Source organism: Streptomyces sp. T12 (assembly GCF_028736035.1).
GTDB lineage: Bacteria > Actinomycetota > Actinomycetes > Streptomycetales > Streptomycetaceae > Streptomyces.
In genome coordinates this window covers 6,899,445-7,360,817 of sequence record NZ_CP117866.1, presented here as the reverse complement: position 1 = coordinate 7,360,817, position 461,373 = coordinate 6,899,445, and the positions used below count along the sequence as shown (strand labels likewise).

Here is a 461,373-nt window from a genome sequence, read left to right as displayed (position 1 = left end):
AGGGCGGAGGTGGACGTCGACTTGCCCACGCCGGGAGATCCGGTCAGGCCCACGACATACGCATTGCCCGTCAGCGGGGCCAGCGTCGCCATGACCTCCCGCAGCTGCGGGGACGCCCCCTCCACCAGGGAGATCAGCCGGGCCACGGCCCGCGGCCGGCCTTCCCTGGCCTGGGCCACCAGGGTGGAGACGTCCTGCATCACAGCTCCGTTCGCGAAAGAGGTCCTACAACGAGAACTCAGGCCTTGGATACCCGCACGATCAGTGCGTCACCCTGGCCGCCACCGCCGCACAGCGCGGCCGCGCCCACGCCGCCGCCCCGCCGCTTCAGCTCCAGGGCCAGGTGCAGGACGAGCCGCGCACCCGACATACCGATCGGGTGACCCAGGGCGATGGCTCCGCCGTTGACGTTCACCTTTTCCGATGACACGCCGAGGTCCTTCATTGACTGCACCGCGACGGCTGCGAAGGCCTCATTGATCTCGATCAGGTCGAGGTCGGAGACCTCCAGGCCCTCCTTCTTCAGGGCGTGGAGGATGGCGTTGGAGGGCTGGGACTGGAGGCTGTTGTCCGGGCCCGCCACGTTGCCGTGGGCGCCGATCTCGGCGATCCAGTCCAGGCCGAGCTCCTGCGCCTTGGCCTTGCTCATGACGACGACCGCGGCGGCGCCGTCCGAGATCTGGGACGCCGAACCCGCCGTGATCGTGCCGTCCCGGGAGAACGCCGGGCGCAGCTTGCCCAGCGACTCGGCCGTGGTCTCCGCGCGGATGCCCTCGTCCTTGCTGAAGACGACCGGCTCGCCCTTGCGCTGCGGGATCTCGACCGGGGTGATCTCCGCCTCGAAGATGCCGTTCTTCTGGGCGGCGGCGGCGCGCTGGTGGGACAGGGCGGCGATCTCGTCCTGCTCGGGGCGCTGGATGCCGAGGCGGGTGTTGTGCTTCTCCGTCGACTCGCCCATGGCGATGTTCTCGAAGGCGTCGGTCAGACCGTCGTGCGCCATGGCGTCGAGCATCTCGATCGCGCCGTACTTGAAGCCCTCGCGGGACTTCGGCAGCAGGTGCGGGGCGTTGGTCATGGACTCCTGGCCGCCCGCGACGATCACGTCGAACTCGCCGGCGCGGATCAGCTGGTCCGCGAGGGCGATGGCGTCGAGGCCGGACAGACACACCTTGTTGACGGTGAGCGCCGGGACGTTCATCGGGATGCCGGCCTTGACCGCGGCCTGGCGCGCCGGGATCTGCCCCGCCCCGGCCTGCAGCACCTGGCCCATGATCACGTACTGCACCTGGTCGCCGCCGATCCCCGCACGGTCGAGGGCGGCCTTGATCGCGAAGCCGCCGAGGTCGGCTCCCGAGAAGGACTTCAGCGAGCCCAGCAACCGCCCCATGGGCGTACGGGCCCCCGCGACGATCACCGAGGTACTGCTGTTCGTTCCAGACATGAGGTGCGATCCCCTTCCGGCTGCACTGCCGAGGAGTGAACGAGGGTTTACTTCGAATGTACTGAGTGGCACTCCGTGCCGTCACCGGGCTGTCGGTGTGATCGCGCGCACGTTGCGTAACCACCTCGGGAGCGCTGCACTGAGTTCCATGCTGACGCGAATCGACCACATCGGAATCGCCTGCTTCGATCTCGACAAGACCGTCGAGTTCTACCGGGCCACATACGGCTTCGAGGTGTTCCACTCCGAGGTCAACGAGGAGCAGGGCGTCCGCGAGGCCATGCTCAAGATCAACGACACCTCCGACGGCGGTGCCTCCTACCTGCAGCTTCTCGAGCCCACGCGCCCGGACTCCGCCGTCGGGAAGTGGCTCGACAAGAACGGCGAGGGTGTCCACCACATCGCCTTCGGTACGGCGGATGTGGACGGCGACGCCGCCGACATCAAGGACAAGGGCATCCGTGTTCTGTACGAAGAGCCCCGGCGCGGCTCCATGGGGTCACGAATCACTTTCCTGCACCCCAAGGATTGCCACGGCGTACTGACAGAACTGGTCACTTCGGCGCCTGTTGAGTCACCTGAGCACTGACCCTCGTACATATGGGCCGGTAGGGTTGGGGGCGGTCGCCGCTCAGTCCAGGGTGACCCGGCCCCTCCGTCCGACGGGGGGACCGTCCGGGGTCCGGGTTTCGGGGGACGAGGGTGGGGCAACAGCCCGTGCTTCGCCGTTGATCTGACACCATTCCCCGGGGGCCCCGTTCGGCGGATGGACGGTGCTCGTATGGAGAGACTTGCGACCAGGGGACGGATGGGACCGCGCAGTGCGGGGCTACGAACGCCAGGAGCGAGAGCCGGCGGCTGACGTCGACCACCTCTCTCGGTTCGAGGCCGAGATGGATCGGCTGAAGACCGAGCGGGAAAAGGCGATCCAGCACGCCGAGGACCTCGGCTACCAGGTCGAGGTGCTGCGCGCCAAGTTGCACGAGGCGCGGCGCACCATCATGTCCCGGCCGGCCTTCGACGGCGGTGACATCGGCTATCAGGCCGAGCAGTTGCTGCGGAACGCCCAGGTCCAGGCGGACCAGCTGCGCCAGGAGGCCGAGCGGGAGCTCAGCCAGGCCCGCGCGCAGACCCAGCGCATCCTGCAGGAGCACGCGGAGAACGCGGCCCGGCTGCAGGCGGAGCTGCACCAGGAGGCGGTGACCCGCCGCCAGCAGCTCGACCAGGAGCTGGCCGAGCGGCGCCAGACCGTCGAGTCGCACGTCAACGAGAACGTGGCGTGGGCGGAGCAGCTGCGCGCCCGCAGCGAGTCGCAGGCCCGCCGGCTCCTCGACGAGTCGCGTGCCGAGGCCGAGCAGGCCATGGCGGCCGCGCGTGCCGAGGCCGAGCGGCTGACCAGCGAGGCCCGGCAGCGTCTGACCGGCGCGGCCGAGGAGGCCCGTGCGGAGGCCGAGCAGATCCTGCTCCGGGCCCGTACGGACGCCGAGCGGCTGCTGAACGCCGCCTCCACTCAGGCCCAGGAGGCCACCGACCACGCCGAGCAGCTGCGCAGCTCCACCGCGACCGAGTCGGACGCCGCCCGCCGGCAGGCCACCGAGCTCAGCCGGGCCGCCGAGCAGCGCATGACGGAGGCCGAGGAGGCGCTGCGCAAGGCGCAGTCCGAGGCCGAGAAACTGGTCGCCGAGGCCAAGACGGCCGCCGAGAAGACGCTCTCCAGTGCCGAGTCGGCCAACGAGCAGCGCATGCGTACGGCGAAGGAGCAGGTCGCCCGCCTGGTCAGCGAGGCCACCAAGGAGGCCGAGTCCACCAAGGCGGACGCCGAGCAGGTCGTCGCCGACGCGCGCGCCGAGGCCGAGAAGCTGGTCGCCGAGGCCGCCGAGAAGGCCCGCACGATCACCGCCGAGGAGAGCGCGACCCAGCTGTCCAAGGCGGCCAAGACGGCCGAGGACGTCCTCAACAAGGCGCAGGAGGACGCGCAGAACACCACCAAGGCCGCGGCCGAGGAGGCCGAGCGGATCCGCACCGAGGCCGAGGCCGAGGCGGACCGGCTGCGCGCCGAGGCGCACGACATCGCCGAGCAGCTCAAGGGTTCGGCGAAGGACGACACCAAGGAGTACCGCGCCAAGACGGTCGAGCTGCAGGAGGAGGCCCGCCGGCTGCGCGGTGAGGCCGAGCAGCTGCGCTCCGAGGCGGTCGCCGAGGGCGAGAAGATCCGCGCGGAGGCCCGCAAGGAGGCCGTCCAGCAGATCGAGGAGGCGGCCAAGACCGCCGAGGAGCTGCTCTCCAAGACCAGGCAGGACGCGGACGAGCTGCGCCAGAAGGCCACGACGGACAGCGAGAAGGTCCGCACCGAGGCCATCGAGCGGGCGACCACGCTGCGCCGCCAGGCCGAGGAGACCCTCCAGCGCACCCGCCAGGAGGCCGAGCGGCACCGCGAGGAGGTCGTCGAGCAGGCCGAGGGCATCAAGGCCGACGCCGAGCGCGCCGCGCGGGAGCTGCACGAGGAGACCGAGCGGGCCATAGAGGATCGCCGCGCGGAAGCCGCCGAGGAGCTGGCGCGGCTGCAGTCGGAGGCCGAACAGCGCCTCGCCGCCGCCGAGCAGGCGCTCACCGACGCCCGCGAGGAGGCCGCACGCATCCGGCGCGAGGCCGCCGAGGAGACCGACCGGCTGCGCGCCGAGGCCGCCGAGCGGATCCGCACGCTGCAGCAGCAGGCCGAGGACGAGGCCGACCGGCTGCGTGACGAGGCCGCGTCGGACGCGTCCGCGTCGCGTGCCGAGGGCGAGGCCATCGCCGTACGCCTCAGGTCGGAGGCCGCGGCCGAGGCCGAGCGGCTGAAGTCGGAGGCGCAGGACAGCGCCGACCGGGTCCGTGCGGAGGCGCAGGCCGCCGCCGAGCGGCTCGCCACCGAGGCGTCCGAGACGCTGGCCGCCGCCCAGGAGGAGGCCACCCGGCGCCGCCGCGAGGCCGAGGAGACCCTCGGCTCCGCCCGCCAGGAGGCCGACCAGGAGCGTGAGCGGGCCCGCGAGCAGAGCGAGGAGCTGCTGGCCTCCGCCCGCAAGCGGGTGGAGGAGGCGCAGGCCGAGGCGGTGCGGCTGGTCGAGGAGGCCGACCGGCGCGCCACCGAGATGGTGTCGGCGGCCGAGCAGCACGCCCAGCAGGTCCGCGACTCCGTGTCCGGGCTGCACGAGCAGGCCCAGGAGGAGATCACCGGGCTGCGCAGCGCCGCCGAACACGCGGCGGACCGTACCCGCCGGGAGGCGCAGGAGGAGGCGGACCGGGTCCGTTCCGACGCCTACGCCGAGCGGGAGCGGGCCAGCGAGGACGCGGGCCGCATCCGGCGCGAGGCGGGCGAGGAGTCGCAGGCCGCCAAGTCCCTCGCCGAGCGCACCGTCGCGGAGGCGATCGCCGAGGCGGAGCGGCTGCGGTCGGACGCCGCCGAGCACGCCCAGCGGGTCCGTACGGAGGCGTCGGACGCGATCGCCGAGGCCGACCAGGCCGCGTCGCGCACCCGGGCCGACGCCCGCGAGGACGCCAACCGGATCCGGTCGGACGCGGCGACGCAGGCCGACACCCTCATCACCGAGGCGCGTTCCGAGGCGGAGCGGCTGCAGTCGGAGACGATCGCGGAGGCCGACCGGGTGCGCACCGACGCGCTCGCCAAGGCCGAGAAGCTGGTCGGGGACGCCACGTCGGACGCGGAGCGGCTGCGCGCCGAGGCCGCGGAGACCGTCGGGTCCGCACAGCAGCACGCCGAGCGGGTCCGCAGCGAGTCCCAGCGGATCAAGGCCGAGGCGGCCGCGGAGGCCGAGCGGCTGGTGACCTCCGCGCGCGAGGAGGCCGAGCGCACCCTCGACGAGGCCCGCAAGGACGCCAACAAGCGGCGCCAGGACGTGGCCGAGCAGGTCGACAAGCTCATCACGGAGACCACGGCCGAGGCGGACAAGCTGCTCACCGAGGCGCAGCAGCAGGCGCACAAGACGACCGCGGACGCCGAGGGCCAGGCCGACACCATGGTGGGCGCCGCCCGCAAGGAGGCCGACCGGCTGGTCTCCGAGGCGACGGTCGAGGGCAACTCCATGGTGGAGAAGGCCCGCACGGACGCGGACGAGCTGCTCGTCGGCGCCCGCCGGGACGCCACGTCGATCCGGGAGCGCGCCGAGGAGCTGCGCGACCGCATCACGAGCGAGATCGAGGAGCTGCACGAGCGGGCCCGCCGCGAGTCCGCCGAGACGATGAAGTCGGCCGGCGACCGCTGCGACGCGCTCATCAAGGCCGCCGAGGAGCAGCTGGCCAAGGCCCAGGCGAAGGCCAAGGAGCTGGTCTCGGAGGCCAACTCCGAGGCGGGCAAGGTCCGTATCGCCGCCGTGAAGAAGGCCGAGGGGCTCCTGAAGGAGGCCGAGCAGAAGCGCTCGACGCTCATCAAGGAGGCCGAGGAGCTCAAGGCCGAGGCGATCCGCGAGGCCCGGCGCACGGTCGAGGAGGGCAAGCGCGAGCTGGAGGTCCTGGTCCGGCGCCGCGAGGACATCAACGCCGAAATCTCGCGCGTCCAGGACGTCCTGGAAGCCTTGGAGTCCTTCGAGGCACCGTCCGCGGGCAAGGACGGTGGGGTCAAGGCCGGTGCGACGGTGGGTGCCCCCCGATCGGGTGGCAAGTCGTCAGAGAGCTAGCGCGGCGAGCGGGTTCCGGTGTCTCCTGGGGCCTTTGACCCAGTTTTTGGCAAGCCGTCCGACGGTTAGCCACTCAAAAGGGGTCTCATTCTCCAGATCAAACACGTATCCGCTCGATGACACACCGCTTCGGCCCCTAGGATTCCACTTATCACCTCACCGGTCTCATTCGACAGGAACCCCATGAGCGACACTTCCCCCTACGGCTTCGAGCTTGTGCGGCGTGGGTACGACCGCGCTCAGGTGGACGAACGAATCTCCAAGCTCGTCTCCGACCGTGACAGCGCTCTCGCCCGCATCACCGCTCTGGAAAAGCGCATCGAGGAGCTCCACCTCGAAACGCAGAACGCCCAGGCTCAGGTAACCGACGCAGAGCCGTCGTACGCCGGTCTCGGCGCGCGTGTCGAGAAGATCCTCCGCCTCGCCGAGGAAGAGGCCAAGGATCTGCGCGAGGAGGCCCGCCGCGCCGCCGAGCAGCACCGCGAGCTCGCCGAATCGGCGGCCCAGCAGGTCCGCAACGACGCAGAATCGTTCGCTGCGGAGCGCAAGGCCAAGGCGGAGGACGAGGGCGTCCGGATCGTCGAAAAGGCCAAGAGCGACGCTTCCCAGCTGCGTTCCGAGGCGCAGAAGGACGCGCAGTCCAAGCGTGAGGAGGCCGACGCTCTCTTCGAGGAGACCCGCGCCAAGGCCGCGCAGGCCGCCGCCGACTTCGAGACGAACCTCGCCAAGCGTCGGGAGCAGTCCGAGCGCGACCTGGCGTCCCGTCAGGCCAAGGCCGAGAAGCGCCTCGCGGAGATCGAGCACCGCGCGGAGCAGCTCCGCCTGGAGGCCGAGAAGCTGCGCACGGACGCCGAGCGCCGCGCCCGCCAGACGGTGGAGACGGCTCAGCGCCAGGCCGAGGACATCGTGGCCGACGCCAACGCCAAGGCCGACCGGATCCGTTCGGAATCCGAGCGCGAGCTCGCGGCTCTCACCAACCGCCGCGACTCGATCAACGCTCAGCTGACGAACGTCCGCGAGATGCTGGCGACCCTCACGGGCGCCGCGGTGGCCGCCGCCGGCACCCCGGCCGAGGACGAGCCGATCTCCCGCGGTGTCCCGGCTCAGCAGACCCGGTAACCGTTCGGCGTACGTCGTCTGAACATCTGCGAAGCCCTCTGCCACTCCGGTGGCAGGGGGCTTTGTGGCGTTTTAGCGTGGGCGGCATGATCGAGCTCGAGGGGCTGACGAAGCGGTACGGCGAGAAGGTGGCGGTCAACAACCTCACCTTCACCGTCAGACCCGGCATCGTCACCGGATTCCTCGGGCCCAACGGCGCCGGGAAGTCCACGACGATGCGGATGGTCCTCGGCCTCGACCACCCCACCGCCGGCGACGTCCGTATCGACGGCAAGCACTACGACGAGCTCAAGGACCCCCTGACCTACATCGGCGCCCTGCTGGAGGCGAAGGCCTGGCACGGCGGGCGCAGCGCCTACAACCACCTGCTGTGCCTCGCGCAGAGCAACGGCATTCCGCGGCGGCGGGTGCGGGAGGTGCTGGAGACGGTGGGTCTCACGGCGGTCGCGCGCAAGAAGACCAAGGGCTTCTCGATGGGCATGGGGCAGCGGCTCGGGATCGCGGGCGCGCTGCTGGGCGATCCGCGGATCCTGATGTTCGACGAGCCGGTCAACGGGCTCGACCCCGAGGGCATCCACTGGATCCGCAACCTGATGAAGTCCCTGGCCGGGCAGGGCCGCACGGTCTTCGTCTCCTCGCACCTCATGAGCGAGATGGCGCTGACCGCCGACCACCTCGTCGTGATCGGACAGGGCCGGCTGCTCGCCGACACGTCCATGGCCGACTTCATCGCGCGGAACTCGAAGTCGTACGTGCGGATCCGCACCCCGCAGCGGGAGCTGCTGCTCGACGTGCTGCACACGGCCGGGATCACAGCCGTGGAGTCGGGCAACGGCACCATCGAGGTCGACGGCGGCAAGGCGGAGCAGATCGGGGAGCTGGCGGCGCGGCACGGGGTCGTGCTGCATGAGCTGAGCCCGCAACAGGCCTCGCTGGAGGAGGCATTCATGCAGTTGACCGCGGAGTCGGTGGAGTACCACGCGCACTCCGCGGCGCCACCGGCGCCACCGGCCGAGCAGCGGCAGCAGTGGGGCGAAGGCTGGAGGAGGAGCTGAACATGGCAGCCACCCAGGTGATCCGCTCCGAGTGGACCAAGATCCGGTCCGTGGCCTCCACCGTCTGGACGCTCTCCCTCGCCGTGGTGGTCACGATCGCCCTCGGCATGCTGATCTCGGCCCTGTCGAACCACGAGTTCGACAACATGAGCAAGCGGGACAGGCTCTCCTTCGACCCGACCTTCATCAGCTTCGCCGGGATGACCCTCGGCCAGCTCGCGATGATCGTGTTCGGGGTGCTCGTCGTCTCGAACGAGTACAGCACCGGCATGATCCGCGCCTCGCTGGCCGCCGTACCGCGCCGCGGCACCTTCCTGTTCAGCAAGATCGCGGTGGCGACCGGCCTCGCGCTCGCCGTCGGCATGGCCACCAGCTTCGTCACCTTCTTCCTAGGGCAGGCGATGCTGGGCGAGCACAAGGCGGCCATCGGTGACCCCGGCGTGTTGCGGGCGGTGATCGGCGGCGGGCTCTACATGACCCTCATCGCGATGTTCTCGATGGGCGTCGCCGCGATGCTGCGCTCACCGATGCTGTCGCTGGGCATCCTGATGCCGTTCTTCTTCCTGATCTCGAACATCCTGGGCAACGTCCCGGCCACCGAGAAGATCGGCCGCTATCTGCCCGACCAGGCCGGTAGCAAGATCATGCAGGTGGTCACCCCGATCGACGACGACACCCCGTACGGCCCCTGGGGCGGGCTCGGCATCATGGTGCTCTGGGTGATCGCGGCGCTCGCGGGCGGTTACGCCACGCTCAAGAAGCGGGACGCATAACGGGACACATAGGGGCACACCTCGCCGGGTGGAGCCGCCGGCCCGAGGTTTTACCGGCCCTTGGGTGGAACCGTCAGCGCCTCGGTATCCTCCTAACCCTTACGGGGGGCGTGTGCCCCGCTGTCCTGAACCTTTCGATGGGTGCGGAGCATGATCGAGGCAGTCGGCCTGACCAAGCGCTACGGCGACAAGACCGCTGTGTACAACTTGTCCTTCCAGGTGCGGCCCGGTGCCGTCACCGGCTTCCTGGGCCCCAACGGCTCGGGCAAGTCGACGACGATGCGGATGATCCTCGGCCTGGACAACCCGACCGCGGGCCACGTGAGCATCGGCGGCTACCCGTACCGCAAGCTGCCCAATGCCCCCCGCCAGGTCGGCGCGCTGCTGGACGCCAAGGCCGTGCACGGCGGCCGGGCCGCCCGCAACCACCTGCTGTCCCTGGCCCAGCTGTCCGGCATCCCGGCCCGGCGGGTGGACGAGGTGCTGGGCGTGGTGGGCCTCCAGGACGTGGCCAGGAGGCGCTCCAAGGGCTTCTCGCTCGGCATGGGCCAGCGGCTCGGCATCGCCGCCGCGCTGCTGGGCGACCCTCAGGTGCTGCTGTTCGACGAGCCGGTCAACGGCCTCGACCCCGAGGGCATCCTCTGGGTGCGCAACCTGATGAAGTCGCTCGCGGCCGAGGGCCGGACGGTCTTCGTCTCCTCGCACCTCATGAGCGAGATGGCGCTGACCGCCGACCACCTGATCGTCATCGGGCGCGGGCAGCTGCTCGCCGACATGAGCGTGAAGGACTTCATCGCGGCGAACTCCGCGGGCTTCGCCCGGGTCCGTACGCCCGACACCGAGCCGCAGCTGCGCGAGAAGCTGGCTGGCGCGCTCACCGAGGCCGGCGGCCATGTGCTGCCCGAGCAGGACGGCGCGCTCCGGGTGACCGGGCTGCCGCTCCCCCGCATCAGCGACATCGCGCACGACTCCGACGTACGGCTGTGGGAGCTGTCGCCGCACCAGGCCTCGTTGGAGGAGGCGTACATGCGGATGACGCAGGGCGCGGTCGACTACCGCTCGACGACCGACCAGAAGGCAGGGCTGATGCAGCAGCTGCCGCCGGGCGCGCAGCCGCCGATGCCGGTCCCGGGTCAGGGCCAGCCCGGCTGGTACGCCCCGCCGCCGCCCGAGCAGGGCGGGCAGCCGTTCGCCGCGCCGCAGGGCGGGCAGGGACCGTACGGCGCCCCTGGCGCGCCCGCTGCGGCGCCCGGAGCGGGTGCGCCCAACCCGTACGCCCAGCAGGCCCCGCAGGCGCCCCAGGCCCCGGCACAGCCGCCCGCCGCACCCGCCGCTCCCCCCGCCCCTGCCGCCCCGACCAAACCCGAGGACGCCCGATGAGCACGCCCCAGCCCCCGATGCCGCAGACCGCCGCACCGAACTGGCAGGCGGCGCCCGGCTCGACGTACCCCACCTACACCTCGCCGATCCCCGTCGTGCGCACGCACCTCGGACACGCGCTCTCCTCGGAGTGGACGAAGATCCGCTCGGTGCGCTCCACGATGTGGACGCTCGGCGTGTTCGTGCTGCTGGTCGTCGGCATCGGCCTCGCGGCCGCCGCGCTGGTCGCCGGCAACTCCTCGGAAGGCAGCCTGCGCGCGGAGAACCCGCTGTCGTTCGGCTTCTTCGGCCTGCTGCTCGGCACCATGTGCATCATCACGCTCGGCGTGCTGACCACCGCCTCGGAGTACGGCACCGGCATGATCCGGACCACGATGACCGCCTGCCCGAGCCGCGGCCGCGTGCTGACGGCGAAGGCGATCGTGTTCTTCGTGGTCGCGTTCGTGGTGACGCTGACGTCGGCCGTCCTCGTCGCCCTCGCGGACGTGGCCATGCTGGACGCGCGTGAGCCCACCGGCCAGGAGTGGCTGAAGGGCACGCTCGGCATCTCGCTCTACATCGCGCTGCTCGGCCTGCTCTCGCTCGTCGTCGGCTCGATCATCCGCCACTCGGCGGGCGCGATCACGATCATGATCGGTGTGCTGCTGGCCCCGCTGGTCATCGCGCTGTTCATGTTCTCGGAGTCGCTGCAGGACCTGCAGCAGGCCCTGTTCGAGTACTCGATCCCGAACCAGCTCAGCGTCTTCTACGAGCAGTCCCTCAGCGACTCCGGCCCGTCCGGCTGGGACCCGCTGTGGATCATGCTCGGCGTGACGGCCGCCGCGTTCGCCGGCGCCTACGCCCTGCTGGAGAAGCGGGACGTGTGAGCCGGCCCGGCCGGACCCGCTGGAACTTCGGCTAGAACTTCGGCGCGTTACGGGACCGCTGCACCCGCGTGGTGCGGCGGTCCTTCGCGTTCCAGCACGCCTTGTGCCAGTGCCGGCGGTCGTCGACGCCCGCGTGGTCCGGCCAGGCGACGACGTGCGGGACGCCGTCCGGGATCATCTGCTCGCAGCCCGGGCAGCGGTACGCCTTGCCCTGTGCGCTCGCGCCCGCCACATGCCGTACGTTCCAGTCCTCGCCCTGCCAGTTCTCGGCCGACTGCCAGCCGCCGTAGCGACCGGGACGGTCGTCCTCGGCGCTCTGTCCTGACGAGGCGGCTCCCTTAGGGCCGTTGGGTCGGTTGCGACGCGGGGACACGGAGCACCTCTCGGGGCTATACAGGATGGACGGGTCATGTCCAGCCTACGCGGCACGGACAGGGGTAGTCGTACGGCACCAACCCCCACAAGTCCCTCGCTCCGGCGCTCGATTCTGCAGACAATCCGCAAATCTCTTCGCCAAGCCGTGTCCTCGGCACGTGTCAGACGGTTATGCCCGGTGGGGGAGCTCCGCGTCGGAGCCAAGGAAGCAGGAAAAGGCAATGCACGTAGGAAGTTTCGTGTTGGCGGCCCGGTTCCCGGGGCAGGGCGACGGGGAGGCGCTGCACCGCGCGGTCCGCTCCGCCGAGGTCGCCGAGGAAGCGGGGCTCGACACGGTCTGGCTGGCCGAGCACCACTTCGTGCCGTACGGCACCTGTCCGTCCGCGATCACGCTGGCCGCGCTGCTGCTCGGCCGCACCGAGCGGCTGCGGGTCGGCACGGCGGTCAGCGTGCTGCCCACCGCGCACCCGGTGGCCCTCGGCGAACAGGCCGCGCTGCTGCACATCACCTCCGGCGGGCGGTTCTCCCTGGGCGTGGGGCGCGGCGGGCCGTGGGTCGACCTGGAGGTGTTCGGCTCGGGTCTTCGGGCGTACGAGGAGGGGTTCCCGGAATCACTCGATCTGCTCATGCGCTGGCTGCGCGAGCCCTCGGTCGCGGCCGCCGGGGAGCGTTTCGGTTTCCGTGAAGTCCCCGTCGTACCAAGGCCGTCGGAGTGCCTCACGGACGCCGAGGGGCCCGAGGTCGTCGTCGCGTGCACGTCGCCGGCGAGCGTGCGCCTCGCGGCCGAGCGCGGGCTGCCGATGCTGCTGGGGATGCATGTGGGCGACGAGGAGAAGGCCGAGATGGTCGCCCTGTGGCGGCAGCACGCCCGCGCGGCCGGGCGTCCGGCTGAGGAGATCCTCGGCGCGGCCCATGTCTCGGCCGGCGTCTGCCAGATCGCGGACCGGCGCACGGACGCGGTCGAGACCCTCACGAAGGCGATGCCTGGCTGGCTCCGGCAGGGCCTGGAGGCCCATGTGACGGTGGACGGCCGCCATCGCGCGATGCGCGACCCGCTGGCGTACACCGAACTGCTCTGCGGGCTGCACCCCGTGGGCACCCCGCGCCTGTGCGCCGACCGCCTGGCGGCGACCAGCGAGCGGACCGGAATCTCCCGTTTCGCCCTGCTCGTCGAGGGCTCGGGCGACCTGGCGGCGACCGAGGAGAACGTACGGCGACTGGGCGCCGAAGTACTTCCGCACCTCGGCTGAACCGCCCCGCCGAGGATGCACGGCCGCGTCACACCGGAAGACCCGGTCCGCCAGAAGGGCTTGCCGCCCCCGTACTGAATGCACCTCCCGCGTAAGGAGCGGCAAGCAAGCGGGTCACTGCGTCAGCAGTCCCTGAATTCCGGGGACTGGTTCAGCACCTGACTGCGGACCGAGGTGAAGCGGGCATGCGTCTCGTCGACCGAGACGTCAAGCGGGAACACCGCCACCCGGTGGCAGTTCTGGAAGGCCAGTCGCACCCCGAAGTGCCGCTGCAGCGCGCCGCGTATCGCGTCACTCGCAAGCGCACGCAGCAGCTGGCCACGTGCCTGCTCGTCCGGCGGGGGCGTCTGGTTGTCGGCGAACTGACCGCCGTCGACCTTCAGCTGAGCCACCAGGGAGCTGATCATCTCCCACGCATAAGGCAGGGAGGTCCGGACGCAGTCGACGAAGGCGGCTTCGTCGACCTCGCCTCGCTCGGCCTGTTCGAGTAGGGCCGGTGAGACGTCGAGCGACATGGGTTCTCCTCTCGCACCCCCAGAACACCAGGGGTTGCCGGACAGATAAGGGAGTTCGCGATATCGGACACTCTGCGTACACGCCTCGCGACCTCCCGTTTAATACGGTAGGCAACAGACGGTGACGGCACCAGGAGAATGCGTACATGGGCGGTCCTCGTTAGGCCCACAATCGGCCAGAAATGAACAGGGGCAGTCCGGGGTCATACGGACTCCCCCAGGGCGAATCGCGTCGACCGGGACCCGTCGAGTAGCGTTGCCGACCATGCGTCTCGTCATTGCCCGATGCTCCGTCGACTACGCGGGCCGGCTCACCGCCCACCTGCCCTCGGCGCCCCGTCTGATCCTGGTCAAGGCGGACGGCAGCGTCTCGATCCACGCGGACGACCGGGCCTACAAGCCCCTGAACTGGATGTCGCCGCCCTGCACGCTGAAGGAGGGGGATGGCGAGCAGCAGGACGTCTGGACGGTCACGAACAAGGCGGGCGAGAAGCTCATCATCACGATGGAGGAGATCCTCCACGACTCCTCGCACGAACTCGGCGTGGATCCTGGCCTGATCAAGGACGGTGTGGAAGCTCACCTCCAGGAACTGCTCGCCGACCGCATCGAAACCCTCGGCGAGGGCTACACGCTCATCCGCCGCGAGTACATGACGGCCATCGGGCCGGTCGACATCCTGTGCCGGGACGCCGAGGGCCGGACGGTCGCCGTCGAGATCAAGCGACGCGGCGAGATCGACGGCGTGGAGCAGCTCACGCGCTATCTGGAGCTGCTGAACCGGGATCCCCATCTCGCACCGGTCCGGGGCATCTTCGCGGCCCAGGAGATCAAGCCGCAGGCCCGGGTCCTCGCCACGGACCGCGGCATCGGCTGCCAGGTCCTGGACTACGACGCGATGCGCGGGATCGAGGACGACAAGTTGCGGTTGTTCTGACCGCCGATTCCTGACTGTTCTTGACAGTTTCTACGACGGTGAGGGCCGGGTCTGATGGACGGACCCGGCCCTCTTGTCTTGATCAGTGCGTCAGATCACCGCGTCCGAGCTGCCGCTCGGCGTACCCGCGTCGGTGCCCTGCGGGGCGCTCGCGGAGCTGGTGGTCTCCGTCGGGCCGGAGGAAGCCGGTCCGCTGGCCGAGTCGGAGGTCGACGGTGTGGTCGACGGCTCGGGCGGCTGGGACGTGGTCGGTGTCGGTGTCGGTGTCGGCGTGGGGGTCGGCGTGGGGGTCGGGGACCCGGGCGTCGTCGGAGTCGTCGGCGGCTTCGACGACGAGGACGGCGGCTTCGTTGTCGGCTTCGTCGGAGAACTCGACGTACCACCGCCGGAACTGTTCGTCCCGCTCGGGTCGTCCGACGGGCCCGTCGGATCGTCCGTCGGAGTCGGGTCGTCCGACGTGCCGTACGTGCCGTCGGGGCCCGGGTCCGTCGGGCGGCTCGTCGGGGTGCCGGTGTCGCCGGAACCCTCGTTGCCGCTGCCCTCCGCCTTGTCGGCGCCGAGGCTGTCGTCGCCGACCCCCTGGCTGGCGGACGGGTTGACGCCGACCTGGGTGGACGGGGTGTCGGGGTCGTTGTCGGAGGTCGCGCCGAGCGTCACCACCGTGCCGAGCACGGCCACGAGCAGCGCGCCCGAGCCGGCCGCGACGAGGTTGCGCCGGGCGAAGCCCCGGACGCCGCCGCGGACCTTGTGCGAGGTCGCCGAGGACGACGGCGAGGAGGGCGACGACGCCCGGTGGGTGACCAGCGTCGTGGCGTCCCCGCCGGGCGGGAAGGTGGCAGTCGGCACGCCTCCCGGCGGCGACTGCGACTCCTCGTACCGCGCGTCCGACACCTCCTCCCCCGCCGTGGCGCCGAACGCGGCCACCCCCGGCGTCGTACCGGAGCGGTCCGAGACCAGCGCGAGGGCGCGGCGGCCCGCGACCGTGCCGCGCTTGTCGGCGAGGGCGCCGCGCAGGCCGATGGAGGTCTCCAGCTCGGCGCGGGCCCGGTCCAGCTGGCCGCCGCAGAGCGCGAGGACGCCCAACTCGTGGTGGAAGTAGGCCTGTTCGGATACGTCACCGGCGAGGCGAGCGGCCTCGGCACCCGCCCGCAGCGCCCGCTCCCAGGCGCTCCAGTGCAGCCCCGCGGCGAACGCGGGCGCGGCCGTACGGGCCAGCTGCACGGTGGGGCTCTCCTCGCCCTCGGCGGGCGGCGTCGTACCCGGCACGAGCACCCCGAGTGCGGCGAGCACGGCGTCCGCCTCGGCGCACACGCGCTCCGGCGTGACCGAGGGGTGCCCGGCCCACCAGGCGTAGTGCCGGGCGGCGGTGAGAGCGCCGCCCTGGATGTCCTCGGCGTATCCGACGGCCTCCAGCTGGGCCTGCACGCCGGGGGCGAGCCGGTAGCGGGAGCCGACCGGCGAGACCAGCCCGCAGTCGGCCAGCTCGCCCAGCGCGGCGTCGGCGTGGGTGTCACCGACCAGCGCCGGCAGATGCGCCTGGTGCGGCACCTCGCCGCCGAGCGCGACGGCGAACTTCAGGGTGGCGCGGGCCGAGGCGCTGAGCCGCGAGGCGAGCAGCGGCGCGGGGCCGGCTGCCTCGCCGAGCGACGGCAGCGGCACCTCCTCGCCGCCGGTCTCGCCACCGAACGGCGCGTCGACGGGGGCCGCGTCCTCGAAGACCCCGTACTCGTCGACGGCGTCCACCCCGGCCCGCAGCAGGTCGCGCTGCCGCAGCAGCGCCCCGGCCTGGACGAACCGCAGCGGCAGGCCCTCCGACTCGAACCACAGGTCGCCCGCCCAGTTCAACTCGTCCTCGGTGAGGACCCGGCCGACGCAGCGCTCCAGGAGCTCCACGCTCGCGGGACGGTCGAGACCGCCGAGGGCGACGTCCTCGATACCGGAACCGGCGGACGGCGCCGGCACATCGGGCGTGACGCCGACCACGAAGGCGCACTCGGGGGTCGCGTCCAGCAGCTCGTCGAGCGCGGCGCCGCCGAACTCGAGGTCGTCCAGGACGACGACGGCGCCGACCTCACGGACACAGGTGAGCAGTTCGTCCGGTTCCGGGCGGTGCAGGGGGGCGCTGTAGACGGCGTAGAAGAGGTCGTGCAGCAGATCGGCGGGCGTGCGGTGGAAGCCGGTGAGGCGGACCACGCCGTCGGGGGCGAGGTCCGCGCAGTCCTCGGCGACGAGGTCGAGGAGGCTGGTGCGACCGGCGCCCGGGGAGCCGACGAGGCGCACGGAGCGGCCGCGGGCGAGCAGCCGTACCAGCTCTTCGCGCTCGTCCTGGCGGGCCAGCAGCGGCTGGGCGGGACGGGTCGGGCCGGGCGGCACGGGCGGTTTGGCGGCGCGGTCGGCTTCGGCGCGGTCGGCCGGGCTCAGCTTCTCGGGCCGCGCAGGGCGCTCCGCCGGCGGGCAGACCTCTATCTCGCTGCCGTCGACGGGGTTGACGGTGAGCAGGTAGTCGCCCGAGACCAGTTGCACCGTGCGGGCGAGTGCGGGCGCGTGCTGTCCGAAGTCGGTTGTGAGGGGATCCCTGGGCGGGCGCTGGCGCGACGCCTGGCCGTCGCCGTCGTGTCCGTACTCCTCGGGTCCCCGGTTGTTCGGGTCCATAGCTTCAAGCCCCCCAAAAGCGTCGTGTGCTGCGGGTCCTGGCCCCTCCCGGCCTTTGCACACTGCGCTGTCGCTTCTGGTCCGGGCCCGCTCGAAGGGGTTTGTCTGATCGGCGGGCAGCCGAACCCTAAACCTTCGCACAGTATCTACGACAGGTCGGGGTACCGCGCCGTCCGAGACATCACAGTCTCGTGAGGATTGTGCCCCACGTACGCTTCGCAGACGGAACGCCCGACTGTCCCGCCCCACCCATGCCGGGCGTCACACCCGGGGCAGGGACTCCACCCCGATGCCGCCCTCGATCGCCAGGATCCGGTGCAGCCGGGTGGCCACCAGCAGGCGCTGCATCTGCGGCGGTACGCCGCGCAGCACCAGGCGCCGGCCGCAACGGCCGGCCCGCCGGTGGGCCCCCATGATCACCCCGAGTCCGGTGGCGTCCCAGGAGTCCAGCTCGGACAGGTCGAGCACCAGATCGCCGACTCCGTCGTCGACGGCCGAGTGCAGAACCGTACGGGCGTCCGCCGCGCTGCGGACGTCGAGGACGCCCCCGACGACCAGTTCGGCGTGGTCGCCCCTGATGTGCATATGCGCTCCCCAAGCGTGCGTTCGTGCTCCGCGATGCGTTGTCTGTGGATGTGGCTGTGGCTGTGTTTGCTATGAGTCTTCGCTGTGGCGGGTGATGCAACCTCTGACTGCGTTGAGCGGTCAGAGGTTGCCGTCTGTAAGCGAACCGATACCGAATTCACCCCATCGCGTGATGGGCGCGGGGGCTGTGCGGTGGTCTACGAAACCTCAGTAGCTGTAAAAGCCTTGCCCGCTCTTGCGGCCGATGTCACCCGCGTCCACCATCCGGCGCATCAGCTCCGGCGGGGCGAACTTCTCGTCCTGGGACTCGGTGTAGATGTTGCTGGTGGCGTGCAGCAGGATGTCGACGCCGGTGAGGTCCGCGGTGGCGAGCGGGCCCATGGCGTGACCGAAGCCCAGCTTGCAGGCGAGGTCGATGTCCTCGGCGGTGGCGACGCCCGACTCGTACAGCTTGGCGGCCTCGACGACGAGGGCCGAGATGAGCCGGGTCGTCACGAAGCCGGCGACATCCCGGTTGACGACGATGCAGGTCTTGCCGACGGACTCGGCGAACTCCCGTGCGGTGGCGAGGGTTTCGTCACTCGTCTTGTAGCCGCGGACCAGCTCGCACAGCTGCATCATCGGGACCGGCGAGAAGAAGTGCACACCGACGACCCGCTCGGGGCGCTCGGTGGCCGCCGCGATCTTGGTGATCGGGATCGCGGAGGTGTTGGAGGCGAGCACGGCGTCGTCCCGCACGATCTTGTCGAGCGCGCGGAAGATCTCGTGCTTGACCTCGAGCTTCTCGAAGACGGCCTCGACGACGACGTCCGCGTCGGCGGCGGCGTCCAGGTCGGTGGTCGCGGTGATACGGGCGAGGGCGGCGTCGGCGTCGTGCGCCTCCAGCTTGCCCTTGCTGACGAACTTGTCGTACGACGCCTTGATGCCGTCGGTGCCGCGCTTCAGCGCCTCGTCGGTGACGTCACGCAGGACCACGTCCCACCCCGCCTGAGCGGAGACCTGGGCGATCCCGGAACCCATCAAGCCGGCGCCGATGACGGCAAGCTTCCGTGCCACTGTTGCGACTCCCCTTTGAAACGCCTTACACCCTGTTTAGGTTGCCTCTTCGGCGGACCTTAGCGCTCGTGAGGGACTGTGTGACCGGTTAGTAACGCGAGTCACGTCTCATCTGACGGACATCACACCGGCACGGGTCATTGAGCGCCTCGGACGGCGTAGTTGAGCACCTTCTCGCTCAACAGCTCCTCGATGTCGTCGAGAAGCACGAGCACCTCCCGTGATACTTCGTCCGGATTGCGCCCCTTGAGCATCTCGCGGCCGACGGTGACGAAGACCGTCTGATGACACCAGGAGATCTGACCGGCTATCAGGCCCGAGAGCGGGTCGCCGTCGGGCGCGCCGGCCTCCTCGCGGAGGGTGGCTTCGAGGTGGTCGTGGATCTCCTGCTGGAGGCTCCAGAGCCGGGAGCGCAGCGGCGGCGCCTCGTGGATGACGCGCATGAAGCGGTCGTAGCCCGCCATGAGGCCGATCCGCGGCGAGACCGCCTCGACCTCGGCGCGCAGCTCGCGCAGCACGGCCCGGGCGGCCGACTCCCCCTCGTCCCGGGCGCGCACCCAGCGGGAGAGCTGCTCGACGACACCGGCGGAGCGGTCGAAGAAGAGGTCCTCCTTGGCCGGGAAGTAGTTGTAGACGGTGTTCACGGAGACGTCCGCGGCCTCCGCCACGTCCGCGATGGTCACCGCCAGGAACCCGTGCTCCAGGAACAGCCCGGTGGCGATGTCCGAGATGCGCTGCCGTGTCTCGCGCTTCTTCCGTTCCCTGAGCCCCTCAGCCATGGTCCACATCCTAACTTCGCTGGACCCTCTGAAACTTTGGAGCCATTGCAAAATTTAAGAGACTCTGTTTTTCTGGGGCCATGCCCATCATCAGTACGGCCGGACTGGCCCGTACCTTCCAGACCAAGCTCGGCCCGGTCCAGGCCGTGCGCGGCATCGACCTCGCCGTCCGCGAGGGCGAGATCCTCGGCTTCCTGGGCCCGAACGGGGCGGGTAAGACGACGACCCTGCGGATGCTGACGACTTTGCTGGCGCCCACCGGGGGCGCGGCCACCGTCGCGGGCCGCGATCTCGCGACCGACCCCGCCGGGGTGCGCCGGGCGTGCGGATACGTGGCCCAGTCGGGCGGCGTCGACCCGCAGATCTCCGTGCGTGAGGAACTCGTCACCCAGGGCCGCCTGTACCGCCTGACGAAGACGCAGGCGGTCCGGCGGTCCGAGGAGTTGGCCCGCGACCTGGGCCTGACCGACCTCCTCGACCGCAAGGCGGGCGCCCTCTCCGGCGGCCAGCGGCGCCGCCTCGACATCGCGATGGCGCTCACCCACCGCCCGAAGGTCCTGTTCCTCGACGAGCCGACGACCGGCCTCGACCCCGGCAGCCGGGCCGACCTGTGGGACCTGATCCGGCACCTGCGCGACGAGCACGGCACGACGGTGTTCCTGACCACCCACTACCTCGACGAGGCCGACGCCCTCTCCGACCGCCTGGTCGTCGTCGACCAGGGCGTGGTCGTGGCGGAGGGCACGCCGAGCGCGCTGAAGCTGCGGTACGGCGGCTCGATCGACGCCTCCCTCCAGGACACGTTCCTCGCTATCACCGGCCGCAGCGCCACGCCGGCCGACGCCGCCCCCGTAGCCGTATAGGAATCCCCCGAAGATGCTGCTTCACGACACCGCGCTGATCTACGGCCGCTATCTGCGCCAGTCCCTGCGCTCCCGCTTCGCCCTGCTCTTCGGCGTGCTGATGCCGCTGCTGTACCTGCTCTTCTTCGGCCCGCTCCTGACCGACCTGCCGCTCGGCGGACGCGGCAGCTCGTGGCAGGTGCTGGTGCCCGGACTGCTGCTCCAACTCGGCTTGTTCGGGGCGTCGTTCGCCGGCTTCACGATCATCATCGAGAAGAGTCAGGGCGTGGTGGAGCGGATGCGGGTGACGCCCGTCAGCCGCCTCGCCCTGCTGCTGGGGCGCGTTCTGCGCGACGCCACCGTGTTCGTCTTCCAGGCGGTGCTGCTGGTGCTGGCGTCGCTGGCGATGGGGCTACGGGCTCCCCTGCCCGGGGTGCTGATCGGCTTCGCGTTCGTCGCGCTGCTGACGGTGTCGCTGGCCTCGCTGTCGTACGCGCTCGCCATGAAGGTCCGCACACCGCAGGAGTTCGGCCCGGCGATCAACGCCATGACGATGCCGATGATGCTGCTGTCGGGCCTGATGCTGCCGATGACGCTGGGGCCGAGGTGGCTGGACGTCCTCTCCCACTTCGTACCGTTCCGCTATCTGGTGGACGCGGTGCGGGACGCGTACGTCGGCTCGTACGCGACGGCGCCCATGCTGTACGGCGTCCTGGTCGCGGTCGCCTTCGCCGCGCTGGCCGTGACGGTGGGCACACGCGTGTTCCGAACCGCCGGAGCGTAACTACGCTGGCCACATGGTCAATCTGACGCGCATCTACACCAGGACCGGCGACCAGGGCACCACCGCCCTCGGCGACATGAGCCGGGTCGCCAAGACCGATCTGCGGATCTCGGCGTACGCCGACGCCAACGAGGCGAACGCGGTGATCGGCACGGCGATCGCACTGGGCGGGCTCGACGAGGAGATCGTCAAGGTCCTCACCCGCGTGCAGAACGACCTGTTCGACGTGGGTGCGGACCTGTCGACGCCGGTGGTGGAGAACCCGCAGTTCCCGCCGCTGCGGGTCGAGCAGTTCTACATCGACAAGCTGGAGGCGGACTGCGACCACTTCAACGAGCAGCTGGAGAAGCTGCGGTCCTTCATCCTGCCGGGTGGTACGCCGGGTGCGGCCCTGCTGCACCAGGCCTGCACGGTCGTTCGGCGGGCCGAGCGCTCGACGTGGGCGGCGCTGGAGGTCCACGGCGAGGTGATGAACCCACTGACGGCGACCTACCTGAACCGCCTGTCCGACCTCCTGTTCATCCTCGCGAGGAGCGCGAACAAGGAGGTCGGGGACGTGCTGTGGGTGCCGGGCGGGGAGCGCTAGGCCGCCGATACCCGGCTCATGGCCGGACGCGCTCCTTGTCCGTCGTGAGCCGGGGCTCCTCCTCGCCGACCGGGGCCTTCTTCGGCCAGATCCAGTACCCCAGGGCGATCAGGCCGTAGATGCCGACCGTGCGGATCGCCACCCACTGGAAGGCGCGCAGGGAGCTGACGTCGCCGGAGTCGCCGACGTACCAGACGGCCAGCTGGAGCAGGCCCAGGGCCACCGCACCCCCGTACACCGCCCGCAGCCACAGCCTGGCCTCGTGGCGGGTGCGGGCGCGGCCGTAGCGGGGCGGCTTCCGCGGGGGCGGGCCGCCGCCCAGGCGGTGGGCGGCGTGGCCGTCGAGCCAGCGGATCGTGTAGTGGCCGAAGGCGACGGTGTAACCGATGTAGAGCGCGGCCAGACCGTGCTCCCAGCCCGGCTCGGCGCCCCTCTTCAGGTCGATCGCCGTCGCGACGAACAGAACCAGCTCCAGCACCGGCTCGCACAGCAGCAACACCACGCTCGTACGGCGCCACTTCAGCAGGTAGCGGACGGCGAGGCCCAGGGCCAGCAGCACCCAGAAGCCGACCTCGCAGGCGATGATGAGGGCGACGATCACAACATGCTCCCTTCGGTCACCCTCCCAGGCTCCCGTCGGGACCGGCCGCTTTCGTCGTCGGCGGTGACGAAGTGGCGGTACATCGAAAGATGCAGTCCAGGACCCTCCCCCGGAATCAGGCGCCGGGTGCCCGGCCCGTGTTGGATGGGGACATGGCCGTACGACTGCCCCGCCCGCACCGCTTCGACGTGTGCGTCGCGCTCGCCGGACTGCTCGGTGGTCTGCTGCTGTGGGGCGTGGGCCTCGCGACCCGGCCGGCCCGCGAGCCGATCGTGCTCCTCGACGGCCGCTGGTGGATCCTGCTGCCGCTGGTCGTGACCGCCGGCTGCGAGGCCGCGCGCCGCGTCCTGCCACGCACGGCCCTGCTGGTGGGGTGGGTCGTGCTGACCGTGGACACCATCACCCAGGGCAACCTGGTCACCGTCCTGATGTTCACCGACCTCGTGTACGCGGCCGTGGTGTACGGGCCACCGGCCACCGCGCGCCGCGTCCCCTGGATCACCGGGCTGCTCACGGTGGCCGGCACGGTGGTGCCCGTCGCGGTGTGGCGGGAGCCCGAGGCGCTGCTGATCGGCGTGGTCATCGGCCTGGTCGGGCTGACGCCGGCCCTCACCGGCTGGCTCGTCCGCAACCACCGCGACGCCGCCGAGGCCGCCCGCCTGCGCGCCGAACAGACCGCGCTGCTGGCCGAGATGGACCGCACCCAGGCCGTCACCTCGGAGCGCGCCCGCATGGCACGCGAGTTGCACGACATGGTCGCCAACCACCTCTCCGCGATCGCCATCCACTCCACGGCCGCGCTCTCCCTCGACGACCCGAAGACCTCCCGGGAGGCCCTCTCGGTCATCCGGGAGAACAGCGTCGAGGGGCTCGCCGAGATGCGCCGGCTCATCGGCATCCTGCGCGACTCCAGCGGCGACACGGCGCCGGTCGCCGCCCCCACGCTCAACGGCCTCGGCGCCCTGGTCGACGGCGCCCGCACCAACGGCCTCGACGTCACCCTCGACGCCGCCCACGGCACCGTCCCCACCCCGGTCGAGCTCGCCGCCTACCGCATCGTCCAGGAATCCCTGACCAACGCCCTCAAGCACGCCTGCCCCGGCCGCGTCCGCGTGGTCATCGCCCAGCAGGACGGTTCGCTCACCGTCTCCGTCACCAGCCCGTTCGGCGACCGGGACGGACCGCGGGCGCCGGGCTCGGGCGCGGGTCTGGTCGGCATGCAGGAGCGGGCCGCGCTGCTGGGCGGCTGCTTCGAGGCCGGCCCCGTCGAGGATCCGGCCTCGGCCAACGGCAAGATCTGGGCCGTACGCGCCACACTCCCCGTGACCGAAGGAGACAGAGAATGATCCGCGTCCTGGTCGCCGAGGACCAGTCCGCCGTCCGCGCCGGGCTCGTCCTCATCCTGCGCAGCGCGCCCGGCATCGAGGTGGTCGGCGAGGCGGTGGACGGCGAGCAGGCGGTGGCCATGGCGCGCGAACTGCGGCCCGACCTGGTGCTGATGGACGTTCAGATGCCTCGTCTGGACGGGGTGTCGGCGACCCGGCAGGTGGTCGCCGAGCGGCTGGCGGACGTCCTCGTACTCACCACCTTCGACCTCGACGAGTACGTGTTCGGGGCGCTGCGGGCCGGGGCGTCGGGGTTTCTGCTGAAGAACACGGAGGCCAGGGATCTGGTCGAAGCGGTCCGCACGGTCGCACGCGGGGAGGGGCTCATCGCACCCGCTGTCACCCGCCGCCTCATCGCCGAGTTCGCCGCCAAGCCCGTGCGGGAGCCGACCGCCGATCCGGCCGTCCTCGACTCCCTCACCCGGCGCGAGCGCGAGGTGTTGTCGTGTCTCGGCGAGGGGCTGTCCAACGCCGACATCGCGGCCCGCCTCGACATGGCCGAGGCCACGGTGAAGACCCACGTCAGCCGCCTGCTGGGGAAGCTCGGGCTGCGCAGCCGGGTCCAAGCGGCCGTGCTGGCACAAGAGTTGGGCATCTAGGGGTTCGGGGCGCGACCGCGTACGAGAGTGGTCCAGACCTATTGACCCGTGGTCCAGACCTTTCTATTCTCGCGGCACCGTGGGCGTGAAGGCTCAGTCACGCCCCCAACTCCCCGAGGAGGCGCAGCATGCGCTTCAGACACAGAGCCGCGGCAGGGTTCGCGACCCTGTTGCTCCCCTTCGCCGGCCTGGTCGGCCTCGCGAGCCCCGCCGAGGCCGCGACATCCGCGACCGCCACCTACGCCAAGACCCAGGACTGGGGCTCCGGCTTCGAGGGCAAGTGGACGGTGAAGAACACCGGCACGACCTCCCTCAGCTCCTGGACGGTCGAGTGGGACTTCCCCTCCGGCACGTCCGTCACCTCCGCCTGGGACGCCGACGTCACCTCCTCCGGCGCCCACTGGACCGCCAAGAACAAGTCCTGGAACGGCACCCTCGCCCCCGGCGCCTCCGTCACCTTCGGCTTCAACGGCACCGGTACCGGCTCCCCCGCGAACTGCAAGCTGAACGGCGGCAGCTGCGACGGCGGCAGCGTCCCCGGCGACAACCCGCCGACCGCCCCCGGCACGCCCACCGCCTCCGACATCACCAACACCTCGGTGAAGCTCAGCTGGCCGGCCGCCACCGACGACAACGGCGTCAAGAACTACGACGTCCTGCGCGACGGCGCCAAGGTCGCGACGGTGACGACCACGTCGTACTCGGACACCGGCCTCAGCGCCGGCACCGACTACTCCTACACCGTCCAGGCCCGCGACACCGCCGACCAGACCGGTCCGGTGAGCGGCGCCCGCGCGGTGCGCACCACGGGCAGCACCACGGAACCGCCCCCGACCGGTGACAAGGTCAAGCTCGGCTACTTCACCGAGTGGGGCGTCTACGGCCGCAACTACCACGTCAAGAACCTGGTGACCTCGGGCTCCGCCTCGAAGATCACGCACATCAACTACGCGTTCGGCAACGTCAAGGACGGCAAGTGCGTCGTCGACGACACCTACGCCGCCTACGACAAGGCCTACACCGCCGACCAGTCCGTCAGCGGCACCGCCGACACCTGGGACCAGCCGCTGCGCGGCAACTTCAACCAGCTGCGCCAGCTGAAGGCCAAGTACCCGCACATCAAGGTGCTGTACTCCTTCGGCGGCTGGACCTACTCCGGCGGCTTCGGCCAGGCCGCGGCGAACGCGGCCGCGTTCGCCAAGTCCTGCAAGGCCGTGGTCGAGGACCCGCGCTGGGCCGACGTCTTCGACGGCATCGACATCGACTGGGAGTACCCGAACGCCTGCGGCCTGACCTGCGACACCTCCGGCGCGGCGGCCTTCAAGAACCTCTCGCAGGCACTGCGCACCGAGTTCGGCTCGAACTATCTGATCACCGCCGCCATCACGGCCGACGCCTCGTCCGGCGGCAAGATCGACGCGGCCGACTACGGCGGCGCAGCCCAGTACCTCGACTGGTACAACGTGATGACGTACGACTACTTCGGCGCCTGGGACAAGACCGGCCCCACGGCCCCGCACTCGCCGCTCACGTCGTACACCGGCATCCCGAAGGAGGGCTTCAACTCCGCCGCCGCCATAGCCAAGCTCAAGGCCAAGGGCGTCCCGGCGAGCAAGCTGCTGCTCGGCATCGGCTTCTACGGCCGCGGCTGGACCGGCGTCACCCAGTCCGCCCCCGGCGGCACGGCCACCGGCCCGGCGACCGGCACCTACGAGGCGGGCATCGAGGACTACAAGGTCCTCAAGACCTCCTGCCCGGCCACCGGCACCATCGCGGGCACCGCGTACGCCCACTGCGGCAGCAACTGGTGGTCGTACGACACACCCTCGACGATCGCCGGGAAGATGACCTGGGCCAAGAACCAGGGCCTGGGCGGCGCGTTCTTCTGGGAGTTCAGCGGCGACACCAGCAACGGCGAGCTGGTGAGCGCCATCAACAGCGGGCTGTCGTAAGGAAATTCAAAGGGCCGTTCAAGGGGTTGAAGACCCCTAGGCGACATTGACGCGCTGACCGGGCGGGGCTGCCTCCAGCCACGCGAGGAAACCGGTCAGCGCGTCTTCGCTCATGGCGAGTTCCAGGCGCGTGCCCCGGTGCAGACAGGTGAGGATCACCGCGTCGGAGAGCAGCGCCAGCTCCTCCTCACCGTCCGGGACCCGGCGGCCGGCCACCTCGATCGCGGAGCGCTCCAGGATGCGGCGCGGGCGATAGGCGTAGGAGAAGACGCGGTACCACTCGATGCGGTCGCCGTTGTAGCGGGCGACGCCGTAGCTCCAGCCCTTGCCGCTGGTGTCGGGTTTCTCCGGCACGTCCCAGCGCAGGGAACAGTCGAAAGTGCCGCCGGAGCGCTGGATGAGCCTGCGGCGCAGGCCGAAGACGAACAGCCCCAGCACCACCAGGGCGACAACGATTCCGCACACAGTCAGAGCGAGGACCATCGACACCGACCTCCTCGTCTCCTAGGTAACGGAACGGAAAAAACTTCCATATCTGCCTCAGCCGCGACCGGCACCGGATTGCTCCGGTCCCAGCCGCGGCTGAGTGACGTCATCGCGTGCACTGTCCCAGAGCCTAAAGGCCCCGGGCGGTACCCCCAGGGGTCAGCGCGTCGTCGCCGCCCGCAGGCGGACCTCCGCGCGGCGCTCGGCGGAGGCGTCGTCATCCGACTTGGCGCGCTCCAGTGCCCGCTCCGCGCGCTGGACGTCGATCTCGTCCGACAGCTCGGCGATCTCGGCCAGCAGCGACAGCTTGTCGTCCGCGAACGAGATGAAGCCGCCGTGGACCGCGGCGATGACGGTTCCACCTTCACTCGTACGGATGGTCACCGGGCCCGACTCCAGCACACCGAGCAGCGGCTGGTGACCGGGCATGACGCCGATGTCGCCGGACGTGGTGCGCGCGACGACCAGGGTGGCCTGGCCGGACCAGACCTCACGGTCGGCGGCGACCAGCGCGACGTGCAGCTCAGCAGCCAAGGTGGCTCCTCGGGTCACCACCCGGCGGTTCTGCCGGGTGTTGGTTACAAGTCTAGTAGGCGTGGATGAGGGGGCGGGACGAACCCCCGCCCCCTCATCAAGAGCTCAATGGCTCACGAAGACCGGTGCGTCAGGAGACGCCCAGCTCCTTTGCGTTCTTCTTGAGGTCCTCAAGACCACCGCACATGAAGAACGCCTGCTCCGGGAAGTGGTCGAACTCACCGTCGCAGATCGCGTTGAACGCGGTGATCGACTCGTCCAGCGGCACGTCCGAGCCGTCCACACCGGTGAACTGCTTGGCGACGTGCGTGTTCTGGGACAGGAAGCGCTCGACGCGGCGGGCACGCTGGACGACCAGCTTGTCCTCCTCGCTGAGCTCGTCGATACCGAGGATCGCGATGATGTCCTGGAGGTCCTTGTACTTCTGCAGGATCCCCTTGACACGCATGGCGGTGTTGTAGTGGTCCGCCGCGATGTAGCGGGGGTCCAGGATGCGGGACGTGGAGTCCAGCGGGTCGATCGCCGGGTAGATACCCTTCTCGGAGATCGGACGGGACAGAACCGTCGTCGCGTCGAGGTGGGCGAACGTGGTGGCCGGCGCCGGGTCGGTCAGGTCGTCCGCGGGGACGTAGATCGCCTGCATCGAGGTGATCGAGTGACCACGGGTCGAGGTGATGCGCTCCTGGAGGAGACCCATCTCGTCGGCCAGGTTCGGCTGGTAACCCACCGCGGAGGGCATACGGCCGAGCAGGGTCGACACCTCGGAACCGGCCTGCGTGAAGCGGAAGATGTTGTCGATGAAGAACAGCACGTCCTGCTTCTGGACGTCACGGAAGTACTCGGCCATGGTGAGGCCGGCCAGCGCGACGCGCAGACGGGTGCCCGGGGGCTCGTCCATCTGACCGAAGACCAGCGCGGTCTTGTCGATGACGCCCGACTCGCTCATCTCGTCGATGAGGTCGTTGCCCTCACGGGTGCGCTCACCGACACCGGCGAACACCGACACACCGTCGTGGTTGTTGGCGACGCGGTAGATCATCTCCTGGATGAGCACCGTCTTGCCGACGCCGGCACCGCCGAACAGACCGATCTTTCCACCCTTGACGTACGGGGTGAGCAGGTCGATGCACTTGACGCCGGTCTCGAACATCTCCGTCTTCGACTCGAGCTCGTCGAAGTTCGGGGCCTTGCGGTGGATGGACCAGCGCTCGCCGTCGTAGGTCTCGTCGACGTTCAGCACCTCACCGAGGGTGTTGAACACCTTGCCCTTGGTGAAGTCGCCGACCGGGACGGTGATGCCCGTGCCCGTGTCGGTGACGGCGGCCTGGCGGACCAGACCGTCGGTGGGCTGCATGGAGATGGTGCGGACCAGGCCGTCACCCAGGTGCTGGGCGACCTCCAGGGTCAGCGTCTTCTTCTCGCCCGCGTTCGCCGGGTCGGCGACCTCGACGTGGAGGGCGTTGTAGATCTCCGGCATCGCGTCGACGGGGAACTCCACGTCGACGACCGGGCCGATGACCCGGGCGACGCGGCCCGTGGCCGTCGCGGTCTCAACAGTGGTGGTCATTAGCGGTCACTCCCCGCGGTCGCGTCGGCCAGGGCTGCGGAGCCACCGACGATCTCGCTGATTTCCTGGGTGATTTCGGCCTGGCGGGCCGCGTTCGCAAGCCGGGACAGCGTCTCGATGAGCTCTCCGGCGTTGTCGGTGGCCGACTTCATCGCGCGCCGCGTGGCGGCGTGCTTCGAAGCGGCCGACTGGAGGAGCGCGTTGTAGATACGGCTCTCCACGTAGCGCGGCAGAAGGGCGTCGAGGACGTCCTCCGCCGAGGGCTCGAAGTCGTACAGCGGGAGGATCTCGCCCTTGGACGGAGCCTCCTGCGCAACCTCTTCGAGGCTGAGCGGCAGCAGACGCGCATCCAGCGCCTGCTGGGTCATCATCGAGACGAACTCGGTGTAGACGATGTGGAGCTCGTCCACCCCGCCCTCGGCCGTCGCCGTCTCGATCGCCTCGATCAGCGGAGCCGCGACCTTCTTGGCGTCCGCGTACGTGGGCTCGTCGGTGAAGCCGGTCCACGACTCCGTGATCTTGCGCTCACGGAAGTTGTAGTGGGCGACACCACGGCGGCCGACGATGTAGATCTCGACCTCCTTGCCCTCGCGCTCCAGCCGTGCGGTCAGCTGCTCCGCCGCCTTGATGGCGTTGGAGTTGAAGGCGCCGGCCAGACCACGGTCGCTCGTGAGGAGCAGCACCGCGGACCGCGTGACCGTCTCGGCCTGCGTGGTCAGCGGGTGCTTGGTGTTCGAGCCGGTGCCGACCGCCGTGACCGCGCGGGTGAGCTCGGTCGCGTAGGGCGTGGAGGCCGCCACCTTGCGCTGCGCCTTGACGACGCGCGAGGCGGCGATCATCTCCATCGCCTTCGTGATCTTCTTGGTCGCGGTGACGGATCGGATGCGACGCTTGTAGACCCGGAGCTGGGCTCCCATGAGTCAGGTCCCTTCCTTACGTCACTTGGCGGCAGCGGCCGGAGCCTCTTCGCCGAGCAGCTTGCCGTCAGCGGTCTCGAACTGCTTCTTGAACTCCGCGATCGCGTCGGCAACGGCCGTCAGCGTGTCGTCCGACATCTTGGCGCCCTCCTTGATGGAGGTCATGAGGCCCTGCTCCTTGCGGTGCAGGTACTCCAGGAGCTCCTTCTCGAAGCGGCGGATGTCGGCGACCGGCACGTCGTCCATCTTGCCGGTGGTGCCGGCCCACACGGAGACGACCTGGTCCTCGGTGGCCATCGGCTCGTACTGGGCCTGCTTCAGCAGCTCGACCATGCGCTGACCGCGCTCCAGCTGCGCCTTCGACGCGGCGTCCAGGTCGGAACCGAAGGCGGCGAACGCCTCCAGCTCACGGAACTGGGCGAGGTCGACGCGCAGACGACCCGAAACCTGCCTCATCGCCTTGTGCTGCGCGGAACCGCCGACTCGGGAGACGGAGATACCGACGTTCAGCGCGGGGCGCTGACCGGCGTTGAACAGGTCCGACTCCAGGAAGCACTGGCCGTCGGTGATGGAGATGACGTTGGTCGGGATGAACGCCGAGACGTCGTTGGCCTTGGTCTCGACGATCGGCAGACCGGTCATCGAGCCGGCGCCCATGTCGTCGGAGAGCTTCGCGCAGCGCTCCAGCAGACGGGAGTGCAGGTAGAAGACGTCACCCGGGTAGGCCTCACGGCCCGGCGGGCGGCGCAGCAGCAGGGACACGGCGCGGTAGGCGTCGGCCTGCTTCGAGAGGTCGTCGAAGATGATGAGGACGTGCTTGCCCTCGTACATCCACTGCTGGCCGATGGCCGAACCGGTGTACGGCGCCAGGTACTTGAAGCCGGCCGGGTCGGACGCGGGGGCAGCGACGATGGTCGTGTACTCCAGCGCGCCGTTCTCCTCCAGCGCGCCGCGCACGGACGCGATGGTGGAGCCCTTCTGGCCGATGGCGACGTAGATGCAGCGGACCTGCTTCTTCGGGTCGCCGGTGCGCCAGTTGTCGCGCTGGTTGATGATCGTGTCGACGGCCAGGGCGGTCTTGCCGGTCTGACGGTCACCGATGATCAGCTGACGCTGGCCACGGCCGATCGGGGTCATCGCGTCGACGGCCTTGTAGCCGGTCTCCATCGGCTCGTGCACCGACTTGCGCTGCATGACCGTGGGGGCCTGCAGCTCAAGGGCACGACGACCGCTGGTCTCGATCTCGCCGAGGCCGTCGATCGGGTTGCCGAGCGGGTCGACGACGCGGCCGAGGTAGCCCTCGCCGACGGCCACGGAGAGGACCTCACCGGTACGGGAGACCGGCTGACCCTCCTCGATGCCGCTGAACTCACCGAGGACGACGCAGCCGATCTCGCGCTCCTCGAGGTTGAGGGCGAGGCCGAGGGTGCCGTCCTCGAACTTCAGCAGTTCGTTGGCCATGGCCGAGGGCAGACCCTCGACCTTCGCGATGCCGTCGCCGGCAAGGGTGACCGTACCGACCTCCTCGCGCGAGGCCGCGTCCGGCTTGTACGACTGGACGAACGTCTCCAGCGCGTCCCGGATCTCCTCCGGCCGGATCGTGAGCTCCGCCATCTGGGTTCCCTGCTCTCCTTGTTGGGCCCGAAGTTTCACTTTGGGGGTCTGGGGGCGACCCCCAGGATTCTTCTGCACGGCCCAACCAGGGCCGTCGTAAGTACGTACTGCCTATTGAGTTGCTGGTCAGCTCGCCAGGCGGCGGCCGGCGTCCTCGATGCGGTCCGCGAGGGAGCCGTTGATGACCTCGTCGCCGACCTGCACCCGGATTCCGCCGAGGACCTCGGGGTCCACGTCGAGGTTGAGGTGCATCTGGCGGCCGTAGAGCTTCGCGAGGGCGGCGCCCAGGCGCTGCTTCTGCGGGCCGCTCAGCGGTACCGCCGAGGTGACGACGGCCACCATGCGCTCCCGGCGCTCGGCGGCGAGCTTGGACAGGGACTCCAGTCCCGACTCCAGGCTACGTCCACGCGGCACGGTCACAAGACGCGTCACCAGACGCTCGGTGGTCGCCTTGGCCCGGCCGCCGAGCAGGCTGCGCAGCAGCTCGCCCTTGGCCGAGGTGGTGGCGGACCGGTCGGTCAGCGCGGCGCGCAGCCCGGTGTTCGAGGCGACGATCCGGCCGAACCGGAACAGCTCGTCCTCGACGTCGTCGAGCGTGCCCGCCTTCTGCGCGGCGGTGAGGTCGGCGGTGCTCGCCAGCTCCTCCAGGGCGTCCACCAGGTCACGCGACTGCGACCAGCGGGAGCGCACCATGCCGGCCAGCAGATCGGCGGCCTCGCCGCTGACCTGGCCGCCGAGCAGGCGCTGGGCCAGCTCCGCCTTGGCCTCGCCTGCCTGCGCCGGGTCGGTGAGGACCCGACGCAGCGACACCTCGCGGTCGAGCAGCGCGGTGACGGCGGCCAGCTCGTCGGCGAGCTTGGCCGCGTCGACGGACGTGTTGTCCGTCAGCGCGTCGAGACGCTCACGTGCGGCTGCCAGGGCCTCGCGGCTCGCTCCGTTCATCGTCCGGCCTCGGCCTTCTCCTCGAGCTCGTCGAGGAAGCGGTCGATGACGCGGCTCTGCCGGGCGTGGTCCTCGAGGGACTCGCCGACGAGCTTGCCGGCCAGGTCGGTGGCGAGCTTGCCGACGTCCTGGCGCAGCGCGGAGGACGCGGCCTTGCGGTCGGCCTCGATCTGCGCGTGACCGGCGGCGACGATCTCCTCGCGCTGCCGCTGGCCTTCCGCGCGCATCTCGGCGATGAGCGTGGCGCCCTGCTCCTGCGCCTCCTGGCGCAGCCGCGCGGCCTCGTGCCGGGCCTCGGCGAGCTGCGCCTTGTACTGCTCGAGGACGCTCTGCGCCTCGACCTGCGCCGCCTCGGCCTTCTCAATACCACCTTCGATCGCCTCGCGGCGCTCTTCCAGAACCCTGTTGATGTTCGGAAGCAGCTTCTTCCAGAAGAAGAAGAACACGATGGCGAAGGCGATGGTGCCGACGAGCAGCTCGGGGCCCGGAGGAACGAGCGGGTTCTGCTCCTCCTCCGCCGCAAGCCGCACCAGGTTGTCGATCACATCAGTGCCTTTCGTGGAAAGGTTGGCTCGTCAGGGCTCGATCATCCGTAGACGAACGGCATGACGATGCCGATGAGGGCGAGCGCCTCACAGAAGGCGAAGCCGAGGATCTGGTTGGCACGGATCAGGCCGGCAGCCTCGGGCTGGCGGGCGAGGGCCTGGGTGCCGTTGCCGAAGATGATGCCGACGCCGACGCCGGGGCCGATGGCGGCCAGGCCGTAGCCGATGGAACCGATGTTGCCTTCGACGGCGGCGAGGGTCTCAAGGGCAGCCATGCTGATTCTTCCTTCTCTTTCATGGACCGGCGGGGGTTGGCCACCGGACGTTCTTGGGGGCTTGCGGTGCGGCGGGGCTCAGTGGTGCTCGGCGAGAGCGCCCTGGATGTACGAGCAGGCCAGCAGCACGAAGACGTACGCCTGGACGGCCTGCACGAAGAGCTCGAAGAGGATCATGACCATGGTCATGACGAAGGAGACACCGGCCGCCGGGATCATCCAGCTGTTCAGCAGGTACCAGGAGGCGACGGTGAACATCACCAGCATCAGGTGGCCGGCGAACATGTTGGCGAAGAGTCGCACCGCGTGCGTGAACGGGCGGACCAGCAGGTTCGAGAAGAACTCGATGACCATCACGAGCGGCAGGACCGCACCCAGCGACTTGTCGTAGCCGGTGACGTTCTTGAAGAACCCGACGAAGCCGTGCCGCTTGAAGGTCACCGAGACCCAGATGAGCCAGACGATGGCCGCCAGCACCATCGGGAACGCGATGATCGACGAGACCGGGAACTGGGCCAGCGGGATCACGGACCAGATGTTCATGATCCAGATGAAGAAGAAGAGCGAGACCATGAACGGGACGTACTTCTCGCCCTCACGCTTGCCGAGGGTCTCGTAGACGATGCCGCGGCGCACGAAGTCGTAACCGGCTTCGCCGACCATCTGGAGCTTGCCCGGCACCACCTTCGCCTTGCTGAAGGCGAAGGTGAAGAAGGTGATGACGAGGAGCGTGGTGATGATGGCAAGCAGCATCACCTTGTTGAACTCGAACCCCCCGACTGTGGCGATCGGCTTGAAGAGGAACGAGTGCAGGCCCGGAGCCGGGAAGCCGCAGCCGTTGTCGGACATGATCCGACAGCTCCAGTCAAAGGCGAGCTGGGTCTGGTCAGCACTCACCGCGGACTCCTTCGGCGTGACGCATGGGTACGGCAACCTCGTTGTGTCGGCGCGGCGCGCAGCCGCGGTTCGGCACGGGACTGGTGTAACTGATGTGGGGGCGGCTGGAGGGCATCGAGCCTCGCGAATGAGCAGGCGTCAGCTCAGATGCCCGCGCCCGCGATGCCGCAGTTGGCACCGGACGATAGCAGGACTTCTCACACGCACTTATCCCGGCCCTACCCCTCACGACGAGCGTCCCGATTTTTCGGGCTTGTCGCCCGAGGAGTCGGGTTCGACATAGAGGATCTTGGCTTTCATGTGAGCCCGAGTCTGGGCTGCGATCCACGCGAGCGTGGTTGCGATAAGAGTGATCGCGAAAGCCTTGGGATGGAACAGCGTGGTGTTCTTGAACACGCTCAGAAAGACGAACAGCAGCAGGATCTGCGCCGCGTAGAGCATCAGGCCCATCATCTGGAACAGATGCGGAAGCGATTTGGCAATGCGCTGCAGAACGTAGAGCCCGATACCCATGAAGAGGATCGTGAGCACCGTCGCCACGACAGCCCCGATCGCCCCCTTGCCGCCGACGACCACACCGCTGACGACGGCGGCAATCGCGCCGACGGCAGCCGTGGGCACGGCAGCCTGAAGGAGAATCCGGGCGTCATTGGACGGCATGGCGGCAGCTCCGCTTTCACGGTGGGGGCAGGGTGTCGTCATGGACGAGCGTAGTCCCGGGCTGAGAGGGAACCTCACGCCAATGGACCGTCGCACTACGGCCCTTCGGCTCTATCCGGGGGTTCTCGTGAACCGTATCACAAACTATTTGATGAGGTCTTTACCTGAGAGGTGTGCTCGGTGTCACACATGAGAGTGACGCTGCCCGTCTGTGCAAGAACGCGGCCGGTTTGTCTGGTATAGGGACACTTCGTTCCCCCATGACTTGGCAATGCTCTAGTCAGATTCTTACCTTGGCCGCGCTCTTACCTTGACCGTCAGCGCGACGTTCCGGCTTTCCGCCGGTCAAGAAAACGCGAACGGGCGCCGATGGCGGTCGCGCCGTTGACCCCGGCCACCCCGGCCGCGACCGGAGTGCGTGGCTCCTCCTCGGACGGGGAGTCGGCATCGGCGGGTGCCTCGGTAGCGGCGGTCTGCGGCGTGGTGGCCGCGGGCTCGGCGACGACGTTGCGGCGGCGGTAGCGCGGCGGCACGAACGCCTCGGCCCAGCGCGGGGCGCGCGGAGTGAAGCGCGGGAGCAGCAGCATGACCAGGCCGATGGCGCTGAGGAAGACCACGCTCAGCACGATCCACATGGACGCCGAGTTCACGGAGTAGGCGAGCGCGCCGAAGGCGATCAGCGCCGACCAGAAGTACATGATCAGCACCGCGCGGCTGTGCGAGTGGCCGATCTCCAGCAGGCGGTGGTGCAGGTGGCCCCGGTCGGCGGCGAACGGCGACTGGCCCCGCCAGGTGCGGCGCACGATCGCCAGCACCAGGTCGGCGGCCGGGATCGCGATGATCGTCAGCGGCAGCAGCAGCGGGATGTAGACCGGCACCGTCTGGTGCACGGCCTCCTTCTCGGAGCCGGCGAACAGCTTCAGCGCGTCCGGGTCGACCTGTCCCGTGATCGAAATCGCGCCCGCGGCCAGCACCAGGCCGATCAGCATCGAGCCGGAGTCGCCCATGAAGATCCGCGCCGGGTGCATGTTGTGCGGCAGGAAGCCCAGGCACATGCCCATCAGGATCGCCGCGAACAGGGTGGCGGGGGCGGCGGCCTCGATGCCGTACGACACCCAGACGCGGTAGGCGTAGAGGAAGAACGCGGCCGAGGCGATGCACACCATGCCGGCCGCGAGCCCGTCCAGGCCGTCGACGAAGTTGACCGCGTTGATGGTGATGACGACCAGGGCGACGGTCAGCAGGGTGCCCTGCCACTGGGTCAGCGCGACCGAGCCGAAGCCGGGGATGGGCAGCCACAGGATCGTCAGGCCCTGCATGACCATGACGCCGGCGGCGATCATCTGGCCGCCCAGCTTGATCAGGGCGTCGATCTCGAACTTGTCGTCGAGGACGCCGATCAGCCAGATGAGCGCCGCTCCGGAGAGCAGCGCCCGCGGTTCGTTGGACTTCTCGAAGACCGCGCTGAGGTTGGTGAGGTGGTCGGCGACCAGCAGGCCCGCGCACAGGCCGAAGAACATCGCGATCCCGCCGAGCCGCGGAGTGGGTTCCCGGTGCACGTCGCGTGCCCGGATCTCCGGCATCGCTCCGGCCACGATCGCGAACTTACGTACCGGCCCTGTCAGCAGATACGTCACCGCGGCCGTGATGCAGAGCGTCAGCAGGTATTCACGCACGGGCTTCCCCACAAGTCTCGCTGGCCATCTCAGCCCCACACCCTAGCGACGGACACATACGCGACGCATACGTGTGGGGACTTCCGGGTAGCGACGATGGTTGCACGCGTGGCTGTGTGCCCAGGTGCGTCTACCCCGCCTCAGCCGGGATACGGGGGAAATCTACCGGCCAGCTCCCGCACTTCTTCACGCGACTTCTGACTTTCGGTCTCCCCGCGCAGCACGCCCGCCAGCAACGCGGCGAGCCACACCATCTCCTCCTCCCCCAAACCCTGGGTGGTCACGGCCGCCGTGCCGAGGCGCAGGCCGCGGGCGTCGCCGTGCGGCAGCGCACAGCAGTCCAGCACGATCCCGGCCGCGGCAAGCCGTCCGCGCGCCTCACGGCCGTCGACGCCGAGCGGTGCCGGGTCGGCGGTGATCAGGTGGGTGTCGGTCCCGCCTGTGGTGACGACCAGCCCCTCCGCGTCCAGCCCGGCCGCCAGGGTCCTCGCATTGGCGACCACCTGATGGGCGTACGCCGTGAACGCCGGCGTTGCCGCCTCGCCGAAGGCGACGGCCTTGGCGGCGATGGTGTGCATCTGCGCGCCGCCCTGGGTGAACGGGAACACGGCGCGGTCGACCCGCTCGGCGAGATCCGAGCCGCACAGGATCATGCCGCCGCGGGGCCCGCGCAGCACCTTGTGCGTAGTGGCGCACACCACATCGGCGTACGGCACCGGATTCGGCGCCGCGCCCCCGGCGACGAGCCCGATCGGGTGGGCGGCGTCGGCGATGAGATACGCGCCCACCTCGTCGGCGATGTCACGGAAGAGGGCGTAGTCGATGTGGCGCGGGTAGGCGATGGACCCGCAGACGACGGCCTTGGGCCGATGGTTGCGGGCGAGCGTGCGCACCTGGTCGTAGTCGATGAGCCCGGTCTCGGCGTCCACCCCGTACCCCACGAAGTCGAACCAGCGCCCGGAGAAGTTGGCGGGTGAGCCGTGCGTGAGGTGTCCGCCGTACGGCAGCCCGAGGGCGAGCACGGTGTCGCCGGGGCGCAGCAGGGCGGCGTACGCGGCGAGGACGGCCGAAGACCCCGAGTGCGACTGCACGTTGGCGTGTTCGGCCCCGAACAGCAGCTTGGCCCGCTCCACGGCGAGCCGCTCGGCGACGTCGACCATCTCGCAGCCGCCGTGGTACCGGGCGTCCGGATACCCCTCGGCGTACTTGTTGGCGAGCGGCGACCCGAGCGCCGCCAGCACCGCGGGCGAGGTGAAGTTCTCGGCGGCGATGAGCTGAAGCGTCGTCGACTGCCGGTCGAGCTCCCCGAGCAGGATGTCGGCGAGCTGCGGGTCCTGGCGGCGCAGGACATCGGCCTCGAGGGTATGGGTGACCGACATGGTGGGCTCCGGGCGTGCGTCGACGGTGACGTACGTCCAATGTAGGCCCGGGGCGACAGGGACGCCCGGTTGTTACGCCCGCGCAGGTACTCCGGTGAGCGCTGTGACGACCGGATCCAGCGCCTCGTGTATCTCGTCCCCCACCGACCGGAAGAACGGCAGCGGGGCCCCGTACGGGTCGTACACCTCGTCCGCCTCCGCCGTCGGCGCCAGGAGCCACCCGCGTAGAGCCGCCGCCGCGCGGACCAGGGCGCGTGCGCGGATGACCACGCCCTCCTCCAGGGGAGGCAGGGTCGCCGGGTCTATCGCGCGGACCAGGCGGGTGAACTCCTTCAGCGTGAAGGTGCGCAGGCCCGCCGAGTGGCCCATGGAGATGACCTGGGCGCGGTGGTCGCGGGTGGCCGTCAGGACCAGGTCGGCGCGGATGACGTGCTCGTCGAGAAGCTCGCGGCCGACGAAGCCGGCGGCGTCCGCGCCGAAGTCGGCGAGGACCGTCTCCGCGTTGGCCTCCATGGGCGCGCCCTCGTGGCCCCAGGTGCCCGCGCTCTCCACGATCAGCCCGCCGCCGAGCACACCGAGCCGCTGCGCCACGAAATGACGGGTCAGCCGCTCGGTGATCGGTGAGCGGCACACATTGCCGGTACTGACGTGGAGGATGCGGAAGCTGTCGCGCGGAAGCCCGACGAACGTCGTCGTGATCTCCGCGGCATGTTCCCCGTTGCCTATGCCACGCCCCGCCTCAGGGGCTGTCAATTCGCCACCTCGAGGTCGGGTACGACCTTGCGCAGCTCTTCCGCGGAGATGGCGCCCGCGCGCAGGAGGAGGGGCACTTCGCCGGTCACGTCGACGATCGAGGACGGGACGTTGCCGGGGGTCGGGCCGCCGTCCAGGTAGACGGAGACCGAGTCGCCGAGCATCTCCTGCGCGGCGTCGCAGTCCTCGGGCGCGGGGTGACCCGTCAGGTTCGCCGACGACACCGCCATCGGGCCGACCTCCGTCAGCAGCTCGATGGCGACCGGGTGCAGCGGCATGCGCACGGCAACCGTGCCCCGGGTGTCGCCCAGGTCCCACTGCAGGGACGGCTGGTGCTTGGCGACCAGTGTCAGCGCGCCCGGCCAGAACGCGTCGACCAGCTCCCAGGCCAGCTCGGAGAAGTCGGTGACGAGACCATGGAGCGTGTTCGGGGAGCCGATCAGCACAGGGGTGGGCATGTTGCGGCCCCGGCCCTTGGCCTCCAGCAGGTCGCCCACGGCCTCCTTGGCGAACGCGTCGGCGCCGATGCCGTACACCGTGTCGGTCGGGAGGACCACGAGCTCGCCACGGCGGACGGCGGACGCGGCCTCACGCAGACCGGTCGTGCGGTCGGTCGCGTCGTTGGTGTCGTATCGCCGTGCCATATCTAGCGGGCCTCCTCGTACACGTACTTCGGGAAAAGACTCTGGGGGGTGGTCACGGCAGCGCCTTGCGGGCGGTCGCGAACCTCGGGCGGTTGTTGAGGTCGGGGTGGTCGGCCGCGTCGGCCCAGCCCCGCTCCTCGGTGAAGATCCACGGCACCTGGCCGCCCTGGGTGTCGGCGTGCTCGATGACGACGACGCCGCCGGGGCGCAGGAGCCGGTGTGCGGTCCGTTCCAGACCGCGGATGAGGTCGAGGCCGTCCTCCCCTGAGAACAGGGCGAGTTCGGGATCGTAGTCCCGCGCCTCGGGAGCGACGTACTCCCATTCGGTGAGCGGGATGTAGGGCGGGTTGGAGATGACCAGGTCGACCTGGCCGTCGAGGTCGGGGAAGGCGTCCAGGGCGTTGCCCTGGCGCAGGTCCACCCTGGACCCCTCGACGTTCTTGCGGGTCCACTGCAGGGCGTCCTCGGACAGCTCCACGGCGTGCACGCGCGAGCGCGGGACCTCCTGGGCGAGGGCGAGCGCGATGGCGCCGGAGCCGGTGCACAGGTCGACGATGCAGGGCTCGACGACGTCCATCGCGCGCACGGCGTCTATGGCCCACCCGACCACCGACTCGGTCTCGGGGCGGGGCACGAACACGCCGGGCCCGACTTGGAGTTCGAGATACCGGAAGTAGGCCCGCCCGGTGATGTGCTGCAGCGGCTCGCGCTGCTCACGCCGGGCGATGACCTCCCAGTACCGGGCGTCGAAGTCCGAGTCCTTCACGGAGTGCAGCTCGCCCCGCTTCACGCCGTGCACGAACGCGGCGAGCTCCTCCGCGTCGTTGCGCGGCGAGGGCACGCCGGCGTCGGCCAGCCGCTGGGTGGCCTGGGCCACCTCCGCGAGCAGCACGCTGCGGGGGCTTGGGGATCGCCCCCCAATGAATTGCTGCACGCAAGTCCTCCGGTCGTACTCGTACGTGCCTTACGCGGCCGCGAGCTTGGCGGCCGAGTCCGCGTCGACGCAGGCCTGGATCACCGAGTCGAGGTCGCCGTCCAACACCTGGTCCAGGTTGTAGGCCTTGAAGCCGACGCGGTGGTCCGAGATGCGATTCTCCGGGAAGTTGTAGGTGCGGATCTTCTCGGAGCGGTCGACCGTGCGGACCTGGCTGCGGCGGGCGTCGGCGGCCTCCTTCTCGGCCTCCTCCTGCGCCGCTGCGAGCAGCCTGGAGCGCAGGATACGCATAGCCTGCTCCTTGTTCTGCAGCTGGCTCTTCTCGTTCTGGCAGGAGGCCACGACTCCGGTGGGAACGTGCGTGATGCGCACGGCGGAGTCGGTGGTGTTGACGGACTGACCGCCCGGGCCGGACGACCGGTACACGTCGATGCGCAGGTCGTTCGGGTTGATCTCGACGTCGATCTCCTCGGCCTCGGGCGTGACCAGCACACCGGCCGCGGAGGTGTGGATACGGCCCTGGGACTCGGTCGCCGGCACGCGCTGCACGCGGTGCACCCCGCCCTCGTACTTCAGCCGCGCCCACACGCCCTGGCCGGGCTCGGTGGCACCCTGGCCGCCCTTGGTCTTCACGGCGACCTGGACGTCCTTGTAGCCGCCGAGCTCGGACTCGGTGGAGTCGATGATCTCGGTCTTCCAGCCGACGCGCTCGGCATAGCGCAGGTACATGCGCAGCAGGTCGCCGGCGAACAGCGCGGACTCGTCGCCGCCCGCGCCCGCCTTGATCTCGAGGATGACGTCCTTGTCGTCGCTGGGGTCGCGCGGGACGAGAAGCAGGCGGAGCTTCTCCGTCAGCTCCTCGCGCTGCTTGTCCAGCTCCTTGACCTCGGCGGCGAACTCCGGGTCGTCGGCGGCGAGTTCACGTGCGGTCTCCATGTCGTCGCCGGTCTGCTTCCAGGAGCGGTACGTGGCGACGATCGGGGTGAGCTCGGCGTAGCGCTTGTTCAGCTTGCGCGCGTTCGCCTGGTCGGCGTGGACCGACGGGTCGGCGAGCTTCGTCTCCAGGTCGGCGTGCTCAACGACCAGGTCCTCGACGGCCTCGAACATCTTGGGCTCCTGTACGTGCGTGGGTGAAGGGCGGGCGACCAAAAACGCCGGTCCCGGTGCGGCTCCTCCGGAGGGAGGGCACGCGAACCGTGGACCGGCGAATTGGAGCTCGCTACTTCTTGGAGCCGGCAGTTGCCTTGCCGAAGCGGGCCTCGAAGCGGGCCACACGGCCACCGGTGTCGAGGATCTTCTGCTTGCCCGTGTAGAACGGGTGGCACTCGGAGCAGACCTCGGCGCGGATGGTGCCGCTCTCGATCGTGCTACGGGTGGTGAACGACGCGCCACAGGTGCAGCTGACCTGCGTCTCGACGTACTCGGGGTGGATGTCGCGCTTCAAGGTGTCTCCTAGTTTCGGGAGGGCGCCGGGTCGCTGCCGCGGGGTGCGGGAGCGTGAACCGGAGCCGACGTACCAGTCTGCCAGGACTGGTGTCCATCAGCCAAAACCGGGGGTGGCTGTGGTCTATTCCCTGGGCCCCTGACTCACCCCCGGGGTCCCCCGGCTAACTCACCACGCCCTTGGCGTCACCTGTGGCCGTGCCTTCGGTGGCCGCCTTCGGGATCGCCCTGTCGTTCTTCAGGGCGTCCCACACCAGCTGGGACTTCTTCTTCTCCACGATCACCCGGTTCGGGTCCGCCGGGTCGTACTGGACCGGCATCGTGACCATGGTCATGTTCTTGGAGCTGATGCCCTTCAGGCCGCCCGCGAAGGACATGAGCTTGTTGACCGTGCCCAGGTCGGAGTCGGTCGTCACCGTCTTGGTGGCGGTGTTGGCCAGGTCGTAGAGCCTCTTGGGGTTGCCGAAGAGGTTGATGTCCTTGACCTGGTTGATCAGCGCCTTGATGAAGGCCTGCTGGAGCTGGATGCGGCCGAGGTCGGATCCGTCGCCCACCCCGTGCCGGGTGCGGACCAGGCCGAGGGCCTGCTTGCCGGTGAGCTGGTGGGTGCCGGCCTTGAGGTTGAGGTGGCTGTCGGGGTCGTTGATGTTCTTGGTGGTGGTGACCCCGACGCCGCCGAGCTCGTCGATGAGCTTCTGGAAGCCGGAGAAGTCGACCTCCAGATAGTGGTCCATGCGGATGCCGGTGATGGACTCGACGGTCTTCACCGCGCAGGCCGCGCCCCCCGTGGAGTACGACTCGTTGAACATCACGCCGGACGCCGCGTCGTGTGTGTCGCCGTTGGTGTCGGTGCACCGGGGGCGGTCGACGAGGGTGTCGCGCGGGATGGAGACCACGCTGGCCTTCTTGTGGCCCTCGTAGACGTGCACGATCATCGCCGTGTCCGAGCGGGCGCTGCCGTCGTCGGTGCCGCCGCCGAGATCCTTGTTGCTGCCGGAGCGGGTGTCCGAGCCGAGGACGAGGATGTTCTCCGAGCCGTTGTCGACCTTCTCGGGCCGCTCGGTGCCGAGGGCCTGGTCGATGTCGACGCTCTTGAGGTTGCCGTTGAGCTTGAAGTACAGGTACCCGGCTCCGGTGCCGCCCAGGACCACGATCCCGGCGGCCGTCCAGGCCGTGATCAGCAGGCCCTTGCGCTTGCTACGGGGCTTGCGACGGCGGCCCTTGGCGCGGTGGCGCGGACCTGTGGAGCCGGTCTGACCCGGTATGCCGGGCTCCGGCGTGCTCTCGGCGGACACTGTGCTCCTCGGTTCTCGTCCGGTCGGTTACCCCCTGCTTTCAGGGTCAGGCGTGGCCATTTGGCCCGTACCACACCATCGTGACCCCGTCCGGTCAGACGGGGAAACTCGGAGAAGGGTTGCACAACGGACCGTGCCCACCGCCGAGGAGCGGTGGGCACGGGGCGTCTTCGGTGATACCGGGTGTACCCGTCTCACCTGCGGTTTCAGCCGAAGATGTCGTACTGATTGAAATCGGTGCCGACGGACTTCGGTGTGGCAAAGATCTCGCTGGTGGCCTTGCCGGTGCCCGGGTACAGGTAGAGCGTGCCGGCGGAGTTGCGGGCCAGGAAGTCGGCCCTGCCGTCGCCGGTGACGTCACCGACGGCGTCGAAGGCGGTGTACGTCGACCAGGTGCGCACCTTGATGCGGGTGGCGAAGGCGCCGGTGCCTGCCTTGCCGGTGCCCTTGAACAGGTAGACGTAGCCGCCCGTCTTGCTGCGCGCGATCAGGTCGGTCTTGCCGTCGCCGGTGAAGTCGCCGTGGCCGCGCAGGGAGTTGTACTGGTTCCAGCCGGTGCCGACCTTGACCGGGGTGGCGAAGGAGCCGTTGCCCGTGCCCGGGTAGATCCACAGGGTGCCGCCGGAGTCGACCGAGAGCAGGTCGGGCAGGTAGTCGCCGGTGACGTCGCCCGGGGCGACGATACGGGTGCGCGTCTTCCAGTTGCTGAAGAGCGTCTTGGTCGCCCAGGAGCCGCTGGCCTGCACATAGTGCGTCCAGAACATGGCACCGTCGGAGCTGCGCCGGTACACCAGGTCCTGGTAGCCGTCCCGGTCGAGGTCGGTCTGCAGGACGACATCGACGCCGCTCCAGTCGCCCCAGGACTCGCGCGCGGCGAACGAGGTGCCGTTGGAGTCCTTCGAGTAGCCGGTCTTCGTGGACGCGTTGCGCAGCCACAGGTCGGCCCGGTGGTCACCGCTGACGTTGGTGTCGTCGACCCGCGGGTAGGCGGCACCGACATAGCTGCTGACCTTGGCGAACACGCTGTACGCGCCCTTGGCGACGCAGTCCTGCACACCCCAGGAGACGACACCGACGATCCGGCCGTTCACCACGAGCGGCCCGCCGGAGTCACCGTTGCAGGCGGAGGTGGTGCCGCTGTCGCTGCCGCTGGCGGGCGGGCCCGCGCAGACCATGTGGCCCTTGATGAACCCGCTGCCGTAGTAGCCCGTGCAGGTGCTGTCGGACTGGACGGGCAGCGTGGCCGTCTTCAGCGTCTCGGAGACGTCCTGGCTGGTGGAGCTGGTGCGGCCCCAGCCGTAGACCTTGGCGTTCGTCCCGGCGGTGTACGAGGCGGTGTCGCCGGACGTCGTCATGCGGATCGGCGTCGCCTTGACCGCGTTCGCCAGCGTGATGACGGCGATGTCGTTGTCGATCGTCGTCGCGTTGTACGACGGGTGGTTCCACTGCCGGTGCGGCAGCGTGACGGTGCCGCCGTGCAGGTCGGTGTTGCCGGCGTCGTCGGTGGTCGGCAGCTGGGCGGTGCCGGTGACGACGGCGCCGTAGTTGTACCAGTCGTAGCCCTTGACGCAGTGCGCGGCGGTGAGGATCTTCGTCGGCGCGACGACGGCGCCCCCGCAGAAGAACCCGAGGTCGTCGGCCTCGTCGGCGGTGCCCTGGTCGTCGTAGTACCAGAGCTGCGCCATCCAGGGCGCCGAGGTGATGCTGGTCGTGGTGCCACCGATGACCATGGGGCTCACGGTGGAGTCACCGGAGCTGCTGGTGCTCGCGCTGTACGACGACTTCGCGGCCGGCTCCCCCGCGGTGTCGTCACCGGCGACGGCTCCCGCGACGCGCCGCTCCAGCTCGGCGAGCGAGGCCGAACTGGTGGCGGGCTCCACGGTGGGCTTGGGCTGCGCGGTAGCGGCCCCCGCGGACGAGGTCAACAGCGCTGCGGCGACGGCCGCGGCGAGGCCGGCGGCGGCGACGGGCAGCCCGAAACGAATCCGGCGTCTGTGACGACCGCTGCCGGACAGGGTGGTGCTCAAGAAGGTCCCCCCAGAGACACAAGAGTAGGAAGGGGCGTACGGATACGCCCGTCCCTATCAGCGCCAAAAGGCCGCTCCCCGTCACTGTTTGACGGGGAGCGGCCTTCTGGGACTTTCTGGAGCGCTGGTGCTCAGTCGCCGTTGCCGGGCGTCGGCGTCGTCTTCTGGATCTGCATCAGGAACTCGACGTTCGACTTGGTCTGCTTCATCTTGTCGAGAAGCAGCTCGATGGCCTGCTGCTGGTCCAGCGCGTGCAGCACACGCCGCAGCTTCCAGACGACGGCGAGCTCCTCGTTGCCGAGCAGGATCTCTTCCTTACGGGTACCGGACGCGTCGACGTCCACCGCCGGGAAGATGCGCTTGTCGGCGAGCTTCCGGTCGAGCTTGAGCTCCATGTTGCCGGTGCCCTTGAACTCCTCGAAGATCACCTCGTCCATGCGGGACCCGGTGTCGACGAGAGCCGTCGCCAGGATGGTGAGCGAGCCACCGTCCTCGATGTTGCGCGCGGCACCGAAGAAGCGCTTCGGCGGGTACAGCGCGGTCGAGTCGACACCACCGGACAGGATGCGGCCGGAGGCGGGGGCGGCGAGGTTGTAGGCACGGCCCAGACGCGTGATGGAGTCCAGCAGGACAACCACGTCGTGGCCCAGCTCGACGAGCCGCTTCGCACGCTCGATGGCGAGCTCGGCGACCGTCGTGTGGTCTTCGGCCGGGCGGTCGAAGGTCGAGGAGATGACCTCGCCCTTCACCGACCGCTGCATGTCGGTGACCTCTTCCGGACGCTCGTCGACCAGGACGACCATCAGGTGGCACTCGGGGTTGTTGTGCGTGATCGCGTTGGCGATCGCCTGCATGATCATGGTCTTACCGGTCTTCGGCGGGGCCACGATCAGACCGCGCTGGCCCTTACCGATCGGCGACACGAGGTCGATGATGCGGGTGGTCAGCACGCCCGGGTCGGTCTCCAGACGGAGCCGGTCCTGCGGGTACAGCGGGGTGAGCTTGTTGAACTCCGGGCGGCCGCGGCCGTGTTCGGGCGCCATGCCGTTGACGGAGTCGAGGCGCACCAGCGCGTTGAACTTCTCGCGCCGCTCGCCTTCCTTGGGCTGACGGACCGCACCGGTGATGTGGTCGCCCTTGCGCAGGCCGTTCTTGCGGACCTGGGCGAGGGAGACGTACACGTCGTTGGGACCCGGCAGGTAGCCCGACGTACGGATGAAGGCGTAGTTGTCGAGGATGTCCAGGATGCCCGCGACCGGGATCAGGACGTCGTCCTCGTTGATCTGCGGCTCGGCGCCGCCCATCTCGTCGCGGCCACGACGGCCACGGCGGTCGCGGTAACGCCCGCGACGGCCCCGGCGGCCACCCTCGAAGTCGTCGTCGTCCTGCTGCTGGCGGTCGCGGTCACGGTCCTGACGGCCGCCGCCGCTCTGCTGCTGGTTCTGCTGCTGGCCGCGGTCCTGACGGCCGCCGCCCTGCTGGTCGTCGCCCTTGCGACGGTCCCCGCGGTCACCACGGTCACCGCGGTCACGGTCCCGACCGCGCTCACGGCGGTCGCGACGACGGCCCTCGCCGCCCTCACCGGCGTCGCCCTGCGACTGCGCGGGCGTCTCGGCCTTCGGCTCGCTCTTCGCCTCGGCCGCGACCGTCTCGGGGGCGGCCGCGGGGGCACCGGCGTCGGCGGTGGCGCGACGACGGCGGCGCTCGACCGGGGCGTCCTCGCTGGCCGGCTGGCCGGGGATCTCGATCTGCTGCTGGGCCACGGCCTTCTCGGCGGGGGCCTCAGCCGCCTTCTCCGCCTTCTTCTCGGCGGCTTCGCCGGTACGAGCCTTGGAGGTGGCGCGGCGCTTGGGCTTGGTCTCGGTGGCGTCCCCGGCGGCAGATGCAGCCTTGGGAGCCGCGGCACCTCCCCCGGCCTGCGCCTCCTTGATGACCTCGATCAGCTGGCTCTTGCGCATGCGCGCGGTGCCCCTGATGCCGAGGCCGGATGCGACCTGCTGCAGCTCGGCCAGCACCATGCCCTCGAGGCCGGTACCGCGGCGCCGCCGGGAGCCGGCACCGCTGGCAGGCGCGGAGGCGTCCGTGGCGGGCGCGGCAGCGGTCTCCTCGACACGTGCGCCCATCAGATCGGTGGTGTCGCTCACGAAGGGTCCTTCCCTGGAGCGGACGTCGGCCTGTCTGGCTCGGCGACCGGTTGTGCTGTCCGGCTTCGGTCCTTGGTGTGTGGACCGTGCCGGGGCGGTGTTCCGCCGAAGCGGCGGAGGAAATATCTGGTGATGGCGCTTCCCAGAGCCGTGGCACTCAGTGTCTGTGTCACTCGGCTCGGTCGCGCCGGTTCCGGAGCGTGCCCGGCGAGTCGCTCAGTGCCCGCGTACGAGGTACTGCTCGCGTACGTCGTACGGAACACAGTGCGGCTTGGGAGGCTCCCGGAAGAATGTCTGTCCCGGACGGGGACACGAAGCACCTCGCCATGGTGGGGTCGGGTGCAGACTTGAGGTTAACACTACCGGATCCAACAAACATTCCCCCTCTCGAAATCCGGCAACCGTGTGTCAGGGCGCAAGCGGCAGCACGCTCGCTCCCTGGGCGTCCAGCTCGAGCCGGTTCGCGGCCCAGCCGTCGCCTGCCAGATGGGCGACCTTGTCGGCGCTGTCGGCATCGACCAACGCCAGAACGGTGGGGCCCGCGCCGGAGATCACCGCCGGGACGCCGTCGGCCCGCAGCCGCTCCACCAGCGCCGCGCTCTCCGGCATCGCAGGTGCGCGGTACTCCTGGTGGAGACGGTCCTCGGTGGCGGGCAGCAACAGCTCGGGGCGCCTGGTGAGGGCCTCGACGAGCAGGGCTGCCCGACCCGCGTTGGTGGCGGCGTCGACGTGCGGCACGGTGCGCGGGAGCAGGCCGCGCGCGGTCTCGGTCAGGACCGGCTTTCCGGGCACGAAAACCACCGGAACGATGGAATCGGCAGGGTCCATCCTGATCGCCCGCGCGGCACCGCCCTCCATCCACGAGAGGGTGAAGCCGCCGAGCAGACAGGCCGCCACGTTGTCGGGGTGGCCCTCGATCTCGGTGGCGAGCTCCAGGAGGGCCGTGTCGTCGAGCTTGGCCTCGCCGCCTATGGTCACCGCGCGCGCGGCGACGATGCCGGCGCAGATGGCGGCCGAGGAGGAGCCGAGGCCCCGGCCGTGCGGGATGCGGTTGGCGCAGACGATCTCCAGGCCGCGCGGCTGGCCGCCGAGCAGATCGAAGGCGGTGCGCAGGGACCGTACGAGAAGGTGCTTTTCGTCACGCGGCAGCGTCTCGCTGCCCTCACCCGCGATGTCGATGTGCAGCCCGGAGTCGGCCACCCGGACGACCACGTCGTCGTAGAGCCCCAGCGACAGGCCGAGGGCGTCGAAGCCCGGGCCGAGGTTGGCGCTGGTGGCGGGGACGCGCACCCGGACGGCGGCGGCGCGGAAGGCTGGACCGGCCATCGCTCGATGACTCTCCTTGAGCTGCGTGATTGTCGAAGACATTCGATGACGACATTCGATGACGTACGAAGACCCCTGGGGCCGCTTCCGGGCCGCGGAGACGGCGCGGCACCACGCCCCATGCGGAGGCATATGCGGCGGGCGGGTTCAGTACAGCCTATCGAAGGTAGGTTCTGTGGCGACATAGGGCGCACAGGAGGCGCACGATGCGTGTCGTATGCCCCCTGTGCACCCCCTGTAGGGAAGTCCCCCAGGTAAGCGCCCTCTCATACCCGGACACGAGCCCCGTACGACGGGGTCGGGCGCCGCTACGACGGGGTGTGGCCCGGCTTACGACAGTCCGAGCCGCTCGGCCGCCGTCGCCGCGTCGACCGGGACGGTGACGGGCTGCGGGGCGCCGGCGACGGCCCAGTCGGGGTCCTTGAGGCCATTGCCGGTGACGGTGCAGACGATCGTCTGGCCCGGGTCGACCAGGCCCAGCTCGGCGGCCTTCAGCAGACCGGCGACGGACGCGGCCGAGGCGGGCTCCACGAAGACGCCCTCCTGCGCGGCCAACAGCCGGTAGGCGCGCAGGATTTCACGGTCCGTCACCTCGTCGATGAGGCCGCCGGACTCGTCCCGCGCGGCGAGCGCGTACTGCCAGGACGCCGGGTTGCCGATACGGATGGCGGTGGCGATGGTCGACGGGTCCTTGACGACCTCGCCGCGCACGATGGGCGCGGAGCCGGAGGCCTGGAAGCCCCACATGCGCGGGGTCCGCTCGGCGATGCCGTCGGCGGCGTACTCCGTGTAGCCCTTCCAGTACGCGGTGATGTTGCCCGCGTTGCCCACCGGCAGGACGTGGATGTCGGGGGCGTTGCCCAGCATGTCCACGATCTCGAAGGCGGCCGTCTTCTGCCCCTCGATACGCACCGGGTTGACCGAATTGACCAGCGCCACGGGGTAGTTGTCGCTCAGGTCGCGGGCGAGCGTGAGGCAGTCGTCGAAGTTGCCGTCGACCTGGAGGATCTTCGCGCCGTGCACGAGGGCCTGGCCCATCTTGCCGAGCGCGATCTTGCCCTGCGGGACGAGAACGGCCGAAACCATGCCCGCGCGCACGGCGTAGGCGGCGGCGGAGGCCGACGTGTTGCCGGTGGAGGCGCAGATGACCGCCTTCGCGCCCTCCTCCTTGGCCTTGCTGATGGCCATGGTCATGCCGCGGTCCTTGAAGGACCCGGTCGGGTTCGCGCCCTCCACCTTCAGGTGGACCTCGCAGCCCGTGCGCTCGGAGAGCACCTGCGCGGGCACGAGGGGCGTGCCGCCCTCGCGGAGCGTCACGACCGGCGTGGTGTCGGAGACGGGAAGCCGGTCCCGGTACTCCTCGATGATTCCGCGCCACTGGTGGGTCATTGCTGGTTACTCTCCTTCAACCCGCATGATGCTGGCGACACCCCGCACGGTGTCGAGCTTGCGCAGCGCCTCCACGGTCCCGCTGAGGGCCGCGTCGGACGCACGGTGGGTGACGACGACGAGGGAGGCCTCGCCGTCCTTGCCCTGCTGGCGAACCGTATCGATCGAGACTCCGTGCTCGGCGAACACGGTCGCCACCTGGGCGAGAACACCCGGTTTGTCCGCCACATCGAGGCTGATGTGGTAGCGCGTGACGACGTCACCCATCGGCGACACGGTCAGGGCGGCGTACGCCGACTCGCCGGGCCCCGTTGCCCCGCTGAGCCGGTTGCGGCAGACGGCGACGAGGTCGCCGAGCACGGCGGACGCGGTCGGGGAACCGCCCGCGCCGGGGCCGTAGAACATGAGCTGCCCGGAGGCGTCGGACTCGACGAACACGGCGTTGTACGCGCCGCGCACGGAGGCGAGCGGGTGGGTCAGCGGGATCATGGCGGGATGCACGCGCGCGGTGACGGAGGCGCCGTCCTCGGCCCGCTCGCAGATGGCGAGCAGCTTGATGGTGCAGCCCATGTTCTTCGCGGAGGCGAAGTCGGCGGCGGTGACCTCGGTCATGCCCTCGCGGTAGACGTCGTCGAGGCGCACGCGCGTGTGGAACGCGATTCCGGCGAGGATGGCGGCCTTGGCGGCGGCGTCGAAGCCCTCGACGTCGGCGGTGGGGTCGGCTTCGGCGTACCCCAGGGCGGTGGCCTCGTCGAGGGCCTCCTGGTACCCGGCGCCGGTCGAGTCCATCTTGTCGAGGATGAAGTTCGTCGTGCCGTTGACGATGCCGAGCACCCGATTGACCTTGTCGCCGGCGAGGGACTCCCGCAGCGGCCGGATCAGCGGGATGGCGCCGGCGACGGCCGCCTCGTAGTAGAGGTCACGGCCGTGCTGCTCGGCGGCGGCGTGCAGGGCGGCGCCGTCCTGGGCGAGGAGCGCCTTGTTCGCCGACACGACGGACGCGCCGTGCTCGAAGGCGGTGGTGATGAGGGTGCGGGCGGGCTCGATGCCCCCGATGACCTCGACCACCACATCGATGTCGCCGCGTTTGACGAGGGCGGTCGCGTCGGTGGTGACGAGCGCGGGGTCGATGCCCTCACGGACCTTGGAGGGCCGCCGTACGGCCACCCCCGCGAGCTCCACGGGCGCCCCGATCCTGGCGGCGAGGTCTTCGGCGTGCGTCGTCATGATGCGCGCCACCTCTGAGCCGACAACCCCACAGCCCAGCAGCGCCACCTTCAGCGGACGCGTACGCATCATCCGACCTCGTTTCCTCTTACCATCTACGGTTGCACCAGTCTCACTCACCGGACGGGAGTTTCTGCCCCTCGTCCGGATCGTGAGACATCGATTTCATTTGTACGGGGGTGGATGACAGGAGATCTTCCACCCCGGGTCTGTCTCCGGGTTTACGGCTACCCGACGTCGAGACGCAGGAGGTCCTCCTCCGTCTCACGCCGGACGATCACCCGGGCCTCGCCGTCGTTCACGGCGACGACGGGCGGCCGGAGCACGTGGTTGTAGTTGCTGGCCATGGACCGGCAGTAGGCACCCGTCGCCGGTACGGCGATGAGGTCACCCGGTGCCAGGTCAGCGGGCAGGAACGCGTCCTTCACCACGATGTCCCCACTCTCGCAGTGCTTGCCGACGACGCGGGCGAGCATGGGCTCGGCGTCGCTCGTCCGGGACACGAGGGCGACGCTGTACTCGGCGTCGTACAGCGCCGTACGGATGTTGTCGGACATGCCGCCGTCGACGGAGACGTACGTGCGCAGCCCGTCGAGCGGCTTGATGGTGCCGACCTCGTAGAGCGTGAAGGCGGTCGGCCCGACGATGGCGCGCCCCGGCTCGACGGAGATCCGCGGAGTCCGCAGCTTGGCGCCCTCGCACTCACGCGTGACGATCTCGGTGAGCGCCTTGGCGATCTCGTGCGGTTCGCGGGGGTCGTCGTCACTCGTGTACGCGATACCGAGGCCGCCACCGAGGTCGATCTCGGGAAGCTCGACACCGTGCTCGTCACGGATGTCCTTGAGCAGCCCGACAACGCGGTGCGCGGCGACCTCGAAGCCGGACATGTCGAAGATCTGCGACCCGATGTGGCTGTGAATCCCGATGAGCTCCAGCCCGTCGAGCTGCAGGGCCCGCCGGACGGCCTCGGCGGCCTGTCCCCCGGCGAGCGGAATGCCGAACTTCTGGTCCTCGTGGGCGGTGGCGATGAACTCGTGCGTGTGCGCCTCGACGCCGACGGTGATCCGGATCTGGACGCGCTGTCGCTTGCCGAGTTCCTGCGCGATGTGGGCGACGCGGACGATCTCCTGGAAGGAGTCGAGGACGATGCGTCCGACACCGGCGTCGACGGCCCGGGTGATTTCTTCGACGGACTTGTTGTTGCCGTGGAAGGCGATGCGGTCGGCGGGCATGCCTGCGGAGAGGGCGGTGGCGAGCTCGCCCCCGGAGCACACATCCAGGTTGAGCCCTTCCTCGTGCAGCCACCGCACGACGGCACGGGACAGGAACGCCTTGCCGGCGTAGAAGACGTCGGCGTCGGCCCCGAAGGCGCTGCGCCAGGCCCGTGCCCGGGCCCGGAAGTCGGCCTCGTCGAGGAAGTAGGCGGGGGTGCCGTGCTGTTCGGCGAGGGTCTTCACGTCGATGCCGCCGACGGTGACAGCTCCCTCGGCGTTGCGGGCGACGGTCTGGGCCCACACCTTCGGGTCGAGGGCGTTGAGGTCGGTGGGCGGGGCGGAGTAGTGCCCCTCGGGGAGGACATCGGCGTGGCGGGGCCCGGCGGGGTGGGCGGAACGGCTCATGACTGGCGTGGGCTCTCTCAGAGATGGTCGGGTGCGTCGATGCCGAGCAGGGACAGGCCACCGGCCAGCACCGTCCCGGCGGCTTCGGCGAGGGCGAGCCGGGCACGGTGGGTGGCCGAGGGTTTCTCCGCACCGCGGGGGAGGACGGCGGGCAGGAGGGGCAGCACGGCATCGGCGACGGTGACGAGGTGCCGGGCGAGACGGTCGGGGGCGCGGTGCGCTGCCGCCTGGGCCAGGACGCGGGGGTGGTCGGCGAGCAGGGCGGTGACTTCGTGTCGTACGTCCCCTGGTTCGGCGTCGAATCCCAGGGCGGCGGCGTTGCGGCCGAGGGCCCCGGTGCGGGCGTGGGCGTAGCGGACGCGGAAGAGGGGGTTGCTCTCGCGCTGGACGAGGTGGTCGTCGGTGAGACGGGGCCGGTCGTGGGCGGCCGGGTGGAGCAGGGCCCAGCGGGCGGCGTCGCGGCCGAGCGGGAGAGGATCGACGAGGGCCGGCACGGGGCGCACGACGTGGGGGGGCGGGTCGGCCGAATCCTGCGTGCCGTGCGCGTCCTGCGTGCCGTGCACGTCGTGCGCGTCGACACGCACCCCCAGGATGTCGGCCCACTGCGGCTCGAGCGCGGCCTCGCAACGGGTGCGGACGAGGGCGCCCTGGGACCGCAGGATCCGGGCGACGGCGTCCATCACGACCACGGCCCGTACCTCGTGGGGACAGCACAGCGGCACGAAGTCCGCGGAGGGGCCGTGTGCGTACCCGTACCGGGTGCCACGCCGCAGGATCTCCTCGACGAGGGCGACGGGCGCGGTGCCGCCGAGGCTGATGTTGAGAAAGCCGGGCCCGGTGACGACGACGTCGGCGACGCCGTCCACACCGGCGAGGTGCGGCCGCAGGATCTCCGCGACGCGCAGGGGCGGCTGCCCGGCCGGGCGGGCGAGCTGGAGGGCGATGTTGGTGGCGTAGTCACCACAGCCACCGGGCCCGGGAGCGCTGACCACGACCCGCTCCGGCACGCTGACGCGCAGCTCCCCCTCATCGACAGCACGACGCACCGCGCGCAGCACGGTACGGGAGAGCTCGACGGGGGTCACGGGACAAGCGTAGGGGAGGAGGGGGGTGGGTATGCGAATGGGTTTGGGCGGGGTCCCGGGATGTGGACGGGGTGGGGGCGGGCTGCGGGGCGGCGCGGGCGGACGTGGAGGGCTGGGCGGCACGGGGGGGGGCGGGCTCGCGGCGGCGCGGGCGGACGTGGAGGGCTGGGCGGCACGGACGGAGCGGCCGAGCTTTCGACAACGCCCGCGACGCCGACGCGGTGCTACCGACGGGGGTGTCAGCCTCCGGCGCGACCCGCGGCCTCTCCGGCCCCGAAGACGCTCCCGAACACGATCTCGTCGGTACCCGCGCCCTCGACTCCACCCTCGGGGTTCCCCCGCCGTTCCCGACTCCGCTCCCCCCTCCGCTTCCGCTCGATCAACTGCCGTACCAGGCTGACGAGTTCGGTGGGCTCGAAGGGCTTGGCGAGGAAGGCGTCGACGCCGACATCGAGGCCGCTGTCGACCTCGTACTGGGTGCAGGCGCTGACGATGGCGAGGGGAAGATCACGGGTACGGGGGTCGGCACGCAGCCGTGCGGCGGTCCGTAGCCCGTCGAGCCGCGGCATGACGACGTCGAGGGTGACCGCATCGGGCCGCACCTGATGAACGACATCGAGACACTCGGCACCATCGGCCGCGGTCACCACCTCGAACCCCTCCAGTTCGAGATTGACCCTGATCAGCTGCCGGATGACCTTGTTGTCGTCCACAACAAGCACCCGGCCCGACGCGCCTGGCACAACTCGAGAGTAGGTCCGGACCGGCCACCGCGTCCGGGTTTTCCCCACTTCCACCCCCTGCGGGCAAGCCACCCCAGGTCGCACCCGGTGCCACCACCCCGGAAACCCGTTCATGAACACCCCGGAGGAACTGGTAGGGTTCTACCCGTCGCCGCCAAGCAAGGCGCCCGACACGCCCCCGTAGCTCAGGGGATAGAGCAACGGCCTCCGGAGCCGTGTGCGCAGGTTCGAATCCTGCCGGGGGCACTTCGGGAACAGCTCCTGACCTGCAGAAATACAGGTCAGGAGTTTTTGCGTACACGCCAAAACACACACGGTCTTTTGACCGTTGCTCTTTTCCGGGTGCGTAGCGTCCCGAATATCGCGGCCGTCTCCTAAGCTGGAGAATGTTCGCAGGTCAAAGCCACTTCGCAAGACGTTTGATGGCCATACTCAGGGCGAAGTTCCGACCCAGGCGCCGACCTGGCGGTCGGCAAGGTTTCAGCCCCGAGAACCTCACGTGACCTGCCTAAATGTGGCCGACAGCACACCGAAGCGCAAACGGTCTGGTGGGTCGTCACACTTTCCAGCCGAATGAGAGGCCAAACAATCTGCGGCCACCGCCTCCGATGGTGACAGAGGCCACCATTTCGGATCATCCTCGGCCGGAGCACCTGTCTGCGTCCGGCCGAGGATGACGGTTCGGGACGGCACGGTGCTATGACATGCAGACCGTGCCGTCGATCACGGCGATGGGCTCGTCGCTGACCGGGTGCCTTGTGGGCACCCGCAGTGCTGTGCCGGGCTTGACCTTGCACACATCATCGCTGCCGCTTCCGGCCCGGGCCGGAAGCGGCAGGCCGGAGCGCAGGGTCGGCTTCGTTGTCTGCCGGCTGCGCGCGAAGCATCCCTGCAGGGGCCAGGCAGTCACCGCCGAGCGCTCCCTTCATCTGAAGAGCGCCTTCAGCCACTACGGCGACAAGACATCAGCAATCCCTGTCCGCTGTCCGGAGGCAATTTCTCTGCGTCGAGGGAACGGTCAGCCCTTATCCCACGTGAAAGCTCAAGGTCAGTTGTACACGTTGAATTCCGCGACTGACCACCAGCTACGCGCAACATTGCCGGTGTTGACGACCTTGATGTAGCGAGCTGTCTGCGTCGGGAAGGAAACCAGGTGGACTCGTTGGCCGTCCGCTACGGAAGAAACCTTGGTCCAGTCGGTTCCATCCGCAGATACGTATACCTCTGCGCTCCGCGCATAGTCGCTGACACTGCCGCCGACATCCAACACAATCTTGTTGAAAGTCTGCGTTTGCCCCATGTCCACTTGGATCCAGAGGCCGTCGTACTGCCCTGTTCCGGAGCTGTACCGAGTGTCAGAGTTTCCGTCCAGCATGTTTCCGGGCGCATCCCACTGACTTGCGTCCGAAGCCTTTGCGGTCCAGCCCGTCCGCGGCAGCGCAGGACCTAGATCGATGACGTCGAACGAAGATCCACCTGCATCCACTCCGCTGGTTCCCTTCACAGAAACCGTGACCTTCCCCGCCGGAAGTCCCTTCGGAACGTAGGCGCTGATGCTCGTGTCCGACCAGCTGTCTATTTCGGCATAACTTGATCCGAAATACACCGTACCCAGCCCCTGTGCATCACCGAAACCAGAACCGCGAATCGTGAACTTGGAGCGCGGCATGCCTCGTTCCGGCGCCAAACTGCTGAAGACCGGCGTCGGGAAACTCGGCAGCTTCCTGGTGGTGAACATCGCTGAAGTCCCGCTCGGCAGCGTATATGTGTACGAGCCGTCGGTGGATATCTTGAAACTCTCGCTGTCGGCGGTCCCGTTGAATACTACGGTAACCTGCGACCCTTCCTTGCTGGTCCAGGTTTTCAGCTGGAGGCCGTTTGATACCGCTGTCGGAGCTGTGATCGAGCCGGTTCCACGCGCAGACCCGTACACATTGATGTCACCGATGGCCCACCAGAAACCGGATGCCGCGGTACTGACGATGCGAATGTACTGTGCCGTCCGGGGTGGCAGCGTGACGGCGACCTTCCCTATGCCTCCGCTGCCACTTGCGATCGCGCTGCCCCAATCGGCGCCATCGTTCGACACGTATATCTGATACTTGGTGACGTAGTCGAACGAATTGTTTACGCCGGTGTCGAGGACGATTTTGTCGAAGCTCGCAGGGCTCCCCAGATCGATCTGGAACCAGTCGCCGCTCGTCGGCCCATGCCCCAGACTCCACCTGGTGTTGATATCGCCGTCGATCGCGTTCGCGGCCACACCCCAATCCGCCTGCGCCGAAGCCGTGGCGGTCCACTTGCTACGGCTCAGTGCCCTTCCTGTCGTCTGGACGGAAGCTCCGATCGGCAGGGAGTACGTGACCAGCTTGTTTCCGGTGCGGATGGAGTTCTGGTAGGGCAGCAGTGCCGGGTCGTACGTGACGGTGACCGGGCCGGATGCCGACTTGAACGTGAAGTCGTGTGTCGGGTCCAAGACCTTGGTCGCTGCGGGAGTGCGCCCGCTCGGTGCAGGTCCGGAGTACGTGAAGGTGACGGCGTCGCCGGCGTTCAGGGTGTAGTCGAACGAGTGCGTCCCGTCCGCAACGCTGAAGGTCTTCGCGGCGCTCCCCGAGTTGTGCGCGATCAGGACCTTCGATCCGTCCGGGTTCTGGAACGCGACGTTCTCTATGCTGCCTTCCCCGAAGGTGTTCGAGTAGATCCGGCGTGCTCCGGGCCTGACGAACCTGCTGGCGTGAGCGAGGGCGTAGTAGTCCACGTTGTAAGACACCCGCCCGTCAGCCGGGTCGATCGTGAGCAACCCCCGAAGCATGGGTATACCGGCCGTGTCGCTGTTGAGCGGGCCCCGATCGGGGTCGAGTGCGATGTTCCACAGCATCACCCCGTTTGCCCAGTTGCGCGTTCCGTTGATGATCCACGTTCCCAGCGCTTCGCTGAACGCCGTCTGGTCGCTGTCCTGCCAAACGCCTCCGGTGGCTTCTGTGATGAAGGTTTCCTTGCTCGGATAGTCGTTGTGGACCACTGTCTGGTAGTTCGGGTTGCCGCTGTAGATGTGCCATCCGGTTCCCGCGGTGTACTTGGAGGCTGCGGGGTCGCTGAAGATCGTCTCCGGATACGAGGGCACGTCCCAGTTGTGGTCCCAGGCCAGGATCTTCGTGGAGATTCCGTTGGCTTCGAACGCCTTGCCGATCTCCTGGATCAACTCGGCTTCCTGGTACGCGGACAGGAACATTCCGGGCCAGGTGGGAGTACCCATGGGTTCGTTCTGCGGGGAAATGTAGGAGATGGGCACGCCGGCTTCGCCACAGGCCTGTATGAACTTGACGAAGTAGTTGGCCAGCGCGGAGGTGTACTCGCTCTTGAGGGTGCCTCCGATCATGGAGTCGGAGGTCTTCATCCAGCCTGGCGGGCTCCACGGGTTGGCCATAATCTTGATGGACGGGTTGAGTGAGAGGGCCTGCCGCAAGGCCGGCATGATGTACGGCACGTCGTGCTGGATGGAGAAGTTGGACAGCGTCGGGTCCGATTGGCCGGCGGGCATGTCGTTGTAGGAGTAGTTCCCGGACGCGTTGAAATCCGTGGCGCCCATCGGGGAGCGGAGCAGGCTGAGGCCGATTCCCTTCGAGGGATCGAACAGCTTCTTCATCAGCTTGGTCCGCTCGGCAGGGGACAGCTTGTCGATGAGCCAGGCGGAGGAGTCGGTCATGGCCGCGCCGAAGCCTTGGACCTTCTGGTACTTGACGCTGTCGTCGATCTTGATCGTCAGCGGGTTGGCCGTTCTCTTCGCCTTGAACAGCACATCGTCCTGGCCGGCGACCCACTTGTCGGCCGATACGTCCGTCAGCCACACACGGACGGAATTGTCACGTGAGGCTTGCTTCAGCTGCGGGGCGGCGATGGCGTTCCCGGAAACCTGGGTCCAGGCGGCAGCGACACCAACGGCGGTGGCCAGGAACTGGCGTCGTCCGAGACCGTATGACCTCATGGAAGATCCTCCTTCGGACCTGCTTGTTCAGTACTTGGGAGAGCGGGTGGGACACATTGCCGAGGTGGGGGATCGACCGGTTGGAGTCGGTTCTACGGCGACGCCGGAGCCGGCTCTGCGGCGCCGGTGCTCGGCTCCTTGATCACGAGCGGGTGCAGCTCCCACGCGTCGACCGCGAAGCCGAGGCGCGTACCCGGTGCGGTGCGGGCCTGAAGTCGCCACGGGCTCTGCCCTGTGGGGTAGAAGCGCAGGGTGAGGACCTGGCCGGTGGTGGTCAGGAAGATTTCGGCGATGGAGTGGTCGACCATCACGCGCAGGTCGACAGGCCGGTCGGTTGGGCAGGGCATCCGGTAGGAGCCGCCGCGGGCCCGAGTATCCAGTGAGGCGTGGTCACGGTCGACGACCAGTTCGCCCGCGTCGGCATCGAGGCGGATGTCGAGGTACTCGGAGCCGTCCGGGGTGGTGAGCAGCCGCAGACCGGCGTTTCCGGCGGTCTGCTCCAGGCGGGCCGTCAGGTCGAAGGCGCGGCCCACGCTGCCGAGGTCCACCGGCTGCGGGCCGTCGGTCACGCCCTCCGCGTGGACAGCGTGCTCGCCGCGCAGGGCGAGCAGTTCGGTGGCGGGCTGCTGGTGCAGCGTGCCGTCGTCGACATGGATCTCGCGGGGCAGGGTGAGGACCCCGGCCCATCCGTCCGCGACGGCCCAGACTTCGTCGCGGGCTTCCCATGACCAGCCCCACAACAGCCACCGGTTTCCCGGTCCGCGCAGCAGGGCGGGCGCGTAGCAGTCGGGGCCGTGGTCGGCGGGCACCGCTGAGCCCGCCTTGAAGTGGCCGTCATGCTCTTCGCCGATCAGGGCCGCGACGCTCTGCGGACCGGTGGGTTCGGTCCAGGTGCTGAAGAGGAGGGCGCCGCGTCCGTCGGCTGCCGGGAGGTATTGCGGGCATTCCCAGCCCTCCCCGGTGAGCAGGTCGGTGCCACCGATGGGCTCCGGATGGCGGGTGGCGAAGGGCCCCCGGTAGGCCCAGTTCTCCAGGTTGGGTGAGTCGTAGAGAAGGGCGGCGGCGCGGCCGTCCGCGAGGGCGGCGCCGACCAGCATCCGCCAGCCGTCGCCGTCCTGCCAGACGTACGGGTCGCGGTACATGGTGCAGCCCTCGGGCAGCTCGGGGATGAGTAGTTCGCCGCGCGGGCGGAAGCTGTTGCCGCCGTCGTGGGAAATGGCGCAGGTGACCGGCTGGTGCTGGAACGAGCGGTCCTCGCGGTGCGCGGAGTAGAAGGCGACCAGCCGGTCGCCGTCGGAGACGGCGTTGCCGGAGAAGCAGCCGTCGGCGTCCACGCCATCGGGGTTCGGGGACAGGGCGATCGGCAGCGGCTCCCAGGTCAGCAGGTCGGGGCTGCGGAAGTGGCCCCAGTGCATGTTCGCGTGGGTCGCTCCGGACGGGTTGTACTGGTAGCACACGTGGTAGTAGCCGTCGTGGAAGACCAGCCCGTTGGGGTCGTTGATCCAGTTGCGGGGCGGGCGCATGTGCGCGACGGGGTGGTGCGGATCGCGGGGTGTGGTGGACACACGCGTGCCTTTCGGTGCTTCAGAGTGGACCCGCCCCGCCGGCCTTCGGGTTAGCGGGGCGGCGGGCCGGCGGGGCGGGGGTCTTCAAGCCCGCATGCGGGCTTCAGGTCCGGATACGGGCTTCAGGTCCGTATGTGGAATTCCGCGCTCAGCTGCTGCTCGCGCCGTGAGCTGGGGCCGACGCGGAGCATGAACTCACCTGGTTCGACCACTCGCCGGCTGTCGGCCGTGACGAGTGAGCACTGCGCGGCGGGGATGCCGAGGCGGACGTCCAAGGTTTCGCCGGGAGGGATTTCGACCTGGGTGAAACCCTTCAGCTCCTGCTCGGCCCAGGTGACGCTGGTGGTCAGGTCGCTGATGTACGCCTGGACCGTTTCCAGGGCCGGACGGCTGCCGCTGTTGGTGAGGCGCACCGTTGCGTCGACGGTGCCGTCGGCCGAGACGTCCGGATCGTGCACGACGAGGTCGGAGTAGGTGACGGTGGTGTAGGTGAGGCCCTCGCCGAACGCGAACAGGGGGTCCTGGGTGAGATCCGCGTAGCGTTCCCCGTGCTGGCCTCGCACCTGGTTGTAGAAGACCGGTTGCTGTCCGACGTGGCGGGCGAAGGAGACCGGGAGCCGGCCGCTCGGTTCGATGAGTCCGAGGAGGAGCTCGGCGAGGGCGCGGCCGCCGCGCATGCCCGGGTTGAACGCCTCGATGAGTGCCGCCGCGTTCAGTGCCGAGTCCGGGAGGGTGCTCGGCTTGGACTGGGCCAGTACGACGATCATCGGTGTGCCGGTGGCGGCGACTGCGTCCAGCAAGGCGATCTGACCTCCTTGGAGGTCGAGCGTGGCCGTGGAGCGCCCCTCGCCCGTGAGGGCGATGGTGTCTCCCACGACCACGACGGCGTAGTCGGCGGCCTCGGCTGCGGCGACGGCCTGCCGAAGCTGTGCCTGGTCGACCGGGGCGGCGGTGAACACGGGCGCCAGCGCTTGGCCGTCGGGCCCGGTGGACCACTCGGGGTGGTAGGCGGGGCTTGCGATGTCGGCTCCGCGGGCGTGCGTGAGCGTCCAGTCGGCGGGTGCGACGGCGCGCAGGCCGTCGAGCACCGTCTCCACCGACTCTCGTGGATGCCCTTCGGGCATCCACGAGAACTGTCCGGAGGCGCCCGCCCAGTCGCCGAGCATGGCTTCGGGGCTGTCGGCGTTGGGGCCGATGACCGCGATCGTCCGCGCTGTGCCCTGACTCACGGCGCGGCCGGTTCGGTCCGAGGTCAGCCCGCCTTCGAGCGGCAGAGTGCCGTCGTTGCGCAGCAGCACCAGGGAGCGTCGGGCGGTCTCGAGGTTGAGGTCGGCGTGGGCTCGGCAGCCGATCACCTGCGCCTGCCGCTCGGGGTCGGGAGCGCGGGGATCCTCGAAGAGCCCGAGCTCGAACTTCAGCCGCAGAACCCGCCGTACCGCGTCATCGATCTGCTTCTCCTCGACCAGGCCGCGGGCGACCGCCTCCTGCGCGCCTTCGAAGAACGCCGGGGTGCCCATAACGAGATCGTTGCCGGAGTTGACGGCGACGGCCGCCGCCTCGGCGTGGTCGGCGCAGATCCGCTGGTCGTAGACCATCCGGCCGACGTTGTCAAAGTCGGTCACCAGCGTCCCGGTGAAGCCCCACTCGCCCTTGAGCACGTCGTTGATCAGCCACTCATTGGCGGTGATGGGCACCCCGTCGATCGACTGGTAGCCGAGCATGAAGGCGCGGCAGCCGGCCCGCGCCGCCTGCTCGAACGGGGGCAGGAACCACGAGCGCAGCTTGCGTGGGCTGAGATCGGCTTCGCTCGCGTCGCGCCCGCCCAGGGTTTCGGAGTAGCCCGCGAAGTGCTTGGCGTACGCCAGCACGGCGGTCGGGTCGCCAAGACCCGCGCCCTGATAGCCGCGCACCATCGCCGCCCCGAGTTCACCGATCAGGAACGGGTCCTCGCCGAACGTCTCGTTGATCCGGCCCCAGCGCAGGTCCCGGGTGATGCACAGCACCGGGGAGAACGTCCCGTGGATTCCGGTCGCCGCGATCTCGGTGGCGGCCACGCGGGCCACCCGGTGGAGCAGGGCGGGATCCCAGGTGCAGGCCATGGCCAGCTGGGTCGGGAAGATGGTCGCGCCCGGCCAGAAGGAGTGGCCGTGGATGCCGTCCTCGGCTGTCAGCAACGGAATGCCGAGCCGTGTCTGCCCGGCCAGTTCCATGGCCTGAGGCATCAGCGCGGGAGACACATGCAGGACCGATCCGGCCAGCTTGGCCGACACGATGTCCGCCAGGTCCCCGTGTTGTGCGTCGAGCATCAGCAGCTGCCCGACCTTCTCCGGCAGGGTCATCCGGGACAGCAAGTCCTCGATCCTTGCTTCCACGGACGCTTCCGGATCCAGGTACGCGGCAGGGCGGACCGGCTGTCCCATTTATGGTCTCCAAGTGATGAGTCGTCACAGGTCAGAGAGTTGATTGCCGACGGCGGGCTGGTCGCGGGAGTGCGACGTTCTTGTGCCGGATGTGTCGGCCGTGTGGCCGCCGCGGTCGACGGCGCTGCGTCGCAGGGACGCTGCCGCCTGCCGCAGCGGGGCTCGCGCGCCGCCGGCCCGCCGCTCCGGGCGGGACCGGTGCGGCAGTGGGCGACGGGGTGGAAGCCGGGGTGTCACTTCAGGCCGGTGGTGGCGATGCCCGCCACGAACTGGCGCTGGAAGAGCAGGAAGACGATCATCACCGGCAGCAGGACGACCACGGCACCGGCGAGCAGGATGCCGAAGCGGGTGAAGGACTGTCCGCTGCTGGCCAGGGCGAGGCCGACGGGGAGGGTGTACTGGCTCTCGTTCTGGGCCACGACCAGGGGCCACAGGAAGTTGTTCCAGGAGCCGAGGAAGGTGATGATCCCGAGGGTGGCGAGGGCCGGCTTGGTCAGCGGCAGGATGATCTTCGCGAAGATGGCCAGTTCGCGGCAGCCGTCGACGCGGGCGGCGTCGATGAGTTCGTCGGGCAGGGTGGAGATGAACTGCCGCATCAGGAACACCCCGAAGGGTCCGGCCAGGAACGGCAGGATCAGCCCGAGCATGGACCCGGTCAGCTGCATGTTGGACACCAGCACGTACAGGGGTACGAAGGTGACCAGGCCGGGGATCATGAGCGTCCCCATGACCAGCAGGAACACGGCGCGCTGTCCGCGGAACTCCAGCTTGGCCAGGGCGTATCCGAGCATCGAGCAGAAGATCAGGTTGCCCGCGGTGACGGCGAGGGCCACGATCACGGAGTTGGCGAACATGCTCGTGAAGTCGAGCGTGCTGAACAGCTCACCGTAGTTGGCGGTCGTGGGCGCCGTAGGTATCAGGACGGGCGGGACCCTGCGGATGTCGGCCTCGGGTTTGAACGACCCGGACAGCATCCACAGGAACGGCGCGATCATCAACAGCAGGGCGCCGGCGAGCGGCAGATACAGCCAGGGCCGGCCCCAGGTCCGGCGGATGCGGCGGCGCCTGAGGATGCGGTCCGTGCCCGGCTGTGCCGTGGGGAGAGTGGAGAGGGTGCTCATGGGGCGTCAGTCCTTGTCTCGCAGCACGCGGAACTGCAGCACGGTCAGCGCCACGATGAGGACGAAGATGACGTAGCTGGCGGCCGACGCCATCTCGTAATTGCCGTTGCCAAACTGTTTGTAGGCGTACAACGTGGCCGACAGGGTGGAGTCCAGCGGTCCGCCGTCGGTCATCACGAACGGTTCGTCGAAGAACTGCAGGTAGCCGATGCCCGTGGTGACGGCGGTCAGCAGCAGGGCGGGACGCAGCAGCGGGAAGGTGACCCGCCAGAACCGCTGCCAGGGCCCGGCGCCGTCGAGTTCTGCCGCCTCCATCAGCGACTGGGGGACGGACTGCAGACCCGCCAGCATGATGATCATGACCGTGCCGAGGTTGCGCCACACCGCCATCACGATCATGACGGGCAGGGCGAAGCGGGTGTCCGCCAGCCAGGCCGGGCCGTCGATCCCGAACCAGCCCAGGACGAGGTTCACCAGTCCCGCGCGGGGTTCGAGGAGCGTCTTCCACACCACGGCGACGGCCACGATGCTGGTGATCACCGGCAGGTAGAAGCCGACCCGGAAGACGGCCCGGAAGCGTTGGATGCCGCTGTTGAGTGCGACCGCTGCGGCAAGCCCGGCGGCGAGCGTCAGGGGCAGGGCCACCAGGACGAACACGGCCGTGTTGCGCAGGGCCGTGAAGAACTGATCGTCCTGGAAGAGCCGCACGTAGTTGTCGAAACCGATGAACGACACGTTCAGGGGTGTGCGCAGGTCGGCGCTACTAGTGTCGGTCAGGCTCATCAGCAGCGACCAGACCAACGGCAGCAGCATGAAGGCCGCGAACAGCGCGAGGAAGGGCGCGGCCAGGATCCAGGCGGCCCGGGCCTGCCTGCCGCGCGCCATGCCCCGGCGCGGGGAGCGCCGGCGTCCGGCACTCCGCTGCGGCCCCGCGGTGCTCTGCTTGTCGGTGTCGCCCCACCCGGGGAGCGTTTCCGTGGACATGGATGTCATCCGTCCCTGCGAGGGGTGCTCATGGCGGTGGCGCTCAGCGGCCGGTGCCGATGCTGGTGGCCTTGGACTGCAGCGCCTTCTGAACCTCGGTGACGCTGGCCTTGCCCAGGGCCAGCTTCTCCAGTTCGGAGTCGATGGCGTCGGCGATCTGCTGCCAGGTCGTGATGGCGGGCTGCGCCTTGCTGACCTTGAGCTGCTCGTCGAACGGCTTCATGTTCTCGTCCGCGCTCAGCTTCGCGTCCGACCACGCCTGGGGCGAAGGGGGCAGGCCCTCGGTGGCCTTGGCATAGGCGGCGAGGTTGGCGGGCTCGGTCAGGAACCGGGCGAACTTCCATGCCGCGTCGGGGTTCTTGGCTTCCTTGAACACCGCCAGGTCGGTGCCGCCGGCGAACCCGGCAGGCTGCTCGGAGTACGGCACCGGCATGGTCTTCCACTTGCCGTCCAGCTCCGGGGCGTCCTTGTGGAGGCTGGCACCGTTCCACGCGGCCTCCTGGTAGGTGGCGATCAGCCCGTCCCGGAAGTTCTGCACGTTGTCCGACCTGTCAGTCGGCGCCAACCCCTGCTTCGGAACGCTCGCCCAGTACTCCAGCGCCTTGGCGACCTCGGGCGTATCGAAGGTGAACTTCCCGGTGGTGGCGTCGTAGATGTCACCGCCCTGCTGCCACACCATCGGCACCCAGAAAAGCCAAGAGTTGAAGCCCATCACCAGCCCGGTGGCATTGCGCAGCTTGGGGTTCTGCTTGCCCGCAGTGGCCTGGATGGCCTTGAGGTCCTTCAGGTATCCCTCCCGGTCGCCGGCCAGCGCGCCCTTGATACCGGCCTTCTCGGTGAGGTCGGTCCGGTAGTAGACCACCGTGGTGTCGGCGGTGAACGGGACACCGTAGGAGGCGTCCTTGTACTTGGTGGTGTCCCACTGGCCGGGGTAGAAGTCCGACGACTTGATCGATGTCGGGGTGGCCTGGAAGGCGTTCATGGCGGCCATCTCGGCCATCCAGGTGCTCCCGACCATGGACATGTCCGGTGTGTTTCCGCCGGCGATGGCGGTGGTCAGCTTGTCGTGGGCGGCGTCCCACGGGACCGAGGTGATCTTGACGGTCGCGTCCGGGTTCTCCTGCTCGAACTTCTTGGCCATGTCCTTCAGAGCGGGTGTGATGTCACCCAGGTTCCACATGACCACCGTCCCCTTGGCCTTGCCCGCGCCTATCTCGGCGGGCGCGTCGTTGCCGGCGCCGGAGTCGGCGCTCCGGCCGCAGCCGGTGGCCACCAGGGCTGCCGTGACGGTGAGGCACAGGGTCTGGACGGTTCTGACGGTGTGACGGGTGGTGATACGCATGATGCGGCTCCTTGCCGTTGGGCGATACAGGCGCGGGGGGCTAAGGGTGAGAGCGGGCGGACGCCCGGATGGGCCGGCGCACGGGTGGGGACCGTCTGCGGTGACAGCGGCTCGGCGGTCAGCCGCAGGGCGCGGCTGGAGCATCCGACGCAGTGGGTAGAGGCCGGGCGGGGTGGGCCAGGCGCGCCGTTCGGTGTCCTGGGGTGTCCCGGATCGGGAACGCGCGAGCCGAAGGGTGCATGTGGGCGGTGCCGCGTGAACTCAGGCACAGCCGCCAGGGGATGTGAGGATGGCGAGTCCGAAGGGGTTCGCCGAGGTTTCAAGGAGAGGGGGCGGTGCGTCACCGGCAACGCACCGCACGACCGCGAGGCGCCATCACGTGCGCCTCGCGATGACGTCGCGTCAGTTCGGGCTCGGCTGTAACGTCGAGCCGCGGATCACGAGGCTGGTGGGGATGATGCGTGAGGGGGCGGCCTCCGGCGATCTGCGCACGTGGTCGAGCAGCAGACGCGCCGCTGCCTCACCCATTTCCCGCATTGGCTGGCGGACAGTGGTCAGTGCCGGATAGGTGTACGACGCCAGTTCGATGTCATCGAAGCCCACCACGGCGACATCCTGCGGAATCCGAAGGCCGGCCTCGTGCAAGGCCGCGAGCACACCGGCCGCCGAGGGGTCGTTGTGCCCGAAGACCGCGTCGAACTCCACGCCGTCCGCGAGAGCTTGCGCGACCGCGCCCCGGCTGCTGTCGAACAAGAAGTCGCCGCAGATGATGCTGCGCGGGTCGAGCTCGATCCCGGCCTGCGCATAGACGTCGACGAAGCCGCCCAACCGTTCCCGGGTGCAGCCGTACTCATCAGGACCGGTCACCACCAGAGGGCGACGGCGACCGAGGTCCAGCAGGTGGCGCGCCGCCTGCTCACCGCCCTCCCGATTGGTGGTGGCCACATAGGGAAATCCCGGCCGCTGGAAGCGGTCATCTATCAGTACCACCGGCAGTCCGGCCTCGTGCAGCTCCGTGATGGCCGCCAGGGCCCCCTCGGGCTCTATCACCAGCAGACCGTCGAACGACTTGGCGGCGACCTGCAGGCCCAGCCTGCGCAGTGACTCCTCACCGCGGTTCACGGTCAGCATGCGCAGTCCGAAGCCCTCGGCCTCCAGCGTTTCGACGACCGCCTGCACGATGCCGGCCCAGGCCCAGGCCATGTCAGGAACCAGCATGCCGATCATCTGTGTCGTACCGCGTGCGAGCCCCACTGCCCCGGCGCTCGGCACATAGCCGAGCTCCGAGATCGCCTCGCGGACCTTCACGACGGTGTTCTCGTGGATCTCGCCCTTGCCGTTCAGCACCCGCGAGACCGTCGTCTTGCTGACGCCGGCCCGCGAGGCCACGTCGGCGATAGTGACTCCCATGTCACCTCCCCTCCCTTCCTGCAGAGGCGGAAGACTTCCCTCCCGCACCGAAGGGCCGATCGTACAGAGACCCGTGTAACCGGTACCGGAAGCAGTCCCGGAACCGGTTTCGGTACCGGTTCCGGAAGTGAAGCACCGAGAGGCCCCACCGGTCAACACCCCGGAAACAACTCGTTAACGCGGCCGATCTCGGTCCCGCACGAGGCCGCGGAAGCCTGCCGGTCGCCACCCAAACCACCGCTCTGACCTGCACGGTTGCCGACTCCCACCCGCCATGGCGGAGCTCATTGGCGCGGCTGCCGGCCGCCGACGATGCCCGACGGACCGCAGACCCGTCCCGGAGCAATCGCGCCCGCACCGTTGACGCACTGGCCGGATTGCCCTTCATAATCGGGCACTCGCTGTCATCGATGACATATGTCGTCGCTGACACCCCAGTCGGCTGCGTGGACGTCGACGCCGCTGGGATGTCACTTTTCGGTCCGTCCGCGCCGGGGCCGCAGTCAGTGCTGCGCCGACGAGCCGCGGGACTAGGAGACACCATGAGCTCTGCACGCGTATCCCGGCATGCCCGCATACGGATGATCGCGGCGGTGGCGACCGTCTGCGCCCTGTCCGCAGCCCCGCTCGCCCCCCAGGCCGTAGCTGCCGACACCCCGCCGTACACCGAGACCTACCGACCCCAGTTCCACTTCACTCCGCAGAAGAACTGGATGAACGACCCCAACGGCCTCGTGTACCACAAGGGCGAGTACCACCTCTTCTACCAGTACAACCCCAACGGCAACTCCTGGGGCGACATGTCCTGGGGGCACGCGGTGAGCACCGACCTCGTGCACTGGAAGGAGCTGCCGCTCGCCCTGTCGCACGACGACAAGGAGATGGTGTTCTCCGGCAGCGCGGTCGTCGACTGGAACAACACCACCGGGTTCGGCACGAAGAAGAACCCGCCCATGGTGGCGATCTACACCAGCGCCTACAAGAACGGCGGCAAGCAGGCCCAGTCGCTCGCCTACAGCACCGACCGGGGCCGCACCTGGACCAAGTACCAGGGCAATCCCGTCATCGACATCGGCTCCAACAACTTCCGCGACCCCAAGGTCCAGTGGTACGCGCCGACCAAGAGCTGGCTGATGACGGTGTCTCTGTCCGCCGAGCACAAAGTGCAGTTCTACTCGTCCAAGAACCTCAAGGACTGGAAGCTCCAGAGCGAGTTCGGACCGGCCGGTGCGACGGGCGGCGTGTGGGAGTGCCCCGACCTGTTCCCCCTCGCGGTCGACGGAGACAAGAACAACATCAAGTGGGTCCTGGTCGTCAACATCAATCCCGGTGGTATCGCGGGCGGTTCGGGCTCGCAGTACTTCATCGGTGACTTCGACGGCAAGAAGTTCACCGCCGACGACAAGGGCACCTACACACCGCCCACCGGCACGGTGGTGCAGGACTTCGAGGGCGCCAATTTCGGTTCCTGGACGACCACCGGCACCGCGTTCGGTCAGGGACCGGCAACCGGTGCGGTGGACTGGCAGGGGGCGGTCACCGGCTTCGACGGCAAGGGCCTCGCCAACAGCTTCCACGGCGGTGACGGCGCCACCGGCACCCTCACCTCACCCGAATTCACCGTGGACAGCCCCTACCTGAACTTCAAGGTCGGGGGCGGACGGCACCCGCACGAGGCCGGAACCGTCATGGACAGAACTCCGCCCGAGGGCACGGTACTCGCCGACTTCGAAGGCGGCACCTACGGCGACTGGACGAAGACCGGAGACGCCTTCGGCACCGCACCGGCCCCCGGCACCCTCCCCGACCAGGGGCAGGTCTCCGGATTCCTGGGAGACGGGCTGGTCAACACCTTCCTGAACGGCGACTCGACCACCGGCACACTCACCTCACCCGAGTTCACCATCGACAAGAAGTACATCAAGTTCCTCATTGGCGGCGGCAACCACCCGGCCGACTCCGACAACCCCACCGCCGTCGAGCTCCTCGTGGACGGCCAGGTCGTCCGCAGCTCCACCGGAAAGGACGGCGAGGCACTCAACTGGGCCTCGTGGGACGTCGGCGAACTCGCCGGCAAGAAGGCGCAGATCAAGATCGTCGACAACAACAGCGGCGGCTGGGGCCACCTCAACGTCGACCACATCATGTTGTCCGACGCCTTGGCCCCGCGCGTCTCCCAGGAGACGTCCGTCAACCTGCTCGTCGACGGCGAGGTCGTCCGCAGCGCCACCGGCGCCGACAGCGAGAGCCTGGACTGGGCGTCCTTCGACCTGCGCCCCTACGTCGGCAAGAAGGCGCAGATCCAGATCGTCGACATGAACAACGCCGGCTGGGGCCACATCCTGGCCGACCAGTTCACCGAAGCCGACACCGCCGCCAAGTCCGTCGTACAGCGCGCCGACTGGGCCGACTACGGCAAGGACTACTACGCGGCCGTGTCCTGGGAGAACGCACCGGGCGGCAAGCGCTACATGGTCGGCTGGATGAACAACTGGGACTATGGCCAATCCATCCCCACCTCCCCATGGCGCAGCGCGCAGAGCGTTCCGAGGGAGATGGCCCTGCGCACCGTCGACGGCCAAGTCCGGCTGACCAGCAAGCCGGTGGGCAGCCTGGAATCCCTCCGGCAGCAGCACCCGGCGACGGCGTCAGGCATCACCGTCAACAGCACCTCCAAGCCCCTGATCAGCCGCGCGGCCAAGGGCAAGGCACTCGACATCGAGGCGACCTTCTCCCTCAAGGACGCCGAGCGCTTCGGCCTCAAGGTGCGCACCGGTGCAGGCGGCGAGGAGACCGTCATCGGCTACGACACCACCACCCAGGAGCTGTACGTCGACCGCACCCGCTCCGGCGCCGACGACTTCAACAGCACCTTCCCCGGCGTCCAGACCGCACCCCTGAAGCCCAAGAACGGCAAGGTCAAGCTGCGCATCCTCGTCGACTGGTCCTCCGTCGAGGTCTTCGGCGGCAACGGCGAGGCCGTCATCACCGACCAGATCTTCCCCGACCCCGCCAGCACCGGCGTCGAGGTCTTCGCCGAAGGCGGCACCGCCACCCTCAACCACCTGCAGGCGTGGCAGCTGAAGTCCATCTGGCGGTGACGCGCCGCAGGTCCGTGCGCCGACTGGCCAGGGGCGGCTTCCAGCGCGCGGCTCTCGGCGAGGCAGGCGGCAAGAAGGGGGCGTGGAATCAATCTCCGCGGGGCCGGTGCCCCCTGCCACTCCAGACCTGGCCCGCACCGGTGGTGCCTGCCTGTGTGTCTTCCCCTCTGAGCTGCGGCGTGGGGATTTTCGAATCAGACTCAATGGACTTCCGCAGCGACCTCGTCACAGGTTTCCTGGCCGCCCGTCGCTGGAGGGCGGCTTGGAGGAGTTGAGCAAGTCACTGCCAACCACCGCTCCAATTCCGCGATCCGCTCTGGCTGCTGGGCGATCGTCCTCACCTGAGCGGCCACCGCCAGCTTCACCCCCGCCACGGGCGCGGCCAGTGAACCCGTTCCGCACGGGCACCGCCTGAGGTCAGGCGCGGATCGGGGCGTGTACGACGTCGCGTCTGGAGGCGGATCGCCTGGCTCAGGCGATCGGCGTGGAGTGGGCGGACGTCGCTGCTGGACTTCCCCACAGGACACCTGACGGCCAAGAGTTCGTAACAAGCCATTGACAGGAGCTCTGGCCATGGGCAGTCTCATGTGCACGCCGTTGGCTAAACGATTAGTCAACCCGGTATCTACTAGTTTGGGCAGGGGCCATGGCGCGCCGGATCGGGATCAAGGACGTGGCCGCGGCGGCGGGTGTGTCGACCGCGACCGTGTCGCACATCCTGAACGGCGTCGAGGGCAAGCGGGCCAGTGCGGAGACCCGGCAGCGCGTCCTGCGGGTCGCCGACGAACTCGGGTACGCGCCGAACGGCCTCGCCCGGGGGCTGAGGCTGAGGCGGTCGCAGACCATCGGCTTCGTCAGCGATGAGATCGCCACCACCCCCCATGCCAGCCGGACGATCCTGGGCGCCCAGGAGGCCGCCGCAGCTGAGGGCCTGGTGCTGCTGCTGGTCAACACCAGCGGCGATGCCGAATTGGAGCGCACCAGCATCGAGATGCTGCTCCAGCGGCAGGTGGACGGGGTGCTGTACGCGGCGATGTACCACCGGAACGTGCGCGTGCCGGAGAGCCTGGGCTCGACGCCCACCGTGCTGCTGGACGCGCGCTCCGAGGACCCCGCCATCCCCTTCGTGGTGCCCGATGAGGTCCAGGGCGGATACACGGCGGTGCGTGAGCTGATCGACCACGGGCACCGCAGGATCGGCATGACCGTGCAGACCGTCGACGTTCCCGCCCGGCAGGGCCGCTTGGAGGGCTACCGCAAGGCGCTGGCCGAGGTCGGTGTCCCCTATGACCCGTCTTTGGTCGCCGCGGAGACGGCAGTGTCCTTCGGGACGACGGCCGGCGACGTGGACGCGGGCTACCGGGCTGCCCGACGCCTGCTGACGGCGGAGCAGCGCCCCACGGCACTGTTCTGTTTCAACGACCGGATGGCCGCCGGCGCTTATCGCGCTGCGGCCGAGTTGGGACTGTCCATCCCCGGTGATCTGTCGGTCATCGGGTTCGACAACCAGGAGCTGGTCTGCGAGGTCGTCCACCCCGCGCTGAGCACGGTTCAGCTCCCGCACTACGAGATGGGGGCACGGGCTGTGGCCCAGCTGCTCGCGCTCACCAAGACGCCGGGCCGGCCACCGGGCCCGGACAGCCAGGAGATGCTGCTTTGCCCGCTGGTGGCGCGGGCATCGGTCGCTTCGCCGCCCCGACTCTGACCCCGGGACGGCGAAGCACTTCACACCATGACAGGCGACCGTCGCAACCGGTCGTCGGTCCTGTCAGTACTTGGAACACAGTGAGGGTACACACATGTCCCCTGAGATTTTCAATGAGGCGTCGAGCCGTCGCAGCCTGCTGGTGCTGGACGCCGCCTCCGCCGCGCCGGTAAGCGCGGGCGGATCGGTCTGCGCCAGTTTGGCCCGCTCTTCCAGCGGCCCGGCCTCTTTGGCGCGAGGGTACTGAGCCTCGCGCCCTTCGCCGACCAGGTGTCGGCGCGTCAGCAAGCCTCTCTCCCGCAGCTCGCCGTCGGCATCGCGCCGGACCTGCCTTTGTGTTGCCATGCCGCCGGGGCCTTCCGCGAGTGCTGGTGGAGGCCACTTTCTTCGAATTTTGCGAAGGGATCGTGGCCGGTTTCGTCCGGTGACCGCCCTTCGCATGCCCTCTGTACTTACCGAAAGGCACGTGTGTGTCCACCGCGCCCCGTGATCTGTTCCGGCCCGTTGCGCACTTGCGCCCGCCCCGCAACTGGATCAACGACCCCAACGGGCTGGTCTTCCACGACGGCCACTACCACGCGTTTTACCAGTACAACCCGTACGGAGCGACCCACGCGAACATGCACTGGGGCCACTTCCGCAGCCCCGACCTGCTGACCTGGGAGCCGCTGCCGATCGCCCTGTCCCCGACCCCGGGTGGCGTGGACGCCGACGGCTGCTTCTCCGGCAACGCCGTCTCCGATGGCAACCGGTTGGTCGCCTTCTACTCCGCGCACCGCGAGGACCGCTCGCCCCAGCACCAGCCGGTCACCTACGCCACCTCCCATGACGGCGGCCTGACCTTCCGCCCGCGTGGCGAACTGGTCGTCCCTGCTTGGCCCGAGAGCTGCACCATGTACCGCGACCCGTACGTCTGGCAGGACGGCGACGGCTGGCGGATGCTGGTCGGCGCCGCCCTCGCGGACGGCCGTGGCACGGCCCTGCTCTACGAGTCGCCCGACCTGGAGAACTGGACCTACCTGGGGCCCTTTGACGCCCGCGAGCAGGAGCCGGTCGGCGGCACGGAACTGCACACCGGCGAGGGCTGGGAGTGTCCCCAGTACCTCCCGGCGCAGTCCGGACGGCCCGGTGCTCTTATCTTCAGCGCCTGGAACGACGACGACAGCCCACGGTGCGTCACGGCTCTGGTCGGCGAGGAACATGGCAACGTCTTCGAGGCCGGCGCGCCAGTCCTCGTGGACCACGGCCCTGACTGCTATGCACCCGCCCTGCTGCGTGCACCCGGCGGCAGATGGCTGCTGTGGGGCTGGTCCGTGGAAGCCCGCGAGGAAGCCTGGGCGGTCGCGGACGGATGGGCCGGCGTGCTGACCCTGCCTCGCGAGATCTCGGTCGGCGGCGACGGAACGCTGCGCCAGCAGCCCGCCGCCGAACTGCTCGACCTGCGCGGCGAGCACGCCGTCCACACCGAGGGCGTGACAGATGGCCCGGTGGACCTCGGCAGCGTGGGCCGCGCCTTCGACCTGACGGCCCGCCTGGAGCCGACCGGAAACGCCGGTCTGCGGCTGCTCACCACCCCGGACGGCTCCGAGTACCTCGACATCCGCCTCGACGCCGACACAGGCGAACTGGTCGTCGACCGCGACCACGCCTCGCTGGACACCCGGGCCCGCGGCGGCTCCTACCGGATGCCCTGCCCAGTCGGCCGGCCCGTCGACGTGCGCGTGGTCGTCGACCACTCCATCGCCGAAGTCTTCCTGACCTCCACCGGCCAGGTCCTCACCCTGCGCTTCTACCCGACCGGGGACGGCCCGTGGCGGCTACAGGCACGCAGCGCGCCCAACGCGCACCTCGGCTACGCGGTCGACGCCTGGGAGCTGCGGCCTCTCGTGATCAAGGAGGCGAGCGGCAACTCCGGTGAGCCCGAAGGACAGTCCGCATGAGCCCCCACCTCTCTCCGCACGCGTAGGCAGCCCTGCCCACGCCGTAGGGCTCGTTCCCACCCCAGTTCTCCACCCTCCACGCCCCATCCGCACCTCTCACCCTCACCCGCACCACACACCGGAGGCACCCACCATGAACATCGGCAATAGAAGTTCCCGCCGGATGGCTTGTACGGCCCTGGCCCTCGTCCTTCCGCTGGCCGCGCTGGCCGCCTGCGGCGGGGGCAGCGGCACCAACACCTCCGCCGAGAAGGGCAGCGGCACGGGCACCATCACTGTCTGGGCCCACCAGGGTCAGCAGAGCGAGGCCGCCGCCGTGCAGAACGCGGTGAAGACCTTCAACTCCTCGCAGAAGAAGGTCAAGGTCAAGCTGACGCTGATCCCCGACAACGACTACACCAAGACCATCACCACCACCGACGCCTCCAAGCTGCCGGACGTGATGGAGTTCGACGGCCCGACCATGGCGAGCTTCGTCTACAACCAGAAGCTCGCCGCGATCGACGACTACGTCTCCGCCAAGACCCTGGCCAACGCCACGGACGCCATCAAGGCCGAGGGCGAGATCGACGGCAAGCACTACGGCCTGGGCATATACGACTCCGGGCTCGGCATCTACGGCAACAAGAAGCTGCTGGACGCGGCCGGGGTGAAGTACCCCACCGGTGTGTCCGACGCCTGGACCGCGGACGAGTTCACCGCGGCCGTCAAGAAGCTGGCCGCCAAGGACTCCGACGGCAAGAGCCTGGACATTGGGGAGGGCGGCGGCTTCGCGAACGAGTGGGGCACCTACGGCTTCAGCCCGATCGTCTGGTCGGCAGGCGGCTCGCTGCTGAAGAACGGCAAGGCAGAAGGCGCTCTCGACACCCCGGCCGTGGCCTCGGCGCTGAAGACCTTCCAGTCGTGGAAGACCTACGTCGACCCCAACACCGACTCGAACGCCTTCCCCAAGGGCCGCGTCGCCCTCAGCTGGGTCGGCCACTGGATGTACCCCGCCTTCAGCAAGGCACTCGGTGGCGACCTCGTCGTGCTGCCGCTGCCCGACTTCGGCAACGGCCCCAAGACCGGCCAGGGCTCCTGGGCCTGGGGCATCGGCGCCAACACCAAGAACGGCAAGGCCGCCGGCGCCTTCCTCGACTCCCTCATGAACGACACCAACGTCACCGCGATGACCACGGCCAACGGTGCCCCTCCCGGCACCAAGTCCGTGCTCGCCACGAGCGACCTGTACAAGCAGGGCGGCCCGCTCCAGCTCTTCGCCGACCAGCTGGCCAAGCCGTGTGGCGACAGTGACATCACGAAGTCCTGCGTGGCCGTGACCCGCCCGGTCACCGCCGGATACCCCACGGTCACCGCCAAGTTCAGCCAGGCGCTGAGCGACATCTACGGCGGCGCCGACCCGAAGACCGCTCTGGCCAAGGCCGCCCGCGCCATCGACCAGGACTACTCGGACAACGACGGTTACCAGCTGCCGTAGCCGGCATCCAGCAGCCGGGAGGGCCGGGCACACGCTGACAGCGCCCGCTCCTCCCGGCAGGGAAGAGGACCCCTACCGTGACCACCGTCAACCCCGCACCCGCCACGCCCGCCGGCAGGAAACCGACCTCACCACCGACATCCGCCAAGTCCAAACGGTCCGGGCACAGAAACCGCGACTGGCTGCACGGGCTGTTGATGTCCGCACCCGCCCTCGGCGGCCTCATCGCCTTCGTCGGCGTCCCCTTCGTCTACGCGGTCGTGCTCTCCTTCTACAACGTGCGCCTCGGCTCGCCGCTCCCGCCCCGCTTCTTCGGCCTGGAGCAGTACCGGCGCATCTTCACCGACCCCGACATGTCCGGCCCGTTCCTGCGGGCCCTGCTGAACAACCTGACCTTCGCCGTGGTCGTCGTACCCCTGCAGACCGGCCTGGCACTGGCCCTGGCGATCCTCCTCAACCGCAAACTCAAGGCCATCGGCCTGTTCCGGTCCCTGTTCTTCCTGCCCGTCGTCTTCCCCATGGCCCTGGTCGCCGTCATCTGGCGGCTCATCCTCGCCCGCAGCGGCGACGGCCTGCTCAACTCCGCCCTGGACGCGGTGACTTTCGGCAACTGGGGCGCCTTCGACTGGCTCGGCGACGGGCTCACCGCCATGGCCTCGATCATCGTGCTGTCCGTCTGGCAGGGCGTCGGCTTCCAGATGGTCATCCTCCTCGCCGGACTCCAGCAGATCCCCGGCGAGCTCTACGAGGCCGCCCAGCTCGACCGTGCCTCCCGCTGGCAGCAGTTCCGCCACGTCACCCTGCCCGGCATCCGCGGCACCCTCGTCTTCGTCGCCCTGCTCACCTCGGTGTTCTCCTTCCGCGTCTTCGACCAGGTCTACGTCCTCGTCAAGGGCGGCGGACTCGACGAGGACGCCACCCGCACGGTGATGTACCAGGCCGTCACCACGGCCTTCGACCAGAACAACATCGGCCAGGCGTCCGCGATCACCGTCGTCTTCTTCCTGATCGTCGTCGCCCTGACCCTCACCCAGCGCCGCGTCGTCCGCGCGGGCAACGAGGACTGACCATGACCCGCTCACCCCTGCGCCGCTTCCTCGACTACGCCGTCCTGAGCGTCCTGGCCTTCATCTTCGTCCTGCCCGTCCTCTACCTGTTCCTGGGCAGCTTCAAGCCCTCCGACGAAGTGCTGAACGGCCTGACCGGCTTCCTGCCCACCCACCTGTCGCTGGACAACTACACTGCCGTCCTTGACAGCTTCGACTCCGACGCCACCGGCTACTTCTGGCGGTTCATGGGCATCTCACTGCTCCTGTCCGCCGTCGTGGTGCTCGGCGGGCTGATCGTCAACTCCATGGCCGCCTACGGGCTCACCCGGCTGCGCTGGAAAGGCCAGAACACCGTCTTCACCCTCGTGCTGCTGCTGTTGCTCGTCCCGTTCGAAGCAGTGGCCGTCCCGCTGTTCTACATGTTCAACGACCAGCGCAACACCATCTACATCCAGGCCATCCCCTTCATCGCCCAAGCCTTCTCCATCTTCCAGTTCGCCACCTACTTCCGCGCGATCCCGCCCAGCATCGAGGAAGCCGCCCGCATCGACGGCGCCGGCCCCTGGCGCACCTTCTTCGCGATCGTCGTCCCGATGTCGAAGCCGGTGTACGCGTCGGTGGCGATCCTGACCTTCCTCGGCCAGTGGGGCTCCTTCCTCTGGCCCGTCCTGATGGTCTCCGACCCCTCAGTGCGTCCCCTCCCGCTGCAGATGAGCGTCTTCCAGGGCCAGCAGCCCGTGGACTGGGGCCAGGTCCTCGCCTTCGGTGTCCTGCTGGTCCTGCCGGTGCTGATCGTCTTCACGTTCTTCCAGCGGTGGTTCGTGCAGGGCGTAGCCAGCTCCGCCGTAAAGGGCTGAGCCCGCTTTGACCGGTCGAGCCTTTCGGTGCTTGTGTCGTCAGCCGGACGGCCCTTGAGACCGCGCTCGTCGTGGGCTCTTCCAGTGTCGGTCCACCGCCTGCCCGCTTGCGGCAGTGTGCGATGCACGGTCACCTGACCCCAGCCCTCCGCGGGCAGCACGCAGTTGGGCAAAGACGCCCCGACCGCTTCGGCGGGGCGCAGCCCGGCGTAGTACATCCCGGCGAACAGTCCGACCAGCCGCCGTCCACGAGCCCGCCGGTAACTGCCGACGTAGGAGACCGCGCGCAGCAGGGAACGCGCCTGACCTGGGTTGGCGACCACCCGTGGGTCGACCTGGTGGACGGTCTCAGCCACGCTCCATTTGATGGGAGCAAGTGGGTCGGCGGGCAACTTGCGCTGCTCGACGGCGTACCGAACCGCATTGACCAGGACCTTGTGCTTGTGCCGCTGCGTCTCGGCCGCCGCCACCGCGCCATCCTGCTTGAGCCGCAGGGCTGTCAACACCGACCGCATCACGGCCGGATCCATCAGATCGGCCAGCGGACGTGAGGCTCCCGCCACCCAGCGCAGGGCCAGCCGGACATCCGCCGGCATCTGACACGGCTCCGGGCATGGGACGACGAACGCCCAGCCCCGCATCGCCCGCCGCAGCAGTTCATCGCTCGGACGGCCCCGCACGTCCCGGAGCATCGCCCGGGTGATCGCGCACAGCGCATCGTTGGTCTCATCCCGGGTCTTCGCCGCGATCAGCGGCCACCTCATCTCCATGTACTCCAGAGCAAAGGCGTACCAGCTGACCCCAGCCGCGCGACCCTGTGGCGAGCCACGGCTGATCCCCGCAGGGGACTCATCCGCAGCGCCTTGCCGAACGGAGCGGAGGAGCGCCGCGCCGAGGTCATCGGCCAGCGCCCTGATATCCGTCGCACCCGCTGTGCGGCGAACGGCCACGGCCCTGCTTCCACGTCTCCTGCCGGGGACGCCGCGCGCCTGAGATTTCGAGTTCCTCATGACATCCACCACCCTTCTGTTCAGGTGAACGTCCTGGATGCCCACATAAAGCCTCGGCAGCAACGACGCCGCTGCGCTCCCCTCTGCGCACCCCAGACAAGGCTGGAGCCATCCGCAGCGAGCGACTCAACGGCTTCGCTGTGCCAGCCCCACTCGGGGAGGATCGGAGGTAGGATGAGTAGCATGAGTGACCCTACCGGAAAGTACTCAATCACCATGCCCCGCGACATCGCCGAGGCTGCCAGGGCCCGCAGCGGCCCTTCGGGCCTGTCTGCCTATGTCGCCGCCGCCGTCGCGCGCCAGATCGAGCGGGACAATCTCAACGAGCTCATCCAGGTCGCCGAGGCCGAGCACGGGCCCATCACCGACGAAGAGATCCAGGCCCTGCGCGACCAGCTCCACCAGGCCCGCCAGCAGCAAACGCAAGGCGGGGCGAACGCCGCGTGACCCGCCCCTCCCCCGCTACCCCCGGCGGCACCCTCGTCCTCGACAGCGAAGGGCTGGCGAAGGCCGTCCTTCGCGACCGCACCGTCACCGGTTGGCTCGCCCTCGCTCGCGCCGACGACCTGCGGGTGATCACTTCCGCGGCCACCCTCGTGGAAGTGGTCCACCCCCGGATCAACCGCCCGGCCCTGGAGTGGACCCTCTCCCGCCTCGTCATCGAACCGGTCACCGAACCCATCGCCCTCCACGCCGCCGCCCTCCTCGCCGACGCCGGCCTGCACGGCCATAAATACGCCATCGACGCCATGCTCGGCGCCACCGCCCTCGCAGCCCCCGGTCCGGCGACGGTTCTCACCTCGGACCCCGAGGACCTAACCGCCCTGTGCGGTTCTCGCATCACTGTCATCAAGGTCTAGCGTCAGCTCTGCGGTACCGATCCCCTTCGGCGCTCCCCACCGCAGGGCCGCCAACCGCGGAGTCATTCCGATCTGGACCATGGCCGCAGCCACCGGGATAAGGTCCGAGCGTGGCCTTTATAGTGACTCTGAGCTCGAACGAACTCGACGCCAACCAGGGCAAGTTCAGAATTGAGCAGCGCCTGACCAAGTCCCGCCCAAAGAGCTTGAACATCGACGCAGCTCTCAGCGGACCGCCCATCGTGCTCTTGATCGGTGAGGCCCCCGCCCAGTCCGGCCGCGACCGGTCACGTTGGCTCGCATGGATAGGTATCGTGGCTCGTCATGGCACCGTGGGAGCCGTCGACAAAAGCATTACCGTCGATCCACTCCGCGAGTGCCTGGAGACCGTTCCAGCTCGACGGCCTCGACGGCATACCAGCGCCCCTGCGACAAGAGTTCGACCGCGCTTCACTGCTGGGCACAGTCGGCGCATGCAGCAACGCCGTATGGCAATCGCTGGAAAGCGCGCTACGCGCGAGGTGGCCCGGGCTTGGCCCTCTCCTTGACTGGCTGATAGCCCAAGCCGACCCGCCTGCCTTCGGAAACAGCCCTGCCGACCAGTCATGGCGCGAGCGCCCACACGGGACGCCCGTCGTGACGGCCCCATCCACCCCTGGGGATTCCGCAACCCGCCACAGCCGGTAGCCCACTCTGCGGGGCGGGTCTTCCCGTATCTACCCTGAAACTTTTCAGGGTTCGTCTGACGCCCCAATGAGAGACCATGCGCATGGCAAGAATGACGCAAAGGGTCCAGATGAACTGCGGTTTCCTCCATGCGCAGGGTCGGGGGCTTCAGCTCGGGCAAGTCCGAGTGACGAAGGAGACATGATGAAGGTACGCAAGGCGGCCAAGATGCTGTCGACTGCCACGTTGGCGGTAGTGATCGGCTTGGGTGCCGCCGGTACGGCTCATGCGGTCACCTGGCACGCGCGTACCTACTCGGGCGACAGCCTGACGGATGCTGGCGGTGCGAGGTGGGCAGAGGCGTTTTTGTACCCCGACGACGACAACGTCGCGTACTACGCAAAGTTCAACCCGGACGGCGAAGAACTGATCGCTTATGATCGGCTGGCCGATGGACACGCGACCCGGATCGAGATGAGCGTCTACAGCTCGTATAACCCAGACGACGGGTTCCTTGTGGACAGGGACACATTCTACGTGAGCACGGCGGACGGAACCAAAACGTTCAACCTGGGATCCCCCGACGGCAGCGGCGACATCCCAGAGGACTACTCGATCAACATGCGCGTGTGCATCAACGAGACGGTCCACTGCACCGATTGGGTCCGAGGCAGGTCTTAGGTCGTCACCGTTTGCAGAGCCGGTCTCTGGAGGTCGCTTCAGCATCGAATTCAACAAGGCCCGCTCCCGTCGGAACGCATCGAAGCCGCTCTGCGCACGGTATGCGATAGAGGTCACTCCACCGCCTCGCACGGAAGGGAGAACACACAGCTCAGACGGCATTTCTAGACGCGTCTAGGCATGCTCTCCGGAGCCGTGTGCGCAGGTTCGAATCCTGCCGGGGGCACTCGCCGAAAATCAGTGGAAATCTTGCGCTGACCAGGGCGGATGCCGACATTAGAGAGCGGGACCCAGTGTTACTGGGGCCCGCTCTTTGTCGTTCGCTCAAGGACGTGCGGTGGCGCTGTGGGCCGCCCGTGATGCGGAGGGGGTTCAGTTTCTCTGCGTCGGGGGTGTTCGGCCCGCGGGGGAGGGCGCCGGGCGCCGTCGCCCGCCCCCGCCGGGATCGCCGGCAAGGCCGCGGGGGGCTACCTCGCCGGCGTCGTCCTCGGCGCGATCAGGGCGCCGGCCGGGTTCTGCGTCGACCGCGGCCGGGGTGGGCCGGTTCTCGGAGGAGTCCTATGCCCCAGACCCGCTGTGTGAAGGCGGACTCTGGGCGCCGTCGGACGGTTCACCGCGGCGTATGAGGCTGCCCGGGCCGGCCCTGCAGATCATCCGACGCGAGGCTCGTGATGATGCCCGGGATGCGCTGCCCGCTGGTCCCAGCGGGGCGCTTCTCCACCGGTCAGGAGTTCTGCTGCCTGGTTCTGCGTGTGTGTGGCTGCCATTTGGGCTTCCGCCACGGCGTCTCCGCGTTCACGCACCAATTCTTCATAGATCGGTGGGTGATCGTTGTCGGTGGGATTTCGTGTCACAATGCCGATCCTTCGCTGGGTAATGCCGTCAGGCCCTGTGGAATCGGGCGGCAATTCCGCGCCCGGGGAGCAGATAACGGGCGGCCGGGGTGCCGTAATTGAGGATGATGCGTAGGCCCTCTGTGCCCGTTGTGAAAATGTCCTGTGCCCATCCACCGAGCCGGTCCGGCGTTGCGTGTGCGGCGGCCTGGTTGCGCAGGGAGTGGTCGGGGCCTGCGGGCCGGCCGTCCTTCCGGTGTCCGGAAACCGGGTCGGTGTTCACGAGAAATCCGTTCTGGCGCATTGCTGGGCGGACGGGTCACCCCGCGAAGCCGAAATTCGGCCGTCGAGGGTGACCGCTTCTACCTGGTTCTGCGCCAAGGAAACGCGTGCGCGTTACACCGCCGCCCGAGGCAGCCTGAATTTGGCGGCGTGGACGAGGGCGCTTATGGGTGGATCAGACCTGGCTGCCGGTGGGGAGCATCGCCCAGACCGTCTTGCCGTTGGGCTGCCGTCGGGTCCAGCCCCAGTGCTCGGACAGGGCGTCGATGATGCGCAGCCCGCGGCCGTGCTCGTCGAGGGGGTCGCTGGTGTGCGGGTACACGGGCGGGTTGTCGCTCGGGTCGGTGACGGCGCAGACCAGGTGGGCGGGGCGGCGGAGGCTGAGCCTGAGCCAGATCTCGGGCTCACCGGCGGCCAAGGGGTGGGGCGCGGAGTGCGGGGCCGCGTGCAGTACGGCGTTGGCGGCCAGCTCGGTGACCACCATGAGGGCGTCGGCGCTGCAGTGGTCGAGGGCCCAGTCACCGAGGGTGCGACGGACGAAGTCGCGGGCCTGGCAGCAACCCTGTTCGGCGCCGACGAGGCGCAGGGCGGCCGAGCGGGGCGAGGTGCGCGGGGGTTCGGGCCTGGTGAGATGGGCCCGGCCCGGGGTGCCGGGGTGCGCTGCCGGTGACCCGGTCCACTCCGCAGGGGATGCAGCGCTACCGGGCAGTCGAAGCCCTTCGTACGCAGGTAAGGACACAACGTCTCCCTGATACACGGTCAAGGCGGGGCGTCCGCGCTGCAGTTGACGCCACGGACTATTATCCACGCCGACGGCGCCTCCGTGCAATTTCACGGGAAATTGCGCGAGCGGTGTCGACGCAGAGCACGTGATGCCCTCGGACCCGCCGGGGCGGTGGGGCGTACACGTGGCGGAACGTGAGCAAGGAGAGTGCAGTGCCAACAGCACCGAACGGCGTGCGGGCAAGCTCGTTGGGCGTCCGCTGGACCAAGAGCCGGCACAGCAATGCCGAGGGCAACTGCGTCGAGGTGGCCCCCTTGGGCGACGGCAGCGTCGCGATGCGCAACTCCCGCGACCCCGACGGGCCGGCCCTCGTCTACACACCGGCCGAGATCGCCGCCTTCCTGGCGGGCGCGAAGGAAGGAGAGTTCGACCACCTGGTCTGACCCGGGCCGCCGTGCGCGGTCGTCCATCCGCAGAAGCCAGGGGGCCGCTGCGAAGCGGAAGTTGTGCCCCTTACTTGTGCCGGTTCAGGCGGCGCGAGGCGGCGGGATGCGATAATGCGGTCTGTCGTATGCCGGTCTACGGGGAGTCAGGATGTCCGCCGAGTCGCCTCGCATCTCCCGCCTCGAACCGTATCTGAACCGGTCCGAGCCCGCGCCGACCCTGCTGAAGATGCTGGTCGGCGTCCAGCTGGCGGGTATCCGCGAGGACTTCGGGCTCTCCCAGGACCAGGCGGCACGCGCCGTCGGGTTCAGTCCGGCGAAGCTGTCGCGCATCGAGGCGGGCAAGGGCCGTCGGCCGCCCACGGAGGTCGACGTGCGTGCGCTGCTGGAGTTGTACCGGGCCGAGGAGTACGAGTCCTCGGTGCTGCTGCAGTTGCTGCGGCGGGCCGGTGAGCCCGGGTGGTGGCAGCGCTATGACAAGCGGCTGATGCCGGAGTGGTTCGACCGGCTGGTCGGGTTGCAGGAGGCCGCGACCGCCATCCGTACCTTCGAGATCCAGTACGTGCCGGGCCTGCTGCAGACCGAGGCCTACACCCGGGCCGTGGTGGAGCGCGGGCTGCCGTCGGCGCCCAGCCGTGAGGTGGAGCGGCGCGTCGAGCTGAGGATGCGGCGGCGGGAACTGCTGCATCGGCCAGGCGGGCCTCAGCTGTGGGCGATCGTCGACGAGTCGGTGCTGCTGCGGATGCTGGGCAGCCGCGAGGTGATGCGTGAGCAGCTGGACCATCTGGAGGAGATGGCCCGGCGCCCCCATGTGACCCTGCAGATCGTGCCGTTGGACGTGACCAACGCCTCCGCGCCCGCCATCCCCGTCACCTATCTACGCTTCGGCGGCGTCGATCTGCCCGACATCGTCTATCTGGAGCACATCAAGAGCGCCGCCTTCCTGGAGGACCAGGACGAGACGGAGGAGTACCGGATCGCCCTGGACCGGCTGGGCGACGAGGCCCTCAACCCGCGCGAGTCGCTGCAGCGACTGCGTGAGACGAAGGCCCGGTACGCACCTGCCCCGTAGGTCGGCGCTGCGCTACGGCAGTCGGCCGACGCCGCCGAACTCGATCCACTCCTGGGTGAGTTGGCGCGGTGCCACCTCGGTGTCGGGACGCCAGGTGGAGACCTCCACCAGGCCCGGGTCCAGGATGTCCAGGCCCTCGAACAGCTGCGCCACGTCCTTCTCCTGGCGCACCCGGCCCCAGTGCCCCTGCGTCGCCTGGTCCATGAAGTTGGTGACGAACTCGCGGACCTCGGGGTCCTCGCTGACCAGCTGGCACATCACCAGGTAGCTGCCGGGCACGAGTCGCTCGGCCACGCGGCGGGCCACGGCGAGCGGGCCGTCGGTGTCGCTGTCGGGGATGCAGTGGAACACCGAGTTGAACAGCACGGCCACCGGCTGCGAGAAGTCGATCAGGCGCTTGGTGTCCGCGTGAGAGAAGATGCCGTCGGTGTCGCGCATGTCGGCGTGGATGACGGCGGTGTTCTCGTTCTGCTCCAGCAGGGCGCGGCCGTGGACCAGGACCATCGGGTCGTTGTCGACGTACACCACGCGCGAGGACGGGTCGATGGCCTGCGCGACCTGGTGGACGTTGTTCTGGGTGGGCAGGCCGGAGCCGTGGTCGAGGAACTGCCGGATGCCGTAGTCCTGGGCCAGCGTCCCGACCACCCGCTGCAGGAAGCGCCGGTTGTTCAGCGCGAGGGCGCGGGTACTGGGGACGACCTTGTCCAGCTGTTCGCAGGCGGCTCGGTCGGACGCGTAGTTGTCCTTGCCGCCGAGGTAGTAGTCGTACATGCGCGCGGCTGTCGGAATCGTGGCATCGATCGACTTGGACAGCGGCTTTCCAGGCTCCATCGTTTCCCCCAGTGGCAGGGCCGGTCGAGGAGATCACCTCGCCCGACAACACATCCTAGGGAGGCGGCAGTTGGTCAGGCCAGTCCGTCTGTCAACCACCGGAAGAATGACACCCTGACGGGGAGACAGCTCGACAAGACGCCTGGACAGGCCGTCGCCCGAACCGATTTGTCGTTGTGGCGTCAAATATTCGTAGGTGCCTACGAGGTGGCCGCGTCCGGGGCCCGTCAGCGCGCGGCCCTCACGGTCGGGGGACGGTATCCGTGAGGGCTTCTCGGCCGCGATTCATGATCGGGCTGTGCGACGCGCCAGTTCGAACTAGGGTTCTCGGTCGGAAGTCACATTCGACGGGGGTACGCACGTGGCCGATTCGGCGCGCTCGCTTGACGACACCGCGCATGACGGGGGACGTAACGGGGGAAGGCCAGGCCGGTTCGTCGGTATGGGTCCCTTCATGCTCGTCTGGAGCGGGCAGGCGATATCCCTGGTCGGCAATTCCGTTCTGCGGTTCGCCTTCGTCTTCGAGACATGGTCGGCCACCGGCCGGGCCACGGCGCTGACCACGCTGTCGCTCTGCGCGCTGCTCCCCCAGGTGCTGCTCAGCCCACTTGCCGGAGCCTTCGTCGACCGGATCAGCCGGCGTACGGCGCTGCAGCTCGCGGACGGTGGCGGACTGCTGATCGTGGCGCTGCTCAGCGTCCTGCACTTCACCGGAGGGCTGCACACCTGGGAGGTCTACGCGGCCGTCATGCTGCTCGGCAGCGCCGCCGCGTTCCAGTTCCCGGCGCTGGGCGCCGCCGTGCCGCTGCTGGTGGACAAGGGGCAACTGCAGCGGGCCAACAGTCTGCTGGCGAGCGCCAAGAGCACGGCGGACGTCGGTGGTCCGGCGCTGGGCGGGCTCCTGGTGGCGTTCTCCGGGCTCGGTTTCATCCTCGTCGCCGACCTGGTGAGCTTCGCTCTCGCGCTGGCCGCCATCCGGGTCGTACCGATGCGGGGGGACGACGGCCCCGCCAAGAAGCCGGCGGGCGGGCCGCGCAAGAAGCTCGTCGCGGAGGCCGTCGAGGGGATGCGGTTCCTCTTCCGGTATCCGAGCCTGCGCGATCTGATGCTGGCCTTCTGCGTGGTCAACCTGGTCATGGTCTTCGGCTTCGCCGCCGTACAGCCCATGGTGCTGGCCCGGTCCGGCGGCGAGACGTCGGCGCTGGCGAGCGTCAACACGGCGATCGGTGTCGGCGGGCTCGCGGGCGGGCTGCTGATGGCGGCCTGGAGCGGGCCGAAGAACCGGGCGCGGGGCATGCTGCTCGGGATCATCGGCATGTGCCTGTCCGCCCAGGTGGCCATGGCGCTCGCGGGCGGTGTGGTCGGCTGGTGCGCGGCCATTCTCGTGGGCGCGGCGCTCATGCCGATGATCAACGGCACGATGCAGGCGATCGTGCAGACGAAGGTTCCTCAGGAGTGGCACGGCCGGGTCTTCGGCGCCGTGATGTTCCTGTCGCAGATCTCCGTCCCGCTGGCCACCGCGGTCTCCGGGCCGCTCGCCGACCATGTCTTCGAACCGCAGGCCGCGGACGGCACCGGGATCTTCGTGGTGCTCGGGCCGCTCGTCGGCGACCGGCCGGGCAGCGGCATGGCGGCCATGCTGCTCATCGCCGGCCTGTGCGGCATCGCCGTCGGGGTGCTGAGCATGACCCGGCGCACGGTGCGGGAGATCGACTCGCTGCTGCCCGACATCGATGCCGAGTCGGGCGGGGACGGTACGGGCGACGGGGACGGCGGGGGAAACGGGGGCGGCGACAACGCCGTGACCTGCGAAGACGACTCCGGGGACGGCGGACGCCCCGGTGCCCCCGAGGATCCGGCCAGGCACCGCGCCAACCCCGACCCCGACACCCACCCCGACCCCGACGCCGACCCCGACAACCCTGAGAACAAAGCACTCGTGGAGGGCTGACATGACCACCAATCCGTTCGAGGACGAGAACGGCACCTACCTCGTACTCACCAACGCCGAGGGCCAGTTCTCGCTCTGGCCCGACGGGATCACCGTGCCCGGCGGGTGGGACGTGGCGATGACCGCGAGCAGTCGCGCGGACTGCCTCGCCTTCGTCGAGGACCGCTGGACCGACATATCTCCCGCCCGCACGGCAGCCGACGGCTGAGATGGGGGCAACGGGGGCTTTGCACGGGGTGCATGAACTCTTCGCGGCACAGGCTCGGCGGACACCGGCGGCGACCGCGCTGGTGTACGGCGACGAGCGGCTGAGCTACGGCGAACTCGACGCGCGCGCCGACCGGTTGGCCGGGCTGCTGCGGCGGCACGGCGTGCGGCCGGGGGCCCTGGTGGGCGTATGTCTGGAGCGGTCCACCGAGATGGTGGTGGCACTGCTCGGCACGCTCAAGGCCGGTGCCGGTTATGTGATGCTCGACCCGGACTTTCCGGCGGAACGGCTGCGCGGGATGGCGGCCGACGCGGGCGTCGCCGTGGTCGTGTCGCGGCGCGGGGCCCGACCGACCGCCCTCGCGGCCGAGTCGGTCGCGGTGGAGGACGCCGAAGGGGCACCGCGTCTCGAACGTGGCGCCGTGGACGTACGGCCGCAGGATCCCGCCTGCGTGATGTTCACCTCCGGCTCCACCGGCCGTCCGAAGGGCATCGTCGCCTCCCACGCCGCGATCACCGGGACGCTGACCGGGCAGGACTTCGCCTCCTTCGGGACCGGCGCGGTGTGGTTGCAGTGCTCCCCCGTGTCCTGGGACGCGTTCGCGCTGGAGCTGTGGGGCCCGCTGCTCGGCGGCGGCCTGTGCGTACTGCACCCGGGGCAGCGCCCCGACCCGGTGGTGATGGCCGGTCTGGTCGACCGGCATGCCGTCACCTCCCTCTACCTCTCCGCCTCCCTGTTCCACGTGATCGTCGACGAGTACCCCCGGGCCCTCGCCGGGGTGAGCGAACTGATCGTCGGCGGCGAGCCGTTGTCGCCCGCGCACGCCGCCCGCGTCCTGGAGCGGTACCCCGGGCTGAGGCTCAGCAACGGCTACGGGCCGGTCGAGGGCATGGTCTTCCTGACCGTCCATCCGGTCACCGCCGAGGACGTTCGGGAGGGAAGACCGGTGCCGATCGGCCGCCCGCTGGCCGGCAAACGGCTCCGGGTGCTCGACGAGCGGCTGCGGCCCGTCGCGGACGGCGAGACCGGTGAGCTGTACGCCGCCGGGGCGGGTGTCGCCCTCGGCTACTGCGGCCGTCCTGGGCTGACCGCCGAGCGCTTTGTGGCCGACCCGTACGGGGCCGCCGGTCAGCAGATGTACCGCACCGGCGATCTCGTGCGGCGCCGGGCGGACGGGGTGCTGGAGTATCTGGGGCGGGCCGACGCCCAGGTGAAGATCCGCGGGTTCCGGGTGGAGCCCGGGGAGGTGGAGACGGTCCTGGCCGGCCACCCGGGTGTCGTCCGGGCCGCTGTCGTCGCCCGTCCGGACGCCACCGGGGACAAGCGGCTGATCGCGTACGTCGTCCCGCGCGACGGACATCGGCAGCGGCTGTCGGAACGGGAGTTGCGTGACCACGCCGCTCGCGTGCTCGCCGACTACCTGGTCCCGGCCGCCTTCGTACTGCTGGACGCCCTGCCCCTCACCGCCAACGGCAAACTGGACCGCGCCGCCCTGCCCGAGCCCGGCCCGATCACCGGCTCCCTCGCCTCGGCAGCCGCACGACAGCCGTCGGGCCCGGTCGAGGAAGCGCTGTGCGGACTGTTCTCCGAGGTGCTGGGGGTGGCGTCGGTCGCCCCCGAGGACGACTTCTTCGCGCTCGGCGGCAACTCGCTGATGGTGACGCGGCTGCTGGGCCGGATCCAGCTGACGCTGGGCGCGCAGGTCGGCGTACGGGCGCTGTTCGAGTGCCGGACACCGGCGGCGCTGGTGCCGTACGTGGAGAAGGCCGCGCAGGACGAGAACGCCGAGAGGGGCGGGGAGGGGGACAAGGCCGCCGGGGGCGACCGAGCCGCGCTTTCCGCACCTCTGCGGGACGGGGATGCGCTCCCCCTGTCGTACGCCCAGCGTCGGCTGTGGTTCCTGGACCGGGTCGACGCGGGCAGCGCCTACACGCTGCCCGTGCTGGTGCGGCTGCGCGGTGAGATCGACCCGGAGGCCCTGCGGGCCGCCCTCGGGGACGTGGCCGCCCGGCAGACGGCGCTGCGTACCGTCTTCGAGGAGAGCGACGGCGAGCCGAGGCAGCGGGTGCTGAGCGGGGCTGAGGCACTGCCTCGGCTGCGGCATGTCGGGGTCGGCTCGGGTGAGTTGGAGCGGGCGGTCAGCGAAGCCGCCCGGCATCGGTTCGACCTCGCCGCCGAACTCCCCCTGCACGCCGTGCTGTTCAGTGTCCGGGACCGGCCGGGTGAGCACGCCCTGCTGCTCGTCCTGCACCACATCGCGGGTGACGGCTGGTCCCTGCCCCCGCTCTTCCGGGATCTGTCGCGTGCCTACGCGGCCCGCAGCGCCGGTTCCGAGCCGGAGCTCGCCCCGCTGCCCGTGCCGTACGCCGACTTCGCCCGCCGTCAGCAGGAGCGGCTGGGTTCGGCGGACGATCCCGGATCCCTCGCGGCCGCCCAACTCACCTTCTGGGGGGCGGCCTTGGCGGACCTCCCGGCGGGCGGCCCGCTGCTCCCCCGCCGTTCCGGACGGCCCGCCGTGCCGGGTCGGGACGCCGCCACCGTCGTACGGCGGCTGGACGCGGGCGCGCACGCGCGGGTCGTCGAGGCGGCGCGGGCGGAGGGCGCCACGCTGTTCATGGCGCTGCACGCCGCCCTCGCCGTCGCACTGGTGCGGGCCGGGGCGGGCGAGGATCTCGCGGTCGGGTCGCCGATCGCCGGGCGCGGGCACGACGGCACGGTCGATGACGTCGTCGGGTTCTTCGTCAACATGCTGGTGCTGCGCACCGACGCCTGCGGCGACCCCACCGCCCGGCAACTGCTCGCGCGTTCCCGGGAGACCGCGCTGAACGCCTTCGCCCACCAGGACGTGCCGTTCGAGGAGGTCGTGGACGCGCTCAATCCGGTACGGCCGCCGGGGCGGCAGCCGTTCACCGAGGTGGTGCTGGCGTTGCAGAACAACGCCCGGGCCGAGGTGGAGCTGCCCGGTGCCGAGGCCGGCGTAGTGCCGGTGCGCACCGGCACCGCGCGGTTCGAGCTGCTGGTCGACGTCACGGACGACCACGGGCCGGAGGGCGCGCCGGACGGCATGACGCTGGTCTTCGAGTACCGGACCTCGTGCCTGGAGCCGGAGTTCGTCCAGTGGCTGGCGGACGCGGTCGTCGAGGCGCTGTGCGCGGCGGCGGCCGAGCCGGACGTACCACTGTCCCGGCTGCCCCTGCCCGAGCCGCCCCGGCGGGCGGACGCGGTCCGGGACGCGGTCCTCGCCCCCGCCCGCCCCGCCGACACCCCGACGGACTCCGCGCTGCACCGGGAGATCGCCGCCGTCTGGTCCGACGTCCTCGGCGTCGAGCACATCGGCCCGCACGACGACTTCTTCCGGCTCGGCGGCAACTCCCTGCGCGCGGTACGGGTCGCGGCCCGCCTCACCGGCGCCGGGCGCACGGTGACGGCCGCCCAGCTGTTCACCTGCCCCACGGTCGCCGCTCTCGCCGCCGAGTTGGAGCGGGCACCGGCCGAGGCACCCGCGGCACCGGCGCCCATCACGCGCCGGCCGCGCGTTCCCCGGCAACCCGGCCGCGACGGCCGTACCGACAGCAGCCGAAACGGCCGTACCGACACCAGTCAGAAGGAGGTGCCATGGACCTGAGCGTGATGTTCTTCGGCGCCGACATGCCCGCCACCGACACCGCGACCGGAGGCGGCACGCCCCGGCACAGTGAGGCCTACGACGACATCCTCACCGTCGCCCGCACCGCGGACCGGCTCGGCTTCCACGCGATCTGGACGCCCGAGCGGCACTTCCAGCAGGTGGGGCAGGTGTTCCCCAGCCCGCCGGTGCTCAGCGCGGCGCTCGCGGTGGCCACCGAGCGGATCAACATCCGGGCGGGCAGCGTGATCCTGCCGTTGCACCATCCGCTGCGGATCGCGGAGGACTGGGCCGTCGTCGACAACCTCTCGCACGGCCGGATCGGGCTGTCCGCGGCGACGGGCTGGCACTCGGCCGACTTCGTGCTGGCGCCGGACAACTACGAGGGCCGCCGCGAGCAGACCCTGCGGGACATCCCGTTGCTGCGGCGGCTGTGGGCGGGTGAGGCGGCCGAGTTCACCGACGGCACCGGCGCCTCGGTCGCCGTCCTGCCGCAGCCCCGGCCGGTGCAGGACACGCTTCCCCTGTGGCTCACCAGCTCCGGCAACCCCGCGACCTGGGAGGCCGCCGGAGGTCTGCGCACCGGGGTCCTCGGGGCGACCGTCGGGCAGAGCCGGGAGGAGCTGGCCGAGAAGATCGCCCGCTACCGGGCCGCCTGCGCCGCCGCCCCCGACCAGGGCGGCACCGACGCGCACGGCCGGGTGACGCTGATGGCGCACACGTTCGTCGGCGCGGACGACGAGGAGGCGCGGCGCCTGGCCTCCGTACCGCTGACGAGGTATCTGCGCTCGTACGTACGGCAGACCACGGCCAACCGCACGGCCGACAAGGCGACGGCGGAGCTCACCGAGGAACAGACCGCGCTGCTCGCCGAGTTCGCCTTCCACCGCTATCTGACCTGGGGCAGCCTGCTCGGCTCCGCCGAGACCTGCCGGAAGATGCTCGCCGATCTGCGGGAGCTGGGCTGCGACGAGGTCGCCTGCTTCGTGGACTTCGGCCTCGGCCGCGACGAGGTACTGGCCGGGCTGCACCGGCTGGCCGAGCTTCGGGAGGACGTGGCGTGACAGGGGGATTCGCAACGCTGCGCAAGGGCCGCGACGTGGCGAAGGGATGCACGGCGCCCCGGGAGACCGACGGCGTGACGCGGGCCTCCCGGGATGCCGGCGGCGTGACGCAGGAGTGCGCGGCGCCCCGGGAGAGCCGGGGCGTGACGCGGGAATGCGCGGCGCCCCGGGAAGGCCAGGGCGTGACGCGGGCCTCCCGGGATGCCAGCGGCGTGACGCAGGAGTGCGCGACGCCCCGGGAGAGCCGGGGCGTGACGCGGGAATGCGCGGCGCCCCGGGAAGGCCAGGGCGTGACGCGGGCCTCCCGGGATGCCGGCGGCGTGACGCAGGAGTGCGCGGCGCCCCGGGAGAGCCGGGGCGTGACGCGGGAATGCGCGGCGCCCCGGGAAGGCCAGGGCGTGACGCGGGCCTCCCGGGATGCCGGCGGCGTGACGCAGGAGTGCGCGGCGCCCCGGGAGAGCCGGGGCGTGACGCGGGAATGCGCGGCGCCCCGGGAAGGCCAGGGCGTGACGCGGGCCTCCCGGGATGCCAGCGGTGTGGCGCAGGAGTGGGTGGCGGCTCGGGAGGGCCGGGGTGTGGCAGGGGAATTCGTGAGGCTTCGGGAGGACGTGGCGTGACGGCGATGACGGGGGCGGCCGGCGCTTCGATGGCCGAGCGGTTCAGCGCGCTCAGCGGTGAACAGCGGGTGCGGCTCATGCGGCGGCTGGTGGAGTCCGGGCAGGCCGGGCTGATCCCGGCGGTCGTACCGCCCCGCGACGGGGACGGGCCGGTGCGGCTCAGTCCGGCGCAGGAGGACCTGTGGGTGTACGAGTCGCTGTATCCCGGCACTCCCGCGCTCAACCTGTGCTGTGCCTACCACTTCGACGAGACGGTCGAGCCGGTCGACCCGGACCGTCTGGAGACGGCACTGACCCTGGTGCGGGCGCACCACGACGTCCTGCGGGCCCGCATCGGCGGCGAGCCGGGCGCGCTCAGCGTCACCTTCCCGCCCGAGGAGCGATTCCTGCTGGAGCGGGAGGACCTGCGGGGCACCGGCACCACCATCGCCGAGGCCTTCGAGACGTTCCGGCGCCGCCCCTTCGACCTGGCCGGTGAACCACTGATGCGGGCCCGGTTCGTCACGGTCGACGACCGGCGGACCACGCTGATGCTGAGCCTGCACCACGTGATCGCCGACTGGTGGTCCTTCGACGTGCTCCAGGCCGAGTTCGCCGAGGCACACCGCGCGATGCGCGCCGGTACGGCACCGACGCTGACCCGCCCCCGCATCCAGTACGCCGATTTCGCGTCCTGGCAGGGCGAGTTGGAGGACTCCGGCGTCTTCGAGGCGCGGCTGGCGTTCTGGCGCCGCTACCTCGCCGGGCCGCCGGGGCCGCTCAGCGTGCCCGGGGCCAGGGCCGGGGTCGGGGTCGGCGCCGGGGCGTCCGAGGCGGGCGGCTCCTCCGAGGAGATCGCCCAGATCCCGTTCCGCGTCGACGCCCCGACCGCCCAGGCCGTACGGGCGCTGGCCCGCGAGCGCGGCGCCTCCGTCTACGTCGTCCTGATGGCGGCCTTCGCGGTCCTGGCGCACCGCCTGACCGGCGCCGACGACATGGTGCTCGGCACGCCGACCGCCAACCGGGCCGCCAAGGGCCTGGAGCGGGTCATCGGGTACGTCATGAACGCCATCCCGACCCGCTGGCGGATCCGGCCCGGGGACTCCTTCGCCGACGTGCTGGCCAGGTTCGCCACGGACTTCCCCGAGTTGATGGCCAACGCCGACGTGCCCGTGGGCCGGATCGTCTCGGCGGTCGCGCCCGACCGCAGCGCCGGGCGCTCCCCGCTGTTCCAGTGGGTGTTCATGCACCTCACCCAGCAGCGCAGCGTGGCCGCACTGCGGGAGTTCAGCGAGCCCGAACGCATCCACACCGGTGGCGAGCACGACCTCGTCGGCATCGTCCGTGACTCCGACGACGGCACGATGGAGGGCAGCTTCGAGATCCGGACGGCCCTCTTCGGCGCCGACACCGTACGGCACTGGACGGACGCCTACCTGGAGCTGCTGCGCCGCTTCACCGCCGACCCCGAGGTGCCGCTCGCCGAGGTCGGCCTGGTGCCCGAGGCCGACCGGCGACGGCTGGCGGAGCTCGGCTCGGGCGGTCCCGCCCCCGAGCCGCTGGCCCTCCCCGACCTGGTGGCCCGGCAGGCGTCCCGCACCCCCGACGCGCCCGCGCTGGAGGCCGAGGACCTGCGGCTGACGTACGCCGGACTGACCGACCGCGTGAACCGGCTGGCGGCTCATCTGGCCCGGCACGGGGCGGGCCCCGGCCGGATCGTGGCCCTCGCCCTGGGGCGCACGGCCGCCATGGTCCCGGCGCTGCTGGCGGTGCAGCGCACGGGCGCCGCGTACCTCCCGATCGACCCCGACTATCCACCGGAGCGCATCCGGCTGGCGCTGGCGGACGCGACGCCGGTCCTGGTGGTGGCCGGCGAGCCCGGGGTGATTCCGGAGACGGACGTCCTCACGCTCGTCCTCGACGAGCGCGCCTACGCCGAACAGCCGCTCGCTGCCGACGAGTTGGCCCCTTCGGCTCCCGCCTATGTCATCCACACCTCGGGCTCCACCGGCCGCCCCAAGGGCGTCGTGGTCCCGCACACCGGTCTGACGGCCCTCGCGCGCGGTCTCGTGGACGCGCTCGCACTGGACGCGGACAGCAGGGTGCTGCAATTGGGCTCGCCCGCCTTCGACATCTCCGTGAGTGAGATGTGCATGGCGTTCGGGTCCGGCGGCACCCTGGTCGTACCGCCTTTGGGGCCGCTCGCCGGGCAGGACCTCGCGGACGTGCTGACCGGCCGGCGGATCAGCAGTGCGCTGCTGCCGCCGTCGGTGCTGGCGACGGTGCCGGCCGGGGAGTACCCCGAGCTGCGGTCGCTGGCCGTGGGCGCGGAGGCGTGTCCGCCGGAGCTGGTGGCCCGCTGGGCCGTCGCAGGGCGCCGGTTCCACAACGCCTACGGGCCCACCGAGTTCACCGTCGCCGCCTCCGTCTCCGGCCCGCTGACCGGCGACGGCACGGCACCGCCCATCGGCGCCCCGCTCCCGGGCACGCGCGCGTACGTCCTCGACGAGCGGCTGCGGCCCGTGCCGCCCGGGGTGTGCGGCGAGCTCTATCTGGCGGGGCCGGGAGTGGCGTACGGCTATCTGGGGCGGGCGGGGACGACCGCCGAGCGGTTCGTCGCCGACCCGTACGGGCCGCCCGGCGGGCGCATGTACCGCACCGGGGACCTGGCCCGCCGCCGGGACGACGGGCAGCTGGAGTATCTGGGCCGCTCCGACGACCAGGTGAAGATCCGCGGCCACCGCATCGAGCCGGGCGAGATCGCGGCGGTCCTCGCCGGGCACCCCTCGGTACGGCAGGCGGTGGCCGTCGTGCGGGAGGACCGGCCGGGCAGGCCACGGCTCGTCGCGTACGTCGTCGGCGGTGGTGAGGGCGTGCCGGTCCCGGAGGCGCTGCTGGCGTACGCCGCCGGGCGGTTGCCCGCCGCCATGGTGCCGGCCGACGTGGTGGTCCTGGACGAGCTGCCGCTGGCACCGGGCGGCAAGCTGGACCGGGCGGCGCTGCCCGCCCCGGGAAGCCGGCCGGGCGGCTCCGGGCGGGCCCCGGAGGGCGTCCGCGAAGTCACCCTGTGCGCCCTCTTCGAGGAGGTGCTCGGTGTCGAACGGGTCGGCGCCGACGACGACTTCTTCCGGCTGGGCGGCGACAGCATCATGGCGATCCAGCTCGCCGGGCGGGCCTCGGGGGCGGGGCTCGGCATCGCGCCGCGCGACATCTTCACGGCCCGTACGCCTGCCGCGCTCGCGCTGACGGCACGGGAGGCGGCGAACCTCGGCACCGTCGAGGACTCCGGCACGGGGCGGTTCCCGCTCACGCCGGTCATGCGGTGGTGGCGCGAACAGGACGGGGACGCGGCGGCGTTCACGCAGTCGATGGTGTTCCCGGTGCCGCGGGACGTCGGCCTGGAGCGCGTCGAGGCGGCGGTGCGCGGGCTGGTGGAGCGGCACGGTGTGTTGCGGATGCGCCTGGTGGACGGGGAGCTGGAGGTTCCCGAGGACGTCCCCGGCGTGGCTGTCGAGCGCGTCGAGATGCCCGCGGGTGCCGATCCGCGCGCGTCGGCCGAGGAGTTGGCGGCGTCGGTGCGGCTCGACCCGGAGAAGGGGGAGATGCTGCGGGCCACCTGGCTCGACCCGGCCTCCGGTCAGCCGGGGCTGCTGTTGCTGACGGTGCACCACCTGGCGGTGGACGGGGTGTCCTGGCGGCTGCTGGGTCCCGAGCTGGCGGCCGGGCTGGCGGCCGGGCCGGCCGGGGAGCGGCTGCCGCAGAGCCCGGGCACGTCCTTCGCGCGCTGGGCTCGGCTGCTGGCGCGGGAGGCGGTCAGGCCCGGGTTGGCCGACACGGAGTCCGCCTGGTGGGAGCGGATGCTGAGCGGCCCGGACGCGCGGATCGCGGGCGGGCGGGGTGTCGGCGCGCGCCGTGCCGTGCTCACCGTCGAGCTGACGCCCGAGGTCACCGAGGCGGCGCTGTCCGAGGTGACCGCGGCCTTCCACTGCGGCCCGGACGCCGTGCTGCTGACGGCGCTGGCCGCGGCGGCGGTACGGCGGCGGGGCGAGGCCCCTTCGGCTGTCACCGGCGTGCTGGTCCATCTGGAGGGCCACGGCCGTGAGGCGCTCTCCGAGCCCGTCGACATCTCCCGCACGGTCGGCTGGTTCACCACCCAGTACCCGGTCAGGCTGGACGCGGGCGGCGCGCTCGGCCCGGACTTCTGGCAGCCCGCGCGGGACGCGGCCGGTGAGGCGCTCAAGCAGGTCAAGGAGCAGCTGCGGGCGGTCCCGTCGGGCGGCCTCGGCTGGGGTCTGCTGCGCCACCTCAACCCGGACACGGCCCCGAAGCTGGCCGCGCTGCCCGTCCCGGACCTGCGCTTCAACTATCTGGGCCGGTTCTCCGGCGGCGACACGGCCGACGGCGAGCTGCTCGGCATGGCCGCGGAGGCGCTGCCGCTCGGCCATGCGGTGGAGGTGGACGCGCTGGTCCTGGAGCGGGACAGCGGGCGGCTGTGTCTGAGCGCCGGGTTCTCGTACGCGCGCGGGGTGCTCGGCGAGGACGAGGTGCCGGCGCTGGCCCGGCTGTGGTGCGAGGCGATCGAGGTGCTGGTCGAGCACGCCCGCCGGGACGGCACGGGCGGTCACACCAGCTCCGACTTCCCGCTGGTCGACCTGTCGTCGGACCAGCTCGCCCTGCTGGAAGACGACTTGGAGTTCGAGGACTGGGACGACGAAGACGACGAGGACGAAGAGGGGGACGGCTGATGGGCGGCCGCATCGCGGACGTACTGCCGCTCTCCCCCGCCCAGGAAGGCCTGCTCTTCCACGCCCTGCGCGATCCGGACCGCCCCGATCCGTATCTGGTGCAGGCCCGCTTCCGGATCGCCCCCGGCGTCAAGGCCCAGGCGGTGCGGGCCGCAGTGACCGCGCTGCTGGAGCGGCACCCGAATCTGCGAGCGTGTTTTCGGCACGAGCAAGTCGACCGGCCGGTGCAGGTGATCCCGCGCGCGGTGAAGGTGCCGTGGACGGAGGCCGACTGCACGGGTCGCGGGCAGGACGAGACGGAGACGGAGCTCGCGCGTCTCATGGCCGAGGACCGGGCGCGCCGCTTCGACCTGGCCCGGCCCCCGCTGGTGCGGGCCACGCTGGTTCGGCACGACATGGGCGCCGAGCTTCTACTGACGTTCCATCACATTCTGTTGGACGGCTGGTCGTTGCCGTTGCTCGCGCAGGATCTGGAGGCGCTGACGACGGGCACGGCCGAGCTGCCGCCCGCTGTACCCTTCAAGCAGTACCTGGTCTGGCTGAACGGCCAGGACCAGGCCAGGGCGGAGGCAGCCTGGCGTGAGGCGCTGGGCGGGCTGACGCGGCCCGCGCTGCTTGCCCCGGGTGAGCAGGACGGCCCGGACGGACCGGGCGGGGCTGAGGACACCGTCGACGTAGAGCTGACGCCCGAGCTGACGGCGGCGGTCACCCGGCGCGCCGCGGACGCGGGCGTCACCGTCAACACCGTGGCGCAGACGGCCTGGGCCCTGGTGCTGGCCCGGCTGACCGGTGCCGAGGACCTGGTGTTCGGCGCGGTCGTCTCCGGGCGGCCGCACGATCTGCCCGGCGTCGAGCGGATGGTGGGCCTGTTCATCAACACGCTGCCGGTGCGGATCCGGCTGCGCCGCGGTGAGGGCGTCGACGAGCTGCTGGCCCGCGTCCAGAGCGAGCAGCTGCGGCTGGCGCCGTATCACCATGTACGGCTGTCGGAGGTGCAGCGGGCGGCCGGAGCCGGCGAACTCTTCGACACGGTCCTGGCGTTCGAGAACTTCCCGCGCACCGCGGGGCCCACGACCGCCGTCGAACTGGTCGAGACGCGGGACGCGACGCACTACCCGGTGACGGTCGCCGTCGTCGCCGGGGAACGGATGCTGCTGCGGATCAGCTGCCGCCGGGGCATCTCCGCGGCCACGGTCGGCACCCGCCTGGCGCGCGCCTTCGAGGCGCTGACGTCCGCGCACGGCACGCCGGCCGACCGGCTCGACGTCCTCCCGCAGGAGGAGCGGCGACAGCTGCTCGCCCTGGCCGAGGGGCCGGTACGTCCGGTGGCCGAGACGCTGACCATCCCCGGGCGCTTCGCCGGTCAGGTGGCCCGTACGCCGGACGCGCCGGCCGTCGAGACGGACGGTGAGGTATTGACGTACGGCGGTCTCGACGCGGCGTCCGACCGGATGACGGCGCGGCTGCGGGAGGCGGGGGTGCGGCCCGGCGACACGGTGGCGCTGCCGCTGGTCCGGTCCGTGTCCCTGGTCGTCGCGCAGCTGGCGGTGCTGAAGGCGGGCGCGTGCTGCCTGCCGCTGGATCCGGCGGCTCCGGCCGGGCGGCTGGCGGCACTGGCGGGGCAGGCCGGTGCACGGGTGGCGGTTGCCGCTGCGGGCGGGCAACTGCCGGACGGTATACGGGTGTTGGACGTGTCAGGCCTTGACGGGTCCGACGCTGCCGAGCCGCCGACGGCGGCCGTGCACCCCGAATCCACCGCCTACGTGATGTACACCTCCGGCTCGACGGGCGAACCCAAGGGCATCCTCACCCCGCACCGGGCCGTCGTCGAGCTCGCCGCCGACACCCGTTTCGCGGGCGGCGCGCACGAGCGCGTCCTCCTCCACAGCCCGCACACCTTCGACGCCGCCACCTACGAGACCTGGGTGCCCCTGCTGAACGGGGGCACGGTCGTGGTCGCCCCGCCCGGCCCCGTCACCCCCGACCTGCTGAAGCGGCTGCTGCCCGAATCGCGCGTCACCGCCGTGTGGCTCACCGCCGAACTCCTGCGCACCGTCGCGGAGATCGCGCCCGAGGTGCTCGGCACCGTGCGGGAGGTGTGGGCGGGCGGGGACGTCCTCGCGCCCGAGGCGGTGCGGCGGGTGCGCGAGCACTGCCCCGGCACTCGGGTCGTCAACGGCTACGGGCCCACCGAGACGACGGTGTTCGCCACGGCCCACCGGGTGACCGGTGACGTCGGCGCGTCCGTGCCCATCGGGCGGCCCCTCGACAACACCCGCGCCTACGTCCTCGACCGCCTCCTGCGTCCCGTACCGGCCGGAACGGTGGGCGAGTTGTACGTCGCCGGCACGGGCCTGGCCCGCGGTTACCTGAACCGCCCCGACCGGACCGCCGAGCGCTTCGTCGCCGATCCGTACGGGCCGCCCGGCACCCGGATGTACCGCACGGGCGATCTGGTGCGCCGGCTTCCCGCCGGCGAGCTGGAGTTCATGGGCCGCAGCGACGACCAGGTCAAGGTGCGGGGCTTCCGCATCGAGCCCGGCGAGGTGGAGGCCGTCCTGGCCGCCTGCCCGGGCGTGGAACGGGCCGTGGTGGCCGCGCGCCCCGGACCGGACGGCGGCAAGAGGCTCGTCGCGTACGTCGTGGGCGGCGACCTGGGCCTCGTACGGGAGCATGCGGCGCGCACGCTGCCGGCACATCTGATGCCGTCGGCGTGGGCCGCCCTCGACGCCGTACCGCTGACCGCGCACGGCAAGGTCGACCGGGCCGCGCTGCCCGACCCCGAGCCGCGGCGAGTCCGGCCGGGCCACGGACGGATGGCCCGGCCGGGACGCGAGCAGCGGCTGTGCGCGCTGTTCGCTCAGGAGCTCGGGCTGGAGGCGGTCGGCCCCGACGCCGACTTCTTCGCGCACGGCGGCCACTCGCTGCTCGCCCTGCGCCTGACCGCGGAGATCTACACCCAGCTCGGGGTACGGGTGTCGCCGGCCACGCTGTTCGAGGCGCCGACGCCGGCCGCGCTCGCCGCGCGCCTCGCCACGGGACAGGCGGGCACGGGCACGGGCACGGGCCGGGACGACGAGGACGCGTACTCCCCGCTGCTCCCCCTGCGCCGCGAGGGCGACCTGCCGCCGCTGTTCTGTCTGCACCCGGGGCTGGGGCTCGGCTGGGGGTACGCGGCGCTGCTGCCGCACCTCGCCCCCGGGCGGCCGGTGTACGCGCTGCAGACTCCGGTGCTGCACGGCGAGCAACTGCCGGGTTCGCTGGGCGAGTTGGCCGAGCGGTACGTGCCGCACATCCGGGCGGTGCGGCCGCACGGGCCGTATCTGCTGCTGGGCCGGTCCTTCGGCGGACCGTTCGCGCACGAGCTGGCGGTGCGGTTGCGCGCGGCCGGCGAGGAGGTCGCGCTCGTCGCCGTCCTGGACTCGATGCCGAAGCCGCCGGACGTGGCGCGCGTGCCGCTGGACCCGGCGGTCGTGGAGCAGGTGGCGTTGAGCAACCTGCTGCGCAACGCGCTGCCCGGAGTCGCGGCCGGTCCCGAGCCGCTGGAGAGGGCCGAGGTCGTGGCACGCGTCCACGCGCACAGCGCGCTCCTCGCCGACCTCGACGAACGGCGCCTCGACACCCTGGTCGCCGCCATGGGGCGGTACATCGAGATGGCCCGCGCCTGGCAGCCGTCGCCGTACGACGGCCGGGTGACCCTCTTCTCGGCCACCCGCGCCTCGGAGGCGACGACCGAGGAGAAGCGCGCCGCGTGGCAGGCCTGCTCGGCCGGGGTGGACGTACACGAACTGGACTGTGAGCACAGCGATGTGCTCACACCGGGGCCGGTCGGCGAGATCGCCGCGGCCGTGGAAGACGTACTGGCAAGGGACCGCACGGGGGACGGAGCACAGGCAGATGGACGCTGACGGCATAGGGACTGTCGGGGAGTACGGGGAGAAGGCCGGGGCGTACGAGGAGACTCCCGGGGCTCCCGGGGCTCCCGGGGCTGGCGAGGAGTACGAGTTCCCGACCTCGGACGCGCAGGCCCGGCTGCTCGTCCTGGACCACATGGACCCGGGCAGCGCGACCTACCACGTGCCGGCCGCGTTCGCCGTGCGCGGGCCGTTCGATCCGGCCGCCTTCGGCCGGGCCCTGGACTCGCTCGTCGCCCGGCACGAGTCGCTGCGCACCGTGTTCCGCACCGGCCCCGACGGGGTGCCGCTGCAGATCGTGGCCGCCGCCGGGAAGGTCGAGCCGTGCGTGGAGCGCGACGTGCCCGTGGCCGAGGTGGACGCGCGGATGCGCGCCGAGGCCGCCCGCCCCTTCGACGTGGCGTCCGGCCCGCTGCTGCGCTGCACGCTGTACGCCGTGGGCGACGGCAGTCACCGCATCCTGCTCGTCGCCCACCACCTGGTCTGCGACGGCTGGTCGCTGGGCGTGCTGCTGCGCGAGCTGTCGGCCGGGTACGAGAACGAGGCCAAGGGCCTGCGCCACGCGCTGCCCGAACTCCCGCTCCAGTTCCCCGACTTCGCGTCGTGGCAGCGGGAGCGGCAGGCGGCGGGCGAGTACGCCGACTCGGTCGCGCACTGGGCCGAGCGGCTGCGCGGGGCCCCCGAGACGGTCGCGCTGCCGCTGGACCGGCCGCGCGGGGCGGTCCGTTCGGCGGCGGGCGGCACCGAACGCTTCACGCTGTCGGCCCGGGTCCGTGAGCGGATCGCCGAGACGGCCCGGACGCGCGGCGGTACGCCGTTCATGGCGGTGTTCGCCGCGTACGCCGCGTTCGTGAGCCGGCTGTCCGGCTCCGAGGACCTGGTGATCGGCTTCCCCGTCTCCGGCCGGGACCGCCCCGAACTCCAGGACATGGTCGGCATGCTGACCAACACCCTGGCCCTGCGCGTCGACCTGTCCGGTGACCCGACGTACCACGACCTGATCGGCCGCCTGCGCACCGCGCTGCTGGCCTCCCAGCCGTACCAGGACGCGCCCTTCGAGGCGGTCGTGAACGCCGTCGCCCCGGCGCGCGAGATGAGCCACGACCCGGTCGTGCAGGTGGTGTTCGGCTACGACGACGACACCGAGCTGACGCTGAGCCTGGCGGGCGCCGAGGTCGAGCGGGTCCCTGTCGTGCTGGACACCGCGAAGTTCGACTTCCATCTCCAGGTGGAGCGGTGGGGCGAGGACCTCGCCGCGTATCTCATCCACCGCAGCGCGCTGTTCGAGGCGGCGACGGTACGGCGGTGGGTGCGGTGCTTCGAGACACTCCTGGACGGTCTGCTGGCGCAGCCCGACGCGCCGCTGTCGACGGTCGAGATGGTGTCGGCCGACGAGCGTGAGCGGTTGCTGGCGCTCGGGGACCGTACGCAGCGGGTCGTCGAGTCGACACGGCTCGTACCGGATCTGGTGGCGGACCGCGCGGCCGCCCGGCCGGAGGCCACCGCCCTCGTCTGCGGAGCGCTGCGGCTGACGTACCGCGAACTGCTGGAGCGCGCCGACGGTCTGGCGGCTCGGCTGCGTGCGCGCGGCGTGCGGCGCGGCGACCGGGTCGGGCTGCTGCTGCCCCGGGGCGCCGACATGGGCATCGCCGCCCTCGCGGTGCTGCGCGCGGGCGGCGCCTATGTGCCGCTGGACCCGGCACACCCCTCCGCGCGCCTCGCCTTCATGGTCGCGAACTCGGGCACGTCGCTGCTGCTGACGGCGGCGGGGACGACGGGCCTGACGGGGACGGACGTTCCGCAGCTGCGGGTGGACGCGGACACGGACGAGGCGACGGACGAGGCCATGGATGAAGCCACGGATGCCATGGCTCCGGGCGTCCCCGTGGAGTGTTCGCCCGACGACCTCGCCTACGTCCTCTACACCTCCGGCTCCACCGGCGTCCCCAAGGGCGTGGCGGTCGAGCACCGGGCGCTGCTCAATCTCGCGGTGAACGTCCGCCCCGTGTTCCCGGTGACCGCGCAGGACCGCGTCCTGCAGTTCGTGTCGTTCGGCTTCGACGTGGCCGTGTCCGACCTGTTCTTCCCCTGGGTCGCGGGCGCTGAGCTGCACATCGCGCAGGAGGACGAGCGACTGGGCGAGGCGCTCCAGGCACGGTTGCGGGACTCCCGGATCACCTACGTCTTCCTGCCGCCGTCCGCCGCGATGACCCTGCCCCGCGCCCCGGGCGCCCTGCCCGAGCTGCGCACGGTCGCGGTCGGCGGCGAAGCCTGCCCGGCCGAGCTGGTCGAGCGGCTCGGCGAGGAGGGCCGCCGGATCGTCAACGCGTACGGCCCCAGCGAGGCCACGGTGTACTCCACCACCGCCGATCTGCACCCCGGTGAACCGGTGGTCATCGGCCACGCGGTCCCGGGCACCCGCGCCCACGTCCTGGACCGGCGCCTGCGCCCGGTCCCGGTCGGCGTGACGGGCGAGCTCTACGTGGCCGGCGCCTCCCTGGCCCGCGGCTACTTCGGCCGGCCCGGCATGACCGCCGAGCGCTTCGTCGCCGACCCGTACGGGCCGCCCGGCAGCCGGATGTACCGCACCGGCGACCTGTGCCGCATCGACGCGCACGGCGTGCTGCACTACCTCGGCCGCGGCGACTCCCAGGTGAAGCTGCGCGGCTACCGCATCGAACTGGGCGAGATCGAGGCGCTGTTGGCGGGCCACGCCGACGTCACGGTCGCCGCGGCGGCGGTACGGGGGGAGGGGGCAGAGCAGCGGCTCGTGGCGTACGTGGTCGGAAAGGACACGGGCACGGACACGGCCACGGGCCCCTCGGACGAAGCCCTGCGTGCCCTTCTCGCCGTACGGCTCCCCGGCTACATGGTCCCGGAGATCTTCGTCCGCCTGCCGGAGCTGCCGCTGAACCGCTCCGGCAAGATCGACCGGGCGCGGCTGCCCGAACCTGCGGCCCGGCGGCCCCGGTCGGAGGAGTCGTACGCCGCCCCGCGCACCGCCGGTGAGCGGCGGGTGGCCGAGGTGTGGCAGCGGGTGCTGACCCTGGACCGGGTCGGCGTGCACGACAACTTCTTCGACCTGGGCGGCAATTCGGTACGGCTGCTGGCCGTGCTGTCGGCCCTGCGCGAGCACCCCGAGTGCCGCGAACTGACCCTGATCGACCTGTTCCGCCATCCCACGGTGGCCGCGATCGCGGCCCACCTCGACAGCGACGCCCGGCCGACCTCGCGCCACGAGGAGGCGGCCAGGCGCGGCAGTGACCGCCGGGCGGCCCTGCACAAGCTCCGTTCCAGGAAAGGCACGACGCGATGACGACCGAGGAAGTCCCGATGCAGGATCCGGCGCAGGGTCTCGAATCCGCGGTGGCCGTCGTGGGCATGAGCGGCCGCTTCCCCGGCGCGCGGGACCTGGAGTCCTACTGGGCCAACCTGCGCGACGGCGTCTGCTCCCTAGCCACCTTCACCGAGAAGGAGTTGCTGGCCGACGGAACGGACGCGGCGGAGCTGGACAATCCCGCGTACGTCTGCGCCCAGGGCCGCATCCCGGACGCCGACCGCTTCGAGGCGGACCTCTTCGGCTTCACCCGCGCGGAGGCGGCGGCGCTGGACCCGCAGCACCGCGTGCTGCTGGAGACGGCGTGGTCCGCCCTGGAGGACGCGGGCTACGCCCCGCTGGACGCACCGTCGCGCACCGGCGTGTACGTGGGCGGCAGCCCCACGGAACACGCCCTGGCGGCCGGCACGGACCCGGCGCTCGCGGCGTCGATCGGCGCCCTCCAGGTCCGTATCCTCACCGACCGCGAGTTCCTGGCGCCCTGGATCTCCTACCGTCTGGGCCTGGAGGGCCCCAGCATGACGGTCCAGACGGCCTGCTCGACCTCGCTGACGGCGGTCCACCTGGCCGTCCAGGCTCTCCTGCTCGGTGAGTGCGACACGGCCCTCGCGGGCGGCGTGGCCATCGGCAGCGTGCGCAGGCAGGGTTACGTCCACTACCAGGGCGGGATCTTCTCCCCCGACGGCCGCTGCCGCCCCTTCGACGAGAAGGCGGCCGGCACGGTGCCCGGCAGCGGCGTGGGCGTGCTGGTGCTGCGCCGACTGGAGGACGCACTGGCCGACGGTGACCCGGTGCGCGCGGTGATCCGGGGTACGGCGGTCACCAACGACGGTTCCGGCAAGGTCGGTTTCACCGCTCCGGGGGTGGACCAGCAGTCGGCCGCGATCACAGAGGCGTGGGCGGCGGCGGGGCTGGAGCCGTCGGCGGCGCAGTACGTGGAGGCGCACGGGACGGGGACCGAACTCGGGGACCGGATCGAGCTGGAGGCGGCGAGCGCGGCCTTCGCGGGCGGCGACGGCATCGGCCTCGGCTCGGTGAAGTCGAACATCGGGCACGCGGACGCGGCGGCCGGGGCGGCGGCGCTGATCAAGACGATCCTGATGCTGGAGCACGCGACGCTGGCGCCGACGGTGGACGTCACGAGCCCGCTCGCCGCCCTTCAGGAGTCGCCGCTGCGGCTGGTGACCGAGGCCGAGGAGTGGCCGAGCCGTGCGGGCCTGCCCCGGCTGGCGGGGGTGACGTCGGTGGGTATCGGCGGCACGAACGTGCATGTGGTGGTGCAGGAGGCGCCCGAGCGGCCGTCGCCGGCGGGTACGGCGACGCACTCGGCGGCCGACGCTGCGCACCCCCTGGTCCTGCCCTTGTCGGCGCGCACCGAGCCGCAACTCGCCGCGCTGGCCGACCGGTTGGCGAGGAGACTGCGCGAGGCGGACGCCCCGTCCCTGACCGACGTCGCGCACACCCTGCGCACGGGCCGGGTCCGGCTGCCCGTACGGGCCTATGTCGTGGCCGGTACGCGGGAGGAGGCGGCCGACCGGCTCACGACGACGGCCGGGGGCCGCCGGGACACGACGACCGACCCGCTGGGCGAGGCATGGGTAATGGGCGAGGAGGTGACCTGGCCGGCTCTCGGAGGTGACGTACGGCGGGTCCAGCTCCCGACGTACCCGTTCGCGGGCGAGAGCTACGGCGCGCTGACGCTGCTCAGGCCCGCCGCGCAGGAGCCGCACGAGGAGGCGGCGACCGACGTCGCGGCACCCGCCCCGGAGACCGAGCTCGGGCACAAGGTGAGCGAGCTGGTGATCGAGGCGCTGGATCTGAACAGTGCCGCCGATCTCGCGCAGACGTACTTCGAGGCGGGCGGCGACTCGCTGACGGCCGTTCACCTCGCCGGAAGGCTCCGCGACGAGTTGGGCATCGACGTGCCGATCCAGCTGTTCCTCGAACCGATCACACTGAAGGACATGACGACGAGCATCTGCGAGATAAAGCAGAACGGTGCCGCGGACGACGCCCTCGATGCCCTTCTCTCCGAGTTCGAGGCGGAGTCGTGACCGTCCCCGACATCCGGACCCTGTGGTTCAGGGGCGTGAGCGTGCCCGACGCGAGGATCCGCCTGCTGTGCTTCCCGCACGCGGGCGGAGGGGCGGTCGCCTTCCATGACTGGGCCGCGCTGGCCCCGCCGGAGATCGAGGTCGTGGCCGTGCAGTACCCCGGCCGCCAGGACCGCGTGTACGAGCCGTGCGCGAGCACGATGGAGGAGCTGGCGGACGCGATCACGACGGCCCTGCAGCGGGAACTGCCCGGCGACCGGCCGTTGGCCTTCTTCGGCCACAGCATGGGTTCGTCGGTGGCGTACGAGGTGGCCCGCCGCCTGGAGGACGACCCCTCACGCACCCTCACCCGCCTGATCGTGTCGGGCCGGCAGCGGCCCCGCCTCCCGCAGGAGCAGGCACCCAGGCCGGCCCCGACCGACCCCGAGGTCCTGGACTACGTCCGCCTGCTGGACCCCGAGGGCGCCGACCTCTACGCGAACCCCGAGCTGCAGCGGGTGATCATGCCGGCGCTGCGCGCGGACTTCGGAATCCTCGCCGCGTACCGCCCGACGCACCTGCACCGGCTGGGAGTTCCGGTCACCGTGTGCGGAGGCGACCGCGACCCCGTGTGCACCGTCGAGGACCTCAAGTCCTGGTCGGACGTCACGACGAAGGGGCTGGACCTCCGGGTCTTCGAGGGGGCCCACTTCTATCTCCGCCAGCGGAAAGAGGAGCTGCTCGCGTTCATCGCCGCGCAGTCGGCATGAGACGGCGCTCGAACGGACGTGCAGGACCTGAGGAATCGGGGCATGTTTCCCTTTCAACCACCAGAGGGGGGCATGCCCAGATGAGCGAGGCCGCCGTGTCCGCACCGCGCAGAGTCGTCGTGACCGGGCTCGGGGCGGTCACACCGCTGGGTGTCGGGGCCGGCGAGTTGTGGCAGGGACTGCTCGACGGGCGGCACGGCATACGGGAGTTGCAGGATCCCGAGTTCGACGGGTTGCCCGTGCGGGTCGCCGGGGTCGTACCCGTGGATCCCGGTCGGCTGCTGCCTCGGCCCGTCGCCCGGCGGATGAACCGGGCCGCCCAGCTCGGGGTGCTGGCCGCTCGTCAGGCGTGGGCCGACGCCGGGTTCGTGGCGGGCGGTACCCGGGAGAGCGGGATCGATCCGGAGCGGGTGGGGGTGAGCCTGGGGGCCATCCTCGGTGACGCGTCCGTACTCGTGGGCGGGGACCGCAAGCTGCGGGAGAAGGGACCCCGGGCCGTCTCGCCGCTCACCACTCCCATGACCGTGCCCTCGCAGGCCGCCTCCCAGGTCTCGCTCGACCTGCACATCACCGGCGAGGCCCGGACCGTGACGAGCGCGTGCGCGTCGGGGACCGAGGCCATAGGGCAGGCGATCGACCGCATACGGTACGGGCGCATCGACGTCGCTCTCGCGGGCGGCGCCGAGGCCGTCGTCACGCCGGCGATCATGGCGTCCTTCGCGGCGATGCGGGCCCTGGCGGACGGGGACCTGGCCGACGGTTCGCCCTCCCGGCCCTTCGCCAAGGACCGGGGCGGATTCGTCAACGGCGAGGGTGCCGGGGTCCTCGTACTGGAGGCCGAGGAGCACGCACGGGCCCGGGGAGCGCGGATCTACTGCGAGGCCGCGGGCTGGGGACTCTCCGCCGACGCCCACCACATGGCCGCGCCCGACCCGTCCGGCAACGGCATCGCGCTCGCCCTGCGGCGGGCCCTGCGGGACGCCGGGGGCCGGGTCGGGGACGTCGTCCACGTGAACGCCCATGCCACGGCCACGGTCGAGGGCGACCTCGCGGAGGCGGTCGCGCTGCGGGCGGTGCTCGGGCGACGGTCCGTACCGGTCACCGCGCTCAAGGGGCACCTGGGGCATCTGCAGGGGGCCGCGGGCGGGGTCGAGGCGGTTGCCGCCGTGCTGACGCTGCACCACGGGGTGGTGCCGCCGACGGTGGGGGGCGGCGAGGTCGACGACGCGATCGGCCTGGATGTGGTGCGCGGGGCACCGCGCGCGTTGCCGGAGGACGGGGACCTGGCGCTCAGCAACTCGTTCGGCTTCGGAGGGCACAACGCGGTGCTGGTGCTGCGCCGGTCGAGGTGAGGCTCCGGTCACCCCCGCTCACGCACTGCGCTTGCGGGCCGCCGTCTTCTTGGCGGTCTTGGCGGTCTTGGCCGTGGTCTTCTTCGCCGTGCTCTTGGCCGTGCTCTTCGCCGTGCTCTTCGCTGCCGTCTTCTTCGTCCCCTGGGCCGTCTTCGACGTCGACTTCCTGGCCGACGCGGCCGTCTTCTTCGCCGCGGTCTTCTTCGCCGCCGTCGTCGACTTCTTGCCCGCAGCCTGCTTCGGGGCCGCCCTGGCCGACTTGCGCTCCGGCAGACGCCTGACCTCCGCCGGCTCCTCGCCGCGGGACGCCTTCGCCGCGCGCACGCTGCTCTCCAGGGCCGCCATGAGGTCGAGGACCTTGCCGCCGGTGGCGGGTTCGGGGGCGGCGGGCGGGGCCTCGCCGGCCGCCTTCGCGGCGATGACCTCCTCGACGGCCTCGCGGTACTCGTCGTGCAGATCGTCGAGGTCGACCTCACCGAGGGTGTCCATCAGGGCGTCCGCGAGGTCGAGTTCCTTGTCGCGGACGGTGACGCCGGTGTCGGGGGCGACGCCCTCGGGGTCGCGCACCTCGTCGGGCCAGAGCAGTCCGTGCATGGCGATGGCGTCGCCGACGACCCGCAGCATGCCCAGCCGCTCCCGGCCGCGCAGCGCGAACTTGGCGATGGCGACCTTGTTGCTGCGCTTGAGCGCCTCGCGCAGCAGGGTGTACGGCTTGGCGGCCGGGGCACCGCTCGCGGCGAGGTAGTACGCCGCGTCCATCTGGAGCGGGTCGATCCGGTCACCCGGCACGAAGGCCACGATCTCGATCGTCTTCGCGGTCGGGATCGGCAGCTCGGCCAGGTCCTCGTCGGAGATGGGGATGATCGAGCCGTCCGCGTCCTCGTACCCCTTGCCGATCTCGCCCTGGCTGACCTCGCGGTCCTCCAGTTCGCAGAACTTGCGGTAGCGGATCCGGCCGCCGTCCTCGGTGTGGATCTGGCGGAAGGAGATCGAATGACTCTCGGTCGCGTTCACCACCTTGATCGGGATGCTGACCAGGCCGAAGGAGATGGCGCCGTTCCAGATGGATCGCACGTTCAGCACCTTTCGAGGCGTTTCCGGCCTATTTCGTGTGATTCTCATCGTATGACGCCGATCACAGAGGTGGAGGGGCGGCGGCTCGCGCTCAGCAACCTGGAGAAGGTGCTGTATCCGGCGGCCGGGTTCGCCAAGGGCGAGGTGCTGCACTACTACGCGACCACCGCCGAGGTGCTGCTGCCGCATCTGCGCGACCGGCCGGTGTCCTTCCTGCGCTACCCGGACGGGCCGGACGGACAGGTGTTCTTCACCAAGAACGTGCCGCCGGGTACGCCCGAGTGGGTCACCACCGCCGAGGTGCCGCGTGCGGAGGGGCCGGCGCGGATGGTGCTGGTGCAGGATCTGCCCTCGCTGATGTGGGCGGCCAACCTCGTCACGGAGTTCCACACGCCCCAGTGGCTGATCGACGCGCCCGGCGAGGCCGACCGGCTGGTCTTCGACCTCGACCCCGGCTCGCCCGCCACCGTGGTCGAGTGCTGCGAGGTCGCCCTCTGGCTGCGGGAACGGCTGGCCGCCGACGGCATCGAGGCGTACGCCAAGACCTCCGGCTCGAAGGGGCTCCATCTCGTCGCCGCCATCCGGCCGGCCCCCTCCGATCAGGCCACCGAGTACGCCAAGGAACTCGCCGTGGAGGCCGAGAAGGCCATGCCCCAGCTCGCGATCCACCGGATGACGAAGAGCCTGCGGCCCGGCAAGGTCTTCGTCGACTGGAGCCAGAACGCCGCCCGCAAGACCACGGCCACGCCCTACACCCTGCGCGCCCGCCGCGACCCCACCGTGTCCGCGCCGGTGACCTGGGAGGAGGTACAGGACTGCCGCTCCCCCCGGTCCCTGACCTTCCTCGCCCCGGACCTGGCCCCACGCCTCCAGGACTTCGGCGACCTACTGGTCCCGCTCCTGGAGCGGGACCGGGCGGGCACGCTGCCAGATATTTAGGGCCGGCACGACAGCCGACGTGAGCCCTCAACCAACGGAACCCCAAGTACGCCGGTCCCGAGCCATCGCATGCAGCGCCTCCACATCCGCCGGCTTCAGCAGCCCACCCAGCCGGGCCAGCCCCTCCACCTCCGTGTCCCTGAGGACCCGGACCTCCCGCAGCGGCCCCGGGATCGCCACGTCGGCCGGGCCGACCAGCGCGAGGACCGGGCGGACCTCGGCGGTCAGGGCGTAGGAGGCACGGTCGGCGTCGGCGCGGACGCGGCGCAGCAGGGGGTACGGTTCGCGGCGCCCGAGGCAGACCATCGGATCGGCGACGGTCACCTTCTGCTTACGGGCGTACAGGCTGTGCAGCACGAACAGCCCGCCGGGGCCGATCACGAGGTGGTGGATCCGGTCGCCGCCGGGCAGCGGGATGGAGTGCAGCGCGTGCCAGCCCGCGCCGTCCAGCCGGTCCAGGGCCTCGCCGACCGTCTGCTCCGCCGTCAGCGCCCGGCGCCGCGGGTCCGGGCGGCGCAGCAGGTGGGAGGGGCCCGGATCCCGGTCGAGGGAGACCAGGAGCGCCTCGCCGGGACGGTTGGGCGCCAGGTCGTCGTCCGGGTGGAGGGTCAGCCGGGCCAGCTCGGCGGGCGTGGGGACCGGCGGCGGGCCGACCGTCACCGGGCCGGTGACGAAGGGGCCGAGCGCCTCCAGCACATCCTCCCTGCGGTCGTCGCTGAGCAGGTTGATCCTGGCCGCCTCACGGTCGTACCAGGCGAGGTTCCGCCCGTCCGTGAGGCAGACGTAGAGCCGTTCCCGGCCGTGCCGCCAGGTCGGTATGACGCGCAGTCCACTCATGCACCATCACCCCACTGACCATGGGAACAGGCGGGGTGCTGCGGGGGCAAGAACCCGGTTACCTTTGAGCGGAGTTGGGCAGACCCCCCGGGAGTGGTTGGGGAGGCGCCGTTGCGTACCCGCAGGAAGCAACCCGACGTACCGGCTCCGGACAGCCCGTGGAGCGAGATCGTGCCCGGCCTGTGGATGGGCGGGCACGAGTTCCGGGGGCCGTCGGGACAACTGGAGTTCGCCGTCGTGCAGGACGAGTTCGATCTCGTACAGACTCTGCTGCGCCTGCCGGGGCACGGACCCGATCCCGGGGTCGAGCACCATGTGTGGCCGATTCCCGACGGACCGCTGGACGGGACCCAGCTCGCCGGGGTGATACGGCTGGCGGAGGCGGCGTGCGAGGCGCTGGACGAGGGCCACAGGGTCCTCGTTCGCTGTTACCACGGGTACAACCGCTCGGGGCTCGTCATCGCGCACACCCTGGTCCGCCGGAGCCACTCCGCCGAGCAGGCGATCCGGCTGATACGCTCCCGCCGCTCTCCGTGGGCCCTGCACAACGAGCTGTTCGTCGACTACCTCCGGGCCGGCCTTTCGACCGCCCGGCTCCTCGAGGAACTCGCCGAGTAACCGTTTCGCCCGTCCGCCCACCGGGTGCGCAAAAAGGACTTCCGTACGAATAGGGTGTACGGGCCTACGCCCATCCCCGGCCCCAGGAGAACCGTGCCTCGCAGCCGCCCCACGCGCACCGTCGCGCTCAGTGCCCTGGTCGCACTGCTGCTGGCGGCGGCGACGGCCTGCGGTGACGCCGGGGGACTCCAGGGCGCGGGCCCGACCGAGACCGCGGTCAGCCCGGACAAGCTCTGGCCGGAGCTGACGCCGGCGTCCAGCCCCGCCTATGAGATCGGCGAGGTGAACAGGGAGGTCGTGAAGGGCGTCACCGTCCCGGGCGGCGACATCCGCGACGTGGACCCGGTGGCGGTCGTACGCAAGGAGATCGCCGAGAGTCCGGGCGACTACGACGGCAAGGACGCGTCGTACGGGCAGACCGGCCGTCTGATGACCGCGTGCGCCAAGGGCGCCGGGCACGGCAGGTGCCCGGTGCTCCAGCCGTACTACCGGGATCTGACCGGCGACGGGCACCCCGAGCTGACGCTGGGCTTCCGGCTGATGCCCGGCAAAACGACCGCGGTGCGCGTCTACACCGTCGAGAAGCGCCGGCTCGTGCAGGTGATGGAGTGGGACGACGCCATCAGCGCCGTCGAACTGGCCGGACGGTCGGTGATCCTGCGCTCGCCGTCCGAGGTCGCCGGGTACGAGTACCGGCTGCAGTGGACCTGGGACGCGGACCAGAAGGCGATGCTGCTCACGCACGACGAGATGCTGCGCACCGGCCACCACAAGAAGACGCCCCACCCGTCGCCCTCACGTTCCGCCGCGCCCTCGCCCTCGCGTTCCGCCTCACCCTCCCGGTCCGCCTCCCCCTCGGCGAGCACCCCATGAGGCTCGCGCTCCCCCAGTGGGCCGGCCCGCTCGCCGTGAAGGCCGCCGTCTTCATCACGGTGATGTGCTGCGCGCTCGCGGCACTGCTCGGCATCCTCGTGCACGTCTCGGTGACGAACCAGACCGTCGGTCAGGCCCGCGACCTCGCACTGTCCCGGCTGGAGGACGCGACGACGGCGTTCGAGGCCGGGGACCCGCTCGGGCACGGCGTCCGCCTGGATCCGCCGGAGCTGCCGGATTCGCTGCGGGAGCTGGCGGTGGCCGGGGAGCGCGGCACGATGGTCGCCGACCACCACGGGCGCCCCACGATGTGGGCGGCGGGCCCGGCCGACGGCGAGCGAGCGCTCGCGGTCGAGGTCGACTACTCGCAGCAGACGCGCACCATCGAGGGGCTGGACCGGGCGATCCTGTGGTCGTCGGGGCTGGCGATCGGGGCGACGCTGCTGGTGGGCGCGTTCGCGGTGACCCGGGTGACGCGGCGGCTGCACGCCACGGCCCGGGTGGCCCGGCGGATCAGCGGCGGCGACCTGGACGCGCGGGTCGACGATCCCCGTACGAAGGATCCGACCAGGCCGCAGGACGAGGTGGCCGCCGTCGCCGCCGCCCTCGACTCGATGGCGTCCTCGCTGCAGAGCAAGCTGCTGTCCGAGCAGCGGTTCACCGCGGACGTGGCGCACGAGCTGCGTACGCCGCTGACCGGGCTGCACGCGGCGGCCGAGCTGCTGCCGCCCGGGCGGCCGACGGAGCTGGTGCGGGACCGGGTGGCCGCGCTGCGCACGCTGACCGAGGATCTGCTGGAGATCTCGCGGCTGGACTCCGGGCGTGAACGGCTGGAGTCGGACGCCGAGCCGCTCGCGGCGCTCGCGGAGCGGGTGGTGCGCGGGTCCGGGACCGACACGGAGGTCGTCGTCGTACGGGACGCCGTGGTGGAGACCGACCGGCGGCGGCTGGAGCGGGTGCTCGGGAACCTGGTGGCGAACGCGCACAAGCACGGGCGGGGACCGGTGTCCGTGACCGTGGACGGGCCGGTGGTCACCGTGCGGGACCACGGCGTCGGCTACCCGGAATATCTCGTCGCGCATGGGCCGCAGCGGTTCCGCACGGAGGGCGGAGCCAAGGGGCACGGGCTGGGGCTGACCATCGCGTTGGGGCAGGCGGAGGTGCTCGGCGCGCGGCTGACGTTCGCCAACGCGGTGGACGGCGGGGCCGTGGCCACGCTGACGCTCCGCTAGGAAGTACCGAGAACGGGGCGCTTCTCCTCTGGCCCATCAGGACGCGCGAGGGACCGACATCGACCCTAATGTGGCGGTTAGTCAGGTTCGCCCCCTCTCTCACGGAGGTCCCCATGGCCCTGCGTTCGCGCCTCGCCATATCCATCGCCGCCGGCGCTCTCGCCGCCGCGGCCTTCGCCCCTCCCGCTGTCGCCGATGACGAGTGGGGGTCCGGGAACGACTCAGGGGAGTCACAGGGGGACTGGGGGGCAGAGGGTGGCGACGGGGGCGGCAACGAGGGTGGCGACTGGGGCGACGACGGCCGACGGTTCGCCACGGGGCGCGTCACCGCGAACACCCTGCTGCTGCGCAGTGCGCCCAACCGGAGCAGCCAGGTGATCCGGGTCGTCCACCGGGGCGACATCGTCAGGATCTTCTGCAAGACGCCGGGCCAGCGGGTCCAGGGCAACCCCCTGTGGTACCTGCTCGCGGACGGCACCTGGGCCTGGGGGGCGGCCCGGTTCATCGACAACGTCGGGCCCGCGCCGCGCTGGTGCTGAGCCGTAAGGCACACAAGACGGACTATTTGGGTAAGTTCCGGGCATGACCAAGGCCGGAACCACCGGAACCACCCTGGTGGCAGCGGACGCGCCCGCTCCCGCCGTACCGCTCCCCCGGCGCCGTGGCATCGAACTGGCCCTCATCGTCGTGGCCGTCCTGCTCTCCGTGTACGGCTACTGCGCGGTCGGCCTCGCCCAGCACGGCACCGTCCCGCCCGGTGCCGCCGGTTACGGCGCCGGGCTCGGCGTGCTCGCGCTGGTCGCTCATCTGGCGGTGCGCCTGCGCGCCCCCTGCGCCGACCCGCTGCTGCTGCCGATCGGCGTGCTGCTCAACGGCCTCGGCCTGGTCCTGATCTACCGGCTCGACCTGGAGACACCGGGCGACCAGGCGGCGCCCGCCCAACTCGTGTGGTCCACGCTGGGGGTGGCCCTGTTCATCGTGGTCGTGCTCCTGCTGCGCGACTACCGGGTGCTCCAGCGTTACTCGTACGTCTGTGTCGTCGCCGCTCTCGTGCTGCTCACCCTGCCGATCTTCTTCCCGTCCGTGAACGGCGCCCGCATCTGGATCCGGATCGCCGGATTCTCCATCCAGCCCGGCGAGTTCGCGAAGGTGCTGCTCGCGGTGTTCTTCGCGGCCTATCTGGCCGCCAACCGCAGTGCGCTGGCGTACACGGGCCGTCGGGTCCTCGGGATCGACCGACTGCAACTGCCCACCGGGCGCGTCCTCGGCCCGATCGTCGCCATCTGGCTGCTGAGCGTGGGGGTGCTCGTCCTCGAACGCGACCTGGGCACGTCGCTGCTGTTCTTCGGCCTGTTCGTGGTCCTTCTCTACGTCGCCACCGGCCGCACCGGCTGGATCGCCCTCGGCCTGCTGCTCGCGGCGCTCGGCGCGGTGGCCGTCGGCCAACTGGAGCCGCATGTGCACAGCAGGGTCGAGGACTGGCAGCACCCGTTCGCGTCGATCGACGCGGGCCAGGGCCCCAACCAGCTGTCCCAGTCGCTGTTCGCCTTCGCGGCGGGCGGCGTGCTCGGCACGGGACTGGGCCTCGGCCACTCGATCCTGATCGGCTTCGCGGCCAAGTCGGACTTCATCCTGGCGACGGCCGGGGAGGAGCTGGGCCTGGCGGGCCTGTCGGCGATCTTCCTCCTCTACGGCCTGCTGGTGGAGCGCGGCTACCGGGCGGGCCTCGCCCTGCGGGACCCCTTCGGCCGGCTGCTCGCGGTCGGGATCGCCTCGATCGTGGCGCTCCAGGTGTTCGTGATCGCGGGCGGGGTGACGGGCCTGATCCCGCTGACGGGCATGGCGATGCCGTTCCTGGCGCAGGGCGGCTCGTCGGTGGTGACCAACTGGGCGATGGTGGCGCTGCTGATCCGGGTGAGCGACAGGTCGCGCAGTCAGCTCGGCGTGCCCAAGGGCGAGGAGGCCGTCCGATGACCCGGCACATCCGGCATGCCGCGTTCTTCTGCGCCCTGCTGCTGATCGCGCTGCTCGTGAACGCCACCCGCCTGCAGGTCTTCGAGGCCTCCTCCTACGCCGACAACATCGCCAACCGCCGCACCAACATCGCCCGTTACGGGCAGCCCCGCGGCGACATCCTGGTCGGCGGCGAACCGGTCACCGGATCCCACGACACCGGCGAGCACCTGCGCTACGAACGGACGTACACCAACGGCCCGATGTACGCCCCCGTCACCGGCTACGCCTCGCAGGTGTACGGCACGACGCTCCTGGAGCACACCGAGGACGGCGTCCTGTCGGGCACGGACCCGCTGCTGTCGCCGTTCCCGCTGTGGAACGACCTCGCCCGCGACCGGAACCCCGGCGGCGACGTCGTCACCACCCTGCACCGGGGCGCGCAGGAGGCGGCGTACGAAGGGCTGGCCGGGCGCAAGGGCGCGGTGGCGGCGATCGAACCGGCGACCGGGCGGATCCTGGCCCTGGTGTCCGCCCCGTCGTACGACCCGTCCGTGCTGTCGGGGAACGGCTCGTCCGTGGCCCGGTCCTGGAAGTCCCTGAACGGCGACGCGGACAAGCCGATGCTCAACCGGGCGGTGCGCAAGACGTATCCGCCGGGTTCGACCTTCAAGGTGGTGACCGCGGCGGCGGCGCTGGACTCGGGCGTGGTCGAGGACCTGGACGAGCCGACCGACTCCCCGGTTCCGTACCGCCTCCCCGGCACCAGGACCTCGCTGACGAACGCGTCCGAGGGCTGCGAGGACGTCCCGCTGCGGAAGGCCTTCGAGTGGTCCTGCAACACGGTGTTCGCCAAGCTGGGGGTGCGGGTGGGGGCGCGGCGGATGGCGGCGACGGCGGGTGCCTTCGGGTTCAACGACGCGGACCTGAGGATCCCGTTCTCGGTCGCCGAGTCCACCTTCGACCCGAAGGTGGACCGGGCGCAGCTCGCCCTGTCGTCGATCGGCCAGTACAACACCCGGGCCACTCCGCTGCAGATGGCGATGGTCGCGGCGGCCGTGGCGAACGGCGGCAAGGTGCGCTCGCCCTATCTGGTGGAGCGCACGACCCGGGCGAGCGGCGCCACGGTGTCGACGGCCCCCTCGCGCCCGGTGCGGCAGGCCATGCACCCGTCGACCGCCGTACTCGTCAAGGAACTGATGGCGGACGCGGTGCGCGAGGGCACCGGCACGAACGCCTGGATCCCCGGCGCGACGGTCGGCGGCAAGACCGGCACGGCCCAGCACGGCCTGGGCAACTCCGGGACTCCGTACGCCTGGTTCGTCTCCTGGGCGCAGGGCGACCGCGACCTGGAGCCCAAGGTCGCGGTCGCGGTGGTGGTGGAGGACGCGGACGCGGACCGGGGTGAGATCAGCGGGGGCGGGGACGCGGCGCCGATCGCGCGGGCGGTGATGGAGGCGGTGCTGAAGTCACCTTCGCAGGGCGGTGGTTGACGTCGGTTCCTGGATCAGGACGGCCGGCAGGGCGACGTACGCGGTGACGCCCGTGCCCTGGGTGGGACGGAGCTCGACATGGGCACCGAGGCGGGCGGCGAGGGCGCCGACGACGTGGTGGCCCAGGAACCTGGTCGGGGCGGTGTGCAGGGAGTCGCCCTTGCCGGCCAGCACGGCGTTGGACTCGGCCAGGCGCTCCGGGGTCATCCCGATGCCCCGGTCCACGACGGCCAGGCAGTACTCGGCGCCGTCCCGCCAGCCGTAGACCTCGACGGGCTGCTTGGGCGGGCTGAACATCAGCGCGTTCTCCACCAACTCGGCGAGCAGGTGGGACAGTTCGGCGACGCAGTGGCCGCGGACGCCGCACTGCTGGATGTCCACCGCGGCCACCCTCCGGTACTGCTCGACCTCCGACACGGCCGACCGCACCACGTCGGCGACGGCGACCGTGCCCTTCCAGGACCGGGCCGGCGACTCCTCACCGGCGAGCACCAGCAGGGACTCGGCGTTGCGGCGCATCCGGGTGGCGAGGTGGTCGAGTTCGAAGAGCTCGGCGAGGGCGTCCGGGTCGAGCTCCTGGCTCTCCAGGGTGGTGATCAGGCCGAGCTGCCGGTTGAGCAGGCTCTGGTTGCGGCGGCCGAGGCTGGCCAGGGACTCGGTGCTGGTGCGGCGCAGGACGGCCTGCTCGGCGGCGAGTCCTACGGCGGTGTCCTCGACGTTGCGCAGGGCGGCGGCCAGGCGGCTGATCTCCCGTGCGCCCCCGGGCGGCCGGGGTCGCGCGAACTGCGGCGCGGGCGGGGTGTCGGGGTCGGCCTCCTGGATTTGCCGGACAGCCTCGGGCAGCCGGCTTCCGGCGACGGCGTCCGCCTCGTCGGCGAGGGCGCCCAGCGGCCGGGTGATGGAGCGGGCCGAGAAGACGGCGAGCGCGACGGCCACGGCGAGGATCAGCGCCCCGAGCGCGAGGAAGCCGCCGAGCTGCCGCGTGGCGGCGGATCCGGCCTCGTCGGCACGCGCACGGACGTCGTCCCCGACCGCCCGCTGCACACCGTGCAGATCGTCGACGAGGGTCGTCATGTCGGCCCACCAGCGGCCAGGGGGAACGGCGAGGGCGGACCCGTCGGCCCCCCGCTCGGCCCGCGCCTCGTACCCGCCGACCCGGCGCGCGGCAGCCGTGCCGAAGGCACCGTCGAGCGCGGACTCCTGGTCTCCCCCGGCGAGTTGCCGGAACTGTCCCAGCGCGGCCACCCGGGCGGCCCGGACCTCCGTGAAGTCGAGGTACTCCCCGGCACGGAACCGCCCGGCCGCGAACACCCCGTTGAGGGAGCCGCGTTCGAGAGCGACGGCCTCCGTGGCCCGGGCGAGGGCCTGGAGCGCCTGCACGCCCTGCGCGATCCGCCGGTCGCCGTCCGGGGTACCGGCCGACTCGGCGTCGATGAGGGCGGTGACCGCCTTGGTGTACGTCCGCAGGGTGGCGGCACGGTCGGCGGTGCCGGCGTCGACGTCCTCGCGCGTCGCGGTGAGGGTGGCGAGGGGATCGTCGGCGGCCCGCAGCGCGGAGACCGCGGCGCCGGGCAGCGCACCGCTCTCCTCGTCGAGCGCGGCACTCAGGGCGTCCCGTGCCTCATCGGTACGGCCGCGTTGCGCGGCGACGTCGTCGCGGTACCCGGCCTCGCCGCCCAACAGGCCGTTGGTCAGGCCGCGTTCGCGCTGCACCTCCCGGACGAGCTCCTGCGCCCGCAACAGCACCCCGACCTGCGCCTCGGTCCCCCGGGCGGCGGACCAGTCGGCGGCACGGTCGGCGACGCCGAGACCGATGAGAGCGAGCAGCAAACAGGTCGGGACAGCCAGCACTATGGCCATACGGCCACGAATGGAGCTCCAGCCGGGAAGGGCGGCCGGGCGCCGGACGATCGAGCGGAGGATGGTGGTCAGTACGTTCCCCGTCATGCTCCGTGAGGCTACGGGCGGGCCGGTCAGGGCACGGTTTCCCGCCCGTAAGGCGCCGGTACACAGGTACTCACGCGCACGCCGGCCCGCCTGTGAAAGAGGGACATGTGCCCACGTACTGAGACGCACCCTGGGCCTGCGGCTGCGCCCCGACCTATCGTTCGGTCCATGACGTCATCGACCGCTCCGGAAGCCGCCTACGAACTCGCCCAGGTCAACATCGCCCGCCTCAAGGCCCCGCTGGACTCCCCGCAGTTGAAGGACTTCGTCGACAACCTCGACCCCGTCAACGCCGACGCCGAGGCCGCCGACGGCTTCGTCTGGCGACTGAAGGGCGACTCCGGCGACGCGACGGACGTGAGCGTCTTCGGCGACGACTGGCTGATCATCAACCTGACGATGTGGCGCGACACGAACGCCCTGACGGCGTACATGTACCAGGGCCGTCACCGCGAGATGCTGGCCCGCCGCCGGGAGTGGTTCGAACGGGTGCAGGAGGCGATGACGACTCTGTGGTGGGTCCCCGCGGGCCACCGCCCGACGGTCGCGGAGGCGGAGTCCCGCCTCCTGCACCTGCGCACCAACGGCCCGACCCCGTACGCCTTCACCCTGCGCACGTCGTTCCCGCCACAGGGGGCGGAGCCGGTGTTCGGCGAAGTGCCGGACGACCTGGGCTGCTCGGCCTAGCCCTCACCGCCGGCCTCGATCGCCTCCTCCACCTCCGCCACCCGCTCCCGCTCCTCCACCGCGAACCGCTCGGCGTCGAGCTTCTCGGCGATCTCCTCGTCCTGAGCCATCAGCAGGTCCAGATTCGAGTCCCCCATCTCGAACACCCCCATGTCCACATATGCCTGCTGAAGGCGCTCGCCCCACAGTCCGATGTCCTTCACACAGGGGACGATGCGAGAGAAGAGCAGCCGCCGGAACAACTGCAGAAACTCTGACCGCTCGCTGATCTGCTCCGCCTCGGCCTTCGGAATCCCGAAGTTCTCCAGGACCTCCACGCCCCGCAGCCGGTTGCGCATCAGATAGCAGCCCTCGATGACGAACTCCTCGCGCTCGCGGAGCTCGGCATCGGTCAGCTGCTTGTAGTAGTCCCGCAGCGCCATACGCCCGAAGGCCACGTGCCGCGCCTCGTCCTGCATCACATACGCCAGGATCTGCTTGGGCAGCGGCTTGTTCGTGGTGTCCCGGATCATGCCGAAGGCAGCGAGGGCCAGCCCCTCGATCAACACCTGCATTCCGAGGTAGGGCATGTCCCAACGGCTGTCGCGCAGCGTGTCCCCCAGCAACGACTGAAGGTTGTCGTTGATCGGATAGACCATCCCGATCTTCTCGTGCAGAAAGCGCCCGTAGATCTCGGCATGCCGCGCCTCGTCCATCGTCTGCGTCGCCGAGTAGAACTTCGCGTCCAGATCGGGCACCGACTCCACGATCCGCGCCGCGCAGATCATCGCGCCCTGCTCGCCGTGCAGAAACTGGCTGAACTGCCAGGAGGCGTAATGCTTCCGCAGCTCGCCCTTCTCCCGCTCGCTCATCTTCGCCCAGTACGGCGTCCCGTACAGGGCCATCGCCTCTTCCGGCGTACCGAGCGCGTCGTACGGATCGACCTCCAGGTCCCAGTCGATCCTCGACTGCCCGTCCCACTGCTTGTCCTTGCCCTTCTGGTACAGGGCCAGCAGCCGGTCGCGGCCGTCGTCGTACTCCCAGCTGAAACGGGCCGCGCCGGTCGCGGGCACCGGCCAGAGAGGGTCTCCCGGATCGTTGGCGTACACGTCGAATGTCGGCATGTCCGGCAGGCTCACACGTAGTAGATGCCGGGTCAACAAGTCATGCGCAGGGGATTGACGACCTTGCTGACAAGCAGTCTCATAAGTGTCGCACGCCGTACCCCCCGGTAACGAGGTGAGTGACCGATGACAACCCTGACGGAAGCCGACGCGCTCGACGGCCTGCGCGACGCCCTCGGCCTGCTCAAGGACCGCGAACAGGTGGCCGAGCGCCTCCTCGCCTCGTCCGCCAAGCACTCCTTCGACCCCGACAGGGAACTGGACTGGGACGCGCCCTTCGAGGAGGGCAAGTGGTTCTGGCCCCCGGAGCTGCTCTCGCTCTACGACACCCCCCTGTGGAAGCGGATGAGCGAGGAACAGCGCCTCCTGCTCTCCCGGCACGAGGCCGCCGCGCTCGCCTCCCTGGGGATCTGGTTCGAGATCATCCTCATGCAACTCCTGGTCCGCCACATCTACGACAAGTCGGCGACCAGCGCACACGTCCGCTACGCACTCACCGAGATCGAGGACGAGTGCCGCCACTCCAAGATGTTCGCCCGCCTGATCTCCCACGGCGGCACCCCCTGGCACCCCGTCAGCCGCGCCCACCAGCACCTGGGCCGCCTCTTCAAGACGATCTCCACCACCCCCGGCTCCTTCACGGCGACCCTCCTCGGCGAGGAGGTCCTCGACTGGATGCAGCGGCTGACCTTCCCCGACGAGCGGGTGCAGCCCCTGATACGCGGCGTCACCCGCATCCACGTGGTCGAGGAGGCCCGCCACGTCCGCTACGCCCGCGAGGAACTCCGCCGCCAGATGCTGACGGCCCCGAAGTGGTCCCAGGAGTTCACCCGCATCACGTCCGGCGAGTTCGCCCGCATCTTCTCCGTAGCCTTCGTCAACCCCGAGGTCTACACGAACGTAGGCCTGGACAAACGCGAGGCCATGGCCCAGGTGAAGGCCAGCGCCCACCGCCGGGAGATCATGCAGACAGGCGCCAAGAAGCTCACCGACTTCCTGGACGACATAGGCGTACTACGAGGACCGGGCCGCAGGCTGTGGAGGTCGTCGGGCCTACTGGCGTAGCCGACCACGCACCCCCACGACGCGGCAGCCGCGTACGGCGGGAAGGGGACGCGTCGGGGGGTGTCCGCCCGCAGCGGCCGGCGTCAACGCACAGCACCTCCTGCGCAACCGAGCCGCCGGACCGAGGACGGACACCCCCCGGCGCGGCCCCGACCCACCCACCGAACCGCACGCGCTACGCGAACCCCACCCACCCCGCACAGGCCGCCGCAGGCATCGAGACGCACCCCCACCGAAGGCACCCGAGGCATCCCGGCCCCACCCCCGAAGGCCGCCACAGGCACCCCCGCCCAACCACCGAAAGCACCCGCACAGGCCGCCGCAGGCATCACGGCTGAACCGCCGAAGGCACCCGCAGGCATCCCGGCCCCACCACCGAAGGCCGCCACAGGCACCCCCGCCCAACCGCCGAAGGCACCCGCACAGGCGCCGCAGGCACCCCCGCCCAACCGCCGGAGGCACCCGGCTGAACCGCCGGAGGCTCTACGCTGCTGGTCATGACGCCCTCGGCCCCCACCCCCGCCTACCGCCGCCTGAGCGTCGAGGAACGCCGCAGCCAACTCCTCAACGCCGCCCTCACCCTCTTCGCACACCGAGCCCCCGAGGACGTGTCCCTGGACGACGTGGCCGAGGCGGCCGGCGTATCCCGACCCCTGGTGTACCGCTACTTCCCCGGCGGCAAGCAGCAGCTCTACGAGGCCGCCCTGCGCTCGGCCGCCGAAGAGCTCCAGCGCTGCTTCGACGAACCCCCGAACGGCCCGCTCCTCCCCCGCCTCGCCCGCGCCCTGGACCGCTACCTCGCCTTCGTGGACGAGCACGACGCCGGATTCAGCGCGCTGCTCCAGGGCGGCAGCGTCGTGGAGACGTCCCGTACGACGGCCATAGTCGACGGCGTACGCCGCGCCGCGGCCGAGCACATCCTCAGCCACCTGGAGGTCACCGACCCCGGCCTGCGCCTGCGCATGACCGTACGGATGTGGATCACCGCGGTGGAGGCGGCCTCCCTGATCTGGCTCGACGAGGACAAGCAGCCTCCCGTCGAGGAGCTTCGGGACTGGCTGGTCGACCAGTTCGTCGCCGTGCTCTCCGTCACGGCGGACCGAGACGCACAGACCGCGGCGCTGACGCACAAGCTTGCGGCGGATAGCTGAGACTGGTGCCGTGAAGAGCGAAGAGACCCCCTTCGAGGGCGGCCCCATGGACGGCCGCGTACTGCCGGTGCTCCTGGGCATCACGGGCCACCCGCCCAAGACGTACCGCATCCCCGTCCCCGACCCCCAAGGCGGCCCGCCGACCGTCCTCGTCTACCACCGCGTACCCCGCACCCCGGGCGGCCGCATGGGCCTCTCCCAGCGCTGGAAGTACGAGTACGCCCCCGAAGGGAAGCAGACCCGCCGCCTGAACTGGCCGTGGTCCAAGCCAGACGCCACGCCGCAGCGCAAGCCGGACGCCACGGACGAGTGACACCGCTGCGCCGAACCGCGCACACCCGCCGCGCAAACCCGCCGCCCCGGTCTAATCCTCACGGTGTGGAGCAGAGAGCCTCTCCGCACCGGAGGTGATGACATGTCAGGAAGACTTCTGCGTCTGGCATGCACGGCGGCGGCAACGGCGACCGCGACGACGGCCGCCATCCTCCTCTCACCGGCACCGCTCCTGTCACCGGCACCCGCGGCGGCCGCCCCGGCCCCCGAACCCCAGGCGCGATCCACGGCCGAACTCCTGACCGACCTTCAGCGCCTGTACCGCGCTGCCGAGCAGGCCACGGAGACCTACAACGCCACCGAGGAGAAGCTGAAGAAACAGCGCACCGAGGTGACCCGCCTGGACACCGCCCTGGCCCGCGCCCGCCTCTCCCTGCACGACAGCCGCCGAGCGGCCGGCCGGCTGGCCCGCCAGCAGTACCAGAACAGCACCGACATCTCCCCCTACGTCCGCCTGCTCCTGGCCCGCGACCCCCAGCACGCCCTGGACCAGGGCCATGTCATCGGCCGGCTGGCCCGCGAGCGCGCCGAGACGGTCGGCCGCCTGACCGGCTCGGAGAAGAAGGCCGACGAGCTGGCCCACCGGGCCCGCACGGCCTTGGACGCCCAACTCGCCCTGGCCGAGCGCCAGAAGAAGGACCGGGACGCCGTACGAAAGCGGCTGAAGAAGGTCGAGGAACTCCTCGCCTCCCTCACCGCCGCGCAGCTCACCGCTTTGGCCGCATTCGAGAAGCAGGACATCGCCACGTCCCAGAGGGCCTTCATGGCGTCCGGCGCCCTCGCCAAAGACGACCACAAACCGTCCCCCGAGGCCACCCGCGCCATCCGCTACGCCAAGAAGCAGGTGGGAAAGCCGTACAGGTGGGGCGCGGAGGGCCCGAAGTCGTACGACTGCTCGGGCCTGACGTCAGAGGCCTGGGCCCACGCCGGCACCCCGATCCCCCGCACGAGCCAGGAGCAGTGGGCGCGGCTCGACCGTGTCCCGCTGACCGAACTGCGCCCCGGCGACCTGGTCGTCTACTTCCCGGACGCCACCCACGTGGCCATGTACCTCGGCAAGGGCAAGGTGGTCCAGGCCCCCCGCACCGGCGAGAAGGTCAAGATCTCGCCGATCGCGTCGAACCCGGTCCTGGGAGCCGTACGCCCGCAGGTCAGGCCCCCGAAACCTCCGCGAGGTAAGCCTCGGTCTTCTCCGGCTCATAAAAGAAGTTCTCGAAGTCGGACGGATCGTTGAACCCGTTGGCGAACCGGTCGGCCACCGGCGGCAGCTGGCCCGCCGCGCCGATGAGGTTGAGGATGTGCTCCGGCGGCGGCGCCAGCATCGCGTTCGTCCACTTGGTCACGTGCTGGGCGGTGGCCCAGTACCGGTCGAAGGTGGCGCGCATCCACGCCTCGTCGAACTCCTTGTCCCCGTGCTCGACGATCGAGGCGAGGTAGGCGGCCGCGCACTTGGAGGCGGAGTTGGAGCCCTGCCCGGTGATCGGGTCGTTCGCCACGACGACGTCCGCCACACCCAGCACGAGCCCGCCACCGGGCAGCCGCCCGACGGGGTTGCGAACGGTCGGCGCGTACCGCCCGCTCAGCACGCCGCCGGCGTCCGTGAGCTCGGCCTTGGCCGCCCGCGCGTACTCCCACGGGGTGTACTTCTCCATGAGTTCCAGGGTCAGGGAGAGGTGCTCCGCCGGGTCCTTCACGCCGTCGAAGACGTCGAGCGGCCCGCCGGGTATGCCCTCCCAGAACAGGATGTCCGCGCGTCCCGAGGTGGTCAGGGTGGGCATGACGAACAGCTCGCCGACACCGGGGACGAGGTTGCAGCGGACGGCCTCCGTGTCCGGGTGCTCCGGACGCGGGCCGAGACCGTGCACGTACGACACGGCGAGCGACCGCTGCGGCTCGCTGTACGGGGACCGCTCCGCGTCCCGCCCGAACATCTGGACGAGCTCACCCTTGCCGGCCGACACCAGCACCAGGTCGTACGTACGGGAGAAGTAGTCGAGGTCGCCGACCGCCGCGCCATGGATGACCAGCTGGCCGCCGCGCTGTGCGAACGTCTCCATCCAGCCGGCCATCTTCACCCGCTGGTCGACCGACTGCGCGAACCCGTCGAGGTGCCCCACCCAGTCGATCGCCCGCGCCGCGGGGCCCTCGCCCCAGGAGCCGGGGGCCGCCACCGAGACGCCGAGCCCTTCGATCTTCGGGGCCTGGGACTCCCAGAAGTTCAGCTGGAGATCGCGCTCGTGCTGCAGTGCCGTGTGGAACATGCACTGGGTGGACATGACCCGGCCGGAGCGGATCTCGTCCGCCGTCCGGTTGGACATCAGGGTGACCTCGTACCCGTGCGACTGGAGTCCGAGGGCGATCTGGAGTCCGGACTGGCCGGCTCCGACGACGAGTATCTTCCGCATGCCGGGATGTTCTCCTACTCGGGGGTGACGTCCAGTGCGTGGCCGACGAGAGACAGCAAAGTCTCGATCACCGAGATCCGCCGCCGCGCATCCATGATCATTACAGGTATGTGCGCGGGGATCGTCAACGCCTCCCGCACGTCCTCCGGCTCGAACCGCTCGCTGCCGTCGAAGTGGTTGACCGCGACGACGTACGGCAGTCCGCAGCTCTCGAAGTAGTCCAGCGCAGGGAAGCAGTCCTTCAGGCGCCGGGTGTCGGCCATGACGACCGCGCCGATCGCGCCGCGCACCAGGTCGTCCCACATGAACCAGAACCGCTGCTGGCCGGGCGTGCCGAACAGGTAGAGCACCAGGTCGTCGTCGAGCGTGAGACGGCCGAAGTCCATGGCCACGGTGGTGGTCAGCTTGCCAGGCGTCGAGGTGAGGTCGTCGGTCCCCTCGCTCGCCTCGGTCATCAGCGCCTCGGTCTGCAGGGGCGTGATCTCCGAGACGGCGGTGACCAGCGTGGTCTTGCCGACGCCGAAGCCGCCGGCCACGACTATCTTCGTGGCGATCGGGGCTCGGGTGCGGTCCGTCTGCCAGGGCTGTTCGGGCCCCTCTTCGGCGAGGAGCGGGGAGACACCGCGAGCGGCGTCAGAGACGACGGAGTCCACTCAGCACCCTTTCCAGCAGAGCGCGGTCCGGCCGGCCCGTGCCGTGGCCGGTTCCCGTGCCGTACACCCGGATCTTTCCCTGGTCCGCGAGGTCGCTGAGGAGCACGCGGACCACGCCGAGCGGCATCTGAAGCAGCGCGGCGATCTCGGCCACCGTGCGCATACGGCGGCACAGTTCGACGATGGCCCGCATCTCCGGCATGACCCGGGTGGTGAGGGAACCATTCGTCAGTTCCTTGCGCTCCTGAGGCGCCTCCAGCGCCGCCACGAACGTCTCGACGAGGAGGACGTGGCCGAAGCGGGTACGGCCGCCGGTGAGCGAGTAGGGGCGGACACGGGCGGGCTTGCGGTCGCCGCCGCGGACGGGGAGCTGGGGCCTGTTCTGCGGGGCGTTGCTCATCGGGTACTCCCTGCCGACTCGGTCTCGAGGGACTTCCGTAGCTCGCTGCGGAGTTCGGGAGTCAGGACGTGGCCGGCGCGGCCCACGAAGAGCGCCATGTGGTAGGCCACCACGCTCATGTCGCAGTCCGCCGAGCCGTGCACGCCGAGCAGCGAGCCGTCGCTGATGGACATCACGAAGAGGCTGCCCTCGTCCATCGCCACCATCGTGTGCTTCACGTCGCCGAACTGCATCAGCTTGGCGGCGCCGATGGTGAGGCTGCCGATGCCGGAGACGATGGTGGCGAGGTCGGCGGAGGAGCCGCGGGGGCCGGTGGGCTTGTCGCTCCTGGCTTCCCGGGCCTCGGTGTTGCGAGCGTGGTCCGAGGAGAGCAGGAGCAACCCGTCGGAGGAGACCACCGCGACTGACTGGATGCCCGGCACCTCCTCGACCAGATTCGTCAACAACCAGTGCAGGTTGCGGGCTTCACTGCTCAGTCCGAAGGTACTGGGCGCGGTCAACTGCTTGCCTCCTCGACTGTGCCCCCCGTGGCTGCGGATCCTTCTGTCGGTGCCTTGGTCTGGCCTGTCTGTTCGGCGATCTCCGCCGCTACGTCGCGGTGGCCGGCCTCCGCTCCCCTGCGGAAGCCGCCGAGCCTCCTGCGGAGGGCGTCGGCGTCCACGCTGCCGGTCCGCTGGCGCGGGGCCTGGGCCGGGGTGGTGATCTTCGGGGTGCGTTTGGGGAGGCCCTTGTCCGTGACGGGGTCCTCGGGTTCGTCGGGGACGCGCTCGTGTGTGGTGTCCGCCTCGGCTTCGCCTTCGGCGGGTTCGTTCCCACCCGCACCACCCGTGCGGCCATCGTCGTCGGGTGCGAGTGGCCCCTGTGGGGCGTCCTCGCCGCCGGCGGCCGCGGGTTCGGCGGCCTCGGGATCGGCTGCGGCCGCGGGTTCGTCAGCCGCAGGGGCCACGATCGCTGGATCAGCGACCGCCGGCCCGGCAGGTGTCGGCTCACCCGTCGGCTGTGCCGGGATCAGGAGCTCCATCGTGGTCTCGGCAGGGTGCTCCCGCTCCCGCTCGGCCTCAGGGGTACCCGGCTGCGTCTCCGGCGTCTCCCGTACAGCCTTCTCCGCCAGCGCGACCAACGGATCGCCGTTCTTGGAGCGGCCGCGCAGGACGTTGGAGTTGGCCTCCGCGTCGGCGCCCGGGAGGGAGAAGGTGTGGGTGCCGGTGTGGTGCGGCGACTCCGAGGGTACCGCGGCCGCAGGGGCGGCTGCCAGCAGGCCCCTGGGCAGGACCGCGACCGCCGCGACCCCGCCCTGCTTCTGCTCGCGGAGCTGGACACGCATGCCGTGGCGGTGGGCGAGGCGGGCGACGACGTACAGGCCGAGGCCCAGGCCGTCGTCGCCCTCCTGGTCGTAGGTGGCCTCGGGGTCGAAGTCGGCGAGGCGGGAGTTGAGGCGGGTCATGCGCTCGGCGGTCATGCCGATGCCCTCGTCGTGGACGGAGAGCATGACCTCGCCGTTCTCCAGCAGCCAGCCGGAGACCTCTACGGGCAGGTCGGGCGGGGAGAACGACGACGCGTTCTCCATCAGCTCGGCCAGGAGGTGGGAGAGGTCGTCGGCCGCGAAGCCCGCCACATGCGCGTGCGGCGGGAGCGCGGCGATGCGGACCCGCTCGTACCGCTCGATCTCGCTGACCGCCGCACGGACGACGTCGACGAGCGGAACCGGTCCGGCATGCTGCTGGACGTGCTCGTTGCCGGCCAGGACGAGAAGGTTCTCGCTGTGCCGGCGCATGACCGTGGCGAAGTGGTCGAGCTTGAACAGCGTGGCGAGCCGGTCGGGGTCCTGCTCGCGCTCCTCCAGGCTCTCGATGACGCCGAGTTGGCGCTCGACGAGGCCGAGGGTGCGCAGGGCGAGGTTCACGAAGGTGGAGCCGATGGTGTCCCGCAGCCGCTCCAACTGGGCGGCGGAGTCGGCGAGTTCGGTGCGCAGCTCCTCGCGGGCGTCGGCCATCTTCTGGCGCTGCCCGACGAGGTGCTTGCGGTCCGACTCCAGGGTGGTGATGCGCTCGTGGAGGGCGACGGCGTGCGCGTGCAGGGCGTTGACGGAGTTGACGACCTGCGCGAACTCGTCCTTGCGGCCGGTGAACTTGACGGGCTCCTCGGCCGCCGGGTCCTCGGCCTGGGCGAGCCGGGCGGAGCCGAGCCGCAGGACGGCGAGGGGCCGGGTGAGGCTGCGGGCCATGCCCGTGGCGACGCCCACGGCGAGCAGCATCAGCGCGCCGAGGATCGCGATGCGGATCTCCAGCGCGGTGACGTCGTCGTCGCGGAGCTGTTCGAGGGCCTTGGTGCGGCGGTCGTAGAGCGCGGACTCCACGCCGCGCATCAGGTCGACACGGGAGGAGAGGGCGGCCTCGGCGCGCTGGGTGTTGGTGGCCAGGTCCCGGTCGGAGAGCGCGGCCTGGTCGGTGAGGGCGGCGAGATAGCGCTCGGCGGTGGTGACCTCGGGGCCGGTGACCGTGGAGTCGTACGAGGTGCGCGCGGTCTTGGGCGCGGTGTCGTGGAAGTCGGCGAGGGCGGCGTCGGAGCGCAGGCGGGCCTGCTGGGCGGCTGCGCTGAGGGCGGCGCGCTGCTTGGCGTCGGCGTCCGAGGAGGTCTTCTGGGTGGTCGCGAGGCCGGTGATCGGGTCGATGACGGTCTCGGTGGCGGTCGGCACGCTGAGGGCGGCGAGCAGCAGCCCGCGGGCGGCGGCGGCCTGCTGCACGGCGGAGTCCAGCTCGGCGAGGGCGTAGGCGCCGGCGCCCGCGCGGGGCGGCATCTGCTCGGCCAGCTGCTCGGCGAGCCGGTGGAGTTCGGTGATGGTGACCGAGTAGGCCCGGTGCGCTTCCAGCGCGGTGCTCTTGCCGGTGAGCGCGGCCCTGCGCAGGGTCGCGATGTCGTCGAGGTCGCCGAGCAGCGAGGCGGGCGTGTCGGTGTCGGCGCGCAACTCCTCGACCTGCCGGTCGACGCGGACGCTGCGCTGCTCGCTCGGCGCCTTGGACTTGGGCCGCCCGGCGGCGATATAGGAGGTGACCTCGTCGCGCTCGTCGGCGAGGGAGTGCGCGAGCGTGAGGGCGTTCTCGGTCTGCTCGGCGAGGGTCACGAGCTTCTGGGAGTCGTGCAGTTGCCCGGAGGCGGCGACGACCGAGGGGACTCCGGCTCCGGCGATGGCGGCGGCCACGACGGCCACGGCGACGATCAGCCGGTTCCGTACGTGCGTCGGGCGCCCCCTGCCGACGGGTGCGGCGTCGGCCGTTGTGCCGTTCGCTGTGCCGTTTGTGGTGCCGGGCGTGGACTGCGCGCCCCCTGCGGAGGACGTCTGCTTGCCTGAGCGACGAGGCCGCATCTTCTGCACCGGTGCTCGCATTCCTGACTCGTGATACCCATGGGTCCGAGTGACGCTCCGTCAACTGCCGCCGACTGTACGTACACTCGATGCGGTTCCCGACCCTCCCAGTGCCGGTGGGCAGCGGCCGCGCATCACCTGACCCGCCACCCGAAGGAGTGAACCCCGGAGTGGAGTTGGCGGGCAAGTTCCTCTGGCGCGTGCACATGCCTTGCGCGGCGGGCCGGTTGGACGTCTGCGACAGGCGATGGCAGTATTCGCCGCCACGCCCGGCCGGAGTGAACCATTCCACCCCAAATCAGGCACCTGACCTGCGTCGCTGCACTCATTCGGCAACCGACGCAACCCCTCCGTGAACCTTGTGAAGGCCTCGTGCAGACTGGCCGGATGCGAACAGAGCTTGTTTCGGAGCCCGGTGACCCGGCCCGCCCCAACGAGGACTTCGCGAGCGTCGGCCTTCCCGCCTCGGGACAGGGCGGCGCACTGGTGGTCCTGGACGGGGTGACCCCGCCGAGGGGTGAGACGGGCTGTCTGCATTCCGTCCCCTGGTTCACCGCCCGACTGGGCGGAGCCCTGACCGAACTGACCGTTTCACTCCCTGATGTTCCCCTCGTCGACGCCCTGGCCCGCGCCATCGCACGTACCGCTGAGGCCCACGCCGAAACCTGTGACCTTTCTCACCCACGCACCCCACAGGCAACGGTGGTTCTGGCGCGATGGTCGGCGCAGTCGCTGGAGTACCTGATCCTTTCGGACTCGGCCCTGCTGGTGGAGTCGCCGGACGGCGCGATCACGCCATACCTGGACGACCGCCTGTCCCGCCTGCCCCGCGCATCCCTGGCCACGGACGCCTTGATCGACGCCCACATCCGCAACAAGGAGGGCGGCTTCTTCACGGCCGCCGCGGATCCGTCGGTGGCCGGGCGGGCGCTGACGGGGGTGTTGGCGCGGGGGGAGGTGCGCGCGTTGGCCGCACTGACGGACGGGGCGACCCGGTGGGTGGAGAAGTTCCGGGAGGGGGACTGGGGGGACTGCTTCCGGCTCCTGCGGAAGGAGGGGGCGCGGGAGTTGGTGGACCGGGTACGGGCTCTGGAGCGGGCCGACGCGGAGGAGCGGGCGTATCTGAGGCGTAGTAAGACGCATGATGACGCGACGGTCGTGTACGTGGAGTGGTGAGCCGTGGGGGCTGCTTGACGGCTCCGCGTATGAGCGCCGCCCAGGCGCCGGCGGACACGGTCACGACCGGGCCTCCCTGAACCTTGCTGTCCCGGACGGGGACGATGCCGGGGAGGCCGTCGGCTACCTCGACGCAGTCGCCGCCGTCCGCGTTGCTGTACGACGACTTGCGCCAGCGGGCGGAATGCAGGTCGTACGTGCTGTTCATGATGAGTAGTCCGCGAGTAGACCTTCGACGAAGGCGAGGGACGCCTCCCGCGAGAGGGCGGCAGCCCTGGCCAGATCGGAGGACTTGGTGTTGCTCGCGACCACCGCCGGATCCTCGATCAACTGGCCCGAGTAGGCGCCCTCGGTGTACACCACGGGCGGCTCGTCGGTGAAGGTCATGAGGGTGGTCGTGCCGTACAGGAGCAGGTTCGGCCCGGCCGAGAACGGCATCACCTGGATGATGGCCTGATCGCTCCGGGCCACCTCGGCGATGCGCTCCAACTGCTCGCGCATCACCTGGTTCCCGCCGACCGCCATGCGCAGCGCCGCCTCGTGGATGATGAACCACAGATCGGGGTCGGCCGGGTCCATCAGCAGCCCGGACTGTGAGAACCCCGCGTCCTCGCGGCGGCGCCGCAACTCGGCGCCGTAGAACTCCTTCATCGAGGCGGGGTCCAGATTCTTCGGCTGAGGCATGGACCCAGGACAGGAACACAGAGGAGCCGATCGGGCGCGTACGGTGAAAATCACGAAACCCCCGGGGCCCGGCCCCGGGGGTTCCTACCGACCCTGTGGCTTACCGAAACGGGCCCTTACCGAGGTAGACGAAGCTCTTGTAGTGGTCCCGCGTGAACCACACGTCACCGGTGTTGATCGCACGCACGAACCGGTCCTGGCCCGTCCTGTCGTTCTCCCTGGGGGCGTGGTCGAAGAAGTGCGCGACGTACTCCTGGAACGTTCCCCGGTAGTTCCGCGACGACGGACCGGCCTCGCCGTGGTTCATGAAGTCCCGGAGCGAGTCGCCGTTGTCCCAGTATCGACCGCCCGTCTCGATCCACTCGTGGTGGTGGTTACCGTGCCCGTCGACATAGTTGTTGACCTCCCAGGAGGCGTCACGGTCGCCGATGCCGCGCCAGTTGGGCCAACCGAAGTTCTGCCAGAGCTTCAGGGTGATGGCCTGCATCTTTCCCTGAGTCAGCTTTCCCGGGTGCTGTTCGTTGCCTGTGATCTTGGCCTTGCCCTTGTTGGGCGCCGGCGCCGGGCAAGTGGCCCCGGGGAGGGTCGTGCAGCTGGGGGCATCGGCAGCGTGCGCGCCCTCCGCCATGCCGAGCCCGCCGACCGTGAGGCTGAGCAGCATGGCGGGAATCGCGACCATCCGGGCGCGCCGCCGCCGGGCAGAACCGCGCCGGTTCTCGGGCGTCGTCTCCAGCATCTCGGATGAGGACATGGTGGCTCCTTGATCTTGTCTCGGGTCCTGGTTCCGGATCCTTCCGAGGCTGTGCGCCCCGGCTGACCGAAGAAGACCAGCCGCGCGTGACAGTGGCTCGGCAGCCGGATCACAGCTGCCGGTCGGAAATGACGTACAGCTGTTACAGAGATGTGGGAGCGCTTCCGTCGTTTGCCGACTCCTTGATGTCAGGACATGTCTCGTTCATCGGGAGCCGCAAAGGTGGTCGTCCCTTTGGTGCCGGCGGAGAGGAGAGCGGCATGCGATTCGGCGTACCGGCGCTGTGCCTGCTGCTCGCCCTGAGCCTGGCCGGGTGCGGCACGGTGGCCGGCGGCACGCGGGTCGAGGGCCCGGCGCCGACCGCGGTCCCCTGGTCGGGGCCGGTCTACGTCAGCGATGCGCGCTCGATTCCGCGGCAGCACCCCGACGTAGTGGATCTCACCGAGACCACCACCCTGTACGGCCTGACATGGCACGGCTGGGGCACGTCCCGAGCCGTCGCGACCGGTCTGGTGATCGACTTCGCCTGCGTGTCCGACTGCCCCCACGGCGAGTCCGACCCGCCGTCCTTCCCGGCCCACCTCGTCCTCAGCGGCCTCGTCAAGCGCGAGTACGCCGCCTACTACGACCACGCGGTACTGACCCCCGACCACCCGCCCGCGCCCGCCTGGGCGTTCGACGTCGGTGACGTGCGCCTGCGCGTGCCGAAGGCGTGACGCCGTTCGCCGCGCGGCCGTGATCCGGCCGCCGGGTCACCGACACATACGACTGGTCCTCTTGGGGCCGGAGCACGAGGTCTCAGGAGACATCAGAAAGGTAGGACACACATGCACGAGGTCCTGCTGGTCGAGGACGACGAGATGATCCGGGAAGCGACCCGCCTCACCCTTGAGTCGAGCGGCTACACGGTGCGCACAGCCGCCGACGGCACGACCGGACTCGACCTGTTCCGCGAGCAGGCCCCGGACGTCGCCGTCCTGGACATCATGCTGCCCGGCCTGAACGGGGTGAGCCTGGCCGGCCGTATCCGCGAGGAGTCGGGGGTGCCGGTGCTGCTGATCTCGGCCCGCAACGATCCGGTGGACGTGGTGATGGGCCTGGAGGCCGGCGCCGACGACTACGTCACCAAGCCGTTCGACGGCATGGTGCTGGCCGCCCGGATCCGCGCCCTGCTGCGCCGCGCCGCACCCGCCGAGCAGCGGCCGGGCAGCGCCCCGCTCACCTTCGGTGACCTGGCCTTCGACCCGGAGACCCTGGACGTGCGCCGCGACGGGAAGCCGCTCGCCCTCACCACGACGGAGCTGAAGCTCCTCCAGGAGTTCGCCGCCGCGCCCGGCACGGTGCTCACCCGGGACCTGCTGCTGGAGAAGGTGTGGGACTACGCCTGGTCCGGCGACACCCGGGTCGTGGACGTCCACATCCGCCGCCTGCGCGCCAAGATCGGCCATGACCGCATCGAGACGGTGCGCGGCTTCGGCTACAAGCTGCGCCCGTAGCGGCCCGGGAATTGGTACGGCTCCCATGGACATCGGCACGAAGGTGGCACTGGCCGTCGCCGCGGCGGCCCTGTGCGTCGCGAGCACGGTCGGCCTGCTCGTCCACCGCATCACCGCCGCCGACCAGCTGGCCACGGCCCGCTCCGACCTCGATCGGCAGCTGATGAGCGCCGTCTACGACCATGCGGCCGGCCGCAAGTCCGCGGCCCGGCTCGACCCGCCGGACCTGCCCGCGGCCGTGTCGAAGGCGGTACGACGCGGCGACCGCGTCACCTACCTCCAGGACGGACCGGATCCGGTGCTGTGGGCGGCGACCCGCGTCTCCGACCGCACCGTGCTCGCACTGTCGCGTCCTTACGGCCATGAGGCCGACGAGCTGGCCGCGCTGGACCGGACGCTGGTCACCACAGGTGCGGCGGCCACCGCCGGAGTGTCCCTGGCCGGCTTGGCCCTCGGCGTGCGCATGGGCCGCCGGGCCACGGCCGCCGCCCGTACGGCGGAACGTATCGCCCACGGCGACCTGAACGCCCGTATCGGCCCGCAAGGGCGGGACGAGATCGCCCGGCTCGCCGCGTCCGTGAACGCCATGGCCGACGCGCTCGGCGCCCGCCTGGAGGCGGAACGCCGGGTGACCGCCGACATCGCGCACGAACTGCGCACCCCCGTCACGGCCATGGTGACCGCGACCGGCCTGCTGCCGCCCGGTCCGGCCACCGACCTGGTGGCGGGCGGGGTGCGCAAGCTGCGCGGGCTGGTCGAGGACGTTTTGGAGGTCGCCCGCCTCGACGCCCACGCGGTGTCGGTGGAGACCGAGCCCCGCCAGGTCAGCGCGATGGCCCGCCGTGCGGTCACGGGGCTCGACGGGGCAGAAGGCCGGGTGGAGGTGCGGATCGTCACGGACACGCTCGCGGAGACCGATCCTCGGCGCGTGGAGCGGATCCTCACCAACCTGGTCACCAACGCCCTGCGGCACGGCACGCCGCAGGTGACGGTCGAGGTGGACGCCGAGACAAACGCCGAGACTGACGGGGACGGCGCCGGGCCGCTCGTCCGCATCCGCGACCACGGCCCCGGCTTCCCGCCCGACCTGCTTGCCGTCCTCACCGCCTCCGGCCCTCAGCGGTTCCGCACCGGCTGCGAGTCCGCGGGAACGGGCCTGGGCCTGGGCCTGACCATCGCCTCCGGCCAGGCCCGGCTGCTCGGCGCCCGCCTGACCTTCCGCAACCATCCCGACGGGGGTGCGGAGGCGACCCTGCGGCTGCCTCCTACTTCTCCATCCCCAGGTTCAACTGGTGCAGCAGCCGCGCCAGTTCCGCGACCTCGCCCCTGTCCCACTGCGCGAACTGACTGACGTACCGCGCCCGTCGCGCCTCCCGCACCCTGCCGACCCGGCTGCGCCCCTCCTCAGTGAGGTGAACCAGCCACGCCCGCCCGTCGGCAGGATCCGGCTCGCGCGCCACCAGCCCCAGGTCCTCCAGCGCACGCAGCTGACGCGACATGGTGGCCTTGCCGACGCCGATATAGGCGGCGAGGTCGGTGGCGCGCTGCCGGCCGTACTCGTCGAGACGGACCAGGAGCCCGTACGCCGCCGACTCCAGTTCCGGGTGGACCTCGCGGGCCATCTCGCCCTGCTTGGCCCGGGCGCGCCGGAAAAGCACCGTCAACTCGCGCTCCAGGTCCAGGAACTCAGGCTGGTCCACACCGGTTCCGGACACTCCTCCAGAGGGGGCACCCCCGGATCCGACTCGGCGTCCGTCGCCGTTTCCGTCTTCGTGCACGTCAGCCCCTGCCTCGGTTTTCCCGTTCCTGAAAGTTTCCGCCGAACGCCGTAATCGCCGCAGCTCCGCCAGTATTTCGCAGGCTTAGACCAACGGCAGCCTCCGGACCCCCTTCCACCTGCCCTTCTCCGTGCATAGCTTCTCCACCAGCCCTTGACTGGCATGCACACGCCACTGCATGCCGAACCGAAGCCACCCCACTGCAGTCACCCAACCGCAGTCACACCCCCAGCCCGTTTCCCCACCGAGCATCACCGAGCCTTCGGAGGCACGCTATGCCCGTGCACAGACCCGAACCGCTCCGCCCCCGGCGCCCCCACCGCACCCGGCTCCTGCTCGCCGCCGCCGTCTCCCTCCTCCTCGCCGTCCAGCCCTCGCCCGCATCCGCCGACGACACCCCGCCGCGCGGCTCCGCCCACATGGGCATGGGCGTCGCGGCCCACGACGGCGTGCACGGCAGCCCCGCCGACACCCTGGCCGCACAGACGGAAGGCGTGGACGTCTCCAGCCACCAGGGCAACGTCGACTGGTCGACCCTGTGGAACAGCGGGGTCAAGTGGGCCTACACCAAGGCAAGCGAGGGGACGTACTACACCAACCCCTACTTCACCCAGCAGTACGGCGGCTCCTACAACATCGGCATGATCCGCGGCGCCTACCACTTCGCCACCCCGGACACCACCAATGGAGCAACCCAGGCCAACTACTTCGTCGACCACGGCGGCGGCTGGTCCCGCGACGGCAAGACCCTGCCCGGCGTCCTCGACATCGAGTGGAATCCGTACGGCGACGCCTGCTACGGCAAGACAGCGAGCGGGATGGTCACCTGGATCCGCGACTTCCTGAACCAGTACAGGGCACGGACCGGGCGGGACGCCGTCATCTACACGGCCACCAGTTGGTGGAAACAGTGCACCGGCAACCACAGCGGCTTCGCCTCGGCCAACCCGCTGTGGATCGCCCGGTACGCGACGACGGTGGGCGAACTGCCTGCGGGCTGGGATTACTACACGGCCTGGCAGTACACGTCATCGGGACCGACGGTCGGAGACCACAATAAGTTCAACGGTGCTCTCGACAGGGTCGTAGCACTCGCCAACGGGTAAATCCCCCATGGGCTACCACACCAGGCGTTTACTCGCACCGTTGCCGATGTGAGGCCCCAGATCCTGGGGTGGGGGGGTGCTGTCGTTGCGGCCGTACGTTCGAACAATCGCGATCACTGACAGTTCGAATACTCACCCACCAGCCGTACGAGGCCGCGCAGTACGCCGAAGGCCCGGGCCTCCCTCACGAGAGCCCGGGCCTCCTTGTCCGGTCGCGTCCGTCACGCCGCGACCGGAACCTCCGGCGCCACGCCGCTGACGGCCGGCGACAGGGCCAGCTCCAGGACCTGGCGGACGTCCGTCACGGCGTGGACGTCGAGCTTGTCCAGCACCTCGGCGGGGACGTCGTCCAGGTCGGACTCGTTGCGCTTGGGGATGATCACGGTCGTGACGCCCGCCCGCTGGGCCGCCAGCAGCTTCTGCTTCACGCCGCCGATGGGCAGGACACGGCCCGTCAGGGAGACCTCGCCCGTCATCGCCACGTCCGTGCGCAGCGGACGGCCGGACAGGAGTGACGCCAGCGCCGTCGTCATCGTGATGCCCGCGCTCGGGCCGTCCTTGGGCACCGCGCCCGCCGGGAAGTGGATGTGCACGCCCCGGTCCTTCAGGTCGGCGACCGGGAGCTCCAGTTCGGCGCCGTGGCTGCGGAGGAAGGACAGGGCGATCTGTGCCGACTCCTTCATGACGTCACCCAGTTGGCCCGTCAGCGTCAGGCCTGCCGCGCCCGTCTCCGGGTCGGCCAGCGACGCCTCGACGAACAGCACGTCACCGCCCGCGCCCGTCACCGCCAGGCCCGTCGCCACGCCCGGCACGGCCGTACGGCGCTCCGCCGGGTCCTGGGCGGACTCGGGCACGTGGTGCGGCCGGCCGATCAGGCCGCGCAGGTCACCCTCGCCGACCGTGAACGGCAGCTTCCGCTCGCCCAGTTCGTGCTGGGCCGCGACCTTGCGGAGCAGCCGCGCGATCGAGCGCTCCAGGGTGCGGACGCCCGCCTCGCGCGTGTACTCGCCGGCGAGCTTGCGCAGCGCGCCCTCGTCGATGGCGACCTCGTCCTTCACGAGGCCCGCCCGCTCCAGTTGGCGCGGGAGCAGGTGGTCGCGGGCGATGACGATCTTCTCGTCCTCGGTGTAGCCGTCGAGGCGGACCAGCTCCATCCGGTCGAGCAGGGCCTCGGGGATGGCCTCCAGGACGTTGGCGGTGGCGAGGAAGACCACGTCCGACAGGTCCAGCTCCACCTCCAGGTAGTGGTCGCGGAAGGTGTGGTTCTGGGCCGGGTCCAGGACCTCCAGCAGCGCCGCCGCCGGGTCGCCGCGGAAGTCCGAGCCCACCTTGTCGATCTCGTCGAGGAGGACCACCGGGTTCATCGAACCGGCCTCCTTGATCGCGCGCACGATCCGGCCGGGCAGCGCGCCCACGTACGTACGGCGGTGGCCGCGGATCTCGGCCTCGTCGCGGACGCCGCCGAGGGCGACCCGGACGAACTTGCGGCCCATGGCGTGGGCGACGGACTCGCCGAGCGACGTCTTGCCGACGCCGGGCGGGCCGACCAGGGCCAGCACGGCACCGCCGCGCCGGCCGCCGACGACACCGAGGCCGCGGTCGGTACGGCGCTTGCGCACCGCCAGGTACTCGGTGATCCGCTCCTTCACGTCCTGCAGACCGGCGTGCTCGGCGTCCAGCACACCCTTCGCGCCCTGGATGTCGTAGGCGTCCTCGGTCCGCTCGTTCCAGGGGAGTTCGAGGACGGTGTCCAGCCAGGTGCGGATCCAGGAGCCCTCCGGGGACTGGTCGCTGGACCGCTCCAGCTTGTCGACCTCCTTCAAGGCCGCCTCGCGGACCTTCTCCGGCAGGTCGGCGGCCTCGACGCGGGCGCGGTAGTCGTCGGACTCCTCGCCGTCCTGCTCGCCGTTCAGCTCGCGCAGTTCCTTGCGGACGGCCTCCAGCTGACGGCGCAGCAGGAACTCGCGCTGCTGCTTGTCGACGCCCTCCTGGACGTCCTTGGCGATGGTCTCGGCGACGTCCTGCTCGGCGAGGTGGTCGCGAAGGTGCTGGGTGGCGAGCTTGAGGCGGACGACCGGGTCGGCGGTCTCCAGGAGCTCCACCTTCTGTTCGGTGGACAGGAAGGGCGAGTAACCGGAGTTGTCGGCGAGCGCCGAGACGTCGTCGATGGCCTGGACGCGGTCGACGACCTGCCAGGCGCCGCGCTTGCGCAGCCAGGCGGTGGCGAGTGCCTTGTATTCCTTGACCAGTTCGGTGACCTGTCCGGGCAGCGGCTCGGGCACGCTCTCGTCGACCCGTGTCCCCTCGACCCACAGTGCCGCACCCGGTCCGGTCGTCCCGGCGCCGATCTGCACGCGGCCGCGACCGCGGATCAGGGCACCCGGGTCACCGTCGGCCAGCCGGCCGACCTGCTCGACGGTGCCGAGCACACCGGTGCTCGCGTACGTCCCGTCGATGCGTGGCACCAGCAGCACCCGTGGCTTTCCCGGCTCGGACCGGGCGGCTGCCTGCGCGGCCTCCACCGCGGCGCGTACATCGGCGTCGTTCAGGTCCAGCGGGACGACCATTCCGGGCAGCACGACCTCGTCGTCGAGCGGCAGCACAGGCAGGGTGAGCGGTGTGGACGTCGAAGCCATGATCTCCCCTTCGGCAGTCAAGTTGAGTTATGCCGACTCAATGCATGGAGGGGCTTGAATGTTCCCAGGCCTTCGTTCGCTGTGAGCGATCAACTGCGCCACACCCTGCGACCTCGGCTTTTGTGAATAAACGGTTGCCGAGGGCCGGTTCTTCCCCCACCGTCTCCCCGTGACAGACACAGAGTTCCTTCTCGCGGCCTACGACGACCAGATGCGCGGCGCGCCCCCGACCCCGCCCGCCGGTGTGACGTACGAACAGGACGGCCCCCTGCTGCGGATCGTCGGCGGATTCCGGGGCCTCGTCAGCGGCCCGCGCTCGCTCGGCGTACGCGGCGCCGAACTCGACGGGCTCATCGCCCGGCAGCGCGACTACTTCGCGGCGCGCGATGAGGCGGTGGAGTGGAAGACCCGGTCCCACGACGACCCGGCCGACCTCACCGACCGCCTGCGCGCGGCGGGCTTCGTGCCCGAGGAGCAGGAGACGGTGCTGGTGGGACGGGCCGCCGACATGGCCGTACGACAGCCCGTCCTGCCGGAGGGGGTGACGCTGCGGCGGGTCACCGCGGACGCGGACATGCGCCGCATCGCCGTGATGGAGTCGGTCGTGTGGGGCCAGGACTGGAGCTGGCTCGCCGACGATCTCATCGGCCGGGTCGCGTCCGCCCCGGACCAGATCGCCGTGTACGTCGCCGAGGCGGACGGCGAGGTCGTGTCCGCGGCGTGGCTGGTGTTCCGCGAGGGGACCGGGTTCGCGAGCCTGTGGGGCGGGTCAACGCTGGCCGAGTGGCGCGGCCGCGGCATCTACCGTGCCCTGGTCGCCACCCGCGCCGCGCTCGCCGTCGCCCGCGGGGTCGGCTACCTGCATGTGGACGCCTCCGACGACAGCGCGCCGATCCTGCGGCGGCTGGGCTTCGCTGCGGTGACGACGACCACGCCCTACGTGTGGTCGCCCGTGGCCGACTGAATCCGAGGCGTACCAGCGGCGCACCACCGGCCACAGCGCGATCCCGATGACCAGGGAGATCAGATGCCCCCAATTGGTCAGCGGGTCCGTGAGATTCAGCAGGTCCTGGACCAACATCCCGCCGAACAGCACCAGAACCGGCCACCGCAGCCACGGCCGCAGCAGCCCGGCCAGCGCGCCGACGCTCGTGGCGACGCCGAAGCTGATGCCGTAGTCGAGGCGGTGCAGCGAACTGTCCGGGAGGTGTCCGACCAGCACCGCCAGCCCGACCGGGACCTCGGTCGCGAGGGTCGCAAGGACGTGCCCGGCAAGGAAGACGACGGCCGTGCGAGCACCGCCGATCCGCCGCTCCAGCGCGGTGAGCACGAGCAGGAGGCCGAGCGTGTACGGCGCCATGATCCCGCCCGCGATCCACAGCGCGCTGGCGATCAGCACCATCGCGGGTGTCCGCACGAGATGCGCCACATCGGTGCTGGAGCCCTGGTGCAGGGCGTGGACGAGGGCGGGGTCGGCGTAGGTGGCGATGAGTGAGGTGACGGCCAGTACGGCGGCGTAAGCGCAGGTGAAGGGGGTTCCGGTGGGGGTGGGGAGCAGCCGCCAGGGGTGGAAGGCGCGGGCTCTGGCCTCGGCGGCCCGGGTGGCCCCGGCGAGCTCGGTGACCGCGGCGGGCTCGGGGACGACCGGCGCCGGGGTCGGCGCGGGAGTGGCGCTCAGTGGTCCGCGCTGGCGCGGCATCCCGTCCAGCAGCCCGGCCACCTCGGGCAGGCCCGCGTCGCCGGAAGGACCGGCCGCGCTCGAAGACGCCGGCTTCGAAGTCGAGACCGCCGTACCCGCAGTCACAGTCCGTTCCACGGTGAGGCGCTCCTTCCGTTTACCTCACCCTCGGACCGGCCCCCACCTCATGTCTGTGATCAGCGCCACACGACAGCAGATTCTCAGCAACCTCTCAAGAAGCTCTCGCGTCTTCCCAAGAATCTCCCCCGCCAGTCGTGAGGCCGTGCCCGTACGGGCACGCGCTCGCTCTCTGACGTAATTCCCTCGGCCGTCCCGCTCTCAGCTGCGAGGATGGCCGGATGCCCACTTCGTACGACATCCCCGAAGTACTGGACCGTCGCGAGGGCCCGTACGGCGAGATCGTGCTGCGGCGGCACGGCGAACTGCTCCAGATCATCGCGAACGGCTGCTTTTTGATGGACACCTCCGACGGGCACTCGGAGCGGCTGCTGGTCGACGCGGCGCTCGGCGCGCTGGCCGGACGGCCGGACCCGGAGGTGCTGATCGGCGGGCTCGGCGTCGGGTTCTCGCTCGCACACGCCGCCGCCGATCCGCGCCCGAGACGGATCACCGTCGTCGAGCGCGAGCCCGCGATTATCGGCTGGCATCTCGACGGGCCGTTGTCCGACTTCTCCGCCCGTGCCCTCGCCGATCCGCGCACCGAGATTCTGGAAACGGATCTGGTGGCGCACGTAACTGAGACTTACGACACGTATGACGCACTGTGTCTCGACATCGACAACGGCCCTGGCTGGACCGTCACCGAGGGCAACGACAGCCTGTACTCACCGGCCGGACTGGCGGCCTGCGCAGGGGCGTTGAGGCCGGGTGGGGTGCTGGCCGTATGGTCCGCCCAACCCTCTCCGGAATTCGAAGAAACCTTGCGTAATGCCGGATTCCAACAGGTGCGTACCGAAGAGATCCCCGTTGCCCGGGGCGTTCCGGACGTCGTGCACCTCGCCGTCCGACCTGGATAGCCGTGGCACGGTGACTCCCCGTACTCTGCTTCTCTGACGCGGATCATTCAAGCGTCAATCGCAAGCATGCGCAGGCATAGCCAGGTAGCGGGATCACCCCACGGATTCCGGAAAGCAACTTTGGGGCGGGCGATGGAGCAGACACACACCTCCCACAACGGCACGGCGGCGACTCCCGGCGCTCAGCGCCGGGTCCTCGTGGTCGAGGACGATCCGACCATCGTGGACGCCATCGCGGCCCGCCTGCGTGCCGAGGGTTTCCTCGTGCAGACCGCGGGCGACGGTCCGGCGGCCGTCGACACGGCCGAGGCCTGGCAGCCCGACCTGCTGATCCTCGACATCATGCTGCCGGGCTTCGACGGCCTGGAGGTATGCCGCCGGGTGCAGGCCCAGCGGCCGGTACCGGTGATGATGCTGACCGCGCGCGACGACGAGACCGACATGCTGGTCGGGCTCGGCGTCGGCGCCGACGACTACATGACCAAGCCGTTCTCGATGCGGGAGCTGGCGGCACGCGTGCATGTACTGCTGCGCCGCGTCGAGCGGGCCGCGCTGGCCGCCACGACCCCGCGGTCGGGCATCCTGCGCCTGGGCGAGCTGGAGATCGACCACGCGCAGCGGCGTGTGCGGGTGCGCAGTGAGGATGTCCACCTCACCCCGACCGAGTTCGACCTCCTGGTGTGCCTGGCGAACACCCCGCGCGCGGTGCTCTCCCGGGAGCAGTTGCTCGCCGAGGTGTGGGACTGGGCGGATGCCTCCGGCACCCGCACGGTCGACAGCCACATCAAGGCGCTGCGCCGGAAGATCGGCGCCGAGCGGATCCGCACCGTGCACGGCGTGGGCTACGCCCTGGAGACCCCGACGCCATGAGCGACGGGCCGGCCGCGCGGAGAGGCCCCGGGGAGCCCTGGGGCGGCGTACGTCCGTTCTCGATCAAGACCAAGCTGGGCGCACTGGTCATCATCGCGGTCCTGATCACCACAGGACTGTCGATGATCGCCGTGCGCACCCAGACGGAGCTGCGCTTCATCACGGTCTTCTCGATGATCGCCACACTGCTCATTACGCAGTTCGTGGCCCATTCGCTCACCGCACCGCTGGACGAGATGAACGCGGTGGCCCGGTCCATCTCGCACGGCGACTACACCCGCCGGGTGCGGGAGAACCGCCGGGACGAGCTGGGCGACCTGGCCGGGACGATCAACCTCATGGCGGACGAGCTGGAGGCCCAGGACCAGCAGCGCAAGGAGCTGGTGGCGAACGTCTCGCACGAGCTGCGCACCCCGATCGCGGGTCTGCGGGCCGTCCTGGAGAACGTGGTCGACGGCATCGCCGAGGCCGACCCCGAGACGATGCGCACGGCACTGAAGCAGACCGAGCGGCTGGGCCGGCTCGTGGAGACACTCCTGGACCTGTCCCGCCTGGACAACGGCGTCGTACCGCTGCGCATGCGGCGCTTCGAGGTCTGGCCGTACCTGTCCGGCGTGCTGAAGGAGGCCAACATGGTCGCCTCCGCGCGCGGGGGCATGGCGTCGGGCTCCGGCAGTCACACGCGTACGGACGTCCATCTGCACCTCGACGTCTCCCCGCCGGAGCTGACCGCGCACGCCGACCCCGAGCGCATCCACCAGGTCGTCGCCAACCTCATCGACAACGCGATCAAGCACAGCCCGGCGCACGGCCGCGTGACGGTCAAGGCACGGCGCGGGGCGTACCCGGAGTCGCTGGAGCTGGAGGTCCTGGACGAGGGTCCGGGCATTCCGCGGTCGGACTGGCACCGGGTCTTCGAGCGGTTCAACCGGGGCGCCGTGATCCGGCCGCACGGGCCGGGCAGCGACGGCGGTACGGGGCTGGGGCTGGCGATCGCACGCTGGGCCGTCGATCTGCACGGCGGCCGGATCGGTGTGGCCGAATCCGATCGGGGTTGCCGGATTCTTGTCACACTTCCCGGGCAGCCATCTGTGCCAAGTTGACGTAAAGTTCGAAGCGGAGCGACAAGATCCATGTGCGTCCTGACTGACGGACACGTGTGATCAGGCAGAGCCCCGCGCCTGTGGCGTGCCGGGCCGCGGTCGCGCCTTCCCAGCTGATGCGGAACCACGCTTGTTTCCCGCCATTTCCAGGCACGAAACACGCTTTCCGATGTGACTTACGCGACGATGACCTTGCTCAGCCTGACCTTCGCGGCCATAGGGGCGTAGCCTTTATTTCCGCTGTCCATCACCTTGTGAAGCGGAAGAGGGCGGTTGCCGCCGTGTCGCCACAGTCCCCCAGTAACTCGAGCATCTCGACCGACACCGACCAAGCGGGCAAGAACCCCGCGGCCGCGTTCGGTCCGAACGAGTGGCTCGTCGACGAGATCTATCAGCAGTACCTCCAGGACCCCAATTCGGTAGACCGAGCCTGGTGGGACTTCTTCGCCGACTACAAGCCGGGGGCGCCCGCCGCCTCGGCTCCGGCGGGTACTGCGGCCGCGGGGGCCGCAGAGACCACCACGGCTCCGGCCGCTCCGGCGCCTGCCGCTCCGTCGGTCCCCGCGCCGGCTCCCGCGGCCCCGAAGCCCGCGGCCGCCGCGCCTGCCGCCCCGGCTCCGGCCCCGGCCCCGGCCGCGGCGAAGCCCGCCGCGCCCGCCCCGGCCGCGAAGCCCGCTCAGCCGAAGAAGGCCGAGCCCGCCGCAGCCGGCGCACCCTCGGAGGGCCCTGAGCTCGTGACGCTGCGCGGCCCGGCCGCCGCGGTCGCGAAGAACATGAACGCCTCCCTGGAGGTGCCCACGGCCACGTCCGTGCGCGCGGTCCCGGTGAAGCTGCTCTTCGACAACCGCATCGTCATCAACAACCACCTCAAGCGCGCCCGGGGCGGGAAGATCTCCTTCACGCACCTCATCGGGTACGCGATGGTGCAGGCCATCAAGGCCATGCCGTCGATGAACTACTCCTTCGCGGAGAAGGACGGCAAGCCGACCCTGGTCAAGCCGGAGCACATCAACTTCGGCCTCGCCATCGACCTGGTGAAGCCCAACGGCGACCGCCAGCTGGTCGTCGCGGGCATCAAGAAGGCCGAGACGCTGAACTTCTTCGAGTTCTGGCAGGCCTACGAGGACATCGTCCGGCGTGCCCGTGACGGCAAGCTGGGCATGGACGACTTCACCGGTGTGACGGTCTCCCTGACCAACCCCGGCGGCCTCGGCACCGTCCACTCCGTGCCGCGTCTGATGCCCGGCCAGTCGGTGATCATGGGCGTCGGCTCCATGGACTACCCGGCGGAGTTCCAGGGCACGTCCCAGGACACCCTGAACAAGCTCGGCATCTCGAAGGTCATGACGCTCACGTCGACCTACGACCACCGGGTCATCCAGGGCGCCGCCTCCGGCGAGTTCCTGCGGATCGTCGCGAACCTCCTGCTCGGCGAGAGCAACTTCTACGACGAGATCTTCGAGGCCCTGCGCATCCCCTACGAGCCGGTCCGCTGGCTCAAGGACATCGACGCGTCGCACGACGACGACGTCACCAAGGCCGCGCGGGTCTTCGAGCTGATCCACTCCTACCGGGTCCGCGGCCACGTCATGGCCGACACCGACCCGCTGGAGTACCGCCAGCGCAAGCACCCCGACCTGGACATCACCGAGCACGGCCTCACCCTGTGGGACCTGGAGCGCGAGTTCGCGGTCGGCGGCTTCTCCGGCAAGTCCCTGATGAAGCTGCGCGACATCCTCGGCGTGCTGCGCGACTCGTACTGCCGCACCACCGGCATCGAGTTCATGCACATCCAGGACCCCAAGCAGCGCAAGTGGATCCAGGACCGCATCGAGCGCCCGCACACCAAGCCGGAGCGCGAGGAGCAGCTGCGCATCCTGCGCCGGCTGAACGCGGCGGAGGCCTTCGAGACCTTCCTGCAGACGAAGTACGTCGGCCAGAAGCGCTTCAGCCTGGAGGGCGGCGAGTCCGTCATCCCGCTGCTGGACGCGGTGCTGGACTCGGCCGCCGAGTCCCGTCTGGACGAGGTCGTCATCGGCATGGCCCACCGCGGCCGCCTGAACGTGCTCGCCAACATCGTCGGCAAGTCGTACGCCCAGATCTTCCGCGAGTTCGAGGGCAACCTCGACCCGAAGTCGATGCACGGCTCCGGCGACGTGAAGTACCACCTGGGCGCCGAGGGCACCTTCACCGGCCTGGACGGCGAGCAGATCAAGGTCTCGCTCACCGCCAACCCCTCGCACCTGGAGGCGGTCGACCCGGTCCTGGAGGGCGTCGCCCGCGCCAAGCAGGACATCATCAACAAGGGCGGCACGGACTTCACCGTCCTGCCGGTCGCCCTGCACGGCGACGCGGCCTTCGCGGGCCAGGGCGTGGTGGCCGAGACCCTGAACATGTCGCAGCTGCGGGGCTACCGCACCGGCGGCACGGTCCACGTGGTCATCAACAACCAGGTCGGCTTCACGGCCGCCCCGGAGTCCTCGCGCTCGTCGATGTACGCCACCGACGTGGCCCGCATGATCGAGGCCCCGATCTTCCACGTGAACGGCGACGACCCGGAGGCCGTGGTCCGCGTCGCGCGGCTCGCCTTCGAGTTCCGCCAGGCGTTCAACAAGGACGTGGTGATCGACCTCATCTGCTACCGCCGCCGCGGTCACAACGAGTCGGACAACCCGGCCTTCACCCAGCCGCTGATGTACGACCTGATCGACAAGAAGCGCTCGGTGCGCAAGCTCTACACCGAGTCCCTGATCGGTCGCGGCGACATCACCCTGGAAGAGGCCGAGCAGGCACTGCAGGACTACCAGGGCCAGCTGGAGAAGGTCTTCACGGAGGTCCGCGAGGCCACCTCGCAGCCCGCCGCCGCGGAGCCCTCGGACCCGCAGGCCGAGTTCCCGGTCGCCGTGAACACCGCGGTGACCTCGGAGGTCGTCAAGCGGATCGCCGAGTCCCAGGTCAACATCCCCGACCACATCACCGTCCACCCGCGTCTGCTGCCGCAGCTGCAGCGCCGGGCGTCGATGGTCGAGGACGGCACCATCGACTGGGGCATGGGCGAGACCCTCGCCGTCGGCTCCCTCCTGCTGGAGGGCGTCCCGGTGCGTCTGGCCGGCCAGGACTCGCAGCGCGGTACGTTCGGCCAGCGTCACGCGGTGATCATCGACCGCGAGACGGGCGAGGAGTACACGCCGCTGCAGTACCTCTCCGAGGACCAGGCGCGGCTGAACGTCTACAACTCCCTGCTGTCCGAGTACGCGGCCATGGGCTTCGAGTACGGCTACTCGCTGGCCCGCCCCGACGCGCTCGTGATGTGGGAGGCCCAGTTCGGCGACTTCGTCAACGGCGCCCAGACGGTCGTGGACGAGTTCATCTCGTCGGCCGAGCAGAAGTGGGCCCAGACGTCCGGCGTCGTCCTGCTGCTGCCGCACGGCTACGAGGGCCAGGGCCCGGACCACTCCTCGGCCCGCCCGGAGCGGTTCCTGCAGCTGTGCGCGCAGAACAACATGACGGTCGCGATGCCGACGTCCCCGTCGAACTACTTCCACCTCCTGCGGTGGCAGTCGCACAACCCGCACCACAAGCCGCTGGTCGTCTTCACCCCGAAGTCGATGCTGCGTCTGAAGGCCGCGGCGTCGAAGGCGGAGGAGTTCACGACCGGGCAGTTCCAGCCGGTCATCGGTGACTCCTCGGTCGACGCGGCCGCGGTCAAGAAGGTCGTCTTCTGCGCCGGCAAGGTCTACTACGACCTCGAGGCCGAGCGGAAGAAGCGCGGCGTCACGGACACGGCGATCATCCGCATCGAGCGCCTGTACCCGCTGCCGGGTGCCGAGCTCCAGGCCGAGATCGCCAAGTACCCGAACGCCGAGAAGTACCTGTGGGCCCAGGAGGAGCCGGCGAACCAGGGTGCGTGGCCGTTCATCGCGCTCAACCTGATCGACCACCTGGACCTGGCCGTCGGCGCCGACGTCCCGCACGGCGAGCGCCTGCGCCGCATCTCGCGTCCGCACGGCTCGTCCCCGGCCGTCGGTTCCGCCAAGCGGCACCAGGCCGAGCAGGAGCAGCTGGTCCGCGAGGTGTTCGAGGCCTGAGCCTCAGCACGGGTCTGACCGACAAGGCCCGGGTTCCCGTCCAGGTGACGGGGCCCGGGCCTTGTGGCATTTACGGCCAACTCGCCCGCCGGCCCAGTAGATTGATCAGGACCGACACGCTGGACCGACCCGGCCGTCGGGCCGGTTGTGACACACGGGGGCGCGAATGGCCGAGCTGCTGCGGATCGCCATGGGCGACGAGGACGGCGAGGGACAGCTGGTCGTCGAGGTCGACGACGACGAGCCCGGCATGGTCCGCGCCTCCCGCGTCGGCGACCGGATGCGCGAGGCCTCCGTCTCCCTGGAGGAGGCCCTGGTCCCCATCCGGCGCGCCGCGGAGGCGACCCTGCGCACCTTCCAGGCGGCCCAGCCCGACACGGTGGAGCTGGAGTTCGGCGTGAAGCTCAACGCCAGCGCGGGGGCCGTGCTGACCAAAGCAGGCGTCGAGGGCCATCTCGTCGTCAAGCTCGGCTGGGAGCGGAAGGACCCCGGCGTGTGAGCTGCCGCAGGCCCGGCACGCACGCGTGGCGAGCACGACATATCCTCAGCTCATGTACTTCACCGACCGAGGCATCGAAGAACTGGAGAAGCGGCGCGGCCAGGAGGAGATCACCTTCGAGTGGCTGGCCGAGCAGCTGCGCACCTTCGTCGACCTGAACCCGGACTTCGAGGTGCCGGTCGAGCGGCTGGCGACGTGGCTGGCCCGGCTGGACGACGAGGACGACGACGTGTAGGCGGAGCCGGCCCGCCGGACGCCACTCAGATGGGCTGGGGCTCGAAGTCCCAGTAGGGGCGGTGCCGTTCGAGGATGGTGCGGGTGTGCGGGTGGTCGGCGCCGAGCACTGAAGTGAGCCGGGCGACCGCGTCCTGGTGCAGCCTCTCGGCCTGCGCGTGTTCGCCCAGCTCGGCCAGGTCCAGCGCCAGCCCGGCCCGCAGGCTGATGGTGAGGATGTGCGCGTCGCCGAGAACGCGGGCGGAGCGGTCGGCGGTCTCCCGGCCCAGGGCGGCCGCGGCGTCGGCGTCACCCACGGCGGCGAGTGCGGCGACCTCGTTCTTGGCGCAGCCGATGGCCCACGGGTGGGCCCGGCCGACCGCCCGCCGCATCTGCCGCGCCGTCTGCCGGGACAGCTCCAGCGCGGCCCGTGTCTCGCCCATGTCGCGCATGACGGTGGCGACGTTGTCCCGCGCGCCGATCGCGTAGGGGTGGCGGTCGCCGAGCTGGGCGGCGTAGTGCGTGGCGGTGGCTTCGGCCAGGTCCCTGGCCTCCTCGGTGCGCTCCAGGTCGCGCAGCAGCATCGCGTAGTCGCAGGAGACCATCAGTGTCTCCGGGTGCAGCGGGCCGCGGCGGCGCATCAGCTTCTCGCGGACCCCGCGCAGCATGGCGTGCGCGAACTGCAGGTCTCCGACCCGGCGGGCGCACAGGGCGAGGTTGTGCTCGGCGAGCAGGGTCTGGCTGTGAGTGCGGTCCAGGACCTGGCTGTGGACGCGGGAGTTGTGGCCCTGGATGGCCAGCGCCTCACGGTAGCTGCCGAGCAGGCGCAGCATCCAGGCGGCGCGCAGCGCGGAGTTGAGGGTGAGGGCGTCGCGTCCGCCGAGTACCTCCACACGGGCCTCGAAGACCTTGCGGTGCAGGGCGAGCGACTCGGTGTAGTGGCCCTGGAGGCCGAGGGCGACGGCGAGGTTGCTGCGGATGGCGAGGGTGCGTGGCACCTGCTCGCCGCCGAGCTCCGCGGCGGCGCTCGCGGCCGCCTCCTCGAACAGGGCGCGGGCCTCCGGGTAGCGGCCGAGGGCCATGAGGGTGCCGCCGAGGCCGTCCCTGGCGCGGATCACCTCGATGGGGCGTACGTCGTCGGCGCGTTCGAGCCGCCCGAGGATCTCGCGGCCGACGGTCTCCGCCTCCGGGTACTTCCCCAGCCTGCGCAGCATGTTGGCGAGCTGGTGGACGGCGACGAGCACCGAGCGGTCGGTGTCGCCGGAGGTGGCCCGCCAGTGCTCCACGGCGGTGCGGCTGAGCCACCAGCCGTCGTGGTACTCGCCGCGCATCCGCAGGTACTCGATGCAGTTGAGGACGAGTTCCCGCGCGTCGTCGTCGGCCGACTCCAGGGCCCCGGAGGGTTCCAGGTGCGGGATGAGGACGGCGTACCGGGCCCAGTTGCCGGCCGAGGAGGAGTCGCGCGGGTCGGCGGAGACGAGGACCTTGCGGGCGGCGGCCGAGTAGCGCTCGGCGTCGGCGGGCGACTGGATGGACCGTACGAAGCGGTGGAAGAGGCGGTGCATGCGCAGCGTGCCGACGGTCTGGGAGTCCATCCGCGGCCCGGGTTCGTACTCGATCCGCATGGAGGTGATCTCGGACAGCCGGCGCAGGGCGGTGTTCCAGGTGCTGGGCTCGGCGATCAGCTCGACCAGTTCGGCGGGCAGGTCGCCGTGCCGGGCGGTCTGCAGCAGCCGTACCGGCACCACGTCGTGCGAGAAGCAGACGAGCAGGTTGAGCAGCTGCCAGGCGGTCTCCGAGCCTTCGCGCAGGGTGTTGACGAGCTTCGCCCAGGCGACCTCGAAGCTCTCCGGGTACTGGCCGGAGGCCATGACGCCGAAGCGGTCCGGGCGGCCGTCGCGGATGTCCCGGATGTAGTCGTCGACCGGCACGGTCGGGTTGATGTCCAGCCAGGCGGCCGTCTGGTCGAGCAGCAGGGGCATGTCCTCCACGGCCTCGGCGAGGCGCGCGGCCTGGGTGTCGCTGAGGCGTGCCGTGCGGCGCTCGACGAAGGCGACGCTCTCGCGGCGTTCGAAGGCCGGTACGGCGATGTTCTCGGCGTGGGCGCCCCACTCGCTGCGGTGGGTGGTGACGAGGACGTGGCCGCGTCCTTCGGGCACGAGGCCGTCCAGCCGCTCCGGGTCGCCGGCGCCGTCCAGGACGAGCAGCCAGGGCCGCGCAGTGCGGTCGAGTTCACGGCGTACGGCCGTGATGGTGGACCCGAGGTCGCCGGAGTCCCGCAGGTCCAGGGCCGACGCGAGGTCGGCGAACTGCTGGCGGGCGGTGACGCGTTGGGCGGCGTTGACCCACCAGACGATGTCGTACTCGCCGGCGAACCGGTGGACGTACTCCAGGGCCAGCTGGGTCTTGCCGAAGCCGCCGGGGCCGAGCAGCGCCACGGCGGCGCCGTCGTCTCCGGCGGCGGAGAAGGCGCCGTAGACCTTCTCCAGCAGTTCGGTGCGGCCGATGAAGCGGCGGTTGCGGCGCGGGACCTGCCAGACGTCCGGCGGGTCGTCGGGGAACCGGGGGCCGCGGCTCAGGTCGATCAGCGCGCCCGGAGCGGGTATGCCCGCGCACTCCAGGACCCGGCTGCGCGCCACCTCGGGCCGAAGGCCGCGCAGTTCGACGGGGGCCAGGGCGATGACGGCCTCGGGCATGGGGCGGGCGGTGATGCTCACGGCGGCGATCCGGTCCTCGTACGCCGGCAGCACCTGCCGCAGGGCCTGGGCCCAGGCCTCGAACCGCTCGCTGCCCAGGCGTTCGTGCCAGTCGTCGATCACGAGCAAAACGCGTCCCGGCGCGCTCAGCAGGTCGGTGAACGCCTCGGCGGTCGGGGGGCGCCGCAGCGGGTTCCACCTGATCAGCGTGGTGCCCCGTCCCGCGGCCCGGATCTGGTGGTCGATCCACTTGGCCCAGGACTCGCTCTGTCCGGCGAAGACCACCGTGACATGTCCGAGTTCCGCCGCCATCTCGCCGTTCCCCCTCGACTGAACTTGGCTCGACTGAACCTGGCTCGACTGAACCTGGTCACGACTGTGCACAGGTTATTCAATTGTGCGTCAAATCGGTTCCAGAGGTGCCAAGTTGAGCATGGTTCGGGTCACCGGTCTCCCCGGGACGTCCGCTCCAGCCGGTGCGCGATGTGCCGGACGAGCCGCTCCAGATCGGCGCAGTAGACGCTGGGGTGCAAAAACCCCGTCCCGGGAGCGTACCGGTGCACGTAGTTCCCGCCCCCGCACACCTTCCCCACGGGACAGCCCAGACACTCGTCGGCCAGCGCCCGCTCCCCCAGCTGCCGTGCGGCGACGCCGGGATGGCGCAGGGCGCGGTCGAAGGAGTGCCGGAAGACATCGAGGCCGGTCTCCGAGGCGCCCTCGTACGCCGACCTGAGCGAGTCGACCTGCTCGATGCCGCCGTCCGTCTCGACCACGACGGCGGCCACCGGCGACAGCCCCACGGCCTCGGCCCTGCTGGGCGCGCCGAGCAGCAGCCCCGCGATCTCCTGGAACAGCCGTACGCGCGTGCCGAGCCGCGCCCCGTCCCACCAGGCGTCGAAGACGGCGGCGAGCCAGTCGCCGTAGGGGGTGGGATGCGGGCGGTGCCGCCCGGGGGACCGGCGGACCGTGCCCGGGGGCGGCCGGTCCCAGTTGGCGTGCGGGAGCAGGAAGTCCACTCCGGGCGGGCGCAGTTCGAGCAGCGAGCGGTAGACGTCCAGCGGTTCGGCGGCCAGGTCGATCGTGCAGAGGATTCCGGCGTACGTCCGCGGCCGCGCGGCGAGCCGCTGTGCCGCCGCGCGGGCGGCGGGCCAGGCGGGGCGTCCGGCGCGGTCGACCCGACGGGCGTTGAGCGCGGCCCGACCGCCGTCGAGGCTGAGGCCGACCCGGATGCCGGCGTCGGCGAGGCGGTCGAGGGCCTCGGCCGTCAGGCGGGTGCCGTTGGTCTGGACGGTGGCGGTGATCCGGCAGCCGGCGGGGACGGCCTCCCGTACGGCTCGGGCGTAGGCGAGGACGGGGCCGGGGCCGCTCAGGAGGGGTTCGCCGCCGTGGAGTTCGATGCGGATGGCGTCGAGGCCGTGGGTGCGGGCGTGCTCGGCGATGCGGTCCGCCGTGTGGCGCATCGTGCGCTCGGAGGTGCGGGCCGGGCGGTCGCGCCAGCCGTGGTCGGGGCCCTGGTAGAGGTAGCAGTAGGTGCAGTCGAGGTTGCACCGGCCGTGCACCTTCAGCACGAACTGCCGGAAGGGGACGGGCCGGTGGGCCGTGGTGTCGAGAAGGGCGTACGGCCACGGCGGGTGGGGGTGGGGAGGCGGGTGAGGGTGAGTGGTCATGGCGCGTCTTCGTAGTGGGCGACGACGATGCTCTCCCCCTCACGGGTGCGGAGTTCGGCGAGGATCGCGGCCAATACCGGGTGGTCGGTGTGGTCGGGTGGGGCGATCTCCGGCAGGCGTATGTGGGTGTCGTCGGTGGGGAGGGTCACTCGTCGGCCGTTTCGGGGGACAGGCGGGAGATGTGCCGACGCAGGGGGCGGTCGCGGTCGGCCGTCAGACGGCCGGCGTGCTCGTAGTCGGACCGGGCCGTGCTGGGCCTGCCCTGCAGCTCTCGTGCCTGGCCGCGTCCCATGAGAGCCGCGGCCACCAGCGCGTTGTCGCCCGCCTCCTCGGCATGCTCAATGGCCTGGCTGAAGAACTCGATCGCCTTGTGCAGATGCGCGATCACTTCCGTGCGCTCGTACAGCATCGAGGCAACGCGGCCGCGACCGCTCAGGCACTCCGCGCGGAGAACCGCGTCCTCCGAACCGCGAGCGGCCTCCGCGAGCAGCCAGTCGGCCTCGTACAGGTCGGTAAGCACGTGGGTGAGGTCGTAGCGCATGACGTACGCGTCTGCCAGATGCCGGCGTCGCATGGGCAGGAGCGGATAGTCCGGCGGGGACTCTTCGACCGCGAGGCGCAGCACGTCGATGGCTCGGTTGACGACGTCGTCGGCCGAGTCCGGTCGCACCGCCCGCTGGAGCCAGCCGATGCCGAGGGTGGCGAGCAGGTCGGACCGAAGGGAGTCGTCCTCGTCGAGCAGTGGTACGGCGTCCGTCCATGCGGCGATGGCTCGTTCCAGGTCGTGCAGCTCGCCGGTCCGTTCATACCGTTCGTTGTGGATGCCCCCGATCCGCACCAGGCACTCAAGAATCAGTCCTACGTCGTCCCTTGCGGCCCGCCGGGCGTGCCCCACCGCGTCCAACAGCGCCTCACTCATCCGGTCGCCATGGCGCAGGAACTGCTCGATCTCGACAGCGTCCGCCACGTCCAGCCAGATCCGGCAGCGCTCATCGTCCGGCAGGACGGATGCGCCGACTGCGGCCTTGAGGTCCTCGGCGGCGCGCAACGCCCAGCCGGCCGCCTGCGAAGCGGCTTGCCCGTCCGGGCTGTACCCCGCGTACTGCCGCGCAAGATCGAGCCACAACCGCCCCCGCACGACCAGGCCCTGCTCGGACCGGACCAGGTCGAGCCAGACGTCCGCCGCGTCGACGGCCCGCTGCAGGTGACGGACGTACCACTTCTCAACCGTGTCCTTCCTCCGCGGCCCCAGCTCCCCCACAGCCCGCCGCACACCCGCCAGCGCCTCCGCGGCGACCCTGCGCCGCTCCAGTTCCTCGGCCTGCGTGCCCTCGTCGGCGAGGACGGCGGTCAGGCTCTCGTCGGCCAGATACAGCAACACACGCAGCGCACGCTCCTCGACCCGCCCCGGCTTCGCCCGGGCCCACTCCCGCAGGCTCTCCGCGATCCCGTCGAAGTCGACCCCGCTCCCGCGTACCTCCTGCGCCTGAGCCCAGCACACCAACCCCCGCACGAGCCGCCCGCGCGCAGTGACGGTCTGCCCCTCGACCGCCTCCCACGCCTCCCGCAGGTCCTCCCCCACGCGCCGCACCCGCCAGCGGGCGAGCAGCGCGGCGGCCAACACCTCGCCCGCCAGGGCCCGTTCACCGCCCGACCGCGCGGCCACGACCGACTGCCGCAGACACCCCACCGCGGCATCGAGCTCCCGGGTGAGCCCCTCCTCGTTGAACCGGGCCAGCGCCTGGCGGCCCAGGTCGAGCAGCTCCGACGCGCTGTGCCCCGGCCCCACCGGCACCGTCGGCAGCCGCGCGCCCAGGTCCCGCAGCACCTCCGCGGACACCTCGGCGAACGCCCGCAGCCCGGCCGGTTCCCGCTCGCCCGAGGCAGCGGGCGCTTCCCCGTCCGGCGGCACCGCGCCCCGCAGGAACGCCCCCGCCAGCGCGGGGAAGTTGCGCGCACTGCGCCCGAACTTCCGTTCCACGTACTCGGAGCAGTGCTTGAACAGCAGCTCCACCTCGTCGACCGACAGACGGGACCGCAGCTCGCCGGCCACCCCCGGCAGGAAGTCGTAGCGCACGGCCCGCGGATCGTCCGCGTCCTCCCGCCGCCGCAGCAGCCCGCTCAGCAGCACCTCGGACAACACGTCCGGCCCGCTCCCGGCCAGCATGGCGTGCTGGACGAGCTGCATCACCGGCAGGTACAGCGGCACCGCGGACAGATACACCGCCAGCCGACGCGCCTCGGAGGACGCCGGACGCCAGAAGGCGCGGACGCGATCCGCACCGCTGCGTTCCTGCGTGGCCCGCACCGGCGCCGCGGACTCGGGATGGTCGGCCCGCACCCAGCCGGCCGCGGCGGACAGCGACTGTCCGGTGGCGCCGGACACCAGCCGCGCCCAGCCCTCCACCGACTCCCGGCGCAGCGCGAGCACGGGGACCGGCAGCGCGCCGGCTTCCACCGGCCCCTTGTCGGGCCGGAACAGCAGCGACCCGGCGGGCCCTTCGCGCCGTCGCAACAGCCCGCGCCGGGCAGGCAGATGCGTGCGCAGCCACATCCGCTGCGGCAGCGGCTGTACGACGGCCACGGGCGCCGTCGCGGCCCAGCGGTACAGCAGCCGCTGCACCCGGCCGCTGCGCCACATGGGTCCGGCGCAGTCGCTGAGGACCAAGGTGACGCGCCGCCCGGTCGGGTCGCTGAGCTGCTCCGGTGCGTAGAGCGCGGCGGCGGGTTCCGGGGTGGACGCACAGCCGGGCCGTCCGCCGGGCGCCTCGTGCAGATAGCGCACCTGCACCTCGCAGAAGGCACCGGCGCGGGCACAGACCTGGCGCAGCTCGTCCAAGGCCTGCTGCCATACGACCGTCGAGGTGGAGATGTCCATCAGGAGCAGCAGGCGTGCCTCGCGGCGCCGGTCCGTGCGCAGGACGGGCAGGACCAGGCCGGACTCCGCGGCGCGCTCGGCGGTGGCGCGCTCGTCGAGGGTGCGCGGCACGGGCCGTACGGGCGCCCGGTAGCGCTGCAGGGGCCGTAACCCCCGTTGCAGGGCGAGGGGTTCGGGCAGGGCGGGTGCGGCGGGGACGCGGACCCGGGTCATCCGGGAGTCGGCGACGTCGCCTCCGGGGCCGGGCGCGAACAGCCCTGCCCTCTCGGACTGTTGCGGCTCGCTGTCCTGGGCGGGCAGGTGGGGCCTGTGCGTCGCCCCCGGGGGCAGCGCGCCGGGGTCGGCGAGCGGGTCGGTGGCCGCGTCGGCCGGGGCGGTCCCGGGCCGGTCGGGCTGCTGCGCGGACCGTGGCAGCCAGCGGGCGAGCCACAGCGCGTCCGCGAGCTCCTCGACTCCGGGCGCGATGCCCGCGTCCCGCATACGCGCGACCAGCGCCGTGAGCACGGGGCTCACGTCGCCTGCCGGGATGCCGGGAGCGCGGGAGGTCATCGGCTACCGCGGCCCTCGGTCGAGGGGCTGCATCAACAGCTCCGAGATCTCCTCGCGCCGCTGGGCCGCGTCCCGGGCGGCGTGCTGGGCGAGGAAGATGGCGTTGAGGAGTTGGTCGGTGGGACGCAGTGAGCCGTCCGCCTCGGACTGGGTGAACTGGTCGACGAGGTCGCGGTTGTCGTCGTAGGAGCCCTGCCCGAAGTGGGCCTGGACGAGGGCGGCGAGGCGTTCGTCGCGCGGGGCCTTGAGATCGAGGGGGATGCAGCGGCGCAGCAGCGCGGCGGGGAACTCGCGTTCGCGGTTGCTGGTCATGACGACGAAGGGGAACGCCCGGCAGCGGACCTGACCGCCCGTCACGGTCACCCGGCGCCCGTCGTCGGTGAGGACGTCGACCTCCGGGGTGCGGTCGGCGATCCGCTCCAGCTCCGGAATGGCGAACCGGCCCTCCTCCAGGACGTTCAGCAGGTCGTTCGGCAGGTCGATGTCGCTCTTGTCCAGCTCGTCGATGAGCAGCACGCGTGGCTTGTCGGCGGCGAGCAGCGCGGTGCCGAGCGGGCCGAGTTTGATGTACCGGCCGATGTCCTGGGACGCGGGGTCGCCGGGCAGTTGGGAGTCCTGGAGGCGGCCGATGGCGTCGTAGGTGTAGAGGCCGTCGCGCAGTTCGCTGCGGCTGACGATCGGCCATTCCAGGACGCGGCCGAGGTCGAGCTCGTAGGCGACGGAGTGGGCCAGCGTCGACTTGCCGACGCCGGGTTCGCCGGTGACGAGCAGCGGGCGCCTCAGGTACAGGGCGGCGTTGACGAGTTCCAGGGCGTCCGGGTCCTGGACGGGCAGCGGGACGGTGCGCGCGCCGAGCCTGCGGTGGGTGGAGGAGTCGAGCTCCGGGACCTCGTAGTCGACGGATCGAGCGTCGAACGCCCGCCAGGGGGGCGGGTCTGGCAGCAGGTCGATCCTGGCCGGATCCGGACGTCCGATCCCCTGGTAGATGAACCACTCGCTCACGGTGCGCTCCTCGTCGACGGTCGGTGGTAGTCCACGGCCTGGCCGACGGGGGCATCGTGCGCCCGCAACGGGCCCCTGGAAATGTACCCAGAACAGCCCTGGTACACGGGTGATTTCGGCCAGCGGTCGGGCGGGTACGGCCCCGTGCTCACAGCGGCGCGTCCACCGGATCGGTCTCCTCGTCCGGCAGGGGGCGGCGCGGGTCGTCGTAGAGCAGCGCGAGGGGTTCGGCCCAGGCGCTGTCGGCCCGCTGTTCGCTGATGTCCTGCCGCACGTGCCGCAGCCGGTCGGGGAGTTCGGACAGCGAGCCGAGCGCCCCGAGGAACTTCTCGATCCGCGCGTGGAGGCTTTCGCACTCCGGCAGACAGGCCCGCTCGGGGTGGGAGCCGATGTGCCAGAGAGCGACACCGTGGCCGCTCTCCAGGGCGCGGTTCATGGCGACCCGGCCGGTGCCCTGTCCGGCCGGCCGGCACATGACGGGGATGCGGTCGCACTCCGCGCCGCGGTAGCCGACGGTGTCCACGGCGCCCGGCGGAGGCATGCGCCAGCCCTGGAAGCGCCGCCCGGCCGTCATGCGCTGCCAGCGGTCGACCCAGAGATTGTCCGGATCTCCCCGGCGCTCAAGGGCGCGCAGCACCAGGCGGCGGCGCGCGCCCAGGTGTCCGGGGTCGTTCAGCGCGGCGATGTCCTCGAACCGCCAGCGGTGCACGGCGGTGTCGAAGTGCTCGGCGGGCAGGGCGACTTCGAGCGGTACGGGGTGCCCCTGACGGTCCTTGGACGCCAGCAGTCCGCCCAGCGGGACGCGCAGTGCCTGGACGAGCTCGTCGGGCCGGCATCCGTGCACCGAGCCGTCCGTCTCGTGCACCTCGGGCAGGCCGTCGCCGTCGTCGTACCAGACCTGCCAGAAGAACCGGACGGGCTGCGAGCCGATCACCGGGTCGAGCAGCAGGGCCACCACGGGGCCCTCACCGGGGCCGGGGTAGGGGATCACGATGCGCTCCGGACCGTCGTCCTCGGGGGACGGCTGGAGTCCGTCGGGGAGGGTGACGTCGCGGGCCAGAGCGTGCAGGTACCGGCGGGTGTCGCCGCGCAGCCGTTCGTCGATCCAGCCGGTGAGGGCGGGGCTGTCGGCGTCGCGCGCGCAGGCGTGGGCGCCGACGAGCCTCATGTAGCGCAGGAAGATGAGCGGGTCGAGCGGGGCGGTGCCTTCGTAGAGCAGGCCGTGGCCGTCGCGCCAGGTCCGCAGCTCGGGCGTGGCGCCGGCCCACTGGTTGCCGCTGCGCGCCTCCTTGGCGATGAGACGCACGGTGGGCTCGTCGGGCGGGGGCGGCAGCGCGGCCAGCAGAGCCAGCGCCTTGCGGCGGTCGCGGGGCGTCCATGCCGGGCTCTGGTCGGTCGACGGCCCGTGCTGGAGGTCGATCCAGTTGTCCCCGCTCTCGGAGACCGGCTCCGCGCCGTGCCAGCGGTCGTGGGCCGCCATGACCGTGCGGTACGTCTCCCCGAAGCGGCGCAGCGCGGCGATCGCCACCGCCTTGCCGCCGTCCTTCTCCTTGCGCCGCGACTTGATCAGCCCGACGACCGCTCCCGTCCCTGGGTCGAGCAGCGGACCGCCCGACATACCGCTCGGGAAGTCGATGTCGGGCTTGATGATCAGGCCGTACGGGTCCTCGCGCCCGTTGATCACGGCGTCCACGATGCGGAAGCGGGCCTCACGCGGTTCGGGGTAGTAGCCGCACGCCTTGAGGGCGCCGGAGTGAGGGGCGGCGCGGTCGGTGAGCCACACGCATTCGTGGGAGTGCTCGTCGGGGTCGCCCGTCAGCCGCACCAGGGCCAGGTCCTCGGCCAGCGGGACCTTGGGGCAGCGGGGGTCGGTGATCAGCCACCGCACCAGTCGCGCCTCGGCGTCGACGCCCTCGCCGCGCACCCGGAACGCGGTCTGGCGGTCCGTCAGGAGGTGGGGACGCAGCACGTGGGCGGCGGTCAGCACCCAGCCGGGCGCGACGAAGAAGCCGCTGCCCCACAGGGGGCTGTCCTTTCCTTCGGCGGGGAGCAGATGGACGGTGGCGGCCCGGACGAGGTCGAAGAGGCGGTCGTCGCGCTCACTCATGCGCGGCCGCGCTCTCGTCGGCCTCCCCTGCGGTGGTGCCGTCGAACTGCCAGGTGAGGGTGACCTGCAGGGACGCCTTGACCTCACCCCGGGCGAGTACGGCGACGGCCACGCCCTCCTTGGCGGTCAGCTCCACGCCGAAGGTGATGGCGGCCTCGTGCGGCCTGGCCTCTCGGGCGGCCGTCAGCACAGTGCCGCCGACGCCCTTGATCAGCTCCTGGAGCTGGTCGAGCTTGGCCACCGCGGCCTCGGTGAAGCCGACGTCCTCCTGGTCGTCGTAGGCGTCGGCCGCGCCGATCCTGGCGGTGATCACCGTGCCGTCCGGCAGTTCGATGTCCTGGATGTGACTCATTCCGCTCCCCCCCGCAGAGCCTGCGCCGTCAGGTCAACCGAACGTGGGCAGCGCCCACTTGAACTGCGACGAGGCTAATACCCAGGTTGGTTGCAGGAGTATTCGCCGTCTTCACAGCTGCTCCGCATGAGCCTCGGGACCTGCTCCCTCGGGGGGATGCCGCACCGAGCCGCCCCTGCGTCGGCCGGCCTCAGTCGCGCGGGTGCGCGAGGGCGTACGCCAGCCCCAGCGCGCCCTGTGCCAGCAGCACCGCGCCCGCGGCGATCCACCCGGTGCTGTGGCGCCGCAGGCCCCAGGCCGTGACGGGCAGACCGGCCACGACCTGGGCCAGGGCGAGCCGGTGGGACTGGGGGCCGCCGGCCCAGGGCAGCCAGGGGCCGAGGCGGCTGCCCTCGACGGCGTCGAGCTCCGCGCGGAAGGCGTTGCGCCAGCCCCCCGGCCACTCGATGCGGACGTGCGGGTGGTCGCGGGCGGCCTCGTGGAGGCGGTCGGCGCTGTCACCGGGGGCGAGGCCGGCGGGCAGGGACACGCCCGCGCGCGTGAGGACGGCGAGCAGGCCACGCATGCGTGCCCGCGCGTCGGCCGCGGGGTCGAGTTCCGTCAGCTCGTCGAGGGACTGCACGTCCAGCACCGGATCGAGGCCGAGCCGGCCGGCGAAGGTGTGCATGGCCTCGTCCTCGCCGGCCGGGGTGCCGTTGGCGAGCCAGATGTAGCCGACGGGGCGGCGGAAGCCGGAGGCGAGGGTGTATCCGGCGCGGTCGGCGTCCCACCAGAGGGCGAGGACGGGCCAGGGGGCACCGACGGCGAGGGCGGTGGCCCAGCCGGTGAGGACGCGGTCGACCGGTTCGGCGCCCTCCAGCCAGGGCCTGCCCTCGGGGACGAGCACGCTCCACTCCCCGCCGGCCGACGCGAGCAGCATGTGCTCGCGCAGCAACTGGGCGGCGGGGGCGACGGACTCGGGCTCCGCACGGCAGAGCAGCAGGGCGCCCGGGGCGGGACGGGCCTGGCGAGCGGCCCGGGACTCTTCCGTCGGCATGGCACACACGCTAGGCCAGTTTGTCCGTCTCGCGTGATTTGTGATCACCAGAACGAGTGCCTTGACTTACGACGCCCACGATATATCGTGTTTTACGGAAGACGCGATATGGCGTGTCGTGTTCAGGTCCGGCCGTGCGGCCGTGTCCGGTCGCCCAGGAGGTCCGCAGCATGTCCGAGTGGTCCGTTGCAGAGCCCAGCAAGCTCACCTTCGACGAGCCGGTGAGCGAGCTCCACGTACGCATCGTCAACGGCACGGTGAACGTCGTGGGGACGGACGAAGGTTCCGCCCGCCTGCAGGTCTCCGAGATCGAGGGCCCACCCCTGGCGGTGACCCAGCAGGGCGGCACACTGACGGTGGCGTACGAGGACCTGCCCTGGAAGGGCTTCCTCAAGTGGCTCGACCGCAAGGGCTGGCGCCGCAGCGCGGTGGTCTCCCTGGCGGTGCCGGCGGACACGCGCGTCGAGGTGGGCGTGGTCGGCGCCGGGGCGGTCGTCTCCGGGATCCACGGCCCGTCGGTCGTCAAGGGCGTCACCGGCGACACGACGCTCGTCGCCCTGTCCGGCCCGGTCCGCGCCGACACGGTCTCCGGGAACCTGGAGGCCCAGGCCGTCACCGGCGACCTCCGCTTCAACTCCGTCTCCGGTGACCTCACGGTCGTCGAGGGCTCCGGCTCCTCGGTGAAGGCCGACTCCGTCAGCGGCTCCATGATCGTCGACCTCGACCCGGAGGGCCCTACCGACGTCCGGCTGACCAGCGTCTCGGGCGAGATCGCCATCCGGCTGCCGGCCCCGGCGGACGCGGACGTCGAGGCCAACACCGCGAGCGGCACGATCTCCAACGCCTTCGAGGGCCTGCGGGTCCACGGCCAGTGGGGCGCCCACAAGATCACCGGCCGCCTCGGCGCCGGCACCGGCAAGCTCCGGGCGACGACGGTCTCCGGCTCGATCGCCCTGCTGCGCCGCCCGCCCAAGGAGGACGAGCCGTGGGAGGCGGAGGCATGGGAGGAGCCCGAGCCCGCCACGGACACCCCACCCACGGGCCCGACGGCCGACCCGGTGAACAGCGCACAGGACGACTCGGGGGACAATTCCGTCACCGGCCAGGGCGATGACCCCACCGCCGCCCCGGCCGACGGCACGACCGACAAGAAGGTGCTCTGACATGCCTCCCGTCTTCGCCCACGGCCGCCTCCGCCTCTACCTGCTGAAGCTGCTGGACGAAGCCCCGCGCCACGGCTACGAGGTGATCCGCCTCCTCGAAGAGCGCTTCCAGGGGCTGTACGCACCGTCGGCCGGCACCGTCTACCCCCGCCTGGCCAAGCTGGAAGCCGAGGGCCTGGTCACCCACACCACCGAGGGCGGCCGCAAGGTGTACGCCATCACGGACGCCGGCCGCGCCGAACTCGCCGACCGCAGCGGCGAGTTGGCCGACCTGGAGCTGGAGATCAGGGAGTCGGTCGCCGAACTCGCCGCCGAGATCCGGGCCGACGTACGCGGCGCGGCGGGCGACCTGCGGCGCGAGATGCGGGCGGCGGCGTCCGAGGCACGCCAGGGGAACGGCGCCAAGGCGGACACACCCTTCGGTGACCTCTCGGACTACACCGACAAGGAGGCGTGGCGCGCCGCCAAGGAGGAGATGCGCCGCGCCAAGCAGGAGTGGAAGGAACAGGCCCGACGGGCCAAGGACGAGAGCCGCCGCGCCCGCGACGAGGCACAGCGCGCCCGACGCCAGGCCAAGGAGGCACAGGACCACGCCCGGGCCCAGGCCCAGGAGGAGGTCCAGCGCATCGCCCGCCGGGTCCAGGAACACGTACAGGACCACTTCGCACGCGGTGACTGGCCGACGGGCGTGCGCGAGGGCCTGACGGAACTGGCCAAGGAGTTCGGCGACTTCGGCAAGGACTACGGGAAGGGGCTCGGCCGGGACTTCGGCTTCGGCCGCCCGGACACTCCCAAGTCAGCGCAGCAGCACCCCGACTACTCCGACACCCCTCAGGACTTCCCCGCCGACTACGAACCCACCTGGGCCCACGAGCCCCCCACCGGCGACCCCGCCCGCGACCTGGACCGCCTGCTCGACCGCTTCCGCGACGACATCCGCGACGCGGCAAGGGACCACGGCGTGACACCGGACCAACTCCGCGACACCCGCCGCCACCTGTCGACAGCGGCGGCACACATCGGAGCGCTACTGCGCACACCGAAGCCCTGAGGCCCCCCTGGGCGGTACGGCCACCACCTCAGCCGCACCGCCCAGGGCCCGCCCATCCTCAGCCGGCCTCGGCCTCTCCCCCGCCGTACAGCACCCGGTCCACGGACTCGTAGGTCACCCCGTGATCGGCGAGAACCTCGCCGGGCACGCCAGGACGGCTGGTCAGCGCCAACAGGATGTGCTCATCACCGATGTGCCGATCCCGACGGGCGACGGCAATACGCAACGACCGCTCCAGCACGTCCTTGGCCTCCCGGCTGAACGAACGGCGCCCCGACCACCACCCCTTGTCCTTCCGGTCCCCGGCCATCGCCCCCACCCCGTGCACTTCCTCCACCCGGGCGACGATCTCCCCCACATCGATCCCCAACCCGGCCAGCGCATCGGCCTCGGCCTGCGACAGCCCGCCCCGCCGCCGAGCCTCCCCCAAGGCCCGCCGCACGGAGTCCAGCCACTGCCCGCCCCCGAGTGCGGCGAGTGCAAACGAGGCCCGGCTCCCCTCCCGGTCGAGCAGGGCGAGCAGCAAGTGCGCGGCATCGACGGTCTGCGCCCCGCCCCTCTCGGCCTGCTCGACCGCACCCGTCACCACGGCACGGGCATCCTTCGTGAACCGCTCGAACATCAACGCCTCCCGTACTTCTTGTGCACGGCCTGCCTGCTGACCCCGAGTTCCGCGGCGATCTCCTGCCACGACCACCCCTGATTGCGCGCACTGCGCACCTGTACGGCTTCCAACTGCTCCAGCAACCGGCGCAGGGCGGCGACGGCCCGCAGGCCGACCCGCGGATCACGGTCACCGGCACGCTCGGCGAGATCTGTCGCTTCCGTCATGGCGTCAACTTACGTTGACACACCACACCCGTCAACCCAAATTGACAAACGAACGGCGGGCCCGAGGTGGAAACCTCGAACCCGCCGCAAAGTCGCCGCGCTCGGACCTGTCAGTTGGTGAGCACGATCTTCCCGAACTGCTCCCCCGACTGCATCCGCTCAAAGCCCTCACGAGCCCGGTCCATGGGAAGCACCTCATCGATCACGGGCCGCACACCTGTGGCAGCACAGAAGGCCAGGAGATCCTCGAGCTCGTCCTTGGTCCCCATCGTGGACCCGACGATCTTCAGCTCCAGGAAGAAGATCCGCGTGAGCTCGGCGTGCGAGGGCCGGTCACCACTGGTGGCACCGGAAATGACCAGCGTGCCGCCCGGCTTCAGCGACTTCACGGAGTGCGACCAGGTGGCGGCCCCCACCGTCTCGATCACGGCATCGACCCGCTGCGGCAGCCGAGCCCCCGACTCCACGGCCTCCACGGCCCCCAGCTCCAGGGCACGCTTGCGCTTGGCCTCGTCCCGACTGGTGGCGAAGACACGCAGCCCCGCGGCCTTCCCGAGCACGATGGCAGCGGTGGCGACCCCGCCCCCGGCCCCCTGCACGAGCACGGAGTCCCCGGGCCGCACCCCCGCGTTGGTGAACAGCATCCGATACGCGGTCAGCCAGGCGGTCGGCAGACAGGCCGCCTCTTCGAAGGAGAGCTCCTTGGGCTTGGGCAGGATGTTCCAGGTCGGCACGGCGACCTGCTCCGCGAACGTGCCCTGATACCGCTCGGTGAGGATGGAACGAGGCTCCTTGGGCCCCACCCCGTGCCCGCTCTGTCCGATCACGGAGTGCAGGACGACCTCGTTGCCGTCCTCATCGACCCCGGCAGCGTCACAGCCGAGGATCATCGGCAACTTGTCCTCCGCGAGGCCGACGCCCCGCAGTGACCAGAGGTCGTGATGGTTGAGGGAGGCGGCCTTGACGTCGACGGTGCTCCAGCCGGGACGGGCCTCGGGGGCCGGACGCTCCCCCAACTCCAGTCCGGAGAGCGGCTCGTCGCGGTCGGTTCGGGCGGCATAGACAGCGAACATGACTTTGACGATAGGCTCCGCCAACGACCGACGGAACCACAGACCCCTGTGACACACGCCCTCTTGTCAATGCGCCCGCCATCGTGGCCGGCCGGCGGGGGCCGCACGGGGCCACTGCGTCGGCCGGACCAAGCCACAGACACCGCCTGCTTGCCGGTCACCCGGCGCCGCGGCTGGGCGGAGGGAGTCGCGCGGCCCGGCGCTGACGGGGCGCCGCCCGCGCCCACCCGTGCCGCCCCAGCGGCACGACTGCCCGCGGCTGGGGCGGACGTACCCGCAGCCGCGTACGGCGGGAAGGGGACGTGCCGGGGGGTGTCCGCCCGCAGCGGCGGGCGTCAAGAAACAGCACCTCTAGCCCAACGGCAACCGCCCGACCGAGGACGGACACCCCCCGGCACGGCCCCGACCCACAACACAACCCAAGGCGCTACGCGCACCCCCACCCCACCCGCACAGGCCGCCGCAGGCATCCCCGCCCACCGCCGAAGGCACCCGCACAGGCCGCCGCAGGCACCCCGCCCACCGCCGAAGGCACCCGCACAGGCCGCCGCAGGCACCCCGCCCCCACCGCCGAAGGCACCCGCAGGCCCCCCCCCCCGCCCCACCGCCGGAGGCCCCCGCACACCCAAAGAAACGGCCCCGCCCAACCCGGGCGGGGCCACTCCCCTCACGTCACGAGCAGCGCAGCGTCACCGCCGCGCAACCCCCTCCGCCCGAGCCGCAGCAGCCACAGCAGCAGTAACCGCCGGCGCCACCCGCTCGTCGAACGGCGACGGAATGACGTAGTCCGCGGCGAGGTCATCGCCCACCACAGCGGCCAGCGCCTCGGCCGCCGCGATCTTCATGCCCTCGGTGATCCGGGACGCCCGCACCTGAAGCGCGCCCGCGAAGATCCCCGGAAACGCCAGCACGTTGTTGATCTGGTTCGGGAAGTCCGACCGCCCGGTGGCGACGACCGCCGCGTACTTGTGCGCGACGTCGGGGTGCACCTCGGGGTTCGGGTTGGCCATGGCGAACACGAACGCGCCCTCGGCCATGGAAGCGACCGCTTCCTCCGGCACCGTACCGCCGGAGACGCCGATGAAGACGTCGGCGCCCTCCAGAGCCGCCTCCAGCGACCCGGTGATGCCCGCCTTGTTCGTGAACCCGGCCAGCTCCCGCTTGACCGACGTCAGGTCATCCCGGTCGGCCGACACGATGCCCTTGCGGTCGGCCACCGCGACGTCCCCGATCCCGGCCTCGACCAGCATCTTCGCGATGGCGACACCAGCCGCCCCCGCCCCCGAGATGACGGCCCGCAGATCCCCGAGCCCCTTCCCGGTCAGCCGCGCGGCGTTCCGCAGCGCGGCCAGCGTCACGACGGCCGTACCGTGCTGGTCGTCATGGAAGACCGGGATGTCCAGCCGCTCCTGCAGCTTGCGCTCGATCTCGAAGCACCGAGGCGCCGAGATGTCCTCCAGGTTCACACCACCGAAGGACGGCGCGAGCCGGACCACGGTTTCGACGATCTCGTCGACACCCGTGCAGTCGAGCGCGATCGGCACCGCGTCCACGCCACCGAACTGCTTGAACAGAATCGCCTTCCCCTCCATCACCGGAAGGGAGGCCTCGGGCCCGATGTCCCCGAGCCCGAGAACGGCCGTCCCGTCGGTCACGACGGCGACGACGGACGACTTCCACGTGTAGTCGTGCACGAGTTCCGGCTGCTCGGCGATCGCGCTGCACACCTTCGCGACGCCGGGCGTGTAAGCCAGGGACAGGTCGTCCTTGTCGCGGACCGGCACGGTGGCCTGCACGGCCATCTTGCCGCCACGGTGCAGCGCGAACGCCGGATCGAAGGAATCGAGGGGTTCGACCCCGCCGTCCTGATCGGTATTGCTCTCGCTGCGAGGATTCACGATCTCCGCTGCCACTTTGTCTGACCCCTTAAGTGTTCATGGTTTGAGGGTGGGACCACTCCTGGTGAGAAGTGGGCGGGACCGCGCATGGCCCTGCTCGTTGATACGTACGACGTACGACGTACGGACACATACGCGACGGGCGCGCCGCACACGCGCCCTGAGCCCCGGATGAGGGGTGTAAAGAACCTTCTTACCGGACGGACGCTACCGACGACGAGTCCAATATCTGCAAGATCACATGACAGGAATGGAAACACCCACCCCGACGACACGAATCGGACACGGCCCGGCGTCATAGCCGCTGTGATCCATGGCCCAATAAGCGGACAATCGGCACCAGAAGCCGCATAAAGTCACTGACAACCGCAGACTTCGCACTCAACCGGTCCGCATCCCGACTTGCACCGAAGATCTTCCGGCCGGAAGCACAGATTCCCGCAGAAGGTGCGGTCGTGATGTACCGACCTGAGGCGGTTCGGGGGTCACCCGTTATCCGATTTTGACATGGCGAGCGTCCTGAATGGCTCAGTCCGAATGGCAAGATGCCGTAATCACACGAGGTCGCGACACTCGAAGACGTGTGTTCTCGTCGACCACGCGCTGCCGAGCCCATCGGCAGTTGTCGCCCCATCGGCAACTCCACCCATCCGCCGGAGGAACCCACCATGACCGCAAGCTCCACCCGCCGTACGTCCGCCGCGCGCTCCAGGGCAGCCGCGGTAGGTGCGATCGCGGTCGCAGGCGCCCTGATTCTCACTGGCTGCGGTGACCAGACGGAGAAGGACAACGGCGGCACGCAGACCAACTCCGCCCCGCTGTTCGACAAGCTGCCCAAGAAGATCCAGGACGCGGGCGTCATCAAGGCCGGCACGAACGCCGAGTACGCCCCGATGGAGTACCAGGAGGGCGGCAAGATCGTCGGTGTCGACCCCGACATCGCCGCCGCGCTGGGCAAGAAGCTGGGCGTGGAATTCCAGTTCACCTCCGGCTCCTTCGACGGCCTGATCACCGCCCTGAACTCCGGCCGCTACGACGTCGCCATGTCCTCCATCACGGACAACAAGCAGCGCCAGGAGGGCCTGGACGACAAGGGCGACAAGCTCGGCCCGGGTGTCGACTTCGTCGACTACTTCCTCGCCGGCACCGCCGTGTACGTCCAGAAGGGCAACCCGAAGAAGATCAACTCGATCGAGGACCTCTGCGGACAGACGGCCGCCGTGCAGCGCGGTACGACGTACGAGAAGGCCCTGCAGACCCAGTCCAAGGCCTGCACGGACGACGGCAAGAAGAAGATCAACATCGAGTCGTTCGAGAACGACACCGAGGCCCAGACCCGTGTGAAGTCGGGCGGCGCGGTCGCCGGCGTCAACGACTACCCGGTGGCCGTCGACATGGCCCGCAAGGCCGACGGCGGCAACGCCTTCGAGGTCGTCGGCGAGCAGGTCGACGCCGGTCCGTTCGGCATCGCGGTGAACAAGGACAACAAGGAGCTGTCCGCGGCTCTCGAAGAGGCCGTCAACGCGATCATCGAGGACGGCACGTACAAGAAGATCCTCGAGAAGTGGGGCGCCGAGTCCGGCGCGATCGACAAGGCCGCGATCAACGGCGGCAAGTGACCGTCCCGGGCAAGTACTGAAGGGCAGTCACCGTGACTGACAAGTTCGACAAGGAGCCGGCCGACGCGAACCCGTCGGCTGCCGTCTCCAAGGAGGGCGGGGACCTCCTGCCCGAGGCGATCAAGGCCATTCCGGTCCGGCACTACGGCCGCTGGGTCAGCGGTGTCATCGTGCTGGCCCTGGTGGCCCTGCTGGTCAACGCCTTCGCCACCGCCGAGAAGATCCAGTGGAGCGCGGTCGGCAAGTACGTCTTCGACCCCACGGTCCTCGCGGGCGCCGGCCGCACTCTGCTGATCAGCGTTCTCGCGATGGTCATGGGCGTGGTCCTGGGCGTGATCCTGGCCGTGATGCGCCTGTCCAAGAACCCGGTGACCAGCTGGGTCGCCTGGGTCTACATCTGGTTCTTCCGCGGTACGCCGGTCTATGTCCAGCTGCTGCTGTGGTTCAACCTGGCGCTGATCTTCCCCGTGCTGAATCTCGGTCCGATCTACAAGGACGAGATGGTCGACGTCATGACCCCGTTCATGGCCGCCCTGCTGGGCCTGGGCCTGAACGAGGCGGCGTACATGGCGGAGATCTGCCGCGCCGGTCTGCTGGCCGTCGACGAGGGCCAGACCGAGGCCTCGCACGCGCTCGGCATGAGCCACGCGAAGACGCTGCGCCGCATCGTGATCCCGCAGGCCATGCGGGTGATCGTGCCGCCGACCGGCAACGAGTTCATCAACATGCTGAAGACCTCGTCGCTGGTGTACGCGGTGACGTACAACGAACTGCTGCGCGCCACCTCGACGATCGGCTCCACGTCGTACGCCGTGATGGAGATGCTCTTCGTGGCGTGCATCTGGTACCTGGTCATGACCAGTGTGTTCAGCGTCTTCCAGTACTACCTGGAGCGGCACTACGCCCGTGGCTCGACCCGGAGCCTGCCGACGACGCCGTGGCAGAAGATCAAGGCGAACATGCTCGGCCTGGGCCGCGAAAGGGGTGCTTCGGCATGACCGCCATGGTGAAGTCCGAGGGCGTCCACAAGTCCTTCGGCGCGGTACAGGTCCTCAAGGGCATCGACCTGGAGGTGCAGACCGGCGAGGTGTTCTGCCTCATCGGCCCCTCCGGCTCCGGCAAGTCGACCTTCCTGCGGTGCATCAACCACCTGGAGAAGATCAACGCCGGTCGGCTGTACGTCGACGGTGAGCTGGTCGGCTACCGCCAGAAGGGCGACAAGCTGTACGAGCTCAAGGACAGCGAGGTCGCGCTGCAGCGCCGGGACATCGGCATGGTGTTCCAGCGGTTCAACCTGTTCCCGCACATGACGGCCGTAGAGAACGTCATGGAGGCGCCGATGCAGGTGAAGGGCGTGAGCAAGGCCCAGGCCAGGGAGCGCGCGCGGGAGCTGCTCGACCGCGTCGGCCTCGCCGACAAGGCCGGCAACTACCCCTCCCAGCTCTCCGGCGGCCAGCAGCAGCGCGTGGCGATCGCCCGCGCGCTGGCGATGGACCCGAAGCTGATGCTCTTCGACGAGCCGACCTCGGCCCTCGACCCGGAGCTGGTCGGCGACGTCCTCGACGTCATGCGCGACCTCGCCGAGTCCGGCATGACGATGGTCGTCGTCACCCACGAGATGGGCTTCGCCCGCGAGGTGGGCGACAGCCTGGTCTTCATGGACGGCGGCGTGGTCGTCGAGTCCGGCGATCCCCGCGAGGTCCTGACGAACCCGCAGCACGAGCGGACGCAGGCGTTCCTGTCCAAGGTGCTCTGACGGTACGACGCCGAAGGGGCGGTACGAGATCCTCGTACCGCCCCTTCGCCATGTACCGCCCCCTACGGCAACAGCTCGGGCGCCATCACCACCTCACGCAACTGCTCCGCCGTCAGCGGCGGGGCGTCGAGCCGTGGTCCCAGCGCCTGCTTGCCGTCGAAACCGCTGCTGGCCTTGATCATGACCACGTAGCCCTTCGTGAACAGCCGCACGGAACGAAAGGGCCCCCATGTCCGGCCGTCCCTACGGCTCTCCCGCGCCAGCTCGGTCGACTCGCGCTCATCGCCGTTCGGCAGCGTCTCGGGGACGCAGGTCGCCGACATCCCGGGGAGGTACGACGAGCACCGCTCCCCGACCGGCACCGGCCAGTCCTCCCGCCGGCCCGGGAGGACCTGGAAGGTGAGATACCCGACGCCGCCGTCCTTGTAGACCGCGTAGAACCCGTCGTACGGTCCTTCGCCCACGACGGGTTCGACCTCGCGGATCTCGCCGATCCCAGGCGGCAGCAGCTTCGCCAGCCGGTCCGCCCCGGACGTGGTCTGTGTGCCCGCGCTCCCCGCCTGCTCCCGCCCGTTCCCCGGCAGCACCCCGGTCACGGTCAGACTCACCGCGGCCACGGCCGCCGCGACCCCGGTGACCACCCCCCGCCGACGCCACCGCACCCGCGCGGCCCGCGCGAACACCGCGTCCGAACCGGGCCCCGACGGCATCGGAACACCCTGCAGAGCCCGCCCCAGCAGCGCCGTCGCACCCGGCACCCCGTCCACGTCGTCCTGACTCATACGTGCTCCTCCCGCACTGCGGCCCGCAGCGCCGCGAGCCCCCTCGCCGTGTGGCTCTTGACCGTGCTCTCCCGCATGCCGAGCAGCTCGGCGGTGTCGGCGACGCTGAGGTCCTCCCAGTAGCGCAGCACCAGCACCGCCCGCTGCTTGGGCCCGAGCTGCGCGAGCGCGGCCCGCACCATGACCCCGGTGTCGCTGTCCACCGGCTGCCCCGGCACGTCCGGCACCTCGCCGTACGCCTGCTCGCGCCGCCAGAAGCGCCGGCGCGCGGCGATGAAGGTGTTGACCAGCGTCTTGCGCGCATAGGCGTCGAGGTTGTCCAGCCGCGCGTGTCTGCGGGCACCGAGGACGACCTTCACCAGCGTCGTCTGGACCAGGTCCTCGGCCTCGTCCCGGTTGCCGCACAGCAGATAGGCGCTGCGGAACAACGCCGTCCGTCTGCCCTCGACGAAGGCATGCAGTGACGCTTCCGCGCCCCCCGTCATCCCTCCCCCTCTCCCGACCCTCGCGTAGGGACCGTCTCACCCCTTCCAGTGCGGCGGGACACCCTCCAGGACGCGGCGGAGGCGGTACGAATCTCTCGTACCGCCTCCGCCAGGCCGCTCGGCCTCCGCCAGGGCCCTCGCCCTCCCGGCCCTACTTCAGGGCGAGCAGCAAGGTGTCCGACGGTGAGCACCACACCGGCCGGGCCTCCCCGAACCCCTTCTCGCGCAGTACGCGCGCGTGCCACTCGGTGGACGGCATGTCGCCGTCGGCGTGCTCGCCGTAGATCTCGAAGCGGCGGGCCGTGGGCCCGGCCAGCACCGGGTCCTTGGCGGCCAGCTGCCACCACTCGGACCAGTCGAGGGCGCCGTCCGCCTTGGCTTGATCCATGCGGGCGTGGCGCAGGGCGCGCTCCGCCGCGTTGATCCGGGGCGTCGAGTCGTCGATCATGTGGTCCGCGTTCAGGAAGACACCGCCGTCGCGGACGAGCTCCGCGACCTGACCGTAGAGAGCCGCGAGGGGTTCACGGTGCAGCCAGTGCAGGGCCGTGGCGGTCAGGACGGCGTCGTACGAGTCGTACGGCAGCCGCGCCGGCCAGTGGGGCGTCTTGAGGTCGGCCGTCACGAAGGAGACCCGCTCGTCGTCCGCGAAGGTGCCCTCGGCGATGGCGAGGAGGGCGGGGTCGAGGTCTACGCCGGTGCTGACGGCGTCCGGGAACCGTGCGAGCAGCCGAGCCGTGATAGTTCCCGTGCCGCACGCGAGATCGAGCACGCGGGGGGCGGGGCCGACGAGGGCCTCGACCATGTCGAGCATGATCCGGAAGCGTTCCTCGCGGTCGGGCATGTACCACTCCTGCTGCCGGTCCCAGCTCTCCTGCCAGGCGGCCCAGTCGGCTCCCGTCGTGGTGGTGATGTCCGTGTCCGTCATCGAGCCCCTCCATCGCGCACGTCACGTAATACCCTGGAAGCACGATCAGCTGTTACCCGACCGCACCACGACGATAGAACGCCTCCGTAAGGACTACAAGTGGAACTGGCCTATTACTCGGATTACGCCGTACGACTCGTCAACAGCGAGGACCCGGCCCGGGGCAAGGACTCGCTGACCTCGGTCGAGGCCGTCCGCGACCTGTTCGGCGTCAGCCAGGAGGCGGGCCGGCGGGCCACCGACGCCGACGTCACCCGCTTCCGCTCGGTCCGCGCACGGCTGAGGGCGGTCTTCGAGGCGGCGGACAAGGGCGACGAGGCGCTGGCGGTGAACCTGCTGAACTCGCTCCTCCTGGAGTTCCCGGTGAGCCCGCAGATCTCCGGCCACGACTTCCGGGACGACGACGGCCGCCCCCTGTGGCACATGCACCTGGCGGACCACCCGTCGAACGCGACCGCCGGCTACGCGGCCATCGCCGCGATGGGCCTGGCGTTCCACCTGACGGAGTACGGCGTGGACCGGCTGGGCCTGTGCGAGGCGGCCCCGTGCCGCAACGCCTACCTGGACACGTCCACCAACCGCTCCCGGCGCTACTGCTCGGACCGCTGCGCGACCCGCGCCAATGTGGCCGCCTACCGGGCCCGCAAGCGCTTGGAGGCCGACCGGTCGGCGAAGACGGGCCGCACGGCCGACACCGCCCAGCGCGCCAGCGCGAACGGCGAGCGCTGATCCGGCTTGCGCGGCCGGTACCGGAAGCGGACCTTGCCCAGAATCAGCTCGTCCGGCACCACCCCGTAGTCGGTGCTGTCCCCCCCTGCGTACGCGTTGTCCCCGAGCACCCACCAGCCGCCCTCACGGCGCTCGGCGGCACGCTTGACGACGAGCAGGTCCTGCTGGAACGGATGCCGCAGCACCACCACGTCCCCGGGCCTGATCCGGCCCCGGTGCCACACCACGAGCAGGTCGCCGTGGTAGAGCGTGGGCACCATGGACGGCCCCGTCACCTCGGCCCACCCGAAGGGCTGAGCGGCCCGCCCGCGCTCGGCGTCCTGCGACAACTCCGGCATCCCCGGCACCTCCCCGGTACTGTCCTCCACCAGTCTCAGTCTGACCCTGGACTTTTGTCCTAAGCCCATGGGGGCACTCGCGAAAACCCGTCTTGCAGGGAGTAATGTCCCACCTGAGAAGACGATCACGAGGAAGGAATGCTCCATGCTTTCCCGCCTGTTTGCCCCCAAGGTCAAGGTCAGCGCACACTGCGACCTGCCCTGCGGTGTGTACGACCCGGCCCAGGCCCGCATCGAGGCGGAGTCGGTGAAGGCCGTGCAGGACAAGATGGCCGCCAACGACGACCCGCACTTCCAGGCGCGTGCCACCGTCATCAAGGAGCAGCGCGCCGAGCTCGCCAAGCACCACGTCTCGGTGCTCTGGAGCGACTACTTCAAGCCCCCGCACTTCGAGAAGTACCCGGAGCTGCACCAGCTGGTCAACGACGCCCTGAAGGCCCTCTCGGCCGCCAAGGCCTCGACCGACCCGGCGACCGGCCAGAAGGCGCTGGACTACATCGCCCAGATCGACAAGATCTTCTGGGAGACCAAGAAGGCTTGATCTAAGGCTGGGCCATCTGACCTGCAATTTCGCGGGTCGCATCGCCTACCTGTCCGCACCCGGTCCGCAGGCCGCCGAGAACGGCGTCCATGACGGTCCGGGTGCGGTCTTCTTCGCGGAGGCGAAGAAGTGGCGCAGATCGTGGGTCCCCCTGTGCGGCAACTCGACGGGCTTGCGGCCCTCGCGCTCGGCTGCTTCGTTCTCCGCTTGCTGCAGCGCCCTGCGGGCTCCGTTGCATTCGGTCTTCCAGCGGCGGTAGTTGAGGCGCTCGCCCTCCTCCATCGTGAACAGCCACTCCTTGGAGGAGCGTGTCTGTGATCCGACACCTTCAAGCCGAGCAACTCGCCTATTCGCAAGCCTGATCCGGCGAGCCTGACGATCGCCGCGCGGATGTACGGCGGCATCACGCGGGCCATGGCCTCGACCTGGGCGACCGTGGGCGGGGTGACCTCCTCGTCCGGCATGGGCGGGAGAGTGATCCGGCGGCACGGGCTGGAGGCGATGACCTCGTCCTCGACGGCCGCGGTCATGAGGCGTACGAGGACGTCGTAGACGTTGCGCACGCTGCCGGGGCCGAGCTGCTCGCCGCCGGGACGAGGTGGAGCCTCCCGACCCAAACGAGCGACAGCGGTTGGCTGTTGGCCATGCCCAGCACACTGCCCGACGAGCCGCGTCCGCGAACTCACTCTCTACCGCCAGTACTTCGACCTCGTGGCCGCGGGCACCAAGACCGTCGAGGTGCGGGTGAAATACCCGCGCCTCGCCCAGCTCTCCGCTGGCGACGTAATCCGCTTCCGCATCAAGGGCACTATCGAGACGCGTGAGGTCAAGGATCAGCGCCGACTCTGAGCCAGAACTGCAGGAGTGGGTAAGGGGTTCAGCGCATCGACCCCAGTGCGTCGACCTGGAGAGAATGCGATCTGGGTCACATGGAGTGATCGGCCGTGGCTGATATGTTCACGGCGACCAAACACCCGGAAGAGCCCCTTCCGGGTATCTCTGTGCATTCGCACAAGGGGGAATCCGAATGTTCGCGAGGAAACTCGCTGTGCTCACTGTGGGCACCTGCGCAATCGCGGGACTCATCAACGTGCCTGTTTCGCAGGCCGCGACGGGGGATCCAGTGGCCTTCACTGGGCAAGTCGATTCCGAGATACCTCTGGACCGAGCCCAGTTCACGCTGCGTGCCGACCTGCCGGCCACGCAAACGGCCGACCTCGCCGACGGCGCGGAGGTCGACATGCTGAAGCTCCCCACGGCAGGGATCAGCACCAGCGGCAACACGTTCACCGTCGCGGTCGACCCGGACGACGTGCCCGCTCGCTACGTCGGGTCCAACGGCCTGGTGTCGCTGGAGATGGAAATCTACGACTCGAAGACCGACAGCTACGCGTGGACGACCCAGTCGGTGCGGCTCATCGGCGAGGCGACCGCCGGGGACGCCCGTTCCGCGTCGGCCCGGAGCTGGGCAAACCCGCTCGCCTCCGGGCAGTCCGGGAACGCCCGCTCCGCCGCGAGCCGGGCGCCGAAGGTCAAGGTCCACCTGGACAAGGCTCCCAAGGGTGTGAAGAGCGCCTTCGCGAGCCGCGCCGACACCTGCCGTACCACGAAGATCGGGCAGAACGACGCCTGGGCCACCATCGGCGAGGGCTTCCCGGCCGCCCCCGGTTATGGCACGACGCGCGGCAAGGCGTGGATGACCCACCGCAACGGCGCCGAGATCACCTACGGTGCGGCCATCAGCAAGGACGGCGTCAAGTGGGCCGCGTCCGGCAGCGCCTCGGTGGCCAACACCAAGGGCTTCGACTTCATCTGGGACCCCGACAGCGACCTGACCATCTCGTACCGGACCGAGGTGCGCTACTACAAGTACAAGTACGACTGCGGCGGCGTGATCATCAACCGCAAGCTCAAGGCCGTATCGGAGACCGGTGGTGTGAAGACCATCCACACCAACTCCCTTCCGCCGTACTGGCTGTCCCGCGCGAAGTGCACCTTCGACATGCCCGCGGGCACGTGGACGAAGACCACCGGCAAGACGTACTCCAACTCCGGTGGCGTCAAGATCAGCACGGTCATCGGTATCGAGCTGAGCACTTCGCGGGCCTACACCACAGGCTCCACGCTCAGCTACAAGATGGACGCCGGGCACGATTCCCTGTGCGGCAACACGGACAAGCCGGCCTACGCGTCCAAGGTGCAGCAGTACTACAACCGCATCCAAGAGGAACTGTGACCCACAGTTTCAGGAGTGAGGAGGCCGCCGTGTCCGCACGGCGGTCCCTCCGCCCACGCAAGAGAAGGACCGTACTGATCCTTGCCGCGGCGGCGGCCTCGCTGGCACTCCTTGCCGGATGGCTGTACGGCGACAACGAGCGCGTGGAGCATGCCAACGGCGAGGGCCCGCTCCAGTCCGACACCTCCGAGGGCGCGACGTCGGTCTACGCGCCGAAGACGGTTCCGTGGGCCGTCACGTTCGGCAGCTATCTGCTCTGCTCCAGCAGCGGTGAGGCGATCACACTCGACGGCATCCGTTACCACACGCCAGTCGAGCCGAAGTCAGTCTCCCTGAAGCTGCGAACGGTGACTCCGCAGATGTGGAAAGCGAGCATCGACGCGGGCTACATCGGCGCCGCCCTGGGGAAACCCCCGCACTTCGAAAAGCGAAAGGCACCCGGCCACTACGCGGACGCCCGAAAAGGCAGCCGCATCCCCCAGAGCTGCGCCGATCAGGACCAGGAAGGTGCCGGCTTCACCGAGCTACTGTTCGTCCTGGACGTGGGCAAGCAGGGCGGCTTTATCGACACCGCGTGGATCGACTACCACGTGAGCGGAAAACCGTACACGCTGCGGCTGGACTGGAAGATGGTCGCCTGCGGATCGAAGATCCCGCACACGGTGGACGGAACCCCTGTGTGCGACGGGCAACAGACATGAAGCCGCCGATGCCGTTTGACCTCAACCTCCGGCGTTCACCGGCACCACCCGCACGGAACCGTTAATCAATGGCGAACTGGCACAAATCGACGACCTGACGGACTCAAGGTTCCCCGCATTCGCGGTGATTGTGTTCACGCCCTCGACGGTGGCCGCAGAGCCTTCCCGTCCCGTAGGTTTTGCTGCGTTCACGGGGGAAGCGAGCCACGCTCTGATCTGATCCCGTCTCGACCCGCGCGGCCGAGGCGGGGTTCGGCGTGCTCCGCGACGAGCGGGCGAGTGGGGACCACATCACCCGGCGGCACATCCCCCGCCGTACGGAATGTCGATCCCACAGAATGCCGATCCTCGGGAGTAACCCCTGCGCCGCCGCCTGCCCCTCTGGCCGATACCCCTGCTGTGGACCCTCGCCCTCGGTCTGTGGGGGCTGTCCCGGCAGCACAGTGTGTGGCGGGACGAGGCGGCGACCTGGCAGGTGGCCCGGCGGTCCGTCGGCGACATCTGGCACATGCTGGGGCAGGTCGATGCCGTACACGGGCTCTACTACCTGCTGATGCACGGGCTCTTCGAGTGCTTCGGGCCCGGCACCACGACCCTGCGGCTGCCCTCCGTGCTGGCCATGGCGGTGGCGGCGGCCTGTGTGACGGTCATCGGCCGGCGGCTGGCCGGGGCCTGGGCGGGCCTGGCGGGAGGGCTGGCGTTCGGGCTGCTTCCGGCCGTGCAGTTCTATCTCCAGGAGGGCCGCCCGTACGCGCTGGTCGCGGCCGGGGCCGGGATCTCCACCCTGTTGCTGGTGACCGTCCTTCAGGGGCGTGCCCGAGCGGTGCACTGGGCTGCGTACGGGGGCACGGTGGCGGTGTGCGGGCTGCTGAACTGGCTGTCGCTGCTGATCCTGCCCGCACACCTGGCGACCCTGCTGTGGACGCGGGCCCCGTGGCGGACCTGGATGCGGTGGGCGGTGGCCTCGGCGGTCGCCGTGGCGGCTGTGCTGCCGTTGATCCTGTTCAGCCGGCGCCAGTCCGACCAGGTCTCCTGGATCCCGCCGCTGACCTGGCACATGATGATCGGCCCGGCGGTCCTGCTGGCGATCGGCGGTCTCGGTGCCCTGCTGGACCGGCCGCGAGCGGGCCGGCTGTCCGTGGCGGCCGTCGGGCTGCCGCTGCTGGCGGTGCCCCAGCTCGGCCTCCTCGGCCTCTCCCTGGTCCGGCCGCTGTTCCTGGACCGCTACGTCCTGTTCAGCATGCTGGGTCTGGCACTGCTGATCGGCACGGCGCTGGGCACGGCCGTACGGGCGGCCGGGCCGCGGTTTCCGAGAGCGTCGGCGTGGCTCGTCCCGGCGGTGGTCGTCGTGGCCGTCGTGGCGCTGTTGCCGCAGTCGTTGGCCAAGCGGTCTCCGGCCAGCCGGGTGGACGACGTGATGGCGGTGGCGGCGGACGTGCGGCGGCTGAAGCAGGCCGGGGACGCGGTGCTCTTCATACCGGCCGCCCGGCGCGACACCGCCCTGGTCTGCCCCGACGACTTCGCCGGACTGCGCGATGTCGCGCTGGCGGAAAGCCCTGTGGCGTCGGGGACGTTGAAGGGCGAGGAGGCCGGTCCGGCCCGGATACGCAGCGCGATGCTGGCACAGCGGCGCATACTGCTGGTCACTGACGTGCCCGCGGTGGCACGGCCGGTGTCGGCGGAGCGGGACAAGATGAAGGCCGCCGTGCTGAAGGAGCACTTCAAGGTGGTGGCGGACATACAGGTCCGCGGGCGGCGTGTGACGGCGTACGAACGGCTGGGAACGGCGGACAACAGCGCATAGGGCCCGGCCGGTCCTCCGGCCGAGCCCCTTCGACGAACGTCAGACGAACGTCAGTGGAACTGCGGCACGATCAGATAGATCCCGTACGCCACCACCGCCGCGCAGGCGACGAAGCACAGCCCGGCCTGGGCGACGCCGAGGGTCGACGTGCCCGCGCCCTCCTCGCGGGCCCCTTCGTGGCGGGCCAGGCCCAGCACGCCGAGGGCGAAGACGGTGACCACGGCCACCGTGACGGCGAGGCTCACCGCGGCGACCTGGCCGAGTGCGGTCCAGTCGAGGCTCATGATGTGAACTCCCCTTGTCTCACTCTTTGTCTCACGCTTTGTCTCACTCTTGTCCCAGGCGGCCGCGGCTCAGGCGGCCGTGCCGACCTTCGTGGGCTCCGTGCCGCGGATCGTGACCTCGTGGGCGTCGTTGACGTTGTGCGCGGACACCGGGTTGCGGCGGGAGACGAGCACGATGCCGGCGGCCACCGCCGCGCCGACCAGCGCGACCACGGCCGTACCGAGGTCGCCGCCGTGCTTGACCACGCCCGCCGAGACCCCGCCGACCAGCGCGGCGGCGGGCAGGGTGACGAGCCAGGCCACGACCATGCGCCCGGCCACCCCCCAGCGGACCTCGGCCAGGCGGCGGCCCAGTCCGGCGCCGAGGATGCTGCCCGAGGCGACCTGCGTGGTGGACAGCGCGAAGCCCAGGTGGGCCGAGGTCAGGATCACCGTCGTGGACGCCGTCTCGGCGGCGAAGCCCTGCGGGGACTGAATCTCCGTCAGGCCCTTGCCCATCGTGCGGATGATCCGCCAGCCGCCCAGGTAGGTGCCGAGACCGATGGCCAGGCCGGCCGAGCCGATCACCCACAGGGGCGGGCCGGCGTCGTGGCCGAGCGCGCCCACCGAGATCAGGGTCAGCGTGATGACGCCCATCGTCTTCTGCGCGTCGTTCGTGCCGTGGGCGAGGGAGACCAGCGAGGCCGAGGCGATCTGGCCGAGGCGGAAGCCCTTGGTGACCGTCTGCTTGCGGGCGCGAGAGGTGAGCTTGTACGCCAGGTACGTGGCCAGCAGCGCCGCGACCCCCGCCACCAGCGGCGAGGCCACCGCCGGGATCAGCACCTTCTCGACAACCTTGTCAAAGTGCACGCCATGCGACCCCGCACCCACCCAGACGGCCCCGATCAGCCCGCCGAACAGCGCGTGTGACGAACTGGACGGCAGCCCGACCAGCCAGGTGAGCAGATTCCACAGGATCGCCCCGACCAGGCCCGCGAAGATCATGCCCGGGGTGACGAGTGCGTCGTCCACAATGCCGCCGGAGATCGTCTTGGCGACCTCGGTGGACAGGAAGGCACCGACGACGTTCAGGACGCCGCTGATGAGTACCGCAGTCTTCGGTTTGAGCGCCCCCGTGGCGATGGAGGTGGCCATCGCGTTCGCTGTGTCGTGGAATCCGTTGGTGAAGTCGAAGGCAAGGGCCGTCACGATGACGACCGCCACCAGGAACGTGATGTGGTCCATTCCCCAATGCAAACAAGCGCGGACCAATTCGCGGAGAACCCACGGCAAAGCGTGTCCCAGGAGCCGGCGGGTGGTTGGTAAGGGTCCTGCAAAGCTGCCGTGGTGAACCTTGCGGCACCGAGGAGGCCCCGAGGACGCCCCCACGGCTGCGGCAGACCCGCGGCCGCGTCGGCGGATCTACGATCGCCCCATGAGCATCCGCTGGACCTACGCCTTCGTCGACCGTCCCGCCGCGTCCTTCGCCCGGGCCCATGCCTTCTGGACTGCGGTGACGGACACGCGGCTGTCCGAATTCCGGGGTGCGCAGGGGGAGTTCGTGACCCTGCTGCCGGGTGGCGGGGCCGACGCCTGCGTGAAGGCCCAGGGGGTCGACTCCGGCGCCGGTGGCGCGCATCTCGACTTCGCCGTGGACGACGTACCGGAATTCGTGAAGTCGGCGCTTCAGCAGGGTGCGGGCATCGCCGTCGAGCATGAGGGATGGGCCGTGCTGCGGTCGCCCGCCGGGCAGTTGTTCTGTGCGGTGCCCTGGCACGGGGAGTCGGTACGGCCGCCCGTCGTGCACGGCAGCCGGCTCGACCAGGTCTGCGTGGACGTACCGCCGTCGCTGCACGAGGCCGAAGTCGCCTTCTGGAGCGGCCTGTTGGCGGACTGGGCGTCGGCGCCGGGCTCCCGCACCGAGTTCCATGTGCTCAGGCCTCCGGCCGGGCTGCCCGTGCGCATCCTGCTCCAGCGGCTCGGCGAGGAGCGCCCCGGACAGGAGCGGCCCGCCTCCGCCCACCTGGACCTCGCCTGCGCGGACATCGCGGCGACCCGCGCCCGGCACGAGGAACTGGGCGCGGCGTTCGTCGCCCAGGGTGCCCACTGGACGGTGATGCGCGATCCGGCGGGCGGCGTGTACTGCCTGACGGCGCGGGACCCGGAGACGGGCGGACTGACCGGCTCTAGCGCGTCCTGACGAAGCAGAGGAGTTGTGCCGCGCCGTTCTCGTCGCGCGGGGGGCTCGGGCACGCCGACGGCCGCCCTTGCGGCAGCGACGGCATAGGACCGGCTTCCTCCCAGCGGTACGGCCCCGGCGGCTCCGCCGAGTCCTGCAACCACACCGTCGCCCCGCCCGCGACGGCCACGACGATCACCCACACCGCTCCGACCCACCGCCATAACCTGCGGCGCCCCGTCACCCCCACGGCTCCACGTCCACCACCGCGTCCACCCGAATGGGCCCGTACACATGCGGGAACTCCTCGCCCCCGGGCTCCGGCGCCTCGTACTTCAGCGGCACGTCGAGCCGCGCGGGGTCCACGACGAGCACCACCAACTCGTCGGGGCCGTCGTAGGAGCCGTACAGGAAGGCCGCCACGGCCGGGAGCTGGGCGCGGGTCGAGCAGTGGATGAAGCCCTCGTCCCGGAGCGTGCGGCCGCGTGTCGAGATCTCGTACGTGCCGTGCTCGCGGGCCGCGTCCCACAGGGAGCGCTCGGTGATGTGGAGGATGTACGTGTGTTCGGGCATGGGCCCACGCTACGACCTCAGTCGCGCCGCCCGCGCGTGCAAATAGCGCTGCTCCGGCAGGCTCAGGGTCTTGGCGGCCGCGGCCTCGTAGGCGGCGCGGGCCTCGTCGCGGGCGCCCGCCCGCTCCAGGAGGTGGCCGCGGACCGCGTCCAGCCGGTGCCCGGCCCCCAACTCGCCTTCCAGCACGCCCAGTTCGGCCAGTCCCGCCCGCGGCCCCTGGACCATGGCGACGGCCACTGCCCGGTTGAGCCGCTCGACGGGTCCGGGGACGAGGCGGACGAGGACGTCGTAGAGCCCGAGGATCTCCCGCCAGTCGGTCTCCTCGGCACAGGGCGCCTCGTCGTGTACGGCGGCGATGGCGGCACGCAGCTGGTACGGGCCGGCGCGGCCCTGCGACAGAGCGCGGGTGACCAGGGCGACGCCCTCCTCGATCGCGGCCTTGTCCCAGCGGTCACGGTCCTGTTCGTCGAGCGGGACGAGCTCGCCGTGCGGGCCGGTGCGCGCGTCGCGGCGGGCGTCGGTGAGCAGCATCAGGGCCAGCAGGCCGGCCACCTCGCCGTGTTCGGGGAGGAGCCGGTGGGCCTCGCGGGTCAGCCGGATCGCCTCGCCCGCGAGGTCCCGCCGCGTCAGGCTCGCGCCCGAGGTCGCCGTATATCCCTCGTTGAAGATCAGGTACAGGGTCTGCAGGACCGCGGGCAGGCGGTCCTCCCAGTTGTCGGGGCGCCCGAACCGCACACCGCGGACCTTCTGCTTGGCCCGGCTGATCCGCTGGGCCATGGTCGCCTCGGGGACCAGATACGCGCGGGCGATCTCCGCCGTGGTCAGACCCCCGACGGCACGCAGGGTGAGGGCGATCTGGGCGGGCGGGGTCAGGTCCGGGTGGCAGGACAGGAAGAGCAGGGTGAGGGTGTCGTCCTCGCGGGGAGCGCGGTCCGCCCCGGGCGCCGGGGCCGTGAAGGCATCCCGTGGCGTCAGCGCCGCGACCTTCTCCTCCCTGGCCCGGCGCGCCTCCTCCGCGCGCAGGGCATCGGTCAGCCGGCGTGCGGCGACCTTGATCAGCCAGCCGCGCGGATTGTCCGGGACACCGGTCCGCGGCCACTGCTCGGCCGCGGCGAGCAGCGCCTCCTGTACGGCCTCCTCGGCGGTGTCGAAATGGCCGTACCGCCGCACCAGCGCGCCGAGGACCTGCGGCGCGTGGCGGCGCAGCAGGTCCTCGGTCTCGGTCGGGCCGGCCATCGGCGGCTCAGCAGTCTCCGGCGCCGTCCAGGATGGGCCGGATCACCACCGGGTACACGGGGGCGCCGGCGGGCTGGGGGCAGCGGGTGATGCGGTCGGCGATCTCGGTGACCCGCTCCAGGTTCGCGCAGTCCAGCACCCAGTAGCCGGCCAGCAGCTCCTTGGTCTCGCTGTACGGCCCGTCAGTGATCACCGCCTTGCCGTCGTCGCCCAGGGTGACGTGCCGGACCTTCGCGGGTTCGGCCAGCCCCTGCCCGTCGATCATCTCGCCGGTCTCGGCGAGGTCGTCGTTGATGGCCTGCATGTAGGCGTACATCGCCTGGATCTCCTCCTGGCTCCAGGCCACGGAGTGCTCGGACGCCTTGCCCTGCATCGCCTCGTAGTCCGCCTGCGTGCCCTGCACCATGACCAGGTACTTCATCAGTCCGCTCCTTCGGTTTCCGTCGGCTCGGGCCGCCCTTGGCTGGCGGCTCTCACAGAGGACGTCGGAGCCGGACCGGGATTCTCGACACGGGGTTCAGGAGTTTTTCGCGGTGGATGTCTCAGGCTGCTCGTGCTTGTGCTCGGGCTTCCGCTCAGGCTTCCGCTCGGGCTTCTCTTCGTGCTCGGCGTCGCCCTCGGTGTACGCGCTGCACTGGGGGTTCCGGCACGGGCCGGCCACCCATGTGGGGACCCAGGCGCCCAGCGTCTTGTGGCGCCGGACGACCGTGTCGACAGGCTGTCCGCAGTCGGGACAGAAGTGCTCTTCGCTGCCCATGTCCTCAGAGTAGGGCGGTAGAGGGCTCAGCGCTTCCTGCTGTACGTGCGAACCACGGCGCCGTTGCCGAACGTCCGCACCCCGTCGAGGGTGAACTCCGTGACGGCGAAGTCCGAGCCGAACATCGGCATGCCCGTGCCGTACACGATGGGGTAGCTCTTGATGACGAGCTCGTCGATCTCGTCGAGCAGTTCACCCGCGATCTGCGAGCCCCCGCACAGGTAGATACCGAACTCACCGTCCTCCGCCTTGAGTTCGCGCACCTTGGCGACCAGGTCGTCGCCGATGATCTCGACGTTCGCGTCGGGCGACTCGGTCAGGGTGCGCGAGGCGACGTACTCGCGCAGATGGGCGTAAGGGCTGGTGATGCCCTCCTTCAAGGCCAGGTCGTAGCTGCCACGGCCCTGGATGATCGTGTCGAATCCCTTGTTCTCCAGGTCGTCGAGGCCGAGCGCCCGGCGGCCGTGGGTCGGCAGGGTCTCCGGGTATTCGCTCTTGAGGAAGGTCAAGTACTCCTCGTCCACGAAGGCGAGCATCGCGGACGCGTCGCCGCTCGGGTCTCCGATGAAGCCGTCGAGCGAGCAGGCGATGAAGTAGGTGAGCTTTCGCAAGCCGTTCTCTTTTCGTAGGCTGGTCAACCACTCCGGTTGTAGTGCTTCAGTTGTAGTACTTCGCTTGTAGTGGTTGCAAGGGTATTTTGGGACCGGATGGAAGTGAGAGAGGGGATTCCGAATGGCGGGCAATCCGGAGCGCCGGGCCGCACTCGTCGACGCGGGCGTCGAGGTGCTCGCCCGCGAGGGTGCGCGCGGGCTGACGTTCCGCGCGGTGGACGCCGAGGCGGAGGTGCCGGTCGGCACCGCCTCCAACTACTTCACCGGGCGCGACGACCTGCTCCGCCAGATCGACGCCCGGCTCCACGTGCGGCTGGCGCCCGACCCGGAGGTGATCGCCGGGCTCCTGACCCGGCCGAAGGACCGCTCCCTGGTCACCGCCTTCATGCACGACCTGATGGCCCGCGCGACCCGCGACCGGACGGGCTATCTGGCCCTGCTGGAGATGCGCCTGGAGGCCAGTCGGCGCCCCGAACTGCGCTCCTCCTTCACCAAGTCGGTGCGCGGCGACCTGGAGGAGGGCATGGAGTTCCACCGGAACGCCGGGTTGCCCGGCGGCGACGAGGTCGTCACCGTGCTCTATCTCGCGATGCTCGGACTGCTCCTGGAGCACCTGACGCTGCCGGACGTGCTGGACGGGGTCCTGCCCGGCGTCGGCGTGCCGGACGGGCTGGTCGAGCGGATCGTGCGGACAGTCGTACCCGAGGGGTAGATACGGTCGTACCCGAGGGGTGGATCAGGGCCGCCCGGGTCGGCTCAGCCGCGCGGCTCTCGCCACATCGGCCACATCCGGGGGCCGTCCGGGAGGTCGAGGGGACGGCCCCCGGGTGCGAAACCGAGGCGCTCGTACAGCTTCCGACTGCGGTCACTGCTCGCCTCCAGGTAGGCGGGCAGGCCGTCGCGGTCGCAGCGGTCGAGGACCGAGTTCATGAGCGCGGTGCCGAGCCCCTCGCCCTGGTGCTCGGGTGCCGTGGCGATCATCCACAGGTATTCGTGGGCACGGCCGGAAGGATGGATACCGGCGGTCAGGCGGCCGATCAGCTCGACGCGCTCGTTCTCCGGGTCGACGGCCTCACGCAGCCGCGCGGGCCCTTCGTCGTCCTCGTGCTGTTCGACGGCGGGCACGGACATCCACAACGCGCACGCCGTGCCGTCCTCGGTGACGTCGATACGGCCGACGGCGAACACGATGTCGGCGAACGCCGCCATGAGCTTGGGGTGTGCGGTACGGCGGTGCTCCTCGCCCGGGAACACCCAGCCGCTGACCGGATCGTCCTGGAAGGCCGCGTCCAGCAGCCGGACCACCAGCTCCCGGTCCCCCGCGCCCGCCGCCCGGATCCCCACACCCATGTGTACCCGCCCCTTCACGTCAACCGGCCTTGATCGTAGGACGATCGGAGCGGACGTGCCGTCCACGGAACGACTTTGTCGAGATCTGTCCGTACGCAGGCCGGTACACAGAGACGGGCCCCGCACACCGTGGGGATGTGCGGGACCCGCCGGTCCGGAGCCGCCCGGCGACCGTACGGGGTCAGGAACCGTACGGCCCCGCCGGCTCCGGAGCCTCGACGACCGCCGGCTGCCGTGGCCGAGCGATGCCTGCCTTCGGCTGCCGCGGCCCTCAGTTGCTGCGCCGCGTCACGTACTCCGCCAGAGCCAGCAGCCCGCCCGCCTGCTCCGGGTCGGGGACCGCGCGGGCCAGTTCCTGCATGGCGCGGGCCATCCGGTCGGCAGCCTGGGCCTGCGCCCAGTCACGGCCACCCGCTCGCTCGACGGCGAGGGCGGTCTCCTGCAAGTCCTCCTTGTCGTACGGCATTTCGTACAGCGCGGCCAGCTCCGCCGCCGCCGGACCGCCGGAGGTGAGCGCGGCGACGACCGGCAGGGACTTCTTGCGGGCGGCGAGGTCCGCACCGGCCGGTTTGCCGGTGCGGCTGGGGTCGCCCCATATGCCGATCACGTCGTCGATGAGCTGGAAGGCGAGCCCGGCCTCACGGCCGAACGCGTCCAGCGCCGCCACGTCCTCGTCCGCCGCACCCGCGTACAGCGCACCGAGGGCACAGGCGCACCCGAGCAGCGCGCCGGTCTTGGCCTCGGCCATGCCGAGCACCTCGTCGAGGCCGACGTCGCCGGGGCCCCGCTTCTCCATCGCCGTGTCCGCGTGCTGGCCGGCGCACAGCTCGACGACGCAGGCCGCGAGGCGGGCGGCGGCGGCCGAGGACGCCGGATGCGGGTCCTCGGCGAGCAGCCGCAGGGCCAGCGCCTGGAGGGCGTCCCCGGCGAGGATCGCGTCGGCGTCGCCGAACACCGCCCATACGGTGGGCCGGTGCCGGCGGGTGGTGTCCCGGTCCATCACGTCGTCGTGCAACAGCGTGAAGTTGTGCACCAGTTCCACCGCCACCGCGGCCCGTACGGCCGCCGCCCGCGCCGCCGGTCCGCCGAGGGCTGCGGCCGCGGTGAGGACGAGGGCGGGGCGGATCGCCTTGCCCGCGTTGCCCGCCGCCGGGGTGCCGTCCGGGTGCTCCCAGCCGAAGTGGTACAGCGCGACCCGGCGCATGGAGGGCGGCAACGACTCGATGGCGGCGCGTAGTTCGGGGTCGACCGACGCCCGGACGCGCTCCAGGATCACCGCCGCCTCGGGCCCGTCGAGCGGACCTGTCGCGGTGGGGCCGCGCGTCGTTTCCGTCATGAACTCGGCCATGGGGTCCCCCTCGGAGAGTCCGCGGACGGTGGCGCTTCCACTGCGGCTGGGCGCATACGACGAGGGTGTACCCGTCCCGCGGGGAGAGGACACGGCTCCCCGTTGCGGAAACGTCACCGCCAGCGCCCGATCTCGACGTTCTCCAGCACACCGAGGGCGTCCGGCACCAGAACCGCGGCCGAGTAGTAGGCCGTCACCAGGTACTTGATGATGGCCTGTTCGTTGATGCCCATGAAGCGGCAGGACAGGCTCGGCTCGATCTCGTCCGGGATGCCCGCCTGCTGGAGCCCGATGACGCCCTGCTCCGCCTCGCCGGTACGCATGGCGATGATCGAGGTCGTACGGGCCTCGGTGACCGGGATCTTGTTGCACGGGTAGATCGGCACCCCGCGCCAGGTGGGGATGCGGTTGCCGGCGATCTCGATGGTCTCGGGGACCAGCCCGCGCTTGTTCAGCTCACGCCCGAACGCGGAGATCGCGCGCGGGTGGGCGAGGAACAGCTTGGTGCCGCGCCGCCGGCAGAGCAGCTCGTCCATGTCGTCGGGGCTGGGCACGCCGTCGTGCGGCTGGAGCCGCTGGTCGTACTCGCAGTTGTTGAGCAGCCCGAACTCGCGGTTGTTGATGAGCTCGTGCTCCTGGCGCTCCTTCAGGGCCTCCACGGTCAGCCGGAGCTGCTGCTCGGTCTGGTTCATCGGCTGGTTGTAGAGGTCGGCCACGCGCGTGTGGATGCGCAGCACGGTCTGGGCGACGCTCAGTTCGTACTCACGGGGCCTGGCCTCGTAGTCGACGAAGGTGTGCGGGATGTCGGGCTCGCCGCTGTGGCCGGCGGCGAGGTCGATCTCCTTCTCGCCGTACTTGTTGGTGCGCTGCTCGGGGATCGCCCGCAACTGTTCGAGGTGCTCGCGCAGGGAGTCGGCGCGCTCGGCGATCTGCTCGACGTCCTGGCGGGACAGGACGAGCACCGTGCACGCGGTGACCGCGCGGGCCGTGTACTCCCAGATCGCGTCCGCGTCGAGCAGCGCCTGCTCACCGAGGTAGGCCCCGTCGGCGAGGACACCCAGGGACTCGTCCTCCCCGTACGGACCGGTGCCGACCTTCTCCACCCTGCCGTGCGCCAGCAGGAACACCTCGTCGGTCTGGCTGCCGAACGACGCGATCACGTTCCCGGCCGCGAACTCCCGCTGCTGGCAGCGCTGGGCGAGCTCGGAGAGCACCTCTTCGTCCTCGTACGACCGCAGCGCGGGCAGTTCGGTCAGCTCGACGGGGATGACCTCGACCCGGTCGCCGGTCTTCACGAACGTGATACGGCCGTCCCCCACGGCGTACGTCAGACGCCGGTTCACCCGGTACGTGCCGCCCTGCACATTCACCCATGGCAGCGTGCGCAGCAGCCAGCGGGAGCTGATCTCCTGCATCTGGGGTGCGGACTTGGTCGTGGTGGCCAGGTTCCGCGCCGCAGCCGTACCGAGACTCTGCTGCGGCTTGTCCTGCTCCGTGCGGACCTCTTCGCCTACCGACATAAGGAATTGCCCTCCCGGTCATGCACCGACGCCGATCTGGCGCCACGCATCGCGATCTGCACGACCGAGCCTTCCATCACGAGGCGCGCCAGTGCTATTACACGAAAGAGCGGGAATGGATCACGGTCTACTGGGCAAATAGCGGGCTCTTGTCCACTCGTGGCAGCGCAGCGGCCGCCCCGTCCGAGCCACGGCTGTGTCCGAAATGACTCGCACACCGTACGAGTCAAGGAGTCCCGTCTGCCCGTTTTCGGTAAGTCACCGATACGAGGCGGCCGCGCACGGCGGCCGACGCACGGCACGAAGGAGGCGGTCATGGCCTCACCCATGTCCGCGAGCAGATTCCTGGAGAGACTCCGGGCGGAGGGCGCGACGGTCGTCGAGGTCGGCGACTGGGAGCACCACAACCGCAATCACGTCGGTCCCTGGGGGCCCGTCCACGGCGTGATGATCCACCACACGGTGACCAAGGGCAGCGCACACACGGTGGACCTCTGCCGCAACGGCTACGAAGGGCTGCCGGGGCCGCTGTGCCACGGCGTCATCACCAAGGACGGCAGGGTCCACCTCGTCGGCTACGGCCGCGCCAACCACGCCGGCCTCGGCGACGACGACGTACTGCGCGCGGTCATCGCGGAAAAGGCCCTGCCTCCCGACAACGAGGCCAACACCGACGGCAACCGCCACTTCTATGGCTTCGAGTGCGAGAACCTGGGTGACGGCCAGGATCCGTGGCCGGAGCCCCAGCTGGAGGCGATCGAACGCGTCTCGGCGGCCATCTGCCGCCATCACGGGTGGACGGAACGGTCGGTGATCGGGCATCTGGAATGGCAGCCCGGGAAGGTGGATCCGCGGGGGTTCACGATGGCGTGGATGCGGGAGCGGATCAGGGAGCGGCTGAAGTAGGGCAGCCGTAGCCATGGGGCCCGGGCGACAATGGCCAGGTGACCAGCCCCGACGTCCCCGACCTCAGCGCCCTCCGTCCCCGGCTCCCCTCCCCCCTGCAGGAGGCGGCCGACGAGCGGTTCGCGCGTCGCGGTGTCCGGCTGTTCCTCAAGCGCGACGACCTGATCCACCCTGAGCTGATCGGCAACAAATGGCGCAAGCTCGCGCCGAACCTGATGGCCGCGGCCGGTCGCCCGATCGTCACCTTCGGCGGCGCCTACTCCAACCACCTGCGCGCCACCGCCGCCGCGGGCCGGCTCCTCGGCCTGCCCACGGTCGGCGTGGTGCGCGGCCAGGAGCTGGGCGAGCGGCCACTGAATCCGTCCCTCGCGCGGTGCGTGGCCGACGGTATGCGGCTGCATTTCGTCGACAGGTCGACGTACCGCCGCAAGACCGACCCCGAAACGCAGGCAGCCGTCCTGCGCGCGGCGGATGCGCAGGGGGCGTACATCGTCCCGGAAGGCGGCAGCAACGCCCTCGCCGTACGGGGGTGCCGGGCCCTCGGCGAGGAGTTGCGCGGGCAGGCCGACGTCGTCGCGATCGCGTGCGGCACGGGCGGAACGCTGGCCGGCCTCGCCGCGGGGCTCGACCCCGGTCAGCGGGCCCTCGGCATCCCCGTCCTCAAGGGCGGCTTCCTCGGCGACGACGTACGGGGCCTGCAGGCCGAGGCGTTCGGCGGGACGCGCGGCGACTGGTGGCTGGACGAGCGGTTCCATTTCGGGGGGTACGCCCGTACGACGCCCGAGCTCGACGCCTTCGCGAAGGACTTCGAGGGACGGCATGGGGTGCCGGTCGAGCGTCTCTATGTCGCCAAATTGCTGTATGGGCTTGTCTTCCTCGCCAAGGAGGGCGCCTTCCCGCGCGGGACGACAGTCGCAGCCGTCGTCACGGGGTCCCCGCTCGCCGGGTGACCGACGCGAAGGCGCAAGGCACAGTGCCCTATCGGCGCTTCCGGCCGAACCTGCGCTTGGGCTTCTTTCCGGACTGGAGTTGGTTCGCCTTGTTCTTCAGGCCCATCGCCCGGTACGTCTCGGCCAGGGTGTTGGTGGTGATGCGGGTCTCGGGGTGGTCGGGGCCGAGTGTGCGGATCTGACGCGTTCGTGTGTCCTCGAGGAGCTTCGCCGCTGCCGGGTAGGCACGCTGCGAGCGCAGGATGCTGGCCACGCCCCGCACAGACCTGAGCGTGTCCAGGTGGTCATCGCCGAGGAGGCGGCGGCGGCGCGCCAGAGTGTCTTCCTCCAGTTCGTGAGCTTCCTTGGGCCTGCCCAACGCGAGCAGGGACCTGGCCAGGTCATGAGCCGCGGTCAGGGCGTTGGGGTGATCGTCCCCGAGAACCCGGCGGCGGCGGGCCAGGTTGTCCTCGTATCGGCGACGGGCGTCCTCGTACTCGCCCAGCACGTACAGGTCACCGGCGTAACTGTGGGCGATCTCAAGGGTGACGGGGTGATCGTCGCCGAGGAGCCGCCTGCAGCGAGCCAGGATGTCCTCGTTGCGGCGACGAGCCTCCGCCTTGTCGCCCAGGTCGGAGATGAGGTCAGCGAGGTGGCTGGCCGACCTGAACGTGTCGGGATGGTCGTCTCCCAGAACGCGGCGCTGACGGGCGAGGGTGTCCTCGGCCGCCGCGTGTGCTTGACGGTAATGGCCCAGCTTGGCCAGAGAGATGGCCAGGTTCGCGGCGGACTGCAACGTGTCGGGGTGGTCGTCTCCGAGGACACCTCGCCGACGGGCGAGGGTGTCCTCACACATGCTCAGTGCCTGCACATCCTCACTCAGCCCGCTCAGGATCGCCCCGAGATCGTTGGCCGACTGCAGGGTGTCGGGGTGATCGTCCCCGAGGGTCCGGCGGCGACGCGCGTACGCGTCCTCGATGATGGGCCGGGCGCCGCGGATGTCGCCGACGTCCGACGTCGCATGGCCGAGGTACTGCGTGCAGGTGAGGACGTCCGCGTCATCGGGACCCGACTGGGAGGTCCATGCCGTGCGCAGCTCGGCGGCGAGGTCGGCAGCGGGTCGCGGCCGACCGCTGCGGATCAGGAAGTGGACGGCGTCCAGCAGCGTCGCACGCAGCCCGACGCGGGCCGTGACATCGATGTGCTCCGCCGTGAGGTGTGCGGTCAGGGTGGCCCACGTGGGCCAGTTGGCCGGCGTTTGCGGATCGCCCGGCGCGGCGGCGGCCAGGACGGCCGCGGCGTCGTCGTGGAGCGCCCCGGTCTGCGCCGGGTCGGCCTGATCCCGGAGCACGGCCTGCGTCAGGCGATGGATCTGCAGGGCCTCGGCGTCGATGCGGGCAAGGCCGTAGCGGCGCAGGGGTTCGAGCGTGTTCCTCGTCCACATCAGGTCGCCGGCATCGCCCGGAATCGTGGTCAGACGCGGCCGCGCCACCTCCAGCCACTCCGTGGGGATCGGCTCGGGCCCCAGGAAGGCGGCCACTTGGAGCAGGGCCGCGGAGGCGCGGCGTTCGTCGCTCACGCGTGCCGCGGCGATGCCGACCGCGGCGGCCAACGACGCCGAATAGTCCGGGACCTCGCCCTCCCGCAGGATCCGTCCCGTGCTGTCGTTCAGGAGCCGTCGATAGCGGTCGACGGTCATGCCGTTCTCGATCACCCCCGCGGCCTGCGCGAGCGCCAGCGGAAGGTCGCCGAGTTCCTTGGCCAGGGTCTCCGCCTGTTCCTCTGCGATACCCGGGACCCTCGTCCGGAGATACGCGAGCGAGTCGGCCCGTGTGAACACGTCCAGGGAGGCCGGCTGGGCGAGGCGGCGCCAGTTGGGATTGCGAGAGGTGATGACGACGTGCCCGGGGCCCTCCGGCAGCCAGGGCTCGATCTGGTCCGGGTCCTCGATGTTGTCGAGGATGATCAGCCAGCCCCGCCGGGTGCGGAGCTCCGCCAGCAGCGTACGGGCGTTGTGCTCGGCCCCGGCTTCCCGGACCGCGATGCCGAGCCGGTCGGCCAGCTCCGTGTAGTGGACCGGAATCTGGTCGGTCTGCTCCGCGTCGATCCACCACACCAGGTCGTACTGGCCGGCGAACCGGTGCGCGTACTCCAGAGCGATCTGCGTCTTGCCGATGCCGCCCATCCCGTGCAACGCGTATACGGCGGAGTGCCGACCGCTGAGCAGCGCGGCCCGGAGCTGGACGATCTCGGCCTCACGGCCGGAGAAGTCGCGGTTCTCGCGGCGTACGTTCCACAGAGCGGGCCGCTCGGTCGTGCCGGGCAGCGGGGGCTGTGGGCTCTGCGGCAGCACGGCGTCGTCCACCGGGCCGTCGCCCGGAAACGCCGGCGCGGCAGTCGGACGGCCACCGCCGCCCACCGCCTCCCGCAGCGCCGCGACGGCGGCCGTCCTGTCCAGGCCGTGGAGGTTCTTGCGGACCTTGGAGGCGAGCAGGGGATCCACGTCGTGGTTGCTCAACGGCTCGACTGCGAGCGGAATGATCCGGTCCCGGCGGGCGACCACCGCGGACCGCTCCTCCTGGGTCCAGCGCCCGTCCTCGAAGTACGACTTGGAGAACAGGGCGACCACGGCGTCGGCCTTCTTCAGCCCCTCGTCCATGCGCTGGACGAAGTCGTCCCCGGTCCGCCAGTCCCACACGTCGAGTTCGACGTGATGACCGTCCCGCTCCAGGTGCCAGCCCACCCACTCGGCCCAGAGCCGATCCGCCCCCGCGTAACTGATGAAGAACCGCTGTCCGGTGCCGGTCGTCATCGAGCCCCCCGAGTCACCTTGTACCAACTGTGCCGATCGTGTCCCTCCTATGATCTCCCGTCAGCCGTGCCGTGCGTGTCCGGAAGCCTCATCCCGCCTCCCGATAGGCCGCCGCCTCCTCCAGATCAAGTCTGCGCAGCAGCGTCCGCAGCATCTCGTCGTCGATATAGCGACCGTCCCGCAGCTTCACGAACACCGTGCGCTCGGTGCCGATCACCTCACGGGACAGGCGCCGGTAGGTGTCGTCGACGGACTCGCCGGTGACCGGATTGGCCTGGCCCAGCCGTTCCCAGACGGAGTTGCGGCGCCGTTCCAGGACGGCCCGCAGGCGGTCGGCCAGTGGGGCCGGGAGGGCGTTGCGCTCGTCGGCGAGGAGTTCCTCCAGGCGTAGCTCGGCGGCTCGGGAGGCCTGTGCCTGGGCGTTCGCCTCGGCGAGGGTCTCGGCCTGTGCGTCCCGGCCGGGGAGTTTCAGCAGCCGGACCAGGGACGGCAGCGTAACGCCCTGGACGACCAGCGTGCCGATGACCGTCGTGAAGGTCAGGAAGAGGATGAGGTTGAGCTCGGGGAAGTCCTCGCCGCCGTGCACCGTGAGCGGGATCGAGAAGGCGATGGCCAGCGAGACCACGCCCCGCATCCCGGCCCACGAGATGATGAACGGCCCCTTCCAGGTCGGGTTGTCCTCACGCTCCCGGATCCGCGCCGACAGCATGCGCGGCAGGAAGGTCGCCGGATACACCCACACGAACCGCGAGACGACGACCACGACGAAGACAGCGACCGCGTACCAGGCGGCACGTCCTCCCTCGTACTCCCCGAGGCCCTTGAGGACCACCGGAAGCTGCAGTCCGATGAGCGCGAACACCGCCGACTCCAGCACGAACGCGACCATCTTCCACACCGCCTCCTCCTGGAGCCGGGTGGCGAAGTCGACCTCCCACGCGCGGTGTCCCAGGTACAGCGCGACGACCACGACCGCAAGCACCCCGGAGGCGTGCACCTGCTCGGCAGCCGCGTACGCGACGAACGGGATGAGCAGCGAGAGCGTGTTCTGCAGCAGCGCTTCCTTCACATGCGTGCGCAGCCAGTGGATCGGCACCATCAGCACCAGCCCCATGCCGATGCCGCCGAGCGCCGCGAGCAGGAACTCGCCGATGCCGCCCGCCCAGGTGGCGCCCTCTCCGACGGCGGCCGCGAGCGCCACGCGGTAGGCGGTGATCGCGGTGGCGTCGTTCACCAGGGACTCGCCCTGCAGGATCGTGGTGATCCGGGACGGCAGCCCCACCCGGCGCGCGACCGCCGTCGCCGCGACCGCGTCCGGCGGCGCCACCACCGCGCCCAGCACCAGCGCCGCGGTCAGCGGCAGATCCGGTACGACGAGATACGCGGCCCAGCCGACGGTGAAGGTCGCGAAGAGCACGTATCCCACCGACAGCAGCATCACGGGCCGCATCTGGGCCCGCAGATCGAGATACGAGCTGTCCGTCGCCGCGCTGTACAGCAGCGGGGGCAGCACCAGTGGCAGGACGATGTGCGGGTCGAGGGTGTACTCGGGCACGCCCGGCACGTACGACACCGCAAGCCCGGCGGCGACGAGCAGCAGCGGCGCCGGCACGGGGGACCGCCGGGCGCCCGCGGCCACCGCGGCACTGCCCGCCACCAGCAACAGCAGCGGCATCACATCCATGCTTCTCGCCCGCTCCCGTCCGTCCCGCTGCCCACGCGCGCGTGCACCGTGGCACGGCTCCCCTGGCCCCTCGCCGTCCTCGCCGTCCGCACGCGCCCGTGTGCCGCCGTCTTCCGCCTGCGCTCGCTCATGGCCTGCGCCCGCCCCCGATCATTCGTCGTGGAGCGCACTTGATCATCGCCGTACGCCCGCCCTCGTTTTTCCGCGCGGCCATCCTCGCGGCCGTCGTAACCTGGCAATCATGAAACAGTGCACGCACGCCGACGCGCTGCCGCACCCGGAACCCGTGGCGCTGAACGAGACGTGTCCGGAGTGTCTGGCGGACGGCATGCACCCCGTACAACTGCGGCTCTGTCTCAGCTGCGGGCATGTCGGCTGCTGCGACTCCTCGCCGGGGAGGCATGCGACAGAACACCACAAGGAGTCCGGTCACCCGGTGATGCGGACCTTCGAGCCGGGCGAGGAATGGCGTTGGTGCTTCGTCGACCACGTACTCGTGTGACCCTGGATCCGGACGGTTCGACCGTCTGACGTCTGGGTACGTCAACCCGGCGCGCGCTCTTCCCAATTGGAGCCGCAGACCCCTAGACACGGAGCGTATCCACAGGTTTACTGTGAGTGACGGCAAGGGGTTGGGGTCCTGGGGACAGGAAAGTTCAGAGCGCGATAGCGTCACCGCTGAACCACACATCGCGTTACCCCGGGGGGCAACCCTCGGCCCCGAGAAGCTTGTACCACCTTGGAGGTGAGGGTGTCCCAGATCGCAGGCGAGCCCGCGACCCAGGACTTCGTGGAAGTCCGGCTGCCGGCCGCGGGTGCCTACCTGTCGGTGCTGCGTACGGCGACTGCCGGCCTCGCGGCCCGTTTGGACTTCACCCTCGACGAGATCGAGGATCTCCGCATCGCGGTGGACGAGGCGTGCGCGATCCTGCTCCAGCAGGCCGTGCCCGGCTCGGTGCTCAGCTGCGTGTTCCGGCTCGTCGACGACTCACTCGAGGTCACCGTCTCGGCCCCGACCACGGACGGCCACGCCCCCTCCAGGGACACCTTCGCCTGGACCGTGCTGTCCGCCCTGGCGGGCAAGGTCTCCTCCGCCGTGGACGAGGACAAAACCGTTTCGATCAGCCTCTACAAACAGCGCGGCGCGGGACCCGGGCCGGCGTGAGGAACGGGGACGGGCCGGTGCGGGACGAAGAGCGCGGCACACGAGAGCTGCCGGACGGCACTGCCCCCAACTCGGACGGAGCCGAGAGCCTGGGGGTGGGCCCGAGCGGTCCGAGCGGTTCCCGACGCGTGGTGGGCGGCATCGACGGCATCCCCGAGCAGGCCCGGCCGCACCCGGAGGACGACTCCGTGGAGGCCGGCTTCCTGGACGACGGACGGGATGACGAAGGTGCCGTGCAGGGCGCGCCTCCGGGCGGACGGATCGGGGTCTCCCCCGTCCGTGTGGAGGCGAGGCCTCGGGAGAGGGCAACGGGCGGGACGATGAGCGAGCACGAGCGAAACGCCGAGAACGAGGCGATGGGCGCGCACACTGCGCAGGCCACCCAGCACGACCCTCAGGACCGCAGCGGGGCGCGCGCCATGTTCGTCGAGCTGCGCAAGCTGCAGGACGGCAGCGCCGAGTACGCGGAGCTGCGCAACCGGCTGGTCCGGATGCACCTGCCGCTCGTCGAGCACCTCGCGCGCCGCTTCCGCAACCGCGGCGAGCCGCTGGACGACCTCACCCAGGTCGCCACCATCGGCCTGATCAAGTCGGTCGACCGCTTCGACCCGGAGCGCGGCGTCGAGTTCTCGACCTACGCGACCCCGACGGTCGTCGGCGAGATCAAGCGGCACTTCCGCGACAAGGGCTGGGCGGTGCGGGTGCCGAGGCGCCTGCAGGAGCTGCGCCTCGCCCTGACGACGGCCACGGCCGAGCTGTCCCAGCAGCACGGCCGCTCCCCCACCGTCCATGAACTCGCCGAGAAGCTGGCGATCTCGGAGGAGGAGGTCCTGGAGGGCCTGGAGTCCGCCAACGCGTACTCCACGCTGTCCCTCGACGTCCCCGACACGGACGACGAGTCCCCCGCGGTCGCGGACACGCTGGGCGCGGAGGACGAGGCCCTGGAGGGCGTCGAATACCGCGAGTCGCTCAAGCCGCTGCTGGAGGACCTCCCGCCCCGGGAGAAGCGGATCCTGCTGCTGCGTTTCTTCGGCAACATGACCCAGTCGCAGATCGCACAGGAGGTCGGGATCTCCCAGATGCACGTGTCCCGGCTGCTGGCGCGCACGCTGGCGCAGCTGCGGGAGAAGCTGCTGGTGGAGGAGTGACGGTCAGGCCTGAGCGCTACTTCTGATCCGGTGCGTTGCCGGGCCCCCGGATTCCGAGGGCCTGGGTCGCCTCCTGGTTGATCAGGAGCACGAGCGTGGCGATCGCGGCCACGGCGATCGCGATCCCCGCCGGGATGGCGATGCTGTCGGCCTGGAGCAGGCTGTAGGCCACCGGCAGAGCCAGGATCTGCGTGATGACGGACGGCCCACGGCTCCAGCTGCGCTGAGCGAACAGGCCCCGCGCGGCGAGCAGCGGCAGCAGAGCGAGCACGATCAGCGTCACGCCGAGAGTGACGGCCTGCTGCCGGTCGTCCGGATCACCGGCGAGCCCCAGCACGAGCACCCAGACACCCCCGACGGCGAGCCCCAGCCCTTCCAGCGCGGTGAGCACCGCCGCATACGTCAGCCGCCGCGGGCGCGGACCGGCGATTTCCGGGGTGCTGGGGGTCTGCTCCTTGGTCACCCCTGAAGGGTAGCCCTCCGCCATATCGCCCTCGGCAGCCGCAGGGGGCTTCGCATCCCGACGCCGGCCCAGGCACTTCAGCCCATCCGGGGCTGCGCTTCTGGACGACGGCCCAGGCATTTCAGCCCGTCTGGGGGGCACCCCCTCTGGGGGAGTTTGAGGACGAGGCCCGTTCAGGGCCGAAGCGGGGGTCTGGGGGCCGCAAGCCCCCAGCAGGGCCCGCGCCGACGCCGGCCAACCTCGCAGCGGACGGCATCCGTACACCCGGCCAAACCGACGGAGTCCCCCGTGTCGAGACTCACGCCCGATGTCTTACTTGATCCCTACCTCGCCCTGTGCCCGGTACCCCCCAGTAGGTACGCTGCAACTCATGCGTGCACTTCTCGTGGTCAATCCGGCAGCAACCACCACAAGCGCACGTACGCGCGATGTCCTGATCCATGCGCTCGCCAGCGAGATGAAGATCGAGGCAGTCACCACCGAGTACCGCGGCCACGCGCGCGACCTGGGCCGGCAGGCGGCGGAGAGCGACGACATCGACCTGGTCGTGGCCCTCGGCGGAGACGGCACCGTGAACGAGGTCGTCAACGGCCTCCTGCACGCCGGCCCGAATCCGGGGCATCTCCCCGGCCTGGCCGTGGTCCCCGGCGGCTCCACCAATGTCTTCGCCCGCGCACTGGGCCTGCCGAACGACCCCGTGGAAGCGACCGGCGCCCTCCTGGACGCCCTGCGCGACGGCAGCGAACGTACGGTCGGGCTCGGCCTGACCTCCGGCACCCCGGGCACGGAGGACGAAGGGGTCCCGTCCCGCTGGTTCCTCTTCAACGCGGGGCTCGGCTTCGACGCGGGTGTGGTGGGCCGTGTGGAGCAGCAGCGCGAACGCGGCCGGAAATCCACACACGCCCTCTACCTCCGCCAGGCCATGCGCCAGTTCCTGGGCGAACCCCATCGCCGGCACGGCACGATCACCCTGGAGCGCCCGGGCAAGGACCCGGTGACCGATTTGGTGCTGTCCATAATCTGCAACACCGCTCCGTGGACGTATCTGAGCAATCGTCCGGTGTACGCGGCACCTAAGGCCTCGTTCGATACGGGGCTCGATGTACTCGGTCTCAGCCGCATGTCCACGGTCGCGGTTGCCCGGTATGCCACGCAGTTGCTCACTTCGTCCCCCGAGCGCGGACCCCATGGCAGGCACGCCGTCACACTCCACGACCTGGACCAGTTCACCTTGCATTCCAAGGTCCCGTTGCCCCTTCAGATGGACGGCGACCATCTCGGGCTGCGTACGAGCGTGACGTTCACAGGCGTACGCCGTGCACTGCGTGTGATTGTGTGAGCGGAACGGGCTAAAGTCCTTTCACTCGAACGTTTAGGCCAGGATCCACCCCATGGAAGTACGGCTGTGACCTAGTCGACACCGAGGAATCAAAAAAAACTTTCCGGAAGGGGTTGTATCCGCCGCTGAGGTTTGCGAGTCTCTACGTGGCGATCGGGACAGCCCGCAACACCGGCTCCACAGATCACCGGAACCCCTCTTCAAAACACAGGACCTCGCCAGGGAACCTGGCGGTCGGCCCTTCACTTGTTGAGGGATTCGTGAAAGCGTTCACATTCACAAGCAACTTGCACGTAATACACAAGGAGAGGTAGCAGCCATGGACTGGCGTCACAACGCCGTTTGCCGCGAGGAAGACCCCGAGCTCTTCTTCCCCATCGGCAACACCGGTCCTGCGCTGCTGCAGATCGAGGAAGCCAAGGCCGTCTGCCGTCGCTGCCCCGTTATGGATCAGTGTCTGCAGTGGGCGCTCGAGTCCGGCCAGGACTCCGGCGTCTGGGGTGGTCTCAGCGAGGACGAGCGTCGCGCCATGAAGCGCCGTGCCGCCCGCAACCGGGCCCGTCAGGCCTCCGCCTGACAACACCCGCCCCGCAAACAGCCTGAGCTTGGCGGCGCGTACAGCGAGTACGCATCTCCCGCCCCCGAGCCGCAGCGCGCAGTACCCCCGATGCGCTTAGCGATTGCAGAGCAGCAACGAGCACTAGCCCTGGACCACATGGTCCAGGGCTCTTTGCTGTGTACGGCGCCCCTGTGCGGGAGTGCGGCGGGCGCGTGAACTACTTGTGTGCCCGCACCGGGATGTCGAGGATCACCCGAGTCCCCCGCTCCGGCGCCGGGACCATGTCGAACGTGCCGCCCAACTCGCCCTCCACCAGCGTCCGTACGATCTGCAGACCGAGGTTCCCCGCGGTGTGCGGATCGAAGCCCTCGGGCAGACCCACGCCGTCGTCCTGGACGGTGACCAGGAGGCGGGCCTGCTTCGTCGTGCCGCCGCGCACGGCCGAGACCTCGACGGTGCCGGTGTCGCCCTCACGGAAGCCGTGCTCCAGGGCGTTCTGCAGGATCTCGGTCAGGACCATCGACAGCGGGGTGGCGACCTCGGCGTCCAGGATGCCGAAGCGGCCGGTGCGCCGGCCGGCGACCTTGCCGGGCGAGATCTCGGCGACCATCGCCAGCACCCGGTCGGCGATCTCGTCGAACTCCACGCGCTCGTCCAGGTTCTGGGAGAGCGTCTCGTGCACGATCGCGATCGAGCCGACCCGTCGTACCGCCTCTTCGAGGGCTTCGCGGCCGCGGTCGGACTCGATGCGCCGGGCCTGGAGGCGGAGCAGGGCGGCCACCGTCTGGAGGTTGTTCTTCACCCGGTGGTGGATCTCCCGGATGGTCGCGTCCTTGGTGATCAACTCGCGTTCGCGGCGGCGCAGTTCGGTGACGTCCCGGAGCAGGACCAGCGAACCGATGCGGGTGCCCTTGGGCTTGAGGGGGATCGCCCGGAACTGGATGACGCCGTCACCCGACTCGATCTCGAACTCGCGGGGTGCCCAGCCGCTGGCGACCTTGGCGAGCGCCTCGTCCACGGGACCGTGGGTCGGGGCGAGTTCGGCGGTGGTCTTGCCCAGGTGGTGGCCGACGAGGTCGGAGGCGAGGCCGAGGCGATGGTAGGCGGACAGTGCGTTCGGGGAGGCGTACTGGACGGTGCCGTCGGCGTCGACGCGGATCAGGCCGTCGCCGACGCGCGGCGAGGCGTCCATGTCGACCTGCTGGTTGGCGAACGGGAACGCGCCGGCCGCGATCATCTGCGCGAGATCCGAGGCGCTTTGGAGGTACGTCAGCTCCAGGCGGCTCGGGGTGCGCACGGTCAGCAGGTTGGTGTTGCGCGCGATGACACCCAGGACGCGCCCTTCCCGTCGTACGGGAATCGACTCGACGCGGACCGGGACCTCCTCGCGCCACTCGGGGTCGCCCTCGCGCACGATCCGGCCCTCGTCGAGCGCGGCGTCCAGCATCGGCCGGCGGCCGCGCGGGACGAGGTGGCCCACCATGTCGTCCTGGTACGAGGTCGGGCCGGTGTTGGGCCGCATCTGCGCTACGGAGACATAGCGGGTGCCGTCGCTGGTGGGGACCCACAGGACGAGGTCGGCGAAGGAGAGGTCGGAGAGCAGCTGCCACTCCGAGACCAGCAGATGGAGCCACTCGAGGTCGGAGTCGTCGAGGGCCGTGTGCTGGCGTACGAGTTCGTTCATGGAGGGCACGTGGCCGAGCGTACCTGGCGGTACGGACATGACTCGAAACCAGCCACTTCACGGGCCTGCAGGGGCCGAAAACACCCGCGGGCCGCGGCGCCTGAGAGGGACCCTCAACCCTCCCGGCACCGCAGCCCGGAGCAACATCGGCCGTGGGGTGTGCGGTCCCGGTCGGCCGAAGGATGAGGATCCGGGGCAGTCAGGGCAGAGAGCTCCGGTTCCTCGGTCCGCCTTCCTGTGCGGGGAAGACGGAAGTCGGTGCGTTCTTCTCCTACGCACTCCTCCGCATTGTGGACTAGACCACTCCGGTGTGTCCATGCGTTGGAGCCTGTTTATTGTTGACGCTTCTCCTCGGACTCCGAACCAGTTGGAGAACCAGTAGGACGTCCTGACATCCACCACGCAGCCTAACCCGTGTGGGTTCATGTGCGGGGCCAGTTGGCCATGGCAATTTCCGCGAGCGCCTCCAGTTCCTCCCTGCTCGCCCCGTCGCGCGCCTGTTGTGACATGCCCTGGATCATCGCGCCGGTGTGCCGGGCGAGCGCGGCGGCGTCGATGCCGGCCGGGAGGGCGCCCGTGGCGACGTCCGCTTCTATACGGCTCCGGATGGCGGCGATGTTGGCGTTGCGCCGCCCCCGTAGCGACTGCTCCACCTCGGGCGTCGAGCAGTTGGTCGCCGCATGGACGACGAGACAGCCGTGCGGATGGGCCGGATCGGTGTACTCCGCGGCGGCCTCGCGCAGCATCCGTGCCACGGCGGCGTGGGCGGTGGGCTCCTCGGCGAGAGCGCGATCGGCGAAGGAGCCGTACCGCACGCCGTACTCGCGGACGACCTCTTCGAAGAGCGACTGCTTGTCGCCGAAGGCGGAGTACAGGCTGGGGGCGCCGATGTCCATGACGCGCGTGAGGTCGGAGACGGAGGTCGCCTCGTAGCCGTGCTCCCAGAACGCGAGGATCGCCTTCTCCAGCGCGGTCTCGCGGTCGAAGGAGCGGGGGCGGCCGCGGGGTTTGCCCGCCGGACGCGCCTTCGCCCCGGTCTCCTCGCTCTCTCTGTTGCTCACCTTGTCGCTCACCATGGGGTGCATTTTATAGCGGGCGCTAGACAAATGTCGGCGGGGTGATCTACGGTCTTTTTTGTAGCGACCGCTAGAGAAATGCGAAGGGGGCGCCGGCATGGGTGCGCTTGCGGGCAGGACAGCTCTGGTCACAGGGGCGAGCAGGGGGATCGGGCGAGGAATCGCCGAGCGGCTGGGGCGCGACGGTGCGCGGGTCGGCGTGCACTACGGCAGGAACGAGGCGGCGGCGAAGGAGACGGTCGCCGCGATCGAGGCGGCGGGCGGCTCGGCGTTCACGATCGGCGTCGAGCTGGGGCAGCCGGGCGATGCGCAGGCGCTGTGGGAGGGGTTCGACCAATACGCGGACGGGGTGGACGTCCTGGTCAACAACGCGGGGATCGGCACGTCGTCGGCGCTCGGGCAGATAGACGAGGAGGAGTACGACAGGGTCTTCGCGGTGAACGTGAAGGCGCCCCACTTCATCGTCAAGCACGGCCTCGGCCGGCTGCGGGACGGTGGCCGGGTCATCAACATCTCTTCGGGGCTGGCGCGCACCGCGGCGATGCCGGACCTGATGGCGTACGCCATGACCAAGGGGGCGCTCGACGTCTTCACGCGTGACCTGTCCAAGGTGCTGGGCACGCGCGGAATCACGGTGAACTCGGTGGCGCCGGGGATCATCGACACGGACAACACCGCCGAGCTCCTGCACGGCACCGAGGACGGGTGGGCACAGGCCGCCGCATACTCGGCGCTCGGCCGGGTGGGCGAGACGGCCGACGTCGCCGACGTGGTGGCCTTCCTGGCTTCGGATGCGGGGCGGTGGGTGACGGGGAGCTGGGTGGACGCGACGGGCGGCTCGCTGACGTAGCGACCCGCCGCCGGGACACACGGGGTTCAGCGCGTCTCCGTCACCTTCGCCAGCGCCCGGGGCGCGTCCGGGTCCTGGCCGCGGGCGATGGTGATCTCGTAGGCCAGAAGCTGGAGCGGGAGGATCTCCAGGATCGGCTGCACCTCCTCGGCCACGCCCTCGGTGGGCAGGACGAAGCCGGCCGAGGCCTGCTCGACCTGGCGCCGGGCGCCGATGACGACCAGGTCGGCGCCGCGGCCGCGCAGCCGGTCGAGGACGGGTTGGAGGGCCTCGCCGCCCTTGCCGTCGGTGACGACCGCGATGACCGGGGAGACGTTGTCGACCATGGCGAGGGGGCCATGCAGGAGGTCGGCGCCGGAGTAGGCGAGGGCCGGGATGTAGCTGGTCTCCATCAGCTTGAGGGCGGCCTCCTTGGCCGTGGGATAGCCGTAGCCCCGGGAGGTGATCACCATGCGTTCGGCGAAGCGGTAGCGGGCGGCGAGGGCGCGGACCTCGTCCTGCCGGGCGAGCAGTTGCCCGGCGAGGTCCGGGAGCACCTTGGCGGGGGCGCCGTCGCCGCCGCGCAGGCCTTCGACGAAGAGGTACAGGACGAGAAGGGAGGCCGTATAGGTCTTGGTCGCGGGCAGGGCCCTCTCCGGCCCGGCCATGATGTCGAGGTGGTACTCGGAGACGCCGGCCAGCGGTGAGTCGGGGTTGTTGGTCACCGCGAGGGTGATCGCACCGGCCTCGCGGGCGGCCCGGGTCGAGGCGACGAGGTCCGGGGAGCCGCCGGACTGGCTGACGGTGACGACGAGGACGTCGGTGAGGTCGGGGCGGGCGCCGTAGGCCGTGGTGGTCGACATCGAGGTCAGGCCGCAGGGCAGGCCGAGGCGGATCTCCAGGAGGTACTTGGCGTAGAGCGCGGCGTTGTCGGAGGTGCCGCGGGCGGTGAGCAGGACGAAGCGGGGTGCGCGGGCGGCGATCTCCTGGGCGACCTTGCGGATGGCGGGGGCGCCCTGGGACAGGATCCGGCGCAGCACGGCGGGCTGTTCGGCCATCTCACGGGCCATGATCCGGCCGGGGAGTTCGCTGTGCGGGGCGTGGGGGTCGGGCGGGTACGGGGTCGTGGCGGTCATGCGGGGCCCTTCCTGCTCTCGCGCTCGTCATGCGGCGCACGGCGCCTGCCGCTTCGGACGGACAGTCTCCATTCCACTCCCCCACGCTCAATGACGCCTGCCCGACGGGTTCCCCAAATGCCCGGGGGGCCTGCGTTCACCTGGGACTCGGAGCCCCGCTCTGTTAGATTGGTCTAAACCACATGCCCCTTCAGGGTGCCCTTCGAGTCCCTCTTCAGATCGGCAGGCCCAGCGTGGAAGTTGTCATCGTTCCGGACGCCAAGGCGGGTGGCGAGCTGATAGCCGAGGCCATGGCACAGCTGCTCCGGCGCAAGCCCGACGCCGTGCTCGGTGTGGCCACCGGGTCGACGCCGCTGCCCATCTACGCGGCGCTCGCGGCCAAGGTGCGCTCCGGTGCCGTGGACGTCTCGCGGGCACGGATCGCGCAGCTGGACGAGTATGTGGGGCTGCCCGCCGAGCACCCGGAGTCGTATCGGTCGGTGCTGCGGCGCGAGGTGCTGGAGCCGCTCGGGATCGGGATGGACGCGTTCATGGGGCCCGACGGTACGGCCGAGGACGTGCGGGGGGCGTGCGCGGCGTACGACACGGCGCTGGCCGATGCCGGGGGCGTCGATCTGCAGTTGCTCGGGATCGGGACGGACGGGCACATCGGGTTCAACGAGCCGTGTTCGTCGCTGGCGTCGCGGACCCGGATCAAGACGCTGACCGAGCAGACTCGCATCGACAACGCGCGGTTCTTCGACGGGGACATCGAGCAGGTGCCGCATCACGTCATCACGCAGGGGATCGGCACGATCCTGGAGGCGCGGCATCTGGTGTTGCTGGCGACGGGTGAGGGCAAGGCGGATGCCGTTGCGGCGACCGTGGAAGGGCCGGTTGCCGCCGTTTGCCCGGCCTCCGCGCTCCAGCTTCATCCGCATGCCACGGTCGTTGTCGACGAGGGGGCTGCGTCCAAGTTGAAGCTGGCGGACTACTTCCGGCACACGTATGCCAACAAGCCGGAATGGCAGGGGATTTAAAGGGGATTTGAGGGGCGGTCGCGTCTGCCCCGGGCCCCTGAAGGCACGAAGGCGCCGGTCCCCTGAAAGGGAACCGGCGCCTTCGTCGTCACGGCTGCTCCGTCACGACTACTCCCCCGCGATGGCCTCCGCCGCCGCTCGCCCGCACACCCGCGCCGCGCCGTGGGTGGCGATGTGGAGGGCGCCTCGGGGGGACGCCTGGGGGACGCCCATCTCGACCACGATCGTGTCCGGGCGGGCCTCCAGCAGGGCGTCCAGGGCCGTTGCCATCCACGTGTGCCGGTGTTCGTCGCGGACCACGGCCACCACTCGCCGGCCACCGGACGCTTCCAGGGCCGCTCGGCCCGCGTCCTCGCCCGTGTACGTGCCCGTCTCCGTGCCGGGGAGCAGGCGGGTCAGTTCCGCCGCCACGCCCCACGGCGTCTCGTCGCCCACGGCGATGTTCGCGACCGGGGTGAAGGCGGCGACGTAGGGCGCTTCGGTGAGGGGGGGGTGATGCTCCGCGCCGGTGACCCGCAGCGCGCGGCGGGCCGCGACGAGGCCCACGTCCGTGCGCACCTCACCCTCGGTCACCGGTGCCACGGTCGCTGTCCAGCGGGCCAGCTCCCGGACTCGCTCCGCCGCCTGCGCCAGCCGTTCCTCGGCCAGTTCGCCGGAGCGGACCGCCGCGACCAGGGCGTCGCGCAGGCGGCGTACCGTCTCGTCGTCCGCGAGGCCGCCGCCCACGCAGATCGCGTCGGCGCCGGCCGCGATGGCGAGGACGCTGCCGCGTTCGATGCCGTAGGTGGCGGCGATGGCCTGCATCTCCATGCCGTCGGTGACGATCAGGCCGGTGTAGCCGAGGTCGCCGCGCAGGAGGTCGGTCAGGACCGGGCGGGAGAGGGTCGCCGGGCGGTCGGGGTCCAGGGCGGGGATGAGGATGTGCGCGCTCATCACCGCCCGCGTGCCGGCGGCGATCGCCGCGCGGAACGGGGAGAGTTCGCGCTCCGACAGCACGTCCAGGGCCGCGTCGATGCGCGGGAGCGCGTGGTGGGAGTCGACCGCCGTGTCGCCGTGGCCCGGGAAGTGCTTCGTGCAGGCCGCGACGCCCGCCGACTGCAGGCCCGTGACGTAGGCCGCGGTGTGGCGGGCGACCAGGGCGGTGTCGGCGCCGAAGGAGCGGACGCCGATGACCGGGTTGGAGGGGTTTGAGTTCACGTCCGCCGAGGGGGCCCAGTTGAGGTTCACCCCGCAGGCGGCCAGGCGGCGGCCCAGTTCGGACGCCACCTCCCTCGTCAGGTCCACGTCGTCCACCGCGCCCAGGGCGTGGTTGCCGGGGAAGGAGGAGCCGGTGCGCACCTCCAGGCGGGTGACGTCGCCGCCCTCCTCGTCGATCGCGACCAGTACGTCGTCCCGTTCGGCGCGCAACTGGGCGGTCAGGGCGGCCAGTTGCTCGGGCGAGGCGATGTTGCGGCCGAACAGGCCGACGGAGGCGAGGCCCTCACCGAGGCGGCGCAGCAGCCAGTCGGGGGCGGTCGTGCCGGTGAAGCCGGGCTGCAGGACGGTCAGGGCGTCGCGCGTCAAAGTGTCGGTGCCGCTGGCGATTGTCGTCATCGGGTGGCGTTATCCCTTCACGGCGCCGGCCGTCAGGCCGCTGACTGCCCTGCGCTGCAGGAAGACGAAGAGGATCAGGATCGGGATGGCGAAGAGCGAGGACGCCGCCATCGTCGCGCCCCAGTCGTCGCCGAAGGCGGTCTGGAAGCTGCCCAGCCACAGTGGCAGGGTCTGCGCCTCGGTCTCCTTGTTCAGCACCAGGACCAGCGGGAATTCATTCCATGCGGTGATGAAGCCGAACAGGGACGTGGACATCAGGCCCGGGGCCAGCAGCGGCAGGATGACCTTGCGGAACGCCTGGGCGCGGGTGCAGCCGTCGACCATCGCGGCCTCCTCCAGCTCCCGGGGCACGGCGGCGACGAAGCCGCGCAGGGTCAGGATGGTGAAGGGCAGGATCATCATCATGTAGAAGACCGTCAGCGGCACGAGGCTGTTCAGCATCGACGCGTCCCGCACGATCATGTACATCGCGATGATCATGACCTCCCAGGGCGCCATCTGGGCCAGCATGAAGCCGATGACGAAGCCGCGCCGCCCCTTGAACCGCATCCGGGCGAGGGCGAAGGAGCCTGCGAGCGCGATGACCAGGGCGAAGGCGACCGCGCAGAGCGTGACGATCAGCGAGTTGGTGACGTACGTCCAGAAGTGGTCGACGCCGGTCGCCCGCTTGAAGTGCTCGAAGGTGATGTCGGTCGGGAACCACACCGGGTTCTCCGAGATGATGTCGCCGGTCGGCTTGAAGGCCGTGGCGAACATCCAGTACACGGGGAAGACGAAGCCGATGAACAGGACGACGGCCGTGACATTGGGCCACAGGCGGCCGAAGAGCGAGCGCTTCACAGCTCGTCCTCCTCTTGCTTGAGCACGATCCGCAGGTAGTAGGCGGTGAGGCCGAGCAGGATCAGGATGGTCAGGACGGCGATCGCGGCGCCCATGCCGTAGTGCTGGTTGCCGACGCCCTCGATGTAGGCGTAGACGGGCAGGATCTCGGTGAGCCGGTCGGGGCCGCCGCCGTTGATGGTGAAGACCTGCACGAACGCCTTGAAGACCCAGATGACCTCCAGGAACGTCGTGGCGTAGAGGAAGGGGCGCAGGAACGGCAGCGTGACCGTGGTGAAGCTCTTCCACCCGCCCGCGCCGTCGAGCGCCGCGGCTTCGTAGAGCTCGCTCGGGATGGTGGTCGTGGCCGCGTACAGGTTGATCGCGACGAACGGGATCGACTGCCAGACGATCAGGACCGTGACCACGAAGAAGGTCGACATCTGGCTGCTGGTCCAGCTGTAGTCGGCCATGGAGTGCCAACCCAGCTTGTCCAGGACCCAGTTGACGACGCCGAAGCGCTGCGCGAACAGCCACTGGTAGACCGTGGTCGCGGCGACCACGGGCATCGCCCAGGCCAGCACGAGCCCGATCATCAGCATGACCCGCATCCGCCGGCCGAGGCGGGCGAGCAGCAGGCCGACCAGCGCGCCGAGGATCATGATCAGGGCGACGTTGACCGCCGTGAACAGGATCGAGCGCAGGGTGACGCGCCAGAAGTCCTCGCCGGTGAGGACCTCCTTGTAGTTGTCGATGCCGTTCCACTCGGTGACGTGCTGGATCAGCTGCGCCATGTTGAGGTTCTGGAACGACAGCAGGACGTCCTTCAGCAGCGGCCAGCCGAGCAGCAGCACGGTGGCCACGCAGGCAGGCAGAAGCAGGAGGTACGGGGTGAGCGCGCCGGCGCGGGACGCGGCTCGGGGCCGCGGTCCGGCGGGCCCGCCCTCATCCCTCTTGGTTACGTCCACCGGGCCGGAGGGCGGCCGTTCGGTCTGCACGGTCATGCTCGCGATCTCTCTTCTCGACCTACGTACGTAGACCCGCGTGCGGTCGCCGGGGCGGGGGGCGGCACGCGCATCCCCCACCCCGGCGCGAACACCGGCGTCGTTACTGCCGCTGCACTGCTGCTACTGCTGCTGCGACAGACGCTTGTTGAACTCGTCCTCGACCTGCGCCGCGGCCTCGGCCGGGGACTTGCCGTTCAGCACGGCGGTCATGTACGTCTTGATCGGGTTGGGCGCGTTCTCCACGGCGGCCCACTCCGGGATCAGCGGCGTGGTGCCACCGCCCGCGGCGGCCGGCGCGGCGGCCTCGGCGACGACGTTGCCCTTGAGGTTGGTCTGCAGCGACTCCTTGTTCGGGATGACGCCGTTGAGCTTGGCCAGCTCGCCCTCGTACTTGTCGGACAGGGCGATCTTCAGGAACTCCTTGGCGAGCTCCTGCTTCTCGCTGCCCGCGGCGACCGCAAGGTTGGAGCCGCCGAGGAAGACGCCCTCGGGCTTGTCGGCCGTGGCACCGGGGAGGGTGAAGTAGCCGATCTCCTTCTCGATCTTCGGGTTGGCCTTGATCGCGATGCCGGCCTCCCAGCCCATGCCGATGAAGGCGCCGACCTTGCCCTTGCCGAAGACCTCGCCCTGCTGCGGGGTGGCCTCGTCCTTGTCCTTGGGCGCCTTGGACAGCGCCTGGAACTTCTTGTACGTCTCCATGGCGGCGGCGATCTTCGGGTCGGCGAGGTTGGAGACGTACTTGTCGCCGTCCTTCTTGACCAGCTCGGCGCCCTCACCGATGGTCAGGCCGACGAAGTGGTACCAGTTCTGGCCGGGCAGGTAGATCGGCTCGGCGTCGGTCTTCTCGCCGATCTGCTTGAGGTCGGCGTAGAACTCGTCGCGCGTCTTGGGGGTGTCCTTGAGGCCCGCCTCGGCCCAGATCTTCTTGTTGTAGAGGACGACGCGGTTGGCGAAGTACCACGGGGCGGCGTACTGCTTGCCGTCGTAGATGGAGGACTCGTTGAGGGACTCGGTCCACTCGGCGCCGATCTCGGACTTCAGGTCGGCGAGGTCGGCGAGGCCGCCGGTCTTGGCGTAGGCCGGGGTCTGGGTGTTGCCGATCTCGAAGACGTCCGGCGGGTTCTCCTCGGACAGGGCGGTGGTCAGCTTCTGCTGGATGCCGTTCCACTGCTGGATCTCGAACTTGACCTTGGCCTTGGTCTGCTTCTCGAAGGCTGCCTGGACGTCCTTCTGCCACTGGTCCGGCGTGGAGCCGTCCATCACCCACACCGTGAGCGTCTGGCCCGCATAGCCGTCCGCCCCGGCCTTGTCCCCGCCGTCGCCGTTGTCGCCCCCGCACGCCGCCAGCGAGATCATCATGCCCGCGACACCGATCGCGGATATCAGCTTGCGCTTCACGCCACCCTCCTCAGGGATGCCCACACCTCCCGCCCATGGGCCGGGACCTGGACCAATGGTGTAGACCAGTAGGGGGAGCTTGGACCAGACCACGAAGCGTGTCAAGGGTGGCCGAATGGCCCCTGACCAGCCGTTATGGGACCTACATATGCAGGAACCTTTAAGTAAGAAGGCAGCGAAAACAACGACGTCGGAGTACTCTCGTCCGCTAGACCACCTGGCAGTGTGGACTAGACCAAAAGAGGCGGCGACGGTATACAGAAGGGATCACGATGTGACCCGCATCCGGAGCCGGGAAGGCAGACCATGAGCACCGACGTCAGCAGTGCGGAGAACGAGAACGGCGCCACGGTCCGTACCGCCCGCGTGCCCAAGTACTACCGCCTGAAGAAGCACCTCCTCGACATGACGGAGACCCAGGCGCCCGGCACCCCGGTCCCGCCCGAGCGCACCCTGGCCGCCGAGTTCGACACCTCCCGCACGACCGTGCGCCAGGCCCTGCAGGAGCTGGTCGTCGAGGGACGCCTGGAGCGCATCCAGGGCAAGGGCACGTTCGTCGCCAAGCCGAAGGTCTCGCAGGCCCTCCAACTCACCTCGTACACCGAGGACATGCGCGCCCAGGGCCTGGAACCGACCTCGCAGCTGCTGGACATCGGCTACATCACCGCCGACGACCGCCTCGCCGAGCTGCTCGACATCACGGCCGGCGTACGGGTGCTGCGCATCGAGCGGCTGCGCATGGCGAACGGCGAGCCGATGGCCATCGAGACCACCCACCTGAGCGCGAAGCGCTTCCCGGCCCTGCGCAGGTCCCTGGTCAAGTACACCTCCCTCTACACGGCCCTCGCCGAGGTCTACGACGTCCATCTCGCCGAGGCCGAGGAGACCATCGAGACCTCCCTGGCCACCCCGCGCGAGGCCGGCCTGCTCGGCACCGACGTGGGCCTGCCGATGCTGATGCTGTCCCGTCATTCGCTGGACCGCGAGGGGCAGCCGGTGGAGTGGGTGCGGTCGGTGTACCGGGGGGACCGGTACAAGTTCGTGGCACGGCTCAAGCGGCCGCAGGATTAGTCCACTTGCGGTAGTGCACGCGGTGTAGCGCTTCACCTTTTCCTGTTCTACGGTCCTCCCGTCGCCGCATGGACGGGAGGACTCCCCGATGCGTACCGCGAACGTCCGCACCATCACTGTCTGGACCCTGGTCGCGCTCGTCGGTGCCGCCGGGTGGACAGTGCTCGCGCTCTCCCGCGGCGAGGAGGTCTCCGCCGCCTGGATGGTCGCGGCCGCCCTCGGCTCGTACGCCATCGCCTACCGCTTCTACGCGAAGTTCATCGCGTACAAGGTCCTGAAGGTCGACAGGACCAGGGCCACCCCGGCCGAACGCCTCGACAACGGCATCGACTTCCACCCCACCGACCGCCGCGTCCTGCTCGGCCACCACTTCGCGGCGATCGCCGGTGCCGGACCCCTCGTCGGCCCGGTCCTGGCCGCGCAGATGGGCTACCTCCCGGGCACGGTCTGGATCATCGCCGGCGTCATCTTCGCCGGCGCGGTCCAGGACATGGTGGTGCTGTTCTTCTCCACCCGCCGGGACGGACGCTCGCTGGGGCAGATGGCGCGCGAGGAGATCGGCCCGTTCGGCGGCGCGGCCGCGCTGCTCGCCGCCTTCGCCATCATGATCATCCTGCTCGGCGTGCTGGCGCTGGTGATCGTCAACGCCCTCGCCCAGTCCCCCTGGGGCACCTTCTCCATCGCGATGACGATCCCGATCGCCCTGCTGATGGGCTTCTACCTGCGGGTCCTGCGCCCCGGCCGGGTCACCGAGGTCTCGGTGATCGGCGTCGCGCTGCTGCTGTTCGCCCTGGTCGCGGGCCGCTGGGTCGCCGAGTCGTCGTGGGCCGGCACCTTCACCCTCGCGCCCTCGACGCTGGTCGTCTGGCTGGTGGCGTACGGCTTCATCGCCTCGATCCTGCCGGTGTGGATGCTGCTGGCGCCGCGCGACTACCTCTCCACCTTCATGAAGATCGGCACGATCGCCCTGCTCGCCCTCGGCGTGGTCGTCGCGCTGCCGACGCTGAAGATGGACGCGGTGACCGACTTCGCCTCGCGCGGCGACGGCCCGGTCTTCGCGGGGTCCCTGTTCCCGTTCGTGTTCATCACCATCGCCTGCGGTGCCCTGTCCGGCTTCCACTCGCTCATCTCGTCCGGTACGACGCCGAAGATGATCCAGAAGGAGACGCAGGTCCGGATGATCGGCTACGGCTCCATGCTGATGGAGTCGTCGGTCGCGGTGATGGCGCTGGTGGCGGCGAGCATCATCGACCCGGGCCTGTACTTCGCGATGAACGCGCCGGCGGGGGTCATCGGGGACACGGTCCAGAACGCCTCGCAGGTCGTGGGGAGTTGGGGCTACCAGATCTCCCCCGAGGCGCTCGCGCGGGCGGCGGAGAACGTCGAGGAGGCGACCCTGCTCTCCCGCACGGGCGGCGCGCCCACCCTCGCGATCGGCGTCTCGGAGATCTTCTCCCAGGTCACCGGCGACGGCCTGCGCGCCTTCTGGTACCACTTCGCGATCATGTTCGAGGCGCTGTTCATCCTGACCGCGCTGGACGCCGGCACGCGCGTGGGCCGGTTCATGCTCCAGGACACGCTGGGCAACCTCTACCGGCCGTTCAGGAACGTCAGCTGGAAGCCCGGCCTGGTCATCACCAGCGCCGTGGTGTGCGGCCTGTGGGGGTACTTCCTGTGGGTGGGCGTGCACGAGCCCCTCGGCGGCATCAACCAGCTGTTCCCGATCTTCGGCATCTCCAACCAGCTGCTCGCGGCTGTCGCCCTCGCCGTCTGTACGACCCTGCTGGTGAAGTCGGGACGCCTCAAGTGGGCCTGGATCACCGGGGTTCCGCTGGCCTGGGACGCCACGGTGACGCTCACCGCCAGCTGGCAGAAGGTCTTCTCCAGCGACCCCAAGGTCGGCTTCTTCAAGCAGCGTCAGGTCTTCCAGGACGCCATCGACCGCGGCGAGGTGCTGCCGCCCGCCAAGACCATGGACGACATGCACACCGTGGTCACCAACTCCACGGTGGACGGCGTCCTCTCGGCGGTCCTCGCGCTCCTGATCGTCGTCGTCATCGTCGACGCCGCCCGCGTCTGCGTCCGGCACGTCCGCCGCCCGGCGCTCTCCACGCTCAGCGAGGCGCCGTACGTCGAGTCGAAGATCACCGCACCGGCCGGGCTGATCCCGACGAAGGAGGAGAGGGAGGAGGAGCAGCGTGCGGTCGCTTCGGCGGGTACCCCGTCTTCGGCAGGTCCTCAGTAGCGTGCGCTGGTATGTGCGTGAGCTGACCGACGAGTCGGCGTACGACCGTTATGTCGCGCACCTACGGCACGATCACCCGGACGCGAAGGTGCCGTCCCGGCGTGATTTCGAACGGATGCGGACCGACCGCCGGGAGGCGGATCCGCGCCAGGGGTTCCGCTGCTGCTGAGCCCCCCGACGCCCTCCACAGCGAACCCCCACACCAAGCCTCCACATCCGATATGCGGACGGGGTCTTCCGCTGTCGTTGCACCGTCACCTACATTGCCTCCGCGTTTCACAGGTGATCAGTGAGGGGACGGAGCCGTCAGATGTCAGATGCCCCAGAAGTGAACAGAGCGGTGGTGACACCCGTCCGGGTCGTCATCGCGCTCTGTCTCGTCGCGCCCTTCGTGGCGATGTTGTGGGTGGGTTCGTACGCCAAGACGGACCCGGAGTTCGCCGGCATCCCGTTCTTCTACTGGTACCAGATGCTGTGGGTCCTGCTCTCCACGGCGCTGACGATGATCGCGTACAAGCTGTGGCAGCGTGACCAGCGCGCCCGCGCTTCCGAGAAGGGCGGTGCGTCGGAGTGAAGAACGACGTGAACGGCGTGGCACTCACCGTCTTCATCTTCTTCTTCCTGGCCGTGACGGTCATGGGCTTCCTGGCCGCGCGCTGGCGCAAGGCCGAGAACGAGCACAGCCTCGACGAATGGGGCCTGGGCGGCCGGTCGTTCGGCACCTGGGTGACCTGGTTCCTGCTCGGCGGCGACCTGTACACGGCGTACACCTTCGTGGCGGTCCCGGCGGCGATCTACGCGGCCGGCGCGGCGGGCTTCTTCGCGGTGCCCTACACGATTCTCGTCTACCCCCTGATCTTCACGTTCCTGCCCCGCCTGTGGTCGGTCTCGCACAAGCACGGCTATGTGACGACCTCGGACTTCGTGCGCGGCCGCTTCGGTTCGAAGGGCCTGTCGCTGGCCGTGGCCGTCACCGGCCTCCTGGCGACCATGCCGTACATCGCGCTCCAGTTGGTCGGCATCCAGGCGGTGCTGGACGTGATGGGCGTGGGCGGCGGCGAGAACACCAACTGGTTCGTCAAGGACCTCCCGCTCCTCATCGCCTTCGGCGTGCTGGCGGCGTACACCTACTCCTCGGGTCTGCGCGCCCCCGCGCTGATCGCGTTCGTCAAGGACACGCTGATCTACATCGTCATCGCGGTGGCGATCATCTACATCCCGATCAAGCTGGGCGGATTCGACGAGATCTTCGCCGCGGCGGGCGAGAAGTACACGAAGGCCGGCGCCGGCGGCCTGGTTCCGCCCGAGGCGGGCCAGTGGACGTACGCCACGCTGGCGTTGGGCTCCGCGCTCGCGCTGTTCATGTACCCGCACTCGATCACGGCGACGCTCTCCTCGCGCAGCCGTGAGGTGATCCGCCGCAACACCACGATCCTGCCGCTGTACTCCCTGATGCTGGGCCTGCTCGCCCTGCTGGGCTTCATGGCGATCGCGGCCGGAGTCAAGGCCACCAACCCCCAGTTGGCGATCCCGCAGCTCTTCGAGGACATGTTCCCGGCCTGGTTCGCGGGCGTCGCCTTCGCGGCGATCGGCATCGGAGCGCTCGTCCCCGCGGCCATCATGTCCATCGCGGCCGCGAACCTCTTCACCCGCAACATCTACAAGGACTTCATCAAGCCGGACGCGACGCCCGCGCAGGAGACCAAGGTCTCCAAGCTGGTCTCGCTGCTGGTGAAGGTGGGCGCCCTGATCTTCGTCCTCACCATGGACAAGACGGTCGCGATCAACTTCCAGCTCCTGGGCGGCATCTGGATCCTGCAGACCTTCCCGGCCCTGGTCGGCGGCCTGTTCACCCGCTGGTTCCACCGCTGGGCCCTGCTGGCCGGCTGGGCGGTCGGCATGCTCTACGGCACGATCGCCGCGTACGGTGTCGCCTCCCCGACCCAGAAGCACTTCGGCGGCTCGGCGAAGGAGATCCCCGGCATCGGGGAGATCGGCTACATCGGCCTGACGGCGTTCGTACTGAACGTGGTCGTGACGGTCGTCCTCACCTTCGTCCTGAAGGCGGCGAAGGCCCCCGAGGGCATCGACGAGACCAGGCCGGAGGACTACACGGCGGACGCGGGCGACGCGGGCGTCCAGGTGGAACTGCCGCCGGCGACTGCGGGCGCGTCCCACTGAGCACCTGGCATCCACGGGCCGCCGGAGAAATCCGGCGGCCCGTTGTCGTACCCGTCCGGCACACTCAGCCGCATGGACATCGTGATCCGGCAGGCGAAACCCGACGAGTACGACGCCCTGGGCGAGATCACCGCCCGGGCCTACCTCCAGGACGGCCTCCTCGACTTCGGGGAGAGCGACGAATACCTCGGTGAGCTGAAGGACGTGGCCAAGCGGGCGGCCGCCGCCGAGGTGCTGGTGGCTGTCGAGAAGGGCCGGCTGCGGGGCGGCGTGACCTTCGTACCGGGCGGCGGGCCGATGGCCGACATAGCCGGGCCCGGCGAGGCCACGATCCGCATGCTGGCGGTCGCGCAGGACGCCCGGGGCCGGGGCGCCGGAGAAGCCCTCGTACGCGCCTGCATCGACCGCGCACGGGCCACGGAGGGCTGCGTACGCATCGTCCTGTCGACCCAGCGCACCATGCACAGCGCCCACCGCATCTACGAACGTCTGGGCTTCGTCCGCACACCCGAGCGGGACTGGAATCCGATCCCGGCCCTCGACGACATCACTCTCCTCACCTACGAGTTGACGCTCTGAAACCACCACGACACTACATCTGGGGGTGACACGACAGCCCGGCACAAGATGTATGCTCATGCTCGCTGTCGCCGCAGGGGAATCCGGTGCGAATCCGGAACTGTCCCGCAACGGTGTACTCGTACACGTATGCCCGCATGCCGTCGTACGAGAGTCAGTCCGAGGACCTGCCGACAGCGCGCCCGGCCACCCGGCCGGTGCGCCTGACGTCCGGGCCTCGTGGAATGGGCCGGTGGACGCGACGCCGCGTGCGCTCGTGTGCTGCCCCCTGCCCTCCCGCAAGGCCCCCGTGCCGAGCGAGGGAGAGCCCCCACGTGACCATCGCGCCAGCAGACCCGGCCTCAGCCGTTCCGACCGTCCCGGCCGGCCCGACCGACAAGGACGCTCCGGGAACCGCCTTGCTGCGGACCCTGACCGAGCTGACCGCCGACCTCCCCGACGCCGACCCCGGCCGGGTCGCCGCCGCCGCGCTGCGCGGCCGGTCCGCCATCGCGGACGAGCAGGAGCTGCGCGAGCTGGCCACCGAGGCGGCGGCCGGTCTGATCTCCGAGGACCCCGCCTACAGCAGGCTGGCCGCCCGGCTGCTGACCATCTCCGTCGCCGCCGAGGCCGCCTCGCAGGGCGTCACGTCCTTCACCGAGTCGGTCGCGGTCGGGCATCGCGAGGGGCTCATCGCCGACCGGACCGCCGAGTTCGTGCGCCTGCACGCCGCCCGCCTCGACGCCCTGATCGACACCGGCGCCGACGACCGCTTCGGCTACTTCGGCCTGCGCACCCTGCACAGCCGGTACCTGCTCCGCCACCCCATCACCCGCAAGGTCATCGAGACGCCCCAGCACTTCATGCTGCGCGTCGCCGCGGGCCTCGCGGAGGACGACACGGCCAGGTCGGTGGACGAAGTCGCCGCGCTCTACGGGCTCATGAGCCGCCTCGACTACCTCCCCTCCTCCCCCACGCTCTTCAACTCCGGCACCCGGCACCCCCAGATGTCGTCCTGCTACCTGCTCGACTCCCCGCTGGACGAGCTGGACTCCATCTACGACCGCTACCACCAGGTCGCCCGCCTCTCGAAGCACGCCGGCGGCATCGGCCTTTCGTACTCCCGTATCCGCTCCCGGGGTTCGCTGATCCGCGGCACCAACGGTCACTCCAACGGCATCGTCCCGTTCCTGAAGACCCTCGACGCCTCGGTCGCCGCCGTGAACCAGGGCGGCCGGCGCAAGGGCGCGGCCGCGGTCTACCTGGAGACCTGGCACTCCGACATCGAGGAGTTCCTGGAGCTGCGCGACAACACCGGTGAGGACGCCCGGCGTACGCACAACCTGAACCTCGCGCACTGGGTCCCGGACGAGTTCATGCGCCGCGTGAACGCCGACGGCCTGTGGTCCCTGTTCTCCCCCGCCGACGTGCCCGAGCTGGTCGACCTGTGGGGCGAGGAGTTCGACGCGGCGTACTGCAAGGCGGAGGCGGCCGGGCTCGCGAAGAAGACCATCCCGGCCCGTGACCTGTACGGCCGCATGATGCGCACCCTCGCGCAGACCGGCAACGGCTGGATGACCTTCAAGGACGCCGCCAACCGCACCGCCAACCAGACGGCGCTGCCGGGCCACGTCGTCCACTCCTCGAACCTCTGCACGGAGATCCTGGAGGTCACGGACGACGGGGAGACGGCGGTCTGCAACCTGGGGTCCGTCAATCTCGGTGCCTTCGTCGACACGATGACCGGCGACATCGACTGGGAGCGGCTGGACGCCACCGTCCGTACCGCCGTCACCTTCCTCGACCGCGTCGTCGACATCAACTTCTACCCGACCGAGCAGGCCGGCCGGTCGAACGCCAAGTGGCGTCCCGTCGGCCTGGGCGCGATGGGCCTGCAGGACGTCTTCTTCAAACTGCGGCTGCCCTTCGACTCACCGCAGGCCCGAGCCCTCTCCACCCGTATCGCCGAGCGCGTCATGCTCGCCGCGTACGAGGCCTCCGCCGACCTGGCCGAGCGCAACGGCCCGCTGCCGGCCTGGGAGAAGACCCGTACGGCCAAGGGCGTCCTGCACCCCGACCATTACGGCGTCGAGCTGACCTGGCCGGAGCGCTGGGCCGCCCTGCGGGACCGTATGGCCACGACCGGCCTGCGCAACTCCCTCCTCCTCGCCATCGCGCCCACCGCCACCATCGCGTCCATCGCCGGCGTCTACGAGTGCATCGAGCCGCAGGTCTCCAACCTGTTCAAGCGCGAGACGCTGTCCGGCGAGTTCCTCCAGGTCAACTCCTACCTGGTCAACGAACTCAAGGCACTCGGCGTCTGGGACGCCCGCACCCGTGAGGCGCTGCGCGAGGCGAACGGCTCGGTGCAGGACTTCGCCTGGATCCCGGCGGACGTACGGGCCCTGTACCGCACGGCGTGGGAGATCCCGCAGCGCGGCCTGATCGACATGGCCGCGGACCGGACGCCGTTCCTCGACCAGTCCCAGTCCCTGAACCTCTTCATGGAGACGCCGACCATCGGCAAGCTCTCCTCGATGTACGCGTACGCCTGGAAGCAGGGCCTGAAGACGACGTACTACCTGCGCTCGCGCCCGGCGACCCGCATCGCCCGCGCCGCCCAGGCCCAGTCCGCCCAGCCGGAAAAGACCATCCCCGCCCAGCAGGTGGCCGACCCCGACGCCGTCGCCTGCTCCCTGGAAAACCCCGAGTCCTGCGAGGCCTGCCAGTAATGACCGCCCGTAACGCCAACTTGCTCGACCCGGGCTTCGAGCTCACCCTGCGCCCCATGCGCTACCCGGACTTCTACGAGCGCTACCGGGACGCCATCAAGAACACCTGGACCGTCGAGGAGGTCGACCTCCACTCGGACGTCGCCGACCTCGCGAAGCTGTCCGAGGGTGAGCAGCACATGATCGGCCGGCTGGTCGCGTTCTTCGCGACGGGCGACTCGATCGTCGCGAACAACCTGGTGCTGACGCTGTACAAGCACATCAACTCCCCCGAGGCGCGGCTGTACCTGAGCCGGCAGCTCTTCGAGGAGGCCGTCCACGTCCAGTTCTACTTGACGCTGCTCGACACCTATCTGCCCGACCCGCAGGACAGGGCGGCGGCGTTCGACGCCGTCGAGAACATCCCGTCCATCCGCGAGAAGGCCGAGTTCTGCTTCAAGTGGATCAACGAGGTCGAGAAGCTGGAGCGCCTGGAGACCAAGGCCGACCGGCGCCGCTTCCTGCTCAACCTGATCTGCTTCGCCGCGTGCATCGAGGGCCTGTTCTTCTACGGTGCCTTCGCCTACGTCTACTGGTTCCGCAGCCGGGGCCTGCTGCACGGCCTGGCCACCGGCACCAACTGGGTGTTCCGCGACGAGACGATGCACATGAGCTTCGCCTTCGACGTCGTCGACACCGTCCGCAAGGAGGAGCCGGAGCTCTTCGACGACGAACTCCAGCAGCAGGTCACCGACATGCTGAGGGAGGCCGTCGAGGCCGAGCTGCAGTTCGGGCGCGACCTGTGCGGTGACGGCCTCCCGGGCATGAACACCGAGTCGATGCGGCAGTACCTGGAGTGTGTCGCCGACCAGCGTCTGACGCGGCTCGGCTTCGCCCCGGTGTACGGCTCCGAGAACCCCTTCTCGTTCATGGAGCTGCAGGGCGTCCAGGAGCTCACCAACTTCTTCGAACGGCGTCCGTCGGCGTACCAGGTGGCGGTGGAGGGCACCGTCGACCTGGACGAGGACTTCTGAGCCTCGGCCGAACAGCGATCTGCGGCCGGTGTCAGTCCCTCGGCACCGGCCGCAGCAGCAGGTGGTGCGGGTGGAGTGTGATGCCCACCCGGGTCGCGTCGCTCGAACCGGACACCTGCTCGAAGCGGTACCTGGTGGACAGCGCCGCCGTGATCAGCGTCAGCATCGCCATGGAGAAGTGATCGCTCGGGCACTTGCGATTGCCGACGCCGAACGGACTCATGGCGTATTTCGGCACGTCCTTGACGCGTTCCGGAAGCCAGCGGTCGGGGTCGAACTCGAGGTGGTGGGCGTACGACTTCGGGTCGCGCTGGATGGCGTAGGGGCTGTAGACGATGTCGGCCCCGGCCGGAATGCGATAGCCACCCAGTGACGTATCGGCGACCGCCCGTCGCGTCAGAATCCAGATCGCGGGGCGCAAACGCATCGCCTCCACGACGACATTGTTGGTGTGCCCGAGCCTGCGGACGTCCTCGAATGCCACGGGCCGGCCACCGGTGACGGATTCGACCTCCGCGCACACCTTGTCTGCGTGTTCCGGATGTTCCGAGAACACATGGAGCAGCCACATGATCGTGGAGGCCACGGTCTCGGCGCCCGCGGTGAGTATCGCGACGACCTGATCGTGGATCTCCTGTTCCCCTATGGGATCGCCATTCTCGTCCTTCGCGTCCAGCAATGCCGTCAGCAAATCGTCCGGCTTTTGACCAGATGCCCGGCGTTCGGCGACGATCTCGTCGACCAGGAGATGGAAATCGGCCAGGGCGCGGTTGAATGTGCGGTTGGCCGGGAGAGGCAGGTTGTAAAGCCGCCCGAGCGGGATCACCATCCGCCGGTACATACCGCGGAAGAGGGTGTCGAGCGCGGCACACAGCCGCTCGGCCCGCGCGTCCATGTACGCGCCGCGCAGCAGACAGCGGGCGGCGATGCGCACGGCGATCCGGAACGACTCGGAGGTGCAGTCGATGGTCTCGCCGGGCTTCCAGCGCTCGGTCAGCGCGTGTGCCTCCTCCTCCATGATCGGCCCGTACCCGGGGATCGCGTCGAGCCGGAAGGCGGGCTGGATGGTGCGCCGCTGACGCCGGTGCCGGGGGCCGTTCGCCGTGGCCACTCCCTCCTTGCCGAGCAGGCCTTCCAGGGACTCCCACAGCGGCCCGGCGATCTCGAAGTCGGTGCTCAGCGCCAGCGCGCCGGTGAGGTCCGGCGCGGTGACGGCGTACACCGTCTTCGGGCCGAGCCTGAGCCGTACGACGTCGCCGTGGGCCCTGAGCCCGGCCATGAAGGCCAGCGGATCGCGGACCAGCTTCCAGCCGTGGCCGAGAAGCGGAACTTTCCCGCCCGCGAGGGGCGGCTCACGCAGTTCCGAAGTCCCACGGGGTTGGGCTTCGGGGCGGACGGACTCGACGGTCATTGCTCACCTGCCGCTTCGTTGTTGACGTACGGGGGCGTGGACCGGTCGTCCCAGCTGTCGACCATGTACCGGCCGGACTCGTGGTGGAACCAGTAGACCGAGCTGAACCAGTTGCGCATATTGCGGACGCAGGCGCGCACGGCGGCGCAGAGTTCCTTTCCCCACGCCGTGCCGTCGGCCAGCGAGTCGGCGAATTCCAGGGCGTCCCGCTCGGCCACGAGGAACTCGGATATGCAGTCCTCGACGCGTTGTCTGACTTCCGCCACCGTCTCTTCCAGAGTCAGCCCCTTGTGTGTGATGAGGCTGATTCCGAGATTGTGGACCTCGTCGCCGGCGATTTCCTTGGGGAATGAGCAGAGGTCGTTGTACCAGGCGGCGAATTCCTGGCTCAGTAACGCCGGCCGCCGATATGCCGGGTGTTTTCGTACCCGGTCCGGTAGTTCCAGCCCGGCGCTCGGCTCGAGCAGGTCGGTCCAGATCCAGTGCGCGAAGGTGAGCCGGCGCAGTTCGAGATAGTCCTCGACCGTGGGGATGTGCCCCTCGGTGCGGTTGCGGAATTCCCGGTCGTACGCCTCGATCACCGCGTGGAAGTGCCGGGCGAACCGGGCGTTCCAGGTGGGGGGCAGGAACGAATACAGCCGCACCACGCTGTCCGCGAACCCCGCGACCAGCGGGTCCGCGTGATGCAGATGGTCCTGGGGTGAGTCGAGCGCCGCGTGCAGGCGGAACCTCAGCCGACGCCAGGCGGCCGGGCGGTGGTGGACGATGTCGCGGTCGTGCCGGTCGTCCCAGACGAAGAACCACGCGCTGAAGTCCGCGATCGCCTGGAGCACCTCGTCGGGGGCGCCGATGTAGTACCCCGCCATGAGGTCGGTGTAGCAAAGGCCGTCGGCATATTCATCGACCTTGTCGGCCGGCATCAGCCGCCTTTCCAGCAGCCAGGTGCGGGTCTTCTCCTGGAGTTGGGGCCAATACGGATGGAGTTGCCTGGGAAACGCTGCTTCGATCACCGGGAGAGAGAGCGAGGGTGGTACCGGGACCGCCGTCGGTGTCGATGTGGTGCCGCGTGAGAAAGCATGCACGAACAAACCCCTCTCAGCCGCCAGTTGTACACGCCCCTCCCGCTGTGCCGGGCGTGCGCCGTCGCGTATCCCCGCACTTCCATTCAGCACCACAACTGACCGATCTGGGAACGGATTTGCTTCATTCACTACCCCACGATGCCGAGAATCTCCCCCTATGTGACTGGACCTGGATCACAATCTGCCTGTATGGGATCGAACGTGCGACGGACATGCGAACGGCGCCTGGTCAGGAAGGGGATCCTGAACAGGCGCCGTACGGAAGGGACTTGTGGGGCTCTTGAGCGGAACTCAGTCGTTCGCGACGACGGGGTAACGGGGCTCGTTCTCGGCCATCTGCCGGAGCGCGTCCTTGCGCTCCCGCTTGGAGAGACGGTCGATGTAGAGGTAGCCGTACAGGTGGTCGGTCTCGTGCTGCAAACACCGGGCGAAGTACCCGGTGCCGCGCACCTTGACCGGGTTGCCCTTCTCGTCCTGCCCGGTCACCTCGGCGTAGTCGGGGCGGGCCAGCGCGGCGTACGCCGTCGGCACGGACAGGCAGCCCTCGTTGCTGTCGTCCAGACGGCGCCGGTCGGCGGGCAGCTCGACGAGCTTGGGGTTGCACACGACACCGACGTGCCGCTTGCCCTCGTCGTCCATGCAGTCGTAGACGAAAACCTTCAGGTCGACACCGATCTGGTTGGCGGCCAGGCCCACGCCCTCGGCGGTGCGCTGGCTCGCGAACATGTCGTCGACCAGCTTCAGCAGCTCGTCGTCGAACGCGGTGACGTCCTTGCACTCCTTGTGGAGCACCGGGTTCCCGACGACCGTGATGGGCCGCGAGGTGCCACGCTCGCGGTACGCCTGCTCGCGCTCCTCGCAGTCCTCCGTGTCGATGACGAAGCCCTCGTCGTCGACGGGGAGCACGCCCGCGTGCTGCTGTTCGGTGTCCTGCTGGGCCATGACAGACGTACGCCTTCCTGCACAAACAAAAGAAAAGGGGGATGTGATGCTGATACAGGGTACGGCGAATGCTCAGCAGACCTCTTCGAGATCCCGCCAGTCACGCGAATCCGGGCTGTCGGCGACCCATCCGTCCAGCAGTCCCCGCACCAGTGACGCGGGTGCGGCGACGCCACACTCCCGCTCCGGCACCCACAGCTGACCGTCGGTGCGGTGCCCCAGCGGCCCGGGGTGACCGGGCTCACTGTGGTCGTGCGGGTCCAGGTGCTCCCCGTCGCCCTCGTCCGACGGCATCCGCGACTCGGAGCACATCCGGCACAGCAGCCGCACCGACGACGACCAGTCCTCCGCGGCGAACCCGGCGTCGGCCGCGAGCTGCTCCAGGGCGTCCCGGTCGGCCTCGGTGGCGGCCTCCAGGAGGACCACCCAGGTGGGGACCGGCGAGGGCGCCCACAGCTCGATCTCGTCGAAGACGGGGTAGGCGTGCCCGGCGGACGTGGTCCGCTCGCCGTGCGGCACCCCGTCGTGCAGCACAACCTCGCCCCAGCGCCGCCCGGAGGACGGCAGCGGGATCGACAGCACCTCGATGCGGGCGGGGTCGAGCCGCCGCCCCCACACGACCTCGGCCTCCCCCTCCGGGGACAGCCGTACGGCCGCGCTGCCCAGGTCCATCCCGACCGGCTCACCGGACTCGGTCGCCCCGCCCGGCACCCGCAGCCCGTACGCCTGCCAGGCCCGCCGGGCCAGCGGCCAGTCCTGCAGCGCGGTGGCCGCGATGCCGACGTTCCACCAGTCGGGCGCCCCGGTCTCCCGGTCGAGCAGCGCCACGGCACGCAGCCCGGCCGCCCGGGCCTGCTCCCAGTCGTGCCGGAACTTGTGCAGCAGGGCGAGGTTGAACCAGGACTCCGAAAGCCAGGGCTCCAGATCGGCGGCACGGGTCAGCAACGCGCCCGCGTCGTCGTACCGACCGTCACCGATCAACGTGAACGCACGGTCGGTGGCCTGCCGCCAGGAGGCGGAGGGCCGGTGCCGTCCCTTGCCGAAGATCCTCACGATTCCCGCCTGCCAGTTCCGTGGAGTGGGCTGGCTAGTGCTCGCCCCCGGACACCCTCTCATTCGCATCCAACCACGTACGGCTGGAAGGGCGCTCATTACCCATGGGTTACCCAGCCACAGGCCATGTCAGACAGTCCCTGGACAGCACCCGTGCGAGCGAACCCACCACCTCGGGCGCGTAGTCCCCGGCGGTGCCCAGCCGCAGCTCCTCCAGCGCCTTCAGTGGCCCGCCGGGCCCCGCGTCCCGCGCCTTCTCCTCGTAGGCGTTCACGGCCCGCACGATCCGCGCGGCGACCGGCTGCTCCGGGCAGGGGTCGGCGAGCCGCTCCACGACCGTCGCCACCTGCGGATGCACCCCCGTCTGCCGTACGACGGCCCCGCCGAGCAGCGCGATCCGCCGCTGTTCCTCGACGGGCAGCCCGGCGGTGGCCCCGGCCGGCACCGGGTCGACCAGGCTCAGCTGCCCGATGTCGTGCATGAGCGCCGCGTACTCCAGCACGGTGAGCTCCGCCTCGGACAGACCCAGGTCCCGCCCGACCTCCCGGCTGAGCGCCGCCACCCGCCGGGCGTGTCCGGCCGGGGTGTACCCGGCGATCTCGGTGGCCCGGGCGAGGGAGGCGATGGTCTGCCGGTAGGTGGTCCGCACGGCGGCGTAGCGGCGCAGGGACATCTGGGTGAGCAGGAGGGGGAGCGAGAAGAGGGGCAGCGCCCACAGCCCGACCACGGCGACCGCGAGCGCCATCACCGCGCCCGTCGCGCAGACGGCCGACCCGATCCCGAGCGTCGCCCGCAGCTCGTCCCGCAGCAGCGGCCCGAACGGCCACCGGGTGCGGGAGTGGGCCAGCGCGGCGGCGAGCAGGGCGTCGCACAGGGCGGTCAGGGAGAGGATCGCGAGCAGGAGCAGGGCGTAGCCGGGGCCCCAGCCGTGGAACGTGCCCTGGTTGTACAGGGGTTGGAAGCAGACGGCGGCGAAGCCGGCGGTGAGCACGCGCCGGGCGAGGTGGTCGAGCACGGGGCGCCCGCGCGCGATGTGCGGCACGCTGCCGAGGAGCGAGGCGGCGAGGACGACGGCGCCGACCTGCAGGACCCCGTGGTGGGTGGGGTGCCCGCCGTCCTCCCCCAGCAGGGCGTACGACAGCGCCGCGGCGGCGCCGAGCGGGGCGGCCTCCCTGCCCTCCGCGCCGGTCCACCGGGTGAGCTCGCCGACGGTGACGAGGACGCCGAAGGCGAGGGCGGTGCCGCGTTCGTCGAGCCCGTGCCCGAGACTGCCGAGGAGGGAGCCTGCGGCGACGAGGGCCGCGGAGGTGTGGACCAGGGTGAGGAGGAGGGGCGGTTTGCCGGTGGTGCGGGGGGCGCTCATCGGTGCGCTCCCGGAACACCCGCGACCGGCGGGCGCGCAGGGGGCGTACACGCCTCGTCGGCGGTCACGGCGGGATGCCATCCGTACTGGTCCACGGCTCGGGCGAGAGCCGTGACCATCCGGGGGTCGAACTGCGAGCCCGCGCACTTCTCCAGCTCGCCCAGGGCGACGGACACGGGCCGGGCCCTGGAATACGACCGGGTCGACGTCATCGCGTCGAACGCGTCGGCGACCGCCACCACCCGTGCCGACTCCGGGATCTGGCCCCCCATCAGCCCGTAGGGGTACCCGCTCCCGTCCAGCCGCTCATGGTGATGCAGCACGGCGGCCCGGGCCTCGCCGAGGAAGGAGATCCCCCGGACCATCTCGTGCCCGTACTCGGGGTGCAGCTCGATCACCCGTCGCTCCTCGGGCGTGAGCGGCCCGTTCTTGCGCAGCAGCCGGGTGGGCACCCCCAGCTTCCCCACGTCGTGCAGGATCCCGGCGAACCGCAGCACCTCGACGCGCTCGTCGGCCAGGCCCAGCTCACGCGCGATCATCATCGAGGCCTGCCCGACCCGCTCGCTGTGGCCGCGGGTGTAGCCGTCCTTGATGTCGACGGCCTGGACCAGCGCCCGAATGGTCGCCTGATGAGCCGCGCGTTCCCGGTGGTACTGGGCGAACACCCACCACGACACGCACATCGGCAGCAGCACGAGCAGCGCGGCGACGGAGCCGTAGGGACTGCGCCACAGCACGGCCATCATCAGCCCGGCCAGACCGTGTACGGCGATGGGCGCGAGCGACCGCAGGAAGAGCCCCCGCAAGGCGCGCGGCACCGGCACCCGCTCGGCCAGCACGAGAATCCCGCCGTCCAGCGCGGTCAGGACCAGACAGATCGTCAGTACCGCGCCCCCCGCCGACAGCAGCGCACACGGGAATTCGCCCGCCGCCACGGCATCCCGCCCGTCCAGTGCCCCGTGCACCCGGGCCGCCGCCCACAGCGCCACGGCGAGCTGGGCGGCCCGCCAGATCCGGCGTGTCCACAACGGCCGTTGCCCGGCCGGCGACAGCAGGGCACCCGGCACCGCGACCAGCGCGGCGGCGGACGGCGGCAGCAGAAAGGCCCCGGCGAGCAGCACGGGATAGAAGGTGCCCGCGAACCGCCGTCGGGCGGCGATCTGCTCACCGGCGGCGTACAGCGCGGCCAGCAGGACGACCGCCCACCAGGGCACGGGGGCACCGCCCGCGCCCTTGAGCCAGCGGGGATGTGTCGCGAGCAGGGGGACGAGCAAGGGAAGGAGACAGGCGAGGGCACACAGCGCCACACAGGCGACGTACACACGCGCCCGTGCCGGTGTCGCGTCCATCTTCGACGCCCCTCCCCAACCATGACCTGCTCAGCTCAACGCGGAGCCTAGGTCGGTGAGAGGGGCGGCTGCGGGCTTGTCACGCGCCGATTAGCACGTTCGAGTGACGGCAGCCCGTTCCCGGGACGGGGAGTTCAGGACTCCTGCGGCGTCGCGGTCACGTCGTGGTCGGGCACCGCCTGCCCGGAGCGGATCAGGTCGAGCCGCCCCAGGACCTTGGCGCGCAGGTCGGTCGGTACGTCGTCATGCCCGCAGCAGCGCTTGACCAGCTTCTTCACGGCCTCTTCCAGGCCGTACTTCTCCAGGCACGGCGAGCACTCCGTGAAGTGCTGCTTGAACTTGTCGCGGTCGACGTCCGGCATCTCACTGTCGAGGAACTCGTAGAGATGATCGAGTACCTCACTGCAGTCCGTCTCGTGCGGCTCTCCGCAGCTCATGAGCCCGAACCTTTCACTTCGTTCGACTCTCCGGCGCCGGCCGGGACCAGTCCGCGCTCGCGCGCGTAGTCCTCGAGCATGCCGCGCAGTTGACGACGGCCCCGGTGCAGCCGGGACATCACCGTACCGATGGGTGTCCCCATGATGTCCGCGATCTCCTTGTACGCAAAGCCCTCTACGTCGGCGAGGTACACGGCGATGCGGAATTCCTCGGGGATCGCCTGGAGGGCTTCCTTCACGTCCGAGTCGGGCAGGTGGTCGAGCGCCTGCGACTCCGCGGAGCGCAAGCCCGTCGACATGTGCGACTCGGCGCGGGCGAGCTGCCAGTCCTCGATCTCCTCGGCCGCGGAGCGCTGGGGTTCGCGCTGCTTCTTGCGGTACGAGTTGATGAAGGTGTTGGTGAGGATCCGGTACAGCCACGCCTTGAGGTTGGTGCCCTCGCGGAACTGGTGGAAGGACGCGTACGCCTTGGCGTACGTCTCCTGCACCAGGTCCTCGGCGTCGGCCGGGTTGCGCGTCATGCGCAGCGCGGCCGAGTACATCTGGTCGAGGAATTCGAGCGCGTCCCGCTCGAAGCGCGCGCTGCGCTCGGCGGTCGACTCCGTGGACGTGCCCACGCTCGTGCCCAGGCCCTCGGGCTGCTCCGCCTGGCCGTTGTCGGTCCCTGCGTCGGTACCGGGAACCGGACCCACCTCCTCAAGATTCTGGGCAGGGCCGAAGCCGGTCCCGCCTGAATCGGAGGATAGACGACCTGCCGTACCTGCCGCCGCTCGAATAGGAGCGGTCTTGGCCGCGTGCAGCACTGTCCAGTCCAAGTCAGTGCGGCTGCTGCGGCTCGGGCAGATGGTCGAACCCATGCGGCGGACTTCCTCTCCTACGTCGTCTGCGCTGCTTGTTCAGCACCGCTGTCCGCCACAACAGAGGCCGGGCTCCCGACATTCCCGAAGCTTTACCCGAGTGACCCGACCCACTTCACCACCGCGTCCGTGATGATCGCCACGGCCTCGTCCTGATCGAGGGGCGCCCTCTTGGGTACGGCGAACCCGTGATCGCCGTACGGCACGTCGACCAGCTCGAAGTCGCCGTCCGGGAACTCCTCCGGCTTCCCGAACGGATCGTTCCCACCCTGGACGACGAGGGTGGGCACCCCGGCCCCGAGCAGCTCGTCGGCGCGGGACTTCTCGGGCTTGCCCGGCGGGTGGAGGGGGAAGCTCAGCGCGAGCACGGCGTGGGCGCCCAGTTCGACGGCCGTACGGCAGGCGACCCGGGCCCCGGCGCTGCGTCCGCCGGAGATCACGGGCAGCCCGGGCCCGGCGAGCGCGGGCCAGATGCCGCGCCAGCCCACGTCGAGGGTCTTCGGGGCGGGCGCCACCTTCTTGCCGGCCACCCTCCAGGGCTGCTCCACGCGGGCGACGGTCACCCCCTGGGCCGGGAGGACCTGGGCGAGCGCCCTCAGATCGCGCGCCTCGATGCCGCCTCCGGCGCCGTGGCTCACGGCCAGGACCAGCCGCGCCTTCTTCGCCGGGTGCCAGGTGATGCGGGCGTCCCCCGCATCCGTGCCCATGATCTCGGTCGTCACGTCAGACTCGGTCGTCACGTCAGAACAGTGTGCCCTCTTCGGGGCCGTCCAGCTCCTTCAGCAGCTCCGGGCCGTTGTTGCGGACGTTGCTGACCAGTGTGGAGACGGGGTAGGCACGCATCCGTCCGGCGGGCGGCGGGTCGAGCAGCGTCCGCAGCTCCTCGGCGTCGGTGCGGGACGGGTCGAGCCAGGCGTCCCACCGCTCCGGCGTCAGCATCAGCGGCATACGGGGGTGGATGTCGGCCAGTGCGTTCGGGCCCTCGGCGGGCGCCACCGCCAGCGGGGTCGTCTCCGCCTCCGTCGTGATGACGGAACAGGTCACCCACCAGGCCTGGGGATGCTCGTCGGGCAGCGTCCGGTCCCGCCAGAACTCGTACAGCCCGGCCATCGCGAACACCGACCCGTCGGCGGGCAGCACGAAGTACGGCTGCTTGCGCGGCCGTTTCCGCTTCCCCTCGACCTCCAGGTCCCGTTCCTGGGCGCCGGTGACCCACTCGTAGTAGCCGTCGGCGGGGATGATGCAGCGCCGGGAGGTGAAGGCCCGCCGGTACGACGGCTTCTCGTGCACCGTCTCCGCGCGCGCGTTGATCATTTTGAAGGCGGTCTCGGGGGTCTTGGACCAGCTGGGCACCAGCCCCCACTTCAGCTTTCGCAGCTGTCGAACCGGCCGGGGATCCGGGGCGTCTTTCAAGGGACGGTCGAGGACGACGTGGACCTCCTTGGTGGGGGCCACGTTGTAGTCCGGCTCCAGGGTCTCCTCGGGCTCCCACTTCTCGATCTCAAAGATTCCTGCGAGATCCTCGGGCCTACGACTCGCTGCATACCGTCCGCACATACGTGCCACACTGCCAGATTCCATCCGACCACAGGGAGCCATCGCCTTACATGGACAGCACCGCATCCGCCTCGCTCGCCTCCCTCTGGGACGAGGTCTCCGGTACGCAGCCCGACCCCGATCTGTGGGTCGTGGTCGCCACCCTGGTCGTCGCGCTCGCCGTCGTCGTCCCGCACGTCCTGTGGCGCGTCTCGCGCAACGCCATCACCATCGCCCACGAGGGCGGCCACGGCCTGGTCGCGCTGCTGACCGGCCGGACCCTGACCGGCATACGCCTGCACTCCGACACCAGCGGCCTCACCGTCAGCCGCGGCAAGCCGCACGGCCTCGGCATGATCCTCACCGCGGCCTCGGGCTACACGGCTCCTCCGCTGCTGGGCCTCGGCGGCGCCGCGCTGCTGGCCTCCGGCCGGATCACGCTCCTGCTGTGGCTGGCGACGGCCCTGCTGGTGGCGATGCTGGTGATGATCCGCAACGCGTACGGGGCACTGACGGTGTTCGTCGCGGGCGGCACATTCGTGCTGGTGAGCTGGCTGACCGGCCCGCAGGTGCAGGCGGCGTTCGCATACGTGGTGGTGTGGTTCCTACTGGTGGGCGGGGTACGGCCGGCGTTCGAGCTGCAGGCGAAGAGGGCGAGGGGCGGGGCGGGAGACTCGGACGCGGATCAGCTGTCGCGGCTTACCCATGTGCCGGCGGGGTTGTGGTTGTTCCTGTTCCACGCGGTGAGTCTGTCTTCCCTGATAGGCGGGGGCAGGTGGCTTCTGGAGGTGTGATGCAGCCCCGAAGGGGCGCATCACACCGGGCGCGGGCTGTATCGATCTGCGGCTCCGCCGCGTGGGCCCGACCAGCCACAACGGACCCGCAGACGACAGACGGCCGACCCAACGCCCTCCTTATAGAGTGGGGCCCATGGCCCCGAACGACGCACCCACCGCCCTTTGGCCCGCCCCGCACGCGAGCGGAGCCGTCGACGCGACGGTCCACGTGCCCGGGTCCAAGTCGGTCACCAACCGCGCCCTCGTCCTCGCCGCCCTGGCGAGCGAGCCCGGCTGGCTGCGCCGCCCGCTGCGCTCCCGTGACACCTTGCTGATGGCCGGCGCGCTGCGGGCGATGGGCGTCGGCATCGAGGAGGGCGTGGGCCCCGAGGGCACCGGCGAGGCGTGGCGCGTGCTCCCGGCGGGCCTGCGGGGCCCGGCCACGGTCGACGTCGGCAACGCCGGCACGGTGATGCGCTTCCTGCCGCCGGTCGCCGCGCTGGCCGACGGCCCCATCCGCTTCGACGGAGACCCCAGGTCGTACGAACGCCCCCTGCACGGCGTGATCGACGCCCTGCGCGTCCTCGGCGCCCGGATCGACGACGACGGCCGGGGCGCGCTGCCGCTGACCGTGCACGGCGGGGGTGCCCTGGACGGCGGCCCGGTGGAGATCGACGCCTCGTCGTCGTCCCAGTTCGTGTCGGCGCTGCTGCTCTCCGGGCCGCGCTTCAACCAGGGCGTCGAGGTCCGCCACATCGGCTCCGCCCTCCCCTCCATGCCGCACATCCGCATGACCGTGGACATGCTGCGCTCGGTCGGTGCGCAGGTGGACACCCCGGAGTCGGGCGGCGAGCCGAACGTCTGGCGGGTCACGCCGGGCGCCCTGCTCGGCCGTGACCTGACCATCGAGCCGGATCTGTCCAACGCCCAGCCGTTCCTGGCGGCGGCGCTGGTGACCGGCGGCAAGGTCCTCGTCCCGGACTGGCCGACCCGTACCACCCAGCCCGGCGACCGGCTGCGCGAGATCTTCACCGAGATGGGCGGTTCCTGCGAACTCACCGAGTACGGGCTCGTGTTCACCGGTTCAGGTGCGATCCACGGCATCGACGTGGACCTGAGCGAGGTCGGCGAACTCACCCCGGGCATCGCGGCGGTCGCCGCCCTCGCGGACTCCCCCTCCACGCTCCGCGGCGTCGCACATCTGCGGCTGCACGAGACGGACCGCCTGGCCGCGCTGACCAAGGAGATCAACGAGCTCGGCGGCGACGTCACCGAGACCGCCGACGGCCTGCACATCCGCCCGCGCCGACTGCACGGCGGGGTCTTCCACACCTATGAGGACCACCGCATGGCGACGGCCGGCGCGATCATCGGCCTCGCGGTCGAGGGCGTACGGATCGAGAACGTGGCGACGACGGCGAAGACCCTGCCGGACTTCCCCGAGCTGTGGACCGGGATGCTCGGGGCGTAGGGACTTAACGCCATGCGCCGCTACGGCAAGCACACCGACGAAGACGACATCCGCAGCCGCCCCGGCCGCCGGGGCACCCGGCCCCGTACGCATATCCGGCCCAAGCACGAGGACGCCGCCGAGGGCATGGTCCTCACCGTCGACCGCGGGCGTCTGACCTGCCTCGTCGAGGACCGGGTCGTGATGGCGATGAAGGCCCGCGAACTCGGCCGCAAGGCCGCCGTGGTCGGTGACCGGGTGGCGCTGGTCGGCGATCTGTCCGGCGCCAAGGACACCCTCGCGCGGATCGTGCGGATCGCGGAACGCACGTCCGTGCTCCGGCGGACGGCGGATGACGACGATCCGTTCGAGCGCGTCGTGGTGGCGAACGCCGACCAACTCGCCATAGTCACCGCCCTCGCCGACCCCGAGCCGCGGCCTCGGCTGATCGACCGCTGTCTGGTGGCGGCGTTCGACGGGGGGCTGGAGCCGTTGCTGGTGATGACGAAGTCGGACCTGGCGCCGCCGGACAAACTCCTGGAGCTCTACGGGGCGTTGGACATCCCGTATGTCGTCACCAGCCGTGAGGAGCTGGAGAACGGTGGCGCGGCGGACCGGGTGCGGGAGCAACTGGACGGCAGGGTCACGGCGTTCGTCGGTCACTCGGGTGTGGGCAAGACGACGCTGGTGAACGCGCTGGTGCCGGAGGAACGGCGGCGTTCGACCGGTCATGTGAACGCGGTGACGGGCCGCGGGCGGCACACCACGACGTCGGCGCTGGCGCTGCCGCTGACGGTGGTCGACGGCTGGGTGATCGACACCCCGGGGGTCCGTTCCTTCGGCCTCGCTCATGTCGACCCGTCCCGGGTGATCCACGCGTTCCCCGACCTGGAAGCGGGAACCGAAGGCTGCCCGCGTGCGTGCAGTCATGACGAACCGGACTGCGCGCTGGACGACTGGGTGGCGGAGGGTCACGCCGATCAGGCGCGGCTGTACTCGCTACGGCGGCTGCTGGCCTCGCGGGAGCACACGGAGGGCGACTGACCTCCGCGTTGTTTGTCTCCCTGTAGGGCTGGTAAGGGCATAATCGCACCGAGCCGGATCCAAGCCAGACCAAAGCCTGACGAACCTGACGAAGCAGTCACAGAACGTGGGGATACGGGAGGACAGCACATGGCGTGGCTGCTGGTCATCGTGGCGGGGATGCTCGAAACCGGCTTCGCCGTCTGCCTGAAGCTGTCGCACGGCTTCTCCCGCCTGTGGCCGACCGTCGCCTTCTGCATCTTCGCCCTCGGTAGTTTCGGACTGCTGACGCTGTCGCTGAAGAAGCTGGACGTGGGGCCGGCGTATGCGGTGTGGACGGGGATCGGGGCGACGGGGACGGCGATCTACGGGATGATCTTCCTCGGGGACATCGTGTCGACGTTGAAGATCGTCTCGATCAGTCTGGTGATCGTGGGGATCGTCGGATTGCAGTTGTCCGGCTCGTCGCACTGATCGAAGCGCCGCCCGACGCACTGTGGCGGGCTTCCTCCGGAGGTCAGCCGGTCAACTGCCGGTGGAGCGCGCTGCGTACGAGGTCGGCTACGCCGCCTTCGCCGGGTGGGGCGGCGACGCAGGACAGGGCCAGTCTGACGACGAGTTCGCAGGAGCGGGCGAGGTCGGGGGTCTCGGACTTGTTGATGCCGGGCCCGGACAGGACCGATACGGCCCGGTCGCGGACGATGGCCACGAAGTCGCCGGGCGAGGGCAGGGGGCCGTCGGCGCGCCGCTGTGCCGGTACGGCGGAGGAGGACGGGACGGCCGAGAGGGTCGGTGAAGGCAGTCGCTCGCTCCAGCAGCCGGTGAGCATGGCGCGGACCAGGGCGTTGTCGCGGGCGAGTGTGGCGGTCCACTCCGCGGTGGCGGTGAGGCGCTCGCGGGCGTCGCTGTGCGTGGCGAGGGCGCGGTCGACGCCGGCGAGGTATCCATCGGCCTCCCTCCGCACGAGCGCGCGGGCGAGGCCTTCCTTGCTCCCGAACTCGTTGTACAGCGTCTGCCGGGACACTCCGGCCGCCGCGGCCACGTCCACCATCCGCACGGCAGACCACGACCGGCGCGCCAGCGCCGTATAAGCAGCGTCCAGCAGGGATTCCCGCGCTGCAGGCATCATCGCCTCCCTGAGCGAGCGGCTCTGCGCCCAGATTTGACGCGCACAGAGGCACTGTCAAGGGTTCGCGAGGGCACGCGGGGGCGCCATTCACTTACGACGCGCGGGCCTCCGGCGGGTGGGCGCGGGTGCCTGCGGGTACCTGCGGCGAGTGCGGGGGGGGGGGGGAGTGCCTGCGGGTACCTGCGGCGAGTGCGCGGGGATGCCTGCCGAAGGCACCCGCAGGTCTGTGGCGGCCTGTGCGGGTGAGGTGGAGGTTCGCGTAGGCCCGCGGGTGCGTCGTGGGTGGGGCCCGTGCCCGCCGTACGCGGCTTCGGGTCCGCCCAGCCGCGGGCAGCCGTGTCGCTGGGGCGGCACGGGTGGGCGCGGGCGGCACCCCGCCGGCGCCGGGCCGCGCGCCCCACCCCGCCCAGCTGCAAAGCCGGGCAACCCGGCAAACGGGCGGCACCCGCGAACCGGCCCAGCCGACGCAGTCACCCCGCGCCGGGCCGCGCGACCCGCCCCCGCCCCGCCCCCACACCGGGCAACCCGGCAAGCGGCCGGTCCCTGTGACCCGGCCCAGCCGACGCAGTCACCTGGTAGCCCCACCCCGACCACGACAGATACGGTTCGTCTCATGCCGGACTACCTCGACGATCTCCGCCTCGCCCACGTCCTCGCGGACGCCGCCGACGCCGCCACCATGGGCCGCTTCAAGGCGCTCGACCTCAAGGTCGAGACAAAGCCGGACATGACGCCGGTGAGCGAGGCCGACAAGGCCGCCGAGGAGCTGATCCGCGGGCAGCTGCAGCGGGCCCGGCCGAGAGACGCGATCCTCGGTGAGGAGTACGGCATCGAGGGCACCGGCCCCCGCCGCTGGGTGATCGACCCGATCGACGGCACCAAGAACTACGTACGCGGCGTCCCGGTCTGGGCCACGCTCATCGCCCTGATGGAGGCGGGCGAGACCGGCTTCCAGCCGGTCGTGGGCGTCGTCTCCGCCCCGGCGCTCGGCCGCCGCTGGTGGGGCGCCAAGGGGCACGGCGCCTTCAGCGGCCGCAGCCTCTCCTCCGCGAGCCGTCTGCAGGTCTCCCGCGTCTCGAAGCTGACGGACGCCTCGTTCGCGTACTCCTCACTCAGCGGGTGGGAGGACCAGGGCCGGCTGGGCGGCTTCCTCGACCTGACCCGCGAGGTGTGGCGCACGCGCGCGTACGGCGACTTCTGGCCCTACATGATGGTCGCCGAGGGGTCGGTGGACATGTGCGCCGAGCCGGAGCTGTCTCTGTGGGACATGGCCGCCACCGCGATCATCGTCACCGAGGCCGGCGGCAGCTTCACCGGCCTCGACGGCCGCCCGGGCCCGCACAGCGGCAACGCGGCCGCCTCGAACGGCCTCCTGCACGACGAGTTCCTCGGGTATCTCAACCAGCGCTACTGACGCGCCCGTCGCGCCCCGTACCAGCCGCACGCGCCCCCTTGTTGACCCGCGCTTTACCTGCAACCCTGAGAGTCCCCCCACTTGTGAATTTGTGAAACCGCGAACAAAGCCGTGAACGCAGCGGCGGGGGGGCACACCAGGAGGTGGCTCCATCCATGCTCGTACGTGACGCCATGAGCACCGTGGTCCTCACCATCGGTCCCACCCACACCCTTCGCCAGGCCGCCGCGCTGATGTCCGCCCGTCGGGTCGGCGCGGCCGTGGTCCACGACCCCGACGCCGGCGGTATCGGCATCCTCACCGAACGCGACATCCTCAACTCCGTCGGCCTCGGCCAGAACCCGGACAGCGAACGCACCCACGACCACACCACCAACGACGTCGTGTTCGCCGCCCCGTCGTGGACCCTGGAGGAGGCGGCCCGCGCCATGGCGCACGGCGGCTTCCGCCATCTGATCGTCCTGGACCACGACGAGCCCGTCGGCATCGTCTCGGTCCGCGACATCATCCGCTGCTGGGCACCCGTACGGCAGCACGTACCGGCCTAGGAACGGCCGGGGAAACGACCCGCGAACCGGCCCGCGCACCGGGCCGGGCTCCCAAGGAACCCGGCCCGTCCGCCACCCTCGCCCCATTCTGGACTTCGTCCAAATTGAAACGGGCTCCAAAGTCACACCCATTCGGAACCTAGCCCTTCTGCTGTTAAGGTGTTCTGCATGAGTGACCTTCTGGAACGGCTGCGAGGACGCGGATGGCGAATGACCGCGCAGCGGCGTGTCGTGGCCGAGGTCCTCGCCGGCGATCACGTCCACCTGACGGCCGACGAGGTGCACGCGCGGGCCGTCGCCAAGCTGCCCGAGATCTCCCGGGCGACCGTCTACAACACCCTGGGCGAGCTGGTCACCCTCGGTGAGGTGCTCGAGGTCTCCACCGACAAGCGCGCGAAGCGGTACGACCCGAACGCCCACCGGCCCCACCACCACCTGGTCTGCGCCCAGTGCGGCTCGATCCGGGACGTCCACCCGACGGGCAACCCGATGGCCGACCTCCCCGACTCCGAGCGCTTCGGCTTCACGGTCTCGGACGTCGAGGTGACCTACCGCGGCATCTGCCCGAACTGCGCGAAGGCCTGAGGCCCTCAACACCCTGAACCCGCCACACCCCTGAGCCCCGGCACCGGTGAGTGCCGGGGCTTTGTGCTGCCTGCGCGCGGACGGGGTTCCCGAATCTGACGGACCGTCATATGGTCGACGGCACCCACACGTCCGTTCCGCACTCCGCAAGGAGACCGAAGTGGGAGAGCCGCATTCGCCGTATCCCAAACTCAAGGCCCATGACCTCACCCGCGCCTTCGGCCGAGCCCCCCACACGGTCGACGCCCTCGGCCCCCTCGATCTGACCGTCGCCCCCGGCGAGTTCGTCTGTGTCGTCGGCCCCTCCGGCTGCGGCAAGTCCACTCTTCTCCGCATCGCCGCGGGCCTGCTCCGCCCGAGCACGGGCGCGCTGGAGATCCGCACATCCAGCACACGCCCCGCGGCCATGATCTTCCAGGACTACGGCATCTACGACTGGAAGACCGTCCGCGCCAACGTCCGCTTCGGCCTGGACATCCAACGCGTCCCCCGCCGCGAGGCGAACGCCCGCGCCGACGACTGGCTGGCCCGGATGGGCCTGTCGGACTTCGCGGACGCCTACCCGGCCACCCTCTCCGGCGGCATGCGCCAACGCGTGGCGATCGCCCGGGCGCTGGCCGTGCAGCCCGAACTCCTACTGATGGACGAGCCGTTCGCGGCGCTCGACGCCCAGCTCCGCACGATCCTCCAGGACGAACTCCTGGACATCACCCAGTCGCTGAGGACGACCACGCTCTTCATCACCCACAGCCTGGAGGAGGCCATCGTCCTCGGCGACCGCGTGCTGGTGATGTCCGCCCGCCCGGGCCGGATCATCTCCGAGCACCGTCCGCCCTTCCCGCGCCCGCGCACCGGCGACATCCGCGCCACACCCGAGTTCACGGCGTTGAAGAGCGAGCTGTGGGACCTGCTGCGGAAGGAGGCGGTACCGGCATGACGATAGTCACCAAGCCATCCGCCGAGTCGGTCCTGGTCCGCCGCCCGGGCCCGCACGAACTCCACCCCGCCCGCACCCACCGCCGCAGGCGCGCGCTGGAGCTGTCGCTGGCGCTGGCCGTACCCCTCTTCCTGGTCCTCCTCTGGCAACTGGCCGCCTCCCAGGCCTGGATCGACGCCCGTGTCTACCCGGCCCCGTCCACGATCCTCGCCGACGGCTGGGACCGGGCCGCGGCCGGCGACCTGTGGCCGGACGTGTGGGCGACGCTGAAGCGCGTCCTGGCGGGCTACGCGGCGGGCACGGCGGCGGGGTACGCCCTGGGCCTCCTGATGGGCTCCTTCTCCCTAGTCCGAGCGGCCCTGGAACCGCTCCTGGACGCGCTGTACGTCGTACCGAAACTGGCCCTGCTGCCGATCTTCCTGAACATGTTCGGCCTGGGCGAGGGCCCGCAGGTGGCGCTGGTGGCGGCGACGGTGTTCTTCTTCGTCTGGATCTCCACCATGTCCGCGGTCATGTCCATCCCCTCCGGCCACCGCGACGCGGGCCAGGTCTTCGGCGCCTCGCGATGGCAGATGTTCCGCCACGTCCTGCTCCCGGCGTCGTTGCCGTCGGTCCTGGTGGGCGCGCGCATCGCGGCGGGCGTGGCGGTCCTGGTCATCGTCGCGTCGGAGCAGATCGCCGCGACGAACGGCCTGGGCCATCTGATCTTCGACTCGCGCGCGCTGTTCCAGAACGACGTGATGTTCGTCGGCATCGTCTGCGTCGCCGTCCTGGGGGTGCTCTTCTCCGAACTGATCCGCTTCGCCGGCCGCCTGCTCACCCCGTGGGCACCGAGGGACCGAGGAAGGGGCCAGTCATGAGCAGGAGGACCCACGCATACGCCGTAGTCCTCGCCGCAGGAGCAACACTGCTGGCGTCGGCGGCCTGCTCATCGCCGTACGAGTCGGACTCCTCGTCGAAGACAGCCGCAGGACAACGCACCGTCCGCCCGGTCGAGGGCTGCGGCGCGAAGGCCTGGACGGACCCGAAGGACCTCTCCCCGAACCGAACTCCGGCCCGCTGCCTCCCCGGAACTCCTCCCCCACAGCCCCTGTCCGAGCCCCGTGAGCTGACGATCGCGACGGGAACGCTGAGCGCCGAGTACGTGGCCCCGCTACAAGTCGCCCTCGACAAAGGTGAGTTCAAGAAGGAGGGCCTGGACGTCGAACTGAAGGTCCTTCCGACCCCGGACGCACTGCCCCTGCTGGCCAAGGGGGACATCGACGCCCTGTGGGCGGCCCCGGAGGCGGCGGTCATGAACGGCATCAAGGGCGGCTTCGACATCAAGTGGGTCGCGGGGAACTTCGCACCCGACCCGAAGTCGAAGAGCGGCCTGTGGGTGCGCCTGAAGGAGGGCGAGAGCGCGAGCCGGGTCGCCATGGCGGGCCGCAGGCTGGGCACGATGATCGGCAAGGGCTCGGTCATCGCGTACCCCATGGAGAAGGCACTGGAGCAGCACGGCGGCGGCCTGGCCGAGATCCAGTACCAGCAACTGGGCTCCGCCGACGTCCTCACGGCCCTGCAGAACGGCGGCGTCGACTCCGCATGGCTCCTGGACCCGGTCTGGCGCAAGGTGGACGGCAAGCGGGGCTACGCCTTCCTGGGCGGCCAGCCGGCAGGCGAACCCCTGGGCGGCATGCTCTACGGCCGCACACTGCTGCAGGACGACGTGGACGCGGGCGTGGCACTCCTCAGGGCCTACATCCGCACGGTGAACACGTACTTCGCATCGGACTACAAGCAGGATGCGAGCTTCGTCACATACCTGGCCAAACTCCTGAAGTCGGAGGAGGCCATCCTCAAATCCACCCCACCCCTGCGCATGGACTGGGAAATCCGCTCCGGCACGACGACACGCCTCCAGTCGGCCTACGAGGCCCAGGGCGTGGCGGAGGGAAGCCCCCTACAGGAATCACAGACCGTGAACCGCACGCTGTACGAGGAGGCGGTGGGCCACGTGCCCTGACGCCTCCCCGACATACACCTAGGGCCGGAACCCTTACGGATTCCGGCCCTAGGCCTTCAGTAGCGGGGACAGGATTTGAACCTGCGACCTCTGGGTTATGAGCCCAGCGAGCTACCGAGCTGCTCCACCCCGCGGCGATGAATGCAACATTACGTCAAGGATGCGGACAGAGGCAAATCGCTTCCGCCCCGTCGCTCTCTGCCACTACCCCAGAACCCACCTCACCCGCAGCCCAAGCCGCCCAAGCTCACCGCACCGTCACGCCGAAAGCTCCTCCCGCAGAGCATCACGCAACCGCGCAGCCCGCTTCGCAACCTCCCGCGGCCCCAAACTCACCGCCCGGTCAGCCCACCGCTGCCCCTCCGCCAGCTCCCCGCGACGCGCGTAGACCAGAGCCAGCCGCAACGCCGACCGCCCGTGCCCGGCGTCAGCCGCCCGAGTCCACCACATCGCAGCCTCCGGCTCACTCCCCTCCCGGGCGAGCAGCAGCCCCAGATTGAACGCGCCGTTCCGCGACCCGGCCTCGGCCGCCTCCCGGTACCACCGGGCCGCCTCCACCACGTCCCCCCGAGCAGCGGCGAGCATCCCCACCCGCACCTGTGCCCGCCGATGCCCCTGGGAAGCCGCCCGCTCGTACCACTCCTCGCACTCAGTCTTCTCGTGCGCCGGCTCCCCCAGCTCATGCGCGGGCTCCGGCGGCCGCCGAGCGTCCAGCACGGTCGCCAGCCGATACGCGGCCTCCGCGCTGCCGGCCCCGGCCGCGCACCGCAGATGCCGCTCAGCGGCGAGTTCGTCCCCGTCCCGCAGCCGCGCGATGCCGACCTGCAGCGCCGCCTCCGTGTGCCCGGCGGCAGCGGCACGCTCGTACCACCGCAGCGCGGCCCGCCCCTCGCCCCGCCCGGCGTGCAGGATGCCCAGGTTGAACGCGGCGTCCACGCTCCCCGCCTCCGCGGCCTTGGAGAACCACGGCTCGGCGCCTGTCGCATCGCCGCCCTGCAGCAGCAGGATCGCCAGCGCGTTCGCCGCCTCGCGGTGCCCGGCGTACGCCGCCCGCCGGTACCACTGCTCGGCCTGCGCGGTACGCCCCTGCTCGGCGCAGAGCAGCCCGAGGTTGTACGCGCCGTTCACATCGCCGGCGTCCATCGCGGCCCGGTACCACCGCTCGGCGGTCTGCGTCTCCCCGCGCTCGGCGTGCAGCGCGCCCAGCGCGTTGGCCGCGTTGCCGTCGCCGTCCTGCGCGGCCCGCAGCCACCACACGGCGGCGCTCTCGGTGTCCCCGGCGTCCCGCAGCAGGAACCCGAGCGCGCAGGCGGCCCGCGCCTCCCCGTCCTTGGCGGACGTCAGATACCAGCGCCCGGCCTCCTTGAGCTCCCCGCGCTTCTCCAGGATCGCCCCGAGATGCAGCGCGGCCCGCCGGTGCCCGCGCGCGGCGGCCTGCCGGTACCACTGCTCGGCCTCGTCCAGCAGCGGCTCGCTGGGCGCGACACCGTTGTCGGCTCCGTCCTCGCCCGTGCGCCCCGCCTGCCGGTCGAGCGCACGCGCCAGCCGGTACGCCGCCTCCCGGTGCCCGCGCTCGGCCGCGGCCCGCATCCACTGCTCGGCCGCGCCGTCGCTGCGGTGCTCCAGCAGATCGGCGAGCGCGTACGTGCCCAGCGCGTGTCCCTGCTCGGCGGACTGCCGCAGCCAGTACTCGGCGGCGGGCTCGTCGCCCCGCTCGCGGTGATGGCGTCCCAGCGCGTGCGCGGCCGCGGCCGACCCGGCGACGGCGGCGATCCGCCACCATCCGGCGGCCTCGTCGGCGTATCCGCGCTGGTGAAGAAGGACTCCCAGGTTGTTGGCGGCGGCCCGGTCCCCGGCGGCGGTGGCGGCCCGCAGATGGGGCTCGGCCCCGTCGAGATCGCCGCGGCGCAGCAGCATGGCCCCGAGGACGCTCATCGCCTCGGCGTCACCGGCCTCGGCTGCGAGCCGCTGCCTCGCCTCCTCGGCGGCATCCCCCGCCTCGTCCCGGTCGGTCGGCCGGTCGAAGGCGAAGTCGCCCTCCGGCTGGGCGAGGTCACCCACCGGCAGCGAGGCACTGTCCGTCGGCTGCGCGAAATCGCCCGTCGGCTGCACAAAGTCGGCAGGCTGCACAAACCGCCCTGTCTCCAACAGAGTTGCCTTGTCCCCCATAACGTCCATCGTCGCACCACCTGCAACCTGGGTACACCTGGTATACCGCAGCCATTGAGGTCACTTCAGCGTTTTGTCGACATGCCCACAGAGAGACAAGTCAAACACAGTTCTGCCAACTCCCCACGGCGGCGCGACCGCCCCACCCCCCGGCACATGCGTTCGCACATCACGAAGGCCCGGATCCTCTGGAGGATCCGGGCCTTCGCTGTCGTACGAAATATTCGTCGACTTCAGTAGCGGGGACAGGATTTGAACCTGCGACCTCTGGGTTATGAGCCCAGCGAGCTACCGAGCTGCTCCACCCCGCGCCGTTGTGATGCAACCGTACCACGGCGCGGGGTGGGCTATTCGATCAGCCGTCGAGCCTACGAGCTGGTCGGACTGCTGGTCGGGCTCGGACTCGACCTCGGACTCGGGCTCGAACTCGGGCTCGCGCTGCTGCCGCCGCCGGCACCGCCGCCGGTCTTGTCGGCCTGAGCCTGTGCGTCCTCGGCCCGCTGCAGCGCCTCCTCAAGGTCCTCCTGCGCCTTGCCGTACGCCTCCCAGTCGCCCTTCTTCAGGGCTTCCTGGCCGGCCTCGAAGGCCTTCTGGGCGTCGTTGAGCGCGTCTTGGACCGTCGGGTTGGTGGACGTCGGCGGAGGCGTCGTACCGCCGCCCTCCTCGTCGCCCTCGTCCGGTGGCTCGGTGGTCGGGCCCTCCGCTCCGAAGACCTTGTTGAGGGCCTCGCCGAGTGTGTCCTCGAAGGCGGTGGTGCCGCCGTAGGACACCAACACCTTCCGCAGCAGCGGGTACTTGAGTCCGCCACCGCGTACGTAGACCGGCTCCACATAGAGCAGTCCGCCGTCGAGCGGGACCGCCAGCAGGTTGCCGTACTCGACCTCGGAGTCGCCGCCTCTCAGCAGCCTGATGGTCTCGGCGATGTTCTGTTCGGAGTTGAACTGGCTCTGGACCTGACTGGGTCCGTTGACCGTGGTGTTGGTCGGCAGTTTCAGGATTCTGATCTTGCCGTAGTCGCTGGTGCCCGCCTCGGCGTCGACGGCCATGAAGGCGCTGAGGTTGTCACGGCCGCTCGGTGTGAGCGTCGTCGTCAGCGAGAACGCCTGCGCCTGCTGGTCGGGCATCTTCATGCTCAGGTAGTACGGCGGCACCGCGCTGCCCGACTTGTTGGTCGGGTCGTCCGGCACCTGCCAGACCTCGCTGCCGCTGAGGAACGTCGTGGCGTCCTTCACGTGGTAGCGGGTGAGCAGCTCGCGCTGGACCTTGAACAGGTCCTGCGGGTAGCGCAGATGGGCCATCAGGTCCTTGGAGATCTTGCTCTTGGGCTCCACCGTGTCCGGGAAGGCCTTCATCCAGGTCTTCAGGACCGGGTCCTGGGTGTCCCACTCGTAGAGCTTGACCTCGCCGGTGTAGGCGTCGACGGTCGCCTTCACCGAGTTGCGGATGTAGTTGACCTGGTTCTGCTGGGCCACGACCGCCCGCTGGTTGTTGCTGGCGGTCAGCGAGTCGGCCGTCGTGTCACCGAGGGTCGTACGCGAGGAGTACGGGTATCCGTTGGTCGTCGTGTACGCATCGACGATCCACTGGATGCGGTGGTTCACCACCGCCGGGTAGGCGTCACCGTCGATGGTCAGCCACGGAGCCACCGCCTCGACGCGCTCCTTGGGCGTGCGGTTGTACAGGATGCGCGAACCGTCGCCGATCGCACCGGAGTACAGGATCTGCGGCTCGCCGAACGCCACCGCGTACGCGGCACGATTGACCGGATTGGAGAGACTGACCCCGCTGTCGGCCTTGTAGCTGTAGGTCTTCTCACCACTGTCGTCGGAGTAGTCGATCTCCTTCTGGGGACCGCCGACGATCGAGTACATGCTGGTCTTCTCGCCGTAGTAGACCCGCTGCTCGTACGTCCCGAGGGCGCCCTTGGACGGCAGGTCGGACTCGGTGAAGTCCGGTCGGCCCTGGGAGTCGGCGTTGGTACCTTCGGCGGCGACCACACCGTAGCCGTGGGTGTAGCGGAAGTGGTCGTTGATCCAGTTCCGCTTCGGAATGCCGTTGAGGTTGATCTCACGCAGACCGATGACCGTGTCCTGGTCCTTGCCGTCCTTGGTGTACCGGTCGACGTCCAGGTTGGTCGGGAACGCGTAGTAGTTCCTGATCTGCTGGAGCTGCTGGAACGTCGGCGAGACGATGTTCGGGTCAAGGATCCGGATGCTCGCCGCGCCGTCCACGTCGTCGCGCAGCTTGGTCTTGTCCTCGGTCGTGCTCGTGCCCGGGTACTCGGTGACCTGCGCGCCGTCGATGCCGTATGCGTCGCGCGTCGCCTTGAGGTTCTTCTCGACGTACGGCGCTTCCTTGGCCTGCTCGTTGGGCTGGACCTGGAACTTCTGGACGATCGCCGGGTACAGGCCGCCGATGAGGATCGCCGAGAGGACCATCAGGCCGAAGCCGATGACGGGCAGCTGCCAGGTGCGCCGCCACAGGGTGGCGAAGAACAGCAGCGCGCAGATGACGGCGATGCAGAACAGGATCGTCTTGGCCGGCAGATAGGCGTTGGCGTCGACGTACCTCAGGCCGGTCCAGTTGTCGGTCGCCTTGAAGTCGCTGGACTTCACCGCGAGTCCGTACCGGTCGAGCCAGTACGCGACCGCCTTGAGGGCGACGAAGATGCCGATGAGGACCGACAGATGGCCGGTGGCCGCGGCCGTGGCGCGCGCGCCCGGGCTGGTGATGCGCAGCCCGCCGTACAGGTAGTGGGTGAGCGCGGCGGCGATCACGGAGAGGATCGCGGCGGCGAAGCCGAAGCCGAGCAGGAACCGGTACCAGGGCAGGTCGAAGGCGTAGAAGCCGACGTCGAGGTGGAACTGCGGGTCCTTCTGGCCGAAGGGCACGCCGTTGACCCACATCAGCCAGGTGCGCCACTGGCTGGAGGCGGAGGCGCCGGCGATCAGGCCGACCAGGGCGGTGATCGCCAGCAGCAGCCACTTCTTGTACGGCGCGATGCCCATGCGGTAGCGGTCGAGGCTCTGCTGCTCCATCGACATGGCGCTCAGCGGCGGGCGCAGCCGGTGCGCCAGCCAGATGTTGAAGCCGACCGCGAGGGCCATCAGCAGACCGAAGACGAAGAAGAGTCCGATCTTGGTCCACAGCGTGGTGGTGAACACCGAGGAGTAGTGCACCGACCGGTACCAGAGCCAGTCCGTCCAGAAGCCCGCGAACATGGTGAACGCCATGCCGAGGACGGCGAGGACGCCCAGTGTCATGAGCAGCGTCCGGACACGCCGGGACGGGCGGCCCACTCTGATCCGTGGCCCGGTCGGGCCTCCGCCGCGGTCCGGCATCTGGAAAGCCAAGGTTCGCACCCCGAGGTTCGCTGTTGGTCCGTCAGGCCCGCGTCTTCGTGAGCCCTCCGTGGCCCCCCGTGATCGTGGGCCCACACCTATGCAACTTACTCACCGTTTACTCAGTTCCCGATTCAGCCCAGGAACGAGGCAGGATTGTGACCATGTCCAACACTCCCATGGCGGCGAGCCCGCTCACCCGGGCCGTTCTCGAGATCGACGAGTACGCCTCCGGCCTCGGCTGGGACCAGCCCGCCCGCCTCTTCGCCCTCGTAGACACCGCACGGCTGCGGGCCCAGGAACCCGGCCTCGCCGCCCAGCTCGGCCTGGGGGACGAGCAGGAGTCCTCCGGCCTGACCCCGATCGAGCAGGACGAACTTCCAACGGGCAAGGCGCTCGACGAGTTCCTCGGCACGATCGCGTGGCCCGACGCGGTGGTCGGCTGCGCGCTCACCGTCGAGCGCCTGATGCTGCCCCCGTCCGCCGAAGCCCAGGTCCCGCAGGGCCTGAGCGAGGCCAAGCTCACGAAGTGGGTGGCCGAACACCCGGACCGTCAGGATGTCCGCATGACGGTCGCGGTCCTGCGCGACGGCGCCCGCGAGTCGGCCCTGCGCCTGCGCGAGAAGGACACGCCGACGGAGGTCCTCACCGGCCCGGACCTGGTCCCGGGTCTGGCGGAGGCGCTGGCGGCGACGTTCGCGGCCTGAGGTCTTCCGGTACGGCGACGAGGACTTGAACGCCAGTGGGGGCGCCCCTTGAGATGAGGGGCGCCCCCACTGCCGTACCGGAGCCTGCTTCTCAGTCCTTCGTCGTGCACTTCGGCAGGTCGGCGGCGTCGCCGGAGCGGATGTCCTTCAGGGCGTCGAGGGCATCGCCGATGGTGTCGACCTTGACGAGGGTGAGCCCCTCGGGGACGTCCCGGGCGGCGGTCGCGCAGTTGTCGGCGGGCGTGAGGAAGTACTCGGCGCCCTTGTCGCGCGCGGCGATGGTCTTCATCTCGATGCCGCCGATGGGGCCGACCTTGCCGTCGTCGTCGATGGTGCCGGTGCCGGCGACGAACTTGCCGCCGGTGAGACTGCCCGGGGTGAGCTTGTCGTAGAGCCCGAGCGAGAACATCAGGCCCGCGCTGGGGCCGCCGACGTCGGCGAGCTTGATGTCGATGGTGAACGGGAAGGTGTGGTCGGTCCCGGCGGAGATGCCGACGATCGCGCGCTTCTGGGCGCTGTCATCGGACTCGGCGGTCCTGATCGTGACCTGCTCCGACTTCGTCGGCGTCCTGCGCTCCTTCTCCGCGGCCACCTGCTCCTTGGCGGGCACGATGGTGAAGACGACGTCCTGACCCGGCTTGTGCTTGGTCACCAGCTTGGCGACGTCGGCCGGTTCCTTCACGGTCGTACCGTCGACGGCCTTGATCACGTCACCGGCGTGCAGCTTGCCCTCGGCCGGGGTGCCCTTGACGACGGTCGAGACGATCACCCAGCTCTGCACCGGGATGTCCAGCTCCTTCAGGGCGGCGACCTTGGCGCTCTCCTGGGACTGGCTGAACTCCTCGGCGTTCTCCTGGGTGGACTGCTCCTCGGTCTTGCCGTCCGGGTAGAGGGTGTCGTGCGGCACGACCTTGTTGTCGTGCGCGAGCCACCCGTAGACGGCCTCCACGAGGTTCATCTTGTAGTCGGCGCTGGTGACCCGGACGGTGGTCATGTTGAGGTTCCCGGTCGTCTCGTACGTCTTGCGCCCGGAGATCTGCAGCACCGGCTCGCCGTCGTGCTCCCCGAGGGTGTTCACCGTCGGCCCCGGGGACATCTCCGCATACGGCACGGGGATGAAGACTCCCGCGCACAGGAGCGCGATCAGCATCAGGGTGGAGGCGAGCATCGTCGCGGTGCGGCGTGGCATGCCAAGACAGTACGTGACACTCCTGTCAGCGCCCCGTCAGGGCCGTCTGACAGTGTCCCGTCAGGGCCACGAACCCGGCCCCGCGGTCACGTACGGGAGGGGGGCTTCTCCATGGCCGCGCGGAAACGGGCGTATCCGTCGAGCTCCGGCCCGTCGCTCCGTGCCTTCCGCGTCCGGTTGGCCCAACTGCCCCACAGACCGGCGAAGATCGCAGCCACAAGCGGAATCAGCAACCAGGCGAGCGCCGCCATGCCGTCCTCCCATCCCCAATGAGTGACCGCAAACTGACTGATCAGCAGATTAACCACTGGCACTGACAACGCTCACGCCAGGGGTGCGGTTACGCAACCGGAGTGGGGTGGACGGGTTCTGCGGGACCGGGTCAGCAGGCGCCGACCCACTCCTCGGTTCCGTCCGAGAACTTCTGGTGCTTCCAGATGGGCACCTCGTGCTTGAGATCGTCGATCAGCTTCCGGCAGGCCTCGAAGGCCTCACCGCGATGGGGGCAGGAGACGGCGACGACGACGGCCAGATCCCCGACCTCGAGGTCCCCGACGCGATGCACGGCCGCGAGGGCCCGTACCGGATACTCGGCGACGACCTTCTCGGCGATCCGCCGCATCTCGGCCTCGGCGCTGGGATGGCACGAGTACCCGAGTTCGTCGACATCGGCACCCCCGTCGTGGTTCCGCACGGTCCCCACGAACAACGCGGTCCCCCCGGCGGCGTCGTCCCCGACGGCCCGGAAGACCTCGTCCACGGAGAGGGCCGTCTCGCGAATGCCGATGAGCTTGACGGGGTCCTGTGCGCCCTGCTCACCGGGGTGATCGTTGGTAGGTGCCATGCCCCCATCGTGCCCCACGCCCGCGTGGGCGGGAAATAGCGTTATCGCCCGGCACACGCGCGTGCGGGTTTGGAGCCTCCTACATGCCGGAGCCTCGGTGCGTGCCGTCGAGCAAGCCCTTGCGGGCCGGGGAGTGAGCCGGGGGCCGCGGATGCCGGGGGGAGCCCTGGCTGGCACCTGCCGGGAGGGGAGCTCACGCCTGCGCATGCCGGGGAGTGAGACCGTCACCCGCACATGCCAGGGTGAGCCCTAGCCTGCATTTGCCGGGAGGGAGCCCCGCCGCCCGCACCTGCGCCGGGGCGAGCCTCGTCCGCTCAGATTCGGCGCCGGGCCTTCCGCGCCCGCCGCACCACTGCCGCCGCGCCCAGCAGGGCCACCGTCGCGCCGGCGGCGCCGGCCGCCGTCGCGTCCTTGCGCCCGAGCCGCCGCCCGGCGACGGTGTGCCGTCCGGAGACCTCCTCCAGCAGTTCCGCGAGCACTTCCTCGTTGGTCCACTGCGGCCGCCACCCCGCGTCGTGGAGCCGGCTCCCGCTCACCACCCAGGGATACATCGTGTACGCCAGGTCCCCGGCAGGAGAGGGCGTCAGACCGATCCGGTGCAGCCGGGCCGCCGCTCCCAGCGCGACCGCGGACGGCAGCTCCATCCGCCGGATCCCGCTGAGCTCCTCGACCTCCTCCTGTTCCAGCCAGCCGTCACATCCGACGGCGAGTTCTCCCTCGACCTTCTCCAGGACGGCGTACTCCAGGGCGCCGCACAGATCCTCGACATGACAGAACTGCCAGGCAGGCCGCGACCCGGCGACGACGAGCAGCCGAGGTGACTCGAAGTACCTGGTCAGCGCGGTGTCGGTACCACCCACGAGCACCGCGGGCCGGACAACGGTGACATTGAGTCCGGGGTGGGCCCGAGGGGCCCTGCGCGCGAGGCGCTCGATCTCCAGCAGATCTCCGACCCCGGTGGCCTCCGCCGTCGCCCGCAGCTCCGCGTCCTCGGACAACGGCAGCTCGTTGTCCGGCAGCGCCCCGTAGACCATCGCCGAGGTGCACAGCACGACCCGGTGGATCCCGGCCGCCGCCGCGGCCGTCAGCACGGTCTGCGTCCCCCGAACGTTGTATGCCGTCCGCGCGGCGGGATCCGTCTCCAGATCAAGGTCGAGCGCCAGATGTACAACCACGTCGGCGCCCCGCAGCTTCTCCGCGATCGCCGGATCCCGCACATCCAGAATGTGCCACTGCGCCGCCGCACACTCACCGCGCCGCTCGTCGATCGCGATGACCTGCTTGACCTCGTCCGAGGCGACCAGCCGCTCGGTGAGCAGCGCGCCGATACCGGACGCGGCACCGGTCACCGCGACTACGGGCCCGCGCACGCCGCGCGCAGGAGGGGTTGACTGGTTTCGCGCTGCGCGAACCTGCGGATCAGGGGAACTCACCGGGCGTCTCCAGCGGTTGTCTTCAGTACGAACGCGAGTGACGCGTACGTACCAGGTGGCATCCATCCTGCCGCAGGCCAAGAGTCGGCGAAGCACCGAGGCCCGATCGGCTCGTGGTGTCTACGCTGGGTGGTGTTATCGGGCAGCCGCGCCGCCGGTGCCAACCGGCGGCCTTACCAGCCGAGGAATCCCGTGAGTGACACCCCATTCGGATTCGGCCTTCCGCCGGAGGAGCCGGACGACGGCGACGAGGGCAAGAAGAAGGACCAGCAGAGCGGTGGTGGTCAGGGTCCGGCCAACCCGTTCGGTTTCGGCGGGCTGCCCGGTGCCGGGGGCTTTGGCGGCCCCGGCGCGGACAATCCGTTCGCTGCCATGTTCGGTTCGCTGAACCCCTCAGACCTGGGCGCCGCGTTCCAGCAACTGGGACAGATGCTCTCCTATGAGGGCGGCCCGGTGAACTGGGACATGGCCAAGCAGATCGCCCGCCAGACGGTCTCCCAGGGCACCGCGGACGGCACCAAGGACACGAGCGTCGGCCGCGCCGAGCGCACCGCGGTCGAGGAGGCCGTCCGTCTGGCCGACCTGTGGCTCGACGACGCGACGTCCCTGCCGTCCGGCGCGGGCTCCGCGGTGGCGTGGTCCCGCGCGGAGTGGGTCGAGGCGACCCTGCCGGCGTGGAAGGAGCTGGTCGACCCGGTCGCCGAGCGTGTCGGCACCGCCATGGGCGACGTCCTGCCGGAGGAGATGCAGGCCATGGCCGGCCCGCTGATCGGCATGATGCGCTCGATGGGCGGCGCCATGTTCGGCACGCAGATCGGGCAGGCCGTCGGCGTGCTCGCGGGCGAGGTCGTCGGCTCCACCGACATCGGCCTGCCGCTCGGCCCGGCCGGCAAGGCCGCGCTGCTGCCGGTGAACATCGAGACGTTCGGCAAGGACCTGGGCGTGCCGAAGGAAGAGGTACGGCTGTATCTCGCCCTGCGCGAGGCGGCCCACCAGCGCCTGTTCGCGCACGTGCCGTGGCTGCGCTCGCACCTGTTCGGCGCGGTCGACGGCTACGCGCGCGGGATCAAGGTCGACACGGCCAAGCTGGAGGACGTGGTCGGCCAGTTCGACCCGCAGAACCCGGAGCAGCTGCAGGACGCTCTGCAGCAGGGCATGTTCCAGCCGGAGGACACGCCGGAGCAGAAGGCGGCGCTGGCCCGTCTGGAGACGGCTCTGGCGCTCGTCGAGGGCTGGGTGGACGCGGTGGTGCACGCCGCCGCCAAGCCGCGCCTGTCGTCCGCGGACGCCCTGCGCGAGACGCTGCGCCGCCGCCGCGCCTCGGGCGGCCCGGCGGAGCAGACGTTCGCCACGCTGATCGGCCTGGAGCTGCGCCCGCGCCGCCTGCGCGACGCCTCGCGTCTGTGGGCCTCGCTGACGGACGCGCGCGGTGTAGACGGCCGGGACGCGCTGTGGGCCCACCCGGACATGCTGCCGACGGCCACCGACCTGGACGACCCGGACGGCTTCGTGCACCGCGAGCAGATCGACTTCTCCGAGCTGGACAAGATGCTCGGCGAGGCGGCGGGCGGCTCCACGGGGAAGCCGGACCTGAAGAAGGACGACGAGTCCAAGGACGACGACAAGGGCGACGGCGCCGAGTGAGCCTGTACGACGACGCGGTCCTCGTACTCAAGGGGTACGAGGACCAGGAAGAGTTGCGCCAGGCCTACCTGGAGCATCTGGAGACCCACCCGGACGGCATGTGGAAGGCCTGCGGGGACGGGCACATCACGGCCAGCGCCCTGGTCATCGACCCCGCGCGCGGGCGCGTGCTGCTCACTCTGCACAAGAAGCTGCGCATGTGGCTGCAGATGGGCGGCCACTGCGAGCCGACGGATGCCTCCCTCGATGCGGCGGCTCTGCGCGAGGCCACGGAGGAGTCGGGCGTCGCGGGCCTGACGCTGCTGCCGGGCGGCCCGGTGCGCCTCGACAGGCATCCGATCCCGCCGCCGTGCCACTGCCACTTCGACGTCCAGTACGCGGTCCTGGCGCCGCAGGACGCCGAGCATGCGATCAGCGACGAGTCGCTGGACGTGCGCTGGTTCGCTTACGACGAGGTGCCGGAGGTGGCCGACGAGTCGGTCGTACGGCTGCTGGAGGCGACGCGGGCGAGGCTCGCGGCCTGAGGCATGTGTAAGGGGCGGCCGCCATAGGCGGTCGCCCCTTACCGCCCGCAGTCGGCTTACTGCCCGACCCGCGGAGCGATCAGCTCCAGACGTTGCCCTGGTTCTGCCCCCGGGCCCCCTGCTGGCCCATGCCGTACTGCGCGGCGAGGCCCGAGCCGATCTGGGCGTTCTGCGGCGGCAGCAGCTCGCTGGGCTGGACGATCGCGTAACCGCTGCCCATGAAGCTGAGCTCCCAGCCCTCACCGGTGTTGCCGCGGCGCCGCCACACTCCGGAGGAGTGCGTCTGGGCCTGCATCTGGACGCGCAGGCTCGTCGACCAGGCGACGATCGCGTCGGCGTCGCAGTTGACGTACTTGTCGGGCGTCACCTGCATCATCAGCGGCATGCCCGAGGTCATCAGGGCGACCTTGCCACGGCCGGTGATGTTGAGCTGGTACTTCCCGGAGCCGGAGATGCCGTAGAGGCTGTCCACGGCGATGACGTCGTGGTGCAGCGAGGAGTCCATCGCCAGCACATAGCTGCTGTCGACGGTCAGCCCGTCCTGCTCCACCTCCACCACGTGGACGTGCTGCTTGAGGTTGGCGAGGTAGACCGTGCCCTGCCCGTGGCAGCGCATGAGGTCGAGACCCTCGCCGGTGTGCGCACGCGCGCGTCCCTGCTGGTTGCTCTGGTACTCGGCGTCGAACTCCATCAGGCCCTGGTAGGCGACCATCGTGCCCTTGCGGGCGAGGATGTCGTCGTGGCCCTCCAGGGTGACGCGGAGCATCTGCTTGTTCTGCAGGCTCCAGCGGTCCTGGGTCTGCTGGTCGTTGTAGGCGAAAAGCGGACTCTGCATGACGTTCTGGCTCCCCCTCAGCCCCGGACCCGGAGACGGTCGGTGCTGTCCTCGCTGGGCTGGACTACGACGATGCCCTGGCCCGAGAAGGCCATCTGGTAGGCCTCACCGCTGCCCCGGCCGATGAGCGACTGCGCCTTGAAGCTGCGCTTGCCCTTCACCTTGAGGTTCGGGGACCAGGCGACGAGCGCGTCGGGGTCGACGTACGTCTCGTCCTCGCCGCCGCCGCAGTCGACGACGATCGGCTTGCCCCGGGAGGTCAGCGCGACCCAGCCCTGCCCGGAGATCTTGGTGTTCCACAGGCCCTGTCCGGCGAACTTCGCCAGGCCCTTCACCCGCTCGACGCCCCACGTCAGATGCGCGTCGAAGGCGAGCAGGTTGGTGGCGTTGACGGAGATGCCGTCGCCGTTGAGGTTGATGACGACGACGTTGGCGCCGTAGTCGGCGAGGTAGAGCAGTCCGTCGCCGGTGCACTTCATCAGGGGCGCGCCCTCGCCGGTCATCCAGTCCTTGGCGATCTGGCGCACGGCCGGCGGGTTGGGCTCGTACTGGACGAAGCCTTCGTAGGCGACCATCGACCCCACGCGCGCGAAGAGGTCGTTCCCGGTCTGCATGGCGACCTTCAGCATGTGGTTGCCGTGGTTCTCCATGCGGGCCGAGACGGGTGCGGGAGCGAAGCCCGCAAGCGGCTGGTTCATGACGGACTCCCTCAGATCTCGTACGGCTGGACGACGATGAAGTTGCCGGGCGCGGCGCGGAACTGGAGGTTGACGCTCTCCCCGGTGTCGCCGGGGTAGGCGTTGCGGCGCATCCGCACCTGGCTGGAGACGACTACCTGGGCGGCGGACGACCAGGCGACCACGGCGTTGGCGTCGGCGAACGTCGTGGGCGTGACCGGCAGCACCACGGGCGTGCCGTGTGTCTTGACGACGATCGTGCCGGTGCCCGTGAACTGCATCGTGAACAGCGCGCCGCCGGGGATGCCGTGGCCCTCGATGCGGCGGACCTCGTACTGGAGGCTCTCGTCGAAGGCGAGGACGTTCTCCGCGGAGACACAGATGCCGTCGCCCTGGAGCTCGATGGGGTGCAGCATCGTGGAGTTCTCGGCGAGGAACACCTGGCCCTGGCCGGTACAGCGCATCAGCTGCATCTCCTGACCGGTCGCGTTGCCCACGATCCGGCCGGCGAACCCGGCGCCCTTGTAGCTGAAGTCGACCTTGCCCTGGTAGAGCACCATGCTGCCCTGCCGGGCCAGCACGGGGTGGCCACCGATGCCGAGGTCGACACGGACCAGCTTCTTGTTCTGCTGCGTCCAGCGCTGGCCGGTGGGCGTCTCCTTGAACTGCTGGAGCGCCGCGGCCACGCCGGCGCCCTGAGGTGCGCCTTGAGGAACACCTTGGGGTGCGCCCTGCGGGGCTCCGTAGGGCGCCTGCTGGCCCGGGACCTGCCCGTAGGGGGCCTGCTGGCCGTAGCCCGGAGGCGGGGTCGGCTGGCCGTAACCGGGCGGCGGAGGCGGTGCCTGCGGGGCCTGGGGCTGGGCGTAGCCGGGGGGCGGCGGGGCGGTCGGAGCAGGAGCCTGGCCGTACGGGGCCTGCTGCCCGGGCTGGCCGTACGGCTGCTGCGGAGCCGGCTGCCCGTATGGCGCGGGCGCCGGGGCCGGAGGCGGCGGCGTGCCGCCGGGCGGCGTCATGGGCGCGACGATGGTGGGCTGGGCGTGCACCGACGGCGCGGGGGCCGGGGGCGGCGGGGTGGACCCGGGCGGGGGCGCGAAGCCCTGCGCGGCGGGCTGCGGAGTGGGGGCCGGAGCAGGTGTGGGAGCAGGCGCGGGCGCCGGTGCCGCGGCGGCCGGGGCGCCGAATGTGGGCGGCGCGGTGCCCTGGGCGGGAGGTGCGAAGCCAGGAGCCGCACCTGTCTGGGTCTGCTGGGGCTGCGGCGGGGCGGCGGGCGTCTCCTCCTCGGCGACCTCGCCGCCGAAGTTCCTCAGCAGCGCCTCGAGACCACCGTCGAAGCCCTGCCCGACGGCCGCGAACCGCCAGACGTCCTTGAGGTAGAAGTCGCCCAGCATCACGGCGCGTTCGGTGGAGAACTCGGAGCCGTTGAAGGAGTAGCGGGCCACTTCCTCGCCGCCGGCGACGATCCGGATGTATCCGGGAGCGATCTGCGACATCTGTCCGGCGCCGTCGATCGTCGCCGTGAAGGACAGCTTCTGGATCTGCGGGGGGATCTTGTCGAGCGTGATGCGGAAGGACTCCGTGTCGCCGGCCTGGGTGCCGAGGAGCTGGATGGACTCCTCGGGGGACTTCGGCTGGTTGAAGAAAACGAAGTAGCGGTCGTCCGAGAGCCGTTCGTCGGCGTCGAGACCGAAGCAGCTGATGTCGAAGTTCAGCCCTGGGGCGGAGATCTGTACACCTACGTACAGATCCGTGCCCGCGGTGAGGTCACTGATCTTGGCCTTGTGGCCGCGTTGGAATTCCCTGGCCATGCGTAACGACCGTCCCCCATCCCGAATGTGAGTGCGTCGCGCCAGGCTAACGGCTAACTCCGACATCGGACGAAGCCGGTACAGACCCGGTACACAACCCCCGCCCAGACGTATCGGAAGCACTGCCTCCAGGGGGCGTCCGCCTCAGGGAGCGGTTACTCGCCGCGCACGCCGGGCACATGGGGCAAGCGCTCGGCGGCAACCACCCCTTCCAGGTAACCCTTCGCCCGCTCGGTGCGGGGATAGCCCTCCAGTAGCCGCCAGAAGCGGGGCCCATGTCCGGGCACCAGAAGATGCGCGAGCTCGTGCAGGAGGACGTAGTCGACGACGTACTCGGGCATGCCCTGCAGGCGATGCGAAAGACGGATGCTGCCCTCGGCCGGGGTGCACGAGCCCCAGCGTGTGTTCTGATTGGTGACCCAGCGCACCGAGCTGGGCCGGGCACGGCCGTCGAAGTACTGGGCCGACAGCTGCTCGGCGCGCTCTGCCAGTTCGGCGTCTCCGAGGACCTGCTTGCTCTCCTGGGCGGCCAGCTTGTCGAGCATGACGTTGACCCAGCGCTGCTCCTCGGCCTCGGACATCCGGGCGGGGATGAGCACGACGGTGCGATCGCCCTCGCGGTACGCCGAGACCGTCCGGCGGCGCCGGGCGCTCCTGCGGACCTCGATCGCGCTCGCCCCCGAGCCGCTCGTCGGCGGGCTCGTCGTACTGCGCTGTGGCGTTCCGGCGCGGTGCAGTGGGTCGGCGGACACGCCCCGACGTTACCCGCTGCACATGGGGGAAGTCCCGACTCCGGGACGGTTCGATGCCGATCCCCCACCATGCGTTTGATTTGTACGACGAATATCCACCGCCTGTGGACAACTTTCGGCACCGGGCGCCGCGTCGGGGCATGCTGGCAGTCACCGGCGGAGCTACGACCGAGCTCCACCGGCACACGGGGACGTTCCACGACGGCTACGGGGGCCAGTTCATGCAAGCGACGGATTCGACGGTTTCGGCAGGTTCAGCAGTTCTGGCAAGTTCAGCAGGTCCGGCAGGTCCGGCGGATACGACGGTTCCGCTGGCTCCCGTGGTGAAGCCCGCACTCAGGCGTGGCTGGCGGGATCTCAATACCGCGCAGTTCGGGATGACTCCGGCGCACGCGCTGACGCTGGGCCCGATGGACACGGCCACGGGCAGCTTCCTCGACCTGCTCAACGGCACCCGCGGACTGGAGCTGCTGCGCGAAGAGGGCCGCCGCATGGATCTGCCGGACGGTCATGTCGAGGGGCTGGTACGGCGACTGGCGCGGGCCGGGCTGCTCGACGACGCGAAGGGAGGCGGCCCGGCCGCCGACGCCCTGCGCCGCAAGAAGGAGGTCCTGGACCGGCTGCGCCCCGATCTGGCCTCTCTGTCCCTGACCACGTCCGAGCCGGGCGAGGCGATCGACCGCCTGGCCGCCCGCCGCTCACTGCGCGTGCAGGTGAGGGGGGCCGGCCGGGTGGGTGCGGTGGTGGCCTCACTGCTGTCGGGCGCGGGGGTCGGCGAGGTCGACGTGCGCGACGTCGGCCGGGTCGAGCCGTGGGACGTGGCGCCGGGCGGGCTGCCCGCGGAGGCGGTCGGCGACCGCCGGGACGAAGCCGCGCGACGAGCCGCCCGCCGCTCCGCACCGGACTGCCCACCGCGCCGCGGCCCCAAGGCACCTCCCGGGGAGGACGGCGCGGGCCACTCCCTGGTGATCATCGCCCCACGGGACGACGTCGCCGTGCACGCGCCCTCCCCGTCCGCCGCCGAACCCCTCATCGCTTCCGGTACGCCCCATCTGTACGCCGGCGTCGTGGAGGGAACCGGAGTCGTCGGCCCGCTCGTCCTGCCCGGCGAGACCGGCTGCGCGGGCTGCCTGAACGAGGGGCGCACCGATCGGGACCCGGCCTGGCCCCGCCTGGTCGCGCAGTGGCGCTCGGGCTCGGGAAGGACCCGCGAGGTGCGACCCTGCGACCTGGCGCTGGCCACCACGGTCGCCGGGCTGGCGGCCGCGCACGCCCTGGCCTTCCTGGACGGCCGGATTCCGTCGAGCGCTGGTGCACGCTGGGAGGTGTCCCTACCCGGTCTGAGCTGGCACGCCCGGCCGGTATGGGCACATCCCGCATGCCCGTGCGGCGCCACGCGGAAAGGTGAGGGAGAACACCCCTCCGAGGAGGAGGGTTCACACGAGACAATGGCGGAGCAACGGCCGTCGAAAGAGTTGCGCCGTAAGGCAGACGCGGAGCGGCTGGCTGGGACCTGGAGGGCGCATGTCTGATCTTCCCCGCAAGGCGGTCACCCGTACCGCCAAGCTCGCCGCGCTCCCGCTCGGCTTCGCCGGGCGGGCGACCTGGGGACTCGGCAAGCGGATCGTCGGCGAGTCCGCGGAGATCGTCGGTCGCGAGCTGCAGCAGCGCACCGCCGAGCAGATGTTCAAGGTGCTCGGCGAGCTCAAGGGCGGCGCGATGAAGTTCGGCCAGGCCCTGTCCGTCTTCGAGTCCGCCCTGCCCGAGGAGATCGCCGGCCCCTACCGCGCGGCGCTCACGAAGCTGCAGGAGGCGGCACCTCCGATGCCGACGCGCACCGTGCACACGGTGCTGGCGGACCGGCTCGGCGAGGACTGGCACGACCTGTTCCTGGAGTTCGAGGACAAGCCCGCCGCGGCGGCCTCGATCGGTCAGGTACACCGGGGTGTGTGGCACGACGGCCGTGAGGTGGCGGTCAAGGTGCAGTACCCGGGTGCCGGCGAGGCCCTGCTGTCCGACCTGAACCAACTGAGCCGGTTTGCCCGACTGTTGGGTCCGCTGATTCCCGGCATGGACATCAAGCCACTGATCGCGGAACTCAAGGACCGGGTCTCCGAGGAGCTGGACTACGGCCTGGAGGCCCAGGCCCAGCAGGCGCACGCGGAGGAGTTCGCCGACGATCCGGACGTCGTCGTGCCGGCGGTGGTCCACCAGAGCGAGCAGGTCCTGATCACGGAGTGGATCGACGGCGTCCCGCTCTCGGAGGTGATCTCGGACGGCACCCAGGAGCAGCGCGACCGCGCCGGCCAGCTGCTGGCCCGCTTCCTCTTCTCCGGCCCGGCCCGCACCGGCCTCCTGCACGCCGACCCGCACCCGGGCAACTTCCGCCTCCTGCCGGGCGGCCCGGACGGCGAGGACGACTGGCGGCTCGGCGTCCTGGACTTCGGCACGGTCGACCGCCTTTCCGGCGGACTGCCGACCCCCATCGGCGACTCCCTGCGCATGACCCTGGACGGCGAGGCGGAAGCCGTCTACGAACTCCTCTGCACCGAGGGCTTCGTCAAGGAATCAATAGACCTGGACCCCGACGCCGTCCTCGACTACCTCCTGCCGATCATCGAACCGGCGCAGGTCGACGAGTTCACCTTCACCCGCGGCTGGATGCGCAGCCAGGCCGCCCGCGTCGCCGACCCCCGCTCCCCGGCCTACCAACTGGGCAAACGGCTCAATCTGCCCCCGGCGTACCTCCTCATCCACCGGGTGACGTTGAGCACCATCGGGGTGCTGTGCCAGCTGGGCGCGACGGTACGACTGCGCCAGGAACTGGAGGAGTGGCTGCCGGGGTTCGTCCCGGAGGATCTGACGGACGAGGAGGAGTCGGCGGCGGAGGCGTGAGCGGCCCTACCACCAGGCCGAGTCCAGTCGCCCCTCGATCGCCCTGAGGTTCTCCCGGGAGCAGGAGTCGCAGATGTAGTGGCGGATGCCGTTCTCCACGGAGCAGGTCCAGGTGGGCTGCGGGGCCTTGGCCTGGGTGCCGCAGCGGGCGCACACGAGGGGCTGGGGCTCCGTGGCGGAGCCGCCGTTGTCACTGCCTCCGGGAAGACTCGTCACTCGCCGACGATAACGCCGCCACTGGCTGATCGGCGGACACAACGCACCGCGGGGGCCGGTCCGTTCGCACGGACCGGCCCCCGCGGGGAACTACCGCCTCCCGAGTCGGGAGACCACCACCGCTTGGCGGCTTGTTCGGTTACTGCATGACTGCCATGGCGAGCGCCCGGCGGGCGCGCTTCGAGGCGCGCTCGGCCCGGCGCTGCATGCGGCGAGCGGCCACCAGGCGCACGGCCCGGCGTTCCTGCTCTGCCGCGTGCTGGCGCTCGTGCATATGCGCACGTGCCAGGGCTTCTTGGATGAGTTGCATCTCTCGGTTCCTGTTCTGACGCGAGTCGTTCGCGCCACTCGTGGTGAAGTCTTCAGGCGCGGAGCCTGCGTGCTCGTGGGTGGACGGCTTCATCGGGGCCTGCTTCTGGGGGTCGTGCGTGAAGGGACGGTCGATCGTTCCTGCGGTGTTCATGCCGTGACCGGGTTCTTGCGCGGGCGACCACGGGGCCGCTTCCGGGCGACGACGACACCCTGGACGAACAGCTCGCCACCCCAGACGCCCCAGGGCTCACGCCGCTCCTTGGCGCCGGCGAGGCAAGCCTCCATCAGCGGGCAGGTGCGGCAGAGGGACTTGGCGTACTCGACGTCCGCCGGCGACTCGGCGAAGAAGACCTCCGGGTCGTAGGAGCGGCAGGGGACGGGTACGCCGAGGTTCTCGATGGCGTCGTCGAGCGCGGTGAGCGCAGTGAGCGGGGTCAAGGTGGGGTCCTCCGTGGGGCCGGGCTTGGGGATCACGTCTGAAGGCGGTACGGACGGGGCGTGCGCTTCGAGTTGCACGGTTCGTCTTCCTCGTCTGGTCGTTCCGGCCCTGTAGGGCCGGGTGGCGGCTGGTACCGGGTCTTTTCTTGTCCCGAGGCCCCTTCGCTCCGTCATCCCCGTGGGGGGACAAACAGAAGGGCCGCGGATCCCGGATGGGGTTCCGCGGCCCTGAAGGCGCCGGCCTGATCTGCAATCAGGCTGGATCACTCCAGGGTTCTGGCCCACGGAAGGCCCACATCTGGTGGTGCTGCGTCGTCTGCTTCCGGAATCCGGCACCGGTCGCCGTAAAGGCATAGGCCTTGGCCTGTGCCACTACTGCCGCTTCCAGTGCCTTGGTCGGTCGCTCATTGCCCTCGCGGACAGGGAGACCCGCGAGAGACAGGGCGGACGCCGGACGCGCGGCACGAATGCCGGACAGACCGGTGCCCTGGTTGGAGGCGCCGAGCATGCACAGGGAGGCGACCGAGCGATCGGTCATTTTCACGATGCTGATGGAGCTGGTGTTGATGCTGATCACTGGACTCGCCTCCTCTCGGCGTCTAAGGGGACTGGGGTGAGCCAGTCCGACGGGTATGCAAGTAGAACACGGAATTGGGGCCTCCGAGAAGGCCTCCGTTCCCGTGGCTAAGAACCTATGGGGATTGCTGGGGCATGCGCAAACTATTTTTTCGACGAGTTCGTGTCATTCCCCGTCAGCGGCCTCCCCAACCTCCTGGCCTGCACAGATGGCCAGCACATCGGCTCCGTAGCGCTCGAGCTTGCGCTTGAGGACACCGGAGATCCGGGACAGCTCGACCGGACTGGTTGGCTCCGCTTCGGCGATGGCCATCAGGGTCCTGTCCGTAAAGATGCAGAAGTCCGGTTGCCCGCTGAGTCGGGCCTGAACCGCGCGCCACTCGCGGAGCCGTTCGTAGAGGCCCTCGTCCATGTCGGAGGGACAGCCCTCGCAGCGCATCAGCTTCATCTCACCGGCGTCGGTGAGCGTGCGCCCGCAGACGCGGCAGCGGGCCGGGGCGCGCTGCCTCCGTCTCGGGATGGCATCCGGTCTGCTCGTGAAGCCACGCTCGACGCCTCCGGAGCCGCCGCCGACGGCGGCGCGGCCTGCGGTGGCGGTCGAGCCGGGGCGCAGTCCGTCGAGGAAGCGGCTCGGGCGGCGGTTGGGCCGGCTGCCTGGTGCACGGCTGAGGGACCAGGAGACATGGAGGTGCTGCCGGGCTCGGGTGACGCCGACGTAGAGGAGACGGCGTTCCTCCTCGATCTGCTCGTCGGTCTTTGCGTAGGTGATCGGCATCATGCCCTCGGCGACACCGACCAGGAAGACGACGTCCCACTCCAGGCCCTTGGCCGAGTGCAGAGAGGCGAGGGTCACGCCCTGGACGGTCGGGGGGTGCTGGGCGTTCGCCCGTTCGTCGAGCTCGGCGACGAGGTCGGCGAGGGTGGCGCCCTGTTTGGCCGCGGCGAAGTCCTGGGCGAGGTTCACCAGGGCGGCCAGGGACTCCCAGCGCTCTCTGACGGCGCCGGAGCCGGCCGGGGGCTCGGTCGTCCAACCCTCCCCCGACAGCACGGCACGCACCTGCGAGGGCAGATCGACGGCGTCGTCGAGGAGCGAGTCGTTGCCGCCGAAGCGGGCCGCGCCTCGCAGGGCGACACCCGCCTTGCGCACCTCGGGACGGTCGAAGAAGCGCTCGGCGCCCCGCAGCTGGTAGGGGACGCCCGCGTCGGCGAGGGCCTGTTCGTAGGTCTCGGACTGGGCGTTCGTACGGAACAGGATGGCGATCTCGCCGGCCGGGACGCCGGAGTCCATGAGTTCCCGGATGCGACGGGCGGCGCCCTCTGCCTCGGCGGGTTCGTCTGTGTACTCGGTGTAGACGGGCTCGGGGCCGGGGTCGCGCTGGGAGATCAGCTCCAGGCGGTGGTCGGCGGCGCGGCCGCGGGCCTGGGCGAGCAGGCCGTTGGCGAGATGGACCACCTGGGGGGTGGAGCGGTAGTCGCGGACCAACTTGACGACGGTGGCACCGGGGTGGCGGGTGCGGAAGTCGAGCAGATGGTCGGGAGTTGCTCCTGTGAACGAGTAGATCGTCTGGCTGGCGTCGCCGACCACGCACAGGGTGTCACGGTCGCCGAGCCACAGGTCCAGCAGGCGCTGCTGGAGCGGGCTGACGTCCTGGTACTCGTCGACCACGAAGTGCTGGTACTGGGAGCGGACCTGGTCGGCGATGTCGTGCCGGTCCTGGAGGATGCCGACGGTGAGCAGCAGGACGTCCTCGAAGTCGATGACCGAGCGGTCCCGCTTGAGGTCCTCGTAGACGTTGTAGATCTGGGCGATCTCGGCCGGGTCGCGGGGGGACTCGCGGCCCGCCTTCGCGGCGGCCGGCGGATAGTCGGTGGGGACGGTCTGGGTGACCTTGGACCACTCGATCTCGGCGGTGACGTCCCGCAGCTCGTTGCGGTCGAGGCGGATGCGGCAGGCGGCGGCCGCGTCGGCGACGAGCTGGATCTTGCGGTCGACGAGCCGGGGCAGGGAGCCGCCGACTGCTTTCGGCCAGAAGTACTGGAGCTGTCGCAGGGCGGCCGAGTGGAACGTGCGGGCCTGGACTCCGGCGGCGCCGAGGTGGCGCAGCCGGCCGCGCATCTCTCCCGCGGCGCGGTTGGTGAAGGTGACGGCGAGCACGCTGGAGGGCTGGAGGATGCCGGAGCGGACCCCGTAGGCGATGCGGTGGGTGATCGCCCGGGTCTTGCCTGTGCCGGCGCCCGCGAGCACGCACACCGGACCGTGCAGGGCGGTGGCCACCTCGCGCTGCTCGGGGTCGAGCCCTTCGAGCACCGCGTCGGCCGAGTCCGGTACCTGCGGGAAGAGGGTGGAGTGCGTTGCTGCTGTCACACCGCCATGCTGCCAGGTCGCCGGAGACGGCTGTGCCGGTTGTCCACAGGCAGGCATTGTTAGTCGTACTAATGCGGCAGGCGTCACGTGTGCTCAGGCATACCCCGGGCGGGAATGGCGCCCCGGTCGCGTACGTTCCCTCTCTGGACGAGCTGTTCCCCCGAGCCACCCAAGGAGCGCGCGAGACATGCAGGGCACTGTGACGATGTACAGCACCACGTGGTGCGGCTACTGCCAGCGGCTGAAGAAGCAGCTGGAGCGCGAGGGGATCGCGTACACCGAGATCAACATCGAGCAGGACCCCGAGTCCGCAGCGTTCGTCGAGAAGGCGAATGGCGGAAATCAGACGGTCCCGACCGTGCTCTTCGCGGACGGTTCGACGCTGACGAACCCGTCGCTGGCTCAGGTGAAGCAGAAAATCAGCGTCTGAAGCAGAAGATCGGCGCGTGATCGACGCAAAAGGAGAGGGTGGCCGCCCGAGTCGGGCGGCCACCCTCTCCTTTTGCGCTCAGACGCTGCGCGTCGGCAGTGGCTTGCCGTACCAGAGCTCGATCAGGCGGGCCGCGATCGAGATGCCGTACGGCGGCAGAACCTCGCCCGAGTCGAAGGCGGCGCGCAGTTCCTCGCGGGAGAACCAGCGGGCCTCGTGGATCTCGTCGCCGTCGACATTGACCTCGGTGGTGGTGGCGCGGGCCATGAAGCCCAGCATGAGGCTGGACGGGAAGGGCCACGGCTGGCTGGCCACGTACTCGACCTGGCCGACGGTGACCCCGGCCTCCTCGAAGACCTCGCGGCGCACCGCCTGCTCGATGGACTCCCCGGGCTCGACGAAGCCGGCGAGTGTCGAGAAGCGGCCCTCGGGCCAGTGCACCTGGCGACCGAGGAGGATGCGGTCGTCCTCGTCGGTGACGGCCATGATCACGGCGGGGTCGGTGCGCGGGTAGTGCTCGGCGCCGCAGGCCTGGCAGCGGCGGATGTGGCCGGCCGCGGCGATCACGGTGCGTTCGCCGCAGCGGGAGCAGAAGCGGTGGGTGCGCTGCCAGTTCTCCAGGCCGACGGCGTGCACCATCAGGCCCGCGTCGCGCGGCGACAGCAGCAGGCCCGCCTCGCGCAGGCCGGCCGGGCGCGCGGACTGGTCGATACGGCCGGGCAGCGCGTCCTTCTGGAGGGCGAAGTAGCTGACGCCCTCGTCGTCGATGCCGAGGAAGTAGCGGTGCGCCTCGGTGAGGGGGGCCTCGAACGAGGGGGTCATGACGAGTTCGGTGCGCCCGTCCGCCGTCTCGTCGATGAGGACCTGGCCGCCGGAGACCACGAAGCAGCGGGTCGTCGGGTGGCTCCACGCTGCCGCGAGCCAGGCCTCGTCGAGCCGGTGGTGGGCGGCGCGGTCGATGCCGCTCGGGGCGGTGAGCGAGATGGGTCGGTCGGCGGTGTGGTCGGTCCAGGTGGTCACGGGTGCTTCCAACTCCCCCAGTGAAACGGTGTACTTCGGCGGGCGGATCGGCGGGACGTACGACGGGAGGCGACCGGGTCCGGCAGGGCTCGGCGGTGCGGGGCGGGCTTCTCAGTGTGCCCCGCGCGCGAGGGCGCGCCGGACGGCCGGGGGCGCTCAGGGCTCATGGCGCCAGTTCGCGGCGAGGTCGCCCCACAGGTAGGCGGTGGTCTCCACGCCCTTGAGGAGCAGGCCCAGCTCGACCTTCTCGTTCGGGGCGTGCCAGCCGTCTGAGGGGACGGAGATGCCGAGGAAGAGCACGGGTGCGCCGAGGACGTCCTGGAGATCGGCGGCGGGTCCCGAGCCGCCCTCGCGCGTGAAGCGGACGGGCCCCTCGAAGGCGCGGCCCATGGCGCGTACGACGGACTGCAGGGCCGGGTGGTCCAGCGGCGTCAGGCACGGGCGCGTGGCCCCGCTGAACGTGATCTCGCACCGGATCCCGGCGGGCACCTGAGCGTCGGCCCAGGCGCGGACGGCCTTCTCGATGTGGTCGGGGTCCTGTCCCGCGACCAGCCGGAAGGAGAGCTTCACCATGGCGGAGGACGGGATGATCGTCTTGCTGCCGGGGCCCTGGTAGCCACCGCCGATGCCGTTGACCTCGGCGGTGGGGCGGGCCCAGATGCGCTCCAGGGTGGTGTGGCCGGCCTCGCCCTGGGTGGCGTAGGACTTGGCGGTGCGCAGCCACTGCTGCTCGTCGAAGGGCAGCTCGGCGAAGAGCTCGCGCTCGCGGTCGCTCAGTTCGACGATGCCGTCGTAGAAGCCGGGGATCGCCACGCGCGCGTGGTCGTCGTGCAGGGCGGCGACGAGGCGGGCGGCGGCAGTCGCCGGGTTGGGGACGGCGCCGCCGAAGGAGCCGGAGTGGATGTCCTGGTCGGGGCCGTGCAGCCGGATCTCGCACTCGGCGAGGCCGCGCATGCCGGTGCACACGGTGGGGGTGTCCTCGGACCACATGCCGGTGTCGGACACGATCACGGCGTCGGCCGCGAGCCGCTCGGCGTGCTCCTCGACGAGGGCGCGGAAGTGCGGGGAGCCGGACTCCTCCTCGCCCTCGATCAGCAGCTTCAGGGTCACCGCCGGGGTGGCACGGCCGGTGGTGGCGAGGTGGGCGCGGACGCCGAGTGTGTGGAAGAACACCTGGCCCTTGTCGTCGGCCGCCCCGCGGGCGTAGAGGCGCCCTTCTCGGACGACGGGCTCGAAGGGCTCGCTGTCCCAGCCGTCCTCGCGGGCGGCGGGCTGTACGTCATGGTGGCCGTAGACGAGGACCGTGGGCGCCTCGGGGTCGTCGGAGGGCCACTCGGCGAAGACGGCTGGCGCGCCCGGCGTCGGCCACACCTCGGCGGTCGGGAAGCCGGTCTCCTTGAGCTTGGCGGCGAGCCAGTCGGCGCTGCGGCGTACGTCGGGCGCGTGGTCGGGCTGGGCCGACACGGAGGGGATGCGCAGCCACTCGGCGAGGTCGTCGAGGAAGGCGGCGCGATGCTGCTCGATGTACGTGCGGACGGCGCTGTCCGGGGTCTGGCTCATGGTCACGAGCCTATCGGCCCGCACCGACATCCTGATTGGGCGGTTCCTCACAGTCCGCCTCCGCGACCGGCTCCTGAGTCAGCAGCCGCTCCAGTGCGGCCCGGTCCGGCAGGCCCACCGGTCGTACGACCTCTCCGCTGCGGACGTACAGGAACACGGCGTTGACCGAGTCCAGGGGCACGCCCTGCTGCTCGGCCCAGGCGAGCCGGTACAGGGCGAGCTGGAGGGGGTCGGCGGTGCGGGTGCGGTTGGTCTTCCAGTCGACGATCTCGTACGTCGCCCCGTCACCGTCGCCGTCCTTGTAGACGGCGTCGATACGGCCCCGTACGACGCGGCCGGCGATCGCGAGCTGGAACGGGGCCTCGACCCGGTACGGCGTGCGGTGCGCGTACTCGGTGCGCTCGAAGGCGTCCTTGAGGGCCTCCAGGTCGCGCTCGTCGGCGATCTCCGCCTCGCTGCCGGGCAGGTCCTCCGGCTCCAGCATGGGCAGCGTCAGCTCTTCGAAGCGGGCTTCGACCCAGGCATGGAATCGGGTGCCTCGGCGTGCGGCGGGTTGTGGAGGGCGCGGCATGGGGCGCGCGAGTTCCTGCGCGAACCCGTCCGGGTCGGCGGCCAGCCGCAGCAGTTGGGACGCGGTCAGCGACGGGGGCAGGGGTACGTCGGTGACGCTCGCGCGGGCGCGCAGGAGCTCCCCGGTGAGGGCGTCGAGGTCGCGGTCCCAGGAGGCGATGGTGCGGGCCTCCTCCGGGGTGACGGGGCCCTCAGGGGTGAAGGGGTAATCCGGAGTGGGAGGGTCCGGTTCCGTGGGGTGGGGGCGTGCGGGTGGTTCGGTGGAGGGCTCCGGCGGTAGCGCCTGGTGCGGGACGGTCGGGCGGTCCGTGGTCCAGGATTCCCAGTCTTCGGGGTCCTCGGGGTCCTCCTCCAGGAAAGGGTCCTCTTCGATGAAGGGGTCCTCGGGGAAGTCCTCCGAGGGCATTGCCTCGTCCGGTGGTGCAGGCCAGTCCGGATCGTCGTAAGTGTCCGCGTCATGCGTCGTGGCGGGGTGGCCGTCCGCGTGGGAGGTGAGGTTCTCCAGGTGGGCCAGGACCGTCTCGGCGGCCGCGCGGCGTCGCGCCAGGGCGGCCTCGTCGAGGGGCAGGGGCCAGACCTGGTCGGCGGTCTCCCGGTGCAGAGCCGGGTTCGCCTCGTCCTCGGCGGGCTCGTCGGCCCACGCCTCGACCTCGCCGTAACCGGCAGCGCAGTGGTCGTACAGGGCCTGCAGGAAGTCGGAGGGCCCGCGGGGCTTCTTCTGGCTAGGGCCCCACCAGTGGCCGGAGCCGAGGAGCAGGGAGCGAGGGCGGGTGAAGGTGACGTAGCCGAGGCGGAGTTCCTCGGTGTGCTGGTGGTCTTTCATGGCCTCGTGGAAGGCCTTCAGGCCGCGGGAGTCCCAGGAGGCGACATCGGGGAGCGTGTCGGCGTCGCCGCGCAGCTCGTGCGGGAGCACCTTGCCCTGGGCGGTCCACTTCTCGCGGCCCTGGGTGCTGGGGAAGGTGCCGGTGACCAGGCCGGGGACGGCGACGACGTCCCACTCCAGGCCCTTGGACTTGTGCGCGGTGAGCACCTTGACGGTGTTCTCGCCGCCGGGGAGGGCGTTGTCGAGGCCCTTCTCGTACTGGGCGGCGGTGCGCAGGAAGGCGAGGAAGGCGAGCAGGGTCGCCTGGTTGTCGCCGGCCGCGAACGAGGCGGCGATGTCGAGGAAGTTGGACAGGGTCTCGCGACGGCGGGCGGCCAGGGCGTGCGGGGAGGCCGAGAGTTCGACCTCCAGGCCGGTGACGGCGAGGACGCGGTGCAGGACGTCCATCAGCGGGTCGGACAGGGAGCGGCGCAGGTCGCGCAGTTCGGTGGCCAGACGGGCGAACCGCACGCGCGCGTCCGGCGAGAAGGGCAGGCCGTCGTCGTCCCCGCCGCCGTCGAGCGGCGTCTCCAGGAACGTGTCGAGGGCGTCCGCGAGCGAGATCACCTCGGCGGGGTCGACCCCCTCGACGGCCTCGGCGAGCCGACGGTCCGGGTCGTCGTCGCCGTCCACGCGCGCGTGGGACACCAGCAGCCGTGCGCGGCGCCCCAGGAGGGCGAGGTCGCGCGGGCCGATGCGCCAGCGCGGGCCGGTGAGGAGGCGGACCAGGGAGGCGTTGGCACCGGGGTCCTGGAGGACTTCGCAGACGGCGACCAGGTCGGCGACCTCGGGGAGGTGGAGCAGCCCGGACAGGCCGACGACCTCGACGGGGACGTCACGGGCGACGAGCGCGCCCTGGATCTCGGCGAAGTCGGTCGCCGTACGGCACAGGACGGCGATCTCGCCGGGCGCCTTGCCGGTGTTCACGAGATGGGCGATGGAGTCGGCGAGCCAGTCCATCTCCTCGGCGTGGGTGGGCAGCAGCGCACAGCGGACGGTGCCGTCGCGCTCGGCTCCGGGGGCCGGGCGGAGGGCCTCCACGCCCGCGTGCATGGCGCGCAGGGGCTCCGCGAGGCCGTTGGCGAGGTCGAGGAGGCGGCCGCCGCTGCGGCGGTTCTCGCTGAGCGCCTGGCGGGTGACGAGGCGGCCGTCGGTGTGGGCGAAGTGCTCGGGGAAGTCGTCGAGGTTGGCGACGGAGGCGCCGCGCCAGCCGTAGATCGCCTGGCAGGGGTCGCCGACGGCGGTCACCGGATGGCCGGTGCCGCCCCCGAACAGGCCCGCCAGAAGGACGCGTTGGGCGACGGACGTGTCCTGGTACTCGTCGAGGAGGACCACGCGGAACTCGTCGCGCAGGATGCGGCCCACCTCGGGGATCCGGGCGAGCTGCGCCGACAGGGCGATCTGGTCGCCGAAGTCGAGCAGATCGCGCTCCCTCTTGGCGGCGCGGTAGCGCACCACCAGCTCGGCGAGTTCGCGGCGGGCGGCGGCCGTCTCGGGGACCTTGCGCAGATCGGCGTTGGTGAGCTTGGCGCCCTGGAGGGTGAGCAGCAGTTCGGCGTCGTACGCGCGCAGGGCCTCGGGCCGTACGAGGTGCTCGGCGAGCTCGGCGTCCAGGGTGAGAAGGTCGCTGACCAGGTCGGCGAAGGAGCGGGTGAGGGCCGGGTACGGGCCCGGGGACTCGCGCAGCACGCGTGCGGCGAGCTGGTAGCGGGTGGCGTCGGCGAGCAGGCGGGACGTCGGCTCCAGGCCGAGGCGCAGGCCGTGGTCGGTCAGCAGGCGGCCCGCGAAGGCGTGGTACGTCGAGATCACCGGCTCGCCCGGCGGGTTGTCCGGATCGATGACGTCGGGGTCGGTGACGCCGGCCTTGACGAGCGCCTTGCGGACGCGCTCGGCGAGTTCGCCGGCCGCCTTGTTGGTGAAGGTCAGGCCGAGGACCTGTTCGGGAGCGACCTGGCCGGTGCCGACCAGCCACACCACGCGCGCCGCCATCACCGTCGTCTTGCCCGATCCGGCTCCGGCAACGATCACCTGCGGGGCCGGCGGCGCGATGATGCAGGCCGTCTGCTCCGGGGTGAACGGGATACCGAGGAGCTCCTTGAGCTGATCGGGATCGGTGATACGGGCGGACATCTCAGAGAGGCTAGCTGCGGGCACTGACAGTGGATGCCGGATCGGTCCTCGGGCCCGGAGAAGCGCAGGTCAGCATGCGAGGTGCGATAGGTCACTCCGGTGCCTCGGCCACGTGTCGCCCTACCTGCTCGACCACGTGTCGCTCGACCTACTCGACCACGTGCCGTCCCTCGGGCCGCACACTGCACGACGCCCGGAACGCGCAGTGTGTGCAGTGCTGGCCCGCGCTGGGCGTGAACCGCTCGTCGAGGACCTTGCCGGCCGCCGTGGCCAGCAGGTCGCCGACCCACTCCCCGTCCGGGCCGTCCAGGGGCTCCTGCCCCTGCACCTTGGGCAGCGTCTCGCCGCCGTCCCGCTTGGCGGCGCCCTGGCGCAGCTGGACGAGTTCGGCGCCGCCCGGCTCCGGACGTATGCCGTCGAAGGCCTCGTCCACGGCACCCTCGCGGACGGCGAGCTGGTAGACGGCGAGCTGCGGGTGGCGGGCCACCTCGGCCGCGCTGGGTGCCTGCTTGCCGGTCTTGAAGTCGACGACGTAGGCCCGTCCTTCGCCGTCGGCCTCGACGCGGTCCATCTGGCCGCGGATGCGGACCTCGACGTCGCCCGCTTCGAGGGTGACGTCGAAGTCGTGCTCACTGGCCACCGGCGTACGCCCCGCACGGTCCATCACGTGCCACTTCAGGAAGCGTTCGACCGCCACGCGCGCGTTGTCCTTCTCCTGCGCCGACTTCCAGGGCGCGTCGAAGGCCAGCGCGTTCCACACGGAGTCAAGGCGCTCCATGAGGACGGCGAGGTCGGCCGGGGTGTGTCCGGAGGCGACCTCGTCGGCGAGGACGTGCACCACGTTGCCGAAGCCCTGGGCGGCGGTCGCGGGTGCGTCGGCCTTCACCTCGCGGCCCAGGAACCACTGCAGGGAGCAGGTGTTGGCGAGCTGGTCGAGGGCGCTTCCGGACAGCACGACGGGTTGGTCGCGGTTGCGCAGCGGCACCTTGGACTCGGTCGGCTCGAACATGCCCCACCAGCGGTAGGGGTGTGCGGACGGCACCAGCGGGCGGCCCTCTTCGTCTGCGAGCGCGGCGAGCCGGGCCAGTCGGCGAGCGGCGGCCTCCCTGAGCGTGTCCGACGCGCGCGGGTCGACCGTGGTCGCCCGGAGTTCGGCGACGAGCGCGGCGACGGCCAGCGGGCGGCGCGGGCGGCCTGTCACGTCCCTCGGCTCGACGCCGAGTTCGGTCAGGAAGCGGGAGGGCTGGTCACCGTCGTCGGCCGGGGCCTTCACCGCGGTGACGACGAGGCGTTCACGCGCGCGCGTGGCGGCGACATAGAACAGACGACGTTCCTCCGCCAGCAGCGCCCCCGGGGTGAGCGGTTCGGCGAGCCCGTCGCGGCCGATGCGGTCGGCTTCCAGGAGCGAGCCGCGGCGGCGCAGATCCGGCCACAGCCCCTCCTGGACGCCGGCGACGACGACCAGCCGCCACTCCAGGCCCTTGGAGCGATGCGCGGTCATCAGGCGCACGGCGTCGGGGCGTACGGCACGCCGTGTGAGGGTGTCGGCGGCGATGTCCTCGGCCTCGATCTCCGCCAGGAAGTTCAGGGTGCCCCGGCCGCCGGTGCGCTCCTCGGCGCGGGCCGCGGTCGCGAACAGTGCGCATACGGCGTCGAGGTCACGGTCGGCGTTGCGTCCGGCCGCGCCGCCGCGGCGGGCGGTCCGCTCCAGACGCGTGGGCCACGGCGTGCCCTCCCACAGGTCCCACAGCGCCTCCTCGGCCGTACCGCCGCCCGCGAGGCGCTCACGGGCCTTGCCGAGCAGCGCGCCGAGCCGCTGGGCACCACGCGCGTACGTGGGGTCGTGCACCGCCAACCGCTCCGGCTCGGCCAGTGCCCGCGCGAGCAGCTCGTCCGAGGGCGGCGGCAGCGGGTTGCCCGCGGCCCGCTCTTCGTCGCGCAGGGCCCGCCCGAGGCGCCGCAGGTCGGCGGCGTCCATGCCTGCGAGGGGGGAGGCGAGCAGGGTGAGGGCGGTCTCGGTGTCGAGCCAGGAGGCACCGGGATCGGGCCGGGCGGCCGAGGCATCGCCCTCCGGTTCGGGCCGGACGGCCAAGGCGTCGCCCTCGGCTTCGGCCGCTTCTCCGGTACGTACGCCGGCCTCGGCCACTTCCTCAGCACGTACGTCGACGTCGCCGCCGCCCCGCGCAGGCTGCGCCTCCGCCGTCGCCACCGCCCGCAACGCCGTCAGCAGCGGCGCCACCGCCGGCTCGTGCCGCAGTGGCAGGTCGTCGCCGTCGATGTCCAAAGGCACCCCGGCGGCAGTGAGCGCCCTGCGCACCGTCGGGATCGTGCGCGACCCCGCACGCACCAGGACGGCCATCTCGCTCCAGGGCACGCCGTCCTCCAGATGCGCCCTGCGCAGAATGTCGGCGATGTTGTCCAGCTCGGTGCCGGGCGTCGGGTACGTGAAGACCTCGACGCGGCCGCCCTCGCGGACCGCAGCGAGCTCTCGATGGGCGCGTACCTTCTCCGCCGGTAGCCGGGTGAGCGGCATGCGCTGGGTGAGCAGCCGGGTGGCGGTCAACAGGGCGGCGCCGGAGCGGCGGGAGGTGCGCAGGACCTCGACGGGCGCGGGGCGGCCGTCCGCGCGCGGGAAGGCGTGCGGGAACTCCAGGATGCCGTTCACGTCGGCGCCCCGGAAGGCGTAGATCGACTGGTCGGGGTCACCGAAGGCGACAAGGGTGCGGCCGCCGCCGGCGAGGGCGTGCAGCAGCCGTACCTGGGCCGGATCGGTGTCCTGGTACTCGTCGACGTACACGGCGTCGTACCGCGCGGCGAGCAGCTGGGCGGCCTCGGGGCGGCGGGCGAGGAGCACCGCGCGGTGGACCAGTTCGGCGTAGTCGAGCACGCCCTGCATGTCGAGCACGTCGAGGTACTCGGCGAGGAAGGACGCCGCGGCGCGCCAGTCGGGGCGGCCGATGCGGCGGGCGAAGGCGTCCAGGGCGTCGGGGCCGAGGCCCAGTTCGCGGCTGCGGGCGAGGACCGCGCGGACCTCGTCGGCGAAGCCGCGGGTGGTCAGGCAGGCGCGCAGTTCGTCCGGCCAGCGCACGTGCGCGAGGCCGAGCCGCTCCAGGTCGGGCCCGCCCGCCAGCAGTTCCCGCACCGTCACGTCCTGCTCGGGGCCCGAGAGCAGCCGCAGGGGCTCCACGAACAGGTCGCTGTCCTGGTGGGCGCGGACCAGGGCGTAGCAGAACGAGTGGAACGTGGTCGCCTGGGGCGCGCGGGCCGCCCCTATGCGCAGCGCCATACGGTCGCGCAGTTCCACGGCGGCCTTGCGGCTGAACGTCAGCACCAGAATGCGCTCGGGGTCCCCGCCACGGGCGATGCGCGCCGCCACCGACTCGACGAGGGTGGTGGTCTTTCCAGTACCCGGACCTGCGAGGACGAGCAGCGGGCCGGTCGCGTGGTCAACCACGGCGCGCTGTGCGGCGTCCAGACGAGGGGGAGCCACCTGGACCGGCGGGGTACGCACCAGCCGGTAAACGCCACGGGTCCCCTGTCGCACCTGGGGGTGCGACAGGCGCCTGGTGGAGGAAGAGGAGCTCACGTGGTTCGCCGGTCCTGGTGGGTGTGCGAGTTGTCACTGCCGGCGCGGAGCGCCGTCGTTGAGGGGTGGTGGTCGGGTGACGGGTGGGCCGCCCCTCGCGCGTGGAGGGCGGTGGCCGCGGGGTGAGGGGGACACGCGCAGCCGACGCTACGCCGAGGGGTGGTGCGGAAGCAGGGCTTCCGATTCATCCCTCAGTTCACTTCTGGCACATGCGTCCCTCGACTCACGAACGTACGTCATGCCACGCACGTGCCCCCTATCCCCCGTACGGATCACAGGTCACACAGCGGGCCGTCCGATGGCGGAAGCTGTCAGGTGTGACCCTGTGCGCGTTCGCCGCCGTCCCAGCGCGCCCGCCTCATGTCGAGGCGCGGCAGGTGGCCCTCGGCGGCCCTGCTCGCCTCCTTCAGAGGCGTGCCCTCGACGCGGTAGTGCTCCAGCGCTCTCAGCTCGTGACCCGGCAGCAGCACCCCGTCCGCGCGGACCACCCGCCACCACGGGACGGCTCCCCCGTAGAGAGCCATCACCCGGCCGACCTGCCGGGGCCCGCCCTCCTCCAGCCACTCCGCGACATCCCCGTACGTCATGACGCGGCCCGGCGGAATCAGCTCGGCGACCTCGAGGACGCGCTCGGCGTACTCCGGCAGCGCGTCCACGGGCTCCGGCAGCGCGTCCACGGGCTCCGGGTGGGCGTCGTCGTACTCCAGGCGGGCGTCGTGCGGAAGGCTCTCCTCGCTCATCCGGCCCATCCTGCCCCACCCCACCGACAATGTGACGCGCTCGCCACTGTGCGTATGCCTCGCCCCGGGGCAGTGCTTCGGGCAGACTGTGCGCCCCCGCATTTGCACCCTGATGCCCCCGTGTGTCGGTGGGGCATGCCACCATCGTGCGGGCGGTGACTGGTGATACGAGACCAAGAAGAGACGATGAAGCAACAGGGTGTGCACCCGGAGGACGCGGCGAGCACCTCTGACGCTTCGTCGCGCCCGGACACCGCGAACGCCGGCAAGAAGGACCCCGGCGAGAGCGACAGCGGCAAGAAGGACGAGGTCAAAAAGGGCGCGGACGCGAACGACGCCGGACGCAAGGCCATCGAGGGGAAGGTGCCGTACGACCTGGACGAGGTGCACGTCGACGAGGTCGAGGGCGACGAACCGCTGCTCCCCGCGCGCGTGCACCGTCCGTCCGACCTCATGCGACTGCTCGTGGGCGTGCTGGGCATCGCCCTGCTGCTCGCGATCGCCGCTTTCGCCCACGGCACCACTTCAGGACTTGAGCAGGACATCAACAAGGGCACCGGCCAGGCGCCCGACGTGTTCAGCAAGATGGCCGGGCTGGTGTCCAGCATCGCGATCCTCCTGGTGCCCGTCGCCTTCGCGATCGAGCGGCTGATCAAGCGGGACGGGCTGCGCATCGCCGACGGCGTCCTCGCGGCCGTCCTCGCGCACGGGGTGACGCTCGCCACCGACCTGTGGGTCGCGCGGGCCGCCCCCGAGTCCATCCGGGACGCGCTCACCCAGCCGTCGCCCGGCGACATCGGCTCCCTCACCGACCCGGTGCACGGCTATCTCGCGCCGGTCATCGCGTACATGACGGCCGTGGGCATGTCCCGCAGACCCCGCTGGCGTGCGGTCCTGTGGGCGGTCCTGGTCCTGTACGCCTTCTCCATGCTGGTCACCGGCTACACCACGCCGTTCTCGATCCTCCTGACACTGCTGATCGGCTGGACCGTCGCCTACGGCACGCTGTACGCGGTCGGCTCGCCCAATGTCCGTCCCACCGGACGGACCCTGATGGCGGGCCTCAGGCACGTCGGCTTCCGCCCGGTGAGCGCGGCCCGCGAGGAGACTTCCGACACACAGGAGACCGGCGACCGCGGGCGGCGCTACTTCGTCACCCTCGAGGACGGTCCGCCGCTGGATGTGACGGTGGTCGACCGGGAGCAGCAGGCGCAGGGCTTCTTCTATCGCGCGTGGCGCAATCTGACACTGCGCGGCTTTGCCACCCGAAGCAGCCTCCAGTCGCTGCGCCAGGCTCTGGAGCAGGAGGCACTGCTCGCCTACGCGGCCATCGCGGCCGGCGCCAACGCGCCCAAGCTGATCGCGACCTCCGAGCTCGGCCCGGACGCCGTGATGCTGGTCTACGAGCACACCGGCGGCCACACCCTGGACTCGCTCTCGGACGAGGAGATCACCGACGACCTGCTGCGCGGCGCCTGGCTCCAGGTCAAGGCCCTGCAGTCCCGGCGTATCGCGCACCGCAGGCTGGTGGGTGACGCGATTCTGGTGGATCGTTCCAGCAAGGTGATCATCACTGACCTGCGCATCGGCGAGATCGCGGCCAACAATCTGCTGCTGCGGATGGACATCTCCCAGCTGCTGGTGACGCTCGGCCTCCGGGTGGGCGCCGAGCGCGCGGTGGCCTCGGCGGTGAGCGTGCTCGGGCCCGACGCGGTGGCCGACTGTCTTCCGATGCTGCAGCCCATCGCGCTGAGCCGCTCCACGCGCGCGACGCTGCGCAGACTCGCCCGGGAGCGGGCCCAGCGCGAGCGCGAGGCGGTGCTGGAGGCGTCCCGGCTCGCCAAGCACGCCCGCAGCGAGGAGGCAACGGACGGCGCCGGGACTGTACTCGGCAAGCCGGACAAGAAGACGGTACGGGCGCAGGCGCGGGCCGAGAAGCGGGCCATCGACGAGGCCCTGGACGAGGCGCGCGAGGAGGATCTGCTCACGCAGATCCGCCACGAGATGCTGCGGATCAGGCCGCAGGCTCCGGTCGAACCGGCCCGCCTTGAGCGGGTACGGCCGCGCACGCTGATCAGTTTCATCGCCGGTGCCATCGCCGCGTACTTCCTGCTGACGCAGCTCACCCACATCGAGTTCGGCCCGGTCATCGCCAACGCCCAGTGGGGCTGGGTGGCCGCGGCCGTACTGTTTTCGGCGGCCAGCTACTTCGCGGCGGCGATGGCGCTGCTGGGGTTCGTGCCCGAGCGGGTGCCGTTCCGGCGCACCGTCACGGCGCAGGTCGCCGGGTCGTTCGTGAAGATCGTCGCGCCGGCCGCGGTCGGTGGCGTCGCCCTCAACACGCGCTTCCTGCAGCGCGCGGGGGTGCGGCCGGGGCTCGCGGTGGCGAGCGTCGGCGCGTCACAGCTGTTCGGGCTCGGCTGCCACATCCTGATGCTGCTGGCCTTCGGCTATCTCACCGGCACCGAGAAGACGCCGTCGCTGTCGCCGTCCCGGACCGTCATCGCGGGCCTGCTGACGGTGGCGGTCCTCGTGCTTGTGGTGACCTCGGTGCCCTTCCTGCGGAAATTCGTCGTCACGCGCGTGAGGTCGCTGTTCGCGGGTGTCGTGCCGCGCATGCTCGACGTACTGCAGCGGCCGCAGAAGCTGGTCACCGGCATCGGTGGCATGCTGCTGCTGACCGCGTGCTTCGTGATGTGCCTGGACGCGTCGATCCGGGCCTTCGGCAGCGAGGGGACCTCGCTCAGCATCGCCAGCGTGGCCGTCGTCTTCCTCGCAGGCAACGCGCTCGGCTCCGCGGCCCCGACCCCGGGCGGCGTGGGCGCCGTGGACGTGACCCTGACCTTCGGTCTGATCGCCGTGGGCCTGCCCAGCGAGGTCGCCACCCCCTCGGTGCTGCTGTTCCGGATGCTGACGCTGTGGCTGCCGGTGCTGCCGGGCTGGTTGGCCTTCAACCACCTGACGCGCAAGGGCGCGCTGTAGCGCGGGGCGTCGTACGGAGGGCCGGGATGCCCCGTCGTGCGGGAGGTCTTGTCGTAGGAGAGGTCTCCTCGTAGGAGAGGTCTCGTCGTGCGGAGACCTTGTCGTGCGGGAGGCCTCTTCGTGCGGAGTGCGGAGGCCTCGGTGTGCGGGGCCTTGTCGTACGAGGAGCGTGGCGCCGTATGTTGCAAGGGCACGGCACAGGTGAGGCGCCGCGGTCCCTCGTACGGCACGCGCCCCGAGCGCCTCACCACGTACGACCGCAGGATGGGACCATGCCGAACCCTCCCCGGATGCGCGCAGCCGCCCTGACCGCCACGGCCCTGCTGGTGTCCGCCCTGCTGGCGGGCTGCAGCGACGACGACTCCGGGGACGAGGATCTGACGGCCCAGGAGCTGAGCTGGAAGGACTGCCCGGCCCCCTCCCAGGCGCAGGGCGGCGGGGGCAGCCCGTCACCTCTGCCGGGCGGCGGCGCATGGCAGTGCGCCACGATGAAGGCACCGCGCGACTGGGACGAGCCCAAGGGCGACACGATCGACATCGAGCTGATCCGGGTGAAGGCCAGCGGCGACGCGAACCGGCGCATCGGCTCGCTGATCTTCAACTTCGGCGGGCCCGGCGGGTCGGGCGTCACCAGCCTGCCTTCCTTCGCCGGCGGGTATGAGAAGCTGCGCGCCCGCTACGACCTGGTGAGCTTCGACCCGCGCGGGGTCGGCCGCAGCGAGCCCGTGCGGTGCGGGAACGACCAGCACCTCGACGCCTACTTCCAGCAGGACGCAACGCCCGACGACGCCGCCGAGCGGACCGAACTGCTGGACAGCGCCAAGGAGTTCAACGCGGCGTGCGAGAAGAACTCCGACGGGATGCTGCCCCATGTGATCACCACCGACGCGGCCCGTGACCTGGACCTGATGCGCCAGGTCCTCGGCGACGACAAGCTGCACTACTTCGGCGTCTCCTACGGCACCGAACTCGGCGGCGTATACGCCCACTTGTTCCCCGCAAACGTGGGGCGCGCCGTCTTCGACGCGGTCGTCGACCCGACGAAGAACGCCGAGCAGAACGCGCTCGCGCAGGCCGAGGGTTTTCAGCTCGCACTGGACAACTTCGCCGAGGACTGCACGTCGAAGACCGAGGCCTGCCCGATCGGCGACACCCCCCAGGACGTCAAGGACCGCATCGCCAAGCTGCTGAAGGACCTCGACAGCAAACCGATCCAGGGCATCTTCCCGCGCGAGCTGACCCAGACCGCCGCGACGTCCGGCATCATGCAGGCGCTGTACTCGAAGAACTTCTGGGAGTACCTCACCCAGGGCCTGGTGCAGGCGTACGACGGTGACGGCAGCTCCCTGATGCTGCTGGCCGACTCGAGCACCGGACGCCGCGAGAACGGCGAGTACAGCAACATCATCCCGGCCAACGTGGCGATCAACTGTGCCGATGACAAGCCCCGGTACACAGCCGAGGACGTGGAGCGGAGACTGCCCGCGTTCCGGGCCGCCTCGAACCTGTTCGGCGACTCCCTGGCCTGGTCCATGCTCAGCTGCACCGACTGGGCCGTGGCGGGCGCCGCCGACCATCCCGAGGTCGGTGCGCCCGGCTCGGCGCCGATCCTCGTCGTGGGCAACACCGGCGACCCGGCCACGCCGTACGAGGGCGCGCGGAGGATGGTCCAGGCGCTGGGCAAGGGGGTGGGCGTCGAGCTGACGTACAAGGGGCAGGGACACGGGGCGTACAACAGCAAGAACAAGTGCGTGCAGGACGCGGTGAACGGTTATCTGCTGGACGGGAAGGCGCCGGCGGCGGGCACCGTCTGCTCCTGAAACTGACCGAGGAAGCGCCAAACTGGCAGGTCAGAGGGTTACCCACAGGCCGCTACGGCCCTTTCGTGATCCGCCTACTATGGCCTGACCGCCATCCGCGGCACGGTGCGGACGGCCTGCGAGGGGGGAAATGGCATGGCGCGATTCGCATGGTGGACGGCCCTGACGGCCACCGCCGCGCTCCTGGCGACGGGCTGCAGTGGCGGCTCGTCCGACGGCGGCAAGGCCGGCGGGAAGGCGAGCGGGACGAGTTCCTCGGCCACGTCCGCCGGCTCGGCGACGCCATTGCCGTCCTCCCTGACCTCGCAAAAGCTCGACTGGGGACGCTGCAAGGCCACCGGGGACTCCCCCGCGCCGGGCGACGAGTGGCAGTGCGCGACGCTCGAGGCGCCGCTGGACTGGGCGAAGCCGGAGGGCAGGACGATCGACCTCGCCCTGATCCGCACCAAGGCCAGTGCCGACGACCGCATCGGCTCGCTCCTGTTCAACTTCGGCGGTCCCGGCAGCTCGGGGGTGTCCACGCTGCCGTGGTACGCCTCCTCCACCTCCGAGCTCGCCAAGCGGTACGACCTGGTGAGCTGGGACCCGCGCGGGGTCGGCGCCAGTGAAGGCGTGCGCTGCCGCGGCGACAAGGAGATCCAGGCCTCCGAGTCCGTGGACATCACGCCGGACACCTCGGCGGAGGAGACGGCCTACCTCCGGGACGCCGCCGACTTCGGCAAGGGCTGCCAGAAGTCCGAGGGGACGCTGATCGCGCATGTGTCGACCACCGACACCGCCCGCGACATGGACCTGATGCGCCAGGTCCTCGGCGACACGAAGATGCACTACTTCGGCATCTCCTACGGCACCGAACTCGGCGGCGTATACGCCCACTTGTTCCCGAGGAACGTGGGGCGGCTGATCCTGGACGCGGTCGTCGACCCGAGCGCCGACGGGGAGGGACACGCCGAGAACCAGGCCAGGGGCTTCCAGCGCGCGCTGAACAACTACCTCGAGTCCACCGGCCAGGGCGCCGATGAAGGCACGCAGAAGATCGTGGACCTGCTGAAGCGCATCGACGCGAGCCCGCTGCCGACGTCGTCCGGACGGAAACTCACCGAGGCACTCGCGCTCATCGGCATCATCAGGCCGCTGTACAGCGAAGCGAGCTGGCCGACCCTGACCAGCGCCCTGGAGGCGGCCGAGGAGGGAGACGGCTCGGAACTCCTGGCACTCGCCGACGACTACAACGATCGCAGCGCCTCGGGGCACTACAGCACGGGGACCCACTCGCAACGGGTCATATCGTGCCTGGACACCAAGCAGCGGCCGACGGTCGAGGAGACGAAGAAGCTGCTGCCGCGGTTCGAGAAGGTCTCGCCCGTGTTCGGTCCCATGCTGGGCTGGGACACGGCCGGCTGGTGCCACGACTGGCCGGTGGCCGGGCAGCACGACACCCCGGAGGTGAGTGCGCGGGGTGCGGCACCCATCCTTCTGGTCGGCAACACCGGCGACCCGGCGACGCCCTACGAGGGCACCCGGAAGATGGCCGACGAACTGGGCAAGGGCGTCGGCGTGATGCTCACCTGGAAGGGCGAGGGCCACGCCGCGTACGGGAAGGGGAACGACTGCGTCGACTCCACGGTGAACGCGTACCTGCTGCGGGGGACGGTACCGAAGGACGGCAAGGTCTGCTCATGACGGCGGCGGGGACTTCGAGCACCTGCGAAGCCCGGGGCGTGGTGCCCCAAGCACGCGTAGAAGTGCCTGAGCGCATGGCGGGCAGGGGGGCACCAGACATGCTCGACACAGCTGTCGATCAGGTCATCGACTGTGACCCTGGAATCCCACCTTCGTCTTGGGCCCAGCGCTCAACAACCTCGCAGAGAATATTCAGACGCCCGGCAGAAGCGCCTGGGCACCTCATCAAGAAGATCAATCAGCTGCCTCCCCGGACATCCGCCCACAGGGCCCTCGCACCCCTGGTAGGCCCACTTGGCATTGATCCGTGAGCCTGCCCGGAGAACTGCCGACGCCAACCAACAACGACAACGACAACGACAGAAGCCCACGGCATCTGAACTGGTCAGAGCCGTGGGCTTTTTCTGTTCCGCTGGTCAGCGGGCGGGCCGTTTAGTAGACCGGCTTGTGCGGCTCGATCTGGTTGACCCAGCCGATGACGCCGCCGCCGACGTGTACGGCGTCGGCGAAGCCTGCCGACTTCAGGACTGCGAGGACTTCCGCACTGCGGACACCCGTCTTGCAGTGCAAGACGATCTTCTTGTCCTGCGGGAGGGTCTCCAGGGCGGTGCCCATGAGGAACTCGTTCTTCGGGATCAGCCGGGCGCCGGGGATCGAGACGATCTCGTACTCGTTGATCTCGCGGACGTCGATGATCTCGATGTTCTCGCCGTCGTCGATCCACTCCTTGAGCTGCTTGGGAGTGATCGTCGAGCCGGCGGCCGCCTCCTGGGCCTCCTCGGAGACGACGCCACAGAAGGCCTCGTAGTCGATGAGCTCGGTGACGGTCGGGTTCTCGCCGCAGACCGCGCAGTTGGGGTCCTTGCGGACCTTGACCTGGCGGTACTGCATCTCCAGGGCGTCGTAGATCATCAGTCGGCCGACCAGCGGCTCACCGATGCCCGCGAGGAGCTTGATCGCCTCGTTGACCTGGATGGAGCCGATGGACGCGCACAGCACGCCCAGCACGCCGCCCTCGGCGCAGGAGGGGACCATGCCCGGCGGCGGGGGCTCCGGGTAGAGGCAGCGGTAGCAGGGACCGTGCTCGGACCAGAAGACGGAGGCCTGGCCGTCGAAGCGGTAGATCGAGCCCCACACGTACGGCTTGTTCAGCAGCACGCAGGCGTCGTTGACCAGGTAGCGGGTCGCGAAGTTGTCCGTGCCGTCGACGATCAGGTCGTACTGGCTGAAGATGTCCATCACGTTCTCGGCTTCGAGCCGCTCTTCGTGAAGGATCACGTTCACGTACGGGTTGATGCCGAGGACGGAGTCGCGCGCGGACTCGGCCTTGGAGCGGCCGATGTCGGCCTGGCTGTGGATGATCTGGCGCTGCAGGTTCGATTCGTCGACCTCGTCGAACTCCACGATGCCGAGCGTGCCGACGCCCGCCGCGGCCAGGTACATCAGCGCCGGCGAGCCCAGGCCGCCGGCGCCCACACACAGCACCTTGGCGTTCTTCAGCCGCTTCTGCCCGTCCATCCCCACGTCGGGGATGATCAGGTGGCGGGAGTACCTGCGGACCTCGTCTACGGTGAGCTCGGATGCGGGCTCGACCAGGGGTGGCAGCGACACGGGGACTCCGTTGGTCGGTCGATCACTACGGTTGTTCTCTCCGTAACAGTGCCATGGCCTTTTTCATTCCGAGACACCTGTTCCGATCCGCGAGACGATTTCGTCCCAGTAGCCGGGCATGGTCCCCCAGGCGTCGGCGCGGCCGCCACGCCCGCCACGGTCGGTGCGGTCCGTGTGGTCGGTGAAATAGATGGTCGCCGCGCCCTGCCAGCGGGCGATGCGCAGTGCCTCGTCCAGGTGGGGTCGGGGCACTCCGTGAACGAAGTGGCAGAAGCGGTCGGGCGGGTAGTCGGCGGTCCACTCCGCCACCTGCGACCAGCGGTAGTCGCTCCACGAGCCCCGGAAGGTGACCAACTGGTCGGCGCACTCGGCGTAGCCCGGGTGGGGGTGGGTGCCGTGGCCGAGGACGATGTGGGCCTCGTCACGCAGCGCGCGGAGCGTGGTGATCGTGCGGCGGATCGCGGGCAGGGCGGCGCGTTCGGTCGGGCAGCGGTCCAGGAAGAAGCCGTCGACCCGGTACCAGTCGAGGTAGCGGTGCGCCTCGGAGATCACCTCACCGAAGGCGCGGGCGCCTTGGGCCGCCGCGACGTGCGGCGCCTCGACGTCCGCCCCCGCGACGTGCGCCGTGTCCAAATGGGCCGTGCCCAGGTGGGCGGCGTCCAGGTGGCCCAGGACGCGGACTCCCGCGTTGCGGAGCCGTCCGGTGGTCTCGAGGCAGTGCGGGTCGGGGCGGGTGCCGGGGCCGTCCGCGACGTTCAGGACCACCCAGTGCACGGGGGTGCCGGGGCGGGTGAGTTCGCCCCACTCGGTGGGGGCGAGGAGGGGGTGGGCGTAGCCGGGAATGCCGAGGCCGGTGCGGAGGCCCGTGCTCGTTGCCGTCGGTGGGGTGCCGGTCAGATACGGCATGCCGCCTCCATCCAGATGTCCCCCAGGGACTCTTCGAGGTTGATCCGGGGGCGCCAGCCGAGCCGGTCGCGTGCGGTGCGCACGTCGGCCTGCTGCCAGCTGCCGCAGCCGTCCGGGTACGCGACCGGGGCGCCGGCGCCCGCATGCGCCGCATGGGTCGAATGGGTCGCATGGGCCATGTGGTCCGAGTCGGCGCGGGGATGCCCGATGGACGGCCGCAACGGGCCGGGCGGACCGTCGAGTTCGTGCAGGGCGCCGCCGTATCCGGCCACGCGGGCGAGGACGGCGGCGGCGTCCCGGAGACGGACGGCGCGGCCCGAGCCGATGTTGATGACGCCCTGCGCGGCGGACAGCGAGGCGGCGTGGACGGCGCGGGCCACGTCGCGGACGTCGATGAAGTCGCGCTGGGCGCCGAGGCCGGTGAGTTTGAGCTCGCCGTCGCCGGACTGCATGGCGCGGCGCATGGCCTCGGCGAGGCGGCCGAGGGGGGAGCCGGCGGGGGTGCCGGGGCCTGCGGGCGAGAAGACCCTCAGGACGACGGCGTCCAGGCCGGAGCCCAGGACCAGTTCGGTGGCGGCGAGTTTGCTGACGCCGTACGGGCCGCCGGGGCGGGGAACGGCGTCCTCGGCCGTGGAGGAGCCGGGCTGGCTCGGGCCGTACTCGGCACCGCAGCCGATCTGGACGAGCCGGGCGCCGCAGCCGCTGCGGCGCAGGGCCTCGCAGACGGTGGCGACGGCGACGGTGTTGTGGCGGGTGAGTTCGCGGGCGCCGCCTCTGGTGGCACCGGCGCAGTTGATGACGACGCCGGGGTGGACCGCGTCGAGGAAGCGGGTGAGGGCGCCGGGGCTGCCGGACGCGAGGTCGAAGCGGACGTCGGCGTCGTCGCCGCGGCCGAGCGCGGTGAGTTGGACGGCGGGGTCCGCGAGGAGGCGGTCGGCTACGAAGCGGCCGAGGTAGCCGTTGGCTCCGATCAGCAGGACTCTCATCGGGCGGCTCCCGGGGCCGAGTCGTGGTCGGGTCGGGAGGTGATCATTTGGGGGTCTCCTTCAAGGACAAGGGCTTCAGGCAGAAGGGCTTTCAGGCAGAAGGGCAGCTGGTTCGTGGGCGCGTATGCCTGCGGGGGCCTCCGTCGGTCGGGGCGGGATGCCCGCGGCGGGCTGTGCGGGTGCCTCCGGCGGTGTGGCCGGGGTGCCTGCGGCGGCCTGTGCTGCTGCGTGGGGGTACGCGGATCCCCTGCGGGTGCGTTGTGGGTCGGGGCCGGCGCGGAGTGCGCGGCGTGCGCGGCACGGTCCTGGCGCGCGCCGGGGGATGTCCGTCCTCGGTCCCGCGGCTCGGTCGCTCAAAGGGGCACCGATTGTTGACGCCTGCCGCTGCGGGCGGGCGCACCCCGGCACGTCCCCTTCCCGCCGTACGCGAGTACGGCGCCGCGTCTGCGGGAGCTGCTGCCGCGTCAACACGGCTGGTCCGCGGTTGCGTGCGCCGACGCCCTCGTGAGGGTGCGTGTGGCGTGGAGCAGGAGGGTCAGGGCGCCCGTGCCGCAGGCGATGGTGGGGATGGCGGCCGGGCCCCATGCGTCGATCAGGGACTGGACGGGGGTTGCCAGCCAGGCGCAGCCGGGGAGGCGGGCTGTGAAGAGGGTGGTCAGGGCCGTGGCCTCGGCTGTGACTGCGGCGGTGAGGACCAGTGCGGGGGCGTGGGTGAAGCCGTGGGTGGCGAGGAGGCGGGAGAGGAGCAGAAGGGCGCCCAGGGCGAGGGTCTGGGGGTAGGCGGCGGGCTCGTCCAGGGCCGTGGTGGTCAGGGCGAGCAGGGCTGTCAGGGCGCCGAGGTAGAGGGCGAAGGTGCCCAGGAGCAGGGGCTTTACGGAGGTGGCGAAGTCCTCCAGGGCTCGGCTGGCCGACAGTTTGCGGCGGGCTCGTACGGCGAGGAGGTGCGCGCACCATGCCGCGGGGGCGCAGGAGAGGGCGAGGGCCAGGACGGGGGCTGTGGTGAGGGGCCAGAGGCCGTCGGCGGTGCCGTTGGGGAGGGCGTCGGGGCCTGCGGTGACGGCTGCCTGGAGGAGTCCGTCACCGATGAGGGCGTAGGCGAGGAGCCAGCAGGTCCGGGTGGCCGTCGGGCGTGTGACCGCCGGGCGTGCGGCGTGCGTGGTGGCGAGGGGGCCTCGGGCCAGTGCCGCGCGCAGGGCGAGGGTCACGGCGAGGGCTCCCACGGCGGCCGCGATCAGGCGAGACTGGCCGTGGGTGAGGTGCAGGGCGGTCACGGCCGCCGCGCAGAGGGCTCCGGGGAGGAGGGTGAGGAGAATCCAGTCGGCTCGCGCGCGGGGGGTGGTGAGGGGTGGGGGGCCGACGGGCGTTTCGCCGTCGCGGGCCACTCGGGCGTACATCTCCTCCGCGAGGGAGAAGACGTCCCGGTGCAGGAAGCGTGCCGCGGTGCGGTCGGTGACGCCGTGGGCCTCCAGGCCGGCGGCGATCTCCAGGGGGTCCACCGCGCGTTCGCACAGGGCGCGGTGACGGTGCAGCAGCGCCTTCACGGGGTCGGCGCCGGTGCGGCGGGTGGGGGTCGGCCGTGGGCCGGTGGTGGTGCGGGTGGCGGTCGGTTCTTGGCCGCTAAGGGGTGCGTCGGCTCCCGTCTCGTGTACGTCCGTCTCTGCCACGAGCCACTCCTCCGACCGCTCGTCCCAAGCCCCGGGGCTGGTCGGGGCGCCAGGACGGTCCAGGCCTCCCAGGCCGCTCATCGCGCCGCCTCCGTCGCGGGCGTCGCAGGCGACGCGGTGGCGCGTACGGGGGCTCCGCTCGGGCGGGCCGGGCCGCCGCGGGCCACCAGGCGTGCGGATCGCTCGGTCCAGCGGCCGGGGACGTGGGCCTCGGCGGGTACGGCGAAGGGCAAGGGGGCTCCGGCCTCGTCGAGGACGACGCTACGGCGGACCGGCGTGCGCGAGACGATCTCCAGGTAAATGCCGTGAAATGCTGCGACGTTCTGCTCGACGGTGAACAGTTCGAGCGCACGCGCGCGTGCCGCCGCGCCCAGGCGCTCACGGCGCTCGGGGTCGCGCAACAGCGCCACACAGGCCTCCGCGAGCGCCCGTGGGTTGCGCGGGGGTACGACGAGACCGGTGCCGCCGATGACCTCCACCACCGCGCCGACGTCCGTGGACACCGTCACACGGCCGCAGAACATGGCCTCGACCAGGCTGATCGGAAAGCCCTCGACGACGCTGGACAGGACGGCCACGGCACCCGAGGCGTACGCGTCGGCGAGCGTGGGGATCTCCGGGCCGCCGATCTCCTCGAAGGAGACCGGGTTGTCGCCGACGATGTGCGGGCCCTCGGCCTCGTCGGGGAAGAGCTGCGCGGCCAGCGCCCTGCAGTGGCCGAGGTAGGCGGCGCCCTCGGGGCCCGAGGGGGTACCGACGATCCGCAGCCGCGTCTTCGGCTCCTCCTTGCGGACCTCGGCGAAGGCGTGCAGCAACGACACCAGGTCCTTGGCGGGTTCGATACGGCCGACCCAGACGAGCGTGTCCGGGTCCGCGCACTCCTGGGCCTCGCCGACCTCCGCGAAGCGGGAAGCGTCCATGCCGGGGTAGACCGTGCGCAGCTTCGCGCGGTCGGCGCCGCAGCGTTCCTGCCAGCGGCGGGCGTGGGCGTTGCCGGGCGTGATGACGGCGGCCCGGGCGTACGTCTCGGCGGCGAGCCTGCCGTGGAAGGCGGCGAGCAGGGACCGTACGGCGGGCGAGGACTCGGTGGCGGCCAGGTAGTGCGTGCGGAGCCGCACCCCGTACTCGGTCAGCAGCAGCGGTACGCCGCAGAAGTGGTGGGCGAGCAGGCCCGGCAGGGCCGCCGAGCCGCCGGAAGCGGCGTGGCACAGGTCGACCGAGCCCAGGCCGTCGTCCTCGTACCAGTCGAGCGAGAGGGGGCGCAGGGCGCGTTCCAGATGTGCGGCGAAGGCCAGCAGATCGGGTACGCGCGCCTCACGCGCCTGGCGCAGGGCGCCCCGCGCCCGGCAGGCGCGCTCAAGGGCGCGTACGGCGGCCTCGGAGCGGAGCGCTCCCACCAGTCCGCCCTCGTCGCGGGCGAGTTCGGCGAGCCCGTACAGCGCGTTGCCGAAACGGTCCGCCTCAGTGGCCGACGCGTCCTCCGAGGCCCCGGTAGCGTCTCTGGTGCCCCCTGCGCAGAGCACGGCCACCAACTCGCCGTAGCACTCGGCGAACCGCCGGCGCGCACGGCGCCCGTACACCACCCCGTCGTCCTCGGCCGTCCACAGCGGCGCCGTGCGCACGCGGCTGACCTGCGGTGGCAGCGGGCCCCAGCCCTCGTCCTCCTGGCGCTCGCTGCGGCTGAGCGCGTAGATGTCGAACTCGTGCTGTCCGAGCCCGCGCACGAGCCGGTCGCACCAGAGCCTGGCGTCACCGTTCACATACGGATAGCCACCCTCCGCAATCAGTCCGATGCGCACGAGTACACCCCCGATCTCCCTAAGGGGAGCCACCGTTCCTCCGGCGGCTCGCAGCGGGACGAACGTAAGGGGACAAGGCGGTGGCGCGACGGACGGTTGTCCATCGCGCCACCAAAAGGGGTGAACGGTCGTAACTTTCCCGTGCAGGTCGCGTTCCGTCGCGCTAAGAGATCAAACGCGCACGGATCGTCACACCTGAACGACCGGGGCCACCGAGGCCACCCGGGCCACCGGGAGGGTCACACCACGGCCAACTCCCGTCGTGCTGCCCGCCGCTGGGCCGCGATCCGCGGATCGAGTGCCGGTACGGCGGCCAGGAGCTGCTTGGTGTACGGGTCCTGCGGGCTGTCGTACACCTCGTCGGCGGGGCCTTCCTCGACGATCCGCCCGCGCCGCATCACCGCGACCCGGTCGCTGACCTGGCGTACGACGGCGAGGTCGTGCGCGACGAAGACGAGGGCGAGTCCGAGTTCGCGCTGCAACTCGCCGAGCAGGGCGACCACCTGGGCCTGCGTGGTCACGTCGAGTGCGGAGACGGGCTCGTCGCAGACGATGACGCGCGGGTCGGCCGCGAGCGCCCGGGCGATGCCCACGCGCTGGCGCTGGCCGCCGCTGAACTCGTGCGGATAGCGGTCGTAGTGCGCCGCTTCGAGCCCCACGCGCTCCAGCAGTTCCCGCACACGCCCCCGGATGCGCCCCTCATCGCCCTCGCCACGCGCGCGGAGCGGGTCGGCTATCGATTCGCCCACGCTGCGGCGGGGGTTGAGGGAGGAGACCGGGTCCTGGAAGACCATCTGTACTGCGGGATTCACGCCCACGCGCGCGTGGCCGTCGTAACGGACCTCGCCCGCCGTCGGTTCCAGGAGGCCGACCAGCATGCGCCCGAGGGTGGTCTTGCCGCTGCCGCTCTCCCCCACGATCCCGAGGGTCTCGCCGCGGTGGATCGTCAGCGACACGTCGTCCACCGCCGTGAACGCCCGCTTCCCACGCCCGAACTCACGCCGGAGGCCGGTCGCCGCCAGGACGACCTCGGCCTGCCTCTCGGGAACGTCGGAATCGCCGCGCGCCGCATCCACGCGCGGGACCGCGCCGAGCAGTTCGCGCGTGTACGGCTGCACGGGCGATCCCAGTACGGCGGAGACCGGCCCGTGTTCCACCGCCCGGCCGTGCCGCATCACCAGCACCTCGTCGACGCTCTCCGCGGCGACTCCGACGTCATGCGTGACGAGAAGGAGCCCCATGCCCGTCTCCTCGCGGAGCGTGTGCAGGAGGTCGAGGATCTGGGCCTGGACGGTCACGTCGAGCGCGGTCGTCGGCTCGTCGGCGATCAGCAGGTCGGGTGCGCAGGCCAGCGCCATGGCGATGAGGGCGCGTTGGCGCATGCCGCCGCTGAACTCGTGCGGGCGCGCACGGGATCGCCGTACCGCGTCCGGAATGCCGACCCGGTCCAGCACCTCCACGGCACGCGCGCGTGCCACCCGTCGCGAGGCACGCGTGTGCACGCGGTACACCTCGGCGATCTGGTCGCCGATCGCGTAGTAGGGGTCCAGGGACGACAGCGGGTCCTGGAAGACCATGGCGGCCTTCCCGCCGCGCAGCCGCCGCAGTTCGTCGTCGGACGCCACCTGTACGTCGACGCCCGCGACCTCGATCGAGCCGCCGACCCGCGCGCCCGTGCCGCGGTGCAGCCCGAGCAAGGCCGAGGCGACCGTGGACTTGCCGGAGCCGGACTCGCCGACCAGGGCGAGGGCGGCGCCCTGCTCCAGGCGGAAGGTGAGGCCGTCGACCGCGTGCAGGGACCCGAACTCGACCGTCAGGTCCGTGACGTTCACCAGGCTCATGCCAGCACCACCCGTCGATCGGCCACCGCGTACAGCACGTCCGCGACCGCGTTGGCGACGACCACGAAGAATCCGATGACCAGGACCATGCCGACGACGACCGGAAGGTCGACCACGTTCACGGCGTGGACCAGTTCCTGCCCGATGCCGGGCAGTCCGAAGAGCGTCTCGGTGAGCACCGCGCCGCCGACCGCGCTGCCGAAGTTGTTGGCGTTGAGCGCGATGACCGGCGCGAGTGCCCCGCGCAGCGCGTGCCGTCCGATGACCGACCGCTCGCCGACGCCGTAGGCCCGGAAGGTGCGGATGTGGTCCTCGGCCAGCGTCTCCAGCATCGCCGCCCGGGTCAGCCGGGCGAAGGCGGCGGCCTCGATCAGGGCGAGCGAGAGCCAGGGCAGCAGCAGGTTCCACGCCCACTGTTCGGGATCGTCGGTGAAGGCGACGTACTGCGGGAACGGCAGCAGTTGAAGCTGCCCGCAGACGACGATCATCAGGACGAGCCCGATGACGAAGACCGGCGTGGCCACGCCGGCGAGCGTGACGCCGGTCAGCAGCCGCTCGGTGAGCCGGCCGCGTCGCCAGGCGGACAGGACACCGGTGCCGACGCCGAGGATCAGCCACAGCACCATGGCGCCGAACACCAGCGACAGGCTCACCGGCAGCTTCGCCAGGATCAGCGCGGTGACCTGCTGGTCACTCTGGTACGACAGCCCGAGGCAGGGTGCCGGGCAGTGCTGCACCGAGGTGCCCGTCGAGTAGTCCTGGCCGGCGACGAGGCCTTGCAGGAAGTGCCAGTAGCGCGTGTACAGCGGGTCGTTCAGATGCAGTTGCTCGGCGACCTGCTGCACCTGGGCGGGTGAGCAGCGCGGGCCGCAGGTGATCTGGGCGACGTTGCCGGGGGTGACGTAGAAGACGACGTAGACGATCACCGAGATGGCGAACAGGGTGACGACGGCACCGACGGTCCGGCGCAGCGCGAATCCACCGAAGCCGCTCATGCCTTGGCCCCCTCTCCCATGGCCCTCATGCCTTGGCCTCCCTCTTGCGGCCGGTGCCGACGCGCAGCCGGGACGCCGCGCGCGGGTCGAGCGCCGTGCGCACACCGTCGCCGAGGACGGTCAGCGCGAGGACGGTCACGAAGAGCGCGCCGGCGGGCAGCAGCAGGTACTGCGGAGCGGCCTGGTACCAGACGTCGGCGGCGGTGAGCATCTGTCCCCAGGACGGCGTCGGCGGCTTCACGCCGACGCCCAGGAAGGACAGGGCGGCCTCGACGGTGATGTTCTGCGGGATCAGGAGCGCGGCGTACGTGATGACCGGCGCCGCGAGTCCCGGGAGCAGCTCGCGGACGGCGATCCGCCAGGTGCGCCAGCCGCTGAGCCGGGCGGCGGCGACGTAGTCGAGCCCCTTGAGGGTGAGCGTCTGGGCGCGCACGATCTTCGCGAGGCTGCCCCATGCGATCAGCCCGATCACGAGGGCGACCAGCACGGGCCGCGGGAAACTCGACGGCACGATCGCGAGCAGCGCCAACGCCATGATCATCAACGGCATCGCCACGATGACGTCGGTGAAGCGGCTCAGCAGCTGATCGACCCAGCGGCTGCCCAGCGCGGCCGCGACGCCCACCACGACGCCGATGGCGACCTGGACGACGGTCGCGGCCACCGCGACGCCGAGGGAGACCCGGGCGCCGTACACCAGCCGCGCGAACAGGTCCCGGCCGGTCTGCGGTTCGACGCCGAGCCAGTGCTCGGCGCTGACTCCGCCGAACGACCCGATGGGTACGCCCCCGCGCGCGGAGTCCACCAGGGACGGGTGGTACGTGGTCGGGTCCTGGCCCTCGATCGCGGTGAGCAGCGGTGCGGCGAGCGCGACCAGGACGAGCAGCGCGACGACGACCGCCGCGACCAGGGCGGCGCGCTGCGTCCGCAGCCGCCGCCAGAACTGACGAGCCCCCGAGGCCCCCGGAGCAGACACCCCGGGAGCCTCGACGGCGAGAACTGCCTCACTCACGGCGCTACTTCACCGCGGCCTGGGAGATGTCCAGAACACCGGTCCAGTCACTGATCACGACGTTCTTGATGTCCTTGCCGTACAGCCGCTTGTAGACCGGGTGGAACAGCGGCACGGTCAGCGCCTGCTCACCGATCTTCTTGTCCAGTGCACCCCACCGCTCGGCGGCGGCGTCAAGATCGGTCAACTTGTTGATCGCGTCAATCTCGGCATTGACCGACTTGTCATCGAGCAGGCCCGTGTTGAAGTTCGCGCCGTCCTTGACGATCTGCCGGCCGTCGAAGATCGGGGCGAGGAAGGGACCTCCGGAGGGCCAGTCGGCACCCCAGTGGGCAAGGAAGAAGCCGGGCTCGGTCTTCACGTTGTGGATCTTGTCGGAGTAGTCGTTCTCCTCCAGCCCCTGCAGCTTGACCGTGATGCCGGCCTTCTTCAGCGCGTCCTGGATCGCGGTCGCGATCTCGGGGCTGGTCTCGAAGTCCTTGGCGTTGGAGTGGGTCAGGGTGACGGTGAGCCCGCTCTTGTAACCGGCCTGAGCCAGCAGCTCCTTGGCCTTGGCGGCGTTGCCCGCCTTGCCGGCCGGGAACAGGTCGTACGGCTCGTAGCCGAAGGACTTCTGGTTCGGCAGGAAGGTGGTGGCGGGCTCGGCCAGCGCGGAACCACCCGCGGCGTTGACCACGGACGACCGGTCGATGGCGTACGAGATCGCCTGTCGCACCTTGACGTTGTCGAACGGCTTGATCGTCGGGTTGAACGCGATGTAGTTGGTGTAGCCGAAGTGTCCGGTACCGACGCGAGAAGCAAGGTCCTTGTCGCCGGTCACCTTGGCCAGCTCGGCCGGGCCGAGGTTGGTGTCCGTGGTGACCGCGGCCGCGTCCGCACCCTGGGACGAGGACAGCCGCTGGTTGATCACGGACGAGTCGAGCCCGGACCGTACGTCGACCTTGTCGGGGTAGGCCTTGCGCTCGGCGTCCGTCGCGGCGGACCAGTAGGTGTTGCGCTCCAGGACGAGCCGCTCACCGTCGTTCTCGTTCTCGACGACCTTGTACGGTCCGGAGGAGACCGGGTGCTCCTCGTACTTCGTGCCCGTGTCCTTGCTCTTCGGCACGGGCGTGAACTGCGTCTGCGTAGCCAGGTACGGGAACTCACCCTCGGGCTTGTTCAGATGGAAGACGATGGTCCGCTCGTCCGGCGTCTCGATCGCCGAGAGGCCCTTCTTGTCCTTGTACGGCCCCTGGTAGTCGGCGGCGCCGACCAGCCAGTCCCGCAAGTAGGGGGCGCCGCCGGACAGTTCCGGCGCGAAGGAGCGCTCGATGCCGTACTTGATGTCGGCCGAGGTGATCTTGGTGCCGTCCTCGTACTTGAGGCCCTCCTTGAGGGTGTACGTCCACACCGTCGCGTCCTTGTTGGGGCGCCCGGTGTCGGTGGCCAGATCGGGGACGACCTCGGCGCCGGCCTCGCCGTTCTCGCGGTTGCGGGTGGTGAGCGTGCGGAAGACGAGGGAGGGGACGTTGCCGCCGCCGGAGGTGTACAGACGGGCGGGGTCGAAGTCCTCCTGCGGGTTGGAGTTCAGGACCGTGAGCGTGCCGCCCTTGTGAGGCGTGGAGTCGCCGCCGGCAGCCTTGGCATCGTTGTCCTCAGGCCCGCAGGCGGCGGCGCCCGCTGCCACGACCAGGCTGACGGATGCCGCGGCCACGCGGCGCGCTATGACGGACGGTTGACGCATCGGAGACGACCTCTCGGATTGATTGCTCTCGCACTTGGCCGATCTCGCGTCGACGGGTGGAGAATCACCCATTCTCGAATAGCGAGACGGTTTGACGAGGAGTGAGACGGGGAGGAGTAGACGTCTGCCCCGGCGCCGAGTCGTCGGAGGTCCTTGAACGAGCCGCGGGCCGGGAAGCCCGTCAGCGACTCACAGGAGGGGGAAAAGATCGCGACGCGAACGCCGAAAAGGCGGGCGTCAGCGACAGTGGATGTCGGCCACGCACAGAGCGGTCACACCGATGAGCGCCAGCTCGATGGCTGCGCGAGAGGAGGCGTGACGGGTCGACATGTGCAGAAATATGTACGAACTCGCTGCACATGTCAATGTGACTCGTGAGTCACCCGTCAACTCCCGGGATACGGCCAGGGGTTGGCCCGGCAGTGGATCCCGTTGTGGTCGAGGAACTTGGTCTGCTGCTGCATGACCGGGGCGAGGTCGCCGTCCTTGTCGCAGGTGACGTGGTTGTTGCCGAGCCGGTGGCCGACCTCGTGATTGATCAGCATCTGCCGGTACGCGTGGATCCGATCACCGTACGTCTCCGACCCCTGCGCCCATCTGTACGCGTTGATCATCACGCGCTCGGTGGCGAGGGAGTCGCACGACACGTTGTCGACGGTGGTGTCCAGGCCTGACTTGGCGCACCAGTCGGCCGTCGTACCGGGGCTGGCCAGCGTGATCACGAAGTCGGGCTTGCCGGAGTAGATGCGCTCGAAGGTGCGGGCGCCGTTGTGGGCCCAGCTGCGGTCGTCGTTGAGCGTCTTCTGCACGGCCTGCGCGAAGAGTTCACCGTCGAGCCCGAGCCCCTGCTCCACATCCACGCGATAGGTGAACTTCTGCCCCGCGCCGGGCGCCTTGTCGATCCCCGGGACCGCGACGAACTTCCCCGAGCCCTTGAGCTCGGCGCTGAGCGCGTACCTCGCGCCGATCTTCTGCTCGTACGTCAGCGGCGCCTCGCTCGGCGCCGGCCGCCCGTCCCCGCGCGAGGCCGAGTCACGGGCGTCCCGCGCCTGATCGGCGGCGGACTGCGACTGTACGTCGCTGTCCTCCCGCCCCTTCGTGACCTGACCGGCGACGACCACGGCCAGCACGGTGACGACGGCGGCGGCCGCGATGCCGGTGAAGGCCCGGCCCTTGGCACCCTTCGCCGACACGGGCTCGCCGGTCGGCGGGGCGTCGTCGTCGAGGTCGGCGTCGGTGTCGTTCGCGACGCCGATACGGGCCCCTGCCTCGGTGTCCCAGTCGGTGACGGAGGCGTACGGGTCGGCGGCGTGCGCGGCCTCGGACGTACGGGGCGCGAAGACGTCGACATCCCCGTCGAAGGCGTCCCCGCCGAAGGCGTCGAGATAGTCCTGCCGGGGCCCCTCGGCCGACGATGCCCGCCGGGGCCGCGGCAGGGGAGCACCGGTCACCGGCGGAGCACCGGCCGCCGCAGCAGCCCCGTACGCAACCCCGGGGCGCCCCCTCAACTCGCCCCAGCCACCACCCGGTTCACGCTGCTCGGGATGCCCGCCGCGGGCCGGGGTGCCGTCCGCGAAGCGGGGGACGCCGTGGGCGGGGGTGCCGTCCGGCAGGCGAGGAACGCCGTGGGCGGGGGTGCCGTCGGGCAGCCGCTGGAAGCCGTGCGCGGGGGTGCCATCGGGCAGCCTCGGAAAACCATGCGCCGGCGTGCCATCGGGCAGCCTCGGAATCCCCTGCGCGGGCGTGCCGTCCGGGAATCTCCGCCCTCCATAGGCCGGCGCCCCACCCGTCGGCATCCCCTGCCGAGCGGCGGGCGGCGGACCGGGCACTCTGCGACCGCCAGGGCCACCAGGACCACCAGGCCCCCCTAGAGAACCAGGACCGCCAGGACCGCCAGCTCCACGGGCACCGCCAGGACCACCGGCACCGCCAGGACCACCGCCCTGCGGCCAACCGCCCTGGCCCGCGCCCGGAGCCGCACCCGGCCGGGCAGCGGGGACCCTGCCGGCTCCCGCACCTGGCGCGGACGGCCCCCGCTGGGTCGCGCCCGTCTCCGGTTGCGCTCCCCGAGAGCCCTGTCGTGCAGTTGTGTCCGCGGTGTCGCGTTTGGCGGCAGACCCGCGGCGGCTGTGGCGTCCCACGTCGCGCCTCAGCTCCCCGCGTTCTCGGTCACGGCCTCATCTTCGCCCGCGGCGGCGGCCCTGCCCCCGACGGCATCCGCGCCACGGTGGGCACCCTCCGCCTCGCCCGCACCCCGACGCACGGCCCCCGTCGCACCCTCACCGCGCCCGACACCCCCGACGGCCGCCGACTCCCCCGCCTCCGCGAGGAGTTCGCGGAACGCCCGGGCGACCGCCTCCGGGTACTCCATCATCGCCACGTGCCCGGCCTCCGGCAGGCTCAGCAGGCGGGAGTCGCGGAAGGCGCGCCCGGCCCGCCGGCACATGCGGTAGCCCACGAGCTGGTCCCGGCCGCCGTAGATGAGCAGCGTCGGTGCCAGCACCCGCTCGGCCTGGCGCCACAGCGCGTGCTGGCCGCCCAGCGTGTAGGCGTTGACCAGCCCGCGCGCGGAACGCGTCATCGCGTCCCAGAAGTACGGCAGTTGCAGCCGCCGCTCCATCTCCTCGACGGCGTTGCGGAACCCTTCCGGCGTCACCCGCTCCGGGTCGCCGTAGCACAGGTGCATCACGCCACGGACCCGCTGCTCCGCCGTCCAGCCCTTGGTGAGCCGGGTGAAGAGCGCGGTCACTCCGGGCACGGCGAGCAGTGCCGTGGGCACGGCCGTGCGCTGGACGCGGACTTCCGGCAGCGCAGGCGACACGAGAGTGAGCGTACGGACCAGGTCGGGACGGACCGCTGCGACGCGCGTGGTGACCGCACCGCCGAGCGAGTTACCGAAGAGGTGTACGGGGCCGCGGCCGGAGGAGTCGAGATAGCGAATCACCGCGCGTGCGTGCGCGGTGATCGAGTAGTCGCCGTCGTCCGGCGGCGGTGAGTCGCCGAAGCCCGGCAGGTCGACGGCCTCGCAGTCGAGGTCGCCCTCGAGCTGCTCCATCAGCGCCGACCAGTTCTGCGAGGAACCGCCGAGCCCGTGGACGTACAGCGCGGGCGGCAGACCCTCGCCCGCGGGCGGCCTCGAACGCACTGTCAGCGTGATCCCCGGCAGCCCGACCGATCGAAGCCGCTCTCCCTCCGCGACCCTGACGGTCGCCACCTTGGGCAGCACATTGGCGGTCGCCGGCGCGGACGGGAGTTCGGTCGAAGACATGCGGCAATGTTACGAGACGATCACGCCGTGGTTCATGTGTTCGCCGTCACAAGTCGACACGTACATGGCAGCCGCATGCCCGCGCCCGGCCGGGCCCGAAGCCCGCCCGCAGCCCGCCCGAACCATCCGCCCGAAATGCCCGCCCGAATTGCCCGCAGATCCGCCACAGATCGCATAGCGTCCAGAACCTGTGTCTCCTAGGCTCATACGCAGGGCACCCGTATATGGACCCCTGATTCACACAGGGACGCCGTGCCCCCCACGGGGACGTTCTAGGAAGGGAGCCCGCCATGGCCGTCGATCCCACCGACCCCGAGACGTTCGTGAACGACGACACCGAGGAAGTCCAGGAGTTCGACGTCGAGGCCCCGGCGGCCGACGCGGCCGAGCAGCACGCCGACGTCCGGCCCGACCGCGACGACCCACTGACCGGCGCGAACCAGGACCGGGCCAACGAGGCCGATCTGGCCGAACAGGCACGTGTCGTCTCCATCGACGAGGACGACTATCGGTGACCACCGGCGACGGCAGCCGCCCCGAAGGCGCCCGCTGAGCGCGAACGAAGGTGCACCGCGAAGGAAAGTGCAGCCGGCGAAGGTGCAGCCGGGCGCGAAAGAGCGCGTAAGAAGAGCGCCGCTGAGCAGGAATGAGGACATTTGTTGCCCGTTCCGGCCCGGTTTCAAACCTTCTGCACGACTTTCGCCACCGTCCGGTCCGTGAAATTCTGCGCTCGCACCGCGCACAGCAGGGTTACCGAAAAGTACGATGGCGGCGCGGCGCACACCGCATGTGGACGACATTGGGAGGCGGCGTGACAGCCATCGAGCAGACAGAGGCGGCACGCCCGCGGGGCACTCGCCTGCCGCGCCGTGCCCGACGGAACCAGCTTCTGGGCGCCGCCCAGGAAGTCTTCGTCGCGCAGGGTTACCACGCTGCCGCGATGGACGACATCGCCGAGCGCGCCGGCGTCAGCAAGCCGGTGCTCTACCAGCACTTCCCGGGCAAGCTCGACCTCTATCTCGCACTGCTGGACCAGCACTGCGAGTCGCTGATCCAGGCCGTACGGAACGCGCTGGCGTCGACGACCGACAACAAGCAGCGCGTACGGGCGACGATGGACGCGTACTTCGCGTACGTCGAGGACGACGGCGGCGCCTTCCGCCTGGTCTTCGAGTCGGACCTGACGAACGAGCCGGCCGTGCGCGAGCGCGTCGACAAGGTCACGACCGAGTGCGCCGAGGCGATCTGCGACGTCATCGCCGAGGACACCGGCCTCTCGCGCGCGGAATCCATGCTGCTCGCCTCCGGCCTCGGCGGCCTCGCCCAGGTCGTGGCCCGCTCCTGGCTGCACAGCGACCGCAGCGTTCCGCGCGACCAGGCGGTGCAGCTGCTGACGTCCCTGGCGTGGCGCGGCATCGCGGGCTTCCCGCTGCACGGCACGGAGCACCACTGACGCGCACGCGCGTGTGCGGGGCGTTTGTTCCCGTCCGCTGTTCGCTCCTGGCGTTCTCGGGCGGAGCGTGTACGTCCCCTCACCGGGCTAATGTGTGCTGGGTACGGCGCGGAAGGTCGCGCACTTCACTGACCGTCGGAGGGACATAGCCGTGGAGGTCAAGATCGGCGTGCAGCACGCGCCCCGCGAGATCGTTCTGGAGAGCGGTCAGAGTGCCGAGGAGGTCGAGCGGGCCGTGTCCGAGGCGCTGGCCGGGAAGTCGGCGCTGCTGACCCTCGTGGACGAGCACGGCCGCAAGGTCCTGGTCCCGGCCGACCGCCTCGCGTACGTGGAGCTCGGTGAGCCGGCCCCGCGCAAGGTGGGCTTCGGCGCGCTGTAGGAAGACGCCGACAGACAGGCGTAAAGGGGAGGGGCCCGGCGGCAACCAACAGTCGTCGCCGGGCCCCTCCCCTTTTTCCTCCCCATCCCCCCGTCCACCCCGATCCGCCCCCATGGACTTCCTCCACAGATGGAGCACAGGTCGATCACAGAGGAGGATTGCATTCCGCAGGTCACGGGTATGACGGGCTACGACCGTTTCGAGCAGGCCGGCCATGTGGGAGGGACCCCAACATGCTCTTGGAAGCGCTCAGCTCCGCGATCCTCGGCCTGGCCCTGGCATGGGCGGCCGCCCACCGCCTGCCGCACCGCCTGCCCGCGCGTTCCCTGGTCCTGCCGACGGGTGTCGCCGGTGCCCTCTTCGGCGCCTTCATCACGCACACCGCGCTGGGCTTCGGCAACCTCTTCCTGATCCTCATCGGCGCGGCAGCGGTCTCCGCCGCCTCTCTCTCCCTGCTGGTACGCCCCGCGGGAAGACTCCACCGCCACTCGGCGACCGCGTGAGTTCAGAGAACGACCGGCCGCCGGAGAACTGACGCCGGCACGCGCATCTCAGCCCGTCCGGCGTTTGAGGACGAGGCCCGTTCAGGGCCGAAGCGGGGGTCTGGGGGCCGCAGGCCCCCAGGGACCGGGGTCGAAGGGGCAGCGCCCCTGGGGGACGGGACGGGTAGGGGCGGCGGGGGCGAAAAACCTACGCAGCCAACCCCAGCGCAGCCATCCGCTTCGTGTGCGCCTCAGTAATCCGCGAGAACATCCTGCCGACCTCCGCGAGATCGAACCCGTCCGCGACGCCACCCACGAGCATCGTCGACAGCGCGTCCCGATCGGCAACCACCCGCTGCGACTGCGACAGCGCCTCCCCCATCAACCGCCGCGCCCACAACGCAAGCCGCCCACCCACACGCGGATCGGCATCGATCGCGGCCCGCACCTTCTCGACGGCGAACGACGCATGCCCGGTGTCGTCGAGCACGGCCAACACCAGCCCCCGCGAGTCCGAGTCGAGCCGAGCGGCGACCTCGCGGTAGAAGTCACTGGCGATCGAGTCACCGACATACGCCTTGACGAGCCCCTCCAGCCAGTCCGAAGGCGCCGTCTGCTTGTGGAACCCGTCCAGCGCGGCGACGAACGGCTCCATCGCCTCGGTCGGCTCGGCCCCGATCTCGGTGAGCCGGTCCCGCAGCTTCTCGTAGTGGTGAAACTCCGCCGACGCCATCTTCGCCAGCTCCGCCTTGTCCGCCAGCGTCGGCGCCAGCTTGGCGTCCTCCGCCAGCCGCTCGAACGCCGCCAGCTCCCCGTAGGCCAGCGCGCCGAGCAGGTCCACGACAGCGGCCCGGTACTGCGGATCGGCGGAGGCCTGCGCCCAGTCCTGGGCGGCGACCCCGGTGTGTTCGACGGTCGAGTCAGCGGTGTCAGAGGCGTCAGGCGTGTTGTCAGGCGTCGTCATGAAGCGCACAATAGCCCGCTCACCGCGTCGGGGAAGTCCCTGGTCAATGACTGTGACGCCGACTACGTGACCAATTCGGCCATCGCATGTGCGCGTTTCCGGGGTATGGTGGTAATGCGCCCGCTGAGTACTCAGACGTATCTCGACGGGCCGCACGTTATGAGGATGCCCGGTCGGTGGCCCGATCGGCTCCGACCCGACAGCCCTCCCCGGCCGTACGGCACTATGCGTACGACGACCGGAGGGACACCCTCAGCGGTACGAGCGCTAGAGCGTCGGCAGTGGTCCCGTGCCTAACGGCCTGACCGTATGGCAGCCGACGTCCCCGGCACGGTCCGTCAAGACCCCCGCGCTCGCCTCGCACCGCGTACACAGAAGAGGCAGCACCCTGACTACGACTTTCCGAGAGCTCGGAATCCTTCCCGAGACCGCCGAGGCCCTTGAGGCCGTCGGCATCGTCAACCCCTTCCCCATCCAGGAGATGACCCTCCCCGTCGCCCTCTCGGGCACGGACGTCATCGGCCAGGCCAAGACCGGCACCGGCAAGACGCTGGGCTTCGGTCTCCCGCTCCTGGAGCGCGTCACCGTCCCCGCCGACGTGGAGGCCGGTCGCGCCAAGCCCGAGGCCCTCACCGACGCCCCGCAGGCGCTCGTCGTCGTCCCCACGCGCGAGCTGTGCACGCAGGTCACCAACGACCTGCTGACCGCGGGCAAGGTGCGTAACGTCCGCGTCCTCGCCATCTACGGCGGCCGGGCCTACGAGCCCCAGGTCGAGGCCCTCAAGAAGGGCGTCGACGTCATCGTCGGCACCCCGGGCCGACTGCTGGACCTCGCGGGCCAGAAGAAGCTCAACCTCAAGCACATCAAGGCGCTCGTCCTCGACGAGGCCGACGAGATGCTCGACCTGGGCTTCCTGCCCGACGTCGAGAAGATCATCAACATGCTGCCGGCGCGACGCCAGACCATGCTGTTCTCGGCGACCATGCCGGGCGCGGTCATCGGCCTCGCGCGCCGCTACATGTCGCAGCCCACCCACATCCGCGCCACCGCGCCGGACGACGAGGGCGTGACGGTCGCGAACATCGCGCAGCACGTCTACCGCGCGCACAACATGGACAAGCCGGAGATGGTCGCGCGCATACTGCAGGCCGACGGCCGAGGACTGGCCATGGTCTTCTGCCGCACCAAGCGCACGGCGGCCGACCTCGCCGACCAGCTCCAGCAGCGCGGCTTCGCATCCGGCGCGGTCCACGGCGACCTCGGCCAGGGCGCCCGCGAGCAGGCGCTGCGCGCCTTCCGCAACGGCAAGGTGGACGTCCTCGTCTGCACCGACGTCGCCGCCCGCGGCATCGACGTCGAGGGTGTCACTCACGTCATCAACTACCAGTCGCCGGAAGAGGAGAAGACGTACCTGCACCGCATCGGCCGTACGGGCCGCGCGGGCAACACGGGTACGGCGATCACCCTCGTCGACTGGGACGACATCCCGCGCTGGCAGCTCATCAACAAGGCGCTGGAGCTGAAGTTCAACGACCCGCCGGAGACGTACTCCACGTCCCCGCACCTCTTCGAGGAACTGAAGATCCCCGCCGGCACCAAGGGCGTCCTGCCCCGCGCGGAGCGCACGCGCGCCGGGCTGGCGGCGGAGGAGCTGGAGGACCTCGGCGAGACCGGCGGACGCGGTGCGCGCGGTCGCGGTGGCCGTGGCGGCCGGGACGAGTCCCGCTCGTCCTCGCCGGAGCGCGAGCGCCCGGCGCGTACGCCGCGTCGCCGCCGCCGTACCCGTAACGGAACCCCGCTGGAGGGGGCGCCGACGCCCGCCAACGGTCCCGCGACGCCGGAGGAGACCGTCGAGGCCACTACGGCGGACTCCGTCACCGCACCTCGCACCCCGCGCCGCCGTCGCCGCACTCGCAGCGGGGCGTCAGCGGAGCCGACCGCAGCCGTGACGGCCACTTCCGCGGACGCCGCGGAGGCAGCTGTCACTACGGCAGAGGGCCCGTCCCTGGACGCCGCCGAGGAGGCCCCGGCGAAGCCGCGCCGCCGCCGGACGCGCAAGTCGGCGGAGCCGACGGCGACTTCGGCCGAGGCGCTGCCGACGCCGGAGGCGGAGGCCACGACGGTCTCGGAGCCCGCGAAGGTTGCGGAGCCGGCGGAGGCCGTGCAGGCGTCCGAGCCCGAGGAGGCTCCCGCCGCCAAGCCGCGCCGCCGCACCCGCAAGGCAACGGCTGCCGCCGAAGCCGTGGTCGACACGGCCGAGGGCACCCCCGAGGCCGCACAGGAGACCCCGGAGGCGACGGAGTCCAAGCCGCGCCGCCGGACCCGTAAGGCAACGGCCGCTGCCGAGACCGCCGTCGACACCGTCGAGGCCACCGAGGCCACGCCGAAGGCGCGCCGCACCCGCAAGACCGCGGCGTCCGCCACCCAGGCCGCCGACATCCCGGCCCAGACGGCCCAGGAGCCGGAGGCCGCCGAGGCCAAGCCGCGGCGCACCCGCAAGGCGACCGCCGCCGCAGAGGCCGCCGTCGACACGGCCGAGGCCGTGGAGGCCAAGCCCAAGACGCGCCGTACGCGCAAGGCCGCGGCCCCGGCCGAAGCCGCCGTGGACACGGCCGAGGGCACGGAGGCCAAGCCGCGCCGTACACGCAAGGCCGCCGCGACCGTCGCGGAGCCCGAGGCCGCCGAGGCCAAGCCGCGCCGCACCCGCAAGGCAACGGCCGCAGCCGAAGCCGCGGTCGACACGGCCGAGGCCGCTGAGGCCAAGCCGCGCCGTACGCGCAAGGCCGCCGCGACCGTCGCGAAGCCGGAGGCGGCTGTCGACACGGCCGAGGCCACCGAGGCCAAGCCCAAGGCGCGCCGCACCCGCAAGACCGCGGCGTCCGCGACCGAGGCCACCGCCGCCCCCGCGGCCGGCATCCCGGCCCAGGCCACGCAGGAGCCGACGGCCACGGAGGCGCCCGCGCCCCGTCGCCGTACCCGCAAGGCCGCGGCGACCGTGGAGGCCGTCGACGGCACGGCCGAGGTGAAGCCCAAGGTGCGCCGTACCCGTAAGGCCACGGCCGCCACGGAGCCCGCGGAGAGCTGATCTCCCGTACGACGGCCCGGTCCCGCCTCGCGCGGGGCCGGGCCGTCGGCGTTCCCGGGCCGCGGGTGGGGGTCTGGCGGCGCACCGGCTACCCTCCCCCCGTGACCACCCAACCCGCCTTCACGCCGCCCCCGAACGCCCGCGCCTACCCCCTGCACACCCCCCGCGGGACCTTCGCCGTCGTCGACTCCCCCGCCGCCCCCGGTGTCGAGCCCCGAGGTCTGGCCCTGCTGCTCCCCGGATTCACCGGCAGCAAGGAGGACTTCACGCTCATGCACGAGCCGCTCGCGGCGCGCGGCTACCGTACGGTCGCCGTCGACGGTCGCGGGCAGCACGAGTCGGACGGCCCCGAGCAGGACGAATCCGCGTACACGCAGGGCGAGTTGGCTCTGGACGTCCTCGCTCAGGCGGCAGCCCTGGGGGGCACCCTCGAGAGCCCCCTCCACCTCTTCGGCCACTCCCTCGGCGGCCAGATCGCGCGCGCGGCCGTCCTCCTCGACCACGCCCCGTTCCGCTCACTCACCCTCATGGCGTCGGGCCCCGCGCAGATCTCCGACTCCCAGCAGCAGCGCGTGAAGCTGCTGCGGGACGCGCTCGCGGTGATGACCATGGCCGAGACCTGGGAGGCCATCCGCGCCATGGGGCCGCCCGAGGAGGTCGGCGGGCCGGCGCGCGGCATCGGTGGCCAGGAGCTGCTGCGCCGCCGTTGGCTCGGCACGAAGCCCGCGCAACTCCTCGCGACGGGACGTCAGTTGTGCACGGAACCGGACCGTGTCGACGAACTGGCCGCCGTACCGCTCCCGTTCCACGTCCTGTCGGGCGCCAGCGACGACACGTGGCCGGTCCCGGTCCTGGACGACATGGCCGCACGGCTGAACGCCCGCCGGACGATCATCCCCGGCGCCGAGCACTCCCCCAACGCCGACCAGCCCCTGCGCACCGCCCAGGCCGTCGCCGACTTCTGGGACACCGTCGACAGGACCGACACCTAGTACCGACGGCACTCGACAGCGCTTGACGGCGTTCGTCAGCGCTCGACAGCGCTCGACAGCGCTGACGCCCGGCACCGGCAGCGCAGCTAGTACTGCGCCTGCAAGTGCTCCCAGAACCCGTCCCGCAGTGCCCGCCGCAGGTCCGCCTGCCCGCGCAGCGAGTACTGCAGCAGCCCCTCCGCCTCCACCAGCAGGTCCTGGTCCACCGACCCGGGCAGATACGGATGCCCGGGCAGCAGCTCCACCAGCGACTCCCGCCCGCGCGCCGCGAGCCACTTCGCCACGATCTGCGCGCCGACGAACCGGACGTCCTCCCGCGTCGGCCGGGCCCCCGCCGCCTCGTACGCGGCGGCCGTGCGCCGGGAGACGTACGGCTTGAAGAAGTCGAGGTCGAAGGTGCGCTGACTGTCGACCTCCCAGAGCAGGGGCTCGGCCTGGTTGCGGCCTTCCGGCGCCTCGATGCCCCACAGGTGCACCCGCGCCCCGTACCCCTGCGCCGCCTCGACCGCCGACACCAGGTCCTCGTCCCCGCCGAGCAGGGCCGCGTCGCTGATGGCGCGGTGTCTGGCCAGGGACTCCAGGTCGGTCCTGATCAGTGAGTCGACGCCCTTTTGCTGGTTGTTGGCGTTGAGGTTTCCCAGCCGCACCTTCACATCGGGGAGCTCGGCGATCGACTGCTGCTCCGCCGTGTGGATACGGCGCCGCGCGCCGTCGTACCAGTAGACCCGCAGCAGCCTGCTGTCCGCGAAGATGGTGCGCGCCCGGTCGATGAGCGCCTCGATCAGCCCCTCGGCGTCCAGATCGAAGGCCCGGCGGTCCTCCGTCCCGGCGACCAGCCGTCCCGCGGCCGCGTACAGATAGCCCGCGTCGACGAAGATCGCGTGGGTCGAGGGCGTCTTCGCCACCTCGGCGAGCATGCGTTGCAGCAGCTCGTTGGTGCGGTCGATGCGGGCGGCGAGCGCCGCGAGGTCGTCGTTCATCGTCTCCATTGTCCCGGCGGTCACGCTGCGAACACAACCGGTCCCGGTCAGTCCCGCCTTGATCCCTCAGCAACCACTTACCGGTCAGTAGTTAGCCGTTCGAAAAATTTCTTTAGCGTAGGGAATGTTTGTAACACGCAGCCCGTTGCATACGTGTGTAACCAACCAAGACGTACCTCAGTAGTTCTCCTCAGGAGGATGACCAGACGAAGGGAGAAGCCATGCGCTTCGAAATCATGCGACTCGACGAGGTCGACGGCACACCCGTGGACAGCACCGTCGTGGACGCCGCCTCCGTCAACCGGATCGTTCAGCAGGCTGCCGCGATCGGACAGCGGCTGTGGATCCGACCGGCCGAGACCACGGCCTCATAACAGACGCGGATCACCGCAGAAGCTTCGAAGCCCCCGTACGGCACGGATGCCGTACGGGGGCTTCGCGCGTGCTTACCGCTCAGGCGACCTGGATCACCTGCGTGACGCCGTTGATGATCTGCTGCACCGCGATCGCCGACAGCATCATGCCCGCGAGCCGCGTCACCAGGACCACGCCGCCGTCCTTGATGACCCGGATGATCAGCAGCGAGTACCGCATCACGAGCCACAGCACGACATGGATGGCGAGGATCGCCGTCCACACCGACACCTGCATGGCGGCGCTGTCGGCCTTCTGCACGGCGAGGATGACCGACACGATCGCACCCGGCCCCGCCAGCAGCGGCATGCCCAGCGGTACGAGGGCGACGTTGACGTCCTTGGTCTGCTTCGGCTCGTCGGTCTTGCCGGTGAGCAGGTCGAGCGCGATCAGCAGGAGCAGCAGCCCGCCCGCGATCATCAGCGCGGGCACGGAGACGTGCAGGTAGTTGAGGATCTGGTGGCCGAGGAGCCCGAACACCGCGATCACACCGCCCGCCACACAGACGGCCTGGAAGGCCATCCGCTTCTGCACCTTGGCCGGACGACCGGCGGTGAGCGCGAGGAAGATCGGGGTGATCCCGGGGGGATCCATGATGACGAAGAGGGTCAGGAAGAGGGAGCCGAAGACGGCGAGGTCGAACATGAGTGGAGGGCCTTGCGAGGTGAGTGAACGCGCGGTGGGCAGGCGGCACCGGGCTACAGCCGCTGTGCCGCTGCCGCTGTGGGCAGTCGTTCCGCAGGGCGGAACGGGTGGGCACGGCCGACAGCGCCGGGTGCCTCAGAAACGAACGTAAAGTGCGACCGACCTAGACCCCGCCGGCCCCCGGGACGGGAAACGCTCCGGTCGCCCGCCGCGTGATCTCGCCGTACACCTCGGGATCGGTCGTGTACTCGCCGAGCACGCAGGTCTTGCGGCTGCCGTGGTAGTCGCTGGACCCGGTGGTCAGCAGCCCGAGCTCCTTCGCGAGCCCGCGCAGCCGCGCACGCGTGTCGGGATCGTGGTCCATGTGGTCGACCTCGATGCCGTCGAGCCCGGCCGCGGCCAGGTCGGCGATCGCGGACTCCGGCACCGTACGGCCCCGCTTGCTCGCGGCCGGATGCGCGAAGACGGCGACGCCGCCCGCGGCCTTGATCAGCCGGATCGCCTCGAACGGGTCGGTCTCGTGCTTCTCCACGAAGGCCCGGCCGCCGTCGGCCAGCCAGTCCTCGGTGAAGGCGTCGCCCACGGTCGGTACGACACCGAGCTCGACCAGTGCGGAGGCGACGTGCGGCCGGCCGACCGAGCCGTCACCGGCGATCCGCAGGACCTGCTCCCAGGTGACGGGCACGCCCAGCTCGTTGAGCCTGGCGACCATGCCCTGGGCCCGGGGCACCCGGTCGTCGCGCACCAGCTCCCGCTCGGCGAGCAGCGTCGGCTCCTCGGGGTCGAAGAGGTAGGCCAGCATGTGCATGCTGATGCCGTCGACACGGCAGGACAGCTCCGCACCGGTCACCAGGGTGAGCCCGTGCGGCAGCGCGGCGATCGCCTCGGCGTGCCCGCGGGTGGTGTCGTGATCGGTGAGCGCCACGACGTCCAGTCCGGCTGCGGCGGCGTTGCGCACGAGCTCGGCCGGGGTGTCCGTGCCGTCGGAAGCGGTGGAGTGGGTGTGCAGATCGATGCGCACGACGCGAACTCCAGTCGATGACGGCGCGGAAGGGGACGCTCAAGGATAACCGCATTTTCAACGACCCCTGTCACACCCGCACACCACTAGCGCCCCCTACACACGCCCCCAGGGGCGCGGGGCTGTGTCGATATGCGGCTCCGCCGCGTGGGCGCGACCAGCCACAAACCACCCGCAGCCGCACACCACGCTCGACCACCTGAGCTCGAAGGCGCCCCACGGCTCAACCCAGCGGAGCGCTACGGCTCAAGCAGGCGCGGCGACAACGCCCCACAGGGCACCAGCTCCACTTCCGCCCCCGCGTCCCGCAGGTCCGTCAGCACCAGCTCGTCGTACATCAGCAGCCCCGACTGCTCGGGCCACATCACCGCCCACAGCCACATCCCGAGCGCCTCCCCCGCGAACACGGCACGGTCGTCCGGGGTGCCGGAGACATGCCACAGCGGCGTCGGGCGGCCGGCGGCGATGACCTTGGCCTGGGGTGGCTTCTCGACGTTCATATACGGCCCCGGGTCCGGACCGTCGAGGCCGGCGTAGCGGGCGCCGAAGCCGACGCCGAGCTCCTCGGCGACCAGGATCAGCTCGCCCATGCCGCCGAGCGGGCCGGGTCCGGAGCAGGCCACGGCCGCCCCGCGGCCGCCGCTGCGGTCGTCGCCCGCGCTCGCCACACCCGTGAACAGCCAGCCGACCGGCAGCGGCCACGGCATCCACACGGGCACCTGCGTGCGATGCACGACGACGCCGAGGGCCTCGACGCTGGGCGGGATCACGGGCTGCACCGGATGCACGGTGCCGTGCACATCGCACTGCCAGGTGTCGGCGAAGAGTCCGGGAGCCCTGACCCGGCCACCACACCTCGGGCAACTGGGTTCGCCCCTCATAGGGCCCCACGGTCCTACCCCTGGTGCGTCACGTCAAGGACGATCACCCGTCCGGGCGGAACCCGCACGCCGAAGCGGCCGGATGCCCTTTGCATCATTTAGCCTGCCTAACTTAATATGTGTATATGGCATCTACTTCTTTGCTGCGTCAGCCGAAGGCCGTGTGGGCGACCGCCGGCGCGTCCGTCGTCGCCTTCATGGGCATCGGACTCGTCGACCCGATCCTGCCGTCCATCGCGAGCGGTCTGAACGCCACGGCCGGACAGGTCTCCCTGCTCTTCACCTCGTACTTCCTCATCACCGCCGTGGCGATGCTGGTCACCGGCTTCGTCTCCAGCCGGATCGGCGGCCGCAAGACCCTGCTGCTCGGCCTCGCGTTCGTGGTCGTCTTCGCCGGGCTCGCGGGCACCTCCGGATCGGTCGGCGAACTGGTCGGGTTCCGGGCGGGCTGGGGGCTCGGCAACGCGCTCTTCGTCTCCACGGCCCTCGCCGTCATCGTGGGCGCGGCGGCCGGCGGCAGCGCGGCGGCGATCCTGCTGTACGAGTCCGCGCTCGGCCTCGGCATGGCGTGCGGCCCGCTGCTGGGCGCGCTGCTCGGCGACGCCAGCTGGCGTTACCCGTTCTTCGGTACGGCCTTCCTGATGGCGGTCGGCTTCCTGTGCATCGCGGCGTTCCTCAAGGAGCAGCCGAAGCCGGCCCGCAAGACCTCGCTGCTGGACCCGGTCAAGGCACTCGGACACGGCGGCCTGGCGTCCACGGCGGTCTCGGCGTTCTTCTACAACTACACGTTCTTCACGGTGCTGGCCTTCACGCCCTTCGTGCTGGACATGACCCCGTACCGGTCGGGCGCGGTGTTCTTCGCCTGGGGTGTGCTGCTCGCCGTGTTCTCCGTTGTCGTGGCGCCGCGCGCGCAGGAGCGGTTCGGTTCGCTGCGGGTGCTCGGCGGCTCACTGGTGCTGCTCGCCGTGGACGTGCTGGTCCTCGGCTACGGCGACCACACCACCGCCGTCGTCTGCACGATCCTGTCCGGCGCGTTCATCGGCGTGAACAACACCGTCTACACGGAGCTGGCCCTCGGCGTCTCCGACGCGCCTCGCCCCGTGGCGAGCGCGGGCTACAACTTCGTGCGGTGGTTCGCGGCGGCGGCCGCGCCCTTCTTCGCGCCGCGGATCGAGGAGTGGACCGGCAGCATCCGCATCCCGTTCGTGGTGGCGGCCGTCACGGCTGTCGCGGGCGCTCTCATGGTCGTCGTACGGCGGAAGGCGCTCACGCACGAGGCGCAGGAGCTGGAGACGCGGCACGCGACCGAGGACAGCGTCACCGTGTTCGCCAACTGATGCTTTTCGGCCACTGGTTGGTGAGGTTCCTCACTCCAGCGGGACGGACGTGCGGGCGGGATCCCGAAGGTCCGTCCCGTTCGCCAGCCAGCGCTCCTGGAGGGCCTGGGCGCCGTGCACGCGCTTCCAGGCGGCCTCGTTCGGCGTCATGGGGAGCAGCGGCAGGAAGTGCACGGGGTCGGCGGGCTCGTCGAGTTCCAGGTCCTCCACCAGGCCGCCCGCCTCGGCGACCAGGACCGAGGTGAACGGGGCGCCGGGCCACAGCGGTTCCCCGACGTCCAGGGAGGCGCCCGGGGCCACGATCACGCCCTCCACCTGCGGGGACGCGGCGAGTACGGCGAGCGGGCGGAGCACCTTGTCGGTGTCGGCGATGCCGGAACGGACGGAGAGGACCAGCTCGGCGCGCGGCCCCTTGACCGGGTCGGCGAGCACCGCGGTGGGGTCGCTCATCGGCTGCGCGGACATGCCCAGCGTGGCGTAGCGGACGATCTCGCCCTGCTGGAAACGGAGCACCTCGATGCGGTCCGTACCGAGGAAGGTGACCGCCGCGCGCGCGTCCGGTTCGCCCAGCGCGGTGCGCAACCGGGCCTCGACCAGAGGAAGAACATCAGCCATGCGGCGAGCATAGAACTCGTCAGTACCGGGCAAAGCAGCGCCTTGACACTTCAGTCGGCTGATACTCTTGCCCGGTGTTCGGGGCAGCACGCAGAAGCGTCGCGATCGAGTCCCGACGCCAGATCGACTCCCCTACGGGGAACCCCGAACGGGGTATGGAACGTCCCTCACGAGGGACCGGCCGGAGGAGGTGGGGCTGCAATGGATCGAAGTCGACCGTGCAGTACCACTCGCTCTTCCCGCCACTGATGTAGCTGATTCGGCTGTTCCGCTCCGGCTGACCGCCGCCCTTTCACGCTCGCGTCTTCATACGGAAGAGCACTTCGTTTCGCTTTGCCTGATCTGTCTGATCTGAATCAGCAACGAAGCCCGCCACCGCGACGGTGCGGTGCTCCCCGCTTTGTGGACGTGCCAAACATCCTGAGGTCAGGACGTCCCCATTCCGGGCAGTTCCACCCGTTCGGCGGCCCTCCGCGCTTCGTTGCCCGTTGCGAAGGAGCCTGCCCATGTCGATGATCCGCGACCTGCGTGCCGTGGTCCGCCCGTCCCGCATCTCACTGCGCAAGGACACCGGCGCGTACGACACCACCCGCGACCCGGCGACGCCCTCCGCCGTCGTCGACTGCGCCGTCTACCGCAGCGGCGCTCGCGTCGAGAGCCCGAAGCCCCTGACCCCGCACGAGGCGATGCGTCAGGCGCGGCGTGACGGCGGCTTCGTGTGGATCGGACTGCACGAGCCGACCGAGGCCGAATTCTCCGGCATCGCCAGCGAGTTCGGGCTGCACCCCCTGGCCGTGGAAGACGCGGTGCAGGCCCACCAGCGCCCCAAGCTGGAGCGGTACGACGATTCGCTGTTCACCGTCTTCAAGACCATCCACTACGTCGAGCACGACGAACTCACCGCCAACAGCGAGATCGTCGAGACCGGCGAGGTCATGTGCTTCACCGGACGGGACTTCTTCATCACCGTCCGGCACGGCGGCCAGGGCTCGCTGCGGGCGCTGCGGCACCGGCTGCAGGACGACCCCGAGCTGCTCGCCAAGGGGCCGTCGGCCGTGCTGCACGCGATCGCCGACCATGTCGTCGACGGGTATGTCGCCGTCGCCGACGCGGTGCAGGACGACATCGACGAGGTGGAGACGGAGGTGTTCTCGCCGGGGCGCAAGGGGTCGCCGCGCGGTACGGACGCGGGGCGGATCTACCAACTCAAGCGTGAGGTGCTGGAGTTCAAGCGCGCGGTGTCGCCCCTGCTGCGCCCCATGCAGCTGCTGAGCGAGCGGCCAATGCGGCTGATCGACCCGGACATCCAGAAGTACTTCCGGGACGTCGCCGACCACCTCGCCCGCGTGCAGGAGCAAGTCATCGGCTTCGACGAGCTCCTCAACTCGATCCTCCAGGCCAACCTCGCGCAGGCGTCCGTGGCGCAGAACGAGGACATGCGGAAGATCACGTCGTGGGCCGCGATCATCGCCGTACCGACGATGGTGTGCGGGGTGTACGGGATGAACTTCAAGCACATGCCCGAGCTGCACTGGAAGTACGGCTACCCGGTGATCATGAGCATCACGGTGGCCATCTGTCTGGGCATCCACCGCACGCTGAAGCGGAACGGCTGGCTCTGACCCGGCCGGAGACCGCTGGATAGGCTTGGGCCATGACTAGCGAGCTGCTCGACCAGGCCCTCGTCGAGGAGGCCACGAAGAAGTCCGGCCTCATCTGGGTCCAGGGCCCCGGTGTCCCCGCCCGGGCGCTGTGGCACGTGTGGCACGAGGGTGCGGCGTGTGTCGTGGGCGACGGGCCGGGCGAGCAGCCGCTGCCGGGGCTCGCCGACGGCGGCTCCGCCGAGGTCACCGTGCGCAGCAAGGACAAGGGCGGCCGGCTGGTCTCCTGGAGCGCGAAGGTGGTCGAACTCGCCTCCGGCTCCGAACAGTGGGAGGCGACGGTCGCCGAGCTGAAGGGCAAGCGTCTCAACGCCCCCGACGGCGAGGCCATGCCGTCCCGCTGGGCCCGCGAGTGCCGGGTGCTGCGCCTGGAGCCGACGGGAACCATCGCCCCGCTGCCGGACGGCTCCCTGGCCGAGGCTCCGTTGCCTTCCCCGGCCACGACCCGTCAGCCGATCCCCGCCGGGCTTCCTCGGCTGCTGCTGAAGAAGAAGCGGCGCCGATAGGCGGTCACGACGTCGGCAGCTGCCTGCCGTAGTCCACCGTCTCGCCCTTCGCCGGCTTCTCCAGGGTGAAGTCCTTGCCCCAGGACGAGAAGGTCAAGGTGCCCCCGCCGCCGGCCCGGGTCAGGCGCAGGGGGTACGGGGTGCCCTCCAGGGAGACGTCGAGGGTGCCGCCGGAGCCCGCGTCGCCGGTGATGCGGATGGTGCGGGTGCCGTCCTGCTCGTGGTGGCCGTCCGTCGCCAGCGTGCCGTGGAGGGTCAGCAGGCCGTCGAGGAGGACGTCCTTGTCGGTGAAGCCGCTGAACTTCTTGTACGAGGGGTCGCCCTGCGGCACCTTGACGAACTTGCCGTTCAGCTTGTCCGCGGCCGCGGCGTCCCCCTTGCCCTCGCCGGCCTCGCCGCCCGCATCGCTCCAGAATCCGGCGTCGGCCTTCAGATACAGCTGCTCACCGATCCGCAGCAGCTGGAACGTCGCCCCCTGCGCGGTGACCGACCCCGTCGCGCCGTCGGATTTCAGCCGCATGTCGAGTTTGTAAGTGCGCCCACTGGTCACCACGTTCCCGGAGAGGCGCACCGCATCGGTGGCATCGGCGGCCGCACGGGTCTTGCGCTGGATCTCGGCGGCGGGCAGCTTGCCCACCCCGTTGGTGCCCTCGTCGGGGTCCTCGCTGCATCCCGTCAGTGCCGTTCCCGACACGACCAGGGCGCATACGGCGCTCACCAGCGCGGCCCGGCGAGTACGACCCTGGGGAATCGCAGTCACAGGTGGGGCTGCCTTTCTGTCATGGGACCCGAGCGGCGTACGGCAGCGTACCGGGCGGTCAGGCCCCCGGCGGAGCCAGTCCGTCCGGACCGCTCACCAGGGCGTATCGGATCCGGACGGGCTAGCCTGAAGCCCACCCGAGCGGGCAATTCGGAAAACCGGCACAGCAAGCGAAACAGCGAACACCCAGCAAACAAACAGCGACAGCAACACGGCACACCCCGCACGCAAAGGAGCCGCAGCCATGGCAGCCGGCGCCCCCCGGATCTTCGTCTCGCACCTCGCAGGCGTCGCCGCCTTCGACCCGAACGGCGATCAGGTGGGCCGCGTCCGCGATCTGGTCGTGATGCTGCGCGTCGGCCGACGCCCCCCGCGGCTGCTCGGCCTCGTCGTCGAACTCTCCACCCGGCGCCGCATCTTCCTGCCCATGACCCGCGTCACCAGCATCGAGTCCGGCCAGGTCATCACCACCGGTGTGCTCAACGTCCGCCGCTTCGAGCAGCGCCCCACCGAGCGCCTCGTCTTCGGCGAGCTGCTCGACCGGCGCGTCACCCTCGTCGAGACCGGCGAGGAGGTCACCGTCCTCGATCTGTCGGTGCACCAGCTGCCGGCCCGCAGGGACTGGGAGATCGACAAGGTGTTCGTACGGAAGGGCGGCAAGAGCGGCACCTTCCGGCGCGCCAAGGGCGAGTCGCTGACGGTCGAGTGGTCCGCCGTCACCGGCTTCTCCGCGGAGGAGAAGGGGCAGGGCGCCGAGAGCCTGCTGGCCACCTTCGAGCAGCTGCGCCCCGCCGACCTCGCCAACGTCCTGCACCACCTCTCCCCCAAGCGCCGCGCCGAGGTCGCCGCCGCCCTCGACGACGACCGCCTCGCCGACGTACTCGAAGAGCTCCCGGAGGACGACCAGATCGAGATCCTCGGCAAGCTGAAGGAGGAGCGCGCCGCGGACGTCCTGGAGGCCATGGACCCGGATGATGCCGCTGACCTGCTCGGTGAGCTCCCGGAGGACGACCAGGAGCGGCTGCTGAGCCTGATGCAGCCCGCCGACGCGGCCGACATGCGCCGCCTGATGGCGTACGAGGAGCACACGGCCGGCGGTCTGATGACGACGGAGCCGATCATCCTGCGCCCCGACGCCACCGTCGCCGACGCCCTCGCCCGGGTCCGCAACCCCGACCTGTCCCCCGCCCTCGCCGCCCAGGTCTACGTCTGCCGCCCGCCCGACGAGACACCCACCGGCAAGTACCTCGGCACGGTCCACTTCCAGCGCCTGCTGCGCGACCCGCCGTACACCCTGGTCAGCTCGCTCGTCGACGAGGCCCTGGAGGCCCTGGCGCCGGAGGCCTCGCTGCCGGTCGTCGCCGGGTTCTTCGCGACGTACGACATGGTCGCGGCGCCCGTGGTCGACGAGTCCGGGTCGCTGCTGGGCGCGGTGACCGTGGACGACGTACTGGACCACATGCTGCCCGAGGACTGGCGGGAGACGGAGTTCCACCTGGACGAGGACACGGGCGAGGGGGTGGCGGCCCATGGCTCCTGAGCGGGAGGGCACGCGCGAGCGCGTGGCGTCGGGCGCCACCGCGACCACCAGGGCGCCCCGCGCGCGCCTCGACCAACCCCGGCCGCCGCGCCGCCGCATCCTGCCCGAGTGGGACCCGGAGGCCTTCGGACGGCTGTCGGAGCGGATCGCCCGCTTCATCGGCACCGGGCGGTTCCTCGTCTGGATGACGGTCGTGATCATCGTGTGGGTGCTGTGGAACATCGCCGCACCGAGCGACCTTCGCTGGGACGAGTACCCGTTCATCTTCCTCACCCTGGTCCTGTCCCTGCAGGCCTCGTACGCCGCCCCGCTGATCCTGCTCGCGCAGAACCGGCAGGACGACCGCGACCGGGTCAACCTCGAACAGGACCGCAAGCAGAACGAGCGGTCGATCGCCGACACCGAGTACCTGACCCGCGAGATCGCCGCGCTGCGCATCGGGCTCGGGGAGGTCGCCACCCGCGACTGGATGCGCTCGGAGCTGCAGGACCTGACGAAAGAGCTGGAGGAGCGGCACGACGGTCACCACGGGCACGGGGTATTCCCGGCAGATCGGTCGCCGGGACGTGACGTAGACGACCGGTGACAGGCTTTCCGGGGCATGGCTACCGCGCCGTACCATCGTCTCTATGGCTACGGAAGACGCGGTGCGCGAAGCACTGGCGACGGTGAACGACCCGGAGATCAACCGACCCATCACGGAGCTCGGGATGGTCAAGTCGGTGGAGATCGGCGCGGACGGAGCGGTCGCGGTCACCGTGTACCTGACGGTCTCCGGCTGCCCGATGCGCGAGACGATCACGCAGCGGGTGACGGACGCGGTCTCCCGGGTCGAGGGCGTCACCCGAGTCGACGTCACGCTCGACGTGATGAGCGACGAGCAGCGCAAGGAGCTGGCGAACGCCCTGCGCGGCGGCACCGCCGAGCGCGAGGTCCCCTTCGCCAAGCCCGGCTCGCTCACGCGCGTGTACGCGGTCGCGTCCGGCAAGGGCGGCGTCGGCAAGTCCTCGGTGACGGTCAACCTGGCGGCTGCCATGGCGGCCGACGGCCTGAAGGTGGGCGTCGTCGACGCCGACATCTACGGCCACAGCGTGCCGCGCATGCTGGGCGCCGACGGGCGTCCGACCCAGGTCGAGAACATGATCATGCCGCCGTCCGCGAACGGCGTGAAGGTCATCTCCATCGGCATGTTCACGCCGGGCAACGCCCCGGTCGTGTGGCGCGGCCCGATGCTTCACCGCGCGCTCCAGCAGTTCCTGGCGGACGTGTACTGGGGCGACCTGGACGTCCTGCTCCTCGACCTCCCGCCCGGCACCGGCGACATCGCGATCTCCGTGGCCCAGCTGGTCCCGAACGCCGAGATCCTGGTCGTGACGACCCCGCAGCAGGCGGCCGCGGAAGTGGCCGAGCGGGCGGGCTCCATCGCCGTACAGACCCACCAGAAGATCGTCGGCGTGGTCGAGAACATGTCCGGCCTGCCCTGCCCGCACTGCGGCGAGATGGTCGACGTCTTCGGCACGGGCGGCGGCCAGGTGGTCGCCGACGGCCTGACCCGCACGACGGGCACGAACGTCCCGGTCCTCGGCAACATCCCCATCGACGTCCGCCTGCGCGAGGGCGGCGACGAGGGCAAGCCGGTGGTCCTGACGGACCCGGACTCCCCGGCGGGCTCGGCCCTGCGGTCGATCGCGGGGAAGCTGGGGGGACGGCAGCGGGGCCTGTCGGGCATGTCGCTGGGCATCACGCCGCGCAACAAGTTCTGATTCCCGTACGCCGATGGGGGCGCCGTCCGGTGAGACGGCGCCCCCATCGGCGTAACTGTGCCCGGGTGCAGGGCGACGCCTAGGCGTACGCGGAGATGTCCTTGATCATCGCGAACCCGAGGCCATACGCGCTCAGGCCTCTCCCGTACGCCCCCACGTGCACCCCCTCCTGGGTCGAGCCGGCCAGTACCCAGCCGAACTCGGACTCGCGGTAGTGGAAGGGCGTCGGGACGCCGTCCACCGGCAGGGAGAGCGTCGACCAGTCCGGACCCGCCAGGTCGTCCGCGAGGGCCCAGGCGGTCTCCGTCTGCTGTTCCAGCCAGTCGTCGCGCAGCGAGTGGTCCATCTGCCCGGGCCAGGTGAACGACAGCAGCCCCACCCCGGCGAGCCACGCCGCCGAGGACACCGACGTGGCCTCCAGCAGCCCCGTGCCGTCGGCGCTCCTGCGGGACGGATTCGCCGCGACGGTCACGACCACCGCGAACTTCTCCCGGTCCTCCGTCCCCTCGTTCCGCACGGAGGGCTCGTCACCGTGCCCGATCGATCCGTGTTCCACGGCCCCGTCGGCCGCCATACCGACCTGCATCAGCCAGCGCGGCCCCGTGAAGGCCTCGTCGAGGCCGTACCACGGGAAGGGCGCCAACAGGTAGCCGTCGACCGTGCGCCGGGCGGAGGGGACCTGCTGTCCGCTCTCCACGGCCGGTGCCTGCGCGACCGCCCGACCAGTCGTCTGACTCGTCGTCTCCATGTGCCCGGACGCCTCCTCGTTCTCGCCGGACCAGCCCGGCCCGCCCCCCTTCGGGCGTACTCGTCCGGTCCGCACAACAACTCGGCAGCATAGCCACACCGCTCCTGGCAGTATGGAAAGCGCCCGGCGCGCGAGGCGCGCAGGGGGCGGGTTCAGGCCGTGCGCGACCCGCGCGGAGTATGAGAAGCGTCACGTATGAGTGGTGATCCGCCCCTGTGTTCGTACGGCTTTCGTACGGCTCAGGTGGCGTCCGCGTCGTAGGGCGGGCGCTCCTCGCGGGGGCTCTCGGGCTTCTTCGTCATGTCGATGCTGCCGCCGGAGGAACCGGAGGTGGGGGACGGCGAGGAAGACGACGAGGAGGATCCGGACGACTCCGAGTCACGGCTGTGGACCGCGTCGGTGACCTCGGCCATTTCCTTCTTGAGGTCGAAGCCGTTGCGGATCTCCTTCAGCCCCAGGTCGTCGTTGTCCAGCTGCTTGCGGATGAACGTCTTGGGGTTGAGGTCCTCGAATTCGAAGTCCTTGAACTCCGGTCCCAGTTCCTGCCGGATGTCCTGCTTGGCGCTCTCCGAGAACTCGCGGATCTTGCGGATCGTCCGCGTGACGTCCTGGATGAGCTTCGGGAGCTTGTCCGGACCGAAGACGAGCACGGCGAGGACGATGAGCGTCACCAGCTCGAGCGGTCCTATGTCATTGAACACCTGAAGCTCCTTGCGATGTCCTCGGTCCTCGGCCCTCGGCGGTCTCTGGGTCTTCCGTGGTCCGGGCCGGATCCACGGTACCCGGCGATCCGCTACGACCGGTACTGTCCCGAGGCCTCCGAATGGGATGGGCGTGCGGTTTTCCGGGTTGTTTGCCTTGTCAGGGCCCGAGTAAGGCGGTCGGGCGACGTGCGCTGTGAGGTTTCTGTGAGTCTCAGTGCCCGCTCGACGAGCCGAGTGTCAGCGAGATCCTGATCTCCTTGCCGCCGCGCTCCAAGGTCAGTTCGAGCCGGTCGCCGGGGCGGTGGGCACGGGTCTTGACGATGAGTTCCTCGCCGGAGTGGACGCGCTGGCCGTCGACCTCGGTGATGACGTCGCCCGACTTGATGCCGGCCTTGTCGCCGGGGCCGCCCTCGGAGACCGCGGAGCCGCCGTCGCCGCCCTTCGTGCCGACGCGGGCGCCGTCGCCGCTGTAGTCCATGTCGAGGGTGACGCCGATGACCGGGTGGGTCGCCTTGCCGGTGTTGATCAGCTCCTCGGCGACACGTTTGGCCTGGTTGACCGGTATCGCGAAGCCCAGGCCGATGGAGCCGGACTGGCCGCCGTCCAGGTCGGAGCCGGTGTCGGCGGAGCGGATGGCGGAGTTGATGCCGATCACGCGGGCGCGGGCGTCGAGGAGGGGGCCACCGGAGTTGCCGGGATTGATGGGCGCGTCGGTCTGGAGAGCGTCGACGTACGACACATCGCTCCCGTCGCCGCTCTCGCCGCCGGCCGTGATGGGCCGCTCCTTGGCGCTGATGATGCCGGAGGTGACGGTGCCGGCCAGGTCGAACGGGGCGCCGATGGCGACGACGGGGTCGCCGACCTGGACGTTGTCGGAGTTGCCGAGCGGCAGGGGCTTCAGGCCGCTGACGTCGGTGACCTTGACCACGGCGAGGTCATAGCCGCTGTCCCGTCCGACGACGGTGGCCTTGGCGGTGTCACCGCTGTGGAAGGTCACGGATATTTCGCCGCTGTCACCCGCGGGTTCGACGACGTGGTTGTTGGTGAGGATGTGACCGCGGTCGTCGAGCACGAACCCGGTCCCGGTGCCCTGCTCCTCGTTCCCGCTCACATGCAGCGTCACGACGCTGGGCAGGGCACGAGCGGCGATCCCGGCGACACTGTCCGGCGCCCTCCCGGGCACCTCGGCCGCGGCCTGCGGCAGCTCCACGTCCCCCACACCACCGTTGCGCTCGAGATACGCCCCCACCACACCGCCGACGCCACCGGACACGACGGCGATCAACAGGGCCCCGGCAAGGAGCACCTTCTTGGCACGCTTACGCTGCTGCCCGTCGGTGGCGACGGCGGCGCCGGTCTGCTGGAGGGGGGCGGAGGGGTGAGTCGGGTGGGTGGGGTGCGCGGGGTCGGCGGGGTGGCCGCGGCGGGCCCAGGGGTCGTAGTTCTGCCAGGGGTTGGTGGGGGGCGGGGCGTCGGCGTAGGCGGGGTCGGGGGTCGCCTGGGCGGGGGCCGACTGTGCCTGGGCGGGGATGCCGGCCAGCGGGGCCGCCGGGGCGGGGATGCCGGGCGTCGGGGCAGGGGCGCCGGGGCCAGGGGGCGGCGGCGTGGGCACGCCGGATCCTAGAGGCGCTGCTTGGGTGGGCACGCCGGGGGCGGCGGGGGCCGCGGGAGCCGCGGGAGCCGCCTGTGCGGGGATGCCATGGGCCGGTGACGGGGCAGGAGTGCCGGGGGCCGGGGTCGGCGCCGGAGTGGGTACGCCGGCGGTCGGGGCCGCGGCTGTCGACGGCACGGGCGTGCCTTGCGCTGCGCTCTGCGCGCCCTGCGTCGGAGTCGGCAGGCCGGGCGTGGGGGCCGGCAAGGTGTGCGTCGGTGGTGTCGGCATCGGTGCGGCCGTCCCGTGCGCGGGCGTGGTCGCCGGGTGCTGGACCGGCGGAGCGGGCGCCCAAGGACCGGGCTCGCCATAGGGCGGGGTGCTGTAGGGGTCGGGGTCGTGCAGGGGCTTGGGGCGTTCGTCGACGGGCTCTGCCACAGCGGCGGTGGCACCGTCGGCGGACACCGCGGGGACACTGACCGCACCGCCGGCGGACTCCGTGCCCCCAGTACTTGCGTCGGCGACGGGCCCCACGGCCGCGGCACCGGCATCATCGGCACCCCCCGCGACCGCGGCAGCGTCACCCGCAGACGGGCCGGACACGGGCACCCCACCCGGCCGCGCCAACTCGAAGTCGCCGTCAGCGGAAGCCACGCCGCCACCACCGCCAATCACGGCAGGGCGGGGAAGCTCGAAGTCACCCTCCGCCGAAGCCACACCACCGCTGCCCTTCACAGCCGGGCGAGGAAGCTCGAAGTCACCCTCAGACGAAGCCACGCCGTCGGCCCCGCCCCGCGCGGCGGGCAGCGCCAGTTCGAAGTCGCCGTCACCGTTCGCGTCGCCGATACCGTTCGCGTCGCCATCGGCGCCGCGCTCGCCGGTGCCGTCCGGTGCCCTGCGCTCGGTCGCGTTCGATGCGCCGGGCGCCGTCCCGCTCGTCTCGTCCGGCGTCGGCTCGGTGTCCTCCGCCCGGGCCGACGGACCCTGCGGCCGAGGTCGGTTCCACCACTTCGCCTTCGCGGGCTTCCCCTCGTTCATGCTCTGCTTCCTGCTCGCTGCTGACCGTTGCCCGAGTAGGACGCTTCGCTCACCGCCGCGCCAAGAGAAACGATCGGCCGTTATCCCGCAGCCCGCGGAGACGACTGAGGTCTGCCGGCTTGCCGACCCTGGTTCCTCGGCAGGCCGTCACCGGGAACGTCCCGGCGCCCGAATGCCTACTCAACTCTGCGCTGTCGCGCTCAAGTCCCCGCAGAAACCGGCGACTTCGTGCTACCTCCCCCATCCGGCACGCGGCGTCAACGGCGGCCGCGGTTCATCGACTCCGCGCCCGGCCCGCAGGCACGGCGCGCGGCCCACCCCCGGATTCAATCAGGTTCGTGGGCCGCTGCGCAGAGGCCGGGTCAGCGACCGGTGGCGGAGGAGGTGGAGGGGGATGACGTCGCGTCGGGGACGGGTGCGGCGAGCGGGTCGGGGGTCGCCTTGACCTCGGGGGTCGTGGACCACGCGGTCAGGGCGAGCGGCGGGGTCTCGCTGAGCGGGCGTATCAGTGGGGACATGGCGGCCGCGCCGGCCACCACGGGCGCCGTCAGGGTGCGCATGTCCTGGTCGGCGGGCTGGGCCGGCATCCCTGGCAGGAGGGGGGCCGATACCTCGGTCGGGGCGGCCGGGGTGTCGAGCGTCCGCTCGCCCTGGCCTTGGGCGAGCAGCGGGCCGACTCCACGGCGGCGCTGGTTCTCGGGTGCCGTCGCGGCGCCGGTGCCCTGGGTCCGGGCCGGTGTCACATTACTGCCGCCCGAGCCGCCGCGCGCCTCCGCGTCGGTCGGCACGCTCGACGTGACACCCCCCAGCGCGATCGCGGCCAGCGACACCGCGCCCGCCGCGACGAACGCGAACCGCATACGGGAGGACCCGGAGCGATCGGCGTCAGGACGGCCCACGGGGTGGGTGCGGAAGCCGCGGTCCGAGGCGGGGAGCGCCGGGGCATGGGGACGCGACGGGACGTATCCGAACTCGAAGCGGTCGCCCTGCTTCATTCCGAACACCCCGGTGGCGCCGGGCCGCCCGGTCAGTCCGCCGAATCCTCCCCCGCCCAGCGGCGAGCCGCCGCCGTCCAGGTCACCTCCCCCGGGGAGGCCCTGAAGGCGGGCCAGGAAACTCTCGGAGGGAGGCGGCGGGGCCGCCTCCGCGAAGACGTTCTTCAGCCGGCGCTGGGCGTCGGCCTCGGCCTTGCACTTGGCACAGGTCGCCAAGTGGGCCAGGACGCGCTCGCGCGTCTCATGACCGAGCTCTCCGTCGACGAGGGCGGAGAGTCGGTCTCCCAGGTGCTGCTCGGCCAGGAGCCGTTCTGCGGGGTTGGGTCGAGAGCCACTCACGCGGTCGCGCCCCCTCCTCCCAGTGCGGCCACCCGCGGCACGAAGGAGCGGCGCTCGGCGCGCGCCTCCGGCGAACGGTGGGCGAGGGCCTTGCGCAGCTGCGAGCGGCCACGGTGGATACGGGACCGGACGGTGCCGAGCTTGACGCCCAGGGTCGCGGCGATCTCCTCGTACGACAGTCCTTCGATGTCGCACAGGACGACCGCGGCGCGGAACTCGGGCGCGAGGGTGTCGAGGGCCTGCTGGACGTCCGCGTCGAAGTGCGCGTCGTTGAAGACCTGCTGCGGTGTGGGCTCCTTGCTGGGCAGCCGCTCGGCCGCGTCCTCGCCCAGCGCGTCGAAACGGATGCGCTGCTTGCGGCGGACCATGTCCAGGAAGAGGTTCGTGGTGATGCGGTGCAGCCAGCCCTCGAAGGTGCCCGGCGTGTACGTCGACAGAGAGCGGAAGACGCGGACGAAGACCTCCTGGGTGAGGTCCTCGGCGTCGTGCTGGTTGCCCGTCAGGCGGTAGGCCAGACGGTAGACGCGGCCGCTGTGCGTGCTGACGATCTCCTCCCACGTGGGCGGAGTCCACGCCTGCCCGTCCGCGTCGGTGGAGAAGGTCGCGGTCTGGGCGTAGTCGCCGGCGTGGCTGTGGTCAGCGGTGTCGTTCACGGATTTCGGCCTGCCCGCCGACCCGAGAAAGCGCCGCAGCACTCCTCCCCGGTCCACAGGCGCAGCCGCACCTCCCCTGTCGGCTCTGGTGGTGTCCAGTGGAGCCCCTACCATAGCCACCTCGCCCGTTAGCTCCGGATAAGCGGTTTTACGAGAATTTGATCTGGGCTGACACGGCTGGTGCGCCTGCGTCAGCACTTGCTCTCGGCCCTGCTCGCCATCGTGATCCAACTGTGTCCCCCCGCTCGTCTTCCCACCCCTCTAAACGCCCGGTCCCATCTGCGGGTTCCCGTCGGCAACGGATACAGTCACGCCCAGGCAACCACGGGGACAGGAGAGGGCCATTACCGGCAACCGGCAGACGAGCTGGGCGTTCGCCGACGCCTACGTCGCCGAGGACGAAGTCCTGCGCTGGGCCCGCGACCGGGCCCGTGAGGCGGGGCTGCGCTCGGTGTCGCCCGGCACGGGCGCGGCGCTTCGGTTGCTGGCGGCCTCGGTGGACGCGAAGGCGGTGGCGGAGATCGGTACCGGCACCGGCGTCTCCGGCATCCACCTCCTGCACGGCATGCGCCCCGACGGCGTCCTGACCACGGTGGACCCCGAACCCGAACACCAGCAGTTCGCCCGCCAGGCCTTCCGCGCCTCCGGCTTCGCCAGCAACCGCGCCCGCTTCATCCCGGGCCGCGCCCTCGACGTCCTGCCCCGCCTCGCGGACGCCGGTTACGACCTCGTCTTCTGTGACGGCGACCGGCTGGAGTTCCTCGACTATCTCGCTGAATCGTTGCGCCTGCTGCGTCCGGGTGGCCTCGTCGTCTTCGAGGGCGTCTTCGCCAACGGCCGCACGGTGGACTCGGGCCCGCAGCCCACGGAAGTCATACGTATCCGGGAGCTGCTGCGCGCGGTGCGGGAGAGCCAGGAGCTGGTGCCGTCGCTGCTGCCGGTCGGGGACGGGCTGCTGTGCGCGGTCAAGCGATGACCGTTTGACCGACCGTACGTCATGGACGTACGGAAGAAGCGACCTGACGAAGCGACGAACTGAACAAGCAACGACCCCGGCACCATGTGCGATGCCGGGGCCGCCGAAAGGTAAGGGTCGCTGCCGCGTCAGCCGACGACCTTCTTGAGGGCGTCGCCGAGCGCGTCGGCCTCGTCAGGGGTCAGCTCGACGACGAGCCGACCGCCGCCTTCGAGCGGAACGCGCATGACGATGCCCCGCCCCTCCTTGGTCACCTCGAGCGGGCCATCGCCCGTCCGCGGCTTCATGGCCGCCATGCTCGTTCCCCTTCCTGAAACCAGCTCATCGTCAAAGCCGACGGCCCCATGGAGGGCACGCGCGTCTGGCATGAGACACGCGACACCGGCATCGAACACATTGCTTCCAAGCCATTATCCCGCATCTCAGGACCCGATGACCAACATCAGTCGGCATCGCTTGGGCAACGCGCGCGAGCAAAACCACTCAATTCGGCGATGTGACTGCGATACTGCGCCACCGCACACGCTTCGGCCGAACAGAACCGGTCACGAATTCTTTGACGCAGGTCACACGTCCGGTCAGCGCCGTTGCCGGTGATCTCCGCCATGCTGTCCCTCAGACAAGTGCGTACCGACGAGTACGCCCAGCCGCGACACCGGAGGGGATACACCATGGCCGACACCGTGCTCTACGAGGTGAGCGACGGACTCGCGACGATCACGCTGAACCGCCCCGAGGCGATGAACGCGCTGAACATCGCGGCCAAGGTCGCCCTGCGGGACGCGGTCCAGGCTGCGGCGGGCGACGACGCGGTACGGGCCGTGCTGCTGACCGCGGCCGGGGAGCGGGCGTTCTGCGTGGGCCAGGACCTCAAGGAGCACATCGGGCTGCTGATCTCCGACCGGGAGACCGGGACCCGGCAGACGATGAACACGGTGCGGGAGCACTACAACCCGATCGTGCGGGCGCTGACCGAGATGCCGAAGCCCGTGGTGGCCGGGGTGAACGGGGTCGCGGCCGGGGCGGGCTTCGGTTTCGCGCTGGCCGCGGACTATCGCGTCGTGGCCGACACGGCTGCGTTCAACACGTCCTTCGCGGGGGTCGCGCTGACCGCCGACTCCGGGATCTCGTGGACGCTGCCGCGGGTCGTCGGCCCGGGCCGCGCCGCCGACCTGCTGCTCTTCCCGCGGAGCATCAAGGCGCAGGAGGCGTACGAGCTCGGTATCGCCAACCGGCTGGTGCCCGCGGGTGAGCTGCGCGAGGAGGCCGAGAAGGTGGCGCGGGCGCTTGCCGAGGGGCCGACGGTGGCGTACGGGGCGATCAAGGAGGCGATGGCGTTCGGGATGTCGCACTCCCTGGCCGAGACCTTGGAGAAGGAGGACGAGCTGCAGACGCGGGCGGGGTCTTCGGAGGATCACGCGATCGCTGTGCAGGCCTTCGTCAACAAGGAGAAGCCGAAGTACTTGGGCCGGTGAGCTCGGGGCGGTAGCGCCGTCAGGGGCTGCGGGTTCGTTCGGGTTGATCGCGCCCACGCGGCGCGGTCGCATGTCGATAGGGCCCCGCGCCCCTCAGGGGGCGCTTCTCGCGACGCAGGTTTCCAAGTGGTCGTCGACCAGGCCGCACGCTTGCATCAGGGCGTATGCCGTCGTCGGGCCCACGAAGCGCAGGCCGCGCTTCTTCAGGGCCTTGGACAGGGCCGTCGATTCCGGTGTGACCGCCGCGACGTCCGCCAAGGTCTTCGGGACCGGGCGGGTGGTCGGATCCGGCGCGTGGGACCAGATCAGGGCGTCCAGTTCGCCCGGGGTCCAGTCGGCGAGCACGCGTGCGTTGGCGAGGGTCGCGTCGATCTTGGCTCGGTTGCGGATGATGCCCTCGTCGGCGAGGAGGCGGTCCTTGTCGGAGTCCGTGAAGGTCGCGACCTTGGCGATCTCGAAGCCTGCGAAGGCGGCGCGGAAGCCCTCGCGGCGGCGCAGGATCGTGATCCAGGACAGGCCCGACTGGAAGGCCTCCAGGCTGAGGCGTTCGTAGAGCGCGTCGTCGCCGTGGACCGGGCGGCCCCACTCCTCGTCGTGGTAGGTCACGTAGTCCGCGGTGGACAGCGCCCACGGGCAGCGCAGGGCGCCGTCCGGGCCGGCGAGGGCCGTACCGTCGCTCATCACTGGTCCTCCTGGGCGCGCTTCTCCATCGACACATGGCCGGCCGACGCCTGCGCGCCCGCCAGCGCGGACTCCAGGTCGGCGATGCGGGCGTCGCGCTCGGCGAGCTCGGCGCCGAGGCGGCTGAGGGCGTCGTCGACGTCGGACATGCGGTAGCCGCGGGCGGCGAGCGGGAAGCGGAGGGTCTCGATGTCCACGCGGCTGATCGGGCGGTCCAGCGGCAGCAGGTCCTGCAGGCGCTCGGGCGCGGCCTCCGGCAAGGGGCCGTCGCCGTCGCCGCCGCCCACCACGGCGAGCGTCACCGCGGCGACCACGACGGCGAGCGCGACGACCAGGAACAAGAACATAACCATCGCTGTGGCCCCCACGGTCGGTGAATGCGAGCGGTCGAGTGTGTCAGGGTCCGATCGTGCCATGCGACTCTGACAGTTAGGGTCACAGGCGGCCGAAGGCCGACGACTTGCCAGGACGTACTAGGAGAGGTCACAGGGGATGCTCAGGCTGGGCAGGCGTGAGTTCGACACGCACGAGCCGGTGATCATGGCGATCGTGAACCGGACCCCGGACTCCTTCTACGACCAAGGGGCGACGTTCCGCGACGAGCCCGCCCTCGCGCGCGTGGAGCAGGCGGTGGCGGAAGGGGCGGCCATCATCGACATCGGTGGGGTCAAGGCCGGGCCGGGGGAAGAGGTGACCGCCGAGGAGGAGGCGCGGCGGACGGTCGGGTTCGTGGCCGAGGTGCGGCGGCGTTTCCCGGACGTCGTGATCAGTGTGGACACCTGGCGGGCCGAGGTCGGTGTGGCGGTGTGCGAGGCGGGGGCGGATCTGCTGAACGACGCGTGGGGTGGGGTGGATCCGGGGCTGGCGGAGGTCGCTGCGCGGTACGGGGTGGGGCTGGTGTGCACGCATGCGGGAGGTGCCGAGCCTCGGACTCGGCCGCATCGGGTGACGTACGACGACGTCATGGCCGACATTCTTCGGGTGACGGTGGGGTTGGCCGAGCGGGCGTTGGCGCTGGGGGTGCCGCGGGAGTCGATCCTGATCGATCCCGGGCACGACTTCGGGAAGAACACGCGGCACAGTCTTGAGGCGACTCGGCGGTTGGGGGAGATGGTGGAGACGGGGTGGCCGGTGCTGGTGTCCCTCTCCAACAAGGACTTCGTCGGGGAGACGCTGGACAAGCCTGTGAAGGAGCGGGTGGTGGGGACGTTGGCTACGACTGCGGTGTCGGCGTGGCTGGGGGCGCAGGTGTACCGGGTCCATGAGGTGGCGGAGACTCGGCAGGTCCTGGACATGGTGGCGTCGATCGCGGGGCACCGGCCGCCGGCGGCGGCGCGGCGGGGGTTGGCCTGACGGCTTTCCTCGCCCCCGCCGCCCCTACCCGTCCCATCCCCAGGGGCTGCCGCCCCTTCGGCTCCGCCCCCTGGGACAGTTGCCCAAGGGGCCGCACCCTTTTACTCATCGGCTCAAGCCCAGCGCTAGCGCCCCGCCTCCTTCGACACCAGCGCCACCGCCTCCTCCACGTCGTCCGTGACGTGGAACAGGAGCAGGTCCTTCTCCGAAGCCTTGCCCTGGGCAATCAGCGTGTTCTTGAGCCAGTCGACGAGGCCGCCCCAGTACTCGCTGCCGAACAGGACGATCGGGAAGCGGGTGACCTTCTGGGTCTGGACCAGGGTGAGGGCCTCGAAGAGTTCGTCGAGGGTGCCGAGGCCGCCGGGGAGGACCACGAAGCCCTGGGCGTACTTGACGAACATCATCTTGCGGACGAAGAAGTACCGGAAGTTCAGCCCGATGTCGACGTAGGGGTTGAGGCCCTGCTCGAAGGGGAGCTCGATGCCGAGGCCGACCGAGATGCCGCCCGCCTCGCACGCGCCCTTGTTCGCCGCCTCCATGGCGCCGGGGCCACCGCCCGTGATCACCGCGAAGCCCGCATCGACCAGGCCTCGGCCGAGCCGGACTCCGGCGTCGTACTCGGAAGAGTCGACCGGTGTACGCGCCGAGCCGAACACACTGATCGCCGCCGGGAGTTCGGCGAGCGTGCCGAAGCCCTCGATGAACTCCGACTGGATACGGAGGACGCGCCAGGGGTCCGTGTGGACCCAGTCCGAGGGGCCGCCCGCGTCCAGCAGTCGCTGGTCGGTCGTACTCGCCGTCACCTGGTCCCGCCTCCGGAGAACCGGGCCCAGACGCTGCTCCGACGGTGGCTGCTTCTTCCCCTCGGGGTTGCCGGTAGCCATGTGCGCTCCCTCCACTGCGGGGCCTGCTGGTGTTGCAGGTCGTTCCACCTCAGCGTAGATCCACGCGGGTTACGGACGGGGGACGTGAGCATGACCGCCATAAAGCGCCCTCCCCGCACTCCCCACCCCCGCCCGTCACCGCGGTGCTACGCCGTGAGCCACGCCCTCAGCCGCTCCTCCCCCGCCAGGATCTTCCCGGTCTCCACCCGTTCGTCCCGCTTGTGCGCCAAGTGCGGGTTGCCGGGGCCGTAGTTGACCGCCGGGATGCCCAGGGACGAGAAGCGGGAGACGTCCGTCCAGCCGTACTTGGGGCGAGCAATCCCTCCGACCGCCTCCATGAACGCCGCTGCCGCCGGGTGGGACAGCCCCGGCAGCGCGCCGCCGCTGTGGTCGTCCACCACGAACTCCTCGACCCCGCAGTCGGCGAAGACCTCGCGGACGTGCGCGACGGCCTCCTCCTCCGTACGGTCCGGCGCGTAGCGGAAGTTGACGGTCACGACGCATTCGTCGGGGATGACGTTGCCCGCCACGCCGCCCGAGATGCCGACCGCGTTCAGGCCCTCCCGGTACTCCAGGCCGTCGATCACCGGGTAACGGGGTTCGTACGACGCCAGCCTCGCCAGGATCGGCGCCGCCGCGTGGATCGCGTTCGAGCCCATCCAGCTGCGCGCGGAGTGGGCGCGCTCGCCCTTGGTCTTGAGCAGGACCCTGAGCGTGCCCTGGCAGCCGCCCTCGACCTCGCCGTCCGACGGCTCCAGGAGCACCGCGAAATCGCCCTCCAGCCACTCGAGGCGGGCCTCGGACACATGCTTGAGGCCGTTGAGGTCCGCGGTCACCTCTTCGTTGTCGTAGAAGACGAAGGTGAGGTCGCGGTTCGGGGCCGGGACCGTCGCCGCGATGCGCAGCTGGACCGCGACGCCCGACTTCATGTCGCAGGTGCCGCAGCCCCACAGGACGCCGTCCTCGTCCAGCCTCGACGGGACGTTGTCCGCGATGGGCACCGTGTCGATGTGGCCGGCGAGGATCACGCGCTCGGGCCGCCCCAGGTTCGTACGCGCCACGACGTTGTTGCCGTACCGCTCGACCGTCAGATGCGGCAGGGCGCGCAGGGCCGTCTCGATGGCGTCCGCGAGGGGTTGCTCGGCGCCGCTGACGGAGGGGAAGTCGACGAGCTGCGCGGTGAGCCGCGCGGCGTCCAGCGTGAGGTCAAGGGAGGTGTCGGCCATGGTGCCGACCCTAACGCCCCCGGTCGCGGGCCCACTTTCCCCACTCGACCCATACCCCCCAGTAACCTCGGCTACCTTGTAGGGCGTGCCGAAGCCGTCCCCCTCTCCCAAACGTCGTGGCCGCCTCCTGCGTCGCGGGGCGGCCTTCGTGGTCCTGCTCGCCGTCGCGGGGTATCTCGCGGTGCAGTACGTCACCGGAGGCACGGGCGAGCCGGGCTGCGAGGTCGTCTCGGGCAGGGGCGACGGATCGAGATACGCGTTCACGCCGGAGCAGGCGGTGAACGCGGCGACGATCGCCGCCGTCGGCACCGGCCGCGGGCTGCCCGAGCGGGCCGTGACCATCGCGCTCGCCACCGCGCTGCAGGAGTCGGGACTGCGCAACATCAGCCACGGCGACCGCGACTCGCTGGGCCTGTTCCAGCAGCGGCCCTCGCAGGGCTGGGGCACCGAGCAGGAGATCCAGGACCCGATCTACTCGTCGGGCATCTTCTACGAGCACCTGGTCAAGGTCCGCGGTTACACGGAGCTGCCGCTCACCGTCGCCGCGCAGCGCGTGCAGCGCAGCGGCTTTCCTGAGGCGTACGCCAAGCACGAGCCGGACGCGACGCTGCTCGCCGCCGCGCTCACCGGGCGTTCGGCCGCGACACTGACCTGCGAGGGGCGTCCCGGCGCCACGCGGACCGCGGGTCCTGACGCCGTACGGGCCGCGCTCGTACGGGACTTCGGGCAGGACGCGCTTCAGTCGGCCGCCGCGGAGGTGGGCGCCGAGAAGGCCACGCCCACGCCCGCTCCTTCCGCGATCGAGAGCGACGGGCGGACCGTCGTACTGCCCGTGACCGCCGACGGGGGGTCCGGCGCCGGGCGCAGTGTCCGCGAGCGCGGGTGGCAGCTGGCCCACTGGGCCGTGGCCAACGCCTCCGATCTGCACATCCAGCGGGTGTCGTATGCCGGGCGGGAGTGGACCGCCGGGAACACCGACAGCCAGTGGCGTGCGATGGCCACGGAGGGCGCCTCGGAGAGTGCCTCGGGGGCGGAGAGCGGTCTGGACGCGGTCCGCATCGTCACGGCTCAGTAGTCGGCCCAGCAGCTGACTCAGCAGTCGGCTCAGCCGTACTCGCGCAGCACCCGTGCGGCCGTTCGGAGGATCACCCTCGCGGGTTACCCGAGGTGTCGGTCGGCGGCGGCGTGGGCAGGTTTTCGCGCGGTCACTCTCGTATCCGTCAAAAGCCTTGAGAACAAAGGGCTGTAAGGATTCGGCAGGGTTTCGGGCGCGGCTCCGTTTGCCCGTTTTTATCCGCAGGCGATAATGCGACGCATTGCCAACTCTTTACATTGGCGCGCCGCAACCTTCAGGGGCTTCGAGCGGTAGTCACTGCGTCCGAGCCCGGAGATCAACAGCCAGTCGGTCAACTGCCGGGCGTGGTCGGACATTTCATCGTCCTGATCCGACATAACCGTCGAAGGAGCATCATGTCCCTCCCCCTGACCCGCCGGATCGCCCGTGCCGCGCTGCTCGTCGCTGCGGGAGCGGCTGCCGGGGTCGGTGCGGCCGGCTCCGCCAGCGCGGCCCCTGAACTGCCCGACGCCTCGAAGGTCGGCGGGCTGACCGCCCTGGACGGCGCGAGCGTCGTCGACGGCGCGGCCACGAACGCCACCGGGCTCGCGGGTGGCGCCGTCGACACCGCGGTCGACGGCGCGCTGCCGACCGCGAAGAAGGCCGGCGACAAGGTGACCAAGACCGGCAGCAAGGCCGCGAAGAAGGCGGTGCCGACCGCGACCAAGGCCGGCAGCAAGGTCGCGAAGAAGGCGACGCCCGCTGCACAGGAGACCGCGGGCGGCGTGGCCGGGTCGGTCGGCAGCGTTCTCGGTGACACGGCGGGCGTGGCCACGACGAGCGGCGTGCCGTCGACCGGCTCGCTGCCGGTGCAGGCGCTTCCCCTCGGCTGACGGTCCGCTGCCGTTCGGCTGCGCCTGGCTTGACCCGCCGACGGGGTCCAGGGACTTCCCTGGGCCCCGTCGGTTTTTGCCTGTCCTACGTCGGCAGGGGCCGCCGTTACGACAGGCGTTCCACCGCCGTCCTCACGCGCTCGTCCGTCGCCGTGAACGCCACGCGTACGTGCCGGCCGCCCGCCTCGCCGTAGAAGTCGCCCGGAGCCACCAGGATGCCGAGCTCGGCCAGGTGGGAGACCGTGGTCCAGCAGGACTCGTCTCGCGTGGCCCAGAGGTAGAGGCTGGCCTCGCTGTGCTCGATGCGGAAGCCGTGGGCTTCCAGGGCCCCGCGGAGGGCCTCGCGGCGGGCCGCGTAGCGGTCGCGCTGGACGCGGACGTGTTCGTCGTCGCCGAGGGCCGCGATCACCGCCGCCTGGGTCGGCGCCGACGTCATCATGCCGCCGTGCTTGCGGATCTGCAGGAGGGGACCGAGGACGTCCGGATCGCCGGCCAGGAACGCGGCGCGGTACCCCGCCAGGTTCGAGCGCTTGGAGAGGCTGTGGACCGCGACGATGCCCTCGTACGAGCCGCCGTTCACGTCCGGGTGCAGGACCGAGACCGGGTCGGCCTCCCAGCCCAGCTCCAGGTAGCACTCGTCGGAGAAGAGCAGGACGCCGTGTTCGCGGGCCCAGGCGACGATCCGGGTCAGGTCCGACTTGGCGAGGACCTTGCCCGTGGGGTTGGACGGGGAGTTCAGCCAGAGCAGCTTCAGGCCCCGCGGGTCCAGCTCCGTCGGGTCGTCGTAGACCTCGTACTCGGCGCGGGCGAGGCGGGCGCCCACCTCGTACGTCGGGTAGGCCAGCCGCGGGTAGGCCACCTTGTCGCCGGGGCCGAGGCCCAGCTGGGTGGGGAGCCAGGCGACCAGTTCCTTGGAGCCGACGATGGGCAGGACGTGGCGGTGGGTGACCTCGCGGGCGCCCAGGCGGCGCTCCACCCAGCCCGTGATCGCGTCACGCAGTGCCGGGGTGCCCCAGACCGTCGGATAGCCCGGGGAGTCCGCCGCGTCGATCAGGGCCTTCTGGATCAGCTCGGGGACCGGGTCGACCGGCGTGCCGACGGAGAGGTCGACGATGCCGTCCGGATGCGCGGCGGCCGTCTTCTTGTACGGCTCCAGCTTGTCCCAGGGGAAGGTCGGAAGGCGGTCGGAGACTGCGGACACGGGATCTGGCTCACTTTCTGGTACAGCCGCTGGTACTGCCACTGCTCATGCCGGATACGGCAACGCCTCGGTCCCGTACGGCGATCAAGGCGATCAGGCCGTACGGGACCGAGGCGGCACGCTGTGCGGGTCGCCGGTGGGGATTACTCGGCCTGCGGCGGGAGCGCGGCGACGAACGGGTGGTCGCGCTCGATCAGACCCAGCTTGCTGGCGCCGCCGGGCGAGCCGAGTTCGTCGAAGAACTCGACGTTCGCCTTGTAGTAGTCCTTCCACTCCTCCGGAGTGTCGTCCTCGTAGAAGATCGCCTCGACCGGGCATACCGGCTCACAGGCACCACAGTCGACGCATTCGTCCGGGTGGATGTACAAGGACCGCTGGCCCTCGTAGATGCAGTCGACCGGGCACTCCTCGATGCACGCCTTGTCCTTGACGTCGACACAAGGCTGCGCGATGACGTAGGTCACGCTGTCGTTCCTCCTCGATAGGGCGCTGGCGGGCCTCCTCAGGCTCCGCCGCCTGGCGCGCGGGAGCGCGGCGTCGTCGATGCCCGCCCCTAGTATCTCCGTTCTTGGGCATGATCCGAACAGGAGGGGTGAACTGACCTGTGGAAATCTCTGCGACGGGGCGCCTTGAGGTCCGCATCACCGCTGCTGACGTGGGTAAACGAGTCTCCGTACGCCGCCTGAACGATCTTGCGGCCGAGGGTGAGAAGTTCACCGACACGGTGGGTGTTCTCGCATCATGGGATGACGATGTGCTGCGGATCACAAAGAAGAGTGGCGAGACCGTCCGCATTCCGGAAGCGTCGCTGGTGGCGGGCAAGGTGGTGCCCGCCGCTCCAGCCCGGCGCCGGGGGCCCGCCGCCTCGTACGAGGAGCTCGCGCATGTCGCCACGCGCGCGTGGCGGCCGGTGGAGAGCGAGCGGCTCGGCGAGTGGGAGCTGCGGGCCGCGTCCGGGTTCACCCGGCGGGCCAACTCGGTGCTGCCGCTCGGCGACCCCGGGATACCGCTGCCGGCCGCGCTCGACGTCGTACGGCGCTGGTACGGCGACCGTGGGCTTCCCGCGTACGTCCAGACCACGACCGGGGCCGAGGGCACGCAGGAGCTGCTGTGCGCGGAGCTGGAGCGGCTGGGGTGGGTGCGGGAGGTGTCCGCCGGGATGTGGATCGGGGCGTTGGCGCCGATCGCCGACCGGGGCGAGCCGGACGAGGTGGCCGGGGTGGTGCTGTCCCGGAAGGCGGACGAGGCTTGGCTTGCGCGGTATCAGCGCAAGGGGGTGAGTGAGGTGGCCCTGAAGGTGCTGGAGAGCGGGCCGTCGGTGTGGTTCGCGACGGTGCCCGGTGAGGGCGGCGGGGCGCCCGCCGCCATCGGGCGGTGTGTCGTGGACGGGCGGTGGGCCGGGTTCGCCGCCGTCGAGGTGGATCCGGCGCTGCGGCGGCGGGGGCTGGCGACCCGGGTGATGGCCGCGCTGGCCGGGCGGGCCCTCGACGAGGGGGCGTCGGCGGCGTGGCTGCAGGTCGAGGAGGAGAACGTGGGCGCGCGGGAGATGTACGCCGGGATGGGGTTCGCCGCGCATCACGCGTACCACCACTATCGCGAGCCGGAATCGCCGGGCACGACCGGCGCCGGGCGGTAGTACCGATCGCCGTGGAAGGGCACGAGCCAGCTATGCGTCCCCCCTACCCCCCACCGCCCGAACGCTCCGCCGAGCTGCGGCGGCGGTTCGCCGAAGAGGCGCGGTCCGAGCGGCCCGATCTGTCCACGCTGTGTCTGCTGGTGGGAGCCGAGGCGGACGGGGCGCTGGACGAGGCGGGCATGGACGCGGCACAGGTGGAACTGGACGCCCTGGCGGGGCAGCTGCCGTTCCGCCCCGGCGGGCCGCGCTCGTGGGCGGTCGCTCTGCGGGAGCTGCTCGGGGAGCGGTACGGGTTTCGCGGCTCCGCCGCTGACTATCGGCGGCTGGAATCGTCGTTGCTGCATCAGGTGCTGCGGCGGCGCAGGGGGCTGCCGATTCTGTTGTCGGTGGTGTGGATGGAGGTCGCGCGGCGGGCGGGGGCTCCGGTGTACGGGGTCGCGCTGCCCGGTCACTTCGTGGTGGGCTTCGGGCCGACCGATGAGCAGGTGCTCGCCGACCCGTTCGACGGGGGGCGGGTGTTGACGGGGAGCGATGCGGAGTTGTTGGTGGCGGGGGCCACGGGGGCGCCGCTGCAGCCGTCCATGCTTTCGCCGGCGGATCCGCTGGACGTGGTGGTGCGGATCCTGAACAACATCCGGGCGTGGGCCGCGACCCGGCCCGAGCGGACGGATGTGGCCCTGTGGGCGGTGGAGTTGTCGTTGCTGCTGCCGTCGCATCCGGCTCGGTTGCGGTTCGATCGGGCGCAGTTGCTGGTGCAGCGGGGTGACTTCGTCGACGGGGCCGCGGAGTTGGAGGCGTATGCCGACGTGGTGGCCGGCGTTGATCTTGCCGCCGCGGAGAAGGTGCGGGGGCAGGCTCGGGCAGCTCGGGCGATGTTGAACTGACTACAGCCAGCCCTTTTCCCGGGCGATCCGTACCGCTTCCGCCCTGTTGCGTACCGCCAGCTTCTGGATTGCCGTCGAGAGGTAGTTGCGGACCGTTCCCTGGGACAGGTGCAGGGTCGCCGCCAGCTCGGCGTTCGTGGAGCCGTCCTCCGCCGCTCGCAGGATCTCCCGCTCGCGGTCCGTCAGCGGGTTGGCTCCTTCCGCCAGGGCCGCCGCGGCCAGCGTCGGGTCGATGACCCGCTCCCCCGCCAGGACCTTCCGTACCGCCTCGGCCAGTTGGGCCGCCGGGGCGTCCTTGACCAGGAAGGCGTCGGCGCCCGACTCCATCGCGCTGCGCAGGTAGCCGGGGCGGCCGAAGGTGGTGAGGATGACCAGCTTCACGGCCGGGAGCTCCGCGTGGAGGAGCGCCGCCGCCTCGATGCCCGTCGCGCCCGGCATCTCGATGTCCAGGAGCGCCACGTCCACGGCGTGCTCACGGGCCGCCGGCAGGACCTCGTCGCCGCGGGCCACCTGGGCGACGACCTCGATGTCGTCCTCCAGGCCGAGGAGGGCGGCCAGGGCCTCGCGGACCATCGACTGGTCCTCGGCCAGGAGAACCTTGATCGTCTGGCTCATGACGGGGATCCTACGTCCGCCGGGGCCGGGTCGGCCGACCCGGCCCCGGCCGCCGGGACACGGGCGGTCAGGCGGAAGCCGCGCCGGGTCCCGCCCGCCTCCAGGGTGCCGCCCTCCTTGGCCAGCCGTTCCGTAAGGCCCGCCAGGCCGTTGCCGGGGCCGCCGCCCTGGTCGCCCGAGCCGTCGTCCTCGACGGAGAGTTCCAGGACGGGGCCGTCGAGGGTCTGGCGGCGCAGGAGTTCCACCGTGCAGCGCCGGGCGCCGCTGTGGCGTACGACGTTGGTGACCGCCTCGCGCAGCGCCCAGGCCACCGCCGTCTCGCTGGGCTGGGGGACGCCGGTGAGGTCCGGTTCGGCGGGCAGTTCGGCGGTGATTCCGGCTGCCGTCAACGCGACCTTGGCGCCCGCCAGTTCGGCGGACAGGCGGGGGCGGCGGTAGCCCGACACCGCCTCCCGTACGTCGACCAGGGCCTGGCGGCTGACCTGTTCGATGTCGGCGACCTGCTGGGCCGCCTTGTCGGGGTGTGCCGGGAGCATACGGCCCGCGAGCTCGCTCTTCAGTGTGATCAGCGAGAGGGAGTGGCCCAGGAGGTCGTGCAGGTCGCGGGCGAGGCGCAAGCGTTCCTCGTTCGCGGCCAGTTGGGCGACCGTGGCGCGGGCCTCGCGCAGCTCTATGGTCGTGCGGATGAGCTCGCGTACGCCGGTCATGGAGAAGCCGCCGAGGAGGGCCGGGAAGAGCAGCGAGGCCAGGAACGACGTGCCGCCGGGGACCGCGAAGGCGACCCCGGTCAGCAGGACGGACACGGCCGGGATGGTCCAGCGGGCGAGGCGGAACGGCAGGGCGGCGCCGGAGCAGATCGCCACGTACACGAACAGGACGAGCCACTCGCGGCCCAGGGTGAGGGCGAGGACGGTCGACTGGGTGGCCAGGACGGCCAGCGAGCCGAGCACCACGCCGTCGGTCTCACCGCGTCCGGTGCGGAAGATCAGGGCGAGGTACCAGGCGACGAAGGCGACCAGGCCGATCCAGCCGAGGACGACGACGCCGTCGCTGTGCCCTCCGTGCAGCAGGTCGCCCACCGGCGCGCTCAGGTAGGCGAGCCAGATCCCGATCCAGAGGACCTTGACGACCTTCTGCCTGCGGTTCTGCGGGCGCTGCCCGATGCCGACGCCGCTCACGCCTTCAACGTGTCCTTCCGGTACAGCCAGGCCGCGCCGCCGGTGAACAGGGCGAAGAAGACGGCGAGGACGGCGATGTCCTTGGCATGAGGGGCCTGGCTCTGTTCGATCGCCTGCCCCAGGGCAGCGTACGCGTGCGTGGGCACCCAGTCGGCGATGTCCTGCAGCCAGGCCGGGAAGGACGTGGTCGGCATCCACAGGCCGCCGAGGATGGACAGCCCGAAGTAGGTGATCATCGTGATCGGGCGGACCGCGTCCCCGCTCGCGAGGTAGCCGAGGGCCACGCCGAGCGCGGCGAAGACGAGGCTGCCGGCCCAGATCGCGCCGGTGAGGGCGAGCCATTGCCAGGCGTCCAGGCGTACGTCCTTCACGACCGCGGCGACGACGAAGACGACCACGATCGACGGCAGGCTCACCACGGCCGCACCGGCCGTCTTCGCGAGGACATAGCCGTGCCCGGGCAGCGTCGTCAGCCGCAACTGCCGTACCCAGCCGCCCTCCCGCTCCTTGGCGATGCGCTCGCTGTTGCCCATCAGGACGGCGGTGAGGGCGCCGAAGGAGGCCATGGAGACCATCATGTAGGTCGGCAGGGTCAGACCCGTCCCGTCGACCTTCGAGGTGCTGTCGGCGTTGCCCGCGATGAGCAGGAAGAGCAGCGCCGGGTACAGCACGGAGAAGAACAGGAACTTGCGGTTGCGCAGGGCGCGGGTCAGTTCGAGCCTGATCAGACTGTTCATGTACGGGCCTCCTCGGCCTCGGTGATGGCCACGAACGCCTGCTCCAGGCCGAGCCCGGCGACTTCGAGGTTGCGGGGGTAGAGGCCGCCGCCGTAGAGGGCGTGGACGGTGGCGTCGGCGTCGGCGGACTGGATGCGGACCGTGTGGCCGGATACGTCGAGCCGGGTCAGGAAGGGCAGTGCCCGCAGGGAGGCCTCGTCGACCGGGCCGTCGGACAGGTCGAAGGAGATCCTGCGCACCCCCGCCTTCGCCTTGATCTCGGCCGCCGTGCCGTCGGCCAGCAGCCGGCCGCGGTGCAGCACCAGCACCCGGTCGGCGATGGCGTCGGCCTCCTCCAGGTAGTGGGTGGCGAAGAGGACCGTACGGCCCTGGTCGGCCTGTTCGCGCATGGTGGCCCAGAAGGCCTGGCGGGTGGTGACGTCCATGCCGGTGGTGGGCTCGTCCAGGACGATCAGGTCGCTGTCGCCGGCGGTGGCGAGGGCGAAGCGGACGCGCTGGGCCTGGCCGCCGGAGAGCTTGTTGACCTTGCGGTCGGCGATCTGTGTGACGCCCGCGCGGGACAGTACGTCGGAGACCTTGTACGGCCTCGGGTGCAGGTCACAGGCGAGCCGCACCAGTTCGGCGACGGTGACCTCGTCCATCAGTCCGCCGCTCTGCAGCATGGCGCCCACCCGCCCGGCGACGATGGCCTCGCGCGGACCGGTGCCGAAGAGCCGCACCGTGCCGCTGTCGGGCTGCTTCAGGCCGAGCAGCAGGTCGAGCGTCGTCGACTTGCCGGCCCCGTTCGGGCCCAGCAGGGCCACGGTCTGTCCCGGGTACAGCGTGAGCGTCAGCCCGTCGACGGCCCGTACGCTCCCGTAGCTCTTGCTCACCTGGTCGAATCCGACCACTGTCGTTGTCATGTGCTCCAGGGTGGCCGCGCGGGCCGGTGCCCCGGCAGTGTCGGCGATCCTGAGTGCCGGATGACAGATGTCATACGACGAGAGGGCACCCGGCGTGCACCGGGTGCCCTCTCTCAGCGGCCGTGCGCTAGCTGGGGTTCGTCTCGATGACGGCCACGCGGTTGGTCTTGCTCTTCAGTGCCTCGGCAAGGGCGACGTAGACGTCCTGTGGCGTGACCGCCGTCTTCTTGCCGTTGCCCCGGGTGATGAGCACGCCGTCGAACGCGCCGCCGTAGAGCTCCTTCAGTGCGTTCAGGTCAGGGGCTTCGACGAGCTTGCCGCCTACCGCCTTGACTCGGAGGAACTTCCACAGGGACTTCTCCGGGCTCATCAGGAGGGGACTCGCCCCGTCCGCCTTGAGCGTCACGGGGGCCGACATCGCCGGCTGAGCGAACTCCTTCATCATCCGGTCGACCTCGGCGTTCGAGACCGTCGGCTGCTGCGTGGTCGTCGGGACGGTCACCGGGTCGGTGGTGCCGGTCTCCACCTGGGTGCGGTAGGCCTCCTCGACCGCCTCGGTGGACTGGGCGACGTCGATGCCCCTGCCCGCCTTGCCGTAGACGGCGACGGCCTTGCCGGACTCGAACTTGATCGTGCCCTCGGTCACGGAGCCGGAGCCGCCGGAGACGTCCTCCAGGGCCGCGTGCAGCTTCTCCTCGTCGATGGGCATGACCGGGTCCACGGTCCGGTGGTTGCCGAAGAGCGAGCCGATGACCGAGACCGGGTTGTAGTCGCTGGTCGCGGCCGCGCTGACCGTCTGCTGCATGTCGAACTGCAGCCCGGCCTTGTCCGGCGCGAGGGTGACGGTCTTGCCGTCCACCGACAGCTTCAGCGGCTGGCCGACCCGCTTGTCGAAGGCGTCGTTGAGCTTCTTGACCGCGTCGTCGCGGGTGCCGCCGCCGATGTCGACGCCGAGCACGGTGGTGCCCTTGGGCACGTCGGAGTGGTTCATCAGCAGGCCGGCGCCGTAGACGCCACCGGCGAGGACGATCACTCCGCCGACGAGCAGCGGCAGCTTGCTGCGGCCCTTCTTCTTGGGCGCGCGGGAGGCCGACGCGTTCGACGAGCCCGGCTCGGGCAGCTTCGGAGGCGTGTGCGGCGCCGGTGCGTCGGTGGCACCCGGGCCGAAGGGGCCGCTCTGGGCGCCGGAGGGTACGACGGGGATGCCGCTGGTGACGGTGTGGCCGGAGACGTTGTCGGCGACGCCGCCGTAGTGCGGGGTGCCGGGCTCGGGGGCCGGTTTCTGCGGGGTGAGGATCGCGGTGTCGTCGCTCAGACCGCCGCCGGGGCCATGGCCCGGGGTGTGGAGGGCGCCGGCGGGGCCACCCGGGCCGCCGGGACCGCCGGGGCCCGCCGGGCCGCTGCCGGGTCCGCCGGGCCGACTCGGGCCGGTGGAGATGCCGGGCACACCGGAACCACCCGGGCCACCCGGACCGCCGGGCCCACCGCGGCCGCCCTGCCCGCCGCCCGCGACCGGGGGCACCGCCGGACCGTCGCCGGTGACCGGACCGGTCGTCGGGCCCGTGGGACCCTGCGGGCCGCCCTGGCCACCACGGCCTTTCGGGCCGCCGAAGTCGTTCGGGCCGCCGAAGTCGTTCGGGCCGCCGAAGTCGCTGGGGCCGTTGAAGTCGTTCGGGCCTCCGAAGTCGCTGGGGCCGTTGAAGTCGTTCAGGCCGTTGAAGTCGGCGGAACCGTCGAAGCCGTTCGGGCCGCCCTGGGCACCGTAACCGTTCTGGCCGTTCGGGCCGCCCTGGGCGCCGTATCCGTTCTGACCGCTCGGGCCGCCGTTCCCGTCCTCCGAGAAGTACGGCAGGTCGTCGCGGCGCGCCTCGCCACCCGGGCGGGAACCGTTGCCGTTGCCCATCGGGCCCGCCGCCAGTGCCTCGGTGACGTCGAAGGAACCGGTGCCTCCGCCGTGCCCGGGAGCCACCGGACCGCCGGTCGCACCGGGGAGGCCGGCGCCGTTCGTACCGCCGGGGCGTGCGCCGCCGGGCACGTTCATCGCGCCGACGACACCACCGGGCCGCCCGGCACCGGTACCCGGGCGCGCACCGGGCGCACCGGCACCGGCGCCACCGGGACCGCTCGCACCGGGGCCCGAACCGCCGGGCAGACCTGCCCCGTTGGAGGGCGGGCCGCCCTGACCGCCCTTGGGCGCGCCGGACTTGCGCGGCGCGAACCAGTCGCTCGTCTTCTCACCCGGCTGCGGGGCGGCGTCGGCCGGGGGCTCGACAGTGCCCGTGGACATGGACGTGGCGGCGGACGGCGCCGACGTCTCGGTGTCCGCGCTGTCCCCGGCGCCCTCGGCTTCGGCGACGGGCTTGCGCACGACGACCGGCGGGATGGGCCGCGACCCGGGGATGTTGATCCGGATCCGGGTCGTCAGCGTGGTCTCGGTCTTGCGTTCCTCCGGCTGCGCGGCCGAACGGCCCGCGCCCGTACCGCTGTCGGAAGCCATGGGGGTCCCGTACGGCGGCGTGCCCGAGGGGTATGCGGCTCCGCCGCGCCCGTTGGGCCCGGAGGACGGAGTGTCAGTTTCACGACTCAAGGCAGGTTCTCCCGGTTGGCTCCACCGCCTGTTCGACCTCATTGCTTCGGACGGCTCGGCGGCGCGCACCACCATACTGGCCACCTCCGGCCCGTATCCCACGACCGCCTGGGAAACCCACACGGGACTCGCACGAGTGCGGCATGGAGAAGTGGTACGTCACTTGCCAAGTCGGACGCGGTCGTCGCCTGGTTGCCGCACCGGCGCGAGGGTGGCGCAGATCACAGCCACAGCCATACCGCCGAGCAGGAAGAGGTAGGAGGCAGCGCCCGTGCCGAACAAGAAGTCGCCTTCCGGGCGGCTGGCGGTGAGCAGAATGACGGCGATCATCCAGCCGCCGGCGGGCGCGACGGCCCCGGCGCGGCTGCCCGCCGCCCAGCCACCGCCCAGACACAGCCCGGCCTCGCCGGCCAGCGCCAGCAACAGGCCGCCCGGGAACCACGCGGGCTGCACCAGCGCCCCGGCCACACCGACCACCGCGCCGAGCACGAACAGCCCGAGGTAGGCGAGGGCCCGCAGGCCGGAAGGCCGCTTCAGCGGCTGGGCGAGCATCGAGCTCATGACGCCTCCCCGACGGTCACACCGGCGAACAGATCGGACTCCTCGTCCGCCGCCCGCTCCCCGCGCACCAACTCGTAGTACTCGGTGGTGAAGAGGGGTTGCGCGAGTTCGTTGGAGAGCGCGAAGTACAGCTCGGCCACGTCGATCTGCGTGGCGTGCGCCCGCATCGCGGCGGCCTTGGCGGCGGCGTACGCGGTGCCGTCGATCACGGTGGTGATCCGCTCGTCGTCGACGACGCCCGGTACGTCGTCCACGGTGGCGGCCTTGCTGAACGGCAACCCGGGCAGATCCGCCTGAAGCCGGGCGAAGGCTTCCTCGGCGACCGTGCGCGGGACGCGGTTCCAGTAGATCTTGGAGATCTCCCACCCGGCATCGGCGGCCAGCTCGGCCGCGCGCATGGCGATGCGGTGGGCCTGGATGTGGTCCGGGTGGCCGTAGCCGCCGTCGGGGTCGTAGGTGACGAGGACCTGGGGGCGTACCTCCAGGATCACCTCGACGAGGGCCCGGGCCGCGTCGTCGAGGTCCGCCTGCCAGAGGCCGGCCGGGTCGTCGTTGTCGGCGAGGCCCATCATCCCCGAGTCCTCATAGCGACCCTTCGCACCGAGGAGACGGAAGTCCTCGACGCCGAGCTCGCGCATCGCGGCGGTGAGCTCGCCCAGGCGGTGTTCGCCGAGGTCTGCCCCCGTCAGGTGCTGAAGCTCGGGGGGAATGACCTCGCCGTGCTCGCCGAGGGTGCAGGTGACCAGGGTCACGTGCGCACCCTCGGCCGCGTACTTGGCCATGGTCGCGCCGTTGTTGATCGACTCGTCGTCCGGGTGCGCGTGCACCAGGAGCAGACGCCGGTCGGGCAGTTCCGTCATGGGCCCCACCCTACGAGGCCACACCGACAGTGCCGCCCGGCGCGGCTCAGAACTTGATGCTGCCGATCATGCCCGCGATGTTCGTCGTCAGCTCACTGATGGTGGGCGCGACGGTCGAGGACGCCAGGTAGAACCCGAGCAGCATGCAGACAACCGCATGGCCGGCCTTCAGCCCTGATTTCTTGATCAGCAGGAAGACGATGATCGCCAGCAGCACCACCGCCGAAATCGAGAGTGCCACGGCGGCTCACCTCCAAGAATCCCAGGGGCGGGGGGGTCGGACTATGGGGGCAGATAAATCCATGCAGCAGCCAGCAGGTTCATACCCACTATGCGCTAGTGATCATAACTATCCGTACGTGCGCATCGATCGGCGCACAGCCGCACAAGGGGGCGCACTGGCCAATATGGTCGGGGCATGACGACCGAGCCTGTCTCCTTCCCCCGACGGCATGCCCGCACCCAGAGGTTCACGTTCGGCGCGCCGCGCGCGTTCGCGGTGGCGCCCGACGGTTCCCGTGTCGTGTTCCTGCGCTCCACCTCCGGTGCGGATCCGGCGAGTTCACTGTGGGTGCTCGACACGATGGACGGCGGGGAGCGCGTGGCGGCCGACCCGCGCGCCCTGCTGGGCGGCGCCTCGGAAGACCTCTCGCCCGAGGAGCGGGCACGGCGCGAGCGCAGCCGTGAGGCCGGCGCCGGCATCGTCGGCCACGCCACCGACAGCGCCGTGGAGTTGGCGTCTTTTGCCTTGTCAGGGCGGCTTTTCACGGCCGAGCTGCGGGCCGGCACAGCACGCGAAATCCGGGTCCCCGGGCCGGTGATCGACCCGCGCCCCTCCCCCGACGGACGGCACATCGCCTACGTCGCGCAGGGCGCCCTGCGGGTGGTGGGCGCCGAGGGCGAGGGCGACCGTGCGCTCGCCGAGCCGGAGGCGGAGGGGGTCACCTACGGGCTCGCCGAGTTCATCGCCGCCGAGGAGATGGCGCGCTACCGGGGCTTTTGGTGGGGTCCGGAGTCGGACCGGCTGCTGGTGGCCCGCGTGGACGACACGCCGGTGCGGCGGTGGTGGATCTCCGATCCCGCACGTCCGGAGCGTGAGCCGCAGCAGGTGGCGTATCCGGCGGCGGGGACCGAGAACGCGGACGTACGGCTGTTCGTGATCGGCCTGGACGGGTTGCGCACGGAGGTGGCGTGGGACCGGGCGCGGTACCCCTATCTGGCACGAGTGCACTGGTCAGCGGCGGGTGCGCCGCTGCTGCTCGTCCAGGCGCGGGACCAGCGCAGCCAGCTGTTCCTGGCCGTGGACCCGGCGACCGGGGCGACCCGGATGGTGCACGCCGACGAAGATCCACAATGGCTGGAACTTTTCCCTGGCGTGCCCTGCTGGAGCCCTTCCGGGCAGCTGGTGCGCATCGCCGACGAGGGCGGCGCGCGGGTGCTCACGGTAGGCGAACGCCCGCTGACGGGACCGCAGTTGCACGTCCGGGCGGTGCTGGACGTCTCCGACGACGACGTGCTCGTCTCGGCATCGGCGGGTGAGGCCGCGACCGATGCCGAGATCGGTGAAGTGCACGTGTACCGAGTGAACGAGCTCGGCGTGGAGCGCGTGTCGCAGGAGCCCGGCGTGCACTCCGCGGTGCGGGCCGGGGGCGTGACCGTGCTGGCATCGCACACCCTCGGCCGGCCCGGGTCCCGGGTCCAGGTCCTGCGTGACGGCAAGCAGACGGCGACGGTGCGGTCGTATGCCGAAGATCCCGGTTTGACCCCGCGCATCACCCTCACCGAAGGGGGCGCACGTCGCATCCCGTGCGCCGTGCTTATGCCTCGGGACTACGCCGGTGACACCCCGCTTCCGGTTTTGCTGGATCCTTACGGGGGACCGCACGCCTCCAGGGTGGTCGCCGCGCACAACGCGTACCTGACCTCGCAGTGGTTCGCCGACCAGGGGTTCGCGGTGGTCGTCGCGGACGGGCGCGGTACGCCGGGGCGCTCGCCCGCGTGGGAGAAGGCGGTCAAGGACGAGATCGCGGCGGTCGTGGTGCAGGACCAGGTCGACGCGCTCCAGGCGCTCGCCGAGCGGTTCCCGCTCGACCTGACCCGCGTGGCCATCCGCGGCTGGTCCTTCGGCGGCTATCTGGCGGGGCTCGCGGTGCTGCGCCGCCCGGACGTCTTCCACGCGGCGGTGGTCGGCGCCCCGGTCACCGATCTGCGCCTGTACGACACCCACTACCAGGAGCGTTACGTCGGGCACCCCGAGGAGCAGCCCGAGGTCTACCGGCGCAACTCGCTGATCGACGACGCCGGCCTGGTGGACCCGGCCGAGCCGGCCCGCCCGATGATGATCGTCCACGGGCTGGCGGACGACAACGTGGTGGTCGCCCACTCACTGCGCCTGTCCTCGGCCCTGCTCGCCGCGGGCCGCCCGCACGAGGTGCTGCCGCTGTCCGGCGTGACCCATATGACTCCGCAGGAAGAGGTCGCGGAGAACCTGCTGCTGCTCCAGCTCGACTTCTTGAAGAGGTCGCTCGGGCTGAACTGACCCCGTGGAACTGACCCCGCGGCCGGGTCAGTTGCTCTGCTCGGCGAGGAAGACCAGGAGCGGAAGACCGACGATCAGGAGGTGGACGACGCCGGTCTTCCAGTAGCGCAGCACCGCGGCGAGGGCGAAGCCGCCGGCGGCCAGCCATGCGGCGAAGACCTGGATGCCGTGCTGCGCGGCGTCCGCCCGCTGGTCGGCGTACTCGTCGAAGCCGGCACCGATACCGGAGAAGACCATGCCGTAGCCGAGGACGATCACGAGCAGGACGTCGAAGATTCCGACGAGGACGGCGAGCAGACCGTCGTGTTCACGTGGTCGGCGAGGTCGACGTTGCATGGACCAAGCCTCGTGCAGGGGCGGGCGGGCGTCCTGAGTATCCGTACTCATCCGCTCGCTCAGGACCAGGCGCCCGCACAGCAACGAGCCGGGGTGACATGGCGCACCCCGGCTCGTTTACGGCACCCGCACGGCCGTACGCTGTTCAGCCTGACGCGTCCGTATATCGGGATCGGGTCGGCTGAGTTGCCTGCGTGTTAACGCAGTTCGTGTGCGTATGTACGGCTATGAGACCGCCTCCGCGAAGTGACAGGCGCAGGCGTGCGCCTCGGGCCCGCTCGCCTCCCTCCAACGCGACGGCACCGCGAGCGGCGGTGCCTCCAGGGCGCACCGTTCCTGCGCCTTCCAGCAGCGGGTGCGGAAGCGGCAGCCGGAGGGGACGTTCGTCGGGGACGGGACGTCGCCCGCGAGGATGATGCGGTCGCGGCGTTCGCGGGCCTCGGGGTCGGGCACGGGGACCGCGGAGAGCAGCGCCTGGGTGTAGGGATGCGTGGGGTGGTCGTAGATCTCCGCGTCCTTGCCGATCTCCACGATCCGGCCGAGGTACATCACCCCGACCCGGTCCGAGATGTGCCGGACGATCGACAGGTCGTGGGCGATGAAGACGTAGGAGAGGTCGAACTCGTTCTGCAGGCGGTCCATCAGGTTGATGACCTGGGCCTGGACCGAGACGTCCAGCGCGGAGACCGGTTCGTCGGCGACGATGACCTCCGGGCGCAGCGCCAGTCCCCGTGCGATGCCGATGCGTTGGCGCTGGCCGCCGGAGAACTGGTGGGGGTAGCGGTTGATGTACTCGGGGTTGAGGCCGACCACGTCCAGCAGGTCCCGCACCCTGCGACGGCGATCGCCCTTCGGGGCCACCTCGGGGTGGATGTCGTACGGCTCGCCGATGATGTCGCCCACCGTCATCCGGGGGTTGAGGGAGGTGTACGGGTCCTGGAACACCATCTGGATGTTGCGGCGTACGGCCTTCAGGGCGCGGCCGGACAGTTTGGTGATGTCCTCGCCCTTGAACTTGATCGAACCGGCCGTCGGGCGCTCCAGGTTGACCAGCATCTTGGCGACGGTGGACTTGCCGCAGCCGGACTCGCCGACGATGCCGAGGGTTTCGCCCTTGCCGAGCTCGAAGTCCACGCCGTCGACGGCCTTCACCGAGCCGACCTGCTTCTTGAACACGATCCCCTGCATGAGCGGGTAGTGCTTGCAGAGCCCGCTGACCTCCAGAATCGGCTCAGCCATTGAGGCACTCCCTCCAGAAGTGGCAGGCGCTGCGGCGGTCCTCGTCCACCTCGTGCAGGGGTGGCTCGTCGGTGCGGCACACGTCCTGGGCCATCGGGCAGCGGGGGTTGAAGGCGCAGCCCGGCGGGATGTTCATGAGGTTGGGGGGCAGGCCCTTGATGGCGTAGAGCTCCTGGCCCTTCTGGTCCAGGCGTGGGATCGACTCCAGCAGGCCTTTGGTGTACGGGTGGGCGGGCGCCTTGTAGATGTCGTGCACCGGCGCCGACTCGACGATCCGGCCCGCGTACATCACGGCGATCCTGTCGGCGACGTCGGCGACCACGCCGAGGTCGTGGGTGATGAGGACGAGGCCCATGTGGTACTCGCGCTGCAGGTCCGCGAGCAGGTCCATGACCTGGGCCTGGACGGTGACGTCCAACGCCGTCGTGGGCTCGTCGGCGATGATGAGGGCGGGTTCGAGGGCCAGGGCCATCGCGATCATGATGCGCTGGCGCATACCGCCGGAGAACTGGTGCGGGTACTGCCGCACGCGCTCCCTGGCGGCCGGGATCCGCACCCGGTCCATCAGCTCGACGGCCTTCGCCCGCGCGTCCTTCTTCGACATCCCCCGGTGCACGACGAACATCTCGCCGAGCTGGTCCCCGACGGTCAGTACGGGGTTCAGCGACGACAGGGCGTCCTGGAAGATCATCGCCATCTCGGCACCGCGGACCTTGCGCCGCTCCTCTTCCCTCAGCTTGAGCAGGTCCCGCCCCTGGAAGAGGATCTCGCCCCCGGTGATCCTCCCGGGCGGCATGTCCAGGATCCCCATCACTGCCTGCGCGGTCACCGACTTCCCGGACCCGGACTCCCCGAGCACGGCGAGCGTCTCCCCCGCGTCCACGCCGTAGTTGACGCCGTTGACGGCTTTGGCGACCCCGTCCCGGGTCCGGAACTCCACCTGCAGATCACGAACTTCGAGCAACATGACGCCGACTCACCTCAGCTTCGGATCGAGGGCGTCGCGCGGATGGCGTCCCGCCGAGTGGAGCGGACTTCAGGAGCGGGCCGGTCCAGCGGCCGGCCGCCATGCATGCGGGGCGTCCCACCACCGCCTTCCCCCACCCACCCTGCGCGGGCAGCACCACCCCGGGAACCGCCCGGACCCGCCCCCACCTCGCGCACCACGAACCCCATGACGCCCTCACCTCAACTTCGGGTCCAGGGCGTCGCGCACCGCGTCGCCCAGCATGATGAAGGCCAGGACCGTGATCGCCAGGGCGCCGGAGGGCCAGAGGAGGGCGTGGGGGGCGTTGCGGATGTAGGGGGAGGCCGCGGAGATGTCGATGCCCCAGGAGACGCTCGGGGGCTTCAGGCCTACGCCGAGGTAGGACAGGGTCGCCTCCAGGGCGATGTACGTGCCGAGTGCGATGGTGGCGACCACGATCACCGGGGCTACGGCGTTGGGCGCGATGTGGCGCAGCAGGAGGCGGGAGTTGGAGGCGCCCAGGGCGCGGGCGGCCTGCACGTAGTCGTGCTGTTTGGCGGTGATGACCGCGCCGCGGGCGATGCGGGAGAGCTGCGGCCAGCCGAGCAGCACGATGAAGCCGATGACCGGCCAGACGGAGTTGCTGGTCACCACCGACAGCAGGACCAGGCCGCCGAGGATGACCGGGATGGCGAAGAAGACGTCGGTGATGCGGGAGAGGACCGAGTCCCACAGGCCGCCGAAGAAGCCGGCGAGCGCGCCCAGGACCGAGCCGAGGACCGCGACCCCGAGCGTGGCGCAGACGCCGACCGTGACGGACGTACGGGCGCCGTGGACCGTGCGCGTATAGACGTCGCAGCCCTGGCCGTCGTAGCCGAAGGGATGGCCGGGCGCGGAGCCCTGCTGGGCCTTGGCGAGGTCGCACTTGAGGGGGCTGCCGGGGGCGATCGCCGAGGGCCAGAAGGAGATGACGAGCAGGAAGAGGATGATCAGGGCCGAGACGATGAAGACGGGGTTGCGGCGCAGGTCGCGCCAGGCGTCGGACCAGAGGCTGCGGGGCCGCCCGGCGGAGGCGGCCGAGGGGTCCGGTACCGGTCCCGGTCCCGGTGCGTGCGGGCTCTTGGCCGACGGATCGACCTGGCTCGCGTTCAGTTCCGTCGCGCCGCCCGTGCCGCTGCCGGCGATCGCCCCCTCGAACTGGAACGGCTGGTCAGGCATAGCGGATCCTCGGGTCGAGTACGGCGTACAGGAGATCGACGACCAGGTTGCAGAGCAGGAAGACGAGGACGAGGACCGTCACGAAGCCGACGACCGTCTGGGTGTTCTGGCGCAGGATGCCCTGATAGAGCTGATAGCCGACGCCGTGGATGTTGAAGATCCGCTCGGTGACGATCGCGCCGCCCATGAGGAACCCGATGTCCGCGCCGATGAAGGTGACGACGGGGATGAGGGAGTTGCGCAGCAGGTGGCGAGTGACGACTCGGTGCCTCGGCAGGCCCTTGGCGATGGCTGTACGGACGTAGTCGGAGCGCCGGTTCTCCGCGATGGACGTACGGGTCAGGCGGGTGACGTACGCCAGGGAGACCGAGGCGAGGACGAGGCCGGGGACGATCAGCTCGTCGAAGGGGGCTTCCGTCGAGACGGAGGGACGGATCCAGTCGCGTTCCACGCCCAGCAGCAGCTGGAGCAGCAGGCCGGTGACGAAGGTGGGGACGGAGATGACGACGAGGGTGAGCAGGAGGACCCCGGTGTCGATGGGGCGTCCGCGGCGCAGGCCGGTGACGACGCCCAGCGTGATCCCGATGAGGACCTCGAAGAGGATCGCCACGACGGTGAGCCGGAAGGTGACCGGGAAGGCCGTCGACATCAGCTCGGTGACCTCCTGACCGTTGAACGCCGTACCGAAGTCCCCGGTGAAGACGTTCCCCATGTAGGTCAGGTACTGCTGCCACACGGGCTGGTCGAGGCCGAACTCCTTCTTCAGCTGGGCAGCCGTCGCCGCGTCGCACTGCCGGTCGCCGCACAGGCCCGCGACGGGGTCGCCCATCACGTTCACCATGAGGAAGATCAGCAGGGTCGACCCGATGAACACCGGGACCATCTGCACCAGGCGCCGGACGACGTACCGCCCCATGACCGGCTCAGCCGACCTTGATCTGGTCGTAGACGGGGACGCTGAACGGGTTCAGGGCCACGTTGGACAGCCGCTCGGACCAGCCGGCGCTGCCGTTCTGGTACCAGAGCGGGATGGCCGCCATGTTGTCCCGGACGACCCGCTCGGCCTTCTGGAACATCTCCACGGCCCGTGCGGGGTCGGTCTCGGCGTTCGCCTCGTCGACGAGCCTGTCGAACTCCTCGTTGGACCACTTGCCGTCGTTGGAGGAGGCGTCGGTGTAGTAGAGCGGCTGGAGGAAGTTCTGGGTAAGGGGGTAGTCCATCTGCCAGCCCGCCCGGAAGGGCCCGGAGAGCTTCTGGGTGGTGCTCTTGCTTCGGAAGTCGGCGAAGGTGCCGATCGGGTTGCCCACGCAGGCCCGGTCGTTGTCCAGGGCGTTGTTGATGGAGTTGCAGACGGCGTCCACCCACAGCTTGTGGGAGCCGGTGTCCGCGTTGTACGTGATCTTCACCTGGTCGCCGGGCAGCCCGCCGCCCTCCTTGATCAGCTTCTTCGCCGCGGCGGCGTCGTACTGGCACCACTCACCGCACAGCCCCTCCTTGTAGCCGCCGTCCGCGCCGAGGACGGGTGAGGTCCAGTCGGTGGCGGGGGTGCGGGTCTTCTGGAAGATGGTCTCGGTGATCTGCTTGCGGTTGATCGCCCGGGACAGCCCCTTGCGGACCTTGACCGAGCCGGCCTTGTTCCAGTTCTTGTCGTAGAAGGGGAAGGCGAGCGTCTGGATGATGCCGGCGGGGGTGTTGAGGTAGCGGTCGCCGAGGTCGTTCGTGACGTTCTTCAGCTGCTGTGCCGGTACGTCGTCGACGAGGTCGAGGTTGCCGGCCATCAGGTCGGTGTAGGCCGTGTTGTTGTCCGTGTAGACCTTGAGGGTGACACCGCCGTTGCGCGCCGCGTCCTCGCCCGGGTAGGCGTCCCACTTCGTCAGGCGCATCTCGGAGCCCTTGGTGTACGACTCCACGGCGTACGGGCCGTTGCCGACCGGCTTGGCCAGCCAGCCGTCGTGGTCGTCGTAGAACGCCCGGGGCAGCGGGACGAAGGCGTTGTAGCCGAGGGTGTCGGGGAAGCTCGAGAACTTCTGGCTGAGCCTGACCGTGAAGGTCCTCTCGCCCGTGACCTTCAGCCCGGACATCGTCTCGGCGCCCTGCTCGCCCTTGGCCGGGTGGACCTTGTCGTAGCCCTCGATGTAGCTGAAGAAGTAGGCGTTCTTCTGGTTGTTCCTCAGGCTCGCCCCGTAGTTCCAGGCGTCCACGAAGGACTTGGCGGTGACCTTCTCGCCGTCGCTGAAGGTCCAGCCGTCCTTGACGGTGACGGTGTAGTTCCGCGAGTCGGAGGTCTCGATCTTCTCGGCGAGCATGTCCTCGGCCTCGCCGGTCTTCGGGTCGTACTGCTTCAGCCCGCGGAAGATCATGGAGAGCACCTTGCCGCCCTGCACCTCGTTGGTGTTGGCCGGCTCCAGCGGGTTCTGCGGATCGGTCCACGAGGAGCTGAGCACCGCGCCGCCGTCACCGCCGCCGTCACCACCGCTGTCACCTCCGCCTCCGCAGGCCGTCGCCGCGAGTGCGACCGCCACCGCGCATGCGGCCCATCCGGCGTTCGTGGCTCCACGCATGGGTGCCTCCTCTGGTACTGATCCATTACGGGTCAATATCGAGCCAAAGGGCACATATCGCACACGGGATCCGGCCAATGGAGCAACGCGCCATCCGGATGCGCGCACCCGTGAGACATCCGCGCGAGCGACGAAACGGACTTCTCCACCCCGGGCCGATGGATCTCCCCTGCGCCACGCAATGGATCTTCACGTACCGATGCAGAACCGTTGGATTACGACCCCTCGATGTACGCATTTCGGCACTGGACCGTCCGCATAACGAACTCATTGCCCGATTAGTCCAGTTGGTCCGAGTCAAGGCACGACTCGATTACGTTGCGCTACCCGCGTAGCTACGGAATGGTAAAGGCAGGGTAAAAAACGTAAAGAGACAACCAACTCGCCCGAGAATTTATTGACCTTGAATGAATTGCGTTGAAAAAGTCCGGCGTAGCCCGTAGGGGAGCGTGCCCTGCGGAGTCATCAGACCCTCCCTTGGGCCAGGAGCACCATGACCCCCCCAACTCCATCAGCGGCTGCCCCGCTTGAGGTGACCGACGAGAGCGCCGAGAAGTCGATCACTTCTCCCGCCCCCTCGGCCAACGAGAGCAAGTCCCCGGGACAGCTGGCTTGGCGACGCTTCAAGCGGGACCGCACGGGCGTCGCTGCCGCGTGCATCGTGATCTTCTTCTTCGTGATCGCGTTGTGTGCGCCTCTGATAGCCAATCTGTACGGGAAGGACCCGTACACGACGTACGGGATCAACACCCCGGGCCTGCTGGGTGACAACGGGTACCCGGTGGGACCGAACGGCGGCATCAGCAGCGAGTTCTGGTTCGGCATCGAGCCCCAGCTCGGCCGGGACCTGTTCACCTTCCTGCTCTACGGGATCCGCAACTCCCTGCTCATCGCCACGGCCATCACACTCTTCGTGGTGATCATCGGCGTGACGCTCGGAGTCACCGCCGGCTACCTGGGCGGCAAGACGGACTGGCTGATCGGCCGGGTCATCGACATCCTGCTGGCGTTCCCGTCGCAGCTGTTCTTCGTGGCCTTCACTCCCGTGGTGCTCGCCCTGTTCGTGTCCGCCGACGAGAACACACCGGTCTGGCTCACCGTCGTCTGCCTCGTCGGCCTGCTCACCGCCTTCGGCTGGGCCTCCATCGCCCGACTTCTGCGCGGCCAGGTACTGGCCCTGCGCGAGCGGGAGTTCGTCGAAGCGGCCAAGGTCACGGGTGCGTCTCCGGCGCGCATCATCTTCAAGGAGCTGCTGCCCAATCTCTGGACGCCCATCCTGATCCAAGCGACCCTCAGCGTGCCGGCGATGGTGACCACGGAGGCGGGCCTTGCCTTCCTCGGCGTGGGTATCCAGGACCCGACCCCCGACTGGGGCGTCATGATCGGCGCGGCCGCCAAGGTCTACCAGGACGACATCACCTTCCTGCTCTTCCCCGGCGTGTCCATGGTGATCTTCGTCCTGGCGTTCAACCTCCTCGGTGACTCCGTGCGCGACGCACTCGACCCGAAGACCAAGCGCTGACTCCGGCTCATTTCAGGACCTCGGCGAAGGTGCCGAGGTGCCGGATCTCTCTCATCACTCTCATTTCGAAGGCAGGATGCGATGTCCTTCTCGCGTAGAAACTTCCTGATAGCCACCAGCGTCGTGGCGGCGTCGAGCTCCGTGCTCACCGCGTGCAGCAGCGGCGACACCACCAACAACAGCGGTGGCGGCGGCAAGCAGGATGCGGCCAAGGCCGACGCGACCGTCGTCAAGATCGGCACCGCCGAGGACTCCAAGGGCCCGGCCCCGGAGGTCTCCGGCGCGAAGAAGGGCGGGACGGTCTACCTGCTCAACGACGACGACTTCTCGCACCTCGACCCGCAGCGCATCTACTACGCCTGGAACTCGCTCGCGGCGATGGTGCTCTCCCGCACCCTGACCGGCTACAAGATCGCCGACGACGGCTCCATGACCCTGGTCGGTGACCTCGCCACCGACACGGGCACCATGAAGGACAACGGCAAGACCTGGTCCTTCACCCTGAAGGACGGCGTCAAGTGGGAGGACGGCTCCGACGTCACCGTCGACGACGTCCGCCACGGCATCGAGCGCTGCTTCGCCAACTTCGTCACCGAGGGCGCCTTCTACGTCCAGACCTGGCTGACCGGCTCGGCGGAGTACCGCAAGTCGTACCCGGGCCCGTACGGCGGCAAGCACCTGAAGTCGATCGAGACCAGCGGGAAGACCATCACCTTCCACCTCTCCGAGGCGCGTCCCGACTTCAACTACGTGGTCGCGATGCACTCCTACGCGCCGACCCCGGTGAAGAAGGACACCAAGCAGGACTACGACAAGAAGCCTGTCTCCAACGGTCCTTACAAGATCAAGACGCACGTCACCGACAAGTCGATGACGCTGGTCCGCAACGAGAACTGGGACCCGGCCACGGACCCGATCCGCAACGCCTACCCGGACCAGTTCGACTTCACCTTCGGCATCGAGCAGCTGACGGCGATCGACCGTCTGCTGGCCGACGCCGGCAAGGACCAGTACGCCACCAGCTGGCGCACCATCCCGCAGGAGCGCATCCAGAAGGCGCAGACCGAGGCCAAGGACCGGGTCTTCTCGGAGCTGGGCAGCGGCGTGAGCTGCTACTGGATCAACACCTCCCGCGTCAAGGACAAGTCCGTCCGTGAGGCCCTCATCAAGGCCTGGCCGACCGCCGCGATCCGCCAGCTTCAGGGTGGCGCGGTCCGCGGTGACTACGCGACCGGCATCATGAGCCCGCTCGTGGCCGGTTACGAGTCGCAGGACGTCTGGGGCAAGCTGAAGAACCCGGCGGGCGACCCGAAGGCCGCGAAGGAGCTCCTGAAGAAGGCCGGCAAGTCCGGTTACAAGGTCGTCTACGCCTACCAGAACGACCCGACCCAGGCGAAGATCAAGGTCGTCGTCGAGAACGCCCTGAAGGCGGCCGGCTTCGAGGTCGTCACCAAGGGCATCGACTCCACCACCTGGTACGACCAGGTCGGCAAGCTCGACAACCAGTACGACGTCTACTGGGGTGGCTGGTCCTCCGACTGGCCGACCGGTTACTCGGTGTTCCAGCCGCTGTTCGACAGCAAGAACGTCGTCGACCAGGGCCAGAACTACTCGCACCTGAAGGACTCGGCCGTCGACGCCGCGATCAAGGCCGCGACCGCCGAGACCGACCAGGAGAAGGCCAACAAGATGTGGGCCGCCCTGGACAAGCAGGTCACCGAGACCGGCGCGTTCATCCCCGACGTGTACATGCGCCGCATCTACATGCACGGCTCCAAGCTCGGCAACGTCAAGATGGACCCGAACTTCGACGGCAGCATGCTCTACAAGATGTACGTCAAGTCCTGATCCACACCTGAGAGGTGGGGCGGCGCCACGGTGCCGCCCCACCCTCGGCTCGTCCACCGTGGCCCCCGGAAACCCCGGTCCGGCCCCTCCTTACGACGGCCCTCCCAGGAAAGCCACTCCCCATGCTTCGCTTTCTCGTCCGCCGGCTCCTCGGCGCCGTGATCACGCTGTTGATCATCAGCTCGGTCACGTTCATGCTCTTCTACGCGGTGCCGCGCGACCCGGCCCGGATCGCCTGCGGCAAGCTCTGCACCCCGGAGACGCTGGAGCTGATCCGCCACAACATGGGGATCGCGGACCCGATGCCGGTTCAGTTCTGGCACTGGCTCAGCGGCATCTTCCTCGGCCGGGAGTACCCGGGCTTCGGCAACTGCGAAGCGCCGTGCCTCGGCTACTCCTTCGTCAACCGCGAGCCTGTCCTGGGCACCATCCTCGACCGGTTCCCGACGACGTTCTCCCTGTTCATCGGTTCGTCCGTGGTGTTCCTGGTCTTCGGCGTCGGCGCCGGCATGCTGGCCGCCCGCAAGCAGGGCAAGGCCACCGACAAGATCGCCAGCAGCGCCTCGCTGGTCGCCTCGTCCATGCAGATCTACTTCGTGGGCACCCTGGCCCTGTACCTCTTCGTGTACCAGTGGCAGATCCTCGACCAGCCCGGATACACACCGTTCTCGGAGAACCCGGGCGAATGGTTCGCCGGACTGCTGCTGCCCTGGCTGATCCTGGCGCTGATCTTCACCGCGAACTACACCCGTATGACGCGCTCCCAGATGGTCGAGCAACTCAACGAGGACTACGTCCGCACTGCCCGGGCCAAGGGCCTGTCCGGCCCGAACGTGTTCTTCCGGTTCGCCTGGCGCGGCGCCATGGGCCCGATCGTCACCATCTTCGGCATCGACATGGGCGTCCTCCTCGGCGGCGGCATGATCACCGAGAAGACCTTCAGCATCCAGGGCATCGGCCTGCTCGCCGTCAAGTCCGCGACCAACAACGACCTGCCCATGCTGCTCGGCGTCATGGTGGTCACGGCCAGCTTCGTCGTCCTCGCCAACATCGTCGTCGACGCGTGCTACGCCCTCATCGACCCGCGTATCAGGCTCGCCTGACCCCCGCCCCCACCAGCTACCCCGCATCACCCCTCACTGGAGCGTCCCCGTGACGAGCACCGATCAGCAGCCCTTCCTCTCCATCAAGGACTTGAAGGTGCACTTCTCGACCGAGGACGGCACCGTCAAGGCCGTCGACGGTCTGTCCTTCGACCTCGTACGCGGCAAGACGCTGGGCATCGTGGGCGAGTCCGGGTCCGGCAAGTCGGTCACCAACCTGACCATCCTGGGCCTGCACAACCCGGACAGCACCACGGTCGAGGGCTCGATCACCCTGGACGGCGAAGAGCTGAACGGCGCCTCGGAGAAGAAGCTGGAGAAGCTCCGCGGCAACAAGATGTCGATGATCTTCCAGGACGCGCTGACCTCGCTGTCGCCGTACCACACCATCGGCAAGCAGATCGGCGAGACGTACCGCAAGCACACGGGCTGCTCCAAGAAGGCGGCCCGGGACCGGGCGATCGAGATGCTGCGGCGGGTCGGCATTCCGCAGCCCGAGGTCCGCGTCGACGACTACCCGCACCAGTTCTCCGGCGGTATGCGCCAGCGCGCGATGATCGCGATGGCGCTGGTCTGCGACCCGGAGCTGCTGATCGCCGACGAGCCGACCACGGCCCTCGACGTGACCGTCCAGGCCCAGATCATGGACCTTCTGAAGGACCTCCAGAAGGAGTTCGGCACGGCGATCATCTTCATCACGCACGACCTCGGTGTCATCGCCGACATCGCGGACGACGTGCTGGTGATGTACGGCGGCCGGTGCGTGGAGCGCGGTTCGAAGAAGGAGGTGCTGCGCGACCCGCAGCACCCCTACACCTGGGGCCTGCTCAGCTCCATGCCGAGCCTGGACCACCCGGTCGATGTGCCGCTGAACCCGATCCCGGGCTCGCCGCCGTCGCTGCTGAACCCGCCGTCGGGCTGCCGTTTCCACCCGCGGTGCGCCTTCGCCGAGAAGGTCGACGGAGGCCTGTGCTCGTCGGAGCGTCCGCTGCTGGAGATCGTCGACGGACGCGGCTCCGCCTGCCACCTCACCGCCGAACAGCGCGGCGAGTACTTCTCCGACCTGGCCGGCAGCGCCGCCAACTGACGTACAAGAGACGGGATTTCACCACCATGAGCAGCACCACTCCCCTCCTGGACGTCTCCGGGCTGACCAAACACTTCCCGATCAAGGGCGGTTTTCCGATCCGCCGCACGGTCGGCCACGTCCAGGCCGTCGACGGCCTGGACTTCCAGGTCGGCGAGGGCGAGAGCCTCGGCCTGGTCGGCGAGTCCGGCTGCGGCAAGTCGACGACGGGCCGCCTGATCACGCGCCTCCTGGAGCCGACGGCCGGCAAGATCTCGTACCAGGGCAAGGACATCACGCACGCCAACCGCAAGCAGTTGGCGCCGGTCCGCTCCGAGATCCAGATGATCTTCCAGGACCCGTACGCCTCGCTGAACCCGCGGCACACGGTCGGCAAGATCATCGCCGGCCCGATGGAGATCAACGACATCAACCCGGCCGGCGGCCGCGAGAAGCGCGTCCGTGAGCTGCTGGAGATCGTCGGTCTCAACCCGGAGCACTACAACCGCTTCCCGCACGAGTTCTCGGGCGGCCAGCGCCAGCGCATCGGCGTCGCCCGTGCCCTGGCCCTGGAGCCGAAGCTGATCGTGGCGGACGAGCCTGTCTCGGCCCTCGACGTCTCGATCCAGGCGCAGGTCGTGAACCTGCTGCAGAAGGTGCAGCAGGAGCTGGGCATCGCCTTCGTCTTCATCGCCCACGACCTGGCGGTGGTACGCCACTTCTCGCAGCGGGTCGCCGTGATGTACCTCGGCAAGATCGTCGAGATTGCCGACCGCGACGACCTGTACGGCAACCCGCGCCACCCCTACACCCGGGCGCTGCTGTCCGCCGTGCCCGAGGCGACGGTGGACGAGACCCCCGCCCGCGAGCGCATCCGGCTCCAGGGCGACGTGCCGTCCCCGATCAACCCGCCCTCCGGCTGCCGCTTCCGCACCCGCTGCTGGAAGGCGACGGAGAAGTGCGCGACCGAGGCCCCGCCGCTGGTCCAGGTCGAGGGCAACAAGCCCGGCCACCTGACCGCCTGCCACTACCCGGAGACGGTGGACACGGTCCCCGCGCAGCGCCTCTCCAAGGACCCCCAGCCGGCGGTCTGACACTCACCCTTTCCGTCAGGAACGAGGGCCCGCGCCTCCCCGGCGCGGGCCCTCGCCTTTCCCGGGGCCGGTCACCCGAGGTCGCGCCCCAGGAAGGGGAACAACGGCGTCTGCTCACGGACGCCGGCCAGGGCGAGGACGGTCCCCGCCCTGCCTCCCCAAAGGCCGAATCCGGTGGCTATCGGGTCCAGCGAACGCACCAATTTCTCGTGCAGCTCACGCAGTTCGTCGGCCCCGAACCGGATGGCCGCCCTGACGACGACGGCCATGCCGCCCGTTCCGTCGAGCCCGGGCCCGACCCGCCTGGCCCGGTCCAGCGCCCGCAGGTCACGGCCCAGCTCGGCGGCTGCCCAGGCCACGGGGCCGGGTCTCCTGTGACACGGTGGAGGTGTACGTGAAGCAGGGCGGGCCGGTGCGACCGTGCAGGAGTCCTACCCGGCGAGCGTGGCCCGGCCCTTGCTCCATGCGGGCCGCGAGGTCGACGGCGACGTCGAGCCAGCGTGCGTCATCGGTCACCTGATGGTGGAAGAGTGCGGCCAGTGCCAGGCCTGAACGGCCCGTGGCGAAGGAGTCCGTGCCCCCGAGTGCGTCGAGAGTGTGACCGAGGCCGGCGAGGCCGCCGGTGAAGCCGGGTCCGTCACCGGACTCGCCGGCCTTGACTCGGTCGACCAGCCATCGGACGTGGTCGGCGGGTACCTCGTGACCGGTGCGGGAAAGGGCCCACAGGGTGCCCGCGGCGCCGAAGGCGAAGGTGGCCAGGTGACGGTGCACCCGTTCCGTGTGGGCAGGTTCTCGGGGCTGAGCCAGGCGAGGATCGAGTCGACGAACTCAGTGGGTACCTGGAAGTCGCGCACCATCTGGTCCACCAACTGCCGTACAGGTGTTCGGGCGCCCGGAACCCCAGACTGCCCAGGGTTTGCGCCGATCCAAACGACTCAAAGGCGCTGGATCCGCAACGCGGGCGATCGACCCCGCGGATACTGAAGCCCATGGTGACCCGAGTAGCCGTACTCTCCGACATTCACGCCGTGCTGCCCGCCGTCGAAGCCGTCCTCGCGGAGCCCGAGGTCGCGGCCGCGGACCTGATCGTGCTGAGCGGAGACATCGCGTGCGGTCCGCAGCCCGTCCAGGTCATGGATCTGCTCACCGGCCTGGGCGACCGCGCGGCCTGGATCCGGGGCAACGCCGACCGTGAACTCGTCGAGTACCGGCGTGGGTTGCGTACGTCGATCCCCGACCCCATCGGCCCGTCGGCCGCCGAGAGCCTGCGCGAGGATCAGGTCGACTTCCTGGAGCGGCTGCCGACGTCTCTCACGTTCCCGGTGGAGGGGCTCGGCGAGGTGCTGTTCTGCCATGCGACGCCGCGGGACGACGAGGAGGTCGTGCTCGCCGATTCCGGCGCCGAGCGGTGGGCGGAGGTCTTCGCCGATGTCGACCCCGCCGTCACCACCGTCGTGTGCGGCCACACCCATATGCCGTTCACCCGGCTCGCCGCCGGCCGGCTCGTGGTGAACCCAGGCAGCGTCGGCATGCCGTACGGCAGGATCGGGGCCCACTGGGCGCTGCTCGGGCCGGGTGTCGAGCTGCGGCGCACACTGCTGGACGTGCCGGCCGCGGCCGCGCGTATCGCCGCGGACTCGACGTTCGGGCAGGCCGCGGAGTGGGCCGATTACGTCCTCAATGCCCGGGCCACCGAGGAGGAGGCCTTCGCGATCTTCGCGCCGCGTGACGGTCGCGAAGGCTGACAGCGACGCGACCAGTCAGAGCAACTCCCCTGTCCCGCAGATAGGTTGGGGCGATGGGCCTTCACCTGCGCGGCACCCTCCTCCCCGACGGCACCACCCGCGATCTGTGGATCCTCGGCGACCGCATCACCTTCGACCGCCCGTCGGTCGTCGAGGCGGAGACGGTGGCCGACGGTGGCTACCTCCTCCCGGGCCTGGTCGACGTGCACACGCACCCCGGGTCCCCGTCCGAGGACGAACCCGCCTTCGCCCCCGACGCCTTCGCCGAGCAGATCGCCGCACACCGGGACGCCGGGACGACCGCGTTGCGGTTCCCGGGGCTACTCGGCGAGATCCCGGACGGGCTGCGCGAGGCGCCCCGCATGATCACTGCCGGGCGCTGGCTGGCCTGGGCGGGGCTGTCCAAGAGTGCCGACTTCCACACCGTCACCGATGACCTCGTGGCCGCAGCCGTCGCGGAGGCCAAGGCCCACGACGGCTGGTGCAAGCTCATGGGCGACTGGGACTTCGAGGCGGACCCGGTGCCGTACGACATCCTGCGCGCCGTGACCGACGCGGTGCACGCGGCCGGGGGGCGGGTCGCCGCGCACTGTCAGTCGGCGCGAGGTGTGCTCAACGCCGCTCGTGCCGGGATCGACTCGATCGAGCACGGGATGGGGATGCCGCAGGAGTGCGTCGAGCTGATGGCCGGCCACGGGACCGTCTACGTCCCCACCCTCACCGCCTTCGCCCGCAGCGCACCCCGCATCAAGGACAACCCCCGCGGCCGCCTCTGGCACGAAGGCCACCGCATCATGATCCGCCGGGTCCGCGAGGCCCACGACGCCGGCGTCACCGTCCTCGCCGGCACCGACTCGGCCCCCTTCGGCAACGTCGCCACCGAGGTCGAGCACCTCATCGCCGCCGGTCTGCCCGCCGACGTGGCGGTGGGCGCGGCGAGCTGGGCGGCCCGCGACTTCCTGGGGCTGCCGGGGCTGGTCGAGGGCGGGCTCGCGGACGTCACCGTGTACGACGCGGATCCGCGACGGGAGCCGGGGGTGCTGCGGCATCCGCGGCGCATCGTGCTGCGGGGACGGGTCGTGCGCTGAGAGGTACTGCGAGAGCGGGTCGACGAGCAGATGTGCGCTGAGAGGTGCGAAATGGCCGTCGATGGTGGGCATTTGTGGCACACTCCACCGAATGGTCGATCGGTCGTTCGCGGATCTCTCGCTCGCCGCGTTGTACGACACCCTGAACCCGTGGGGGCCGGGTGACGACTTCTACCTCGGGCTCGTGATGTCCGCCGAGTCGGTGCTCGATGTCGGTTGCGGTACGGGGCGGTTGCTGCGGCGGGCCAGTGCGGAGGGCCACCGCGGGCGGCTCGTGGGGCTCGATCCGGCCGCCGCCATGCTCGTACAGGCCCGGCGGCACGGTGGCGGCGTCGAGTGGGTGCTCGGGGATCTGCTCACCCGGGACTGGGGCGGGCGGTTCGACCTGGCCGTGATGACCGGGCACGTGTTTCAGGTACTCGTCCGCGACGAGGAGTTGCTCACGGCGTTGCGGGCGGTGCGCGAGGCGCTGCGCGTCGGCGGGCGGTTCGTGTTCGAGACACGGAATCCGGCCGCACGGGCCTGGGAGGCGTGGACGCCGGACCGGGTGCGCCGGGTCACCGACGCGGACGGCCGCGTCGTACGCGTGTGGCACGAGGTCGAAGGGCCCGTCGTGGGAGACCGGGTGACCTTCGCCGAGACATACGCCTGCGACACGTGGCCCGAGCCCGTCGTCAGCCGCACCACCCTCCGCTTCCACGGCCCCGACGCCCTGTCCGCCTTCCTCCACGAAGCCGGTCTCACCGTCGTCGAACAGTACGGGGACTGGCGGCGTGCCCCACTCACCCCCACCGCCCCCGAGATCATCACGGTGGCCCGGCGAGCGTCCTGGTGAGCACGTTCATGGCATGTCGAGCTCGGGCAGCCACCACTCGGCGCCCTTGCCGTACGCGAGTGGCAGGCGCCGTATGGCGAGGAGGCCTTGCGTGAGCGCGTCCAGAGACATGCCCCGGAAGAAGACGACGACCTAGTCGTCCGACTCCTCCAACGCCGCCAGCGCAGGATCCAGCACGATGTCCTCGTCCCGCCCCTCGATCGTCGGCTCCTCCGGGAAGTGGCAGGCCGTCAAGTGGCCCGCACGGTTGCCGGAGATCTGGATCAGCGGCGGTTCCTCGGCCGCGCACTTGTCCTGCGCCTTCCAGCAGCGGGTGCGGAAACGGCAGCCGGAGGGCGGGGAGATGGGCGAGGGCACGTCACCGGCCAGGCGGATCCGCTCCCGCTGGGGCACGTCCTCGCCGTCCTCGCCGTCCTCTGGGTCCTCGCCTCCCACGTTCACCTCGGGTACGGCGGACAGCAGGGCGTGGGTGTAGGGGTGCCGGGGGCGGGTGTAGATCGAGTCGCGGTCGCCGACCTCGATCACCTTGCCGAGGTACATGACCGCCACGCGCTGCGAGAAGTGGCGTACCACCGCCAGGTCGTGGGCGATGAACAGGAAGGCGATGCCCAGCTCCTGCTGCACCTTCTGGAGCAGGTTCACCACCTGCGCCTGGATCGAGACGTCGAGGGCCGACACCGGCTCGTCCGCCACGATCAGCTTCGGTTCCAGCGCCAACGCCCTCGCGACGCCGATGCGTTGACGCTGGCCACCGGAGAACTCGTGCGGGAAGCGGTTGTAGTGCTCCGGGTTCAGGCCGACGATCTCCAGCAGTTCACGGACGCGCTTCTCGCGGCCGCCCTCCGGCTCCAGCCCGTTGATCTCCATCGGACCCGAGATGATCTTGCCGACCGTCTGGCGCGGGTTCAGCGAGGAGTACGGGTCCTGGAAGATCATCTGGATCTCGGAGCGGATCGGCGCCAGCTGCCTGCGCGTGGCATGCGTGATGTCCTTGCCCCGGTACGAGATCCTGCCGCCCGTCGGCTCCAGGAGCTTGGTGATCAGCCGTCCGGTCGTCGACTTGCCGCAGCCCGACTCTCCCACCAGGCCGAAGCTCTCGCCGACGTGCACGGTCAGGTCGATGCCGTCCACCGCCTGCACCTGGCCGACGGTCCGCCGGATCGGGAAGCCGCCCTTGACCGGAAAGTGCTTGACGAGCTTCTCCACCACCAGCAGCGGTTCGCCGGGGGCGTCGCCGGCGGCCTCGCGGGGTGCGGGGAGGACGAGGTCCTCTGTCATAGCCGTAGTCCTCCTCAGACGGGGCTGATCGGGGCCGATCGGGAGCTGATCGGGGGCTGATCGGGGGCGCTAGCGCAGTCGGGGCTTGATCTCTTCGATGAAGATGGTCCGCTTCTGCTCCGCCGTCAGATGGCAGGCCGAGGAGCGGTCCGGGCCGAGCAACGGGATCTCGGTGACACAGCGGGCGCCGCCTACGCGGTCCTGGAAGGTGCAGCGAGGGTGGAAGCGGCAGCCGGAGGGCGGGTGGAGCAGGGACGGCGGGGTGCCGGGGATGGGGGCCAGCGGGGCGTGCGGGTCCGAGTCCAGGCGGGGCATCGAGTTCAACAGGCCCCAGGTGTACGGGTGTTGCGGTGCTCTCAGCACCTCGCGCACCGTGCCGCGCTCCACCGCGCCGCCCGCGTACATCACCATGATGTCGTCGGCCATGTCGGCGATCACCCCGAGGTCGTGCGTGATGAAGATGATGGCCGAGCCGAACTCCTGCTGCAGGTCCTTCAGCAGGTCCAGGATCTGGGCCTGGACCGTGACGTCCAGGGCGGTGGTCGGCTCGTCGGCGATCAGCAGGTCGGGGTCACAGACCAGCGCCATCGCGATCATCGCGCGCTGGCGCATACCGCCGGAGAACTGGTGGGGGTAGTCCTTGGCCCGCTGCCCCGGGTTGGGGATGCCCACCTTCCCCAGCATCTCCACCGCCCGCTCCCAGGCGGCCTTCTTCGAGGCACGCATGTGCTTCATGTACGGCTCGGCGATCTGCCGGCCCACCGTGTAGTACGGCGACAGGGCGGTGAGCGGGTCCTGGAAGATCATGGCGACCTTGTTGCCGCGCAGCCTCTCCAGCTCGGACTCGCGGGCGGTGGTCAACTCCTGGCCCTCCAGGAGGATCTCGCCCTCGACGGTGGTGAACATCGGGTTGTGCAGCCCGAGGATCGTCAGGTTCGTCACCGACTTCCCCGAACCCGACTCGCCCACGATCCCCAGCGTCCTGCCGCGCTCCAGGTCGAAGGAGAGCCCGTCCACGGCCCGTACGACGCCGTCCTCGGTCTTGAAGCTGACGTGCAGGTCCCGCACCGAGAGGAACGCGTCCGCGTCGGCCGGGACGGGGGCGCCGGCTTCCTTGGTCACAGTGGTCACGTCAGTGCTCCTCCGACAGGTCCTCTGGAAAGGGTTCCCCGGTGCGGCCTAGGCCAGCCGCACGCGCGGGTCGATGAAGGCGTACGCGGCGTCGACGACGATGTTGCAGAGCAGGATCATGGTGGCGGAGAACAGCATCACGCCCAGCAGCAGCGGCAGATCGCTGAAGAACACCGACTCCACCGCCAGCCGGCCGAGACCCGGAAGTCCGAAGGTGTACTCCGTGATGATGGCACCGCCGAGCAGCGATCCGAGGTCGATGCCGAAAATGGTGACGATGGGGATCAGCGAGCCGCGCCAGGCGTAGCGGAAGAAGACGTACCGGCGGGTCATGCCCTTGGCGCGGGCGGTGCGGACGTGCTCCTCCTGGAGTTGCTCGATCATCGACGAGCGCGCCATTCGGGTGTACTGCGAGGCGAAGATCGTGGAGAGCACCACCCAGGGCAGGAGCAGGCCGGTGAACCAGGCCACCGGGTCGGCGGTGAACTCGTTGTAGGCGGGCTTGTCGAGGACATGGGTCTGGTAGACGAGGATCGCCAGGGCCAGCGGGCCGAGGAAGTAGATCTGCATCGAGCTGATCACCATGGCGCCGGCCGTGAAGGTCTTGTCGACGATCGTGCCCCGCTTCCAGGCGGCGATCAGGCCGGTGCCCAGGCCGATGACCAGGAAGCAGACGGCCCCGCCGAGGGTGAGCGAGACGGTGGTGGGCAGGCGGTCCATCAGGGTGCCCCAGACCTGTTCGTTGGAGTGGTACGAGTACCCGAAACAGGGGGCGGGGCACGGCCCTTGGGCGAAGTCGTCGCTGCCCATGACGAGGTTGTGCAGGAAGATCCAGTACTGCTCGGGGATCGGCTTGTCGAGGCCGAGCACATGGTGCAGGTTCTCGAGGTTGGCCGGTGTGCACGTCTTGCCGCACATCAGCAGCGCCGGGTCACGCGGCATCCCGAAGAACAGCAGGAACGCGACGATGCTCAGCAGGAAGAGGATGACCACGGTGCCGAGGAACCGGCGGATCAGGAAGCGCAGCATGGCAGAGGCAGCTCTCAGCGGGCCGGAGGGCATCCGGCGCGCACCGTCTCGGGCGCGCCGGATGCCGGGCGGGCGGGGTTACTTGACGTACAGGCGGCGCGGGTCGACGCCGCCGACGACGTCGTCGTAGACGAGGCCGCCGATCTTGGATCCGGCGATCTGGGTCTGCTTGAAGTAGCCGGTCGGGACGACGTTGATGACGTCCTTCACGAGGTACTCGCCGAGCTTCCCCCACTCGGCCGCGGCCTTGGCCGGGTCGGTGATGGTGCTGATGCGGTCGATCTCGCTGTTGACCTTGGGGTCGTTGACCTGCGAGTAGTTCTGCGCGCCGTCGGCGATCACCCGGCCGTCGAAGCACGGCGGGATGACGGTCGAGGCGGAGGGCCAGTCGGCGCCCCAGTTGCTGTTGAAGATGTCGTAGGTGTTGTTGAGCTTGCTGACCTGGTCGTAGTACGACTCGGACGGGACCTCCTGGCGCTGGACGTCGAACCCGGCCTTCTCCAGGCCCGCCGCCATCGCGGTGGAGTACGCCTGGCCTTCCTGGGAGTTGATGTAGCCGAAGGTCAGCTTCATGCCGACCTTGCCGGCCTCCTCGAGGATCTTCTTTGCCTTGGCGGGGTCACCGGCGGGCTTCTTCTTCCTGCCCCAGGGGTCGAAGGAGGGGTCGTAGCCGCTGACGGTCGGGCTGATGATGCCGCCCGGGATCTCCATCGCCGCGCTGCCGCCGTAGGCCCGCTGGAACGGCGAGACCGGCAGGGCGTAGGCGATGGCCTGGCGGACCTTCTTGTCCTGCATCGCCTTGTGGCTGAGGTTGATGTTCAGCTGGCCCACGTAGGGCTGGTAGCCGATGACCGTGCGGGACTTCATCTTCGGGTCGTTCAGGACCTTCGACAGGTTGCCCGCGTCGACCGAGTTCTGCCAGCTGACGGAGGTCTGGTCGGCGCCGCTGTCGGCCAGGAGCGCCTTGGTGGAGTCCTCGTACTGCTGGTTGAAGGTGATGTTGAACCGGTCGACGTACTGGTGGCGGATCGGGTCCGTCGCCGGGTCCCACTCGGTGTTCTTCACCAGCACCATCGACTTGCCGGACTTGAAGGACTGGATCTTGTACGGCCCGGTCACCACCGGTGCCTTGTCGTACTTCTCCTTGGTGTCGCCCTTCTGGGAGACGACCGCGTAGCCCGCCATGGCCAGCGCGTACGGCAGGTCGGGGCGCGGCTTCTTGAACTTGAAGACGACGGTTTTGGCGTCCGGTGTCTGAAGGATGCTGTCCGGCAGGTGCTTGCCCTTGAACGGGCCGTCCGGCAGCAGCTTGCGGTAGTCGGTGCCCGGGGTGTCGGCCAGCCACTGCTGGAGGTACGGCGGGCCCTGGTTGATGAAGGGCGCGAAGAGCCGCTCGACGGAGTGCCGGATGTCCGCGGAGGTGATCGGGGAGCCGTCCTGGAACTTGATGCCGTCCTTGAGCGTGTACTTCCAGGTCTTGCCGCCGTCCGTGGTGGTGCCGGAGTCGGTGGCGAGGTCGCCGACGATCTCGTGCTTGCTGCCGTCGTTGCTGGTCGCCTTGTAGCCGGTGAGCCCGCGGTGCAGCAGCAGGGCGACCTGCATCTCGTTGAACACATAGATCTGGGCCGGGTCGAGGTGGGCGTAACTGTCGCGGGCGGGCACCGCGATGGTGCCGCCGGACTTGGCGCCCGGGACCTCGGCGGCGGGGCCCTTGGAGGCGGCGGCGTCACCGAACTTGATCAGCGCCTTCTGCCGCTCGGCGTTCTCCTGCTGCTCCTTGTCGTTGCCGCCGCCCTTGCTGCCGCCCGAGCTGCACCCGGTCAGCACGAGTGCCGCGGCCGCGAGCACCGAGACCACGGCGTGTACGTGGCGTCCGCTCCTGCTCATCACTCGGTTTCCACCCATCTGTCGTCACCAGTGCGAAGGAACCCAGACCTTGTAGGTCAACTGGTCAGCTGGCCAGCTTGGGTCAGCGCGCCGTCTTGGGGTCGAAGGCGTCCCTGACGGAGTCCCCGAGCAGGTTGAACGCCACGATGAAGACGATCATCGAGATGCCGGGGAAGAACATGTACGTGATGTCGTTCTGCATCACGAGCTCGGTGGACGCCTTGGCGAACATCTGCCCCCAGTCCGGCGTCGGTTCGACGATGCCCACGCCGAGGAAGGACAGACCGGCCTCGGCGGTCACGAAGTTGGGGAGCATGTAGGTGCCCTGCACGAGGATCGGCGTGACCACGTTCGGCAGGATCTCCTTGCGGATGATCCGCCCCGGCGGGGCGCCGCTGACTTTGGCCGCCTCGATGAACTCCCGCTCTCTCAGGGCGAGTGTGGTGCCCCTGAGGATCCGCCCGAGACTCATCCAGCCGAGGAACCACTGCACGAGGATGAGGGCGACGACCCGGACGTAGACCGGGGTCTCGTCGCGCGGGCTGACGAAGAGTGAGACGACCACCGGCATGCTGGCGATGAAGAACAGCTGGGCCGGGAAGGCGAGGAGGAAGTCGATGCCCCGGCTGATCCAGTAGTCGGCCCTGCCGCCGAGGTAGCCGGCGGTGACGCCGAGGAGGATCCCGGTGAGGACCGTCGCGAGGGTGACGGCGACGGAGATCATCAGCGAGGTGCGGATGCCGTAGAGGAGTTTGGTGAAGACGTCGTAGCCGTTGCCGGGTTCGAGGCCGAACCAGAACTCGCCGCTGATGCCGCCGTTGGGCTGCACGGGGACGCCCGCGCTGTCGAAGAGTTCGGGGCGTTCGTCGGCGTAGACCGTGTACGGGTCCTTGCCGTAGAGCTTGGAGATGACCGGGGCCGCCAACCCGATCAGGAAGAAGAACAGGACGACGTAGGCCGAGATCACGCCGGTGCGGTCGCGTTTGAAGCGGATCCACATCAGCTGGCCGGGTGACCGGCCGACTAAGTGCTCCGCCTCGGTCTTCGCTGGTGGCTGTGGTTCGCCGTCCGCGACGACCGGGGTCCCTCCGCCCTCAACGCCGATAGGACTTGTCACAGTTCGTCCGTTTCACAGGTGTGGGTGTACAGACGTCTGGCCCGAGCTTGCCGCTAACTATCTGCCATGAGCCAACCACCCACTAGCGTCTTTTCAATTTCGATTCAGTCACAGCTGACGACCGGCAAAGCGTGAAAAAGCCCGGATTCCCCCATGTTGGGGAACCCGGGCTCAATTACCCGATGATCAGCCGTGCTTGGCGCGGCTCGCGGCGCGGGCGCGCTCGCGGGCGTCCAGGTTCACCTTGCGGATGCGGACCGCCTCCGGGGTGACCTCGACGCACTCGTCGTCGCGGCAGAACTCCAGGGACTGCTCCAGGGAGAGCTTGCGCGGCGGGACGATCGCCTCGAACGAGTCGGCCGAGGACGACCGCATGTTCGTGAGCTTCTTCTCCTTGGTGATGTTGACGTCCATGTCGTCGGAGCGCGAGTTCTCGCCGACGATCATGCCCTCGTACACCTCGGTGCCCGGGTCGGTGAACAGCACGCCGCGCTCCTGGAGGTTCGTCATCGCGAACGCGGTGACGGCACCGGCGCGGTCGGCGACCAGCGAGCCGTTGTTGCGGGTCTGCAGGGTGCCGAACCACGGCTCGTGACCCTCGTGGATGGAGTGGCCGATGCCCGTACCGCGCGTCTGCGTGAGGAACTCGGTACGGAAGCCGATGAGACCGCGGGACGGCACCACGAACTCCATGCGGACCCAGCCCGAGCCGTGGTTGGACATGTTGTCCATACGGCCCTTGCGGACGCCCATGAGCTGCGTGACCGCGCCCATGTGCTCCTCGGGCACGTCGATCGTCATGCGCTCGACCGGCTCGTAGACCTTGCCGTCGACATCCTTGGTGACGACCTGCGGCTTGCCGATGGTCAGCTCGAAGCCCTCGCGGCGCATCTGCTCGACCAGGATGGCGAGCGCGAGCTCACCGCGGCCCTGGACCTCCCAGGCGTCCGGGCGCTCGGTGTCGAGCACGCGGAGGGAGACGTTACCGATCAGCTCGCGGTCGAGGCGGTCCTTGACCTGACGGGCGGTCACCTTGCGGTCCTTGACCGCGGCCTTGTTGTCGGCGCCCTTGCCGGTACCGCCACGGCCGACCAGCGGCGAGGTGTTGGTACCGATGGTCATGGAGATCGCCGGCTCGTCGACCGTGATCAGCGGCAGCGGGATCGGGTTCTCGGGGTCGGCGAGGGTCTCGCCGATCATGATGTCCGAGATACCGGCGACGGCACAGATGTCACCCGGTCCGGCCATCTCGGCGGGCTTGCGGGTGAGCGCCTCGGTCATCAGCAGCTCGGTGATACGCACGTTGGACATGGAGCCGTCGCGCTTGATCCACGTGACGGTCTGGCCCTTGCGCAGCTCGCCCTGCTCGACGCGGAGCAGCGCGATACGGCCGAGGAAGTTGTCGGCGTCCAGGTTGGTGACGTGCGCCTGGAGCGGCGCCTCCTCGTCGTACTCCGGAGCCGGGACGTGGGACAGGATCGTGGAGAAGAACGGCTCCAGGCTGTCGCTGTCCTGCGGGACCGTGCCGTCCTCGGGCTTGGTCAGCGAGGCCACGCCGTCCCGCGCACACGCGTAGACGATCGGGAACTCGATCTGGTCCTCGTCGGCGTCGAGGTCGAGGAAGAGGTCGTACGCCTCGTTCACGACCTCGTCGATACGCGAGTCGGGGCGGTCCGTCTTGTTGATGCACAGGATGACGGGCAGGCGGGCCTGCAGCGCCTTGCGCAGCACGAAGCGGGTCTGCGGCAGCGGGCCCTCGGAGGCGTCGACCAGCAGGACGACCGCGTCCACCATCGACAGACCGCGCTCGACCTCACCACCGAAGTCGGCGTGGCCCGGGGTGTCGATGATGTTGATGGTGATGACGTCGCCGCCATCCTTGGGGTGGTACTTCACGGCCGTGTTCTTGGCCAGGATCGTGATGCCCTTCTCACGCTCCAGGTCGTTCGAGTCCATCATGCGGTCGTCGAGCGACTCGGCGGCGTGCGCTGCGAAGGCACCGGCCTGCTTCAGCATGGCGTCGACAAGAGTCGTCTTGCCGTGGTCGACGTGGGCGACGATGGCGACATTGCGGATGTCGTGGCGCGTGGCCATATTGCGGCGTTCTCCCGGAGTGTGAGGATGGCCTGCGCGTACGTCTGTGTGACGCGGGCCTTGCCGGGCTTGACACGCCACGGCCTCACCCCATGGTACGTGCCCGCTCCCACTGGGGCTCGCCGGGATAGGTCAGGGCAGGTGGGGAGGGCTTTTGAGGCACCCCCGACGCCCCTGGCCCGTCCCCTCCCCGGGGCTGCGCCCCCAGACGGGCCGAAAACCCGGCGGGGGCGCGGAACTCAGCGTTCCGTGGCCGAGGCCGACGCCGACGGCCGCGCGCCCTTCTTCAGGAAGCCCATGTCCTCGTACACCGGTGTCCGGAAGCCGAAGGCGCCCGCGTTGGCGACGTTCCTCTTCGCCGCTGTCAGCTGGGGACGCTGGTACAGCGGGATCGAGCCGGCCGCGGCCCAGATACGGGAGTCGGCCTTGCGGATCAAGGAGCGCGCCTGGGACTCGTCCAGCGTGGCGATCGCCTGGTCGAAGAGCTGGTCGACCTGGTCGGTGCCGACCCGCGTGTAGTTCTGCTCGACGTTCAGGGATCCGTCGGCGGCCGGCACCGGCTTGGCGTAGATGGGGCGGGCGTCGGTGGCGGGGTAGGCGGAGGCGGGCCACGAGTACAGGGCGAGGTCGTACTGGCCGGACGCAATGTGGTCCTTGAAGTAGCTCTCGTCCGCGACCTTGGTGATCTCGGTCCGGATGCCGACCCGCTCCAGCATGAGGCCGATCCGGTCCGCCACCGTGCGCAGCGTCTGAGAGCCCTCCCCCGACGGCACCACGAAGCGCAGCGTCAGCGGCTTGCCGTTCTTCGCCAGCGGCAGGACCGCCGCGCCCGCCGGAGCAGCGGTGCCCTGCGGGGCGGCGGTGCCCTGCGGGGCGTACGCGCCGGGCGCCCCGCCCTGGTGCAGCTGCTTGGTGCCGTACTGCTTGCCGTCCTGGGCGAGGTGCTCCCCGTCGCGGCCTCCGCCGCCGTCCGCCTTGTTGTCCTCCCCGACGATGTACGTCCCGTCGTCCCCGCCCTCCGACTCCGCGTCCGAGTCCGACTTCGACTCCGAGCTCGACTCCGACTCCGAGCTCGACTCCGACTTCTTGTCGGCCTTCTCGCCCTTCTCGCCCTTCTCGCCCTTCTCGCCCTTCTCGCCCTTCTCGCCTTTGTCGGCTTTGTCAGCCTTGTCAGCCTTGCCGCCCTCCGCGCCTTTCTCGCGCTTCTCGCCCTTCTCGCTCTTGTCGCCCTTCTCGCTCTTGTCGGCCTTCTCCCCCTCCGCCCCAGCCGCCTTCTCCCCCTTCTTCTCCTTGATCGGCCCGCCCTGCACCCACCCCGCGTCCGCCAGCAGTGCCTGCGCCTCCGCCGTGTCCTGGCCGCCGATCGCGCCGCTGTTGTCGGCGTACGCGGCCTGGCCGGAGAGGGCGAGGTGGCTGCCGACCGGCTCGGTCGGCAGGCCGAGCGGGGCGAGGACCAGCTTGGCCAGTTCCTTGCGGTCGAGCGCGCGCGCCACGGCCCGCCGCACCCGCTCGTCGGCAAGTGGGCCGTCGGCACCGTTGAGGGCGAGCTGGGTGTACGCCGGTTCCAGGGACTTCCGTACCTCGAAGCCCTGGAGGACCACCTGCTGCCGGCGCTCCTTGGTGGTCGTCCTGTTGCTCCGGCCCGGGCCCATCAGCGCCGTACCGGTGGCACTGGCGGTCGCCCCCCGGGGAGGCGAGGCGAGCGCGATGCGCCGGGCCGCGGCGGGGTCGATCTCGGCCAGGTCGAGCTGTCCGGCGGCCAGCTGGGCGGCCCGCTCGTCGCGCGGCACGGCCCGCAGCACGATCTCGTTGAGCTTGGCCGGCTGCCCCCACCAGCGGGGATTGCGGGTGAGCCGGACCTCGTCGTCCTTGCGGTCGATCTTCTTCACGGCGAACGGCCCGGCGCTGACCTTGAGCTTGCGCCGCGCCCCGTCGTTGAACGAGTCCGGCGTGCCCATGACCTCCTTCGGGTACAGCGGCGAGAACAGCGACCGCCAGTCCGCGTACGGCCGCTCGAAGGTGACCCGCACCTCCAGGTCGTTGTCACCGCGCTCGATCTTCTCGATGCGGTCGTAGCCGGCGTTGCGGGCGGTCCAGTAGGCGCTGTCCTTGCCCGACAGGGCCCGCCACTGGGCGGCGAAGTCGGCGGCGCCGATCTCGCGGCCGTCGCTCCAGACGGCCTGCTGGTTGAGCTTGTACAGGACGACCTGCTTGGGCTCGGTCTCGACGGTCTTGGCGGACTCCAGGTAGTCCGGATTGCGCTCCGGCCGCCCGCTCTCGTCGAGCCGGAACATCGACGGCAGGGCGGCCTGCGCGATCCGGGTCGTGGTCGCGTCGGCGTCCGACTGGAAGGTGTTCAGCGTCTCCGGTACGGCGTCCACGGCCCACCGCAGCGTGCCGCCGTCGGCGATCAGGGCCCGGCCGGCCGGGGCGATGTCCTGCCCGGCCAGTGGCTTTCCGGCCGGGTCCGGGTCACTGCAACCGGCGAGCACGGGCACCGCGAGCACACCAGCGGCCAGGAAGGCGACCGAGCGCATGACCGCGCCGCGGCCGGGCCTGGGTCCGACGCCGTCGTAGGACATCTCGCCGTCGTAGGACATCTCTGGTACCTCCGGGGAGCGGCTCCCGCCGGTGACAATAAGTGCGTTCTGATCACATTTGGCGGTATTTTGGAGTTGATCAGATCTATGGGGCCCCCACTGAAGAGGAAAGGGTTCGCCAGGCGGAGACGACACGGCGGCGGGGGCGCGCAAGGCCACCCGTGTGGAGCAACGCGTTCCCACACGGGTGGAGCAACGCGCCCGCGCACTTCTTCGGCTCCCCCGGCGTACACAGAGCGCATGCGGGCGCGCGTCGGAGGCGTGCAATCCGCCAATCGCTGCACATCCCTTCACAGCGATAGGTGTGACGCGCAACACTCGCAGGCGCATGAACGTTGCCACCCAGGGCCGAACGGCCCACGGAAGTGAGGTCACGTCATGTCCGTGCAAGACGACCTGACAACTGTCCAGCGCTGCCTCGACGACCTGGCCCGGTCAGTGGGCCGGCTGGAGAAGCAGCTGGGCACCGGCGGGCTGGAGATGCGGCGCGTCCGCACCGACGCCAACCATCTGCGCGAGAGTGTCGCGCTGCTGCGGGACGCGGCCGCGACCCCCAGCACGCAGCGCAAGCCGGAGCTCGTCACCATCCCCGACACGCCGTACGACGACTCTCTGTGGATCGACACCGATGACGAGGGATTGGGTGCCCGCGACCGGCACGCCCCCTGATTCACGGAGCTGCCGGTCACGCCCTCTACTGCTACTTCGAAGGAGTGGTCTGGTTGACCACTGGTACGGAACCGTTCCTTGGCACAGGAGTAGCACGGGGCTGTCCGGCGGCACGCCCCGAACGGTCTTGGGCGCACTGGTCGTCCGCTTTCGCGACCGGGCGGCTACACGGATCCCGTCCGTGGTCCGACCCCGGAAGGGCGGAGTCCCTCACGAACTGGACCGCCCGGTGAGGCAATCGACCACGAAGAGGCCCTGGCCCATCTCTCTGGTGGAACAGGGGCGACGAAGTCGACCCACCGGATATCCCGGATCGCATCCCAGCCGCTAGCCGAGATCGCCGGAGGTCCTACAAGCCGATGACAAGCACATCACTCGATCAGGGGACGTCGAACGACGGTGAACAGCCAGGCGGCGTACGAACCGGTACGCGCGCCGCGATCACCGCCCCGCACCTGCGGACCGACCGCTGGTGGCTGGCCCCGGCCGCCACCGCGGCCGGTCTGCTGGCGTTCATCGTGTACTCGACCTGGCGGGCCTTCGCCAACGCGGACTACTACGCGGCGCCGTACGTCTCCCCGTTCTACTCGCCCTGTCTGGCGGAGAACTGCGAGCCCATGCGCGCCGGGCCGAACTGGGACCTGTTCGGGAGCTGGTGGGGCGTCTCGCCCGCGATCATCATCCTGATCTTCCCGCTCGGCTTCCGCCTGACCTGCTACTACTACCGCAAGGCCTACTACCGCGGCTTCTGGATGTCGCCCCCGGCCTGCGCGGTGGCGGAGCCGCACAAGAAGTACTCCGGTGAGACCCGTTTCCCGCTGATCCTGCAGAACATCCACCGGTACTTCTTCTACGCCGCGATCCCGGTCGCCGGGATCCTGACGTACGACACGGTGCTCGCCTTCCGCGACGAGCACTACGAGTGGGGCCACATGGGCCTCGGCACCCTCGTCTTTCTCGTCAACATCGTGCTGATCTGGGCGTACACCCTCTCCTGTCACTCCTGCCGGCACATCGTCGGCGGCAAGCTCAAGCACTTCTCCCAACACCCGGTGCGCTACCGGATGTGGCAGTGGATCGGGAAGCTCAACGCCCGCCACATGCTGCTCGCCTGGGCGTCGCTGGTGAGCGTGGCGCTCGCCGACTTCTACGTCTATCTCGTCGCGTCCGGGGTCTTCGACGATCCGCGCTTCTTCTAGATTGAGTGGGGACTGAACTGATGTCCGTGGTCGAGCGGCAGGAGTGGGACGTCGTCGTGGTCGGCGCCGGGGGCGCGGGCCTGCGGGCGGCGATCGAGGCGCGCGAGCGGGGCGCCCGTACGGCCGTGATCTGCAAGTCGCTGTTCGGCAAGGCGCACACCGTGATGGCCGAGGGCGGCATCGCGGCAGCCATGGCCAACGCCAACGAGCACGACAACTGGCAGGTCCACTTCCGCGACACCATGCGCGGCGGCAAGTTCCTCAACCAGTGGCGGATGGCCGAGCTGCACGCGCAGGAGGCGCCGGAGCGGGTGTGGGAGCTGGAGACCTGGGGCGCGCTCTTCGACCGTACGAAGGACGGCCGTATCTCCCAGCGCAACTTCGGCGGCCACGAGTACCCGCGTCTCGCGCACGTCGGCGACCGCACCGGCCTGGAGCTGATCCGCACGCTCCAGCAGAAGATCGTCTCGCTGCAGCAGCAGGACAAGAAGGAGACCGGCGACTACGAGTCCCGCCTGAAGATCTTCCAGGAGTGCACGGTCACGAGGATCCTCAAGGACGGCAGCCGGGTCTCCGGGGTCTTCGCGTACGAGCGCGAGACGGGCCGCTTCTTCGTCCTCGAAGCCCCCTCCGTGGTGATCGCGACGGGCGGCATCGGCAAGTCCTTCAAGGTGACGTCGAACTCGTGGGAGTACACCGGCGACGGCCACGCGCTGGCGCTGCTGGCCGGGGCACCGCTGCTGAACATGGAGTTCGTGCAGTTCCATCCGACGGGCATGGTCTGGCCGCCGTCGGTGAAGGGCATCCTGGTCACGGAGTCGGTGCGCGGCGACGGAGGGGTGCTGCGCAACTCCGAGGGCAAGCGGTTCATGTTCGACTACATCCCCGACGTCTTCAAGGAGAAGTACGCCCAGTCGGAGGAAGAGGGCGACCGCTGGTACGAGGACCCGGACAACAACCGGCGGCCCCCGGAGCTGCTCCCGCGTGACGAGGTGGCGCGGGCGATCAACGCCGAGGTGAAGGCGGGCCGGGGCTCCCCGCACGGCGGGGTGTTCCTGGACGTCTCGACCCGGATGCCGGCGGAGGTCATCCGCCGTCGCCTGCCCTCCATGTACCACCAGTTCAAGGAGCTGGCGGACGTGGACATCACGGCGGAGGCGATGGAGGTCGGGCCGACCTGCCACTACGTCATGGGGGGCATCGCGGTCGAGTCGGACACGGCGGCCGCACGCGGCGTGCCCGGCCTGTACGCGGCCGGCGAGGTCGCGGGCGGCATGCACGGCTCGAACCGGCTGGGCGGCAACTCACTCTCCGACCTGCTGGTCTTCGGCCGCCGGGCGGGCTGGCACGCCGCCGAGTACGCGGCCGCGCGGGCCTTCGAACGCCCCGAGGTCAGCGACCTGCAGATCGACACGGCGGCCGCGGAGGCGCTGCGCCCCTTCTCGGCCGAGGGTCCGGCCGGGGGCGCGGACGACGGACGTCCGCCGGAGAACCCGTACGCCCTCCACCAGGAGCTCCAGCAGACCATGAACGACCTCGTCGGCATCATCCGCCGCGAGGCCGAGATGGAGCAGGCCCTGGAAAAGCTGGCGGACCTGCGCGAGCGCGCCCGCCGGGCCGGAGTCGAAGGCCACCGTCAGTTCAACCCGGGCTGGCACCTGGCACTCGACCTGCGCAACATGCTGCTGGTCAGCGAGTGCGTGGCCCGGGCGGCACTGGAGCGCACGGAGTCGCGCGGCGGCCACACCCGGGAGGACCACCCGACGATGGACCGCAAGTGGCGCAACATCAACCTGCTGTGCCAGCTCACCGACCCGACGGGCGGGCTGGCGGCCACGGACCCGGAACGCGGCCAGATCGCCCTGCTACGCGAGACCACCGACCCCGTCCGCCCCGACCTGCTCGCTCTCTTCGAGAAGGAGGAGCTGGTCAAGTACCTCGCCGAAGAGGAGCTCTACCAGTGAGCAGCTATGAGGCCCGCTTCAAGGTGTGGCGGGGCGATGTGCAGGGCGGCGGCCTGGAGGACTTCGAGGTCGAGGTGAACGACGGCGAGGTGGTCCTGGACATCATCCACCGCCTCCAGGCCACCCAGGCCCCCGACCTGGCCGTCCGCTGGAACTGCAAGGCGGGCAAGTGCGGTTCGTGTTCGGCGGAGATCAACGGGCGGCCGCGGCTGATGTGCATGACGCGGATGTCGGTGTTCACCCGGGAGGAGACGATCACCGTCACGCCGCTGCGGGCGTTTCCCGTCGTACGGGACCTGGTCACGGACGTCGGCTTCAACTACACCAAGGCACGCGAGGTGCCGGCCTTCGTGCCGCCGGAGGGCCTGGCCCCGGGCGAGTACCGCATGATGCAGGAGGACGTGGACCGCTCGCAGGAGTTCCGCAAGTGCATCGAGTGCTTCCTGTGCCAGGACACCTGCCATGTCGTCCGCGACCACGAGGAGAACAAGCCGGCGTTCGCGGGCCCGCGCTTCCTGATGCGGGTGGCGGAACTGGACATGCACCCGCTGGACGCGGCCACGGAGACGGGCCTGGACCGCAAGCGCGCGGCCCAGGACGAACACGGTCTCGGCTACTGCAACATCACCAAGTGCTGCACCGAGGTCTGCCCCGAGGGCATCAAGATCACGGACAATGCGCTGATCCCCTTGAAGGAACGGGCCGTCGACCGCAAGTACGACCCGTTGGTGTGGCTGGGGTCGAAGATCAGGAGGCGTTCCTCGTAACAATCCCTGCCGTACCGATGACGCACCCCTGACGCACCCCGGTCGCGCGGTCGCATTCCTGCTCATACGCTCCGGAATGTGACGTCATCCTTGATCCGGGGCCGGCCTCGGCGCGGTACCTCGCAGATACCCGTGCGGGTGGTGCTTGCCCTGGTGGGTGGGCTGGTCGGGGTGGCGTGGCTGGTGTTGCCCGGGATGCCGATCAGCGGTGAGGGCTCTGTCACGGGTGGCGCGGAGCGGCCGGTGGCCGGTGCGGTGGCTCAGGGAGAGGTCGGGGAGACGTCCGCCGCCGATCTCGTGCTGCCGCTGCTGGCCGTGGTCGCGGTGACGGTGGTCGCGGGGTACGGGTTCTTCCGGCGGCGACGGCGGGCGCGGAGGCGTACCACTCCCGGTGGGGCGCCGGTGCAGGCCGCGGAGCCGGCCGTCGCCGAACTCGACGAGCGGGCACGGGCTTTGCTGGTCGCGGCCGATGACTCGGTGCGGGTCAGCCGGGAGGAGCTCGGGTTCGTCGAGGAGCGGGGCAAGGCGGGCGGCACGGTGGTCGACGTCGAGCCCTTCGCGCAGGCGCTGCGGGACGCGGAAGGCGAACTGGCGGTCGCGTTTCGGATGCGGTGGCAGTACGAGGGCGGGGTTCCGCAGGAGGGCGCGGCTCGGCGGCATGCGCTCGCGGGGATCGTCGGGCGGTGTGCGGAGGCGGGGCGGTTGCTGGATGCGCAGGCCGCCGGGTTCGACCAGGTGCGGGGGTTGGAGGAGGGCTTGGGCGGGGGGCTGGGTCATGCCCTGGTCGTCGCGGAGGCCCGGTTTCGGGAGCTGGCCGGGCGGGCCGGGGGTGCCGGCGCGGCCCTCGGCGAGCTCGGCGAGCGGTACGCCCCGTCCGCCGGCGCCGCCGTCGCGGGCCATGCCGAGCAGGCCAAGGACCGGCTGGTGTTCGCCACCGCGCGTCTCAACCAGGCCCGCCAGCGGGCCGACTTGGGCGACGGCGAGCGGGCCGCGGGGCAGTTGCGTGCCGCCGAGGGGGCCGTCGCCCAGGCCGCCGTCTTCATCGACGGCATCGAACGGCTCGCCGGGGAGCTCGCGACGGCCGCGGCGATGGTTCCGGCCGCGCTGACCGGCGGGGAGGCGGAGATCGCCGGGGCTCGGGAGTCGCTGAAGGCGGCAGAGGGGCTGCTGAAGGGGGCACAGGGGCTGGGAGACGCCTTCGCGGACGTCCCTCCCGGCGAGCTGCGTGCCCGCGCCTCACACGCCGACCTCGTCCTGGCCGTCGCACGGGAAGAGCTGACCTCCCGGCCCTACGACCCCCTCGACCTGCTTCGGCGGATCGTGCGGGGCGTCCAGCCCGTCGCCGCGGGGCGGGCCGGGGTGATCGCGGCGGCGGCCCTGGTCTGCGCGCGCAGTGCGGTCGGCGCCGCGGACGATGTCGTCGCGACGCATCGGGCCGCGGTGGGCAGCGAGGCGCGCACCCGGCTGGCGGAGGCGCGGCGACTGCTCGCTCGGCCGGCCTCCGCGCCGGGCGCCCGCAGACCGCGTCAGGACCTGGCCGACCTCCTCACGGCCGACACCCTTGCCCAGCAGGCCCGCGAGCGGGCCGAACAGGACATACGCGTATACGGCCACCCGATCGACGGCCCGGCCGCGGAGGCGAGCGGCCTCACCGGAGCCGTCCTCGGCGGCATCCTGCTGGCGGGCGAGCCGGACGGCGGCCCGCCGGCGAGCTTCGGCGGCCCCCAGACACGGGGCCGACGCGGCGACACGCCCGGCGCGTGAGCCCACTCAGAACGTGAGCCCACTCAGAACAGGCTCAGCAACGCCTCCGCCGGATCCGCCAACCCGTTCTCCCCGTCCGGCAAGGGGAGTTCGAACCACACCGTCTTGCCTCGCGGGGTGCGGCGGGAGCCCCAGGCCGCGCTGAGGAGGCCGACCAGTTGCAGGCCGCGGCCGCCCTCGTCCGTGTCGCGGGCGCGGCGGCGGCGGGGTTGGACCAGGCCGGAGTCCCAGACCTCGCAGACCAGCGTGCGGTCCAACAGCAGCCGCAGCCTGATCTCGCCCTCGCCGTAGCGCAGGGCGTTGGTGACCAGTTCGCTGACCAGGAGCTCCGTGGTGTCGACCAGGGGTTCCAGGTCCCATGAAAGGAGTTGGCCGCGGGCGTACTCGCGGGCGCGGCCCACGCTGCGCGGCTCGCGCGGCAGCGTCCAGTCGCCGACCGACTCGGCGGGCAGGCCCTGGACGCGGGCCATCAGCAGGGCGATGTCGTCCTCGCCGTGGTGGCTGTCGAGGGTGTTGAGGACGTGGTCGCAGACATCCTCCAGGGGACTGGAGGGGTCGGTGAGCGCGCCGACGAAGGCTTGCAGGCCCTCGTCCAGGGGATGGTCGCGGGACTCCACCAGTCCATCCGTGTAGAGCGCCAGCAGCGCACCCTCCGGCAGCTCCACCTCCACCTCCTCGAACGGCTCCCCGCCCACACCCAGCGGCATGCCCGGCGGCACATCCAGCATCAGCGCCGCCTCGCCGGGTTCGACGAGGACCGGTGGCAGATGACCGGCGTTCGCGAAGGTGCAGCGGCGCGTGACGGAGTCGTAGACCGCGTAGACGCAGGTCGCGAGGTACACCTCGGACAGGTCCGCCTCGCGGGGGCGGCGGGCCGCGCGGGTGGCCTGCTGGACACCGCCGGGGGCGCCCAGGCCGCGCGCGATCTCGTCCAACGCCGAGAGGACCTCGGCCGGTTCGAGGTCCAGCAGCGCCAGCGTTCGGACGGCCGAACGGAGTTCGCCCATCGCCACGGCCGCGCGCAGCCCTCGGCCCATGACGTCCCCGACGACCAACGCCGTGCGGTGGCCGGGGAGTTCGATGACGTCGAACCAGTCGCCGCCCACCTCGCTCGGGCGGTCCGCGGAGGAGTTGCCCGGCAGATAGCGGCACGCGATGTCCAGGCCGGACGCGACCGGATCGCCCGGCGGGAGCAGGGACCGTTGCAGTATCAGCGCGCGCTCGTGCTCGCGCCGGTACAGGCGGGCGTTGTCGATGCAGACCGCGGCACGTGCGGCGAGCTCGACCGCCAGATCGCGGTCCCGGTCGCCGAACGGCTCGCTGCCCTTCGTACGGGCGAACTGCGCCAGTCCTACGACCGTGTCGTGGGCGACCATCGGCACGGCGAGCGTGGACTGCACGAGGCCGCCCTCCTCGCCGGGCACGTACTGCGGCCGGGCGGTGCGCAGGGCGTCCGCGCAGGGCGAGTTGAAGGGGTAGTGGTGCACGGCGCCGACCGCGACGGCGACGCCGCCGCCGACGAAGGGCGCGTCGGAGACGGCACTGGCGAAGGCGACGCGGCGCAGTTCCGCGCTGCCGTCGGCGAGGCCGGGCGGGGTCTCGTCGCCGGCCAGCAGGCCCTGGTAGAGGTCGACCGTGGCCAGGTCGCAGAAGCCGGGGACGACGACGTCGAGCAGTTCGCGGGCCGTGGTCTCCAGGTCGAGGGAGTTGCCGATGCGGGCACCGGCCTCGTTGAGAAGGGCGAGATTGCGCCGGGCGGCGGCGGCCTCGCGGGCGGCCGCGCGACGGGCGGTGATGTCGGTTCCGAGCCAGGCGATGCCGATGGGGCGGCCGCTGCCGCTGCGCACCCGGTAGAGGTTGATGGACCAGTGACGGCGCTCGTCGGAGCCCGGCAGAAAGCCGGTGACGTGCATGTCCGTGATGGAGTCGCCGCTCTCCAGGACGCGGCGCAGGGTGGCCACGACCCGGTCGGCCTCGGCGCGGGGCAGATAGGCGTGGACGTCGCGGCCGCGGTGGTCGTCGGGTGTGCCGCCGAAGAGAGAGGCGAAGCGGTGGTTGACGCGGCGGACCTTCAGTTCGGGGTCGATCAGCACGAAACCGAACGGAGATTGACCGAATATCGCCTGCGAGGCGGCGAGGTCGGTCTCCATCCGGCGCAGGGTGCGGACGTCGACGACGATGCACACGGCGGCCTTCTCGCCGTCCTCGGTCCGCGTCGGCATGACGTACACCTCGGCGAGACCGTCCTTGCCGCCCCCTTCGTCGGCGTGGTCCGGCATCCGGAAGGGGACCACGCCGGTCCACTCCCGCCCGTCGAGGATCTCGGCCATCTTGCGCTGGCCCTGCTCGCGCAGGTCCGGGTCGATGAACGCCTCTATGGGGTCCATGCCGACGGCACGCTCGGCCGGGATGCCGAAGAGCTGCTCGGCGCGCAGGCTCCACTGGTCGACCAGGCCGTCGGGGCCGATGGAGAAGGACGCGACCTTGATGTAGTCGTAGATCGAGCCGGGCGGACTGCTCTGCCAGACGGCGTCGCCGGGGCGGAACTCGTCGGAGGCCTGTGTGTCGCGGGATGCCTGTGGGTCCTGCGAGGCCTGTGTGCCGTAAACCCGCTGCCCCACGGCCTTCACCCTCGCGCCGTCCGACGGGTCCTCGGACTCCGTGGCCTTCGCTGGTATCTCGCTCACGCGAACCGTCCCCTCCAGCTCACCGCGTCCGGCACCGGTCACCGGCAGCGGCTGCCCGCAGTATCCAGCACTACGGCCCCGCACAACACGGTGTTCACGATCACAGCACGTTCCCGATGGTTTTCGGTCCCGGCCGTGGAAACACTTCCAGTCTTCTAACCAGCGGACACGCAGTCGAATCACGCAGCGCGCCAACTGCCACTGGCCTGAACCATTCGTTCGACAGGGCGAGGGCATACGTACGCCGCCGTCAGGTGGTCACTCGGTCACTCCGGCACCGCGAGCTCGAACCACACCGTCTTGCCCGTGTTGCGCCCCGGCCTGGTTCCCCAACGGCGCGAGGAGTGCGCCACGAGTTGGAGTCCGCGGCCGCTCTCGTCCTCTGGTTCGGCGACGCGTTCGAGGGGTGGATCGGGGAGAGGGTCGGAGACCTCGACCAGGAGGACGCCGTCGAGATCGACGGGGCGTACCAGGCGTACGCCGATGGGCCCCGTCGCGTGCCGCAGGGAGTTGGTGACCAGCTCACTGACGAGCAGCGCCGTGATGTCGGTGAGGCTGTCCAGGCCCCAGGCGCGCAACCGGCCGCGAACGGCTGTACGAGCGGCACGCACGGCACCCGCCTCTGCGGGGAAGGTCCACTCGGCGCAGCCGTCTTCGGAGTCGATCACGCCGATCACTTCCCGGGCCAGCGGATTCCCCATGTCCGATTTCATGGGGTTAATTGGCACATACCCGATATTCGGTAGGCAGTACCGCACGAGGGATCCGGTGGCTCAACTACCCCCGCCTGGCTCAGACAGCCCCGCATCCGGACTCGGACAGCCCCCGGTCTCCGGACTCAGGTACCCCCCGCCGCCGGTCTCAGGCACCCGCCGCCCCCAGCCGGCCCGCCACCTCCCGGACCGCCGGCACGTCCTGGTCCAGCCAGTCCACGTCCCAGAGTTCCCCGGGCGCCAGCCAGCGCAGCGCGTCGTGATCCTGGAGGGGCTTGGGTTCGCCGCCGCCGGGGAGGAGGCGGGCCACCCACACCTGCAGGACGTACGGCGACTTCAGGGGCCACTGCCCCGGCACGCGCTCGACCACCTCGGCGTCCACGCCGAGTTCCTCCCGCAGCTCCCGCACGAGCGCCGCCTCGGGTGTCTCGCCGGGTTCGACCTTGCCGCCGGGCAGCTCCCAGCGCCCGGCCAGTTCCTCGGGCGCGCTGCGCCGCGCCGCGAGCAGGCGGTCCCCCTCCAACAGCGCGGCCCCGACCACGATCCGTTCCGTCATGCGCCGGAGCCTACGGGAGCAGCGATACCTCAGCGGTCGGCGCTGTCCCCGTTCTGCGCGATCTGCTCGACCCAGTACAGCTGCTTGTGCCCACGGTCATCGAGGCTGTCCGCGATCTTCTGGGCCTCCGCCCGGGTCGCGTACCGGCCCACGCGATAGCGATTGCCGTTGTCGTCCTGTCGAACGACGAGCCAAGGAAGAGTGATCGTGCTGTCGTTCATCGCGCCCCACTGCCCCTTCCCGCCCACGACCGCCCGAGTCCCTCCCCCAGCCTTCGGCCGGGGGGACCCCCATCTCGCTTCGCTCGCGGCCTGTGCCGTGCCCCGCCCGCTAAGGAAACCGCAATCCGCATATGCCCGAGCCTACGCCTAACCTTTACGCAGCGAATACGGCTTTTCACAAAGAGGTACGCAACCAGCCAAGTCACAGGGGGCGCACGGCATCGAATGCGCCGTGCGCAGACGTCGATGCATCCGGTCACGGGCATATCGAACACGCCCGTCACGACCTGCGAGAACGGCCAGATTCCAACGGCGTTGAGGGAGGCGGGAGTTGGGACTGAGCCGACGGCAACTGCCGTAAAGGTGTGCGCTACTTCACGAACGAGTGCGCTACTTCACCGGGAGGTGGTACGCGACCCGGTAGCGGTCCGCCGGGATCACCACGTCCGCCGTCTCCACGGGGCGGCCGGACGCGTAGTACGTGCGCTGGATGACCAGCACCACATGGCCGGGGACACCGCCCAGCGCCAGCAGTTCCTCCGCCAGGCCGGGGCGTGCGCCCACCTCCTCCGTGACGTTGTCCACGACGACGTCGATGGCCGCCATGCGCTCGACGACACCCATGCCGCCGAGCGGGCCCTCCTCGGGCAGCATCACGGGCGTGCGGCCGGTGACGGCGAGGGGCTCCCAGGACGTGGAGAGCATCATCGTCTCGCCCGCGTCCCGGAAGACGTACCTCGTGCACATGACGCGTTCGCCGGGCCCGATGCCGAGCCGCTCGGCGACGGCGCCGCTCGCCTCGGCCTGCTCACTGTGGGACTCCCAGGTGCCGCGCGCCTCGCCGTCGGCCTGCTCCTGGCGGAAGGGGGTGGCACCGCTCGGCGGGCGGAAGCCGGAGCGGGAGATCCGGCGGGGCACGGGGCGCTCACGGACGTACGTCCCGGAGCCGGAGCGGCCCTCGACCAGCCCCTCGGCCATCAGCACCTTGCGCGCCTCCAGCGCGACGGTGTCCGAGACGCCGTACTCCTCGCGGATCCTGGCCTGGGACGGGAGGCGGGTGTGCGGTGGCAGCGAACCGTTGACGATCTTCTTGCGGAGATCACCCGCGACGCGCAGGTACGCCGGCTGCTCACCGAAAGTCACTGGCCGCTCCCATCAGGTTGTACAGACAGCAACAGCGTGGCAACCGTGGGTTGTCTCACGCAAGCAAAGGCCAGAGAATCACTCGATGTGATGACTTGTGCCTGCGGAGGGCTTTACGCAGGCACTTTCTCCCCGCTATAGCCGCGCTCACACCTGGAGGCCGGCGGCGCTCCCGCTCTCCTCCTCGCTCTCGGAGTCGTCCTCGTAAGTCGGCGCGGTGGTGTCCAGACCCAGAGCCTTGCGCGCGGTGACGGTCGTGGGGCCGTCGACGTACTCGTACCCGTTGTCGTAGTGCGTGTAGTACGTGTCCGCGTCGGTGGCCGCGGCCGCTCGCGCCCAGTCCTTGCGGGCGTCCTCCATCTCCTCGATCAGGGCGGCGACCGGCCCCTTGGCACCGGCCGGCCAGGTGTGCCCGCGCAACGCCTCGATCTGTTCGCCGAGCGCCGCGCGGACGTCCTTCGCCCAGGCCTGGTTCGCCGCCAGGTCGTCCTCGGGGTATTCCTCGGGCTCCTCGTACAGCGCGGTGTCGATGGCGTTGGTCGCGGAGAGGAAGGCGATCTGGTCCACGTCGAGGGTCGTGGAGTCGCCGCGCAGCGAGCCGGTCAGCGTGCCGTTCTCCGCCGTGCTGCCGAACAGGCAGGTGATCTCGCGGTCACCGATGCGCCAGCTCTGCCGGGACGGGACGAGGTAGTAGACGTCCACGTCGTCCGGTACGGCCCAGGTGTCCATGGCGTAACCGTCCTGAAGCGCGTAGCACTTGTCGTCCGCGGTCCGCTCGACCTCGTCGTCGCCCGGGAAGGAGCCGCCCGGCAGCGTGACGACGGCGAACACCTCGCCGTCGTGCTCGCGGGCACAGGGCACCTCGTCGACGTCGTAGGCGTCGCCCTCCAGGTTGCCGGTCGGCGTGTCGAAGCAGTCGCCCTTGGCGAGCGCGTAGGCGGTGCCCTGGCCGTTCGCGGCGTCCCTGAAGCCGTCCCAGAAGTCGGAGGCGGAGCCCGTGGACAGCGCCAGCGCCCACAGCGCGAGGCCGACGGAGGACAGCACGGAGCCGGCGATCGCCATGCCCTTGCCGCGCTCGCCCTTCTTCTTGATCTGCGCCAGCGCGATCAGCCCCAGCACCAGCCCCACGGCCGGCACGAAGCAGAGGATGCCGAGGACGAGGGCGCCGATGGCGACGCCGTTGACGGGCGCGGGGCGGCCGTAGGGGCCGTGAGGGCCGTAGGGGTGGTACGGGTAGGCGTACGGTCCCGGAGCACCGGGTGCGCCGTAGGGGTACGGCGTCGGCGGTGGGTACTGGCCCTGCGCGTACGGCCCTTGGAGCTGCTCCGGGGGCCCCGGTGGCTGCTGGGGTTCGGAGGGCGGAGGTATGGACACGGGTACCGTGCTCCTGGTTCAGGCGGCGGTGCCGGGCGGTGAGAACTGGCGTACGACTGGGCGAATGGTAAGCGGGGGGCGAGGCGGGACGTAATGGGGTTTCGCATACGACGATCCGGGCGGTCGACGAGCTGACCGCCCGGTGGGCTGGAGCTGCGGGGTCGGTGGGGGCGCGCGTCGATGCCTGCGGCGCCTGTGCGGGTGGGGTGGGGTTCGCGTAGCGCGTGCGGGTCAGTGGGTGGGTCGGGGCCGCGCCGGGGGTGTCCGTCCTCGGTCGGGCGGTTGCCGTACGTCAGTGGGGTGCCCTGCGTTGACGCCCGCCGCTGCGGGCGGACACCCCCCGGCACGTCCCCTTCCCGCCGTACGCGGCTGCCGCGCCGCGGGGGCACGCGCCATCCCCGTGCGGGCCCGGGGCCTCAACTCGTCGTCGGCCGCTCACACATGGCTCGTCCCCGCGGTCGGCCGGGTCACTGGCCCGGAACCGTTCCGCGAGGACGAGGGGGACTACTGAACCGGCGCTAGAACTGGAGCGCCCAGGCGTCGATCCGGCCGGTGTCGATGTTCGCGTTGTCGCTCACCCGCAGTTTCCAGGTGCCGTTGGCGGCCTCCGAGGAGGCGTTCACGGAGTACGTGGTGTCGATGTTGTCCGAACTGCCGCCGGTGCCGTACGACTTCAGCGTGTACGCCGTGCCGTCGGGGGCGATCAGCTGGACCTGGAGGTCGCCGATGTACGTGTGGACGATGTGCACCTCGACGGCCAGGGCCGAGGGCGCGTTGCCGGAGACGCCGGAGACCGTCACCGGGGACTCGACCGTGGAGTTGTCGGCGATCGCGTAGTCACCGGTGTTCTCGAAGCGCGGGCCGGGCGGGGTGGTCGTGCCGCCGCCGACGTAGAGGAGCCGGTTGGGCGAGCCCGTGCCGGGGCTGGTGACGACGCCGGTCGTGGCGGCGGACGTCAGGGCCGAGGCGACCTGGGCCGGGGTGGACGAGGGGTTGGCGGCGAGGTAGAGCGCGGCCGCGCCCGCGACGTGCGGGGTCGCCATCGACGTACCGGAGATGGTGTTGGTCGCCGAGTCGCCGGAGTTCCAGGCCGAGGTGATGGACGAGCCCGGCGCGAACAGGTCCAGGACGGACCCGTAGTTGGAGTAGCTCGCGCGCGCGTCGCCGCTCGTGGTCGCGCCGACCGTGATGGCCTCGGTGACGCGGGCGGGCGACCTGGTGGAGGCGTTGGTCGACTCGTTGCCGGCCGCGACGGCGAAGGTGACACCGGAGGCGATGGCGTTGCGTACGGCCGTGTCGAGGGCGGAGTCGGCGCCGCCGCCGAGGGACATGTTGGCGACGGCCGGTTTCACCGCGTTCTGGGCGACCCAGTCGATACCGGCGACGACCTGGTCGGTGGTGCCCTCGCCGGAGTTGTTCAGCACCCGGACGCCGACGACCTTGGCCTTCTTGGCGACGCCGTACGACGACCCGGCGACCGTGCCCGCGACGTGCGTGCCGTGGCCGTGGCCGTCCTGGGCCGTGTTGTCGTTGTCGACGGCGTCGTAGCCGTAGGAGGCACGGCCGCCGAAGTCGCTGTGGGTGATGCGGACGCCGGTGTCGATGACGTACGCGGTCACGCCCTGCCCCGCCGAGTCCGGGTAGGTGTAGGAGCTGTTCAGCGGCAGGTTCTTCTGGTCGATGCGGTCCAGGCCCCAGGAGGGCGGGTTGGTCTGGGTCGCGTCGATGCTGAAGGTGCGGTTCTGGACGACGGAGGCGACGGCCGGGTCGGCGGCGAGCGCCTTGGCCTCGGCCTCGGATGCCTCGATCGCGTAGCCGTTGAGGGCCTTCTTGTACGTCCGCTCGATGTCGGCGCCGTACTTCTCGACCAGGGCGCGTCCGGCCTTGGAGCCCGAACGGGCGTGGTCCGCCTTGAGGTTCACGATGTAGCTGTCGGCCACGGCGTCGGCCGCGCCCGCGTACTGGATACGGCCCTCGGGAGCGGCCGCGGCGGGGAGAGCGGAGACGAGTCCCGCGGTGAGGACCGCGGTGGCCGCGACGCTGAGGGCGGCCAGTCTTCGCCGGGTGTCTCTTCGGGAGTTACGCATCACTGCCATCTGAGGGGTCCTCCTCGATTGGTGGTGCGCTTGTGGGGGCGACACGAAGCGGGCAGGAGCATGTCAACTTCCTGTGCCGTTCCTGTGTGTCAGCCGAAAGATTGAGGCCTCCACAGGAATTGCACAAGGGCCCTGCACGGCGAACTCCGCCCACACGACAGCCGACGACCGCCTTGGGTCAGGCGGCCGTCGGTTCACCGGCCCTGTTCGGTCCTCGCCTTCTTTTCAGGCCCTGCCCGATGAAGCGCCCTCAGTCGTCGAATCCCGTTGCCCGGGTCGACTTCTCCCACGCTGCGATGTCTTCGCGGACCTGGTCGAGGTGGCCGAGGACCGCAGTGACGCCGTCGTCGCCGAGAGGCAGGCGCAACGGCGTGCGGTCGGCCTCCAGCGCGGCCAGGATGAGGGCCGCCGCCTTCGCCGGGTCGCCGGGCTGGCTGCCGTCGCCGCCGGAGACGAAGCCGCGGGTGTCGCTCACCTTGGGGTAGAGGCCGCTGTCCGCGCTGGCCCCGGCCCGGCCGGTCTCGAACAGCGAGGTACGGAACGAACCCGGCTCGACGATCAGCACCTTGATGCCGAACTCGGCGACCTCGTCCGCGAGCCCCTCGGACAGGCCCTCCAGGGCGAACTTCGTTCCGCTGTACGCCGAGAAGCCCGCGAAGGACATCTGCCCGCCCATGCTGCTCATCTGCACGATCGCGCCGGAACGCCGCTCGCGCATGTGCGGCAGCACGGCACGGGTGAGGGCGGCCGGCCCGAAGACATGCACATCGAACAGTTCGCGCAACTCCTGCTCGGTCGTCTCCTCGAACGCGCCCACATGGGTGCGGCCCGCGTTGTTGACCAGCACGTCGATCCGGCCGTGCCGCGCGATCACATCCCGTACGGCGGCCTCGGCGGCCCCCGTGTCGCCGACGTCCAGCCGCAGCGCCTCCACCTGATCGGGGTGGGCGGCCACGAGATCGTCCAGCCCTTCGGGCCGCCGTACCGCACCCACCACCACGTCACCGTCGGCGAGGACCACTTCCGCGATGGCCCGCCCGAAACCGCTGCTCGCGCCGGTGATCAACCACACCTTGTTCATGACAGCTCCTCATGATTGCGGTAGCCGCGTCGGCTTATGCGGACAAGCCTCCGACCGGGACCGGTTGCCCGTCCAAGACCTTCGGTGATAACCGAAGGTTATGACGATGGACGTGCATGTGCGGGACCTGCGCTACTTCACGACGGTGGCGGAAGAACTGCACTTCACCCGCGCGGCCGAGCGGCTGTACGTCTCCCAGCCCGCGCTCAGCAAACAAGTACGGGCGCTGGAGCGGCAGCTGGGCGTGGAGCTGTTCCGCCGCGGTCCGCAGGGTGTGTCCCTCACCGAGGCCGGTACGGCACTGCTGCCGCATGCGCGGCGGGTGCTGGACGCCTGGGCGGAGGGGGCGGCGGCGCTGGAGGCCGCCCGGGCGGCGGCGCGCGGCACCCTGGTGGTCGGCATGAGTACCAGCCCGGGGCGCGGCGGCCTGCTCCCGGCGATCCGCTCCCGCTTCACCGCCGCGCACCCGGACACGGTCCTGCGCCTGCGCCAGGTGAGCTGGGAGGACCCGACGGCGGGGTTGGCCGGCGGCGACGCGGACGTGGCCTTCGTCTGGCTGCCCCTGCCCGACGCCGAGCGGTATGCCTGGACGGTGGTCGCTCAGGAGTCCCGCCTGGTCGCTCTCCCGGAGTCCCACCCGCTCGCGGCCCGTGCGGAGATCGACTTCACGGACCTCGCCGACGAGCCGTTCCTCGCCCTGCCGACGAGTGCGGGGCCGTTGCGTGACTACTGGCTGGCCCTGGAGGAGCGGGGAGGCCGGCCGCCACGTGTCGGGGCGGAGGTGGCGAGCACGGAGGAGACGTACGAGGCGCTGGTGGCGGGGCTGGGTGTCTGCCTCGTGGCTGCGGGGAACGCTCCGCTGATCACCCTTGGCGGGGTGGTGACGCGTCCGGTGCGCGGGCTCTCGCCGAGCCGTTACGCGCTGGCCTGGCGCAAGGAGGACGCGGGGCGGCCGCTGGTGCGGGCGTATGCGGAGGCGTGCCGACAGGTGCCGAGGCGGGCGGGACCCATGACATAACATCAACTTCCCCTCCGTACACGTCACTTGCCGCAGCGAGGCCACTGTCATGGCAGACAGCGAAACGTCGCCTTCCCTCTCGCCGTCCACCGCGTCCGGGCGCTCGGGCGCACCGTTGATGGACGACGTGATCACCACTGTCGCCCCCGAGACCGCGGACGTGGACCCGCGCAGACGGAACCGGAAGGTTCTCATCAGGCTGTGCTGGGTGATCGTGAGCTCGCTCGTGCTGTTCCTGGTGGCGAAGGGCGCCGAATGGCTGACGTCGGAGCACGACGCGAAGGTCGCCGGCGAGGCGGAGGACACGGTCGACCGGCAAGGCCCGGCGTTCTCGGCGAGTGTCCGGACCGACACCGACAACACCGAGGCAACGCTCTTCGACGAGCCGTTCTCCGCCCGGGAGAAGCAGCGGCTCGTCGGACCGCCGAAGGACCTTCGCCCTGTGACTGCGGCCCACCACGGACGAGGCGTCTTCCTCCACGACGTCTGGAACCGGAACATGGGGGTCGAGACCTGGGGATACTCCGAGGCGTGGCTGGTGGACATCATCAGTGACAGGAAGGCCTCCCTCGTCATCAACGACATGCGGATGAAGGGGCTGCGCTGTGCCCCTGCCAGGGCCACGACCGTCATCTACAAGCTGGACGAGGGCGGGGCCCACTACAACGGGATGCTCTTCGACACGTCACGCCCTGACACCCCGCTCATCACCGACGACACCGAGCACTACGGCGAACCGTTCTTCCAGCACAAGAAGATCGACCTCGGAAACGGCGCATCACCCGGAGGCCTGCGGATCCAGGTCACGTCCGGCACGAACGACTGCACCTGGAAGGCATTCGAAGTCACCTACGTCGACTCGCAGGGAACGCACACCCAGGACATCACGAACAACGGCAAGGGCTTCGCCGTGCACGGCATCGCTGCCGAACAGAAGCAGGTCTTCGAATTCTCCGTCATCGGGATCGCGGAGTGCGCCCCGAGACCCCCGACGTCCTCGCCCTGCGTGGGATGACCCCGCGTCCTCCCCAGCCGCCCCGGCGTTGTCAGTGGCCCCCACTACTGTGACGGCCACTTGATCGAACGATCACCGACCGGGGGGTCGGCGAAGGGGAGGGGCCGTGCGGCGCTGGGAGTTTGTCGGGGACGGTTCGGCGAAGTTCTGGGAGGCGGAGGCCGAGGGCGCCGCTGTCACCGTGCGCTACGGGCGAGTCGGCGCGGACGGCCGTACGCAGGTCAAGGAGCTGGATTCGGCCGAGGCGGCTGTGCGGTATCTGGCGAAGGTGATCGCGGAGAAGGAGCGCAAGGGCTATCGGGAGGTCGCGGCGCGGACCTCAGCGGATGAAGCCGCCCTTCCCGACGAAGCCGCCCTTCCCGGCGAGGTCGTCTTTCCCGACGAGGAGACCTTCGAAGTGCCGGTCGCCTGGCGGCGGTTGGTGTACCCGAGGCGGGGCGGGTTCGCGCGGAACATCGGGGGGCCGCGCCAGGACGCCGAGGAGTTCGTGGCGGGGCGGCTGAAGGAGGAGGCGGACTGGGTCGAGCAGATGCTCTCCGCGCCGAACAGCGACGCGCAGATCGTCGAGGCGACCCGTGCGCAGCTGAGCGGGAGTCCCAGTCCGCTCGGGGCGGCCGCCCTGGCCGCGGTGACGATGCACTACCAGCTGCCCGACGGGGTCTTCGTGGACGCCTGGGTCCGTTCCCACGGCCTGGCCTTCGCCGCGCGGGCGGTGGTGGAGTACTTCGACATCGAGGCCCACTGGATGCAGTACGGCGGGCAGCGGGAGGATCCCTGGATCGGCTTCCGTCCCGGCACCACCGCCGACGGCGGCCACTGGGCCCGGCCCAAGTTCGCCGACCGGATGCGTGCTCTGCTGGCCGTGGCCGACGAAGGCCCCTACCGGCAGGCCGTCGCCGCGCTCGCGGACTGCCGGGGCGGGGCGCGTCGTCGCATCGCCGTGTCGTACCTGGTGCCCGGCGAGCGGGACTGGGTCGACGAGGCCTGTGCGGACGCGGGCGCCGTCGACCCGACGCTGCGCGCGATGCTGCTGTGCTCGCTGAATTCCCCTTCCCAACTGGACCGCTTCGGCGGCAAGTTCGACGTCGGCTGGAACGACTGGACGACGCCGCTCGTGGCCACGCTCGCCGAGGGCACCGGCAAGGACTTCGCCCCCGTCCTGGAGCGGGGTATCGACGTGGCGTACGGCTCCGACCGGGTGAAGGCCTTCGCGGGCGCCCTCGTGGAGCTGCCGACGGACGACGCCTTCGGGATCCTCCTCGCCCGCGTCGAGGACAAGCACGTCCGCCCCAATCTGCTGGAGGCGATGCGGCGTTACCCCGTCCGTGCCCTGCGCCTGCTGGGGAAGGCGGCGGTCGGTTCCGCCAAGTACGCGTCGATGGCGGAGCAGTTGCTGGCCGCGCACGTCCAGGCGCACCAGAAGCTGACGGCCGCTGTGCTGCCCGACCTGCCCGCCGATGTCGCCGGCCTCGTCGAACCGCTGCTGACCAGCCGTGACCGCGTGGCCGAGGCCCCGGTCGAGGCGCTGCCCGCGCTGCTGGTCAGCCCGCCGTGGGCGAGGAAGCGTACGGCCCGCAGGGCGCGCGTGGCGGCCGAGGCGCCGGTGGCCCCGGAGCCGCAGGTCGTCTGGCTGCCGGGCGAGCGGGAGGACTGGGCCGGGACCACCTCCTGGTACAGCAAGTGGCGGGGTGCTTACGACTACGCCAAGGAGATCAAGACCTTGCGGCAGGGCGGGCAGTTGAAGGATGTCCGGGAGGCACGGCTGTTCGTCGTCGGTCCGGAGAAGGTCGTCCGTCCGCTGCTGGCCGTCTTCACGCCCGAGGACTACTGGGACGGCGAAACCGCTCTGAGGCCGGTGGCCGCGAGGCACGGGGTGCACGCCCGTCCCCTGATGCTGCACGCCGCCGCCCGCCACCCGGCCACTCTGGGGACGCTGATCCTGCCGTATCTGGACGTCGAGGTCGCCGGGCTGGTGTGCGACTGGCTGGCCCGGCTGAAGTCGGCCGACGCCACGGCCCGTGCGTGGCTGGCGCGGCACGGTCTAGCCGCCGTACCCGTGCTCGTGCCGCACGCGGTGGGCAGGGCGGGCACGGTGCGGCGCGGTGCCGAGCAGGCGCTGCGGCTGCTGGCGGACGCCCATGGTGGTCGGGCGTCGGTGCTGGAGGCGGCTTCCGGGTGCGGGCAGGAAGCCGTGGGCATCGTCGAGGAGTTGCTGTCCGCCGATCCGCTGGAGAGCGCCCTTCCGGCGCGCATGCCGGCGATCGGCGCCTGGGCCGACCCCGCGCTGCTGCCGCAGATCCTGCTGAAGGAGGGCGGCGCGCTGCCCGCCGACGCGGTACGGCACGCGCTCACCCTGCTGGCGCTGTCCAAGCCCGGTGAGGTCTACCCCGGCCTCGACGTGCTGACCGAGACCTGCACCGCCGACTCCCTCGCCACCTTCGCCTGGGGCCTGTTCGAGCAGTGGCGGCTGGCCGGCATGCCCGCGAAGGAGAGCTGGGCGCTGCACGCCCTGGGCCGGCTCGGGGACGACGAGACCGTACGGCGCCTGACTCCCGTGCTGCGCGCGTGGCCCGGTGAGGGCGCCCACCACCGTGCCGTGGAGGGGCTGAACGTCCTCGCGACGATCGGCACCGACGTGGCGCTGCTGCACCTGCACGGCATCGCCCAGCGAGTGCCGTTCAAGGCTCTCAAGGTCCGTGCCCAGGAGAAGATCGCCGAGGTCGCCGAGGGGCTGGGCCTCACGAGCGAGCAGCTCGGCGACCGGCTCGTCCCCGACTTCGGCCTCGACGCCGACGGCAGCACGGTCATCGACTACGGCACCCGGCGGTTCACCGTCGGCTTCGACGAGCAGCTGCGCCCGTATGTCCGCGACGCCGACGGCAAGCCCCGCAAGGCCCTGCCCGCCCCGGCCGCCAAGGACGACCCGGAGCTCGCGCCGGCCGAGCGCAAGCGGTTCGCGGCGCTGAAGAAGGACGTCCGTACCGTCGCCTCCGACCAGGTACGGCGGCTGGAGGCGGCGATGGTCGGCGGACGCTCCTGGACGGCCGCCGAGTTCCAGGGGCTGTTCGTGGCGCATCCGTTGCTGTGGCACCTGGTGCGGCGCCTGGTCTGGCTCTGCGAGGCGGACGGCGAGGTGACGGCGTTCCGGGTGGCGGAGGACCGTACGTTCGCCGACGTGGGCGACGACGAGCTGACGTTGCCGCAGGAGGCGAGCGTGCGTGTGGCGCATCCGCTGCACCTGGGTGAGGAGTTGGGTGCCTGGTCGGAGCTGTTCGCCGACTACGAGATCCTGCAGCCCTTCCCGCAGCTGGGCCGGGCCGTGCACGCGCTGACCGAGGAGGAGGCGGCGAGCAACCGGCTGGCCCGGTTCGAGGGCGCCACCACCCCGGTCGGCAAGCTGCTCGGCCTCACCAAGCGCGGCTGGGAGCGGGGCGAACCGCAGGACGCGGGTGTGGAGCGCTGGTTCTCGCGGCGGGTCGACGACGGCCGGTATCTGGTGATCGACCTCGACCCGGGTATCCCCGTCGGCTGGGTCGACGGGCTCGGCGACCAGACCTTCCGGGCCGTCTGGCTCGACCACAGCCCCGGCGACCACTACCCGAGGCGCGACTACCCGCTGCGCTTCAACGGCCTCGAGCCGGTCATCGCCTCGGAGCTCCTCGCCGACCTCACCGAGGTGACCGCGAAGTGAGCGCACCCCTGTCCCCCGTGACCCCCGTGACCCCCGTGACCCCCGAGAGCGCCGAGGAGCAGCTCCAGCGCCCGCCCGCCGAGGTCCGCTACGCCGACGAGCTCGCCGCCCTGCGTGCCGCCGACGGCGATCCCCGCCCGCCGGGCTGGCAGCTCAGCCTGCGCGCCGCCCGCCGCTTCATCGTGGGTGACGAACAGGCCGGCGTCAGCCGCAAGTTCGTCGGCAACGTCTCCCTGGTGGAGCGGGCCCTGGTCACCCTGGCCACCAACCGCGGCCTGATGCTCGTAGGAGAGCCGGGCACCGCGAAGTCGCTGCTGTCGGAGCTGATCGCGGCGGCCGTCAGCGGCACCTCCGCGCTCACCGTGCAGGGCGGAGCCGCCACCACCGAGGACCAGATCAAGTACTCCTGGAACTACGCCCTGCTGGTCTCCGAAGGCCCCTCCCCCCGCTCCCTCGTCCCCGCGCCCATGCTGCGCGGCATGGCCGAGGGACGGATCGTGCGCTTCGAGGAGATCACCCGCTGCCCGCTGGAGGTGCAGGACTGCCTGCTGTCGCTGCTGTCCGACCGGGTCATCGCCCTCCCCGAACTGGACGGCCCGCAGGGCATGGTCTTCGCCCGCCAGGGCTTCAACGTCATCGCCACCGCCAACACCCGCGACCGGGGCGTCAACGAGATGAGCGCCGCGCTCAAGCGCCGCTTCAACTTCGAGACCGTCTTCCCCATCCCCGACTTCGACACCGAACTGGCGCTGGTCGAAGCCGAGGCCACGGCGCTGCTGCGGCAGTCGGGAGTGGCGGCGGCGCCGCGCCGGGACGTGCTGGAGGTCCTGGTCGGCACCTTCCGCGAACTGCGCGGCACGGCGGAGCGGGGCGAGCGGATGTCGACGGTGATGAGCACCGCCGAGGCCGTGTCCGTCGCGCACGCGGTGGGGGTGCGCGGCTGGTTCCTGCGCGGCGAGCCGGGCAGCGCGTCCGACGTGGTGGCGAGCCTGGCGGGCACGGCCGCGAAGGACAGCCCCGAGGACCTGGCCCGGCTGCGGAGGTTCCTGGAGCAGGAGGTGCCTCGCCGCAAGGGCGCGCAGTGGCAGGCCCTGCACGACGCGCGGCATGTGCTGGCGGACTGATGCCGGGCACATCGAGGGCCGGTGACGTGCCGCCGCCCGCTCCCGACTCAGCCGCTTCCGACTCCTCCGCTCCCGACTCCGCCGTCTTCCTCGGCGTACGGCACCACTCGCCCGCGTGCGCCCGCCTGGTCGGGCGTGCGATCGAGGCCCTGCGGCCGGCGTACGTCCTCGTGGAGGGCCCGGCGGACATGAACGACCGGCTGGACGAGTTGTTGCTCGGGCACCGGTTGCCGGTCGCCGTGTTCAGCCATTACCGGGACGAGACGCGCGTCGCGACCTCGTGGGCCCCGCTGTGCGACTACTCCCCGGAGTGGATCGCCCTGCGTGAGGGCCACGCCTCGGGCGCCGAGGTCCGCTTCATCGATCTGCCGTCCTGGCACCCGGCCTTCGCGGAGCGCGCCGACCGGCACACCAACCGCTACGCCGACGCCGAGGCGAGGTACGCGCAGGCGACGCGACGGCTGTGCGCGCACTTCGCCGTGGACTCGGTGGACGCTTTGTGGGACGGGTTGTTCGAGGTCACCGCACCGGACGACGGCCCCGACGACCTGCGGGCACGCCTCGACGCCTACTTCGACCTGGTGCGCGGGGACGCGGAGGCGGATGCCGGGGACCGGGCGCGTGAGGAGTACATGGCGTCCTGGGTCCGCGCCGCGGTGGCCCGCGCCGGGCAGCGCCCCGTGCTGGTGGTGACCGGTGGCTTCCACCAACCGGCGCTGCGTGCGCTGTCGTACCGAAGCAGCGGCCGGGGCGAGGGCGAATCCGACCGTCCCTCCGCCTGGCCGGAGGTGCCCACCCCGCCCGACGGCGCGCTCGGCGGCAGCTTCCTGGTGCCGTATTCCTTCCGGCAGTTGGACGCCTTCGCCGGTTACCAGTCCGGCATGCCCTCGCCGGGCTACTACCAGCAGCTGTGGGAAGGCGGCCCGCAAGCCGCCGCGCAGGGCCTGCTGCGCTCCGTCGCCGAGCGGCTGCGCACCCGCAGGATCCCGGTGTCCACGGCCGACCTGATCGCCGCGCGTTCGCTGGCCCAGGGGCTCGCCCTGATGCGCGGGCACCCGTACGAGAGCAGGGTGGATGTCCTGGACGGCCTCGCCGGTGCGCTGATCAGCGACGATCTGGAGCAGCCGCTGCCGTGGAGCGGCCGGGGCACGCTCGGCGCGGGGAGCCATCCGGTGGTGGTGGAGATGGTGGCCGCCTGCGCCGGTGACACCGAGGGCCGACTGCACCCCGACACCCCGCTGCCCCCGCTGGTGCACGACGTGGCCGGACAACTCGCCCGCCTGGGCCTGGCCGACGCGGACGAACCGGTCACCTTCGACCTCACCGCCGAAGCCGGCCTGGCCCGCAGTCGGGTCCTGCACCGCCTGCGGGTGCTGGGCATCCCCGGCTTCACCCGGGTCTCGGGCCCGGCCGACGGCGCCGACCCGGTGTTCACCGAACGCTGGGAGCCCGGCCCAGCGAGCGGGCGCGAGGCGGCGCTCATCGAGGCGGGCGCGTACGGGGCGCGGTTGGACGAGGCGGCCTCGGTGGTGCTCGGGGAGCGGGCGCGGGCGGCGGGCACGGAGGCCGGGCCGCTCGCCGGGCTGCTCTTCGACGCGGTGCTGTGCGGTGTGGGCCCGCTCTGCGACGAACTGCTGGAGGCGCTCGCGGCCCAGGTGGGACAGGTCCCGGAACTCGGACCGCTCGGCGAGGTGTTGGCGGCGGCGCTGGGTCTGTGGCGCCACGACCGGGTCTTCGGCGTGGCGCGCGGACGGCTGCTGGGCAGCGTCGTCGCGGGCGCCGCCGACCGGGTCTTCTGGCTGGCGGAGGGGCTGCACGGCGGCCCCGGCGTGGACTTCGCGCGGTTGCGCGCACTGGCGGCGGCACGGGACGCGCTGCTGCACGCCCCGGAGTTGCTGTCGGTCACCCGGGAAGCCGCCGCCGAGGCCGCCGCCCGCATCGGCCGCGACCGGCGTGCCCCCGCCGACCTGCGCGGCGCCGCCCTCGGCCTGCGCTGGGCCCTGGGCCTTGCCGACGACCCGGCGACGGCCGTACAGACACTCGCCGACACCGCCGCGGGCGCCCTCGGGGACTGGCTCGCCGGCCTGTTCGCGCTGGCCCGCGAGGAGGTCACCGCCGGCGCCACGGCCGAGGGGAAACCCCTGATCGACGTACTGGACGGCATCGTCTCCACGATGGCGGAGGACGACTTCCTCACCGGCCTGCCCGCACTGCGCCAGGCCTTCGCCTTCTTCCCGCCCCGCGAACGCGAGCGCATCGCGGAGCACCTGCTGCAGCGGCGCGGCAAGCACGGTTCGGCGCGCTCGCTGCTGCGCACGACCGCCGACCCGTTGCTGCTGGCCCGCGCCAGAGCCCTGGAGGAGAACGTGGCCCGACTGCTCGACCGGCACGGCCTGGGGGCGGTGCGATGAGCGCCGGGACGCCCGAAGAGCCCGCCACGACCCCGCCGGACCAGGACCCCGCGCTGGAACGCTGGCGCCTGATCCTCGGCTCCCCCGCCGAGCGCTGCACCGGCCCGCTGCACGGTTCCGCCGCCGCCCGCGACGCCGCGCTCGACTGGCTCTACGGCCGTGACGAGGACCTGCGCCGCCGCGGTGTGCGCCGAGGCGGGTCGGCCGACACCCGCGAAGGCGGCAGCGGCCCGTCCCCAATCACCGCGGTCGACTGGCTCGACGACATCCACCGGCTGTTCCCGAAGGAGACGGTGGAACGGCTGGAGCGGGACGCCGTCGAGCAGTACGGGATCCATGAGATCGTCACCGACCCGGACGTCCTCGCTCGCGTCGAACCCAGCCAGACCCTGCTGCGCGCCGTCCTGCGCAGCAAGCACCTGATGAACCCTCAAGTCCTCGCGGCGGCACGGCGGATCGTCGAGACCGTCGTACGGCAGCTGATGGAGCGCCTGCGCCCAGAGGTCCGCCGGGCCTTCACCGGCTCCCGCTCGCGCCGCCCGAGCCGTCTGCCCCTGGCCCGCGACTTCGACTTCCGGACCACCATCCGGGCCAACCTCGCCCACTACGAGCCCGGGGAACGCCGCGTCCTCATCCAGCGCCCGCACTTCCACTCGCGTACCCGCCGCCACCTGGAGCAGTGGCAACTCGTGCTGCTGGTCGACCAGTCGGGTTCCATGGCCGGCTCGGTGATCCACTCCGCCGTGACCGCCGCCTGCCTGTGGAGCCTGCCGGGTCTGAAGACCCACCTGGTCGCCTTCGACACGCAGGTCGTGGACCTGACCTCCGAGGTGACCGATCCGGTGGAGCTGCTGATGGGGGTTCAGCTCGGCGGCGGCACCGACATCGCCCGGGCCGTCGACTACGGCGCCTCGCTGGTCGAGAACCCGCGGCGTACGATCGTCGCCCTCGTCTCCGACTTCTACGAGGGCGGCGACCCGTACCGCCTGGTCCGCACCGTGCGCGGGCTGGTCGAGCAGGGGACGACGGTGCTCTGCCTGGCCGCCCTCGACGAGGCCGCCGATCCCGTCTACGACCGTGAACTGGCCGGGCGGCTGGCCCAGGCCGGCTCCCCGGTGGGTGCGATGACGCCGGGCCGGCTGGCCGAGTTCGTGGCCGAGAAGGTCGGCCGGGGAGGACAGGGAGGACAGGGACAGTGACCGTCCATTCCGCTCGGGCCGTCCCTTCCCCTCGGGCCGTCCGCGCCGATCTGCTGGCCCTGACGCCCCAGACGCTCGCTTCCCTCGCCAACCGCGGCCTGGTCAAGCGAGCCGAGAAGGACCTGGCGGCGGGCTCCGGCCCGGAGGTGACCGTCGCCGACGACGGCACCGTACGCGGCCGCTTCCCGGACGGCACGGACACGGCCCTCCCACCGGGCCTGGGCCTGGACGCGGCGGACTGCGGCTGCGGGGCCACGGGGGTGTGCCGCCACCGCATCGGCCTGGTGCTGGCGTACCAGCGCACGGCGCGGTCCGCCCCGGAGGACGACCTGCCCGCCGCCGCGGCCGAGTTCGTCGACTGGTCGCCGGCCGAGTTCGACGACGACGTCCTGGCCGCCGCGCTGGGCCGGGCGACCCTGACCGCGGCGCGGCGCGTCAAGGAGCGCGGCTACCTCGCCCGCCTGCACCGCCCCACCCCCGACGCGCCGGAGCCCCGCGTCGAACTGCCCACCTGCACCGTCCGTTTCCCGGTCCCGCGCGAGCTGGGCTACGCCCTCACCGACGCGTCCGCCGCGCTGCGGGGCGAGGTCGTGGCCCTGGCGGTGTGGGCGTTCCGGGCCGCGGACGCCACCCGGGCCACGGAGGTGAGCGTCGGCGGCCGTGCCGCCACCTCGACCGCCGCCTCGACCGGCGCCGCGGAAGGCGCCGAGGGCCCCCTGCGCACCGCCCTGGCCCTCGCCGACGACCTCCTCCTGGACGGCGTACAGCAGGCGGGCCCGGTCTTCGCCGGGTCCCTCGCCCGGGCCCAGGAGTCGCTGACCGCCGCCTGTCTGCACTGGCCCGCCGGGACGGTGGCCGAGCTGCAGGAGCAGATCGACGCGTACGCCAGCCGCGGCACCCACTACGAGACGGAGCGCTTCGCCCTGCTCCTGGCCGAACTCCACGCCCGGCAGCGCGCCGCCGGCCACGACCCGGTCGCCGTGCTGGGCACCAAGGAGGCGCCGCAGACGCCGTTGCGCCGGGTGCGGCTGGTGGCGCTCGGCTGCCGGATCGGCGGCACCGCGAGGGACCGTACGGCCGAGACGTACTTCGCCCACGCCGAAGCCGGGATCGCCCTGGTGCTGCGCAAGCGCTGGGACCTGACGCAGGACCAGTCCCCCACCGGGCACGAGCTGTCAGCCCGCCGCCTGCTCGGCTCCCCGCTCACCACCCTCGCCACGGCGAACGTGGTGAGCGAGCACACCTCACGGGCAGCCGACCGGACCGTCGCCATCTCCCGGGGCCGTATCGCCGCCACCAGCGTCACCCCGCTCGGCTCCGCCTGGCGGGAACTGCCCGCCGGTCTGCTGCTCACGGACACCGCCGCCCACCTGCGGGCGGCGGGCGAACGGCCGCCCCGGCTGATCCGCCCGCGCGTGGCGGCGGAGTCGGTCCGGGTGGTGGAGGTGGCGACGGTGGAGTCGATCGGCTACGACCCCGCCGCGCAGCGGCTGGAAGCGCTCGTACGCGACCCGGCGGGCAACGACGTCCTCGTCCGCGCCGACTACAACCCGCTGTGCCCGGGCGGCCTGGACGCGCTCGCCGCCGCGCTCGGCGACGACGAGGTCCACTGCGTCAGCGGCATGCTGAACCGCGCCCACGGCCGGATCGTCCTGGACCCCCTGGCCGTACTGACCTCCACCGGCGTGACGGTCCCCGACCTCGCTCCGGGCGACGGCGACACCACGCTCACCCTGGCCCCGTCCCGCCCGACCGACCCGATCACGGCGGCCTTGGCCTACGCGCTCACCGCCCTGTCCGAAGCGGCCCACCACGGCCTGCGCCGACTCCCCAATCCGGCCCGCACCCGCCTGGCCGACAGCGCGACAGCACTCCAGCGCACCGGTCTGCACACCGCCGCGCGCCTCGTACGCACCCTGCACACGACCCTCGACCGCGACGGCGCCACGGCAGCCGTCCCGGCGTGGGTGGACGCCCAGATCCACCTGGCGGTGAGCCTGGAACTGCACCAGGAGGGCGCCGAAGAACCCTAGAGCCGACGTCAACCGTTCTCCTGCCAGCTGTGCGGTGCGCGGAAGCCCGGTGTGCGTTCCAGGCGGCGCCAGCCCGCCGTGCTGTCGGCGCAGTGCGCCGCGGCGGAGTCGGGCTGGGCGGCGGCGCGGGCGAGGAGGACCGCGGTGAGGGCCGCGATCTCCTCGGCGCTCGCCCGGCCCCTCTCGACGCGGAGTTCGGCGGCGACCGCGCCGGCCGGCGCGCTCACTGCGGCGGGTTGCCGTGCTTGCGCGACGGCAGGTCGGCGTGTTTCGTACGCAGCATCGCGAGCGAGCGGATCAGGATCTCGCGGGTCTCCGCCGGGTCGATGACATCGTCGACCAGGCCCCGCTCGGCCGCGTAGTACGGGTGCATCAGCTCGGACTTGTACTGCTTGACCATCTCGGCGCGCTTGGCCTCGGGGTCGTCGGCCGCGGCGATGTCGCGCCGGAAGATGACGTTGGCCGCGCCTTCCGCGCCCATCACCGCGATCTCGTTGGTCGGCCAGGCGAAGGTCAGATCGGCGCCGATGGACTGCGAGTCCAGCACGATGTACGCGCCGCCGTAGGCCTTGCGCAGGACGATCGAGACCCGGGGGACGGTGGCGTTGCAGTAGGCGTACAGCAGCTTCGCGCCGTGGCGGATGATGCCGCCGTGCTCCTGGTCCGCCCCGGGGAGAAAGCCCGGCACGTCGAGCAGGGTCACGATCGGGATGTTGAAGGCGTCGCACATCGTCACGAAGCGGCCGGCCTTCTCCGAGGCCGCGATGTCCAGCACTCCGGCCAGCGTCTGCGGCTGGTTGGCGACGATGCCCACCACCCGCCCGTCCAGCCGGGCGAGGCCGCAGACGATGTTCCGGGCCCAGCGCTCGTGGACCTCCAGCCAGTCGCCGTCGTCGACGAGTTCCTCGATCACCTTGTGCATGTCGTACGGCTGGTTGCCGTCCTGCGGCACCAGGTCGTAGAGCGTGGACGTGAGCCGGTTCACCGGGTCGTCCGAGGGGTGGACGGGCGGGTTCTGCCGGTTGTTGGAGGGCAGCAGGGAGAGCAGGAAGCGCACCTCCGCCAGACAGGTCTCCTCGTCCTCGTACACGAAGTGCGCCACCCCGGACGTCGCGGCGTGCACATCCGCGCCGCCCAGCTCGTTCTGAGTGAGCTGCGCGCCGGTGACGGCGCTGACCACGTCCGGGCCGGTGATGAACATCTGCGCGGTCTCGCGCACCATGAACACGAAGTCCGTCAGCGCCGGCGAGTACGCCGCGCCGCCCGCACACGGGCCGAGCATCACCGAGATCTGCGGGATCACCCCGGAGGCACGGGTGTTGCGCCGGAAGATCCCGCCGTAGCCGGCCAGCGCGGACACGCCCTCCTGGATCCGGGCCCCGGCCCCGTCGTTGAGGCTCACGAGCGGAGCGCCCGCCGAGAGCGCCATGTCCATGATCTTGTGGATCTTCGCGGCGTGGGCCTCGCCGAGCGAGCCGCCGAAGATCCTGAAGTCATGCGCGTAGACGAAGACCGTCCGGCCGTCGACCGTGCCCCAGCCGGTGATCACGCCGTCCGTGTACGGCCGTTTGTGCTCCAGCCCGAAGCCGCTCGCCCGGTGCCGGCGCAGCTGCTCCACCTCCTGGAAGGAGCCGGGGTCCAGCAGCAGCGCGATCCGCTCCCGGGCCGTCAGCTTCCCTCTGGCGTGCTGCGCCCGGGTCGCCTGCTCCCCCGGGCCGGCCTCGGCCTGCGCCCGGATCCGAGCAAGTCCGGCCAGGTGCTCGCCGGTCAGCTCACCGGTCACCTCGTCGGTCACGGACATGGTTCCCCCTTACGTTTCCTCAGCCGGCGTGCGCGTGCGCGCCCCGCTCGGCGGCGGACAGGCAGGCGCCCGTCCCCGAGCACAGGGCGGCGAACCTGCGGTCCACGTAGACCGCCGGCGCCCCCTTCTCCTCGACGTGCACGGACTGGACCTCGCCGAGCAGGATGATGTGGTCGCCCGCGGGGTAGCGCTCATGGACCGTGCACTCGACGACCGCGAGCGCCCCGTCGAGCACGGTCGCCCCCCGTGCGGTGCGGATGAACTCCCCGCCCGCGAACTTGTCCGCGGACTTGCGCGCGAAGCGCATCGCCAGCTCGGTGTGGTCGTCGCGCAGCACGCTCACCGCGAACTCGCTGCAACTGTCGAACACCGGGAAGGAGTTGGCCGTACGGGCCAGGCAGACCAGCGCGAGCGGCGGCTCCATCGAGACGGACACGAACGAGCTGGCGGTGAAACCGTGCGGGACTCCCCCGCGGTCGTGGGCGGTGACGAGCGCCACCCCGGCCGGCACCCGGGCCATGGCGTCCCGGAGCATTCCCTGGTCGGCGGCCATCTTTGACTCCTTAGGCGAGGCAGGTGGGCAGCCGCCCACCGTTGTAGGCGACCAGCTCCGCGAAGATCTCCATGGCGTCGCGCGCGGGTCTGCGCAGCAGCTCCTCGTGAGCCCGGTGCAGGTTCGCGACGAGGCGCTCCGCGTCCAGCAGGTCGGCGAAGGCTCCGAGGTCCGCCTCGCGGGCGGCCTGCAGCGGCGTCAGCCCGCTGTCGGCCGCCTCGGCGGCGAGGCGCTGGACCCAGCGCAGATAGTCCCGGTTGGCGTCGAGCACCTCGGGTCCGGCCACCGGGCCGTGCCCGCCGACGACCACCTCGGGCTCCAGCTCCGCCAGCCGGTCGAGCGCGGCCAGCGTGCCGGACACCGAACCGAAGAGCGCGAACGGGGTGACGCCCGACATGACGATGTCCCCCGCGAACAGCACCCGCTCCTCGGGCAGCCAGACCACCACGTCGTGGTCGGTGTGCGCGGGGCCGACGCGGATCAGTTCGGTCCGTCGCTCGCCGACGTGCACGGTGAGCTGGTCGCGGAAGGTCACGGTCGGCGGCGTCACCTCGATCTCGCCCCAGTCGACCCGTGGCCAGAGCCCGGTGAGGGCCAGGCCCGTCGTCACCATGGCGGTCCGCATGTCCTCGTGCGCGATGATCTGCGTCCCCGGCGGGAAGACCTGGTTGCCGAACGCGTGGTCGCCGTGGAAGTGGGTGTTGACCACGGTGCGCCCCGGGCCCGCGGCGAGCTTGTCGACCGTCTCGGCCAGCCGCCGCGCCCTCGGGATCGTCGACAGCGTGTCGACGACGAGGGCGCCGTCGCCGCCCACGACGATGCCCGCGTTGCTGACACACCAGCCTCCGGGGGCCTGCTCGTACGCGTAGACCCCCTCGGCGACCTCGCGGACCGCGGCCGTCACGGCGCCGGCCTGGCGGCAGCGGCGGCGGCCGCCGCGTGGCTGAGCGTGGCCCGGCTGTTGGCGCCGAGCGCCTCACGCAGATAGGCGCGGGCGTCGGCGACGGTCCGGCCCGCGCCCAGGACCTCTTGGATCCGGGTCGGGTCGATCGCCACGGTGTGGCGGGCGGTGACGGTGTCCTTCTCGTTCTTGTCGAACAGCCAGGCGCCGCTGTGTCCGGAGAGCAGGGCGGGCGGGACGAGCTGCTTGTACACGATGCTCTCGCCGGGGAAGCAGAGCCGGATCGAACGGGTCGTGTGGGTACTGCCGTCGGCGGTGACGGTCTGCATGGTCATGTCCTGGATCCCGGGGGAACCGGTGTCCGCCGCCTCCTCGGTCAGCGTCACCTTCCCCACGTGCGGCAGCCGGTCCGGCCACAGGTCGCTGCGCTCGATGAAGGCGTAGGCGTCGTCCCCGGACGGCACCTGGAGCGTGTCCTCGAACGTGAACAGGAGCTCCTCGACGGGGTGTTGCTGCTCCGCGAGCCGGGCCAGCGCGGCCAACTCCTTCTCGCTGTTCGCGTCCAGCGCCGCGCGCAGTCCCGGCAGGGCGGCTTCGTCGACCGCGGCGAAGTCGTGGGTCAGCACGACCTCGGTGCCGTCGCCGTCGCCCCGGAACTCCCAGCTCCCGCCCATCGAGGCGATGGGCGGCTGGGTGCGCTCCTGCCGGAACGTGACCCGCAGGGCATCGGGGTCCAGCGTCCGCCGGGACGTCCAGGTCTTCACCTGGTCGGCCACGCGCGCCCAGATCTGGAAGCGTTCCGTGCCCTGGCCGCGCTCCAGGATCCGTACGTGCACCGCCGGTTCGAAGACGGCCGGCCAGTGTTCGGCCCGCGCGACGAGCTCGTACAGCCGTCGCGCCGGGGCCGGGGTCCTGAAGATGTGGACCACCCGGTGTTCTTCAGGCCGGCTCATGCTGCCTCGGCCAGCGCGCCGTTGACCAGGTCGAGCAGCTCCCGGGGCGTGTGGACGCTGCCCGCGACGTCGTCGGGGATGGCCACGTTGTAGCGGCTCTCGAGCCGCGCCGCGGTCTCCATCAGGGCGAGCGAGTCGTAGCCGATGGCCTCGAAGCGGACGTCGAGGATGTCGCCGGACAGATCCGTTCCGTCCGTCTCACCGGCGCATTCGATGAGTATGCGGCGCAGGTCGTCGATGGTGAGCAGGGTTGCCATTGGTGTCTCCAGTTCTCGGTGTCGCTACGGGGTCGGTACGGGGCGGCGCAGGACGACCGCCGAGTTGAAGCCCCAGCGGCCCCTGGCCAGGACCAGGGCGGTGCGCAGGGGCGCGGTGCGCGGTTCGCCGAGCACCAGGTCGATGCCGTACTCCTGCGGCACGGACCGCACGCCCGCGGTCGGCGGGATCACGCCTTCGCGCAGGGACATCAGGGCGGTGACCACGTCGAGCGGGCCGCCGCCGGAGTAGAGCCGGCCGGTCGTCGTCTTCGGGACGGTGACGGGCACGCCGTGGCTGCCGAACACCTGGCCGATGGCCCGGGCCTCCGCGGCGTCCAGCTCGGGTACGCCCGCGCCGTCGGCGAACACGACGTCGACGTCCTCGGGGCCGAGCCCGGCGTCGGTCAGCGCGAGCCGGATCGCGCGCTCCAGGCCTGGGGGCCGTCCGGAGCCGGGGGGCGGGTCGAAGGTCGAGGCACAGCCGGCGAGTTCACCGTACGTCTCGTGCCGGCCCCGGGCCTCGGCCGCGCCGCTGTCCTCCAGGACGAGGATGGCGCCGCCCTCGCCGGGGACGTAGCCGGCCGCCTGCTCGTCGAAGGGCAGATAGGCCCGGGCCGGGTCGGTGGCGGTGCTGACCCGGCCGCCGGCGAGCTGCGAGACCCAGCCCCAGGGGTCGAGTGCCGAGTCGACGCCGCCGGAGACCACCAGCGGGGTGCCGCGGCGGATCGTGCGGCGGGCGTGGGCGAGGGCGTCCAGGCCCCCGGCCTGCTCGGCGACCAGGGCACTGCTCGGGCCGCGCATGCCGTGCCGGATGGAGATCTGGCCGGTGTTCACCGCGTAGAACCAAGCGAAGGACTCGTACACGCTGACCGACTTGGGGCCGTCGGTCCACAGCTTGCGGAACTCCCGGTGCGTGAAGTCGAATCCGCCGCAGGCGTTGGCCGTGACCACGCCCATGTCGTAGTCGGTGAGCGTCTCCGGGTCGGCCTTCGCGTCCTGCAGCGCCCAGGCCGCGGCGGTCAGTGCGAGCCGCGTGGAGGGGTCCGTCTGCGGCAGCAGCCGGCCCGGGATGTGGTCCGGCGCGTGGAAGTCGTCGATCTGGCCGGCGAGCGTGGCCGGGTACCGGCTCACGTCGAAGCGGGTGACCGGGCCGAGGCCGAGGCGGCCGGCCAGCACGGCCGTCCAGTACGGCTCCAGGCCGAGACCGTTGGGGGCGACGACGCCGATTCCGGTGATGTGGATGCTCATGCGACCGCCTCCGCAGCCTCGGCGCTGCGCAGGACCATGGCGCTCTGGAAGCCGCCGAAGCCGCTGCCCACGGTGAGCACGGTCCCCAGTTTCCGCTCCCGCGCCTCGAGCGGGACGTAGTCGAGATCGCACTCGGGGTCGCTGGTGTGCAGGTTCGCCGTCGGTGGCACCACGCCGTGTTCCAGGGCGAGCACGCTGGCCGCGATCTCCAGCGAACCGATCGCGCCGAGCGAGTGGCCGACCATCGACTTGATGGAGCTGACCGGGGTGCGCCGGGCGTGATCGCCGAGCGCGCGCTTGTACGCCGCGGTCTCGTGACGGTCGTTCTGCCGGGTGCCGGAGCCGTGGGCGTTGATGTAGTCGATGTCCGTGGCGTTGGTGCCGGACTCGTCGAGGGCGACCCGGATGGCCTCGGCCATCTCGCGGCCGTCGGCCTTCAGCCCCGTCATGTGGTACGCGTTGCAGCGCGTGGCGTACCCCGGTATCTCGGCGTGGATGTGGGCGCCGCGGGCCAGCGCGCTGTCGTAGTCCTCCAGGACGAACATCGCGGCTCCCTCGGCCAGTACGAAGCCGTCGCGTGTGCCGTCGAACGGCCGCGAGGCGTGCTCCGGGTCGTCGTTGCGCGACGTCGTGGCGCGGATCGCGTCGAAGCAGGCGACCACGATCGGGGTGATCGGGGTGTCGGCGGCCCCCGCGAGCATCACGTCGGCGCTGCCCTCCTCGATCAGCCGCACCGCGTGGCCCACGGAGTCCAGGCCCGAGGTGCAGCCGTTGGAGACCATCGCGACCGGGCCCTCGGCGCCGACCGCCCAGGCCACTTCGGCCGGCATGACGCTGGGCACCAGGTAGTCGAACATGTGCCGGGACAGCCAGGCGGCGTCGACCTCCCAGTCCCGGCCGGAGTCCGACAGCAGCAGGTACTCGCGTTCCAGGCTGGTCGCGGCGGCCACCGCGCTGCCGAGGCTGACCCCGACCCGGGTGGGGTCCAGGTTGTCGAACTCGAGCCCGCTCGCGGCGACGGCCTCGCGGGCACAGGCCACGGCGAACTGCGAGGCCCGGTCCATCCGGTCGAGCTCGCGCGGGCCGAAGCCCTCGGCGACCGGGTCGAAGTCGGCCTCCGCGGCGACCTGCGAACGGTAGGGCGAGGGGTCGAAGAACGAGATCCGGCGCGTCGCCGTCCGCCCCGAGGTGAGCAGTTCCCAGAACTGCCGCGTGCCGTTCCCGCCCGGGGCGCGGACGCCGACGCCCGTGATGACGACTCTGCGCTTCAATCCGAACAGCTCCTTCGATGAGTTCGTCCGGTGGTCGTCGTCATCGTCGGCCCCGTGGCTCGAAAGCGGCTCGAAGGCCGATACCAAGCCTCTCGATGCCGGATCCACCGTCGCGGCGTCCCAGCCGCACCCCACCTCTCTTCGACCGGCGTTCGAGCCCGGCGCCCAAGGCTGGGCAGGTGAGGGACCACTCAGCAGGGAGAGGGACACATGGCCACGCAGGGCTCGAAGGTCGCACTGGTGACGGGCGCAACGAGCGGTATCGGGCTGGAGATCGCCCGAAGGCTCGGTAAGGAGGGGTTGCGCGTCTTCGTCTGCGCGCGCGGCGAGGAGGCGTTGCACACGACGCTGAAGGAGCTGCGGGAAGCGGGGGTGGAGGCGGACGGCCGGACCTGCGACGTCCGCTCGGTCGCCGACATCGAGGCCCTCGTGGCGGCGGTGGTCGAGCGCTACGGTCCGGTAGACGTCCTGGTGAACAACGCGGGCCGGCCCGGCGGCGGCGCCACGGCCGAGCTCGCCGACGAGCTCTGGCTCGATGTGATCGACACCAATCTCACCAGCGTGTTCCGGGTGACCAAGCAGGTCCTGAAGGCCGGCGGCATGCTGGAGCGGGGATCCGGCCGGATCATCAACATCGCCTCGACGGGCGGGAAGCAGGGCGTGGTGCACGCCGCGCCCTACTCGGCGTCGAAGCACGGCGTGGTCGGCTTCAGCAAGGCGCTCGGCCTCGAACTGGCCAGGACCGGCATCACGGTGAACGCTGTCTGCCCCGGATTCGTCGAGACGCCGATGGCCGCGAACGTGCGCGAGCACTACTCGGAGATCTGGGAGGTGTCGACCGAGGAGGCCTTCGACCGGATCACCGCGCGCGTGCCGATCGGCCGCTATGTGCAGCCGTCCGAGGTGGCGGAGATGGTGGCCTATCTGATCGGGGACGGGGCGGCCGCGGTCACCGCGCAGGCGCTGAACGTCTGCGGCGGCCTGGGGAACTACTGACGGCCGGCGGCGCGTGAACGCGGTGGAGCCCCTCGCAGGCTGCGAGGGGCTCCACCGCGTTCACCGGCCGGTTCCTACGCCAGCACATGGTCACCATTGAGAATCCCCATATGCATGCGCTGGATTTCGGGCGTCGGGTCCACCCCCAGCTCGTCGGAGAGAATCTGCCGGAGATTTCGGTACGACGCCAGCGCCTCCGCCCGCCGGCCCACCGTGTAGAGCGCCCCCATCAGCTTGGCGTGCAGGGTCTCGTTGAGCGGATGGGAAATGACCAGGGACCTCAGCTCCGGAATCATCGGCCCTATCCTGCCCAGCCGCCAATTTGCATCTATGCGGAGCTGTACCCCGAAGAGCCGGAGCTCTTCCAGATGAGCGATATGACTTTCGAGCACCCGGCCGCACGGCACCGTGGACAGCGCCGGGCCGCGCCAGAGATCCAGTCCCGCGTTCAGCGAGGCGAGCGCCTCCTCGGGCCGGTTCTCCTCGAGCAGCCGACTGCCTGTGCGGATGAGCCGCTCGACGACCGTGACATCGAGCTCGTCGTCGTCGATCAGGGCGAAGTATCCGGGCGGCCGGGTCAGGACCAACTCCCGTTCCTCACTTGTCACCTGGTGCTCCGCCAGCAGTCGGCGGGTGTGGTAGACGTAGGTCTGCAGTGTGGTCATGGCGCTGCGCGGCGGATCGTCCGCCCACAGTTCTTCGATGAGCACCCCCGAGCCCACCACCTCATGCCGCCTGAGCAGCAGCAACGCCAGAAGCTGCGTCGCTTTCGAGGATTTAAGCGGAATTAACCGTCCCGTATCAGTGATTACATGGACATGCCCCAACAGATTGAATCTCATCCTGCGCCCCCGTCGAGATTCTCCGTTTTCTTAGGGGCGACAATAACAGGCCTACTTGACCGACTTCAATGTGGTTGGCGTCACAAGAGATCATTTATTTGTCCAAATATAAATCAGCGCAGCGAGCTGCGCTGATTCACATTTTCCGGCTTTTCTACGGGGAAACAGGAGCCCGCGCTTCCGAATTCATAGAATCGGAAATTCCCGATCCGGCCATTTCCTCGGGGGAGTCCTCACGCCGGAAGAGCCCGTGCGGCCACCACATCCACCGGCCGACATCGAGGGTGAGCGCGGTGACCAGCACCGATCGCACGATCATGGTGTCGAGCAGGATGCCCACCGCCACCGTGAAGCCGAGCTCGGCGATGAAGACCAGCGGCAGCGTGGCCAGTGCGGCGAAGGTTCCGGCGAGCACCAGACCGGCCGCGGTGATCACGCCACCGGTCGAGGTGAGGCCCTTGAGCGCACCCTGCCGGGTGCCGAACCGGTTGCTCTCCTCCCTGATCCGGGTGACGAGGAAGATGTTGTAATCGACGCCCAGGGCAACCAGGAACACGAACACCCAGAGCGGGAAAGCGGAATCGGCCCCCGCGAATTCGAAGACGTGGTTGAAGAAGAAGGCGGCGAGGCCGAGCGCCGTGAAGAAGGACAGCACCACGCTCGCGATCAGCAGCAGCGGGGCCACGAGCGCCCGCAGCAGCAGCGCAAGGATGCAGAACACCACCGCGAGGATCACCGGGATGATCAGGCCGCGGTCGCGGCTCGACGCCTCGCGCATGTCGTGCACGACGGCACTGCTGCCGCCCACCTTCGCCTCCGCTCCGTCCAGCCGGCCAAGGGTGTCGCGGGCCGCGGTGACCGTGTCCATCGCCGCCGGAGAGTCGGCTCCGGCGCTGAGCGTCGCCTCGAGATAGGCCAGCCCGTCCTTGACCTGGGGCTCTGCGACCTCGGTGACGCCGGGCACCTTCTGAAGCGCGCCGCGCACCTCGGCCGCCGAGGAGTCCTTGGCGATGACGACCATCGGCTCACCGGAACCGGCCGGGAAGTGCCGGGCGAGGATCTCCTCACCCACCACCGACTCCGGCTTGGTCTTGAAGCCGTCCTTCTGCTGCAACCCGTCGGCGTTCAGGGTGACGGCCAGCACGGCCACCGCCCCCAGCACCAGGCTGGTCGTGACCCAGACCGCACGCGGGCGGCCGGAGACCAGCCGGGCGACGCGTGTCCACACGCCCCGGGTGATGTCGGGCTCCGTACCGTGCTTCGGCCGGGCCGGCCAGAAGATCCAGCGTCCGAAGATCACCAGCAGCGCGGGCAGCAGCGTCATCATCGACAGCAGGCCGACCAGCACGCCGACGGCGCAGACCGGGCCGAGGCCCTTGGTGGAGTTCAGCGCGGCCAGCAGCAGCACGAGCATGCTGATGGCGACGGTGGCGGCGCTGGCCACGATGGCGGGACCCGCTCGGTGCAGCGCCACGGCCATGGCCTCGTGCCGGTCCTCGTGCCGCCGCAGCTCCTCCCGGTAGCGGGCGACAAGCAGCAGCGCGTAGTCGGTGGCCGCGCCGAGCACCAGCACCGTGAGGATCATCGCCGTCTGGGCGTTGACCGTGAGTCCCGCGTGCTTGGCCAGCAGGTAGATGATGGCCTGCGAGATCACCAGGGACATGCCCGCGGAGATCATCGGCAGCAGCCAGAGCAGCGGGCTGCGGTAGGTGACGACGAGGATCGTCACGACGATGAGGAGGGTGACCAGCGTGAGTTTGAAGTCGGCGCTGCTGAACGACTCCGCGGAGTCGGCGGCATAACCGGTCGGGCCCGTCACATGGACGCCGAGACCGTCGGGTGCGTTCGGCTGCGCGGCCTTGCGCAGATCCTTGGTGGCCTCGTTGAGCCCCTCCCAGCCCTCCTTGCCGAGGTGCACGTTGACCACGGTGCGCAGGGCCTTGCCGTCCTTGGAGCGCACCGGGCCGAACGGCTCGCCCACCACGTTCTTGCCGTCCGCGAATTTCGCGGCGTCGGCCCGGGCCTTCGCCTCGTCGGCGGCCGTGATCCCGGAGGCGCGGTCGTAGACGACGATGGCCGGGCTGGTGTCGGCGGGCTGGAACTTCTCGGAGAGTTCGAGTACTTCGGTCGATTCCGCGTTGCCGGGCAGCCAGGCGGCGGCGTCGTTCGACTCGACGTCGCCGAGCTTTCCGGCCAGCGGCTGGAGCACGATCAGCAGACCGATCCAGCCCACGAGCACCAGCCACTTGAGCCGGCGGCCGCCGGGCCAGGCCAGCAGTTTGCGTGTCATCAAAAACCCTCTTCCTCACGAGGCTTGGGCGGCAGCCGGAAGGCCAGCGCGAAGGACACCGCCAGCAGTCCGATCACGACCCAGAGCGTGCGGACCATCGCGGTGCTGAAGTTCTCGGTGTGGGCGGTCTGCCAGGCCCGCGCCGTGGCCTCGGCCAGCTCCGGCCGGGCCTGCTGGATGTTCCGGCAGCTGTCCGGCGTCCGTTCGGAGTCCTTCTGGCTCGCCGATTCCTTCAGGCAGTCCCGCAGGTCGGCGAGGAGCCGGTCCTGCTCGGCCGACGTCGCCCCGGCGGCGGTGAGTTCGGCCCGGGTCCGGCTCGCGCCGTCGGCGACGCTCGCCGTGGCCTGGGAGCCGAGCAGCCCGAAGAACAGCGTCGCGAGCACCGCGACGCCGACCGCGAAGCCGAGTTGCTGGACCGCGGTGAGGACGCCGGAGGCGGTGCCGGCCTCCTGCTTGTCGACGTCGGCCAGGGCGATGTCGAAGAGCAGACCGATCATGATGCCCATGCCGAGTCCGGCCACGGCGATGCCGGGGACGAGCTCCCAGCTGGTCAGTCCGCCGGCCTGGTCGCCGATGGTCAGCAGCATGATCAGTACGCCGAGTGCCATCACCACGAGCCCGCCGTGCAGGGCCTTGCGGCCGAACTTCGCGCCCAGCACCGCCCCGGTCAGGATCGCGCCGACGACCAGGAACACCGACCAGGGCGTCATCGTCAGCGCCGCCCGGGTCGGGCTGAAGCCCAGGCCGATCTGCAGATGCAGGCCGAGCAGCAGCGACATTCCGGAGATGCCGGTGAAGAACACCAGCGCCACCGCCAGACCCGCGGCGTAGCGGGACCTGCGCAGCAGGCTGAGCTCGATGAGCGTGGCACCGCCGCGCTTCTCCTGCCGCAGTTCGTAGGCGACGAAGGCGGCGAGCACGGCCGCTCCGGCCACCATCAGCACGAACGTCCAGGCGGGCCAGTCGCGTTCGCGCCCCTGGACGAGCGGGAAGATCAGCAGGGTCAGCCCGAGCGTCACCAGCAGCATGCCGCCGACGTCGAACTTCGGCCGCACCGGTGCCTTGCCCTCGGGCAGCAGCAGCACCGCACCGATGATCACGGCTGCCCCGATCGGCAGGTTGATCAGGAAGACGGACCGCCAGCCGGTGCCGAACAGATCGGCGTCGACCAGGAATCCGGCGACGATCGGGCCGAGCACGGCGCCCAGCCCGATGGCGGGCCCGAACGCGCCGAACGCCGCCGCGGTCTCCTTGGGCGGGAACATCTGCTTGATGAGGCCGAGTCCCTGCGGAATCATCAGCGCGCCCAGCCCGCCCTGCAGGAAGCGCGCGGCGATGAGCATCTCGGAGCTGCCCGCGACCGCGCACAGCACGGAGGCCAGGGTGAATCCGACGGCGCCGATCACGAACATGCGCTTGCGGCCGTAGATGTCGCCCAGCCGGCCGCCGACCACGAGCAGGACGGCGAAGGCGAGCGTGTATCCGACGGTGATCCACTGGATGACGCTGAGGCTGCCGCCCAGATCGGCGCGGACCGCGGGCGCGGCGATGTTCATGACCGTGCCGTCGAGCAGGTCCATGATCTCGGCGCCGAGGATGACAGCCAGCGCGGCCCAGCGGCGCGCGTAGGCCGGGGACTCGGCCGCGGCTGCGTCCGGCCCCGGATCCTGCCCGGACACCAGCGCCGTCGGAGGCGCCGCGGCCCCGTCCGGCTCGTCTGCTTCAACGGAACTCATGGCATCCCCCGAGGTTCTCGACTATAGGTCCATGAACGACCACCGTTCTATAGTGGAACGGTGGTCGTGTCAAGAAACGGTGGCCCGTCGATGCCATACGATGAGGGCCACCTGCCGCGAAGCGAAGGAAGGAGGCCCATGCCCGAGGAGATCCCCGTGCCTCCGTGGCGCCGGCCGAAGAAGGCGCCGCCGCGCATGCCCCTGACCCAGGACCGGATCGTCGACACGGCGCTCGGCATCCTCGACGCCGAGGGACTCGACGCGCTGAGCATGCGGCGGCTCGCACAGGAGCTGAAGACCGGGCACGCTTCGCTGTACGCGCACGTGGGGAACCGGGACGAGCTGCTCGACCTCGTCTTCGACCTCGTACTGACCGAGGTGGAGATCCCGGAACCGGAGCCGGGCCGCTGGGCGGAGCAGGTCAAGGAGATGTGCCGGTCACTGCGGCGGGTGTTCCTGGCCCACCGGGATCTGGCGCGCATCGCGATCGACCGGGTGCCACTCGGGCCCAACGGGATCATGGGGATGGAGCGCACCCTGAATCTGCTGCGCGCGGGGGGCCTGCGGGACGAACTCGCCGCCTACGGGGGCGACCTGCTGTCGACCTTCGTCACGGCGGAGGCCCTGGAACAGTCGTCCCGGCATTCCGGTGCGGAGCAGAGCGAGGAGCAGGCCGGCATGTTCGCCGACCAGCTCCACGGCTACCTGAAGTCGCTGCCGGCCGCCCAGTTCCCGAACCTGGTCCACCTGGCCGGCCCGATCACCTCGCTCGACTCCGACCGCCGGTTCGAGCTCGGCCTCGAGATCATCATCGCCGGCCTGGTGGCCGGAGCCGGCGAAGGTGCGGACGACGGCGTCGGGGACGGTGCGGACGACGCCGTCAGGACGGCAGGATCGACCCCTGTGGAGTCATGAAGACGGCCTTCGGCGGTCCCATGAGCCCGGGCAGAGAGCTCAGCGCCTCCCGCAGCTTCGCCGAGCGCGGGTCGGCGCTGAAGTTCTCCCGGTAGGCCTGCTCGCTCTCCCACTGGGCGTAGTTGACGACCGCGGTGCCGTCCGTGCTCGCGTGATACGTGGCCGACAGGAAGCCGGGCACCTCGCGGATCCACTCCTGCACCCCACCCGTGGCCAGCTCCACCAGCTTGCGCTGGGTGGCGGGGCCGTCCACCGGGAAGGTGACGACGGCGACAAAGCCCACCCGGGGATCGTTCACTTCAGCCATCGTTGCTCCTCCTCAGCAGCTCTCCGGCATACAGCGTCGCTCCAGGCCCGAACTGCAGCCCGATATGGCTCGCAGCCGCGTGCACATCGCGCCAGAGGCGCTGCAGCGGGCTGTCCTGCGCCTGCGCCCTGGTGCCCGCGGAGGCGAACAGCCGGTCGGTCGCGGCGGTCAGCAGCTCGGCCGCAAGAGCGCAGTCCCGCGCCCCACGGCCGACGAGTTCACCGGTCACCCCGCCCGCGTCGGCGACCGCGGCGACCCGCTCCAGCAGCAGCTGGGCCGCGTCGATCTCGCCGGTGGCCCGGGCCAGCGTGTGCTCGTACACCACGCGGTCCTGGGACGAGACGGCGTTCTGCCCGGTCGGCCCGGCCAGCTTCGCGGCGATCCATGAGGTCCACACGGCCGCGGCGCCGCGGGCCGCGCCGAGCATCGGCAGCGCGAAGGCCAGCCCGTTGACCGCCCGCATGGGCACGGTGTGGCAGATCGCCTCCGCACCCGGACCGACGCCGGCCGCGATGGCCGCACGGGTACAGGCCCGCGAGTCCGGCACGAACACCCCGTCGAGGACAAGGGTGTTGCTGCCCGTTCCGCGCATGCCCATCGGGTACCAGCTGTCGACGATCCCGTACGCGTCGCGCGGCACCGCGAAGAACCACGGCTCCTCCCCCGCCTTGGCGCACACCAGCGCCCAGTCGGAGTGGTCGACGACGCTGACGAACGGCCAGGTGCCCGAGAGGTGCCAGCCGCCCGCCGTCTTCTCGGCGCTGCCGAGCGGCATCAGGGCACCGACGATCAGCGCGTCGGGGCCGTCGGACCACAGCTCGGCCTGGCCCTCGTCCGGCAGATAGGCGGCCATCCGGCCGAGGCTCGCCGTGAGCGAGGCGTACCAGGCGGCCGAGGCGCAGGCCTCGCCCAGCACCGCGACCGGCTCCACGAGCTCGGCGAAGGTCGCGGCCCTGCCACCGTGCGCCACCGGGACGAAGTGGGCGGCGAAGCCCGCCTCGAGGACCGCACGGACGACGTCGGGGCTCAGCCGGCGCTGCTGCTCGGCCTCGGCCGCCCGCTTCCCGGCGAGTTCGGCGATCCGGTGGGCGCCGGCCACCAGGGGCGACCGCTCCTGGGTCTCCTGGATCTCCTGGGTCTGCTGGGTCATCGCGTCCTCGCTCATGCCGCGTCCATCGGGGCCCAGCCGGTCTTGGCCAGCCACTGGTCGAGGGTGAGCATCTGCGGGAACCGGGCGCGCAGCGTGGGGATGTCGGCGTGATAGCCGATCCCGTTGAGCCAGGTGTACGAGATCGCCTGCCATTCGAAGCCCGTGCGGTGCAGCTCCGGTATCGGCACCGAGACGAAGCGGGCGGGCAGTCCGGTGTGCCGGCCGAACGCGTCCGCGATCTGCTCGCCGGTCAGCTCGTCCCCGGCCAGCTCGATCTTGGCGCCGCCGAAGGTCCCGGGGTCGTCGAAGGCGTCGGCCGCGAAGTACCCGATGTCGGGGCCGCTGATCATCTGCAGCGTGTTGGTCGGCCCGAGCCCCCGCCGGAAGGTCAGCACGCCGTCCTCCATGACGAGGGGCGACATGTCGTGGTTCAGGTTCTCCATGAAGTACGACGGCCGCAGGAAGGTGAAGTTGAGCTCGTTCTCCTGGATCCGCTGCTCGATCGCGAGCTTGGACAGCCGCCAGTTCACGCCCTCCGGCTGCTCCGCCCCGCCGACCGAGCTGTGTACGTAGTGCTGGATTCCGAGGTCGCGAGCGGCGTCGGCGCAGATCTTGCCCTGCCGCTCCTCGCCCTCCACGCCCGCCGGTGTCATCGGCGTCTGGATGCTGAAGACGCCGTACGCGCCCTTCATCGCCGCGCGCACCGACTCGGCGTCCTCGAGGTCGCCGGTGTGCAGGCTGGCGCCCAGCTCGCGCAGCTCCTTGGCCTTGGGTGCGCCCGGGTCGCGGACGAAGGCCCGCACGGTCCAGCCGCGTTCCAGCAGGTACCGGGCCGCGGAGCCGCCTTGCTTGCCGGTGGCGCCGAGGACCAGTACGGGCTTGTTCTCATCGGGCATGGCTGTGCCTTTCGTTGGTCGTCGTCACGAGTCGGTCGTCACGCGTCGCGGGAACCGGCGGGCGAGGTGGACACCGAGAGCCGGCGGGCCGACAGCCGCACCCCCTGGCCGAAGTAGCGCTCCAGGAAGAGCCCGAGGCCGAAGGCGAGTCCGCGCGGCCGTACGGCCTCCTCCCGGCCGCCGTTGTCCCGCCGGAGCCAGCGCGCGTCCAGCGCGCGGAAGCCGATCCGGTCCACGGACAGCACCTCCTGCCCGTCGGCCTTCCAGTGGACGGTGCCGGCCGCGGCGTCGTAACCGACCTCGAGCCGGTGGAGCGTGCCAGGGGTGCGGTCCGCGACCGGGACGCAGTAGGTGAAGGACGCGAACTCGGCGTCCGGTTGCAGCGCGAGCCGCTCGTAGACCGCGTAGAGGCGGCCGTGCGTGAGGAAGAAGTCGAAGATCATGCCGGTCTCGAGGTCGACCGAGATCAGACCGCCCGCGCCGAGCCGGGCGTCCGTGGTCGCCTCGGCGACGTCGTCGTACGGGTGGGAGCGCAGGCCGAAGCCGCGCAGTCCCATCTCGGCCGTGACCGAGAGCAGTTCACCCGGCACCGCGGTGAACCCGCCGCGCGCGGAGGCGGTGCCGCCGGTGGTGAAGGCCCCCCAGCGCAGATGGAGCGGGGCGCCGTCCGGCCCCGGCTTCGGCTCGGTGAACGCCGGCCGCCTGGTTCGGGGTTGTACGGCGCTCGGCACGACCCTCAGGCCGTCAGGGCCGCCGCGGACCACCCCGTCTCCTTCGGGGAGACCGTCGACCGGGCGCAGCCGCCATGGCGCGCCCGGTCCCTCGGTCTTCAGTCCCCCGGTGAAATCCTCGCGGAAGATTTCTGTGCTCATCCGGCCCTCCCCGTGGTGTGCCCGTCCTACGGGCTCCACCCTGGCAAGAGGGCATCGAGGTCCGCTCGAAGCGGAGTCGAAGGGGCCTGGGCCCCTAGGTCAGACGTTGCGGCCGCGCTGAGCGGTGTCTTCGCCGAGGCCCCAGGTGATGATGCGCTTGGGGTGGATACGGATCATCGCGATGCCGAAGTACGGGTGCGGCGGCTGGGCGTCGGTCAGTGCCTCGGCCCGGCCGCGCACTTCGATACCGCGTACGTTCCACGGCTGCATGGAGATCAGATCGTCGACGACGAAGGCGACCTGGTCGTTCTTGCCGACGTTGCGGAACTTCTTGCTGGCCGTCAGGTTGTGCCCGCCGATGTCGATCGTGCCGGTCTCGGTGTTGATCGTGAACGAGACGGGGTTGACCTGGGGCTGGCCGTCGGCCGCCACGGTGGCCAGCCGGCCGAGGTTCTGGGAGGCGTAGTACTCGAGCTCGTCAGGAGTAAAAGGCATGTCAGCTTCCTTGGGCCTTGGTCTTGGTGTGGTCGGAATGCTCCCGGCCGGGCACGGGACCCGCCCCGGGCTTCGCAGTCATGACGGTGGAGGGCAGCCAGCGGAGCACGGCGAGGGCGCCCACGAGGGCCGCCGCGGCAGCTGCCCCGGCGGCCAGATGCATGGCGTCCAGGAAAGCCTGCCGTGCGGGACCGACAAGTCCGCTCTCCCCCAGCCGAGTCGCAGCGAGCAGCGTGGCGTCCAGGGACTCGCCGGCCTCGTGCCGCGCGGAAGGCGGCAGTACGGCGAGCTCGTCCTCGATGCCACTGCGGTAGGCGGCGCCCATGAGGGAACCGAGCACCGCGACGCCCAGGGCGCCGCCCAGCTGGCGCACGGTGTTGTTCATCGCGGAGGCCACGCCCGCCTTCTCGCGTGGAATCGCGTTCATGATGGACACGGCTGCGGTCGGCATGACGCAGGCTACGCCTGCTCCCAGTGCGGCGAACAAGGCGAGGATCAGCCAGAGCGGAGCGTGCTGGGTCACGAAGACGACTCCGGAGAGGGAGGCGGTCACGGCCAGCATGCCCGCCGCGCACACGTTCCGGGCGCCGACCGAGCGGACCAGGACCGTGCTGAGGGGTCCGCAGACCACGTTCGCGACGGCCAGCGCCACGGTGCAACTCCCCGCCTGCAGCGGGGTGTAGCCGCGCACGCTCTGCAGGTAGAAGGCGCTGAAGAAGAGGAACCCCATCATCGCGAAGCTGACGAAGCCGACGGCCGCGACGGCGGTGGAGAAGGCCTTCAGCCGGAAGAAGCCGAGCTCCAGCGAGGGTTCCGCGGTACGGCGCTCATGCCACAGGAACACACCCAGCAGGCCGAAGCCCGCCAGGCCGGTTCCCCAGACCGTGGGCTGGGTGACCCCGCCGGTGCGGCCGGCCTCGATGATGCCGTAGACGAGGAACACGAGACCGGCGATCGAGAGCAGCAGCCCGGCCGCGTCGACGCGCTTGCCCGTGGCGCCCCGCGTCTCGGGCACCAGCAGCACCACCGCGACCAGGCAGACCGCCACGATCGGCACATTGATCAGGAAGACCGAGCCCCACCAGAAGTGCGCGAGCAGCAGCCCGCCGGTGACCGGTCCGATGCCGAGGGCGAAGCCGACCGAAGCCGCCCAGATACCGAGGGCCTTGGGGCGCTCGCGCATCGGGAAGACGGCGGCGATGGTGGCGAGGGTGCTCGGCAGGACCGCCGCGCCGCTCACCCCCATGCAGGCGCGGGCGGCGATGAGCTGCTCCGGCGACCCGGCGTAGGCCCCGGCCAGGGACGAGAGTCCGAACAGGCCGAGGCCCAGCAGGAGTACGCGCCTGCGGCCCAGCCGGTCGCCGAGCACACCCCAGGTGAACAGCGTCGCGGCGAAGGCCAGGGTGTAGGCGCTGAGCACCCATTCGACCTGGCTGTGCGAGGCGCCGAGGCCCTGCTCCGGGTCGGTGAGGGTGCGCAGCGTCACGTTGAGCACGGTGTTGTCGAGGATGATGCTCACCAGGCTCAGGACCAGCACCGCGAGAACGGCCCAGCGCCGCGGATGCCCCTCGTGCGCCGGGCCGCCCGGCGTCGGGCCGCCCGGTCGAGCGGGAGCCGATGTCACAGGTCCGGCACCAGGACGAGCTTGCCGCGCACATGGCCCTGCTCCAGCCGGTGGTGGGCCTCGGCCGCCTTGGCGAAGGGGAGGACGGCCTCGACGTGCGGCCGCAGCCGGCCCTCGGCGCAGAGCGCGGCCAGGGCGGCGAGCCGCTCGGCGGACCGCATCACCTGCGGCATGAGGATGCCCTCCTGGGCCGCGGCGCGGAAGTTGGCGATGGTGGCGATCCTGGCCCGGTCCGCGACGAGTTCGAGCGACACGGCGAGCGCCTCCGGTCCGCCGTGGCAGTCGAGGGCCGCGTCCACGCCGTCCGGGGCCAGGGCGCGCACCCGGTCGGCGAAGCCCGGCCCGTAGGCGACGGGCAGCGCGCCCAGCGAGCGCAGGAACTCGTGGTTGTGCTCGCCGGCGCTGCCGATCGCCGTGCCGCCCCGCTCCCTGACGAGCTGGACGGCGAGGCTGCCGACGCCGCCGGCCGCGGCGTGCACGAGCACGGTGTCCCCCTGGCCGACGCGCAGTGCGTCCAGGGCGATGTCCGCGGTCTGCCCGACGGCCGACAGGGACCCCGCGACCTCCCACGACAGCTCCGGCGGCTTGGCGGTGATCTGGTCCGCGCCGACGGCGAGGAGCTCGGTGCCGGACTGCATGACGGCGAACCCCAGCACCTCGTCGCCGGGCGCGAACCCGGTCACCTCCGGCCCGGTCCGCTCGACGACCCCGGCGAACTCGTTGCCGATGATCTGCGGGAACTCGACCGGATAACGACCCCGCATGCCGCCGGAACGCACCCGGCAGTCGAACCCGTTGACCCCGACGGCCCGCACCCGGACCGTCACCTGGCCCGGCCCTGGCACCGGCTCGGGCACATCGACGAGGCTCAGTACGTCCGGCCCGCCGAACTGGTGGATGGCTACGGCCTTAGGCATGCGTTCTCCACATTCGCTTGACGGCTGCTGTTACTTCGCGACCTGTGTGCTGGCCAGGACGGTCTGGGGCTTCGCCGGGTCCGGGAAGCACTCGAAGGGGCCCCACTCGTCCAGGATCGGCTGGTAGCGGTACCAGTAGAAGCCGGGCTGCTCGTAACTCGAGCCGCCCGGAACGAAGTTGAGCGTACCGGGGTCCTTCGGCGCCTTGTAGGTGACCTTCAGCGTCGGCAGGTCGAACTCGACACCGCCCTCGATCGGGCCGGACGCGCTGACGACGATGTCCGCGCCCTCGACCTTGACCTTGAGAGCGGAGTCGCCGAGGCCGCTGCCGCCGGTGAGCTTCAGCTTCTTGACCTTCGCGCCCTCCGGGATCCGGTAGGCGACCCGCACGTCCTTGACTATCTTGTTGTACTCGGCGAAGGCGGTGATCGGGGCCGGGTCGTACGTGGCCTGGAACTTCTTGCCCGCCTCGACCGAGGCGGGCACGGTGACATCGAACCCGCGCTTGTAGTCGTAGACCGGATGCGTGTTGCCCTGCACCCAGGTGCGGCACTCGTACGGCACGTCCACGTTCGCGGCATGCGCGCTGGTGCCCAGGCTCATGACGGCCCCCAGGGCGATGGCGGACGCGGTGGTCAGACGTATCACGTGTTGACGCGATGAGGTCATGGAAAGGTCTCCTTCGGACTCTTGGAATACGAACTCGGAAATGAAGGTCAGAGAAGGGTCAGGGCGGGTCAGGGAATGAGTACGACCCGGCCCAGCTGGGCCCTGGACTCGAGGATGGTGTGCGCCTCGGCGGCCCGCTCCAGGGGCAGTCGGGCGTGCACGGCGGACTTCACCTGTCCGTCGACCAGCAGCCGGGTGAGCTCGGCGACGCCCGCCTCGTACTCGTGCGGGCGGCCGCCCCGCCAGGCCGACAGCGCGAAGGCGGTGACGTACTTGATGCCGATCAGGTCCATCACCGACACCCGCGGGATCTCCAGCTCGCCGCCGGACGAGCCGTAGAACACCAGCCGGCCGCCCGGGGCGAGCAGGCCGATGCCCTGCTGCAGGACCTCGGCGCCGATGCCGTCCAGGATCAGGTCGGGCCCGCGTCCGCCGGTGAGTTCCCGGACCTCCTCGGCCCAGTGCGGGGAACGGTGGTCGACGACGGCGTCGGCGCCCACGGTGCGGGCGAACTCGCGCTTGCCGGCCTCGCCCGCGGTGCCGATGATCTGGCCGGCCCCCGCTGCCCGGGCCAGCTGGACCGCGATGTGGCCCACGCCGCCGGCCGCCGCGTGCACCAGCACCGTCTCGCCCTTGCTCAGTCGCCCGGTCCGCAGAATGCCGAGGGCGATCAGTCCGGTGCCCGGCAGGACCGCGGCCTCGGCGGCGTCCAGCTCCTCGGGTACGGGTACGACGGTGGCGGCGTCGACGACGACCTGCTCGGCGTAGGCGCCGTAGAGGGTGAAGGCGCCGACCCGGTCCCCCGGGCTCAGTCCCGCGACGTCGGGCCCCACCGCGGTGATCCTGCCGACCACGTCGCCGCCGAGGACGACGGGGAAGACGGGCTTCCACATCGGCGCGGGGAAGACCTCACGCCGCATCTGGGTCTGCGCATGGCCGACACTGACCGCCTCGACGGCGATTCGCACCTGGCCGGGGCCGGGCTCGGGGACCGGGCGCTCGGCGACGTACAGCACGTCGGGGGCGCCGTACCGGTCGAACTGCACGGCACGCATCACTTCTTCTCCTCCTGGGACTGCCCGGTCCGCCCCAGGGCGGCCAGTACGGCGTGGTGCCGGTCGTCACGGTCCCGGACCAGCTCGGCATAGGTCCGGTCGCCGTAGGCGGCTTCGGTCTGCTCGACCACGGTCTCGACGGCCTCGGGGGTGAGGGCGGGCTGTCCGAGCCCACGCCAGCCCTGTTCGAGGCCGCTGCCGAGATGCTCGAGCCATTTGCGCAGGCCGCCCGGACCGCCGCCCAGGTGGAACGCGTGGAACGGTCCGATGGTGGACCAGCGCAGCCCGATCGAGTCGGTGACGATGCGGTCGAGCTCCTCGACGGTCACCACGCCTTCGAGGACGAGGTGGATGCTCTCGCGCAGCAGCGCGGACTGCAGCCGGTTGGCGGCGAAGCCCGGCAGCGCCCTGCGCAGCACGACGGGGGTCCGCCCGACCGACTTGAGGAAGGCCACCGCCCTTTCGACGGCCGCCGGGTCGGTGCGTTCCCCGCCGATCACCTCGACCAGCGGAACGATGTGCGGCGGGTTGAAGGGATGGGCGACGACCAGCCTGCCCGGTCCGGGCATGTCCCGGCTCAGATCGTCGGGGAGCAGTTTCGACGTCGAGGACAGTACGAGGGCGTGGGGTGGGGCGGCCTCGCCGATCTCGGCGAACAGCCGCTGCTTGAGGGGCAGGTCGTCGGGGGCGTTCTCGGAGACGAGGTCCGCTCCGGCCACCGCCCTGCCGACGTCCGGCTCGAACTCGATCCGCGCCGCCAGCTCGTCCGCCCGGCCCGGGGAGAACAGTTCGAGCCCCTCGCGCACGATGCGCCGGGCGTCAGGCCTGCGGCTGTTGACCCGTACGGTCAGCCCGCAGGCGCTGAACAGATTGATCCATCCCAGGCCGATCGTGCCCGCCCCGATCACTGTCACGGTGCTCATGACGTCGAGGCTGGCAGGGCCAACTCGAACCCGGCTCGAGCGGACTTCGAGGCCACGGGGCGACCGTGGCCGCATGACCATCACAGCGCTTCCCACCGGCCTGTACGCCGAGGTCCTGTCGTTCTACGGCCACCAGATGCAGAAGCTGGACGGCCGCGACTTCGCCGGCTACGCCGCGACCTTCACCGAGGACGGCGAGTTCAAGCACTCCCCGTCGCTGCCCGCCGCCCATACCCGTGCCGGGATCATCGCCGTCCTGGAGGACTTCCACCGCAAGTTCGACGCGAGCAAGATCCAGCGTCGGCACTGGTTCAACCACGTGGCGCTGAGCGAGGCGGCCGACGGCTCGATCACGGCGACGAGCTACTGCCTGGTCCTCACCGTCCACGCCGACGTCAAGGAGCCCGAGTTCGGCCCGAGCTGCGTCGTCCACGACGTCCTGGTCCGCGGCGAGGACGACGAACTGCTCCTGCGATCCCGCCACGTCACCCACGACCACGTCTTCCCCGCCTGAGCGCCGGAGACGTCGGCACCGACCGAGCACGGGAATGCCGAAGGGCCGGCCTCTCCCGAGACCGGCCCTTCTGAGCTGCTCACACGTTGAAGCGGAACTCCACCACGTCCCCGTCCTGCATGACGTAGTCCTTGCCCTCCATCCGCGCCTTCCCCTTCGCGCGGGCCTCCGCCACCGAACCGGTCTCCACCAGGTCGGCGAAGGAGATGACCTCCGCCTTGATGAAGCCCTTCTGGAAGTCGGTGTGGATGACGCCGGCGGCCTCGGGGGCGGTGGCGCCCTTCTTGATGGTCCAGGCGCGGGATTCCTTGGGGCCGGCCGTGAGGTAGGTCTGCAGGCCGAGGGTGTTGAAGCCGACGCGGGCGAGGGTCGCGAGGCCGGGCTCGTCGGCGCCCACCGACTCCAGCAGCTCCATCGCGTCCTCCTCGTCGAGCTCGGCGAGGTCGGCCTCCAGCTTGGCGTTGAGGAAGATCGCCTCGGCGGGGGCGACCAGGGCGCGCTGCTCGTCCTTGAAGTCCTCGTCGACCAGCTCGTCCTCGTCCACGTTGAAGACGTAGAGGAAGGGCTTCGTCGTCAGGAGGTGCAGGTCGTGCAGGAGCTCCTCGTTGCCGGAGCCCTGGACGATGCCCGCGGAGAACAGCGTGTCGCCCTTGTCCAGGATCTCCTTGGCCTCCTCGACGGCCTTGACCTTCGGCGCGATGTCCTTCTTGATCCGCGACTCCTTCTGGAGCCGGGGCAGGACCTTCTCGATGGTCTGGAGGTCGGCGAGGATCAGCTCGGTGTTGATCGTCTCGATGTCGTCCTTGGGCGAGACCTTGCCGTCGACGTGGACGACGTTCTCGTCCTTGAAGGCGCGGATGACCTGGCAGATCGCGTCGGACTCACGGATGTTCGCCAGGAACTTGTTGCCCAGGCCCTCACCCTCGGACGCACCCCGCACGATGCCGGCGATGTCGACGAAGTCGACGGTCGCCGGGAGGATCCGCTGGGAACCAAAGATCTCGGCCAACTTGGTCAGGCGCGCGTCCGGGACGCCCACCACACCGACGTTCGGCTCGATCGTGGCGAACGGGTAGTTGGCCGCCAGCACGTCGTTCTTGGTCAGGGCGTTGAACAGGGTCGACTTGCCGACATTCGGCAGACCGACGATTCCGATCGTGAGCGACACGTTGCGACTTCCCGTACGTGAGAGGACTTCAGGGGCTGGCTGGGGCCCGGTCCTTCTTCGATCTTCGATGCAGATGATGCAGATGCACGGGCCGATCCACCAGTCTACGGCGTACCGGAGCGGACCCCGGCGGCCGAGTGCCCTCGTCTCGAACACGTGGCCAAGGTCGACCCCAGGGCGTGTCTGAGGGCCGATTCACCACATAAACCGACCTAGGTTGGTCCAGTGGAGCCAGACAGGGCGCGACCTGCCGGGTATGACTCGCGACGCGTTACGCCGCCTCCGTTGCCGCCACAGGCGGCGCGGGGTGGGGGTGGTGCGGGGCGGGGCCAGGGCGGGTTCGCGCGGGGTGAGCGCGGGTTCGCGCCGGACGGGGACAGTGTGGAGCGGGGCGAAGGTCGTACGAGGCGCGGCGCGGGCGGGTTCGCGCGAGGTGGGGGCGGCGGCGCCGCAAGGGGTGTGAGCGGTTCGGACCGGTCCGTCTGGCCGCCCCGGTCATCCGGGTCCGCGCCGGCGGCACGGCCCTCCCGCCCCGCCCGGCCATCCCGAGCCGCCTCATCCGCCCAGCCCGCCGCCCGGTCGCCCCGGCCCGTCTCCCAGCGCCGCCCGGGTACGGCCCCGGCGGCAGCGGTGGTACGGCGGCCCGGGACGTCTCCCGCGCCGCAGGCTGTGCGCCGGTTTCCCAACCCCCGGCTCACCGGCCTGGGCGGCGGCCTGTTCTGCAGTGCCGTGATGTTCCTGCTCGGCCACCTCGACGCGCTGCTGTTCGGGTCGTCACTCACGGTGTACAGCGTGCTGTTCCTGCCGGTGTGCGTGCTGACCGCGGTCTGGGTGCGCAGGGGCGACCTGATGACCGCGCCGGTGGTCGTGCCGATCGCCTTCGCCGTGGGGCTGGTTCCGGTGGCCGACCAGGGCGGGGGGATCGGCGGTCACCTGATGGGGATCGTGACCGCCCTCGCCACTCAGGCCGGGTGGCTGTACGGGGGGACGCTGATCACCGGTCTCATCGTGACCGTACGAAGGGTCCGTCTGATGGTGCGCAGGGCGGCGGCCCGCCGCCGGTCCGTGTGAGCGTCGCCAGTCGCCCTTCAGCCATCCTTTTCGGCCGTCCTTCAGCCGTCCTGGAGCCGTCCCTCAGCCGTCCTTCTCCGCCGCCCGCATCGCCGCCCCCACGATCCCCGCGTTGTTCTGCAGCTGCGCCGGGACGATCTCCGCCTTGATGCCCTCGATGTAGTGCAGGAACTTGTGGGACTTGCGGCTCACCCCGCCGCCGATGATGAACAGCTCCGGGGAGAACAGCATCTCGACATGGGCGAGGTACTTCTGGACGCGGTGGGCCCAGTGCTCCCAGGTCAGCTCCTCGTCCTCCTTGGCTTTGCTGGAGGCGCGCTTCTCGGCGTCGTGGCCGTGGAGTTCGAGGTGGCCCAGCTCGGTGTTGGGGACCAGGGCGCCGTCGACGAACAGCGCGCTGCCGATGCCCGTGCCGAAGGTGAGGAGGATCACGGTGCCTCTGCGGTCGCGGCCCGCGCCGAAGTGCATCTCGGCCACGCCGGCCGCGTCCGCGTCGTTGACCACCGTCACCGGGAGGCCGCCGAGGCGCTCGCTGAACAACGCGCGCGCGTCGGTGTCGATCCAGCTTCTGTCGACGTTCGCCGCCGTACGGATCGTGGATCCGTCGGTGACCACGCCGGGGAACGTCAGCCCGACCGGCCCCGCCCAGCCGTAGTGCTCGACGACCTGCTTCACGCCGTCGGCCACCCCGTCGGGAGTGGCCGGTTGCGGAGTGAGCACCTTGAAGCGCTCCTGGGCGAGATCGCCCCTGTCCAGATCCACCGGGGCGCCCTTGATCCCGGATCCACCGATGTCCAAGCCGAAGATCTGCATGGCCCTACGTTACGACGCGGGACTGACGGTCACTCCCCGGAGTCGCCGGAGCCACCATCGGCCCCCGTGCGCTCGGCGATCAGCGCCGCCGCCTCCTCGCGCAGATCGCGGCGCAGCTCCTTCGGCAGGGAGAAGGTGATGGACTCCTCGGCCGCCTTGACGAGCTCGACGTCGCCGTAGCCGCGCTGGGCGAGCCACTCCAGGACCTCCTCGACGAGCACCTCCGGGACGGACGCGCCGGAGGTGACGCCCACCGTCGTCACGCCCTCCAGCCAGGCCTCGTCGATCTCGCTCGCGAAGTCCACGAGGTAGGCCTCGCGCGAGCCGGCCAGCTTGGCGACCTCGACCAGCCGCTTGGAGTTGGAGGAGTTGCGCGAGCCGACCACGATGACCAGCTCGGCCTCGGCGCCCATCTGCTTCACCGCGAGCTGGCGGTTCTGCGTGGCGTAGCAGATGTCGTCGCTGGGCGGGGAGATCAGCTGCGGGAACTTCTCCTTCAGCGCGTCGACGGTCTCCATGGTCTCGTCGACGGACAGGGTGGTCTGGGACAGCCACACGATCTTCGACGGGTCACGGACCTCGACCTTGGCGACGTCGGCCGGGCCGTCGACGAGCTGGATGTGGTCGGGGGCCTCGCCGGACGTACCGATGACCTCTTCGTGGCCCTCGTGCCCGATCAGGAGGATGTCGTAGTCCTCGTTGGCGAAGCGGACGGCTTCCTTGTGGACCTTGGTGACCAGCGGGCAGGTCGCGTCGATGGTGGCGAGTTGGCCGCGCGCGGCCTCCTCGTGGACGACGGGGGCCACGCCGTGCGCCGAGAACATCACGATGTTGCCCGGCGGCACCTCCTCCGTGCGCTCGACGAAGACGGCGCCCTTCTTCTCCAGGGTCTGTACGACGTACTTGTTGTGGACGATCTCGTGCCGGACGTACACCGGAGCGCCGTACTGCTCCAGGGCTTTCTCGACGGCGATCACGGCGCGGTCCACACCCGCGCAGTAGCCACGGGGGGCGGCGAGCAGGACACGGCGGCCAGACGAAGCAGTCATGCGTCCCATCGTAAGGGTGCGTTCGGGGGGTCGAAGATCGCGTGGGTATCGCGTGGGTGACGGGTTGGTGGGGAGACTGACGGCAGGCTGTGAGGGGTGGGAAACGGCGCGACGGGTGGGGCACCGGCTCAGGTGTGGGCACTCAGCCCGTCTGGGGGCTGCCCACCCGCGCCGGGCAGGCCCTCGGCTGGGGCTCCCGGTTGGGCTGGGCCGTGTTGTCGGTGGTGGCCGTTACGCTCGGCGCATGGCTGTGAACACGTCTCCCGAATCGCCCCTGCCCGTCGGTGAGGTGTCGCGGCTCATCGGGGGGTGGATCGATCGGCTCGGGGCGGTGTGGGTCGAGGGACAGATCACGCAGTTGTCGCGGCGGCCCGGCGCCGGCGTGGTGTTTCTGACGTTGCGGGATCCGTCGTACGACATCTCCGTCAGCGTGACCTGCTATCGGCAGGTCTTCGACGCCGTCGCCGGCGTGGTGAGCGAGGGCGCCCGCGTCGTCGTACTCGCCAAGCCCGAGTGGTACGCGCCCCGTGGCCAGCTCTCCCTGCGCGCCACCGAGATAAAGCCCGTCGGCGTCGGCGAGCTCCTCGCCCGGCTGGAGATGCTGAAGAAGGCCCTTGCCGCAGAGGGGCTGTTCGCGCCGGAGCGGAAGAAGCCGCTGCCCTTCCTCCCCCAGCTGATCGGCCTGGTCTGCGGACGCGCCTCCGCCGCCGAGCGGGACGTGCTGGAGAACGCCCGCCACCGCTGGCCCGCCGTCCGCTTCGAGGTGCGCAACGTCCCCGTGCAGGGCGTGCACGCCGTACCGCAGGTCGTGCAGGCGGTGAAGGAGCTCGACGAGATCGACGACGTGGATGTGATCATCGTCGCCCGCGGGGGCGGGAGCGTCGAGGATCTGCTGCCCTTCTCCGACGAGCAGCTGGTGCGGGCCGTCGCCTCGTGTCGTACGCCGGTCGTGTCCGCCATCGGGCACGAGCCCGACAATCCCCTCCTCGACCACGTCGCCGACCTGCGCGCCTCCACTCCGACCGACGCGGCCAAGAAGGTCGTGCCGGACGTGGGCGAGGAGTACGAGCGGGTGCGGATGCTGCGTGACCGGGCCCGGCGGTGTGTCGAGGCGTACATCGACCGGGAGGAGCGCGGGCTCGCGCATGCCCTCGCGCGGCCCTCGATAGAGGATCCGCACCGGATGATCGACGAGCGCGCGGATCATGTGGCCTCGCTCCTCGACCGCAGCCGCCGCTGCCTCGGCCACCTCCTGGACCGCGCCGAGTCGGAGCTGACGCACACGCACGCGCGTGTGGTGGCCCTCTCCCCCGCGGCGACCCTGAAGCGCGGGTATGCGGTGCTGCAGAAGGCCGACGGGCATGTGGTCCGGGACCCGGGCGAGGTGACGGCGGACGAGGCGCTGCGCGCGCGGGTCGCCGAGGGTGAGTTCTCCGTACGAGTCGATGGATCAAGCAGTCGAGTCGATGGATCAAGCGATGCACGTAGCGATGCATAGGGTGGGCGAATGACCAGCAAGGTGGAAGAGGCCCTCGGGTACGAGCAGGCCCGGGACGAGCTGATCGAGGTCGTACGGCGGCTGGAGGCGGGCGGTACGACGCTGGAGGAGTCCCTCGCGCTGTGGGAGCGGGGCGAGGAGCTGGCCAAGGTGTGCCGGCGCTGGCTGGACGGGGCACGGGCGCGGCTGGACGCGGCGCTGGCCGAGGAGGCCGTGGCCGAGGCCGAGCAGGAAGACGGCGAGGACGGCTCCTGACGCCAGGACGGTGTTGTGAGGCGGATCACCACGCCCCGCTTTTTGTTGAAGCTTGAACTTGTCTCGCGTACCGTCGACGACGACAACCGGTCCCCGGTCCGTTTAACTCCGGGGTCCGTTTCACGCGCACGCCGCACACCCCGAGAAGGTTCACGCATGTCTCTCGTTCTTGACTCCGCCGCCCAGGACCTGCTGTTCCGCGAGGCCCGCACCGCGAACAGCTTCACCGACGAGCCGGTGACCGAAGAGCAGGTCCAGGCGATCTACGACCTGGTCAAGTACGGCCCCACCGCCTTCAACCAGACCCCGCTGCGCATCACCCTGGTCCGCTCCGCCGAGGCCCGTGAGCGCCTGGTGCAGCACATGGCCGAGGGCAACCAGGCCAAGACCGCCGCCGCCCCGCTGGTCGCGATCCTGTCCGCGGACAACGAGTTCCACGAGGAGCTGCCGGCCCTCTTCCCGGCGTTCCCGCAGGCCAAGGACCTCTTCTTCAGCGAGCGCGCGGCCCGCGAGAACGCCGCCTCGCTGAACGCCGCTCTGCAGGCCGCGTACTTCATCGTCGGCGTCCGCGCCGCCGGGCTGGCCGCCGGCCCGATGACCGGCTTCGACTTCGAGGGCGTCCGCAAGGAGTTCCTGGACGACGACCACACCCCGCTGATGGTCGTCAACATCGGCAAGCCGGGCCCCGACGCCTGGTACCCGCGCTCCCCGCGCCTGGAGTTCGACGAGGTCATCACCACGGTCTGACCGACCCGAGCACCCAGCGGGCGCCGAGCCCGCGCACCCGAAAGGCCCCCGGCGGTGTCGCCGGGGGCCTTTCGTCGTCAGCCAGGTCGCGCGGGGCGGTCACTCCGCCTTGAGCGCCTTCGCCATCTGCGTCAGCTGATCGAACGACCCCGTGCCCGCCACCACGGTGGTCGCGCCCTTCTCCTGGTGCACGAGCGCGTCGTAGCGGCCGCCCGTGTACCGCGTCCACGTCCGGCCGCCGATCTCCTCGGTGACCTTGGTCGCCTGCCCGCCCTGGGTGGCCTCCTCCAGGAACGTCGCCGGCTTCTCGGCCGACTGCTCGACCTGCACGTACTCCCCGCCCGGGGTCTGGAAGCCGACGTGCCAGGCGTCGAAGTCGTCGCCCTTGAAGCGGACGGACGTCGCCTTCCAGGTGTCGGGCAGCCCCTGGGGTGCGACCACGGGGTAGGACGCCGCGCGGCGGGCCGTGAGCAGCTCGACGCGGTAGTCGACCCGCGGGAGGTCGGGAGCGCCGTCCTCATGGGGGACGAAGAGATAGATGACTCCCGCCGCGAGCACGGTCACTCCCAGGGAGAGGACCATGTTCCGGACCGACTTCTGCTTGCCGTTCGAACCTGCCACGCCCCCTATCGTCGCAGGTGCCCCGCCTGCTCATCCGTGGGGCCCCCTGCTCATACTGCCCGCCCGAGGATAGAGTCAGGGCCGTCACCCTCATCCGGCCGTCGTCGTATCAGAAAGGTGCGCCTCGATGACCGAGAATCATCATCATCTGCCGTCCGAGCTCGAAGTACCCAGCGAAGCCCCCGACCGCAACCTCGCCCTGGAACTGGTCCGCGTGACCGAAGCCGCGGCGATGGCCGCGGGCCGCTGGGTGGGGCGCGGCGACAAGAACGGCGCCGACGGTGCCGCGGTGCGCGCCATGCGGACCCTCGTCTCCACCGTGTCGATGAACGGCGTGGTCGTCATCGGCGAGGGCGAGAAGGACGAGGCACCGATGCTCTTCAACGGGGAGCGCGTCGGCGACGGGACCGGGCCGGAGTGCGACATCGCCGTCGACCCGATCGACGGGACCACCCTGACCGCGAAGGGCATGCCCAACGCGATCGCCGTGCTGGCCGCGGCCGACCGGGGCTCCATGTTCGACCCGTCGGCCGTCTTCTACATGGACAAGCTGGTCACCGGCCCCGAGGCCGCCGACTTCGTCGACATCAACGCGCCCGTGTCCGTGAACATCCGCCGGGTCGCGAAGGCGAAGCGGTCCACGCCGGAGGACGTCACCGTCGTCATCCTCGACCGGCCTCGCCACGAGGGCATCATCAAGGAGATCCGGGATGCCGGTGCGCGCATCAAGCTGATCTCCGACGGCGATGTCGCGGGGTCCATCTACGCACTGCGCGAGGGCACCGGCGTCGACATGCTGCTCGGCATCGGCGGTACGCCGGAGGGGATCATCTCGGCCTGTGCCGTGAAGTGCCTCGGCGGCACCATCCAGGGCAAGCTGTGGCCGAAGGACGACGAGGAGCGGCAGCGGGCGATCGACGCCGGGCACGACCTCGACCGGGTGCTGCTCACCGACGACCTGGTCGCCGGGGACAACGTGTTCTTCGTCGCGACCGGGATCACCGACGGTGAGCTGCTGCGGGGCGTGCGGTACCGGTCGGAGACCGCGACCACCGACTCGATCGTGATGCGGTCGAAGTCGGGGACGGTGCGGCGGATTGAATCCGAGCACCGACTGAGCAAGCTGCGGGCTTACAGCGCGATCGACTTCGACAGGGCGAAGTAGCGCTTAGTGGCGTTGGGCGCCCCCGGTGCGGAGGGGGCGCCCATTTTGTTTGCCGGTTATCCCGCCTGCGCTATGCGGTTCGTCGCGCGTGCCGCCTTCTTCAGTTCCATTTCGCGGCGGCGGCGCCTTGCCAGGACCACTCGGCGTTCTGCTGCGGTGAGGCCGCCCCAGACGCCGTACGGTTCGGGCTGGAGAAGGGCATGTTCGCGGCACTCGACCATGACCGGACAGCGGGCGCAGACTCGCTTGGCCGCCTCCTCGCGGGAGAGGCGGGCCGCGGTCGGCTCCTTTGAGGGGGCGAAGAACAGGCCGGCCTCGTCGCGGCGGCACACGGCCTCCGTATGCCACGGGGCGTCTTGGTCCCTGTCTCGCACTGGCACCCGCTGGGCCGGAACGGCAGCTACCTGCAGGGACGAATGCGGCGGTTGCAGCACGGTCTACTCCTGACGACGGCTTCGCGAGCGAGAGACGATGCAGCAAGGTCTACCCGCTGTACGCGCGCCTATGCAGTCAGTTCCGAACCGCTGGATTTCGGGGGGTCCTGCGCACCGCTGTGCGGCGTCGGCAACGGCCGCGGAGCCGGGACGGAGGCGGTCGATTCACAACCGTCAATGATCCAGATGCTTGCGCAAACTCCTGTCGACCTTGCGCTGAACGCGATCGAGGATGTCCGCGACGATCTTCCCCCGCTTCGGCCGGCCCTCGATGTTGCCGAGCACGGCCCAGCCGTCGACATGGACGACCGGCGCCTCGGGGTCCTCCGCGTCGACGTGGTCCACCTCGAAGTTGCCGAGGACACCGCCGCCCGTGCCGCGCAGCGAGACGTTCTCCGGGACGCGGACCTCGACGTTGCCGAAGACCGAGAACGCCCGGATCACGACGTGCTGGTACTCGAAGAGCGCCTCGCTGAGGTCTATCTCCACACTGCCGAAGATCGCGTACGCATGGATACGGCGGCCCGCGCGCCAGCGGCCCCGGCGGACGGCGCTGCTGAAGACCGCGACCACGTTCTCGTCGGGGTCGGCCGGGATCGCGCCGGGGGCGGGGCGGCCGGGGGCGGGCACATGGGGTACGCGGCGCTCGTGGGCCGCGGGCAGGTCCCGTATGAAGACGTCCAGCTCACCGACCGTCTTCGCCGTCAGCACGCCCTCGACGCGCTCGGCGTGCTCCTCGGCGGTGAGGCGGCCCTCGGCCAGGGCGTCGCGCAGGATGTCGGCGATCCGGTCGCGATCGGCGTCGGAGGCACGCAGCTCGGTGGCGGCAGCGGGTGCGGTCTGCTTCTGAAGGTCCACGGCAGCAGGGTACTCAAACACGATAGATCGCGATACCCCTGTGGATGACGAACAGGATGTCGAACTGAGCCTTACCTCACAAGCTTCCGGCCTCGGACAGGTTCTACGCTGATGAGGCCGCCAATGGAGGCGGCAGCCGTCTGTCGAGTGAGGAATGGGCTGAGATGCCTGAGTTCGCGTACACCGATCTGCTCCCCATGGGAGAGGACACCACCCCGTACCGGCTGGTGACCTCCGAGGGTGTCTCCACCTTCGAGGCCGACGGGCGGACGTTCCTCAAGGTCGAGCCCGAGGCGCTGCGCAAGCTGGCCGAGGAGGCCATCCACGACATCCAGCACTATCTGCGGCCCGCGCACCTGGCTCAGCTGCGGCGCATCATCGACGACCCCGAGGCGTCCAGCAACGACAAGTTCGTCGCCCTGGACCTGCTGAAGAACGCGAACATCGCGGCCGCCGGCGTGCTCCCCATGTGCCAGGACACCGGTACGGCGATCGTGATGGGCAAGCGCGGGCAGAACGTGCTGACCGAGGGCGGCGACGAAGAGGCCCTGTCGCGCGGCATCTACGACGCATACCTGAACCTCAACCTGCGCTACTCGCAGATGGCTCCGCTCACCATGTGGGACGAGAAGAACACCGGCTCCAACCTGCCCGCGCAGATCGAGCTGTACGCCACCGACGGCGGCGCCTACAAGTTCCTCTTCATGGCGAAGGGCGGCGGCTCGGCCAACAAGTCGTTCCTCTACCAGGAGACGAAGGCCGTCCTGAACGAGGCCTCCATGATGAAGTTCCTGGAGGAGAAGATCCGCTCGCTGGGTACGGCCGCCTGTCCGCCGTACCACCTGGCGATCGTGGTGGGCGGTACGTCCGCCGAGTACGCGCTGAAGACCGCGAAGTACGCCTCCGCGCACTACCTGGACGAGATCCCGGCCGAGGGCTCGCCGCTCGGGCACGGCTTCCGGGACAAGGAGCTGGAGGAGAAGGTCTTCGAGCTGACGCAGAAGATCGGGATCGGCGCGCAGTTCGGCGGCAAGTACTTCTGCCACGACGTGCGGGTGGTGCGGCTGCCGCGGCACGGTGCCTCCTGCCCCGTCGCCATCGCCGTCTCCTGCTCCGCCGACCGTCAGGCCGTCGCGAAGATCACCGCGGAGGGCGTCTTCCTGGAGCAGCTGGAGACCGACCCGGCGCGTTTCCTGCCGGAGACGACGGACGAGCACCTGGAGCAGGACGGTGACGTCGTCAAGATCGACCTGAACCAGCCGATGGAGTCGATCCTTGCCGAGCTGACCAAGTACCCGGTGAAGACCCGCCTTTCGCTCACCGGTCCGCTGGTCGTGGCCCGCGACATCGCGCACGCCAAGATCAAGGAGCGGCTGGACGCGGGCGAGGAGATGCCGCAGTACCTGAAGGACCACCCGGTGTACTACGCCGGGCCGGCGAAGACGCCGGAGGGCTACGCGTCCGGCTCCTTCGGCCCGACGACGGCCGGCCGTATGGACTCCTACGTCGAGCAGTTCCAGGCCGCGGGCGGCTCCAAGGTGATGCTGGCGAAGGGCAACCGCAGCAAGCAGGTCACCGACGCGTGCGGCACCCACGGCGGCTTCTACCTGGGCTCCATCGGCGGGCCCGCCGCCCGTCTCGCCCAGGACTGCATCAAGAAGGTCGAGGTCGTCGAGTACGAGGAGCTCGGCATGGAGGCCGTCTGGAAGATCGAGGTCGAGGACTTCCCGGCGTTCATCGTGGTCGACGACAAGGGCAACGACTTCTTCAGCCCGCAGCAACTCTCTCAGCCGACCTTCACCAGCATCCCGGTGCGTGGTCCCGGCTTGGGCTGACCCGACAGTGACGCCCCCACAGAGAGCCCCCGGCCGTCGGCTGGGGGCTCTCTGTGCAAGCGCCCATCTCACCCGCGACCGGCCCACACAAGCCCGCGTGGGACCTCACTCGGGGCAGGGCGCGACCACGGCCGCAACGGTCTGGGCCACGGGTGTATGCAAGAACGCGCATAGTCGCCTGAATGCATAGACGCTCCTCGGCGGCCCCTCGTACCGTCGTATGCGACGGCCCAACCGGGGCCACGAATCAGGGGGTTTCGCAATGGCACGCGAGGAACTGACTCGGCACACCGGAAACGGCAATGGCGAGTGCGGTGAGGATGACTGCCCGAACGTGTACCGCACGGAGCGAGGATCGTTCGTCATACAGGGCGACGTCTCCGACGCCTTCACACCGCCCACGGGTGAGGGGCTGGTGGAGATCCCGGAATCGGTTCTGAGGGAGGCTGTCCGTGCTCTTGGATGGTGACGAGTGGCGGGCAATGTTCCGAGGGGTCCAGTCGGAAGCGTGGCGACTGGAGACTCTGCCTCAATACCTCGTACCCCAGGAGTCCGGAGAAATCGAAGCCTTCCGCGCGGGTAAGCGTGTCGACCCGCACACGTACTCGTCCGCCTACACGGAAGACCTGAAGCGGCTACGAGGTGAAGGCAAGCGAAAGGGGCGGGTGCACGTCGTGGCCCAACCGCTTTCCGAATACCTCCGATTCGAGTTCTCGCGGTACTACACGCCGCATGTGTTGGCCGGGGAAGACATCCGAATCCTCGATGTGACAGAACGAGAGAACCCCTTGCAAGGGATTCAAGACTTCTGGCTCTTCGACCGGTCCACGGTCGTTCTCATGCACTACGAGGAAGACGGAACGCAGATCGGTCGAGAGCTGTACGGGGGAGATCCCGCCCCGTTCGTCGAGTACCAGCGAATCGCCGAGGCCGAGTCAATGCCGTTTCTGGAGTACGTGAAGGGGTGACGTTCGAACCCGAGCAGCTAGGCCAGTCCAGTCAAGAACTGGCCTCGAAGCTCCGAGAACTACGCAAACAAGCCGGACTCTCAGGGGTCCGGCTTGCTGCGCGCTGCAACATGTCTCAATCCAAGGTGAGCAGGATTGAGAACGGGAAAGTACGGCCGTCCCTGGTGGACGTCGAGCAAATCTTGAGAGCACTCGACGCGCCACCGAGCATGATCGAGGAAGTCTCGGCTCTCGCCAGAATGGCGAATACCGAATGGCGGAACCTTCGAGAGCTACGCCGAAAAGGACTGGGAACAAGACAGGCCGAACTGAAGGCGCTCGAAGCGTCCTCGACGCACATGCGCTACTTCCTGCTATCCATGGTCACCGGTCTTCTTGCCACTCCGGAATACGTTCGGGCAAGCCTCGCCCATTCCCCGGCAGACACCAGTAAAGCCATTGCAGGGAAGCTGGAAAGGCAAGCCGTTCTCTATGACGCCTCGAAGCGGTTCACGTTCATTCTGACGGAACAAGCGATTCGCTGGCCCGTTGTCGCGCCCCTGGCATTGGCCGAGCAGATGGACAGGATTTCCTCACTGAGCTATCTCCCGAACGTGCGTATTGGCCTGATACCCGTCGGCGCGTCCACCCCTAGAACACCCCTGAACACATTCACGATCTACGACGTATCCTTGACCGTCATTGAGACATCAGCCGGAAGTCTCGTCCTACGTGACAGCCGCGATATTCAGAGCTTCCTCGATGAGTTCTCCGGTTACGAGGAATGCGCACTGTTTGGTGAAGAAGCCAGGGCGAAACTCTCGGAGTGGTCGGCTCTCTGCCGTTCATGATCTTTAGTCCACAACGCGACTCGGGCCCAAACCCCTCCACGCTCACCCTTACCTTTGATGGGCTACCAAAGCGGAGGGAACAGCGGATGACCATCACCATGCAGGAGGAAGCCCCGGCCCCAAAGGTGATGCGCTGGAATTGGACCCGTCACCCGAAGTGCGTTGCGCTGGCACGCTCCCAGTTGCGCAAATACCTCCGACACTGGAACGCCGAGGACCTGACCGATCCTGCCGTTCTCCTTCTCTCCGAGCTAGTGACGAACTCTGTACGCCATGCGCGGGTATCGCCAGGGCGTGAGATTGAGACCGTATTCGAGGTCACCGAGGAACGGCTACGAGTCGAAGTCTCAGACGCCTCGAACCAGGTTCCCATCATGCGCCATGTCGACGATAGCGAAGAAGAAGGCAGAGGCTTGTCCCTTGTCGCCACTGTTGCCAGTCGATGGGGCACAGACCCACGAATGGTGAACGGGCAATACGCGGTCGGTAAGACAGTGTGGTTTGAGATCGACCGGAAGGCGGACGCGTGAGCCGCGCGGTATACCGCTTCATCGACTACGTGACGAGACAGGACCCAACCGGGGAACTGTCCTGGTCTGCTGTTTGCGTTTCCGGCGACGAAGCTGATTGCGGAGCTTCCTCGGGTGAGATAGGCGAAGAGACGGCCGTCAAATGGATGGCCGAGCACACCCGAGAAACAGGACACAACCGCTATCGGCGAACCTTCGTTGATTACGCCACGGTAGAGCCACAGAGATGAAATGGAGCCCTCAGCCGGCCCGCCAGGCCGAGGTAAATCCAATCACTTCGCCGAGTCAGGATAAGCCATTAGGCGGGCCGTACGCGCCTTCAAACCCTCGGCCAGAAGCCACGTCATACGGGCGCGCTTCTGCTCCGCCTCGAAACGCTTCCTGGCCATCCGGTGGATTAGCTCGTTCACTTTTCCCCTTTGGCCCTATGTGGATTCCATCGAGCAAGCTTCAGGTGCCTTCGCGTTATGCACAGCTTTCCGCCCTGACAGGCATTCTCGAAGATCGGATAGAAGCCTTTGCGGCGGTATTCATTCGCCATGAGATAGCGTTTGATGTTGGCTTCGTGGCAACCGATTTGAGCCCGAGGTTCGCCGTCCCAGCTCACCTGGCCAAGCCAGATACGGCATTGGGTTTCGGAGTCAAACTCAGTCTGGGAGCGAATCCAATCAATATGGTTCATCGGTTCACCTCCACGGGTTCGATTACGGAACCGCCCAGCTTTCGAACTACGTTCCGTGCGGCAAAGTGCTCCTTCATGAACGCCTTCCAAAAGGCGTTTCTGCCTCTTCGGCTGTTCTCTTCCTGGGTGACCGCTTCAAGGTGGGCGGGATTCCAACAGTTCCTAACGCCGCACAGATGGTCGATCGTGAAACCGTCCGGGATACGTCGACCGAACGCTTTGTAAGCCTCGCGGTGCACATAAAGCTGCGTCCCACCGGAAGTGAAACGGCCGTACCCGTCCGGCGTGCGGTACTGCTCCCAAGTCCAGCAGCCGCCCTCAGAATCGGGCCAAATGGCGGACCTTTCTCGGAAGTAAGTACGAACGGCGGACTTGTCATCAAGGTTAAGGAACGTTCTCATCGGGTTTTCCTTCAGGATGGGTTTCTGGGAAGAAACGCAGGGCGGGAGTTTTGGCTAGATTGGGCAGCACTTAGAAAGCAAAAAAGAGAGAGTCGGCGCGGGGACAGGGGGCCGTCAAAACCCTGTCCCCGAACCTCTTCTACACGCCTCTGTCGAGGCTCTGACCGTCACAGCAAGAAAACGGTCCGACAAACCCCCGGCGGTCCAAACCGGGGGAGCTAGGCGGCGCCTAGGCAAGAAACCTGAATGTCACGCTGATTAGCTAGCGGCAGCCTTGACAATCTGGACCGAAGTGGATTCGGCCAGGCTCACACCAGCAACGCGCATCGTGAGCTTGAAACCGACCTGGTCGGAATCAAAGCGTGCATCCTCGCTAACCTTGATCGTGGCATTCCGGCGAATACCGACGATCAGCCGGGAACTGTCAGCAACAATCACCGTCTTCGCCGGAAGGTGGCCAGAAGTCAGAACCGGAAGGCCCCATGCCGTAGAGGCAGGGGATTCGGTCGGAGAGCCACCCTGGTAAGTACCGGAACCGGACGCCTTCTCCTTACGGAGTGCAGCAGCCATATCGGTACTCGCCCAAACGACCGACGGAGCGCCGTTGGTAGCCTCAATACGGGCCACGGCATCGGCCAAGTCGTCATACTTCACAACAGTGTTGCCGGCCGTGAGCGTAGTCGTCACACCCTGGGCAATGATGCCCTTGATCGGGTCAGTCAGACCGCCGGTGAAGGCGTCCTTATCGAAACGCAGACTTGCATCCCGAAGAAGGTTCTGACCGATGATGTTCCGCAGATCCAGGCGGGAATCCTCCAGCACCTCGGAAGAGGCCCACTGGATACGCCCAATCTTCTTCGCAGGGAAAGTCAGCGATCCCCACGTCATCGTGCCCTCAGGAATCGTGGCAAGCTCATCCACATATCCCTCACCGCTGGACGCAGTGAGCTGCGGCACCTGAAGATTGTCAGACTCGAAACTCAGAACGTTCTCGGAGGGAAGCGCACGCAGGAAAGTCGACTTCGCCTTCAGAATGTCCACATACTTGCCCGCCATCTGATCGGGCACGGTGTAGCCGCCCGCAGACGGAACGCTTCCCTGCGTCGCTACACGGTACTCATTAAGCGACGACATTAGGGCCCGCCACTCGTCCGAGTCGCCAGGCAGCCCGGAACCGCCGATCGGCATAACAAGCGCCCCGGCCTTCTCCGCTATGGCGCGAACCTCGGCTTCACGGTCAAGTCTCGCCCGATCCTCGCGCGCATCAATGGCGCGCAGCTCCATGTACTTCAGAGTTTCAGCGATCGAATCGCGAGTCTCGGCGGAATCCGTCCCGTTCGGGCCGTTGACCGCAGCCAGAATCTCGGTACGCGCCATGCGCTCTTCAGCCGGAATTGAATTGATCACGGCGGCCACCTCACGGGCGGTAAGGCCGCGATCCTCGGCCTCGGCAGTCTCAAGTATCTTACGAAGCTCAGGCTTCATTGTGTGGTTTCCTCTTCGGGTCAGGGCCAGGAAGCGGCCATGCAAAAGCGGCCCGACACCCGGAATGGGTGGGGCCGCTTGAATTAGGGCGGGGCTATTCAGTTAGAACGGCGGAGTATGGGCTATGCGCCTAAGCTCCGCTTGCTCGACGCACCGAACTCGACGCCGAACTTTCCGCGCTAGGGCGCGGCAGTCATCCGAACAGTGCCGGGGTGGCCTCCCCGGGCCGTACTCCGTGGCAAATTCCTGCTCGCAGGTCCAGCAGCGAAGCCGTACCGTGTTGTCCATCTTTGATCTCCCTCGAATGGTGAGCGGGGGCGCAGCATTCGGAAGTGGATATGCGAAGCGGCCCGGTCCACGGCCTTTTGAAGCCATGGAAACCGGACCGCTACCGCTGCGGCACCGCCCGTGCCCTTCCCGTGCCCCCGACCCCGAAGGGATCGAAGTCTCTTTGCGTCTTATATAGACCTGTCAGATCGGCCGAATACTGACACCGAAAATGCTGTGACGTCGGTCACTACCTGGGTAGGTATGCCATCCGATTACTGCCAGCGGTGGCGCTTACCTTCCCGTCGAAGTCGCCAAGAATCCTTGTGCGCGCCCTACGGCGGTTCTCTAGCCACCGCTCGACCTCGGCGGCCTGAGCGTCCGGGCAAGCCGCCGTAGGCCGCTCGCAGTGCTTGCAATAGATGTCCTTCATGGACCCTCCACGCCTTGATATGTCGAAATACGAGGGCATCCGTCGGGATGCATGAGAATTCGTTGAAATGCATGAATTCCCACGAACCTAGGCGAACCCCCGCGCGTTCAAGCGAAGGGAAGGCGGCGGGTCTGGAGAAGGCAAGCCTGAAACTTTTGAACCTCCCCTCCCTCGGATGTGCATCCGGCAAGATGCCCTTATGGATCAGGAGATAGCTGCGCTGATCGCAGCAGGGTTCGGGCTGTTGGGTGCCGTGGTCGGCGGCGCTGCGGCTGTCTGGGGCGCAAAGATCGGTGCCGAGAGGTCAGCCCATGCCGTCAAGCAGCAGGTACAGGACCAGGCCGCCGCTGAGCATGCTCACTGGCTTCGACAACAACGCTCAGAGGCGTATGAGCAGTTCGAAGACGCCTATAACGAGGTTTCTCGCCTCGTTGAGCTTGGCGAGGAGCAAGATGTTTCCCAGGCTGTAGAGCTGATCCGGACGTTGTATCGGTGGCAAGCAAGAATAGAAATTCTCGGCCCTCCAGCCGTGGCGGAGAGCGCCGAGGGGGTTTTGTCAGTGCTTGGAATGCGACTCGCCGCACTGACGGCTATGCACCGCATGAATTCTGGAGCCGACGGCGTTCCAGATGAAGACTATGTCCGGATGATCAACGGGCTTGTCGATGAAAGCCAATTTCTACCTGATAGATGGCGCGATTACCACCGGGACTTCGTTGCGGCGGCTCAGCAGGTTATGGGATCACATCAGGGGCGGCCGGACGCCGCCGCTTCCTCGCACTCCACCTAGGCCGTTCTGTTGCCTCGGCTGAAGTTGCACGGCCCGCAGGCCGGGCGAAGATTCTCAATGTCATTCGTTCCGCCTCGACTGAGCGGAACGATGTGATCGGCCGTCGTAGCCGGCCTCGCATTTCACATAGAGCAGAGAGGCTGAGCCGCAAGGATTGCGGCCCGAGCCTTCAGGTATTGAGTGTTGTAACCGCGCGCCCAGGGCGAAGGGCGCGTGTGCTTTCTCTTCTGCTCCCGTCGCTTCGCTCCGGCCGAGGTGCATAGCTCACACCGTGAGCCGAGGGGATAGAGCCGCTTACAGCGGCTGCACATCAGGTAAGGCATAAATAGTCCAAACAGAAGGGGCGCCCTTCGAGGGGCGCCCTGGTGATGCTGCGAGCCTGGCCTACGTTCCTCGGCCAGGGGATGACTAATAGAGATAGAGAGGCAGCGGAGGTTTCCACAGGTCAGAGAAGTATGGGTAACCTTCACAGGGTTACGCGGTAACCGTGGCAGGGTTACGCGGCAGTGCGAAGAGAGTGCACGCGGCAGGATGCCGACCCGAGGCCGTTCTTCTGGAAGTGATGCCCTGGCAGCACAAGGCAGCGTGCGCCCGACTCAGGCCCGATCAGGCCCATGGTCTTGGCTCCGGCTATGGCCTTCTGTACGGCCTGCTTGGCGAGCGCCTGGCCGTACTCTCCGGCAAGGATGGAAGCTAGGTCGCCCTCGGCGAACTCGGCGTGCCCTAGCTGGTTGCCCCATCCGAGGGCAGCGAAGTACACCCGTAGGGCGAGCGGCTTGATCAAAGAGTTGCGCGCTTTCGCTCGGCAGTCGAGCTGAGAAATGGCGCCCCACGGGGCGCCGGGTCCGAATCCAATTTTCAATCTATCCTCGGGCTTAGTTGGCTGCTTGGGTATGTCTACAGCGGCACCCCTGGCGGAATCAAGGGAGGGCGTTTAAACGTCCAGAACGCAGGCGTACGCACGCTCCGTAGCGAGCGCGGGCGGGCACAAATGGGCCCCCGAAGCGTCTAAACGCTCCAGGGGCCTAGGGGCGAGGGACATCAGTCTCCGGCGTGCGGTCGTCGAGCTGGAAGAATCCATTCAGATTCCGGCTCCGTCCAGAGGTACCCGCTAGGTACCTGCAACCCGGTTTCCTGCGCAATCTCGGAAACCTCAGGAATCCTGATACGCGCGCGACGGTTTCCTTCTTCGGTGAAGCCGACCGTCACACTTATTCCGTGGCGCTGGATGAACACCCGCTTTTGTTCGTCATCCTTGGTTTCCCACTCTTCGGCATAGGTATGCCCAGTCTCCTTCCAGGCAGGAGCGTCCTCCGCCTGTTTGATCTCGTTACGCAGCCTCTCCACCTTGGCGGACTGGAATTCATGCTGCTTCCAGTAACGCTCGACCTGAACGTCCGTCTTGATACGACCGGCTAGGTAATCACTCTCCAACCGGTCAAGGGTGGCTTCCGCTTCAGCCAACTCGGTCTTCGCCTGGCTGATCGAGTTATTGACCCTCTCCATTACCGGCAACGGTCCGAGAGTGACCCTCACGAACTGCCCAACGGCCATGTCGAGGTCTTCTCTTCGGATTCGCGCGGGACTCGGGCAGGTTCCCGTATTGATGTTGTTGCAGGCGTAGTAGTAGAAGACCCTTCCGTTCTCCTTGGTCTTCTTGGAAGAGGACATCTTCGCGCTGCACAGGTCACAGACGGCCACACCGCCCAGCATGGAGCGAGAAGGCGTGGCACGGGCCACCGGGCGATTGGCCGTGAGATCAGCCACCAGGGAAGCCCAATCCCCGTATTCCATGAGCGGCTCATCTGTGATCCGTACCGGCTCCCCGTCGTCATCCGCGACAGGCTCGCCCTTGTAGGTATAGATGCCACCCACCGTAGGGTTGGTCACAATCGCCCGAATGGCATTAGCCGTCCAGGCGACCCCTCTCGGCTCAGCGCCGCGCTCAATTCGTAGGTAATCACGCCACGTTGGAACATCACGCTTGTTCAGGTCGACGGCAATCTTGTACGCCGACCAATCGCCCTTCAGCTTCTCTACGATGTCCCGGAGAAGGGCTGCATACTCCGCATCCTGAATAAGCTTCTTGCCGCCGTCCTCTTGGCGCTCAAATCGGTAGCCGAACGGGAGCACACCGCCGATCCATACCCCCTTAGCTTTCCGGGCCATCGAGCCAGACAGAGCGCGGGCCCGGATGGTGTCGAGCTCCCCTTCCGCGAAGGCGGCGATGATCTGAGCGAACATCTTGCCCATGGGGGTGGACATGTCGATGCCCTCGGTCACGGACACGATCACCTTGCCGTGCTTCTGGCACCACTCGAAGACCTCGGCGAAGTGGCCCGCCTTCCTGCTGAGGCGGTCAAGCTTCCAGACGGCCAAGGCGTCCCACTCGTCGGCCCGCTCGTTGAACCAGGGACCGAGGCCCGGTCTCTTGAAGGGGTGCATCGCGCCGGACACGTCCACGTCCTCGGCCCACCCCACGATGCGTCCTTCTATAGAGGGGCCGTGCGCCCAGTGCTCGACGGCCGCCCGCTGCTTCTCCGGGCTGGTCGTGTCGTCCTTCATGACGGAGAGCCGGACGTTCCCCAGCACCCTCGGGTTAGAGATCATGCGCGGATGCTACGGGTGGTGCCGCCAACTGAACAAGTCGAACGACTTCTTCCAGGACCCGGCGCCCGCGCCGACGTTCACGTCGATTCCGGTGCGGGGGCCTGGGCTGGCTTAGTGCCACGGGTGCGGCGGGGGTCGGGTCTTCGCCCCCGCCGCCCCTACCCGTCCCATCCCCAGGGGCTCCGCCCCTTCGACCCCGCTGGGGGCTGCCGCCCCCAGACCCCCGCTTCGGCCCTGAACGGGCCTCGTCCTCAAACGCCGGACAGGCTGAAAGATGCGGACCGGCGTGAAGAGTGCGCGGTGCGGGCTGAGCTGACCCGGTAGCAGATGCCGGCCCGTTCACGGTTCCCTCACAGCCGTTCCCTCGCAAAGCCTGCCTCGACTTCCCCACACTGGGCGCTGGGCAACTGACAGACTGTGCATGGCAGTTGACTCAGCAGTGAACAGCAGCCACGCGGGGAACACGGGGGACGCTCATGGAGGAGCAGTTGGCCGTCCTGACGACGACGGCCGCCAACACGGTGGTGAGTTCGCTCTCCACCGACGCCTGGGCACGGGTGCGCGAGCTGATCGTAGGCGTGTGGCGGCGGCACCGCCCGGACGAGGAGTCCGCAGCCGCCTCCGCGACGGACGCCGCCCTCGACGTACTGCGCGGCTCGCCGAGCGACGAGGAGGAGTCCCGGCTCGTCGAGGCATGGCAAGAGCGTTTCCGCGCTCTGCTCGACGCCGAACCGGCGGCCCGCCGGGCGCTCACCGCCCTGGTCGATGAACTCGCCGCCGAGCAAGCCGGACAAGCGGAACAGGGCGAACGGGGCGAACAGGGTGACGCCCCGGCGCAGCGTATCGACATGCACGCCGAGGCGAAGGACGGCGGAACGGTCTATCAGGCCGGCCGTGACATGCACGTCAAGCCGACATGACCTCCCCGGACCGCGCCCGGAAGCGGTCGGTGGAGGTCGTGCTGCGCGCCGAGGCGACCGAGCACGGCACCGTCTACCAGTCCGCCCAGAGCATGATCGTCGTGCAGGGCGATGTGAACAGTCACCGGCACGATCACTACCACCACGCCGGTGACGAGTACGACCGGACGAGCAGCCCGGCGACGACCCATGTGTGCCCCTATCCCGGGATGCGGGCGTTCCGGCTGGACGAGGCGGAGTGGTTCTTCGGGCGGGAGGACGTGGTCAGCCAGGTGCTGGCCCGGCTCCGGGGGTGCCTGAGCGAGCACAAGCCGCTGGCCGTCGTCGCACCGTCCGGTGCGGGCAAGTCCTCGGTGCTGCGGGCCGGGCTGCTGTGGGAGCTGGCCAAGGGACAGGTCGAGGGCTCAGCGAAGTGGCGGCAGCTGCTGTTCACGCCGACGTCCGACCCGCTCAGGGCGCTGTCCGCCGGCCTCGCGCAGGTCGCCGGGGTCGCGGAGGCGGTGGTCGCTCAGGCCGTGGGGGATGAGCCGCACGCGCTCCCCCAGCTGGTGCGGGAGCGGCTCCGCCTGGCCCCGGGCGAACGGCTGGTGCTCGTCGTCGACCAGTTCGAGGAGCTGTTCACGGCCTGCGAGGACGAGCTCGCGCGCCATCGGTTCGTGGCGGCGCTCGCCGCGCTGACCGAAGGCACCGAGGCCGCGGAACCCGTCGCGCTCGCCGTCTACGGCCTGCGCGCGGACCACTACGGCTCCTGTCTGGCTTTCCCGCATCTGCGCGACGTCCTGGACACCCATCAGGTCATCGTCGGCCCGATGGACGAGCAGGACGTGCGCAGGGCCGTGACCCTCCCGGCCGACCGGTGCGGTCTCAAGTTCGGGCAGGGACTTGTCGACCTGATCCTGCGCGACCTGCGCGGCACGGCCTGGCGGGACGAGGACACCGCTTACGGCGCCGGTCAACTGCCGCTGCTCGCCCACGCGTTGGAGCGCACCTGGCTGGGCCGCAGGGGCGACACCCTCACGATGGACAGTTACCGCGACACCGGAGGCATCGACGGCGCGATCGAGACCACCGCGCGCACCGTGTTCCGGCAGCTGACCCCGGCCGCGGAGGCGGCGGCGCGGCCGTTCTTCCTCGGCCTGGTCAGGATCGGTGAGAACGGCGAGGTGTCCCGTCGCCGCCGCACCCTGCGCGACCTGCGGCGTACGGCCACCGACCCGACGGCGGTCGACGAGCTGGCCGACCGGTTCACCGAGGCGCGGCTGCTCACCCGGGGCGTCGCGCACAACGAGGCCACCTTGGAGGTCACCCACGAAGCACTGCTGTGGGCCTGGAAGGAGCTGCGCGACTGGATCAAGGCGGCCGCTCAGCACGGCGTGATCCGCCAGGAAGTGGAAGAAGCCGCCTCCGCCTGGGACAACGCCGGCCGCGGCGACTCCACGTTCCTGTACCGGGGCACCCGGCTGGAACGGGCCCGGACCTGGGCCGCGGACCACCAGCACGACGTCCCGCCCCTGGCCACCGCGTTCCTCACCGCCTCGCAGCGGCAGCACCGGCGCGCCCGGCTGATCCGGCGCGGCGCGATCGCGACGATCGTCGTCCTGTTGCTGCTCGCCTCGGGGCTGGCGGCGTTCGCCTTCGACCGCCGGAGCGAGGCGCTCGCGCAGCGCGACGCCGCGATCTTCGACCGGGTGACCGCCGAGGCGGACCGCCGGCGCGAGACCGACAGCGCCCTCGCCGCGCAGCTCGACCTCATCGCGTACGGGATGCGGCCGACGGCCGCGCTGCGCACGCGGCTGATGCAGGGGGCGGGGGCGATTCACGCCACCCCGCTGCCGCAGCGTTTCGACACGGTGTACTCAGTCACCTTCGGTCCGAAAGGCCGACTCGCCACGGGCACGAGCAAGGGCAGGCTGCAGATCTGGGATGCCTCGGATCCCAGCCGACCCGCCCCGCTGACCGGCTCGATCAAGACCGGGCCCGGATCGACGGGGCCGACCGCGTACAACGAGCGGGGCGACCTGCTGGCCGTCGGCGACGGCGGCAGCCTGCGGATGTACGACGTCTCCGACGCCCGGCGCCCGGTGGCCCTCTCGCCCCTGGTGCCGGTGTCGAAAGGGCCGGTGTGGAGTCTGAGGTTCAGCCCTGACGGGCGGACGCTGGCTCTGTCGACGTACTACCAGGGCGGTGCCACACCGACCGGCGCCGTCGAGTTGTGGGACGTGGCCGAGCCGAGGCAGCCCCGTCGGCTGAGCACCGTCCACTCCGTCGTGGCGCAGGTCATCACGTCCACCGCGTTCAGCCCGGACGGCGACACGCTGGCCGTCAGCGGCGGCACCGGGCCGGGCACCTCCCGGTCGAGGCTGCTGCGGCTGTGGGACGTCTCGGATCCGGACCGCCCCAGGGCACTCGGCGGTGAGCTCGGCGGCCACGGCGACAACATCGTCAACCGGGTGGCGTACAGCCCCGACGGGCGGACGCTGGCCAGCGCCGGGAGCGACAACCGGGTCATCGTCTGGGACCTGTCCGGTCCGGGCCGCCCGAAAGTGGCGAACACCCTCTTCCTCAACAGTCCGGCCATGTCGGTCGCTTTCAGTCCGGACGGGCGGATCCTGGCCACCGGGGACAACTCCGGAGCCATCAACCTGTGGAACGTGGGAGCGCCCGGCTTCACCAGGGCGATCGGTCCTCCCCTGCGCGGACACACCACCATGGTCAACAACCTCGCCTTCGACGCCACCGGCCGCACCCTCGCCAGCAGCGCGGCCGACGGCAGGGTGCTGCTGTGGCGACTGCCCGCCACGCTGAGCGTCATGAGCGGGGGCCAGAGCGTCGAGTCGATGGCGGTGACCTCCGACGGACGGCTGCTCGCGGCAGCGTCCGGCAACGAGGTCACCCTGTGGGACATATCCGCCCCCACCCGCCTGACCCCGCTGGGGAAACTGCCGCCGTTGAGTGCGACCGTCAATGCCGTCGCCTTCCGGCCCGGGCCGTCCCGAAGTCCCCTGCTGGCCACCGGCGACTTCGGCGGCGACGTACGGCTGTGGGACGTATCGGCTCCGGCCCGGCCACTGCCGGTCGGCTCGGCGCTGCCCGGCCAGACGAAAACGGTCGGGGCCCTGGCTTTCGACGCGGGCGGGCGCTCACTGGTCGCCACCACCATGGTCCTCAGAGGCGACCAAGCGGGCGGGCTGCGGGTCTGGGACGTCTCCGACCCCAGCCGACCCGACGCCCTGGGCGACGGCGAGGTACGGGGACAGCAGTTCCCGCTCAAGGGCCTGGCCGCCGCGCCCCGAGGGGGCTACCTCTACACCGCAGACACCGTCGGCTACCTGCGTGTCTGGCGCACGGCCGACGGCGAAGCGCCTTCCCTGACCGGTGAGCTCTTCAACCCCCAGAACGCCTTCTCCCTCGCGGCCAGCCCCCGCGCGCGGCTGATAGCGACCGGCGGCGGGGACAGCAAGGTCCGGCTGTGGGACGTCTCCCGGCCCCGTTCACCGACCGCCGTCGGGGAACCCGTGCTCGGCGGAGGCATCACGAACAGTGTCGGCTTCTCCCCCGACGGCGCCCTGCTCGCCAGCGGGAACGCCATCGGCCAGGTCCGGCTGTGGGACGTCTCCGATCCGGCCCGCACCAGCGCGTACGGCTATCCGGTCAACGGCCACGGCGGAGCCGTGTATGCGCTGGTCTACAGCCCACGCGGCGGCCACCTCATCACCGGCGGCGCGGACGGAACCGTACGCCTGTGGCAGACCGACACCGCCCGTGCCCGCTCGGTGCTGTGCGCCTCGACCCGGCACGCCATGACCCCGGACGACTGGAAGAAGTACGTGTCGCCGGACCTGCCGTACAAGCCGCCCTGCGGGGGCTGACGGCCTGCGCGATGCTGAAACGGGAATAGGCCCCACGGGCCACGCGCTCTCCCCCGTGGAGGTACAACAATGACGACGACTGCCGACGACGCCGAGCAGGGCTATCGCATCGAGCACGACTCCATGGGCGAGGTCCGCGTCCCCGTCCACGCCAAGTGGCGGGCCCAGACCCAGCGTGCCGTCGAGAACTTCCCCATCTCCGGGCAGCGCATCGAGCGGGCCCACATCGAGGCCCTCGCCCGGATCAAGGGCGCCGCCGCGCAGGTGAACGCGCGGCTCGGGGTGCTCGACAAGGACGTCGCCGAGGCGATTCAGGAGGCGGCCGGCGAGGTCGCCGAGGGGCGGTGGGACGAGCACTTTCCCGTCGACGTGTTCCAGACCGGGTCCGGCACCTCGTCCAACATGAACACCAACGAGGTCATCGCCACCCTCGCGACCGAGCGGCTCGGGCGGGACGTCCATCCGAACGACCACGTGAACGCGTCCCAGTCGTCCAACGACGTCTTCCCGTCCTCCATCCACATCGCCGCCACCGCGGCCGTCACCCGCGACCTCGTTCCGGCCCTTGAACACCTCGCCGGGTCGCTGGAGCGCAAGGCCGAGGAGTTCGCCGACGTCGTCAAGTCGGGGCGGACCCATCTCATGGACGCCACGCCCGTGACGCTGGGTCAGGAGTTCGGCGGTTACGCCGCCCAAGTGCGGTACGGCGTCGAGCGGCTGGGCGCCTCCCTGCCCCGGCTCGCCGAACTCCCCCTCGGCGGTACGGCCGTCGGCACCGGCATCAACACCCCGCCCGGCTTCTCCGCCGCCGTCATCGAGGAGGTCGCCCGCACCACCGGGCTGCCCCTGACGGAGGCCCGCGACCACTTCGAGGCGCAGGGGGCCCGGGACGGGATCGTGGAGACCAGCGGGCAGCTGCGGACCATCGCGGTCGGGCTGACGAAGATCGCCAACGACCTGCGGTGGATGGCCTCCGGCCCCCGTACTGGGCTCGCCGAGATCAGCCTCCCCGACCTCCAACCCGGCTCCTCGATCATGCCCGGCAAGGTCAATCCGGTCATCCCGGAAGCCGTGCTCATGGTCGCCGCGCAGGTCGTCGGCAACGACGCCACCGTGGCCACCGCGGGCGCCGCGGGCAACTTCGAGCTGAACGTGATGCTGCCGGTCATCGCGAAGAACGTCCTGGAGTCGATCCGGCTGCTCGCCAACGCCTCCCGGCTGCTGGCCGACCGGACCGTCGACGGCATCGTCGCCCACCGCGAACGGGCCCTGGAGTACGCCGAGTCGTCGCCCTCCGTGGTCACACCGCTCAACAAGTACATCGGGTACGAGGAGGCCGCCAAGGTCGCCAAGAAGGCGCTGGCGGAGCGGAAGACGATCCGCCAAGTCGTCCTGGACAGCGGGTATGTGGAGCGCGGCGACCTCACCGTCGAGCAGCTCGACGAGGCCCTCGATGTCCTGCGGATGACACGGCCGTAACCAATGACCACCGCGGTGTGAACCGTGACGCGCGCCGCAGCGTCGTATGCCTGTGGCACCTAATATCTGTGCATGGCGGACGGTGGAGCGGTGACGACGGAAGTGGAAGCGGGCGGATCGACGGCCTTCTGGGCGCCCGGCACGCAGATCCTGTGGCGGTATCGGGAGAACGCAGGCCCTCGCTTCCACATCGCGCGTCCCGTCACCGTCGTACGGGACGACGCCGAGACCCTCGCCGTATGGCTGGCTCCGGGGACGGAGTGTGTCAAACCCGTGCTGGCCGACGGGACCTCGGTGCACATGGAACCGCTCGAGACGCGCTACACCAAGCCGCGTTCCGTCCAGCGCGACCGGTGGTTCGGGACCGGGGTGCTGAAGCTCGCGCGGCCCGGTGAACCGTGGTCGGTGTGGCTGTTCTGGGAGCCCGGGTGGCAGTTCAAGAACTGGTACGTGAACCTTGAGGAGCCGATGGCCCGTTGGGCGGGCGGGGTGGACTCGGAGGACCACTTTCTCGACATCTCCGTGCACCCGGACCGCAGTTGGCACTGGCGGGACGAGGACGAGTTCGCGCAGGCCCAGCGGGACGGGCTGGTGGACGACGGGCTCGCCGCGCGGGTGCGGGAGGCGGGGCGTGACGCGGTGGAGGTGATCCGCGCCTGGGGGCCGCCGTTCTCGGACGGCTGGCAGCACTGGCGACCGGATCCCACCTGGGCTGTACCTTCTTTGCCTGAGGACTGGGATCGCACGCCCGCGCACCTGTCCTCGTGAGACCCTTGATGCGCCCCCGGGCAACAAACGTAGGATCGTCCTCCGCAAGGGCGCGCAGGAACAACTACCGGATTGCGCGCCGGGCTTGACCGATCGTCACCGAGGGGCGGCAGGACGTGAGCGAGGGTTACCAGGGCAACGCCGGCAGGAACAGACGGTCCACCGGCTGCACAGGAACTGCCTCTGGTCACGCGGTGATTCCGTTCCTGGGGCACGTATTCCGGGTATCGGAGTCTCGGCGGGACGAACTGCATGCATGGCGCGCAGCCCCGGACGGATGGATTCGAAAGGCGTGACGGAGCAGCCGATCTCCTTCGAACGCCCCGAGACGGGCGTCGACCCCGCGGAACCCCGCGGGGCGCTCGTGCGTACCTCGACACCGTCTACGGCGCACTCCACACCGTCGCACTCCGCTGCCGGCGACGCCCGCGGGGGCACCGCCTTACCCGCGCAGGCGCGCACCGGAGAGACCCCCTCCACGCCGGGCACCACCGCACCGTCCGGCCCGAGCAAGGAGCCCTCAGACATCCCCGGCAACGGCCCCGAGCACTCGCAGCCCTCCGTCGCCGCCGAGCCCGACACCCACCGGCCGCGGCCCGTTCCGGAGGCCATACCGCCGCAGCCCGGCGCCGAGCAGCCGCAGTCCGCCGCCGAGCGGCGCTCCGGACAGGGGCTGCCGCCCGGGCGGCCCACGCCGATGCGGCGGGACGGGGACCGGCTGCGCTTCGTGGGCGCCGCCACCCGGCGGATCGCCCGCGGCATCGACCTGGACGAGATCGTGATGGGGCTGTGCCGGGCGACCGTGCCGACCTTCTCCGACGCGATCCTCGTCTATCTGCGCGACCCGCTGCCGGTCGGCGACGAGCGGCCCACAGGGCCCGTCGTGCTGCGGTTGCGCCGCACCGACCGGATCCCGGAGGAGCGGGACACCGAGGGCGGCTTCCTGGCCGCGGGGTCGCAGCAGCCGGAGCCGAACGAGCTGGCCGAGCTGTCCGCCGTCACCGCCGAACTGTGCGAGGTGCGGCCCGGCGGTGCGCTCGCCGAGGTGCTGCGCGGCGTGCGTCCCGTCTTCGCCGACGCGCCCGCCGCCCGCGCCGCCCTGCCCGAACTCCTCGGCGACGACGGCGAGTTGATCATCCCCGACGGTCAGCGCGCGATCCTCGCCCCGCTGCGCGGCCGCCGCCGTGTCATCGGCGCCGCGGTCTTCCTGCGCCGCCCGGATCGCATCGCCTTCGAGCCCGACGACCTCCTCGTCGCCGCCCAGCTCGCCACGCACAGCGCGCTCGGCATCGACAAGGCGGTGCTGTACGGCCGTGAGGCGTACATCGCCGACGAGCTCCAGCGGACGATGCTGCCCGAGACGCTCCCCCGCCCGACCGGCGTGCGGCTCGCCTCCCGCTATCTTCCGGCCGCCGAGACCGCCCGGGTGGGCGGCGACTGGTACGACGCCATCCCGCTGCCGGGCAGCCGTGTGGCGCTGGTCGTCGGTGACGTCATGGGCCACTCCATGACCTCGGCCGCGATCATGGGCCAGCTGCGGACCACGGCCCAGACCCTCGCCGGGCTCGACCTGCCCCCGCAGGAGGTCCTGCACCACCTCGACGAACAGGCCCAGCGCCTGGGCACCGACCGCATGGCGACCTGCCTGTACGCCGTCTACGACCCGGTATCGCACCGCATCACCATCGCCAACGCCGGCCACCCGCCGCCCGTCCTGCTGCACCTGGGCGGCCGGGCGGAGGTACTGCGCGTACCGGCGGGCGCGCCGATCGGCGTCGGCGGCGTCGACTTCGAGGCCGTCGAGCTCGACGCACCGGCCGGAGCGACCCTGCTCCTCTACACCGACGGCCTGGTCGAGTCCCGCCTGCGCGACGTGTGGACCGGCATAGAGCAGCTGCGCGAGAAGCTCGCCGCCACCGCGCAGCTCACCGGCCCCGACCATCCACCGCCCCTCGAGGCCCTGTGCGACGAGGTGCTCGACATGCTCGGCCCGGGCGACCGGGACGACGACATCGCGCTGCTCGCCGCCCGCTTCGACGGGATCGCGCCGAGCGACGTGGCGTACTGGTTCCTGGAGCCGGAGGACGCGGCGCCCGGCCGGGCCCGGCGGCTTGCGCGGCGCGCGTTGGCCCGCTGGGGCATGGAGGAACTCACCGACTCGGTCGAGCTGCTGGTCAGCGAGGTCGTGACCAACGCGGTGCGGTATGCCTCGCGGCCGGTGACGTTGCGGCTGCTGCGGACCGATGTGCTGCGGTGCGAGGTCGGGGACGACGTGCCGCAGTTGCCGCGGCTGCGGCAGGCTCGGGCCACCGATGAGGGCGGGCGTGGGCTGTACCTGGTCAATCGGCTGGCCCGCCGGTGGGGAGCGACTCGGCTCAGTACCGGGAAGGTCGTCTGGTTCGAGTTGAGTCGGGGCTGAAAAGCGCAAGGAGACAAGGAGAAGGGCGCCCGGCAGCATGCCGGGCGCCCTTCTCCGTAGCTACTGACCGTCGTCAGGTCTGCCCGGGTCCAGGGTGATGTCGCCCGTCGGTTCTTCCGTCGGCGCCGCCGTGGGCGGCTCGGTCGTCGGTGCCTCCGTCGGCTCCTGGGTCGTCGGCGTCTCCGTCGGCTCCTGGGTCGTCGGCGTCTCCGTCGGCTTCTGGGTCGTCGGCTCCTCCGTCGGCTCCTGGCTCGTCGGCGCCTGCGTCGGCGTCGGCGTCCAGGTCGGCTGGACGGCCGCGCCCTGGTCGGTGTCCAGGTCGAACCTGGCGTCCGTCTTGGTCACGCCGAACATGTACGCCGCCCAGATCTCCGCCGGGAAGCCACCACCGTTGACGCGGTCCTCGCCGGCCGCGCCGTACATCTTGACCTGCGGGTGCGGGGCCTTGTCGTCCTCACCGAACAGGCCGACCGAGGTGACCAGGTCGGGCGTGTAGCCGGTGAACCAGGCCGACTTGTTGTCGTCGGACGTACCCGTCTTGCCGGCGACCTTCTGGCCGTCGCGCTTGGGGTTGTTCGCCACGGCCTTCTGCGCCGTACCGTCGGCGACCACACCCGTCAGCACCGAGGTCACCGAGTCGGCGGCCTCGCGGCTGATGACCTCCTCGCCGATCGGGTTCGGGAGCTCGACGCTGCGACTGTTGTGCTCGGCCTTCTTGAGGATGCTCGGGGTGACCTTCTTGCCGTGGTTGTCGAGGGTCGCGTACACCCCGGCCATCTGCAGCGGGCTCGCGCCCATGGTGCCCAGGGTCTGCGCGGGCACGGCCTGCTCGTTGGTGGTGTCCATGCCGAGCTTGGCCGCCACGTCCATGACGTTCTTCATGCCGACGTCGACGCCCATCTGCGCGAAGACGGAGTTGACGGACTTGTTCATCGCCGTCTGGACGGTGATGGGCCCGTAGTTCTCGTCGTCCTCGTTCTCGGGGGCGAAGCCGACCTTGTTGCCGTTGCTGTACACGACCGGGCGCTTGCTGGTGCCGTCGTAGATCGTGTTCGCGGTGATCGGCTTGCCGGACTGCGTCTCGGAGTTCTCCTCCAGCGCGGCGGCGAGGATCACCGGCTTGAACGTGGAGGCGGGCTGGTAGTCCGTGCGGGTCGCGTTGCTCGTGTAGTGCTTGAAGTAGTCCACGCCGCCGTACAGCGCGACGACCTTCCCCGTCTCGGGATCGACGGAGGCCGCGCCGGCCTGGATGTCCGCGTCGACGGGCCGCTTCTTCTTGTCCAGCTTGCTGGTCAGCTGCGCCTTGACGGCCTTCTCCAGCTCGGCCTGCTTCTTCTTGTCGATGTTCAGGGTGATGGTCCAGCCCTGGTCGACGACCTCGGCCTCGGCCTGGGAGCGTGTGATGCCCTCCTGCTTCATCAGCTGGTCCTCCAGCTGACGGTTGGCGAGCTCGATCAGATAGCCCTTCTGGCCCTCCCGGCCGGCGGTGGGCTTCGGCTCCTTCGGCTTCGGGAACGTCATGCCCTGGCGCTCGGCCTTGTCCAGCCAGCCCTCCTCGACCATGTTGTCCAGGACGTAGTTCCACCGGTTGGTCACCAGCTTCTTGCCGGTGTCGGACGCGGCCTGCCAGTCGTACTGGCTCGGCGCCTGGAGCAGCGCGGCGAGGTACGCGCCCTGCCGGACGGAGAGCTTCTCGGCGTCGACGTGGTAGTAGGCCTGGGCGGCGGCCTGGATGCCGTAGGCGCCGCGGCCGTAGTAGCTGGTGTTGATGTAGCCGGCGAGAATCTCGTCCTTGGACATCTGGCGGTCGACCTTCAAGGAGATGACCATCTCCTTGAGCTTGCGGCTGACCGTCTGTTCCTGGCTGAGGTAGTAGTTCTTGACGTACTGCTGGGTGATCGTCGAACCGCCCTGCGCGCCCTTGCCCATCAGCGTGTTGAACAGACCGCGGGCCGTGCCCTTCAGGTCGATGCCGCTGTCGTTGTAGAACGTCTTGTTCTCGGCCGCGACGAAGGTGTACTGGACCTCCTTCGGCACCTTGGCCAGATCCACGATCTCGCGGTTGACCGTGCCGTCGCGGGCCAGCATCGCGCCGTCGCTGTACTTGTAGACGTTGCTCTGGCGCTGGGCGGCCTGGGCCGCGGCGCTGTCCTTCGGGATGTCCACGTACAGATACAGCGCGATGAAGGCGCCGATGCCGAGCAGGCAGACGCCGAGGAACGTGCCGAGGATCTTCTTCCAGGTGAACAGCCGGCGTATTCGGCCCTTGCCGTCACCGCCCTTGCCCCCGCTCTTGGCCGCCCGGCGGGCCGCGGCCCGGCCGCCGACCGCGGCTGACGATGCGCCGATGACGGTGGTCGACTCGGCCGCCCCCGTGTTCGACGGCGTCCCGGACGAACGCCGGGGCGCCGCGCGGCGGCCGCCGCGCTGCCGCGCTCGTCTCTCTTCCGCTCGTCCCATGGGTCCGTTCCGCTCCGCTTCGCTCTTGTGTGCACTTGTGCCACACAGGTTCGCCGCTCAGGTCAGCTCAGAAAGCTAACACCGGAAGTTGTGACAAAGGCCGGTCGATCCGGTCTTTTGCGGACGTGACAATCAGCACCCGTCCCATCGGAACCGACGGCTGAGAGGTGCATAGGGTTGCCCGGTCGGGGTAATCTGATATCACTTAGCTAGTTCAGAGATAGACGAGGCCGTCCGCGGCTTCGCGGAGAAAACGGGGGAGACCACCCATGCCGAACGGCAAGAACGACGCCACGTCCGTCACCGCCGACGCACCCGAGGTACCCGACGTACCCGACGTACCCGAGATGCCCGCACCACGCGTCCGCGAGTTCACCGCGCACAGCATCGGCGGCGGGCTCGCCCTGCTGCTGGGCCTGGTCGGACTGCTGGTCGGCACGGGGGTGATCGTCGGCGCGACCGCGGTCACCGGGGCCGGCGGCAAGGCGGCGCTGATCATCACCGGCATCCTGGTCGACATAGCCGCGCTCCTGGCCATGTGCGGGCTGAACATGGTCGCGCCGGGCGAGGCGCGGGTCGTCCAGCTCTTCGGGCGGTACCGGGGGACGATCCGGGAGGACGGGCTGCGCTGGGTGAACCCCTTCACGTCCCGCACGAAGATCTCGACCCGGGTCCGCAACCACGAGACGGCCGTCCTCAAGGTCAACGACGCCTACGGCAACCCGATCGAGCTCGCCGCGGTCGTGGTGTGGAAGGTCGAGGACACCGCGCAGGCGAGCTTCGAGGTGGACAACTACCTGGAGTTCGTGGCCACCCAGACGGAAGCGGCCGTACGGCACATCGCCATCGAGTACCCGTACGACGCCCATGACGAGGGTGGCCTCTCACTGCGCGGCAACGCCGAGGAGATCACCGAGAAGCTCGCCTTCGAACTGCACGCGCGCGTGGAGGCGGCCGGCGTCCAGATCATCGAGTCGCGCTTCACGCATCTCGCGTACGCTCCCGAGATCGCCTCCGCGATGCTCCAGCGACAGCAGGCGGGGGCGGTCGTCGCGGCACGGCGGCAGATCGTCGACGGTGCGGTGGGCATGGTGGAGGCGGCGCTCGCGCGGATCTCCGAGCGGGACATCGTGGAGCTGGACGATGAGCGGAAGGCGGCGATGGTGTCGAACCTGATGGTGGTGCTGTGCGGGGACCGCGCACCGCAGCCCGTACTCAACACCGGGACGCTTTACCAGTGACGGTCCCTTCGGAGGAGTCCTCGCCGAGGCGGCGGCCGCAGCAGCGCAAGCAGGTGCTGCTGCGGCTGGACCCGTCCGTGTACGAGGCGCTGGCGCGGTGGGCGGGAGACGAACTGCGCTCAGCCAACGCCCAGATCGAGTTCCTGTTGCGGCGCGCCCTCGCGGAAGCGGGGCGGTTGCCGGGTGAGGCCAAGCCGATTCCCCGCAGAGGTCGCCCTCCGGCGAACCCACCCGAGTCTCAGTAGCAGAACCGTGACAATCGGCCCCCACCTGGGCCGTCGCACGTACCGTCCGGCTGTACACACGCCGTGTATACAGCCGGGGTATACACCGCATATACAGTGCTGGGCATGTCAATCGGTCACACCCTTCTGGGACTCCTGGAGTCCGGCCCCCGCCACGGCTACGACCTGAAGCGGGCCTTCGACGAGAAGTTCGGTCACGACCGGCCGCTGCACTACGGCCAGGTCTACTCGACGATGTCCCGGCTGCTGAAGAACGGGCTCGTCGAGGTCGACGGGATCGAGCCCGGCGGCGGGCCCGAGCGCAAGCGGTACGCCATCACCGACGCCGGGATCACCGACGTACAGCAGTGGCTCGCGACGCCCGAGAAGCCGGAGCCGTACCTTCAGTCGACCCTCTACACCAAGGTCGTCCTCGCGCTGCTCACCCGGCGCAACGCGGCCGACATCCTCGACACCCAGCGCGCCGAGCACCTGCGCATGATGCGGATCCTCACCGACCGCAAGAGGAAGGGGGATCTCGCCGACCAGCTCATCTGCGACCACGCCCTCTTCCACCTCGAGGCCGACCTGCGCTGGCTGGAGCTCACCGCCGCGCGCCTCGACAAGCTGGCCGAGGTGGTGGTCAAGTGACTCCGCCTCCGGGTTCCCTGCTCGCGGCCCACGAGCTGCGCAAGGCCTACGGCCCGACCGTCGCGCTCGACGGGGCCGAGTTCTCCATCCACCCCGGCGAGGTCGTCGCCGTGATGGGCCCGTCCGGCTCCGGCAAGTCGACGCTGCTGCACTGTCTCGCCGGCATCGTGCCGCCCGACTCGGGGTCCATCACCTACAACGGGCGTGAGCTGGCCACCATGAGCGACGCCCAGCGCAGTGCGCTGCGGCGCTCCGAGTTCGGGTTCGTCTTCCAGTTCGGGCAGCTCGTACCGGAACTCACCTGCGTCGAGAACGTCGCCCTTCCGCTGCGGCTGAACGGGACCTCCCGCAAGGAGGCCGAGAAGGCCGCCCTGACCTGGATGGAGCGGCTGGAGGTCGACGACCTGAAGAAGAAGCGGCCCGGTGAGGTCTCCGGCGGCCAGGGGCAGCGCGTCGCCGTGGCCCGCGCACTGGTCACCGACCCGCGTGTGCTGTTCGCCGACGAGCCGACCGGCGCGCTCGACTCCCTCAACGGCGAGCGCGTGATGGAGCTGCTGACGGACGCCGCCCGGTCGGCCAACGCCGCCGTCGTCCTCGTCACGCACGAGGCGCGGGTCGCCGCCTACTCCGACCGCGAGATCGTCGTACGGGACGGCAAGTCCCGGGACATGGAGCGCGTCGTATGAGCGTCGGCCAGTGGGCCAAGGACCTGGGCATGGGGGTCCGGTTCGCCTTCGCCGGCGGACGTGAGGGCTGGGTCCGTGCCCTGCTGACGGCCGTCGGGGTCGGGCTCGGGGTGGCGCTGCTGCTGCTGACGACCGCGGTCCCCAACATGCAGTCGGTCCGGCACGAGCGGGAGAGCGCCCGTGCCGACATCGACTACAGCTACACGGATCTGAAGAAGTCGGACCGCACCCTGATCGTCGCGGACGTCGACACGGACTTCCGCAACAAGGACATCCGCGGCCGGGCCCTGGAGCCCGAGGGAGCCCGGGCCCCACTGCCGCCGGGACTGGAGAAGTTCCCGGCGGTGGGCGAGATGGTCGTCTCCCCCGCGCTGAAGAGGCTGCTGGAGTCGGACGACGCCAAGCTGCTGCGCGAGCGGCTGCCGCAGCGGATCGTCGGGACCATCGGGGAGAGCGGGCTGATCGGCTCGCACGAACTCGCCTTCTTCCGGGGCGGCGACGGCCTCGCGCCGCACATCGACGGCGCCCGGGTCGCCCGGATCGAGCGGTTCGGGGACACGAGCCCGACCGAGACGCAGACCGACCCCGTACTGCTCCTGCTGGTCATCGTCGTCTTCGTGGTGCTGCTGATGCCGGTCGCCGTCTTCATCGCCGCCGCCGTGCGCTTCGGCGGCGAGCGGCGCGACCGCCGCCTCGCGGCGCTGCGGCTGGTCGGCTCCGACAGCCGGATGACCCGGCGGATCGCGGCCGGCGAGGCACTGGCGGGCGCGGTGCTCGGACTGGTCTTCGGTACGGGCTTCTTCCTGATCGGCCGCCAGATCGCGGGCTCGGTCGAGGTGTTCGACGTCAGCGTCTTCCCGAGCTACCTCAACCCCTCCCCCGCGCTGGCCCTGCTGGTCGGCCTCGCGGTCCCGGCGGCCGCCGTGCTGGTCACGCTGTTCGCGATGCGCGGCGTGGTGATCGAGCCGCTCGGCGTGGTGCGTACGGCGAAGCCCTCGCGGCGCCGGCTGTGGTGGCGGCTGCTGCTGCCGCTGGGCGGCCTCGCGATGCTCTGGCCGATGATCGGCCAGGGCCGCGACAACGGCACCTTCAACGAGTACCTGGTGATCGGCGGCGTCCTCCTGCTGCTCATCGGCGTGACCACCCTGCTGCCGTGGGTCGTCGAGGCGGTCGTCGCCCGGCTCGGCTCGGGCGGCGTCGCCTGGCAACTCGCCGTCCGCAGGCTCCAGTTGAGCAGCGGTACGGCGGCCCGCATGGTGAACGGCGTCGCGGTGGCGGTCGCCGGGGCGATCGCGCTGCAGATGCTGTTCGCCGGGGTGGAGAGCAACTACACGAAGCAGTCCCGGTACGACACCCAGCGGGCGCAGATGGAGGTGGCCCTGTCCCGCAACGCCCCACTCGACCCGGCGGTCGCGGAGTTCCGGGACACCAAGGGTGTCCAGCAGGTCTACGCGTACGCCGAGGGCTACCTGGGCGAGCGGCGCAAGGACCCGGACATGGGTGCCGAGATGACCGTCGGAGACTGCGCGTCGCTGCGCCAGACGGCCGAGCTTCCCTCCTGCCGGGACGGCGACATCTTCTACGTGTCGAACTCGGAGTACGACGGGGACACCCGGGAGCTGGTGAAGCAGCCGGGCCGGACGGTGTATCTGGACCCGTCGTACGACGGCGGCCCGCCGCGGCAGGAGATCGCCTGGACCGTGCCGAAGGACCTGAAGGCGGCGCGGACGCAAGAGGACTTCATGGGCCGGCAGCGAGGTGGCTTCCTGCTCACCCCGAAGGCCTTGCCCGCGGCGGCCGCGCCGGCACTGCGGGGGCAGGTGTACCTCAAGCTCGACCGCTCCGTGCCGGACGTGTACGACCGCGTACGGAACGCGTCGACGGCCGCGGACCCGCTGTCCTACCCCATGACCTGGTACTCCACCCAGACGGCCGACCGCTAC

At 70.4% G+C, this 461,373-nt stretch carries 394 protein-coding genes, 3 tRNA genes, 7 pseudogenes and 1 riboswitch (2 of these 405 running past the window's edge); of the genes and pseudogenes, 176 read left to right on the top strand and 228 right to left on the bottom strand.

Going from position 1 to position 461,373, the window contains the following annotated elements:
* Together meaB and PBV52_RS33270 are read right to left on the bottom strand one after the other, a co-directional pair.
* Positions 1–200: the beginning of a methylmalonyl Co-A mutase-associated GTPase MeaB gene (meaB, locus tag PBV52_RS33275; protein WP_274243434.1), read on the bottom strand. Its footprint begins 757 nt before the window's first position; 200 of the gene's 957 nt are visible here — the first part of the coding sequence; its start codon is at positions 198–200; its stop codon lies beyond the left edge, outside the window.
* 38 nt (positions 201–238) lie between these two features.
* Entirely contained in the window at positions 239–1,441 is a 1,203-nt protein-coding gene (locus PBV52_RS33270) for an acetyl-CoA C-acetyltransferase (protein ID WP_274243433.1), read from the bottom strand.
* A 148-nt stretch (positions 1,442–1,589) separates the two neighbouring features.
* Between PBV52_RS33270 and mce the strand changes: the two genes are divergently transcribed.
* The 7 genes from mce to PBV52_RS33235 all read left to right on the top strand — a co-directional run bounded on the left by mce (position 1,590) and on the right by PBV52_RS33235 (position 11,304).
* On the top strand, positions 1,590–2,030 hold the full coding sequence (gene mce / locus PBV52_RS33265; RefSeq protein WP_274243432.1) for a methylmalonyl-CoA epimerase: 441 nt from the start codon (positions 1,590–1,592) through the stop codon (positions 2,028–2,030).
* 232 nt (positions 2,031–2,262) lie between these two features.
* On the top strand, positions 2,263–6,111 hold the full coding sequence (gene scy / locus PBV52_RS33260; protein WP_274243431.1) for a polarized growth protein Scy: 3,849 nt from the start codon (positions 2,263–2,265) through the stop codon (positions 6,109–6,111).
* A gap of 183 nt (positions 6,112–6,294) precedes the next feature.
* Complete coding sequence (locus PBV52_RS33255; RefSeq protein WP_062709803.1) at positions 6,295–7,230, top strand: hypothetical protein; 936 nt, start codon at positions 6,295–6,297, stop codon at positions 7,228–7,230.
* Between the two features lie 86 nt (positions 7,231–7,316).
* Positions 7,317–8,285, top strand: a complete 969-nt coding sequence (locus tag PBV52_RS33250; protein WP_274243430.1) for an ATP-binding cassette domain-containing protein — start codon at positions 7,317–7,319, stop codon at positions 8,283–8,285.
* Between the two features lie 2 nt (positions 8,286–8,287).
* Positions 8,288–9,058 carry an ABC transporter permease gene (locus PBV52_RS33245; protein WP_274243429.1) on the top strand — a complete coding sequence of 257 codons (771 nt, stop codon included), beginning with the start codon at positions 8,288–8,290 and terminating at the stop codon, positions 9,056–9,058.
* A 150-nt stretch (positions 9,059–9,208) separates the two neighbouring features.
* Entirely contained in the window at positions 9,209–10,438 is a 1,230-nt protein-coding gene (locus tag PBV52_RS33240; RefSeq protein ID WP_274243428.1) for an ABC transporter ATP-binding protein, read from the top strand.
* A complete protein-coding gene (locus PBV52_RS33235; RefSeq protein WP_274243427.1) occupies positions 10,435–11,304 on the top strand; it encodes an ABC transporter permease subunit in 870 nt (289 codons plus the stop codon). The genes PBV52_RS33240 and PBV52_RS33235 overlap by 4 nt, the downstream gene beginning before the upstream one ends.
* A 31-nt stretch (positions 11,305–11,335) precedes the next feature.
* Here the strand turns inward: PBV52_RS33235 and PBV52_RS33230 are convergent, their stop codons facing one another.
* Complete coding sequence (locus tag PBV52_RS33230) at positions 11,336–11,677, bottom strand: ATP/GTP-binding protein (protein WP_274243426.1); 342 nt, start codon at positions 11,675–11,677, stop codon at positions 11,336–11,338.
* Positions 11,678–11,900: 223 nt separating this feature from the next.
* Between PBV52_RS33230 and PBV52_RS33225 the strand changes: the two genes are divergently transcribed.
* On the top strand, positions 11,901–12,929 hold the full coding sequence (locus PBV52_RS33225) for an LLM class flavin-dependent oxidoreductase (protein ID WP_274243425.1): 1,029 nt from the start codon (positions 11,901–11,903) through the stop codon (positions 12,927–12,929).
* 122 nt (positions 12,930–13,051) lie between these two features.
* On the opposite strand, the gene PBV52_RS33220 is transcribed toward PBV52_RS33225, so the two are convergent.
* On the bottom strand, positions 13,052–13,444 hold the full coding sequence (locus PBV52_RS33220) for an SCO5389 family protein (RefSeq protein ID WP_274243424.1): 393 nt from the start codon (positions 13,442–13,444) through the stop codon (positions 13,052–13,054).
* A gap of 265 nt (positions 13,445–13,709) precedes the next feature.
* Between PBV52_RS33220 and nucS the strand changes: the two genes are divergently transcribed.
* Positions 13,710–14,381: an endonuclease NucS gene (gene nucS / locus PBV52_RS33215; protein WP_274243423.1), complete on the top strand. Its 672-nt coding sequence runs from the start codon at positions 13,710–13,712 to the stop codon at positions 14,379–14,381.
* A 90-nt stretch (positions 14,382–14,471) separates the two neighbouring features.
* On the opposite strand, the gene PBV52_RS33210 is transcribed toward nucS, so the two are convergent.
* The 4 genes from PBV52_RS33210 to PBV52_RS33195 form a co-directional block, all read right to left on the bottom strand.
* A complete protein-coding gene (locus PBV52_RS33210; RefSeq protein ID WP_274243422.1) occupies positions 14,472–17,033 on the bottom strand; it encodes an ATP-binding protein in 2,562 nt (853 codons plus the stop codon).
* A gap of 261 nt (positions 17,034–17,294) precedes the next feature.
* On the bottom strand, positions 17,295–17,618 hold the full coding sequence (locus PBV52_RS33205) for an STAS domain-containing protein (protein ID WP_030046661.1): 324 nt from the start codon (positions 17,616–17,618) through the stop codon (positions 17,295–17,297).
* A 207-nt stretch (positions 17,619–17,825) separates the two neighbouring features.
* Positions 17,826–18,674: a 3-hydroxyacyl-CoA dehydrogenase family protein gene (locus tag PBV52_RS33200; RefSeq protein WP_274243421.1), complete on the bottom strand. Its 849-nt coding sequence runs from the start codon at positions 18,672–18,674 to the stop codon at positions 17,826–17,828.
* Positions 18,675–18,811: 137 nt separating this feature from the next.
* The gene (locus tag PBV52_RS33195) at positions 18,812–19,453 is read right to left on the bottom strand and encodes a TetR/AcrR family transcriptional regulator (RefSeq protein WP_274243420.1); all 642 of its coding nucleotides are present in this window, start codon (positions 19,451–19,453) and stop codon (positions 18,812–18,814) included.
* Positions 19,454–19,533: 80 nt separating this feature from the next.
* On the opposite strand from PBV52_RS33195, the gene PBV52_RS33190 reads away from it, so the two are divergent.
* Genes PBV52_RS33190 through PBV52_RS33180 form a run of 3 tightly spaced genes read left to right on the top strand, consistent with a single transcriptional unit; the run spans position 19,534 to position 21,665 of the window.
* Positions 19,534–20,316, top strand: coding sequence for an ABC transporter ATP-binding protein (locus PBV52_RS33190; RefSeq protein WP_274243419.1), 783 nt, complete (start codon positions 19,534–19,536; stop codon positions 20,314–20,316).
* 13 nt (positions 20,317–20,329) lie between these two features.
* Complete coding sequence (locus tag PBV52_RS33185) at positions 20,330–21,079, top strand: ABC transporter permease (protein WP_274243418.1); 750 nt, start codon at positions 20,330–20,332, stop codon at positions 21,077–21,079.
* Between the two features lie 13 nt (positions 21,080–21,092).
* Positions 21,093–21,665, top strand: coding sequence for a cob(I)yrinic acid a,c-diamide adenosyltransferase (locus tag PBV52_RS33180; protein WP_274243417.1), 573 nt, complete (start codon positions 21,093–21,095; stop codon positions 21,663–21,665).
* 16 nt (positions 21,666–21,681) lie between these two features.
* Here the strand turns inward: PBV52_RS33180 and PBV52_RS33175 are convergent, their stop codons facing one another.
* Entirely contained in the window at positions 21,682–22,266 is a 585-nt protein-coding gene (locus tag PBV52_RS33175) for a hypothetical protein (RefSeq protein WP_274243416.1), read from the bottom strand.
* Between the two features lie 152 nt (positions 22,267–22,418).
* On the opposite strand from PBV52_RS33175, the gene PBV52_RS33170 reads away from it, so the two are divergent.
* From PBV52_RS33170 to PBV52_RS33160, 3 genes are all read left to right on the top strand, one after another.
* Entirely contained in the window at positions 22,419–23,612 is a 1,194-nt protein-coding gene (locus PBV52_RS33170) for a sensor histidine kinase (RefSeq protein WP_274243415.1), read from the top strand.
* Entirely contained in the window at positions 23,609–24,250 is a 642-nt protein-coding gene (locus PBV52_RS33165; RefSeq protein ID WP_274243414.1) for a response regulator transcription factor, read from the top strand. Before PBV52_RS33170 ends, PBV52_RS33165 begins: the two co-directional genes overlap by 4 nt.
* Before the next feature lie 128 nt (positions 24,251–24,378).
* On the top strand, positions 24,379–26,202 hold the full coding sequence (locus PBV52_RS33160; protein WP_274243413.1) for a glycoside hydrolase family 18 chitinase: 1,824 nt from the start codon (positions 24,379–24,381) through the stop codon (positions 26,200–26,202).
* A 36-nt stretch (positions 26,203–26,238) separates the two neighbouring features.
* Here PBV52_RS33160 and PBV52_RS33155 read toward each other — a convergent pair whose 3' ends face one another.
* From PBV52_RS33155 to PBV52_RS33030, 26 genes are all read right to left on the bottom strand, one after another.
* Positions 26,239–26,685 (bottom strand): DUF2550 domain-containing protein, encoded by a 447-nt coding sequence (locus tag PBV52_RS33155; RefSeq protein WP_062709764.1) that lies wholly within the window; start codon positions 26,683–26,685, stop codon positions 26,239–26,241.
* A gap of 162 nt (positions 26,686–26,847) precedes the next feature.
* On the bottom strand, positions 26,848–27,222 hold the full coding sequence (locus PBV52_RS33150; protein ID WP_274243412.1) for a F0F1 ATP synthase subunit epsilon: 375 nt from the start codon (positions 27,220–27,222) through the stop codon (positions 26,848–26,850).
* Between the two features lie 130 nt (positions 27,223–27,352).
* Positions 27,353–28,789 carry a F0F1 ATP synthase subunit beta gene (gene atpD / locus PBV52_RS33145; RefSeq protein WP_274243411.1) on the bottom strand — a complete coding sequence of 479 codons (1,437 nt, stop codon included), beginning with the start codon at positions 28,787–28,789 and terminating at the stop codon, positions 27,353–27,355.
* Positions 28,789–29,706: a F0F1 ATP synthase subunit gamma gene (locus tag PBV52_RS33140; protein ID WP_274243410.1), complete on the bottom strand. Its 918-nt coding sequence runs from the start codon at positions 29,704–29,706 to the stop codon at positions 28,789–28,791. The genes atpD and PBV52_RS33140 overlap by 1 nt, the downstream gene beginning before the upstream one ends.
* A gap of 21 nt (positions 29,707–29,727) precedes the next feature.
* A complete protein-coding gene (atpA, locus tag PBV52_RS33135; protein WP_274243409.1) occupies positions 29,728–31,320 on the bottom strand; it encodes a F0F1 ATP synthase subunit alpha in 1,593 nt (530 codons plus the stop codon).
* Positions 31,321–31,446: 126 nt separating this feature from the next.
* The gene (locus PBV52_RS33130; protein ID WP_274243408.1) at positions 31,447–32,262 is read right to left on the bottom strand and encodes a F0F1 ATP synthase subunit delta; all 816 of its coding nucleotides are present in this window, start codon (positions 32,260–32,262) and stop codon (positions 31,447–31,449) included.
* Entirely contained in the window at positions 32,259–32,807 is a 549-nt protein-coding gene (locus PBV52_RS33125; RefSeq protein WP_274243407.1) for a F0F1 ATP synthase subunit B, read from the bottom strand. The genes PBV52_RS33130 and PBV52_RS33125 overlap by 4 nt, the downstream gene beginning before the upstream one ends.
* A 41-nt stretch (positions 32,808–32,848) precedes the next feature.
* The gene (gene atpE / locus PBV52_RS33120; RefSeq protein WP_031485821.1) at positions 32,849–33,082 is read right to left on the bottom strand and encodes an ATP synthase F0 subunit C; all 234 of its coding nucleotides are present in this window, start codon (positions 33,080–33,082) and stop codon (positions 32,849–32,851) included.
* Positions 33,083–33,160: 78 nt separating this feature from the next.
* Positions 33,161–33,931: a F0F1 ATP synthase subunit A gene (atpB, locus tag PBV52_RS33115; protein ID WP_274249753.1), complete on the bottom strand. Its 771-nt coding sequence runs from the start codon at positions 33,929–33,931 to the stop codon at positions 33,161–33,163.
* 273 nt (positions 33,932–34,204) lie between these two features.
* Positions 34,205–34,639, bottom strand: a complete 435-nt coding sequence (locus tag PBV52_RS33110) for a hypothetical protein (protein ID WP_274243406.1) — start codon at positions 34,637–34,639, stop codon at positions 34,205–34,207.
* 317 nt (positions 34,640–34,956) lie between these two features.
* Positions 34,957–36,315 (bottom strand): MraY family glycosyltransferase, encoded by a 1,359-nt coding sequence (locus tag PBV52_RS33105; protein ID WP_274243405.1) that lies wholly within the window; start codon positions 36,313–36,315, stop codon positions 34,957–34,959.
* Positions 36,316–36,455: 140 nt separating this feature from the next.
* Complete coding sequence (glyA, locus tag PBV52_RS33100; RefSeq protein ID WP_274243404.1) at positions 36,456–37,694, bottom strand: serine hydroxymethyltransferase; 1,239 nt, start codon at positions 37,692–37,694, stop codon at positions 36,456–36,458.
* A 72-nt stretch (positions 37,695–37,766) separates the two neighbouring features.
* Entirely contained in the window at positions 37,767–38,447 is a 681-nt protein-coding gene (locus PBV52_RS33095; RefSeq protein WP_274243403.1) for a protein-tyrosine-phosphatase, read from the bottom strand.
* Positions 38,444–39,091, bottom strand: a complete 648-nt coding sequence (locus PBV52_RS33090) for an L-threonylcarbamoyladenylate synthase (RefSeq protein WP_274243402.1) — start codon at positions 39,089–39,091, stop codon at positions 38,444–38,446. The genes PBV52_RS33095 and PBV52_RS33090 overlap by 4 nt, the downstream gene beginning before the upstream one ends.
* Positions 39,092–39,143: 52 nt before the next feature.
* Positions 39,144–39,983 carry a peptide chain release factor N(5)-glutamine methyltransferase gene (prmC, locus tag PBV52_RS33085; RefSeq protein WP_128434677.1) on the bottom strand — a complete coding sequence of 280 codons (840 nt, stop codon included), beginning with the start codon at positions 39,981–39,983 and terminating at the stop codon, positions 39,144–39,146.
* 72 nt (positions 39,984–40,055) lie between these two features.
* Entirely contained in the window at positions 40,056–41,132 is a 1,077-nt protein-coding gene (gene prfA / locus PBV52_RS33080; RefSeq protein WP_274243401.1) for a peptide chain release factor 1, read from the bottom strand.
* A gap of 112 nt (positions 41,133–41,244) precedes the next feature.
* The gene (gene rpmE / locus PBV52_RS33075; RefSeq protein WP_062709720.1) at positions 41,245–41,469 is read right to left on the bottom strand and encodes a 50S ribosomal protein L31; all 225 of its coding nucleotides are present in this window, start codon (positions 41,467–41,469) and stop codon (positions 41,245–41,247) included.
* A 163-nt stretch (positions 41,470–41,632) separates the two neighbouring features.
* Positions 41,633–42,763 carry an LCP family protein gene (locus PBV52_RS33070; protein WP_274243400.1) on the bottom strand — a complete coding sequence of 377 codons (1,131 nt, stop codon included), beginning with the start codon at positions 42,761–42,763 and terminating at the stop codon, positions 41,633–41,635.
* Between the two features lie 206 nt (positions 42,764–42,969).
* A complete protein-coding gene (locus tag PBV52_RS33065) occupies positions 42,970–44,748 on the bottom strand; it encodes a trypsin-like serine protease (RefSeq protein WP_274249751.1) in 1,779 nt (592 codons plus the stop codon).
* A gap of 173 nt (positions 44,749–44,921) precedes the next feature.
* On the bottom strand, positions 44,922–46,934 hold the full coding sequence (rho, locus tag PBV52_RS33060; RefSeq protein ID WP_274243399.1) for a transcription termination factor Rho: 2,013 nt from the start codon (positions 46,932–46,934) through the stop codon (positions 44,922–44,924).
* A 408-nt stretch (positions 46,935–47,342) separates the two neighbouring features.
* The gene (thrB, locus tag PBV52_RS33055; protein ID WP_274243398.1) at positions 47,343–48,260 is read right to left on the bottom strand and encodes a homoserine kinase; all 918 of its coding nucleotides are present in this window, start codon (positions 48,258–48,260) and stop codon (positions 47,343–47,345) included.
* A gap of 330 nt (positions 48,261–48,590) precedes the next feature.
* The gene (gene thrC / locus PBV52_RS33050) at positions 48,591–49,649 is read right to left on the bottom strand and encodes a threonine synthase (RefSeq protein WP_274243397.1); all 1,059 of its coding nucleotides are present in this window, start codon (positions 49,647–49,649) and stop codon (positions 48,591–48,593) included.
* 6 nt (positions 49,650–49,655) lie between these two features.
* Positions 49,656–50,948, bottom strand: coding sequence for a homoserine dehydrogenase (locus PBV52_RS33045; RefSeq protein WP_274243396.1), 1,293 nt, complete (start codon positions 50,946–50,948; stop codon positions 49,656–49,658).
* 155 nt (positions 50,949–51,103) lie between these two features.
* A complete protein-coding gene (lysA, locus tag PBV52_RS33040) occupies positions 51,104–52,495 on the bottom strand; it encodes a diaminopimelate decarboxylase (protein WP_274243395.1) in 1,392 nt (463 codons plus the stop codon).
* Positions 52,496–52,512: 17 nt separating this feature from the next.
* Complete coding sequence (gene nrtL / locus PBV52_RS33035; RefSeq protein ID WP_274243394.1) at positions 52,513–53,580, bottom strand: ArgS-related anticodon-binding protein NrtL; 1,068 nt, start codon at positions 53,578–53,580, stop codon at positions 52,513–52,515.
* 239 nt (positions 53,581–53,819) lie between these two features.
* Complete coding sequence (locus PBV52_RS33030) at positions 53,820–54,302, bottom strand: response regulator (RefSeq protein WP_373922036.1); 483 nt, start codon at positions 54,300–54,302, stop codon at positions 53,820–53,822.
* A gap of 195 nt (positions 54,303–54,497) precedes the next feature.
* On the opposite strand from PBV52_RS33030, the gene PBV52_RS33025 reads away from it, so the two are divergent.
* A tRNA-Arg gene (locus tag PBV52_RS33025) sits at positions 54,498–54,569 on the top strand.
* A gap of 451 nt (positions 54,570–55,020) precedes the next feature.
* Here PBV52_RS33025 and PBV52_RS33020 read toward each other — a convergent pair.
* From PBV52_RS33020 to PBV52_RS32985, 8 genes are all read right to left on the bottom strand, one after another.
* A complete protein-coding gene (locus PBV52_RS33020; RefSeq protein ID WP_274243392.1) occupies positions 55,021–55,233 on the bottom strand; it encodes a hypothetical protein in 213 nt (70 codons plus the stop codon).
* Positions 55,234–55,371: 138 nt separating this feature from the next.
* On the bottom strand, positions 55,372–58,308 hold the full coding sequence (locus PBV52_RS33015; protein ID WP_274243391.1) for a discoidin domain-containing protein: 2,937 nt from the start codon (positions 58,306–58,308) through the stop codon (positions 55,372–55,374).
* A 92-nt stretch (positions 58,309–58,400) separates the two neighbouring features.
* A complete protein-coding gene (locus PBV52_RS33010) occupies positions 58,401–59,873 on the bottom strand; it encodes a GH32 C-terminal domain-containing protein (protein WP_274243390.1) in 1,473 nt (490 codons plus the stop codon).
* A gap of 122 nt (positions 59,874–59,995) precedes the next feature.
* Complete coding sequence (locus PBV52_RS33005; protein ID WP_274243389.1) at positions 59,996–62,293, bottom strand: glycoside hydrolase family 3 N-terminal domain-containing protein; 2,298 nt, start codon at positions 62,291–62,293, stop codon at positions 59,996–59,998.
* Between the two features lie 233 nt (positions 62,294–62,526).
* Positions 62,527–63,414 carry a carbohydrate ABC transporter permease gene (locus tag PBV52_RS33000; protein WP_274243388.1) on the bottom strand — a complete coding sequence of 296 codons (888 nt, stop codon included), beginning with the start codon at positions 63,412–63,414 and terminating at the stop codon, positions 62,527–62,529.
* A 6-nt stretch (positions 63,415–63,420) separates the two neighbouring features.
* Positions 63,421–64,407 (bottom strand): carbohydrate ABC transporter permease, encoded by a 987-nt coding sequence (locus PBV52_RS32995; RefSeq protein WP_373921937.1) that lies wholly within the window; start codon positions 64,405–64,407, stop codon positions 63,421–63,423.
* A gap of 34 nt (positions 64,408–64,441) precedes the next feature.
* A complete protein-coding gene (locus PBV52_RS32990; RefSeq protein ID WP_274243386.1) occupies positions 64,442–65,740 on the bottom strand; it encodes an extracellular solute-binding protein in 1,299 nt (432 codons plus the stop codon).
* A gap of 402 nt (positions 65,741–66,142) precedes the next feature.
* Entirely contained in the window at positions 66,143–67,150 is a 1,008-nt protein-coding gene (locus PBV52_RS32985) for a LacI family DNA-binding transcriptional regulator (RefSeq protein ID WP_274243385.1), read from the bottom strand.
* A 542-nt stretch (positions 67,151–67,692) separates the two neighbouring features.
* Here PBV52_RS32985 and PBV52_RS32980 point away from each other — a divergent pair.
* Both PBV52_RS32980 and PBV52_RS32975 read left to right on the top strand, forming a co-directional pair.
* Positions 67,693–70,251 (top strand): GH32 C-terminal domain-containing protein, encoded by a 2,559-nt coding sequence (locus PBV52_RS32980; RefSeq protein ID WP_274243384.1) that lies wholly within the window; start codon positions 67,693–67,695, stop codon positions 70,249–70,251.
* Between the two features lie 646 nt (positions 70,252–70,897).
* Positions 70,898–71,956 carry a LacI family DNA-binding transcriptional regulator gene (locus PBV52_RS32975; protein WP_274243383.1) on the top strand — a complete coding sequence of 353 codons (1,059 nt, stop codon included), beginning with the start codon at positions 70,898–70,900 and terminating at the stop codon, positions 71,954–71,956.
* A 63-nt stretch (positions 71,957–72,019) separates the two neighbouring features.
* Here the strand turns inward: PBV52_RS32975 and PBV52_RS32970 are convergent, their stop codons facing one another.
* The gene (locus tag PBV52_RS32970) at positions 72,020–72,301 is read right to left on the bottom strand and encodes a hypothetical protein (protein WP_274243382.1); all 282 of its coding nucleotides are present in this window, start codon (positions 72,299–72,301) and stop codon (positions 72,020–72,022) included.
* 125 nt (positions 72,302–72,426) lie between these two features.
* On the opposite strand from PBV52_RS32970, the gene PBV52_RS32965 reads away from it, so the two are divergent.
* The 7 genes from PBV52_RS32965 (at position 72,427) to PBV52_RS32935 (ending at position 80,496) form a co-directional block, all read left to right on the top strand.
* On the top strand, positions 72,427–73,896 hold the full coding sequence (locus tag PBV52_RS32965; RefSeq protein WP_274243381.1) for a glycoside hydrolase family 32 protein: 1,470 nt from the start codon (positions 72,427–72,429) through the stop codon (positions 73,894–73,896).
* A 133-nt stretch (positions 73,897–74,029) separates the two neighbouring features.
* Positions 74,030–75,373: a sugar ABC transporter substrate-binding protein gene (locus PBV52_RS32960; RefSeq protein WP_274243380.1), complete on the top strand. Its 1,344-nt coding sequence runs from the start codon at positions 74,030–74,032 to the stop codon at positions 75,371–75,373.
* A gap of 77 nt (positions 75,374–75,450) precedes the next feature.
* Positions 75,451–76,440: a carbohydrate ABC transporter permease gene (locus tag PBV52_RS32955; RefSeq protein ID WP_274243379.1), complete on the top strand. Its 990-nt coding sequence runs from the start codon at positions 75,451–75,453 to the stop codon at positions 76,438–76,440.
* Positions 76,441–76,442: 2 nt separating this feature from the next.
* On the top strand, positions 76,443–77,279 hold the full coding sequence (locus PBV52_RS32950; protein ID WP_274243378.1) for a carbohydrate ABC transporter permease: 837 nt from the start codon (positions 76,443–76,445) through the stop codon (positions 77,277–77,279).
* Between the two features lie 1,193 nt (positions 77,280–78,472).
* Positions 78,473–78,736, top strand: a complete 264-nt coding sequence (locus tag PBV52_RS32945) for a CopG family transcriptional regulator (RefSeq protein WP_274243377.1) — start codon at positions 78,473–78,475, stop codon at positions 78,734–78,736.
* Entirely contained in the window at positions 78,733–79,149 is a 417-nt protein-coding gene (locus PBV52_RS32940; protein WP_274243376.1) for a PIN domain-containing protein, read from the top strand. Before PBV52_RS32945 ends, PBV52_RS32940 begins: the two co-directional genes overlap by 4 nt.
* Positions 79,150–80,016: 867 nt before the next feature.
* A complete protein-coding gene (locus tag PBV52_RS32935) occupies positions 80,017–80,496 on the top strand; it encodes a hypothetical protein (RefSeq protein ID WP_274243375.1) in 480 nt (159 codons plus the stop codon).
* Positions 80,497–81,786: 1,290 nt separating this feature from the next.
* Here PBV52_RS32935 and PBV52_RS32930 read toward each other — a convergent pair.
* The gene (locus tag PBV52_RS32930) at positions 81,787–82,350 is read right to left on the bottom strand and encodes an ATP-binding protein (protein WP_274243374.1); all 564 of its coding nucleotides are present in this window, start codon (positions 82,348–82,350) and stop codon (positions 81,787–81,789) included.
* 197 nt (positions 82,351–82,547) lie between these two features.
* Between PBV52_RS32930 and PBV52_RS32925 the strand changes: the two genes are divergently transcribed.
* Both PBV52_RS32925 and PBV52_RS32920 read left to right on the top strand, forming a co-directional pair.
* Positions 82,548–82,778, top strand: coding sequence for a DUF397 domain-containing protein (locus PBV52_RS32925; protein WP_079052310.1), 231 nt, complete (start codon positions 82,548–82,550; stop codon positions 82,776–82,778).
* Positions 82,779–82,929: 151 nt separating this feature from the next.
* A complete protein-coding gene (locus tag PBV52_RS32920) occupies positions 82,930–83,850 on the top strand; it encodes a helix-turn-helix transcriptional regulator (protein ID WP_274243373.1) in 921 nt (306 codons plus the stop codon).
* A 12-nt stretch (positions 83,851–83,862) separates the two neighbouring features.
* Here the strand turns inward: PBV52_RS32920 and PBV52_RS32915 are convergent, their stop codons facing one another.
* Complete coding sequence (locus PBV52_RS32915) at positions 83,863–84,681, bottom strand: SAM-dependent methyltransferase (RefSeq protein WP_274243372.1); 819 nt, start codon at positions 84,679–84,681, stop codon at positions 83,863–83,865.
* 454 nt (positions 84,682–85,135) lie between these two features.
* Between PBV52_RS32915 and PBV52_RS32910 the strand changes: the two genes are divergently transcribed.
* The 11 genes and pseudogenes from PBV52_RS32910 to PBV52_RS32860 all read left to right on the top strand — a co-directional run.
* Positions 85,136–86,632, top strand: a complete 1,497-nt coding sequence (locus PBV52_RS32910; RefSeq protein WP_274243370.1) for an MFS transporter — start codon at positions 85,136–85,138, stop codon at positions 86,630–86,632.
* Between the two features lies 1 nt (position 86,633).
* Entirely contained in the window at positions 86,634–86,840 is a 207-nt protein-coding gene (locus tag PBV52_RS32905) for an MbtH family protein (protein ID WP_274243369.1), read from the top strand.
* Between the two features lie 28 nt (positions 86,841–86,868).
* On the top strand, positions 86,869–90,465 hold the full coding sequence (locus PBV52_RS32900) for an amino acid adenylation domain-containing protein (protein ID WP_274243367.1): 3,597 nt from the start codon (positions 86,869–86,871) through the stop codon (positions 90,463–90,465).
* The gene (locus PBV52_RS32895) at positions 90,456–91,529 is read left to right on the top strand and encodes a MupA/Atu3671 family FMN-dependent luciferase-like monooxygenase (protein ID WP_274243365.1); all 1,074 of its coding nucleotides are present in this window, start codon (positions 90,456–90,458) and stop codon (positions 91,527–91,529) included. The genes PBV52_RS32900 and PBV52_RS32895 overlap by 10 nt, the downstream gene beginning before the upstream one ends.
* Complete coding sequence (locus tag PBV52_RS32890) at positions 91,526–92,146, top strand: hypothetical protein (protein WP_274243363.1); 621 nt, start codon at positions 91,526–91,528, stop codon at positions 92,144–92,146. Before PBV52_RS32895 ends, PBV52_RS32890 begins: the two co-directional genes overlap by 4 nt.
* A gap of 5 nt (positions 92,147–92,151) precedes the next feature.
* On the top strand, positions 92,152–96,870 hold the full coding sequence (locus PBV52_RS32885; RefSeq protein WP_274249749.1) for a non-ribosomal peptide synthetase: 4,719 nt from the start codon (positions 92,152–92,154) through the stop codon (positions 96,868–96,870).
* On the top strand, positions 96,870–100,778 hold the full coding sequence (locus tag PBV52_RS32880) for an amino acid adenylation domain-containing protein (RefSeq protein WP_274243362.1): 3,909 nt from the start codon (positions 96,870–96,872) through the stop codon (positions 100,776–100,778). The genes PBV52_RS32885 and PBV52_RS32880 overlap by 1 nt, the downstream gene beginning before the upstream one ends.
* Positions 100,768–104,100 carry an amino acid adenylation domain-containing protein gene (locus tag PBV52_RS32875; RefSeq protein ID WP_274243361.1) on the top strand — a complete coding sequence of 1,111 codons (3,333 nt, stop codon included), beginning with the start codon at positions 100,768–100,770 and terminating at the stop codon, positions 104,098–104,100. The genes PBV52_RS32880 and PBV52_RS32875 overlap by 11 nt, the downstream gene beginning before the upstream one ends.
* Positions 104,097–106,175: a beta-ketoacyl synthase N-terminal-like domain-containing protein gene (locus PBV52_RS32870; protein ID WP_274243360.1), complete on the top strand. Its 2,079-nt coding sequence runs from the start codon at positions 104,097–104,099 to the stop codon at positions 106,173–106,175. The genes PBV52_RS32875 and PBV52_RS32870 overlap by 4 nt, the downstream gene beginning before the upstream one ends.
* Complete coding sequence (locus PBV52_RS32865; protein ID WP_274243358.1) at positions 106,172–106,924, top strand: thioesterase II family protein; 753 nt, start codon at positions 106,172–106,174, stop codon at positions 106,922–106,924. Before PBV52_RS32870 ends, PBV52_RS32865 begins: the two co-directional genes overlap by 4 nt.
* 92 nt (positions 106,925–107,016) lie before the next feature.
* A pseudogene (locus PBV52_RS32860) lies at positions 107,017–108,276 on the top strand (beta-ketoacyl synthase); the annotation flags it as partial.
* Between the two features lie 18 nt (positions 108,277–108,294).
* Here the strand turns inward: PBV52_RS32860 and PBV52_RS32855 are convergent.
* Positions 108,295–109,350 (bottom strand): Ku protein, encoded by a 1,056-nt coding sequence (locus tag PBV52_RS32855; protein WP_274243357.1) that lies wholly within the window; start codon positions 109,348–109,350, stop codon positions 108,295–108,297.
* Between the two features lie 51 nt (positions 109,351–109,401).
* On the opposite strand from PBV52_RS32855, the gene ligD reads away from it, so the two are divergent.
* Positions 109,402–110,289, top strand: a complete 888-nt coding sequence (gene ligD / locus PBV52_RS32850) for a non-homologous end-joining DNA ligase (RefSeq protein ID WP_274243356.1) — start codon at positions 109,402–109,404, stop codon at positions 110,287–110,289.
* A 27-nt stretch (positions 110,290–110,316) separates the two neighbouring features.
* Here ligD and PBV52_RS32845 read toward each other — a convergent pair whose 3' ends face one another.
* Positions 110,317–111,126, bottom strand: a complete 810-nt coding sequence (locus PBV52_RS32845; protein ID WP_274243354.1) for a nuclease-related domain-containing protein — start codon at positions 111,124–111,126, stop codon at positions 110,317–110,319.
* A 111-nt stretch (positions 111,127–111,237) separates the two neighbouring features.
* Here PBV52_RS32845 and PBV52_RS32840 point away from each other — a divergent pair, with 111 nt between their 5' ends.
* From PBV52_RS32840 to PBV52_RS32815, 6 genes are all read left to right on the top strand, one after another.
* Positions 111,238–111,744 carry a dual specificity protein phosphatase family protein gene (locus tag PBV52_RS32840; RefSeq protein WP_274243352.1) on the top strand — a complete coding sequence of 169 codons (507 nt, stop codon included), beginning with the start codon at positions 111,238–111,240 and terminating at the stop codon, positions 111,742–111,744.
* A 93-nt stretch (positions 111,745–111,837) separates the two neighbouring features.
* Entirely contained in the window at positions 111,838–112,617 is a 780-nt protein-coding gene (locus tag PBV52_RS32835) for a hypothetical protein (protein WP_274243351.1), read from the top strand.
* Positions 112,614–113,849 (top strand): HAMP domain-containing sensor histidine kinase, encoded by a 1,236-nt coding sequence (locus PBV52_RS32830; protein ID WP_274243350.1) that lies wholly within the window; start codon positions 112,614–112,616, stop codon positions 113,847–113,849. The genes PBV52_RS32835 and PBV52_RS32830 overlap by 4 nt, the downstream gene beginning before the upstream one ends.
* Positions 113,850–113,962: 113 nt before the next feature.
* Positions 113,963–114,388 (top strand): SH3 domain-containing protein, encoded by a 426-nt coding sequence (locus PBV52_RS32825; RefSeq protein ID WP_274243349.1) that lies wholly within the window; start codon positions 113,963–113,965, stop codon positions 114,386–114,388.
* A 43-nt stretch (positions 114,389–114,431) separates the two neighbouring features.
* Complete coding sequence (locus PBV52_RS32820; RefSeq protein WP_274243348.1) at positions 114,432–115,823, top strand: FtsW/RodA/SpoVE family cell cycle protein; 1,392 nt, start codon at positions 114,432–114,434, stop codon at positions 115,821–115,823.
* Positions 115,820–117,295, top strand: coding sequence for a penicillin-binding transpeptidase domain-containing protein (locus PBV52_RS32815; RefSeq protein WP_274243347.1), 1,476 nt, complete (start codon positions 115,820–115,822; stop codon positions 117,293–117,295). The genes PBV52_RS32820 and PBV52_RS32815 overlap by 4 nt, the downstream gene beginning before the upstream one ends.
* On the opposite strand, the gene PBV52_RS32810 is transcribed toward PBV52_RS32815, so the two are convergent.
* On the bottom strand, positions 117,272–119,242 hold the full coding sequence (locus PBV52_RS32810) for a nitrate- and nitrite sensing domain-containing protein (protein WP_274243345.1): 1,971 nt from the start codon (positions 119,240–119,242) through the stop codon (positions 117,272–117,274). The two genes, PBV52_RS32815 and PBV52_RS32810, sit on opposite strands and share 24 nt — an antisense overlap.
* A 168-nt stretch (positions 119,243–119,410) precedes the next feature.
* On the opposite strand from PBV52_RS32810, the gene PBV52_RS32805 reads away from it, so the two are divergent.
* Complete coding sequence (locus PBV52_RS32805; protein WP_274243344.1) at positions 119,411–119,929, top strand: DUF3291 domain-containing protein; 519 nt, start codon at positions 119,411–119,413, stop codon at positions 119,927–119,929.
* Here the strand turns inward: PBV52_RS32805 and PBV52_RS32800 are convergent.
* Complete coding sequence (locus PBV52_RS32800; protein WP_274243343.1) at positions 119,926–121,032, bottom strand: ferritin-like domain-containing protein; 1,107 nt, start codon at positions 121,030–121,032, stop codon at positions 119,926–119,928. The genes PBV52_RS32805 and PBV52_RS32800 overlap by 4 nt on opposite strands.
* Before the next feature lie 126 nt (positions 121,033–121,158).
* On the opposite strand from PBV52_RS32800, the gene PBV52_RS32795 reads away from it, so the two are divergent.
* The 4 genes from PBV52_RS32795 (at position 121,159) to PBV52_RS32780 (ending at position 124,815) form a co-directional block, all read left to right on the top strand.
* Complete coding sequence (locus PBV52_RS32795) at positions 121,159–122,097, top strand: diiron oxygenase (RefSeq protein ID WP_274243341.1); 939 nt, start codon at positions 121,159–121,161, stop codon at positions 122,095–122,097.
* A gap of 497 nt (positions 122,098–122,594) precedes the next feature.
* Positions 122,595–123,248 (top strand): TetR/AcrR family transcriptional regulator, encoded by a 654-nt coding sequence (locus tag PBV52_RS32790; RefSeq protein ID WP_274243339.1) that lies wholly within the window; start codon positions 122,595–122,597, stop codon positions 123,246–123,248.
* 10 nt (positions 123,249–123,258) lie between these two features.
* A complete protein-coding gene (locus PBV52_RS32785; RefSeq protein ID WP_274243337.1) occupies positions 123,259–123,561 on the top strand; it encodes a hypothetical protein in 303 nt (100 codons plus the stop codon).
* A 102-nt stretch (positions 123,562–123,663) separates the two neighbouring features.
* Positions 123,664–124,815 (top strand): C40 family peptidase, encoded by a 1,152-nt coding sequence (locus PBV52_RS32780; protein WP_274243336.1) that lies wholly within the window; start codon positions 123,664–123,666, stop codon positions 124,813–124,815.
* Here PBV52_RS32780 and PBV52_RS32775 read toward each other — a convergent pair.
* The 5 genes from PBV52_RS32775 to PBV52_RS32755 are packed head-to-tail and all read right to left on the bottom strand — an operon-like array spanning position 124,733 to position 130,412.
* Positions 124,733–125,986: a styrene monooxygenase/indole monooxygenase family protein gene (locus tag PBV52_RS32775; protein WP_274243335.1), complete on the bottom strand. Its 1,254-nt coding sequence runs from the start codon at positions 125,984–125,986 to the stop codon at positions 124,733–124,735. The genes PBV52_RS32780 and PBV52_RS32775 overlap by 83 nt on opposite strands.
* 14 nt (positions 125,987–126,000) lie before the next feature.
* Positions 126,001–126,639 carry an ATP/GTP-binding protein gene (locus PBV52_RS32770; protein WP_274243334.1) on the bottom strand — a complete coding sequence of 213 codons (639 nt, stop codon included), beginning with the start codon at positions 126,637–126,639 and terminating at the stop codon, positions 126,001–126,003.
* Complete coding sequence (locus PBV52_RS32765; protein ID WP_274243333.1) at positions 126,620–127,039, bottom strand: DUF742 domain-containing protein; 420 nt, start codon at positions 127,037–127,039, stop codon at positions 126,620–126,622. Before PBV52_RS32765 ends, PBV52_RS32770 begins: the two co-directional genes overlap by 20 nt.
* Positions 127,036–127,539 carry a roadblock/LC7 domain-containing protein gene (locus PBV52_RS32760; RefSeq protein ID WP_274243332.1) on the bottom strand — a complete coding sequence of 168 codons (504 nt, stop codon included), beginning with the start codon at positions 127,537–127,539 and terminating at the stop codon, positions 127,036–127,038. Before PBV52_RS32760 ends, PBV52_RS32765 begins: the two co-directional genes overlap by 4 nt.
* On the bottom strand, positions 127,536–130,412 hold the full coding sequence (locus PBV52_RS32755; RefSeq protein ID WP_274243330.1) for a nitrate- and nitrite sensing domain-containing protein: 2,877 nt from the start codon (positions 130,410–130,412) through the stop codon (positions 127,536–127,538). The genes PBV52_RS32760 and PBV52_RS32755 overlap by 4 nt, the downstream gene beginning before the upstream one ends.
* A 378-nt stretch (positions 130,413–130,790) precedes the next feature.
* Between PBV52_RS32755 and PBV52_RS32750 the strand changes: the two genes are divergently transcribed.
* Positions 130,791–131,579 (top strand): protein phosphatase 2C domain-containing protein, encoded by a 789-nt coding sequence (locus PBV52_RS32750; RefSeq protein ID WP_274243329.1) that lies wholly within the window; start codon positions 130,791–130,793, stop codon positions 131,577–131,579.
* Between the two features lie 31 nt (positions 131,580–131,610).
* Here PBV52_RS32750 and PBV52_RS32745 read toward each other — a convergent pair.
* From PBV52_RS32745 to PBV52_RS32735, 3 genes and pseudogenes are all read right to left on the bottom strand, one after another.
* Positions 131,611–131,787: pseudogene (locus PBV52_RS32745) on the bottom strand (DUF397 domain-containing protein); the annotation flags it as partial.
* Positions 131,784–132,263 (bottom strand): DUF5753 domain-containing protein, encoded by a 480-nt coding sequence (locus tag PBV52_RS32740; protein WP_274243327.1) that lies wholly within the window; start codon positions 132,261–132,263, stop codon positions 131,784–131,786. The gene PBV52_RS32740 and the pseudogene PBV52_RS32745, both read right to left, overlap by 4 nt.
* Positions 132,264–132,363: 100 nt before the next feature.
* The gene (locus tag PBV52_RS32735; RefSeq protein ID WP_274243326.1) at positions 132,364–133,014 is read right to left on the bottom strand and encodes a hypothetical protein; all 651 of its coding nucleotides are present in this window, start codon (positions 133,012–133,014) and stop codon (positions 132,364–132,366) included.
* A 260-nt stretch (positions 133,015–133,274) separates the two neighbouring features.
* Between PBV52_RS32735 and PBV52_RS32730 the strand changes: the two genes are divergently transcribed.
* The 3 genes from PBV52_RS32730 to PBV52_RS32720 all read left to right on the top strand — a co-directional run bounded on the left by PBV52_RS32730 (position 133,275) and on the right by PBV52_RS32720 (position 135,861).
* Entirely contained in the window at positions 133,275–133,730 is a 456-nt protein-coding gene (locus tag PBV52_RS32730; RefSeq protein ID WP_274243324.1) for a hypothetical protein, read from the top strand.
* Positions 133,731–133,841: 111 nt separating this feature from the next.
* The gene (gene cseB / locus PBV52_RS32725) at positions 133,842–134,510 is read left to right on the top strand and encodes a two-component system response regulator CseB (RefSeq protein ID WP_274243323.1); all 669 of its coding nucleotides are present in this window, start codon (positions 133,842–133,844) and stop codon (positions 134,508–134,510) included.
* A 25-nt stretch (positions 134,511–134,535) separates the two neighbouring features.
* Positions 134,536–135,861, top strand: coding sequence for a HAMP domain-containing sensor histidine kinase (locus PBV52_RS32720; RefSeq protein ID WP_274243321.1), 1,326 nt, complete (start codon positions 134,536–134,538; stop codon positions 135,859–135,861).
* On the opposite strand, the gene PBV52_RS32715 is transcribed toward PBV52_RS32720, so the two are convergent.
* A complete protein-coding gene (locus PBV52_RS32715) occupies positions 135,776–136,288 on the bottom strand; it encodes a MarR family winged helix-turn-helix transcriptional regulator (RefSeq protein ID WP_274243319.1) in 513 nt (170 codons plus the stop codon). The genes PBV52_RS32720 and PBV52_RS32715 overlap by 86 nt on opposite strands.
* Before the next feature lie 275 nt (positions 136,289–136,563).
* On the opposite strand from PBV52_RS32715, the gene PBV52_RS32710 reads away from it, so the two are divergent.
* Positions 136,564–137,394 carry a lysozyme gene (locus PBV52_RS32710; RefSeq protein WP_274243318.1) on the top strand — a complete coding sequence of 277 codons (831 nt, stop codon included), beginning with the start codon at positions 136,564–136,566 and terminating at the stop codon, positions 137,392–137,394.
* Positions 137,395–137,615: 221 nt separating this feature from the next.
* Here the strand turns inward: PBV52_RS32710 and lon are convergent, their stop codons facing one another.
* Complete coding sequence (gene lon, locus PBV52_RS32705) at positions 137,616–140,030, bottom strand: endopeptidase La (protein WP_274243316.1); 2,415 nt, start codon at positions 140,028–140,030, stop codon at positions 137,616–137,618.
* 169 nt (positions 140,031–140,199) lie between these two features.
* On the opposite strand from lon, the gene PBV52_RS32700 reads away from it, so the two are divergent.
* The gene (locus tag PBV52_RS32700; protein WP_274243314.1) at positions 140,200–140,994 is read left to right on the top strand and encodes a GNAT family N-acetyltransferase; all 795 of its coding nucleotides are present in this window, start codon (positions 140,200–140,202) and stop codon (positions 140,992–140,994) included.
* Here the strand turns inward: PBV52_RS32700 and PBV52_RS32695 are convergent.
* Positions 140,974–141,846 (bottom strand): annotated as a pseudogene (locus PBV52_RS32695) (rhomboid-like protein); the annotation flags it as partial. The gene PBV52_RS32700 and the pseudogene PBV52_RS32695 sit on opposite strands and share 21 nt — an antisense overlap.
* 221 nt (positions 141,847–142,067) lie before the next feature.
* Here PBV52_RS32695 and PBV52_RS32690 point away from each other — a divergent pair.
* The 6 genes from PBV52_RS32690 (at position 142,068) to PBV52_RS32665 (ending at position 149,540) form a co-directional block, all read left to right on the top strand.
* On the top strand, positions 142,068–142,745 hold the full coding sequence (locus tag PBV52_RS32690; RefSeq protein ID WP_274243313.1) for a spermidine synthase: 678 nt from the start codon (positions 142,068–142,070) through the stop codon (positions 142,743–142,745).
* A 132-nt stretch (positions 142,746–142,877) separates the two neighbouring features.
* Positions 142,878–143,615 carry a response regulator transcription factor gene (locus PBV52_RS32685; protein ID WP_030956984.1) on the top strand — a complete coding sequence of 246 codons (738 nt, stop codon included), beginning with the start codon at positions 142,878–142,880 and terminating at the stop codon, positions 143,613–143,615.
* Positions 143,612–144,718, top strand: a complete 1,107-nt coding sequence (locus PBV52_RS32680) for a cell wall metabolism sensor histidine kinase WalK (protein WP_274243308.1) — start codon at positions 143,612–143,614, stop codon at positions 144,716–144,718. The genes PBV52_RS32685 and PBV52_RS32680 overlap by 4 nt, the downstream gene beginning before the upstream one ends.
* A gap of 281 nt (positions 144,719–144,999) precedes the next feature.
* Complete coding sequence (locus PBV52_RS32675) at positions 145,000–148,806, top strand: multifunctional oxoglutarate decarboxylase/oxoglutarate dehydrogenase thiamine pyrophosphate-binding subunit/dihydrolipoyllysine-residue succinyltransferase subunit (protein WP_274243307.1); 3,807 nt, start codon at positions 145,000–145,002, stop codon at positions 148,804–148,806.
* Positions 148,807–148,972: 166 nt separating this feature from the next.
* On the top strand, positions 148,973–149,305 hold the full coding sequence (locus tag PBV52_RS32670) for a CU044_2847 family protein (protein WP_274243306.1): 333 nt from the start codon (positions 148,973–148,975) through the stop codon (positions 149,303–149,305).
* Between the two features lie 52 nt (positions 149,306–149,357).
* Positions 149,358–149,540: a DUF6104 family protein gene (locus tag PBV52_RS32665; RefSeq protein WP_274243305.1), complete on the top strand. Its 183-nt coding sequence runs from the start codon at positions 149,358–149,360 to the stop codon at positions 149,538–149,540.
* 25 nt (positions 149,541–149,565) lie between these two features.
* On the opposite strand, the gene fxsT (PBV52_RS32660) is transcribed toward PBV52_RS32665, so the two are convergent.
* From fxsT (PBV52_RS32660) to PBV52_RS32625, 8 genes are all read right to left on the bottom strand, one after another.
* The gene (gene fxsT, locus PBV52_RS32660; protein ID WP_274243303.1) at positions 149,566–152,526 is read right to left on the bottom strand and encodes an FxSxx-COOH system tetratricopeptide repeat protein; all 2,961 of its coding nucleotides are present in this window, start codon (positions 152,524–152,526) and stop codon (positions 149,566–149,568) included.
* Between the two features lie 131 nt (positions 152,527–152,657).
* On the bottom strand, positions 152,658–153,881 hold the full coding sequence (locus PBV52_RS32655) for an FxsB family cyclophane-forming radical SAM/SPASM peptide maturase (RefSeq protein ID WP_274243301.1): 1,224 nt from the start codon (positions 153,879–153,881) through the stop codon (positions 152,658–152,660).
* Complete coding sequence (locus PBV52_RS32650) at positions 153,878–154,030, bottom strand: hypothetical protein (protein ID WP_274243300.1); 153 nt, start codon at positions 154,028–154,030, stop codon at positions 153,878–153,880. Before PBV52_RS32650 ends, PBV52_RS32655 begins: the two co-directional genes overlap by 4 nt.
* On the bottom strand, positions 154,027–157,308 hold the full coding sequence (locus PBV52_RS32645; RefSeq protein WP_274243299.1) for an SAV_2336 N-terminal domain-related protein: 3,282 nt from the start codon (positions 157,306–157,308) through the stop codon (positions 154,027–154,029). The genes PBV52_RS32650 and PBV52_RS32645 overlap by 4 nt, the downstream gene beginning before the upstream one ends.
* Before the next feature lie 3 nt (positions 157,309–157,311).
* Positions 157,312–158,310: a MoxR family ATPase gene (locus tag PBV52_RS32640; RefSeq protein WP_274243298.1), complete on the bottom strand. Its 999-nt coding sequence runs from the start codon at positions 158,308–158,310 to the stop codon at positions 157,312–157,314.
* A 148-nt stretch (positions 158,311–158,458) separates the two neighbouring features.
* Entirely contained in the window at positions 158,459–160,417 is a 1,959-nt protein-coding gene (locus PBV52_RS32635; RefSeq protein WP_274243297.1) for a trypsin-like peptidase domain-containing protein, read from the bottom strand.
* Positions 160,410–160,769, bottom strand: coding sequence for a CU044_2847 family protein (locus PBV52_RS32630; RefSeq protein ID WP_274243296.1), 360 nt, complete (start codon positions 160,767–160,769; stop codon positions 160,410–160,412). Before PBV52_RS32630 ends, PBV52_RS32635 begins: the two co-directional genes overlap by 8 nt.
* Positions 160,770–160,959: 190 nt before the next feature.
* Positions 160,960–161,805 (bottom strand): hypothetical protein, encoded by an 846-nt coding sequence (locus tag PBV52_RS32625; RefSeq protein ID WP_274243294.1) that lies wholly within the window; start codon positions 161,803–161,805, stop codon positions 160,960–160,962.
* A 170-nt stretch (positions 161,806–161,975) separates the two neighbouring features.
* On the opposite strand from PBV52_RS32625, the gene PBV52_RS32620 reads away from it, so the two are divergent.
* Together PBV52_RS32620 and PBV52_RS32615 are read left to right on the top strand one after the other, a co-directional pair.
* Positions 161,976–162,968: a DUF4097 family beta strand repeat-containing protein gene (locus tag PBV52_RS32620; protein WP_274243293.1), complete on the top strand. Its 993-nt coding sequence runs from the start codon at positions 161,976–161,978 to the stop codon at positions 162,966–162,968.
* Between the two features lies 1 nt (position 162,969).
* Positions 162,970–164,019: a PadR family transcriptional regulator gene (locus tag PBV52_RS32615; RefSeq protein ID WP_274243292.1), complete on the top strand. Its 1,050-nt coding sequence runs from the start codon at positions 162,970–162,972 to the stop codon at positions 164,017–164,019.
* 58 nt (positions 164,020–164,077) lie between these two features.
* On the opposite strand, the gene PBV52_RS32610 is transcribed toward PBV52_RS32615, so the two are convergent.
* The 4 genes from PBV52_RS32610 to PBV52_RS32595 form a co-directional block, all read right to left on the bottom strand.
* Positions 164,078–164,641 carry a Clp protease N-terminal domain-containing protein gene (locus PBV52_RS32610; protein ID WP_274243291.1) on the bottom strand — a complete coding sequence of 188 codons (564 nt, stop codon included), beginning with the start codon at positions 164,639–164,641 and terminating at the stop codon, positions 164,078–164,080.
* Positions 164,641–164,850, bottom strand: a complete 210-nt coding sequence (locus PBV52_RS32605) for a helix-turn-helix domain-containing protein (RefSeq protein ID WP_003997975.1) — start codon at positions 164,848–164,850, stop codon at positions 164,641–164,643. Before PBV52_RS32605 ends, PBV52_RS32610 begins: the two co-directional genes overlap by 1 nt.
* Positions 164,851–164,960: 110 nt before the next feature.
* Positions 164,961–165,923 carry a zinc-binding dehydrogenase gene (locus tag PBV52_RS32600; protein ID WP_274243289.1) on the bottom strand — a complete coding sequence of 321 codons (963 nt, stop codon included), beginning with the start codon at positions 165,921–165,923 and terminating at the stop codon, positions 164,961–164,963.
* 689 nt (positions 165,924–166,612) lie between these two features.
* Positions 166,613–167,836, bottom strand: a complete 1,224-nt coding sequence (locus PBV52_RS32595; RefSeq protein WP_274243288.1) for an NADP-dependent malic enzyme — start codon at positions 167,834–167,836, stop codon at positions 166,613–166,615.
* A gap of 653 nt (positions 167,837–168,489) precedes the next feature.
* On the opposite strand from PBV52_RS32595, the gene PBV52_RS32590 reads away from it, so the two are divergent.
* The 3 genes from PBV52_RS32590 to PBV52_RS32580 are packed head-to-tail and all read left to right on the top strand — an operon-like array spanning position 168,490 to position 171,196.
* On the top strand, positions 168,490–169,440 hold the full coding sequence (locus PBV52_RS32590; RefSeq protein ID WP_274243287.1) for an ABC transporter substrate-binding protein: 951 nt from the start codon (positions 168,490–168,492) through the stop codon (positions 169,438–169,440).
* 32 nt (positions 169,441–169,472) lie between these two features.
* Complete coding sequence (locus PBV52_RS32585; RefSeq protein WP_274243286.1) at positions 169,473–170,438, top strand: amino acid ABC transporter permease; 966 nt, start codon at positions 169,473–169,475, stop codon at positions 170,436–170,438.
* A complete protein-coding gene (locus PBV52_RS32580) occupies positions 170,435–171,196 on the top strand; it encodes an amino acid ABC transporter ATP-binding protein (RefSeq protein ID WP_274243285.1) in 762 nt (253 codons plus the stop codon). Before PBV52_RS32585 ends, PBV52_RS32580 begins: the two co-directional genes overlap by 4 nt.
* A gap of 62 nt (positions 171,197–171,258) precedes the next feature.
* Here PBV52_RS32580 and PBV52_RS32575 read toward each other — a convergent pair whose 3' ends face one another.
* From PBV52_RS32575 to PBV52_RS32565, 3 genes are all read right to left on the bottom strand, one after another.
* Positions 171,259–171,978: a hypothetical protein gene (locus PBV52_RS32575; protein WP_274243284.1), complete on the bottom strand. Its 720-nt coding sequence runs from the start codon at positions 171,976–171,978 to the stop codon at positions 171,259–171,261.
* Entirely contained in the window at positions 171,975–172,463 is a 489-nt protein-coding gene (locus PBV52_RS32570; RefSeq protein WP_274243282.1) for a SigE family RNA polymerase sigma factor, read from the bottom strand. Before PBV52_RS32570 ends, PBV52_RS32575 begins: the two co-directional genes overlap by 4 nt.
* 151 nt (positions 172,464–172,614) lie before the next feature.
* Entirely contained in the window at positions 172,615–173,388 is a 774-nt protein-coding gene (locus tag PBV52_RS32565; protein ID WP_274243281.1) for a trans-aconitate 2-methyltransferase, read from the bottom strand.
* Positions 173,389–173,487: 99 nt separating this feature from the next.
* Between PBV52_RS32565 and PBV52_RS32560 the strand changes: the two genes are divergently transcribed.
* A complete protein-coding gene (locus PBV52_RS32560) occupies positions 173,488–174,117 on the top strand; it encodes a CGNR zinc finger domain-containing protein (RefSeq protein ID WP_274243280.1) in 630 nt (209 codons plus the stop codon).
* Here the strand turns inward: PBV52_RS32560 and sodX are convergent.
* A complete protein-coding gene (sodX, locus tag PBV52_RS32555) occupies positions 174,021–174,455 on the bottom strand; it encodes a nickel-type superoxide dismutase maturation protease (RefSeq protein WP_062706164.1) in 435 nt (144 codons plus the stop codon). The genes PBV52_RS32560 and sodX overlap by 97 nt on opposite strands.
* A gap of 145 nt (positions 174,456–174,600) precedes the next feature.
* On the opposite strand from sodX, the gene sodN reads away from it, so the two are divergent.
* On the top strand, positions 174,601–174,996 hold the full coding sequence (gene sodN / locus PBV52_RS32550; protein ID WP_005480378.1) for a superoxide dismutase, Ni: 396 nt from the start codon (positions 174,601–174,603) through the stop codon (positions 174,994–174,996).
* Position 174,997: 1 nt separating this feature from the next.
* Here sodN and PBV52_RS51450 read toward each other — a convergent pair.
* A pseudogene (locus PBV52_RS51450) lies at positions 174,998–175,580 on the bottom strand (site-specific integrase); the annotation flags it as partial.
* Between the two features lie 82 nt (positions 175,581–175,662).
* Here PBV52_RS51450 and PBV52_RS32535 point away from each other — a divergent pair.
* The 4 genes and pseudogenes from PBV52_RS32535 to PBV52_RS32520 all read left to right on the top strand — a co-directional run.
* Positions 175,663–175,836 (top strand): annotated as a pseudogene (locus PBV52_RS32535) (ASCH domain-containing protein); the annotation flags it as partial.
* A 283-nt stretch (positions 175,837–176,119) separates the two neighbouring features.
* Positions 176,120–177,232 (top strand): hypothetical protein, encoded by a 1,113-nt coding sequence (locus PBV52_RS32530; protein WP_274243272.1) that lies wholly within the window; start codon positions 176,120–176,122, stop codon positions 177,230–177,232.
* Between the two features lie 29 nt (positions 177,233–177,261).
* Entirely contained in the window at positions 177,262–177,933 is a 672-nt protein-coding gene (locus tag PBV52_RS32525) for a hypothetical protein (protein WP_274243270.1), read from the top strand.
* A gap of 361 nt (positions 177,934–178,294) precedes the next feature.
* On the top strand, positions 178,295–179,737 hold the full coding sequence (locus PBV52_RS32520) for a glycosyltransferase family 39 protein (protein WP_274249745.1): 1,443 nt from the start codon (positions 178,295–178,297) through the stop codon (positions 179,735–179,737).
* A 50-nt stretch (positions 179,738–179,787) separates the two neighbouring features.
* Here PBV52_RS32520 and PBV52_RS32515 read toward each other — a convergent pair whose 3' ends face one another.
* Positions 179,788–180,021: a hypothetical protein gene (locus tag PBV52_RS32515; protein WP_274243269.1), complete on the bottom strand. Its 234-nt coding sequence runs from the start codon at positions 180,019–180,021 to the stop codon at positions 179,788–179,790.
* Positions 180,022–180,090: 69 nt separating this feature from the next.
* Positions 180,091–181,245, bottom strand: coding sequence for an inorganic phosphate transporter (locus PBV52_RS32510; RefSeq protein ID WP_274243267.1), 1,155 nt, complete (start codon positions 181,243–181,245; stop codon positions 180,091–180,093).
* A gap of 190 nt (positions 181,246–181,435) precedes the next feature.
* Between PBV52_RS32510 and PBV52_RS32505 the strand changes: the two genes are divergently transcribed.
* A complete protein-coding gene (locus tag PBV52_RS32505) occupies positions 181,436–182,200 on the top strand; it encodes a VOC family protein (RefSeq protein ID WP_274243266.1) in 765 nt (254 codons plus the stop codon).
* A gap of 219 nt (positions 182,201–182,419) precedes the next feature.
* On the opposite strand, the gene PBV52_RS32500 is transcribed toward PBV52_RS32505, so the two are convergent.
* The 5 genes from PBV52_RS32500 to PBV52_RS32480 form a co-directional block, all read right to left on the bottom strand.
* On the bottom strand, positions 182,420–182,752 hold the full coding sequence (locus PBV52_RS32500) for a DUF952 domain-containing protein (RefSeq protein WP_274243265.1): 333 nt from the start codon (positions 182,750–182,752) through the stop codon (positions 182,420–182,422).
* 9 nt (positions 182,753–182,761) lie between these two features.
* Positions 182,762–183,988: an RNA polymerase sigma factor gene (locus PBV52_RS32495; protein WP_274243264.1), complete on the bottom strand. Its 1,227-nt coding sequence runs from the start codon at positions 183,986–183,988 to the stop codon at positions 182,762–182,764.
* Between the two features lie 7 nt (positions 183,989–183,995).
* Complete coding sequence (locus tag PBV52_RS32490) at positions 183,996–184,409, bottom strand: YciI family protein (RefSeq protein ID WP_274243263.1); 414 nt, start codon at positions 184,407–184,409, stop codon at positions 183,996–183,998.
* Positions 184,410–184,505: 96 nt separating this feature from the next.
* On the bottom strand, positions 184,506–184,745 hold the full coding sequence (locus PBV52_RS32485; RefSeq protein WP_274243262.1) for a hypothetical protein: 240 nt from the start codon (positions 184,743–184,745) through the stop codon (positions 184,506–184,508).
* A gap of 26 nt (positions 184,746–184,771) precedes the next feature.
* A complete protein-coding gene (locus PBV52_RS32480) occupies positions 184,772–185,356 on the bottom strand; it encodes a dihydrofolate reductase family protein (RefSeq protein WP_274243261.1) in 585 nt (194 codons plus the stop codon).
* Between the two features lie 121 nt (positions 185,357–185,477).
* Between PBV52_RS32480 and PBV52_RS32475 the strand changes: the two genes are divergently transcribed.
* Positions 185,478–186,068: a TetR/AcrR family transcriptional regulator gene (locus tag PBV52_RS32475; RefSeq protein ID WP_274243260.1), complete on the top strand. Its 591-nt coding sequence runs from the start codon at positions 185,478–185,480 to the stop codon at positions 186,066–186,068.
* Between the two features lie 44 nt (positions 186,069–186,112).
* Here the strand turns inward: PBV52_RS32475 and PBV52_RS32470 are convergent, their stop codons facing one another.
* The 3 genes from PBV52_RS32470 to PBV52_RS32460 form a co-directional block, all read right to left on the bottom strand.
* Positions 186,113–186,706, bottom strand: a complete 594-nt coding sequence (locus PBV52_RS32470; RefSeq protein ID WP_274243258.1) for an N-acetyltransferase — start codon at positions 186,704–186,706, stop codon at positions 186,113–186,115.
* Positions 186,707–186,977: 271 nt separating this feature from the next.
* Positions 186,978–188,054 (bottom strand): family 2 encapsulin nanocompartment cargo protein polyprenyl transferase, encoded by a 1,077-nt coding sequence (locus tag PBV52_RS32465; RefSeq protein WP_274243257.1) that lies wholly within the window; start codon positions 188,052–188,054, stop codon positions 186,978–186,980.
* Between the two features lie 113 nt (positions 188,055–188,167).
* A complete protein-coding gene (locus PBV52_RS32460) occupies positions 188,168–189,574 on the bottom strand; it encodes a family 2B encapsulin nanocompartment shell protein (RefSeq protein ID WP_274243256.1) in 1,407 nt (468 codons plus the stop codon).
* Positions 189,575–189,889: 315 nt separating this feature from the next.
* On the opposite strand from PBV52_RS32460, the gene PBV52_RS32455 reads away from it, so the two are divergent.
* Positions 189,890–190,480: an N-acetylmuramoyl-L-alanine amidase gene (locus PBV52_RS32455; protein WP_274243255.1), complete on the top strand. Its 591-nt coding sequence runs from the start codon at positions 189,890–189,892 to the stop codon at positions 190,478–190,480.
* 38 nt (positions 190,481–190,518) lie between these two features.
* The gene (locus tag PBV52_RS32450) at positions 190,519–191,430 is read left to right on the top strand and encodes a 1-aminocyclopropane-1-carboxylate deaminase/D-cysteine desulfhydrase (protein ID WP_274243254.1); all 912 of its coding nucleotides are present in this window, start codon (positions 190,519–190,521) and stop codon (positions 191,428–191,430) included.
* Between the two features lie 28 nt (positions 191,431–191,458).
* On the opposite strand, the gene fxsT (PBV52_RS32445) is transcribed toward PBV52_RS32450, so the two are convergent.
* Together fxsT (PBV52_RS32445) and PBV52_RS32440 are read right to left on the bottom strand one after the other, a co-directional pair.
* The gene (gene fxsT, locus PBV52_RS32445) at positions 191,459–194,221 is read right to left on the bottom strand and encodes an FxSxx-COOH system tetratricopeptide repeat protein (RefSeq protein ID WP_274243252.1); all 2,763 of its coding nucleotides are present in this window, start codon (positions 194,219–194,221) and stop codon (positions 191,459–191,461) included.
* 88 nt (positions 194,222–194,309) lie between these two features.
* Positions 194,310–195,905 (bottom strand): Na+/H+ antiporter, encoded by a 1,596-nt coding sequence (locus PBV52_RS32440; protein WP_274243251.1) that lies wholly within the window; start codon positions 195,903–195,905, stop codon positions 194,310–194,312.
* A gap of 241 nt (positions 195,906–196,146) precedes the next feature.
* Between PBV52_RS32440 and PBV52_RS32435 the strand changes: the two genes are divergently transcribed.
* The 3 genes from PBV52_RS32435 (at position 196,147) to PBV52_RS32425 (ending at position 198,218) form a co-directional block, all read left to right on the top strand.
* Positions 196,147–196,407 (top strand): UBP-type zinc finger domain-containing protein, encoded by a 261-nt coding sequence (locus tag PBV52_RS32435; RefSeq protein ID WP_274243250.1) that lies wholly within the window; start codon positions 196,147–196,149, stop codon positions 196,405–196,407.
* A gap of 249 nt (positions 196,408–196,656) precedes the next feature.
* Positions 196,657–197,070 carry an anti-sigma regulatory factor gene (locus PBV52_RS32430; protein WP_004925829.1) on the top strand — a complete coding sequence of 138 codons (414 nt, stop codon included), beginning with the start codon at positions 196,657–196,659 and terminating at the stop codon, positions 197,068–197,070.
* 17 nt (positions 197,071–197,087) lie between these two features.
* Positions 197,088–198,218: an RNA polymerase sigma factor SigF gene (locus PBV52_RS32425; protein ID WP_274243246.1), complete on the top strand. Its 1,131-nt coding sequence runs from the start codon at positions 197,088–197,090 to the stop codon at positions 198,216–198,218.
* 16 nt (positions 198,219–198,234) lie between these two features.
* On the opposite strand, the gene PBV52_RS32420 is transcribed toward PBV52_RS32425, so the two are convergent.
* Complete coding sequence (locus PBV52_RS32420; protein WP_274243244.1) at positions 198,235–198,681, bottom strand: hypothetical protein; 447 nt, start codon at positions 198,679–198,681, stop codon at positions 198,235–198,237.
* A gap of 370 nt (positions 198,682–199,051) precedes the next feature.
* Between PBV52_RS32420 and PBV52_RS32415 the strand changes: the two genes are divergently transcribed.
* Positions 199,052–200,020 carry a diacylglycerol kinase family protein gene (locus PBV52_RS32415; RefSeq protein ID WP_274243243.1) on the top strand — a complete coding sequence of 323 codons (969 nt, stop codon included), beginning with the start codon at positions 199,052–199,054 and terminating at the stop codon, positions 200,018–200,020.
* A 319-nt stretch (positions 200,021–200,339) separates the two neighbouring features.
* Positions 200,340–200,597: a WhiB family transcriptional regulator gene (locus tag PBV52_RS32410; RefSeq protein ID WP_006142322.1), complete on the top strand. Its 258-nt coding sequence runs from the start codon at positions 200,340–200,342 to the stop codon at positions 200,595–200,597.
* A 199-nt stretch (positions 200,598–200,796) separates the two neighbouring features.
* Here PBV52_RS32410 and PBV52_RS32405 read toward each other — a convergent pair whose 3' ends face one another.
* Both PBV52_RS32405 and PBV52_RS32400 read right to left on the bottom strand, forming a co-directional pair.
* Positions 200,797–202,263 (bottom strand): sensor histidine kinase, encoded by a 1,467-nt coding sequence (locus tag PBV52_RS32405; protein ID WP_274249743.1) that lies wholly within the window; start codon positions 202,261–202,263, stop codon positions 200,797–200,799.
* Positions 202,264–202,685: 422 nt separating this feature from the next.
* A complete protein-coding gene (locus tag PBV52_RS32400) occupies positions 202,686–203,348 on the bottom strand; it encodes a TetR/AcrR family transcriptional regulator (protein WP_373921935.1) in 663 nt (220 codons plus the stop codon).
* Positions 203,349–203,436: 88 nt separating this feature from the next.
* Here PBV52_RS32400 and PBV52_RS32395 point away from each other — a divergent pair, with 88 nt between their 5' ends.
* Positions 203,437–204,189 (top strand): SDR family oxidoreductase, encoded by a 753-nt coding sequence (locus tag PBV52_RS32395; RefSeq protein WP_274243233.1) that lies wholly within the window; start codon positions 203,437–203,439, stop codon positions 204,187–204,189.
* A 26-nt stretch (positions 204,190–204,215) separates the two neighbouring features.
* Here the strand turns inward: PBV52_RS32395 and PBV52_RS32390 are convergent, their stop codons facing one another.
* A complete protein-coding gene (locus PBV52_RS32390) occupies positions 204,216–205,304 on the bottom strand; it encodes an SIS domain-containing protein (protein WP_274243231.1) in 1,089 nt (362 codons plus the stop codon).
* A gap of 233 nt (positions 205,305–205,537) precedes the next feature.
* Here PBV52_RS32390 and nagB point away from each other — a divergent pair, with 233 nt between their 5' ends.
* A complete protein-coding gene (gene nagB / locus PBV52_RS32385; RefSeq protein WP_274243229.1) occupies positions 205,538–206,323 on the top strand; it encodes a glucosamine-6-phosphate deaminase in 786 nt (261 codons plus the stop codon).
* 108 nt (positions 206,324–206,431) lie between these two features.
* Here nagB and PBV52_RS32380 read toward each other — a convergent pair whose 3' ends face one another.
* The 4 genes from PBV52_RS32380 to PBV52_RS32365 all read right to left on the bottom strand — a co-directional run bounded on the left by PBV52_RS32380 (position 206,432) and on the right by PBV52_RS32365 (position 211,140).
* A complete protein-coding gene (locus tag PBV52_RS32380; RefSeq protein ID WP_274243228.1) occupies positions 206,432–207,916 on the bottom strand; it encodes a glycoside hydrolase family 3 protein in 1,485 nt (494 codons plus the stop codon).
* A 9-nt stretch (positions 207,917–207,925) separates the two neighbouring features.
* Positions 207,926–208,756 (bottom strand): carbohydrate ABC transporter permease, encoded by an 831-nt coding sequence (locus tag PBV52_RS32375; protein ID WP_274243227.1) that lies wholly within the window; start codon positions 208,754–208,756, stop codon positions 207,926–207,928.
* Positions 208,753–209,739, bottom strand: a complete 987-nt coding sequence (locus PBV52_RS32370; RefSeq protein WP_274243225.1) for a carbohydrate ABC transporter permease — start codon at positions 209,737–209,739, stop codon at positions 208,753–208,755. Before PBV52_RS32370 ends, PBV52_RS32375 begins: the two co-directional genes overlap by 4 nt.
* Positions 209,740–209,862: 123 nt before the next feature.
* Entirely contained in the window at positions 209,863–211,140 is a 1,278-nt protein-coding gene (locus PBV52_RS32365; protein WP_274243224.1) for an extracellular solute-binding protein, read from the bottom strand.
* A 306-nt stretch (positions 211,141–211,446) separates the two neighbouring features.
* Between PBV52_RS32365 and PBV52_RS32360 the strand changes: the two genes are divergently transcribed.
* From PBV52_RS32360 to PBV52_RS32325, 8 genes are all read left to right on the top strand, one after another.
* Positions 211,447–212,211 carry a GntR family transcriptional regulator gene (locus PBV52_RS32360; RefSeq protein ID WP_274243223.1) on the top strand — a complete coding sequence of 255 codons (765 nt, stop codon included), beginning with the start codon at positions 211,447–211,449 and terminating at the stop codon, positions 212,209–212,211.
* Positions 212,212–212,299: 88 nt separating this feature from the next.
* On the top strand, positions 212,300–214,456 hold the full coding sequence (locus PBV52_RS32355) for a carbon starvation CstA family protein (RefSeq protein WP_274243222.1): 2,157 nt from the start codon (positions 212,300–212,302) through the stop codon (positions 214,454–214,456).
* Between the two features lies 1 nt (position 214,457).
* Positions 214,458–214,625, top strand: coding sequence for a YbdD/YjiX family protein (locus tag PBV52_RS32350; protein WP_275946782.1), 168 nt, complete (start codon positions 214,458–214,460; stop codon positions 214,623–214,625).
* 141 nt (positions 214,626–214,766) lie between these two features.
* A complete protein-coding gene (locus PBV52_RS32345; protein ID WP_274243220.1) occupies positions 214,767–215,030 on the top strand; it encodes a DUF3311 domain-containing protein in 264 nt (87 codons plus the stop codon).
* Positions 215,027–216,637, top strand: coding sequence for a monocarboxylate uptake permease MctP (gene mctP / locus PBV52_RS32340; protein ID WP_274243219.1), 1,611 nt, complete (start codon positions 215,027–215,029; stop codon positions 216,635–216,637). Before PBV52_RS32345 ends, mctP begins: the two co-directional genes overlap by 4 nt.
* A gap of 72 nt (positions 216,638–216,709) precedes the next feature.
* Positions 216,710–217,216, top strand: coding sequence for a GNAT family N-acetyltransferase (locus PBV52_RS32335; RefSeq protein ID WP_274243217.1), 507 nt, complete (start codon positions 216,710–216,712; stop codon positions 217,214–217,216).
* Positions 217,217–217,293: 77 nt separating this feature from the next.
* Positions 217,294–217,384, top strand: a riboswitch (cobalamin riboswitch).
* Positions 217,385–217,530: 146 nt separating this feature from the next.
* The gene (locus PBV52_RS32330; RefSeq protein ID WP_274243215.1) at positions 217,531–219,927 is read left to right on the top strand and encodes a ribonucleoside-diphosphate reductase subunit alpha; all 2,397 of its coding nucleotides are present in this window, start codon (positions 217,531–217,533) and stop codon (positions 219,925–219,927) included.
* The gene (locus tag PBV52_RS32325; RefSeq protein ID WP_030052438.1) at positions 219,927–220,940 is read left to right on the top strand and encodes a ribonucleotide-diphosphate reductase subunit beta; all 1,014 of its coding nucleotides are present in this window, start codon (positions 219,927–219,929) and stop codon (positions 220,938–220,940) included. The genes PBV52_RS32330 and PBV52_RS32325 overlap by 1 nt, the downstream gene beginning before the upstream one ends.
* Before the next feature lie 31 nt (positions 220,941–220,971).
* On the opposite strand, the gene PBV52_RS32320 is transcribed toward PBV52_RS32325, so the two are convergent.
* The 10 genes from PBV52_RS32320 to PBV52_RS32275 form a co-directional block, all read right to left on the bottom strand.
* On the bottom strand, positions 220,972–222,351 hold the full coding sequence (locus PBV52_RS32320; RefSeq protein WP_274243214.1) for a cytochrome P450: 1,380 nt from the start codon (positions 222,349–222,351) through the stop codon (positions 220,972–220,974).
* Positions 222,348–223,433 carry an epi-isozizaene synthase gene (gene cyc1 / locus PBV52_RS32315; RefSeq protein ID WP_274243213.1) on the bottom strand — a complete coding sequence of 362 codons (1,086 nt, stop codon included), beginning with the start codon at positions 223,431–223,433 and terminating at the stop codon, positions 222,348–222,350. The genes PBV52_RS32320 and cyc1 overlap by 4 nt, the downstream gene beginning before the upstream one ends.
* A gap of 291 nt (positions 223,434–223,724) precedes the next feature.
* On the bottom strand, positions 223,725–224,375 hold the full coding sequence (gene def / locus PBV52_RS32310) for a peptide deformylase (protein WP_274243211.1): 651 nt from the start codon (positions 224,373–224,375) through the stop codon (positions 223,725–223,727).
* Between the two features lie 72 nt (positions 224,376–224,447).
* Entirely contained in the window at positions 224,448–225,428 is a 981-nt protein-coding gene (locus tag PBV52_RS32305; protein WP_274243210.1) for a hypothetical protein, read from the bottom strand.
* A gap of 109 nt (positions 225,429–225,537) precedes the next feature.
* Positions 225,538–226,791 carry an HD-GYP domain-containing protein gene (locus PBV52_RS32300; RefSeq protein WP_274243209.1) on the bottom strand — a complete coding sequence of 418 codons (1,254 nt, stop codon included), beginning with the start codon at positions 226,789–226,791 and terminating at the stop codon, positions 225,538–225,540.
* Entirely contained in the window at positions 226,788–228,140 is a 1,353-nt protein-coding gene (locus PBV52_RS32295) for an HD-GYP domain-containing protein (RefSeq protein ID WP_274243208.1), read from the bottom strand. Before PBV52_RS32295 ends, PBV52_RS32300 begins: the two co-directional genes overlap by 4 nt.
* A 134-nt stretch (positions 228,141–228,274) precedes the next feature.
* Entirely contained in the window at positions 228,275–228,577 is a 303-nt protein-coding gene (rsrA, locus tag PBV52_RS32290; RefSeq protein ID WP_030052446.1) for a mycothiol system anti-sigma-R factor, read from the bottom strand.
* Complete coding sequence (gene sigR / locus PBV52_RS32285; RefSeq protein WP_128434547.1) at positions 228,574–229,269, bottom strand: RNA polymerase sigma factor SigR; 696 nt, start codon at positions 229,267–229,269, stop codon at positions 228,574–228,576. The genes rsrA and sigR overlap by 4 nt, the downstream gene beginning before the upstream one ends.
* A 257-nt stretch (positions 229,270–229,526) precedes the next feature.
* Positions 229,527–230,141 (bottom strand): alpha/beta family hydrolase, encoded by a 615-nt coding sequence (locus PBV52_RS32280; RefSeq protein WP_274249741.1) that lies wholly within the window; start codon positions 230,139–230,141, stop codon positions 229,527–229,529.
* A gap of 34 nt (positions 230,142–230,175) precedes the next feature.
* A complete protein-coding gene (locus PBV52_RS32275; protein WP_274243205.1) occupies positions 230,176–230,991 on the bottom strand; it encodes an SOS response-associated peptidase in 816 nt (271 codons plus the stop codon).
* Positions 230,992–231,041: 50 nt separating this feature from the next.
* Between PBV52_RS32275 and PBV52_RS32270 the strand changes: the two genes are divergently transcribed.
* The 4 genes from PBV52_RS32270 to PBV52_RS32255 all read left to right on the top strand — a co-directional run bounded on the left by PBV52_RS32270 (position 231,042) and on the right by PBV52_RS32255 (position 234,693).
* Positions 231,042–231,764, top strand: a complete 723-nt coding sequence (locus PBV52_RS32270) for a M50 family metallopeptidase (RefSeq protein ID WP_274243203.1) — start codon at positions 231,042–231,044, stop codon at positions 231,762–231,764.
* Between the two features lie 136 nt (positions 231,765–231,900).
* A complete protein-coding gene (aroA, locus tag PBV52_RS32265; protein ID WP_274243201.1) occupies positions 231,901–233,217 on the top strand; it encodes a 3-phosphoshikimate 1-carboxyvinyltransferase in 1,317 nt (438 codons plus the stop codon).
* Positions 233,218–233,229: 12 nt separating this feature from the next.
* The gene (gene rsgA / locus PBV52_RS32260) at positions 233,230–234,240 is read left to right on the top strand and encodes a ribosome small subunit-dependent GTPase A (protein WP_274243199.1); all 1,011 of its coding nucleotides are present in this window, start codon (positions 233,230–233,232) and stop codon (positions 234,238–234,240) included.
* 129 nt (positions 234,241–234,369) lie between these two features.
* The gene (locus PBV52_RS32255; protein WP_274243197.1) at positions 234,370–234,693 is read left to right on the top strand and encodes a multidrug efflux SMR transporter; all 324 of its coding nucleotides are present in this window, start codon (positions 234,370–234,372) and stop codon (positions 234,691–234,693) included.
* A 43-nt stretch (positions 234,694–234,736) separates the two neighbouring features.
* On the opposite strand, the gene PBV52_RS32250 is transcribed toward PBV52_RS32255, so the two are convergent.
* The gene (locus tag PBV52_RS32250; protein ID WP_274243196.1) at positions 234,737–235,348 is read right to left on the bottom strand and encodes a TetR/AcrR family transcriptional regulator; all 612 of its coding nucleotides are present in this window, start codon (positions 235,346–235,348) and stop codon (positions 234,737–234,739) included.
* Between the two features lie 613 nt (positions 235,349–235,961).
* Here PBV52_RS32250 and hisN point away from each other — a divergent pair.
* The 6 genes from hisN (at position 235,962) to PBV52_RS32220 (ending at position 240,837) form a co-directional block, all read left to right on the top strand.
* Positions 235,962–236,762 (top strand): histidinol-phosphatase, encoded by an 801-nt coding sequence (gene hisN / locus PBV52_RS32245; protein WP_274243193.1) that lies wholly within the window; start codon positions 235,962–235,964, stop codon positions 236,760–236,762.
* Between the two features lie 155 nt (positions 236,763–236,917).
* Positions 236,918–237,310, top strand: a complete 393-nt coding sequence (locus PBV52_RS32240; RefSeq protein ID WP_274243192.1) for a cyclic nucleotide-binding/CBS domain-containing protein — start codon at positions 236,918–236,920, stop codon at positions 237,308–237,310.
* A 168-nt stretch (positions 237,311–237,478) separates the two neighbouring features.
* Entirely contained in the window at positions 237,479–237,895 is a 417-nt protein-coding gene (locus tag PBV52_RS32235) for a Fur family transcriptional regulator (RefSeq protein ID WP_062700520.1), read from the top strand.
* A gap of 160 nt (positions 237,896–238,055) precedes the next feature.
* Positions 238,056–238,832 (top strand): ABC transporter ATP-binding protein, encoded by a 777-nt coding sequence (locus PBV52_RS32230; protein ID WP_274243190.1) that lies wholly within the window; start codon positions 238,056–238,058, stop codon positions 238,830–238,832.
* Positions 238,829–239,692 (top strand): ABC transporter permease, encoded by an 864-nt coding sequence (locus tag PBV52_RS32225; protein WP_274243189.1) that lies wholly within the window; start codon positions 238,829–238,831, stop codon positions 239,690–239,692. The genes PBV52_RS32230 and PBV52_RS32225 overlap by 4 nt, the downstream gene beginning before the upstream one ends.
* Positions 239,689–240,837: an ABC transporter substrate-binding protein gene (locus PBV52_RS32220; protein ID WP_274243188.1), complete on the top strand. Its 1,149-nt coding sequence runs from the start codon at positions 239,689–239,691 to the stop codon at positions 240,835–240,837. Before PBV52_RS32225 ends, PBV52_RS32220 begins: the two co-directional genes overlap by 4 nt.
* A gap of 60 nt (positions 240,838–240,897) precedes the next feature.
* Here PBV52_RS32220 and PBV52_RS32215 read toward each other — a convergent pair.
* The 4 genes from PBV52_RS32215 to PBV52_RS32200 all read right to left on the bottom strand — a co-directional run bounded on the left by PBV52_RS32215 (position 240,898) and on the right by PBV52_RS32200 (position 246,347).
* Positions 240,898–240,971, bottom strand: a tRNA-Met gene (locus PBV52_RS32215).
* Positions 240,972–241,095: 124 nt separating this feature from the next.
* Positions 241,096–243,015 carry a tetratricopeptide repeat protein gene (locus PBV52_RS32210; RefSeq protein ID WP_274243186.1) on the bottom strand — a complete coding sequence of 640 codons (1,920 nt, stop codon included), beginning with the start codon at positions 243,013–243,015 and terminating at the stop codon, positions 241,096–241,098.
* A gap of 228 nt (positions 243,016–243,243) precedes the next feature.
* Positions 243,244–243,317, bottom strand: a tRNA-Met gene (locus tag PBV52_RS32205).
* A gap of 57 nt (positions 243,318–243,374) precedes the next feature.
* The gene (locus PBV52_RS32200) at positions 243,375–246,347 is read right to left on the bottom strand and encodes a UPF0182 family protein (protein ID WP_274249739.1); all 2,973 of its coding nucleotides are present in this window, start codon (positions 246,345–246,347) and stop codon (positions 243,375–243,377) included.
* A gap of 164 nt (positions 246,348–246,511) precedes the next feature.
* On the opposite strand from PBV52_RS32200, the gene PBV52_RS32195 reads away from it, so the two are divergent.
* Positions 246,512–247,054 carry a PPA1309 family protein gene (locus PBV52_RS32195; RefSeq protein WP_274243185.1) on the top strand — a complete coding sequence of 181 codons (543 nt, stop codon included), beginning with the start codon at positions 246,512–246,514 and terminating at the stop codon, positions 247,052–247,054.
* Between the two features lie 91 nt (positions 247,055–247,145).
* On the opposite strand, the gene PBV52_RS32190 is transcribed toward PBV52_RS32195, so the two are convergent.
* From PBV52_RS32190 to PBV52_RS32180, 3 genes are all read right to left on the bottom strand, one after another.
* Complete coding sequence (locus PBV52_RS32190; protein ID WP_274243184.1) at positions 247,146–248,243, bottom strand: PDZ domain-containing protein; 1,098 nt, start codon at positions 248,241–248,243, stop codon at positions 247,146–247,148.
* 382 nt (positions 248,244–248,625) lie between these two features.
* Positions 248,626–249,087, bottom strand: a complete 462-nt coding sequence (locus PBV52_RS32185; RefSeq protein WP_274243182.1) for a molybdenum cofactor biosynthesis protein MoaE — start codon at positions 249,085–249,087, stop codon at positions 248,626–248,628.
* A gap of 314 nt (positions 249,088–249,401) precedes the next feature.
* Entirely contained in the window at positions 249,402–250,520 is a 1,119-nt protein-coding gene (locus tag PBV52_RS32180) for an SDR family oxidoreductase (protein WP_274243180.1), read from the bottom strand.
* Positions 250,521–250,712: 192 nt separating this feature from the next.
* Between PBV52_RS32180 and PBV52_RS32175 the strand changes: the two genes are divergently transcribed.
* Both PBV52_RS32175 and PBV52_RS32170 read left to right on the top strand, forming a co-directional pair.
* The gene (locus tag PBV52_RS32175; RefSeq protein WP_274243179.1) at positions 250,713–252,164 is read left to right on the top strand and encodes a zinc-dependent metalloprotease; all 1,452 of its coding nucleotides are present in this window, start codon (positions 250,713–250,715) and stop codon (positions 252,162–252,164) included.
* Positions 252,161–252,688: an NUDIX hydrolase gene (locus PBV52_RS32170; RefSeq protein ID WP_274243177.1), complete on the top strand. Its 528-nt coding sequence runs from the start codon at positions 252,161–252,163 to the stop codon at positions 252,686–252,688. The genes PBV52_RS32175 and PBV52_RS32170 overlap by 4 nt, the downstream gene beginning before the upstream one ends.
* Positions 252,689–252,767: 79 nt before the next feature.
* Here PBV52_RS32170 and PBV52_RS32165 read toward each other — a convergent pair whose 3' ends face one another.
* From PBV52_RS32165 to PBV52_RS32150, 4 genes are all read right to left on the bottom strand, one after another.
* Positions 252,768–253,523, bottom strand: a complete 756-nt coding sequence (locus tag PBV52_RS32165) for an AIM24 family protein (protein WP_274243175.1) — start codon at positions 253,521–253,523, stop codon at positions 252,768–252,770.
* Between the two features lie 17 nt (positions 253,524–253,540).
* Entirely contained in the window at positions 253,541–254,221 is a 681-nt protein-coding gene (locus tag PBV52_RS32160; RefSeq protein WP_274243173.1) for an AIM24 family protein, read from the bottom strand.
* A gap of 11 nt (positions 254,222–254,232) precedes the next feature.
* Complete coding sequence (locus tag PBV52_RS32155) at positions 254,233–256,005, bottom strand: TerD family protein (RefSeq protein ID WP_274243172.1); 1,773 nt, start codon at positions 256,003–256,005, stop codon at positions 254,233–254,235.
* A 155-nt stretch (positions 256,006–256,160) separates the two neighbouring features.
* Positions 256,161–256,757 (bottom strand): M48 family metallopeptidase, encoded by a 597-nt coding sequence (locus PBV52_RS32150; RefSeq protein ID WP_274243170.1) that lies wholly within the window; start codon positions 256,755–256,757, stop codon positions 256,161–256,163.
* Positions 256,758–257,068: 311 nt separating this feature from the next.
* Here PBV52_RS32150 and PBV52_RS32145 point away from each other — a divergent pair, with 311 nt between their 5' ends.
* Positions 257,069–258,289: a TOMM precursor leader peptide-binding protein gene (locus PBV52_RS32145; protein ID WP_274249737.1), complete on the top strand. Its 1,221-nt coding sequence runs from the start codon at positions 257,069–257,071 to the stop codon at positions 258,287–258,289.
* Positions 258,282–259,652, top strand: coding sequence for an AarF/ABC1/UbiB kinase family protein (locus PBV52_RS32140; RefSeq protein ID WP_274243168.1), 1,371 nt, complete (start codon positions 258,282–258,284; stop codon positions 259,650–259,652). Before PBV52_RS32145 ends, PBV52_RS32140 begins: the two co-directional genes overlap by 8 nt.
* Positions 259,653–259,658: 6 nt before the next feature.
* On the opposite strand, the gene PBV52_RS32135 is transcribed toward PBV52_RS32140, so the two are convergent.
* The 5 genes from PBV52_RS32135 to PBV52_RS32115 form a co-directional block, all read right to left on the bottom strand.
* The gene (locus PBV52_RS32135) at positions 259,659–259,868 is read right to left on the bottom strand and encodes a hypothetical protein (protein ID WP_274243167.1); all 210 of its coding nucleotides are present in this window, start codon (positions 259,866–259,868) and stop codon (positions 259,659–259,661) included.
* Positions 259,869–260,007: 139 nt separating this feature from the next.
* Positions 260,008–260,331: a hypothetical protein gene (locus PBV52_RS32130; protein ID WP_274243165.1), complete on the bottom strand. Its 324-nt coding sequence runs from the start codon at positions 260,329–260,331 to the stop codon at positions 260,008–260,010.
* Positions 260,328–260,696, bottom strand: coding sequence for a WhiB family transcriptional regulator (locus PBV52_RS32125; RefSeq protein ID WP_274243164.1), 369 nt, complete (start codon positions 260,694–260,696; stop codon positions 260,328–260,330). Before PBV52_RS32125 ends, PBV52_RS32130 begins: the two co-directional genes overlap by 4 nt.
* A 175-nt stretch (positions 260,697–260,871) precedes the next feature.
* Positions 260,872–261,195 (bottom strand): hypothetical protein, encoded by a 324-nt coding sequence (locus tag PBV52_RS32120; RefSeq protein WP_164904987.1) that lies wholly within the window; start codon positions 261,193–261,195, stop codon positions 260,872–260,874.
* Positions 261,196–261,360: 165 nt separating this feature from the next.
* Entirely contained in the window at positions 261,361–263,616 is a 2,256-nt protein-coding gene (locus PBV52_RS32115) for an ATP-dependent DNA helicase UvrD2 (RefSeq protein ID WP_274243163.1), read from the bottom strand.
* Between the two features lie 130 nt (positions 263,617–263,746).
* Between PBV52_RS32115 and PBV52_RS32110 the strand changes: the two genes are divergently transcribed.
* Complete coding sequence (locus tag PBV52_RS32110) at positions 263,747–263,989, top strand: mycoredoxin (RefSeq protein ID WP_030052474.1); 243 nt, start codon at positions 263,747–263,749, stop codon at positions 263,987–263,989.
* Between the two features lie 78 nt (positions 263,990–264,067).
* Here PBV52_RS32110 and nudC read toward each other — a convergent pair whose 3' ends face one another.
* The 5 genes from nudC to PBV52_RS32085 form a co-directional block, all read right to left on the bottom strand.
* Positions 264,068–265,009, bottom strand: a complete 942-nt coding sequence (gene nudC / locus PBV52_RS32105) for an NAD(+) diphosphatase (protein WP_274243160.1) — start codon at positions 265,007–265,009, stop codon at positions 264,068–264,070.
* Positions 265,010–265,165: 156 nt separating this feature from the next.
* Entirely contained in the window at positions 265,166–266,569 is a 1,404-nt protein-coding gene (locus PBV52_RS32100; RefSeq protein WP_274243158.1) for a dipeptidase, read from the bottom strand.
* 10 nt (positions 266,570–266,579) lie between these two features.
* On the bottom strand, positions 266,580–270,131 hold the full coding sequence (locus PBV52_RS32095) for an ATP-dependent DNA helicase (protein ID WP_274243156.1): 3,552 nt from the start codon (positions 270,129–270,131) through the stop codon (positions 266,580–266,582).
* A gap of 148 nt (positions 270,132–270,279) precedes the next feature.
* Positions 270,280–273,717 (bottom strand): ATP-dependent DNA helicase, encoded by a 3,438-nt coding sequence (locus PBV52_RS32090; RefSeq protein WP_274243155.1) that lies wholly within the window; start codon positions 273,715–273,717, stop codon positions 270,280–270,282.
* 311 nt (positions 273,718–274,028) lie between these two features.
* The gene (locus PBV52_RS32085; RefSeq protein ID WP_274243154.1) at positions 274,029–274,457 is read right to left on the bottom strand and encodes an MGMT family protein; all 429 of its coding nucleotides are present in this window, start codon (positions 274,455–274,457) and stop codon (positions 274,029–274,031) included.
* A gap of 186 nt (positions 274,458–274,643) precedes the next feature.
* Between PBV52_RS32085 and PBV52_RS32080 the strand changes: the two genes are divergently transcribed.
* The 3 genes from PBV52_RS32080 to PBV52_RS32070 all read left to right on the top strand — a co-directional run bounded on the left by PBV52_RS32080 (position 274,644) and on the right by PBV52_RS32070 (position 280,942).
* Positions 274,644–277,439 (top strand): lysylphosphatidylglycerol synthase transmembrane domain-containing protein, encoded by a 2,796-nt coding sequence (locus tag PBV52_RS32080; protein ID WP_274243153.1) that lies wholly within the window; start codon positions 274,644–274,646, stop codon positions 277,437–277,439.
* A 272-nt stretch (positions 277,440–277,711) separates the two neighbouring features.
* On the top strand, positions 277,712–279,259 hold the full coding sequence (locus tag PBV52_RS32075) for an alpha/beta hydrolase (protein WP_274243152.1): 1,548 nt from the start codon (positions 277,712–277,714) through the stop codon (positions 279,257–279,259).
* 135 nt (positions 279,260–279,394) lie between these two features.
* Positions 279,395–280,942, top strand: a complete 1,548-nt coding sequence (locus PBV52_RS32070) for an alpha/beta hydrolase (RefSeq protein ID WP_274243151.1) — start codon at positions 279,395–279,397, stop codon at positions 280,940–280,942.
* A gap of 432 nt (positions 280,943–281,374) precedes the next feature.
* Here the strand turns inward: PBV52_RS32070 and moeZ are convergent, their stop codons facing one another.
* The 13 genes from moeZ to PBV52_RS32010 all read right to left on the bottom strand — a co-directional run bounded on the left by moeZ (position 281,375) and on the right by PBV52_RS32010 (position 296,747).
* On the bottom strand, positions 281,375–282,553 hold the full coding sequence (gene moeZ, locus PBV52_RS32065; RefSeq protein ID WP_274243150.1) for an adenylyltransferase/sulfurtransferase MoeZ: 1,179 nt from the start codon (positions 282,551–282,553) through the stop codon (positions 281,375–281,377).
* Between the two features lie 63 nt (positions 282,554–282,616).
* Positions 282,617–283,459: a spherulation-specific family 4 protein gene (locus tag PBV52_RS32060; RefSeq protein WP_274243149.1), complete on the bottom strand. Its 843-nt coding sequence runs from the start codon at positions 283,457–283,459 to the stop codon at positions 282,617–282,619.
* On the bottom strand, positions 283,447–284,445 hold the full coding sequence (locus tag PBV52_RS32055; protein WP_274243148.1) for an NAD(P)-dependent oxidoreductase: 999 nt from the start codon (positions 284,443–284,445) through the stop codon (positions 283,447–283,449). Before PBV52_RS32055 ends, PBV52_RS32060 begins: the two co-directional genes overlap by 13 nt.
* A 464-nt stretch (positions 284,446–284,909) precedes the next feature.
* The gene (locus PBV52_RS32050; RefSeq protein ID WP_274243147.1) at positions 284,910–286,190 is read right to left on the bottom strand and encodes a hypothetical protein; all 1,281 of its coding nucleotides are present in this window, start codon (positions 286,188–286,190) and stop codon (positions 284,910–284,912) included.
* A complete protein-coding gene (locus PBV52_RS32045) occupies positions 286,187–287,908 on the bottom strand; it encodes a DUF3492 domain-containing protein (protein WP_274243146.1) in 1,722 nt (573 codons plus the stop codon). The genes PBV52_RS32050 and PBV52_RS32045 overlap by 4 nt, the downstream gene beginning before the upstream one ends.
* A gap of 239 nt (positions 287,909–288,147) precedes the next feature.
* Complete coding sequence (locus tag PBV52_RS32040) at positions 288,148–289,749, bottom strand: ABC transporter ATP-binding protein (protein ID WP_274243145.1); 1,602 nt, start codon at positions 289,747–289,749, stop codon at positions 288,148–288,150.
* Complete coding sequence (locus PBV52_RS32035) at positions 289,746–290,744, bottom strand: ABC transporter permease (RefSeq protein WP_274243142.1); 999 nt, start codon at positions 290,742–290,744, stop codon at positions 289,746–289,748. The genes PBV52_RS32040 and PBV52_RS32035 overlap by 4 nt, the downstream gene beginning before the upstream one ends.
* A 25-nt stretch (positions 290,745–290,769) precedes the next feature.
* A complete protein-coding gene (locus PBV52_RS32030) occupies positions 290,770–291,756 on the bottom strand; it encodes an ABC transporter permease (RefSeq protein ID WP_274243140.1) in 987 nt (328 codons plus the stop codon).
* A gap of 4 nt (positions 291,757–291,760) precedes the next feature.
* Positions 291,761–293,479 (bottom strand): ABC transporter substrate-binding protein, encoded by a 1,719-nt coding sequence (locus PBV52_RS32025; RefSeq protein ID WP_274243139.1) that lies wholly within the window; start codon positions 293,477–293,479, stop codon positions 291,761–291,763.
* A 237-nt stretch (positions 293,480–293,716) separates the two neighbouring features.
* Complete coding sequence (locus tag PBV52_RS51865; RefSeq protein WP_341846150.1) at positions 293,717–293,809, bottom strand: Ms4533A family Cys-rich leader peptide; 93 nt, start codon at positions 293,807–293,809, stop codon at positions 293,717–293,719.
* 56 nt (positions 293,810–293,865) lie between these two features.
* Positions 293,866–295,275 (bottom strand): DUF3152 domain-containing protein, encoded by a 1,410-nt coding sequence (locus tag PBV52_RS32020; protein WP_274243137.1) that lies wholly within the window; start codon positions 295,273–295,275, stop codon positions 293,866–293,868.
* A gap of 71 nt (positions 295,276–295,346) precedes the next feature.
* Positions 295,347–295,496, bottom strand: coding sequence for a hypothetical protein (locus PBV52_RS32015; RefSeq protein ID WP_274243136.1), 150 nt, complete (start codon positions 295,494–295,496; stop codon positions 295,347–295,349).
* Positions 295,497–295,628: 132 nt separating this feature from the next.
* On the bottom strand, positions 295,629–296,747 hold the full coding sequence (locus tag PBV52_RS32010; protein ID WP_274243135.1) for an alpha/beta fold hydrolase: 1,119 nt from the start codon (positions 296,745–296,747) through the stop codon (positions 295,629–295,631).
* Between the two features lie 290 nt (positions 296,748–297,037).
* Here PBV52_RS32010 and PBV52_RS32005 point away from each other — a divergent pair, with 290 nt between their 5' ends.
* The 4 genes from PBV52_RS32005 to PBV52_RS31990 all read left to right on the top strand — a co-directional run bounded on the left by PBV52_RS32005 (position 297,038) and on the right by PBV52_RS31990 (position 299,082).
* Positions 297,038–297,262: a hypothetical protein gene (locus tag PBV52_RS32005; RefSeq protein WP_274243133.1), complete on the top strand. Its 225-nt coding sequence runs from the start codon at positions 297,038–297,040 to the stop codon at positions 297,260–297,262.
* A gap of 296 nt (positions 297,263–297,558) precedes the next feature.
* Positions 297,559–298,200 carry a TetR/AcrR family transcriptional regulator gene (locus PBV52_RS32000; protein ID WP_274243132.1) on the top strand — a complete coding sequence of 214 codons (642 nt, stop codon included), beginning with the start codon at positions 297,559–297,561 and terminating at the stop codon, positions 298,198–298,200.
* A 151-nt stretch (positions 298,201–298,351) separates the two neighbouring features.
* Entirely contained in the window at positions 298,352–298,579 is a 228-nt protein-coding gene (locus PBV52_RS31995; RefSeq protein ID WP_086604288.1) for a DUF3107 domain-containing protein, read from the top strand.
* A 233-nt stretch (positions 298,580–298,812) separates the two neighbouring features.
* The gene (locus PBV52_RS31990; RefSeq protein ID WP_274243128.1) at positions 298,813–299,082 is read left to right on the top strand and encodes a hypothetical protein; all 270 of its coding nucleotides are present in this window, start codon (positions 298,813–298,815) and stop codon (positions 299,080–299,082) included.
* 46 nt (positions 299,083–299,128) lie between these two features.
* On the opposite strand, the pseudogene PBV52_RS51860 reads toward PBV52_RS31990, so the two are convergent.
* Positions 299,129–299,312 (bottom strand): annotated as a pseudogene (locus tag PBV52_RS51860) (hypothetical protein); the annotation flags it as partial.
* Positions 299,270–300,025, bottom strand: coding sequence for a ferritin-like fold-containing protein (locus PBV52_RS31985; RefSeq protein ID WP_373921934.1), 756 nt, complete (start codon positions 300,023–300,025; stop codon positions 299,270–299,272). The gene PBV52_RS31985 and the pseudogene PBV52_RS51860, both read right to left, overlap by 43 nt.
* Before the next feature lie 481 nt (positions 300,026–300,506).
* Between PBV52_RS31985 and PBV52_RS31980 the strand changes: the two genes are divergently transcribed.
* Both PBV52_RS31980 and PBV52_RS31975 read left to right on the top strand, forming a co-directional pair.
* Positions 300,507–303,110, top strand: a complete 2,604-nt coding sequence (locus PBV52_RS31980; RefSeq protein ID WP_274249735.1) for a DEAD/DEAH box helicase — start codon at positions 300,507–300,509, stop codon at positions 303,108–303,110.
* Between the two features lie 101 nt (positions 303,111–303,211).
* A complete protein-coding gene (locus tag PBV52_RS31975; protein WP_274243126.1) occupies positions 303,212–304,102 on the top strand; it encodes an alpha/beta fold hydrolase in 891 nt (296 codons plus the stop codon).
* 86 nt (positions 304,103–304,188) lie between these two features.
* Here the strand turns inward: PBV52_RS31975 and PBV52_RS31970 are convergent, their stop codons facing one another.
* Positions 304,189–305,082: an NYN domain-containing protein gene (locus PBV52_RS31970; RefSeq protein ID WP_274243125.1), complete on the bottom strand. Its 894-nt coding sequence runs from the start codon at positions 305,080–305,082 to the stop codon at positions 304,189–304,191.
* Positions 305,083–305,303: 221 nt separating this feature from the next.
* Here PBV52_RS31970 and PBV52_RS31965 point away from each other — a divergent pair, with 221 nt between their 5' ends.
* Positions 305,304–305,456, top strand: a complete 153-nt coding sequence (locus PBV52_RS31965; RefSeq protein ID WP_093906763.1) for a hypothetical protein — start codon at positions 305,304–305,306, stop codon at positions 305,454–305,456.
* A gap of 79 nt (positions 305,457–305,535) precedes the next feature.
* Here PBV52_RS31965 and PBV52_RS31960 read toward each other — a convergent pair whose 3' ends face one another.
* The 3 genes from PBV52_RS31960 to PBV52_RS31950 all read right to left on the bottom strand — a co-directional run bounded on the left by PBV52_RS31960 (position 305,536) and on the right by PBV52_RS31950 (position 308,043).
* Complete coding sequence (locus PBV52_RS31960; protein WP_274243124.1) at positions 305,536–306,141, bottom strand: MarC family protein; 606 nt, start codon at positions 306,139–306,141, stop codon at positions 305,536–305,538.
* Positions 306,142–306,304: 163 nt separating this feature from the next.
* Complete coding sequence (locus tag PBV52_RS31955; protein ID WP_274243122.1) at positions 306,305–307,162, bottom strand: PHP domain-containing protein; 858 nt, start codon at positions 307,160–307,162, stop codon at positions 306,305–306,307.
* Between the two features lie 239 nt (positions 307,163–307,401).
* Positions 307,402–308,043, bottom strand: a complete 642-nt coding sequence (locus PBV52_RS31950; protein WP_274243121.1) for a DUF6758 family protein — start codon at positions 308,041–308,043, stop codon at positions 307,402–307,404.
* 125 nt (positions 308,044–308,168) lie between these two features.
* Between PBV52_RS31950 and PBV52_RS31945 the strand changes: the two genes are divergently transcribed.
* Positions 308,169–309,380: an MFS transporter gene (locus PBV52_RS31945; RefSeq protein ID WP_274243120.1), complete on the top strand. Its 1,212-nt coding sequence runs from the start codon at positions 308,169–308,171 to the stop codon at positions 309,378–309,380.
* Between the two features lie 30 nt (positions 309,381–309,410).
* Here PBV52_RS31945 and PBV52_RS31940 read toward each other — a convergent pair whose 3' ends face one another.
* Entirely contained in the window at positions 309,411–309,995 is a 585-nt protein-coding gene (locus PBV52_RS31940) for a suppressor of fused domain protein (protein ID WP_274243118.1), read from the bottom strand.
* 506 nt (positions 309,996–310,501) lie between these two features.
* On the opposite strand from PBV52_RS31940, the gene PBV52_RS31935 reads away from it, so the two are divergent.
* Both PBV52_RS31935 and PBV52_RS31930 read left to right on the top strand, forming a co-directional pair.
* Complete coding sequence (locus tag PBV52_RS31935; protein WP_274243117.1) at positions 310,502–311,617, top strand: magnesium and cobalt transport protein CorA; 1,116 nt, start codon at positions 310,502–310,504, stop codon at positions 311,615–311,617.
* Between the two features lie 32 nt (positions 311,618–311,649).
* A complete protein-coding gene (locus PBV52_RS31930) occupies positions 311,650–312,162 on the top strand; it encodes a hypothetical protein (protein WP_274243116.1) in 513 nt (170 codons plus the stop codon).
* 4 nt (positions 312,163–312,166) lie between these two features.
* Here PBV52_RS31930 and PBV52_RS31925 read toward each other — a convergent pair whose 3' ends face one another.
* Complete coding sequence (locus tag PBV52_RS31925; protein ID WP_274243114.1) at positions 312,167–312,922, bottom strand: hypothetical protein; 756 nt, start codon at positions 312,920–312,922, stop codon at positions 312,167–312,169.
* Between the two features lie 244 nt (positions 312,923–313,166).
* Between PBV52_RS31925 and PBV52_RS31920 the strand changes: the two genes are divergently transcribed.
* The 3 genes from PBV52_RS31920 to PBV52_RS31910 are packed head-to-tail and all read left to right on the top strand — an operon-like array spanning position 313,167 to position 316,225.
* Positions 313,167–314,462 (top strand): magnesium transporter MgtE N-terminal domain-containing protein, encoded by a 1,296-nt coding sequence (locus PBV52_RS31920; RefSeq protein ID WP_274243113.1) that lies wholly within the window; start codon positions 313,167–313,169, stop codon positions 314,460–314,462.
* The gene (locus PBV52_RS31915) at positions 314,452–315,048 is read left to right on the top strand and encodes a DUF1003 domain-containing protein (protein ID WP_274243112.1); all 597 of its coding nucleotides are present in this window, start codon (positions 314,452–314,454) and stop codon (positions 315,046–315,048) included. The genes PBV52_RS31920 and PBV52_RS31915 overlap by 11 nt, the downstream gene beginning before the upstream one ends.
* Positions 315,049–315,091: 43 nt before the next feature.
* Entirely contained in the window at positions 315,092–316,225 is a 1,134-nt protein-coding gene (locus PBV52_RS31910; protein WP_274243110.1) for an Mrp/NBP35 family ATP-binding protein, read from the top strand.
* A gap of 79 nt (positions 316,226–316,304) precedes the next feature.
* Here the strand turns inward: PBV52_RS31910 and PBV52_RS31905 are convergent, their stop codons facing one another.
* The 5 genes from PBV52_RS31905 to sigE all read right to left on the bottom strand — a co-directional run bounded on the left by PBV52_RS31905 (position 316,305) and on the right by sigE (position 322,335).
* Positions 316,305–316,973 carry a hypothetical protein gene (locus tag PBV52_RS31905; RefSeq protein WP_274243108.1) on the bottom strand — a complete coding sequence of 223 codons (669 nt, stop codon included), beginning with the start codon at positions 316,971–316,973 and terminating at the stop codon, positions 316,305–316,307.
* Between the two features lie 239 nt (positions 316,974–317,212).
* Positions 317,213–317,674, bottom strand: a complete 462-nt coding sequence (locus PBV52_RS31900; RefSeq protein WP_274243107.1) for a sec-independent translocase — start codon at positions 317,672–317,674, stop codon at positions 317,213–317,215.
* 214 nt (positions 317,675–317,888) lie between these two features.
* Positions 317,889–320,306, bottom strand: a complete 2,418-nt coding sequence (locus tag PBV52_RS31895; RefSeq protein WP_373921933.1) for a trypsin-like peptidase domain-containing protein — start codon at positions 320,304–320,306, stop codon at positions 317,889–317,891.
* Between the two features lie 362 nt (positions 320,307–320,668).
* On the bottom strand, positions 320,669–321,640 hold the full coding sequence (locus tag PBV52_RS31890; protein WP_274243105.1) for an anti-sigma factor: 972 nt from the start codon (positions 321,638–321,640) through the stop codon (positions 320,669–320,671).
* Positions 321,637–322,335: an RNA polymerase sigma factor SigE gene (gene sigE, locus PBV52_RS31885; RefSeq protein WP_037642843.1), complete on the bottom strand. Its 699-nt coding sequence runs from the start codon at positions 322,333–322,335 to the stop codon at positions 321,637–321,639. The genes PBV52_RS31890 and sigE overlap by 4 nt, the downstream gene beginning before the upstream one ends.
* 235 nt (positions 322,336–322,570) lie before the next feature.
* On the opposite strand from sigE, the gene PBV52_RS31880 reads away from it, so the two are divergent.
* Positions 322,571–323,269, top strand: a complete 699-nt coding sequence (locus PBV52_RS31880; RefSeq protein ID WP_306801496.1) for an O-methyltransferase — start codon at positions 322,571–322,573, stop codon at positions 323,267–323,269.
* Between the two features lie 128 nt (positions 323,270–323,397).
* On the opposite strand, the gene PBV52_RS31875 is transcribed toward PBV52_RS31880, so the two are convergent.
* Both PBV52_RS31875 and PBV52_RS31870 read right to left on the bottom strand, forming a co-directional pair.
* Positions 323,398–323,565 carry a DUF3117 domain-containing protein gene (locus PBV52_RS31875; RefSeq protein WP_003966491.1) on the bottom strand — a complete coding sequence of 56 codons (168 nt, stop codon included), beginning with the start codon at positions 323,563–323,565 and terminating at the stop codon, positions 323,398–323,400.
* A 146-nt stretch (positions 323,566–323,711) separates the two neighbouring features.
* Positions 323,712–323,876: a hypothetical protein gene (locus PBV52_RS31870; protein ID WP_274243026.1), complete on the bottom strand. Its 165-nt coding sequence runs from the start codon at positions 323,874–323,876 to the stop codon at positions 323,712–323,714.
* Between the two features lie 64 nt (positions 323,877–323,940).
* Here PBV52_RS31870 and PBV52_RS31865 point away from each other — a divergent pair, with 64 nt between their 5' ends.
* Positions 323,941–324,744 (top strand): enoyl-CoA hydratase/isomerase family protein, encoded by an 804-nt coding sequence (locus PBV52_RS31865; RefSeq protein ID WP_274243025.1) that lies wholly within the window; start codon positions 323,941–323,943, stop codon positions 324,742–324,744.
* Positions 324,745–324,837: 93 nt separating this feature from the next.
* On the opposite strand, the gene PBV52_RS31860 is transcribed toward PBV52_RS31865, so the two are convergent.
* Together PBV52_RS31860 and PBV52_RS31855 are read right to left on the bottom strand one after the other, a co-directional pair.
* Entirely contained in the window at positions 324,838–325,425 is a 588-nt protein-coding gene (locus tag PBV52_RS31860) for a DNA-3-methyladenine glycosylase I (RefSeq protein WP_274243023.1), read from the bottom strand.
* Positions 325,425–325,772: a DivIVA domain-containing protein gene (locus tag PBV52_RS31855; protein WP_274243021.1), complete on the bottom strand. Its 348-nt coding sequence runs from the start codon at positions 325,770–325,772 to the stop codon at positions 325,425–325,427. The genes PBV52_RS31860 and PBV52_RS31855 overlap by 1 nt, the downstream gene beginning before the upstream one ends.
* Before the next feature lie 145 nt (positions 325,773–325,917).
* Between PBV52_RS31855 and folP the strand changes: the two genes are divergently transcribed.
* On the top strand, positions 325,918–326,778 hold the full coding sequence (folP, locus tag PBV52_RS31850) for a dihydropteroate synthase (RefSeq protein WP_274243019.1): 861 nt from the start codon (positions 325,918–325,920) through the stop codon (positions 326,776–326,778).
* Positions 326,779–326,903: 125 nt separating this feature from the next.
* Here folP and PBV52_RS31845 read toward each other — a convergent pair whose 3' ends face one another.
* Entirely contained in the window at positions 326,904–327,662 is a 759-nt protein-coding gene (locus tag PBV52_RS31845) for a TIGR00730 family Rossman fold protein (protein ID WP_274243017.1), read from the bottom strand.
* A 146-nt stretch (positions 327,663–327,808) separates the two neighbouring features.
* Positions 327,809–328,888, bottom strand: coding sequence for a succinyl-diaminopimelate desuccinylase (gene dapE, locus PBV52_RS31840; protein WP_274243016.1), 1,080 nt, complete (start codon positions 328,886–328,888; stop codon positions 327,809–327,811).
* Positions 328,889–328,973: 85 nt separating this feature from the next.
* Here dapE and PBV52_RS31835 point away from each other — a divergent pair, with 85 nt between their 5' ends.
* Positions 328,974–329,963, top strand: coding sequence for a heavy metal transporter (locus PBV52_RS31835; RefSeq protein ID WP_274243015.1), 990 nt, complete (start codon positions 328,974–328,976; stop codon positions 329,961–329,963).
* A 395-nt stretch (positions 329,964–330,358) separates the two neighbouring features.
* Positions 330,359–330,835, top strand: a complete 477-nt coding sequence (locus PBV52_RS31830) for an ATP-binding protein (protein ID WP_274243014.1) — start codon at positions 330,359–330,361, stop codon at positions 330,833–330,835.
* 106 nt (positions 330,836–330,941) lie between these two features.
* On the opposite strand, the gene PBV52_RS31825 is transcribed toward PBV52_RS31830, so the two are convergent.
* Both PBV52_RS31825 and fdxA read right to left on the bottom strand, forming a co-directional pair.
* On the bottom strand, positions 330,942–332,036 hold the full coding sequence (locus PBV52_RS31825) for a bifunctional succinyldiaminopimelate transaminase/glutamate-prephenate aminotransferase (RefSeq protein ID WP_274243013.1): 1,095 nt from the start codon (positions 332,034–332,036) through the stop codon (positions 330,942–330,944).
* A gap of 143 nt (positions 332,037–332,179) precedes the next feature.
* Positions 332,180–332,500: a ferredoxin gene (gene fdxA / locus PBV52_RS31820; RefSeq protein WP_007495984.1), complete on the bottom strand. Its 321-nt coding sequence runs from the start codon at positions 332,498–332,500 to the stop codon at positions 332,180–332,182.
* 140 nt (positions 332,501–332,640) lie between these two features.
* Between fdxA and PBV52_RS31815 the strand changes: the two genes are divergently transcribed.
* Positions 332,641–333,672 carry a GNAT family N-acetyltransferase gene (locus tag PBV52_RS31815; RefSeq protein ID WP_274243012.1) on the top strand — a complete coding sequence of 344 codons (1,032 nt, stop codon included), beginning with the start codon at positions 332,641–332,643 and terminating at the stop codon, positions 333,670–333,672.
* A gap of 32 nt (positions 333,673–333,704) precedes the next feature.
* On the top strand, positions 333,705–334,556 hold the full coding sequence (locus tag PBV52_RS31810; protein WP_274243011.1) for a transglutaminase-like domain-containing protein: 852 nt from the start codon (positions 333,705–333,707) through the stop codon (positions 334,554–334,556).
* Here PBV52_RS31810 and PBV52_RS31805 read toward each other — a convergent pair whose 3' ends face one another.
* From PBV52_RS31805 to PBV52_RS31770, 8 genes are all read right to left on the bottom strand, one after another.
* A complete protein-coding gene (locus PBV52_RS31805; RefSeq protein WP_274243010.1) occupies positions 334,557–335,171 on the bottom strand; it encodes a response regulator transcription factor in 615 nt (204 codons plus the stop codon).
* On the bottom strand, positions 335,168–336,349 hold the full coding sequence (locus PBV52_RS31800) for a sensor histidine kinase (protein WP_274243008.1): 1,182 nt from the start codon (positions 336,347–336,349) through the stop codon (positions 335,168–335,170). Before PBV52_RS31800 ends, PBV52_RS31805 begins: the two co-directional genes overlap by 4 nt.
* Positions 336,346–337,086, bottom strand: coding sequence for an ABC transporter permease (locus PBV52_RS31795; RefSeq protein ID WP_274243006.1), 741 nt, complete (start codon positions 337,084–337,086; stop codon positions 336,346–336,348). Before PBV52_RS31795 ends, PBV52_RS31800 begins: the two co-directional genes overlap by 4 nt.
* The gene (locus PBV52_RS31790; protein ID WP_274243003.1) at positions 337,083–337,988 is read right to left on the bottom strand and encodes an ABC transporter ATP-binding protein; all 906 of its coding nucleotides are present in this window, start codon (positions 337,986–337,988) and stop codon (positions 337,083–337,085) included. Before PBV52_RS31790 ends, PBV52_RS31795 begins: the two co-directional genes overlap by 4 nt.
* A gap of 127 nt (positions 337,989–338,115) precedes the next feature.
* Complete coding sequence (locus PBV52_RS31785; RefSeq protein ID WP_274243002.1) at positions 338,116–340,575, bottom strand: hypothetical protein; 2,460 nt, start codon at positions 340,573–340,575, stop codon at positions 338,116–338,118.
* A 159-nt stretch (positions 340,576–340,734) separates the two neighbouring features.
* Positions 340,735–341,136, bottom strand: coding sequence for a DUF6113 family protein (locus tag PBV52_RS31780; RefSeq protein ID WP_274243001.1), 402 nt, complete (start codon positions 341,134–341,136; stop codon positions 340,735–340,737).
* Complete coding sequence (gene mshB, locus PBV52_RS31775; protein ID WP_274243000.1) at positions 341,133–341,996, bottom strand: N-acetyl-1-D-myo-inositol-2-amino-2-deoxy-alpha-D-glucopyranoside deacetylase; 864 nt, start codon at positions 341,994–341,996, stop codon at positions 341,133–341,135. The genes PBV52_RS31780 and mshB overlap by 4 nt, the downstream gene beginning before the upstream one ends.
* Before the next feature lie 46 nt (positions 341,997–342,042).
* Positions 342,043–342,237: a hypothetical protein gene (locus tag PBV52_RS31770; protein WP_019755516.1), complete on the bottom strand. Its 195-nt coding sequence runs from the start codon at positions 342,235–342,237 to the stop codon at positions 342,043–342,045.
* A 177-nt stretch (positions 342,238–342,414) separates the two neighbouring features.
* Between PBV52_RS31770 and PBV52_RS31765 the strand changes: the two genes are divergently transcribed.
* Positions 342,415–344,535, top strand: a complete 2,121-nt coding sequence (locus PBV52_RS31765) for a S9 family peptidase (RefSeq protein WP_274242996.1) — start codon at positions 342,415–342,417, stop codon at positions 344,533–344,535.
* A 27-nt stretch (positions 344,536–344,562) separates the two neighbouring features.
* On the opposite strand, the gene PBV52_RS31760 is transcribed toward PBV52_RS31765, so the two are convergent.
* The 6 genes from PBV52_RS31760 to PBV52_RS31735 form a co-directional block, all read right to left on the bottom strand.
* Positions 344,563–344,871 (bottom strand): hypothetical protein, encoded by a 309-nt coding sequence (locus PBV52_RS31760; protein ID WP_274242994.1) that lies wholly within the window; start codon positions 344,869–344,871, stop codon positions 344,563–344,565.
* Between the two features lie 225 nt (positions 344,872–345,096).
* The gene (locus tag PBV52_RS31755; RefSeq protein WP_274242993.1) at positions 345,097–346,110 is read right to left on the bottom strand and encodes an ABC transporter ATP-binding protein; all 1,014 of its coding nucleotides are present in this window, start codon (positions 346,108–346,110) and stop codon (positions 345,097–345,099) included.
* A complete protein-coding gene (locus PBV52_RS31750; RefSeq protein WP_274242991.1) occupies positions 346,103–347,077 on the bottom strand; it encodes an ABC transporter ATP-binding protein in 975 nt (324 codons plus the stop codon). Before PBV52_RS31750 ends, PBV52_RS31755 begins: the two co-directional genes overlap by 8 nt.
* A 216-nt stretch (positions 347,078–347,293) precedes the next feature.
* A complete protein-coding gene (locus tag PBV52_RS31745; RefSeq protein ID WP_274242990.1) occupies positions 347,294–348,295 on the bottom strand; it encodes an ABC transporter permease in 1,002 nt (333 codons plus the stop codon).
* Positions 348,288–349,211 (bottom strand): ABC transporter permease, encoded by a 924-nt coding sequence (locus PBV52_RS31740; protein WP_274242988.1) that lies wholly within the window; start codon positions 349,209–349,211, stop codon positions 348,288–348,290. The genes PBV52_RS31745 and PBV52_RS31740 overlap by 8 nt, the downstream gene beginning before the upstream one ends.
* Positions 349,212–349,218: 7 nt before the next feature.
* Positions 349,219–350,856, bottom strand: coding sequence for an ABC transporter substrate-binding protein (locus PBV52_RS31735; protein ID WP_274242987.1), 1,638 nt, complete (start codon positions 350,854–350,856; stop codon positions 349,219–349,221).
* Between the two features lie 493 nt (positions 350,857–351,349).
* On the opposite strand from PBV52_RS31735, the gene PBV52_RS31730 reads away from it, so the two are divergent.
* The 5 genes from PBV52_RS31730 (at position 351,350) to PBV52_RS31710 (ending at position 357,489) form a co-directional block, all read left to right on the top strand.
* Positions 351,350–352,378 carry an ABC transporter permease gene (locus tag PBV52_RS31730; RefSeq protein ID WP_274242986.1) on the top strand — a complete coding sequence of 343 codons (1,029 nt, stop codon included), beginning with the start codon at positions 351,350–351,352 and terminating at the stop codon, positions 352,376–352,378.
* 81 nt (positions 352,379–352,459) lie between these two features.
* Positions 352,460–354,226 carry an ABC transporter substrate-binding protein gene (locus tag PBV52_RS31725; protein ID WP_274242984.1) on the top strand — a complete coding sequence of 589 codons (1,767 nt, stop codon included), beginning with the start codon at positions 352,460–352,462 and terminating at the stop codon, positions 354,224–354,226.
* A 122-nt stretch (positions 354,227–354,348) separates the two neighbouring features.
* On the top strand, positions 354,349–355,329 hold the full coding sequence (locus tag PBV52_RS31720) for an ABC transporter permease (protein WP_274242982.1): 981 nt from the start codon (positions 354,349–354,351) through the stop codon (positions 355,327–355,329).
* 49 nt (positions 355,330–355,378) lie between these two features.
* Entirely contained in the window at positions 355,379–356,416 is a 1,038-nt protein-coding gene (locus PBV52_RS31715) for an ABC transporter ATP-binding protein (protein WP_274242980.1), read from the top strand.
* Positions 356,417–356,442: 26 nt separating this feature from the next.
* On the top strand, positions 356,443–357,489 hold the full coding sequence (locus PBV52_RS31710) for an ABC transporter ATP-binding protein (RefSeq protein WP_274242978.1): 1,047 nt from the start codon (positions 356,443–356,445) through the stop codon (positions 357,487–357,489).
* A 71-nt stretch (positions 357,490–357,560) separates the two neighbouring features.
* On the opposite strand, the gene PBV52_RS31705 is transcribed toward PBV52_RS31710, so the two are convergent.
* Both PBV52_RS31705 and PBV52_RS31700 read right to left on the bottom strand, forming a co-directional pair.
* A complete protein-coding gene (locus tag PBV52_RS31705; RefSeq protein ID WP_274242977.1) occupies positions 357,561–357,848 on the bottom strand; it encodes a hypothetical protein in 288 nt (95 codons plus the stop codon).
* The gene (locus tag PBV52_RS31700) at positions 357,817–358,260 is read right to left on the bottom strand and encodes a hypothetical protein (protein WP_274242975.1); all 444 of its coding nucleotides are present in this window, start codon (positions 358,258–358,260) and stop codon (positions 357,817–357,819) included. The genes PBV52_RS31705 and PBV52_RS31700 overlap by 32 nt, the downstream gene beginning before the upstream one ends.
* A 218-nt stretch (positions 358,261–358,478) precedes the next feature.
* On the opposite strand from PBV52_RS31700, the gene PBV52_RS31695 reads away from it, so the two are divergent.
* The 3 genes from PBV52_RS31695 to PBV52_RS31685 all read left to right on the top strand — a co-directional run bounded on the left by PBV52_RS31695 (position 358,479) and on the right by PBV52_RS31685 (position 361,157).
* Positions 358,479–359,234, top strand: coding sequence for a metallophosphoesterase (locus tag PBV52_RS31695; RefSeq protein ID WP_274242973.1), 756 nt, complete (start codon positions 358,479–358,481; stop codon positions 359,232–359,234).
* 53 nt (positions 359,235–359,287) lie between these two features.
* Positions 359,288–360,322 (top strand): amidohydrolase family protein, encoded by a 1,035-nt coding sequence (locus PBV52_RS31690; protein WP_274242972.1) that lies wholly within the window; start codon positions 359,288–359,290, stop codon positions 360,320–360,322.
* A gap of 91 nt (positions 360,323–360,413) precedes the next feature.
* Positions 360,414–361,157, top strand: coding sequence for a class I SAM-dependent methyltransferase (locus PBV52_RS31685; RefSeq protein WP_274242971.1), 744 nt, complete (start codon positions 360,414–360,416; stop codon positions 361,155–361,157).
* Positions 361,158–361,289: 132 nt separating this feature from the next.
* Here PBV52_RS31685 and PBV52_RS31680 read toward each other — a convergent pair whose 3' ends face one another.
* The 7 genes from PBV52_RS31680 to PBV52_RS31650 form a co-directional block, all read right to left on the bottom strand.
* Positions 361,290–362,435: an ABC transporter ATP-binding protein gene (locus tag PBV52_RS31680; RefSeq protein ID WP_274242970.1), complete on the bottom strand. Its 1,146-nt coding sequence runs from the start codon at positions 362,433–362,435 to the stop codon at positions 361,290–361,292.
* Between the two features lie 69 nt (positions 362,436–362,504).
* Positions 362,505–363,566 carry an ABC transporter ATP-binding protein gene (locus PBV52_RS31675; protein WP_274242968.1) on the bottom strand — a complete coding sequence of 354 codons (1,062 nt, stop codon included), beginning with the start codon at positions 363,564–363,566 and terminating at the stop codon, positions 362,505–362,507.
* 48 nt (positions 363,567–363,614) lie between these two features.
* Positions 363,615–364,595: an ABC transporter permease gene (locus tag PBV52_RS31670; RefSeq protein ID WP_274242966.1), complete on the bottom strand. Its 981-nt coding sequence runs from the start codon at positions 364,593–364,595 to the stop codon at positions 363,615–363,617.
* Positions 364,596–364,673: 78 nt separating this feature from the next.
* On the bottom strand, positions 364,674–366,482 hold the full coding sequence (locus PBV52_RS31665; RefSeq protein WP_274242964.1) for an ABC transporter substrate-binding protein: 1,809 nt from the start codon (positions 366,480–366,482) through the stop codon (positions 364,674–364,676).
* Positions 366,483–366,564: 82 nt separating this feature from the next.
* Complete coding sequence (locus PBV52_RS31660) at positions 366,565–367,599, bottom strand: ABC transporter permease (protein ID WP_274242963.1); 1,035 nt, start codon at positions 367,597–367,599, stop codon at positions 366,565–366,567.
* Positions 367,600–367,785: 186 nt separating this feature from the next.
* Complete coding sequence (gene typA, locus PBV52_RS31655; RefSeq protein ID WP_274242962.1) at positions 367,786–369,693, bottom strand: translational GTPase TypA; 1,908 nt, start codon at positions 369,691–369,693, stop codon at positions 367,786–367,788.
* A gap of 239 nt (positions 369,694–369,932) precedes the next feature.
* Positions 369,933–372,275 (bottom strand): ABC transporter family substrate-binding protein, encoded by a 2,343-nt coding sequence (locus tag PBV52_RS31650; RefSeq protein ID WP_274249729.1) that lies wholly within the window; start codon positions 372,273–372,275, stop codon positions 369,933–369,935.
* 396 nt (positions 372,276–372,671) lie between these two features.
* Here PBV52_RS31650 and PBV52_RS31645 point away from each other — a divergent pair, with 396 nt between their 5' ends.
* From PBV52_RS31645 to PBV52_RS31625, 5 genes are all read left to right on the top strand, one after another.
* Positions 372,672–372,962 (top strand): hypothetical protein, encoded by a 291-nt coding sequence (locus PBV52_RS31645; RefSeq protein WP_274242961.1) that lies wholly within the window; start codon positions 372,672–372,674, stop codon positions 372,960–372,962.
* Between the two features lie 359 nt (positions 372,963–373,321).
* Complete coding sequence (locus PBV52_RS31640) at positions 373,322–374,161, top strand: hypothetical protein (protein ID WP_274242960.1); 840 nt, start codon at positions 373,322–373,324, stop codon at positions 374,159–374,161.
* Positions 374,162–374,181: 20 nt separating this feature from the next.
* On the top strand, positions 374,182–376,125 hold the full coding sequence (locus tag PBV52_RS31635; RefSeq protein WP_274242959.1) for a fumarate reductase/succinate dehydrogenase flavoprotein subunit: 1,944 nt from the start codon (positions 374,182–374,184) through the stop codon (positions 376,123–376,125).
* Entirely contained in the window at positions 376,122–376,892 is a 771-nt protein-coding gene (locus tag PBV52_RS31630; protein WP_274242958.1) for a succinate dehydrogenase/fumarate reductase iron-sulfur subunit, read from the top strand. The genes PBV52_RS31635 and PBV52_RS31630 overlap by 4 nt, the downstream gene beginning before the upstream one ends.
* A gap of 78 nt (positions 376,893–376,970) precedes the next feature.
* Entirely contained in the window at positions 376,971–378,656 is a 1,686-nt protein-coding gene (locus PBV52_RS31625; protein WP_274242957.1) for a hypothetical protein, read from the top strand.
* Positions 378,657–378,679: 23 nt separating this feature from the next.
* Here the strand turns inward: PBV52_RS31625 and PBV52_RS31620 are convergent, their stop codons facing one another.
* The 8 genes from PBV52_RS31620 to PBV52_RS31585 form a co-directional block, all read right to left on the bottom strand.
* Positions 378,680–381,343 (bottom strand): SpoIIE family protein phosphatase, encoded by a 2,664-nt coding sequence (locus tag PBV52_RS31620; RefSeq protein WP_274242956.1) that lies wholly within the window; start codon positions 381,341–381,343, stop codon positions 378,680–378,682.
* 266 nt (positions 381,344–381,609) lie between these two features.
* A complete protein-coding gene (locus PBV52_RS31615; RefSeq protein WP_274242955.1) occupies positions 381,610–382,056 on the bottom strand; it encodes an ATP-binding protein in 447 nt (148 codons plus the stop codon).
* 148 nt (positions 382,057–382,204) lie between these two features.
* Positions 382,205–382,612, bottom strand: coding sequence for a (deoxy)nucleoside triphosphate pyrophosphohydrolase (locus PBV52_RS31610; protein WP_274242954.1), 408 nt, complete (start codon positions 382,610–382,612; stop codon positions 382,205–382,207).
* Between the two features lie 29 nt (positions 382,613–382,641).
* A complete protein-coding gene (locus tag PBV52_RS31605) occupies positions 382,642–382,833 on the bottom strand; it encodes an SPOR domain-containing protein (RefSeq protein ID WP_274242953.1) in 192 nt (63 codons plus the stop codon).
* 390 nt (positions 382,834–383,223) lie between these two features.
* Complete coding sequence (locus PBV52_RS31600; protein ID WP_274242950.1) at positions 383,224–383,976, bottom strand: GntR family transcriptional regulator; 753 nt, start codon at positions 383,974–383,976, stop codon at positions 383,224–383,226.
* 147 nt (positions 383,977–384,123) lie between these two features.
* Positions 384,124–385,350 (bottom strand): DUF4190 domain-containing protein, encoded by a 1,227-nt coding sequence (locus tag PBV52_RS31595; protein ID WP_274242948.1) that lies wholly within the window; start codon positions 385,348–385,350, stop codon positions 384,124–384,126.
* Between the two features lie 518 nt (positions 385,351–385,868).
* A complete protein-coding gene (locus tag PBV52_RS31590; protein ID WP_274242946.1) occupies positions 385,869–387,446 on the bottom strand; it encodes a S8 family peptidase in 1,578 nt (525 codons plus the stop codon).
* 250 nt (positions 387,447–387,696) lie between these two features.
* Positions 387,697–388,527 carry an oxidoreductase gene (locus PBV52_RS31585; protein WP_274242943.1) on the bottom strand — a complete coding sequence of 277 codons (831 nt, stop codon included), beginning with the start codon at positions 388,525–388,527 and terminating at the stop codon, positions 387,697–387,699.
* A gap of 100 nt (positions 388,528–388,627) precedes the next feature.
* Between PBV52_RS31585 and PBV52_RS31580 the strand changes: the two genes are divergently transcribed.
* The 7 genes from PBV52_RS31580 (at position 388,628) to PBV52_RS31550 (ending at position 401,018) form a co-directional block, all read left to right on the top strand.
* Entirely contained in the window at positions 388,628–389,545 is a 918-nt protein-coding gene (locus tag PBV52_RS31580) for a LysR family transcriptional regulator (RefSeq protein ID WP_274242941.1), read from the top strand.
* 49 nt (positions 389,546–389,594) lie between these two features.
* Positions 389,595–390,560, top strand: a complete 966-nt coding sequence (locus tag PBV52_RS31575; protein ID WP_274242940.1) for a hypothetical protein — start codon at positions 389,595–389,597, stop codon at positions 390,558–390,560.
* 106 nt (positions 390,561–390,666) lie between these two features.
* Positions 390,667–394,251 (top strand): DUF4132 domain-containing protein, encoded by a 3,585-nt coding sequence (locus tag PBV52_RS31570; protein WP_274242939.1) that lies wholly within the window; start codon positions 390,667–390,669, stop codon positions 394,249–394,251.
* Positions 394,252–394,268: 17 nt separating this feature from the next.
* Positions 394,269–395,375: an AAA family ATPase gene (locus PBV52_RS31565; protein ID WP_373922035.1), complete on the top strand. Its 1,107-nt coding sequence runs from the start codon at positions 394,269–394,271 to the stop codon at positions 395,373–395,375.
* Positions 395,375–397,786, top strand: a complete 2,412-nt coding sequence (locus PBV52_RS31560) for a DUF5682 family protein (RefSeq protein ID WP_274242938.1) — start codon at positions 395,375–395,377, stop codon at positions 397,784–397,786. The genes PBV52_RS31565 and PBV52_RS31560 overlap by 1 nt, the downstream gene beginning before the upstream one ends.
* Complete coding sequence (locus tag PBV52_RS31555) at positions 397,783–398,985, top strand: VWA domain-containing protein (protein ID WP_274242937.1); 1,203 nt, start codon at positions 397,783–397,785, stop codon at positions 398,983–398,985. The genes PBV52_RS31560 and PBV52_RS31555 overlap by 4 nt, the downstream gene beginning before the upstream one ends.
* Positions 398,982–401,018 (top strand): hypothetical protein, encoded by a 2,037-nt coding sequence (locus PBV52_RS31550; RefSeq protein ID WP_274242935.1) that lies wholly within the window; start codon positions 398,982–398,984, stop codon positions 401,016–401,018. Before PBV52_RS31555 ends, PBV52_RS31550 begins: the two co-directional genes overlap by 4 nt.
* Positions 401,019–401,026: 8 nt before the next feature.
* Here the strand turns inward: PBV52_RS31550 and PBV52_RS31545 are convergent, their stop codons facing one another.
* The 8 genes from PBV52_RS31545 to PBV52_RS31510 are packed head-to-tail and all read right to left on the bottom strand — an operon-like array spanning position 401,027 to position 408,137.
* Entirely contained in the window at positions 401,027–401,245 is a 219-nt protein-coding gene (locus PBV52_RS31545) for an acyl-CoA carboxylase subunit epsilon (RefSeq protein ID WP_274242933.1), read from the bottom strand.
* Positions 401,242–402,819, bottom strand: a complete 1,578-nt coding sequence (locus PBV52_RS31540) for an acyl-CoA carboxylase subunit beta (RefSeq protein WP_274242931.1) — start codon at positions 402,817–402,819, stop codon at positions 401,242–401,244. Before PBV52_RS31540 ends, PBV52_RS31545 begins: the two co-directional genes overlap by 4 nt.
* 19 nt (positions 402,820–402,838) lie before the next feature.
* Complete coding sequence (locus tag PBV52_RS31535) at positions 402,839–403,372, bottom strand: flavin reductase family protein (RefSeq protein ID WP_274242930.1); 534 nt, start codon at positions 403,370–403,372, stop codon at positions 402,839–402,841.
* A 10-nt stretch (positions 403,373–403,382) separates the two neighbouring features.
* On the bottom strand, positions 403,383–404,276 hold the full coding sequence (locus tag PBV52_RS31530; RefSeq protein WP_274242929.1) for an MBL fold metallo-hydrolase: 894 nt from the start codon (positions 404,274–404,276) through the stop codon (positions 403,383–403,385).
* Positions 404,273–405,226 (bottom strand): aromatase/cyclase, encoded by a 954-nt coding sequence (locus tag PBV52_RS31525; protein WP_274242928.1) that lies wholly within the window; start codon positions 405,224–405,226, stop codon positions 404,273–404,275. The genes PBV52_RS31530 and PBV52_RS31525 overlap by 4 nt, the downstream gene beginning before the upstream one ends.
* Positions 405,223–405,483, bottom strand: a complete 261-nt coding sequence (locus tag PBV52_RS31520; RefSeq protein WP_274242927.1) for an acyl carrier protein — start codon at positions 405,481–405,483, stop codon at positions 405,223–405,225. The genes PBV52_RS31525 and PBV52_RS31520 overlap by 4 nt, the downstream gene beginning before the upstream one ends.
* A gap of 24 nt (positions 405,484–405,507) precedes the next feature.
* Positions 405,508–406,731 carry a ketosynthase chain-length factor gene (locus PBV52_RS31515; RefSeq protein ID WP_274242925.1) on the bottom strand — a complete coding sequence of 408 codons (1,224 nt, stop codon included), beginning with the start codon at positions 406,729–406,731 and terminating at the stop codon, positions 405,508–405,510.
* Positions 406,728–408,137 (bottom strand): beta-ketoacyl synthase, encoded by a 1,410-nt coding sequence (locus tag PBV52_RS31510; RefSeq protein ID WP_274242923.1) that lies wholly within the window; start codon positions 408,135–408,137, stop codon positions 406,728–406,730. The genes PBV52_RS31515 and PBV52_RS31510 overlap by 4 nt, the downstream gene beginning before the upstream one ends.
* 75 nt (positions 408,138–408,212) lie before the next feature.
* Between PBV52_RS31510 and PBV52_RS31505 the strand changes: the two genes are divergently transcribed.
* Positions 408,213–408,998 (top strand): 3-oxoacyl-ACP reductase, encoded by a 786-nt coding sequence (locus PBV52_RS31505; RefSeq protein WP_274242921.1) that lies wholly within the window; start codon positions 408,213–408,215, stop codon positions 408,996–408,998.
* A gap of 74 nt (positions 408,999–409,072) precedes the next feature.
* On the opposite strand, the gene PBV52_RS31500 is transcribed toward PBV52_RS31505, so the two are convergent.
* The 3 genes from PBV52_RS31500 to PBV52_RS31490 all read right to left on the bottom strand — a co-directional run bounded on the left by PBV52_RS31500 (position 409,073) and on the right by PBV52_RS31490 (position 413,866).
* The gene (locus PBV52_RS31500) at positions 409,073–409,840 is read right to left on the bottom strand and encodes an AfsR/SARP family transcriptional regulator (protein ID WP_274242920.1); all 768 of its coding nucleotides are present in this window, start codon (positions 409,838–409,840) and stop codon (positions 409,073–409,075) included.
* Between the two features lie 154 nt (positions 409,841–409,994).
* The gene (locus tag PBV52_RS31495; protein ID WP_274242919.1) at positions 409,995–412,130 is read right to left on the bottom strand and encodes an MMPL family transporter; all 2,136 of its coding nucleotides are present in this window, start codon (positions 412,128–412,130) and stop codon (positions 409,995–409,997) included.
* On the bottom strand, positions 412,130–413,866 hold the full coding sequence (locus PBV52_RS31490) for an MFS transporter (RefSeq protein ID WP_274242918.1): 1,737 nt from the start codon (positions 413,864–413,866) through the stop codon (positions 412,130–412,132). Before PBV52_RS31490 ends, PBV52_RS31495 begins: the two co-directional genes overlap by 1 nt.
* A 111-nt stretch (positions 413,867–413,977) precedes the next feature.
* Between PBV52_RS31490 and PBV52_RS31485 the strand changes: the two genes are divergently transcribed.
* Entirely contained in the window at positions 413,978–414,781 is an 804-nt protein-coding gene (locus tag PBV52_RS31485; RefSeq protein WP_274249725.1) for a TetR/AcrR family transcriptional regulator, read from the top strand.
* On the opposite strand, the gene PBV52_RS31480 is transcribed toward PBV52_RS31485, so the two are convergent.
* From PBV52_RS31480 to PBV52_RS31435, 10 genes are all read right to left on the bottom strand, one after another.
* Positions 414,747–415,088, bottom strand: coding sequence for an antibiotic biosynthesis monooxygenase (locus tag PBV52_RS31480; RefSeq protein ID WP_274242917.1), 342 nt, complete (start codon positions 415,086–415,088; stop codon positions 414,747–414,749). The genes PBV52_RS31485 and PBV52_RS31480 overlap by 35 nt on opposite strands.
* Entirely contained in the window at positions 415,081–416,253 is a 1,173-nt protein-coding gene (locus PBV52_RS31475) for a hydrolase (RefSeq protein ID WP_373921932.1), read from the bottom strand. The genes PBV52_RS31480 and PBV52_RS31475 overlap by 8 nt, the downstream gene beginning before the upstream one ends.
* Positions 416,250–417,134, bottom strand: a complete 885-nt coding sequence (locus tag PBV52_RS31470; RefSeq protein WP_274242916.1) for an NmrA/HSCARG family protein — start codon at positions 417,132–417,134, stop codon at positions 416,250–416,252. The genes PBV52_RS31475 and PBV52_RS31470 overlap by 4 nt, the downstream gene beginning before the upstream one ends.
* Positions 417,135–417,172: 38 nt before the next feature.
* Entirely contained in the window at positions 417,173–418,006 is an 834-nt protein-coding gene (locus tag PBV52_RS31465) for a DUF6081 family protein (protein WP_274242915.1), read from the bottom strand.
* 99 nt (positions 418,007–418,105) lie between these two features.
* Positions 418,106–418,501, bottom strand: coding sequence for a PPOX class F420-dependent oxidoreductase (locus PBV52_RS31460; protein ID WP_274242913.1), 396 nt, complete (start codon positions 418,499–418,501; stop codon positions 418,106–418,108).
* A 1-nt stretch (position 418,502) separates the two neighbouring features.
* The gene (locus PBV52_RS31455) at positions 418,503–420,125 is read right to left on the bottom strand and encodes an MFS transporter (protein WP_274242911.1); all 1,623 of its coding nucleotides are present in this window, start codon (positions 420,123–420,125) and stop codon (positions 418,503–418,505) included.
* Positions 420,122–421,042, bottom strand: coding sequence for an NADP-dependent oxidoreductase (locus PBV52_RS31450; protein ID WP_274242910.1), 921 nt, complete (start codon positions 421,040–421,042; stop codon positions 420,122–420,124). The genes PBV52_RS31455 and PBV52_RS31450 overlap by 4 nt, the downstream gene beginning before the upstream one ends.
* A gap of 30 nt (positions 421,043–421,072) precedes the next feature.
* Positions 421,073–421,711, bottom strand: coding sequence for a hypothetical protein (locus PBV52_RS31445; RefSeq protein ID WP_274242909.1), 639 nt, complete (start codon positions 421,709–421,711; stop codon positions 421,073–421,075).
* Between the two features lie 68 nt (positions 421,712–421,779).
* A complete protein-coding gene (locus PBV52_RS31440; protein WP_274242908.1) occupies positions 421,780–422,766 on the bottom strand; it encodes a zinc-binding dehydrogenase in 987 nt (328 codons plus the stop codon).
* On the bottom strand, positions 422,766–423,689 hold the full coding sequence (locus tag PBV52_RS31435) for a 3-hydroxyacyl-CoA dehydrogenase NAD-binding domain-containing protein (protein ID WP_274242907.1): 924 nt from the start codon (positions 423,687–423,689) through the stop codon (positions 422,766–422,768). The genes PBV52_RS31440 and PBV52_RS31435 overlap by 1 nt, the downstream gene beginning before the upstream one ends.
* A gap of 73 nt (positions 423,690–423,762) precedes the next feature.
* Here PBV52_RS31435 and PBV52_RS31430 point away from each other — a divergent pair, with 73 nt between their 5' ends.
* Complete coding sequence (locus tag PBV52_RS31430; protein ID WP_274242906.1) at positions 423,763–424,203, top strand: nuclear transport factor 2 family protein; 441 nt, start codon at positions 423,763–423,765, stop codon at positions 424,201–424,203.
* Positions 424,204–424,282: 79 nt separating this feature from the next.
* Here PBV52_RS31430 and ychF read toward each other — a convergent pair whose 3' ends face one another.
* Entirely contained in the window at positions 424,283–425,371 is a 1,089-nt protein-coding gene (ychF, locus tag PBV52_RS31425) for a redox-regulated ATPase YchF (protein ID WP_274242904.1), read from the bottom strand.
* Between the two features lie 669 nt (positions 425,372–426,040).
* On the opposite strand from ychF, the gene PBV52_RS31420 reads away from it, so the two are divergent.
* Positions 426,041–426,442, top strand: coding sequence for a DUF6542 domain-containing protein (locus PBV52_RS31420; RefSeq protein WP_373921931.1), 402 nt, complete (start codon positions 426,041–426,043; stop codon positions 426,440–426,442).
* Between the two features lie 63 nt (positions 426,443–426,505).
* Here the strand turns inward: PBV52_RS31420 and ppgK are convergent, their stop codons facing one another.
* Together ppgK and PBV52_RS31410 are read right to left on the bottom strand one after the other, a co-directional pair.
* The gene (ppgK, locus tag PBV52_RS31415; RefSeq protein WP_274242902.1) at positions 426,506–427,255 is read right to left on the bottom strand and encodes a polyphosphate--glucose phosphotransferase; all 750 of its coding nucleotides are present in this window, start codon (positions 427,253–427,255) and stop codon (positions 426,506–426,508) included.
* A 29-nt stretch (positions 427,256–427,284) separates the two neighbouring features.
* Entirely contained in the window at positions 427,285–428,313 is a 1,029-nt protein-coding gene (locus PBV52_RS31410; RefSeq protein ID WP_274242900.1) for a 4-hydroxy-3-methylbut-2-enyl diphosphate reductase, read from the bottom strand.
* A 235-nt stretch (positions 428,314–428,548) separates the two neighbouring features.
* Here PBV52_RS31410 and xseA point away from each other — a divergent pair, with 235 nt between their 5' ends.
* From xseA to PBV52_RS31395, 3 genes are all read left to right on the top strand, one after another.
* A complete protein-coding gene (gene xseA, locus PBV52_RS31405) occupies positions 428,549–429,802 on the top strand; it encodes an exodeoxyribonuclease VII large subunit (RefSeq protein ID WP_274242899.1) in 1,254 nt (417 codons plus the stop codon).
* Positions 429,803–429,811: 9 nt separating this feature from the next.
* A complete protein-coding gene (locus PBV52_RS31400; RefSeq protein ID WP_274242898.1) occupies positions 429,812–430,057 on the top strand; it encodes an exodeoxyribonuclease VII small subunit in 246 nt (81 codons plus the stop codon).
* A 156-nt stretch (positions 430,058–430,213) separates the two neighbouring features.
* On the top strand, positions 430,214–430,804 hold the full coding sequence (locus tag PBV52_RS31395; protein ID WP_274242897.1) for a malonic semialdehyde reductase: 591 nt from the start codon (positions 430,214–430,216) through the stop codon (positions 430,802–430,804).
* Between the two features lie 99 nt (positions 430,805–430,903).
* On the opposite strand, the gene PBV52_RS31390 is transcribed toward PBV52_RS31395, so the two are convergent.
* A complete protein-coding gene (locus PBV52_RS31390) occupies positions 430,904–431,425 on the bottom strand; it encodes a DUF4245 domain-containing protein (RefSeq protein WP_274242896.1) in 522 nt (173 codons plus the stop codon).
* A 127-nt stretch (positions 431,426–431,552) separates the two neighbouring features.
* On the opposite strand from PBV52_RS31390, the gene glpX reads away from it, so the two are divergent.
* Positions 431,553–432,590: a class II fructose-bisphosphatase gene (gene glpX / locus PBV52_RS31385; RefSeq protein WP_274242895.1), complete on the top strand. Its 1,038-nt coding sequence runs from the start codon at positions 431,553–431,555 to the stop codon at positions 432,588–432,590.
* 56 nt (positions 432,591–432,646) lie between these two features.
* Here glpX and PBV52_RS31380 read toward each other — a convergent pair whose 3' ends face one another.
* Both PBV52_RS31380 and PBV52_RS31375 read right to left on the bottom strand, forming a co-directional pair.
* On the bottom strand, positions 432,647–433,024 hold the full coding sequence (locus tag PBV52_RS31380) for a WhiB family transcriptional regulator (protein ID WP_128433454.1): 378 nt from the start codon (positions 433,022–433,024) through the stop codon (positions 432,647–432,649).
* A gap of 174 nt (positions 433,025–433,198) precedes the next feature.
* Positions 433,199–433,882 (bottom strand): DUF1707 domain-containing protein, encoded by a 684-nt coding sequence (locus tag PBV52_RS31375; protein ID WP_274242893.1) that lies wholly within the window; start codon positions 433,880–433,882, stop codon positions 433,199–433,201.
* Positions 433,883–434,046: 164 nt separating this feature from the next.
* Between PBV52_RS31375 and PBV52_RS31370 the strand changes: the two genes are divergently transcribed.
* The 5 genes from PBV52_RS31370 to PBV52_RS31350 all read left to right on the top strand — a co-directional run bounded on the left by PBV52_RS31370 (position 434,047) and on the right by PBV52_RS31350 (position 438,045).
* Positions 434,047–435,717, top strand: coding sequence for a fumarate hydratase (locus PBV52_RS31370; protein WP_274242892.1), 1,671 nt, complete (start codon positions 434,047–434,049; stop codon positions 435,715–435,717).
* A 262-nt stretch (positions 435,718–435,979) separates the two neighbouring features.
* Positions 435,980–436,186 (top strand): hypothetical protein, encoded by a 207-nt coding sequence (locus PBV52_RS31365; protein WP_274242891.1) that lies wholly within the window; start codon positions 435,980–435,982, stop codon positions 436,184–436,186.
* Positions 436,170–436,685: a DUF6879 family protein gene (locus tag PBV52_RS31360; RefSeq protein WP_274242890.1), complete on the top strand. Its 516-nt coding sequence runs from the start codon at positions 436,170–436,172 to the stop codon at positions 436,683–436,685. Before PBV52_RS31365 ends, PBV52_RS31360 begins: the two co-directional genes overlap by 17 nt.
* The gene (locus PBV52_RS31355; protein WP_274242889.1) at positions 436,682–437,515 is read left to right on the top strand and encodes a helix-turn-helix transcriptional regulator; all 834 of its coding nucleotides are present in this window, start codon (positions 436,682–436,684) and stop codon (positions 437,513–437,515) included. Before PBV52_RS31360 ends, PBV52_RS31355 begins: the two co-directional genes overlap by 4 nt.
* 86 nt (positions 437,516–437,601) lie before the next feature.
* The gene (locus PBV52_RS31350; protein WP_274242888.1) at positions 437,602–438,045 is read left to right on the top strand and encodes an ATP-binding protein; all 444 of its coding nucleotides are present in this window, start codon (positions 437,602–437,604) and stop codon (positions 438,043–438,045) included.
* 406 nt (positions 438,046–438,451) lie between these two features.
* Here the strand turns inward: PBV52_RS31350 and PBV52_RS31345 are convergent, their stop codons facing one another.
* The 3 genes from PBV52_RS31345 to PBV52_RS31335 form a co-directional block, all read right to left on the bottom strand.
* Entirely contained in the window at positions 438,452–438,727 is a 276-nt protein-coding gene (locus tag PBV52_RS31345; protein ID WP_274242887.1) for a hypothetical protein, read from the bottom strand.
* The gene (locus PBV52_RS31340) at positions 438,724–439,128 is read right to left on the bottom strand and encodes an HNH endonuclease signature motif containing protein (protein WP_274242886.1); all 405 of its coding nucleotides are present in this window, start codon (positions 439,126–439,128) and stop codon (positions 438,724–438,726) included. Before PBV52_RS31340 ends, PBV52_RS31345 begins: the two co-directional genes overlap by 4 nt.
* A 258-nt stretch (positions 439,129–439,386) precedes the next feature.
* Positions 439,387–440,613 carry a phage major capsid protein gene (locus PBV52_RS31335; RefSeq protein WP_274242885.1) on the bottom strand — a complete coding sequence of 409 codons (1,227 nt, stop codon included), beginning with the start codon at positions 440,611–440,613 and terminating at the stop codon, positions 439,387–439,389.
* A gap of 899 nt (positions 440,614–441,512) precedes the next feature.
* On the opposite strand from PBV52_RS31335, the gene PBV52_RS31330 reads away from it, so the two are divergent.
* Complete coding sequence (locus PBV52_RS31330) at positions 441,513–442,103, top strand: hypothetical protein (protein ID WP_274242884.1); 591 nt, start codon at positions 441,513–441,515, stop codon at positions 442,101–442,103.
* Here the strand turns inward: PBV52_RS31330 and PBV52_RS31325 are convergent.
* Both PBV52_RS31325 and PBV52_RS31320 read right to left on the bottom strand, forming a co-directional pair.
* Positions 442,100–442,204 (bottom strand): annotated as a pseudogene (locus PBV52_RS31325) (HNH endonuclease); the annotation flags it as partial. The gene PBV52_RS31330 and the pseudogene PBV52_RS31325 sit on opposite strands and share 4 nt — an antisense overlap.
* A 940-nt stretch (positions 442,205–443,144) precedes the next feature.
* The gene (locus PBV52_RS31320; protein ID WP_274242883.1) at positions 443,145–444,713 is read right to left on the bottom strand and encodes a recombinase family protein; all 1,569 of its coding nucleotides are present in this window, start codon (positions 444,711–444,713) and stop codon (positions 443,145–443,147) included.
* Positions 444,714–445,189: 476 nt separating this feature from the next.
* Here PBV52_RS31320 and PBV52_RS31315 point away from each other — a divergent pair, with 476 nt between their 5' ends.
* The 5 genes from PBV52_RS31315 to PBV52_RS31295 all read left to right on the top strand — a co-directional run bounded on the left by PBV52_RS31315 (position 445,190) and on the right by PBV52_RS31295 (position 454,168).
* Positions 445,190–445,633, top strand: coding sequence for a hypothetical protein (locus tag PBV52_RS31315; RefSeq protein ID WP_274242881.1), 444 nt, complete (start codon positions 445,190–445,192; stop codon positions 445,631–445,633).
* Positions 445,630–449,502, top strand: coding sequence for an AAA family ATPase (locus PBV52_RS31310; RefSeq protein WP_274242880.1), 3,873 nt, complete (start codon positions 445,630–445,632; stop codon positions 449,500–449,502). Before PBV52_RS31315 ends, PBV52_RS31310 begins: the two co-directional genes overlap by 4 nt.
* A 69-nt stretch (positions 449,503–449,571) precedes the next feature.
* Positions 449,572–450,981: an aspartate ammonia-lyase gene (locus tag PBV52_RS31305; RefSeq protein WP_274242879.1), complete on the top strand. Its 1,410-nt coding sequence runs from the start codon at positions 449,572–449,574 to the stop codon at positions 450,979–450,981.
* Between the two features lie 72 nt (positions 450,982–451,053).
* Positions 451,054–451,749, top strand: coding sequence for a DUF402 domain-containing protein (locus PBV52_RS31300; protein ID WP_274242878.1), 696 nt, complete (start codon positions 451,054–451,056; stop codon positions 451,747–451,749).
* Positions 451,750–452,026: 277 nt separating this feature from the next.
* Positions 452,027–454,168: a SpoIIE family protein phosphatase gene (locus PBV52_RS31295; protein WP_274242877.1), complete on the top strand. Its 2,142-nt coding sequence runs from the start codon at positions 452,027–452,029 to the stop codon at positions 454,166–454,168.
* A gap of 60 nt (positions 454,169–454,228) precedes the next feature.
* On the opposite strand, the gene PBV52_RS31290 is transcribed toward PBV52_RS31295, so the two are convergent.
* The gene (locus tag PBV52_RS31290) at positions 454,229–456,628 is read right to left on the bottom strand and encodes a transglycosylase domain-containing protein (protein ID WP_274242876.1); all 2,400 of its coding nucleotides are present in this window, start codon (positions 456,626–456,628) and stop codon (positions 454,229–454,231) included.
* 347 nt (positions 456,629–456,975) lie between these two features.
* Here PBV52_RS31290 and PBV52_RS31285 point away from each other — a divergent pair, with 347 nt between their 5' ends.
* From PBV52_RS31285 to PBV52_RS31265, 5 genes are all read left to right on the top strand, one after another.
* Positions 456,976–457,869, top strand: a complete 894-nt coding sequence (locus PBV52_RS31285) for an SPFH domain-containing protein (RefSeq protein ID WP_274249721.1) — start codon at positions 456,976–456,978, stop codon at positions 457,867–457,869.
* Positions 457,866–458,114, top strand: a complete 249-nt coding sequence (locus PBV52_RS31280) for a hypothetical protein (RefSeq protein ID WP_274242875.1) — start codon at positions 457,866–457,868, stop codon at positions 458,112–458,114. The genes PBV52_RS31285 and PBV52_RS31280 overlap by 4 nt, the downstream gene beginning before the upstream one ends.
* A gap of 105 nt (positions 458,115–458,219) precedes the next feature.
* A complete protein-coding gene (locus PBV52_RS31275; RefSeq protein WP_274242873.1) occupies positions 458,220–458,744 on the top strand; it encodes a PadR family transcriptional regulator in 525 nt (174 codons plus the stop codon).
* Positions 458,741–459,430 (top strand): ABC transporter ATP-binding protein, encoded by a 690-nt coding sequence (locus tag PBV52_RS31270; RefSeq protein WP_274242872.1) that lies wholly within the window; start codon positions 458,741–458,743, stop codon positions 459,428–459,430. Before PBV52_RS31275 ends, PBV52_RS31270 begins: the two co-directional genes overlap by 4 nt.
* Positions 459,427–461,373, top strand: partial view of an ABC transporter permease gene (locus PBV52_RS31265; RefSeq protein WP_274242871.1) — the 5' portion only. 390 nt of this gene lie beyond the right edge of the window; only the first 1,947 of its 2,337 coding nucleotides appear in the window; the start codon lies at positions 459,427–459,429; its stop codon lies off the right edge, out of view. The genes PBV52_RS31270 and PBV52_RS31265 overlap by 4 nt, the downstream gene beginning before the upstream one ends.

Bases quoted from the DNA above. Each gene is read 5' to 3' on its own strand.
- PBV52_RS33270 (WP_274243433.1), bottom strand. From the start codon at position 1,441: ATGTCTGGAACGAACAGCAGTACCTCGGTGATCGTCGCGGGGGCCCGT.
- mce (WP_274243432.1), top strand. From the start codon at position 1,590: ATGCTGACGCGAATCGACCACATCGGAATCGCCTGCTTCGATCTCGAC.
- PBV52_RS33255 (WP_062709803.1), top strand. From the start codon at position 6,295: ATGAGCGACACTTCCCCCTACGGCTTCGAGCTTGTGCGGCGTGGGTAC.
- PBV52_RS33250 (WP_274243430.1), top strand. From the start codon at position 7,317: ATGATCGAGCTCGAGGGGCTGACGAAGCGGTACGGCGAGAAGGTGGCG.
- PBV52_RS33245 (WP_274243429.1), top strand. From the start codon at position 8,288: ATGGCAGCCACCCAGGTGATCCGCTCCGAGTGGACCAAGATCCGGTCC.
- PBV52_RS33240 (WP_274243428.1), top strand. From the start codon at position 9,209: ATGATCGAGGCAGTCGGCCTGACCAAGCGCTACGGCGACAAGACCGCT.
- PBV52_RS33235 (WP_274243427.1), top strand. From the start codon at position 10,435: ATGAGCACGCCCCAGCCCCCGATGCCGCAGACCGCCGCACCGAACTGG.
- PBV52_RS33225 (WP_274243425.1), top strand. From the start codon at position 11,901: ATGCACGTAGGAAGTTTCGTGTTGGCGGCCCGGTTCCCGGGGCAGGGC.
- PBV52_RS33220 (WP_274243424.1), bottom strand. From the start codon at position 13,444: ATGTCGCTCGACGTCTCACCGGCCCTACTCGAACAGGCCGAGCGAGGC.
- nucS (WP_274243423.1), top strand. From the start codon at position 13,710: ATGCGTCTCGTCATTGCCCGATGCTCCGTCGACTACGCGGGCCGGCTC.
- PBV52_RS33210 (WP_274243422.1), bottom strand. From the start codon at position 17,033: ATGGACCCGAACAACCGGGGACCCGAGGAGTACGGACACGACGGCGAC.
- PBV52_RS33205 (WP_030046661.1), bottom strand. From the start codon at position 17,618: ATGCACATCAGGGGCGACCACGCCGAACTGGTCGTCGGGGGCGTCCTC.
- PBV52_RS33195 (WP_274243420.1), bottom strand. From the start codon at position 19,453: ATGGCTGAGGGGCTCAGGGAACGGAAGAAGCGCGAGACACGGCAGCGC.
- PBV52_RS33190 (WP_274243419.1), top strand. From the start codon at position 19,534: ATGCCCATCATCAGTACGGCCGGACTGGCCCGTACCTTCCAGACCAAG.
- PBV52_RS33185 (WP_274243418.1), top strand. From the start codon at position 20,330: ATGCTGCTTCACGACACCGCGCTGATCTACGGCCGCTATCTGCGCCAG.
- PBV52_RS33180 (WP_274243417.1), top strand. From the start codon at position 21,093: ATGGTCAATCTGACGCGCATCTACACCAGGACCGGCGACCAGGGCACC.
- PBV52_RS33170 (WP_274243415.1), top strand. From the start codon at position 22,419: ATGGCCGTACGACTGCCCCGCCCGCACCGCTTCGACGTGTGCGTCGCG.
- PBV52_RS33165 (WP_274243414.1), top strand. From the start codon at position 23,609: ATGATCCGCGTCCTGGTCGCCGAGGACCAGTCCGCCGTCCGCGCCGGG.
- PBV52_RS33160 (WP_274243413.1), top strand. From the start codon at position 24,379: ATGCGCTTCAGACACAGAGCCGCGGCAGGGTTCGCGACCCTGTTGCTC.
- PBV52_RS33155 (WP_062709764.1), bottom strand. From the start codon at position 26,685: ATGGTCCTCGCTCTGACTGTGTGCGGAATCGTTGTCGCCCTGGTGGTG.
- atpD (WP_274243411.1), bottom strand. From the start codon at position 28,789: ATGACCACCACTGTTGAGACCGCGACGGCCACGGGCCGCGTCGCCCGG.
- PBV52_RS33140 (WP_274243410.1), bottom strand. From the start codon at position 29,706: ATGGGAGCCCAGCTCCGGGTCTACAAGCGTCGCATCCGATCCGTCACC.
- atpA (WP_274243409.1), bottom strand. From the start codon at position 31,320: ATGGCGGAGCTCACGATCCGGCCGGAGGAGATCCGGGACGCGCTGGAG.
- PBV52_RS33130 (WP_274243408.1), bottom strand. From the start codon at position 32,262: ATGAACGGAGCGAGCCGCGAGGCCCTGGCAGCCGCACGTGAGCGTCTC.
- atpE (WP_031485821.1), bottom strand. From the start codon at position 33,082: ATGGCTGCCCTTGAGACCCTCGCCGCCGTCGAAGGCAACATCGGTTCC.
- atpB (WP_274249753.1), bottom strand. From the start codon at position 33,931: ATGTCCGACAACGGCTGCGGCTTCCCGGCTCCGGGCCTGCACTCGTTC.
- PBV52_RS33110 (WP_274243406.1), bottom strand. From the start codon at position 34,639: ATGCCGTCCAATGACGCCCGGATTCTCCTTCAGGCTGCCGTGCCCACG.
- glyA (WP_274243404.1), bottom strand. From the start codon at position 37,694: ATGTCGGTCACCCATACCCTCGAGGCCGATGTCCTGCGCCGCCAGGAC.
- PBV52_RS33090 (WP_274243402.1), bottom strand. From the start codon at position 39,091: ATGGCACGGCGATACGACACCAACGACGCGACCGACCGCACGACCGGT.
- prfA (WP_274243401.1), bottom strand. From the start codon at position 41,132: ATGTTCGAGGCCGTCGAGGACCTGGTCGTTGAGCACGCCGACCTGGAG.
- thrB (WP_274243398.1), bottom strand. From the start codon at position 48,260: ATGGCCGGTCCAGCCTTCCGCGCCGCCGCCGTCCGGGTGCGCGTCCCC.
- thrC (WP_274243397.1), bottom strand. From the start codon at position 49,649: ATGACCCACCAGTGGCGCGGAATCATCGAGGAGTACCGGGACCGGCTT.
- PBV52_RS33045 (WP_274243396.1), bottom strand. From the start codon at position 50,948: ATGATGCGTACGCGTCCGCTGAAGGTGGCGCTGCTGGGCTGTGGGGTT.
- lysA (WP_274243395.1), bottom strand. From the start codon at position 52,495: ATGAGCCGTTCCGCCCACCCCGCCGGGCCCCGCCACGCCGATGTCCTC.
- PBV52_RS33015 (WP_274243391.1), bottom strand. From the start codon at position 58,308: ATGAGGTCATACGGTCTCGGACGACGCCAGTTCCTGGCCACCGCCGTT.
- PBV52_RS33005 (WP_274243389.1), bottom strand. From the start codon at position 62,293: ATGGGACAGCCGGTCCGCCCTGCCGCGTACCTGGATCCGGAAGCGTCC.
- PBV52_RS33000 (WP_274243388.1), bottom strand. From the start codon at position 63,414: ATGAGCACCCTCTCCACTCTCCCCACGGCACAGCCGGGCACGGACCGC.
- PBV52_RS32995 (WP_373921937.1), bottom strand. From the start codon at position 64,407: ATGACATCCATGTCCACGGAAACGCTCCCCGGGTGGGGCGACACCGAC.
- PBV52_RS32990 (WP_274243386.1), bottom strand. From the start codon at position 65,740: ATGCGTATCACCACCCGTCACACCGTCAGAACCGTCCAGACCCTGTGC.
- PBV52_RS32985 (WP_274243385.1), bottom strand. From the start codon at position 67,150: ATGGGAGTCACTATCGCCGACGTGGCCTCGCGGGCCGGCGTCAGCAAG.
- PBV52_RS32980 (WP_274243384.1), top strand. From the start codon at position 67,693: ATGAGCTCTGCACGCGTATCCCGGCATGCCCGCATACGGATGATCGCG.
- PBV52_RS32975 (WP_274243383.1), top strand. From the start codon at position 70,898: ATGGCGCGCCGGATCGGGATCAAGGACGTGGCCGCGGCGGCGGGTGTG.
- PBV52_RS32970 (WP_274243382.1), bottom strand. From the start codon at position 72,301: ATGGCAACACAAAGGCAGGTCCGGCGCGATGCCGACGGCGAGCTGCGG.
- PBV52_RS32960 (WP_274243380.1), top strand. From the start codon at position 74,030: ATGAACATCGGCAATAGAAGTTCCCGCCGGATGGCTTGTACGGCCCTG.
- PBV52_RS32950 (WP_274243378.1), top strand. From the start codon at position 76,443: ATGACCCGCTCACCCCTGCGCCGCTTCCTCGACTACGCCGTCCTGAGC.
- PBV52_RS32945 (WP_274243377.1), top strand. From the start codon at position 78,473: ATGAGTGACCCTACCGGAAAGTACTCAATCACCATGCCCCGCGACATC.
- PBV52_RS32935 (WP_274243375.1), top strand. From the start codon at position 80,017: ATGATGAAGGTACGCAAGGCGGCCAAGATGCTGTCGACTGCCACGTTG.
- PBV52_RS32920 (WP_274243373.1), top strand. From the start codon at position 82,930: ATGTCCGCCGAGTCGCCTCGCATCTCCCGCCTCGAACCGTATCTGAAC.
- PBV52_RS32915 (WP_274243372.1), bottom strand. From the start codon at position 84,681: ATGGAGCCTGGAAAGCCGCTGTCCAAGTCGATCGATGCCACGATTCCG.
- PBV52_RS32910 (WP_274243370.1), top strand. From the start codon at position 85,136: ATGCTCGTCTGGAGCGGGCAGGCGATATCCCTGGTCGGCAATTCCGTT.
- PBV52_RS32905 (WP_274243369.1), top strand. From the start codon at position 86,634: ATGACCACCAATCCGTTCGAGGACGAGAACGGCACCTACCTCGTACTC.
- PBV52_RS32895 (WP_274243365.1), top strand. From the start codon at position 90,456: ATGGACCTGAGCGTGATGTTCTTCGGCGCCGACATGCCCGCCACCGAC.
- PBV52_RS32885 (WP_274249749.1), top strand. From the start codon at position 92,152: ATGACGGGGGCGGCCGGCGCTTCGATGGCCGAGCGGTTCAGCGCGCTC.
- PBV52_RS32880 (WP_274243362.1), top strand. From the start codon at position 96,870: ATGGGCGGCCGCATCGCGGACGTACTGCCGCTCTCCCCCGCCCAGGAA.
- PBV52_RS32875 (WP_274243361.1), top strand. From the start codon at position 100,768: ATGGACGCTGACGGCATAGGGACTGTCGGGGAGTACGGGGAGAAGGCC.
- PBV52_RS32870 (WP_274243360.1), top strand. From the start codon at position 104,097: ATGACGACCGAGGAAGTCCCGATGCAGGATCCGGCGCAGGGTCTCGAA.
- ligD (WP_274243356.1), top strand. From the start codon at position 109,402: ATGACGCCGATCACAGAGGTGGAGGGGCGGCGGCTCGCGCTCAGCAAC.
- PBV52_RS32845 (WP_274243354.1), bottom strand. From the start codon at position 111,126: ATGAGTGGACTGCGCGTCATACCGACCTGGCGGCACGGCCGGGAACGG.
- PBV52_RS32830 (WP_274243350.1), top strand. From the start codon at position 112,614: ATGAGGCTCGCGCTCCCCCAGTGGGCCGGCCCGCTCGCCGTGAAGGCC.
- PBV52_RS32825 (WP_274243349.1), top strand. From the start codon at position 113,963: ATGGCCCTGCGTTCGCGCCTCGCCATATCCATCGCCGCCGGCGCTCTC.
- PBV52_RS32820 (WP_274243348.1), top strand. From the start codon at position 114,432: ATGACCAAGGCCGGAACCACCGGAACCACCCTGGTGGCAGCGGACGCG.
- PBV52_RS32815 (WP_274243347.1), top strand. From the start codon at position 115,820: ATGACCCGGCACATCCGGCATGCCGCGTTCTTCTGCGCCCTGCTGCTG.
- PBV52_RS32810 (WP_274243345.1), bottom strand. From the start codon at position 119,242: ATGACGGGGAACGTACTGACCACCATCCTCCGCTCGATCGTCCGGCGC.
- PBV52_RS32805 (WP_274243344.1), top strand. From the start codon at position 119,411: ATGACGTCATCGACCGCTCCGGAAGCCGCCTACGAACTCGCCCAGGTC.
- PBV52_RS32800 (WP_274243343.1), bottom strand. From the start codon at position 121,032: ATGCCGACATTCGACGTGTACGCCAACGATCCGGGAGACCCTCTCTGG.
- PBV52_RS32795 (WP_274243341.1), top strand. From the start codon at position 121,159: ATGACAACCCTGACGGAAGCCGACGCGCTCGACGGCCTGCGCGACGCC.
- PBV52_RS32790 (WP_274243339.1), top strand. From the start codon at position 122,595: ATGACGCCCTCGGCCCCCACCCCCGCCTACCGCCGCCTGAGCGTCGAG.
- PBV52_RS32780 (WP_274243336.1), top strand. From the start codon at position 123,664: ATGTCAGGAAGACTTCTGCGTCTGGCATGCACGGCGGCGGCAACGGCG.
- PBV52_RS32775 (WP_274243335.1), bottom strand. From the start codon at position 125,986: ATGCGGAAGATACTCGTCGTCGGAGCCGGCCAGTCCGGACTCCAGATC.
- PBV52_RS32765 (WP_274243333.1), bottom strand. From the start codon at position 127,039: ATGAGCAACGCCCCGCAGAACAGGCCCCAGCTCCCCGTCCGCGGCGGC.
- PBV52_RS32750 (WP_274243329.1), top strand. From the start codon at position 130,791: ATGCGAACAGAGCTTGTTTCGGAGCCCGGTGACCCGGCCCGCCCCAAC.
- PBV52_RS32740 (WP_274243327.1), bottom strand. From the start codon at position 132,263: ATGCCTCAGCCGAAGAATCTGGACCCCGCCTCGATGAAGGAGTTCTAC.
- PBV52_RS32735 (WP_274243326.1), bottom strand. From the start codon at position 133,014: ATGTCCTCATCCGAGATGCTGGAGACGACGCCCGAGAACCGGCGCGGT.
- PBV52_RS32730 (WP_274243324.1), top strand. From the start codon at position 133,275: ATGCGATTCGGCGTACCGGCGCTGTGCCTGCTGCTCGCCCTGAGCCTG.
- cseB (WP_274243323.1), top strand. From the start codon at position 133,842: ATGCACGAGGTCCTGCTGGTCGAGGACGACGAGATGATCCGGGAAGCG.
- PBV52_RS32720 (WP_274243321.1), top strand. From the start codon at position 134,536: ATGGACATCGGCACGAAGGTGGCACTGGCCGTCGCCGCGGCGGCCCTG.
- PBV52_RS32710 (WP_274243318.1), top strand. From the start codon at position 136,564: ATGCCCGTGCACAGACCCGAACCGCTCCGCCCCCGGCGCCCCCACCGC.
- lon (WP_274243316.1), bottom strand. From the start codon at position 140,030: ATGGCTTCGACGTCCACACCGCTCACCCTGCCTGTGCTGCCGCTCGAC.
- PBV52_RS32690 (WP_274243313.1), top strand. From the start codon at position 142,068: ATGCCCACTTCGTACGACATCCCCGAAGTACTGGACCGTCGCGAGGGC.
- PBV52_RS32685 (WP_030956984.1), top strand. From the start codon at position 142,878: ATGGAGCAGACACACACCTCCCACAACGGCACGGCGGCGACTCCCGGC.
- PBV52_RS32680 (WP_274243308.1), top strand. From the start codon at position 143,612: ATGAGCGACGGGCCGGCCGCGCGGAGAGGCCCCGGGGAGCCCTGGGGC.
- PBV52_RS32670 (WP_274243306.1), top strand. From the start codon at position 148,973: ATGGCCGAGCTGCTGCGGATCGCCATGGGCGACGAGGACGGCGAGGGA.
- PBV52_RS32665 (WP_274243305.1), top strand. From the start codon at position 149,358: ATGTACTTCACCGACCGAGGCATCGAAGAACTGGAGAAGCGGCGCGGC.
- fxsT (WP_274243303.1), bottom strand. From the start codon at position 152,526: ATGGCGGCGGAACTCGGACATGTCACGGTGGTCTTCGCCGGACAGAGC.
- PBV52_RS32655 (WP_274243301.1), bottom strand. From the start codon at position 153,881: ATGACCACTCACCCTCACCCGCCTCCCCACCCCCACCCGCCGTGGCCG.
- PBV52_RS32645 (WP_274243299.1), bottom strand. From the start codon at position 157,308: ATGACCTCCCGCGCTCCCGGCATCCCGGCAGGCGACGTGAGCCCCGTG.
- PBV52_RS32635 (WP_274243297.1), bottom strand. From the start codon at position 160,417: ATGAGTGAGCGCGACGACCGCCTCTTCGACCTCGTCCGGGCCGCCACC.
- PBV52_RS32630 (WP_274243296.1), bottom strand. From the start codon at position 160,769: ATGAGTCACATCCAGGACATCGAACTGCCGGACGGCACGGTGATCACC.
- PBV52_RS32625 (WP_274243294.1), bottom strand. From the start codon at position 161,805: ATGCCGACGGAAGAGTCCCGGGCCGCTCGCCAGGCCCGTCCCGCCCCG.
- PBV52_RS32620 (WP_274243293.1), top strand. From the start codon at position 161,976: ATGTCCGAGTGGTCCGTTGCAGAGCCCAGCAAGCTCACCTTCGACGAG.
- PBV52_RS32615 (WP_274243292.1), top strand. From the start codon at position 162,970: ATGCCTCCCGTCTTCGCCCACGGCCGCCTCCGCCTCTACCTGCTGAAG.
- PBV52_RS32610 (WP_274243291.1), bottom strand. From the start codon at position 164,641: ATGTTCGAGCGGTTCACGAAGGATGCCCGTGCCGTGGTGACGGGTGCG.
- PBV52_RS32605 (WP_003997975.1), bottom strand. From the start codon at position 164,850: ATGACGGAAGCGACAGATCTCGCCGAGCGTGCCGGTGACCGTGATCCG.
- PBV52_RS32600 (WP_274243289.1), bottom strand. From the start codon at position 165,923: ATGTTCGCTGTCTATGCCGCCCGAACCGACCGCGACGAGCCGCTCTCC.
- PBV52_RS32590 (WP_274243287.1), top strand. From the start codon at position 168,490: ATGACCGCAAGCTCCACCCGCCGTACGTCCGCCGCGCGCTCCAGGGCA.
- PBV52_RS32580 (WP_274243285.1), top strand. From the start codon at position 170,435: ATGACCGCCATGGTGAAGTCCGAGGGCGTCCACAAGTCCTTCGGCGCG.
- PBV52_RS32575 (WP_274243284.1), bottom strand. From the start codon at position 171,978: ATGAGTCAGGACGACGTGGACGGGGTGCCGGGTGCGACGGCGCTGCTG.
- PBV52_RS32570 (WP_274243282.1), bottom strand. From the start codon at position 172,463: ATGACGGGGGGCGCGGAAGCGTCACTGCATGCCTTCGTCGAGGGCAGA.
- PBV52_RS32565 (WP_274243281.1), bottom strand. From the start codon at position 173,388: ATGACGGACACGGACATCACCACCACGACGGGAGCCGACTGGGCCGCC.
- sodX (WP_062706164.1), bottom strand. From the start codon at position 174,455: ATGCCGGAGTTGTCGCAGGACGCCGAGCGCGGGCGGGCCGCTCAGCCC.
- sodN (WP_005480378.1), top strand. From the start codon at position 174,601: ATGCTTTCCCGCCTGTTTGCCCCCAAGGTCAAGGTCAGCGCACACTGC.
- PBV52_RS32515 (WP_274243269.1), bottom strand. From the start codon at position 180,021: ATGAGCCTCGACTGGACCGCACTCGGCCAGGTCGCCGCGGTGAGCCTC.
- PBV52_RS32510 (WP_274243267.1), bottom strand. From the start codon at position 181,245: ATGGACCACATCACGTTCCTGGTGGCGGTCGTCATCGTGACGGCCCTT.
- PBV52_RS32505 (WP_274243266.1), top strand. From the start codon at position 181,436: ATGAGCATCCGCTGGACCTACGCCTTCGTCGACCGTCCCGCCGCGTCC.
- PBV52_RS32500 (WP_274243265.1), bottom strand. From the start codon at position 182,752: ATGCCCGAACACACGTACATCCTCCACATCACCGAGCGCTCCCTGTGG.
- PBV52_RS32495 (WP_274243264.1), bottom strand. From the start codon at position 183,988: ATGGCCGGCCCGACCGAGACCGAGGACCTGCTGCGCCGCCACGCGCCG.
- PBV52_RS32490 (WP_274243263.1), bottom strand. From the start codon at position 184,409: ATGAAGTACCTGGTCATGGTGCAGGGCACGCAGGCGGACTACGAGGCG.
- PBV52_RS32485 (WP_274243262.1), bottom strand. From the start codon at position 184,745: ATGGGCAGCGAAGAGCACTTCTGTCCCGACTGCGGACAGCCTGTCGAC.
- PBV52_RS32475 (WP_274243260.1), top strand. From the start codon at position 185,478: ATGGCGGGCAATCCGGAGCGCCGGGCCGCACTCGTCGACGCGGGCGTC.
- PBV52_RS32470 (WP_274243258.1), bottom strand. From the start codon at position 186,706: ATGGGTGTGGGGATCCGGGCGGCGGGCGCGGGGGACCGGGAGCTGGTG.
- PBV52_RS32465 (WP_274243257.1), bottom strand. From the start codon at position 188,054: ATGGCCGAGTTCATGACGGAAACGACGCGCGGCCCCACCGCGACAGGT.
- PBV52_RS32460 (WP_274243256.1), bottom strand. From the start codon at position 189,574: ATGTCGGTAGGCGAAGAGGTCCGCACGGAGCAGGACAAGCCGCAGCAG.
- PBV52_RS32455 (WP_274243255.1), top strand. From the start codon at position 189,890: ATGGCCTCACCCATGTCCGCGAGCAGATTCCTGGAGAGACTCCGGGCG.
- fxsT (WP_274243252.1), bottom strand. From the start codon at position 194,221: ATGACGACCGGCACCGGACAGCGGTTCTTCATCAGTTACGCGGGGGCG.
- PBV52_RS32440 (WP_274243251.1), bottom strand. From the start codon at position 195,905: ATGGATGTGATGCCGCTGCTGTTGCTGGTGGCGGGCAGTGCCGCGGTG.
- PBV52_RS32435 (WP_274243250.1), top strand. From the start codon at position 196,147: ATGAAACAGTGCACGCACGCCGACGCGCTGCCGCACCCGGAACCCGTG.
- PBV52_RS32415 (WP_274243243.1), top strand. From the start codon at position 199,052: ATGCGTGCACTTCTCGTGGTCAATCCGGCAGCAACCACCACAAGCGCA.
- PBV52_RS32410 (WP_006142322.1), top strand. From the start codon at position 200,340: ATGGACTGGCGTCACAACGCCGTTTGCCGCGAGGAAGACCCCGAGCTC.
- PBV52_RS32405 (WP_274249743.1), bottom strand. From the start codon at position 202,263: ATGAACGAACTCGTACGCCAGCACACGGCCCTCGACGACTCCGACCTC.
- PBV52_RS32400 (WP_373921935.1), bottom strand. From the start codon at position 203,348: ATGCACCCCATGGTGAGCGACAAGGTGAGCAACAGAGAGAGCGAGGAG.
- PBV52_RS32395 (WP_274243233.1), top strand. From the start codon at position 203,437: ATGGGTGCGCTTGCGGGCAGGACAGCTCTGGTCACAGGGGCGAGCAGG.
- PBV52_RS32390 (WP_274243231.1), bottom strand. From the start codon at position 205,304: ATGACCGCCACGACCCCGTACCCGCCCGACCCCCACGCCCCGCACAGC.
- PBV52_RS32380 (WP_274243228.1), bottom strand. From the start codon at position 207,916: ATGACGACAATCGCCAGCGGCACCGACACTTTGACGCGCGACGCCCTG.
- PBV52_RS32370 (WP_274243225.1), bottom strand. From the start codon at position 209,739: ATGACCGTGCAGACCGAACGGCCGCCCTCCGGCCCGGTGGACGTAACC.
- PBV52_RS32360 (WP_274243223.1), top strand. From the start codon at position 211,447: ATGAGCACCGACGTCAGCAGTGCGGAGAACGAGAACGGCGCCACGGTC.
- PBV52_RS32355 (WP_274243222.1), top strand. From the start codon at position 212,300: ATGCGTACCGCGAACGTCCGCACCATCACTGTCTGGACCCTGGTCGCG.
- PBV52_RS32345 (WP_274243220.1), top strand. From the start codon at position 214,767: ATGTCAGATGCCCCAGAAGTGAACAGAGCGGTGGTGACACCCGTCCGG.
- PBV52_RS32335 (WP_274243217.1), top strand. From the start codon at position 216,710: ATGGACATCGTGATCCGGCAGGCGAAACCCGACGAGTACGACGCCCTG.
- PBV52_RS32325 (WP_030052438.1), top strand. From the start codon at position 219,927: ATGACCGCCCGTAACGCCAACTTGCTCGACCCGGGCTTCGAGCTCACC.
- PBV52_RS32320 (WP_274243214.1), bottom strand. From the start codon at position 222,351: ATGACCGTCGAGTCCGTCCGCCCCGAAGCCCAACCCCGTGGGACTTCG.
- def (WP_274243211.1), bottom strand. From the start codon at position 224,375: ATGGCCCAGCAGGACACCGAACAGCAGCACGCGGGCGTGCTCCCCGTC.
- PBV52_RS32300 (WP_274243209.1), bottom strand. From the start codon at position 226,791: ATGAGCGCCCCCCGCACCACCGGCAAACCGCCCCTCCTCCTCACCCTG.
- PBV52_RS32295 (WP_274243208.1), bottom strand. From the start codon at position 228,140: ATGGACGCGACACCGGCACGGGCGCGTGTGTACGTCGCCTGTGTGGCG.
- rsrA (WP_030052446.1), bottom strand. From the start codon at position 228,577: ATGAGCTGCGGAGAGCCGCACGAGACGGACTGCAGTGAGGTACTCGAT.
- PBV52_RS32280 (WP_274249741.1), bottom strand. From the start codon at position 230,141: ATGGGCACGGATGCGGGGGACGCCCGCATCACCTGGCACCCGGCGAAG.
- PBV52_RS32275 (WP_274243205.1), bottom strand. From the start codon at position 230,991: ATGTGCGGACGGTATGCAGCGAGTCGTAGGCCCGAGGATCTCGCAGGA.
- PBV52_RS32270 (WP_274243203.1), top strand. From the start codon at position 231,042: ATGGACAGCACCGCATCCGCCTCGCTCGCCTCCCTCTGGGACGAGGTC.
- aroA (WP_274243201.1), top strand. From the start codon at position 231,901: ATGGCCCCGAACGACGCACCCACCGCCCTTTGGCCCGCCCCGCACGCG.
- rsgA (WP_274243199.1), top strand. From the start codon at position 233,230: ATGCGCCGCTACGGCAAGCACACCGACGAAGACGACATCCGCAGCCGC.
- PBV52_RS32255 (WP_274243197.1), top strand. From the start codon at position 234,370: ATGGCGTGGCTGCTGGTCATCGTGGCGGGGATGCTCGAAACCGGCTTC.
- PBV52_RS32250 (WP_274243196.1), bottom strand. From the start codon at position 235,348: ATGATGCCTGCAGCGCGGGAATCCCTGCTGGACGCTGCTTATACGGCG.
- hisN (WP_274243193.1), top strand. From the start codon at position 235,962: ATGCCGGACTACCTCGACGATCTCCGCCTCGCCCACGTCCTCGCGGAC.
- PBV52_RS32240 (WP_274243192.1), top strand. From the start codon at position 236,918: ATGCTCGTACGTGACGCCATGAGCACCGTGGTCCTCACCATCGGTCCC.
- PBV52_RS32235 (WP_062700520.1), top strand. From the start codon at position 237,479: ATGAGTGACCTTCTGGAACGGCTGCGAGGACGCGGATGGCGAATGACC.
- PBV52_RS32225 (WP_274243189.1), top strand. From the start codon at position 238,829: ATGACGATAGTCACCAAGCCATCCGCCGAGTCGGTCCTGGTCCGCCGC.
- PBV52_RS32220 (WP_274243188.1), top strand. From the start codon at position 239,689: ATGAGCAGGAGGACCCACGCATACGCCGTAGTCCTCGCCGCAGGAGCA.
- PBV52_RS32210 (WP_274243186.1), bottom strand. From the start codon at position 243,015: ATGGACGTTATGGGGGACAAGGCAACTCTGTTGGAGACAGGGCGGTTT.
- PBV52_RS32200 (WP_274249739.1), bottom strand. From the start codon at position 246,347: ATGCCGGACCGCGGCGGAGGCCCGACCGGGCCACGGATCAGAGTGGGC.
- PBV52_RS32195 (WP_274243185.1), top strand. From the start codon at position 246,512: ATGTCCAACACTCCCATGGCGGCGAGCCCGCTCACCCGGGCCGTTCTC.
- PBV52_RS32190 (WP_274243184.1), bottom strand. From the start codon at position 248,243: ATGCCACGCCGCACCGCGACGATGCTCGCCTCCACCCTGATGCTGATC.
- PBV52_RS32185 (WP_274243182.1), bottom strand. From the start codon at position 249,087: ATGGCACCTACCAACGATCACCCCGGTGAGCAGGGCGCACAGGACCCC.
- PBV52_RS32165 (WP_274243175.1), bottom strand. From the start codon at position 253,523: ATGCAGAGTCCGCTTTTCGCCTACAACGACCAGCAGACCCAGGACCGC.
- PBV52_RS32160 (WP_274243173.1), bottom strand. From the start codon at position 254,221: ATGAACCAGCCGCTTGCGGGCTTCGCTCCCGCACCCGTCTCGGCCCGC.
- PBV52_RS32155 (WP_274243172.1), bottom strand. From the start codon at position 256,005: ATGGCCAGGGAATTCCAACGCGGCCACAAGGCCAAGATCAGTGACCTC.
- PBV52_RS32140 (WP_274243168.1), top strand. From the start codon at position 258,282: ATGTCTGATCTTCCCCGCAAGGCGGTCACCCGTACCGCCAAGCTCGCC.
- PBV52_RS32130 (WP_274243165.1), bottom strand. From the start codon at position 260,331: ATGAACACCGCAGGAACGATCGACCGTCCCTTCACGCACGACCCCCAG.
- PBV52_RS32115 (WP_274243163.1), bottom strand. From the start codon at position 263,616: ATGCCTGCCTGTGGACAACCGGCACAGCCGTCTCCGGCGACCTGGCAG.
- PBV52_RS32110 (WP_030052474.1), top strand. From the start codon at position 263,747: ATGCAGGGCACTGTGACGATGTACAGCACCACGTGGTGCGGCTACTGC.
- PBV52_RS32100 (WP_274243158.1), bottom strand. From the start codon at position 266,569: ATGAGCCAGACCCCGGACAGCGCCGTCCGCACGTACATCGAGCAGCAT.
- PBV52_RS32095 (WP_274243156.1), bottom strand. From the start codon at position 270,131: ATGTCCGCCCGTATCACCGATCCCGATCAGCTCAAGGAGCTCCTCGGT.
- PBV52_RS32085 (WP_274243154.1), bottom strand. From the start codon at position 274,457: ATGAGCGAGGAGAGCCTTCCGCACGACGCCCGCCTGGAGTACGACGAC.
- PBV52_RS32080 (WP_274243153.1), top strand. From the start codon at position 274,644: ATGAAGCAACAGGGTGTGCACCCGGAGGACGCGGCGAGCACCTCTGAC.
- PBV52_RS32075 (WP_274243152.1), top strand. From the start codon at position 277,712: ATGCCGAACCCTCCCCGGATGCGCGCAGCCGCCCTGACCGCCACGGCC.
- PBV52_RS32070 (WP_274243151.1), top strand. From the start codon at position 279,395: ATGGCGCGATTCGCATGGTGGACGGCCCTGACGGCCACCGCCGCGCTC.
- PBV52_RS32060 (WP_274243149.1), bottom strand. From the start codon at position 283,459: ATGCCGTATCTGACCGGCACCCCACCGACGGCAACGAGCACGGGCCTC.
- PBV52_RS32055 (WP_274243148.1), bottom strand. From the start codon at position 284,445: ATGAGAGTCCTGCTGATCGGAGCCAACGGCTACCTCGGCCGCTTCGTA.
- PBV52_RS32050 (WP_274243147.1), bottom strand. From the start codon at position 286,190: ATGAGCGGCCTGGGAGGCCTGGACCGTCCTGGCGCCCCGACCAGCCCC.
- PBV52_RS32040 (WP_274243145.1), bottom strand. From the start codon at position 289,749: ATGAGCCTGGTGAACGTCACGGACCTGACGGTCGAGTTCGGGTCCCTG.
- PBV52_RS32035 (WP_274243142.1), bottom strand. From the start codon at position 290,744: ATGAGCGGCTTCGGTGGATTCGCGCTGCGCCGGACCGTCGGTGCCGTC.
- PBV52_RS32025 (WP_274243139.1), bottom strand. From the start codon at position 293,479: ATGCGTCAACCGTCCGTCATAGCGCGCCGCGTGGCCGCGGCATCCGTC.
- PBV52_RS51865 (WP_341846150.1), bottom strand. From the start codon at position 293,809: ATGTCGACCCGTCACGCCTCCTCTCGCGCAGCCATCGAGCTGGCGCTC.
- PBV52_RS32020 (WP_274243137.1), bottom strand. From the start codon at position 295,275: ATGCCGACGGGTGGGGCGCCGGCCTATGGAGGGCGGAGATTCCCGGAC.
- PBV52_RS32010 (WP_274243135.1), bottom strand. From the start codon at position 296,747: ATGTCTTCGACCGAACTCCCGTCCGCGCCGGCGACCGCCAATGTGCTG.
- PBV52_RS32005 (WP_274243133.1), top strand. From the start codon at position 297,038: ATGGCCGTCGATCCCACCGACCCCGAGACGTTCGTGAACGACGACACC.
- PBV52_RS31990 (WP_274243128.1), top strand. From the start codon at position 298,813: ATGCTCTTGGAAGCGCTCAGCTCCGCGATCCTCGGCCTGGCCCTGGCA.
- PBV52_RS31985 (WP_373921934.1), bottom strand. From the start codon at position 300,025: ATGACGACGCCTGACAACACGCCTGACGCCTCTGACACCGCTGACTCG.
- PBV52_RS31980 (WP_274249735.1), top strand. From the start codon at position 300,507: ATGACCCTCCCCGTCGCCCTCTCGGGCACGGACGTCATCGGCCAGGCC.
- PBV52_RS31970 (WP_274243125.1), bottom strand. From the start codon at position 305,082: ATGAACGACGACCTCGCGGCGCTCGCCGCCCGCATCGACCGCACCAAC.
- PBV52_RS31965 (WP_093906763.1), top strand. From the start codon at position 305,304: ATGCGCTTCGAAATCATGCGACTCGACGAGGTCGACGGCACACCCGTG.
- PBV52_RS31960 (WP_274243124.1), bottom strand. From the start codon at position 306,141: ATGTTCGACCTCGCCGTCTTCGGCTCCCTCTTCCTGACCCTCTTCGTC.
- PBV52_RS31950 (WP_274243121.1), bottom strand. From the start codon at position 308,043: ATGAGGGGCGAACCCAGTTGCCCGAGGTGTGGTGGCCGGGTCAGGGCT.
- PBV52_RS31945 (WP_274243120.1), top strand. From the start codon at position 308,169: ATGGCATCTACTTCTTTGCTGCGTCAGCCGAAGGCCGTGTGGGCGACC.
- PBV52_RS31940 (WP_274243118.1), bottom strand. From the start codon at position 309,995: ATGGCTGATGTTCTTCCTCTGGTCGAGGCCCGGTTGCGCACCGCGCTG.
- PBV52_RS31935 (WP_274243117.1), top strand. From the start codon at position 310,502: ATGTCGATGATCCGCGACCTGCGTGCCGTGGTCCGCCCGTCCCGCATC.
- PBV52_RS31930 (WP_274243116.1), top strand. From the start codon at position 311,650: ATGACTAGCGAGCTGCTCGACCAGGCCCTCGTCGAGGAGGCCACGAAG.
- PBV52_RS31920 (WP_274243113.1), top strand. From the start codon at position 313,167: ATGGCAGCCGGCGCCCCCCGGATCTTCGTCTCGCACCTCGCAGGCGTC.
- PBV52_RS31915 (WP_274243112.1), top strand. From the start codon at position 314,452: ATGGCTCCTGAGCGGGAGGGCACGCGCGAGCGCGTGGCGTCGGGCGCC.
- PBV52_RS31910 (WP_274243110.1), top strand. From the start codon at position 315,092: ATGGCTACGGAAGACGCGGTGCGCGAAGCACTGGCGACGGTGAACGAC.
- PBV52_RS31905 (WP_274243108.1), bottom strand. From the start codon at position 316,973: ATGGAGACGACGAGTCAGACGACTGGTCGGGCGGTCGCGCAGGCACCG.
- PBV52_RS31895 (WP_373921933.1), bottom strand. From the start codon at position 320,306: ATGAACGAGGGGAAGCCCGCGAAGGCGAAGTGGTGGAACCGACCTCGG.
- PBV52_RS31875 (WP_003966491.1), bottom strand. From the start codon at position 323,565: ATGGCGGCCATGAAGCCGCGGACGGGCGATGGCCCGCTCGAGGTGACC.
- PBV52_RS31870 (WP_274243026.1), bottom strand. From the start codon at position 323,876: ATGGCGGAGATCACCGGCAACGGCGCTGACCGGACGTGTGACCTGCGT.
- PBV52_RS31865 (WP_274243025.1), top strand. From the start codon at position 323,941: ATGGCCGACACCGTGCTCTACGAGGTGAGCGACGGACTCGCGACGATC.
- PBV52_RS31860 (WP_274243023.1), bottom strand. From the start codon at position 325,425: ATGAGCGACGGTACGGCCCTCGCCGGCCCGGACGGCGCCCTGCGCTGC.
- PBV52_RS31855 (WP_274243021.1), bottom strand. From the start codon at position 325,772: ATGTTCTTGTTCCTGGTCGTCGCGCTCGCCGTCGTGGTCGCCGCGGTG.
- folP (WP_274243019.1), top strand. From the start codon at position 325,918: ATGCTCAGGCTGGGCAGGCGTGAGTTCGACACGCACGAGCCGGTGATC.
- PBV52_RS31845 (WP_274243017.1), bottom strand. From the start codon at position 327,662: ATGGCTACCGGCAACCCCGAGGGGAAGAAGCAGCCACCGTCGGAGCAG.
- dapE (WP_274243016.1), bottom strand. From the start codon at position 328,888: ATGGCCGACACCTCCCTTGACCTCACGCTGGACGCCGCGCGGCTCACC.
- PBV52_RS31830 (WP_274243014.1), top strand. From the start codon at position 330,359: ATGTCCCTCCCCCTGACCCGCCGGATCGCCCGTGCCGCGCTGCTCGTC.
- PBV52_RS31810 (WP_274243011.1), top strand. From the start codon at position 333,705: ATGCGTCCCCCCTACCCCCCACCGCCCGAACGCTCCGCCGAGCTGCGG.
- PBV52_RS31805 (WP_274243010.1), bottom strand. From the start codon at position 335,171: ATGAGCCAGACGATCAAGGTTCTCCTGGCCGAGGACCAGTCGATGGTC.
- PBV52_RS31795 (WP_274243006.1), bottom strand. From the start codon at position 337,086: ATGAACAGTCTGATCAGGCTCGAACTGACCCGCGCCCTGCGCAACCGC.
- PBV52_RS31790 (WP_274243003.1), bottom strand. From the start codon at position 337,988: ATGACAACGACAGTGGTCGGATTCGACCAGGTGAGCAAGAGCTACGGG.
- PBV52_RS31780 (WP_274243001.1), bottom strand. From the start codon at position 341,136: ATGAGCTCGATGCTCGCCCAGCCGCTGAAGCGGCCTTCCGGCCTGCGG.
- mshB (WP_274243000.1), bottom strand. From the start codon at position 341,996: ATGACGGAACTGCCCGACCGGCGTCTGCTCCTGGTGCACGCGCACCCG.
- PBV52_RS31765 (WP_274242996.1), top strand. From the start codon at position 342,415: ATGACGACCGAGCCTGTCTCCTTCCCCCGACGGCATGCCCGCACCCAG.
- PBV52_RS31760 (WP_274242994.1), bottom strand. From the start codon at position 344,871: ATGCAACGTCGACCTCGCCGACCACGTGAACACGACGGTCTGCTCGCC.
- PBV52_RS31755 (WP_274242993.1), bottom strand. From the start codon at position 346,110: ATGGCTGAGCCGATTCTGGAGGTCAGCGGGCTCTGCAAGCACTACCCG.
- PBV52_RS31750 (WP_274242991.1), bottom strand. From the start codon at position 347,077: ATGTTGCTCGAAGTTCGTGATCTGCAGGTGGAGTTCCGGACCCGGGAC.
- PBV52_RS31745 (WP_274242990.1), bottom strand. From the start codon at position 348,295: ATGCCTGACCAGCCGTTCCAGTTCGAGGGGGCGATCGCCGGCAGCGGC.
- PBV52_RS31740 (WP_274242988.1), bottom strand. From the start codon at position 349,211: ATGGGGCGGTACGTCGTCCGGCGCCTGGTGCAGATGGTCCCGGTGTTC.
- PBV52_RS31735 (WP_274242987.1), bottom strand. From the start codon at position 350,856: ATGCGTGGAGCCACGAACGCCGGATGGGCCGCATGCGCGGTGGCGGTC.
- PBV52_RS31730 (WP_274242986.1), top strand. From the start codon at position 351,350: ATGACCCCCCCAACTCCATCAGCGGCTGCCCCGCTTGAGGTGACCGAC.
- PBV52_RS31725 (WP_274242984.1), top strand. From the start codon at position 352,460: ATGTCCTTCTCGCGTAGAAACTTCCTGATAGCCACCAGCGTCGTGGCG.
- PBV52_RS31720 (WP_274242982.1), top strand. From the start codon at position 354,349: ATGCTTCGCTTTCTCGTCCGCCGGCTCCTCGGCGCCGTGATCACGCTG.
- PBV52_RS31710 (WP_274242978.1), top strand. From the start codon at position 356,443: ATGAGCAGCACCACTCCCCTCCTGGACGTCTCCGGGCTGACCAAACAC.
- PBV52_RS31695 (WP_274242973.1), top strand. From the start codon at position 358,479: ATGGTGACCCGAGTAGCCGTACTCTCCGACATTCACGCCGTGCTGCCC.
- PBV52_RS31690 (WP_274242972.1), top strand. From the start codon at position 359,288: ATGGGCCTTCACCTGCGCGGCACCCTCCTCCCCGACGGCACCACCCGC.
- PBV52_RS31685 (WP_274242971.1), top strand. From the start codon at position 360,414: ATGGTCGATCGGTCGTTCGCGGATCTCTCGCTCGCCGCGTTGTACGAC.
- PBV52_RS31680 (WP_274242970.1), bottom strand. From the start codon at position 362,435: ATGACAGAGGACCTCGTCCTCCCCGCACCCCGCGAGGCCGCCGGCGAC.
- PBV52_RS31670 (WP_274242966.1), bottom strand. From the start codon at position 364,595: ATGCTGCGCTTCCTGATCCGCCGGTTCCTCGGCACCGTGGTCATCCTC.
- PBV52_RS31665 (WP_274242964.1), bottom strand. From the start codon at position 366,482: ATGAGCAGGAGCGGACGCCACGTACACGCCGTGGTCTCGGTGCTCGCG.
- typA (WP_274242962.1), bottom strand. From the start codon at position 369,693: ATGGCCACGCGCCACGACATCCGCAATGTCGCCATCGTCGCCCACGTC.
- PBV52_RS31650 (WP_274249729.1), bottom strand. From the start codon at position 372,275: ATGTCCTACGACGGCGTCGGACCCAGGCCCGGCCGCGGCGCGGTCATG.
- PBV52_RS31645 (WP_274242961.1), top strand. From the start codon at position 372,672: ATGTCCGTGCAAGACGACCTGACAACTGTCCAGCGCTGCCTCGACGAC.
- PBV52_RS31640 (WP_274242960.1), top strand. From the start codon at position 373,322: ATGACAAGCACATCACTCGATCAGGGGACGTCGAACGACGGTGAACAG.
- PBV52_RS31635 (WP_274242959.1), top strand. From the start codon at position 374,182: ATGTCCGTGGTCGAGCGGCAGGAGTGGGACGTCGTCGTGGTCGGCGCC.
- PBV52_RS31615 (WP_274242955.1), bottom strand. From the start codon at position 382,056: ATGAAATCGGACATGGGGAATCCGCTGGCCCGGGAAGTGATCGGCGTG.
- PBV52_RS31610 (WP_274242954.1), bottom strand. From the start codon at position 382,612: ATGACGGAACGGATCGTGGTCGGGGCCGCGCTGTTGGAGGGGGACCGC.
- PBV52_RS31605 (WP_274242953.1), bottom strand. From the start codon at position 382,833: ATGAACGACAGCACGATCACTCTTCCTTGGCTCGTCGTTCGACAGGAC.
- PBV52_RS31590 (WP_274242946.1), bottom strand. From the start codon at position 387,446: ATGGCAGTGATGCGTAACTCCCGAAGAGACACCCGGCGAAGACTGGCC.
- PBV52_RS31585 (WP_274242943.1), bottom strand. From the start codon at position 388,527: ATGAACAAGGTGTGGTTGATCACCGGCGCGAGCAGCGGTTTCGGGCGG.
- PBV52_RS31580 (WP_274242941.1), top strand. From the start codon at position 388,628: ATGACGATGGACGTGCATGTGCGGGACCTGCGCTACTTCACGACGGTG.
- PBV52_RS31575 (WP_274242940.1), top strand. From the start codon at position 389,595: ATGGCAGACAGCGAAACGTCGCCTTCCCTCTCGCCGTCCACCGCGTCC.
- PBV52_RS31560 (WP_274242938.1), top strand. From the start codon at position 395,375: ATGCCGGGCACATCGAGGGCCGGTGACGTGCCGCCGCCCGCTCCCGAC.
- PBV52_RS31555 (WP_274242937.1), top strand. From the start codon at position 397,783: ATGAGCGCCGGGACGCCCGAAGAGCCCGCCACGACCCCGCCGGACCAG.
- PBV52_RS31540 (WP_274242931.1), bottom strand. From the start codon at position 402,819: ATGTCCGTGACCGACGAGGTGACCGGTGAGCTGACCGGCGAGCACCTG.
- PBV52_RS31535 (WP_274242930.1), bottom strand. From the start codon at position 403,372: ATGGCCGCCGACCAGGGAATGCTCCGGGACGCCATGGCCCGGGTGCCG.
- PBV52_RS31525 (WP_274242928.1), bottom strand. From the start codon at position 405,226: ATGAGCCGGCCTGAAGAACACCGGGTGGTCCACATCTTCAGGACCCCG.
- PBV52_RS31520 (WP_274242927.1), bottom strand. From the start codon at position 405,483: ATGGCAACCCTGCTCACCATCGACGACCTGCGCCGCATACTCATCGAA.
- PBV52_RS31515 (WP_274242925.1), bottom strand. From the start codon at position 406,731: ATGAGCATCCACATCACCGGAATCGGCGTCGTCGCCCCCAACGGTCTC.
- PBV52_RS31505 (WP_274242921.1), top strand. From the start codon at position 408,213: ATGGCCACGCAGGGCTCGAAGGTCGCACTGGTGACGGGCGCAACGAGC.
- PBV52_RS31500 (WP_274242920.1), bottom strand. From the start codon at position 409,840: ATGAGATTCAATCTGTTGGGGCATGTCCATGTAATCACTGATACGGGA.
- PBV52_RS31495 (WP_274242919.1), bottom strand. From the start codon at position 412,130: ATGACACGCAAACTGCTGGCCTGGCCCGGCGGCCGCCGGCTCAAGTGG.
- PBV52_RS31490 (WP_274242918.1), bottom strand. From the start codon at position 413,866: ATGAGTTCCGTTGAAGCAGACGAGCCGGACGGGGCCGCGGCGCCTCCG.
- PBV52_RS31480 (WP_274242917.1), bottom strand. From the start codon at position 415,088: ATGGCTGAAGTGAACGATCCCCGGGTGGGCTTTGTCGCCGTCGTCACC.
- PBV52_RS31475 (WP_373921932.1), bottom strand. From the start codon at position 416,253: ATGAGCGAGGACGCGATGACCCAGCAGACCCAGGAGATCCAGGAGACC.
- PBV52_RS31470 (WP_274242916.1), bottom strand. From the start codon at position 417,134: ATGCCCGATGAGAACAAGCCCGTACTGGTCCTCGGCGCCACCGGCAAG.
- PBV52_RS31465 (WP_274242915.1), bottom strand. From the start codon at position 418,006: ATGAGCACAGAAATCTTCCGCGAGGATTTCACCGGGGGACTGAAGACC.
- PBV52_RS31460 (WP_274242913.1), bottom strand. From the start codon at position 418,501: ATGCCTTTTACTCCTGACGAGCTCGAGTACTACGCCTCCCAGAACCTC.
- PBV52_RS31450 (WP_274242910.1), bottom strand. From the start codon at position 421,042: ATGCCTAAGGCCGTAGCCATCCACCAGTTCGGCGGGCCGGACGTACTG.
- PBV52_RS31445 (WP_274242909.1), bottom strand. From the start codon at position 421,711: ATGACCTCATCGCGTCAACACGTGATACGTCTGACCACCGCGTCCGCC.
- PBV52_RS31440 (WP_274242908.1), bottom strand. From the start codon at position 422,766: ATGCGTGCCGTGCAGTTCGACCGGTACGGCGCCCCCGACGTGCTGTAC.
- PBV52_RS31435 (WP_274242907.1), bottom strand. From the start codon at position 423,689: ATGAGCACCGTGACAGTGATCGGGGCGGGCACGATCGGCCTGGGATGG.
- PBV52_RS31430 (WP_274242906.1), top strand. From the start codon at position 423,763: ATGACCATCACAGCGCTTCCCACCGGCCTGTACGCCGAGGTCCTGTCG.
- ppgK (WP_274242902.1), bottom strand. From the start codon at position 427,255: ATGCAGATCTTCGGCTTGGACATCGGTGGATCCGGGATCAAGGGCGCC.
- PBV52_RS31410 (WP_274242900.1), bottom strand. From the start codon at position 428,313: ATGGGACGCATGACTGCTTCGTCTGGCCGCCGTGTCCTGCTCGCCGCC.
- xseA (WP_274242899.1), top strand. From the start codon at position 428,549: ATGGCTGTGAACACGTCTCCCGAATCGCCCCTGCCCGTCGGTGAGGTG.
- PBV52_RS31400 (WP_274242898.1), top strand. From the start codon at position 429,812: ATGACCAGCAAGGTGGAAGAGGCCCTCGGGTACGAGCAGGCCCGGGAC.
- PBV52_RS31395 (WP_274242897.1), top strand. From the start codon at position 430,214: ATGTCTCTCGTTCTTGACTCCGCCGCCCAGGACCTGCTGTTCCGCGAG.
- glpX (WP_274242895.1), top strand. From the start codon at position 431,553: ATGACCGAGAATCATCATCATCTGCCGTCCGAGCTCGAAGTACCCAGC.
- PBV52_RS31370 (WP_274242892.1), top strand. From the start codon at position 434,047: ATGCCTGAGTTCGCGTACACCGATCTGCTCCCCATGGGAGAGGACACC.
- PBV52_RS31365 (WP_274242891.1), top strand. From the start codon at position 435,980: ATGGCACGCGAGGAACTGACTCGGCACACCGGAAACGGCAATGGCGAG.
- PBV52_RS31350 (WP_274242888.1), top strand. From the start codon at position 437,602: ATGACCATCACCATGCAGGAGGAAGCCCCGGCCCCAAAGGTGATGCGC.
- PBV52_RS31345 (WP_274242887.1), bottom strand. From the start codon at position 438,727: ATGAACCATATTGATTGGATTCGCTCCCAGACTGAGTTTGACTCCGAA.
- PBV52_RS31340 (WP_274242886.1), bottom strand. From the start codon at position 439,128: ATGAGAACGTTCCTTAACCTTGATGACAAGTCCGCCGTTCGTACTTAC.
- PBV52_RS31335 (WP_274242885.1), bottom strand. From the start codon at position 440,613: ATGAAGCCTGAGCTTCGTAAGATACTTGAGACTGCCGAGGCCGAGGAT.
- PBV52_RS31330 (WP_274242884.1), top strand. From the start codon at position 441,513: ATGGATCAGGAGATAGCTGCGCTGATCGCAGCAGGGTTCGGGCTGTTG.
- PBV52_RS31320 (WP_274242883.1), bottom strand. From the start codon at position 444,713: ATGATCTCTAACCCGAGGGTGCTGGGGAACGTCCGGCTCTCCGTCATG.
- PBV52_RS31315 (WP_274242881.1), top strand. From the start codon at position 445,190: ATGGAGGAGCAGTTGGCCGTCCTGACGACGACGGCCGCCAACACGGTG.
- PBV52_RS31310 (WP_274242880.1), top strand. From the start codon at position 445,630: ATGACCTCCCCGGACCGCGCCCGGAAGCGGTCGGTGGAGGTCGTGCTG.
- PBV52_RS31305 (WP_274242879.1), top strand. From the start codon at position 449,572: ATGACGACGACTGCCGACGACGCCGAGCAGGGCTATCGCATCGAGCAC.
- PBV52_RS31300 (WP_274242878.1), top strand. From the start codon at position 451,054: ATGGCGGACGGTGGAGCGGTGACGACGGAAGTGGAAGCGGGCGGATCG.
- PBV52_RS31295 (WP_274242877.1), top strand. From the start codon at position 452,027: ATGGATTCGAAAGGCGTGACGGAGCAGCCGATCTCCTTCGAACGCCCC.
- PBV52_RS31290 (WP_274242876.1), bottom strand. From the start codon at position 456,628: ATGGGACGAGCGGAAGAGAGACGAGCGCGGCAGCGCGGCGGCCGCCGC.
- PBV52_RS31285 (WP_274249721.1), top strand. From the start codon at position 456,976: ATGCCCGCACCACGCGTCCGCGAGTTCACCGCGCACAGCATCGGCGGC.
- PBV52_RS31275 (WP_274242873.1), top strand. From the start codon at position 458,220: ATGTCAATCGGTCACACCCTTCTGGGACTCCTGGAGTCCGGCCCCCGC.